The 455,527-nt window shown below is 67.3% G+C and carries 402 protein-coding genes, 6 tRNA genes and 3 pseudogenes (2 of these 411 cut by a window edge); 242 read left to right on the top strand and 169 right to left on the bottom strand.

Annotation, left to right across the window (positions count from 1 at the left end; translation table 11 throughout):
- From ACO07Z_RS01795 to ACO07Z_RS01805, 3 genes are all read right to left on the bottom strand, one after another.
- On the bottom strand, positions 1–369 hold the start of the coding sequence (locus tag ACO07Z_RS01795) for an ABC transporter ATP-binding protein (protein WP_421697139.1). 885 nt of this gene lie to the left of the window's left edge; 369 of the gene's 1,254 nt are visible here — the first part of the coding sequence; the start codon lies at positions 367–369; its stop codon lies beyond the left edge, outside the window.
- Positions 370–487: 118 nt separating this feature from the next.
- Positions 488–1,243 carry a MurR/RpiR family transcriptional regulator gene (locus ACO07Z_RS01800; protein ID WP_421697140.1) on the bottom strand — a complete coding sequence of 252 codons (756 nt, stop codon included), beginning with the start codon at positions 1,241–1,243 and terminating at the stop codon, positions 488–490.
- A 140-nt stretch (positions 1,244–1,383) separates the two neighbouring features.
- Entirely contained in the window at positions 1,384–2,574 is a 1,191-nt protein-coding gene (locus ACO07Z_RS01805) for an ROK family transcriptional regulator (RefSeq protein WP_421697141.1), read from the bottom strand.
- 113 nt (positions 2,575–2,687) lie between these two features.
- Here ACO07Z_RS01805 and ACO07Z_RS01810 point away from each other — a divergent pair, with 113 nt between their 5' ends.
- The 5 genes and pseudogenes from ACO07Z_RS01810 (at position 2,688) to ACO07Z_RS01830 (ending at position 8,519) form a co-directional block, all read left to right on the top strand.
- Entirely contained in the window at positions 2,688–3,962 is a 1,275-nt protein-coding gene (locus tag ACO07Z_RS01810) for an extracellular solute-binding protein (RefSeq protein WP_421697142.1), read from the top strand.
- Positions 3,963–3,970: 8 nt separating this feature from the next.
- A complete protein-coding gene (locus tag ACO07Z_RS01815) occupies positions 3,971–4,876 on the top strand; it encodes a carbohydrate ABC transporter permease (protein WP_421697143.1) in 906 nt (301 codons plus the stop codon).
- A complete protein-coding gene (locus tag ACO07Z_RS01820) occupies positions 4,873–5,721 on the top strand; it encodes a carbohydrate ABC transporter permease (protein ID WP_421697144.1) in 849 nt (282 codons plus the stop codon). The genes ACO07Z_RS01815 and ACO07Z_RS01820 overlap by 4 nt, the downstream gene beginning before the upstream one ends.
- A gap of 8 nt (positions 5,722–5,729) precedes the next feature.
- Positions 5,730–6,820: pseudogene (locus ACO07Z_RS01825) on the top strand (ABC transporter ATP-binding protein).
- 313 nt (positions 6,821–7,133) lie between these two features.
- Positions 7,134–8,519 (top strand): aminotransferase, encoded by a 1,386-nt coding sequence (locus ACO07Z_RS01830; RefSeq protein WP_421697145.1) that lies wholly within the window; start codon positions 7,134–7,136, stop codon positions 8,517–8,519.
- Between the two features lie 85 nt (positions 8,520–8,604).
- On the opposite strand, the gene ACO07Z_RS01835 is transcribed toward ACO07Z_RS01830, so the two are convergent.
- The 3 genes and pseudogenes from ACO07Z_RS01835 to ACO07Z_RS01845 all read right to left on the bottom strand — a co-directional run.
- Positions 8,605–8,868 carry a DUF3363 domain-containing protein gene (locus ACO07Z_RS01835; RefSeq protein WP_421697146.1) on the bottom strand — a complete coding sequence of 88 codons (264 nt, stop codon included), beginning with the start codon at positions 8,866–8,868 and terminating at the stop codon, positions 8,605–8,607.
- A 136-nt stretch (positions 8,869–9,004) separates the two neighbouring features.
- Positions 9,005–9,142, bottom strand: a pseudogene (locus ACO07Z_RS01840) (DUF3363 domain-containing protein); the annotation flags it as partial.
- A pseudogene (locus tag ACO07Z_RS01845) lies at positions 9,120–9,338 on the bottom strand (transposase); the annotation flags it as partial. The pseudogenes ACO07Z_RS01845 and ACO07Z_RS01840, both read right to left, overlap by 23 nt.
- Positions 9,339–9,605: 267 nt before the next feature.
- Between ACO07Z_RS01845 and ACO07Z_RS01850 the strand changes: the two are divergent.
- On the top strand, positions 9,606–13,445 hold the full coding sequence (locus ACO07Z_RS01850; RefSeq protein WP_421697147.1) for an autotransporter domain-containing protein: 3,840 nt from the start codon (positions 9,606–9,608) through the stop codon (positions 13,443–13,445).
- Between the two features lie 144 nt (positions 13,446–13,589).
- Here ACO07Z_RS01850 and ACO07Z_RS01855 read toward each other — a convergent pair whose 3' ends face one another.
- Complete coding sequence (locus tag ACO07Z_RS01855) at positions 13,590–14,606, bottom strand: helix-turn-helix domain-containing protein (RefSeq protein ID WP_421697148.1); 1,017 nt, start codon at positions 14,604–14,606, stop codon at positions 13,590–13,592.
- 814 nt (positions 14,607–15,420) lie between these two features.
- On the opposite strand from ACO07Z_RS01855, the gene ACO07Z_RS01860 reads away from it, so the two are divergent.
- The 4 genes from ACO07Z_RS01860 (at position 15,421) to ACO07Z_RS01875 (ending at position 20,753) form a co-directional block, all read left to right on the top strand.
- Positions 15,421–16,383, top strand: a complete 963-nt coding sequence (locus tag ACO07Z_RS01860; RefSeq protein WP_421697149.1) for a helix-turn-helix domain-containing protein — start codon at positions 15,421–15,423, stop codon at positions 16,381–16,383.
- A gap of 362 nt (positions 16,384–16,745) precedes the next feature.
- Entirely contained in the window at positions 16,746–19,286 is a 2,541-nt protein-coding gene (locus tag ACO07Z_RS01865; protein WP_421697150.1) for an autotransporter outer membrane beta-barrel domain-containing protein, read from the top strand.
- A gap of 45 nt (positions 19,287–19,331) precedes the next feature.
- Positions 19,332–20,402, top strand: a complete 1,071-nt coding sequence (locus ACO07Z_RS01870; RefSeq protein ID WP_421697151.1) for a glycosyltransferase — start codon at positions 19,332–19,334, stop codon at positions 20,400–20,402.
- A 126-nt stretch (positions 20,403–20,528) separates the two neighbouring features.
- Positions 20,529–20,753 (top strand): hypothetical protein, encoded by a 225-nt coding sequence (locus ACO07Z_RS01875; RefSeq protein WP_421697152.1) that lies wholly within the window; start codon positions 20,529–20,531, stop codon positions 20,751–20,753.
- Between the two features lie 456 nt (positions 20,754–21,209).
- Here ACO07Z_RS01875 and ACO07Z_RS01880 read toward each other — a convergent pair whose 3' ends face one another.
- Genes ACO07Z_RS01880 through bluB form a run of 4 tightly spaced genes read right to left on the bottom strand, consistent with a single transcriptional unit; the run spans position 21,210 to position 23,670 of the window.
- Positions 21,210–21,932, bottom strand: a complete 723-nt coding sequence (locus tag ACO07Z_RS01880) for a TIGR02281 family clan AA aspartic protease (protein WP_421697153.1) — start codon at positions 21,930–21,932, stop codon at positions 21,210–21,212.
- On the bottom strand, positions 21,929–22,135 hold the full coding sequence (locus ACO07Z_RS01885) for a DUF1289 domain-containing protein (RefSeq protein ID WP_421697154.1): 207 nt from the start codon (positions 22,133–22,135) through the stop codon (positions 21,929–21,931). Before ACO07Z_RS01885 ends, ACO07Z_RS01880 begins: the two co-directional genes overlap by 4 nt.
- Before the next feature lie 50 nt (positions 22,136–22,185).
- Positions 22,186–22,968, bottom strand: a complete 783-nt coding sequence (gene cobS / locus ACO07Z_RS01890) for an adenosylcobinamide-GDP ribazoletransferase (protein WP_421697155.1) — start codon at positions 22,966–22,968, stop codon at positions 22,186–22,188.
- Between the two features lie 12 nt (positions 22,969–22,980).
- Entirely contained in the window at positions 22,981–23,670 is a 690-nt protein-coding gene (bluB, locus tag ACO07Z_RS01895) for a 5,6-dimethylbenzimidazole synthase (protein WP_421697156.1), read from the bottom strand.
- A 179-nt stretch (positions 23,671–23,849) separates the two neighbouring features.
- Between bluB and cobT the strand changes: the two genes are divergently transcribed.
- The 3 genes from cobT (at position 23,850) to ACO07Z_RS01910 (ending at position 26,500) form a co-directional block, all read left to right on the top strand.
- The gene (cobT, locus tag ACO07Z_RS01900) at positions 23,850–24,872 is read left to right on the top strand and encodes a nicotinate-nucleotide--dimethylbenzimidazole phosphoribosyltransferase (protein WP_421697157.1); all 1,023 of its coding nucleotides are present in this window, start codon (positions 23,850–23,852) and stop codon (positions 24,870–24,872) included.
- 348 nt (positions 24,873–25,220) lie between these two features.
- Positions 25,221–25,760 (top strand): thermonuclease family protein, encoded by a 540-nt coding sequence (locus tag ACO07Z_RS01905; protein WP_421697158.1) that lies wholly within the window; start codon positions 25,221–25,223, stop codon positions 25,758–25,760.
- Positions 25,761–25,864: 104 nt separating this feature from the next.
- The gene (locus tag ACO07Z_RS01910) at positions 25,865–26,500 is read left to right on the top strand and encodes a uracil-DNA glycosylase family protein (protein WP_421697159.1); all 636 of its coding nucleotides are present in this window, start codon (positions 25,865–25,867) and stop codon (positions 26,498–26,500) included.
- Between the two features lie 177 nt (positions 26,501–26,677).
- On the opposite strand, the gene ACO07Z_RS01915 is transcribed toward ACO07Z_RS01910, so the two are convergent.
- The 3 genes from ACO07Z_RS01915 to ACO07Z_RS01925 form a co-directional block, all read right to left on the bottom strand.
- Positions 26,678–27,427, bottom strand: coding sequence for an ABC transporter permease (locus ACO07Z_RS01915; protein ID WP_421697160.1), 750 nt, complete (start codon positions 27,425–27,427; stop codon positions 26,678–26,680).
- Entirely contained in the window at positions 27,427–28,149 is a 723-nt protein-coding gene (locus ACO07Z_RS01920; protein ID WP_421697161.1) for an ABC transporter permease, read from the bottom strand. Before ACO07Z_RS01920 ends, ACO07Z_RS01915 begins: the two co-directional genes overlap by 1 nt.
- Before the next feature lie 74 nt (positions 28,150–28,223).
- Positions 28,224–29,015 carry an ABC transporter substrate-binding protein gene (locus tag ACO07Z_RS01925; protein WP_421697162.1) on the bottom strand — a complete coding sequence of 264 codons (792 nt, stop codon included), beginning with the start codon at positions 29,013–29,015 and terminating at the stop codon, positions 28,224–28,226.
- A gap of 247 nt (positions 29,016–29,262) precedes the next feature.
- Here ACO07Z_RS01925 and ACO07Z_RS01930 point away from each other — a divergent pair, with 247 nt between their 5' ends.
- Positions 29,263–30,447 carry an Mrp/NBP35 family ATP-binding protein gene (locus tag ACO07Z_RS01930; RefSeq protein ID WP_421697163.1) on the top strand — a complete coding sequence of 395 codons (1,185 nt, stop codon included), beginning with the start codon at positions 29,263–29,265 and terminating at the stop codon, positions 30,445–30,447.
- Positions 30,448–30,495: 48 nt separating this feature from the next.
- Here the strand turns inward: ACO07Z_RS01930 and ACO07Z_RS01935 are convergent, their stop codons facing one another.
- The gene (locus ACO07Z_RS01935; protein WP_421697164.1) at positions 30,496–31,326 is read right to left on the bottom strand and encodes an isocitrate lyase/PEP mutase family protein; all 831 of its coding nucleotides are present in this window, start codon (positions 31,324–31,326) and stop codon (positions 30,496–30,498) included.
- A gap of 156 nt (positions 31,327–31,482) precedes the next feature.
- On the opposite strand from ACO07Z_RS01935, the gene ACO07Z_RS01940 reads away from it, so the two are divergent.
- Both ACO07Z_RS01940 and ACO07Z_RS01945 read left to right on the top strand, forming a co-directional pair.
- Positions 31,483–32,571, top strand: a complete 1,089-nt coding sequence (locus tag ACO07Z_RS01940) for a TRAP transporter substrate-binding protein (RefSeq protein ID WP_421697165.1) — start codon at positions 31,483–31,485, stop codon at positions 32,569–32,571.
- A 56-nt stretch (positions 32,572–32,627) separates the two neighbouring features.
- On the top strand, positions 32,628–33,734 hold the full coding sequence (locus ACO07Z_RS01945; RefSeq protein ID WP_421697166.1) for a TRAP transporter substrate-binding protein: 1,107 nt from the start codon (positions 32,628–32,630) through the stop codon (positions 33,732–33,734).
- Positions 33,735–33,737: 3 nt separating this feature from the next.
- On the opposite strand, the gene ACO07Z_RS01950 is transcribed toward ACO07Z_RS01945, so the two are convergent.
- The 3 genes from ACO07Z_RS01950 to moaA all read right to left on the bottom strand — a co-directional run bounded on the left by ACO07Z_RS01950 (position 33,738) and on the right by moaA (position 37,170).
- Positions 33,738–34,664 (bottom strand): DMT family transporter, encoded by a 927-nt coding sequence (locus tag ACO07Z_RS01950; protein ID WP_421697167.1) that lies wholly within the window; start codon positions 34,662–34,664, stop codon positions 33,738–33,740.
- A 117-nt stretch (positions 34,665–34,781) separates the two neighbouring features.
- Positions 34,782–35,981: an MFS transporter gene (locus tag ACO07Z_RS01955; RefSeq protein WP_421697168.1), complete on the bottom strand. Its 1,200-nt coding sequence runs from the start codon at positions 35,979–35,981 to the stop codon at positions 34,782–34,784.
- A 142-nt stretch (positions 35,982–36,123) separates the two neighbouring features.
- The gene (gene moaA, locus ACO07Z_RS01960; RefSeq protein WP_421697169.1) at positions 36,124–37,170 is read right to left on the bottom strand and encodes a GTP 3',8-cyclase MoaA; all 1,047 of its coding nucleotides are present in this window, start codon (positions 37,168–37,170) and stop codon (positions 36,124–36,126) included.
- A 221-nt stretch (positions 37,171–37,391) separates the two neighbouring features.
- On the opposite strand from moaA, the gene ACO07Z_RS01965 reads away from it, so the two are divergent.
- Positions 37,392–37,778 carry a DUF971 domain-containing protein gene (locus ACO07Z_RS01965; protein ID WP_307020287.1) on the top strand — a complete coding sequence of 129 codons (387 nt, stop codon included), beginning with the start codon at positions 37,392–37,394 and terminating at the stop codon, positions 37,776–37,778.
- Between the two features lie 80 nt (positions 37,779–37,858).
- Here ACO07Z_RS01965 and ACO07Z_RS01970 read toward each other — a convergent pair whose 3' ends face one another.
- From ACO07Z_RS01970 to ACO07Z_RS01995, 6 genes are all read right to left on the bottom strand, one after another.
- Positions 37,859–38,464: a L,D-transpeptidase gene (locus tag ACO07Z_RS01970; protein ID WP_421697170.1), complete on the bottom strand. Its 606-nt coding sequence runs from the start codon at positions 38,462–38,464 to the stop codon at positions 37,859–37,861.
- Between the two features lie 168 nt (positions 38,465–38,632).
- Entirely contained in the window at positions 38,633–40,513 is a 1,881-nt protein-coding gene (locus tag ACO07Z_RS01975; RefSeq protein ID WP_421697171.1) for an acyltransferase family protein, read from the bottom strand.
- Between the two features lie 171 nt (positions 40,514–40,684).
- Positions 40,685–42,607: an acyltransferase family protein gene (locus ACO07Z_RS01980; RefSeq protein WP_421697172.1), complete on the bottom strand. Its 1,923-nt coding sequence runs from the start codon at positions 42,605–42,607 to the stop codon at positions 40,685–40,687.
- A 1,067-nt stretch (positions 42,608–43,674) separates the two neighbouring features.
- Entirely contained in the window at positions 43,675–44,442 is a 768-nt protein-coding gene (locus tag ACO07Z_RS01985) for an SOS response-associated peptidase (protein WP_421697173.1), read from the bottom strand.
- 68 nt (positions 44,443–44,510) lie between these two features.
- Positions 44,511–44,585: transfer RNA gene (locus ACO07Z_RS01990), tRNA-Val, on the bottom strand.
- Positions 44,586–44,669: 84 nt separating this feature from the next.
- Positions 44,670–45,353: an HAD-IA family hydrolase gene (locus ACO07Z_RS01995; protein WP_421697174.1), complete on the bottom strand. Its 684-nt coding sequence runs from the start codon at positions 45,351–45,353 to the stop codon at positions 44,670–44,672.
- Between the two features lie 177 nt (positions 45,354–45,530).
- Here ACO07Z_RS01995 and ACO07Z_RS02000 point away from each other — a divergent pair, with 177 nt between their 5' ends.
- The 3 genes from ACO07Z_RS02000 to ACO07Z_RS02010 all read left to right on the top strand — a co-directional run bounded on the left by ACO07Z_RS02000 (position 45,531) and on the right by ACO07Z_RS02010 (position 47,421).
- The gene (locus ACO07Z_RS02000; protein WP_421697175.1) at positions 45,531–46,001 is read left to right on the top strand and encodes a hypothetical protein; all 471 of its coding nucleotides are present in this window, start codon (positions 45,531–45,533) and stop codon (positions 45,999–46,001) included.
- Positions 46,002–46,104: 103 nt separating this feature from the next.
- Positions 46,105–46,806: a ribose-5-phosphate isomerase RpiA gene (rpiA, locus tag ACO07Z_RS02005; RefSeq protein ID WP_421697176.1), complete on the top strand. Its 702-nt coding sequence runs from the start codon at positions 46,105–46,107 to the stop codon at positions 46,804–46,806.
- A gap of 21 nt (positions 46,807–46,827) precedes the next feature.
- A complete protein-coding gene (locus tag ACO07Z_RS02010) occupies positions 46,828–47,421 on the top strand; it encodes a DUF2059 domain-containing protein (protein WP_421697177.1) in 594 nt (197 codons plus the stop codon).
- 72 nt (positions 47,422–47,493) lie between these two features.
- On the opposite strand, the gene ACO07Z_RS02015 is transcribed toward ACO07Z_RS02010, so the two are convergent.
- The 3 genes from ACO07Z_RS02015 to ACO07Z_RS02025 form a co-directional block, all read right to left on the bottom strand.
- Positions 47,494–49,005, bottom strand: a complete 1,512-nt coding sequence (locus ACO07Z_RS02015) for a tripartite tricarboxylate transporter permease (RefSeq protein WP_421697178.1) — start codon at positions 49,003–49,005, stop codon at positions 47,494–47,496.
- Positions 49,006–49,015: 10 nt separating this feature from the next.
- On the bottom strand, positions 49,016–49,501 hold the full coding sequence (locus ACO07Z_RS02020; RefSeq protein ID WP_421697179.1) for a tripartite tricarboxylate transporter TctB family protein: 486 nt from the start codon (positions 49,499–49,501) through the stop codon (positions 49,016–49,018).
- A gap of 87 nt (positions 49,502–49,588) precedes the next feature.
- Positions 49,589–50,554 carry a Bug family tripartite tricarboxylate transporter substrate binding protein gene (locus tag ACO07Z_RS02025; protein ID WP_421697180.1) on the bottom strand — a complete coding sequence of 322 codons (966 nt, stop codon included), beginning with the start codon at positions 50,552–50,554 and terminating at the stop codon, positions 49,589–49,591.
- Between the two features lie 215 nt (positions 50,555–50,769).
- On the opposite strand from ACO07Z_RS02025, the gene gor reads away from it, so the two are divergent.
- The 5 genes from gor (at position 50,770) to ACO07Z_RS02050 (ending at position 56,507) form a co-directional block, all read left to right on the top strand.
- Positions 50,770–52,176 (top strand): glutathione-disulfide reductase, encoded by a 1,407-nt coding sequence (gene gor / locus ACO07Z_RS02030; protein WP_421697181.1) that lies wholly within the window; start codon positions 50,770–50,772, stop codon positions 52,174–52,176.
- Between the two features lie 286 nt (positions 52,177–52,462).
- Positions 52,463–53,848 carry a class II 3-deoxy-7-phosphoheptulonate synthase gene (locus ACO07Z_RS02035; RefSeq protein WP_421697182.1) on the top strand — a complete coding sequence of 462 codons (1,386 nt, stop codon included), beginning with the start codon at positions 52,463–52,465 and terminating at the stop codon, positions 53,846–53,848.
- Between the two features lie 83 nt (positions 53,849–53,931).
- The gene (locus ACO07Z_RS02040; RefSeq protein ID WP_421697183.1) at positions 53,932–54,717 is read left to right on the top strand and encodes an alpha/beta hydrolase; all 786 of its coding nucleotides are present in this window, start codon (positions 53,932–53,934) and stop codon (positions 54,715–54,717) included.
- A 130-nt stretch (positions 54,718–54,847) separates the two neighbouring features.
- Positions 54,848–55,666 carry an alpha/beta hydrolase gene (locus tag ACO07Z_RS02045; protein ID WP_421697184.1) on the top strand — a complete coding sequence of 273 codons (819 nt, stop codon included), beginning with the start codon at positions 54,848–54,850 and terminating at the stop codon, positions 55,664–55,666.
- Positions 55,656–56,507 (top strand): alpha/beta hydrolase, encoded by an 852-nt coding sequence (locus ACO07Z_RS02050; protein ID WP_421697185.1) that lies wholly within the window; start codon positions 55,656–55,658, stop codon positions 56,505–56,507. Before ACO07Z_RS02045 ends, ACO07Z_RS02050 begins: the two co-directional genes overlap by 11 nt.
- Before the next feature lie 3 nt (positions 56,508–56,510).
- Here the strand turns inward: ACO07Z_RS02050 and ACO07Z_RS02055 are convergent, their stop codons facing one another.
- Positions 56,511–57,524, bottom strand: coding sequence for a zinc-binding alcohol dehydrogenase family protein (locus ACO07Z_RS02055; protein WP_421697186.1), 1,014 nt, complete (start codon positions 57,522–57,524; stop codon positions 56,511–56,513).
- Positions 57,525–57,718: 194 nt separating this feature from the next.
- Here ACO07Z_RS02055 and ACO07Z_RS02060 point away from each other — a divergent pair, with 194 nt between their 5' ends.
- From ACO07Z_RS02060 to ACO07Z_RS02070, 3 genes are all read left to right on the top strand, one after another.
- A complete protein-coding gene (locus tag ACO07Z_RS02060) occupies positions 57,719–58,081 on the top strand; it encodes a winged helix-turn-helix transcriptional regulator (protein ID WP_421697187.1) in 363 nt (120 codons plus the stop codon).
- Between the two features lie 131 nt (positions 58,082–58,212).
- A complete protein-coding gene (locus ACO07Z_RS02065) occupies positions 58,213–60,222 on the top strand; it encodes a rhamnan synthesis F family protein (protein WP_421697188.1) in 2,010 nt (669 codons plus the stop codon).
- A gap of 66 nt (positions 60,223–60,288) precedes the next feature.
- Complete coding sequence (locus ACO07Z_RS02070) at positions 60,289–61,665, top strand: nitrilase-related carbon-nitrogen hydrolase (RefSeq protein ID WP_421697189.1); 1,377 nt, start codon at positions 60,289–60,291, stop codon at positions 61,663–61,665.
- 19 nt (positions 61,666–61,684) lie between these two features.
- On the opposite strand, the gene ACO07Z_RS02075 is transcribed toward ACO07Z_RS02070, so the two are convergent.
- Positions 61,685–62,605 (bottom strand): AEC family transporter, encoded by a 921-nt coding sequence (locus ACO07Z_RS02075; protein WP_421697190.1) that lies wholly within the window; start codon positions 62,603–62,605, stop codon positions 61,685–61,687.
- 147 nt (positions 62,606–62,752) lie between these two features.
- Between ACO07Z_RS02075 and ACO07Z_RS02080 the strand changes: the two genes are divergently transcribed.
- Positions 62,753–64,114, top strand: coding sequence for a glutamate--tRNA ligase (locus ACO07Z_RS02080; RefSeq protein ID WP_421697191.1), 1,362 nt, complete (start codon positions 62,753–62,755; stop codon positions 64,112–64,114).
- A gap of 51 nt (positions 64,115–64,165) precedes the next feature.
- Here ACO07Z_RS02080 and ACO07Z_RS02085 read toward each other — a convergent pair whose 3' ends face one another.
- Complete coding sequence (locus ACO07Z_RS02085) at positions 64,166–65,179, bottom strand: DUF2865 domain-containing protein (protein ID WP_421697192.1); 1,014 nt, start codon at positions 65,177–65,179, stop codon at positions 64,166–64,168.
- 210 nt (positions 65,180–65,389) lie between these two features.
- On the opposite strand from ACO07Z_RS02085, the gene ACO07Z_RS02090 reads away from it, so the two are divergent.
- Positions 65,390–65,926 carry a CreA family protein gene (locus ACO07Z_RS02090; RefSeq protein WP_421697193.1) on the top strand — a complete coding sequence of 179 codons (537 nt, stop codon included), beginning with the start codon at positions 65,390–65,392 and terminating at the stop codon, positions 65,924–65,926.
- A gap of 39 nt (positions 65,927–65,965) precedes the next feature.
- Here ACO07Z_RS02090 and ACO07Z_RS02095 read toward each other — a convergent pair whose 3' ends face one another.
- Positions 65,966–66,298 (bottom strand): hypothetical protein, encoded by a 333-nt coding sequence (locus ACO07Z_RS02095; protein WP_421697194.1) that lies wholly within the window; start codon positions 66,296–66,298, stop codon positions 65,966–65,968.
- A 281-nt stretch (positions 66,299–66,579) separates the two neighbouring features.
- Between ACO07Z_RS02095 and cysS the strand changes: the two genes are divergently transcribed.
- Together cysS and ACO07Z_RS02105 are read left to right on the top strand one after the other, a co-directional pair.
- Positions 66,580–67,968, top strand: a complete 1,389-nt coding sequence (gene cysS, locus ACO07Z_RS02100) for a cysteine--tRNA ligase (protein ID WP_421697195.1) — start codon at positions 66,580–66,582, stop codon at positions 67,966–67,968.
- Positions 67,950–68,477, top strand: coding sequence for a GNAT family N-acetyltransferase (locus tag ACO07Z_RS02105; RefSeq protein WP_421697862.1), 528 nt, complete (start codon positions 67,950–67,952; stop codon positions 68,475–68,477). Before cysS ends, ACO07Z_RS02105 begins: the two co-directional genes overlap by 19 nt.
- Before the next feature lie 31 nt (positions 68,478–68,508).
- Here ACO07Z_RS02105 and ACO07Z_RS02110 read toward each other — a convergent pair whose 3' ends face one another.
- The gene (locus ACO07Z_RS02110; RefSeq protein ID WP_421697863.1) at positions 68,509–69,129 is read right to left on the bottom strand and encodes a TIGR00730 family Rossman fold protein; all 621 of its coding nucleotides are present in this window, start codon (positions 69,127–69,129) and stop codon (positions 68,509–68,511) included.
- A 160-nt stretch (positions 69,130–69,289) separates the two neighbouring features.
- Between ACO07Z_RS02110 and ACO07Z_RS02115 the strand changes: the two genes are divergently transcribed.
- The 4 genes from ACO07Z_RS02115 (at position 69,290) to pssA (ending at position 73,415) form a co-directional block, all read left to right on the top strand.
- Positions 69,290–69,679, top strand: coding sequence for an ArsR/SmtB family transcription factor (locus ACO07Z_RS02115; RefSeq protein ID WP_421697196.1), 390 nt, complete (start codon positions 69,290–69,292; stop codon positions 69,677–69,679).
- A gap of 79 nt (positions 69,680–69,758) precedes the next feature.
- The gene (locus tag ACO07Z_RS02120) at positions 69,759–71,675 is read left to right on the top strand and encodes an ABCB family ABC transporter ATP-binding protein/permease (RefSeq protein ID WP_421697197.1); all 1,917 of its coding nucleotides are present in this window, start codon (positions 69,759–69,761) and stop codon (positions 71,673–71,675) included.
- A 136-nt stretch (positions 71,676–71,811) separates the two neighbouring features.
- Positions 71,812–72,510 carry a phosphatidylserine decarboxylase gene (locus tag ACO07Z_RS02125; RefSeq protein WP_421697198.1) on the top strand — a complete coding sequence of 233 codons (699 nt, stop codon included), beginning with the start codon at positions 71,812–71,814 and terminating at the stop codon, positions 72,508–72,510.
- A 23-nt stretch (positions 72,511–72,533) separates the two neighbouring features.
- Complete coding sequence (gene pssA, locus ACO07Z_RS02130; RefSeq protein WP_421697199.1) at positions 72,534–73,415, top strand: CDP-diacylglycerol--serine O-phosphatidyltransferase; 882 nt, start codon at positions 72,534–72,536, stop codon at positions 73,413–73,415.
- A gap of 20 nt (positions 73,416–73,435) precedes the next feature.
- On the opposite strand, the gene ACO07Z_RS02135 is transcribed toward pssA, so the two are convergent.
- Both ACO07Z_RS02135 and ACO07Z_RS02140 read right to left on the bottom strand, forming a co-directional pair.
- Entirely contained in the window at positions 73,436–73,672 is a 237-nt protein-coding gene (locus tag ACO07Z_RS02135) for a transferase (protein WP_421697200.1), read from the bottom strand.
- 261 nt (positions 73,673–73,933) lie between these two features.
- The gene (locus ACO07Z_RS02140) at positions 73,934–74,521 is read right to left on the bottom strand and encodes a protease inhibitor Inh/omp19 family protein (protein ID WP_421697201.1); all 588 of its coding nucleotides are present in this window, start codon (positions 74,519–74,521) and stop codon (positions 73,934–73,936) included.
- Between the two features lie 341 nt (positions 74,522–74,862).
- Between ACO07Z_RS02140 and ACO07Z_RS02145 the strand changes: the two genes are divergently transcribed.
- Positions 74,863–75,633, top strand: coding sequence for an SDR family NAD(P)-dependent oxidoreductase (locus tag ACO07Z_RS02145; RefSeq protein WP_421697202.1), 771 nt, complete (start codon positions 74,863–74,865; stop codon positions 75,631–75,633).
- Between the two features lie 122 nt (positions 75,634–75,755).
- On the opposite strand, the gene chrA is transcribed toward ACO07Z_RS02145, so the two are convergent.
- The 4 genes from chrA to ACO07Z_RS02165 all read right to left on the bottom strand — a co-directional run bounded on the left by chrA (position 75,756) and on the right by ACO07Z_RS02165 (position 79,458).
- Positions 75,756–76,973 carry a chromate efflux transporter gene (gene chrA, locus ACO07Z_RS02150; RefSeq protein WP_421697203.1) on the bottom strand — a complete coding sequence of 406 codons (1,218 nt, stop codon included), beginning with the start codon at positions 76,971–76,973 and terminating at the stop codon, positions 75,756–75,758.
- Positions 76,974–77,078: 105 nt separating this feature from the next.
- A complete protein-coding gene (locus tag ACO07Z_RS02155) occupies positions 77,079–77,993 on the bottom strand; it encodes a hypothetical protein (protein ID WP_421697204.1) in 915 nt (304 codons plus the stop codon).
- The gene (locus tag ACO07Z_RS02160) at positions 77,990–78,448 is read right to left on the bottom strand and encodes a hypothetical protein (RefSeq protein ID WP_421697205.1); all 459 of its coding nucleotides are present in this window, start codon (positions 78,446–78,448) and stop codon (positions 77,990–77,992) included. Before ACO07Z_RS02160 ends, ACO07Z_RS02155 begins: the two co-directional genes overlap by 4 nt.
- Before the next feature lie 143 nt (positions 78,449–78,591).
- Positions 78,592–79,458, bottom strand: coding sequence for a LysR substrate-binding domain-containing protein (locus ACO07Z_RS02165; RefSeq protein ID WP_244377467.1), 867 nt, complete (start codon positions 79,456–79,458; stop codon positions 78,592–78,594).
- A 227-nt stretch (positions 79,459–79,685) separates the two neighbouring features.
- On the opposite strand from ACO07Z_RS02165, the gene ACO07Z_RS02170 reads away from it, so the two are divergent.
- From ACO07Z_RS02170 to ACO07Z_RS02180, 3 genes are all read left to right on the top strand, one after another.
- A complete protein-coding gene (locus ACO07Z_RS02170) occupies positions 79,686–80,693 on the top strand; it encodes a DMT family transporter (protein ID WP_421697206.1) in 1,008 nt (335 codons plus the stop codon).
- A 76-nt stretch (positions 80,694–80,769) separates the two neighbouring features.
- Positions 80,770–81,108 (top strand): rhodanese-like domain-containing protein, encoded by a 339-nt coding sequence (locus ACO07Z_RS02175; protein ID WP_421697207.1) that lies wholly within the window; start codon positions 80,770–80,772, stop codon positions 81,106–81,108.
- 200 nt (positions 81,109–81,308) lie between these two features.
- The gene (locus ACO07Z_RS02180) at positions 81,309–82,097 is read left to right on the top strand and encodes a hypothetical protein (protein WP_421697208.1); all 789 of its coding nucleotides are present in this window, start codon (positions 81,309–81,311) and stop codon (positions 82,095–82,097) included.
- Here ACO07Z_RS02180 and ACO07Z_RS02185 read toward each other — a convergent pair.
- Positions 82,094–83,473, bottom strand: a complete 1,380-nt coding sequence (locus tag ACO07Z_RS02185; protein ID WP_421697209.1) for an aspartate aminotransferase family protein — start codon at positions 83,471–83,473, stop codon at positions 82,094–82,096. The genes ACO07Z_RS02180 and ACO07Z_RS02185 overlap by 4 nt on opposite strands.
- Before the next feature lie 79 nt (positions 83,474–83,552).
- On the bottom strand, positions 83,553–84,932 hold the full coding sequence (locus ACO07Z_RS02190) for an aspartate aminotransferase family protein (RefSeq protein ID WP_421697210.1): 1,380 nt from the start codon (positions 84,930–84,932) through the stop codon (positions 83,553–83,555).
- Between the two features lie 196 nt (positions 84,933–85,128).
- On the opposite strand from ACO07Z_RS02190, the gene ACO07Z_RS02195 reads away from it, so the two are divergent.
- The 3 genes from ACO07Z_RS02195 to ACO07Z_RS02205 all read left to right on the top strand — a co-directional run bounded on the left by ACO07Z_RS02195 (position 85,129) and on the right by ACO07Z_RS02205 (position 88,435).
- A complete protein-coding gene (locus ACO07Z_RS02195; RefSeq protein WP_421697211.1) occupies positions 85,129–86,538 on the top strand; it encodes a glutamine synthetase family protein in 1,410 nt (469 codons plus the stop codon).
- Positions 86,539–86,651: 113 nt separating this feature from the next.
- Positions 86,652–87,761, top strand: a complete 1,110-nt coding sequence (locus ACO07Z_RS02200) for a polyamine ABC transporter substrate-binding protein (protein ID WP_421697212.1) — start codon at positions 86,652–86,654, stop codon at positions 87,759–87,761.
- Between the two features lie 119 nt (positions 87,762–87,880).
- Complete coding sequence (locus ACO07Z_RS02205) at positions 87,881–88,435, top strand: hypothetical protein (protein ID WP_421697213.1); 555 nt, start codon at positions 87,881–87,883, stop codon at positions 88,433–88,435.
- Between the two features lie 71 nt (positions 88,436–88,506).
- Here ACO07Z_RS02205 and ACO07Z_RS02210 read toward each other — a convergent pair whose 3' ends face one another.
- The 7 genes from ACO07Z_RS02210 to ACO07Z_RS02240 all read right to left on the bottom strand — a co-directional run bounded on the left by ACO07Z_RS02210 (position 88,507) and on the right by ACO07Z_RS02240 (position 94,643).
- Positions 88,507–89,412 (bottom strand): lipid A biosynthesis lauroyl acyltransferase, encoded by a 906-nt coding sequence (locus ACO07Z_RS02210; protein ID WP_307020232.1) that lies wholly within the window; start codon positions 89,410–89,412, stop codon positions 88,507–88,509.
- Positions 89,413–89,441: 29 nt separating this feature from the next.
- Positions 89,442–90,464: a zinc-binding dehydrogenase gene (locus ACO07Z_RS02215; protein ID WP_244377449.1), complete on the bottom strand. Its 1,023-nt coding sequence runs from the start codon at positions 90,462–90,464 to the stop codon at positions 89,442–89,444.
- A gap of 109 nt (positions 90,465–90,573) precedes the next feature.
- Positions 90,574–91,353, bottom strand: coding sequence for an SDR family oxidoreductase (locus ACO07Z_RS02220; RefSeq protein WP_421697214.1), 780 nt, complete (start codon positions 91,351–91,353; stop codon positions 90,574–90,576).
- Positions 91,323–92,603: a beta-ketoacyl-ACP synthase gene (locus ACO07Z_RS02225; protein ID WP_421697215.1), complete on the bottom strand. Its 1,281-nt coding sequence runs from the start codon at positions 92,601–92,603 to the stop codon at positions 91,323–91,325. The genes ACO07Z_RS02220 and ACO07Z_RS02225 overlap by 31 nt, the downstream gene beginning before the upstream one ends.
- Positions 92,604–92,642: 39 nt before the next feature.
- On the bottom strand, positions 92,643–93,827 hold the full coding sequence (locus tag ACO07Z_RS02230) for a beta-ketoacyl-ACP synthase (protein WP_421697216.1): 1,185 nt from the start codon (positions 93,825–93,827) through the stop codon (positions 92,643–92,645).
- On the bottom strand, positions 93,820–94,326 hold the full coding sequence (locus ACO07Z_RS02235; RefSeq protein ID WP_244377441.1) for a 3-hydroxyacyl-ACP dehydratase FabZ family protein: 507 nt from the start codon (positions 94,324–94,326) through the stop codon (positions 93,820–93,822). The genes ACO07Z_RS02230 and ACO07Z_RS02235 overlap by 8 nt, the downstream gene beginning before the upstream one ends.
- A gap of 35 nt (positions 94,327–94,361) precedes the next feature.
- A complete protein-coding gene (locus ACO07Z_RS02240; RefSeq protein ID WP_018390121.1) occupies positions 94,362–94,643 on the bottom strand; it encodes an acyl carrier protein in 282 nt (93 codons plus the stop codon).
- Positions 94,644–94,921: 278 nt separating this feature from the next.
- Between ACO07Z_RS02240 and ACO07Z_RS02245 the strand changes: the two genes are divergently transcribed.
- A complete protein-coding gene (locus ACO07Z_RS02245) occupies positions 94,922–100,294 on the top strand; it encodes an alpha-2-macroglobulin family protein (protein WP_421697217.1) in 5,373 nt (1,790 codons plus the stop codon).
- Positions 100,295–100,366: 72 nt separating this feature from the next.
- Positions 100,367–102,442 carry a penicillin-binding protein 1C gene (gene pbpC / locus ACO07Z_RS02250; protein ID WP_421697864.1) on the top strand — a complete coding sequence of 692 codons (2,076 nt, stop codon included), beginning with the start codon at positions 100,367–100,369 and terminating at the stop codon, positions 102,440–102,442.
- Here the strand turns inward: pbpC and ACO07Z_RS02255 are convergent.
- Both ACO07Z_RS02255 and ACO07Z_RS02260 read right to left on the bottom strand, forming a co-directional pair.
- Positions 102,429–102,632, bottom strand: a complete 204-nt coding sequence (locus ACO07Z_RS02255) for a DUF1127 domain-containing protein (protein ID WP_244377435.1) — start codon at positions 102,630–102,632, stop codon at positions 102,429–102,431. The two genes, pbpC and ACO07Z_RS02255, sit on opposite strands and share 14 nt — an antisense overlap.
- A 41-nt stretch (positions 102,633–102,673) precedes the next feature.
- On the bottom strand, positions 102,674–102,874 hold the full coding sequence (locus tag ACO07Z_RS02260; RefSeq protein WP_421697218.1) for a hypothetical protein: 201 nt from the start codon (positions 102,872–102,874) through the stop codon (positions 102,674–102,676).
- A 307-nt stretch (positions 102,875–103,181) separates the two neighbouring features.
- On the opposite strand from ACO07Z_RS02260, the gene ACO07Z_RS02265 reads away from it, so the two are divergent.
- Both ACO07Z_RS02265 and ACO07Z_RS02270 read left to right on the top strand, forming a co-directional pair.
- Positions 103,182–103,255 (top strand) — tRNA-Gln (locus ACO07Z_RS02265).
- Between the two features lie 104 nt (positions 103,256–103,359).
- Positions 103,360–103,911 (top strand): adenylate kinase, encoded by a 552-nt coding sequence (locus ACO07Z_RS02270; RefSeq protein WP_421697219.1) that lies wholly within the window; start codon positions 103,360–103,362, stop codon positions 103,909–103,911.
- A 105-nt stretch (positions 103,912–104,016) separates the two neighbouring features.
- On the opposite strand, the gene ACO07Z_RS02275 is transcribed toward ACO07Z_RS02270, so the two are convergent.
- On the bottom strand, positions 104,017–104,652 hold the full coding sequence (locus ACO07Z_RS02275; RefSeq protein ID WP_421697220.1) for a recombinase family protein: 636 nt from the start codon (positions 104,650–104,652) through the stop codon (positions 104,017–104,019).
- Between the two features lie 494 nt (positions 104,653–105,146).
- Between ACO07Z_RS02275 and ACO07Z_RS02280 the strand changes: the two genes are divergently transcribed.
- From ACO07Z_RS02280 to ACO07Z_RS02290, 3 genes are all read left to right on the top strand, one after another.
- The gene (locus ACO07Z_RS02280; protein WP_421697221.1) at positions 105,147–110,771 is read left to right on the top strand and encodes an autotransporter outer membrane beta-barrel domain-containing protein; all 5,625 of its coding nucleotides are present in this window, start codon (positions 105,147–105,149) and stop codon (positions 110,769–110,771) included.
- Between the two features lie 282 nt (positions 110,772–111,053).
- Positions 111,054–112,205: a Ppx/GppA phosphatase family protein gene (locus ACO07Z_RS02285; protein WP_421697222.1), complete on the top strand. Its 1,152-nt coding sequence runs from the start codon at positions 111,054–111,056 to the stop codon at positions 112,203–112,205.
- A complete protein-coding gene (locus ACO07Z_RS02290) occupies positions 112,202–112,921 on the top strand; it encodes an RlmE family RNA methyltransferase (protein WP_421697223.1) in 720 nt (239 codons plus the stop codon). The genes ACO07Z_RS02285 and ACO07Z_RS02290 overlap by 4 nt, the downstream gene beginning before the upstream one ends.
- On the opposite strand, the gene ACO07Z_RS02295 is transcribed toward ACO07Z_RS02290, so the two are convergent.
- Together ACO07Z_RS02295 and ACO07Z_RS02300 are read right to left on the bottom strand one after the other, a co-directional pair.
- Positions 112,887–113,918, bottom strand: coding sequence for an alpha/beta hydrolase (locus ACO07Z_RS02295; RefSeq protein ID WP_421697224.1), 1,032 nt, complete (start codon positions 113,916–113,918; stop codon positions 112,887–112,889). The two genes, ACO07Z_RS02290 and ACO07Z_RS02295, sit on opposite strands and share 35 nt — an antisense overlap.
- A gap of 45 nt (positions 113,919–113,963) precedes the next feature.
- The gene (locus tag ACO07Z_RS02300; RefSeq protein WP_421697225.1) at positions 113,964–115,397 is read right to left on the bottom strand and encodes an MFS transporter; all 1,434 of its coding nucleotides are present in this window, start codon (positions 115,395–115,397) and stop codon (positions 113,964–113,966) included.
- A 312-nt stretch (positions 115,398–115,709) separates the two neighbouring features.
- Between ACO07Z_RS02300 and guaB the strand changes: the two genes are divergently transcribed.
- From guaB to guaA, 4 genes are read left to right on the top strand one after another with little or no spacing between them, the layout of a single operon-like run.
- Positions 115,710–117,200, top strand: a complete 1,491-nt coding sequence (gene guaB / locus ACO07Z_RS02305) for an IMP dehydrogenase (RefSeq protein ID WP_307020216.1) — start codon at positions 115,710–115,712, stop codon at positions 117,198–117,200.
- 46 nt (positions 117,201–117,246) lie between these two features.
- A complete protein-coding gene (locus ACO07Z_RS02310; RefSeq protein WP_421697226.1) occupies positions 117,247–117,678 on the top strand; it encodes an MAPEG family protein in 432 nt (143 codons plus the stop codon).
- Positions 117,679–117,699: 21 nt separating this feature from the next.
- Positions 117,700–119,022, top strand: a complete 1,323-nt coding sequence (locus ACO07Z_RS02315; protein ID WP_421697227.1) for an RsmB/NOP family class I SAM-dependent RNA methyltransferase — start codon at positions 117,700–117,702, stop codon at positions 119,020–119,022.
- A gap of 54 nt (positions 119,023–119,076) precedes the next feature.
- Entirely contained in the window at positions 119,077–120,657 is a 1,581-nt protein-coding gene (gene guaA, locus ACO07Z_RS02320) for a glutamine-hydrolyzing GMP synthase (protein ID WP_421697865.1), read from the top strand.
- Here the strand turns inward: guaA and ACO07Z_RS02325 are convergent.
- Positions 120,612–123,095, bottom strand: a complete 2,484-nt coding sequence (locus ACO07Z_RS02325) for a YbcC family protein (RefSeq protein WP_421697866.1) — start codon at positions 123,093–123,095, stop codon at positions 120,612–120,614. The genes guaA and ACO07Z_RS02325 overlap by 46 nt on opposite strands.
- A gap of 30 nt (positions 123,096–123,125) precedes the next feature.
- A complete protein-coding gene (locus ACO07Z_RS02330) occupies positions 123,126–124,697 on the bottom strand; it encodes a proton-conducting transporter membrane subunit (RefSeq protein ID WP_421697228.1) in 1,572 nt (523 codons plus the stop codon).
- A gap of 106 nt (positions 124,698–124,803) precedes the next feature.
- Here ACO07Z_RS02330 and ACO07Z_RS02335 point away from each other — a divergent pair, with 106 nt between their 5' ends.
- The 4 genes from ACO07Z_RS02335 (at position 124,804) to ACO07Z_RS02350 (ending at position 131,318) form a co-directional block, all read left to right on the top strand.
- Positions 124,804–125,700, top strand: a complete 897-nt coding sequence (locus ACO07Z_RS02335) for a LysR family transcriptional regulator (protein ID WP_421697229.1) — start codon at positions 124,804–124,806, stop codon at positions 125,698–125,700.
- A 142-nt stretch (positions 125,701–125,842) separates the two neighbouring features.
- A complete protein-coding gene (locus tag ACO07Z_RS02340) occupies positions 125,843–129,508 on the top strand; it encodes a PAS domain S-box protein (protein ID WP_421697230.1) in 3,666 nt (1,221 codons plus the stop codon).
- Positions 129,509–129,720: 212 nt separating this feature from the next.
- A complete protein-coding gene (locus tag ACO07Z_RS02345) occupies positions 129,721–130,899 on the top strand; it encodes an alpha/beta hydrolase family esterase (protein WP_421697867.1) in 1,179 nt (392 codons plus the stop codon).
- A 113-nt stretch (positions 130,900–131,012) separates the two neighbouring features.
- Positions 131,013–131,318 carry an antibiotic biosynthesis monooxygenase family protein gene (locus tag ACO07Z_RS02350; protein ID WP_421697231.1) on the top strand — a complete coding sequence of 102 codons (306 nt, stop codon included), beginning with the start codon at positions 131,013–131,015 and terminating at the stop codon, positions 131,316–131,318.
- Positions 131,319–131,384: 66 nt separating this feature from the next.
- Here ACO07Z_RS02350 and ACO07Z_RS02355 read toward each other — a convergent pair whose 3' ends face one another.
- A complete protein-coding gene (locus ACO07Z_RS02355; protein WP_421697232.1) occupies positions 131,385–132,104 on the bottom strand; it encodes a carbonic anhydrase in 720 nt (239 codons plus the stop codon).
- 150 nt (positions 132,105–132,254) lie between these two features.
- On the opposite strand from ACO07Z_RS02355, the gene ACO07Z_RS02360 reads away from it, so the two are divergent.
- The 8 genes from ACO07Z_RS02360 to ACO07Z_RS02395 all read left to right on the top strand — a co-directional run bounded on the left by ACO07Z_RS02360 (position 132,255) and on the right by ACO07Z_RS02395 (position 140,929).
- Complete coding sequence (locus ACO07Z_RS02360; protein ID WP_421697233.1) at positions 132,255–133,190, top strand: hypothetical protein; 936 nt, start codon at positions 132,255–132,257, stop codon at positions 133,188–133,190.
- Positions 133,191–133,261: 71 nt separating this feature from the next.
- Positions 133,262–134,890, top strand: coding sequence for a carboxylesterase/lipase family protein (locus tag ACO07Z_RS02365; protein WP_421697234.1), 1,629 nt, complete (start codon positions 133,262–133,264; stop codon positions 134,888–134,890).
- A 156-nt stretch (positions 134,891–135,046) separates the two neighbouring features.
- On the top strand, positions 135,047–135,451 hold the full coding sequence (locus ACO07Z_RS02370; protein ID WP_421697235.1) for a c-type cytochrome: 405 nt from the start codon (positions 135,047–135,049) through the stop codon (positions 135,449–135,451).
- Between the two features lie 41 nt (positions 135,452–135,492).
- A complete protein-coding gene (locus ACO07Z_RS02375) occupies positions 135,493–136,458 on the top strand; it encodes a quinoprotein relay system zinc metallohydrolase 2 (protein WP_421697236.1) in 966 nt (321 codons plus the stop codon).
- 374 nt (positions 136,459–136,832) lie between these two features.
- Positions 136,833–138,638 (top strand): lanthanide-dependent methanol dehydrogenase XoxF5, encoded by a 1,806-nt coding sequence (xoxF5, locus tag ACO07Z_RS02380; protein WP_421697237.1) that lies wholly within the window; start codon positions 136,833–136,835, stop codon positions 138,636–138,638.
- Positions 138,639–138,847: 209 nt separating this feature from the next.
- Positions 138,848–139,438 (top strand): c-type cytochrome, methanol metabolism-related, encoded by a 591-nt coding sequence (locus tag ACO07Z_RS02385; protein WP_421697238.1) that lies wholly within the window; start codon positions 138,848–138,850, stop codon positions 139,436–139,438.
- Positions 139,439–139,442: 4 nt separating this feature from the next.
- On the top strand, positions 139,443–140,321 hold the full coding sequence (locus ACO07Z_RS02390) for a substrate-binding domain-containing protein (RefSeq protein ID WP_421697239.1): 879 nt from the start codon (positions 139,443–139,445) through the stop codon (positions 140,319–140,321).
- A 17-nt stretch (positions 140,322–140,338) separates the two neighbouring features.
- Positions 140,339–140,929 carry a PQQ-dependent catabolism-associated CXXCW motif protein gene (locus ACO07Z_RS02395; RefSeq protein WP_421697240.1) on the top strand — a complete coding sequence of 197 codons (591 nt, stop codon included), beginning with the start codon at positions 140,339–140,341 and terminating at the stop codon, positions 140,927–140,929.
- Between the two features lie 97 nt (positions 140,930–141,026).
- On the opposite strand, the gene ACO07Z_RS02400 is transcribed toward ACO07Z_RS02395, so the two are convergent.
- The 6 genes from ACO07Z_RS02400 to ACO07Z_RS02425 form a co-directional block, all read right to left on the bottom strand.
- Positions 141,027–141,656 (bottom strand): hypothetical protein, encoded by a 630-nt coding sequence (locus tag ACO07Z_RS02400; protein WP_421697241.1) that lies wholly within the window; start codon positions 141,654–141,656, stop codon positions 141,027–141,029.
- A gap of 70 nt (positions 141,657–141,726) precedes the next feature.
- The gene (locus tag ACO07Z_RS02405; protein ID WP_421697242.1) at positions 141,727–142,563 is read right to left on the bottom strand and encodes an ABC transporter permease; all 837 of its coding nucleotides are present in this window, start codon (positions 142,561–142,563) and stop codon (positions 141,727–141,729) included.
- Entirely contained in the window at positions 142,560–143,351 is a 792-nt protein-coding gene (locus tag ACO07Z_RS02410) for an ABC transporter ATP-binding protein (RefSeq protein ID WP_421697243.1), read from the bottom strand. The genes ACO07Z_RS02405 and ACO07Z_RS02410 overlap by 4 nt, the downstream gene beginning before the upstream one ends.
- A gap of 84 nt (positions 143,352–143,435) precedes the next feature.
- On the bottom strand, positions 143,436–143,873 hold the full coding sequence (locus ACO07Z_RS02415; protein WP_421697244.1) for a copper-binding protein: 438 nt from the start codon (positions 143,871–143,873) through the stop codon (positions 143,436–143,438).
- A gap of 46 nt (positions 143,874–143,919) precedes the next feature.
- Positions 143,920–144,906, bottom strand: coding sequence for a PQQ-dependent catabolism-associated beta-propeller protein (locus ACO07Z_RS02420; RefSeq protein ID WP_421697245.1), 987 nt, complete (start codon positions 144,904–144,906; stop codon positions 143,920–143,922).
- A gap of 26 nt (positions 144,907–144,932) precedes the next feature.
- Complete coding sequence (locus ACO07Z_RS02425; RefSeq protein ID WP_421697246.1) at positions 144,933–146,180, bottom strand: ABC transporter substrate-binding protein; 1,248 nt, start codon at positions 146,178–146,180, stop codon at positions 144,933–144,935.
- Between the two features lie 269 nt (positions 146,181–146,449).
- Between ACO07Z_RS02425 and ACO07Z_RS02430 the strand changes: the two genes are divergently transcribed.
- From ACO07Z_RS02430 to ACO07Z_RS02445, 4 genes are read left to right on the top strand one after another with little or no spacing between them, the layout of a single operon-like run.
- The gene (locus ACO07Z_RS02430; protein ID WP_421697247.1) at positions 146,450–147,001 is read left to right on the top strand and encodes a DUF3280 domain-containing protein; all 552 of its coding nucleotides are present in this window, start codon (positions 146,450–146,452) and stop codon (positions 146,999–147,001) included.
- The gene (locus ACO07Z_RS02435) at positions 146,998–148,005 is read left to right on the top strand and encodes an ABC transporter substrate-binding protein (protein WP_421697248.1); all 1,008 of its coding nucleotides are present in this window, start codon (positions 146,998–147,000) and stop codon (positions 148,003–148,005) included. Before ACO07Z_RS02430 ends, ACO07Z_RS02435 begins: the two co-directional genes overlap by 4 nt.
- 4 nt (positions 148,006–148,009) lie before the next feature.
- Positions 148,010–148,759 (top strand): ABC transporter permease, encoded by a 750-nt coding sequence (locus ACO07Z_RS02440; protein ID WP_421697249.1) that lies wholly within the window; start codon positions 148,010–148,012, stop codon positions 148,757–148,759.
- Complete coding sequence (locus tag ACO07Z_RS02445; RefSeq protein ID WP_421697250.1) at positions 148,756–149,469, top strand: ABC transporter ATP-binding protein; 714 nt, start codon at positions 148,756–148,758, stop codon at positions 149,467–149,469. Before ACO07Z_RS02440 ends, ACO07Z_RS02445 begins: the two co-directional genes overlap by 4 nt.
- 285 nt (positions 149,470–149,754) lie before the next feature.
- Here the strand turns inward: ACO07Z_RS02445 and fae are convergent, their stop codons facing one another.
- The gene (gene fae, locus ACO07Z_RS02450) at positions 149,755–150,261 is read right to left on the bottom strand and encodes a formaldehyde-activating enzyme (RefSeq protein WP_126278901.1); all 507 of its coding nucleotides are present in this window, start codon (positions 150,259–150,261) and stop codon (positions 149,755–149,757) included.
- Between the two features lie 469 nt (positions 150,262–150,730).
- Here fae and ACO07Z_RS02455 point away from each other — a divergent pair, with 469 nt between their 5' ends.
- The 10 genes from ACO07Z_RS02455 to ACO07Z_RS02500 all read left to right on the top strand — a co-directional run bounded on the left by ACO07Z_RS02455 (position 150,731) and on the right by ACO07Z_RS02500 (position 157,972).
- Entirely contained in the window at positions 150,731–150,940 is a 210-nt protein-coding gene (locus ACO07Z_RS02455) for a hypothetical protein (protein ID WP_421697251.1), read from the top strand.
- A gap of 156 nt (positions 150,941–151,096) precedes the next feature.
- Positions 151,097–152,692, top strand: coding sequence for a sensor histidine kinase (locus ACO07Z_RS02460; protein WP_421697252.1), 1,596 nt, complete (start codon positions 151,097–151,099; stop codon positions 152,690–152,692).
- Positions 152,689–153,378, top strand: coding sequence for a response regulator transcription factor (locus ACO07Z_RS02465; protein ID WP_421697253.1), 690 nt, complete (start codon positions 152,689–152,691; stop codon positions 153,376–153,378). Before ACO07Z_RS02460 ends, ACO07Z_RS02465 begins: the two co-directional genes overlap by 4 nt.
- Positions 153,379–153,564: 186 nt before the next feature.
- The gene (pqqA, locus tag ACO07Z_RS02470; protein ID WP_081620376.1) at positions 153,565–153,642 is read left to right on the top strand and encodes a pyrroloquinoline quinone precursor peptide PqqA; all 78 of its coding nucleotides are present in this window, start codon (positions 153,565–153,567) and stop codon (positions 153,640–153,642) included.
- A 38-nt stretch (positions 153,643–153,680) separates the two neighbouring features.
- A complete protein-coding gene (gene pqqB / locus ACO07Z_RS02475) occupies positions 153,681–154,619 on the top strand; it encodes a pyrroloquinoline quinone biosynthesis protein PqqB (RefSeq protein WP_421697254.1) in 939 nt (312 codons plus the stop codon).
- Complete coding sequence (pqqC, locus tag ACO07Z_RS02480) at positions 154,616–155,350, top strand: pyrroloquinoline-quinone synthase PqqC (protein ID WP_307020185.1); 735 nt, start codon at positions 154,616–154,618, stop codon at positions 155,348–155,350. The genes pqqB and pqqC overlap by 4 nt, the downstream gene beginning before the upstream one ends.
- Positions 155,350–155,661: a pyrroloquinoline quinone biosynthesis peptide chaperone PqqD gene (gene pqqD, locus ACO07Z_RS02485; RefSeq protein WP_307020184.1), complete on the top strand. Its 312-nt coding sequence runs from the start codon at positions 155,350–155,352 to the stop codon at positions 155,659–155,661. Before pqqC ends, pqqD begins: the two co-directional genes overlap by 1 nt.
- Positions 155,658–156,803: a pyrroloquinoline quinone biosynthesis protein PqqE gene (gene pqqE / locus ACO07Z_RS02490; RefSeq protein ID WP_421697255.1), complete on the top strand. Its 1,146-nt coding sequence runs from the start codon at positions 155,658–155,660 to the stop codon at positions 156,801–156,803. The genes pqqD and pqqE overlap by 4 nt, the downstream gene beginning before the upstream one ends.
- A gap of 12 nt (positions 156,804–156,815) precedes the next feature.
- Positions 156,816–157,502, top strand: coding sequence for a hypothetical protein (locus ACO07Z_RS02495; protein WP_421697256.1), 687 nt, complete (start codon positions 156,816–156,818; stop codon positions 157,500–157,502).
- A 125-nt stretch (positions 157,503–157,627) separates the two neighbouring features.
- On the top strand, positions 157,628–157,972 hold the full coding sequence (locus ACO07Z_RS02500) for a hypothetical protein (RefSeq protein WP_421697868.1): 345 nt from the start codon (positions 157,628–157,630) through the stop codon (positions 157,970–157,972).
- A 54-nt stretch (positions 157,973–158,026) separates the two neighbouring features.
- Here ACO07Z_RS02500 and ACO07Z_RS02505 read toward each other — a convergent pair whose 3' ends face one another.
- A complete protein-coding gene (locus ACO07Z_RS02505) occupies positions 158,027–158,857 on the bottom strand; it encodes a quinoprotein dehydrogenase-associated SoxYZ-like carrier (RefSeq protein WP_421697257.1) in 831 nt (276 codons plus the stop codon).
- Positions 158,858–159,062: 205 nt separating this feature from the next.
- Between ACO07Z_RS02505 and ACO07Z_RS02510 the strand changes: the two genes are divergently transcribed.
- The 4 genes from ACO07Z_RS02510 (at position 159,063) to ACO07Z_RS02525 (ending at position 161,817) form a co-directional block, all read left to right on the top strand.
- Positions 159,063–159,386: a hypothetical protein gene (locus ACO07Z_RS02510; RefSeq protein ID WP_421697258.1), complete on the top strand. Its 324-nt coding sequence runs from the start codon at positions 159,063–159,065 to the stop codon at positions 159,384–159,386.
- 107 nt (positions 159,387–159,493) lie between these two features.
- On the top strand, positions 159,494–159,715 hold the full coding sequence (locus ACO07Z_RS02515; RefSeq protein WP_244377335.1) for a YMGG-like glycine zipper-containing protein: 222 nt from the start codon (positions 159,494–159,496) through the stop codon (positions 159,713–159,715).
- Positions 159,716–159,787: 72 nt separating this feature from the next.
- Positions 159,788–160,135, top strand: a complete 348-nt coding sequence (locus tag ACO07Z_RS02520; protein ID WP_421697259.1) for an ArsC family reductase — start codon at positions 159,788–159,790, stop codon at positions 160,133–160,135.
- A gap of 74 nt (positions 160,136–160,209) precedes the next feature.
- The gene (locus ACO07Z_RS02525) at positions 160,210–161,817 is read left to right on the top strand and encodes a peptide chain release factor 3 (RefSeq protein WP_244377331.1); all 1,608 of its coding nucleotides are present in this window, start codon (positions 160,210–160,212) and stop codon (positions 161,815–161,817) included.
- Positions 161,818–161,841: 24 nt separating this feature from the next.
- Here the strand turns inward: ACO07Z_RS02525 and ACO07Z_RS02530 are convergent, their stop codons facing one another.
- Positions 161,842–162,495 (bottom strand): L,D-transpeptidase, encoded by a 654-nt coding sequence (locus ACO07Z_RS02530; protein WP_421697260.1) that lies wholly within the window; start codon positions 162,493–162,495, stop codon positions 161,842–161,844.
- A gap of 197 nt (positions 162,496–162,692) precedes the next feature.
- Here ACO07Z_RS02530 and ACO07Z_RS02535 point away from each other — a divergent pair, with 197 nt between their 5' ends.
- From ACO07Z_RS02535 to der, 5 genes are all read left to right on the top strand, one after another.
- Positions 162,693–163,262, top strand: a complete 570-nt coding sequence (locus ACO07Z_RS02535) for an NnrU family protein (protein ID WP_421697261.1) — start codon at positions 162,693–162,695, stop codon at positions 163,260–163,262.
- Between the two features lie 36 nt (positions 163,263–163,298).
- Positions 163,299–164,120 carry a 3-methyl-2-oxobutanoate hydroxymethyltransferase gene (gene panB / locus ACO07Z_RS02540; RefSeq protein WP_421697262.1) on the top strand — a complete coding sequence of 274 codons (822 nt, stop codon included), beginning with the start codon at positions 163,299–163,301 and terminating at the stop codon, positions 164,118–164,120.
- Positions 164,121–164,268: 148 nt separating this feature from the next.
- Positions 164,269–165,027, top strand: a complete 759-nt coding sequence (locus tag ACO07Z_RS02545; protein WP_421697263.1) for a tetratricopeptide repeat protein — start codon at positions 164,269–164,271, stop codon at positions 165,025–165,027.
- 10 nt (positions 165,028–165,037) lie between these two features.
- On the top strand, positions 165,038–165,328 hold the full coding sequence (locus tag ACO07Z_RS02550; protein ID WP_421697264.1) for a hypothetical protein: 291 nt from the start codon (positions 165,038–165,040) through the stop codon (positions 165,326–165,328).
- Between the two features lie 30 nt (positions 165,329–165,358).
- Entirely contained in the window at positions 165,359–166,705 is a 1,347-nt protein-coding gene (gene der / locus ACO07Z_RS02555; protein WP_421697265.1) for a ribosome biogenesis GTPase Der, read from the top strand.
- On the opposite strand, the gene ACO07Z_RS02560 is transcribed toward der, so the two are convergent.
- The 13 genes from ACO07Z_RS02560 to rpsF all read right to left on the bottom strand — a co-directional run bounded on the left by ACO07Z_RS02560 (position 166,687) and on the right by rpsF (position 179,619).
- The gene (locus tag ACO07Z_RS02560; protein ID WP_421697266.1) at positions 166,687–167,844 is read right to left on the bottom strand and encodes a hypothetical protein; all 1,158 of its coding nucleotides are present in this window, start codon (positions 167,842–167,844) and stop codon (positions 166,687–166,689) included. The two genes, der and ACO07Z_RS02560, sit on opposite strands and share 19 nt — an antisense overlap.
- A 36-nt stretch (positions 167,845–167,880) precedes the next feature.
- Positions 167,881–168,651, bottom strand: coding sequence for an SDR family NAD(P)-dependent oxidoreductase (locus tag ACO07Z_RS02565; RefSeq protein ID WP_421697267.1), 771 nt, complete (start codon positions 168,649–168,651; stop codon positions 167,881–167,883).
- Positions 168,652–168,668: 17 nt separating this feature from the next.
- Entirely contained in the window at positions 168,669–169,085 is a 417-nt protein-coding gene (locus ACO07Z_RS02570) for a VOC family protein (RefSeq protein WP_421697268.1), read from the bottom strand.
- Between the two features lie 5 nt (positions 169,086–169,090).
- Complete coding sequence (gene purF, locus ACO07Z_RS02575) at positions 169,091–170,590, bottom strand: amidophosphoribosyltransferase (protein WP_370874125.1); 1,500 nt, start codon at positions 170,588–170,590, stop codon at positions 169,091–169,093.
- Between the two features lie 97 nt (positions 170,591–170,687).
- Positions 170,688–171,293, bottom strand: coding sequence for a CvpA family protein (locus ACO07Z_RS02580; RefSeq protein WP_421697869.1), 606 nt, complete (start codon positions 171,291–171,293; stop codon positions 170,688–170,690).
- Positions 171,294–171,395: 102 nt separating this feature from the next.
- Positions 171,396–172,832 (bottom strand): DNA repair protein RadA, encoded by a 1,437-nt coding sequence (radA, locus tag ACO07Z_RS02585; RefSeq protein ID WP_421697269.1) that lies wholly within the window; start codon positions 172,830–172,832, stop codon positions 171,396–171,398.
- A gap of 58 nt (positions 172,833–172,890) precedes the next feature.
- Positions 172,891–174,024: an alanine racemase gene (gene alr, locus ACO07Z_RS02590; RefSeq protein ID WP_421697270.1), complete on the bottom strand. Its 1,134-nt coding sequence runs from the start codon at positions 174,022–174,024 to the stop codon at positions 172,891–172,893.
- Between the two features lie 9 nt (positions 174,025–174,033).
- Complete coding sequence (locus tag ACO07Z_RS02595; RefSeq protein ID WP_244377309.1) at positions 174,034–175,518, bottom strand: replicative DNA helicase; 1,485 nt, start codon at positions 175,516–175,518, stop codon at positions 174,034–174,036.
- A 166-nt stretch (positions 175,519–175,684) separates the two neighbouring features.
- Entirely contained in the window at positions 175,685–176,944 is a 1,260-nt protein-coding gene (locus ACO07Z_RS02600; RefSeq protein WP_421697271.1) for a class I SAM-dependent methyltransferase, read from the bottom strand.
- 220 nt (positions 176,945–177,164) lie between these two features.
- Positions 177,165–177,734: a 50S ribosomal protein L9 gene (gene rplI / locus ACO07Z_RS02605; RefSeq protein WP_307020165.1), complete on the bottom strand. Its 570-nt coding sequence runs from the start codon at positions 177,732–177,734 to the stop codon at positions 177,165–177,167.
- A gap of 43 nt (positions 177,735–177,777) precedes the next feature.
- Positions 177,778–178,734, bottom strand: a complete 957-nt coding sequence (locus ACO07Z_RS02610) for a DUF2232 domain-containing protein (RefSeq protein WP_421697272.1) — start codon at positions 178,732–178,734, stop codon at positions 177,778–177,780.
- 139 nt (positions 178,735–178,873) lie between these two features.
- Positions 178,874–179,143: a 30S ribosomal protein S18 gene (rpsR, locus tag ACO07Z_RS02615; protein WP_244377301.1), complete on the bottom strand. Its 270-nt coding sequence runs from the start codon at positions 179,141–179,143 to the stop codon at positions 178,874–178,876.
- Positions 179,143–179,619: a 30S ribosomal protein S6 gene (rpsF, locus tag ACO07Z_RS02620; RefSeq protein WP_421697870.1), complete on the bottom strand. Its 477-nt coding sequence runs from the start codon at positions 179,617–179,619 to the stop codon at positions 179,143–179,145. The genes rpsR and rpsF overlap by 1 nt, the downstream gene beginning before the upstream one ends.
- A 476-nt stretch (positions 179,620–180,095) precedes the next feature.
- Here rpsF and fabD point away from each other — a divergent pair, with 476 nt between their 5' ends.
- The 7 genes from fabD (at position 180,096) to gmk (ending at position 186,534) form a co-directional block, all read left to right on the top strand.
- A complete protein-coding gene (fabD, locus tag ACO07Z_RS02625) occupies positions 180,096–181,046 on the top strand; it encodes an ACP S-malonyltransferase (RefSeq protein ID WP_421697273.1) in 951 nt (316 codons plus the stop codon).
- A gap of 22 nt (positions 181,047–181,068) precedes the next feature.
- Entirely contained in the window at positions 181,069–181,806 is a 738-nt protein-coding gene (fabG, locus tag ACO07Z_RS02630; RefSeq protein WP_421697274.1) for a 3-oxoacyl-[acyl-carrier-protein] reductase, read from the top strand.
- 226 nt (positions 181,807–182,032) lie between these two features.
- A complete protein-coding gene (locus tag ACO07Z_RS02635) occupies positions 182,033–182,269 on the top strand; it encodes an acyl carrier protein (protein ID WP_244377295.1) in 237 nt (78 codons plus the stop codon).
- Between the two features lie 72 nt (positions 182,270–182,341).
- The gene (gene fabF, locus ACO07Z_RS02640) at positions 182,342–183,604 is read left to right on the top strand and encodes a beta-ketoacyl-ACP synthase II (protein WP_421697275.1); all 1,263 of its coding nucleotides are present in this window, start codon (positions 182,342–182,344) and stop codon (positions 183,602–183,604) included.
- A 120-nt stretch (positions 183,605–183,724) separates the two neighbouring features.
- Positions 183,725–184,867: an endolytic transglycosylase MltG gene (gene mltG / locus ACO07Z_RS02645; protein WP_421697276.1), complete on the top strand. Its 1,143-nt coding sequence runs from the start codon at positions 183,725–183,727 to the stop codon at positions 184,865–184,867.
- 87 nt (positions 184,868–184,954) lie between these two features.
- Positions 184,955–185,842, top strand: a complete 888-nt coding sequence (locus ACO07Z_RS02650; protein ID WP_421697277.1) for a YicC/YloC family endoribonuclease — start codon at positions 184,955–184,957, stop codon at positions 185,840–185,842.
- 71 nt (positions 185,843–185,913) lie between these two features.
- Positions 185,914–186,534 carry a guanylate kinase gene (gmk, locus tag ACO07Z_RS02655; protein WP_244450918.1) on the top strand — a complete coding sequence of 207 codons (621 nt, stop codon included), beginning with the start codon at positions 185,914–185,916 and terminating at the stop codon, positions 186,532–186,534.
- A 26-nt stretch (positions 186,535–186,560) separates the two neighbouring features.
- On the opposite strand, the gene rsmA is transcribed toward gmk, so the two are convergent.
- The 6 genes from rsmA to lptF form a co-directional block, all read right to left on the bottom strand.
- On the bottom strand, positions 186,561–187,421 hold the full coding sequence (gene rsmA / locus ACO07Z_RS02660; protein WP_421697278.1) for a 16S rRNA (adenine(1518)-N(6)/adenine(1519)-N(6))-dimethyltransferase RsmA: 861 nt from the start codon (positions 187,419–187,421) through the stop codon (positions 186,561–186,563).
- A 9-nt stretch (positions 187,422–187,430) separates the two neighbouring features.
- Complete coding sequence (pdxA, locus tag ACO07Z_RS02665) at positions 187,431–188,447, bottom strand: 4-hydroxythreonine-4-phosphate dehydrogenase PdxA (RefSeq protein ID WP_421697279.1); 1,017 nt, start codon at positions 188,445–188,447, stop codon at positions 187,431–187,433.
- 7 nt (positions 188,448–188,454) lie between these two features.
- Positions 188,455–189,540 (bottom strand): peptidylprolyl isomerase, encoded by a 1,086-nt coding sequence (locus ACO07Z_RS02670; protein WP_421697280.1) that lies wholly within the window; start codon positions 189,538–189,540, stop codon positions 188,455–188,457.
- The gene (locus ACO07Z_RS02675; RefSeq protein WP_421697281.1) at positions 189,537–191,849 is read right to left on the bottom strand and encodes an LPS-assembly protein LptD; all 2,313 of its coding nucleotides are present in this window, start codon (positions 191,847–191,849) and stop codon (positions 189,537–189,539) included. The genes ACO07Z_RS02670 and ACO07Z_RS02675 overlap by 4 nt, the downstream gene beginning before the upstream one ends.
- A 206-nt stretch (positions 191,850–192,055) precedes the next feature.
- The gene (lptG, locus tag ACO07Z_RS02680) at positions 192,056–193,141 is read right to left on the bottom strand and encodes an LPS export ABC transporter permease LptG (RefSeq protein ID WP_244377278.1); all 1,086 of its coding nucleotides are present in this window, start codon (positions 193,139–193,141) and stop codon (positions 192,056–192,058) included.
- 48 nt (positions 193,142–193,189) lie between these two features.
- A complete protein-coding gene (lptF, locus tag ACO07Z_RS02685) occupies positions 193,190–194,350 on the bottom strand; it encodes an LPS export ABC transporter permease LptF (protein ID WP_421697282.1) in 1,161 nt (386 codons plus the stop codon).
- Between the two features lie 200 nt (positions 194,351–194,550).
- Between lptF and ACO07Z_RS02690 the strand changes: the two genes are divergently transcribed.
- The 3 genes from ACO07Z_RS02690 (at position 194,551) to ACO07Z_RS02700 (ending at position 198,198) form a co-directional block, all read left to right on the top strand.
- Positions 194,551–196,059: a leucyl aminopeptidase gene (locus ACO07Z_RS02690; RefSeq protein WP_421697283.1), complete on the top strand. Its 1,509-nt coding sequence runs from the start codon at positions 194,551–194,553 to the stop codon at positions 196,057–196,059.
- Positions 196,060–196,102: 43 nt separating this feature from the next.
- Positions 196,103–196,549, top strand: coding sequence for a DNA polymerase III subunit chi (locus ACO07Z_RS02695; protein WP_421697284.1), 447 nt, complete (start codon positions 196,103–196,105; stop codon positions 196,547–196,549).
- 311 nt (positions 196,550–196,860) lie between these two features.
- Positions 196,861–198,198 carry a porin gene (locus ACO07Z_RS02700; protein WP_421697285.1) on the top strand — a complete coding sequence of 446 codons (1,338 nt, stop codon included), beginning with the start codon at positions 196,861–196,863 and terminating at the stop codon, positions 198,196–198,198.
- Between the two features lie 218 nt (positions 198,199–198,416).
- Here ACO07Z_RS02700 and ACO07Z_RS02705 read toward each other — a convergent pair whose 3' ends face one another.
- The 4 genes from ACO07Z_RS02705 to ACO07Z_RS02720 form a co-directional block, all read right to left on the bottom strand.
- Positions 198,417–200,288, bottom strand: a complete 1,872-nt coding sequence (locus ACO07Z_RS02705; protein WP_421697286.1) for an ATP-binding cassette domain-containing protein — start codon at positions 200,286–200,288, stop codon at positions 198,417–198,419.
- 54 nt (positions 200,289–200,342) lie between these two features.
- A complete protein-coding gene (locus ACO07Z_RS02710) occupies positions 200,343–200,897 on the bottom strand; it encodes a DinB family protein (RefSeq protein WP_421697287.1) in 555 nt (184 codons plus the stop codon).
- Between the two features lie 494 nt (positions 200,898–201,391).
- Positions 201,392–201,610, bottom strand: coding sequence for a hypothetical protein (locus ACO07Z_RS02715; protein WP_307020147.1), 219 nt, complete (start codon positions 201,608–201,610; stop codon positions 201,392–201,394).
- A gap of 254 nt (positions 201,611–201,864) precedes the next feature.
- Positions 201,865–202,071: a hypothetical protein gene (locus ACO07Z_RS02720; RefSeq protein ID WP_421697288.1), complete on the bottom strand. Its 207-nt coding sequence runs from the start codon at positions 202,069–202,071 to the stop codon at positions 201,865–201,867.
- Between the two features lie 223 nt (positions 202,072–202,294).
- Here ACO07Z_RS02720 and ndk point away from each other — a divergent pair, with 223 nt between their 5' ends.
- From ndk to ACO07Z_RS02740, 4 genes are all read left to right on the top strand, one after another.
- Positions 202,295–202,717: a nucleoside-diphosphate kinase gene (gene ndk / locus ACO07Z_RS02725; RefSeq protein WP_371345655.1), complete on the top strand. Its 423-nt coding sequence runs from the start codon at positions 202,295–202,297 to the stop codon at positions 202,715–202,717.
- 376 nt (positions 202,718–203,093) lie between these two features.
- On the top strand, positions 203,094–203,798 hold the full coding sequence (locus ACO07Z_RS02730) for a TerC family protein (RefSeq protein ID WP_421697289.1): 705 nt from the start codon (positions 203,094–203,096) through the stop codon (positions 203,796–203,798).
- A gap of 161 nt (positions 203,799–203,959) precedes the next feature.
- Positions 203,960–204,703: a TerC family protein gene (locus ACO07Z_RS02735; protein WP_421697871.1), complete on the top strand. Its 744-nt coding sequence runs from the start codon at positions 203,960–203,962 to the stop codon at positions 204,701–204,703.
- Between the two features lie 75 nt (positions 204,704–204,778).
- Positions 204,779–206,863: a molybdopterin-containing oxidoreductase family protein gene (locus ACO07Z_RS02740; protein WP_421697290.1), complete on the top strand. Its 2,085-nt coding sequence runs from the start codon at positions 204,779–204,781 to the stop codon at positions 206,861–206,863.
- A 24-nt stretch (positions 206,864–206,887) separates the two neighbouring features.
- Here ACO07Z_RS02740 and ACO07Z_RS02745 read toward each other — a convergent pair whose 3' ends face one another.
- Entirely contained in the window at positions 206,888–207,136 is a 249-nt protein-coding gene (locus tag ACO07Z_RS02745) for a hypothetical protein (protein WP_421697291.1), read from the bottom strand.
- 214 nt (positions 207,137–207,350) lie between these two features.
- On the bottom strand, positions 207,351–208,013 hold the full coding sequence (locus tag ACO07Z_RS02750; protein WP_421697292.1) for a hypothetical protein: 663 nt from the start codon (positions 208,011–208,013) through the stop codon (positions 207,351–207,353).
- Between the two features lie 377 nt (positions 208,014–208,390).
- Between ACO07Z_RS02750 and ACO07Z_RS02755 the strand changes: the two genes are divergently transcribed.
- Positions 208,391–209,218, top strand: coding sequence for a transglutaminase-like domain-containing protein (locus ACO07Z_RS02755; protein ID WP_421697293.1), 828 nt, complete (start codon positions 208,391–208,393; stop codon positions 209,216–209,218).
- A gap of 141 nt (positions 209,219–209,359) precedes the next feature.
- Here the strand turns inward: ACO07Z_RS02755 and ACO07Z_RS02760 are convergent, their stop codons facing one another.
- From ACO07Z_RS02760 to ACO07Z_RS02775, 4 genes are all read right to left on the bottom strand, one after another.
- Entirely contained in the window at positions 209,360–210,901 is a 1,542-nt protein-coding gene (locus ACO07Z_RS02760; RefSeq protein WP_421697294.1) for a hypothetical protein, read from the bottom strand.
- Entirely contained in the window at positions 210,898–213,279 is a 2,382-nt protein-coding gene (locus ACO07Z_RS02765) for a glycosyltransferase (RefSeq protein WP_421697295.1), read from the bottom strand. The genes ACO07Z_RS02760 and ACO07Z_RS02765 overlap by 4 nt, the downstream gene beginning before the upstream one ends.
- Before the next feature lie 104 nt (positions 213,280–213,383).
- Entirely contained in the window at positions 213,384–214,571 is a 1,188-nt protein-coding gene (locus ACO07Z_RS02770; RefSeq protein ID WP_421697296.1) for a glycosyltransferase, read from the bottom strand.
- The gene (locus tag ACO07Z_RS02775) at positions 214,568–215,488 is read right to left on the bottom strand and encodes a glycosyltransferase (protein ID WP_421697297.1); all 921 of its coding nucleotides are present in this window, start codon (positions 215,486–215,488) and stop codon (positions 214,568–214,570) included. Before ACO07Z_RS02775 ends, ACO07Z_RS02770 begins: the two co-directional genes overlap by 4 nt.
- A 517-nt stretch (positions 215,489–216,005) precedes the next feature.
- Between ACO07Z_RS02775 and ACO07Z_RS02780 the strand changes: the two genes are divergently transcribed.
- A complete protein-coding gene (locus tag ACO07Z_RS02780; protein WP_421697298.1) occupies positions 216,006–217,310 on the top strand; it encodes a hypothetical protein in 1,305 nt (434 codons plus the stop codon).
- 67 nt (positions 217,311–217,377) lie between these two features.
- On the opposite strand, the gene ACO07Z_RS02785 is transcribed toward ACO07Z_RS02780, so the two are convergent.
- Genes ACO07Z_RS02785 through ACO07Z_RS02795 form a run of 3 tightly spaced genes read right to left on the bottom strand, consistent with a single transcriptional unit; the run spans position 217,378 to position 220,225 of the window.
- Complete coding sequence (locus ACO07Z_RS02785) at positions 217,378–218,439, bottom strand: aldo/keto reductase (RefSeq protein ID WP_421697299.1); 1,062 nt, start codon at positions 218,437–218,439, stop codon at positions 217,378–217,380.
- On the bottom strand, positions 218,439–219,125 hold the full coding sequence (locus ACO07Z_RS02790) for an aspartate/glutamate racemase family protein (protein ID WP_421697300.1): 687 nt from the start codon (positions 219,123–219,125) through the stop codon (positions 218,439–218,441). The genes ACO07Z_RS02785 and ACO07Z_RS02790 overlap by 1 nt, the downstream gene beginning before the upstream one ends.
- Before the next feature lie 11 nt (positions 219,126–219,136).
- Positions 219,137–220,225, bottom strand: coding sequence for a LacI family DNA-binding transcriptional regulator (locus ACO07Z_RS02795; protein WP_421697301.1), 1,089 nt, complete (start codon positions 220,223–220,225; stop codon positions 219,137–219,139).
- Between the two features lie 480 nt (positions 220,226–220,705).
- Between ACO07Z_RS02795 and ACO07Z_RS02800 the strand changes: the two genes are divergently transcribed.
- From ACO07Z_RS02800 to ACO07Z_RS02825, 6 genes are all read left to right on the top strand, one after another.
- The gene (locus tag ACO07Z_RS02800; protein WP_421697302.1) at positions 220,706–221,701 is read left to right on the top strand and encodes an ABC transporter permease; all 996 of its coding nucleotides are present in this window, start codon (positions 220,706–220,708) and stop codon (positions 221,699–221,701) included.
- A gap of 59 nt (positions 221,702–221,760) precedes the next feature.
- Positions 221,761–222,771 carry a substrate-binding domain-containing protein gene (locus ACO07Z_RS02805; protein WP_421697303.1) on the top strand — a complete coding sequence of 337 codons (1,011 nt, stop codon included), beginning with the start codon at positions 221,761–221,763 and terminating at the stop codon, positions 222,769–222,771.
- 97 nt (positions 222,772–222,868) lie between these two features.
- Entirely contained in the window at positions 222,869–224,461 is a 1,593-nt protein-coding gene (locus tag ACO07Z_RS02810) for a sugar ABC transporter ATP-binding protein (protein WP_421697304.1), read from the top strand.
- Positions 224,458–225,489 carry an ABC transporter permease gene (locus tag ACO07Z_RS02815; RefSeq protein WP_421697305.1) on the top strand — a complete coding sequence of 344 codons (1,032 nt, stop codon included), beginning with the start codon at positions 224,458–224,460 and terminating at the stop codon, positions 225,487–225,489. The genes ACO07Z_RS02810 and ACO07Z_RS02815 overlap by 4 nt, the downstream gene beginning before the upstream one ends.
- Before the next feature lie 35 nt (positions 225,490–225,524).
- The gene (locus ACO07Z_RS02820; protein WP_421697306.1) at positions 225,525–226,526 is read left to right on the top strand and encodes a dihydroxyacetone kinase subunit DhaK; all 1,002 of its coding nucleotides are present in this window, start codon (positions 225,525–225,527) and stop codon (positions 226,524–226,526) included.
- 9 nt (positions 226,527–226,535) lie between these two features.
- Positions 226,536–227,174: a dihydroxyacetone kinase family protein gene (locus tag ACO07Z_RS02825; protein ID WP_421697307.1), complete on the top strand. Its 639-nt coding sequence runs from the start codon at positions 226,536–226,538 to the stop codon at positions 227,172–227,174.
- A 22-nt stretch (positions 227,175–227,196) separates the two neighbouring features.
- On the opposite strand, the gene purN is transcribed toward ACO07Z_RS02825, so the two are convergent.
- The 4 genes from purN to ACO07Z_RS02845 all read right to left on the bottom strand — a co-directional run bounded on the left by purN (position 227,197) and on the right by ACO07Z_RS02845 (position 230,981).
- Positions 227,197–227,850, bottom strand: a complete 654-nt coding sequence (gene purN / locus ACO07Z_RS02830) for a phosphoribosylglycinamide formyltransferase (RefSeq protein WP_421697308.1) — start codon at positions 227,848–227,850, stop codon at positions 227,197–227,199.
- Between the two features lie 13 nt (positions 227,851–227,863).
- Positions 227,864–228,943, bottom strand: coding sequence for a phosphoribosylformylglycinamidine cyclo-ligase (gene purM / locus ACO07Z_RS02835; RefSeq protein ID WP_421697309.1), 1,080 nt, complete (start codon positions 228,941–228,943; stop codon positions 227,864–227,866).
- A gap of 74 nt (positions 228,944–229,017) precedes the next feature.
- Positions 229,018–230,166: a benzoate/H(+) symporter BenE family transporter gene (locus ACO07Z_RS02840; protein WP_421697310.1), complete on the bottom strand. Its 1,149-nt coding sequence runs from the start codon at positions 230,164–230,166 to the stop codon at positions 229,018–229,020.
- A 68-nt stretch (positions 230,167–230,234) separates the two neighbouring features.
- A complete protein-coding gene (locus ACO07Z_RS02845) occupies positions 230,235–230,981 on the bottom strand; it encodes a class I SAM-dependent methyltransferase (RefSeq protein ID WP_421697311.1) in 747 nt (248 codons plus the stop codon).
- A 198-nt stretch (positions 230,982–231,179) separates the two neighbouring features.
- Between ACO07Z_RS02845 and ACO07Z_RS02850 the strand changes: the two genes are divergently transcribed.
- From ACO07Z_RS02850 to ACO07Z_RS02870, 5 genes are all read left to right on the top strand, one after another.
- Entirely contained in the window at positions 231,180–232,307 is a 1,128-nt protein-coding gene (locus ACO07Z_RS02850; RefSeq protein ID WP_421697312.1) for an AI-2E family transporter, read from the top strand.
- Positions 232,308–232,309: 2 nt separating this feature from the next.
- A complete protein-coding gene (locus tag ACO07Z_RS02855) occupies positions 232,310–233,047 on the top strand; it encodes a chromosomal replication initiator DnaA (protein WP_421697313.1) in 738 nt (245 codons plus the stop codon).
- A gap of 136 nt (positions 233,048–233,183) precedes the next feature.
- Entirely contained in the window at positions 233,184–235,355 is a 2,172-nt protein-coding gene (locus tag ACO07Z_RS02860; RefSeq protein WP_421697872.1) for an RNA degradosome polyphosphate kinase, read from the top strand.
- Positions 235,356–235,359: 4 nt separating this feature from the next.
- Complete coding sequence (locus ACO07Z_RS02865; RefSeq protein WP_421697314.1) at positions 235,360–236,877, top strand: exopolyphosphatase; 1,518 nt, start codon at positions 235,360–235,362, stop codon at positions 236,875–236,877.
- Between the two features lie 87 nt (positions 236,878–236,964).
- On the top strand, positions 236,965–238,206 hold the full coding sequence (locus ACO07Z_RS02870; protein WP_421697315.1) for a hypothetical protein: 1,242 nt from the start codon (positions 236,965–236,967) through the stop codon (positions 238,204–238,206).
- Positions 238,207–238,213: 7 nt separating this feature from the next.
- Here the strand turns inward: ACO07Z_RS02870 and rnd are convergent, their stop codons facing one another.
- On the bottom strand, positions 238,214–239,392 hold the full coding sequence (gene rnd, locus ACO07Z_RS02875) for a ribonuclease D (protein ID WP_421697316.1): 1,179 nt from the start codon (positions 239,390–239,392) through the stop codon (positions 238,214–238,216).
- Between the two features lie 138 nt (positions 239,393–239,530).
- On the opposite strand from rnd, the gene ACO07Z_RS02880 reads away from it, so the two are divergent.
- Entirely contained in the window at positions 239,531–240,001 is a 471-nt protein-coding gene (locus tag ACO07Z_RS02880) for a DUF992 domain-containing protein (protein WP_421697317.1), read from the top strand.
- Between the two features lie 140 nt (positions 240,002–240,141).
- A complete protein-coding gene (gene aspS, locus ACO07Z_RS02885; protein WP_421697318.1) occupies positions 240,142–241,914 on the top strand; it encodes an aspartate--tRNA ligase in 1,773 nt (590 codons plus the stop codon).
- 122 nt (positions 241,915–242,036) lie between these two features.
- Here aspS and ACO07Z_RS02890 read toward each other — a convergent pair whose 3' ends face one another.
- Complete coding sequence (locus tag ACO07Z_RS02890) at positions 242,037–244,031, bottom strand: hypothetical protein (RefSeq protein WP_421697319.1); 1,995 nt, start codon at positions 244,029–244,031, stop codon at positions 242,037–242,039.
- A 172-nt stretch (positions 244,032–244,203) separates the two neighbouring features.
- Between ACO07Z_RS02890 and ACO07Z_RS02895 the strand changes: the two genes are divergently transcribed.
- The 5 genes from ACO07Z_RS02895 (at position 244,204) to ACO07Z_RS02915 (ending at position 249,116) form a co-directional block, all read left to right on the top strand.
- Positions 244,204–246,483, top strand: coding sequence for an NADP-dependent malic enzyme (locus ACO07Z_RS02895; RefSeq protein WP_421697320.1), 2,280 nt, complete (start codon positions 244,204–244,206; stop codon positions 246,481–246,483).
- A 160-nt stretch (positions 246,484–246,643) separates the two neighbouring features.
- Positions 246,644–246,964: a glycine zipper domain-containing protein gene (locus tag ACO07Z_RS02900; protein WP_244377197.1), complete on the top strand. Its 321-nt coding sequence runs from the start codon at positions 246,644–246,646 to the stop codon at positions 246,962–246,964.
- 301 nt (positions 246,965–247,265) lie between these two features.
- On the top strand, positions 247,266–248,147 hold the full coding sequence (locus ACO07Z_RS02905) for a PhzF family phenazine biosynthesis protein (RefSeq protein WP_421697321.1): 882 nt from the start codon (positions 247,266–247,268) through the stop codon (positions 248,145–248,147).
- Between the two features lie 267 nt (positions 248,148–248,414).
- Positions 248,415–248,627, top strand: a complete 213-nt coding sequence (locus ACO07Z_RS02910; protein ID WP_244377193.1) for a cold-shock protein — start codon at positions 248,415–248,417, stop codon at positions 248,625–248,627.
- Positions 248,628–248,900: 273 nt separating this feature from the next.
- Positions 248,901–249,116 (top strand): cold-shock protein, encoded by a 216-nt coding sequence (locus tag ACO07Z_RS02915; protein ID WP_013165949.1) that lies wholly within the window; start codon positions 248,901–248,903, stop codon positions 249,114–249,116.
- Positions 249,117–249,340: 224 nt separating this feature from the next.
- Here the strand turns inward: ACO07Z_RS02915 and ACO07Z_RS02920 are convergent, their stop codons facing one another.
- The 3 genes from ACO07Z_RS02920 to ACO07Z_RS02930 are packed head-to-tail and all read right to left on the bottom strand — an operon-like array spanning position 249,341 to position 252,917.
- A complete protein-coding gene (locus ACO07Z_RS02920; protein ID WP_421697322.1) occupies positions 249,341–250,168 on the bottom strand; it encodes an alpha/beta hydrolase in 828 nt (275 codons plus the stop codon).
- 14 nt (positions 250,169–250,182) lie between these two features.
- Positions 250,183–251,670, bottom strand: coding sequence for an NAD-dependent succinate-semialdehyde dehydrogenase (locus ACO07Z_RS02925; protein ID WP_421697323.1), 1,488 nt, complete (start codon positions 251,668–251,670; stop codon positions 250,183–250,185).
- The gene (locus ACO07Z_RS02930; RefSeq protein ID WP_421697324.1) at positions 251,667–252,917 is read right to left on the bottom strand and encodes an iron-containing alcohol dehydrogenase; all 1,251 of its coding nucleotides are present in this window, start codon (positions 252,915–252,917) and stop codon (positions 251,667–251,669) included. The genes ACO07Z_RS02925 and ACO07Z_RS02930 overlap by 4 nt, the downstream gene beginning before the upstream one ends.
- Before the next feature lie 195 nt (positions 252,918–253,112).
- On the opposite strand from ACO07Z_RS02930, the gene ACO07Z_RS02935 reads away from it, so the two are divergent.
- From ACO07Z_RS02935 to ACO07Z_RS02955, 5 genes are all read left to right on the top strand, one after another.
- Positions 253,113–253,763, top strand: a complete 651-nt coding sequence (locus ACO07Z_RS02935; protein ID WP_421697873.1) for a GntR family transcriptional regulator — start codon at positions 253,113–253,115, stop codon at positions 253,761–253,763.
- Positions 253,760–255,328, top strand: a complete 1,569-nt coding sequence (locus tag ACO07Z_RS02940) for a sugar ABC transporter ATP-binding protein (protein WP_421697325.1) — start codon at positions 253,760–253,762, stop codon at positions 255,326–255,328. The genes ACO07Z_RS02935 and ACO07Z_RS02940 overlap by 4 nt, the downstream gene beginning before the upstream one ends.
- The gene (locus tag ACO07Z_RS02945; protein ID WP_244377185.1) at positions 255,329–256,321 is read left to right on the top strand and encodes an ABC transporter permease; all 993 of its coding nucleotides are present in this window, start codon (positions 255,329–255,331) and stop codon (positions 256,319–256,321) included.
- Between the two features lie 77 nt (positions 256,322–256,398).
- Entirely contained in the window at positions 256,399–257,349 is a 951-nt protein-coding gene (locus ACO07Z_RS02950; RefSeq protein WP_421697326.1) for a substrate-binding domain-containing protein, read from the top strand.
- Positions 257,350–257,403: 54 nt separating this feature from the next.
- Positions 257,404–258,021 carry a DJ-1/PfpI family protein gene (locus ACO07Z_RS02955; RefSeq protein ID WP_244377181.1) on the top strand — a complete coding sequence of 206 codons (618 nt, stop codon included), beginning with the start codon at positions 257,404–257,406 and terminating at the stop codon, positions 258,019–258,021.
- 206 nt (positions 258,022–258,227) lie between these two features.
- Here the strand turns inward: ACO07Z_RS02955 and ACO07Z_RS02960 are convergent, their stop codons facing one another.
- From ACO07Z_RS02960 to puuE, 3 genes are read right to left on the bottom strand one after another with little or no spacing between them, the layout of a single operon-like run.
- On the bottom strand, positions 258,228–259,466 hold the full coding sequence (locus ACO07Z_RS02960) for a M20/M25/M40 family metallo-hydrolase (RefSeq protein ID WP_421697327.1): 1,239 nt from the start codon (positions 259,464–259,466) through the stop codon (positions 258,228–258,230).
- A gap of 10 nt (positions 259,467–259,476) precedes the next feature.
- Entirely contained in the window at positions 259,477–260,736 is a 1,260-nt protein-coding gene (locus ACO07Z_RS02965) for an allantoate amidohydrolase (protein WP_421697328.1), read from the bottom strand.
- The gene (gene puuE, locus ACO07Z_RS02970) at positions 260,733–261,653 is read right to left on the bottom strand and encodes an allantoinase PuuE (protein ID WP_421697329.1); all 921 of its coding nucleotides are present in this window, start codon (positions 261,651–261,653) and stop codon (positions 260,733–260,735) included. Before puuE ends, ACO07Z_RS02965 begins: the two co-directional genes overlap by 4 nt.
- A gap of 234 nt (positions 261,654–261,887) precedes the next feature.
- Here puuE and ACO07Z_RS02975 point away from each other — a divergent pair, with 234 nt between their 5' ends.
- The 15 genes from ACO07Z_RS02975 to speB all read left to right on the top strand — a co-directional run bounded on the left by ACO07Z_RS02975 (position 261,888) and on the right by speB (position 276,181).
- Positions 261,888–263,084, top strand: a complete 1,197-nt coding sequence (locus ACO07Z_RS02975; RefSeq protein ID WP_421697330.1) for an ABC transporter substrate-binding protein — start codon at positions 261,888–261,890, stop codon at positions 263,082–263,084.
- Between the two features lie 68 nt (positions 263,085–263,152).
- Positions 263,153–264,019, top strand: a complete 867-nt coding sequence (locus ACO07Z_RS02980; protein WP_421697331.1) for a branched-chain amino acid ABC transporter permease — start codon at positions 263,153–263,155, stop codon at positions 264,017–264,019.
- Between the two features lie 4 nt (positions 264,020–264,023).
- Positions 264,024–264,998 (top strand): branched-chain amino acid ABC transporter permease, encoded by a 975-nt coding sequence (locus ACO07Z_RS02985; protein WP_421697332.1) that lies wholly within the window; start codon positions 264,024–264,026, stop codon positions 264,996–264,998.
- 2 nt (positions 264,999–265,000) lie between these two features.
- Positions 265,001–265,780 (top strand): ABC transporter ATP-binding protein, encoded by a 780-nt coding sequence (locus tag ACO07Z_RS02990; RefSeq protein ID WP_307020098.1) that lies wholly within the window; start codon positions 265,001–265,003, stop codon positions 265,778–265,780.
- Between the two features lie 2 nt (positions 265,781–265,782).
- Positions 265,783–266,505 carry an ABC transporter ATP-binding protein gene (locus tag ACO07Z_RS02995; RefSeq protein WP_244377165.1) on the top strand — a complete coding sequence of 241 codons (723 nt, stop codon included), beginning with the start codon at positions 265,783–265,785 and terminating at the stop codon, positions 266,503–266,505.
- Positions 266,506–266,514: 9 nt separating this feature from the next.
- On the top strand, positions 266,515–267,246 hold the full coding sequence (locus ACO07Z_RS03000) for an aspartate/glutamate racemase family protein (protein WP_421697333.1): 732 nt from the start codon (positions 266,515–266,517) through the stop codon (positions 267,244–267,246).
- 90 nt (positions 267,247–267,336) lie between these two features.
- Positions 267,337–268,035, top strand: coding sequence for a GntR family transcriptional regulator (locus tag ACO07Z_RS03005; protein WP_421697334.1), 699 nt, complete (start codon positions 267,337–267,339; stop codon positions 268,033–268,035).
- Positions 268,036–268,214: 179 nt separating this feature from the next.
- A complete protein-coding gene (locus ACO07Z_RS03010; protein ID WP_244377159.1) occupies positions 268,215–268,886 on the top strand; it encodes a GntR family transcriptional regulator in 672 nt (223 codons plus the stop codon).
- Positions 268,887–268,935: 49 nt separating this feature from the next.
- Positions 268,936–269,781 (top strand): transporter substrate-binding domain-containing protein, encoded by an 846-nt coding sequence (locus ACO07Z_RS03015; RefSeq protein WP_421697335.1) that lies wholly within the window; start codon positions 268,936–268,938, stop codon positions 269,779–269,781.
- Between the two features lie 54 nt (positions 269,782–269,835).
- Positions 269,836–270,555 (top strand): ABC transporter permease, encoded by a 720-nt coding sequence (locus ACO07Z_RS03020; protein ID WP_421697336.1) that lies wholly within the window; start codon positions 269,836–269,838, stop codon positions 270,553–270,555.
- Complete coding sequence (locus ACO07Z_RS03025; RefSeq protein ID WP_421697874.1) at positions 270,552–271,283, top strand: ABC transporter permease; 732 nt, start codon at positions 270,552–270,554, stop codon at positions 271,281–271,283. The genes ACO07Z_RS03020 and ACO07Z_RS03025 overlap by 4 nt, the downstream gene beginning before the upstream one ends.
- Positions 271,280–272,107, top strand: a complete 828-nt coding sequence (locus tag ACO07Z_RS03030) for an ABC transporter ATP-binding protein (protein ID WP_421697337.1) — start codon at positions 271,280–271,282, stop codon at positions 272,105–272,107. Before ACO07Z_RS03025 ends, ACO07Z_RS03030 begins: the two co-directional genes overlap by 4 nt.
- A gap of 43 nt (positions 272,108–272,150) precedes the next feature.
- The gene (locus tag ACO07Z_RS03035) at positions 272,151–273,530 is read left to right on the top strand and encodes an aspartate aminotransferase family protein (protein ID WP_421697338.1); all 1,380 of its coding nucleotides are present in this window, start codon (positions 272,151–272,153) and stop codon (positions 273,528–273,530) included.
- Positions 273,531–273,544: 14 nt separating this feature from the next.
- A complete protein-coding gene (ggt, locus tag ACO07Z_RS03040; protein WP_421697339.1) occupies positions 273,545–275,134 on the top strand; it encodes a gamma-glutamyltransferase in 1,590 nt (529 codons plus the stop codon).
- A gap of 15 nt (positions 275,135–275,149) precedes the next feature.
- Positions 275,150–276,181 (top strand): agmatinase, encoded by a 1,032-nt coding sequence (speB, locus tag ACO07Z_RS03045; protein ID WP_421697340.1) that lies wholly within the window; start codon positions 275,150–275,152, stop codon positions 276,179–276,181.
- A 40-nt stretch (positions 276,182–276,221) separates the two neighbouring features.
- Here speB and ACO07Z_RS03050 read toward each other — a convergent pair whose 3' ends face one another.
- The 3 genes from ACO07Z_RS03050 to kaiC are packed head-to-tail and all read right to left on the bottom strand — an operon-like array spanning position 276,222 to position 279,684.
- Positions 276,222–277,697 carry an HWE histidine kinase domain-containing protein gene (locus ACO07Z_RS03050; protein WP_421697341.1) on the bottom strand — a complete coding sequence of 492 codons (1,476 nt, stop codon included), beginning with the start codon at positions 277,695–277,697 and terminating at the stop codon, positions 276,222–276,224.
- A complete protein-coding gene (locus tag ACO07Z_RS03055; RefSeq protein ID WP_421697342.1) occupies positions 277,694–277,984 on the bottom strand; it encodes a circadian clock KaiB family protein in 291 nt (96 codons plus the stop codon). The genes ACO07Z_RS03050 and ACO07Z_RS03055 overlap by 4 nt, the downstream gene beginning before the upstream one ends.
- Positions 277,981–279,684, bottom strand: coding sequence for a circadian clock protein KaiC (kaiC, locus tag ACO07Z_RS03060; RefSeq protein WP_421697343.1), 1,704 nt, complete (start codon positions 279,682–279,684; stop codon positions 277,981–277,983). The genes ACO07Z_RS03055 and kaiC overlap by 4 nt, the downstream gene beginning before the upstream one ends.
- Before the next feature lie 381 nt (positions 279,685–280,065).
- Between kaiC and ACO07Z_RS03065 the strand changes: the two genes are divergently transcribed.
- Together ACO07Z_RS03065 and ACO07Z_RS03070 are read left to right on the top strand one after the other, a co-directional pair.
- On the top strand, positions 280,066–280,302 hold the full coding sequence (locus ACO07Z_RS03065) for a DUF6894 family protein (protein ID WP_421697344.1): 237 nt from the start codon (positions 280,066–280,068) through the stop codon (positions 280,300–280,302).
- 108 nt (positions 280,303–280,410) lie between these two features.
- Positions 280,411–281,130 (top strand): Crp/Fnr family transcriptional regulator, encoded by a 720-nt coding sequence (locus ACO07Z_RS03070; RefSeq protein ID WP_421697345.1) that lies wholly within the window; start codon positions 280,411–280,413, stop codon positions 281,128–281,130.
- 15 nt (positions 281,131–281,145) lie between these two features.
- Here the strand turns inward: ACO07Z_RS03070 and ACO07Z_RS03075 are convergent, their stop codons facing one another.
- From ACO07Z_RS03075 to ACO07Z_RS03095, 5 genes are read right to left on the bottom strand one after another with little or no spacing between them, the layout of a single operon-like run.
- On the bottom strand, positions 281,146–282,672 hold the full coding sequence (locus ACO07Z_RS03075; protein WP_421697346.1) for a cryptochrome/photolyase family protein: 1,527 nt from the start codon (positions 282,670–282,672) through the stop codon (positions 281,146–281,148).
- Positions 282,669–282,839, bottom strand: coding sequence for a DUF2256 domain-containing protein (locus ACO07Z_RS03080; RefSeq protein WP_421697347.1), 171 nt, complete (start codon positions 282,837–282,839; stop codon positions 282,669–282,671). The genes ACO07Z_RS03075 and ACO07Z_RS03080 overlap by 4 nt, the downstream gene beginning before the upstream one ends.
- 47 nt (positions 282,840–282,886) lie before the next feature.
- Positions 282,887–283,558, bottom strand: coding sequence for an SDR family NAD(P)-dependent oxidoreductase (locus ACO07Z_RS03085; RefSeq protein ID WP_421697875.1), 672 nt, complete (start codon positions 283,556–283,558; stop codon positions 282,887–282,889).
- An 8-nt stretch (positions 283,559–283,566) separates the two neighbouring features.
- Complete coding sequence (locus ACO07Z_RS03090) at positions 283,567–283,953, bottom strand: thiol-disulfide oxidoreductase DCC family protein (RefSeq protein ID WP_421697348.1); 387 nt, start codon at positions 283,951–283,953, stop codon at positions 283,567–283,569.
- Complete coding sequence (locus ACO07Z_RS03095) at positions 283,950–284,399, bottom strand: DUF3429 domain-containing protein (RefSeq protein WP_421697349.1); 450 nt, start codon at positions 284,397–284,399, stop codon at positions 283,950–283,952. Before ACO07Z_RS03095 ends, ACO07Z_RS03090 begins: the two co-directional genes overlap by 4 nt.
- Before the next feature lie 328 nt (positions 284,400–284,727).
- Between ACO07Z_RS03095 and ACO07Z_RS03100 the strand changes: the two genes are divergently transcribed.
- On the top strand, positions 284,728–288,708 hold the full coding sequence (locus ACO07Z_RS03100) for an autotransporter domain-containing protein (protein ID WP_421697350.1): 3,981 nt from the start codon (positions 284,728–284,730) through the stop codon (positions 288,706–288,708).
- Here ACO07Z_RS03100 and ACO07Z_RS03105 read toward each other — a convergent pair.
- The gene (locus ACO07Z_RS03105; RefSeq protein ID WP_421697351.1) at positions 288,680–289,969 is read right to left on the bottom strand and encodes a DUF763 domain-containing protein; all 1,290 of its coding nucleotides are present in this window, start codon (positions 289,967–289,969) and stop codon (positions 288,680–288,682) included. The genes ACO07Z_RS03100 and ACO07Z_RS03105 overlap by 29 nt on opposite strands.
- A gap of 60 nt (positions 289,970–290,029) precedes the next feature.
- Positions 290,030–291,934, bottom strand: coding sequence for a molecular chaperone HtpG (htpG, locus tag ACO07Z_RS03110; protein ID WP_421697352.1), 1,905 nt, complete (start codon positions 291,932–291,934; stop codon positions 290,030–290,032).
- A 228-nt stretch (positions 291,935–292,162) separates the two neighbouring features.
- On the opposite strand from htpG, the gene ACO07Z_RS03115 reads away from it, so the two are divergent.
- Positions 292,163–293,689 carry a methyl-accepting chemotaxis protein gene (locus tag ACO07Z_RS03115; RefSeq protein ID WP_421697353.1) on the top strand — a complete coding sequence of 509 codons (1,527 nt, stop codon included), beginning with the start codon at positions 292,163–292,165 and terminating at the stop codon, positions 293,687–293,689.
- A gap of 29 nt (positions 293,690–293,718) precedes the next feature.
- Here ACO07Z_RS03115 and ACO07Z_RS03120 read toward each other — a convergent pair whose 3' ends face one another.
- The 4 genes from ACO07Z_RS03120 to ACO07Z_RS03135 form a co-directional block, all read right to left on the bottom strand.
- Entirely contained in the window at positions 293,719–294,138 is a 420-nt protein-coding gene (locus ACO07Z_RS03120; protein WP_421697354.1) for a YybH family protein, read from the bottom strand.
- 142 nt (positions 294,139–294,280) lie between these two features.
- Complete coding sequence (locus ACO07Z_RS03125; RefSeq protein WP_421697355.1) at positions 294,281–295,927, bottom strand: GMC family oxidoreductase; 1,647 nt, start codon at positions 295,925–295,927, stop codon at positions 294,281–294,283.
- 145 nt (positions 295,928–296,072) lie between these two features.
- Positions 296,073–296,858 (bottom strand): AttM family quorum-quenching N-acyl homoserine lactonase, encoded by a 786-nt coding sequence (gene attM, locus ACO07Z_RS03130; protein ID WP_421697356.1) that lies wholly within the window; start codon positions 296,856–296,858, stop codon positions 296,073–296,075.
- Between the two features lie 123 nt (positions 296,859–296,981).
- On the bottom strand, positions 296,982–297,650 hold the full coding sequence (locus ACO07Z_RS03135) for a GntR family transcriptional regulator (protein WP_421697357.1): 669 nt from the start codon (positions 297,648–297,650) through the stop codon (positions 296,982–296,984).
- 180 nt (positions 297,651–297,830) lie between these two features.
- Between ACO07Z_RS03135 and ACO07Z_RS03140 the strand changes: the two genes are divergently transcribed.
- The 13 genes from ACO07Z_RS03140 to ACO07Z_RS03200 all read left to right on the top strand — a co-directional run bounded on the left by ACO07Z_RS03140 (position 297,831) and on the right by ACO07Z_RS03200 (position 309,835).
- The gene (locus ACO07Z_RS03140; protein WP_421697358.1) at positions 297,831–298,943 is read left to right on the top strand and encodes a sugar ABC transporter substrate-binding protein; all 1,113 of its coding nucleotides are present in this window, start codon (positions 297,831–297,833) and stop codon (positions 298,941–298,943) included.
- 201 nt (positions 298,944–299,144) lie between these two features.
- Positions 299,145–300,176: an ABC transporter permease gene (locus tag ACO07Z_RS03145; protein WP_421697359.1), complete on the top strand. Its 1,032-nt coding sequence runs from the start codon at positions 299,145–299,147 to the stop codon at positions 300,174–300,176.
- Positions 300,177–300,184: 8 nt separating this feature from the next.
- Positions 300,185–301,669: a sugar ABC transporter ATP-binding protein gene (locus ACO07Z_RS03150; RefSeq protein WP_421697360.1), complete on the top strand. Its 1,485-nt coding sequence runs from the start codon at positions 300,185–300,187 to the stop codon at positions 301,667–301,669.
- Complete coding sequence (locus ACO07Z_RS03155; RefSeq protein ID WP_421697361.1) at positions 301,666–301,947, top strand: helix-turn-helix domain-containing protein; 282 nt, start codon at positions 301,666–301,668, stop codon at positions 301,945–301,947. The genes ACO07Z_RS03150 and ACO07Z_RS03155 overlap by 4 nt, the downstream gene beginning before the upstream one ends.
- Positions 301,948–302,021: 74 nt before the next feature.
- Complete coding sequence (locus ACO07Z_RS03160) at positions 302,022–302,657, top strand: response regulator (protein WP_421697362.1); 636 nt, start codon at positions 302,022–302,024, stop codon at positions 302,655–302,657.
- A complete protein-coding gene (locus ACO07Z_RS03165; RefSeq protein ID WP_421697363.1) occupies positions 302,657–303,979 on the top strand; it encodes a histidine kinase in 1,323 nt (440 codons plus the stop codon). The genes ACO07Z_RS03160 and ACO07Z_RS03165 overlap by 1 nt, the downstream gene beginning before the upstream one ends.
- 97 nt (positions 303,980–304,076) lie before the next feature.
- Positions 304,077–305,027 (top strand): AAA family ATPase, encoded by a 951-nt coding sequence (locus tag ACO07Z_RS03170; RefSeq protein WP_421697364.1) that lies wholly within the window; start codon positions 304,077–304,079, stop codon positions 305,025–305,027.
- Positions 305,021–305,860 (top strand): DUF58 domain-containing protein, encoded by an 840-nt coding sequence (locus tag ACO07Z_RS03175; protein ID WP_421697365.1) that lies wholly within the window; start codon positions 305,021–305,023, stop codon positions 305,858–305,860. Before ACO07Z_RS03170 ends, ACO07Z_RS03175 begins: the two co-directional genes overlap by 7 nt.
- On the top strand, positions 305,847–306,188 hold the full coding sequence (locus ACO07Z_RS03180; protein ID WP_421697366.1) for a hypothetical protein: 342 nt from the start codon (positions 305,847–305,849) through the stop codon (positions 306,186–306,188). The genes ACO07Z_RS03175 and ACO07Z_RS03180 overlap by 14 nt, the downstream gene beginning before the upstream one ends.
- Entirely contained in the window at positions 306,185–307,138 is a 954-nt protein-coding gene (locus ACO07Z_RS03185) for a VWA domain-containing protein (protein ID WP_421697367.1), read from the top strand. The genes ACO07Z_RS03180 and ACO07Z_RS03185 overlap by 4 nt, the downstream gene beginning before the upstream one ends.
- Positions 307,135–308,019 carry a VWA domain-containing protein gene (locus ACO07Z_RS03190; protein WP_421697368.1) on the top strand — a complete coding sequence of 295 codons (885 nt, stop codon included), beginning with the start codon at positions 307,135–307,137 and terminating at the stop codon, positions 308,017–308,019. The genes ACO07Z_RS03185 and ACO07Z_RS03190 overlap by 4 nt, the downstream gene beginning before the upstream one ends.
- Positions 308,016–308,648, top strand: a complete 633-nt coding sequence (locus tag ACO07Z_RS03195) for a hypothetical protein (RefSeq protein ID WP_421697369.1) — start codon at positions 308,016–308,018, stop codon at positions 308,646–308,648. Before ACO07Z_RS03190 ends, ACO07Z_RS03195 begins: the two co-directional genes overlap by 4 nt.
- Positions 308,642–309,835 carry a hypothetical protein gene (locus tag ACO07Z_RS03200; protein WP_421697370.1) on the top strand — a complete coding sequence of 398 codons (1,194 nt, stop codon included), beginning with the start codon at positions 308,642–308,644 and terminating at the stop codon, positions 309,833–309,835. The genes ACO07Z_RS03195 and ACO07Z_RS03200 overlap by 7 nt, the downstream gene beginning before the upstream one ends.
- A 40-nt stretch (positions 309,836–309,875) precedes the next feature.
- On the opposite strand, the gene ACO07Z_RS03205 is transcribed toward ACO07Z_RS03200, so the two are convergent.
- Together ACO07Z_RS03205 and alr (ACO07Z_RS03210) are read right to left on the bottom strand one after the other, a co-directional pair.
- On the bottom strand, positions 309,876–311,132 hold the full coding sequence (locus tag ACO07Z_RS03205) for a D-amino acid dehydrogenase (RefSeq protein WP_421697371.1): 1,257 nt from the start codon (positions 311,130–311,132) through the stop codon (positions 309,876–309,878).
- A gap of 35 nt (positions 311,133–311,167) precedes the next feature.
- Positions 311,168–312,289 carry an alanine racemase gene (gene alr, locus ACO07Z_RS03210; RefSeq protein ID WP_421697372.1) on the bottom strand — a complete coding sequence of 374 codons (1,122 nt, stop codon included), beginning with the start codon at positions 312,287–312,289 and terminating at the stop codon, positions 311,168–311,170.
- Positions 312,290–312,425: 136 nt separating this feature from the next.
- Here alr (ACO07Z_RS03210) and ACO07Z_RS03215 point away from each other — a divergent pair, with 136 nt between their 5' ends.
- Positions 312,426–312,887, top strand: a complete 462-nt coding sequence (locus ACO07Z_RS03215; RefSeq protein ID WP_244377105.1) for an Lrp/AsnC family transcriptional regulator — start codon at positions 312,426–312,428, stop codon at positions 312,885–312,887.
- Between the two features lie 12 nt (positions 312,888–312,899).
- Here the strand turns inward: ACO07Z_RS03215 and ACO07Z_RS03220 are convergent, their stop codons facing one another.
- Genes ACO07Z_RS03220 through ACO07Z_RS03230 form a run of 3 tightly spaced genes read right to left on the bottom strand, consistent with a single transcriptional unit; the run spans position 312,900 to position 318,147 of the window.
- Entirely contained in the window at positions 312,900–313,445 is a 546-nt protein-coding gene (locus ACO07Z_RS03220; RefSeq protein WP_421697373.1) for a GNAT family N-acetyltransferase, read from the bottom strand.
- A 47-nt stretch (positions 313,446–313,492) separates the two neighbouring features.
- Positions 313,493–314,416, bottom strand: a complete 924-nt coding sequence (locus ACO07Z_RS03225; RefSeq protein WP_421697374.1) for a DUF429 domain-containing protein — start codon at positions 314,414–314,416, stop codon at positions 313,493–313,495.
- A gap of 14 nt (positions 314,417–314,430) precedes the next feature.
- Complete coding sequence (locus ACO07Z_RS03230) at positions 314,431–318,147, bottom strand: vitamin B12-dependent ribonucleotide reductase (protein ID WP_421697375.1); 3,717 nt, start codon at positions 318,145–318,147, stop codon at positions 314,431–314,433.
- Between the two features lie 577 nt (positions 318,148–318,724).
- Here ACO07Z_RS03230 and ACO07Z_RS03235 point away from each other — a divergent pair.
- The 3 genes from ACO07Z_RS03235 to ACO07Z_RS03245 all read left to right on the top strand — a co-directional run bounded on the left by ACO07Z_RS03235 (position 318,725) and on the right by ACO07Z_RS03245 (position 321,210).
- Positions 318,725–319,915, top strand: a complete 1,191-nt coding sequence (locus ACO07Z_RS03235) for an MFS transporter (RefSeq protein ID WP_421697876.1) — start codon at positions 318,725–318,727, stop codon at positions 319,913–319,915.
- A gap of 48 nt (positions 319,916–319,963) precedes the next feature.
- A complete protein-coding gene (locus ACO07Z_RS03240) occupies positions 319,964–320,419 on the top strand; it encodes an NADH:ubiquinone oxidoreductase subunit NDUFA12 (RefSeq protein ID WP_421697376.1) in 456 nt (151 codons plus the stop codon).
- A gap of 131 nt (positions 320,420–320,550) precedes the next feature.
- Positions 320,551–321,210, top strand: coding sequence for a DUF2155 domain-containing protein (locus ACO07Z_RS03245; protein WP_421697377.1), 660 nt, complete (start codon positions 320,551–320,553; stop codon positions 321,208–321,210).
- Here the strand turns inward: ACO07Z_RS03245 and aat are convergent.
- From aat to ACO07Z_RS03275, 6 genes are all read right to left on the bottom strand, one after another.
- Complete coding sequence (gene aat / locus ACO07Z_RS03250) at positions 321,141–321,821, bottom strand: leucyl/phenylalanyl-tRNA--protein transferase (protein WP_421697378.1); 681 nt, start codon at positions 321,819–321,821, stop codon at positions 321,141–321,143. The genes ACO07Z_RS03245 and aat overlap by 70 nt on opposite strands.
- A gap of 128 nt (positions 321,822–321,949) precedes the next feature.
- Positions 321,950–323,302 carry an acetyl-CoA carboxylase biotin carboxylase subunit gene (accC, locus tag ACO07Z_RS03255; RefSeq protein ID WP_421697379.1) on the bottom strand — a complete coding sequence of 451 codons (1,353 nt, stop codon included), beginning with the start codon at positions 323,300–323,302 and terminating at the stop codon, positions 321,950–321,952.
- 10 nt (positions 323,303–323,312) lie between these two features.
- Complete coding sequence (accB, locus tag ACO07Z_RS03260; protein WP_421697380.1) at positions 323,313–323,792, bottom strand: acetyl-CoA carboxylase biotin carboxyl carrier protein; 480 nt, start codon at positions 323,790–323,792, stop codon at positions 323,313–323,315.
- 33 nt (positions 323,793–323,825) lie between these two features.
- Positions 323,826–324,269, bottom strand: a complete 444-nt coding sequence (gene aroQ, locus ACO07Z_RS03265; protein WP_244377093.1) for a type II 3-dehydroquinate dehydratase — start codon at positions 324,267–324,269, stop codon at positions 323,826–323,828.
- Between the two features lie 191 nt (positions 324,270–324,460).
- Positions 324,461–325,246, bottom strand: a complete 786-nt coding sequence (locus tag ACO07Z_RS03270; protein ID WP_421697381.1) for a DsbA family protein — start codon at positions 325,244–325,246, stop codon at positions 324,461–324,463.
- A gap of 35 nt (positions 325,247–325,281) precedes the next feature.
- Positions 325,282–326,748 carry a M48 family metalloprotease gene (locus ACO07Z_RS03275; RefSeq protein ID WP_421697382.1) on the bottom strand — a complete coding sequence of 489 codons (1,467 nt, stop codon included), beginning with the start codon at positions 326,746–326,748 and terminating at the stop codon, positions 325,282–325,284.
- 144 nt (positions 326,749–326,892) lie between these two features.
- Between ACO07Z_RS03275 and ACO07Z_RS03280 the strand changes: the two genes are divergently transcribed.
- A complete protein-coding gene (locus ACO07Z_RS03280) occupies positions 326,893–328,095 on the top strand; it encodes a pyridoxal phosphate-dependent aminotransferase (RefSeq protein WP_421697383.1) in 1,203 nt (400 codons plus the stop codon).
- A gap of 177 nt (positions 328,096–328,272) precedes the next feature.
- Here the strand turns inward: ACO07Z_RS03280 and ACO07Z_RS03285 are convergent, their stop codons facing one another.
- Entirely contained in the window at positions 328,273–328,644 is a 372-nt protein-coding gene (locus ACO07Z_RS03285; RefSeq protein WP_421697384.1) for a winged helix-turn-helix transcriptional regulator, read from the bottom strand.
- Between the two features lie 144 nt (positions 328,645–328,788).
- Between ACO07Z_RS03285 and ACO07Z_RS03290 the strand changes: the two genes are divergently transcribed.
- Complete coding sequence (locus tag ACO07Z_RS03290) at positions 328,789–329,631, top strand: SDR family oxidoreductase (protein WP_421697385.1); 843 nt, start codon at positions 328,789–328,791, stop codon at positions 329,629–329,631.
- Between the two features lie 25 nt (positions 329,632–329,656).
- On the opposite strand, the gene ACO07Z_RS03295 is transcribed toward ACO07Z_RS03290, so the two are convergent.
- Positions 329,657–330,484, bottom strand: coding sequence for a transglutaminase-like domain-containing protein (locus ACO07Z_RS03295; protein ID WP_421697386.1), 828 nt, complete (start codon positions 330,482–330,484; stop codon positions 329,657–329,659).
- Positions 330,485–330,674: 190 nt separating this feature from the next.
- Positions 330,675–333,485, bottom strand: a complete 2,811-nt coding sequence (locus tag ACO07Z_RS03300; RefSeq protein ID WP_421697387.1) for an Rne/Rng family ribonuclease — start codon at positions 333,483–333,485, stop codon at positions 330,675–330,677.
- A 752-nt stretch (positions 333,486–334,237) separates the two neighbouring features.
- Between ACO07Z_RS03300 and ACO07Z_RS03305 the strand changes: the two genes are divergently transcribed.
- Positions 334,238–335,527, top strand: a complete 1,290-nt coding sequence (locus tag ACO07Z_RS03305; RefSeq protein WP_421697388.1) for an N-acetylmuramoyl-L-alanine amidase — start codon at positions 334,238–334,240, stop codon at positions 335,525–335,527.
- Between the two features lie 117 nt (positions 335,528–335,644).
- Positions 335,645–338,083, top strand: coding sequence for a penicillin-binding protein 1A (locus ACO07Z_RS03310; RefSeq protein ID WP_421697389.1), 2,439 nt, complete (start codon positions 335,645–335,647; stop codon positions 338,081–338,083).
- 18 nt (positions 338,084–338,101) lie between these two features.
- On the opposite strand, the gene ACO07Z_RS03315 is transcribed toward ACO07Z_RS03310, so the two are convergent.
- Positions 338,102–338,719, bottom strand: coding sequence for a glutathione S-transferase family protein (locus ACO07Z_RS03315; protein ID WP_421697390.1), 618 nt, complete (start codon positions 338,717–338,719; stop codon positions 338,102–338,104).
- A 166-nt stretch (positions 338,720–338,885) separates the two neighbouring features.
- On the opposite strand from ACO07Z_RS03315, the gene prfB reads away from it, so the two are divergent.
- Positions 338,886–340,016 (top strand): peptide chain release factor 2, encoded by a 1,131-nt coding sequence (prfB, locus tag ACO07Z_RS03320; RefSeq protein ID WP_421697391.1) that lies wholly within the window; start codon positions 338,886–338,888, stop codon positions 340,014–340,016.
- A gap of 37 nt (positions 340,017–340,053) precedes the next feature.
- Here prfB and ACO07Z_RS03325 read toward each other — a convergent pair whose 3' ends face one another.
- Positions 340,054–340,521 (bottom strand): peroxiredoxin, encoded by a 468-nt coding sequence (locus ACO07Z_RS03325; RefSeq protein WP_421697392.1) that lies wholly within the window; start codon positions 340,519–340,521, stop codon positions 340,054–340,056.
- A 188-nt stretch (positions 340,522–340,709) separates the two neighbouring features.
- Between ACO07Z_RS03325 and ACO07Z_RS03330 the strand changes: the two genes are divergently transcribed.
- The gene (locus tag ACO07Z_RS03330) at positions 340,710–344,267 is read left to right on the top strand and encodes a hypothetical protein (protein WP_421697393.1); all 3,558 of its coding nucleotides are present in this window, start codon (positions 340,710–340,712) and stop codon (positions 344,265–344,267) included.
- A gap of 133 nt (positions 344,268–344,400) precedes the next feature.
- Here the strand turns inward: ACO07Z_RS03330 and tyrS are convergent, their stop codons facing one another.
- Entirely contained in the window at positions 344,401–345,660 is a 1,260-nt protein-coding gene (tyrS, locus tag ACO07Z_RS03335) for a tyrosine--tRNA ligase (protein ID WP_421697394.1), read from the bottom strand.
- Positions 345,661–345,785: 125 nt separating this feature from the next.
- On the opposite strand from tyrS, the gene ACO07Z_RS03340 reads away from it, so the two are divergent.
- Positions 345,786–346,898 carry an anhydro-N-acetylmuramic acid kinase gene (locus ACO07Z_RS03340; protein ID WP_421697395.1) on the top strand — a complete coding sequence of 371 codons (1,113 nt, stop codon included), beginning with the start codon at positions 345,786–345,788 and terminating at the stop codon, positions 346,896–346,898.
- Positions 346,899–347,100: 202 nt separating this feature from the next.
- Positions 347,101–347,469 carry a hypothetical protein gene (locus tag ACO07Z_RS03345; RefSeq protein ID WP_421697396.1) on the top strand — a complete coding sequence of 123 codons (369 nt, stop codon included), beginning with the start codon at positions 347,101–347,103 and terminating at the stop codon, positions 347,467–347,469.
- Positions 347,470–347,550: 81 nt separating this feature from the next.
- Here the strand turns inward: ACO07Z_RS03345 and ACO07Z_RS03350 are convergent, their stop codons facing one another.
- Entirely contained in the window at positions 347,551–348,216 is a 666-nt protein-coding gene (locus ACO07Z_RS03350; protein WP_307023092.1) for an alpha/beta hydrolase, read from the bottom strand.
- A gap of 337 nt (positions 348,217–348,553) precedes the next feature.
- On the opposite strand from ACO07Z_RS03350, the gene ACO07Z_RS03355 reads away from it, so the two are divergent.
- From ACO07Z_RS03355 to ACO07Z_RS03405, 11 genes are all read left to right on the top strand, one after another.
- Positions 348,554–349,723, top strand: a complete 1,170-nt coding sequence (locus ACO07Z_RS03355; RefSeq protein WP_421697397.1) for a cysteine desulfurase family protein — start codon at positions 348,554–348,556, stop codon at positions 349,721–349,723.
- Positions 349,724–349,837: 114 nt separating this feature from the next.
- Positions 349,838–351,310 (top strand): Fe-S cluster assembly protein SufB, encoded by a 1,473-nt coding sequence (sufB, locus tag ACO07Z_RS03360; RefSeq protein ID WP_244377057.1) that lies wholly within the window; start codon positions 349,838–349,840, stop codon positions 351,308–351,310.
- Between the two features lie 115 nt (positions 351,311–351,425).
- Positions 351,426–352,190, top strand: coding sequence for a Fe-S cluster assembly ATPase SufC (sufC, locus tag ACO07Z_RS03365; RefSeq protein ID WP_421697398.1), 765 nt, complete (start codon positions 351,426–351,428; stop codon positions 352,188–352,190).
- Between the two features lie 10 nt (positions 352,191–352,200).
- Positions 352,201–353,514, top strand: coding sequence for a Fe-S cluster assembly protein SufD (gene sufD, locus ACO07Z_RS03370; protein WP_421697399.1), 1,314 nt, complete (start codon positions 352,201–352,203; stop codon positions 353,512–353,514).
- 149 nt (positions 353,515–353,663) lie between these two features.
- On the top strand, positions 353,664–354,914 hold the full coding sequence (locus ACO07Z_RS03375; RefSeq protein ID WP_421697400.1) for a cysteine desulfurase: 1,251 nt from the start codon (positions 353,664–353,666) through the stop codon (positions 354,912–354,914).
- Positions 354,911–355,285 carry an SUF system Fe-S cluster assembly protein gene (locus ACO07Z_RS03380; protein ID WP_421697401.1) on the top strand — a complete coding sequence of 125 codons (375 nt, stop codon included), beginning with the start codon at positions 354,911–354,913 and terminating at the stop codon, positions 355,283–355,285. The genes ACO07Z_RS03375 and ACO07Z_RS03380 overlap by 4 nt, the downstream gene beginning before the upstream one ends.
- The gene (locus ACO07Z_RS03385) at positions 355,282–355,713 is read left to right on the top strand and encodes a VOC family protein (RefSeq protein ID WP_421697402.1); all 432 of its coding nucleotides are present in this window, start codon (positions 355,282–355,284) and stop codon (positions 355,711–355,713) included. Before ACO07Z_RS03380 ends, ACO07Z_RS03385 begins: the two co-directional genes overlap by 4 nt.
- Before the next feature lie 55 nt (positions 355,714–355,768).
- Complete coding sequence (locus ACO07Z_RS03390; protein ID WP_421697403.1) at positions 355,769–356,014, top strand: hypothetical protein; 246 nt, start codon at positions 355,769–355,771, stop codon at positions 356,012–356,014.
- A 156-nt stretch (positions 356,015–356,170) separates the two neighbouring features.
- A complete protein-coding gene (locus ACO07Z_RS03395) occupies positions 356,171–356,527 on the top strand; it encodes a HesB/IscA family protein (RefSeq protein WP_421697877.1) in 357 nt (118 codons plus the stop codon).
- A 16-nt stretch (positions 356,528–356,543) separates the two neighbouring features.
- Positions 356,544–356,894: a TfoX/Sxy family protein gene (locus ACO07Z_RS03400; RefSeq protein WP_421697404.1), complete on the top strand. Its 351-nt coding sequence runs from the start codon at positions 356,544–356,546 to the stop codon at positions 356,892–356,894.
- Positions 356,895–356,984: 90 nt separating this feature from the next.
- Positions 356,985–357,887: a mechanosensitive ion channel domain-containing protein gene (locus ACO07Z_RS03405; protein ID WP_421697405.1), complete on the top strand. Its 903-nt coding sequence runs from the start codon at positions 356,985–356,987 to the stop codon at positions 357,885–357,887.
- Here ACO07Z_RS03405 and ACO07Z_RS03410 read toward each other — a convergent pair.
- Entirely contained in the window at positions 357,874–359,481 is a 1,608-nt protein-coding gene (locus ACO07Z_RS03410) for a DEAD/DEAH box helicase (RefSeq protein ID WP_421697406.1), read from the bottom strand. The two genes, ACO07Z_RS03405 and ACO07Z_RS03410, sit on opposite strands and share 14 nt — an antisense overlap.
- A 219-nt stretch (positions 359,482–359,700) precedes the next feature.
- On the opposite strand from ACO07Z_RS03410, the gene ACO07Z_RS03415 reads away from it, so the two are divergent.
- Both ACO07Z_RS03415 and ACO07Z_RS03420 read left to right on the top strand, forming a co-directional pair.
- Complete coding sequence (locus ACO07Z_RS03415) at positions 359,701–360,183, top strand: GreA/GreB family elongation factor (protein ID WP_421697407.1); 483 nt, start codon at positions 359,701–359,703, stop codon at positions 360,181–360,183.
- A gap of 5 nt (positions 360,184–360,188) precedes the next feature.
- Entirely contained in the window at positions 360,189–360,818 is a 630-nt protein-coding gene (locus ACO07Z_RS03420) for a LysE family translocator (RefSeq protein ID WP_421697408.1), read from the top strand.
- A gap of 8 nt (positions 360,819–360,826) precedes the next feature.
- Here the strand turns inward: ACO07Z_RS03420 and parE are convergent, their stop codons facing one another.
- Entirely contained in the window at positions 360,827–362,860 is a 2,034-nt protein-coding gene (gene parE, locus ACO07Z_RS03425) for a DNA topoisomerase IV subunit B (protein ID WP_421697409.1), read from the bottom strand.
- Positions 362,861–362,974: 114 nt separating this feature from the next.
- Positions 362,975–363,259, bottom strand: coding sequence for a hypothetical protein (locus ACO07Z_RS03430; protein ID WP_421697410.1), 285 nt, complete (start codon positions 363,257–363,259; stop codon positions 362,975–362,977).
- 201 nt (positions 363,260–363,460) lie between these two features.
- Between ACO07Z_RS03430 and argC the strand changes: the two genes are divergently transcribed.
- Positions 363,461–364,516: an N-acetyl-gamma-glutamyl-phosphate reductase gene (gene argC / locus ACO07Z_RS03435; protein ID WP_421697411.1), complete on the top strand. Its 1,056-nt coding sequence runs from the start codon at positions 363,461–363,463 to the stop codon at positions 364,514–364,516.
- Between the two features lie 18 nt (positions 364,517–364,534).
- Here argC and ACO07Z_RS03440 read toward each other — a convergent pair whose 3' ends face one another.
- On the bottom strand, positions 364,535–365,275 hold the full coding sequence (locus ACO07Z_RS03440) for a class I SAM-dependent methyltransferase (protein ID WP_421697412.1): 741 nt from the start codon (positions 365,273–365,275) through the stop codon (positions 364,535–364,537).
- A 51-nt stretch (positions 365,276–365,326) separates the two neighbouring features.
- Entirely contained in the window at positions 365,327–367,060 is a 1,734-nt protein-coding gene (gene phaC, locus ACO07Z_RS03445) for a class I poly(R)-hydroxyalkanoic acid synthase (RefSeq protein ID WP_421697878.1), read from the bottom strand.
- A 259-nt stretch (positions 367,061–367,319) separates the two neighbouring features.
- Between phaC and ACO07Z_RS03450 the strand changes: the two genes are divergently transcribed.
- The 6 genes from ACO07Z_RS03450 to ACO07Z_RS03475 all read left to right on the top strand — a co-directional run bounded on the left by ACO07Z_RS03450 (position 367,320) and on the right by ACO07Z_RS03475 (position 372,440).
- The gene (locus ACO07Z_RS03450; RefSeq protein ID WP_421697413.1) at positions 367,320–367,670 is read left to right on the top strand and encodes a hypothetical protein; all 351 of its coding nucleotides are present in this window, start codon (positions 367,320–367,322) and stop codon (positions 367,668–367,670) included.
- Positions 367,671–367,763: 93 nt separating this feature from the next.
- Positions 367,764–368,150 carry a hypothetical protein gene (locus ACO07Z_RS03455; RefSeq protein WP_421697414.1) on the top strand — a complete coding sequence of 129 codons (387 nt, stop codon included), beginning with the start codon at positions 367,764–367,766 and terminating at the stop codon, positions 368,148–368,150.
- A 135-nt stretch (positions 368,151–368,285) separates the two neighbouring features.
- Positions 368,286–369,503 carry an LL-diaminopimelate aminotransferase gene (locus ACO07Z_RS03460; protein ID WP_421697415.1) on the top strand — a complete coding sequence of 406 codons (1,218 nt, stop codon included), beginning with the start codon at positions 368,286–368,288 and terminating at the stop codon, positions 369,501–369,503.
- 58 nt (positions 369,504–369,561) lie between these two features.
- Complete coding sequence (locus ACO07Z_RS03465) at positions 369,562–370,881, top strand: homoserine dehydrogenase (RefSeq protein WP_421697416.1); 1,320 nt, start codon at positions 369,562–369,564, stop codon at positions 370,879–370,881.
- A gap of 13 nt (positions 370,882–370,894) precedes the next feature.
- Positions 370,895–371,890, top strand: coding sequence for a class II fructose-bisphosphatase (gene glpX / locus ACO07Z_RS03470; protein ID WP_244377021.1), 996 nt, complete (start codon positions 370,895–370,897; stop codon positions 371,888–371,890).
- Positions 371,891–372,098: 208 nt separating this feature from the next.
- Positions 372,099–372,440, top strand: coding sequence for a hypothetical protein (locus ACO07Z_RS03475; RefSeq protein ID WP_421697417.1), 342 nt, complete (start codon positions 372,099–372,101; stop codon positions 372,438–372,440).
- Positions 372,441–372,696: 256 nt separating this feature from the next.
- Here ACO07Z_RS03475 and ACO07Z_RS03480 read toward each other — a convergent pair whose 3' ends face one another.
- Positions 372,697–373,392, bottom strand: a complete 696-nt coding sequence (locus ACO07Z_RS03480) for an alpha/beta hydrolase (RefSeq protein ID WP_421697418.1) — start codon at positions 373,390–373,392, stop codon at positions 372,697–372,699.
- Positions 373,393–373,587: 195 nt separating this feature from the next.
- Here ACO07Z_RS03480 and ACO07Z_RS03485 point away from each other — a divergent pair, with 195 nt between their 5' ends.
- Positions 373,588–374,463: a DMT family transporter gene (locus ACO07Z_RS03485; protein WP_421697419.1), complete on the top strand. Its 876-nt coding sequence runs from the start codon at positions 373,588–373,590 to the stop codon at positions 374,461–374,463.
- 51 nt (positions 374,464–374,514) lie between these two features.
- Here ACO07Z_RS03485 and ACO07Z_RS03490 read toward each other — a convergent pair whose 3' ends face one another.
- Positions 374,515–375,873, bottom strand: coding sequence for an esterase-like activity of phytase family protein (locus ACO07Z_RS03490; RefSeq protein WP_421697420.1), 1,359 nt, complete (start codon positions 375,871–375,873; stop codon positions 374,515–374,517).
- Between the two features lie 167 nt (positions 375,874–376,040).
- On the opposite strand from ACO07Z_RS03490, the gene recJ reads away from it, so the two are divergent.
- The 21 genes from recJ (at position 376,041) to ACO07Z_RS03595 (ending at position 401,564) form a co-directional block, all read left to right on the top strand.
- Positions 376,041–377,861, top strand: a complete 1,821-nt coding sequence (recJ, locus tag ACO07Z_RS03495) for a single-stranded-DNA-specific exonuclease RecJ (RefSeq protein WP_421697879.1) — start codon at positions 376,041–376,043, stop codon at positions 377,859–377,861.
- Between the two features lie 86 nt (positions 377,862–377,947).
- Entirely contained in the window at positions 377,948–379,258 is a 1,311-nt protein-coding gene (locus ACO07Z_RS03500; RefSeq protein ID WP_421697421.1) for a TIGR03862 family flavoprotein, read from the top strand.
- A gap of 312 nt (positions 379,259–379,570) precedes the next feature.
- Complete coding sequence (locus ACO07Z_RS03505) at positions 379,571–379,870, top strand: hypothetical protein (protein ID WP_421697422.1); 300 nt, start codon at positions 379,571–379,573, stop codon at positions 379,868–379,870.
- A gap of 161 nt (positions 379,871–380,031) precedes the next feature.
- Positions 380,032–381,324 carry an imelysin family protein gene (locus ACO07Z_RS03510; protein WP_421697423.1) on the top strand — a complete coding sequence of 431 codons (1,293 nt, stop codon included), beginning with the start codon at positions 380,032–380,034 and terminating at the stop codon, positions 381,322–381,324.
- 7 nt (positions 381,325–381,331) lie between these two features.
- Positions 381,332–382,801: a multicopper oxidase family protein gene (locus ACO07Z_RS03515; RefSeq protein WP_421697424.1), complete on the top strand. Its 1,470-nt coding sequence runs from the start codon at positions 381,332–381,334 to the stop codon at positions 382,799–382,801.
- A 221-nt stretch (positions 382,802–383,022) separates the two neighbouring features.
- Entirely contained in the window at positions 383,023–384,228 is a 1,206-nt protein-coding gene (locus tag ACO07Z_RS03520) for a di-heme oxidoredictase family protein (protein ID WP_421697425.1), read from the top strand.
- Positions 384,229–384,243: 15 nt separating this feature from the next.
- On the top strand, positions 384,244–385,368 hold the full coding sequence (locus ACO07Z_RS03525) for an imelysin family protein (RefSeq protein ID WP_421697426.1): 1,125 nt from the start codon (positions 384,244–384,246) through the stop codon (positions 385,366–385,368).
- A gap of 11 nt (positions 385,369–385,379) precedes the next feature.
- Positions 385,380–386,492, top strand: a complete 1,113-nt coding sequence (locus tag ACO07Z_RS03530; protein ID WP_421697427.1) for a DUF1513 domain-containing protein — start codon at positions 385,380–385,382, stop codon at positions 386,490–386,492.
- Between the two features lie 93 nt (positions 386,493–386,585).
- The gene (locus tag ACO07Z_RS03535; protein ID WP_421697428.1) at positions 386,586–387,737 is read left to right on the top strand and encodes an aminotransferase; all 1,152 of its coding nucleotides are present in this window, start codon (positions 386,586–386,588) and stop codon (positions 387,735–387,737) included.
- A gap of 568 nt (positions 387,738–388,305) precedes the next feature.
- A complete protein-coding gene (urtA, locus tag ACO07Z_RS03540) occupies positions 388,306–389,613 on the top strand; it encodes an urea ABC transporter substrate-binding protein (RefSeq protein ID WP_421697429.1) in 1,308 nt (435 codons plus the stop codon).
- A gap of 190 nt (positions 389,614–389,803) precedes the next feature.
- Entirely contained in the window at positions 389,804–391,438 is a 1,635-nt protein-coding gene (gene urtB / locus ACO07Z_RS03545; protein ID WP_421697430.1) for an urea ABC transporter permease subunit UrtB, read from the top strand.
- Between the two features lie 17 nt (positions 391,439–391,455).
- Positions 391,456–392,598 (top strand): urea ABC transporter permease subunit UrtC, encoded by a 1,143-nt coding sequence (gene urtC / locus ACO07Z_RS03550; RefSeq protein WP_421697431.1) that lies wholly within the window; start codon positions 391,456–391,458, stop codon positions 392,596–392,598.
- A gap of 11 nt (positions 392,599–392,609) precedes the next feature.
- Positions 392,610–393,416 (top strand): urea ABC transporter ATP-binding protein UrtD, encoded by an 807-nt coding sequence (gene urtD, locus ACO07Z_RS03555; RefSeq protein WP_244376988.1) that lies wholly within the window; start codon positions 392,610–392,612, stop codon positions 393,414–393,416.
- 5 nt (positions 393,417–393,421) lie between these two features.
- On the top strand, positions 393,422–394,117 hold the full coding sequence (gene urtE / locus ACO07Z_RS03560; protein WP_421697432.1) for an urea ABC transporter ATP-binding subunit UrtE: 696 nt from the start codon (positions 393,422–393,424) through the stop codon (positions 394,115–394,117).
- A complete protein-coding gene (locus ACO07Z_RS03565) occupies positions 394,092–394,982 on the top strand; it encodes an urease accessory protein UreD (RefSeq protein WP_421697433.1) in 891 nt (296 codons plus the stop codon). Before urtE ends, ACO07Z_RS03565 begins: the two co-directional genes overlap by 26 nt.
- A 58-nt stretch (positions 394,983–395,040) precedes the next feature.
- The gene (locus ACO07Z_RS03570) at positions 395,041–395,661 is read left to right on the top strand and encodes an urease subunit gamma (RefSeq protein WP_421697434.1); all 621 of its coding nucleotides are present in this window, start codon (positions 395,041–395,043) and stop codon (positions 395,659–395,661) included.
- A gap of 59 nt (positions 395,662–395,720) precedes the next feature.
- Positions 395,721–397,433 carry an urease subunit alpha gene (gene ureC, locus ACO07Z_RS03575; RefSeq protein ID WP_421697435.1) on the top strand — a complete coding sequence of 571 codons (1,713 nt, stop codon included), beginning with the start codon at positions 395,721–395,723 and terminating at the stop codon, positions 397,431–397,433.
- 50 nt (positions 397,434–397,483) lie between these two features.
- Entirely contained in the window at positions 397,484–398,311 is an 828-nt protein-coding gene (locus ACO07Z_RS03580) for an urease accessory protein UreE (protein ID WP_421697436.1), read from the top strand.
- A 9-nt stretch (positions 398,312–398,320) separates the two neighbouring features.
- On the top strand, positions 398,321–399,028 hold the full coding sequence (locus ACO07Z_RS03585) for an urease accessory protein UreF (protein ID WP_421697437.1): 708 nt from the start codon (positions 398,321–398,323) through the stop codon (positions 399,026–399,028).
- Positions 399,029–399,044: 16 nt separating this feature from the next.
- Positions 399,045–399,698 carry an urease accessory protein UreG gene (gene ureG / locus ACO07Z_RS03590; protein WP_421697438.1) on the top strand — a complete coding sequence of 218 codons (654 nt, stop codon included), beginning with the start codon at positions 399,045–399,047 and terminating at the stop codon, positions 399,696–399,698.
- 93 nt (positions 399,699–399,791) lie between these two features.
- Positions 399,792–401,564 carry an ArnT family glycosyltransferase gene (locus tag ACO07Z_RS03595; protein WP_421697439.1) on the top strand — a complete coding sequence of 591 codons (1,773 nt, stop codon included), beginning with the start codon at positions 399,792–399,794 and terminating at the stop codon, positions 401,562–401,564.
- 32 nt (positions 401,565–401,596) lie between these two features.
- Here the strand turns inward: ACO07Z_RS03595 and metC are convergent, their stop codons facing one another.
- Positions 401,597–402,787: a cystathionine beta-lyase gene (gene metC / locus ACO07Z_RS03600; RefSeq protein ID WP_421697440.1), complete on the bottom strand. Its 1,191-nt coding sequence runs from the start codon at positions 402,785–402,787 to the stop codon at positions 401,597–401,599.
- 283 nt (positions 402,788–403,070) lie between these two features.
- On the opposite strand from metC, the gene ACO07Z_RS03605 reads away from it, so the two are divergent.
- The 4 genes from ACO07Z_RS03605 (at position 403,071) to ACO07Z_RS03620 (ending at position 407,593) form a co-directional block, all read left to right on the top strand.
- Entirely contained in the window at positions 403,071–404,093 is a 1,023-nt protein-coding gene (locus ACO07Z_RS03605) for an amino acid ABC transporter substrate-binding protein (RefSeq protein ID WP_421697441.1), read from the top strand.
- 110 nt (positions 404,094–404,203) lie between these two features.
- Positions 404,204–405,394, top strand: coding sequence for an amino acid ABC transporter permease (locus tag ACO07Z_RS03610; protein ID WP_421697442.1), 1,191 nt, complete (start codon positions 404,204–404,206; stop codon positions 405,392–405,394).
- A 7-nt stretch (positions 405,395–405,401) separates the two neighbouring features.
- The gene (locus ACO07Z_RS03615) at positions 405,402–406,778 is read left to right on the top strand and encodes an amino acid ABC transporter permease (protein ID WP_421697443.1); all 1,377 of its coding nucleotides are present in this window, start codon (positions 405,402–405,404) and stop codon (positions 406,776–406,778) included.
- A 17-nt stretch (positions 406,779–406,795) separates the two neighbouring features.
- Positions 406,796–407,593 (top strand): amino acid ABC transporter ATP-binding protein, encoded by a 798-nt coding sequence (locus tag ACO07Z_RS03620; protein WP_307022994.1) that lies wholly within the window; start codon positions 406,796–406,798, stop codon positions 407,591–407,593.
- Between the two features lie 91 nt (positions 407,594–407,684).
- Here the strand turns inward: ACO07Z_RS03620 and sseA are convergent, their stop codons facing one another.
- The 4 genes from sseA to ACO07Z_RS03640 form a co-directional block, all read right to left on the bottom strand.
- Positions 407,685–408,548 (bottom strand): 3-mercaptopyruvate sulfurtransferase, encoded by an 864-nt coding sequence (gene sseA / locus ACO07Z_RS03625; protein ID WP_421697444.1) that lies wholly within the window; start codon positions 408,546–408,548, stop codon positions 407,685–407,687.
- A gap of 27 nt (positions 408,549–408,575) precedes the next feature.
- Positions 408,576–409,289 carry an alanyl-tRNA editing protein gene (locus tag ACO07Z_RS03630; protein WP_421697445.1) on the bottom strand — a complete coding sequence of 238 codons (714 nt, stop codon included), beginning with the start codon at positions 409,287–409,289 and terminating at the stop codon, positions 408,576–408,578.
- Positions 409,289–410,320 carry a cysteine synthase A gene (locus ACO07Z_RS03635; RefSeq protein ID WP_421697446.1) on the bottom strand — a complete coding sequence of 344 codons (1,032 nt, stop codon included), beginning with the start codon at positions 410,318–410,320 and terminating at the stop codon, positions 409,289–409,291. Before ACO07Z_RS03635 ends, ACO07Z_RS03630 begins: the two co-directional genes overlap by 1 nt.
- Before the next feature lie 76 nt (positions 410,321–410,396).
- Positions 410,397–411,845: a cryptochrome/photolyase family protein gene (locus ACO07Z_RS03640; protein ID WP_421697447.1), complete on the bottom strand. Its 1,449-nt coding sequence runs from the start codon at positions 411,843–411,845 to the stop codon at positions 410,397–410,399.
- A gap of 143 nt (positions 411,846–411,988) precedes the next feature.
- Between ACO07Z_RS03640 and ACO07Z_RS03645 the strand changes: the two genes are divergently transcribed.
- A complete protein-coding gene (locus ACO07Z_RS03645) occupies positions 411,989–412,798 on the top strand; it encodes an SDR family NAD(P)-dependent oxidoreductase (protein ID WP_421697448.1) in 810 nt (269 codons plus the stop codon).
- Positions 412,799–412,802: 4 nt separating this feature from the next.
- Here the strand turns inward: ACO07Z_RS03645 and ACO07Z_RS03650 are convergent, their stop codons facing one another.
- The 4 genes from ACO07Z_RS03650 to ACO07Z_RS03665 all read right to left on the bottom strand — a co-directional run bounded on the left by ACO07Z_RS03650 (position 412,803) and on the right by ACO07Z_RS03665 (position 422,078).
- Positions 412,803–417,065, bottom strand: coding sequence for a translocation/assembly module TamB domain-containing protein (locus ACO07Z_RS03650; protein ID WP_421697449.1), 4,263 nt, complete (start codon positions 417,063–417,065; stop codon positions 412,803–412,805).
- Positions 417,065–419,065, bottom strand: coding sequence for an autotransporter assembly complex protein TamA (locus tag ACO07Z_RS03655; protein ID WP_421697450.1), 2,001 nt, complete (start codon positions 419,063–419,065; stop codon positions 417,065–417,067). The genes ACO07Z_RS03650 and ACO07Z_RS03655 overlap by 1 nt, the downstream gene beginning before the upstream one ends.
- Positions 419,066–420,589: 1,524 nt before the next feature.
- Complete coding sequence (parA, locus tag ACO07Z_RS03660) at positions 420,590–421,246, bottom strand: ParA family partition ATPase (RefSeq protein ID WP_421697451.1); 657 nt, start codon at positions 421,244–421,246, stop codon at positions 420,590–420,592.
- A 133-nt stretch (positions 421,247–421,379) separates the two neighbouring features.
- Entirely contained in the window at positions 421,380–422,078 is a 699-nt protein-coding gene (locus ACO07Z_RS03665) for a L,D-transpeptidase (protein ID WP_421697452.1), read from the bottom strand.
- 917 nt (positions 422,079–422,995) lie between these two features.
- Between ACO07Z_RS03665 and ACO07Z_RS03670 the strand changes: the two genes are divergently transcribed.
- Positions 422,996–423,529, top strand: coding sequence for a DUF7662 domain-containing protein (locus tag ACO07Z_RS03670; protein WP_421697453.1), 534 nt, complete (start codon positions 422,996–422,998; stop codon positions 423,527–423,529).
- A 132-nt stretch (positions 423,530–423,661) separates the two neighbouring features.
- Positions 423,662–423,949, top strand: a complete 288-nt coding sequence (locus ACO07Z_RS03675) for a hypothetical protein (protein ID WP_421697454.1) — start codon at positions 423,662–423,664, stop codon at positions 423,947–423,949.
- Between the two features lie 72 nt (positions 423,950–424,021).
- Here ACO07Z_RS03675 and ACO07Z_RS03680 read toward each other — a convergent pair whose 3' ends face one another.
- Positions 424,022–424,621 (bottom strand): flavin reductase family protein, encoded by a 600-nt coding sequence (locus ACO07Z_RS03680; protein WP_421697455.1) that lies wholly within the window; start codon positions 424,619–424,621, stop codon positions 424,022–424,024.
- Between the two features lie 3 nt (positions 424,622–424,624).
- Positions 424,625–425,197, bottom strand: coding sequence for a nitroreductase family protein (locus ACO07Z_RS03685; protein WP_421697456.1), 573 nt, complete (start codon positions 425,195–425,197; stop codon positions 424,625–424,627).
- Positions 425,198–426,970: 1,773 nt separating this feature from the next.
- Here ACO07Z_RS03685 and ACO07Z_RS03690 point away from each other — a divergent pair.
- Positions 426,971–427,762 (top strand): hypothetical protein, encoded by a 792-nt coding sequence (locus ACO07Z_RS03690; RefSeq protein WP_421697457.1) that lies wholly within the window; start codon positions 426,971–426,973, stop codon positions 427,760–427,762.
- A gap of 91 nt (positions 427,763–427,853) precedes the next feature.
- Positions 427,854–428,984 (top strand): DUF2336 domain-containing protein, encoded by a 1,131-nt coding sequence (locus tag ACO07Z_RS03695; RefSeq protein WP_421697458.1) that lies wholly within the window; start codon positions 427,854–427,856, stop codon positions 428,982–428,984.
- Between the two features lie 7 nt (positions 428,985–428,991).
- Here ACO07Z_RS03695 and ACO07Z_RS03700 read toward each other — a convergent pair whose 3' ends face one another.
- The 7 genes from ACO07Z_RS03700 to ACO07Z_RS03730 all read right to left on the bottom strand — a co-directional run bounded on the left by ACO07Z_RS03700 (position 428,992) and on the right by ACO07Z_RS03730 (position 435,549).
- Positions 428,992–429,810 (bottom strand): NAD kinase, encoded by an 819-nt coding sequence (locus ACO07Z_RS03700; RefSeq protein WP_421697459.1) that lies wholly within the window; start codon positions 429,808–429,810, stop codon positions 428,992–428,994.
- A gap of 92 nt (positions 429,811–429,902) precedes the next feature.
- Positions 429,903–430,148: a DUF3297 family protein gene (locus ACO07Z_RS03705; RefSeq protein ID WP_307022962.1), complete on the bottom strand. Its 246-nt coding sequence runs from the start codon at positions 430,146–430,148 to the stop codon at positions 429,903–429,905.
- 84 nt (positions 430,149–430,232) lie between these two features.
- Positions 430,233–431,222, bottom strand: a complete 990-nt coding sequence (locus ACO07Z_RS03710; protein ID WP_421697460.1) for an MBL fold metallo-hydrolase — start codon at positions 431,220–431,222, stop codon at positions 430,233–430,235.
- A 162-nt stretch (positions 431,223–431,384) separates the two neighbouring features.
- A complete protein-coding gene (locus ACO07Z_RS03715; protein WP_421697461.1) occupies positions 431,385–432,182 on the bottom strand; it encodes an ABC transporter permease in 798 nt (265 codons plus the stop codon).
- The gene (locus ACO07Z_RS03720) at positions 432,179–433,216 is read right to left on the bottom strand and encodes an ABC transporter permease (RefSeq protein ID WP_421697462.1); all 1,038 of its coding nucleotides are present in this window, start codon (positions 433,214–433,216) and stop codon (positions 432,179–432,181) included. The genes ACO07Z_RS03715 and ACO07Z_RS03720 overlap by 4 nt, the downstream gene beginning before the upstream one ends.
- On the bottom strand, positions 433,209–434,303 hold the full coding sequence (locus ACO07Z_RS03725) for an ABC transporter ATP-binding protein (protein ID WP_421697463.1): 1,095 nt from the start codon (positions 434,301–434,303) through the stop codon (positions 433,209–433,211). The genes ACO07Z_RS03720 and ACO07Z_RS03725 overlap by 8 nt, the downstream gene beginning before the upstream one ends.
- A gap of 118 nt (positions 434,304–434,421) precedes the next feature.
- Positions 434,422–435,549 (bottom strand): extracellular solute-binding protein, encoded by a 1,128-nt coding sequence (locus tag ACO07Z_RS03730; protein ID WP_421697464.1) that lies wholly within the window; start codon positions 435,547–435,549, stop codon positions 434,422–434,424.
- A 447-nt stretch (positions 435,550–435,996) separates the two neighbouring features.
- Here ACO07Z_RS03730 and ACO07Z_RS03735 point away from each other — a divergent pair, with 447 nt between their 5' ends.
- Both ACO07Z_RS03735 and ACO07Z_RS03740 read left to right on the top strand, forming a co-directional pair.
- Entirely contained in the window at positions 435,997–436,809 is an 813-nt protein-coding gene (locus ACO07Z_RS03735; RefSeq protein WP_421697465.1) for a TerC family protein, read from the top strand.
- A gap of 87 nt (positions 436,810–436,896) precedes the next feature.
- On the top strand, positions 436,897–437,595 hold the full coding sequence (locus tag ACO07Z_RS03740) for a sulfite oxidase-like oxidoreductase (protein ID WP_421697466.1): 699 nt from the start codon (positions 436,897–436,899) through the stop codon (positions 437,593–437,595).
- A 46-nt stretch (positions 437,596–437,641) separates the two neighbouring features.
- Here the strand turns inward: ACO07Z_RS03740 and ACO07Z_RS03745 are convergent.
- Positions 437,642–437,716 (bottom strand) — tRNA-Thr (locus tag ACO07Z_RS03745).
- A gap of 152 nt (positions 437,717–437,868) precedes the next feature.
- Positions 437,869–438,393, bottom strand: a complete 525-nt coding sequence (locus ACO07Z_RS03750; protein ID WP_421697467.1) for a hypothetical protein — start codon at positions 438,391–438,393, stop codon at positions 437,869–437,871.
- A gap of 325 nt (positions 438,394–438,718) precedes the next feature.
- Here ACO07Z_RS03750 and ACO07Z_RS03755 point away from each other — a divergent pair, with 325 nt between their 5' ends.
- From ACO07Z_RS03755 to ACO07Z_RS03765, 3 genes are all read left to right on the top strand, one after another.
- Entirely contained in the window at positions 438,719–439,141 is a 423-nt protein-coding gene (locus ACO07Z_RS03755; protein ID WP_421697468.1) for a hypothetical protein, read from the top strand.
- A 34-nt stretch (positions 439,142–439,175) separates the two neighbouring features.
- Entirely contained in the window at positions 439,176–439,805 is a 630-nt protein-coding gene (locus ACO07Z_RS03760) for an OmpA family protein (protein ID WP_421697469.1), read from the top strand.
- A gap of 107 nt (positions 439,806–439,912) precedes the next feature.
- Complete coding sequence (locus ACO07Z_RS03765) at positions 439,913–440,254, top strand: RidA family protein (protein WP_421697470.1); 342 nt, start codon at positions 439,913–439,915, stop codon at positions 440,252–440,254.
- A 115-nt stretch (positions 440,255–440,369) separates the two neighbouring features.
- On the opposite strand, the gene ACO07Z_RS03770 is transcribed toward ACO07Z_RS03765, so the two are convergent.
- Positions 440,370–442,001, bottom strand: coding sequence for an MFS transporter (locus ACO07Z_RS03770; protein ID WP_421697471.1), 1,632 nt, complete (start codon positions 441,999–442,001; stop codon positions 440,370–440,372).
- A gap of 402 nt (positions 442,002–442,403) precedes the next feature.
- Positions 442,404–443,225: a TrmH family RNA methyltransferase gene (locus tag ACO07Z_RS03775; RefSeq protein ID WP_421697472.1), complete on the bottom strand. Its 822-nt coding sequence runs from the start codon at positions 443,223–443,225 to the stop codon at positions 442,404–442,406.
- 267 nt (positions 443,226–443,492) lie between these two features.
- Between ACO07Z_RS03775 and ACO07Z_RS03780 the strand changes: the two genes are divergently transcribed.
- From ACO07Z_RS03780 to rpoC, 14 genes are all read left to right on the top strand, one after another.
- A tRNA-Tyr gene (locus tag ACO07Z_RS03780) sits at positions 443,493–443,577 on the top strand.
- Between the two features lie 30 nt (positions 443,578–443,607).
- Positions 443,608–443,681, top strand: a tRNA-Gly gene (locus tag ACO07Z_RS03785).
- Between the two features lie 178 nt (positions 443,682–443,859).
- On the top strand, positions 443,860–445,050 hold the full coding sequence (gene tuf / locus ACO07Z_RS03790; RefSeq protein ID WP_421697473.1) for an elongation factor Tu: 1,191 nt from the start codon (positions 443,860–443,862) through the stop codon (positions 445,048–445,050).
- Positions 445,051–445,226: 176 nt separating this feature from the next.
- A tRNA-Trp gene (locus tag ACO07Z_RS03795) sits at positions 445,227–445,303 on the top strand.
- A gap of 199 nt (positions 445,304–445,502) precedes the next feature.
- Complete coding sequence (gene secE / locus ACO07Z_RS03800) at positions 445,503–445,700, top strand: preprotein translocase subunit SecE (protein WP_421697474.1); 198 nt, start codon at positions 445,503–445,505, stop codon at positions 445,698–445,700.
- An 11-nt stretch (positions 445,701–445,711) separates the two neighbouring features.
- Positions 445,712–446,242 (top strand): transcription termination/antitermination protein NusG, encoded by a 531-nt coding sequence (gene nusG / locus ACO07Z_RS03805; protein ID WP_421697475.1) that lies wholly within the window; start codon positions 445,712–445,714, stop codon positions 446,240–446,242.
- Positions 446,243–446,413: 171 nt separating this feature from the next.
- Complete coding sequence (locus ACO07Z_RS03810) at positions 446,414–447,028, top strand: DJ-1/PfpI family protein (protein ID WP_421697476.1); 615 nt, start codon at positions 446,414–446,416, stop codon at positions 447,026–447,028.
- Between the two features lie 92 nt (positions 447,029–447,120).
- Complete coding sequence (locus tag ACO07Z_RS03815) at positions 447,121–447,492, top strand: ribbon-helix-helix domain-containing protein (protein ID WP_421697477.1); 372 nt, start codon at positions 447,121–447,123, stop codon at positions 447,490–447,492.
- A 254-nt stretch (positions 447,493–447,746) separates the two neighbouring features.
- Complete coding sequence (rplK, locus tag ACO07Z_RS03820; RefSeq protein ID WP_244376929.1) at positions 447,747–448,196, top strand: 50S ribosomal protein L11; 450 nt, start codon at positions 447,747–447,749, stop codon at positions 448,194–448,196.
- A gap of 4 nt (positions 448,197–448,200) precedes the next feature.
- Complete coding sequence (gene rplA, locus ACO07Z_RS03825; protein WP_421697478.1) at positions 448,201–448,902, top strand: 50S ribosomal protein L1; 702 nt, start codon at positions 448,201–448,203, stop codon at positions 448,900–448,902.
- Positions 448,903–449,371: 469 nt separating this feature from the next.
- Positions 449,372–449,890, top strand: a complete 519-nt coding sequence (gene rplJ, locus ACO07Z_RS03830) for a 50S ribosomal protein L10 (RefSeq protein ID WP_371345855.1) — start codon at positions 449,372–449,374, stop codon at positions 449,888–449,890.
- 49 nt (positions 449,891–449,939) lie between these two features.
- The gene (gene rplL / locus ACO07Z_RS03835) at positions 449,940–450,314 is read left to right on the top strand and encodes a 50S ribosomal protein L7/L12 (protein WP_244376926.1); all 375 of its coding nucleotides are present in this window, start codon (positions 449,940–449,942) and stop codon (positions 450,312–450,314) included.
- A gap of 266 nt (positions 450,315–450,580) precedes the next feature.
- A complete protein-coding gene (rpoB, locus tag ACO07Z_RS03840; RefSeq protein ID WP_244376925.1) occupies positions 450,581–454,711 on the top strand; it encodes a DNA-directed RNA polymerase subunit beta in 4,131 nt (1,376 codons plus the stop codon).
- A 125-nt stretch (positions 454,712–454,836) separates the two neighbouring features.
- Positions 454,837–455,527: the 5' portion of a DNA-directed RNA polymerase subunit beta' gene (gene rpoC, locus ACO07Z_RS03845; protein WP_421697479.1), read on the top strand. The gene runs 3,500 nt beyond the window's last position; only the first 691 of its 4,191 coding nucleotides appear in the window; the start codon lies at positions 454,837–454,839; its stop codon lies beyond the right edge, outside the window.

Genomic DNA, 455,527 nt, shown 5'->3' on the forward strand with positions numbered 1-455,527 from the left:
CATCACCAGCGGGGCGGCAATGTTGTCGTGGACGCTCATATGCGGATAGAGCGCGAAACTCTGGAACACCATCGCGATGTCGCGACGGCTCGGCATGACGCCGATGAGACTGGCGCCATCCTCGGTCTCGATGGTGCCTTCAGTCGGCTCCTCGAAACCCGCGAGAATGCGCAGCAGCGTGGACTTGCCACAGCCTGAAGGGCCGAGCAGGCAGAGAAATTCTCCCGGTATCACATCGAGGTCGAGGCCTCGAAGAACGGTGGTATCGCCGAAGTGCTTGCCGAGGCCCCTGATTTTCAGGCCACGCGATGATGTCCCCATTGGCACGGTCGCCCTCTGTTTATGGTGCCGTTTAGTTGCCTGCGCCATGGAGCAAAACTCCACGCATGCGCAGGATCCAGCCCGAATGGGCGCGACGTCCTCATGAGCGGGACGTTAATGGAGCATTACTTCATTTTTATGACGCCATCAATGGAGAAAAACTCCATCAAGCGTCGTTGTCAGACCCGCGAGGAGCGGCGAGGGCGGCGAGCGCCTCCGCGATATAGACCGCCCGCGGCACGGCATTGATGTAGCCGCCATAGGCCGGGATGTTCAGTTTCGCCATGGGCAGCACCACATCGGCGTGGCGCGCCAGAGCGCTTTTCGGGTGGCACGTCACGGCCACGCAATAGGCCCCGGCGGCCCGTGCCGTGCGCAGGAAATCGACAGTGTTGAGCGTCACGCCGGATTCGGAAATGGCGATCGCGGCGGAATGCGGGCCGAGGCCGTTCGCCACTTCATGGGCAAGTGTGACATCGCGAAAGGCATGCGCATTCAATCGAGAGCGCAAAAGCCTGTAGGAGAACAGCTCGGCAATGATGCCTGAGACGCCCGAACCGTAAATGTCGATGCGATGGAGCGGGCGCAGCCGATCGGCGACCTTCTGCACGAGGGCGAGATCGAGCCCTTCCGCCGTGCGCGTCACCGAGCGGGAAAGTTCTCCCGCGAGCGTCAGCAACTGATGCTCGTCCTTCGGCACCGCCTCCGTACCGACCGTGTCGCGTATAGCCAGCTCGCCAGCCAGTGCCAGCTTGAAATCGGAGAAGCCGTTGAACCCTGACATCTGGCACAGGCGAATGATGCTGGCCTCGCCGGCCCGGCACAGCCGGCTGAGTTCCTTCAGCGAAAAGCGAACGACCTTTTCGGGGTTCTCGACGATGTAAAGCGCCGTGCGCGCCAGAACATTCGGCAGGCTCGGCATGCTGGCTTCGAGATAAGCGAGAGGGCCGGAATATCCGGTGCCCGCTTGGGAGTTGCTGGTCGTCGGGGAGTGGCTGTCACGCGGCATGCTGGTGTTTTACTCCATGCCCACAGCTCTGCCACCCTCCATTTTCACTGAGTTCAGCTCTCGCTCTCCGCCTCGTTTCTTGTGCCCTCCGCGCTGCGGTAATGCGGATTGAGTAGCGCGAGGATCGGCAGGGTGGCCGCCCCACGCGCCACGGCGTCCGCGCCGAGATCGGGCCGCATGAGGCGCGGCAGATCACGATGACGGTGCTGTGCGATCGACTCATGGAGCGGCTCGACCGTCCGGATGAGGGCGTCGATCAGCCAGGCCGGCGCGTTGCCGCCGATCATGATGGTTTCGGGATCGAAGAGATTTTCGAGTGTGTTGATGCCATCGCGCAGCGGCGCTACGGCTTGCTCAATCCACTCCGCCACCACCGGATCGTCGGCCGCGACGGGGTCGCTGAGATCCGGCACAGGATCGGCCTCCTGCCAAGCCAGGAATTGCCGCAGCGCCTCGACGCTGACATAGGTCTCCAAGCATCCCTTCTTACCGCAGACGCAGGCGTGCCCACCGGGAACCGCGATCGTATGCCCGAGTTCGCCGGCATTTCCGCGAGAGCCGGCCAGCACCGCCCCATTGATCATGATGCCGGTGCCGAGCCCGTCGCCGATATAGAGATAGACGAAATCGCGCAGCTGCCGCGCGGCGACACCGAAACGCGCTTCGGCGGTGACGGCGCATTGTCCGTCATTGGCGAGTGCTACGGGATGGCTCGTCGCCTCAGCCAGCGCGCGCTGCAGGGCGAGACCGTCCCAGCCCGGCAGGCGGGGCGGGCTCATGCGAGGTACGTTGAATGGTCCGGGCGTCGCGAGGCCTATACCGAGAAACCGTCCGGTCCCACCATGACCCAGAAGCCGGGGAACCATCGCGGCGAGCGTCTGCGCCACCATCGTCACGTCGACGCTGCCGAGTGGATGCACCTCCTGATGAAGAACCGCGCCGCCCAGATTCATCACCACCGCGTTCGCCATGCCGAAATCGACGTGAAACCCGAGGGTGAAAGCGCCATCCGCACGCACCGCGATCGGCTTCGGCGGCTTGCCCACCCGCCGTTCGCCCGCCTTTTCCTCCTGCACGAAGCCGAGGGAGAGCAGTTCCTCGACGAGATCGGACGTCGCCTGCTTTGACAGGCCGGTGACCTCGGAAATGGCGATGCGGGGGATAGGCCCGCGAATGCGGACGGCTTCGAGCACCACCCAGAGATTGAGCGATTTGGATTTCACCGCATTCGTCGCGGACAGCATATCGACACCACTCAAATTAATAAGTCAGTTTGACGGAATAATTATTGACAGGGCAAGGGGCCCCTCGCACTCTGACGGCAAGGCCTAAGTCAAAAGCCAGAAGGGGTCCATCAATGTCTGTCCTGCTGTCGCGTCGCGACATGCTGCTGGCCGCCTGTGCGGCCGGCGCTGCCGCCAGCTTTCCCTTTGACATGGCCCGCGCGGCCGAGGCGCTGAGCGTCTTCGGCCCCCTGCCTCCGGACCCCGCGCCTCCGGGCGCGGCAAAGTTCGCCGAAGCCGCCTTCGAGGCCTGGAAGCAGGCGCATAACGCGCAAGTAAGCTACGATCTGCTCGCCTGGCCGCAACTGCATGACCGCATGGCCACCGCTTTCGCGTCCGGCTCGGCACCCTGGAACGTGCTCTATATGTGCGGCTGGGTGCCGGAATTCGCCGCTTTCCTCGCCCCGTTCGCCGACGACCTGCCAAAGGCACTCGTCGACGATCTACCCGCCTCCAGCTTCGAGACCGTCACCTGGCAGGGCAAGCGCTATGGCGCGGTGTTCACGCTGTCGCTCCTCACCTTGTTCTACAACAAGGAGCACCTCGCCGAGATCGGCTTCAGCGCCGCGCCGAAGGACTGGGACGAGTTCAAGCGCGCCGCCAAGGAACTGACGCGGGCCGGCCGCTACGGCTTCGTTGCCAATTATGGCGACCCGGCCGGCATTGGCGGCACCGCCAGCTACTGGATGGCCTTCCTTCAGCAGGCGGGTGGGAAGATGTATGGCGAGGACGGCCTGCCCGTCTTCAAGGGCGATGCCGGCGTGGCGGCGTTGCAGATGATGGTGGACCTGATGCCGGGTTCCGATCCGGGTTCCATCTCCTATGCCGGCATTAATGATGCCACCAACGTGCTGATGGCCGGCCGCGCCTCGATGATGATGAACTGGCCCTTCATGTGGAACGCGGCGCAGGACCCGGCGCAATCGCAGATCGTTGGCAAGCTCGGCAGCGCGCTCCTGCCGGCCGGTCCCGCCGGCAGCGCTTCCATCGACGGAACCGATGCGTGGACCGTGAGCAAGGCCAGCGCCGATCCCGCTCTCGCGCGTCAGCTCGTCGAGTTCTATCTCGATGCCGACGTGCAGAAGCGGCAGGCGCTCGATACGGGTTGGCTGCCGATCCGGCTCTCTGTGCTCGCCGACCCCGAGGTGCAGCAGAAGCTGCCCAACGCCGCCGTGGTGCTGGAACAGGCGAAGCACCCCTATAACAGCTTCGTCACGCCCGATTTCAATCAGGTGACGCAGGCGCTGGGCACGGAAGTACAAAAGGCCCTTCAGGGCCAGAAGACGGCGGCGCAGGCCATCGCCGATGCCTCCGAACTTGTCACTGCCATCGTGAAGCGCCGCGGCTGATCGCCCCGATGCCGTCACACGCCACTTATGAACAGCGCCGGCGGACCGCCGGCCTGTTTCTCCTCGCGCCGGCCATTGTCGTGCTGCTGGCGATCCTAGGCTATCCGATCGTGGAATCGCTGCTTCTGGCGTTCCAGAAGGTTCAGCTCGCCGCCGGCGGCATCGACCGGCACTTCGTGGGACTGGCCAATTTCCAGCGCCTTGTCGCCGACGAGACGTTTCGCCGGGCCCTTGTGAATACGCTCTACTTCGCGGCGGCCGAGGTGGTGCTGGTGGTGCTGATCGCCTTCGTCATCGCGTTGCTGCTCAACCATCCCTACGGACGCAGCGGGCTGTTCCGTATCCTGCTGGTGGTGCCGTGGGCGATCGCGCCGGTGGCCAATGCCGTGCTGTGGAAGTGGATCCTCAACGCCAATTACGGCGTGCTGAACGGCCTCCTCCAGTCGCTTGGGGTCATCGACCACTATCAGGTGTGGCTCGGCACGCCGGGCTCCGCGCTCACCTTTCTGCTGCTGGTCGATGTGTGGAAGTCCGTGCCGTTCGTCGCGCTGCTGCTGCTCGCCGGTCTCCAGCGCGTACCCTCGGTCCTTTACAAGGCCGCCTATATGGATGGCGCGAACCGCCTGCAGACACTCATCCACGTCACGCTCCCCTCCATGCGTGCCGCCCTCGCGGTGGCGGTGGTGCTGCAGACCATCTGGTCGCTGCGCATCTTTGATCTGGTCTTCGTGCTCACCCGCGGCGGGCCGGCGGATGCGACGGTGCTGCTGAACTTTCTCGCCTATCGCGTCACCTTCAATTTCCTCGACCTCGGTTATGGCGCGGCCATCGCCAACGTCATCTTCGTCATGACCATCCTGCTGGCCATTCTCTACATTCGGCTGGTGCGCCCGGCGGGGGAGGCCGCGCGATGAGCTATGCACATCACCGCCGTGGCGGCGCCTGCCTGCGGCTGCTCACCGGCGTCGGCCTCGTCCTCTTCGTCGTCTGGTCGGCGGCGCCGATCCTTTGGCTCGCGCTGTCGAGCGTGCTGGAACAGCAAGCGCTGATCGCCCGGCCGCCCGACCTCTCCCCGCATAACCTGACCTTCTCCAATTTCACCACGGTAATTGGTTCAGCGGCGGCGCTCGGACGCGGCATGTTGAACTCACTCATCGTCGCGCTGTTCGCCACCTTGGCTTCGCTGGCGCTGGGCGCGCCGGCGGCCTATGCGCTGGCCCGGCTCTCCGTGCCGCGCGCCAGTGCCATCGCCTTCCTCGTGCTGGCGACACAGATGCTGCCAAGCATCGCCATCGCCATTCCGCTGTTCCTGGTCATCAGCCGGCTCGGGCTGATCGACAATCTGTTCTCGCTGGGCGTCGTCTACCTGTCGTTCAATCTTCCCATCGTCATCTGGATCCTGCGCAATTTCTTCCTCGGCATCCCCGAAGGGCTGGAAAAGGCAGCGGCGATCGACGGCGCCGGGGTGATCGGGACCTTCTGGCACATCGTGCTGCCCATTTCGCTGCCCCCGCTCGGCGCGGCAGCCGTCTTCGCCTTTGTCGAGGCGTGGAACGAGTTCTTCTTCGCGCTGATCCTCACGCGCCAGTCCGCGCAGACCGTGCCGCTGGTGATCGCCGCCTTTGCCGGCCAGTACCAGACCGTGTTCGGCCAGATGATGGCGGCGGCGCTGATCAGCGTCGTGCCGGTAATCCTGCTGGCGGTGCTGTTCCGCGACTGGATCGTGCGCGGCTTCGCCGACGGGATGATGAAAGGATGACCCACGGTATGAGCCCTTCTCCCGCGTCCACGCCACCGGCCATCGAGTTGCGCGGCGTCGCCAAGACGTTTGGCAGCGTGCAGGTCTGTCGCGATGTCGATCTTGCCATCGCGGCCGGCGAATTCGTCACGCTTCTTGGCCCCTCCGGCTGTGGCAAGACGACGACGCTCAACATGGTCGCCGGGCTTGAGGACTGCACGAGCGGCGACATCCTGCTGGCCGGGCGGCGCGTGAACGAGCTCTCGCCGGTGGAGCGCGACGTCGCCATGGTGTTCCAGAACTACGCGCTTTATCCGCATATGACGGTGGCGCAGAACATCGGCTTCACCTTGCGCATGCGCGGCACGCCGCGCGCCGAGATCGACCGGCGGGTGAAGGACGTGACCACGGCGCTCGAACTGTCGCATGTTCTGGAACGCCTGCCGGCTCAGCTTTCCGGCGGACAGCAGCAGCGGGTGGCGATCGGCCGCGCCATCGTGCGTGAGCCGCGCATCTTCCTGTTCGACGAGCCCTTCTCCAATCTCGACGCCGCCCTGCGCGTGAAGATGCGGGCCGAGGTGAAGCAGTTGCACCGCCGGCTGGGCGTCACCTCGCTGTTCGTCACCCACGACCAGGAAGAGGCGATGTCGATTTCGGACCGGATCGCGGTGATGAATCGCGGCAGGGTCGAACAGTTCGGCACGCCGGAGGATATCTATGCCCGTCCGGCGACGCGCTATGTCGCGTCCTTCATCGGCAATCCGCAGATCGAGTTGCTGACCGGAGTCGTGGAGGCGCACGAGGGCGGCCACGCGGTGCGGGTCGGGAGCGAACTGGTGCGATTGGCCTCGTCCATCACCACGCGGGCCGGCCACGTCGTCGATATCGGCGTGCGGCCGGAACATGTGAGGCTAGGTTCAGGGACGCTCGCCGGCCGCGTCCGCCTGGTCCAGCCCGTGGGGCCATCAAGCCATGTCGTCATCGGTGGGACGGCGGATCGCTGATTGCCGGCCAGCCGGGATTCTGCAGGCTTCAGCCCGGCGAGCGCATCCAAGCCGAGATTTCCGCAGCCGACGTGATGGTCTTCGACCACGCAAGCGGGGCACGGCTTTCCCAGTGACTGCCGAGACCGCGTTAATAAGTCCGTTTGACGGAATAATTATTGACAGCGCGGCGGGCTCTCGGCAATCTGGCCATGACAGCAATCACGAATGAAGTAAGGCATTCATGGCCGCCGTCCCGGTCGGCCGGTCGATCATCCCAGCGACCCACTAGGACACCGAACCGTCATTCGCTCTTTCGCGCGGGGAGATCGTCTCCCCTCGGCGGCCGGATGCGATCGAACGTCTCTTCGCACATGCATGGCATCGGCCTGCTGCGGCATTGCGCGCAGGCCGGGCGCCCGCACGCCATCAACACACGACAGGTGACCCATGAACCAGCCCGTGCTGCCGAACTCGCTCGAAGGGCGCGACGTCGCCTTCCATTTGCATTCGCAGACCAACCCGCGGCAAATGGAAGAAAACGGGCCGATCGTGGTTACCCGCGGCGAAGGCATCCGCGTCTACGATGCCGCCGGAAAGCCCTATATCGACGCCATGGCAGGGCTGTGGTGCGCCTCGCTGGGCTTTGCCAATGAGCGCCTCGCCGCGGCGGCGAGCCGGCAATATACCGAGCTCGGCTTCTACCACACCTTCTTCCAGCGCACCCTGCCGGGGGCAACGCAGCTGGCCGAAAAGCTGGTCGACCTCACCGGCATGACCGGCGGCAAGGCCTATTTCGCCACCTCCGGCTCGGAGGCGAACGAGACCATGGTGAAGCTCGCCTGGGTCTACCACACGGTGCGGGGCAAGCCGACCAAGCGCAAGGTGATCGCGCGCGACCGGGCCTTCCACGGCTCCACCATCGCGGCGGCTTCCATGTGCGGCCTCGGCTTTATGCATCGGGAATTCGGCCTGCCGCTGCCGGGTTTCCTCCACACGCTCTGTCCCGACGCCTATCGCGGCATGCGGGAGGGCGAGGACGAGGCCGCCTTCGTCGAGCGGCTCGCGCGCGAACTGGAATCCCTCATCCTGCGCGAGGGGCCTGATTCCATCGCCGCCTTCATCGCCGAGCCGATCAATGCCGGCGGCGGCATCATCCTGCCGCCCGCCGGCTATTTCTCGCGGATCCAGCAGATCCTGAACAAGTACGACATTCTCTTTCTCGACGACGAGATCGTCTGCGGCTTCGGGCGCACGGGCGAATGGTTCGGCAAGGATACGGTCGGCGCCAGCCCTGACATGATGGCGCTCGCCAAGGGGTTGTCCTCCGCCTATTTCCCGATCTCCGCCGTGGTCCTGGCACCGCACATCTATGAGGCGGTGAAGGAGTTCAACAAGGCCGGCGGCAATTTCGGGCACGGCTTCACCAATTCCGGTCATCCCGTGGGCGTGGCGGTCGCACTCGAAGCCCTCGCCATCTATGAGGAAATGAACGTCGTCGAGCACGTGAGGGCGATGGGCGCGCGCCTTCGCGGTCATTTCGAACGCATCGGCCGCGCTTCGCCCATCGTGGGGCAGGTGCGCGGTGCCGGCCTGATGCTGGGCATCGAGCTCGTGGCGGACAAGACGAGCCGCACGCCCTTCGATCCGCATCTGCAGGTGGGCATGGCGTTCGACCGGATCGCCTATGGCAACGGCCTCGTGGCGCGCTGCATGGGCGACGTGCTGGGCTTCTCACCGCCGCTTATCGTGACCGAGAGCGACGTGGATGAGATCGCCGAACGTTGCGAGACAAGCCTTCATCAGCTCGAGCGGCACCTGGGTTGCTTACCCTGATGTGAGCGGCTTCCAAGCTGGACATCATATCTGTGAGGCCATGTCACGCAGGTGACCGTGAAGTGTCACGCTGTGTGATGGGCCCTCACAACCCCAGCCCCCTCTGCCGGCCAATCTCCCATTCGAACCCGCCGTCGCCGCGCCTGACCCCGGAAAGGTAGCGGCCGATCTGCTTATCGGGGATGGGCTGCCAAAGCACCAGCTGGAAGCCGAGCCCATCCTCCAGCATGGCAGAGCGGCCGGAGACGAGCTGAAGCTGGAGGCTGACGGTGCCGACATATTCGCCGCGAGCGGAGAGCCGGTAGGCCAGGCCGGTGGACTTGGCGAGGTCGGCGGCGACGCGCTCCACTTCGCGGCGCTGGAGGCGGCTGAGGAGATCGGGTGCTTCGATGCCACCAGGCTATGCGGAAATTGGGACCTTCGCCCGCGAGGGAGCGGTCATAGGTGAGCCCGCGCACGGGGAGATCCTTCGGGATGGTCCAGTGCTCGGCATGAACCCGCTCGACCTGACCGGCGCGTCGCAGAGCTTCCAATCGCCGGACATGCGAGCGGATATAGGCCTCGGGATACGGTTCAATTAAAACATGAAACGCTCTAGGCGCCTTTGGCGCCCCAGCAGACATAACGAGTGTAGAGCGTTGTGCGTGGCCGTTCGTCTGGCAGCGCGTCGACCCACTGTCCTCCCGATTTCAGGATATGGACGATGCCGCTGATCACGCGGCGGTCGTCAACACGCGGCTTGCCGCGCGTATCCGTTGGCAAATGCGGCTCGATCCGAGCGAACTGCGCATCCGTGAGCCCGAAACGATCCGGATTCATCCGCGCCTCCTCCCGGAAGCCGTGCATCACACCAGGCCAAAAAAGCCAACCACTCTATGGGCTGAGCCCTAACAGGGCAGACGGTCCGAGTGGAATTTCTTCCAAACCACCTTCGCAATCCCGACAGAGGTTCGCAATCCCGATTTCAGCGCCTGCGGGTCCATTTCAATACTCCCGCACAAGGCGATTTGAAAAAGGGCAGCGGTTATGGGTGGATTCAACAATGCGCGCGTCGGGCGGGGGAACACGCGACCGGGCCAGGTCGCGATGCAATCCTCCGCTCGTAATGAGACGCCGCGTTGCATCGGACACCTGAAGGGTCTGCTGCTGGCGTCCGCTGCCTTCATTTCCGCTGCGACTTCTTTTGCCAGCGCCGAAACGATCAACAACACCACCCGGACGGTCACCACGGCTGTCACCTATCCCGACTATCTGTTCATTGCCACGACCGGCACCGGCACGCTGACCATCTCATCCGGCGGGACGGTCTCGCACCCGAAATATGGCGATATCGGTCAGAAGGCGGGTAGCTCTGGCACCGTAACCGTCACCGGTACAGGCTCCCAATGGACCAGCGGCAGCTCGATCACCGTAGGCGACGCCGGCGTTGGCACGCTGGATATCCTGCAGGGCGGCGTCGTCAGCGATACCGTCGGCTATGTCGGCTACACAAAAGGCGGTTCCGGAACGGTGACGGTCGATGGCGACGGGTCGCTGTGGACCAACAGCAGCATTCTCTACGTCGGCGGCCTTTACGGGTCCGGCTCGCTGACAATTCAGAATGGCGGCTCGGTCGAGGCCGGCACCAGTTCCGGCTATACGAGCATCGGCTATTCGAGCACCAGCGAGGGCACCGTGACGGTAACCGGCGAGGGGTCGAGCCTCGTCAGCCACGGCCAGCTCGGTGTCGGGTCCTATGGCAAAGGCACGCTGAACGTCGAGGACGGCGCCACGGTGAGCGACACGCAGGGTGTCATTGCCACCCAGGCCGGCAGCACCGGCACCGCGACCGTGACGGGTGCGGATTCGAGCTGGACCAACAGCACCTATCTGTTTGTCGGCTACAGCGGCAACGGCACACTGAACGTCGAGGATGGAGGCACGGTCAGCAACACCAATTACGGCGTCATCGGCAGCAATGCGGGCAGCGTCGGCACTGTCACCGTCACCGGTGCAGGGTCGAGCTGGTCCAGCGAGAGTTCAATGACCGCTGGCGATTCGGGTAACGGAACGCTGACTATCGAAAAGGGCGGCTCGGTCACCGATACCACCGGCTACATCGGTTACTCCGCGAGCGGATCGGGCTCCGTGACCGTCACCGGGGCGGATTCGACCTGGACCAACAACGCCAATCTCTTCGTCGGCCGTGCAGGAATGGGCGAGCTCGACATACTGGAAGGCGGCTCCGTCACCAACATCTATGCCGCCTATGTCGGCTACAATGCTGGCAGCACCGGTACTGCGACGGTCAGCGGCGCGAATTCGAGCTGGATCAGCAGCAGCCTGATCTATGTGGGCTTCAACGGCAACGGCACGATGACCGTCGAGGCCGGAGGGTCGGTCAGCGACACAGAAGGGCGGATCGGGCAGGAAATCGGCGGCGTGGGCTCGGTGAAGGTCACCGGCGCAGGGTCGGAATGGACCAACAGCTCCTACCTGACCGTCGGCTATTCCGGCGCGGGCGACCTGCTGGTCGAGGAGGGCGGCAGCGTTACCAGCCTCGACGGTTATATCGGTTACAAGGAAGGTAGCGTCGGAACGGTCACGGTCAGTGGTGCAGGCTCGGAATGGACCAGCAGCGCCAGCATCCTGATCGGCGATGCCGGGGAGGGATCGCTGACCATCGAGAAGGGCGGGACGGTGAGCGACACGGTCGGCTTCGTCGGCTATGAGGCGGGCGAGGCGGCCAGCGGCAAGGTCGTCGTCACCGGTGCCGGTTCGACCTGGACCAACAGCGCGGCGCTTCTCGTCGGCGTCTATGGGACCGGCACCGTGGTGATCGCGGACGGCGGGACCATCGCGGTGGGGGCGGTGCTGCCCGACACAAGCCATGACGGCACGGTGACGCTGGCCAGCGAGGTCGGCTCCGTCGGCACGCTGGTGCTCGGTGCGGCCGCCAACGCCAGCGCGGTGGCGCCGGGTACGCTCGACGCGGCGGCCCTAGAGTTTGGTCCCGGCACGGGCACCGTGGTGTTCAACCACACGTCGGACGCCTTTATCTTCAGGCCGGGCATGTCCGGGGCTGGAACCATCGACGTTCTCGCCGGCACCACACTGCTGACCGGCGATTCGGCCGCCTTCACCGGATCGACCACCATCGCAGCCGGAGCCACACTATCTGTCGGCAATGGCGGTACCTCCGGCAGGCTGGGCGGCGACATCGTCGACAATGGCGCGTTGATTTTTGATCGCTCCGACAACCTCGCCTATGCCGGCGCGCTCTCGGGCACCGGCACGTTGACCAAATCCGGCGCTGGCGTGCTTGACCTGACCGGCACCTCCGCCAGCTTCTCAGGCGCCACGACGATTGCGGAGGGCCAACTCAAGGTCAGCGGTTCGCTGGCCGGTTCGGTGGTCACGGCGCTGGATGGCACCACGCTTTCGGGTTCCGGAACGGTTGGGGGCGTCGTCGCCAAGGCCGGCTCCACCATTGCGCCGGGCAACAGCCCGGGCACGCTCCACGTGGCCGGCGGCTATGTGCAGGAGGCGGGATCGATCTATGCCGTCGAGGTGGTACCCGGCAGCGCGACCTCCGATCTCGTTTCGGTCGCCGGCGCCGCGACCCTTGAGAGCGGGGCCATCCTCAACGTCTCCAAATGGGTCGATGGCGGCTATCCGATCGACGCGCACTACACCGTCCTGTCGGCCACGGGTGGTGTCTCCGGCACCTATGAGGTGACCGGCGATACGGCGATCTCGGCCTTCTACGACCTGATGGCGACCTATGACGAGGACAATGTCTATCTCGACGGCGTCCAGACCCGCAGCTTCGCCAGCGCCGGCGTCACGCCAAACCAGCGTTCGGTCGCAGCCGGCCTGCAGACTCTGCCGGGAGGCAGCGACCTGCGCTTCGCGATCGGCTCGCTGCAGAGCGACGCCGAGGCACAGGCCGCCTTTGACGCGCTCTCCGGCGAGGTGCACGCCTCCATCAAGGGCGCGATGGTGGAAAACAGCGGCATCACCCGCGAGGCGGCCATCAACCGCCTGCGCAGCGCCTTCGCCGATTCCGCCTGCGGGAAGGTGGACACGCTGCCGGTGAAGGCGCCGCAGCCGGCGGAAGCCGCGTGTTCTGCCGTGTGGACGCAGGGCTTCGGTGCCTGGGGACATATGGGTGGCGATGGCAATGCCGCGCGGCTTTCCAACGACACCGGCGGTTTCCTGATCGGCGCGGACACTCCCGCGCTCAACACCTGGCGCGTCGGCCTGCTGGGCGGCTACAGCCGCTCGACCTACAGTGTCGACGCCCGAACCTCGTCAGGTAATTCTGACAACTACACGATTGGGGCCTATGGCGGCTCGCAATGGGACGATGTCGGCCTGCGCGTCGGTGCCGCCTACACGCTGAGCGAGGTGGAGACGCAGCGGAGCGTCGTCTTCCCCGGCTACGCCGACGCCTTGGCGGCGAGTTACAACACCGGCACCACCCAGATCTTCGGCGATATCGGCTACACCATCACATTCGGCGCGGCCTCGTTCGAACCGTTCGCGGGCCTCGCCTATGTCAACGTCAATGCCGACAACTTCAGCGAGCGTGGCGGAGCGGCCGCGCTGATCGGCGCTGGAGACGATACCGGCGTCACCTTCTCGACGCTTGGCCTGCGGGGGTCGACGAACCTTGCCGCCGGAAGCGCCGACATCGCGGCCTTCGCGACGCTTGGTTGGCGCCACGCATGGGGCGACATCACCCCGACCTCGACCTTCAGCTTTGCCGGCTCGGAGAGCTTCGGCGTTGCCGGGACGCCGATCGCCGAGGACGCAGCATTGGTGGAGGCTGGGATCACCGCCGCCCTGTCGCGCAGCATCTCGCTCGACGTAAACTATAGCGGGCAATTCGGCGACGGGGTGGAAAGCCAGGGCATTCACGGCGCGCTCACCGCGCGGTTCTGAAGCCTCTCGATGAGTGTTTCGGTTACCCTGCGCTTGGAAGGATGGTGCGAAGGAGGGGCGCCGGGCGATCCGGTGTGTCCTCATGAGCCTATACGAAGCCAGGTGGCGACCCGGCACTCCGCCCGGCCTCTGGCCGAGAATCGCTCATCTCAGCCGACGGGAGGAGACGTTTTTGAGTGTGTCCGACGGCAGCTCGCCGAACCGCTCCCGGTACAGGCGGGCGAATTCTCCGAGATGACTGAAATACTCGCCGGCGATCCAGGTGACGGTCGCGCCCTCCGGGGCGGCAAGTATCTGTTTGCGGACGGCATCGAGACGCCGCTCCGTCACCCATTGTCCGGGCGTTTTGTCGAAGGTGGCGCGAAACGCATATTGCAGCCGACGTGCCGAAAGTCCGCTCACGCGCTCAAGGTCCGTCAGCGTAATCCGCGACGTGAGATTGGCCTCGATGTAGTCGCAGACAAGATCGACCGTCGACTTTTTGCGATCCAGCGGTTCTGCAGGCCCGGACAACAGATCCGGGCACAGATACAGGATCGCGGTTCGCAAGAGGGCGTCGTCCAGGCCCGACCTCTGGATGAGCTGAGGATCGCACCCGAGGGCATCGAAGCAGGCGACGTGACGCAGCAGGACATCGGCAAGATCCGGCCGGCGCCCTCGGCGCCGCGGCAGCAGGCGAGGGGTCGCGTGGTCGATGGCGTTCGCGATGGTCTTCTCGGCGACATCACCAAGCATCGCGCGCAGGACGCGCTCGGTAACCACAGGATCGATATCGATGCTCACCAGCGACCGCGTGCTCGTGCGGACGACGCAGCGGTCCGATGGAAGAAACGCCGCGCCGAGGGCTGCGCCCCATTCGACGGTCCGTCGGCCATACTCCACCCTGGTCGCGCCGGTGAGTGGCAACAGCAGGACACCGATCGATGAGGGCGCGTAGGCGTCCGCCTCGACGGCCGAGGACGCGCTCGTCACGACGCGCGCGCTCTGCGTCACCACCGCCGAGGCGCGGCTGAAGAAGGGGGTGCTGCGGTCGATTGATCGATAATTCAGCGTGGCCCGCGCACTGGCAGCCAATCCCGCCGCCATTCTCTCGGGATCATCGAAATCGATGGCAAGCCGATTGCCGAAGGCAAGCGCGGGAATGGGGCGGCCAGACTTCATGTTGAAGGCAGTCTCCAAGGAATGGCGACAATGTATGAATTATAAAATTTATTTGCACAATTGAAATTGCGACGAAGTTTGAATACATCGAGTCGGATACATACAATAAGTTGTATTTAACGTCCGATCTGTTGTAGTTCTGATTTTCTAATCAGGGCAATTTCGCTAGCGCTCTACAGCGCGCCGGTGCTGCGGGAGGCTTGATGTATTTGGTTGACACCGAGAAGTGAGCCCTGCGCGTAGAGTTTCGTGATGTAGAAGTGGCGATGTCTCCCCCACTTTTCGCGAAATGACGGACGGGTCGGTTGGGGGAGGCGACGACGTGATCGACATGGAATGATCGAGCTTTGTGGGGGCAGGCTCGTCGGCGACAGCAGGTCCTCGCCTCACGTCAGGTGCGCGATCCGCACGCAAGCGAAGGAGCCGGTCGAGATCGGCGATGCGGCGCCTTCATGCGCAGCGCGTCTTGGCACGCTTGCTGGGCCTGCGGGTCGGAGCTGCATCCGTTGACCACCCCACGCCGGCAAGGGTTGCTGCGACCACCGACGCCCAACCACGGGTCGTCTGGCGACGAGCGCTGTCCCTCAAGGCATAGGTGCGCGCGCCGCAGGGCGCATGGCCCCAGTGCTCGAGACGGGGACCCAAGTACAACCCCATTGATCTGCGCCGGCATTAACTTGACCTAAGACGATGATGCTCATTACCTCTTGGGCTCGATCGTGTTCACTCACTTGGTGGGAGCTCCCGTTTACCACTAATGAGAAAACAGGCTACCGCCCCTCTCATACCGCCGCTGGCTTTTGGCAGCCCCCACGTGGTCGAATTCACGGATGCCGACCACATGTCGGAAACGCTGACCCGGGCCGGGACGGCGCGAACTGTCTACAGACCTGCAAACCGCGACGTTCCCTTCCTCAGTCGCGCGGCGATGATCAAGGCGGGGCATGCGCGGCTCGTCGCTGCCGCCTCGTCCCCAGTGATATTCGATGCAGACGGCGCCAGCGTCGGCATATTGCTCCTGCCCTTTCACGGCATGGTCCAGACGAGATGCGAGGGGCGCGGGCTCGAATGGGGGGCGGGCCGGAGCGCGGTTCTTCTGCCCCCCGGCGGATGCGCGGGACACGCATCCGCCCGCTCGGTGGTGGGGCTGGATATCGAGCCGGCGCAGCTGGACGGGATTTTGGCCGGCATGCGCGGCCAGTCTCCCGACGATCGAGGCGCGAAGCCGGACTACACCACGCCCCGCACCTTGAAGCTCGCCTTCGGCGGCGTCGATTTCGCCCAGTTGCTGTTCCAGCAATTGGCCATCTTGAACGCCATGCAGGGCGATGCCCAGCTCATTGCCCGCTCCGGCCTCGACGACATGCTGCTGCGTGCCGCGCTCCTGCTCATGCACCCGGACCTATTCTTCGGCCAGCGGGCGCCGCCGGCACGCAACACGACCGGCCTGAACAGGGCTTGCGACTATATCGACGCGCATCTGACCGGACGCATCACCCTCAGCGACCTGGAAAAGGTCAGCGGGCTGTCGGCGCGCAGCCTGCAATATGCGTTCCGGGCGGCGTTCGACCGAACGCCGCTGCAATGGACCACCGACCGACGGCTGGAGAAGGTGCGCGAGCGCATCCTCGCGGCTCGCCCCGGCGCGACGCTGACCGCCATCGCAGGCGAGTATTTCACCAATATGGGTGATTTTTCGCGACTCTATCGGCAACGCTATAGCGAACGGCCGTCGCAGACCCTGCAGGATGCCCTGTCACAACCCTTGCGCGACTGATGCTCCGGCCGCGTGTCGCCGGAAAGCGACACCTCCGGCAATGCCGCCGACCTTTTCGTAATCCCGATAGCCCGTGCGCAAAGCCGGTTGCGGGGCGGTGCCGCGGCGGCCCATCTCTGCGACATCCACCTGCGTCAGCGGCGGGGCGCCTCTCTCCAAACCGAGCCCGGGGACGGTGCGCCGGACGCCTGACGATCTGCCCATCGCGGGGAGGCCCAATGCCGCAACGTGATGGGCAGACTCTTTGCCGCCGCGAGCCTGCACACCAAGGGACGACAATGACCTTTTCTGCCCGGCCGCTTCCGCGCTTCCGTGACTCCCGGACCGCTGGGCCGTTTTCCCTCCGACTGCTGCTGACCGGGGTGTCGGCCCTCAGCTTGGTCGCCGCCGGCTGCGGCATCGCCGCGGCGCAGGGGGGCAATGGCCCCGGAATCGGCCTGACGGCGATCGGCGGGGCTGACAGCGCGACCGGTGCCGGCGGTGATGGAGAGGACAACGAGTCCGGGTCCAATGGCGGGGCGGGCGCTGGCGGCGGCGCGGGCGTGACGGGCGGCGCTGGCGGCTATGGCAATCGCAACGGCACTCACTGGCTGGGCGGCGCCGGCGGCGCGACGCCCGGCGCGGCGGGCGAAGATGGCGAGGGAACGCCCGGCGGTCCCATGGCCGGCTCCGGCGGCGGCGGCGGCGGCGGCGCCCATGGCTATGTCGGCGCGGCTCTGCCTACGGAAGCGGTCAGCGGTGGCCATGGCGGCGCCGGCGGGGTCGGCGACTATTATGGCGGCGGCGGCGGCGCGGGCGGCTGGGGCGCCGTGGTGACCGGCACGGGCGCCGGCACGCTGACCGTGGACGTGGCCGGCGGTGCCGGTGGTGCTGGCGGCGAGGCGGTCGGTTCAGGCGGCGATGGCGGCACGGGAGGTCCCGGCCTTTACTTCACCGACCCCAGCGGGTTCGCACTGACGGTGCGCAGCCATGTGAGCGGCGGTAATGGTGGCGCGGGCGGCGATGCCTATTTCACGGACGGGGTCGCCGGCGCCGGCGGCGCGGGCATTGTCGGGCAGAATCTCTCCCTCATTCTGGGCTCCGGCGGCAGCATTAGTGGCGGTCTGGGCGGAGATGGCGTCACCCGCGCAGCGGCGGTCGACTATACCGGCGGCGTGAACAGCTTCGAGCTGCAGGCGGGGGCCACCGTCACGGGCAATGTCGTGGCCTACAGCGGGGCGGATACGTTTCGCCTCGGCGGTGCCGAGTCCCTGGACTTCGATGTGTCGCGCCTCGACGGGGATGGCAGCGCCGACGACGGGGAGCAATTCATCGGATTCGGCACGTTCGAGAAGGTGGGCACGGGCGTCGCCACCCTCACCGGAACGAACACGGAGGTCGCAGCCTTCGCCGTGCTCGGCGGCGGCGCCTATGTGAACGGAACCATGGCCGGCACCGCCTTCTCCGTGGCGGATGGCGCGCGGCTGGGCGGCTCCGGCACCGTCGGCGCTATCAACGCCCTTGCCGGCGCGGTGATCGCGCCCGGTGCGGAGGGCAGCGTGGGCACGCTCAACGTGGCAGGCAACGTCACCTTCGCCGCGGGCTCCATCTACCAGCTCGACATCAATGCCGTGGACGGGGCGGACAAGATCGTTGCCACCACCGCGACGCTGAATGGCGGACTGGTCACGCCGATGGCGGGCACCACCTTCACGCCCGGGGCCAGCTATACCATCCTCAGCACGTCGGGCGGCGTCATCGGCGATTTCGCGGGGGTGGACATCGAGCGGGTGTTCCTCGACGTCGCGCTGGTCAATGACGGTTACGATGTCGACCTCGAAATCAGCCGCAACGGCCGCAGCTTCGCCTCCGTGGGTGCGACGCCGAACCAGCGCGCCGCCGGTGCGGGCACGGAAACCCTGGGGCCGGGTAACGCCATCTATGACGCCGTGCTCGGCCTGCCGACGGTGGCCTCGGCACAGGGCGCGTTCGACCAGCTCTCGGGCGAGATCCACGCCTCGATCCAGACCGCGCTGCTGGAAGACAGCCGCTTTCTGCGCAAGGCGGTCTGGGACCGTCTGCGCGAGGCACAGGCGGCGCCGCCGGGCCTGTGGGTGCAGGGCTTCGGCTCCTGGGGCACGTTCGGCGGCGACGGCAACGCAGCCGAACTCAGCCGTGCGCTCGGCGGGGTGTTCCTCGGCGCCGATACGGTGGCGTTCGACAGCTGGCGCATCGGTGCCGTGGCCGGCTACAGCCAAAGCGATTTCGATGTGAACGGCCGTTCCTCATCGGGTTCCAGCGACGACTATTCTCTCGGCATCTATGCCGGGACGAGCTGGGGGCCAGCCGCGTTCCGCTCGGGTCTTGCCTACACATGGCACGACATCGAGACGGAGCGCGGCGTGGCCTTCCCCGGATTTGCCGACGCGCTCTCCAGCAGCGCCAATGCCGGCACCTTCCAGCTGTTCGGCGAGCTGGGCTATGGTTTCGCCGTGAACGGCGCAACGCTGGAGCCGTTCGTGAACCTCGCCTATGTCAGTCTCAGCGCGGACAGCTTCACGGAAACGGGTGGGGCGGCGGCGCTCTCGGGCGCCAGCGAGACGATGAACACCGGCTTTTCCACACTCGGTCTGAGGGCCAGCAACAGCTTCGAACTAGGCACGCTCACCGCTACCGCCAAGGGGCTCGTGGGGTGGAGCGCGGCTTTCGGAGACACGGATCCGACCACGACGATGAACTACGCATCCGGCAGCGTTCCGTTCGCGGTGTCCGGCGTGCCGCTGGCCGAGAACGCACTGGTGGTGGAGGCGGGGCTGGACCTCGCCCTCTCGCCCATCGCGGCTCTCGGCGTCGCCTATGGCGGGATGTTCGGTTCCGATCTCTCGGACCAGAGCTTCACCGCCAAGCTGGACATCAAGTTCTGATGCGCTCCGGCCGACAGCTAGCCCGTGCCAACGTCTGAGACGTCCGTGACGGGCGGATCCGACATCAAGCGTCCCATCCTGTTTGTCGATATCGTGCAGGACTACCCCGCCATGGGCGGGGTGGCGCGGGTCTCGGAGCAGGTGTTCCGGCTGCTCGCGCGGCAATTCAGCCCGCGCGTGCTGTCCGCGCGCGCGCTTGCCCGGCACCGGGGACTGGATGCACCCGATCTTGCCTATCTCGACCGCGAGCGGCACGTGGCGCAGGCGCTCGCCCGCCAATTGCCCGAAGCAATTCTGTTCTTCCCCAATTTCCAGTCGCCAGTGCCCGGCCTGCTGCGGGGGGGCACCTCGCCGGTGGTCAACCTGATCCACGACCTGCAGTTCGCCTTCCTCACTCAGCATTTCTCGCCGCAGCGGCGCGACTGGCTCTCCGGTGCCTTCGCTGAAGCCGGCACGCATTCCGATTGCCTCGTCTTTGTCAGCCAGACGACGCGGCGACACTATCTGAAACGCTACGGCGCGCCTCGCAACCACGCCGTGATCTACAACCCCGTCGAGGTGCATTCCCCCGGCCCGCGCCCGCCGCAGGCCGGATCCGAACCGTTTCTCCTGGCCTCCATGCATGCCCACCCGCACAAGAACTTCGCCGGGCTGTTCCGCGTGTTCGACGCTCTGGCCGCCCGCCTGCCGAACCTCCGCCTGCTGCTGACCGGCCATGGCCGCGAAACCTTATCCGAACTGGCAGCGGCGGGGCGCGTCGCGCCGGGGCGCGTTGTGCATCTCGGTCATGTCGAGGAGCGGGTGCTTCAGTCGCTCTCCTACCACGCCACGGCCTTTGTCAGCCTGTCGGAGTTTGAGGGCTTCAACATGTCGGCGGCGCTGGCCGCCTGCCACGGCACGCCCCTGATCCTCTCCGATCTCGATGCCCATCGTGAGCTGTTCGGGCAGGAGACGCTCTTCCTGCCGGCGCATGTCGGCCCGGAGGATGGCGCGCAGCGTATCGCGCAATTCCTGGGGCAGCCGCATTCGCGCTATGCCTGGAAGTGGCGGCCAGCTTGCAGTCCCGCCCGCGTCGGCGCGATTTACGCCGAGGTGATCCGGCATTTCGGCGGCTGACCGACGCGCCGGCAACCGGCGGCAGGAGCAATCCGAGCGTCGCCGCGAGCACATCGCCGAACTGAACAAGCGGGCCACCGAATCGGAGCTACGTCTCAAGCGTCTCTACGACGCCATCGAGGGGGCGTGGCGGACATTGACGATCCAGCCCTGGAAGACCGTATCGACGGCCTCAAGGCCATCCGCGATCAGGCGAAGGCCGATGCGGAGCGCGCCCAGACCATGCTCGACAACTCCGGCTCCAAGGCCATCACCCCGCAAATGGTCCGCACCTTCGCCAAGACAGCCCGCCAGCGCATCCACCTCGAAGGCGGCGGCTATCGCCGCGATCACCTGCGCGCGCTCGCCTAGCGTGTCGAGATGGCGGACGGCGAAGTTCGGAGAATGGGATCGAAAACCCGGCTGCTTCGGGCGCTGGTATCGGATGATGGCGTAAACGCAGTGCCCGGTTTGGGACTGAAATGGTGGAGCGAACGACCCAAAGGCAAGGAACCGAACCAATAGGTGCGACGGCACGCGCATTGACATTATGATAGGGGTCACGGACGGCGCAGAACACAAAAGAAAAGCGCGGAGAAGTGAGCCTCAAGTGCACAGAAATTTCACATGCCAGCCGCTCAAATTATTGAAAAATAAAGAAAACTTCCGCCATTCATCACGGGCGCGACTGAGAATGTAAGCGGCGGATTCTTCGACATAAATCGTTGTTTCACGCGGTTTCGCCGGCCCTGCGGCCGGGTATTCGGAACATCTTACGTAACCGCAGCCGGTTTTTCGATGCCGGCGCGCGGAGCGGATCGCCGGCCCCTAGTCCACCACCTTCGCCCGCATCACCAGTTTTTCCCCGCGGATTTCGAAGCTGCCGAGGCGGGAGAGGAAGGTCATGCCGAGCAGGCTGTGCTTGAGCGTGCCGGGGCTGGCGACGAGGGCCGGCACGTCGCGCTCGTCGATCGAGCCGGCGATGCCGATGCGCTGAAGCACCACCGCCGCCGCGCGGCCACGCCCGTTTGCCGTGTCTATGGGTATGTCATAGCTGAGGAATTCCAGCGGCAGGCCCACCGCCACCGCATCCTCCGGGGTCAGCACGACACTGGACGCGCCGGTGTCCACCAGCATGGGGATCCGCGTGCCGTTGATCTCGACGCGCACGTTGAAATCGCCGTCGCGGGCGCGGGCGACTTCCACCGCCGGGCCGTCGCTGGCCAGTGGGACCGCGTAGCCCGGGGCGAGTTCCGCCAGCACGCGGTAGGCGACGGCGTGCAGCTCGATTCGATAGGTGTAACCCACGGCCAGAAAAGCGAAAATCGCCAGCCACAGCCCGGCCGCGCGCAGCGCTTCGCCCAGCCTGCCGGTGAAGGTGGCGAACACGCTGGCGCCGACCACGAGCAGCAGCGAGCTGTAAAACACAAGCTGCGCCAAGTCGTTAGCGCCAAGACCCGCGACATCGCCATAGCGGGAGGCGAAAAACACCAGGCCGATGCCGGCGGCGAGGCCGATGACGACGATCCACATCAGGCGGTCGGCGTTCATGGCGCTTCTCCTGCCGGCCGGGCGGACAGGCGGGCCATGATGGCGCGCCGCTCGGTTTCGCTGAGCGCTGGCCACGCGCCGATCTCCTCCAGGGTGCGGCCGCAGCCGAGGCAAGTCCGCCCGGCGGCATCCAGCGTGCAGACGGAAACGCAAGGTGTGGAAAGGGTTTGCGGCATGATTCGGTACGCTAAGGGACGTCTCATCCTGACGCATTTTCCTGTCCATCCGGTTAAGCCCGGGCGGGCGGAAGGGGTCAATGCGCGACGATAAGCAGGCCGAGGAGGAAGGCGATTTCGACGAGAAGCGTCGCGGCGCCCGCGACATCGCCGGTCTGTCCGCCGAATTGGGCACGCGCAAGGCGCACCACGCCAAGGAAGATCACGACCGCGAAAGCGCTGGCGACGAGCAGACCGATGAGGCCGATGGGGTGGACGATGAGACCGAATGCGATGAGGAGACCGACGCCGAGCGCGCCCCACCGGCTCGTCGCGCTTGGCACCCCGGCGCTGCGGGCGAGGCCGTCCGTCCGCGCGAAGGGGAGGGAGGCCAGCATCCACAGTCCGGCGAGGCGGGAGACGCTGACCGCCGCGACGAGCCCCGCCGCCGCCACGGCCGGACCGGCGGCGAGCAGGCCCGCCAGCGCGCCGATGCGCAGGGCGAAGGCGAGGATGAGGGCGCACACCCCGAAGGCGCCGACGCGGCTGTCCTTCATGATCGCCAGCCGCCGCTCGACGGTCCAGCCGCCGAGCGCGTCGGCGACATCCGACAGCCCGTCCTCATGCAGCGCGCCCGTGATCGCCACCAGCACGGTGACCGCCAGCGTGGCGGCGAGAAAATCGCCCAGCCCCACCGCATGGGCGAGCAGCAGCACGATGGCGGCGATCAGCCCCAGCACCGCGCCGGCGAGCGGCAGAGCGGGGCCGAGCCGGTCGAGGTCCGGCGGGCCGTCCTCGCGGGGCTCGGAGGGCAGGCGCACCGGCAGGCGCGAGAGGAAGCGCAGCGCGGCGGGCACATCGGAGAGTATCGGCATCGGCATGCGCGTTCGCCCTCAGCGTTCGACCAGAAGCTCGGCCAGCGGCCGGCGGCGCTCCCACCCCGCGCGCTCCAGCTCCGGCACGGGAGACGCCTCGGCGGGAGAACCGAGGCAGAGATAGCCGACCAGCTGCCAGTGCGCCGGCACCTCCAGCGCCGCGCCCACCGCCTGCGGGTCGAGGATCGACACCCAGCCGACCCCGATGCCGCGCGCCGCCGCCGCCAGCCACAGCGTATGGATGGCGAGCACGGCGGAATAGGCGACGGTTTCCGGCATGGTGGCGCGGCCGAGGCCGTGGCCGGTGGCGGGATCGGGCTCGACGAAGACGGCGAGATGTTCGGGCGCGTCGTCCAGCCCGGCGAGCTTCAGCCGCGCGTAAAGGCCGGCGCGCTCGCTTGGCTGCTGCGCCAGCGCCTGCGCATTCGCCGCCTCGAACAGGGCGCGGATGGCGGCGCGCCGCCCGGAATCGCGCACCCGCACCAGCCGCCAGGGCTGGCTGTAGCCGACGCTCGGCGCGCGGCAGGCGGTGGCGAGCAGTGCGTTCACCGTTTCCTCGTCCAGCGGGTCGGTGCGGAAGCAGCGCACATCCCGCCGCCAGGCGAACAGCGTGTCGAGCCGTTCGCGAAACGCCGCGTCGAAGGCCGGCGGCGTGGCGGCAGAGGCGTCGAGAGGCGCGGCCAAGGGGGCCTCCTTACGGGCTTCCATCCGGGGTCCCCTTCTTGCGCGTCCGCGCGCGTCCATGCGCCTTCCTGAGGCGGCGGCTGCAATGCTGAGGGTTGCGCGTCCCTCGGCGAGGGTCTACCCCGCCTTGGCGCCCGAGGCGACACTTCTTCGCCCCGCCTCGTCCGTTTTGGCGCCGCCCGTTCTGCTGCTGAGGCTCCCCCATGCTGCGCTCCGCCACCGGCCTGCCCTTCGACGACATCCGCAACCTCGTCGCCCAGATGCCCAGCCCGGACGCGGCCGCCCGCGCCGCGGCGAGCGCCCGGCAGGGGCAATTGGTGAAGCCGCCCGGCGCGCTCGGCCGGCTGGAGGAAATCGCGGTCTTCATCGCCGGCTGGCAGGGGCGGGAGATTCCGCAGGTGAACCGGCCGACCGTCGCCGTGTTCGCCGCCACCCATGGCGTGGCGGGCAGAGGCGTCTCGCCTTACCCCTCCGAGGTGACCAAGCAGATGGTCGCCACCTTCACGGCGGGGAAGGCGGCGGTGAACCAGATTTGCGGCGTGTTCGGCGCTGGGCTCAGGGTGTTCGACCTCGCGCTCGACCTGCCGACGCCGGATATCGTCGACGAGGACGCGCTGACGGAGGCCGAATGCGCCGCCACCATGGCCTTCGGCATGGAAGCGCTGGCGGGCGAACCGGACCTGCTGTGCCTCGGCGAAATGGGCATCGGCAACACCACCGTGGCGGCGGCGATCTTCCATGGGCTTTATGGTGGCGACGCCGCCGACTGGGTCGGCCCCGGCACGGGGGCGACGGGCGAGGTGCTGGAGCGCAAGATCGCGGCGGTGCGGGCGGCTGTGGTGCGCGCGAAGGGCCATCTCGACGACCCGCTGGAAGTGCTGCGCAAGCTTGGCGGGCGGGAAGTGGCGGCGATGGCCGGTGCCATCCTCGCCGCCCGGCTGCAGCGTGTGCCCGTGGTGCTCGACGGCTATGTCGTCACCGCCGCCGCCGCGGTGCTGAAGGCGCTGGACCCGCGCGCGCTCGACCATTGCCTCGCCGGCCATGTCTCGGCCGAGCCGGCGCACCGAAAGGTGCTGGAGCGGCTGGGCCTGCGCCCGCTGCTCGATCTCGACATGCGGCTGGGGGAGGGCTCAGGCGCGGCGCTGTCCATCGGCATCATCAAATCCGCGCTCGCCTGCCATGGCGGCATGGCGACCTTTGCCGAAGCCGGCGTGGCGGGGGCGTGAGGGCGATAACCGGCCGTGGGTTCGCTGTCATCCCGGACGGCCGCAGGCCGATCCGGGTGATCCACCGTCCCTCATCCCCGGGCTTGACCCGGGGACCCAGAGCTTGCCAGTGGGTGCGCGAGAGAAGTCTGGGTGGCCGGGTCAAGCCCGGCCATGAGGGCAAACGAACCGGCGAGCGATCCCGGCTCTGCGCTTCGCTTCGGCCGGGATGACGGTCGCGCGCGGGCCCTTCACCGTCCCTCATCCCCGGGCTTGACCCGGGGACCCAGAGCTTGACAGCGGGTGCGCGGGAGAAGTCTGGGTGGCCGGGTCAAGCCCGGCCATGAGGGCTGGCAATGAGCACTGGCAATGAGCTTCACACTTTCACGTGCGCGACGACCTCGCCCTCCACGCGGCGGGCGACCGCAAACCTGGCGCGGCATCCTCCTCGCCGCCGGGCTCATCGTCGTGGCGCTGGTGGTGGAGCGGGTCATTCCTCCGCTCACCGGGCAGGTGCGGGTGGCGGATGGCGACAGCCTGGAGGTGGCGGGTGAGCGGGTGCGTCTCGACGGGCTCGACGCGCCGGAACTGCACCAGAGCTGCGGCGAGGGCGAGCGCAGCTGGCCCTGCGGGCTGAAGGCCCGGGAGGCGCTGCAGGCGCTGGTCGCGCAGGGAGAGGTGACCTGCCGCCCGGTGGACGAAGACCGCTATGGCCGCGCCGTTGCCCGCTGCGCGGTGGACGGCGCCGATATTGGCGCGCAGCTGGTGCGCAAGGGCTGGGCGGTGGCGACCAGCCTTGCCTATCGCGGCGAGGAGCGATCGGCCCAGGCGGCCGGCGCCGGCATCTGGGCCGGCCCGTTCGAGATGCCGGCGGACTGGCGGGCGCGGCACCCAAGGCCGGCGGAGTGAGGCCCGTGCGCGGCATCCTTCGAAGCTGGCCTGCGGCCAGCACCTCAGGATGACGGCGATCGGGGCGGGATGACGGATGGTCCGGCCGCGCCTATCTAACCGCCATGCCCGCCGACGACCTCGACACCCTTCTCGCCGCCATCCGTGCCTGCCGCTTCTGCGTGGAGACGCCACGCGGAAGGCCGCTGCCGCACGAACCGCGCCCGGTGCTGCATGTCGGGCCGCGCGCCCGCATCCTCATCGCCGGGCAGGCGCCGGGCACGAAGGTGCATGCTTCCGGCCGCTCCTTCACCGATGCGTCCGGCGACCGGCTGCGCGACTGGCTGGGGGTGACGCCGGAGACGTTTTACGACCCCGAGCGCTTCGCCGTGGCGGCCATGGGCTTCTGCTTTCCCGGGCAGGACGCCAAGGGCGGCGACCTGCCGCCGCGCCGGGAATGCGCGAGCCTCTGGCACGACCGGCTGTTCGCGGCGCGGGCGCCGTTCGATCTCGTGATCGCGGTGGGGGCGGCGGCGCAGGACTATCACCTCAAGCGGCTCGGGCTGGTGCGGTTCGCCGGCGGCGGGCTGACCGAACGGGTGGAACGCTGGCGGGAAATCTGGGACGCGCGGCAGGCGCCGCGCCTGCTGCCGCTGCCGCACCCTTCCTGGCGCAACACCGGCTGGCTGAAGCGCCACCCCTGGTTCGAGGCCGAGCTGGTGCCGGTACTGCGGGAAGAGGTGGCGCGGCTGGTGGGTTGAGCCTCATTCATGAGGGGCATCCTCATGGAGTGGCACCCTCATGCCCGGGCTTGACCCGGGCCCCAGCGACCGGGCGGCCGGCGTGGCCTGGGTCCGCGGGTCAAGCCCGCGGATGAGGGATGGTGAGGAAGGCGGGCCGATCCCGGATCGCCTGCGGCGTCCAGGCTGACGCCCTATTCAGCGCGACACCGCCAGATGCCGGTTCAACCGGCGTTCCAGCACGTTCCACACCCGGCGGATGATCTCGACCATCAGCAGATACAGCACCGCCGCCCAGAGATAGACCTCCATGTCGTAGGAACGGGAGAAGGCGAGGCGGGTGACACCCATCAGATCATAGACGGTGATGACCGAGGCGATGGCGCTGGCCTTGATCATCAGCACCAGCTCATTGCCGAGCGGGCGCAGGCCGATGGCGAGCGCCTGCGGCAGGATGATTTTGCGATAGGCCAGCACGCGGGAGAGGCCGAGCGCCTGCGCCGCCTCCATCTGCCCGGCCGGCAGGCTCTGTATGCCGCCGCGCAGGATCTCCGACTGATAGGCGGCGGTGTTGAGGGTGAAGGTGAACACCGCGCAGTTGAAGGCGTCGCGGAAGAACCACCACAGGCCGATATCGGTGAGCTGTTCGCGGAACTGGCCGGCGCCGTAATAGACGAGGAAGGTCTGCGCCAAGAGCGGCGTGCCGCGGAAGAAATAGGAATAGGTCCAGGCCGCGCGCGCCAGTACCTTGCCGCCTTCCACCCGCGCCAGCGCCAGCGGCACGGCGAGCAGCACGCCGAGGAAGACGGACAGCCCGACCAACTGCAGCGTCACCCACACGCCATCGAGAAAGCGCAGGCCGTAGCGGGCCATCAGGTCGGTGTTGAGCCCGATCAGGCCCATCAGCCACAGGAAGCCGTCGGCGAGGGCAGCGAGGATCGTTTCCATCAATGGCCTCCCACCCGCTTGAAGCCGCGCGAGGCCCGGTTTTCCAGCGCGGTGAAGACGAGGCTGGAGAGGCCGGAGAACACCAGATAGATCAGGCAGGCGACGAGATAGAAGAAGAAGGGCTGCTTGGTCACGCCCACCGCGATCGAGGTCTGGCGCATCAGATCGCTGATGGCGATGACCGAGACCAGCGAGGTGTCCTTCAACAGCACCATCCAGTTGTTGGACAGGCCGGGCAGGGCGACGCGCCAGAGCTGGGGGAAGGTGATGAGCCGGAAGGTGCGCCAGCCCGACAGGCCGAGCGCGTGGGCGGCTTCCTTCTGGCCCTTGGGCACGGCGCGGATGGCGGCGAGCAGCACTTCGCTGGAGAAGGCCCCGAGCACCAGCCCCAGCGCCACCACGCCGGCGACGAACTGGTTCACCTCGATATGCGCGCCCTCGACCAGCGCGCCGGCGAGGCGGGTGAGCAGCATCTGCCCGCCATAATAGACGATGAACAGGGTGAGCAGTTCCGGCAGGCCGCGAAACACCGTGGTGTAGAGATCGCCCACAGCGCGCAGCACGCGCGAGGACGAATCCTTGGCCAGCGCCACGGCGAGGCCGATGGCGATGCCGACGGGGAGGGTGACGAGGGCGAGCTCGATGGTGAGCAGCGCGCCCTGCAAAATCTCGTCGCCCCAGCCATTCGGACCGAAGGAGAGCAGCTCAAGCAGATTCAGCATGACGGACGGCAGGTCCCCCGGTCAGCGGACGAGAAGGCGCCGTCCCCGAGCGGGGGCGGCGCCGCGGCGGGGCGTCAGTAGACGCTGAAGGGGAAATACTTGTCGTTGATGGTCTTGTAGGTGCCGTCGGCGACGATCTCATCGATCGCCTTGTTGAACATGGCCACCAGTTCCGGGTCGCCCTTGCGGATGCCGACACCGACGCCCTCGCCGAAATATTTCGGGTCGGTGTGCTCGGCGCCGGTGAACTTGCAGCACTTGCCCTCATTGGTGCCGAGCCATTCCAGCAGCACCACCTTGTCGGCGAGCACCGCGTCGAGGCGGCCATTGGCGAGGTCGAGATTGGCCTCGTCCTGCTTGCCGTAGAGCTTCACCTCGGCGCCGGCCTTGGCGTACACGTCTTCGAGATAGTTGGAATGGATGGTGGAGCCCTGCGCGCCCAGCACCTTGCCCTTCAGCGCCTGCGGCGAGGTCTCGGTGATGGCGGAACCCGTCGGCACCACGAAGGTGGCGGGGGTCTTGTAGTATTTCTTCGAGAAGGCGATCTGCTGCTTGCGCTCCTCGGTGATCGACATCGAGGCGACGATAGCGTCGTATTTGTTCGCCAGCAGCGCCGGGATGATGCCGTCCCAATCCTGCGCGGTGAAGGAGCATTCCACCTTCATCTTGGCGCAGAGCGCCTTGGCGATGTCGATGTCGAAGCCTTTCAGCTCGCCATTCTCGATATAGTTGAAGGGCGGGTAGGCGCCTTCCGTGCCGATGCGGACGGTCTTCCATTCCTTGGCGGAGGCGCCGCCGGCCGGGGCTAGGGCAAGAATGGCCACGGCAAGGGAGGCCGCCGCCGCGAACCGGGTGACGAGGCTCATGATGTTCCCCTCTGAACGAGTACGCTGCGCCGGTTTGTTCTGTCGTTGCCGGCAACCCATGCTGGCACTATTTGCGAAGGATGCGCAACGGGGTGCCGCATCCCTCATCACAAAGTCGAACTGACCCTTTTGTGTGCAGCGCAGCGCCATAGCGGGCGCCGATCACCCGACGGCGCGGCACGGGTTGACGCTGCGCGCGCGCTGGTGTGTCTCAGCTTGAAACAGCTCTATTGAGGAGAAGCGCGCTATGGCGACGGCAGACGATGTGAAGGCGCGGCTGGCGCAGGTTTCCGCCCCCGATGGCCGTCCCGTGACCGAGGCCGGCGTGCTCTCGGAAGTGCTGGTCTCGGACGGCAAGGTTTATCTCTCCCTCACCGTCGATGCCGCCGAGGCCCGCGCCTGGGAGCCAGTGCGCGCCGCCGTGGAACGCACCGTGCGCGGCACGCCGGGCGTGACCTCGGCGCTGGTGGCGCTGACCGCCGAGCGCAAGGCCGGCCTGCCGCCCATCGCCTCGCACACGCCCGCCGCCGCGCGCGCCCCGGCCGCCGGCGGCCACTCCCATGCCGGCCACAGCCATGCGGGCCATTCGCATGCCCAGCCGCCGGCTGATCCGCAGAAGGAGACGCCGGGCCTGCCGGGCGTCGGCGCCATCATCGCGGTGGCCTCCGGCAAGGGCGGCGTCGGCAAGTCGACCCTTGCGGCGAATCTGGCGCTCGGCCTCGCTGCCTCCGGGCTCAAGGTCGGCCTGCTCGACGCCGATATTTACGGCCCTTCCGTGCCGCGCCTGATGGGGTTGAAGGGCCGGCCGGAGGTGAACGGCCGGATGATCACGCCGATGCAGGCCTTCGGCCTCAAGGTGATGTCCATCGGCTTCCTGGTGGAGGAAGAGACCCCGATGATCTGGCGCGGGCCGATGGTGATGTCGGCGATCAGCCAGATGCTGAAGGAAGTGAACTGGGCGCCGCTCGACATTCTCGTGGTCGACATGCCGCCCGGCACCGGCGACGCGCAGCTGACCATGGCGCAGCAGGTGCCGCTCGCCGGCGCCGTCATCGTCTCCACCCCGCAGGACCTCGCGCTGATCGACGCGCGGCGCGGAGTCGCCATGTTCCAGAAGGTGAACGTGCCGGTGCTCGGCGTGGTCGAGAACATGAGCTACTTCATGTGCCCGCATTGCGGCACCCGCTCCGACGTGTTCGGCCATGGCGGGGCGCGGCATGAGGCGCAGCGGCTCGGCGTGCCCTTCCTCGGCGAGGTGCCGCTGCAAATGTCGATCCGCGAGACCTCGGACGCCGGCCTTCCGGTGGTCGCTACCCGGCCGGACAGCGCGGAGGCCGGCATCTACCGCGCCATCGCCAATTCGGTGCGCGAGGCGCTGGCCGGCCGGCGCAGTGCGGCGCGCCCGGCGCCCCGCATCGTGATGGAAGGCTGAGGCGAACCGGCGAGGGGAGGCGGCCCGTGCCGCCTTACCCTTCCGCGCTCAACGCGGCTGCGCCGCGAAGGCGGTGAAGAACGCCTCGATCTCGGCGAAGCCCATGGCGCCGTCGACAAAGTCGAACCGCCCTTCGCTCTGCATCGCCTGCGCGGCGCGGGCGACGGCGCCATAGGCGAGGCGGGCGAGACTTGAGCCGATGCTGATGCGCCGCACGCCGGCTTCGCCCAGTTCCTCGCGGGTGAAGCGCGTCTTGCCGATGCCGACCACCACATTGACCGGCCGGGAGACCGACGCGCACACCGTGCGCACCGCGTCGATATCCGGCAGGCCCGGCGCGTAGAGCACATCCGCGCCCGCCGCCTCGAACGCCTGCAGCCGGCGGATGGTGTCGTCGAGGTCGGGCCGGCCCCAGAGAAAGTTCTCCGCCCGCGCGGTGAGCACGAAGTCGCCGCTCAATCCGTTGCGGGCCTCGGCCGCCGCCGCGATGCGCTCGACGGCGAGGGCGAAATCATAGATCGGCGCGTCCCGCCGGCCGGTGTGGTCTTCCAGCGATCCGCCAGCCAGCCCAAGCGCGGCGGCGGCGCGGATGGTTTCGCCCGCGCTTTCCGGGCTGTCGCCCAAGCCCATTTCCAGATCGGCCGACACGGGCAGCGGCGTCGCGGCGACGATGCTGGCGCAGTGGGCGAGAAGGTCCGCGCGCGAGGTGGTGCCCTCCGGGACGCCACGGGAAAAATCCATCCCGGCGCTGGTGGTGGCGAGCGCGGGATAGCCCAGCGCCGCGAAAATGCGCGCCGTGCCGGCATCCCACGGGTTGGGCAGGATGAAGGCGCCGGGCCCTTCATGCAGGGCGCGGAAGCGGGCGGCCTTGTCGGTCATGGCGATCATCTCCGGATGCGGGCGAAACGCTAACGGGCGTGCGTGAACATATCAAGAACATTTCAGCGGCGAGGCAACAGCCGGTTGCTCTGCGGGCCGGGCTGCTGCAAACATCCGCCGCCCCCTCGGAGCCAGCCCCCGGAGCTCTGCCTGCCCATGAAGCGCCGCGAATTTCTCCGCACCGCCGCCCTTGCCGCCCCCGCCGCCACGCTCGCCGCCCCCGCCTTGGCGCAGGGCGCGCCGCAGGTGCGCTGGCGGCTCACCTCTTCCGTGCCGAAGGTGCTGGACGCCATTTTCGGCGCCAATGAGCTGGTGTCGCACTATGTGAGCGAGGTGACGGAAGGCCGCTTCGTCATCCAGAACTTCGCCGCCGGCGAGATCGTGCCGGGCTTGCAGGCGCTCGACGCGGTGCAGAACGGCACGGTCGAGGTGGCGCAGACGCCGCTCTATTACTACACCGGCAAGGATCCGGCCTTCGCTTGCTTCACCACCATGCCCTTCGGGCTGAACGCGCGGATGCAGAACGCCTGGTTCTACCATGGCGGCGGGCGCGAATTGCAGGACGAGTTCCTGGCCAAATACAACCTTGTCGGCTTCCTCGGCGGCAATACCGGCACCCAGATGGGCGGCTGGTTCCGCAAGGAGGTGAAGGACCTTGCCGATTTCCGTGGGCTGAAGTTCCGCATCGGCGGCATTGCCGGGCAGGTGGTGGCCAAGCTCGGCGTGGTGCCGCAGCAGATCGCCCCCGGCGACATCTATGCCGCGCTGGAAAAGGGCACGATCGACGCCTGCGAATGGGTCGGCCCCTATGACGACGAGAAGCTCGGCTTTGTCCGGGTGGCGCCCTATTACTACTATCCCGGCTGGTGGGATGGCGGGCCGACGATGAATGTCGTGGTCAACCGCGACAAGTGGAACGCCCTGCCCAAGGCCTATCAGGCGGCGTTCGAGGCGGCGGTGGCCTATGCCAACAGCGACATGCTGGCGAAATACGACGCCTTCAACCCGGCGGCGCTGCGCCGGCTGGTGGCGGCGGGTGCGCAGCTGCGCACCTTCCCGCAGAGCTTCCTCGACGCCTCGTGGAAGGCCTCGAACGAGCTGATCGCCGAGATCAGCGCCAAGAATGCCGGGTTCAAGAAAATCATGGACGCGCAGATCGCCTTCCGCAACGAGGAGTATCTGTGGTGGCAGGTTGGCGAATACCCCTATGACGGCTACATGATCCGCGCCCGCACGCGGGGGTGAGGTTTCTCCCTCTCCCGTCGGGGAGAGGGAATAAAGAAAACACAGAGGAAACGCCGATGCCGCACTCGCCTTCCCGCCGGGGCCTGATCACGGGCGCCGGCCTCGCCACCGCCGCCGCCGCGTCCACGCTGGCGGCGCCCGCGCTCGCCCAGAGCCTGCCGACGCTGCGCTGGCGGCTGACCTCCAGCTACCCGAAATCGCTCGACACCATCTATGGCGCGGCGACCCTGCTGTCGAAATATGTCGGCGAGGCCACGGATGGGCGCTTCACCATCGACGTGTTCGCCCCCGGCGAGATCGTGCCCGGCCTGCAGGCGTTCGACGCGGTGCAGAACCGCACGGTCGAGGTGTGCCAGACGGCGCTGTATTATTACATCGGCAAGGACCCGTCCTTCGCCCCCTTCACCACGCTGCCTTTCGGCCTCAACGCGCGCATGCAGACGGCATGGCTCTACCATGGCGGCGGCAACGAGCTGCAGGCGGCGTTCCTGGCGAAATATGGCGTGGTGGGCTTCGCCGGCGGCAATACCGGCGCGCAGATGGGCGGCTGGTTCCGCAAGGAGATCAAGTCGGTCGCCGATCTCAAGGGGCTGAAGATGCGCATTCCCGGCATTGCCGGGCAGGTGCTGGCGCGGCTCGGCCTGGTGCCGCAGAACTTCGCTGGCGGCGACATCTATCCGGCGCTGGAAAAGGGCACGATCGACGCCGCCGAATTCGTCGGCCCGGTGGACGACGAGAAGCTCGGCTTCGTGCGGGTGGCGCCCTATTACTATTATCCCGGCTGGTGGGAAGGCGGCCCGACCATCCACTTCATCGCCAATTCCAAGGCGTGGGAGGAACTGCCCAAGGCCTACCAGGCGGCGTTCGAGGCCGCCTCCGCCTATGCCAATGCCGACATGCTGGCGAAATACGACGCCCGCAACCCGGCGGCGCTGCGCCGGCTGGTGGCTGGCGGCGCGCAGCTGCGCCCGTTCCCGCCGGAGGTGATGGACGCGGCCTATAAGGAGAACATCGCGCTGATGGCGGAGATTTCCGCCAAGAACGCCGATTTCAAGAAGATCTACGACTCGATGCTCGCCTTCCGCAACGAGGAGTATCTGTGGTGGCAGGTCGGCGAATATCCTTACGACGGCTACATGATCCGCGCCCGCCAGAAGGGCTGAGGCTCAGCCGCCGGCGCGGGGCCCCTCGCAGGCGGCCTCGCGCGGCGCCGGGCGGGCGGCGGTGAGGGCGCGGGCGCTCATATGGTGGTGCATGGTGTAGAGCCCCGCCGCCATGATGAGCGCCATGCCGCCGATCGAGACGAGATCGGGCATGTCGTGGAACACCACGGCGGAGAGGCCCACCGCGCAGACCACGGCGGCATAGCGGAACGGCGCCACCACCGAGATGTCGGCGCTGCGCATCGCCGCGATGGTCAGCAACTGGCCGATCACCAGCGAGATGCTGCCGCCGACGAGATAGGCCAGCGTCCGCGCATCGACCGCCTGCCAGGGCTCCACCGAACTGCCGGCGAAGCCGAAGCCCATGCCGACCACCGCCGTGGTGAAGGTGACGACCAGCGTCGGCACATGCGCGCCGATGCGGCCGGTGATGAAATCGCGCAGCGCCATCAGCAGAGCCGCGCCGAGCGGCAGCAGCGCCATGGTGTCGAAGGCGGAGCTGCCGGGCTTGACGATCAGCGTCACGCCGAGAAAGCCGATGCCGACCGCCACCCATTGCCGCCAGCCGATATGCGCGCCGAACAGCAACACCGCCGCCGCCATGGTGGCGAGCGGGGTGACCTGCAGGATGGCGGTCGAATCGGCGATCGACATCACCGAGATCGAGGTGATGAACAGCATCGCCACCCCGGCCTCGGTGAGCGCCCGCAGCAGCACCCGCCGCTCCATCATGTGGCGCAGCGCCGGCAACTGCCCCATCCAGCCCAGCACCGCCAGAAGCACCAGCGCGGCGAGCACGCCGCGCATGGCGAGGATCTGCGAGGTCGGGATGTGCGCCACCGCCAGCTTGGAGAAGGCGTCATTGGTGGAGAAGATCGACGAGCCCGCGATCATCAGAAGGATGCCGCGCTTGGCGCTTTGGGCGTGCATGAGGAGTATCCGGAGGCAGAAGCGCCCTTAAGCCATGCAAAGGCGGCGCAATCGCGACTTTGGCGACGGCGCCGGAAGAAAGTCGCCCCCGGGGAAAGGGGGCGGCTCAAGGCCGGTTCAGCACTCCTCGCAGGCGACCTCGCCAGCCAGCTCGTCCGCCTCCACCAGCCCGCCGGTGCGGCGTTCCAGCGCTTGCGAGGCGACGCACAGGCCGAGCGCACCCACCGCCAGTCCGGCCCCGACCCAGGGCAGGTCCGCATAGCTGATGCCGAAGGTGATCGCCGCGCCGCCGATCCAGGCGCCGGCCGCATTGCCGAGATTGAACGCGCCTTGATTGAGCGTCGAGGCGAGGTTGGGCGCGCCTTCCGCCGCGTCCACCACCCGCATCTGGATCGGCGGCACCACGGCGAACACCAGAATGCCCCAGACGAAGACGGTGGCGACCGTGGCGGCGGCGAAGCCGCTGAGGAAGACGAAGGCCACCAGCACGGCGGCCAGCCCGATGAAGCTCGCCATCAGCGAGGGCATCAGCCGCCAGTCCGCCAGCTTGCCACCGAGCAGATTGCCGATGGTGATGCCCACCCCGAACAGCAGCAGCACATAGGTCACAGCGTGCGGGGTGAAGCCCGTCACGTCGCGCAGCAGTGGGGCGATATAGGTGAACACCGAAAACAGGCTGGCCGAGGCCAGCACGCTCATCAGCATGGTGAGGATCACTTGCGGGCGCTTCAGCACCGCGAATTCGCGCAGGATGTTGCCCGAGGCATGGGGAATGTCGCGCGGCACCCACAGAGCGATGGCGCTGACCGCGAGAATGCCGATGAGCACCACGGCCCAGAAGGTGGAGCGCCAGCCGGCGGCCTGACCGAGCGCGGTGCCGAGCGGCACGCCGAGCACATTGGCCAGCGTCAGCCCGGCGAACATCAGCGCGATGGCGCTGGCCCGCTGATTCGGCGGCACCAGATTGGCCGCCACGACCGCGCCGATGCCGAAAAAGGCGCCGTGGCAGAAGGCGGTGACCACCCGCGCGCCCATGAGGAACCAGTAGTCCGGCGCGATGGCGCAGAGGAAATTGCCCAGCACGAACATGCTGGCAAGGCCGATCAGCGTGCCCTTGCGCGGCAGCGAATTGGTGATGATGGCGACGATGGGCGCGCCCACCACCACGCCGAGCGCATAGCCAGTGACCAGCAGGCCGGCGGCGGGGATGCTGACCGAGAGATCGGCGGCGACCTCCGGCAGGAGGCCCATGATGACGAATTCGGTCGTGCCAATGCCGAAGGAGGCCATGGCGAGGGCCAACAGCGGAAGCTGCATCGCGAAACGCTCTATGTCGAAAAAGAAAGTGTTCGCTGCTATTTAGCAGCGCGATTCCGCCAATCCTATGCACGTTGTATTGCAACGCAGCAACATGGCGGGGCGCGCGGCAGCCATGCGCAGGGCTTGAACCGCGCCGGGTTCAGCCGCCGGTAAGGCTCATATGCCGGCGCACCGCCGGGGCCTGTCCGGGGCGGTCGATCACGAAATCGTGCCCCTTGGGCTTGCGGAAAATGGCGTCGTCCAGGGCGGCGTGCAGCGTCTCGTCGCTCTCGGAGGCGCGCAGAGGCGCGCGCAGATCGGCGGCGTCGTCCTGGCCGAGGCACATATAGAGCGTGCCGGTGCAGGTGACGCGGACGCGGTTGCAGCCCTCGCAGAAATTATGCGTCAGCGGGGTGATGAAGCCGAGCCGGCCGCCGGTTTCCTTGATCGAGACATAACGCGCCGGGCCGCCGGTGCGGAACGGAATGTCCTCCAGCGTCCAGCGCTCGGCGAGGCGCGCGCGCACGGTGGAGAGGGGGAGATACTGGTCGATGCGCTCGGCGCCGGTTTCGCCCAGCGGCATCACCTCGATGAGCGACAGGTCCATGCCGCGCCCATGCGCCCATTCGATGAGGCCGGGGATCTCGTCCTCGTTCTCGCCGGCCAGCGCCACGGCGTTCAGCTTCACATGCAGCCCGGCCTGCTGCGCGGCGTCGATGCCGGTGAGCACCTTGGAAAGGTCGCCCCAGCGGGTCAGCGCCCGGAAACGGTCGGGGTCGAGCGTGTCGAGCGAGACATTGATGCGCTTGACCCCGCACTCGGCGAGTTCGCGCGCGAAGCGGGCGAGCTGCGAGCCATTGGTGGTCAGCGTCAGTTCTTCCAGCGCGCCGGAATCCAGATGGCGGCCGAGCGAGCGGAACAGGGTCATCACATCGCGGCGCACCAGCGGCTCGCCGCCGGTGAGGCGCAGCTTCTTCACGCCGCGCGCGACGAAGGCCGAGCACAGGCGGTCCAGCTCCTCCAGCGTCAGCAATTCCGGCTTCGGCAGGAAGGTCATGTGTTCGGCCATGCAGTACACGCAGCGGAAATCGCAGCGGTCGGTGACCGAGACGCGCAGATAGGTGACGGCGCGGCCGAACGTGTCGACCAGAGGCGCCCGCGGGGTCTCGCGCTGAAAACGGTCGATGACGGCTTCGCTGGTGCTCACGCAGTCGCTCCCGCGCCGAAGGGCGCTGTTTCTTGCGTCCATTTCTAAAGGCCGGGGCCGGGCCTGCCAAGCCGCGCAACCCTATCGGCCGATAGCCTAACCCATTCGTGACACGGGTTTTGCGCAAATGCCGCCACGCAGAGGAGGACCCGGTGCGGGGGGATTGGCGAAGCCGCGCGCTCTGTCTATGTGGGGAGGAACGCGAGAAGAGGAAGACGCCCGTGACCGACGCCGCCAACTGGCCGACCGAGATCAAGGTGCACAAGGACCGCCGTGTGCTCACCATCGCCTTCGAGGGCGGGGCGAGCTACGCGCTGCCGGCCGAACTGCTGCGGGTGGAAAGCCCTTCCGCCGAGGTGCAGGGCCATTCGCCGGCCGACCGCCAGCTGGTGGCGGGCAAGCGCGAGGTGCGGATCGAGGAAGCGATCCCGGTGGGGAATTACGCCGTGCGGCTGATCTTCGACGACGGCCATTCCACCGGCATCTACACCTGGGACTGGCTATACGAGCTCGGCCGCGACCAGGAGGCGCGCTTCAAGCGCTATCTGCAGGAGCTGGCGGCGAAGAACCTGTCGCGCGACGCCCCCGGCGCCGTGCGCCGGCACTGAAAGACTGGGCGGTGCGCCGGCACTGACGAACCGCGCGGTGCGCGGGCGACCTTCCGGCCGCCCGGCGAGAGGCGCGTCGCTCAGTTGAGCACGACCACCGTGGTGCCGACCCTCACCCGATCATAGAGATCGGTCACGTCGTCATTGGTCATGCGGAAGCAGCCGGACGACACCGCCTGGCCGATCGTCTCCGGCTCGTTGGAGCCGTGGATGCGGTAGAGCGTCGAGCCGAGATACATGGCGCGGGCGCCGAGCGGGTTGTCGATGCCGCCGGGCATGTAGCGCGGCAGGTCGGGGCGGCGCTGCAGCATCTGCGGCGGCGGGGTCCAGCCCGGCCATTCGGCCTTGCGGGTAATGGTCTTGATGCCGCCCCAGCGGAAGCCGTCGCGGCCGACGCCGATGCCGTATTTCAGCGCCGTGCCATTGTCCTGCACCAGATAGAGCCGGCGCTCGCCCGTGTTCACCACGATGGTGCCCGGCTTGTAGGGGCCGTTATAGGCCACGGTCTGGCGCCGGATCGAGGACGTGCCCTTCACCGGGCCGTTGCCGAAATTCGACGGGCGCGGGAAGAAGCTGAAAAAGGAAGGTGTGCTCGCGCTCTGCGCCATGGCGGGCGCGCTGCCCGCGATGAGCGCGGCGCCCAGCACCAGGGCGGCCATTGTCTTCAGTCGCATCGTAAGCCTCATCTCATGCCCCGTTCGTCGGCCCGCCGCGGAGGGGGACCTCCGCCCGGCCGGCATTCGGGACGCCGGCGGCCGCCGGTGCAGTATGCGGCGAAAATCCGGCGGGCGCCTTGGCCTAAGGCGCAATCCCGCCGCATTTGCGCAAGCCTATGGCGCGAAAGCCACAGCGGGCTATTTCGCCGGGCTGCCGAAGATGAGTTCGCTCACCGGCCGGCCGAAGAAGCGCGCGCCGGCCATGGTGAAATGCGAGCTGTCATGCTGCAGCGGTTCGCCCTCCACCATCAGCGGGCAGTCGGCGCTGCCGCAGGCGGCATCGAACACCGAGATATAGGTGACGCCCGGCATGGCGGCGAAATGCGCGGCCAGGGCCTTGTCGGATGTGCGGGCGCCGGGGAGGGCGTCGCTGCCGGCGTCGGTGGATCTCTCGCCCGCCTCGATGCGGCGCGCGAGCAGCTTCGGCACCGCGTCGCGGTACAGCGGCACGGGACCAACCACCACGACCCTGATGCCAAGGCGCACGAACTCCGCGATCGCCGCGTCGAGATCGGGCGTCGCCACGCTGAGGCCGCCCAGCACCAGAATGTCCGGCTTATGCTCCTCGACCCATTTGCGCGCGAACAGGTTCATGTCGCGGCAATAGGGCACGACCCGGGCAAAGCGCTCGCTCACCGGCGGGCAGGCGGCGCCGGTGATCTGGCCGACCTCATAGCCGCGCGCCTCGCCCGCCGCGATGATGGCGGTGATGAAATGGGCGATATGGCTGCTGCCCCAGACCATGACCGAGGGATGGCCGGTGGGCAGGCATTCCGGCTTCGCCTTGTAGTCGGCGAGGAAGAAGGGGGTGAAGCACACGCCCTGCCGAAAAACCGGGTCGCCGTTGTAGAAGGCATAGGCGGCGAGGCGCTGCGCCTCGGGCGAGAGCCGCTGCGGCAGGCCGCGCGTGGCGATGGCGACCTGGGCGAAGACCGCGAGCACCAGCGTGCCCGCGAGCGTGGTGCCGACGAGAACCTTCGCCGTGAACAGCCGCCGGTTGACACGCACCGGCTGTTCGACGAAGCGCCAGGACAGGAAGCCGAGCAGCAGCGACAGCGCTACGCCGCCGATGAGGAAGTGCAGCGGCGCCACCGGCCCCAGCCACTCCTTGCCCAGCGCGACGATCGGCCAGTGCACGAGATAGAGCGAATAGGAGATCTTGCCGACGAAGACCATCGGCCGGCTGCCGAGCAGGCGCGTGCCCAGCGTGGCCACGCCTTCCCCGCCCCAGATCACCAGCGCCGCGCCGACGCAGGGCGTGAGCGCGCGCAGGCCCGGGAAGGGCGAGGAGGCTTTCAGCATCAGCATCGCGCCGAGGATCATGGCGCAGCCGCCCAGCACAGCGGCGGCGCATTCCACCGGCTTCTGCGAGAAGCGCACGCCCGGCAGCGCCAGCGCCGCGCCGATGAGCATCTCGAAGGCGCGGAAGGGCAGGAGGAAATAGGCGGCGGCGGGATCGCGCGTCAGCATGAGCTGGCTGGCGGCGAGCGAGGCGACGAACAGCGCCAGCACGCCCACGACGAGGGCGCGGCGGCCGAAGCGGTTCAGCAGCAGGACCACGGCGGGAAACAGGAAATAGAACTGCTCTTCCACCGCCAGCGACCAATAATGCAGCAGCGGCATTTCCTGCGCCGCCGGGGCGAAATAGTCGGTGCGCTGGTAGAAGAAGATGTTGCCGACGGCGAACACCGACCACAGCACGGAGCGGCCGAAAATGAGCATCTGGTACGGCAGCAGGATCAGCGCGGCGGCGATGGCCGTGACCGCCGTAACCGCGAGGAAGGCCGGCGCGATGCGGCGGATGCGCCGCTCATAAAAGGCGAGCAGCGAGAAGCGGCCCTCCGCCACGTCGGCATAGATCGACTTGCAGATCAGATAGCCTGAAATGACGAAGAACACGTCGACGCCGACAAAGCCGCCCGGCAGCCATTTCGCACCGAAATGATAGAGCACGACGCCAAGGACGGCGATGGCGCGCAGGCCGTCAATATGGGCGCGGTAGCGAAGCGAGTGGTGCACGAGACATCATCGACGGCTGGGGGGAGGCGGAACGGCGCGGGCCGTGCCGCACCATTTGTGGGAGTAACGACCTAGCATCGACCTTCGCCGAAGTAACGCCCGTGCGCGGTGCCGACCGTCGATCTTGGCTTGGATGTGGCGGCCGGGCCATGGCGCTGCGTTAGGGCGGGTTCACGGCGCGGGCGGCGCGGTAGTAGGCGCGGGCGCGCCCGCCGAGATCTCGCCGAAGATCAGCGCACCGAGCCGGTCGCCGTAATAGGCGACGCCCGCGCGGGTGAAATGCGACGGGTCGAATTGCAGCGGCACGCCGTCGACCGTCATCGGGCAGTTCCCCTCCGGGCACATGCTGTTGAGGATCGACACGAAGGTGACGTTGGGATTGCCGGCGAAATGCGCGGCCATCAGCCGGTCGGCACGGCGCGTGCCCTCGGTGAGATCGTCATCGGCCATGCGGCTCGGCTCGTTGCGGTACATGCGCTCGGCGAGAATTTCCGGCGCGGGGCGCCCGAACTGCGGCACCGGGCCGAGCAGGATGACGCGGATGCCGGCGGCGTGCAGTTGCGCGAGCTGGGCGTCGAGCAGGCGGAAATGGTCCTCGGAGACCAGCGTGTCGCCGCCGATCACCAGGATGTTAGGCTTGTGCGCCAGCAGCCAGTCGAAGGCGAAGCGGTTCAGCTTGTCGCACATCGGGCTGGACGGCGCCTCGACCAGCGGCAGGCAGGCGGCGCCGGTCATCTGGCCGACGGCATAGCCATGCGCCTTGCCGATGGGTTCTAGCGCGCCGATGAACTGGGCCACATGGCTGCTGCCCCACAGCACGAGGCTCGGATGCGTCTGCGGCAGGCATTCCGGTGCCGGCGCCTCGCGTGGGCGGTTGCCGTTGATGAAGCAGGTGCCGTCGCGCACCACCTCGCGGAAGGGGTAACGCGTATAGCTGAGCACGCGCTGGATCTCCGGCGCCAGGCGGCCGGGAAAGCCGCGCGTGTCGGACGCCGCCGTGCCGAAGGCGATGAGCAGCGCCGCGCCGACCGCCGTGCCGCCGAATACCCACCGGCGGGAGAACCGCGCCCGGTTCTGCCGCACCGGCTGTTCCACGAAGCGCCAGGACAGCCAGCCGAGCAGGGTGGAGAGGGCGACCCCGCCGATGAGAAAGGCCGGCGCCGGCAGGTTCGGCAGCAGCGGGCGGGCAAAGACCACGATCGGCCAGTGGACGAGATAGAGCGAATAGGAGATGGCGCCGAAGAAGACGAGCGGCCCCACCCCCAGAAGCCGCGCCGGCAGGTTCATGGCCCGCTCGCCGCCCCAGATGGCGAGCGCCGCGCCAAGGCAGGGCACCAGCGCCAGCACGCCGGGGAAGGGCGCGCGCTCGGTGATGAGCAGCATGCCGGCGAGGATGAGGGCGAGCCCCGCCCCCATCGCCGCGCCGCCGGCCTTCGCGCTTTCGGCAAAGCGCACCCCCGGCAGGGCAAGCGCAGCGCCGATCAGCAGCTCGAAGGCGCGGAAGGGCAGCAGATAGAACGCCGCCGCCGGGTTGAACGGGCGGACGATCTCGCAGGCGATGAGCGAGACCGCGAGCAGGCCGAGCACCAGCTTCGCCCGCGCTTTCGGCGCGAAGCGGGCGATGAGCAGCAGCAGGCCGGGGAACAGGAAATAGAACTGCTCCTCCACCCCCAGCGACCAGTAATGCAGCAGCGGCGTCTCTTCCGCCGACGGCCCGAAATAATCGGTGCGCAGGTAGAAATAGACATTGCCGAAGGCCAGCACCGCCCAGATGAGCGAGCGGCCATAGGTCATCAGCGGATTGGGGAAGAAGATCAGGAAGGCGCACAGGCTGGTGACCGCCGTCACCGCGAAGAAGGCCGGCGCGATGCGCCGCATCCGGCGCTCATAGAAGCCGAGAATCGAGAAGCTGCCGGCATCCACATCGGCATAAAGCGACTTGGCGATGAGGAAGCCCGAAATGACGAAGAACACATCGACGCCGATGAAGCCGCCCGGCAGCCAGTGCGCGCCGAAATGGAACAGCACCACGCCGAGCACGGCGATGGCCCGCAAGCCGTCGATATGGGCGCGATAGCGCAGGGGGTGATGCACGGGAAGCTGATGACCTTGGAGCGGACAGAAAGGTGGCGCCGGAGCAGCCTCGTTTACGCCAAGCCGAGGCCCGCTGGCCATACGGATTGTGCGGGGCGGAGCCGGGGTGGTCGCACATCACCCACGTTGCTACGGTGCCGGGATGCTTCCGATTCTCCTGCGGAGGCCGATTGAGGATGTACCAAGCGTGGCCATGCTGAAGCCGGGGCCGGGACCCAGACTGGTCCTCACTCACATTCCCAAATCGGCGGGAACGGCGCTGCGCTATTCGCTGATTACCGCCACCCAGGCGGAGCACGTGATGGCCGGCTTCGACCGCTCCCTGTTCGGCGGCTTTCGGGGCTTCGACGCGTTCGAGCCGCAGGTGCGGGCGATCGTGGCCCTCGCGCCCGAGGAACTGCCGGCCGCACCGGATATCGTGTGCGGCCATTACGCCCCGAGCACGACCCGCGCGCGTTATCCCGGCGCGCCGCACATCACCGTTCTGCGCGAGGCGCGCGCGCGCCTGCTTTCCCATTGGACCTATTGGCGCTGCGCGTCCCCCGGCCACGCTCCGGGCTGGGGTGGATGGGAGAGCTATGTGGCCAAGGCCACCGGCACCCTCGTGGATTTCCTGACGGATCCCCTGCTCGCCGGGCCGGTCGACAATGTCGGGCTGCGCATGCTGCTCTGGCCGCATCCGCTGATTCGGGACGAAGCGTTCATCGACGAAAGCGACGACGCCGAGCTGCTCGCTCTGGCGATCAAGGTGCTCGATGGCTTCGACTTCGTCGACTACATCGAAAATCCGCTTTTCGAATCGCGGCTGGCGCAGTGGATCGGCGGCGACTTCCGTCTTCAGCGCGTGAACGAGACCATGCCGGTCCCAGCCGAGCTGTGCGCGCCGCTGGAGCGCATGTTCACGCCCGAGGCGATGACGGCGCTGGCGCAGCGTTCGCGGCTCGATGATGCGCTGTGGCGCTATGTGGTCGGCCAGCACCTGGCGCCGGCGGCCGTCGAGGCGTTGCGCGAGGCCGCCTTCGCCGCCGCCATCGCCCGCCATGCGCGGCTGATGGAGGGGCCCGCCTTTACAGAAGCGAAAGCTGCGCCGGCCCCGGCCCCGGCCCCGGCCCCGCCTCCGCCTGAGCCTGCGTCTGTGCCTGAGCCTCCGGCTTCGCCTCCGCCCCGCCCGTCGCGTCTGGCGGGTCTTCCTTGGCCGTTCCGCGCGCGACGATGACGAGAAGCGCGTCGGCGAGCGGGCGCTGCAGCGCCTTCGCCTCGCTCCAGGGCGCGCGCAGCCAAATCTCCCGCTCCTCGGCGGTGGTGAGAATCACCGGCATCGCTTTGGGGTGAATGGGGGCGACGACCCCATTCGGTTCGCAGGTGAGAAAGCCGAACAGCTCGTGCTGCCCTTCCACCGGCGCGGCCTTGGTGCCGCGCGTGCCGGTCCAGCGCGTCCACAGCCCGGCGAAGAAGGCGAGGGGGCGGCTCTTATCCCGCGCGAACCACACCACATCCTTGCGGCCGGTGGCCGGGTTCGGCACCGGCGCATATTCGGAAAAGCTGGTGAAGGGCACGAGGCAGCGATGCGCCGGCCCGCTCCACGCCCGCCAGTGCGGCGAGGCAAGGTTGCGGATGTTCGTCACCGGCGGCCCGGCGACGGAGGGCGGCGAGGGCATGCCCCAGCGCGCCAGCGCCAATTCGCGCGCGCCGTCGTCGCCGGTGCGGACGATGGGGGCGGGGTAGTCGGGGAAGATGCCGGTCTGCGGCGGCAGATTGCCGGCGAGATTGCGCAGCGTGCCGACGAGATCGGCAATGGCGTGGAGATTGGAGTGGTGGCTGTAGAGGTTGCACATGGCGGCCCCGCTGGCCGGCTCCCGGCCTGCCGTCTCCCATGGGAGCGGTGATAGGAGGGAAGCGATGATGGTGGGCGATGCAGGGATTGAACCTGCGACCCCTCCCGTGTGAAGGGAGTGCTCTCCCGCTGAGCTAATCGCCCGTTGGCCCGGTAAAGCTTCCGGGCCAGCGCCATCGCGGCGGGGTTTAGTGTGTCCACGCCCCGGGTGTCAAGCGCCGCGCGCAGCTACCCACGGGAGAGTAGCTGCTCCACCGTCTCCACCAGCCGGTCGTAATGGTCGATGAACACGTCGCCGCCCAGTTCCTCGGCCGGAATCTCGGTGTAGCCGAACGGCACGACGATGGAGGGAATGCGGGCATTCTTGGCGGTGAGCACGTCGGTCATGCTGTCGCCGACCATGATGGCGCGGGTCGGCACGCCGCCGGCGCGCTCGATGGTGCCGAGCAGATGGCCGGCATCGGGCTTGTACACCGGAAACGTGTCGGAGCCGGCGATGACGGCGAAGCGGTCGGAGAGTTCCAGCCGGTCGAGCAGCAGGCGGGACAGATATTCCAGCTTGTTGGTGCACACCGCCAGCACATGGCCGCGCGCCGACAGTTCGTCCAGCGCCGCGATCAGGCCGGGGAAGGGCGTCGACGAATCGGCGATGTGGGCGGCGTAATGGTCGAGGAAGCGCGCATAGAGCGCGTCGAATTCCGGCGGGGTGACGGTGAGGCCGGCGGCGGTGAGGCCGCGATTGACCAGCGCCTTGGCGCCGGCGCCGATCATCTTGCGGGTGTCCTCGCGCGGCAGGCGCGCGGCGCCGGCCTCGTCGAGCACGATGTCGAGCGTGTCGAGCAGGTCCGGGGCGGTGTCGACGAGCGTGCCGTCGAGGTCGAAGGCGATCACGGCAGGGGGCGTGGAGGGCATGGCGATTTTTCCGTGGAGGGTGACGGGAAAAGGGCGGCGACCCGCCGCCGCGAGACGGGCGTGCCGCTCTAGGCCTACAATCCTGCCGCTTTTGCTGTCCAGCCTTCCGCGTCCATCGGGCGCACGCGGGCGAGGCTGCGGCGGCGGTGGACGAGAAAGACGCAGGATGATCCGGCTATGAGGATGACGATGCAGAACGGGCACAGGGCAATCGCGGCGGCCGTCTTCGGGCTGGCCGTGCTGGCGGCCGGGGGCGCGCTGGCGCAGGAGGGCAAGCCGGACGGCGGGGCCGAGGCCACAGGCGCCCCCGGCGAGGGTGTCGGCTATGTCTTCGCGTCTCCCCCGGCGGCGCAGGCCAACCGGCTCTATTCCGTGAATGTGCGCACCGGCGAGGTGAATGCCTGCCAGTTCGAGCGCCCCGAGGGCAGCCTCGTCGGCGTTACCCGCTGCTTCCACCGCGATGCCAGCGCCCAGGGCACGACACCGGGGCGCTACGACATCATGTCCACCCGCTATTCCGGCGAGACCGGCATCTTCCGGGTCAATGCGACGACCGGGCAGATGAGCGTCTGCTATGTCCGCGACATGCCCAAGGACGGCGGCGGCGTCGAGCCGGCTGTGGTGTGTACGCCGCCTTCCAGCCAATGATCGCCGGGGAGGCGCGGCCGGCGGGCTTGTCGGCGCGCGCCAACGGCGCTACGCACGAGCTGACGATCGAGAAGTCCTAAAAACAGGGGCCCCGGGGACGATCATGTCCGACGCAGAGACGCTGAAGAGACAGGCCGCCGCGCAGGCGCTGGAATATGTGCGCTCGGGCATGAAGCTCGGCCTCGGCACCGGCTCGACCGCCCGGCATCTGGTCGATCTGCTGGCGCTGCGGGTGAAGGAGGGGCTGGAAGTGGTCGGCGTGCCGACCTCCGAGGCCACCCGCGCCCAGGCGGAGGAACTCGGCGTTCCCCTCGGCACGCTCGACGAGCACCCCGTGCTCGACCTGTGCATCGACGGCGCCGACGAGATCGGCCCGGACCTGACGCTGATCAAGGGCGGCGGCGGCGCCCTGCTGCGCGAGAAGATCGTCGCCTCGGCCGCCAAGCAGATGATCGTCATCGCCGACGGCTCGAAGAAGGTGGAGGTGCTCGGCACCTTCCCGCTGCCGATCGAGGTGGTGGATTTCGGCGTCGCCGCCATCCGCCGCGGCATCGACCGCGCCGCCCGCGCGGCGGGCTGTCATGGCCTGCTGACGCTGCGTCGCCGCGCCGACGGCCATGTTTTCGTCACCGATCAGGGACACCTGATCCTCGATGCCGCCTATGGCAGCATCACCAACCCGACCGCGCTTGCCGCCGAGCTCTCCAATGTGCCGGGCGTGGTCGAGCACGGCCTCTTCATCAATCTGGCGAGCCGCGTCATTCTCGCGGGCGCCGGCGGCGTGACGGTCATCGACCGCGCGTGAGCAGTTCGTCAGGAGACTTTCATGCAGCTTGATATTGCCGCACCGCGTGTCGCCCTGCGTGCCACGCCGCTGGCCGCCGCCGCGATAGGCGTCGCCCTGTTCGTCGCCGGCACCCCGGCGCTGGCGCAGGACACCGCCCCGTTCCAGCTCGCCCAGGCGGCAACCGCGCCGGCCGCGGCCGCCAAGCCGCCGCAGCCCAGCGCCGAGCAGCTTAAGCTCGCCAATGAGCTGCTGGTGGCCAATGGCGAGGCCAGCAGCTTCGATGCCGTGATCCCCAATGTGGTGGAGCAGACGGCGGCCGGCTTCGTGCAGTCCAATCCGGACCTGATTCGCGACCTGCGCGAAGTCGCCAAGCAGCTCTCGGCGCAGTATGAGAGCCGCCGCACCGAGATCGTGCAGATCCTCGCCACCATCTACGCCACCGAGTTCACCACACAGGAGCTGCGCGAGCTGCTGGCCTTCTACCGCTCGGAAGCCGGCAAGAAGCTGGTGACCAAGCGCGAGGAACTGCTCAAGGTCGGCTTCAGCAGCATCCAGGCCTGGAGCGCCCAGTTCGCCCGCGAGATGGAAGTCCGCGTGCGCGAGGAGATGAAGAAGCGCGGCTTCACCATCTGAGGCCGAAGCGCTTTCCCGAAATGAAAATGCCCGGCTCGCGCCGGGCATTTTTGTGTCTGGAGGTCGGCGCGCTCAGTCCTCGTCGCCGCCGACCGGCGCCTTGCGGCCGGTGATGACGTAGAACAGCAGCGGCCCGAACAGAGCGAGGGCGGACAGCGCATAGAGCGTCAGCGCCACCGGGCTCTGGAACAGCACCACGGGATCGCCGACGCTGATGGCGAGCGCCCGGCGCAGCTGCTGCTCGGCGAGCGGGCCGAGGATGAGCCCGACCACGACCGGTGCGATGGGGTAGTCGTAGCGCCGCAGCACATAGCCCAGCAGGCCGAAGGCCAGCAGCATGCCGAGTTCGACCAGCGAGGGGTTCGCCCCCAGCGTGCCGAGCGTGGCGAACACCAGAATGCCGCCATAGAGCCACGGGCGCGGAATGGCGAGCAGGCGCACCCACAGCCCGACCAGCGGCAGGTTCAGCACCAAGAGCATGCCATTGGCGATGAACAGGCTGGCGATGAGGCCCCAGACGAGGTCCGGGTTGGTGGCGAACAGCAGCGGGCCGGGGTTCATGCCATATTGCTGGAAGCCGGCGAGCATGATGGCCGCCGTCGCCGAGGTCGGCAGGCCGAGGGTGAGGAGGGGCACCAGCACGCCGGCCGCTGCCGCATTATTCGCCGCCTCCGGCCCGGCGACGCCCTCGATGGCGCCGTTGCCGAACTCGTCCGGCTTGCGGCACAGCCGCTTTTCCAGCGCATAGGACAGGAAGGTGGGGATTTCCGCTCCGCCCGCCGGCATGGCGCCGATGGGGAAGCCCAGAAACGTGCCGCGCAGCCAGGGCTTCCAGGAGCGTTTCCAGTCCTCCTTGTTCATGAACACCGAGCCCTTCACCGGTTCGATGACCTCGTCCGCCCGCGCGCCCGCCGCCACCACGGAGAGCGTTTCGCCGATGGCGAACAGCGCGACGGCGAGCGTCGTCACCTCGACGCCGTCGAGCAGGTCCGGCACGCTGAACGACAGCCGCGCCTGCCCGCTCTGCAGGTCGATGCCGATGAGGCCGAGGGCGAGGCCGATGAACAGGCTGGTGAGGCCGCGCGTGACCGAGGAGCCGAACGCCGCCGACACGGTGGTGAAGGCCAGCACCATCAGCGCGAAATAGTCTTCCGGGCCGAAGGAGATGGCGAGGTCGACCACGGTCGGCGCCACCAGCGCCAGCCCGATGGTGGCGATGGTGCCGGCGACGAAGGAGCCGATGGCGGCGGTGGCGAGCGCCGGCCCGCCGCGCCCGGCGCGGGCCATCTTGTTGCCTTCCAGCGCGGTGACGATGGAGGAGCTTTCTCCCGGCGTGTTCAGCAGGATGGAGGCGGTGGAGCCGCCATACATGCCGCCATAATAGATGCCGGCGAACATGATGAGCGAGCCGGCCGGGTCGAGCTTGAAGGTGATCGGCAGCAGCAGCGCGACGGTGAGCGCCGGGCCGATGCCCGGCAGCACGCCGACCGCGGTGCCGAGCATGACGCCGACGAAGGCGAACAGCAGGTTCATCGGCTGCAGGGCGACCATCAGGCCCTGGCTGAGAGCGGCGAACGTATCCATGGCGGCGCCCTCAGATCAGCCGTTCGAGGGGGCCGGCCGGCAGGGCCAGCTGCAGCCCCTTGGCGAACACCACATAGATGAGGAAGCACATCGCCGCCCCGGCGAGGAAATGGCCCCAGAGCGGGCCCTTGCCGAAGCCCTTGGCGGTGGCGGCGAACAGCCAGCCGGTGGCGAGGGCGAAGCCGGCGCCGAAGGCCAGCAGCGCGATCTGGCCGATCAGCCCGGCCAGCACCCAGGCCATGGGGCCGATCTCGTCGCGCGGGCGGTCCTGCGCGCCCTCGCGCACGGCTTCGACCGCATTGGCCAGCGCCAGCAGAGCGAGGCCAGCGGAAATGAGCGCGGGGAACACTTCCGGCCCGACGGCCGAATAGGAGTTGATCCCGGAGAGCCGCCACGCATCCCAGCCGATCACGAGGGACAGCACGGCGAGGGCGAAGGCGATGACGAAGCGGGCCTTGTCGGGGCCGTGGGTGGAGGCGGGGCGGGGATCGCTCATCGGCGAGGCTCCGGGGTGGGGCGGAACGAAAAGGCTCCCCCGCGGCATGCCGCGAGGGAGCGGGGACAGCTGCGGACGGCGCGCGCCTTACTGGGCGAGGCCGATGTCCTTCAGGATGGTCTGGGTGGCGGCGATGTCCTTGGCGAGCTGGGCGTCGAAGGCCTCACCCGAGAGATAGGTGTTGGCCCAGCCCTTCTGCGCCAGCATGTCGGTCCACGCCTTGGACTTCACCATCTTCTCGATGGTGGCGCTCAGCGCCTGCTTCTGCTCCGCCGTGATGCCCGGGGCAGCGGCGATCATGCGCCAGTTCTGGATTTCCACGTCGACGCCCGATTCCTTGAAGGTCGGCACATCGGGGGCTTCCGGCAGGCGGGCGGCGCTGGACACGCCGAGGATGCGCAGCTTGCCGGCCTTGGCCTGCGCGTCGAACTCCGACAGGCTGGAAATACCGACCGTGACCTTGCCGCCGAGGATGGAGGCGAGCGATTCGCCGCCGCCGGAGAAGGCGATGTAGTTCACCTTGCGCGGATCGACGCCGATCGCCTTGGTGAACAGCCCGGCGGTGATGTGGTCGGTGCCGCCGGCCGAGCCGCCGGCCCAGGACACTTTCTGCGGGTCCGCCTTCAGCGCCGCGACCAGATCGGCCAGCGACTTCAGCGGCGAATTCGCCGGCACCGCGATGGCCTCATACTCGCCGGTGAGGCGGGCGATGGGGGTGACCATGGACAGGTTCACCGGCGACTTGTTGGTGATGATGGCGCCGACCATGACATAGCCGCCGACGATCATCACATTCGGATCGCCCTTGCTGCCATTGACGAACTGGGCGAGGCCGATGGTGCCGCCGGCGCCGGGCACGTTCAGCACCTGGACGTTCTGAACCAGCTTGTCGGTCTGCAGCACATGCTGGATCGACCGCGCCGTCTGGTCCCAGCCGCCGCCGGGCGCGGCGGGGGCGATGATCTTCAGCTCGTTGATCTCGGCATAGGCCGCACCGAAAGGCGCGGCAGCGACGGCGGCGGCGAGCAGCGCCCCGCGAAACAGATGCTTCATGGTTTCCTCCGAGGACTGGGCGACGGCACGTTGGACGCTGGCCGACGCTTTGGACGCACTAAGGGAAGCTAAGGCCGCCGGGCCCTCGCTGTCGAGTTCCCCGCAAGTATGAGTTGCCCTCGCCCCCACGAATTCGCACGGGAGCCATGCCGATGCTTGACGGAGGCGGCGCGCGGGGCGACATGCGAGAGACAGCGCAGCGCGGGGAGCCTCACATGGACCAGTTCGACGTCGACCTTTTCGTCATCGGCGGCGGCTCCGGCGGCGTGCGCGCCGCCCGCATCGCGGCAGGCCACGGGGCCAAGGTGATGCTAGCGGAGGAATACCGGCTCGGCGGCACCTGCGTCATCCGTGGCTGCGTGCCCAAGAAGCTGTTCGTCTACGCCGCCCGCTTCGCCCATGAATTCGAGGACGCCGCCGGCTTCGGCTGGAGCGTGGAGGGCGCGCGCTTCGACTGGCCGACGCTGATCGCCAACAAGGACAAGGAAATCGCCCGGCTGGAAGGCGCCTATACCGCCAATCTCGGCCGTTCCGGCGTCGAGATCGTGCGCCAGCGGGCGAGCCTTGCCGGCCCGCACAAAGTGCGCCTCGCCGATGGAACCGAGGTGAGCGCGCGCACCATCCTCATCGCCACCGGCGGGCGGCCCAATCGCGGGCTGGATTTCCCCGGTTGTGAGCTGGGCATCTCCTCCAACGAGGTCTTCCATCTCGAACGTTTCCCCGAACGCATCGTCATTCAGGGCGCGGGCTATATCGCGCTGGAATTCGCCAGCCTGCTCGCCGGGCTCGGCGCCAAGGTCACGGTCATCCATCGCGGCGACAAGCTGCTGCGCGGCTTCGACGGCGACATTCGCGACCGCATCGTCGACGAGATGGCGCAGACCGGGGTGGAATTCGCCTTCAACGTCACCATCGAGGGCATTTATGCCGAGGGCGGCGAGAAGCGCGTGCGGCTGAATGACGGGCGCGACCTCTATGCCGACGAGGTGATGCTGGCCATCGGCCGGGTGCCGAACACGATCGGCCTCGGCCTCGACGCGGCCGAAGTGCATCTCGACGAGGCCGGCGCCATCGCGGTGGACGAGCACTCCCGCACCAACATCCCCTCCATCTACGCGGTGGGCGATGTCACCAACCGGGTGAACCTCACCCCGGTCGCCATCCGCGAGGGCCACGCCTTCGCCGACACGGTGTTCGGCCAGCGGCCCTGGCAGGTGAGCTACGACAACATCCCGACCGCCGTGTTCACCGAGCCGGAGATCGGCACGGTGGGGCTGACGGAGGACGAGGCGCGGGCGCAGGGCCGGCGGCTCGACATCTACAAGACCGATTTCCGCCCGCTCAAGGCGACGCTGTCGGGCCGCACCTCGCGCGTGTTCATGAAGATCGTCGTCGACCAGGCCGACGACCGGGTGCTCGGGCTGCACCTCATCGGCGAGGGCTCGGGCGAGATGGTGCAGATGGCGGCGATCGCGATGAATATCGGCGCCACCAAGGCCGATTTCGACCGCACCATGGCGCTGCACCCCTCCAGCGCGGAAGAACTGGTGACGCTGCGCTCCAAGCACACGAGCAGCGACCCGCTGCCTGAAGCCTCCGCCGAGGCGACACCGGCGCTTTAGATCAGAAATAGCGTTCCTGACGACCCCTCATCCCCGGGGCTTGACCCGGGGACCCAGCCACGATGCCGGGCGGCGCGACGCCTGGGTGGCCGGGTCAAGCCCGGCCATGAGGGAAGGGGGCTTCGGTGGCCGCGAAGCGACGGTACGGGGAGGGGCATGCGCAAGGGCGCGCGGGGGCATGTCTGCCCTTGCGGCGGCGCACTGGCGCGGCGGCGAGGCTTGGGTGTATAAGGCCGGCCTTTCCGCCGGGAAGAGCCCGGTGTGTGTGGAGCTTGTGGAGGCCGTCATGTCTGATCGCTGGACGCCGGATAGCTGGAGGGCACTGCCCGTTCAGCAGGTGCCGGAATATCCGGACGCCGCCGCTTTGGCGGCGGTGGAGCGTCAGCTGGCCTCGTTTCCGCCGCTGGTTTTCGCCGGTGAGGCGCGGCGCCTGAAGCGCGAGCTGGCCAAGGTCGCCAATGGCGAGGCCTTCCTGCTGCAGGGCGGCGACTGCGCCGAGAGCTTCGCCGAGCATTCGGCCGACAACATCCGCGATTTCTTCCGCGTCTTCCTGCAGATGGCGGTGGTGCTGACCTATGCCGGCGCCTCCCCCGTGGTGAAGGTCGGGCGCATTGCCGGCCAGTTCGCCAAGCCGCGCTCGGCGCCGATGGAAACCGTGAACGGGGTGGAACTGCCCTCCTATCGCGGCGACATCGTCAACGACATCGAGTTCACGCCGGAAGCGCGCATCCCCGATCCGCGCCGCCAGCTGGAAGCGTACCGCCAGTCGGCGGCGACGCTGAACCTGCTGCGCGCCTTCGCCAATGGCGGCTATGCCAGCCTCGGCAACGCGCATCAGTGGATGCTCGGCTTCATCAAGGATAGCCCGCAGTCCGGCCGCTACCAGGCGCTCGCCGACCGCATCACCGAAGCGCTCGACTTCATGCGCGCCATCGGCATCGACCCGGAGCACCATCCGGAGATGCGCTCGACCGAGTTCTTCACCTCGCATGAGGCGCTGCTGCTCGGCTTCGAGGAAGCGCTGACGCGGGTGGATTCGACCACGGGCGACTGGTACGCGACCTCCGGCCACATGATCTGGATCGGCGACCGCACCCGCCAGGCTGACCACGCGCATATGGAATATTGCCGTGGCGTGAAGAACCCGCTCGGGCTGAAGTGCGGCCCGTCGCTGAAGCCGGACGATATGCTCCGGCTCATCGACACGCTGAACCCGCAGAACGAGGCCGGCCGCCTCACGCTGATCGCCCGCTTCGGCGCCGACAAGGTGGGCGACCACCTGCCGGCTCTGGTGCGCGCGGTGAAGCGCGAGGGCCGCACCGTGGTGTGGTCCTGCGACCCGATGCACGGCAACACCATCAAGGCGGGCTCGGGCTACAAGACCCGGCCGTTCGACCAGATCCTCAAGGAGGTGAAGGACTTCTTCGCCGTCCACGCGGCCGAAGGCACCTTCGCCGGCGGCGTGCATCTGGAAATGACCGGCAAGAACGTCACCGAATGCACCGGCGGCGCGCGCGCGATCTCGGATGCGGACCTCAAGGACCGCTACCACACCTATTGCGACCCGCGCCTCAATGCCGAGCAGGCCATCGAAATGGCCTTCCTCGTCGCCGAGCTGCTGAAGCAGGAACGTTCGAACCGGGTGCGCCCGGTGATCGAGGCCGCCGAATAGGCCGGCGCCGCCCCGCGCGGGCGGGCGTCCGGAAAGCAACGCACCGCGGTCTCCGGGCCGCGGTGTTTTCGTGAGGAGGATGCGTGTCGCAGCCTGAGACCGCACGGCATGTCCTGCTTGAAACCGAGAATGTGCGTGTCGTCCGCACCGGCGGCACCCGCAACGATGTGGTGTTCGTCACCTTCGAGCCGCATGTGCTCGACAAGAACCCCGAGCGCCAGGCCTTCGCCGAGAAGTTCCTGCGCGACAATGGCTTTCCCGCCTACCACTTCTTCGCCAACGATAATTTCTGGTTCCAGTACCCGGAAATGGAAGAGGTGCTGGCCAAGGTGCGGGCCGATATCGCCCCCGGCACCGCGATCGTCGCCTATGCCGTGAGCATGGGCGCCTATGCCGCCATCCGCTTCGCCGGACGGCTCGGGGTGACGCGCATCCTCGCCTTCTCGCCGCAATACAGCATCGATCCGACGAAAGTGCCGTGGGACAGCCGCTGGGATCGGCTGTTCGACCGCCCGCGCCAGATCCTGTGGGAGCATTTGATGGCCCCGCGCGGCGTGCCGATCTATCTGTTCTACGACCCGCACAACCGCGACCGCCGGCATGTGCGGCTCTATGCGCGCGAGGCCGATGTGGTGCCGGTGCGGGTGCCCTATGTCGGCCATGGCTCGATCACCGCCGTGATGCAGAGCGGCCTGCTCGCCAAGGCGGTGCTCGCCGTCGGCGAAAACCGCTTCGACGCGGCCGGCTTCCAGCGGGAACTCGCCGCGCAGCTCGACCGCTCGCCGCTCTACCGCGAGAAGCGGGCGCTGAAGCGCCGGCGGTTCCACCGCCGCCTCATCGCCGACATCATCGATCGCTTCGGCCTCTGACGCCGCACCGCGCCGGCGGGCTCAGACATAATCGCGCAACCTTCGGAAATTGTGATTGTCCGCGGGCGGCGCCTCTGGCTAGTTTGCCCTCGCATGAAGGGGCCCCTGCTGGCGGCCCAGCGAGGCAGGCGTGCGTGAGCTCATCTTCGAGAGCGAGAACCTAACGGTCGTCAAGGTTCCCGGCGAACAGGGCGACACGGTCTTCGTCACCTTCGAATCGATGCGGGCGGATTGGCCCGAGGGCCGCAAGGGCTTCGGCGAGGTGTTTTTCGCCAAGCGCGCCCACACGGCCTATCATTTCCTGCCCTCCGGCAATTGCTGGTATCAATATCCGGAAATGTCCGAGGCGCTGGCGCGGGTGCGGGCCGATGTTCCGCCGGGCACGCGCATCATCTCCTATGGCATGAGCATGGGCGGCTATGCCGCCTACCGCTTCTCCGCGCCGCTCGGCGCCGATGTAGTGATCGCCTTCTCGCCGCAATACAGCATCGACCGCTGGCGCGTGTGGTGGGAGCGGCGCTGGCGCTCGCAGAGCCGCTCCGTCATCTGGGACCGGCAGAAGCCGCGCGCCGAGGCGGTGAAGTACGTCTTCTACGACCCGTTGAACCAGGACCGGCGCCATATCCGCGCCATGCGGCGGGAGGCGCCGCTGGAACTGGTGCGCATCTATTTCAGCGGCCATGCCTCCATCGCCTATGTCAATGAATGCGGCCTGCTGGAATCGGTGGTGATGGACATCGCCGAGGGCTGCTTCGACGCGACCGGCTTCGAGCGGCGCATCTGGCAGCGGCGGCAGGTGTCGGAGACCTATGCCAAAATCCGCCAGCGCAAGCGCACGGGTCTTTTCCGCCGGCTGCGTTACCTCGTGATCGAGCATCTGCTCGAACGCCGGCTCGGCAGCGGCCGGGGGTCCGAGCCGGCGGGGCTGACCCCCGACCGTGCGCGCTGAGGGCGGCGCGGTGCGGCAGGTCGTGTTCCAGTCCGACAATCTTGAGGTCGTGAAGGTGCCGGGGCGCGGCGACGGCCCGGTCTTCGTCACCTTCGAGCCGATGCTGGAGGCGCGCGCCCCGGACCGGCGCGGCTTTGGCGAAGCCTTCTTCGCCAAGCGCGGCATCACCGCCTATCACGTGCTGTGCCGGGGCAATGACTGGTACCACTACCGGGAGATGCAGCCGGCCCTCGCGGCGCTGCGGGCGGACATCGCGCCGGGGGCGCGGGTGATCCTCTATGGCTCCAGCATGGGGGGCTATGCCGCGCTGCGCTTTTCCGGCTGGCTCGCCCCCGACACCATCGTCGCCTTCGCCCCGCAGGCGAGCGTCGATCCGGCGCGCGCGGGGTGGGAGAAGCGCTGGGCGCCGCAGACGCCGGCCCTGTTCTGGGACCGGCTGGCGCCGCACAGCCAGGCGACCTGCTATGTCGTCTACGATCCCTTCAACATGGATCGCCGCCATGTGGCGCTGCTGCGCCGCGAGGTGACGCTGGTCCCGCTGCACAGCCATTTCAGCGACCACCACGTCACCGAATATGTGCTGGAGAGCGGCCTGCTGGAATCGCTGCTTCTGGGCATCGCGCAGGGGACGTTCGATGCGCGCGCCTGGCAGGCCGAACTCTGGCGGCGGCGCGCCGCGATCTCCTATTACCGCACCCTGCGCCCGCGCAAATGCCGGGGCCTGCTGCGCCGCTGGCGCTATGGCCTCATCGAGCGCTGGCTCGATTTGCGCTATCGCCGCGGCGCCGGCGACCGCCCCCGGCCGGGCGTGCCGGCAGGGGCGGTGCCGCGCGGAGACTGAACCTCAGTCCCAGCCTTCCAGCACGATCTTGCCGATGGTGCTGCCGCTCTCGATGGCCGCATGGGCGCGCTTGAGGTTTTCCGCGTTGATCGTGCCGAACGCGGCGCCGGCCGTGGCGATGAGCGTGCCGGCATCGACGAGGCGCGACACCTCGGCAAGGATCTCGTGCTGGCGGATCATGTCGGGGGTGGCGAACAGCGAGCGGGTGAACATCAGCTCCCAGTGCAGCGACAGGCTCTTGGCCTTGAGCGGCAGCGCGTCGAGGCTGGCCGGGTCGTCGATGAGGGCGATGCGGCCCTGCGGACGCGCGGCCTTGACGATCTCGCCCCAGTGCCGGTCGGTCTGGGTCAGCGAATAGGTGTAGTCGATCGGCCCGAGACCCGCGGCGGCGATCTCCTCGCTGAGCGGGCGGGAATGATCGATCACTGCATGGGCGCCGAGCCGCTCCACCCAGGCGCGGCTTTCCGGCCGCGACGCAGTGCCGATGACAGTGAGGCGGGTGAGCTGGCGGGCGAGCTGCACCACCATGGAGCCGACGCCGCCGGCGGCGCCGACGACGAGCAGGCTCGCGCCTTCGCCCCCGTCCATCGGCACTTGCAGCCGGTCGAACAGCCCTTCCCAGGCGGTGAGCGCGGTGAGCGGCAGGGCGGCGGCCTCGGCGAAGCCGAGCGAGGCAGGCTTCGGCCCGACGAGGCGCTCATCGACGAGGTGCAGCTCGGCATTGGTGCCGGGGCGGTTGAGGTCGCCAGCGTAGAACACCGCGTTGCCGGGCCGGAACAGCGTCACCTCGGCGCCGACGGCCTCGACGATGCCGGCGGCGTCCCAGCCGAGGATGACCGGCGCCTCCGCGCTGCCCGCGCGGCGCCGGCGCACCTTGGTGTCGACGGGATTCACCGACACCGCCTTCACCCGCACCAGCAGGTCGTGCGGGCCGGGGGTCGGGGCGGCGGTCTCGAAATCGAACAGTGCCTGCGCCTCGGTGATGGGAAGCGAGGTGGTGTAGCCGATGGCCTTCATCTGAATTCTCCTGCGTCGCGCCGCCAGCCGGGCATGTGGGGTGGCGCGTGGGGTGACGATCTGTCACCAGATGTCGCGATGCGCGCGGCGGACGCAAGAACGCACGAGAATGTCGGCTGCTATCGAAAAGGATACGCCCTTTCCCCCGCGCCCTCGAAATCCTAGATTTGGCGCGCCCGGAGCGGAGACGGACGATGGCGAAGCGGCATCAGGATTATGCGTGCGGCGAGGGCTGCCCGGTGGAGGCGGCGCTGGAAATCATCGGCGCCAAATGGAAGGGCGGCATCGTGTATCACCTGCTGTCCGGCGAGGTGCGGTTCGCCGAACTCGGCCGGCGCATGCCCAATGTCACGCCGCGCATCCTTGCCAAGGCGCTGCGCGAGCTGGAGGCGGACGGGGTGATCGCCCGCACGGTCTATCCCACCGTTCCGCCGCAGGTCGGCTATCGGCTCACCGACGCGGGGGAGAGTCTGCGCCCCGCCATTCTGGCACTGCACCGCTGGGGCAGCCGGCGGCAAGGCGCCCGTGGCGCCACGCTGGCGGTCGCCGCCGAGTAAGTTTGGCGCCAAGGGTCTGGCCTTCCCCGGCCGCGCTCTTTAGAACCCCGCAAGCGCCGGGCGGCGCCGCGCTTCCCGCGGGAACGCCCGTTTGCCCCTTCCGCTGATCCGCATCGGCCCGCCGGAGTGTCATGACCCGTCCCGAGTCTTCCCTGCCGGAACAGGCCCTGCCGGCGACCGATGGTGTGTCCACCGACCGTCCGGCCAAGCGCGCGCGCTACTATATGCCCAAGCAGCGCAGCCCGCTGCGGCGCGCGATCACCGTTCACACCCAGAAAACCGGCCGGTGGCTGGGCCAGCTGCTGTTCGACGTGGAGGGGCGTCCGCGCGCCTTCCTGCGCGCGCTGCTGTTCGATGCCTATCAGCGCCCGCGCCCCGGGCTGGAAGGCGTGATCTTCAAGGAACCCGGACGGCCGCGTCGCCCCTTCGCCGGCTGGCTGACGCAGGCCGATGCGACGCTGGCCCCGCTCGCCGCCGGCTTCGCCTTTCCCCCGCCCGTCGCGGACCGGCGCACCGTGTTGGTGGTGGTCGAGAGCAGCGCCAAGTCCGCCGCGCCACTGCTGCGCGCGCTGGCGCGGGATCACGCCGTGGTGGTCGCCGTGCTGGATGGGGGCGAGGATGCGGGCGACAGCGGCGCGGTCGAGGTGCCGGTGGCGGTCGCCCGCTCCCGCGTGCCGCGCGCGGTGACGCTGGACGCGCTGGCCTATCGCGCCCGCGCGGAGCGGCCGCTCTTCGCCGTCACCGTGGGGCTTTCGACCATCGACGCCGCCGACGCGCTGGAACAGCGCAACATTCCGGTCGTCGCGGTGATCGGTGCGACGGAGAGCGAGAGGGCCGGGCCGCCGGCGCAGGACCCCGCGCTCGATCTCGCGATCGACCCCGTCCTCGGTCCGGCGCTGGAACGGGCGCTGGACCGGGCGAGCGCGCTGGTATTTCCCTCGCCGGCCGCGCGCGACGCGGCGCTGGCGGCCATGCCGCGCTTTGCCGCCCGGCGCCGGCTGGTGGCGGCCGAAGACCCGCTGGGGGGCGGCGTCGACGAGGTCGTCGTCATCGGCCGCGAGATCGGCGAGGAGCTGGACCGGGAAGTGGCGCTGGTGCTGGCGACCGAGCCGGAGCGGCTGGAAGTGCTCGACATTCCGCGCGAGAACGACCCGCCGGGCGATTTCACCGTGGTGGAGAAGCTGGAAGCGCGAATCGCCGACTGGCGGCGCAAGGCGCTGTTGAAGCGCCACCCCAACCGCCCGCCGCTGCGCCGGCCCTATTCCGGCTTCCACCCGCTGATCTATGCCGAGCATCACCCGGTCGCGTGCTTCGACCAGCGGCGCTACCCGCTCGCGCACTGGATTGAGCGCGGACGCCCGGCGGGACCGTGGGCGATTCCCGTCTTCGGGCCGCTGCCGGAGCCGCGCGCGAGCGGGCTGAGGAGCGCGCTGCACGGGCATTTCTTCTATCCCGATTTGCTGCCGGAGCTGCTGGAGCGCATCGCAGTGAATGCCGCGCGCCCCGACCTGTTCCTCACCACCGACACGCCGGCCAAGGCGGCGGAACTGAAGGCGCTCACAGCCACCTATCCCGCGCCGGTGCGGATCGACGTGGTGCCCAATGTCGGGCGCGATGTCGGGCCGTTCCTTACCGCGCTGCGCGATGCGCTGACGGGTGGCGGCTATGACGTGTTTCTGCATGTCCATGGCAAGAAGACCAAGGGAAGGCGCCGCGCCATTGGCGACCCGTGGCGCAACTTCCTGTGGGAGAACCTTATCGGCGGCGCCCATCCCATGCTCGACGCCGTGCTCGCCCATATGGAGGCGCAGCCGAGGGTCGGCCTCGTCTATCCCGAAGACACGCATCTGCTCGACTGGGCACGCAATGGTCGCATCGCCGAAGAGCTGCGCGCGGATCTGGACCTGACCGAGCCGCCCGGCACCTATGTCGATTTTCCCGTCGGCAACATGTTCGCCATCCGGCCGGCGGCGCTGGGGCCCTATCTCGCGCTCGGCCTCGACTGGGCGGATTATCCCGCCGAGCCGATTCCCGATGACGGCACGCTGATGCACGGGCTGGAGCGGCTGCTGCCGATGGCGGTACGCAAGGCCGGCTTCACCACGGCTGCGGTGCGGGTGCCGGGCACGGACTGGGACTGACGCGCGGAAACGCGGTACGGCCGGCGGCGATTGCCGCCGCCGCAGGGGAAGGCTACATCACGCCGCATGTCCAGCACGCTCTCCTCCGCGCCCGCCGACCAGCTGCTCATCGCCTTTGCCCAATTGAACCCCGTGGCCGGCGACATCGCCGGCAATGTGCGGCGCGTGCGCGAGGCGCGGGCGCTGGCGGGCGGGCAGGGGGCCGAACTGCTGGTGTTCCCCGAACTGTTCCTTTCCGGCGGCCTGCCCAAGGACCGCGCGGCGCCGGACGTCATTGCCGCCTGCCGGGGCGCGGTGGAGGAACTGGCACGCGACACCGGCGAGGACGGGCCGGCACTGGTGATCGGCGCGCCGTGGGTCGAAGGCGGCAAGCTCTACAATGCCGCTCTGCTGCTCGAAGGCGGCGCGGTGGCGGCGAGCCGCTTCAAGGTGGAACTGCCTGAGGACGGCGCTGAACGGGGCGTGTTCACCCCCGGCCCGATGCCGGGGCCGATGGCGTTTCGCGGCGTGCGGCTCGGCGTGCCGGTGGGCGACGACATCGCCGCACCCGACGTGGCCGAATGCCTGATGGAGACGGGCGCGGAAATCCTGCTGGTGCCGAGCGCCTCAGCTTATCACCGCGACGCACAGGACGCGCGGCTGAACCGCGTCGTGGCGCGGGTGGTGGAGAGCGGGCTGCCGCTGGCCTTCGTCAACGGGCTGGGCGGGCTGGGCGAGGCCGTGTTCGACGGCGGCTCCTTCGTGCTCAATGCCGACCGCGCGCTGGCGGTGCAGCTGCCGAACTTCCAGCAGCGGGTGCGCATCACCCGCTGGGAGCGCTGGGCCGATGGCTGGCGCTGCGAGGAGGGCGCGCGGGCCCCGCTGCTGGCCGGCGACGAGGCGGACTATGCCGCCGGCGTGCTCGGCTTGCGCGACCGGGTGGAAAAGAGCGCGGCGCGCGGGGCGGTGCTTGCCGTGTCCGACAGCCTTGATGACGCGCTTGCGCTGGTGATGGCGGTGGACGCGCTGGGGCCGGAGCGGGTGCGGGCGGTGGCGTTGTCGTTTGACGCGCCCGCGGCGGAAGCCCTCACCGACGTGGCGGACCTCGCCGGGGCGCTGGGCGTGCGCGTCGACCGCGTGCCGCTCGACCCGGCGGTGGCGGCGCTGGAGGCGCTGCTGACGCCGCTCGCCGGCCCTGCCGAGGCGGAGGCCGCCGCCGCGCTGGCGTCCGGCCTCCGCGACGCGCTGCTCAGCGCTCTGGCCGAACGACTCGGCGCGCAGCGGGTGACCGCCGACGGCGCCCTGCGCCACCTTGACCCCACCCGACGGCACGCTCTGGCCGCGCTGCGCACCCGCTGGAAGCCGGCCGGGGCGCTCGGCCCGGATGGGCCAGTTATCCCGACGCGACTGCTCGTCACGAATGACGCGAAACCGGCGGGGGCGGACGACCTGCCGTCCGCCTGATCGCTCACGGTGGCCCCGCTCACCCCGCGAAATGGCGGGCCAGCGCGGTCCACAGCGGCGCGGCGACGGCGAAGCCGATCACGCTGACGATCAGCGTCGAGGAGGCGAGGCCGACATAGGTCTGCTCGCGCCCGGCGATGACGATGCCGGAGAAGGCCGGCGGCAGCGCGGCGAGCAGCACCACCTGTTCGAGATGGGTGGGGCTGACGCCCGTCATCACCGCGAGGGCCAGCATCGAGGCCGGCATCAGCCCGACCTTGACCAGCGAATTCCACAGCACTTCGGTATTGAGCTGGAACTTGTGCGCCGACAGCACCAGCCCGGCCGCGAACACGGCGACGCCCGAGGTGGCGTGGCCGATCAGCGCCAGCGGCGCCTGGAAGAACTCGGGCATGCGCACGCCGGCCAGCACCAGCGCCACGGCAATCATCGGCGCCAGAACCACCGGCTCCTTCGCCGCCTTGACCAGTGCCGCCGCCGGCTTCGTGCCCTTGGGCGCGACGAAGAACATGCCGAGCGGCACGAGGATGACGTTCACCACCAGCGCGACGATGGCGACACTCAGTGCCGCCGTGCCGCCGAACAGCGGCGAGAGCACCGCCATGCCGAGAAAGCCCACGGTCGGCGCGCCGGCGCTGAGGCCGGCGATACCCGCTTCGCGGCGGTCATGGCCGAAGACGAACAGCGCCCCGGCAAAGGCGACGAAATACCAGAACAGCAGCACGATGACGGAGATCGTCAGCAGCCGCGTGTCGGAAAACAGCGCCTCGCGCGAGGAATTGGCGATGGAGACAAAGAGCAGCGCCGGCAGGCAGTAGGTGAGTACCAGATGATTGAAGCCGGAGGCCTGGGCCTGATCGAAGCTGGAGCGTTTTCCCGCGACATATCCAAGAGCGAGGACGAAGAAGATGGAGAAAATATCCTGGATGATCGGGGTCACGCGAAACTCCACTAATCAGCGCCGCAGCGCCTCATGCATATTGTCGACCAGCGCAATCTCTCATTTGCGGCTGCTGAGGTAAAGCTGTGCGGTACCGGCGCGTCTCGGCCGCTTGCTCCGGGGGGCCGTCCTCGGCGATAAGACGCCATGTCTGACACCGCTCCCGACACCCCGCCCGTCCTGCGCTTCGCGCCTTCGCCCACCGGCCTGCTGCATGTCGGCAACGCCCGGACGGCGCTCTACAATGCCCTCTATGCGCGGCAATGGGGCGGGACGTTCATCCTGCGCTATGACGATACCGATACCGCCCGCTCCACGGCGGAATTCGCCGACGCCATCGCCGAGGATGTCGCTTGGCTCGGCCTTTCCCCGGACCGGGTGGAGCACCAGTCGCGGCGGCTGGCGCGCTATGACGAGGCGGTGGCGCGGCTGAAGGCGCAGGGCCGGCTCTACCCCGCCTATGAGAGCGAGGAGGAACTGGAGGCGATGCGCCAGTCGCGGCGCCGGCGCGGGCTGCCGCCGGTCTATGACCGCGCGGCGATGAAGCTCACCGACGCCGAGCGCGCCGCGCGCGAAGCCGAGGGCCGCCGCCCGCACTGGCGCTTCCGTCTCGATGGCCGGCAGGTGGTGTGGGACGATCTGGCGCGTGGGCGGCAGGGCGTCGACACCGCCACCCTCTCGGACCCCGTGCTGGTGCGCGAGGATGGGTCCTATCTCTACACGCTGACCTCGGTGGTCGACGATATCGACATGGGCGTGACCCATGTGGTGCGCGGCGAGGATCACGTGACCAATACCGGCGTGCAGATCGAGATCATCGAGGCGCTGGGTGGGTTTGTGCCGCGCTTCGGGCACCACAATCTGCTCGTGCTGCCGAGCGGGGAGGGGCTGTCCAAGCGGCTCGGCCATCTCTCGCTGCGGGCGCTGCGGGCGGAAGGGGAAGAGGCGCTGGCGGTGGCGAGCCTCGCCGTGCTCACCGGCACCTCGCTGGCGGTGGAGCCGGTGGCCTCGCTCGACGCGCTGGCGGGCAAGATCGACTTCGCCAAGATTTCCCGCGCCCCGGCGCGCTTCGACCCGGCCGAGCTTTCCGCGCTCACCGCCGCGACGCTGCACCATCTGCCCTATGAGGCGGTGGCCGCGCGGCTGGAGGGGCTCGGCGTCGGCGGCGGCGAGGCGTTCTGGCTGGCGGTGCGCGGCAATCTCGCCCGCCTTTCCGAGGCCGCCGACTGGTGGCGCGTGGTCGAGGGGCCGCTGGCGCCGGTGACAGATCCGGAGGATGCCGATTTCCTCATTCAGGCGGCGGCGCTGCTGCCGGAGGAATGGGGCGGGGATGTCTATTCGCGCTGGATCGCCGCGTTGAAGCCGGCGAGCGGACGCACGGGGCGGGGCCTGTTCCACCCGCTGCGGCTCGCCCTCACCGGGCGCGAGAGCGGGCCGGAAATGAAGGCGCTGCTGCCGCTGATCGGCCGCGACAAGGCGGCGGCGCGGCTGCGGGGCGAGAGCGCCTAGGCCGGTTCGCCGGGCACGGCGCGCCGCCTTTTGGGGAGTGGGTGCCGGCGATCAGGGCTTCTTGGTCGCGGGCGGCGCGGCCGGACGCGGCTGGGACATTTCGCGCGAGGCATCCTCGGTCACGACGATGTCGCCCTTGCGCAGCGTCGGGTCTTCCGCGCCGGAGAGCGCCTGCGCCCAGTTCATGCCGGCGGGACGGCAGGAGCAGGCGGCGACGAATTGCTTCTTGAACAGCAGGGCGGTGGGCAGCGACATATAGGGCTGGCCGTTGATGCCGACCGCCTGGTTGATGTCCTCGCCGGGGTTGCGATAGGCGAAGAGCCGCGCCTCGGTGCCCGGGCACTGGCGCTGGCACTGCGCCTCGTCCGAGCCGAATTTGGCCGGGGTGGCGGCGTAGGAAATGGGGAAGAAGAAGCCGTCACAGGTGCGCACGCAGACGGTGCGATAGGTCGAGACCTTCGGCATTTCCAGCGGCTGCACGTCGAGCGGGCCGGTTTCCTCCGCCGGGACGCCGAACAGCTGCTCGATGAAATTGCGCGGGCGGCGATTGGCGTTGCCGTAGTTCCCGCCGCCGCCGCCACCTTGGCCGAGGGCGGCCTGATATTGCGGGCCGCAATTATTCTGGGCGAGGGCGTAGATGAGCTGGCGGCGCTGCTCGTCATTGCCGCTCTGCTGGCCGCGCGCCTGCATCATGGTGCGGTCGAGCGTCGAGCGGGCCTGGGTGAGGCGCCGGTTGAGCGATTCGCACTGCGGCGGCAGCTGCGGCTGGAAGATGAGGAAGCCGCGCTTGTCGCAGCCGAGCTGGCGCACCTGCGCGGACAGGTTGGCGATGTCCTGCTGCTGCTGGGCGATGGCGGCGCCGTAATCCGGCTGGCCGCCGCCCTGGCCGCGATCGAGCCCGGCAAGCTGGCCTTCCAGCCGGATGCAGGTCGAGCGGTCGCCGCTCTCATAGCCGCCGCCGACGCTGCCGGGCGGATAATCCTGCGCGACCGCGAGGCCGGCCGGGGCGAGGAGAGCCGCGGCGACGAGGAGGCGGACGGCGAAGCGGGGACGGCGGAACATCATCAAGGGGACTGCAATCGCGATGGCGGACGGGAGAGGGTGTGCCGGAATCGGGCGAAGGGCGCAATGAGCATGGCAAGCTTGTCGAAAGTTTGAACCCGCTTTCGGCCGGACGTGCGGCGCGCGCCGTGATGCGCAGGGCGGTGGGAGGGGCGTTGCGCGCGGGCCCGGCCTCCCCATATGCGGGGCGTTCCGACCGGAGTTCACATCGGCATGATCCGCGCCCCCCGCCTTTCCGTCTTCCGCAGCGCCGCCCTTGCCGCCCTGGCGCTGGCCGCCGGCCTCGCCGTCGCGCCTGTACAGGCGCAGGAGCCGGACCTGATCTTCCGCAAGTCGACGGTGTGGAAATTCCTCACCCCCGACGACAAGCTCGCGACCTATGGCATCGACGATCCCGTGGTCGACGGCGTCGCCTGCCACTACACCGTGCCCGAGCGCGGCGGGGTGAAGGGCATGCTGGGGGTGGCGGAGGAGGTGTCGGACATTTCCATCGCCTGCCGGCAGATCGGCCCGATCAGCTTCAAGCGCAAATTCGAGCAGGGCGATATCGTCTATCGGGAGAGCCGCTCGCTGATCTTCAAGAAGATGCAGATCGTGCGCGGCTGCGACACCAAGCGCAACGTGCTGGTCTATCTCGTCTATTCCGACAAGCTGATCGAGGGCAGCCCGAAGAACTCGACCTCGACCGTCCCCATCATGCCGTGGGGCGCGACCAACGAGGCGCCGAAATGCGCGGATTTTCTCAGCTGAGAGAGAAGGGGCGCGCCCGCTGCGGCACGCCCGGCGGCGTCAGCGCGCGCAGGTGATGGCGACGGCGCCCTGGCAGGCGTTGCCTTCGCAGGCGGCGGTGCGCACGGGGGCGGTGACCTCGCCGAGGCTGGCCTGTACGTCGGAACGGGCGACGCCGAAGCTGGTGGCGCGGGTGAAGCCGTGCACGCGGCACCACGCGTCCGCCATCGCCTGGCCGCAGCTCGCGCCCGAGGCGATGCAGGTGTCGATGCCGTAGCCGTCGGAGAGATCGACGCTGAAGATTCCGGTGTTCTCTTCCGCCTGCGCAAGGCCGGGGGCCAGCATCAGGGCGAGGGCGAGCAGGGACAGGCGCAGGCGCGGCATCGCGTTCATGGGGGTGCGTTCACTGGTGGCGACAAGGTGGCGGTCCGACAACGTGAATGTGGCGAAAAGGTTTGAACCGACCCTTAAAATTTCGCACTGCCATCGTCGCGGCCGGGGGATAACCCCGCCTTCTCGCTGCGTCAACAGTGGCGATGCGGCCGCAGCGGGCGTTGCGGAAAACCGCGCGTGCGGGGGCGTTGTCGCCGGCTCGGCTTGACGCGGCGGGCCAAACGGACGACAGACGCCACGCCGCGCCTTACCTCGCGCGGCAGGATCGAGAAGGCACACTCATGTCGGGCATACAGGCGCTTCCCGAGCTGAAGCTCTACAACACGCTCTCGCGGACCAAGGAGGTGTTCACGCCTCTCGATGCCGCCAAGGTGCGCATGTATGTCTGTGGCCCGACAGTCTACGACTTCGCCCATATCGGCAATGCGCGCCCGGTGATCGTGTTCGATCTGCTCTACCGGCTGCTGCGCCACCTCTATGGCGCCGACCACGTCAAATATGTGCGCAACATCACCGACGTGGACGACAAGATCAACGCGCGCGCGGCGGCGGAACATCCCGGGCTCGACCTCAACGAGGCGATCGCCAAGGTTACCTTCACCACCGAGGCGCAGTTCCACGACGACCTCGAAGCGCTCGGCGTGCTGCACCCGGATGTGGAGCCGCGCGCGACCGAGCACATCGCCGAGATGCGCCAGCTGATCGAGATGCTGGTCGCCTCCGGCCATGCCTATGTCGCCGAAGATCATGTGCTGTTCTCGGTGCCCTCCATGCCCGATTACGGCAAGCTCTCCAACCGCCCGCTCGACGACATGCTCGCCGGCGCGCGGGTCGATGTCGCGCCCTATAAGCAGGACGCGATGGACTTCGTGCTGTGGAAGCCCTCCAAGCCGGGCGAGCCGGGCTGGGCTTCGCCGGCCGGCATCACGGCGCTCGGCCGGCCGGGCTGGCACATCGAGTGCTCAGCCATGAGCTGGAAGCATCTGGGCGAGACCTTCGACATTCATGGCGGCGGCATCGATCTTGTCTTCCCGCACCATGAGAACGAGGTGGCGCAGTCGCGCTGCGCCTTTCATTCCGGGTTGATGGCCAAGGTGTGGATGCATAACGGCTTCCTGCAGGTGGAAGGCGAGAAGATGTCGAAATCGCTCGGCAACTTCATCACCATCCGCCAGCTGCTCGCCGACTGGCCCGGCCCGGTGCTGCGGCTCAACATGCTGAAGACCCATTACCGCCAGCCGATCGACTGGACGGTGAAGGGGCTGGAGGAGAGCGCCAAGACGCTGGAGCAGTGGTTCGACGCCGCCGCCCCGGACGCCTATCCGCGCCCGGCGCCCTCCGTGCTGGAGGCGCTGGCCGACGATCTCAACACGCCCAAGGCGATTGCCGAGATGCACGCGCTACGCGACCATGCCGGCAAGAAGGCGCTGGCGGGCACGCTGGCCTTTCTCGGCTTCGAGCCCGGCCCGCTGGAAGCCTGGGCGGCGGCCCGCGTGCCGGCGCTCGCCATCGCGCCGGAAGAGGTCGAGGCCCGCATCGCCGAGCGCATCGTCGCCCGGCAGAACCGCGACTGGGCGGCCTCCGACCGCATCCGCGACGAGCTGCTCGCGCTCGGCGTGGCGCTGAAGGACAATAAGGACGGCACCACCAGCTGGGAGCCGAAGCGGTGAGCGGCGCCAACCGGCCCCCCGCCGCCGCGCTGCGCCCGGCGCTGCCGGGCGACCTGCCCATGCTCGCCGCCATCGCCGAGGCGGCGATCCTCGAACTGACGGGCGAGGACTACGACAGCGACCAGCAGGAAGCCTGGGCGGCGGCGGCCTCCGACGTGGAGGCGCTGGCGGCGCGGCTGAAGGACCACCTCACCCTCGTCGCCACCCGCGATGGCGAGCCGGTGGGCTTCATCGCGCTGGCCGACAACAAGCTCGTCGACATGCTCTATGTGCGGCCGGATGTGGCGGGGGAGGGCGTCGGCGCGCTGCTCTATGACGCCATCGAGCGGCTGGCCGGCGCGCGCGGGGCGAAAAGCCTCACGGTCGACGCCAGCGACACCGCGCTCGACTTCTTCAGCAAGCGCGGCTTCCAGCCCAAGCAGCGCAACACGCTCTCACTCGGCGGGGTGTGGCTGGCCAACACGACGATGGAAAAGCTGCTCGCGGCGCCGGAAGGCCCGGTGCACTGAGGGGGGCGGGCAAGCCCGCCGCCCCGCCCGCTCACATCCGGTCGAGCACCCGCTCCTCGGCCTCGCCATGCAGTTCCCCCTCGCCGAGATGGGCGACGGCGGTATGCAGCTTCGGCAGCACGGCGCGCACATTATGCGCCACCAGCAGCTTTACCGGCCGCGCGACATTGACGAAGCCGGTCGCCTGCATGTGGTCGAGCAAAGTGAGCAGCGGGTCCCAGAAATTGGCGACGTTCAGCACCATGACCGGCTTGGAGTGCCGGTTGAGCTGCACCCAGGTGAGCTGTTCGATCAGCTCTTCCAGCGTGCCGATGCCGCCGGGCAGGGCGATGAAGGCGTCCGCCCGCTCGAACATCAGCCGCTTGCGCTCATGCATGTCCTTGGTGACGATCAGTTCGTGAGCATGGTCGAAGGCCTGCTCCTTGCCGATCAGGAAATCCGGGATGATGCCGGTCACCCGGCCACCCGCTTCGGCGCAGGCGCGGGCGGTGGCGCCCATCAGCCCGACGCCGCCCCCGCCATAGACGAGGCGGATGCCCTCGGCGGCGAGCAGGCGCCCGAGGGCGATCGCGGTGTCGAGATAGACGGCATCGGCCCCGGTGGCCGCGCCGCAATAGACGCAAATGCTCTTAATCTTTGTCATGGCCACCATGGTGCACTGCAGCACGAGCGGGTTCAAGCGGTCTTGTCTTCCTCACATGGCATTGCCAGCCGCCCGGTGCAAATGGCAAGGCCGTCAGCGCCTGCTCCCTTGGGCGCCACGCCTCTTCCAACAGCGCCGCCTTGAATCCATCGTCAATCGACGATAGACGATGGCGATGAATGTTCATGAAAGCTCTACCGACCCGGACGAGGTGCTGGCGCTGCGTCTGCGGGCGCTGGCGCATCCGGCGCGGCTCGCCATCGTCCGGGCGCTGGCGCAGACCGGGCGCTGCCAGTGCGGGCAGATCGTGCGCGGGCTCACCCTCGCCCAGTCCACCGTCTCCCAGCATCTCAAGGTGCTGAAGGAGGCGGGGCTGATCACCGGTACCATCGAAGGGCCGCGCTCCTGCTATTGCCTTGACCGCGCCACGGTGCAGGCACTGGCGGACGACCTGCTGCCGCTGCTGGCGCGGCTCGCGGCCCCGCCGACCGAGGCCGAGGCCTCCGACGAGACCGACGCGCCCGGCAACCCTGATCCGCGCGAGGGCGCTCTGGCCTGAGCGCGCCGCATCACCATCTGGACGACGACTGACCCGCCCGGGCCGCCGCCGCCCGTGCTTGAGAAGAACGGAAATCCGCATGTCCGCTGCCCAGGGCGTTCCCGCCGTCGCCCGCCCGTCCAAAGCGTCCGAGATCAATCCGCGCGGCAGCCTGCTGATCGCGCTCAAGGGACTGTGGCCCTATCTCTGGCCCGCCGACCGCGCCGATCTGCGCGCCCGCGTCGTCTGGGGCCTGTTGCTGCTGGTGCTCGCCAAGATCGCCACCCTGTCCACGCCCTTCTTCTTCAAATGGGCGACCGACGCGGTGGCGGAGGGCGAGGGCGCGCGCATTTCCACCGACGCCATCGCCTGGCTAGTCGCCGGCCCGCTGATGCTGACGCTGGCCTATGGCCTCTCGCGCATCGTCATGGCGGCGCTGACCCAGTGGCGCGACGGGCTGTTCGCCAAAGTGGCGATCCACGCCGTGCGGCGGCTGGCGCTGGAAACCTTCCAGCACATGCACGCGCTGTCCCTGCGCTTCCATCTGGAGCGCAAGACCGGCGGCCTGACCCGCGTGCTGGAGCGCTCGCGCGAGGGCATCGAGACCATCGTGCGCATGCTGGTGCTGCATCTCGGCCCCACCATCCTCGAATTCGCGATGGTGATCGGCGTGCTGTTCTGGCAGTTCGACTGGCGCTATGTGGCGGCGACGCTGGGCATGATCGTCGGCTACACCGTCTTCACCTTCGTGATGACGGAGTACCGCATGGGCATCCGCGCGGCGATGAACGAGAGCGACACCGAGGCCAATGCGAAGGCGGTGGACAGCCTGCTCAATTACGAGACGGTGAAGTATTTCGGCGCGGAAAAATGGGAATCCGAGCGCTATGACCGCTCCATGGCCCGCTATGAGCGCGCCACCGTCTCCACCCACACCTCGCTGGCCTGGCTGAATGCCGGGCAGGCGGCGATCTTCACCCTCGGCCTCACCGCCGTGATGGTGCTGTGCGTGCTGGATATCCGCGCCGGGCGTCAGTCGGTCGGCTCCTTCGTCATGGTCAACGCCATGATGATCCAGCTCTACCAGCCGCTGAACTTCCTCGGCATGATCTATCGCGAGATCAAGCAGTCGCTGATCGACATCGAGGCGATGTTCGCCATCCTCGCCCGCTCGCCGGAAATCCGCGACCGGCCCGGCGCGCCGGCGCTGGCGCTGGCCGGCGGCACGGTGCGGTTCGAGGAGGTGCGCTTCTCCTACGACCCCGACCGCGAAATCCTCAAAGGGGTCAGCTTCGAGGTGCCGGCCGGGCGCACCGTGGCCATTGTCGGGCCGTCGGGCGCGGGCAAATCGACCATTTCGCGGCTGCTGTACCGCTTCTACGACGTGAATGCCGGCCGTATCCTCATCGACGGGCAGGACATCCGCGAGGTGTCGCAACAGACGCTGCGCGCCGCCATCGGCATGGTGCCGCAGGACACGGTGCTGTTCAACGACACGCTCGGCTACAATATCCGCTACGGCCGCGCCGGCGCTTCGGAAGAGGAGGTGGTGCGCGCGGCGGAACTGGCGCAGATCGACGGCTTCGTGCGCCGCACGCCCAAGGGCTATGCGACCGAAGTGGGCGAGCGCGGGTTGAAGCTCTCCGGGGGCGAGAAGCAGCGCGTCGCCATCGCCCGCACCATCCTGAAAGACCCGCCGATCCTCATTCTCGACGAGGCCACCTCGGCGCTCGACAGCCACACCGAGCGCGAAATCCAGGACGCGCTGGAGCGGGTCTCGCGCGGGCGCACCACGCTCGTCATCGCGCACCGGCTCTCCACCGTGGTCGGGGCGGACGAGATCATCGTGCTGGAGCATGGGCGCATCGCCGAGCGCGGCACCCATGGCGAACTGATGGACCGGGGCGGGCTCTACCATTCCATGTGGGAGCGCCAGCGCGAGGCCGAGCGCGCCCGCGAGACGCTGAAAGAGGCCGAGGCGGAGGAGGTGGACGCGCCGGATACGGCGCTCGCCTGAGCCGGGGCGCCGGCCGGCGGGTGCCGATGCGGAACCATGTCGCGCATCCGGCATTTGACGGCCGGGCCGGCTGGCCCTACCTCTCGCCGCAGGACCCGGCGCAGGCCCCAGGGGCGCCGGGCAGAAAGGCCAGTTGATGTCCGTCCTCGATTCGATCCGCAGCGGTCTCGCCCCCGTCCACCGCGAGGGCTACCCCTTCATCCTGATCGGCGCCGCCGTGGCGTTGCTGTTCCTGTGGCTGTTTCCGCCGCTGGGCTGGATCTGCGTGCTGATCACCGCCTGGATCTGCTATTTCTTCCGCGATCCCGAGCGGGTGACGCCGGTGCGCGAGGGGCTGGTCGTCTCCCCGGCCGATGGCCGCGTCTGCCTCGTCGGCCCGGCCGTGCCGCCGGCCGAGCTCGGCCTCGGCGATCTGCCGCTGCCGCGCGTGTGCATTTTCATGAACGTGTTCGACGTGCATGTGAACCGCGCCCCGCTGGCCGGCCGCATCACCCGCATCGCCTATCGCCCCGGCAAGTTCCTCAACGCCGATCTCGACAAGGCGAGCGAGGACAATGAGCGCAGCGGCATGGTGCTCGACACCGCCATCGGGCCGGTGGGCGTGGTGCAGATCGCCGGGCTGGTGGCGCGCCGCATCGTCAGCTTCGTGCGCGAGGGCGACCTCCTGGCGCCGGGCGAACGCTTCGGGCTGATCCGCTTCGGCTCGCGCGTCGATGTCTATCTGCCGCTCGGCACCCGTCCCGCCGTGGCCGAAGGCCAGCGCGCCATCGCCGGTGAAACCGTGCTGGCGGATCGCGCGGCGTTCGGCGCCGAGCCGACCTTCCGCGTCGACTGAGTTCCTCAAGCCGCGAGCGTGCGATGGCCGATCCTTTTGCGCCTTTTGAGCCGAATGCCCCCGAGCCGCCGCGCCGCCGTTTCCAGGCGGTGCCGCTGCGCGTGCTGCTGCCCAATCTGGTGACGCTTCTGGCGCTGTGCGCCGGCCTCACCGGCATCCGCATGGCGATCGAGGGACGGCTGGAACTGGCGCTCGGCGCCATCGTGCTGGCAGCCGTGCTGGACGGGCTCGACGGAAGGCTGGCGCGGCTGCTGCAGGGCACGTCGCGCTTCGGCGCGGAACTGGACAGCCTCTCCGACTTCGTCTGCTTCGGCGTGGCGCCGGGGCTGGTGCTGTATATGTGGGGGCTGGAGACGCTGGGCTCGGTCGGCTGGATCGCCGCGCTGGCCTTCGCCATCTGCGCCGCGCTCCGTCTCGCCCGCTTCAACGTGATGCTGGAAGACCCGAACAAGCCGGCCTTCGCCGGTGATTTCTTCACCGGCATTCCCGCGCCGGCGGGCGCGATCTGCGTGCTGCTGCCGGTCTATCTCGAACTGATCGGCCTGCCGCGCCTCGTCGCCTCGCCGGCGGTGGCGGCGGCTTACTGCCTGGTGATGGCGCTGCTGATGGTCTCCAAGCTGCCGGCCTATTCCGGCAAGCGGCTGGGCGCGCGCATTCCCCGCGACAAGGTGCTGCCGCTGTTCGTCTGCGTGGTGCTGTTCGTCGCGGTGCTGGTGACCTGGCCCTGGGCGGTGCTCTCGGTGATCTGCGTCGCCTATCTCGCCGCGCTGCCCTTCTCGGTCATGCGCTACAACAAGCTGTCGCGCGAATATGAGCAGCATCGCGCCCGTGACCACGCCGCCGCGCTCCACGCGGCCCCGCTGGCGGGCGGGGCGCATGAGGACCGTCCGGGTCCGCTGAACTAGATGATCTTGACGCCCGCCGCTCAGCGGGCGCGGGCCTTCATCGCCTCGACACGGGCCGACAGCGGCACGGCGGGAAAAGCCTGCCGCAGCAGGCGCAGCGCTTCGGCGTCCGAATCCGGGCGGGCGAGGTCGAGATGCTGCGACATCATCTGCGCCGCGTTGGCGGCGTCAGGCCGGCCATAGGCAAGGCGGGGCTCGGCCGCGCGGAGCGGGGCAGGGGTCGGAGCCGTCACTGTCACGCGCGCTGACTGCAGCATCACAACTTCCTCCGATCGCCGTCACGAATCAATCGGCTTTGCTCATGCATAAGATGAGCGCGCCAGACGCCAAACGCACGAACTAAATCCGCGTTCCCGTGATGTGAGCGGACCTGTGGCGACGTTCTCACAGCCGCACCCTGTCCGCCATACGAGACAGTACGAAGACGCGCACCAGCTTATCCCCGCCTTGCGGCGGGGTTTTCCGGAGTGAACGTCGAGGAAGGCGGTGAGCGCGGCGCCCTTTCAGGGCGCGGGCGATCAGGTGCGGGTCAGCGTCACCTTGGCGCCGTCACCGGTGGCGACGCCGTCATACTGGCCGGCGCCGGCGGGCTGCAGCCGGGCGGTGACCTTGCCGACATGGTTCTGCAGCACGATCTCGCTGCCCCACACGTCCCAGCCCTTGGTCATGAAGATATCGTTGGGGCAATCGACATCGGCCGTGGCGGCGAAGCCGGACATGCCGCGATCGGTGGAGAGGGTGACCTTGCACTTCTTCTGGCCGCCGTCCCAGCTGTAGTTCCAGGTGCCGGCGAGCTGGGTGCGGGCGGCGCCCGGCTCGGCATAGGCGACACCGCCCGGCGCGGTGGCCGCCGGCGGGGCGAGCGCGACCGGCGTGGCGGAACTCGGGCTGGTTGGGGTGACGGCGGCGGCGGCGGTGGCGGCCGAGGCGCCATAGCCGGCGGGGGCCGCGACGGGCGAACTCTCCACCGAGCCGGACGGGGCGGGGGTGATCTGGCTGGTTTCGACGGGACTGGGCGCCTTATCGCCGAACCCGTCGAGCACGGTGCTGCACCCGCCCAGAAGCAGGGCGGTGGCGGACGTGAGGACGAGGGCGCTGCACTTCATCAACTCGTACTCCTCGCCCGGCATGGCGGCCGGGCGTCTTCTGCAACTTACACGCGGCAGGGGCGGGTGCGACATGCGCATTATCCCTGCTGCCGACCCCGTCTCCACGCGGAAACAGGGTGGCCCTGTTTCGGTGGGGAAGATGGCATCAGCGTGACCCTAACGCCCCGGAACGGGGGCACGGTTTCGTCCGAGCGACATTTGGCGCGGTTATGCTCAAGGAAGGCTTAACGCGGCGCACCGTCAAGGCAATAAGATACCGCGCAGCCGCTCTGCCCTCAGCACCGTTCAGTTTTGCCTCGAACTGGTCTATGTGCGTTGCAGCGAAGAGGAGCTGCGCCATGTATGAGATGCTGGATCCCGCCACACTGCGTGTCCTTGTCACCGGAGCGACCTCCGGCATCGGCGCCGCCACGGCCCGGCGCTTCGCGCTGGCGGGCGCCCGCGTGGTCGGCACCGGCCGCCGCGCCGACCGGCTGATCGCCCTACGCGACGAACTCGGCAGCCATTTCCACCCGCTGGAAGTGGATGTGCGCGACAATGATGCGCTGGTCGCGGCGCTGGCCGGCGTGCCCGATGCCTTCGCCCCGTTCAATGTCGTGTTCGCCAATGCCGGCCTCGCCCTCGGGCTGGAGCCGGCCCATGCCGCCAGCCTGAAGGACTGGGACGACATGGTGGAGACCAACATCAAGGGCCTGCTCTACACCGTCCGCGCCACGCTGCCGGCCATGGTGGAGGCGAAGGAGGGGCATGTGCTGTTCACCGGCTCGGTGGCCGGCGACTATCCCTATCCCGGCGGCAACGCCTATGGCGCCAGCAAGGCCTTCGTGAAGCAGTTCGCGCTCAACCTGATTTCCGATGTCGCCGGCACCGGCGTGCGCGTCACCAATATCGAGCCGGGCATGGTGGAGACCGAGTTCTCGTTGGTGCGCTTCCATGGCGATGCCGCCAAGTCCGAGAGCGTCTATGCCGGCACCGAGGCGATGACCGCCGAGGACATCGCCGAGCAGGTGTTTTTCGCCGCGACCCTGCCGCGCCGGGTCAACATCAACCGCATCCAGGCCTTCGCTACCTGCCAGAGCTTTGCCCCGTTCAAGGTCTCGCGCGGCTGACGCCTTTGTAGAGGGAGGGCGCCGCCAAGGGCGGCCGGTTCTTTCCAGAGAAGAATGGCGCCGCCTAAGGCGGCGGGAGTCCTTCAGAGAAGAATGGCGCCGCCTAAGGCGGCGGGAGTCCTTCAGAGAAGAATGGCGCCGCCTAAGGCGGCGCCGGCGACCACCGCCCAGGCCGGCACCCGCCAGAGCGCCAGGGCGAGATAGGCGAGGAGCGCCAGCGCAAAGCTGCGGCCTGAGGTGACGCTGGACGTAAACACCGGGTCCCATAGCGCCGCGCCGAGCAGCCCGACCACCGCCGCGTTGATGCCGGCAAGGCCGTCGCGCACCCGGCGGTTCGCCGCCAGCCGGGTCCAGAAGCGCAGCGCGGCAAAGACCAGAAGTGCCGAGGGAAGGAAGGCCGCCACCAGCGCCAGCAGGCCGCCGGCAATGCCGTTGGGCGGCGCCGGCATGACGGCGCCGACATAGGCGGCGAAGGAGAACAGCGGCCCCGGCACCGCCTGCGCCGCGCCATAGCCGGCGAGAAACACCTCCCGCGTCAGCCCGCCCGGCTTCACCAGTTCCGCCTCGATCAGCGGCAGCACCACATGGCCGCCGCCAAACACCAGCGCCCCGGCGCGGTAGAGCGTGTCGAACAGGGCAATTCCCGCATTGCCCGTCGCTTGCGCGACGAGGGGGAGGCCGACGAGCAGCAGCGCGAACAGCGCGAAGGCGGCGAGCGAGGCGATGCGGCCCGGCAGATGGTGCCGCGCCGGCTCGGTCACGGCCACCCCATCGAGCCGGATGACGGCCAGGCCGATGAGGGCGCCGCCGGCGATGATGCCGATCTGGCCCACAGCGCCCGGCACCATGGCCGCGGCGGCCGCCGCCACAAGGGCGAGGCTGCGGCGGGTGCGGTCGGGGCACAGGTTCTTGGCCATGCCGAGCACCGCGTCGGCGACGATGGCCACCGCCGCCACCTTCAGCCCGGCGAGCCAGCCGCCGCCGAGGCCGGCCTTGTCGGCATGCGTGACCCCATAGGCGAAGGCGAGCATCAGCAGCGCCGAGGGCAGGGTGAACGCCACCCAGGCCGCCGCCATGCCGAGCGGCCCCGCGCGCATTAGCCCCACCGCCATGCCGACCTGGCTGGAGGCTGGCCCCGGCAGGAACTGGCAGAGCGCGACGAGGCTGGCATAGCTCTCCTCGCTCAGCCAGCGGCGCCGCTTCACCAGATCCTCGCGGAAGAAGCCGAGATGCGCCACCGGCCCGCCGAAGGAGGTGAGGCCGAGGCGCAGGAAGGTGAGGAACACCTCGCGCGGCGTTCCTTCATGCGGCGAGGCGGTGGAGGCGTGTGTGTCGCTCATGGCGCGGCTTTACCGCGCCCGCGCCCGCGCTGCATGTGAATTTTTGACGACGCGGGTGACGACACCGGCCCTGCGGCGTCTCTCGCCGCATCGCCGCGCTTCAGGCTAGCCCTGTCGGGCGACGCGGCCGGCCATCAGGGTTTCGAGATAGGTGCGCGTGCTGGTGAGAACGGCGCGGTCGATGCGGTCGACTGGCTGCGTGCCGTCCTTGCCCACAAGGGCGTCATAGGCGGCGATGACGTAGTCGAGCACGGCCATGGCCGCCTCCAGATTGCCGCTGTCCTTCAACTGGCCGACGAGCGGGTACAGGCGCATGTCGCGTGCATCATAGGCGGTGACGAAGTCGCGTGCGTCGGCAAGGCGCAGCGGCTGCCAGTCGCGCTCGCTGCCGCCTCGTTCGAGAACAGCGCGCAGGGCAGAGGCGAGATCGTCGTCATAGGCGAAGGGCGAGATCGGCTGCACCGCCTTGACCAGATACAGATTGGCCTTGAGCCAGCCCTGCAGCGCGGCGCGCCGGGTGATGCCGATATCCTCGGGATTGGCGACCGCCGCGGCCTTGCAGGTGAAATACATCTGGAAGGCATGGGGAACGCTGGTGACCGAGGATTGCCCGCACTGCTTCTGAATGGCGGCGTTTGAAAGCCGGGTCGGCGGATCCTTCACGAACAGTATCTCCGCCTTCTGGCCGGCGAGGCTGTGCACCAGCATGATGGGATAGGCGGAGAAGTCCTGCCCCTCATTCCAGTCGGCCACCAGCCAGAGCCTTTCCGGCAGCGGGGGTGAAAGCTCGATGCGCAGCGGGCCGGTGTGCCCCTCCGCCAGGGTGATGCCGCTGCCATTACGCGAGATCGACACGCGGCGGATGGCGGATTCGGGATTCGCCGTCAGGTTGAGCACGAAGTGCGGCGTGCCGGCAGGCGTGTCCTCCGCCCAGGCGGAAGGCGCCGTCATCGCCAGTGCCCCGGCGATCGCGGCCGTAATGAGCCCGATGCCCAAGCCTGAGAGTATGGGGGCGGTCATAGTTTCAAACCCACGAGCAGCATGACGTAGACGGCCAGCGAGGAGGCGATGTCGACGAAGAACGCCCGGTTGACTGCCGCGTCGTCCCAGTGATCGGGCGCGAACAGGGTGCTGCCGACCAGGCTCGCCAGCAGCGCCAGGGTCGACACCACCACGAGTAGGCCGAACAGCAGCCTTGTGTGTGGATTGAAGGCCAGCAGATTGGCGGTCAGAGCCGCGAGAAGGGGCAGCAGGACCTGGCGCAGGATGTTCAGCGTGCCAGCCGAATTCTTCGCGAAATCGGTGACGTTGGACAGGATCGTCCTGTCTTCGAGCTCCCAGGTCAGCGGGTTCATCTTCAACGCCGCGTAGACGGTGACGATGATCAGCGGCACGCAGTAGGCGAGCAACATGAGGGTGGCGACGATCTGGCGGAACGTCTGCACGGGTCCATCCGTGGTCGTCGTCGTCGACATATCCGGCCCCCTCCCAAAGACGGGGGAAACGGTAATACAGTCCTAAATATATGTAAATCAATTCATGCAATTCACGGTTACATTCAGCGCGCGCTGATAGCCCCACGCGGCGCCCCGGCGGGTGGAGGCGGAAGGCCGAGGCGTCAGGCGGCTTCCACCACCGGCATGGCCATCGCCGCGCGCAGCATATCGGCAAGGCGGCGGGCGGCGGCGGAGGCGGCGGGGGCGAGGAACAGCGCCACTTCGATGTCGGGTAGCGGCGGCAGCCCATCGGCCGGGCCGAGACGGCGCCAGTCCGCCGGCGCGGCGCATTCCGGCAGGGCGGTGATGCACAGCCCGGTTTCGATCGCCGCATGGATGCCGCCCTGCGACGAGGAGGTGCAGGCCACCCGCCAGCTCAACCCCGCCTTGTCGAGGCTGGAGGCGATGTGCGGGCGGGCGCGGCAGCCGGTGGGAAACAGCGCCAGCGGCAAGGGCGAGCTGCGCTCCGGGCGGTAGCCGCGCGCGGCCAGCCAGAGCAGCTTTTCGCGCTTGATCAGTTCGCCGGTCGGGCGGGTGCTGTCGCGGGTGAGCAGCGCCACGTCGATATGCCCGCGATCGACCTCCGGCTCGATATGCTTGGAGAGATCGGCGCGGATGGAAATCTCGACGCGCGGATAGGCGGCGGCGAAGCGGGCGATGGTAGGGGTGAAATAGGCGTCGACATAATCGTCGGGCATGCCGACGCGCACGCTGCCCTCCGGCGTGCCGCCCTTGAGATCGGCCAGCGCCTCGCTCTCATAGGCCAGCAGGCGGCGGGCATGGGCGACGAGCCGCTCGCCGGTCTCGGTCAGCGAAATGCCGCGCCGCGAGCGCTCCAGCAGCCGCACGCCGAGATTGTCCTCCAGCTGGGCGATGCGGGCCGAGACCGCGGACTGGGTGCGCCCGACGCGCTCGGCCGCCGCCGTGAACCCGCCTGTGTCGACAATGGCGATCAGCATGCCCAGCGATTCGGTGTCGAGATGTCGCATCGCGCCCCCCGGTCCAGCGGGATGAGAATGGTCCGCGCCCAGACCGGCGCGCGGAAGTTATATCAGAAACGATGATGGAATGACAAAATAAACTCGCTTTGGCGATTTCAGCCGGTGGGTTAGACATCCTGTCATGGGCCTGTCGACATAGGCCCGCCCCGGCCGCCGCGCCGGTGCGGCCCGGTCGGGTGCAGGCCACGTCACCTGTGCACCTGTCGAGTTCGGCAATGTCTCCGCCCCCCGCCGCCGCCATCGAGCCTTCGCTCGGGGGGCTTCCCCTCGCGACCCCTTCCGTGCTGCGCGAGACGCAGCTGCGCCGCCAGGCCTTCTTCGCCGTGGTCATGGCCGCGATGTGCATTGGCTGCTCGGCCCCGCTGGTGCGGCTCGCCGATGCCGGGCCGGCGGCGATCGGTTTCTGGCGCCTGTTCTTCGCGCTCGGGCCGGCCATGGTGTGGGCCTATGCCGAGCATCGCTCTCGGGCGCACCAGGCGCGCCGTGGCGGCGCCACGGCTCTGCGCCCTTCGCTGCGGCAGGTGCTGCTGGCGATGCTGGCCGGCGTGTTTTTCGGCGCCGACCTCATTGTCTTCCACAAGGGGCTGGCCCTGACCAGCACCGCCAACGCGCTGCTGCTCGGCAATCTCGCCGTGGTGTTCGTGTTCCTGTTCGGCTGGCTGATCCTGCGCGAGCGGCCGACCCGTGGGCTGCTGATCGCGCTGGTGCTGGCGCTGACCGGAACCTTTATCATCATCGGGTCGAGCGCGGCGGGCGGCGGGGCGTCCGGGGCTCGGCCGGTGAGCGTGATCGGCGACCTGCTCTGCGTCGGCGCGGCGCTGGCCTATGCCGCCTACATGCTGGCGACGCGCGCGGTGCGCCGGGCCGGGCGCGGCGATGCGGTGCCGCTCGGTGGCGGCATGGTGTCGCTCGTCGCCAGCGCTACCGGTGCCGTGGTTTGCCTCGCCTGGGCGGTAGCGGCGGGTGAGGTGCTGGTGCCGCAGTCGGTGCAGGGGCTGCTGGCGGTGATTGGGCTCGGCCTGATCCCCCACGCCGCCGGCCAGGGGCTGGCCACCTTTGCGCTTGGCCGGCTGCCGGCGGGCGTGATCTCGGTGGTGCTGCTGCTGCAGATCGTCGTCGGCGTGGCGCTTGCGGCGCTGCTGTTTGCCGAAGTGCCGTCGCTCATCGTGCTCGCCGGCGGGCTGCTTGTGGTCGCGGGTGTCACCACGGCGCGGCCGAATTGACCGCGAGCTGACGGCAACGGACTTGCGCGCTCCGGCTCAGGGCACTACGTCGTCCCCTGAGCCAAGGAGCATGACGATGCAGCCCAACCCGTTCGGTGGCGTTATCGAGAATTTGACGGTCGAGCAGGTGAAGGCCGGTCTTGAGGACGGCACCATCCTTCTCGTGGATGTGCGCGAGCCGAACGAACTCGCCGCCGAGCGCATACCCGGCGCGGTCGATTTTCCCTTGTCCACCTTCGACGCCGCCGCCCTGCCGGACGCCGGCGCGAAGACTCTGGTGTTCTCCTGCCGCTCCGGCCAGCGCTCGCAGAAGGCCGCCGCCGCCGCGCAGGCCGCCGGGCTCGATCTGCACCGCCACATGGCGGGCGGCATTCTCGCCTGGAAAGCCGCCGGCTTCGAGACGACGCAGGGCTGATGGGGCCCCCGCGCGCTCTTCGCCTTCCCAGCAAATGGCGCGACGCGCTGGCCAAAAGGCGTGCGACGGCGCGTGCCGCGCGCGAGCCGGAGCCGCGCGCCCGGCGCCTGCTGCTGCATGTCGGCGGCCCCAAATGCGGCAGCTCGGCGATACAGGCGGCGCTCGCCGCCAATAGCGCGGCACTGGCCGCGCAGGGTGTGATGCTGGCCTCCGACCATATGGACGCGGAGGGCGACCTGATCCACGGTCAGGTCGGCTATTTCGACGAATTGAAAGGCCGACCGGACAGCGCTGCGGAACTCGCGGGCCGCTTCCGGCAGCTGGCCGTCGCCATGGACGAGCGCGCCGCCGACACGTTGGTGATCAGCGCTGAGAATCTGCTGCTGCGGACCGGCGCGGCCGATATGCTGATCCCGCCGGCGCGCGCGGCCGGGTTCACGCCTGAAATCGTCGCCTATGTGCGCCGGTGGGACGACTTCCTGATTGCGGCCTGGCAGCAATGGGGCATCAAGACCCATGACTCGCCCGAGGCCTATTGCAGGGATCACGGTTTCCCCAGCTGGTTTGCGGGGCTGCGAGCGTGGGAAGATCAGGCCGGGCTGCCCACGCTGAAGGTCTTTCCGTTCCGGCGCGACATCTTCCCCGAGGGCGACGTGGCCGCGCACTTCTTCGAGGTCAGCGGCCTGTCCTTTGCCGGCATGGTGCGCCCGATGCCGGTCAATCCCAGCACCAGCGAGCATCTCTCCGATCTGATGAACCGCGCGCGCGACCTGTTCGCGGATGAGAACGACAATGACGTGCTCGGCACCGCGCCGCTGTTCCCGCCGTTGCGGCCGGAGCAGGTGACGGAATGCTCGGACATCGAGAAATTGCGGGCCGAGAACGCGCTGCTGCTGCGCGCGGTGCACACGCTGGGCCAGCGCCTCTCGGCGCTTGAGACCCGAACGGCCAAAGCCGCGCCGTGGCGCCGCTGGCGGATCAAACTCTAGCCGGCCAGCCGCTCCACCACATTGCGCGTGGCGGCGACGAGATTGTCGACCTGCGCCTCCGATGTGGCGGGCGAGGCCAGCATCATGTCGTGGAAGGGCGAAATCAGCACCCCGCGCACCAGCAGCGAAAGGTGGATGGTCGCTTCCAGCGCCGGGAAATGCGCGCCCTTGGCCTGGCGGCCATCGGTGAGGGGAGCGGGCGCGCGCACCACTTCCACCCGGGCGCCGCAGCGGGCGACGTGCCAGGGCAGGCGGGCCTCGCTCAGCACCTGCGCCAGCCCCGCCTCCATGCGGTCGGCGAGGTGGTTCATATGCACATAGGCCGCGTCGGTAGCGACGTCTTCCAGATTGGCGCGCAGGGCGGCGAGCTGCAGCGGGCTGCCGGACAGGGTGGTGCCCATGCCGGAATGGCCATCGGGCCGGTTGATGCGGGCGGTGCGGAAGCGCTCGGCCACCTCCGCCGTCATGCCCCAGACGGCAGCGGGAATGCCGCCGGCCACCGCCTTGCCGGCGACGAACATGTCCGGCTCCAACCCATGCGCGCGCGTATAGCCGCCCGGCCCGGTGGAGAGGGTGTGGGTCTCGTCGATCAGCAGCAGCGTGCCATGGCGGCGGGTGATTTCGCGTAGCCCCTCATGGAAGCCGGGGCGCGGCAGCACCATGGCGCAATTGGTCATGACAGGCTCGGTGATGACGCAGGCGACGGTGCGGTCGGCCAGCGCCGCTTCCAGCGCGTCGAGATCGTTGAACGGCACGACGCGGGTGAGCTGGGCGAGGTCGCGCGGTTCGCCTATCAGCGCCGGGCGGTTGGCGGCGCGGCCGTCCGGGCCGATTTCGACGAAGGTCTCGTCCACCGCGCCATGATAGGCGCCGTCGAAGACAAGAATGCGCGGGCGTCCGGTGGCGGCGCGGGCGGCACGCAAGGCGAAGCGGTTGGCGTCGGTGGCGGTGGTGGCGATTTGCCAATAGGGCAGGCCGAAGCGCGCACTCAGGAGATCGCCGACGATGGCCGCATCCGGGCTCGGCAGCATGGTGGCAAGGCCGCGCTGCCCCTGACGCGCCAGCGCCTGCGCGACCGGCGCCGGCCCGTGGCCGAACAGCGAGGCGGTGTCGCCGAGGCAGAAATCGTCATAGCCATGGCCGTCGACATCCACCAGACGGGCGCCCGACGCCTCGGCAATGACAAGCGGCACCGGCGTCGACCAGTCGACCATCCAGTGCATCGGCACGCCGTCGAGCAGATGCGCGGCGGCGCCGGCGGCGGCGCGGGTCTTCGGGCGGGTGCCGAGATAGAGCGCTTCCGCCTCGGCGCGCAGGGCGGCGGTGCGGGCCGGGCTGACGCCCGGTCCTTCGGCGAAGGAGGTCACGGCATTCATGTCCGGGCTCGTGCGTTGTCTCGGCGCCAGCGCGCCCCTTGGGGCGCATTTAAGCACGTTTCGGTGTGAGGCGCCGCGACTAGCGCACCCAGCCCCAGCGCTTGAGCTCGGCGAAGGTGTCGTCCAGCGTCTTGCGGACCCGGGCGACCAGCGCGTCGCATTCCTCATGCGAGATGACGAGCGGCGGGGCGATGATCAGCCGGTCGCGCACGGCGCGCATGACGAGGTTGTTCTTGAACGAGAAGTCGCGCGCCAGCGTGCCGACCTTGCCGACATCGGGGAATTTGGTGCGCCCAACCTTGTCCGGCGTCAGCTCCAGCGCGCCGACGAGGCCGAGCATCGGCGCCTCGCCGACCAGAGGGTGCTCGGCCAGCGCGTTCCAGCGGGCCTGGAGATAGGGGCCGACATCGTTGGCGACGCGGCCGACGAGGTCCTCGCGCTGCATGATGGCGAGATTGGCCAGCGCGGCGGCGCAGGCGGCGGGATGGCCGGAATAGGTGTAGCCATGGTTGAAGTCGCCGCCTTCGTGCAGCACGTCCGCCACCCGGTCCGCCACCATGACGCCGCCGAGCGGCATGTAGCCGGAGGTGATGCCCTTGGCCATGACCAGAATGTCCGGCTCCGTGCCGAAGGTCTCGCAGCCGAACCAGCTGCCGGTGCGGCCGAAGCCGCAGATCACTTCGTCGGAAACGAACAGGATGTCGCGCTCGCGGCAGATGCGGGCGATCTCCGGCCAGTAGCTGGCGGGCGGAATGATGACGCCACCGGCGCCCTGCACCGGCTCGGCGATGAAGGCGGCGATGCGGTCCTCGCCCATGGCGTCGATGGTGGCTTCCAGCGCCCGGGCGGTGCGCAGGCCGAATTCCTCCGGCGTCTCGCCCTGGCGCGCCTCGCCCCAGAAATAGGGCTGGGCGATGTGCAGGATGTCAGGGATGACCGCGCTCTGGCCGTGCATCGGCGCCATGCCGCCAAGGCTGCCGGCGGCGACCGTGGAGCCGTGATAGGCGTTGCGGCGGGAGATGATGATCTTCTTCTCCGGCTTTTCCTTGATCTGGAAATAGCGGCGGACAAGCTTGATCACCGTGTCGTTGGATTCCGAGCCGGAGCCGGTGAAGAACACCTTGTTGAACTGCGGCGGCGTCAGTTCGGCGAGCTTGGCCGAGAGCTCGATGGCCGGGCGGTGGGTGGTCTTGAAGAAGGTGTTGTAATAGGGCAGCTCGCGCAGCTGCGCGGCCACCGCCTCGACGATCTCCTCGCGGCCATAGCCGACATTCACGCACCACAGGCCGGACATGCCGTCGAGGATGCGGTTGCCGTCGGAATCGGTCAGCCAGACGCCCTCCGCCTTCACCACGATGCGGGAGCCTTCCGCGTTCAGGGACTTCATGTCGCTGAACGGATGGAGGTGATGGGCGGCATCGAGCGCACGCAGCTCGGCGGTGGTTTTCGGCAGGGTCATGACGCGCACTCGCGAGAGTTATGAAGCTGAGCGGCACAATGTGATCACATTTTGCGTGCGTCAAGCCTTGCCGCGTGTCACAAGTGCGCTCGGCGGGCCGGGGGCCGGCCTGCCCCCGACGCGCAAGCGGGGGGTGCTTGACCGAGGCCCCCGCGCCGTGACCAGAATTGACGTGTCGACTTATACCAGGTGGATCATGCCATTGCCCGAAGCCGTGGGAGACGCCACGGCGGCTGCCCGCGAAACCGTTCCGCAGATTGACGAATTCGGCGCCTATGTCGCCGCGCACGGCGCGCCGGAGATCGTCGAGGTGCTGTTGCCCGACACCCATGGGGTGCTGCGCGGCAAATGGATTCCCGGCGGGGCAGGGGGCAAGATCTGGGGCGACGGCGTCGCCATTCCGCTTTCCATCTTCGGTCTCGACATCTGGGGCCGGGAGGTTGAGGAGACCGGCATCCACATCGAGACCGGCGACCGCGACGGCATCTGCCGCCCCGTGCCGGGCACGCTGAAGCCGGTGCCGTGGTCGCCGCGCCCGGCGGCGCAGGTGATGCTCACCATGAACGAGCCCGACGGGCGCGGCGGCGAGCGGCCCTGGGACCTCGACCCGCGCCATAAGCTGGAGGCGCAGGTGCAGCGCCTCGCCGCGCTGGGGCTGACCCCCTGCGTCGCCTTCGAGCTTGAATTCTACCTGCTCAAGCCGGCGCCGGGACCGAATGGCCTGCCCGAGCCGGTGTTTCCCGCCTCTTCCGGCGGGCCGGCGCGGCAGAACATGTATTCAATGTCTGACCTCGACGCCTATGCGCCGCTGCTGCACGACATTCGCGAGGCCGCGCGCATCCAGGGCCTGCCGGCCGACACGGTGATCTCGGAAGCCGCGCCCGGCCAGTATGAGGTGAACCTCTATCACCGCCGCGACCCGATGGCGGCGGCGGACGACGCCATTCTGCTGCGCCGGCTGATCGACGGCGTGGCCCGAAAGCACGGGGTGCGGGCGAGCTTCATGGCCAAGCCCTTCCTCGATTTCGCCGGCTCCGGCATGCATGTGCATGTGAGCCTGACCGACGCCGCCGGCCACAACGCCTTCGGCGCCGGCGAGGCGGGCGACCGGCTGCTGCGCCATTGCGCGGCCGGGCTGCTCACCACCATGGCCGACACCGCCGTGCTCTATGTGCCGAGCTATAACGGCTTCCGCCGGCTGGTGCCGGGCAGCTATGCCCCGACCAGCGTCTCCTGGGGCTATGACAACCGCGCCGTGGCGGTGCGGGTGCCGAACGGCCCGCCCAAGGCGCGCCGGCTGGAGCACCGCATCGCCGGCGCCGATGCCCATCCCCATCTCGTGCTGGCGGCGATCCTCGCCGGCATGCTGGAAGGCATCGAGCGCGGCGAGGAGCCGCCGGCGCCGCTGACCGGCAATGCCTATGAGCAGGGCGCGCCGGGCCTGTCCTACGACATGGGGGAGGCGATCCGGCTGTTCGGCGCCTCTGACTTCGTTGGGCGGGCCTTCGGCACCGAATATCAGCGGGTGTTCGCCATCATGAAGGAAGCGGAGCTGTTCGCCTTCGAGCGTCGCATCAACCCGCTGGAATACGAGACCTATTTGTAAGCACGGCCAAGGGTTGAGCAAACTGCGGGTTGAGCAAAGCCCGTCGACGCTCTAGCCTTGGTATGATGAGGCTGCGAACCTCAGCCGAACAACGCTTTCCCGAGGAGAATAGGATGTCCCGCCTCCTGACCACCATCGCGGCCGGCTTGCTGACCGCGCTGGCCATCGCGCCGGCTGCGGCGCAGGAAAAGGTCGTGAACGTCTACAACTGGTCCGACTACATCGACGAATCGGTGTTGGAGGAGTTCACCAAGGAAACCGGCATCAAGGTCCGGTACGACGTGTTCGATTCCAACGAGGTGCTGGAGACCAAGCTCCTCGGCGGCAAGACCGGCTATGACGTGGTGGTGCCCACCGGCTCCTTCCTGCAGCGGCAGATTCAGGCCGGTGTGTTCCTCAAGCTCGACAAGGCCAAGCTGCCCAACCTGCAGTATCAGTGGCCGCTGATTTCCGAGCGCCTCGCCGTCTATGATCCCGGCAACGAATATGCCGTGAACTATATGTGGGGCACGACCGGCATCGGCATGAATGTCGACAAGGTGAAGGAGCGCCTCGGCGACACCCCGCTGAACAGCTGGGACATCATCTTCAAGCCGGAGCTGCTGGCCAAGCTGAAGGATTGCGGCGTCTACATCCTCGACGGGCCGGAAGAGGTGATCCCGACCGCGCTGCGCTATCTCGGCAAGGACCCGAACTCCAAGGACCCGGCCGATATCGAGGCCGCCGGCAAGCTGCTGGCGCCGATCCGCAAATATGTGAAGAAGTTCGATTCCTCGGGCTACATCAACGCGCTCGCCGGCGGCGACATCTGCATCGCGCTCGGCTGGTCCGGCGACGTGTTCCAGGCCAAGACCCGCGCCGAGGAAGCCGCGCAGAAGACCGGCAAGAAGCCGATCAACATCGAGTACGTCATCCCGAAGGAAGGCGCGCTGATGTGGTTCGACAACTTCGCCATCCCCAAGGATGCCCCGCATCCGGAGGAAGCGCTGGCCTTCATCAACTACATGATGAAGCCGGAAGTGGCGGCGAAGAACGCCAATTTCATCTCCTATGCCAGCGGCAATCTCGGCGCGCAGCAGTTCATCGACAAGGCGATCATCGACAACCCCGCGATCTACCCGGACAAGGAGACGCAGGCGAAGCTGTTCACCGTCACCACCTACCCGCAGAAGGTCCAGCGCGTGGTCACCCGCACCTGGAACGACTTCAAGCGCGGCAAGTGAGCTTCAGGCAGCGTCTCAGCTGATGCGAAAGGCCGGGCCCAGCGCCCGGCCTTTTTGTTTGTGGGCACCGAACATCGGGCCGATTAATCTCGCTTCTGGTCGTCGGGAGGAGCGTTACAATGCTCGAAAACAAGCTCATGAAGCCGGAGTATCGCAACCTCAATGTGACGCTCGCCGATATCGCCCGGGACGGTGTTATCGGCCCGATCGCGCTCGGTGCTGACCTGTCCGATATTGGCGACATACTGGGGCCGCCGCGATACTGGGGCTTTCCGGGATACGAAGATTTCGATGCTTATATGGGCTTCGGTGAAGCCGAAATCGGATTTGAAACCAAAGACAATAAGGTCCTTGTCCGCCGCATTCAGGTGGATATGCTCTCGTGCGAAAAGGTCAAAATCCCGATCTGTCGCGGCGGCAGGCTTGGAGCCAAGATATCGATCAAAGCGCCGCCCTATGATGATCGGCGACCTGAGCCGATAAGGGAGCTGTTGCGAGCGGCGGGGCTGCGATGGAGCGAGGAAATTCAGTATCGTATAATAGAAGATACTGTTGTGGTTATGTCTTTTATGTCAGGTGTTCAATTCTATTTCCGAGAAATGGATGGCGTTTTCCTGGAGGGAATATTAATACAAGATATGTCGTGGTATAAATTTCGTAGTTTTGTTGATTAGTTTCTGATTTCCAATAACGGAGTCGTACAGAACGATTTCCATCGCGCCTATCACGGGGACATATTCCGAGATTACATCCGCCAGCGCTTGTAGAACCAGGTCCACTGTTCGGGATATTCGCGCACCCAGCCTTCGACCACGGAGGTGATCATCTGCATCGCCCCGTCCACGTCGATGCGCCCGCTGGCGTCGCGCGGCAGGTTGAGCGCCGGGGTGCACTGGATGCGGAAGCGGCCTTCCGGCAGGCGGATGACCCGCACGCCGTGCACCGGGCACTCATAGAGCCGGGCGAGGCGGGCGATGGTGGGGTTGGCGGAGCAGGGCTGGCCGAAGAACTGCACGGTCGGCCCGCCACGGCGCGCCTGATCCACGAGAATGCCGAGATGTTTGCCCTGGTCGAGCACGGCGGCAAGCTCGAACACCGCCACATGCGAGGCGGCGACCAGATTGCCCATCACCCGGCTGCGCGCCTCGAACAGGAGGTCGGCGAAGAAGGAATTGTCCGGCGCGCGGAACAGCACGGCGCTGTCCAGCCCCTGCGCGGCGGCGGCGATGGCCGGCAGTTCCCAATTGGCGAGATGCGCGGTGAACACCAGCGCCGGCTTGCCGTCCACCCGCATGGCGACGAAGTTCGACACGCCCGTGGTTTCGATCCGGCTCTTGGCCGGCTCCCACATATTGTACTGCCAGATGCGGTCGAGATGGACGAACTCGCCGGCCATGCGGCCGAGATTGTCCCACATGCCGCGCGCGATCGCCTCGCGCTCGGCCTCGGTCTTCTCAGGGTAGGCGCGGCGCAGATTGCTCAGCGTCACCCGATGGATCGAGGTGTAGGGGCCGATCAGGCGGGCCCAGAAGCCGCCATTCCACGAGGCGAAGCGCGGCGGCTGCAGCCGCATGACGCGCATCAGCGTCCACACGCCGGCCGACAGCGCGGCATCGCGCAGGCGCGTGGTCCAGGGGCGGGAAGGGGTCATCGCGTTTACGGCCCGAACCTCGCCGGCGTTCAGAAGGTGATGACGACCTTGCCGAACACGCGGCGGGTTTCCAGCCGTTCCAGCCCGGCGCCGAACTGCTCCAGCGGGAATTCGGAATCGATCACCGGCTTCACTCCGCGCTCCATCCGCTTCAGCCCGTCGGCAATGGCGCGGATCGGCGCACCGAAGGAGCCGATGATGCGGTACTGGCGCTGGAACAGCTGCATCAGGTTCATGTTGACCGACACGCCCGAGGTCGAGCCGCAGGTGACGAGACGCGCGCCGGGCTTCATCGACAGCAGCGAGCCGTTCCAGGTCTCGGCGCCGACATGCTCGAACACCACGTCGACACCCTTCTTCTTGGTGATCTTGCGCACCTCGTGCTCGAAGCGGTCGGTCTTGTAGTTGATGACGTGATCGGCGCCGAGGGCCTTCGCCTTGGCGCATTTCTCGTCGTCGCCCGCCGTGGTGATGACGGTGCAGCCGATCTCCTTGGCCATGCGGATCGCCACCGTGCCGATGCCGGAGCCGGCCGCGTGGACGAGAATCGTCTCGCCCGGCTCAAGCTTGGCGTTGTCGAACAGCATGTGCTCGACGGTGGAGAAGGTGACGGGCGCGGTGGCGGCGTCGGTCCAGGAAATGCCGTCCGGGATCGGCACGCATAGGCGTTCCTTGATGTTGAGCTGGTCGCGGGCGAAGCCGTCGACATGGAAGCCCATCACCCCGGCGACTTCCTCGCAGAGATTGTCGCGGCCCTGCCGGCACATCTTGCACTGGCCGCAGGTGAGCGCGCCATACATGGCGACCTTGGAGCCCGGCCGGAAGCGAGTGACGCCCTCGCCAATGGCGGTGACCTCGCCCACGGCCTCGGCGCCCACCACCAGCGGCATCTTGCGCTTGGCGAAGGCCATGCCGCGCCAGCCCCACACATCGATATGGTTCAGCGCCAGCGCCTTGATGCTGACCTGCACCTCGCCCGGTTCCGGCGCGCCGGGGGCGGGCAGGTCGGTGAGGATGAGTTCGCGGTCGGAGACCAGCTGAAGCGCGCGCATGAACAACTCCGGACAGACGGCGGCGGCAGGACGCGCCCCGCAACCCGTCGATACGGGAAAGGGGCGCGCGTGGATGCCGTCCGCGAAAGGACGAGGGTGGATAACGAAATCAGCGCTGTATGGCTAGTGCGGCGGTGAGGCCGCCATCCACCGGCAGGGTTGCGCCGGTGACATACGCGGCGCCGGGCGAGAGCAGGAACGATACCACGCCCGCCACATCCTCCGGCGCGGCGAAGCGGCCGGCAGGGATCTGCTTCTCGACATTGGCGCGGTAGGCGGCATAGGGCGCCAGCATCGCCGTATCGACGAAGCCGGGGGCGACGACGTTCACCGTCACTCCGCGCCGGGCGCTCTCGATCGCCAGCGTGCGGCAATAGCCGGCCAGCGCGGCCTTGGAGCCGGCATAGATGGCGTTGCCGGCATTGGCGACATCGGCCGCGATGGAGCCGATGGCGACGATGCGCCCGGCCCGCGCCCGCGTCATCGGCCGCACCAGCGCCCCGACCAGCTTGACGAAGGACCAGTAGTTCACCTGCATTAGCTGCTCGGCGCGGTGCTGGTCGACCAGTGCCGCGAGCGTGTCGTAGCTCATGCCGGCATTGTGGACGAAGCCGAAATAGGTCGGCTCCTCCGCGAGCACGGCGGCGAAGGCTTCCACCGCGCTTTTGTCGGCGAGGTCGAGCGACCGGGCCTCAACACGGGCGTCCGGCTTCTCGGCCGTGATGGCGGCGATCAGCGCCTGCGCTTCGGCCTCGGCCGTGCGCACGGTGAAGACGACCTCGAACCCTGCGAGCGCGAGGGCGCGCACGATGGCGGCGCCGACGCCGCGCCCGCCGCCGGTGACGAGGACGCGCTGGCTCACGCGGGTTCGCCCGTGAGGATCAGGCACACATTCTGGCCGCCGAAGCCGAACGAGTTCGACATCACCCGCGTGACCTTGGCGTCACGGGCGACGTTGGGCACCACGTCGAGCGGGATGGCCGGGTCGGGGATCTCGTAATTGATGGTCGGCGGAATGCGGCCATTGGCGATGGTCATCAGAGAGACCACCGCCTCGATGGCACCGGCGGCGGTGAGCGTATGGCCGATCATCGACTTGTTGGACGAGATCGGGATGCCCGCCAGCCGCTCGCCGAACACGGCGCTCATGCCGGTGAACTCCATGCGGTCGTTCTCCGGCGTCGAGGTGCCGTGGGCGTTGATGTAGTCGATGCTGTCGGGATCGACGCCGGCATCGGCCAGCGCGTTGCGCATGCAGCCGATCACCGGCTTGGCGTCCGGCGAGGAGCGGGTGCGGTGGAAGCTGTCGGCCATTTCGCCGACGCCTTCAACGACGCCGAGGATCTTCGCCCCGCGCGCCAGCGCGTGCTCCAGGCTCTCCAGCACCAGCGCGCCGGCGCCCTCGGCGATGATGAAGCCGTCGCGGTTCTTGGCGAAGGGGCGGGAGGCGGCTTCCGGCACGTCGTTATTGGTCGACAGTGCCGAGAGCAGCGAGAAGCGGATCAGCGCTTCTGCCGTCACCGAGCCGTCGGTGGCGATGGACAGCGCCGCCTCGCAATCGCCGCGCCGGATCGCCTCGACGCCGAGCTGGATCGAGGTGTTGCCGGAAGCGCAGGCGGTGGACAGCGAGATCGGCTGACCCTTGGTGCCGAAGCGGTCGGCGAGGTGGTCGGCGATCGAGCCGTAGAGGAAGCGCTCGTGCCAGGCATCGTGGCCATGGGCCTCGGCCGCGCGAAGCAGATCGTCATAGGAAACGGGGGCGTTGGGCGCGGCTTCCTGGGCGAGGATGCGGCGCTGCGGCCATTCCAGCTCGATCGGCGGCACGGCGCAGAACAGCGGGCCGGGGAAGGCACCCTTGCCGCCAATGCCGGATTCGGCGATCGCCTCTTCCGCCGCCAGCGTCGCCAGTTCCTCGGAAAGGTCGGGCGCCGTGCTCTTGCTCTTGGGCAGATAGTCCACCGTGCCGGCGATGGTCGTGCGCATCGCGTCGATGGGGAAGCGGGTGATGCGGTGAATGCCGGACGTGCCGGACGTCAGCTTCGCCCAGTTATCTTGCTTGCCCTGGCCGAGCGAGGTGACGAGCCCCATGCCGGTGACGACGACAATCGGCCGGCCGGCCTTGTCGGTATAGGAAGCCATGATCTGCTCCTCGGAAGCGATATGCTCCCGGCTGGTGGGTCAGTCGGCGCGCTCGACCAGCGCGACGCCTTCCCCACGCCAATGCCCCACTGCGGTCACGATGGCACGGGAAAGCGGGCCATCGAAAGGCTTTTCAAGCGTTTCGCCGTCAAGCGGCGGGAACAGCTTGCCCTCGGCGACGCAGAGCGCGGCCAGCGCCAGCGCCACCGGCATCTGCGCTTCCAGCCCATGGCCGACACGGTCGGTGACCGAGCGCACCGGCAGGCCGGAACGGGCGAGCACGGCGGCTTCCGCCTGCGTCGGCTCGGGCGCGCCGCTGGCGGCGGAGAACAGCGCGGTGGCGTCCGAGTCCGTGGCGCCGGCGGTCTTCAGCAGCTCGTCCAGCACGGCCTCGACGGCGCCGGGCTCGTTGCGGCGGGCGCGCTCGGACCATACTCCGGAAAGCTTGGCGATGGGCTTGGCGCCGCGGGCCGTGGCATGCTCGGGCGATTCCAGCACCAGGAAGGCGCCGGCCGAGCCGGTCGGCACGCCCTTCGGCTCCGCCAGCACCGGCGCCCAGGGCGCATGCATGGCGAGGCGCTTGAGGGCGAAGAGCAGCAGCATGTCGCGCCGCTCGGCATTATAGGCGCCGCCCACGAGGGCGATCTCGCTGGTGCCGGCGGCGATGCGCGACCAGCCGATGCGCACCGCGTCCGTGCCGGAGCTTTCCTCGCCCATGAAAGTGCGCGAGGAGCCGGTGACGCCATGGACGATGGAGATGTTGCCGGCGAGCAGGTTCGAGAGCTGCGCGAGGAACAGCGTCGGACGCAGATTCGACTGCAGCTGCTCGTTGAGGAACACCTCGGGGTTCGGCTGCTTCTCGATGTCGGTGAGAATGGCGCCGTCGACCGCCTGGTCGCGCTCGCCGCCGCCCGCCGCCACCACCATGTCGGTGGCGGAGAGAATGTCCTTGTTGCCCTTGATGCCGGCGGAATCCAGCGCGAGGCCGGCGGCATAGGTGCCGATGCGCTGCCAGGGCTCCATCTGCCGCTGGTCGCCCTTCTTGGGGATCTGCGCGTCGAAGCTGATCGGGGCGAGCGGATGCACGACGTAGGGCGCGAAGCCCGATTCGTCGATCACCGGGCGGGCGCCGGAGGACAGCGCCTGCCAATGGGCCTCAGGCCCTTCACCGAGCGAGGAAACAAGCCCGATGCCGGTGATCCAGACGTCGCGACGATTAGACATGCGTGAGATTTCCTGCGGCTTCCGCCGTGTCGAACACGGCCTCGCCCATCGGCATGCCGATGCGTTCGGCGGTGGAAAGCAGATAGCCGCGCAGCTCCGGGGCCGGGAAGGGCATGGTCTTGAGCGTCACGTCGGCATTGCAGACGAGCTTGCCATCGACGCGCCCCTCGGCCTTCAGCCGGGCGAAGCCGGAGCCGTCATGGTCGAGGCGCGCGAACACCTCGATCACCTGGCCCGGCGTCACGAAGGTCCGCAGCTTGCCCTTGTCGACCGAGGCGAGGAACGCCATGCGGTCGTAATTGTGCAGCCGCAGCAGCAGCATGCCACAGCTCTGCGCCATGATCTCGAACAGCAGCACGCCCGGCAGCAGCGGGTGCCCGGGGAAATGGCCTTCAAAGATCGGGCTCTCGCACGGGACGGTGTTGGCAGTCCGCAAGGTGCGAGCCTCGAGGTCGAGCTCAACCACCTTGTCGATCATCTGAAAATATTCGAGGCGCATTACCCGTCCCGCTTCTACGTCGCCCTTCCGCCGGATCAGGCGGACTTGGCCGCGATCAGCTCGTCGATGCGCGCGCAGAGATTCTTGAGCACGAAATACTGCTCGGTCGTCGCCTTGCCTTCGTTGACTTCCTGGGTCCAGCTTTCAAGCGGCAGCTTGATGCCGAACGCCTTGTCGATGGCGAAGGCAATGTCGAGGAAGTCCAGGCTGTCGATGCCGAGATCGTCGATGGCGTGGCTCTCGGGCGTGATGTTCTCGCGCGGGATGTCGCACGTTTCGGCAATGATGTTGGCAACGGTCTCGAACGTGGTCGACATGAAAGGCCTCTGATCTCGCAGCCGCGTCCGGCCACAGTTGAATGGGTTCGCCCGGCGCTCCCGCGTCGCAGGCCCCCGAATGGATGTCGGCCCGTATACCTAAGCGCGACCGGCGATTCAATGGCGCCGGCACGGCAATCCTCGGCAGTGTGACATCCCTGCCGTCGCGCTTTGGCCGGCCCGGCATCCACATGGGTTGCGCGGCGTCATGGCGAGGTGATCGATTTCGTCCTATCGTCCCCCGCGTCGGTCGGCAGTCACGTTGCGGAGCAGGTGTCATGAACCCTTTTAGTTCGGCCTTTTCATGGCTCGGAAAGGGGGCGGCGCTTTCGCTCCTCGCGCTCTCGCTCGCCACAGCCGCCCACGCGCAGGCACCGAAGCCGGCGGCGACCAAGCCGGGCGCTGCCGCCGCTGGGGCGGCTGCGGCTGCCGCGGCCACCACCGCGAAGCCCGCCGCCGCCACGCCGACCGCCGCCGCCCCGGCGAAACCGGCGCCGGACGCGCTGCCGAAGACCTATGCGCCGCAGGAACTCGTCGAGGCGGCCCGCCGCTTGCAGGCTCTGCTGCAGCGCGAGCGCGGCCCGCTGCCCAAGCCCGCCGCCCAGCTGCGCAAGGATGCCGACGCCGCGCTCGCCGCTGGCGATGCCCGCACCGCCGCCGATCTCTACGGCAAGCTGGCGCAGGCGAGCCCCGGCGATGCCGGGCTGTGGCAGCGCCTCTCGCGCGCCCTCTCGCGCATCAAGCCGAACGACGATGAGAGCGCCGACACCTTCCTGGAGCGGGCGCAGGCCGCCGCTTTCCTCGCCTATCGCGCCGCGACGACCAAGGCGCAGCAGGCCGATGCGCTGTTCGCCATCGGTCATCTCTACGACCAGCGCTCGATCTGGCGCCCGGCGCTCGACACGATGGCCGCCGGCCTCACCTATGTCGACGTGCCGGAGCAGCGCGCATTCTACAACAAGCTGCGCGAGGAGCGCGGCTTCCGCATCCTCGACTACAGCGTCGATTCGGACGCCTCCAACCCGCGCATCTGCGTGCAGTTCTCCGAGCCGCTGGTGAAGGGCGGCAAGGACTATTCCGCCTATGTGACGCTGCGCGGGCCGCAGGGCCCGGTCGACAAGCCGGCGGTGACGGCGGAGGAGAGCCAGCTCTGCGTCGAGGGGCTCAAGCATGGCGAGAGCTATGACGTGACCCTGCGCGCCGGGCTGCCGTCCTCGATTGCCGCCGAGCCGCTCGCCGCGGCGTCCGAACTCACCATCTATGTGCGCGACCGCAAGCCGGGCGTGCGCTTCACCGGCCGCAATTATGTGCTGCCGCGCACCGGTCCGCGCGGCATTCCCGTGGTCTCGGTCAACACCGCGCGTGTCGCGGTCGATCTCTACCGCATCGGTGACCGCAGCCTGATTCCCACCGCCATTGACGGTGAATTCCGCCGCGATCTCGGCGGTTATGACCTGCAGCAGCTCAAAGACGGCAAGGCCGAACTCATCTTCAAGGGCGAGCTGGAGACCGCCTCGCCGCTCAATGAGGATGTCACCACCTCCTTCCCCGTCGATGAGGCGGTGAAGACGCTGGCGCCCGGCGTCTATGTGCTCGCCGCCCGCCCGGGTGGCGATGCCGCCGACCCGAATGACGAGTGGCAGTCGCGCGCCACACAGTGGTTCGTCGTCTCCGATCTCGGCCTCACCGCCCTGTCCGGCAGCAATGGGCTGACCGTGCTGGTGCGCGCCCTCGGCACCGCGCAGCCGCTGGAAGGGGTGGAACTGCGCCTGCTCGCCAAATCCAACGACGTGCTCGCCACCGCCCGGACCGATGCCAGCGGCAGCGCCGCCTTCGACGCCGGGCTGATGCGCGGGAAGGAGGGCTTCGCCCCGGCGGTGATCGTCGCCCAGGCGAAGGAGGGTGACTATGCCTTCCTCTCGCTGGCCGACCAGGCCTTCGACCTCACCGACCGCGGTGTCGGCGGGCGCGCGGCGCCGGAGCGCTATGACGCCTTCGTCACCACCGAGCGCGGGGTCTACCGCTCTGGCGAGCAGGTTCATGTCACCGCGCTGCTGCGCAGCCCGCAGGTGAGCGCGGCAGCGGGCGTGCCGCTCACCGTCATCTTCAAGCGGCCGGACGGCGTGGAGGAGCGCCGCGAACTGGTCGCCGATCAGGGGGCGGGCGGGCGCACGGTTACCTATGCCCTCATGGGCGACGCAATGACCGGCACCTGGCGGGTCGAGGCCTATGTCGATCCGCGCGGCGCGCCGGTGGGGGCCACCACCTTCCTGCTTGAGGACTATGTGCCCGAGCGGCTCGCGCTCGATCTCTCCACCACCGCGACCACGATCGCGCCGAACGCGCCGGTGACGGTGGCGGCGGATGGGCGCTGGCTGTTCGGCCCGCCGGCGGCCGGGCTCGACATCGACGCGGAGATCGAGGTGCGCGTCGCCGATTCCCGTCCCGGCCTGCCGGGCTGGCGTTTCGGCCGCACTGACGACGGCTTCACCCCGGTGCGCCAGCCGCTGGCCGACGCGCCGGTGACGGATGCGCAGGGTAAGGCAAGCCTTTCCGTGCTGCTGCCCACCGTTCCCACCACCGCGCGGCCGCTGGAGGCGGAGATCTTTGTCGGTCTGAACGAGGGCGCGGGCCGCGCGGTGCGCCGCTCGCTGGTGCTGCCGGTGCAGCCCGCCGGCAACGGCATCGGCGTCAAGCCGCTGTTCGACAAGGCGGGGCCGGGCGAGAACGGCAATGCCGGCTTCGAGGTGCAGGGCTTTGACGCTGCCGGCCAGCCGGTGGCGCTGAAGGGCGCGCAATGGGCGCTCTACCGCATCGAGACCCGCTATCAATGGTACCGCCTCGGCGGCAGCTGGGATTTCGAGCCGGTCGAATCGGTGGCGAAGGTCGCCGACGGCGCGCTCGATCTCGCCGGCGGCGCGCCGGCACGGCTGAGCGTTCCCGTCGCCTGGGGCCGCTACCGGCTGGAAGTGACCGACGGCACCCGCGCCACCGCCGTGCCGTTCAATGCCGGCTGGGGCGGCGGCGCCACCGCCGACGCGCCGGACCGGCTGGAAGTGGGGCTCGACAAGGCGCAATACGCCGCCGGCGACACGCTGAAGGTGAACCTCACCAGCCGCTATGCCGGCTCCGCCACCGTGCTGATCGTCGGCGACGGCGTGCTGGCGGCGAAGACGCTCGACGTGAAGGCCGGCGACAACGCGGTGGACTTCAAGGTCGCCGCCGGCTGGGCGCCGGGCGCCTATGCGCTCGCCTTCCTGCACCGACCGCTCGATGTCGCGGCGGGCCGCAATCCCGGCCGCGCCATCGGCCTCGCCTGGTTCGGCGTCGACCGCGCCGAGCGGGTGCTGGCGGTGAAGCTCAGCGCGCCCGCGCTCGCCCGGCCGGAGACGACACTGTCCGTGCCGGTCGAAGTGGCGGGCAACGGACAAGGCGAGGCCTATGTGACGCTCGCGCTTGTCGATGTCGGCATTCTCAATCTCACCGGCTTCAAGGCGCCCGACCCGGATGGCTTCTATCTCAGCCAGCGGGCGCTGGGCACAGAGGTGCGCGACTTCTACGGCCAGCTGATCGACGGCATGCTCGGCAGCCGGGGGCGCCTGCGCGCCGGCGGCGACGCCATGGATATGGGCCTGCAGGCCGAACCGCCGACCCAGCCGCCGCTCGCCCTGTTCTCCGGCCTCGTCAAGCTCGACGCGCAGGGCAAGGGCACCGTCGACTTCACCCTGCCGCCCTTCGACGGCACCGGCCGGCTGATGGCGGTGGCTTGGTCCGGCGCGGCGGTGGGCCATGCGCAGGCCGATGTGGTGATCCGCGACCCCGTGGTCATCACCGCCACCCTGCCGCGCTTCCTCGCCGCCGGCGACCGCTCGACACTCAACCTCGCCCTCGACAATGTGGATGGCGAGGCGGGCGACTACGCGCTGGAGATCGTCACCGACGGCCCGGTCACAGTGGCCAGCGCGCCGAAGACAGTGCCGCTCGCCAAGGGCGCACGCCAGTCCTTCGCCGTGCAACTGAACGGGACCGGCATCGGCGAGGCGAAGGTCTCGGTGCGGCTGTCCGGCCCCGGCGGGCTCGCCATCGTGCGCGACTATGCGCTCAATGTCCGCCCGGCCTATCCCGCCATCTCCCGTCGCAGCGTCGAGACGCTGGCGCCGGGCGCGGCACTTACGCTGAGCGCCGATCTCGTGGCGGATCTCGTGCCGGGACGGGGCGGGGTGAGCGTTTCCGCCGGGCTCGACCCGGCCTTCGATGTGCCGGCGCTGATCGGCGCGCTCGACCGCTACCCCTTCGCCTGTTCCGAACAGCTCACCAGCCGGGCGCTGCCGCTGCTCTATCTCAGCGATTTCGGCCCGCCGAACCGCTTCCGCCTGACCAAGGACCCGGCGGAGACGATCCGCAACGCCATTGCCCGGCTCATTGCCCGGCAGGGCTCGGACGGCTCCTTCGGCCTGTGGGACGCGGGCGGCAACGATTTGTGGCTCGACGCCTATGTGAGCGACTTCCTCACCCGCGCGCGCGAGCGCGGCTACGCCGTGCCCGAGCAGCCCTTCACCCTCGCGCTCGACCGGCTGCGCAATTCGCTGGCCTATGCCGGCGACGGTGCTACCGATGACGGGACCGCCTATGCCATCTATGTGCTGGCGCGCAACGGCCGGGCACCGCTGGGCGATCTGCGCTATGTCGCGGATGCCAAGCTCGACGCGGTGACCAGTGCCATGGCGCGCGGCCAGCTCGCGGCGGCGCTTGCCATGCTCGGCGACAAGGGGCGGGCGGAGAAGGTGTTCAACGCGGCGCTGGAGATTCTCCCCGACGCCTCGGAGACGCTGACCACCGGCCGGCCGGATTTCGGCTCGATCCTGCGCGACGCCGCCGGCGTGGCCACGCTCGCCTCGGAGGCCGGCTTCACCGCCACCGCCCGCACCGCGCGCCAGCGCGTCGCCACCGCCTTTGTCGAGGCGGGGCCGACTTCGACGCAGGAAGACGCGTGGCTGCTGCTCGCCGCCCGCGCGCTGCGCGAGGGCAAGGGCATCGCGCTCGACATCGACGGCCGGGCGCATACTGGTCTCTATGAGCGCAGCCTGACGCCGCAGGAACTCGCCAAGCCGATCATCCTCACCAATCGCGGCATCGCCCCGCTGGATGTCGCGGTGTCCATCGACGGCCCGCCGGTGGCGCCGGAGCCGGCGGCGGCGGATGGCTTCACGCTGACCCGCAGCTATTACACGCTGGCCGGCGTGCCCGCCGATCCCGCCAAGGTGGCGCAGAACCAGCGCCTCGTCGTGGTGCTGGAAGCGACGGAGGAGGAGGCCGGGCCCAGCCATGTGCTGCTGGTCGACCATCTGCCCGCCGGCTTCGAGATCGACAATCCGGCGCTGGCGGTGGGCGCCGACACCGGGGCGCTGGCCTGGCTGGGCGACACCTCGCAGCCCGACCATGCGGAGTTCCGCGACGCCTTCTTCGCCGCCGCCTTCGACCGCACCCAGGGCGGCGAGGAGCCGGGCCTCCTGCGCGTCGCCTATATCGTGCGCGCGGTCTCGCCCGGCCGCTACGCTCATCCCCCGGCCATCGTCGAGGACATGTACCGCCCCGGCCGCTTCGCCCGCACCAGCGCCGGCCAGACCGAGGTGACGGGGCCGGCCCGATGAGAGGGCGGCAATGAGGGGCGCGCGGTGAGGCGCGGGCTGCAGCGTCTCGCGGCCGGGGGCCTGCTCGGCGCGATGCTGCTGGGCGGGGGCGCCACAGCCTGGCTCGCCGGCGTGCGCGCCAGCGCGCCGCCACCGCCCCTTCTCGCCCTCTCGGTGGAGGTGCGCGACCGCGAGGGCCGGCTGCTGCGCCCCTTCGCCCTGCCGGACGGGCGCTGGCGGCTGCCGGCGCAGACGCGCGACATCGACCGGCGCTTCCGCGACATGCTGATCGCCTATGAGGACCGGCGCTTCTACACCCATGGCGGCGTCGATCCGCTGGCGCTGCTGCGGGCGGCCGGGCAGATGCTGCGCCATGGCCGCATCGTCTCCGGTGGCTCCACCCTCACCATGCAGGTGGCGCGCCTGCTGGAACCGCGCGAGGGCAACGGGTTCAAAGCCAAGCTGGGCGCCAAGCTGGCCGAGATGCGCCGCGCCATCCAATTGGAGGCGCGGCTGAGCAAGGATGAGATCCTCGCGCTCTACCTGACCCTCGCGCCCTATGGCGGCAATATCGAAGGCGTGCGGGCGGCGAGCCTCGCCTGGTTCGGCAAGGAGCCGCGCCGGCTCTCGCTCGCCGAGGCGGCGCTGCTGGTGGCGCTGCCGCAGGCCCCCGAATCGCGCCGGCCTGACCGTTTCCCGGAACGGGCGGCGCGGGCGCGGGAGAAGGTGCTGACGCGGCTTGGCGAAGCCGGGCTGTTCGGTCCGGCGGAGGTGGAGTACGCCCTGCGCGCCCCCGCGCCGGGCGGCCGTCTCGACCTGCCGAAACTCGCCCCGCACGCGTCGGAGGAGGCGCGGCGCCAGCAGCCGGCCCTGCAGCGGCACGATCTGGCCATCGACGGCGCGGCGCAGGCGCGGCTGGAAGAACTGGCGGCAGAGCGGGTGCGCGAACTCGGCACCGGCGTCTCGCTGGCGCTGGTCATGGTCGACAATGCCACCGGTGAGGTGCTGGCCCGGGTGAGCGGCGCCGACCCGCTGGACGCCACGCGCGCCGGGGCGGTGGACCTGACCCGCGCCATACGCTCGCCCGGCTCGACGCTGAAGCCCTTCATCTACGGCCTCGCCTTCGAGGACGGCATCGCTCATCCCGAAACGCTGATCGAGGACCGGCCGGCGCGCTTCGGCGCCTATCGCCCGCGCAATTTCGACCGCGACTATCAGGGCACGGTCTCGGTGCGGCAGGCGCTGCAATTGTCGCTGAACGTGCCGGCGGTGGTGCTGCTGCAGGCGGTGGGGCCGCAGCGCCTCGCCAGCCGGCTCGGCCAGTCCGGCTTCGCGCTGAAGCTGCCGCCGGGCGAGGTGCCGGGGCTGGCGGTGGGGTTGGGCGGCGTCGGCATGAGCCTCGATGCGCTCGCCGGGCTTTATGCCGGCATCGCCAATGGCGGGCGGGCGCAGGCGCTGCGCGAGCGGCTGGACGGCGCTGCCTCCGGTCCCGACGGGGCGCGCGAACTGATGAGCCCGGTGGCGGCGGCCTATCTCGCCCAGTCGCTTGCCGGCACGCCGGCGCCGCGCAATGAGCGCGCCGGGCGCATCGCGTTCAAGACCGGCACGTCCTTTGGCTATCGCGACGCCTGGGCGGTGGGGTTCGACGGGCGGCGGACCATCGCCGTGTGGGTGGGGCGGCCGGACGGCCAGCCGGTGCCGGGCATGATCGGGCGCGAGGCCGCGGCGCCGATCCTGTTCGAGGCCTTCGCCCGGCTGGTGACGCGGCCTGCGCCCTTCGCGCCGGCGCCGCGCGAGGCGATCGAGGCGAAGAACGCGCAATTGCCGCCGCCGCTCCGGTTTTTCGGGCGGGCGTCGGGGCAGGGCGGTGCGGAGGATGGGCCGAAGATCGCGTTTCCGCCCGATGGGGCGAATCTGGAACGCGACGGCGACGAGCCGATGGTGCTCAAGGTGAGCGGCGGAACAGGCAAGCTGACCGTGTTTGTCGACGGTGTGCCGGCCGGCCAGCCCGCCGGGGCCGCCACATTGTTCTGGCGGCCGGCGGGCGCGGGCTTCGTGCGTCTGACCGTCATGGACGCTGCGGGATTATCCGACAGCGTCACCTTGCGTATTCGCGGAGCGGCCGAGGAGGAAGCGGCCGCTCAGAGCGGACGTCTCAGCGGCCGTTGACGGCGGCGCGGGCGATGTCCTGGCGGGTCAGGCCACGCTTGGCGAGGGCGGCGTCGGACAGGCGGGACAGGGCTTCATAGCGCTGGGCGATGCGACGGCCTTCACCGATGGCTTCGAAGAAGCTGGTGACGTTCTCGACGAAACGCGAGAAGAAATCGGACGAGGTGTGGTTCAGGGTTGTGGTGGTCATCTCTGGCTCCTGTATTCTGTATGCCAGCGAATATAGAGATTTCACCGCAGCGCAAAAGGTGGAATGCTGCATGGCAGCACTGAGGTGCGTGCATGCCTATCTCTGCCTGTTAAGCCGGCATTAACGGTGGTGGGGTGGCGCGCGTCAACCAAAATGGTTGGAAGTGTTCCAAAGCCGACGAATTTGCCGCCCATATCTTCGCCTTTTGGTGGATAAGCTATGCCAAAAGCGCTGGTCTGCATGCCTGCCCTTCCTTGGCGGCATGGCTTAGTCCTGGAACGCTCGACGCCGCGCCGGGCGCGGCCTGGTCGGCGCGGCGACCATTGATGCGGCGCGGGGCGAGAGTGTCGTCTGGCAGCCGCCGGTGACGGGCGGCCTCCTCCGCCGGGCGCGGCGGTGCCCATCTGGGGAGGACGGTGGAAACTGCGCGAGAGGGGGTAGACCGGGCCAGCGGGAGCGTCTATAGAGCGCGCCACTGCCGCTGCCCCGCGCCCCGACATCCCAAGGTCGACGCGGAAAGCCCTGGAAGCGTCGCTCGCGACGCTCTGGTGGGGGATAGTTTAACGGTAGAACTGCGGACTCTGACTCCGTTAGTCCAGGTTCGAATCCTGGTCCCCCAGCCACTTCCGACAGGGCGTTGAAATCCGAGGCTCGATGCCCCGGCGGCCACAGCCCACGTAACGGCCACAGCCCATAGGCCGGATGAAAGACCCTTCCCGGATTGGTCATGACAGCAAAGCCGCGAGTCTATGTGTTTGGCGCCTCCTGTTCCGGGGTTTCAACGCTGGGCCGCGCTCTGGCCACGCGGCTCGGCGTTCCGCATCTCGACGTGGACGATTTCTACTGGATGCCGACCGATCCGCCGTACAGCCTCAAGCGTGCGCCGGAGGACCGGGTGCGTCTGATCGCGCAACGGCAGCGGGAAGCCGATGGCTGGGTGCTTTCCGGCTCGTTCATCGGCTGGGGTGAGGCGCTGGTTGAGGCCGTGGACCTGATCGTGTTTCTCTCCACACCGACACTGGTTCGGCTGCAGCGTCTGGATGCCCGGGAGGAAGAAAGGCACGGCGCGCGCATTCGCCCCGGTGGCGACATGCACTTGGCCAGCCGTGCCTTCCGCGAATGGGCCGCGCGTTATGACGATCCGTCTTTCGACGGCCGCAACCGGGCGCAGCATGAGCGCTGGCTGGCCGAGCAGGGCGCCCCGGTGCTGCGCCTCGACGGCGAGCGCCCTGTCGAAGAGCTGGTGCTGTCCGTGGCCGAAGCGCTTTCCCGTCGCTGAAGCGCTTTCCCGCCGGTCCGTTCGCCACTCATTGAGCGGAACGTGCGCGGGGGGCGTATCCCGTCCGCCGCGACGGCTGATCTGTCCGTCGCGGCTTCGGGAGCCTCAGCTGCCGCTATCCTCGGAATGGTCCGCCTTTGGCGGGCGGCGTGGGAAGATGCGGTAGACCGTGGCCGGCGACACGCCGAGCGCGCGGGCGACATCGGGCACGGCATTGCCGCTCGCCAGCAGGCGGTGGGCTTTGGCAATATCCTTGTTGGACAGCGATTGCGGCCGCCCGCGCCGGCGCGGGCTTCCGCTCGTGGCCGCCGGGGCGGGGACCGGCTCGCTGAGCTGGGCGAGCGCGCGGCAGGCGAAGGCGAGGGCTTCGCCGGAGGGGATCATCATATCCATCGGCATGTGGCCGAGCTGGATGGTGACGCCCTTCCGGCTGAGCGACGCCACGATGCGCACCACGGCCTCCACATCCACGCCGAGATGATTGAGCGCCGGCACAACAAGCACATCGCCCACCCGCGCGAAATCGAGCGCTGCCCGCAGGCCGGGCCGGTCGATCCGGCGGTCGTCGTCAATGTCGCTGAACACATGTTCGCAGCCCAGCGCCCGCAGCGCGGCGGCTTCGGTGGGCTCGGATCCCGCGGCCGGCGGCAGCGCGTCCCGACGCGGAAGTAGGGTGAAATCGGTGGCGGAACGGGACGTTCCACCACCTTCGGATTCGACCAGACAATAACCGATGAGCATCTTTCCCCGCAGGCTGGATGCGCCTCCCGCAACGGCGCGCATGATCGGAACCGCTCCGATTTTACCGCCAGCCTCCCCTTACTAGGTGCAAAAATAGCACACCTCGCGAGAACCGCTAGGACGCGGCACTTGAAATTCCGGGCGGTAACATTTTGGCGAAAATTGTGAGAAATGAGGCGCTCGGTAATTTTGGTTTATAAAACATTGAATTTCCAAGCATCCTCGTAAGATGGCGAGGTTGCGCGTCGCAAATGTCTTTTTTTGCGCCATTTTTGCGAGATTGCGGCAACGCTGCGGCGGTCTTGTGGCCCTGATCAAGACCGGACTAGGGTGCCGTCGACTCGAACCGTCATGCCCTGCGGATGCTGGCGGATTCGAAAAAAGCACAGATTGCGGCAACGCCGTAAGTGATGGGATCGGGGGCATTTATGTCGAAGAAGTTTGCCATTCCGCGCCGGGGCGCCGGCAAAGCCAAGCTTGTGATTCGCCGCAAGGTGGCGCCCGTGGCGCCTGTGGCTGTCGATCACAGCAAGGTCGCCCTTTTCGGCTCGGCTTCGTCGGTGGCCCTCGGCCTTGTGCTCGGTGCGCTGGCGACCGCTGTGTCGCCCCAGTCGGCTCAGGCGACGAACTGCACGGGCAACAACACCAGCACTGTTGTCTGCGACACCACCGGGGCGGGTGGCTGGAGCACGAACATCGCCGGCACTGCTGACAAGGACACCATCACGATCCTGGGCGGCTCGTACGGCTACGATCTTTCCTACAACCCGAGCCCGATCACCCTGCAGGGTTTGGGCAAGGACGACACCATCTCCATCGGTGCTGACAATGTCTCGTCCAATGTCGGCAACGTTCAGTTCAACGGCTCGGTCGACGGTGGGGACGGTAAGGACACGATCACCATTGGCAGCTCCAACAGCACGAATTCCTATTGGGTCACCATCGAACAGAACGTGTCCGGCGGAAAGGATGACGACAAGATCTTCCTGAACGCCGTCTACGGCGACACGGAAGTCACCGGCACCGTCGATGGTGGCGATGGCAAGGATGAGATCAGCGGCTTTGCCTCGGGCAAAGGCAATGTTCTGACCATCGGCAAGTCCATCACCGGTGGAAATGGTGACGACAAGATTTCCTTGTCCATCGATAAGTCCGGCTCGATCTCTGCCGCCGATATCTCGGGCGGCGACGGCAAGGACACGATCACCATCATCGGCAAGTCGGACGGAAGCATCACTGCGAAGAACATCGACGGTGGCGATGGCAAGGACACGATCACGCTGACCGCGTCGGACAAGAGCAAGATCGAAGCCGGAGAGATCAAGGGCGGTAAGGACGACGACACGATCGAACTGACCGCTGAGGATGACGGGTCGATCAAGATCGGCGCCATCAAGGGCGACGAAGGCAACGACAAGATCACCGTTACCGCGTCATACAAGTCCAAGATCACCGTCTCAAAGAACATTGAGGGCGGCGATGGCAAGGACACGATCGAGCTGACCTCTTCCGACAAGAGCAAGATCGAAGTCGCCGAGATCAAGGGCGGCAAGGACGACGACACGATCACGCTGACCTCCGAGGACGAGGGCTCGATCAAGATCACCAAGATCGATGGCGAGGACGGCAAGGACACGATCACGCTGACCTCGACTGACAAGAGCAAGCTCGAGATCGACGAGATCAAGGGTGGCAAGGACGACGATTCGATCGCGCTGACCGCCAAGGACAACAGCGAGATCAAGGTCAGCTCCATCAAGGGTGACGAAGGCAACGACTCCATCACCATCACCGGCTCGGGTAATTCCAAGATCACCGTCGACAAGAACATCGAAGGTGGCGACGGCAAGGACACGATCGAGCTGACCGCGTCGGACAAGAGCAAGATTGAGGCCGGCGACATCAAGGGCGGCAAGGACGACGATTCGATCGCGCTCGCCACCAGCGGCGACAGCTCGATCAAGGTCAGCAAGATCGATGGCGAGGACGGCAAGGACACGATCACGCTTACCGCGTCGGACAAGAGCAAGATCGAATCCGGCGAGATCAAGGGCGGCAAGGACGACGACACGATCACGCTGAGTGCCGACGGCAGTAGCTCAATCAAGGTCAGCGCCATCAAGGGCGACGAAGGTAGCGACAAGATCACTCTGACCTCGTCGGACAGCGCCAAGATCACCGTCGACAAGAACATTGAGGGCGGCGACGGCGAGGACCTGATCGCGCTGACCGCGTCGGACAAGAGCGAAATCCGCGCCAACGACATCAAGGGCGGCAAGGATAACGACTTCATCATCCTGACGGCCTTTGACGGTGGCGACATCACCGTGAAGAACATCACCGGTGACGAAGGCAACGACACGATCATCGCCGGAGCCATTGGTCGACGCAGCGACGTCACCATCAATGACATCAATGGCGGTGACGGGAACGATTTCATCGGCGTCTACGCCCTGCTGGGCGGCGAGGTCGCGGTCGACGACATCAGGGGCGGTGACGGCAATGACGTCATCGGGCTGCTTGCGGCTGCGGGCGGCGAGATCCATGTCGATGGCGACATCGAGGGCAATGACGGCAACGACATCATTGGCCTGGTTGCGCTGGCGGGCGGCGACATCCGCGTCGATGGCGACATCGAGGGCGGCGATGGCAATGACTTCGTTGGGCTGCTCGCGGCAGCGGGCGGTGATATCCGGGTCAATGACATCGAGGGCAATGACGGCAATGACATCATTGGCCTCGCTGCGCTGGCGGGCGGCGACATCCGCGCCGACGACATCGACGGCGGCAATGGTAATGACTTCATCGGCCTGTTCGCCGCTAGCGGCGGCGATATCCGGGTGGATGACATCGACGGCGGCCGTGGCGACGACGTTATCCTCCTTGCAGCGACGGATCGGCGCAGCGACATCCGCGCCGACGACATCGACGGTGGTCGGGGCGATGACTTCATCGGCCTGTTTGCGTCCCGCGGCGCGGAAGTGCGTGTCGACGATATCGACGGCGGCCGGGGCGACGACTTTATCGGGCTTCTCGCGACCCGCGGCGGCACGATCCGCGCCGACGACATCGACGGCGGTGACGATGACGATGTCATCGCTCTGATCGCCACCAAGGGCGGCAGGATCCGTGCGGACGATGTTCGGGGCGGCGATAACGACGATTATATTGGAATCCTCGCCACTTCCGGCGGCGACGTCCGTGTGGACGACATCGACGGTGGCTCGGGTGAGGACAAGATCCGCATCTACGCCGACGGCGGTCAGATCAGCCTCGACGACATCGACGGCGGCAGCGGCCACGACCGCATCTTCCTCGGCGCCACGGATGCGGAGGGGAGCTTCATCTCCGTCGACAACATCGATGGCGGCCGCGGTGATGACGAAGTCAAGCTCTCCGGGCTGAACAACATCGGCGACATCGCCAACTTCCGCATCGACGGTGAGATCGACGGCGGACGCGGCTTCGACACGCTGATCGTCACCAATGGCAGCGCCCTGTCGCTCGACGAGGTGAGGCGCTTCCAGGAACTCTACGTCACCGGCGGCTCCTATCTTCAGCTCAACCAGCGCTGGGTGAACTTCAACGGCAATGACGAGAAGGACGGGCTGGTGGCGGTCGATGCGACCTCCTACCTGAAGCTCTCCGACCCCGATGCCGACCTCGATACCGGCAATGTCGTCCTGGAAGCTTCCGGCGGCGAGAATGGCTACCGTTCCATCTACACCGGCCGGGATGCCGGCTGGCTCAACCAGACGGGCGGCGTCTTCGACGTCTCCGGCAACACGGCCACCGGGACCGCCTATACGCGTGTGGAACTGTCGGACACGCCGGACAGCATCCCCAATCCGCTGCTGCCGGACGCGACCTTCATCAACCGCGGCACGATCGCCCTGCATAACGGCATCGATGACGTGGTGGGTGATCGCTTCACCATCAACGGAAACTACCAGGGCGGCGGCAATCTGCTGATCGACACCTATCTGGGCGCTTCCAACAGCCCGACCGACATCCTCGTCATCAATGGCGATGTAGCGCCGGGGGCGACCACCACGATCTATGTCAACAACACCAATGCTGGTCAGGGCGTCTACACTGGCACTGGCCTCGGCCAGGGCATCAAGGTGGTGGATGTTTCCGAATGGGGCACCTCGCCGGACGACGCCTTCCAGCTGGCGCGCAACAGCGTCAGCGGCCAGCGCGAAGTGATGGCGGGCGCCTATTCCTACCGGCTGCTCCAGGACCCGGACAACGAACTGACCCTTGGGTTCGGGCCCATGTACGCGCCGGAGGACACCGGCGCGGGCGACTGGTATCTGCGCGCGGGCTACACCGCCCAGGCGACGGGCTATGCCACGGCGCCGTCGGCGATCCAGCGCCACTTCTATGCCGGCCTCGACACGCTGCATAAGCGGCTCGGCGAGGTGCGCCAGCAGGACCAGCTGGAAGGTCGCAATGCCGATCTGGCCGTATCGGCGACCAAGGCCCCGGCCTATCAGCCGGTGCCGGCGCCGAAGTTCCAGATGTGGGGCCGCGGCGGTGGATCGGACCTCAGCTACGACGTCAGCAACGGGTGGGACTTCTCGCAGCAGAGCTGGGGCCTGCAGGCGGGCGGCGATTACACGTTCGACTATGACAGCTGGCGCATCACGGCCGGCGCCTTCGGTGGCTATGGCTGGTCGGATGTCGATGTGGACGGCGACTGGACGTCGTGGGGCGGCAGCTCGTCTCTCGACATCAATGGCTGGAATGCTGGCATCTACGCCACCATCCGCCAGGTCGGCCTGGTGCGTGGTGCGGGCTTCTATACCGACCTCGTCGGCAAGGTGGATGTGCTCGATCTCGACATCACCTCGACCAGCAACGTGACGGCGAATACCAACGCCACGGTGTGGGGTGGCTCGATCGAGATGGGCTACGGCTTCGAGCTGTCGAACAGCTGGGTGATCCAGCCCCAGGCGCAGCTGGCCTATGTCAGCGCCAACCAGGATTCTTACTACGACTCGATCGGGACCTACGTCTCGCCGGGTGACGCGGAATCGCTGATCGGTCGCCTGGGTCTGCAGGTGCAGTCCACCTTCGTCATGGCCACTGGCCAGACGGTGACGCCCTACGCGATCTTCAATGTGAACTCGGAGTTCCTGGGCGACAACAAGACCAATGTCGCGGGCACCGTCCTCACCAGCGACATCAACGGCACCTGGTACAATGCCGGCATCGGCTTCACCGCCGATCTGAATGGCAGTGTGGCCCTGTTCGGCAACGGCGAATACAATTCGGCGATGTGCAGGGCTGGGCCGGCCAGGGCGGCTTCAAGGTCCGCTGGTAAGCTCTTGTGCGTGGCGCGCGGCCTCTGCCGCGCGCTGGCAGGAAATAGCTGGGCCGGCCCTCGTGGTCGGCCCATTGCTTTTGGGCTTCGTCACGCCGGCTGTCGCCAGCCCTCGCCAAGCGCTGTGATCGGTGGCACAGACGGAGCCGTGATTTTAAACCCGTGGCGTGCCATGACGGCACTTCGCCCCTCGCTCATGCCCGGGACCGTTCCGGAGGACCTCATGCACCGTTTCGCCCGCCGTGCCGCCGCCCTGATCCTCGGCCCGTGCCTTCTCGCCGGCGCCCCCGCCGCCTTCGCCCAGACCGCGCCGGCGGCGCCGGCCGCACAGACCGCGCCGGCCGCGGCCAAGGCGCCCATCCGCACCGAGACCACGACCTTCGACAATTGGGTCGTCACCTGCCGCGCCAGCCTGGAGAAGGGCGCGAAGAAAAGCTGCGTCGCCTCGCTCAAGGTAACGGAGTCGAAGTCGAAGAAGACCGTGATGCTGTGGCAGATCGGCCAGGACAAGGCCGGGGCGCCGACCTATCTGGTGCGCACGCCCCTCGGCGTCCGGTTGAAGGACGGGGTGCAGATCACCATCGGCAAGGGCAAGCCGCGCAAGATCGACTACGCCTCCTGCCATTCGGGCGGCTGCGAGGCCATCGGCCCGTTCGAGGAGGCGTTCGGCAAGGAACTGCTCACCGCGAAAGACGTGGTCGCCAGTTTCGTGCTCGCCAATGGCCAGACGGTGAATGTCACCCTGCCGATGGCCGGCATTGCCCAGGCGCTGCCGGCGCTGAAGGGCTGAGCGGGCGCCCCTCTCGGTCGCGCGTCCAGGGTCAGCGGCGAATCGCTGATGGGCGCGGACGCCGGGCGGCCCATGTCGTTCACGTGACCGGCAGGACGGCCGATGCGCCCTTGTCCTGCCGGGGTTTGCGCCTTGACCAGCCCTGCCTCCCGCGCCGGGCTGCCATGAAGTCGATTGCGCCAGCGCTGGCGAATGTTACATTTCATTCGAGATGTTGAACAATGCGCGCCTGGAACCGCACTTCGCGCGGCCGGCACGACGGCTTCGGCCGGGGAAGTTGAAATGGTCGACGAGACCCAGATATGGGCCGGGGAGCGGGTGACGGAAACGTCCGCCGGCGACGAGCGGCCCTCTGTGCGTGTGCGTCCGAACGGTCCGCCCTATGCCGGGGCGTCCGGTGCGGCGGGCCGCGACCCGCGGCAGGCGGCGCGCCCGCGCAACAACGACCCCTGCTATGCCGCGCTCGACCTCGGCACCAATAATTGCCGCCTCCTGGTTGCCCGCCCCACCGGCAGTGGCTTTCGTGTCGTCGATGCCTTCTCGCGCATCGTCCGGCTGGGCGAGGGGCTGATCTGCTCCGGGCGGCTCGGCGCGGCGGCGATGGACCGGGCGGTCGAGGCGCTGAAAGTCTGCGCCGCCAAGATCGAGGCGCGCCACATCGTCGATCGCCGGCTGATCGCCACCGAGGCCTGCCGCTCTGCCGTCAATGGCGCCGAGTTCATCGATCGTGTGACGCGCGAGACCGGGCTCGAACTGGAGATCGTCGACCGCGAAACCGAGGCGCGCCTCGCCGCTTCCGGCTGCACGCCGCTGGTCGATCCCACCTCCGACGGGGCGGTGCTGTTCGATATTGGCGGCGGTTCGACCGAAGTGGTGTGGCTCGACCGGGTGGAAACGCGCGATGGCGGCCCGCCGGCGGCGGTGATCCGCGCCTGGGTCTCCGTGCCGCTCGGCGTCGTCACCGTGGCCGAACGCCATGGCGGGGTGAAGGTGACCCGCGACGATTTCGAAGCGATGGTCAATGAGTTCACGCCGCATCTCGCCGGCTTCGTGCAGGCGGTGGGTCCGCATAATTGCGGCCGGCTGCACCTGCTCGGCACATCCGGCACGGTGACGACTATCGCCGGCGTGCATCTCGACCTGCCGCGCTATGACCGTTCGCAGGTCGATGGCACCTGGCTCGGGGCTGAGCAGGTGCGGGTGGTGGTGGACCGGTTGCTGGCCATGCCCTTTGCCGAGCGCGCGGCCAATCCGTGCATCGGGGTGGAGCGGGCCGACCTGGTGCTGGCGGGCTGTGCGATCCTCGAATCGGTGCGCCGGGCGTTTCCCTGCGACCGCCTGCGCGTGGCCGATCGCGGCCTCAGGGAAGGAATTCTGGTGGAACTGATGCGTGCCGATGGTGTGTGGCGGCCGAGAGGCGGAGCCTCGACGTGATTGACAAGCCCCAGCCCGGCAAGGGCGGCGAGGCGCGGCCGCTGAAGGTGCGCCTGAAAAAGGCCCGCTCGCTCAGTTCCTCCTCGCAGAAATGGCTCCAGCGCCAGCTCAACGATCCCTATGTCGCCCGCGCCAAGCGTGAGGGCTGGCGCTCGCGCGCCGCCTTCAAGCTGATCGAGATCGACGAAAAGCTGAAGATCCTCAAGCCCGGCCTGCGCGTGGTCGATCTCGGCGCCGCCCCCGGCGGCTGGAGCCAGGTGGCGGCGAAGAAGCTGAAGGTGGACGAAGGCCGCGGCAAGATCGTCGCCATCGACCTCTTGGAGATCGACCCCATCCCCGGCGTCGATTTCACCCAGATGGACTTCCTCAAGGACGAGGCGCCCGAGCAGCTCAAGGCCATGCTCGGCGGCGAAGCCGATATCGTCATGTCCGACATGGCCGCCAACACGACGGGGCACCGGGCGACCGACCATCTGCGCATCGTCGGGCTGGTGGAACTCGCCATCGATTTCGCCCGCCAGGTGCTGGCGCCCGGCGGCTGCTTCATCGCCAAGGTGTTCCAGGGCGGCACGGAAGGCACGCTGCTGGCGGACCTCAAGCGCGATTTCACCGCCGTGCGCCACATCAAGCCGCAGGCGAGCCGGGCGGATTCGGCGGAGCTCTACGTGGTGGCAACCGGGTTCAGGCGATCAGCGGCGACAGGAACCGCCGAATAGCGGCAAAGGCGGCTTCGCCCTGCGGTAGCAGCCTGGGGAAGAAATAGAAACCGTGCGGCATGGCGGGCTCGACATGCAGCGTCACCGGCCGGCCGGCCGCTTCGAGCTTCTGCGCAAAGGCGCGGTTGTCGTCCACAATGGGATCGACACCCCCCGCGACGATCACTGTCGGCGGATAGGTGGAAAGATCGCCAAAAGCCGGGCTCGCATGCGGGTGCGACCACAGCCGATGGTGCACGACATAGGCGCCGCGGATGTAGCCGAGAAAGGCCGTGTCATAGATGATGCCGCGCGGCGCCAGCGCCTCGAAGGAGGCATGGCGCTCCACGTTGAAATCGGTGATGGGGCAGAGCAGCAGCGCCGCGTCCGGCGCCCTTGCTCCTTCGTCATTGGCCTTCAGCGGCAGCGCGGCCGCCATGTTGCCGCCCGCCGAATCTCCGCCCACCGCGATGAAGTCCGGATCGCCGCCGATCTCTGCGCCATTGATGCGCAGCCATTGAAGCACGGCCAGCGTATCCTCCAGGCCAGCGGGGAAAGGCCATTCCGGCGCCAGACGGTAATTGACGCTGACGACCAGCATCCCGTTTTCCTCGGCGATGCGGCTGGTGATGTAGGCCGTGTCTTCGGAGGCGCCGACGGTGAAGCCGCCACCGTGCAGATAGACCAGCAGGGGCAAGGCCCCGGTCCTGGCGCCGGGCGCAAAGGTCTGGCAGCGTATCGGTCCGAGCGGCGAGGGAATGAAGAGGTCACCCACGCGCACGTCCGGATAGAGTTCGGCGGCGGACGGGGGCAGACTTGCCGGGTCGATCGGTTCCGCCTGGCCGATATAGCCGCTGCGCACGCTCTGGATCATGAGCTCGCGCAAGGTGAGCGGTGAGCGCAGGCGCGCCAGAAGCTTGAAATAGGCCGCGGCCGGATCGGCCTCGTCGATGGTGGACGCAGCCGCGCCCGGCGTGAGCTGGTCGACAAACACAGGCGTCTGCGGCGGCGTGGTCATGTCCGGCACTCCCTGACGTGGCATGCCATCATCACGGAAATTGCCTCATCCCGCACTCCCCATCTCCCCCGGTGGTTCGGGTATCTGCGCGGGCTTGACCCGTCGCTGCGCCAGTTCGGCCCCGGCATCGGGCGGCAGGCGCAGGAAGAAGAACACCGAGCACACCGCGATGCCCGCCACGACCAGGAAGGCGACACTGAAATCGCTGAGCGCGATAGTGCCGTCGCCGCGCCAGCTGCGCAGCCCGTCGAGCACCAGCGCCGCCACCGCCACGCCGGTGGAGATCGACACTTGCTGCGCCACGCTGGCGAAGCTCGTCGCCCGGCTCATCGCCTCCGACGAGACATCGGCATAGGAGAGGGCGTTAGTGCTGGTGAATTGCAGCGAGCGGAAGAACCCGCCCAGCAGCAGCGCCCCGACCAGCACGAGATAGGGCATGCCCGGCCGGAACAGCGCCCCTACCGCGATGAACGCGGCGGCGATGACGCAGTTCACCACCAGCACCCGGCGGAAGCCGAAGGCGCGGATGATGGGGGCGGCGGTGAATTTCATCGTCATCGCCCCCGCCGCCGAGGCGAAGGTGATCATGCCGGAGGCGAAGGGGCTGAGCCCGAAGCCGAGTTGCAGCAGCAGCGGCAGTAGGAAGGGCAGGGCGCCGATGCCGACACGGAACAGCGAGGCGCCGACGACGCCGGCGAAGAAGGTCGGGATTTTCAGCAGCGCCAGATCGAGGATCGGTTTCACCGTGCGCCGGGCGTGCCGGATATAGAAGCCCATCGACACCGCGCCGACGACGATGACGGCGAGCGCGAGCGAGGGCGCCACCGCGTGCTGGCCGAGCAGCGCGAAGCCGAAGACGAGGCCGGCGAGGCCGAGCCCGGACAGGCCCATGCCCTTGAGATCGAAGGGCGGCACGTTCGGTTCGCGGATATCGGGAATGAAGCGGCTCACCAGCATGAAGCCGAGCAGGCCGATGGGCAGATTGAGGAAGAAGATGTAGCGCCAGTCGAAATAGGTGGTGATGAAGCCGCCGAGCGGCGGGCCGATCACCGGTCCCAGCAGCGCGGGAATGGTGAGCCAGGCGAGCGCGGAGACAAGCTCCTCCTTCGGCACGGTGCGCAGAATGACCAGCCGCCCCACCGGCACCATCATCGCCCCGCCCATGCCCTGCAGGATGCGGTAGGCGACGAAGTCTGGCAGCGAATGGGCGAGACCGCACAGCAGCGAGCCGGCGGTGAAGATGGCGATGGCGGCGCGGAACACGGTGCGCGAGCCGAAGCGGTCGGCGAACCAGCCGCTCGCCGGAATGAACACGGCGAGGCTGAGTAGATAGGAGGTCAGCGCCAGCTTGAGCGAGATCGGGTCCTCGTGCAGATCGGCGGCGATGGCCGGCAGCGAGGTGGCGATAACGGTCGAATCGAGCTGCTCCATGAACAGCGCGCAGGCGACGATGAGCGGGACGAGACGTTCGGAGCGCACGGGCCGTTCCGGGATGGCGGGCGGGGGGAAACGAGCGACTTTCCGGCTATAACGCCGCAATTGCGCCCCCGCGACCACAAACGCACGCACAAATCTGTCATCCACGCCCGTTACGCAGGGGCTTGCTGGCGCGCATCGGCATTGCGTTCTGCACAGAGATAGACGCCTAGGAAAGCGTACAAGGCCATGGTATGAGCCCTCGCCAACTCGAAGCGCGCGGGCGCTGTCACAAAGGCCCGGTTCGCTTCGTTTCATCCATCCATCGGGCGGGACGGGAGCCGTGTTCCCCTTGCCCCTAATCGGGAGTTGGCGATGTCGGTCTATGACGGCCTCGCGCGGGAAGCGCTCACCTTCGACGACGTGCTGCTGAAGCCCGGCCTGTCCGATGTCATGCCGGGCGAAGTCGATATTCGCTCGCGGGTGACGCGGAACATCTCGCTCAACATCCCGATCCTGTCCTCGGCCATGGACACCGTCACCGAATGGCGGCTCGCCATCGCCATGGCGCAGGCCGGCGGCCTCGGCGTCATTCACCGCAACCTCGATCCCGAGGTGCAGGCCGAGCATGTGCGCCTCGTCAAGAAGTTCGAGAGCGGCATGGTGGTGAACCCCGTCACCATCCATCCCGACCAGCCGCTGGCCGATGCGCTGGCGCTGATGAAGAACCACGGCATTTCCGGCATCCCGGTGGTCGAGCGCGGCCCGAACGGGCGCGGCGGCAAGCTGGTGGGCATTCTCACCAACCGCGACGTGCGCTTCGCCACCAATCCGGCGCAGCCGATTTCCGAGCTGATGACCAAGGAACGGCTGATCACGGTGCGCGAAGGCGTCGATCAGGCCGAGGCCAAGCGCCTGCTGCACAGCTACCGCATCGAGAAGCTGCTGGTGGTGGACGATGAAGGCCGCTGCGTCGGCCTGATCACCGTCAAGGACATGGAAAAGGCCGTCACCAACCCGAACGCCGCCAAGGACGAACAGGGCCGCCTGCGCGTCGGCGCCGCCACGACGGTGGGCGAGGACGGCTATCGCCGCGCCGAACTGCTGATCGAGGCCGGCGTCGATCTCGTCGTGGTCGACACCGCGCACGGCCATTCCCGCAAGGTGCTGGATCAGGTAAGCCGCATCAAGACGCTGTCCAACAGCGTGCAGATCCTCGCCGGTAATGTCGCCACCGCCGAGGCGACGCAGGCGCTGATCGACGCCGGCGCGGATGCGATCAAGGTCGGCATCGGGCCGGGCTCGATCTGCACCACCCGCATCGTCGCCGGTGTCGGCGTGCCGCAGCTCACCGCCATTCTCGACGCGGTGGAAGCCGCGAAGAAGAGCGATGTCCCCGTGATCGCCGATGGCGGCATCAAGTTCTCCGGCGATCTCGCCAAGGCGCTGGCCGCCGGCGCCGACTGCGCGATGATCGGCTCGCTGCTGGCCGGCACGGATGAGAGCCCGGGCGAGGTCTATCTCTACCAGGGCCGCTCCTATAAGTCGTATCGCGGCATGGGCTCGGTGGGTGCCATGGCGCGCGGTTCGGCCGACCGCTATTTCCAGGCCGAGGTGAAGGACACGCTGAAGCTGGTGCCGGAAGGCATCGAGGGTCAGGTGGCCTATAAGGGGCCGGTGGGCGGCGTTCTGCACCAGCTCGCCGGTGGCCTGCGCGCCGCCATGGGCTATGTCGGCGGCGCCACGCTGCAGGATTTCCGCGAGAAGGCGCAGTTCGTGCGCATCTCCGGCGCCTCGCTGCGCGAGAGCCATGTGCACGACGTGACCATCACCCGCGAGAGCCCGAACTATCCGGGAGCCGTCTGAGCGCCGGCCTTCCGCCGGCGCCGCACCGATGAAGGAGGGCGGATCCATGTACGTCACTGCCACGCTGTTGCCCGTGTTCGTGCAGGTCGCCCTTACCTTCGCCGTGCTGTTCCGGCTGGGGGCGGTGCGCCTTTCCGCTATCCGGGCCGGCGGGCTGGTGCGCGAGGAGGTGGTGATGGGCGACACGGGCTGGCCGCCGATCGTGCGGCAGGCCAGCAACTGCTTCCGCAACCAGTTCGAACTGCCGGTGCTGTTCTATGTGCTGGCGGTGCTGGCGCTGGTGACGCGCCAGGCAAGCGACCTGTTCCTCGTGCTGGCGTGGCTGTTCGTCTTAAGCCGCATCGTCCACGCCATCGTCCACACGACCAGCAATGATGTGCGCTGGCGTTTCGGCGCCTTCGCCTTTGGCGCGCTGGTGCTGCTGGCGATGTGGGTGCTGTTCGCACTCGCAATCCTGCTGGCGCCGGCTTTGCCGTAAACCTTTGTTATTGGAGTTGAAATGACGCCGGCTGCCAGGCTTTCCGCCGCTATCGAGGTGATCGGCACGATCCTCGCCGAACGCCGTCCGGCCGCCGACGTGCTGAAGGATTGGGGCCGCAGCCACCGCTTCGCCGGTTCCGGCGACCGCGCGGCGCTGGCCTCACTGGTCTACGACACGCTACGCCGCCGCGCCTCCGCCGCCTGGATCATGGGCGAGCGGGTGGGGGAGGAGAGCCCGCGCGGGCTGGTTCTCGGCATGCTGAAGGTGGCGCGCGGCCTTGATGTCGAGGCCATCGCCGCCTTGTGCGACGGCGGGCGCTTCGCCCCCGCGCCGCTGAGCAAGGCCGAGCATCAGCGCCTTTCGCAGGCAAACCTCGACGACGCGCCCGCGCCGGTGCGCGGCGACTACCCGGAATGGCTCGACGCCCCGCTCGCCGCCGTGTTCGGCGACGCGCGTGCCGAGGAGGGTGCGGCGCTTGCCGAGCGCGCGCCGCTCGACCTGCGGGTCAATTCGTTGAAGGGCGATGTGGAGAAGGCGAGCGAACTCATCGCCCATCTCGCGCCGACGCCCGGCGCCTGGTCGCCGCTCGCTCTGCGCATCGCGCTGGAAGCCGACGGCAAGGCGCCCCCGCTCACCTCGGAGCCAGCCTATCTCAAGGGGCTGGTGGAGATACAGGACGAGGGTTCGCAGATCGCCGCCATTCTCGCCGCCCCGCCGCGCGGCGGTCAGGTGCTGGATCTGTGTGCCGGCGGTGGCGGCAAGACGCTGGAACTCGCCGCGCTGATGGATGGTGCCGGCCAGCTCTACGCCTATGACGACGATCTGCGCCGCCTCGCGCCGATCCATGAGCGGGTGCAGCGCGCCGGCGCGCATAATGTCCAGGTCCGCTCGCCGCGCGGCAAGGCGGATGTGCTGGAAGACCTTGCCGGCCGCATGGACCTCGTTCTGGTCGATGCGCCCTGCACCGGCACCGGCACCTGGCGCCGCAACCCGGATGCGAAGTGGCGCATGCGCCCCGGCGCGCTGGCCGAGCGGGTGAAGGAGCAGGCCGCGATCCTCGATGCCGCCGCCCATTATGTGAAGCCTGGGGGACGGCTGGCCTATGTCACCTGCTCGCTGCTGGATGAAGAGAATGTCGACCAGGTGCGGGGCTTCCTCGCCCGCCATCCCGGCTTCCGCGTGGTGCCGCCGGCCGAGGCCGCGCTGGCGCTTGGCGAGCGTGGCATCACGCTGCGCGCCGCCGCGCTGGAGCGGCCCGAGGGCCTGCTGCTGACCCCGCGCCGCACCGGCACCGATGGCTTCTTCATCAGCCTGATGGTGCGTGCCGACCAAGCCGGATAAATGAACGCCACCGAGACCGCCCGCGCCGCCGAGAGCCACCAGATAGAGCCCGCCATGACCCAGTTTGAACCGACCGCCGCCACCGCCGAGCACGACACCATCCTCATCATCGATTTCGGCTCGCAGGTCACGCAGCTCATTGCCCGCCGCGTGCGCGAGGAGGGGGTCTATTCCGAGATCGTGCCGTTCCAGAGCGCGGCGGAGGCGGTGCGGCGGCTCAACCCGGTCGGCATCATCTTCTCCGGCGGCCCGGCCTCGGTGATGGACGAAGGCAGCCCGCGCGCCCCGCAGGAGGCGTTCGACCTCGGCGTGCCGATCTTCGCCATCTGCTACGGCCAGCAGACCTGCGCGCTGCAGCTTGGCGGCGCGGTGGAGGGCGGCCACGCCGCCGAATTCGGCCGCGCCGAGGTGACGGTGCACAAGCCCAGTGCGCTCTATGACGGCGTGTGGGAAGTGGGCGAGCGCTATCCCGTGTGGATGAGCCATGGCGACCGCGTGACCCGCCTGCCGGAAGGCTTCGAGGTGGTGGCCACGTCCGAGAACGCGCCCTTCGCCGTGGCGGTGAATGAAGAGCGGCGCATCTACACCACCATGTTCCACCCGGAAGTGGTGCACACGCCGCATGGCGCGGCGCTGATCCGCAATTTCGTCCGCAAGATTGCCGGTGCCCGCGGCGACTGGGGCATGCGGGCCTATCGCGAGGAATCCATCCGCCGCATCCGCGAGCAGGTGGGATCGGAAAAGGTGATCTGCGGCCTGTCCGGAGGCGTCGATTCCTCGGTTGCGGCGGTGCTGATCCACGAGGCGATCGGCGACCAACTCACCTGCGTCTTCGTCGACCACGGGCTTCTGCGCCTCGGCGAGGCGGAGAAGGTGGTGACGCTGTTCCGCGACGCCTACAACATCCCGCTGGTGCATGTGGATGCCTCCGAGATGTTCCTCAGCGCGCTGGAAGGCGTCACCGACCCCGAGGTGAAGCGCAAGACCATCGGCAAGCTGTTCATCGACGTGTTCGAGGCGGAAGCGAAGAAGGTCGGCGGCGCCGCCTTCCTCGCCCAGGGCACGCTCTATCCTGACGTGATCGAGTCCGTCTCCTTCACTGGCGGCCCCTCGGTGACGATCAAGAGCCACCACAATGTTGGCGGCCTGCCTGCGCGCATGAACATGAAGCTGGTGGAGCCGCTGCGCGAACTGTTCAAGGACGAGGTGCGGGCGCTCGGCCGCGAACTCGGCCTGCCTGATGTGTTCGTCGGCCGCCACCCTTTCCCTGGACCGGGCCTCGCCATTCGCTGCCCCGGCGAGATCACCCGCGAGAAGCTCGACATCCTGCGCCTCGCCGATGAGATCTACCTCGAAGAGATCCGCCGCCACGGGCTTTACGAGGAAATCTGGCAGGCCTTCGCCGTCATTCTGCCGGTGAAGACCGTAGGCGTGATGGGTGATTTCCGCACCTATGACTATGTGGTCGGCCTGCGCGCCGTGACTTCGGTGGACGGTATGACGGCGGATTTCTACCCGTTCGACATGGCCTTCCTCGGCCGCGTCGCCACCCGCATCGTCAACGAGGTCAAGGGCGTCAACCGCGTGGTCTACGACGTGACCTCGAAGCCGCCCGGGACCATCGAGTGGGAGTGACGCGGGACGGGATCGGCATGGGGCTGAGGCTCGGCCTTACCGGCCGTCTCGCTCAGACTGTGCTCCCAGTCGAGGTCGCCGGCGTAGCGCCATGCCATGCGGCCTTCGCGGTCCAGGGTGAACAGGTGCAGCCAGCGATTGTCGAACAGCGCGCGGACCCCCGGGTGACGTTCCAATATGCCGGCCACCGCCTCACGCGGAGCCTCGATCAGCACGGAAAGGCGCAGGGGTTCATGCGTCAGCCGCTCGCCATCATGCACAGACTGCCAAGGCAATCCCGCCCGCAGCAGGCCGCCATTGCCTTCGACCACGCCAATGCCGCCGGTCACGTTGTGCAGCAGCTTGTTCCCCGCTCCGAGGACTTCGGGTGCGACGGTTGATCCGTAATATTGCAGGCTGATCCAACTGGCGACGACCACGGGTGCGGTCAGGATCAGCTCCAGCACGCCAAAGCCTTCGTCCCGCCGCCAGTCATAGTCGTGGAGAAAGGCTCTTCCGGCGAGATCCAGCCCGGCCGTGCGCGACCGTGGCGCGGCGATAAAGGCCTGGCACCCGGCCAGCGCCCATTCGGGGCGCAGTTCGGCCCAGTTCCGGGCGCGATGCGAGATGTCTCCAGCGCGCTGTGCGCGGGGCAGGCGCAAGGCCCGTTCTCCCCGCGCGAGCACGCCGGCGGATGCCAGCCAGAGCTTCGCCCGGTCGATATCTTCGCCATGGGCATCCGTGGGATGCTCGGCGGTGTAGATGGTCACATCATCCGTGGTCGTGTCGTGCAGGGCGGCGAGGAAAAGCGTGTCGCCGGGGATGGCGATGCCGCGCTCGACCAGACCCGCCCTTACCTCCGGGTCATTGAGCAGCGAGGCCAGCAGCCGCGCATTCACCTCGCCCGAATAGCCACCGCACGCGCCGCAGTTCAGCGCGCTGGCATGGGGATTGTTGACCACGCTGGCCCCGTGGCCGGCGAGGAGAACGAGCCGTGCAAAGCCCGTGGTGAGCGACATCGCCTTGAGCACGCGCATGGCCATCGTCACCCTTGTGGGAAGGTCGAGACCCTGCACCGGGCGCGGCGCGGGATCGTCGGGCGCATGATTGCTCGTCAGACCGAGCCCATCCCGCAGGAGCTTGGCGACATAGATCGGGCCGGTGGCTTCGACGAAAGCGAAGGAGGAAATGGCGGCCAGCTTGAAGCGTCCCCACGCGCGATGGGCGCGGGCGGTGATCCGCGCGGCCAGGTCCGCCTTCGCGACGGCCGCCGACGCGTCGCCCGCGCAGGTGAAAACGCCCGGAGACAGCAGCACCGGCAGGCGCGCCTCGACAATGTCGGAGGCGAAGCGGCGATGGCCGATGCTCAGCCCGAAGAACCCGGCGAAACCGAGGGTGCGGATGCCGGGATCGAGGCTCTCCAGCGCGCGGCGGAAAACTTCCGAGCGCACGTCGATGCAGAACGCCATTTGCAGCGTCGGACGTTCGCCTTCTGCGGGAGACGGCGCGCGTCCCGCCAACAAGGTGGCGAGCCGCCTCTGCGCCGCGCGTTCGCTCGCTTCCTGCAACAGAGCGTCGATGATGTCGTCCGGGGAGGCGGAAACCGGCTCGGCATAGGCCGCGCGAGCGGCCTGCCACTGCGGCACGAGCGCAGCGCCGAAATGGCGCAGCAGAGCCACTTCCCAGATCAGGCGGATGGCGAGGAGGTCGGAGACGGACGCGTCGGTGCCGCCGCCCAGTTCCGCCTGCCAAAGCCGATAGCGGGCGAACTGGCTCCAGCCCCCGAGCGACGCCAGCAGCCGGTGGAAATAGCCCTCCAGCGCCGCCCCTGAGAGGCCAAGGCGGGCGACACAGTCGGTGATCGCGTCTTCGGCCTTGGGGGGCGCCTCCGCCACTTGCCGTGCGAAGCCGGTGGGGCCGGCGATTTCGGGCGTCAGATCGCGCGTCGCGATGATCCGCCACGCGCTGTAGGCGCCGTCCGTCCGCCCAGCGGCCCAGAGCGCCTGGCCTTGGTCGAAATGGCCCGCAGCCCAGTGGCTTATGCGCTCAGATACCACGCCCGGCCAGTCGATCGCATCGGTATCCCGGGCCAGATCGGCGACGGTTGGGAGCGCGTGAGGGGCGGGGCGTTCGGATTGGATGGCCTCCATGAGCGCGGCGAAGGTCGCCGGCCGGCCGGCCGCGGGCGCGCTCCGGAAGGCCGCGTGTAGATCGTCCTCGGTCATCTCGCCGGACCGCAGCCGCTCCGTGTACCAGCTCCGTGGCATGGTGAGCGCGATGCCGGCCGCGCGGCGGAGGCGGGCGGCGGCAGTCGCGAGGGGCTCGCCGGTTTGGCCCAGAAAGGGATTGACGGCAACGCTTGAGGCGAGGGGCCAGAGCGGGGGAATAGCGCGCGCGGCCCGGTCGGCCGCCTCGAGGACGGCATCAGGCGACAGCAGCGGCGGAGTGATCGGGGTCATCAGCATGGGCTTGTCCTGGAACTTGTTTCTTCACGACGCCTTGGAGACGGACCAGCCGCCGAGGATGCGATCGAGGATGGCGTTGACATAAAGGCCATTGGAGAGATGGACGCGCAGGCCGGCGGCGGCGGGATGCGAGGCCCAGAGCGGGAACAGCGCCTGTGCGACGGCCACCAGCCCGGAGCTCAGTACGGCGAGCGCCATCAGTGTCCATTCCAGCCGTCCTGGCGCCGGCGTCGATGGAAGAAGCCCCCGCGTCAGCCATTCGGCCGTAGTCTGGAGCGCGAAGTACCCAATGGCGGCGGCACCGGCGAAGAGCGCGGTCTTGCGTGTCAGCGGTCGCGGAGCGGCGTCGGCCAGACCCTGGGCGAGCAGGTAGGCGACGCCGAAGATCAGGATGGCGCCGAGCGCGAGCGCTTGGGGCGACTTATGCTCGAAGCCGAAGGTGGCGCCGAACGCCGCCCCGATCACGGCATAGATGGCGAGCGCGATCAGGAAGGCGCGGCCGACCGCAAGCCCGTCGGGGACGGCGACCGGTCCCGGGCGCCGAAGGGCGGCGACCTGCTCGACCGCTCCGCCGGAGGCAAGAAACGCATGCGCCTTGTAGAGCGAGTGGGCGACGATATGGAGTAGGGCCAGCGGAAACAGCGCCAAACCGCACTGCAGCATCATGAAGCCCATTTGCGCCACTGTGGACCAGGCGAGCGAGGTCTTCACCGCCGGCTGCGTCAGCATCACCAGCGCGCCGAACAGCGCGGTGAACCCGCCGATCATGGCCAGCACGGCGAGCACGCCGGGCGCTGCGAGCATCACGTCGGCGAAACGGATCAGCAGGAAGCCGCCCGCATTGACCACACCGGCATGCAGGAGGGCCGAGACCGGGGTCGGGGCCTCCATCACCTCGGTGAGCCAGCCATGGGTCGGGAACTGCGCCGATTTCAGCAGGGCGGCGAGTGCGAGCAGGGCGGCCGCCGTGACGATGAGCCAGGAACCGTTGCCCTTGCGCGCCAGCGCGTTGATGGTGGCGATATCGCTCGTGCCGGCATTCATCCACAGGAGAGCGCCGGCGATCACCAGCGCGGTGGCGCCGATCGCGGAGAAAAGGCGCTTCTTGCGGGCGGCCCGCTGCGCTGCCCGGCGTTCGGGATAGAACAGAAGCAGGCGATGCAGTGCGGCGCTGGTGGCGATCCATGCCGCAACCAGTTGGACGACATTGCCCGCGAGGACGAGAGCCAGGACCGCCGCGAGCGTCGCGCACAGCCAGCCGAGGAACAGGCCCTGCCGTGCCTCGCCATCGAGATAGGTGCGCGCGTATCGTACCACGATCCAGCCGATGAAGGTGACAAGCAGGAGCATGGTCGCGCTGACCGCATCAAGCCGGATCGAGAGGCCGATGCCCGCCCATCCGATAAGCCTGCTGTCGCCGGGGCCGCGAAGGATCAGAACCGCGAGTGACGCGAACGCGATTAGCAGCGCGCCGAACGCAGCGCCCTCCGCGAGAATGGGCACAAAGGGCGGGCGCCTGCCTTTGCGCGCGAACCCCCCAAGGGCGGCGAACAGCAGCAGGAGCGGTGCGATGAGTGGGAGCAGATAGAGCGACAAGGCGGGGTCCCCTGCACGAGTGGCGGTTGGCGGCCTTGGTTAGCGATGGGTGGAATGGAAGAAAAATTCATTGTCGGCGCTATATCGTTCGCTAATATCGAACGTCATGTCCTCGCTGAACTACAACCATCTGCGCTATTTCTGGGCCGTCGCGCATGACGGCCATCTCACCCGCACCGCCGAGCGGCTGAATGTCACCCAGTCGGCGCTTTCGGTGCAGATCCGCAAACTTGAGGAACGGCTGGGTCATGCGCTGTTCGAGCGGCGCGGGCGGCAGCTGCATCTGACGGAGGCCGGCAAGATCGTCCTCGATCATGCCGACGCGATTTTCGCGACGGGCGATGAACTGCTGGCGACGCTCCGCCAGACGGGGGCGGCGCGGCAGGCGCTGCGGGTCGGTTCGCTTGCCACGCTGTCGCGCAATTTCCAGATGGAGTTCCTGCGCCCGGTGCTTGGCCGCACGGATATCGATCTCGTATTGCGCTCGGGCAGCGCAGGCGAATTGCTGTGGGCGCTGGAGGCGCTCAATCTCGATGTCGTTCTGCTGAATCAGGCGCCGGCCGGTGATGCCCTCACTCCTTTCGTCACCCATCGTCTGGCGGAGCGTCCGGTCAGCCTGGTCGGGACCCCGGACCGGCTGGGCCATGCCGCGAGCTTCGCGGAGCGTCTTCGGCGCCATCCCATCATTTTGCCGACGGTGGACAGCCCCGTGCGCATCGGCTTCGACGCCTTCGCCGATCGCCTCGGCGTCCGGCCGCAAATCGTGGCGGAAGTCGAGGATATGGCGATGATGCGCCTTCTCGCCCGCGAGGACATCGGGCTGGCCGTTCTTCCGCCCATCGTCGTCAAGGACGAGATCGCGGCGGGCGTGCTCGTGGAAGGCGATCAATTGCCGGGCATCGTGGAGACGTTCCACGCCGTCACCATGGCGCGACGTTTCCCAAATCCCCTGGTCCGGCTTCTGCTCCAGCCAGTGCACATGCCGGCCCCCGCCGAGATCTAGACGATTGCCCGCAAGCTGAGGCCGACATGAGCGCCGTTGTGCGACCGAACGAAATTCCCCTGCGGGCGGAACTCGCTTGCCTCAGGCGCGTTTAGGCACGTCGAGGTCCCTTCCGGCGGGAGGCAGGGCCCACTCTTGGGTCATGGGGTGTGAAGTGCGGCTGGACGAGAGCGTCGTAAACACCGATCGCGCATTCATTGCCGGCGGTGGTCCCCTTGCGCGACGCATAGCGGCGTTCGACTGGTCCGCAACCCCCATCGGTCCGCTGGAAGGCTGGCCTGCCAGCCTTCGCCACACCGTCAGCCTGATGCTTGCCAGCCCGGTGCCGCTCGTCCTGCTGTGGGGCGAGCACGGGGTGATGATCTACAACGATGCCTATTCGGTCTTCGCTGGCGGACGGGACAGCCGGCTGCTGGGCTCCAATGTCCGGGAAGGCTGGCCCGAAGTCGCCGATTTCAACGACAATGTCATGCGGGTCGGCTTGGCGGGGGGCACGCTCTCCTATCGCGACCTGCCGCTGACCCTGCACCGCGACGGCCATCCCGAACAGGTCTGGCTCAACCTTGATTATTCGCCGGTGGCTGGCGACGACGGGGCGCCCGCCGGCGTCATCGCCATCGTGGTGGAAGTCACCGAGGCCCACCATACGCGGGTGGCGCTGGAAGAAAGCGAGACGCGGCTTCGCTTTCTCGACGCGCTCGGCCGCGCCGTGGCCGGCTCGCATGATGCGGCCGACATTCTCGCCATCACCACACGGATGACCGCCGAGCACCTCCACGTCTCCATCTGCGCCTATGCGGATATGGACGAGGACGAGGACGGCTTCACCATTCGCGGTGATTGGCACGCGCCCGGCTCACCCTCTATTCTTGGCCGCTACCGGTTGAGTGATTTCGGCAGTCATGTCAGCCATTACCTCCGGGGCGGGCGTCCGCTGATCTTGCGCGACACGAATGTCGAACTGGCCGCGCAGGAAGCGAGGGCCTTCGCCACTCTGGGGATCGCGGCGACGATCTGCATGCCGCTGGTCAAGGATGGTCGCCTGATCGCGCTGATGGCCATCCACGACCAGCGCCCCCATGACTGGTCGGACTATGAGCTGAGCGTCATCCGCGAGGTCACGGAGCGCTCATGGGCCCATATACAGCGTGCCGGCGTCGAGGGCGTTCTGCGCGAGCGCGAGGCGCATCATCGGCAAATCCTCGACAGCGCCATCGACTATGGCATCGTCTCCACCGATCTCGACGGGTTCTGCACCCTGTGGAACCGGGGTGCAGCCGAGATGCTCGGCTGGAGCGAGGCGGAGATGCTTGGCCAGCCCATGGACATCTTCTTCACCGCGGAGGACCGGGCGGCTGGCCGTCCCGCGGCGAAGCGGCGCGAGGCGCTAGAGTCCGGGCGGGCGCATGACGCGCGTTGGCACCTGCGCAAGAATGGCGAGCTCTTCTGGGGCCTCAGCGAGATGATGCCGCTACGCGATGAAAGTGGCCGGCCGATCGGCTTCGTCAAGCTCATCCGCGACCGGACGGCCGAGTATGAGGCGCAGGAGGCGCTCCGCCAGAGCGAGGAGCGGCTGCGCCGTGCCCAGGCGGCGGGTGGCGTCGGCCTGTTCTCCATCGATCTGCGTACCAATCTCATCAGCGCGACTCCTGAATTCTGCCGCCTGTTCGGCTTTGCTCCGACCCCGGAGATGCCGGCTGAGAGGGTCGAGGCGCTGGTGGTCCCCGAAGATGCCGGCATCATCTCCAATGCCGCGAGCCGCGCGGCCGGCGTCGCCCTGCTCGATGTCGAGTACCGCATCCGCCGCCACGACACCGGCGAGGAGCGGATCATGGCGCGCAAGGCCGCCTATGACCGCGACGAGGCGGGCGTGCCGCTGCGGCTGGTCGGCGCCGTGCTCGATGTCACCGAGAGGCGCCGCACGCAGATGGCGCTGGAAAAGAGCGAGGCGCAGTTCAGTGCGCTGGCGCAGAACATGCCAAATCAGGTCTGGACGGCGCGGGCCGATGGCGGGCTCGACTGGTTCAACGACCAGATCTACGCCTATTCCGGGACGGAGCGCGGCAGTCTCGACGGCGATGGCTGGACGCAACTGGTGCATGCCGACGACCTGCCAGGCGCCCGCGAACGATGGGCGCAAGCGCTTGCCTCGGGCGACACCTATGAGGCCGAGTTCCGCCTGCGCGCCGCCGATGGCAGCTACCGCTGGCATCTGGCCCGTGCCGTGCCGCTCATCGATGCGCGCGGAGCCATCACCGCCTGGGTCGGCACCAACACCGACATTGAGGCGCAGAAGCGGGCGGAGGAGGCCTTTGCCCAGGATCGCGACCGGCTCTGGCGGATCAGCCAGGACCTGATGCTCGTTTGCGACTTCGAGGGCGTCATCACCGCCGTCAACCCTTCGGCCGAGCGGCTTCTGGGATGGGACGAGGCGGAGATGGTGGGGCGCAGGATCGCCGAGTTCCTGCATCCCGAGGACTTGGAAGCGAACACGCGCGAACTGCAGAAGTGCTCGGACGGCCGGACCACGGTGGCCTTTGAGAACCGCTATCGCACCAAGGCGGATGAGTACCGCCTCCTTGCGTGGAGCGCGGTACCCGGCAATGGCCGTATCCATGCCGTGGGGCGCGATATCACCGAACAGCGGTCGGTGGAGGAAGCGCTGCGCCAGAGCCAGAAGATGGAGGCGGTCGGCCAGCTCACCGGCGGCATCGCGCATGATTTCAACAATCTGCTGCAGGGCATCACCGGCAGCCTCGACATTCTCGGCAACCGCATCGCGCAGGGGCGGACGGATGATCTCGCGCGCTGGGTGGGCGGGGCGAAGACCTGCGCCGACCGCGCGGCCTCGCTGACCCACCGGCTGCTCGCCTTCTCGCGCCGCCAGCCGCTCGACCCGCGCCCGGTGCGGGCCAACCCCCTCATTGCCTCGCTGGAGGACATGCTGCGGCGCACATTGGGCGAGCGTATCGAGCTGGAGCTGGTGCTGGGCGGCGGTCTGTGGCTGACGCGCTGCGACCCAAATCAGCTGGAAAGCGCCATTCTCAACCTCGCCATCAATGCGCGCGATGCGATGCCGGAAGGCGGCAAGCTGACCATCGAGACCTGCAACGCCCATCTCGACAGCCACTTCGCCGCCCGCCAGCGCGAGGTGAAGCCCGGCCAGTATGTCTGCATCTGTGTCACCGACACCGGCACGGGCATGAGCCGGGAAACCATTGCCCGCGCCTTCGAACCCTTTTTCACCACCAAGCCGATCGGGCAGGGGACTGGGCTCGGCCTTTCCATGGTCTATGGCTTCACCCGCCAGTCCGAAGGCTATGCCCGCATTTACTCCGAACTGGGGCAGGGCACGACGATCAAGCTCTATCTGCCGCGTTATCGTGGCGAGGAGGAGGTCGAGGAGGGCGGGAGCAGCCTCAGCGAAGCCCCGGGTTCGGAGGATGGAGAGGTGGTGCTGGTGGTTGAGGACGAGCCCGTTGTGCGCGGCCTCATCGTCGAAGTGCTGGGTGAGCTCGGTTATCGCGCCATTGAGGCGGGGGACGGGCCGAAGGGACTGGAAATCCTCCAGTCCCGCCAGCGCATCGACCTTCTCATCACCGATGTCGGTCTGCCCGGCCTCAACGGGCGGCAGGTCGCCGATGGCGGGCGGGTCTCCCGGCCCCACCTCAAGGTGCTGTTCATGACCGGCTATGCCGAGAACGCGGCGCTGGCTTCCGGCTTCCTCGAACCGGGCATGGCGATGATCACCAAGCCTTTCGCCATGGACGTGCTGGCAACCCGCATCCGCGAGATTATCGAGAAATAGTCGCACCTTAAGTCGAGTGAGGCCGTGGGCCGCGAGGCGCCATCACGGCCCAATATGTTGCGCAGCATGGATGCAGCGAGGGTTGTCGACATGCGTTTCCCGCTCACGCCCAGGCGACACCCCTTGTTTTTGTGCAGTGCAGCAACGATCTGGAGGGAGGGGCGTTAGCCTTCGCCGTCCAGATACTGGGCGCCGCAACCAGGAGACTTCCCTTGCGGACAATGTCGGACACCATGGCCCAGCTCGCCGCCTTCGGCGCGCGTCAGGGCTCGCTTTACACGCCGGGCTCATCGCCTAGCCGGCTCGAATCTCTCGCCGATTTCGGCTCCAATCCCGGGCGGCTGCGGGCGCATGGCTATTGCCCGGCGGGGCTTCCGAAGAACGCGCCGCTCGTCGTCGTGCTGCACGGCTGCAAACAGAATGCCGGCGACTATGACCATCGCTCCGGCTGGTCGCAACTCGCCGATCGGGCCGGCTTCGCGCTGCTCTATCCCGAGCAGAGCCCCGGCAATAATCCCAATCTGTGCTTCAACTGGTTCCGCCCCGGCGATACGCGGCGGGACTCCGGCGAGGCGCTGTCGATCCGCCAGATGATCGACGCGATGATCGCGACCTATGGCCTCGACCGCGACCGCGTTTTCGTCACCGGCCTTTCCGCCGGTGGGGCGATGGCGAATGTGATGCTGGCGACCTACCCGGAAGTGTTCGCCGGTGGCGCGATCATCGCTGGCCTTGCCTATGGCTGTGCCTCGAGCGTGCCGGAAGCGTTCGACTGCATGCGTGGGCAGGCGCCGGCGTCGGACGAGGAACTGTGGGCCCAACTGCGGCAGGCTTCGCGCCATGCGGGGCCGTGGCCGCGGGTGGCGATCTGGCAGGGTATGGCCGATCACACCGTGGCGCCGTCCAATGCCGAGGACATCGCCGCGCAATGGCGCACGGCGCATCGGCTCGATGACGCGCCGTCGCAGGAGGAAATCTCCGGAGGCCGGGTGCGGCGCATCTGGAGCAATCGGGCCGGGGAAACGGTGGTCGAGTTGAACACCGTCGCCGCCATGGGCCACGGCACGCCGCTGGCCAGCGATCTTGGTGCGCCTGGGCCTTACATGCTCGATGTCGGTATTTCCTCGACGCGGGAAATCGCCGTTTTCTGGGGTATTGCGGACGATGCGGCCGGAGCCGGTTCGGCCCACCACGTCCCGCCCAAGTCGGTATCCCTGAAACCTGCTCCCCGGAGCGGCCCGGCCCCGAAAAGGCCGTCGGCCGCGCCGCCACCGCGTGAGTCTCGGCTCACCGCGAAGCCTGACTCCGCCTCGCCCACGAGCCACGCGTCCGTTTCCCGCATCAAGGGCGTCATCGAGCAGGCGTTGCGGGCGGCGGGCTTGATGAAATAGCGCAGGTGCGCCCGGCGCCTCATGAACGGCGCCGCCTTGTTGCGGCGCCGGGTTCGTGCTTGTGATCCCTAGGGCGCCGCCGCGCGCCACGCTTACAAGGGTTGGGGAAACGCATGATCATCGAGATTGCCGAACTACGGATCAAGCCGGGCGAGGAAGCCGCCTTCAAGGCAGGCGTGGCCAAGGCCGCGCCGCTGTTCCTGCGCGCCAAGGGCTGCCATGGCGTCGCCCTGCACCAGGTGATCGAGACGCCGAATGTCTACCGGCTCGTCGTGCGCTGGGAGACGCTCGACAACCATATGGTGGATTTCCGCAACTCGGAGGATTTCCAGCTGTGGCGCGGCCTGGTCGGGTCCACTTTCGAGGCGCCGCCGGCGGTGACGCATGAGCGCATCGTCGATCTCGGGCCGGCCATCTGAGATATTGCCCGGCGACCGGGCGCATTCGAAAGGGCAGCCCGTTCTACCGGGCTGCCCATAGGCTGACTACAGCAGGCTGACCTTGCCCGTAGCAAGATCATAGATGCCGCCGACGACCTTAAGCTTCCCATTTGCGACGTATTCGGTGATGATCGGCGTCGCCTCGGACAGTTCCTTTACATTATAGCGCACATTTTCCACGATCGCCGCGTTGAGCGGGTCCTGCGGGTTGGATTTCAGCGCGGTCTGGACGGCGGGCTTGATGCTGTCGATCAGCTCGTCGAGATGTCCCGGCAGGCTGATGTTCTCTTTCACCACCTTGATCGCCGCGTCGACGGCGCCGCAATTGGTGTGGCCGAGCACCATGATGAGCGGCACCCCCAGAAACTTCACGCCATATTCCAGGCTGGCGAGGCCGTCGTCATTGACGAAGTTTCCCGCGACGCGGACCACGAACAATTCGCCGGGGCCCTGGTCGAAGGCGAGTTCCGGGGCAACGCGGGAATCGGCGCAACTCACCAGCCCGGCAAAGGGGTATTGAGCCGTGGCCCGGGCGGCGCGGCCCGCCGAGAAGTCGCGGTTGTTGAGAGCGTTCGAGGTGTAGCGGCCATTGCCTTCCATCAGCCGCTTCAGCGCCTCGTCGGGGCTGATGGCGTTCGGCGGCGCTTCCTGCGCGAAGGCGCCCACCGGCAGTGCCAGACCACCGAGGAAGGCCGCCGAGGCGAGCCCCAGACCGGCGGCCAGCGTCATGCGGCGCGATGGGGCAAAGGCGTGATCGTTGCACATGGGCGATTCTCCCGGGCGTGTGATGGGTGGTGGTGACGGCGTGCAGCTGCCAACGAAGGCGCCCCGCTCAGGCTACCTCCGCTCTCAGGTCCGTTCCAAGTATTTCTAAGTCGATCGGGCCGACCAGCCCAAACTTTGCAGGTATCACTTGTGGCGCGGCGCACGCTGGAGCAGGGAACACGCGGCCCAACTGGCCGGCCAGCGGGACTTCCCGCCGAACTTTCCGCGCGCGCGGACGAACTGCTGCGCCATCCCGGCCTGCCGGTCGCCTTGGCTGAGTACTGCGCCGGGATGGCGGCGGGCCCGCCGGTGCGCTGGCCCTATTACAAAATGTTCGATCAGCTGGGGCGCTATCTCGTCTGCTATATGCTGATCCATAATTACTACCAGTGGCGCCACCGTGCTGGGCCGCCGCCGACGCTCTCCGCCTTGCAAAAGGTAGCGGGGGTGAGCCCGCGCCAGACCGCCGGCTTCGTTGCGGCGCTCAGGGCCGGACGATTGGTGACGGTGGAGGCCGACCCTGCCGACCGCCGCGTCACCTTGCTGCGCCCCTCTCCGCTGGTGATCGCCGAAATCGGTCGTTCGCTGCGGCTGTTCGTCGAGGCCCTCGATCGGCTTGATCCGCCCTGCGAGCCCGCGCGCCCGCGCCGCGCCGCGCGTCTCGGCGATGCCGACGCCCTCGGCGATCTCATCGCCCGTTCAGCCGCCTATGTGCTGGCCCATGGCACGCTGCTCCACCCCTTCCCCCGCGTGCTGTCCTTTGCTCAGCGCGATTGCGGCTACCTGCTGCTGACCGTCGTGATCGGCAACCATTACGCGCAGAGTATCCACGGCGCCGCCCCGAATGTGCCGCTGCGGCGGCGCGATCTCGCCGACCGGCTTCAGGTGTCGACGGCCCATATCGGTAGCCTCCTTGCCGATGCGGAGGCAAACGGCTGGTTCAGCGTGGGCTCTGGCGGGCGTCTCGCCGCTCTTGATGCGGCGTTTCTCGCCGAATTCGAGCGCTGGTGCGTCTGGCAGATGGCCCATTTTGAGTGGCTGTTGGATTTGGAGGCCGCTAAGGCGCTGCAACTGGAAGTGTCATAGCGCCATCGTTCGATGGTATCCTGTAGCTTGCCGTGGCAAGCTCGGTACCGGCGAATTCACGAGGTGGCGTCATGAAGCTTCTCTCCCCCGCATGGCAGAGCGCGCTGTTGCTCTGCGCCGTTCTTGGACTGGCGGGTCATGCCAAGGCGCAAACGCCGGCGGCAGGCGATCCTGCCGTCGTGATGACGCAGCAGGGTGCGGTGCGCGGCGTGGTCGCGGAGGGGGTGAGGGCGTTCAAGGGCATTCCCTATGCGCTGCCGCCGACCGGCGAGCGGCGTTTCGCCCCGCCGGAGCTGGCGGCATCCTGGAGCGGCGTGCGCGACGCCACCCGCTATGGTAGCGCCTGCCCGCAGCTGGAACGCTACGGCATTCCGGAATCGAGCCGCGATGAGGACTGTCTGTTCGTCAATGTTACCGTCCCGAACCGCCCGGGAGACGCCGCCGCCGCGCCGCGCCCGGTGCTGGTGTGGATCCATGGCGGGGCCTTCGTCGGCGGATCCAGCGGGCTCTACCCGCTCGACGCGCTGGCGAAGGACGGCGATCTCGTGGTCGTGTCGTTCAATTACCGGCTCGGCGCCTTCGGCTTTGTCGCCCACCCCTCCTTCGCCGCCGATTACAATGGAGGCTATGGCCTGCTGGACCAGCGCGCGGCACTCGCCTGGGTCAAGCGCAACATCGCGGCCTTCGGCGGAGATCCCGGCAATGTGACAGTGGCGGGCGAATCGGCGGGCGCCGGTTCCGTCTGCATGCACCTGCTGGCGCCGGATGAGACCACGGGCCTGTTTGAGCGCGCCATCGTGGTGAGCGCCGGTTGTGCCAGTTGGCTGCCGAGCGTGGCCGAGGGCGAGAAGGTTGGCCTGGCGATGGCCGCCAAGGTCGGCTGCGGCGATCCCGCGAGCGCGCTGGCCTGCCTGCGGGCAAAGCCGGTGGACGAACTGCTGAAGGCAGCGGCCGACATTGCCGGTGCCAATATCCTCACCTTCACGCCGCTGATCGGTGCCAAGACCGTGCCGCTGCCGGGCGCCGAGGCGTTTCCGGCCGGCAAATTCGTCAAAGTGCCGGTCATGAATGGGGGCACAAGGGATGAGCAACGGCTCTATGTCGGCTATGCCGCCCTTGAAGGCGAGGTGGTCACAGCGGCGAATTATCCCGACGAAATCCGCAAGGTCTATGGCGACAAGGCCGAGGCGGTGCTGGAAAAATATCCGCCGACCTACGCTTCTTCGCCGCCGGCGACACTGGGCTCCGTCTGGTCGGATTTCCGCCGGGATGTCGGGATCAACAACTGCGCCTATCTGGAAGCGGCCAAGCTGATGGGCGCCTTTGTGCCGGTCTATGAATTCGTCTTCGGCGATTCGGACGCGCCGCCAGTGACCCCGTCCGATCCCGGTTTTGAGATGGGGGCGGTGCATTCGTCCGAGCTACCCTATGTCTTCCCGCATTTCGACAACACGATGAAACGCGCCGGACCCGATCTGAAGCCGGCGTCGCAGCAACTCGCGGCGATCATGACCGCCTATTGGTCGAGCTTCGCCCGCACCGGCACGCCTGCCGCACCGGCGGCGCCCGCATGGAAGCCCTTCCGGACCGATGACGACGTGATGAATCTGGAGCCGGGAAAGCTCAGGCTTTTCAATGCCTCGACGGCGCATAACTGCGCTTTCTGGCAGTCGCTTTATCCGGCCGATCTCACCCGCTGAACCGGCTGCCGCGACGAAATGCGCCGGGCGTTTCGCGGCCAGCGGGCTGGACCTTTCGCCCTCTAGGATCATTCTAAAGGTAGCGCTATCATCCGCGCCCATCGCAAGCGCCTCGCATAAGGGCGCCATTCAATGATCACCGCCTGGAGGGACGCCATGAATCGCTTCGTCACCACTGCCGCCCTGCTCGTTCTCGGTACCACGGCCGCGCTGGCCCAGAGCCCCGCCGGCGATGCCGAAAAGGGCGCCAACGTTTTCAAGAAGTGCATGGCCTGCCACGCCGTCGGCGAAGGCGCCAAGAACAAGGTCGGCCCGGAGCTGAACGGCATCATCGGCCGCAAGATGGGTTCGGTTGAAGGCTTCGCCTATTCCGATACGCTGAAGGAGCACAACGCCAAGGGCGACGTGTGGACGGCGGAAGTGCTGAGCGCGTATCTGGAAAACCCGAAGGGCTACATGCCGGGCGTCAAGATGGTGTTCGCGGGCTTGCCCAAGGAAAGCGACCGCCTGAACCTTGAGGCCTATCTCGGCCAGTTCAACGCCGACGGCACCAAGAAGTAGTCGACGTGCCTCCTGAAGGGGGCATTGCGTGAGGTGCGGCGATGGCGGACCTGCCGCGACTGCATAGGCGCCAATTGCTCGCGGTCGGTGCCGCTCTGGCACTCGGGAGCGGGCGTGCCGCGTGGGGGCAGGTCGAGCCGGCGAGTGTCGGCCATCCCTTCGCCCTCGAAACCGTAGCGCCGGGACTTCACGTGTTCCGCGCGCCCTATGAGCTGGTCGCTCCGTCCAATGACGGGGCGATCGCCAATATGACGCTGATCGTTGGCGATGATGCCGCCGCCGTGATCGACACCGGCAACAGCTACCGTGCCGGTGCTTTGATGCGCGATGCCATGCGCACGGTGACGGACAGGCCGCTGCGCTATGTCATCAATACCCACATGCACCCCGACCACACGCTGGGTAACGCCGCCTTCGCGGAGGACGGCGTTCGCTTCGTTGCGCACCACAAGATGCCGCGCGCGCTTTCGCTGCGCGCCGAGACCTATCTCGCCCAGGTCGAGCGATTGCTGGGGCCCGCAGGGGAGGGGACGCGGATCGTGCTGCCGGACCTCTTGGTCGAAGACCGCCTGACGCTTGATCTCGGCGGCCGGCCCTTGGAACTGCGCGCCCACCCCACGGCACATACCGACAACGACCTCACTATTTTCGATTCGACGACCGGCACCTGGGTCATGGGCGATCTGCTGTTTATCGGCCACATCCCCACCCTCGATGGCAGCCTCAACGGCTGGCTCAGCCTACTCGACCGGCTGGCGCTGGATTCGGTCGCGCGCGCGGTTCCCGGCCACGGCCCCGCCAGCGTCGCCTGGCCGCAGGGGGCGGAGGCAGAGCGGCGCTATCTCGCTACGCTGCGCCGCGACATTCGCCAGCTTCTCGCCGCCGGCCAGCCGATGAGCGAAGCGCCGGCGCACGCGGTTGTGTCCGAGCGCGAGGACTGGGCGCTTTTCGCCGAGTTCAACGCGCGTAACGCGATCGCGGCTTATCACGAGCTGGAATGGGAATAGCGTGCTGCATTGCAGCAGGCTGTCGGAGGTAAAACTGCCCGGCAAGCAGTGCTTGCTTATGGTATTTTGTATATCTTTTCGCTCTTGCAGCAAAAATATAATAAGAGCGATTTCTCATAAGAGTTCTTATTGCCAGTCCGAGGGATTCGGATTAGCGTAACCTCGTCTTCGGCTTCAACGGCAATCGGGAAGAAGTTCCCGGGTCCGGTTCGTAGGCCAGCTTGGGGCGGGAGCCCCCGTGAGATCCGGCTGTTTCTCCCTCCAGCCGGTCGTGACACGCTGTCGAAGACAAAAAGGTCAGACGGCAAACAAGCCGCGGCGGGTCGTCCGTGCATTCGGTCGGTCCCGGAGGATCGTTCACGAGGAGAATAAGCATGCGCAAGTTTCTTGCGACAGCACTGTTGGGTGCTGCGGCGCTCTATGCTTGGCCCGCATCGGCCAATGACGGGCTGGTAAGCATCATCAAGGACCCCAAGCAATGGGGTATCCAGACCGGCGACTACGCCAATACCCGCTATTCCAAGCTCGACCAGATCAATGCCGGCAATGTCGGCAAGATCCAGGTGGCCTGGACCTTCTCGACGGGCGTCCTCCGTGGTCATGAGGGCGGCCCGCTCATCATCGGCGATGTGATGTATGTCCACACGCCCTTCCCCAACATCGTGTACGCCCTCGATCTGAACAATGAGGGCCGTATCCTTTGGAAGTACGAGCCGAAGCAGGATCCGAACGTCATTCCGGTGATGTGCTGCGATACCGTCAACCGCGGCCTTGCCTATTCCGACGGCACGATCTTCCTGCATCAGGCCGACACCACCCTCGTCGCGCTCGACGCCAAGACCGGCGCCAAGAAGTGGTCGGTCGTCAACGGCGACCCGAAGAAGGGCGAAACCAACACCGCCACCGTTCTCCCGGTGAAGGACAAGGTCATCGTCGGTATCTCCGGCGGCGAATTCGGCGTGCGTTGCCATGTGACGGCCTACGACACCAAGACCGGCAAGCAGGTGTGGCGCGGCTATTCCATGGGCCCGGACAATGAGATGCTCATTGACCCGGAGAAGACCACGGCGCTCGGCAAGCCGGTCGGCAAGGACTCCTCGCTGAAGAGCTGGGAAGGCGACCAGTGGAAGATCGGCGGCGGCTGCACCTGGGGCTGGTATTCCTACGACCCGGAAACCAACCTCGTTTATTACGGCTCGGGCAACCCCTCGACCTGGAACCCGGCTCAGCGTCCTGGCGACAACAAGTGGTCGATGACCATCTGGGCTCGCGACGCGGATACGGGCGTGGCCAAGTGGGTCTACCAGATGACCCCCCATGACGAGTGGGACTTCGACGGCGTCAACGAAATGATCCTCACGGATCAGCAGTTCGACGGCAAGCCGCGCAAGCTGCTCACCCATTTCGACCGTAACGGCTTCGGCTACACCCTTGACCGCGTGAGCGGCGAACTGCTCGTCGCCGAGAAGTTCGATCCGGTGGTGAACTGGGCCACCAAGGTCGACATGGACAAGAACAGCCCGACCTATGGTCGTCCGCTGGTCGTGGCCAAGTATTCGACTGCCCAGCAGGGTGAAGACGTGAACACCAAGGGCATCTGCCCGGCCGCGCTCGGCACCAAGGACCAGCAGCCGGCGGCGTTCTCGCCCAAGACCAACCTGTTCTACGTGCCGACCAACCACGTCTGCATGGACTACGAGCCGTTCCGCGTCAGCTACACTGCGGGCCAGCCGTATGTCGGCGCCACCCTGTCGATGTATCCGGCGCCAAACAGCCATGGCGGCATGGGCAACTTCATCGCCTGGGACAACACCAAGGGTAAGATCGTCTGGTCGCTGCCGGAGCCCTTCTCGGTGTGGTCGGGTGCTCTCGCCACCGCCGGCGACGTGGTCTTCTACGGCACGCTCGAAGGTTACCTGAAGGCGGTTGACGCCAAGACGGGCAAGGAGCTCTACAAGTTCAAGACCCCGTCGGGCATCATCGGCAACGTCACCACCTATGAGCACAAGGGCAAGCAGTACATCGCCATCCTGTCGGGTGTCGGTGGCTGGGCGGGCATCGGCCTGGCGGCCGGCCTGACCGACCCGAATGCCGGCCTCGGTGCAGTGGGTGGTTATGCCGCCCTGTCCAACTACACCAACCTCGGTGGCCAGCTGACCGTGTTCGCTCTGCCGAACTGAGCCAAGGAACGGCGGGCGTCTTACCGCGCCCGCCGGTTCGAGACAAAAAGGGGCCTGGCCGCCGGCTTGTCCGGTGCGCCGGGCCCTCACGTCTCGCAGCCCCGGCGTTTATGAGACTCTTAGAAAAATTCAAAGCCGTGGAGCGGCGTCCCGCGTGACGCTGCCCGGACGCCAGAATGGCCCCTGCGGCGCCTTGAGGAGACTGCTTCATGACGAAACCTGTTCGCGGATGGTTTGTTTCCGGCATGCTGCCGGCATCCGCCGGCGCTGCGGCGCTCATCCTGGCGGCCGCCCTGTCCCTTCCCGCTCCGGTCCTCGCGCAGGAACAGGCTCCGGCCGCCGCCGCCCCGGCTCCGGTCGAGAAGGAGAAGGACGAGCTCGGCAAGTACACGCTGCCGGACGGCGATCCGACCTACAATATTCAGGCCGACGGCACGATGGACTGGTACACCTATTCCGGCTATCGCCGCTACCATGCCGAGTGCCATGTCTGCCACGGCCCGGACGGCATGGGCTCCAGCTACGCGCCGGCGCTCGCCAACTCGCTCAAGACCATGACCTATGCGCAGTTCATGGAAATCGTCGTCAACGGCAAGCAGAATGTCGGTGTCGGCACCGCGGACCAGGTCATGCCCGCCTTCGGCGAGAATAAGAACGTTATGTGCTATCTCGACGACATCTACGTCTATCTCAAGGCCCGCGCCGACGGCGCCCTCGGCCGCGAGCGTCCCAGCAAGCGCGAGGACAAGACCAAGGCGTACACGTCAAATGAAAACCAGTGCTTCGGACGGCCGAGCTGAGCCCATGGCGGACAGGGCGCAGCCGGGACATTGCCATCGCTCGGCGCGCCGGAAGGGGAGGGGTGTCGCGGTCTGCGTGACGCTCCTCGCCCTCGCCGCCTTTCCCCACGCGGCCTCGGCCCAGGTGGCCGATCTGGTCGACCGCTCGACATTGCGGGTCTGCGCCGATCCCGCAAACATGCCTTTCACCAATGAGGAAGGGCAGGGCTTCGAGAACAAGATCGCGGAGCTCATGGCCGAGAAGCTCGGCCTCGCCCTCGATTACACGTGGTTTCCGCAGGCAACCGGCTTCTACCGCATGACGCTCGGTGCGAAGCGCTGCGATGTGGTGATGGGTTATGTTGCTGCCGGCGACCCGATCCTCAACACCAATCCCTACTACCGCTCGGCCTGGGTGCTGATCACCAAGAAGGACGGCGATCTCGCTGGCGTCGACACGCTGGAAGACCCGCGTCTGAAGGGTCGGCGGATCGGCGTCATCGCGGGGACGCCGCCGGGCGATCTCCTCACCCGCAATGGCCTGATGCCGCTGGCGCGGCCCTACGCGCTGATGGTGGATCGCCGCTTCGACAGCCCGGCCGAGGCGATGATTGCCGATCTCGACGAGGGTGAAATCGATGCCGGGATCCTGTGGGGCCCGATCGGCGGCTACTACGCCAAGAAGTCGACTGTCCCGCTCTCGGTGGTGCCGCTGGTGAAAGAAAAGGGCGACCCCTCGCTCATTTACCGCATCACCTTCGGCATCCGCCCCGGCGAGCTGAACTGGAAGCACCAGCTGAACGGCTTCATCCAGAAGGAGCAGGGCGCGATCAACCGTATCCTGCTCGATTACGGCGTGCCCCTTCTCGACAATCAGGACCGCCCGATCGAAGCAGCGCCTTAGATGTGCAGGAGGTGGCGGTGAAGCGCTATCGGCCCGATTCCACCCTCCACCGGCTGGCCTGGCTGGGCATGGCCGGGCTCGCCGCCGTTCTCTATGTCTTTGCCCCTGCCGCCGGGCGGGGCGACGAGGTTGTGCCCGAGCCGACGGCCTACCGCATGGAGGCTTACCGTGCCCCGACGCCGGCCACCCTCCAAGGCGCCCAGGTGATCGACACGGCGCAGGCCGAAAAGCTCTGGCGCGCTAAAGCGTCGATCTTCGTCGATGTGATGCCGCGGGATGTGAAGCCGGCCAACCTCCCTCCAGGCACGCTGTGGCGCGACAAGAGGCGCGATCATCTGCCCGGCAGCGTCTGGCTTCCCAATGTCGGTTATGGTGCCCTTTCGGCCGAGACCGACGCCTATTTCCGCACCCGGCTGGAGGCCCTTGCCGGCGGCAACCGCGCGGCCCCGCTGGTGCTTTACTGCCAGACCGATTGCTGGATGAGCTGGAACGCCGCCAAGCGCGCCATCACCGAATATGGCTACACCAACATCGCCTGGTATCCCGCCGGCAGCGATGGCTGGGCCAAGGCCGGCCTGCCGCTGGAAGAGGGCCAGCCGACGCCCTGAGCGTCGCTTTCTTCCCTGAACGTCGCCTTGAACTTGGCGCGCTACACCTCGCGGCTCGTCGGGGGACGCCCCGGCCGCATAGGCCGGGGCCACCTGTTTACGGCAGCTTTTCCTGAATGGCGCGGGCGAGGGCGAAGATGCGCTGTTCCAGCAGCACCGGGCTCTCGCACACCGCCGTCATCGACTGCTGGCGCGCATCATAAACCCGCGTATCCCACAGCAGCTGCTTCTCCAGTTCCAGCGCCTTGGTCTTGTCCTCGTCGGTGGTCGCGGCCTTCTTGGCCTTGGCGAGGGCGAGGCTCTCGTCCTTGATGCGCTTGGAAAGCTCGATCTGGTGCTCGGAGTAACGCTCGATGCCGCTCATGATGCGGCTGCGGCGGGCATTGATCTGCTCGAACACGCCGGCGAACAGCAGGGTGAGGCGCTGTTTGTCGTTCGGCCCGAGCGTGCTGGCGAAGGCGTCGATCTGCTTCGTCGCTTCCTCAATGGGCGTGCGCTGGGCGGCCAGCACCGGCACAAGATCGGCGACCTGCCGGTCGTCCTGCCATTGCAGGTTTTCGATCGGAGGGCCGGACCACATCTGACCGACCGCAAGCTCGGGCACTTTGCGCTGGATGCAGGGCCAGAGCCCCCCACTGGGGGCGGCGGCGAGGGCGGGGGCGACGCCCACGAGCAGGAGAGGCACGGCGAGGCTTAGGCGACGCAAGGCGGGGTGGGATGTGGGCATGGGCTTTTCCTCGAGATATTGCCCGGAAGCTCTCCGGCTTCCGTTTCGACAGGGCCGTGCAGGGGCCGGCTCATTTGGCCGTTTCCGGTCCGCCGCGACGGGCCATGACGCCAGCAGAAGGATCATAGGCCAAGATCGAGGCGGCGAGGAACAGCGCCGCGCAGCCAGCGACCACCAGCGCGGCAAAAGGCGTAAACTGGCCGTAAAGCGCGAAGCGGATCAGCTCCACGGCATAGGTGAACGGGTTGAAGGTGCAGATCCACCATAGTGCGAGGCTGCTCTCCTGCACCCGCCAGAGCGGGTAGAGCGCCGAGGAAGCGAAGAACATCGGAAAGATGACGAAATTCATCACGCTGGCGAAGTTCTCCATCTGCCGGAACAGTGAGGACATGAGCAGCCCCATGGCGCCGAGCATCAAGCCGGAGAGAAGGAGTGCGGGGATAACGGTGACATAGCCGATGGGCGGCAGTTCGACCTCCCAGAACCAGGCGACGGCGAGGAAGGCATAGACCTGCAGCAGCGACACGCCGATGCCGGCGATGAGCTTGCACACCAGCAGGTACCAGCGCGGATAGGGGCTCACCAGAAGGATACGCATGGCGCCGACTTCGCGGTCGTGGACCATGGAGAGCGAGGATTGCAGCCCGTTGAACAGCTGGATCATCGCCACAAGCCCCGGCGTCACATAGACCTCGTAGAGCACATAGGTCTCATAAGGTGGGATGATCGAGACGCCGAGGACCGAGCGGAAGCCGGCGGCGAAGATGAACAGCCACACCAGCGGGCGCACCAAGGCGGAAAGAAAGCGGCCGCGCTGGTTGAGGAAACGGAGCGCCTCGCGCCAGCAGATGCCGGTGAGGGCGATGACATAGCCGGTCAGCGGCAGGCGGAATCGCGACGGTGTCATGCCGCTGCCTCACCCCTGTCGTTCACCAACTGCAGGAAGGCTGTGGACAGGTCCTCGCCGCCGGCGCGGGCGCGGATCTCTTCATAGGAACCGCTGGCGCGGATCTGTCCGCGGTGCAGCACCACGACGCGGTCGCCGGGGCCGATCTCCTCGATGATATGGGTAGCCCACAGCACGCCGATCCCTTCATCTGCCACCAGCGCGCGGACGAGGGCGACCACGGCCGCGCGCGAGGCGATGTCGAGGCCGACGGTCGGCTCGTCGAGCAGCAGCAGGCGTGGGCGGTGCATGAGCGCACGCACGATTTCCACCCGGCGCATCTGCCCGCCCGAGAGGTCGCGCACCTTGTCGCGCGCGCGTTCGGCCAGGCCATCCTGCGCCAGCAGCTCCATCGCCCGGCGGCGCCCGGCGCCGAAGCCGATGCCGTGCAGCGTGGCGTGGTAGAGCAGATTGTCGAGGACGGAGAGTTCGAGGTCGAGCGTCCGGGCCTGGAACACTACGCCAAGCCGGCTGAGCGCTTCGGCGGGCCGGCGCCGCACATCGGCCCCGAGCACATGGATCGCGCCGCTGCGGTTGTCGTAGAGTCGGGTGACCAATGAGAACAACGTCGTCTTGCCGGCGCCATTCGGGCCGAGGAGGGCGGTAAAGCTGCCGGCGGGCACCGTGAGGCTGACATCGTCCAGCGCCTTGCGCGCACCAAAAGCATGGCTGACCGCGCGGATATCGAGTGCCGGCACACCATCGGCCGGGCCGGAGGCGTGGGGCGAGGAGCTGGTCGGTTCCGTCATGGCATCTCCCGTACCGAGAGAAGAAAGTCCCCGGCGGGGCCGGGGACAAGGGTCACGAGGATCGAAATACAGGCCTAGTCGAAGCTATTTGACGATGAACTCGCCCTTCATGCCCCGCTCTTCCATGCCCTTGCAGTACCAGGCGAAGGTGCCGGGCTTGAGGGGCACGAAGAACAGCTCCGCCTCGCCTTCCTTCTCGAACTCGATCTCGGTCAGGGCGACGGCCTTCACCTCGACCTCCTCGACCTCCACCTTACGCAGGAAAATGCTCTTGAAGAATTCCGGCGCCTGCCAGGCGCATTCCTTCTTGCCCGTGGAGCTGAGTTCGAGGCTATAGGCCTTGCCGGTTTCCAGATTGTACTTGGTCTCCGAAACTCCATAGCCGGCATTGCCGAGTCCGAGTTCGAGCGGCTTCAGTTCGGTGGGCTTCAGCGTCAGGTCACCGGCCGCGATGGCGGCGCCGGAAGTGGCGAGAAGGGCGGCGAGGGTGAAGGAAAGAGCGGCTTTGCGGCGCAGAGTCATGAGGGGTTCCTCCCGATATTGCTTAGTTTTCTGGTGAAAATGGCGGTCACGGCACCACGACCACGCCCCAGGGCAGGCGGCCGACCGTGACGGATTTGGTGACCTTCTCGTCGGCAACGTCGATCACCGAAATGTCGTTGGAATTGCCGTTGGTCGAGAGCAGGAACTTCTCGTCCGGCGTGAAGCCGAGCTGCCAGACGCGCTGGCCGACCAGCAGATATTTCTCGACTTCCAGCGTCTTGGCGTTGACGACGGCCACCCGATTGGCCGGGCCGAGCGCGATGAAGGCCTTCGACCCGTCCTTGGTGATGCGCACGCCGACGGGCTGGATGGCGTCGTCCGCCACGCCGGGGATCTTGAACGAGATTTTCTTGACGATCTTCCAGGTCGCGGGATCGATCACCGCCACCGTGCCGCCGACCTCCGCCGACACCCAGAGCTGCTTGCCGTCCTTGCTGAACTCGGCGATGCGTGGGCGGGAATCGACCAGGATGTTCTCGATGATCTCATTGTTCGAGGTGTCGACCACATGCGCCATGTTGGTCGTCTCGGACGTGTTGACCATGTATTTGCCGTCGGGGCTGATGCCCATGCCTTCCGGCTCGACGCCGACCGGGATCTCGGCGATCAGATCGTTGTTCTCGACATTCACCACCGTGACCATGTTGTCGTCTTCGTTGGCGATGTAGAGCGGGTTGCCCGAAGGGTGCAGCACGAACAGCTCCGGGTCGGGGCCGGAGCGCAGCGTCTTCACCAGCTTCAGGGTCGCCGCGTCATAGACCTCGACGCGGTTGTCGTCGGAGGCGCAGACATAGATCAGCTTGCCGTCAGGGCTGGCGATGATGCCGCGTGGGCGACGCCCGGTCTTGATGGTGTTCGTGACCTTCAGCGTCGACATGTCGACCACGCTCATCGTGTGGTCGCGCTCATTGGTCACGAAGGCGCGCGGAGACGCCTCGGCCGGCAGGGCATCCACCAGCATCAGCCCCGCTAGGGTGGCCAGGCCGGTGGACAGCAGCATCTGTCGTTTCATCGTTTCCTCCAGGCAATTGTTTGATTTTATTGGAATTTGCAGAGCGTTTCGGGTCTGTCGAAGCCCAGCGTATCAAGCGGCGAGGTCTGGTGCAGGAAGCCGGCCTGCGGCGAGAGCGTCACCGTATTGGTGGCGTGGGTCAGCAGGATCGGCTGGCGCAGCTGATGGTCCCAGCTGCGGAATGACGCAGCGACACCCTTGAACACCGGCAAGTCGTAATCGTGCGACAGCATCTGCGCTTCGATCTTCGTCGGGTCGCTGTTGCGCGTCTTCAGGCTGGCCGAGCCGACGGCGAACACGCCCTGCCACATCTGGAAATCTAGCGGCTGCATCATTCGCTTGGACTGCTTGAAGAACCGGCTCTGCAGCTGCGAGGCGCCCCAGTTTTCCATCGTCGGATGCCAGGAAAGCGCCATCAGCCCCTGGGTGCCGGCGATCGGGCGGGGCAGCCAGGTGTTGTAGGGCAGGATGTCGCCGAACTCGCCGAGCTCGTCGGCGACGATCAGCATGTCGTACTCGCCGACCTGTGTGCCGCGCGGCACTTCGGACTGGGCGGTGGCGCGCGCGTCCGGCCCATAGTCCCAGGTCTTCTCGGCGACGATCTTGGCGCCAAACTTCTTGGCCGAGCGCTTCACCGCCTCGCTATAGAGCTTGTCATTGTCGGTGCGACCGACCATCAGGAACCAGTTCTGCCAGCGCTTGGTGACGAGGAACTGGGCCAGCGCGTCGGTCAGCATGGAGCGGCTGGGGGCGATGTGGAACACATTGGCCCGGCAGTCCTTCTGCCGCAGCCGGTCGTCCGTGGCCCCGACATTGATGAAGACGATGTCGCGATCCTTATAGGTATCGGCGATCTTCAGTAGCGCATCCGGCGGCACGTCCAGCAGGATGAAGCGATTCCCGGCCTCGACCAGCTTCGCCACGGCCGGCAGCGTGTCGCCATCCGTGGGCACGATCTCGCTCGACAGTTTGTAGTCGAGCTTGAGGAAGCGGCCGCTGGTGAGGTTGTCACGAATGCCGAGCTCGGCGCCAGCGATGCCGAGGTCATCGGGCGGCATCTGCAGGGGCGCGATCCAAGGCGGCGGCTCCGGAAGCTGGCGCACCACGCCGATCAGGAACGTCTGTTCCGGACCGATCGCCGCCGCCGGCTTGGCGGCCAAGGGCGGGGAGGCAGGGGGAGCGGTGGGCGCCGCAGCTTCCTGCGCTCCGGCGGGGGCAGAGGCGTATACCATCGCCATAAGCGTCGCGCCGACGGCGCCTGCCATCCTCATCATCGGCTTTCCATCCCGCGGCTTGCGTTCTCGAGGAGATGGTCCTCGGAACTTTTCTCGTGAGCCTTGGGGAAAACTCTACGCAAACAAAATCAGGCATTCAATAAAATTGAGTGCATAAGAAACTAATAAGAGAATGTAACGCTGCTATTGTCGCAAGCATAGACGAAATATTTCAATCGGGAACTTTTTCCCGGTGGGTTGCAGGAGGAGTTCTTGTCGATATGATTGCGCAGGCCGGGAAGAAGTCGCCCATCGAGGAGGCAAGCCGAATGAGATTTCCAGTTCGTGCCGGCCGCTTTCTCGGTTTGGCTCTTGCCGTGTCGATATCGCTGGGGGCCGGCCCCGGGGTGGTGAACGCCGCGCAGGCCGCGACGCGCGTTGCGGTGTTCGACTTCGAGTTGCTCGACACCAGCAGCGAGGTCGACATTCGCGGTCCGAAGCCGGAGGAGAAGCGCAGGCTCGATCTCATCACCGAAGAGGTTCGGCGCCGGCTGCAGGAGGCAGGCTATGACGTGCTGGACCTTTCGCCCCAGCAGGCGCAGATCACGGAAGCTACGCCGTTTCGCAACTGCAACAGCTGCGAATTGCCGATCGCCCAGGCACTCGGTGCGCAGATCGAGGTCATAGGGTTGGTGCAGAAGGTGTCGAACCTCATCCTCAACATCAATTTCCAGCTGCGCGATGTCGCCACCGGAGAGGTGCTGCGCGCCGGCAGCGCCGATATCCGCAACAACACGGACGAATCCTGGCTGCGTGGCGTCTCCTATCTCGTGCGCAACCGTTTGCTTGATCCGCCGCTTACCGGGAAGGCCGCCCCATGACCCGTGCCCCCCTCTCGCCGCTTTCGCGCCGGGCTTTGCTCGCGGCAGCGGCGGGCCTCGTCGCCACGCCCTCGCTGCTGCGCGCCCAAGCTGGGCCGGCATTGGCGCTGCGTGTCGGGACGCTGAAATTCGGCACGCTCAACTGGCTGGTGGAGACCATCCGCGCCGAGGGGCTCGACCAGCGGGAAGGGCTGGCGCTGGAAAGCGTCGATTTCGCCAGCGGGCAGGCGACCACGGTGGCGCTGCAGGCGGGCGACATCGACCTCATCGTCAGCGACTGGCTCTGGGCGATGCGGCGCACCAGCGATGGTGAACGCATGCGTTTCGCGCCGTTTTCTAGCGCGCTGGGTGCGGTGATGGTGGCGGCGAAGGGGCCGGTGAAGACGCTGGAGTATCTGCGCGGCCGACGCATCGGCGTTGCCGGCGGCGCGCTCGACAAGAGCTGGCTGCTGCTGCGCGCCTATGGGAAGGCGAAGCTCGGCGTCGATCTCGCCAGCGCCGCCGAGCCGGTCTATGGCGCCCCGCCGCTGGTGAGCGAGCAATTGCCGCTCGGCCGCGTCGATGCGGTGCTGACCTTCTGGCCCTATGCCGCGCGGCTCGACGCCCGCGGCTTCGCCCGGCTGATCGATGTCAGCGAGATGGTGCGGGGGCTCGGCATCGACCCGGTGCCGCCGCTGGTCGGTTTTGTCTGGCGCAACGCCGTCATGGCGGAACGCGGCGCGGCGATTGCGGCCTTCCTGCGTGCGGCGGCGGCGGCCAATCGCGTGCTCGCCACCAACGATTCGGCCTGGACCCGTCTTCGCCCGCTGATGCAGGCGGCGGACGATGCTGAATTTGCCCGCCTGCGCGACTATTACCGCGCCGGCATTCCCGGCGCGTTCGGCGAGGCGGAGCGGGTTTCCTGCGCCAAGCTGTTCGAGGTGCTGGCGCAGATCGGCGGTGAGGAACTGGTGGGGCCCGATCCCCGTTTCGACCGTTCGCTGTTCGGCCCTATCGGCGAGTGAGACCGTGTCCACGTCCCGGCGTCTGCTGCTGACGGCCGCCTCCTTGCTGGCGCTGCTGCTGTTCTGGCAAGTCGCCGCGCTGTGGGCGCAGTCGCGCCTGCTGCCCGGCCCGCTTGACGTGTTCGCGGCCATGCTGCGCGCCACGCGCACCGGCGTTCTGCCCGAGAGCGTCGCCATCACGCTCGCCCGCGTCGCCGCGAGTTTCCTCATCGCCATGACGCTTGGATCCGCCATCGGCATCGTATTGGGCCGGTCGGTGGCGCTAAATGAACTGTTCGGACCGTGGCTTGTCGTGCTGCTCAACCTGCCGGCGCTGGTCGTCATCATTCTCTGCTATGTCTGGTTCGGCCTCACCGAAGTGGCGGCGATCACGGCGGTGGCGATCAACAAGATCCCCAATGTCGCGGTGACGATGCGGGAGGGCGCGGCGGCGCTGTCGCGCGATCTCGACGAGATGGCGCAGGTCTACCGGGTGCCGCGCCTGCGGGCGCTGCGCGAGGTGGTCCTGCCGCAACTGGTGCCGTTCTTCGCCGCCAGTGCCCGTTCCGGCCTGGCGCTCACCTGGAAGATCGTGCTCGTGGTGGAGTTGCTCGGCCGCTCCAACGGCGTCGGGTTCGAGTTGCAGACCGCGTTCCAGCTGTTCGATGTCGCCGGTATCCTCGCTTATGCGCTCGCCTTCACCGCGGTGGTGCAACTCATCGAAATCGGTCTTCTTCAGCCTTGGGAGCGCCGCTCCAACAGGTGGCGGCGATGAGCGCGATCACGATCGCGATCGATGAGAAACGCTATCCCGCGCAGGCGGGAGGGGCTGGCCGTGCGGTCTTTCACAGCTTCCATCTCGATATTGCGGAAGGCGCCTTCGTGGCACTGCTGGGAGAGTCCGGCATTGGCAAGACCACGCTGCTCAACATCGTCGCCGGGCTGGACCGGGATTTTCGTGGCGCGATCGGTTTCGGCACTGCGGCGCCCCGCCTCGCTTATGCGTTCCAGAACCCTCGGTTGCTGCCATGGCGCACAGTGCTTCAGAACGTCGCCCTGCCGCTGCCGGCGGGGGGCGCGGGGCGCCGGCAGGCGGAAGAGATGCTTCAGGAGGTTGGGCTGGCCGATCTCGCGGGGGCCTATCCCGAGCGCTTGTCGCTCGGCCAGCAGCGGCGCGTGGCGCTGGCCCGCGCCTTCGCCATAGCGCCCGACGTGCTGTTGATGGACGAGCCCTTCGTTTCGCTGGATGAGGCGGGTGCGGCGCGGCTGCGGGATCTGCTACGTCGCCTGCTCGCCCGTCGTCCGGCCACCGTGCTGTTCGTGACTCATGACCGGCGCGAGGCGGTGGAACTGGCGAGCCGTATCGTCGTGCTGGACGGTGCGCCGGTGCAGGTCGTCCGCGACATGCCGATCAACCTGACGCCGGAGGAGCGGGCGACGCCTGCGTGCCTCGACGCGGTGCGCCTTAGCCTGGATGCGGCCTAGCCGAACGGAACGTACCTGGTCTTCGGTCGTCTGACTTGTCGGCAGCGTTGGCCGGCCATCCGCGCGCTTTCGGCACGCCCCGAATGAAAAAGGCCCGGAGCGATGAAGCCCCGGGCCAAAATGATCTGCGTCGGCGTGAGAGGGCGGAAACCGCCGCCTCCGTGGCGCAAGCAAGGGCGTGTGCGGCCCTTACTTGTTCAGGAAGATCGCCGCCAACCGCTGGAGCAGGCCCTTCGGGTATTGGGCCGCGGGCGGAGCTGTTGTCTGCCCAGGGTTGCTTCCGATCTAAGCGGCGAAGGGGTGCTTGGCCGAAGCGGCCTGAGCGAGAACTTCCTTGACCGTCGGCTGGCCTTCCACGGCGCGCTTGAGCGCTTCCTTGGTGGCTTCATAGTTGAACTGCTGAATCTTGGCGTCGTCCGCCGCTTCCCAGTGAATGAACACGCCGACCGAGATGAACAGGTCGTCGGCTTCGTCTTCCGGGATCACGCCTTCAGCAACGCTGTCGACCACGGCCTTGGCGACCGCGTACTGGGCCGGGCCGAACATCTGGACGGCCTGGCGGGCGTCCTTGATGGTCACTTTGTTGAAGAGGATGGTGTTCGGCTTGGCGAGCAGGTTCGGAGTCACGACCGCGAGCAGCGAGGTGAAGCCGTCCTTGTTGTTGGTCAGCGCATTCAGGAAGGCGCTTTCGGCCGCGGAGCCGCGCGGTCCGATGATGAGGTCGATATGGGCGACCTCGTTGCCGTCGCCCACCAGCGACTCGCCGATGAGTACCTTGTTGATCTTGGCCATCTATTCCTCCCAGAACGGGGTTGCATGACAAGGGACGGGAATTGTCCCCCGATGTCCCGGCTATCTTTGTTGCAGCGTTTGGAACACCAAACCGGTTGGCCCGATAGCGCGACCAGACACGTTACGGCGAGAGACTAGGCCCGCTTCGCCTTTATCTGCAAGGGATTCTTCATTCGTATGACGCAGGCAGGCGCGCTTGCCCCACGGAATATTGTCGCGCATGCCTAATGGTCGCAACTTGAGGAAACTGGCGGCACGACCAAAAATGCGGCATAGTTCGCCGGCTGTGAGCGCGGGACGCGCATACGCGCCGGGAACGCGGGCGCCGGCCCCGCCGGATGCAATTGGCAAGGTTCTTGCTGCGTTGCAGCATTCATGAGTGATCCGACTGCCGCGTGCGGCGTAGAGATCAAGGCCGGCCTTCGGGGGAGCGTTCGGACGGCGTTGCACTCACGCCACGAGGAACAACATGGAGCTCATTCTTTCCATCTGCCTCATCGCCAGCCCCGGCACGTGCCGCGAGGAGGCGGTGTCTGTCGGGCTCGAAGCGCCGCCCGCGCCCATGCAGTGCATGATCGGCGCCATGCCGGTGATTGCCGAATGGACCGAGACCCACCCTAAATGGAAGGTGCTCAAATGGCGCTGCGCGCCTCCCGGCGCAGGCGGGCGCGATATCTGATCGCGGCGTAGCTTGCTGCCATCGCAAACTCGGCCTGTTGCATCGCAGCGTGCGCACGGGTCGCGTCCGTGAAATCATTGGGACGCCATCGCATGGGGTGGCGTCATCCGGTGAGGCGGGATGGGGCGCGGCTTGTTCTCATCGCTCAGAGCGCGCATGGCGCTCTTGCTTTCCGTTGCCGTCTTCGTGACGGCGGCGTCGACTCTGGCGCTTGTCCTCGCGCTGGGGGCGGTCAGCAGCCAGCTGGATCGGCTCGTTTCCGCGCAGACCCGGCTGGAACTCCTCTCCACGATTTCGGGGCGCATCGGCGATTACGCGCTTTTGGCGTTGCAGGCCGGGCACGAGTCGCCGCAGGCCGAGCGTACCCCCGCCCGCGCCGGCCGCGTCCTCGCCGCCGAGCGGACGCGGGAAGCCTTCGCGCGGCTGGAGGAGGCGCTCTCGTCCTATGTCGGCCGGCTGGTCGGCGAGGAACAGCGGACCTTGATGGCGGCGCGCAGCCGCACCATCGCCCGGTTGCGGGCGCAGTTCGATGTGCTGGACCGGCAGGTCGACCTGGCGCTGAGGACGGAGGAGCCCGCGACGGCCGCCCGCGTCGCGCTCGACGTGTTCGCCGCCGGCTTCGGCGCGCCGCTCAGCCAGGCCATGGAGGAGGAGCGTACCACCGCCCTCGACGCCTATAATCAGGTGCGGGAACTGCGTGAGCGCACCATCCGCTGGGGGCTGGCCGGCGTCGCGTTCGCCTTCCTGCTGGCGGTCGCTCTTTACCATCTCCTCGGCCGCACGCTGGTGAACCGCGTCGCGGATGTCGCGGCGGCGGCGGCGGCGATCGCGCGGGGGCGATCGGACACCCGTGTCAACGTGACGGGACATGACGAACTGAGCCTCGCCATGGCGCGGTTCAACCGCATGGCGGCGCATCTCGCCCGCCGCGAAGCCCGGCTGGTGGCCGATCAGAAACAACTGCAGCAAATCGTCGAAGCCCGAACGGCCGAACTGCGCGCCGCCAATACTCGGCTTGAAAATGTCGACATGGCGCGCCGGCGCTTCTTTACCGATGTCAGCCACGAACTGCGCACGCCGCTGACGGTGATCCTCGGTGAGGTCGAGATCACCTTGCGGCCACAGAAGCCGCGCGAGGAAGATTTGCGCGCGGCCCTGCTGGTGATCCAGTCGCGCGCGCGCCGTCTACATCGACGGGTGGAGGACCTTTTGCGTATCGCGCGGTCCGAAAGCGGCCAGATCGAACTCGACCGCTCGCTGTTCCTGGTGTCGGACCTGTTGACTGAGGTCTGCGAAGGCATGGCGCCGCTGGCGCGGGCGAGCGGGCTGGTGCTGGAGGCGGAGGAGGGGGCGGAAGGGCTGGCCGTAGATGCCGACCGCGAATGGCTGCGTCAGACCTTCGATGGGCTCGTCGCCAATGCGGTACGTCACTCGCCTCCCGGCGAGAGCGTGCGGCTCGGCGCGCGCCGGGAGGGCGAGGAGGTGGTGATCGAGGTGCGCGACCATGGCACCGGCATTCCACCCGACGAATTGCCGCATGTGTTCGAGCGGTTCTGGCGTGGCTCGACCGGCACGCGCGAAGGGACGGGTTTCGGTATAGGTCTCGCCCTCGCAAAGTGGATTGTCGACCGCCATGGGGGTCGAATCGCCATTGAAAGCAGTACGGGAGAGGGCGGCGGGCGGCGCGGCACCTGCGTCGCGGTGCGTCTGCCGCTCCCGCTCCCGGACATCACACTGGAGGCCGCCCAATGAACATTCTGGTCGTGGAGGACGATCCTGATATCGGCTCGCTGCTGCGGCGGGGCTTTTCCTCCGAGAGTTACGACGTGGAACTGGTCGGTGACGGCGAGGCGGCGCTGCGGGTTGCCACGGGCAAGCCGTGGGGAGCGATCATTCTCGACGTGATGCTGCCGGGTCGTTCGGGCATCGAAGTGTGCAAGGCGCTTCGGGCCGGCGGCCAGACGGCGCCGATTCTCATGCTCTCCGCCCGTTCCAGCGTGAATGAGCGTACCGAGGGGCTGATGGCAGGGGCGGACGACTACATCGTCAAGCCCTTCGCCTTCGAGGAATTGCTGGCGCGGGTGAAGGTGCAGGCCCTGCGCCGCAGCAGTGCCGGGAGTGAGCCCCGCACGCTGGAGGTCGGCGCGCTCTCGCTCGATCTCGACACCCGGCAGGCGCTGCTTGGCGGCGTCCGTGTGCGGCTGACCGAACGCGAGGTGGAACTCCTGGCGCTGCTCATGCGTCATCCCGGCGAGCCCCTGTCACGTGCGGATATCTTCGCCGCGCTCTGGGCTGGCCATGGCGGCGCCTCTCTGAACGTCGTGGATGTGTATGTCGGCTATCTCCGCCACAAGCTGGCGGAGGCTCTGCCGGAAGGGGCGCACCTCATCGTCACGGTACGGGGCCGTGGATTCATGCTGGACGCGGACGGGAATTGAGATGCAGCGTTCGCGATCACATCACCGTGGTATAATGTGTGCCTGAGGGAAAGATGGTCAGGTGTTCTTGACGGATGACCAAAGGATCATCACATTATTCAAGCGGTGAAATATCCGCAAAGCAACTCAATCTCTTATAATCTTCTTATGAAGTAAAGAGGGATTGGACAACATCAGGAGGACGATATGGCCTGGACTGCTCCTCGCATTGTTGAAGTCTGCGTCGGCATGGAAGTCAACGCCTACTATCCGGCTGACTTCTGAGCCTTCTGGGGACGGGATGGCATGAAATCGCTTTGCCGATGACCACGCCCCCGTCCCACTTCAAGCTTGTGATCCTCGGATCAGCCGCGGGCGGTGGGTTCCCTCAGTGGAACTGCCGCTGCGCGGTCTGTTCGCTTGCCTGGGCGAACGATCCCCGTGTCCGGCGGCGAACGCAGGCATCGATCGCCGTGACCGCCAATGGTCGCGACTGGGCGCTGGTGAACTGCGCGCCGGAAATTCTCGCGCAATTGCAGGCGACCCCGGCCTTGCATCCCCGCGAGGGTCTGCGGCATTCGCCGCTCAAATCCGTGCTGTTGACCAATGCCGATATCGACCACGTCGCCGGGCTGCTGAGCCTGCGCGAGGCGCAGCCTTTCAGCCTGCTGGCGACGCCGGGCGTGCAGGGAGTGCTCGCGGGCAGCAGCGCCTTCGATGTGTTGGCTCCTGATGTCGTCGCGCGCCGCCCGGTGCAACTGGGCGCGTCCTTTGAATTGGTCGCAGGCGTGCAGGTGACGATTTTCCCGGTGCCGGGCAAGATCGCCCTCTATCTTGAAGCGCGCGAGCAGGCCGAGCAGGGATCGCTCACCACCGATCGCGAGGGCGAGCAAACCATCGGCGTCGAACTCACGGCCAGCGGCAGGCGCGTTCTCTATATCCCCGGCTGCGCGGCCATGACTGACGCCTTGCGCGCGCGGCTGGACGGGGCGGATGCGGTGCTGTTCGACGGCACGCTATGGCAGGACGACGAGATGGTGCTCGCCGGAGTCGGCACCAAGACCGGGGCGCGGATGGGGCATATGTCGATGTCGGGTCCGCGCGGTTCGATCGAGGCTTTGCGCGAGGTCAACGTCGGGCGGAAAATCTATGTTCACATCAACAACACCAATCCGGTGCTGGTTGATGGCTCAGATGAGCGGATCACGGCGAATAAAGCCGGATGGGAAATCGCTCACGATGGGATGGAGATTGCCCTATGACCACGCTTCTTTCGCCAGAAGAGCTTGAAGCGCGCTTGCGCGATGTTGGTACGCGCCGCTATCACAGCCTGCATCCCTTTCACAAATTGCTGCATAATGGCCAGCTCACCTTTGGTCAGGTTCAGGCCTGGGCGCTCAATCGCTATTACTACCAGGCGATGATCCCGGTGAAGGATTCCGCCATTCTCGCGCGCATGGAGGAGCCGGAACTGCGCCGCGTCTGGCGCCAGCGCATCGTCGATCACGATGGCGACCATGAGGGGGAGGGCGGCATCGCCCGCTGGCTGGTGCTGACCGACAGCCTCGGGCTCGACCGCCATACCGTCACCTCCCTGCGCGGCCTGCTGCCGGCGACCAAGTTCGCGGTCGACGCCTATGTGCATTTCGTCCGTGAGAAGACGCTGCTTGAGGCCATCGCCTCCTCGCTCACGGAGATGTTCTCGCCCGGCATCATCGGCGAGCGTGTCGCCGGCATGCTGAAGAACTATGATTTCGTCTCCAAGGAGACACTTGCCTATTTCGACAAGCGCCTGACCCAGGCGCCGCGCGATGCCGACTTCGCGCTCGACTATGTGAAGCAGCACGCCCGCACGCCGGAGCAGCAGGAACAGGCGATCCGCGCGCTGGAATTCAAGTGCGACGTGCTGTGGGTGCAACTCGACGCGCTCTATTTCGCCTATATCGACCCGAAGATGGCCTATCCGGGAGCCTTCGTCCCGAAGGAGGGGTGATGACAGCGACTCTTGCGGCGAACAGCGTTCCTAGGCTGGCGCGCGGCGTGCGCCTTCGGCATGACGAGGCGCGGGGCCAGTGGGTGCTGCTGGCGCCGGAGCGGGTGCTCAATCCCGATCCGGTCGCAGTCGAGATCCTGAAAAAGGTGGACGGTGCGCGCTCCATCGGCCTCATCGTCGACGAACTCGCCGCCGCCTTCACGGTGGAGCGCCAGACCATCGCGACCGATGTCGATGCCTTCCTCGCCGGGCTGGCCGAGAAAGGGCTGATCGAGGTCACTTCCCCCTTGGTCGGGGATGCCGCATCATGAGCCTGATCGACGAACCTCGCCAGCAGTTGGAGGTGCCGGCACGCCCGGCGCCTCCCATTCCCTATGGCATGCTGGCGGAGCTGACCCATCGCTGTCCGCTGCAATGCCCCTATTGCTCCAATCCGGTGGAACTGGACCGGCGCAATGTCGAACTCGAAACCGAGACCTGGCTGCGGGTGTTCTCCGAGGCGGCGAAGCTCGGCGTGCTGCAGGTCCATCTCTCCGGTGGTGAGCCGACGGCGCGGCGTGATCTCGAACAGATGATCCGCCACTGTGTGGAGGTGGGGCTCTACACCAATCTCATCACCGCCGGCGTGGGCGTGACGGCGGAGCGTCTACAGTCAATTTCCGATGCCGGTATCGACCATGTGCAGCTGTCCTTCCAGGGCGCGACGGCGGATATGACCGACAAGGTCTCGAATTTTCGCGGCGCGCATGAGAGGAAGCTCGCAGTTGCCCATGAGGTGCGCCGGCTCGGCCTGCCGCTCACCATCAACTCCGTGGTGCATCGGGCCAACATTCACCAGATCCCGGACTTCATCGAGCTGGCATTGTCCCTCGGCGCCAAGCGTATCGAGATCGCCCATTCGCAATATTATGGCTGGGCGCTGCGCAATCGTGGCGCGTTGATGCCGACGCGCGACCAGGTGTTCTGGGCGCTCGACGTGGTGGAGGAGGCGCGCGCCCGGCTCAAGGGCACGCTTACCATCGATGCCGTCGTGCCGGACTATTACGCCAAGTACCCCAAGCCTTGCATGAATGGCTGGGGCCGGCAGTCGCTCAATGTCACGCCCTCCGGCAAGGTGTTGCCCTGCCACGCGGCTGAGACGATCCCGAACCTCGATTTCTGGAATGTGCGCGACCATTCGCTCAGCGATGTCTGGGTGAATTCTCCTGCCTTCAACGCCTTCCGTGGCACGGACTGGATGCCGCCGCTGTGCAAGAGCTGCGTTCGCAAGGAAATCGACTGGGGCGGCTGCCGCTGTCAGGCCATGGCGATTGCCGGCGATGCGGCCGCCACCGATCCCGCCTGCCATTTGTCGCCGCTGCACGCCGACCTGCTGGCGCTGGCGGAGGCCGATGCCAACGGCTCCGAGATCTATGACTACCGACGCTATTTCCAGCCCGACCGCGCCGGCTGACGGAGACGTTCCATGTTGCGTATTGCCCGCACCCTTGCCGCCGCGGCCTCGCTGGCGACCCTTGCGACGACCGCCGCGTTTGCCGCGCCGACGGCTGCAGAACTCTTCTTTGAGCGTCCCTATCTTGCCCAGGTGCAGCCGGGAACGACGCTGACCTATGCCTATAAGCACGTGACCTCCGAGGCCAAGCTTGGCGACGGCTTCGAGGAAACGCTGGACATGAAGGTCGAGGCGCCGGCCGACGATCCGGCCAAGCGGATCGCGGATGTCATCATCCATCGCGGCACGCAGGAGGGTGAGGCTGGCCCGTTTCCGACCATGAACGGCAATCCGATCGCGCTGATCCTTCTGGAACGCGACGTGAAGGAAATCGCGCAGCTGACCAAGGGCAGCCCGTTCTATCTGCGCAACCGCGTGCGTGAGCATCTCTCCACCGGCACCGTTACGCCGGCGCGCTTTTCCTTTGATGGCCGCGAGGTCGAGGGCTGGAAGCTCACCATGCTTCCCTTCGCCGAGGACCCCAACAAGGACAAACTGCTGGAACTGGTGGGGCGGCGCTACGAATTCCTGTTCGCCGATGCGGTGCCCGGCGGGCTTTATTCCATCGATGTCGTCACGCCCAAGGCGGATGGCAGCGCCAACATGATCGAGACCAGCCTTACTCTGACCGGCGTGACCAACACGCCGGCGGTGAAATAGGCGGCCGCCCCAGGAGAGGAATAACCATGGCGAACACAGGCTCCACGCGAATTTCGAAGGCGGGCCGCCTCGGCGCCGTCCTGACCTTCACGCTGCTGGGTGCGGGCGGCGTGCTGGCACAGGAGATGCTGTCCCCCGGCCTCACCGCCGGCGCCCGCAAGCCGGCGCCAAAGGCGCCGAATTCAGGCCTTATCAATGATTACCCGACGGCGGCGCGGGCCGATTATGTGTTCGCCTGCATGATCGTCAACGGCCAGACCCGGCAGGCGCTGGAGAAGTGCTCCTGCTCGATCGACACCATCGCGACCATCATGCCCTATGAGCGCTATGAAGAAGCCGAAACCATCATGAGCGTGAGCCAGGTGGCGGGGCAGCAGGCGGAGCTGTTCCGCAATACCGGCCTGTTCCGCGACATCGTGGCGGATCTGCATCGGGCGCAGGCGGAAGCGGAAGTCACCTGTTTCTATTGATCGAAAGCGCGAGAGCCGCGAGGCGCGGCTCCCGCCTGTCGCCGCTCCGGCGGGTCAACTTGCCGGCTTCAGCTCCCCCTCGAACTTGCGCCCGTCCGTGTCGCCGGCGTCGACATGAACTTCCTTGCCGTCCGGGTCGTAGGAGACGCGGATCGCAGGATCCTCACTGAGCGAGATGCCGCCGACCATGGAGAAGATCAGCTCGTCGCCCTGGGTCACGCGGATATTGTCGACGAACTTGGCGGGGATATAGGCCCGCGTCAGCGGGTCCATCTGCAGGCCGGAGTAGTTGGGGTGACGGATCATCAGCTGCAGCTGCGAGACGCGGCTCGCCTGGCTGGCGTCACCCATCCCGTCCGCCTTCACCGATTTCAGCTTGAGCTGGCCGAGATTCTTCAGCTGTGCTTCTTCGTCCTTCATCGCCGGGGCGGAGCAGCCTCCGGAGGCCTTCACATAGCGCTCGGCCATGTGGAGAGCGCCATCGCTGGTCTCCGCGATGGCGCGCACATAGGAATAGGAGTTCACCCGCAGCCGGGTGCCGAGCGCTACATCGCGGCGACTGCCACCGAAGGTGAAGGTGGCCGCAAGCGGAGCGGGGTTCTCGTCGACGATCAGCGTCAGCTTGGAAACGGTGCGCGGATCGCCTTCGGGCAGCACGATCTCGACATCGATCGGCACCATGGCGGCGTCCTCCGCCCGCTTCGGGGCGGTGAGACGAACGAGCGGGCTCGCCTCCTCGATCGGCCGCTCGCCGAAGATATCCGGCCGCAGCGACTTCCAGGTGGCATCGGCTCCCGGCTCCTGCGCGGCGGCGGCGCTGACGGCGAGGGCAGAAAACAGCGTCACGGCGAGGAAAAGACGTAGACGGCGTTGATAGCGGTGCATGGCGACCTCCCGGCCTGCCGGATCGTTGTCCGTCCGGCGGTTGGCGCCATCATACACCTTTCCGACGTTGAATTGCAGGCCACGATACCGCGAGGCCGTGACGATTGCGCCGGCCGCGCGCGGCGGTCATCATCCAGCTTCGCGACCCCCACGCCCTGCTCAAGGCTTGGCTGTTGCGGTACCTCTTCAAGCTGGAGTGAGTTTGATGCTCTCGCGCCGATCCCTTCTCAAGGCCGCTGCTGCTCTTGTGTCCGTGCCTCTCGGCGTCGCGGCGCATCAAACGGCACAGGCGCAGTCCGCGCCGACGAGCCCTCCGCCGGCTCCCCGCCGCGAACCTCGCCCGGCGCCACGCCGGGGTTACACCTGGGTGCCGGGACACTGGGCCTGGTGGCCGGGGCGGGGATGGGTCTGGTCGGCCGGCCACTGGGAAGAAAACCGCCGTGGGTTTGAATATGTCGGCCCGCGTTGGGTGCTGCGTCGAGGTCATTGGGTCTACGAACCCGGCCGGTGGGTGAGAAGCTGGCGCTGACGGTCTTCGCTTCTGGGTTGCCCTCCGTGCTTATGCTTAGTCGAGCGCGATTGTGAGGGTGACGTGGGGGAGGTACTTTCAGCCATCGAATCCTGGGGAGAACGCCAATGTCCAAAGCCATCGCCACGAAGCTTACCGTCATCGCCGTCGCCGCGCTCCTCGTCGCGGGCTGCACCACCACCCAGCGTCGGGCAGGCACGGGTGCGGTGATCGGCGCCGGCACGGGCGCTGTGATTGGCGGCATCGCCGGCGGCGGCACCGGCGCGGCCTGGGGCGCGGGCATTGGCGCGGTTGCCGGTGGCGCCATTGGTGCCGCGACGGCCAAGTAGATCGCAGCCTTCGGTCTTCAAACGCCGTGCCGTCCCCGCTATCACGGGGGCGGCATTGCGGAGGAGACGAGCGTGAGCGTCACGATCTACGGCATCAAGAACTGCGACACGATGAAGAAGGCGCGCGCTTGGCTCGACGGGCACGGCGTCGCCTATGCGTTCCACGATTACAAAGCTGCCGGCATCGACGCGGCACGGCTTGAGAACTGGGCCGGAAAGGTCGGATGGGAAATCCTGCTCAACCGCGCCGGCACCACGTTCCGCAATCTGCCCGATGCCGAGAAGGGCGATATCAATGAAGCGAAGGCGCTGGCGCTGATGCAGGCCCAGCCCTCCCTCATCAAGCGGCCGGTACTTGATGCCGATGGCACGCTGCTGGTGGGCTTCAAGCCCGAGCTTTACACGAAGCAGTTCGGCTGACGGCGGCTTTCCCGTCACCACGAAAGCCCGCCCACCTCTTGATCCGCCGCAGCTTCCCTGCCACATCGGCTCGCATGAACGCACTCTCCAATTCAGCAGCCTCACCCATCGCCACCGAGGTTGCGCGCCGCCGCACCTTCGCGATCATCTCGCATCCCGATGCGGGCAAGACCACGCTGACCGAAAAGCTGCTGCTCTTCGGTGGCGCCATCCAGCTTGCCGGGCAGGTGCGGGCGAAGAAGGACCGCCGCTCAACGCGCTCGGACTGGATGGCGATCGAGCGCGAGCGCGGCATTTCCGTCGCGACCTCGGTGATGACCTTCGAGTTCGACGGCCATGTGTTCAACCTGCTGGACACGCCGGGCCATGAAGATTTCTCGGAAGACACCTACCGCACGCTGACGGCGGTTGACGCGGCGGTGATGGTGATCGACGCTGCCAAGGGCATCGAGGCGCGCACCCGCAAGCTGCTGGAAGTGTGCCGCCTGCGCGACATTCCCATCATCACCTTCATCAACAAGATGGACCGCGAGAGCCGCGATCCGTTCGAGATTCTCGACGAGATCGAGAAGACGCTGGCGCTCGACACCACGCCGATGACCTGGCCGGTGGGGCAGGGGCGTGATTTCGTCGGCACCATGGATGTTGCCACTGGCGGCATGCGCCTGCTCGATGGCGACGAGGGCAAGACCGGCCCGCTGCGGCAGATGAGCATGGCGCAGATCGCCGCCCTCAATGTCACGCTGGACGAGGAGAATCTGGCGGAGGAACTCGGCCTCGTGCGCGAGGTCGGCAATTCCTTCGACATTCAGGCCTTCCTTGAGGGGCACCTGACGCCGGTCTATTTCGGTTCGGCGCTGCGCAATTTCGGCGTCGGCGACCTGTTGGAAGGGCTCGGCCGTTACGCCCCTCCGCCGCGGGCGCAGCAGGCGGACAAGCGCAAGGTGGAAGCCGAGGAAGCGCGGATGACCGCGTTCGTGTTCAAGATCCAGGCGAACATGGACCCGAACCATCGCGACCGCATCGCCTTTGCCCGGCTGTGCTCGGGCAAACTTCAGCGCGGCATGAAGGCGAAGCTGGTGCGCACCGGCAAGCCGATGAGCCTTGCGACGCCGCAGTTCTTCTTCGCCCAGGACCGCCAGCTGGCCGAGGAAGCCTATGCCGGCGACGTGGTGGGTATCCCCAACCACGGCAATTTGCGCATTGGCGACACGCTGACCGAGGGCGAGGACATCAACTTCGTCGGTGTGCCGTCCTTCGCCCCGGAGATTCTTCGCAGGGTGAAGCTGCCCGACGCGATGAAGGCGAAGAAGCTGAAGCAGGCGCTGCAGGAAATGGCCGAGGAGGGTGTGGTGCAGGTGTTCCGCCCCACGGACGGCTCGCCCGCGCTGGTCGGGGTTGTCGGCCCGCTGCAGCTCGACGTGCTGAAGAACCGGCTGGAGGCCGAATATGGGCTGGAGGTCGGCTTCGACATGTCGGAATTCCAGCTGGCCCGCTGGGTGTCGTCGGAAGACCCCAAGAAGCTCGCGGATTTCGCCGCCGGCAATCGGCTGTCGACGGCGGAAGACCTGGATGGCGATCTGGTCTTCCTCAGCCCGTCGGCCTTCATGATCGGCTACACCGGCGATCGCTGGCCGGGCATCGTCTTCACCGATGTGAAGGATGTGAAGAAGGCGGCGTGACCTACGCCACCTTCTGGCCGGTTCTCAGCGGCTGACGGTGATCTGCGTGTTGGCGCGGCCATGTTCGCTCACAAGGGCGAAGAGGGCGCGCGCATTGTTCGGGTGCAGGCGGACGCAGCCATGCGAAGCGGGGCGGCCGAGCCGGCCGACGGCGTCCGTGCCGTGGATCGCCCAGCCCCGGTGGAAGAAGATCGCGTAGGGCATCGGTGCATTGTCATATTTGCGCGAGAAATAGCGCTTGTGCATCCGCTCGGGCCGGTAAGTTCCGAGCGGGGTGCGGTAGCCCTTGCGGGCGGTTGAGACCGCCCAAGCGTAGCGCTCCTTGCCGGCGACCGACACCACCATGCGCTGCTTGGACAGGCTGATCATCACCTGCACCTCGGGCGGTGGCGGCGCTGCGGCTTCCAGCGGGGTGGGGAGGGGAGCGACCGCTGCCGACTCGATCGGTGGCGTGGCAACCGACGGCGCGGCCGCAGGCACAGCGCTGTCTGGCGTTGTGGAAACGGCGGGCGCGGAGAGCGCGGCCGGGGTGGCCGTGGAGGGCGGGCTCATCTCCGGCGGCGCTGCGATCGTTGCCGGCGGCGCGTCGACGGCCGCCATCGTCATTGACTGGGCGGATGCCGGCTGCACGAGAACCGACGCAAGACCCAGCGCAAGAAACGCCAGCACGGCTTTCATTCCGGTTCCTCCCACCAATGGTGTCATCATTGTGACACGCGCACGTCGCCGGTGGGAGAGCAGACGCGCCCTATGGTTTACGCATCGCCACGGATCCCCCAGCATCGGCGGGGCGGGACAAAAAGTCGGCCCTTGCCCGGATGGCGCGGCGGTTGGAAAGTCTCTAGCGTGCGCGCCGTCACACGGGGAGGACGATCATGATCCTGATGCTGGCGGGGCTCGCCCTGTTCGTTGCCATTCACATTGTTGCCGCGCGCCGCAAGATGGCCGCAGCGGCCACGGCGCAGCTGGGCGCCACCACCTATCGGATCGTGCATGGCGTCCTCGCCATCGCCGGGGTGCTGATGATCGCCTATGGCTTCGGCCAGTGGCGGGCTGAAGGGCCGGCCCAGCTCTATGATCCGCCGGTGGGTCTGCGCCATCTCGCTCTGTTGCTCATGCTGTTCTCGTCCATCTTCGCCGTGGCGGCGCTGGTGCCGAGCCACATCAAGGCCTGGCTGAAGTTCCCCTTCCTGGTCGCCATCAAGACTTGGGCGCTGGCGCATCTTCTCGCCAATGGCGACGCCGCGACCGTGACCTTGGCCGTGGTCATCCTCGCCTGGGCGGTGGTGCTGCGGATCATGGCGAAGCGCCGGAACGCGCCGCTCCCCGTCGCGCCGACCCACTGGTGGGGTGATCTCATTGCGGTGGGCTTGGGTGTCGTGCTTTATGCCTTCCTCTCTTTCTGGTTCCACCCCTACATCGTCGGGGTGCCGGTCATGGGCTGAGCAAGCCCATGCAGGAAAACGAGGAAATCGCCTGACATGTCCGTTCAGTCCGCTGTCCGCCGCCTTACCGCTCCGGACATCCGCGCGAAGAAAGGCGGCGAGCCCATTGTCTCGCTGACCGCCTACCACGCCCACACCGCCCGCCTGATCGACCCGCATGTCGACTTCATGCTGGTGGGCGATTCGCTCGGCATGGTGATGCACGGCATGGAGACCACCGTGCCGGTGACCGTGGACATGATGATCCTGCAGGGTCAGGCGGTGATGCGCGGCTCGGCGCGGGCGCTGGTGGTGGTGGACCTGCCCTTCGGCTCCTATGAGGGGTCGCCGCAGCAGGCCTTCGCCACCGCCGCCCGGGTGCTGAAGGAAAGCGGGGCCGGCGCCGTGAAGCTGGAAGGCGGGCGCCGCATGGCGGAGACGGTGCGTTTTCTCGCTGATCGCGGTGTGCCGGTCATGGGCCATGTCGGTCTGACGCCGCAGGCGATCAACACGCTCGGCTCGTTCAAGGCGCTGGGCCGCGATGAGGCGAGCGCGGCGCTGATTCTCGACGACGCCCGCTCTATCGCCGATGCCGGCGCCTTTTCCATCGTGCTGGAGGCTATCTCTGAGCCGCTGGCCCGCCAAATCACCCAGGAGGTCGCGCCTCCCACCATCGGCATCGGCGGCTCGCCAGCCTGCGACGGCCAGATTCTCGTGCTGGAAGACATGCTCGGCCTGTCTGACCGCGTCCCCCGCTTCGTCAAGAAGTTCGCCGAAATCGGGCCTGCCATCGGCTCCGCCGTGGAAGCCTATGCCAGCGAGGTGCGCGCGCGCAGCTTCCCCGGCCCGGAGCATGTCTACGCCCCCAAGAAGGGATAGGCGGCCTCTTTCCGGGGCAAAGCGCGGCGCCGCCCGGTCCGCCGCTCGATTTGCCTTGTTCAAGCCGCATCGGTAGTTTACGCGGCCCTTTCCAGTACCGGCCCCGCCTCGCTGCGGCGGCCCGCGACGAGTTGCTCACGGACGTTTCATGGCTGACATCTTCAACGAGATCGACGAGGACCTGCGCCGCGAGCGTTTCGGCCGCCTGTGGACCCGCTATGGCGGCTTTGTCATCGGCCTGGCCGTGCTCATCGTCGTCGCCGTCGCCGGCTGGCGCGGCTATGAGTGGTGGAAGCTGAAGCAGGATCAGGCGTCCGGCGCGCAATTCGAGGCGGCCCAGAAGCTCGCTTCCGAGGGCAAGACGGCGGAAGCCGAAGCCGCTTTCGTCGCCCTGGAGAAGGACGGCACCCGCGGCTACCGGCTCCTCGCGCGCTTCCGCGCGGCTGACGAACTTGCCAAGACCGATGCCGCCGCCGCCGTTGCCGATTACGATGGGCTGGCGAAGGACCCTTCGGTCAGCACGTTGATGCAGAATGTCGCCCAGGTTCGCGCGGCGATGCTGCTGGTCGATACGGCTTCGCTCGTCGAGATCGAAGGCCGGATGAAGCCGCTCGACACGCCCGAGGGGGCGTTTCGCCACTCCGCCCGCGAGATCATCGGCCTCGCCCAGTACAAGGCCGGCGACTATAAAGCGGCGACCGAGACCTTCACCGCGATCCTCAACGATGGGCAGACGCCGCCTGGTCTGCGCCGCCGCGCCGAGTTGATGCGCACGCTTTCGGCCTCTTCGATGCCGGTGCCGGCAGCGGCCGCGCCTGCGGCGGCCACTCCTGCCTCCGCTGCCACGCCCGCCCCTGCCGAGCCCGCGCCGGCCACGCCGCCGGCTTCCGCTCCCCCCGCGCCGTGAGGAGGTGCTGATGCGCCCTGACACGTCCTCTACTCGTTCCCGCCTGCGCCGCGCCCTGTTTCTGCTGCCGGTTCTCGGTCTGACGCTGGCAGCCGCCGGCTGCGAGACGCTGGACGCGATCAACCCGTTCAATGAACGTGAGAAGCCGCTTCCGGGCGCGCGCCAGCCGGTTTTCCCCGAAGGTGTTCCGGGGGTCGACTATAATCAGGCCCCGCCGCAGCCGGCGAACTCGGCCTATAATCCCTACCAGAACGAGCCGCCGGCGGCCGGAGCGGCGGGCGCTGCTGCGCCGGCCCGGTAAAGCTGACGGGCGCGGAGGCCCCTTTTTCCCATGACGATGACCGTCGCGATTGTCGGCAGGCCGAATGTCGGCAAGTCGACGCTGTTCAATCGTCTGGTTGGCAAGCGCCTGGCGCTGGTCGATGATCGCCCCGGTGTGACCCGTGACCGGCGCGAGGGTGACGCGCGCCTTGGCCATCTGTCCTTCCGCGTCATCGACACGGCGGGGCTGGAGGAGGCCAAGGCGGAATCGCTCGAAGGCCGCATGCGCGCCCAGACGGAGGCCGCTATTGCCGATGCCGATGTGCTGCTGTTCCTGATCGACGCCAAGGCCGGTGTTACGCCGAGCGACCGGGCCTTTGGCGAATTGGCGCGACGTTCCGGCAAGCACACCATTCTCGTGGCCAACAAGGCCGAGGCGAAGGGATCTGAAAGCGGCACGCTCGACGCTTATGCGCTCGGGCTCGGCGAGCCGGTGGAGCTTTCCGCCGAGCATGGCGATGGCATGGCTGACCTGCTTCGGGCGCTCGCGCTTTGCGTGCCGGACGAAGAGGATGAGGACGATGGGACCGACCCGGAGGCCGGGCGACGCATTCGCGTCGCCGTTCTCGGGCGGCCGAACGCGGGCAAGTCGACCCTGATCAACGCCCTGTTGGGTGAGGACAGGTTACTGACCGGCCCTGAAGCCGGCATCACACGCGATTCCATCGCCGTGGATGTGGAACGCCACGGCGTGGAACTGCGCGTCTTCGATACGGCCGGCATGCGCAAGCGCGCGCGCATCGACGACAAGCTGGAAAAACTGTCCGTCGCCGACGGGTTGCGCGCCGCGCGCTTCGCCGAAGTCGTCATTGTGCTGATGGACGCGACCCATCCCTTCGAGGAGCAGGATGTGCGCATCGCCGACCTCGTGGAGCGCGAGGGGCGGGCGGTGGTGCTGGCGATCTCGAAATCCGATCTGGTGAAGGACCAGCAGGGGTTCGTCACCCGCATGCGCCAGGAGGCCGACGACCGGCTGCCGCAGGTGAAGGGCGCGCCGGTGGTGCTGGTCTCGGCCCTCACCGGGGAAGGGCTCGACCGCCTGGTGCGGGCGGTGCAGCAGACACATGAGGTGTGGAACCGCCGCGTCTCCACCAATCCGCTGAACCGCTGGCTGATAGAGACCACCGACCAACACCCGCCACCGGCCGTGTCGGGCCGTCGCATCAAGCTGCGCTACATCACCCAGTCCAAGGCGCGCCCGCCGAGCTTCGTGCTGTTCTGCTCGCGCGCCGATGCGCTGCCGGAGAGCTATGTGCGCTATCTCGTCAACAATTTGCGCACCACCTTCGACCTTCCCGGCGTTCCGATCCGCCTGACGCTGCGCGAGAAGGACAATCCCTACGCGGAGAAGGACTGAGGCAGTTTTCGCATTTTGTGTAGGCCCTTGCGGGCGGTGTGCCGCGTCCAGTGGCGCCCGGCCGCGAGCCAACGGCGCACGGAGTGTCTGAAGCTTAGTCCCTGCCGCTGCTGGTTCTGCGCGTTGCGCCAGTGCTCGCGTAGATCCGCGGCCAGAAGTCGCTCCTGCGCGATCATAGGGTCGAGGGCCAGCTTTTCCGCACGTGCGGCGTTTTGGGAAGCCGGCACGGCGAGCATGGCGTCGAGATGGGGCTCCAGCCGGTAACGTTCGATCACTAATTCGCCCAGGTTCCGGGCGAACGCGTCCGCTGCCGCGTAGCCTGCGATAATCTCGCTGACGAGGTCACCCGGGCCCAGCCGCCGCTCGCAGCAGCGGCCGGTAAAGTTGAATCGCGCTGCCAGGGCGAAGTTGTCGGCCGTGAGATAGCCCGGGCCGCCGAAATGGTCGTAGACATAGACCGGCACGCGCGCGGCAAGCGCGTAGGGGATCGTCTTGCCGATGCTGATGACGAGGTCGGAACGGCCGATCAGTTCGGGGGTCACCAGCCTTTGGCGGAACTGGAGTCCCACGCGCTCAATCTCGATGTCGAGTGAGAGCTGGTCCAATGCGGTAGCCAGAGCCGGATCGAGGTGGTTGGTGATGACGGTGATCCTCCCCAGCTTTCGCGCGGCTTCGGGAGGTCGCCGGAAATAGGCCGACGGCGCGGCGTTGTAGAAGACGGAAACGGGAGCGGTAACCTCAAGCTCCTTGAGCCTTCGCGCGGTTTCCACGGAATTTGCGAAATAGGCGTCGGCCAGCAGGCGATCAAACCGCCAGCCACCGCTTTCCATGAACGTTCGCCGGCCAAGTTTGCCGAACACAAAGGCCGTGCGCTCCCGCGAAGCGGAGTCCAAGCGGTAGTCGAACAGGCCGGCGACATGATGCTGGAGATAGACGAGATCATAGGAAAAAGGCGCGATCGCCCGTGGGTCGGTGACGATTCCCAGCCCAAGCAGCGACTTGAACATGCCCGCCATCGGGTCGGACGCGACATTGGCGAACAGCGTGACGCGATGTCCCAAGCTGCGGAAGTAATGGGCCAGTTCCAGACATATCAGCTCAGAACCGGCCATCAGCGCCAGATGGTTGGTGCCGATCAAAATCTCCAAAATTCCAACCCTCAACCGTTCGCCTGTTCAGGCAGGTATCGGGAAACCCTTAAAGCTGCGTGTCGGAAAATCATAGAGCTGACCCGTTTCCACGACACTCGGCAGGCACAGCGCGAGGATGGCCTGCGCCAGCTCTTCCGGGCTCGGCAGCGTGTCCGGATCTTCGCTTGGGAAGGCCTTGGCGCGCATGCGTGTGCGGATCGGGCCGGGATTGATCAGGTTCACCCTGAGGCTGGAGATGTTCTCCACCTCCGCGGCCCAGGTGCGTGCGAGTACTTCAACAGCCGCTTTGGTGACGGCGTAGGCGCCCCAGAACGGCCGGGCCTTGTGTGCGGCACCGGAGGACACAAGCACGGCGCGCCCGGCCGTGGAGAGCCGCAGGAGCGGATCGAGCGAGCGGATGAGGCGCCAATTCGCGGTCAGGTTCACCGCCAGCGTGTCGTTCCACTCCTTCGGCTCGATCTGCGCCAGCGGGGTCATCGGGCCCAGCACGCCGGCATTACCGACGAAAATGTCGAGCCGACCGAAACGCTCATAAAGCGCGCCGCCGAGCCGGTCGATGCCCTCGCCGTCCTTGATGTCGAGCGGCACCAGCGTCGCCGTCGAGCCCGTGGCGATGATCGCGTCGTCGAGCTCCTCCAGCGCGCCGCTGGTACGACCCACCGCCACGACATGCGCACCGGCGGCGGCAAGAGCGATGGCCGCCGCCCGGCCGATGCCACGCGTGGCGCCGGTGACGAGGGCAATGTGGCCATCGAGCGGGCGCAGGGCAGCTTCGGCCGCAGGAAGGTCGGACATGGCGTTTCCTTGAAGGTTCAGTTGTCGTCGGTCATGACCACGGACGGCGCGGAGCGCCGGGCCGGACCGTGGAAGACCGCTTCAATGTTGTTGCCTTCGGGATCGAGCACGAAGGCGGCGTAATAGCCGGGGTGATAGTCGCGCAGCCCCGGCGATCCATTGTCCCGGCCGCCATGGGCGAGGGCGGTGGCGTGGAATCGGCGCACCGTCTCCTCGTCGCCCGCCTGGAAGGCGATATGCGCGCGCCCCGTGGTCGGCACGCCGGGCGAGACGAAGAGCTCGTCGGCGAAGAAGTAGCCATCGCCTTCCACGAGGGGCACATCAAGCACGGCAAGCACCGCCGCATAGAAGCGGCGGCAGGCCTCATAATCGGCCACGACCAATGAGATATGGTCGATCAGCCGGCCGCGATGCCATTCGCGCAGCTCGACCATGCCGCTCAGCTCGCCTCGGCCAGGAGCGAGAGCTGGCGCGGCGACACTTCGCCGTCGCGATCCGACAGCGGGGTGGGGTACTCGCCGGTGAAGCAATGGTCGGTGAATTGCGGCCGGAGCGGGTCGCGGCCCTCATAGCCCATCGACTTGTAAATGCCGTCAATGGACAGGAAGGCAAGGCTGTCGGCGCCGATATAGCGGCGCATGCCTTCGAGGTCATGCGTCGCCGCCAGCAGCTTGTCGCGGTCGGGCGTGTCGATGCCGTAATAGTCGGGATGGGTGATGGGCGGTGAGGAGATGCGGAAATGCACCTCGCGCGCGCCGGCTTCGCGCATCATGCGGACGATCTTCACCGAAGTGGTGCCGCGCACGAGGCTGTCGTCGATCAGCACGATACGCTTGCCCTCGACGACGGCCCTATTGGCCGAGTGCTTCATCCGCACGCCCTGGTCGCGCACCGACTGGGTCGGCTGGATGAAGGTGCGTCCGACATAGTGGTTGCGGATGATGCCCAGCTCATAGGGCAGGCCCGACGCCTGGGAATAGCCGATCGCCGCTGGCACGCCGGAATCCGGCACTGGCACCACGAGATCTGCGTCGGCGGGGGCTTCCGCCGCGAGCTGCATGCCCATGGTCTTGCGCACCTGATAGACCGAGCGACCGCCAACCACGGAGTCCGGGCGGGCGAAATAGATGTACTCGAAGATGCAGGGGCGCGGCGGCACGCTGCCGAAGGGGCGCAGAGTTTCCACCTTGTCGGAGGAGAAGACGATCACCTCGCCGGGCTCGATGTCCCGCACGTGACGCGCACCAATTATGTCGAGGGCGCAGGTCTCGGAGGTCAGGATCGGGTGGCCGTCGAGCTCGCCGAGCACCAGCGGGCGGATGCCGAGCGGGTCGCGGGCACCGACCAGCTTCTTGTTGGTGAGGCCGACAAAGGCATAGGCGCCTTCGAGCGAACGCAGCGCGTCAATGAAACGCTCGGTGAAGCGCGCGCGCTTGGAGCGGGCGACGAGATGGAGCATCACCTCGGTATCGGAGGTCGACTGGCAGATCGCGCCGTCGCGGATGAGCTGGCGGCGCAGGGTGAGGCCGTTGGTCAGGTTGCCGTTATGGGCAATGGCGAAGCCGCCGCCATCGAGTTCGGCGAACAGCGGCTGAACGTTGCGGAGGATGGTTTCGCCCGTGGTCGAATAGCGCACATGGCCGACCGCGATATGACCCGGCAGACGCTTGATCGCCTCGCCGTCAGAGAAGGCGTCGCTCACCAGGCCAAGACGTCGCTCGGAGTGAAAACGCCTGCCGTCATAAGTGGTTATGCCAGCCGCTTCCTGGCCGCGATGCTGCAGCGCATGCAGGCCGAGGGCGGTGATCGCCGCCGCGTCGGGGTGGCCGTAAATGCCGAACACGCCGCACTCTTCGCGCAGCGTGTCCCCGTAGTCGTCGTAGAAATCGTCCGGCTGCGCCGATTTCGACGCCACGTGATCACCCATCAGATCGGCCATAGGGTCTTCGCTCCTCGGCGCAGGTCAAGGCTGCGCCCGCTCCACTCTGCTCAAAAGCAACTGTGCCCGGGACGCTTGGCGCACGGGCACGGTCGAATTAAGGCGCCGACGGCGTCACCGGGCTCGGCGTGGCCGGCGCGCTGCCCGGTGCGACGGGCTCTGGCGGCGGCTCGGTCGGCTCGGCGTCCTTCGAGCTGCGCATCTCGCGGATGAGGCTCTCGGGGTCTTCCGGCAGGATGGAGATGAGCCAGTCACCCGCACTTTGCAAGACCAGCTTGGTCCGCGCGTCGCGAATCCACTCAGGCTGGCCCTGCTCGTTCTGGACCAGCCAGTTGAAGAACAGGAAGGCCACAACCATGATCAGGAAGCCGCGGGCCAGGCCGAACAGGAATCCGAGGGTACGGTCGAGCGCGCCGATGCGGCTGTCGAGCACGAGGTCGGAAATCCGCACCGTGATGATCGAGACGATCAAGAGGGTGACGATGAACAGCGAACCGACGGTCGCCGCCATCGCGAAGGTGTCGTTGCTGATGTACTGCTTGGCAAAGGGCAACGCGTGCGGATACGCGTAAAGCGTGACCAGCGCCGCCGCCACCCAGGAGACGATGGCGAAAACCTCGCGCACAAAGCCTCGCACCATGGCGAGCAGGCCGGATACGACCATCACAGCGATCAGGATGATGTCGAGGAGCGTCAAGACAATCTCACCGTGGTGGGGCTGGGCTTCACACGAAAGCGCAGCGAATCTGGACTGATCCGGCCCCGCAGCGGGCCGCGCGAGGTATAGCGCGGTGAGGCCCGCGCGTCATCCCTCTTGCGGCTTGCCGCTGCTGCGGCGCGATCCCTTGGCCGCGATGGTGGCGACGATATCCCCAAGAGAGGTGATGGCATCGACCGCCAATGGCGCCTCGCCGGTGTCGCGTCCGTTGGCTGACGATCCCTTGGCCACCGTTCCCTTGGCCGCCGGCGCGACGGCGCGGGTGAAGCCGAGCTTCGCCGCCTCCTTGAGCCGCGCCACCGCATGCGGCACGGCGCGCACCGCGCCGGTGAGGCTGACCTCGCCGAAATAGACGCTGTCGGGCGGCAGCACCGCGCCGGAGAGCGAGGATATGAGCGCCGCCGCCACGGCCACATCCGCCGCCGGTTCGCTGATGCGGAAGCCGCCGGCGACGTTGAGATGCACATCATGCGCACCGAGCTTGATGCCGCAGCGCGCTTCCAGCACGGCCAGTACCATGGACAGGCGGCTGGGGTCCCAGCCGACCACCGCCCGGCGCGGTGTGCCGAGGCTGGTCGGCACGACAAGCGCCTGGATTTCCACCAGCACGGGCCGCGTACCCTCCATGCCGGCATAGACCGCCGTGCCGGGCGCGCCGCTGTCGCGGTTCGACAGGAACAGCGCGGACGGGTTGGCGACTTCCGCGAGGCCGAGGCCGGTCATCTCGAACACGCCGATCTCGTCGGTTGGCCCGAAGCGGTTCTTCTGCGCGCGCAGGATGCGGAAATGATGGGCGCCATCGCCCTCGAAGGAGAGCACGGCGTCGACCATATGCTCGACCACGCGCGGGCCGGCGATCTGGCCGTCCTTGGTCACATGGCCGACCAGAATGACGGCGGCGCCGGCGCGCTTGGCGTAGCGGATAAGGATCTGCGCCGAGGAGCGCACCTGCGTCACCGTGCCGGGCGCGGATTCCACCGTGTCGGTCCACATGGTCTGGATCGAATCGATCACCACCAGCGCGGGCCGGCGGCCTTCGGAGAGGGTGGCGACGATGTCCTCGACATTGGTCTCGGCGGCGAGTTCCACCGGTGCGCCGGAGAGGCCGAGCCGCTCCGCGCGCAGGCGCACCTGGGCGACGGCTTCTTCACCGGAGACATAGATGATGCGGTGCCCGGCGCCAGCCAGCTTCGCCGAGGCCTGGATCAGCAGGGTCGACTTGCCGATGCCGGGATCGCCGCCGATCAGCAGCACCGAACCGGGCACGATGCCGCCGCCGGCGACGCGGTCGAGTTCGGAAATGCCGACCTGCACGCGGGGAGCGTCTTCCGAGGTGCCGGTGAGGCTTTCCAGCGCAATCAGCCGGCCACGCCGTCCGCCGCGCAGCGTGGCGGGCATCGTGTCGGCCGCCGTGGTTTCCTCGGCGATCGAGTTCCACGCGCCGCAGGCATCGCACCGGCCCTGCCAGCGCGCATGCACGGCGCCACAGATCTGACAGAGAAAGCTGGTGCTGCGTTTGGCCATGGAGAAGCGGTCCCGCGCTGAAAAGGTCCAGCGCTTCTAGCGCGGGAACAAACCGGGATCAAATCTCTTGCGTCGCCGGAACGGTTCGCCGGTGGTAGCGGCGGCCGAGCGAGGTGAGGATTTCGTAATCGATGGTCTGGGAATGGCGCGCCAGATTGTCGAGCGTCAGCCCGTCACCGAGCAGGGTCGCGAAGTCGCCGAGCTGAACCGCATCTTCGGGCAGTTCGGTGATGTCGACGGCAAGCAGGTCCATCGAGATGCGGCCGATCAACGGGCAGCGATGGCCCGCCACCACGGCCTCTGCTCCGGGGCGCAAGTCGGAGGCGCCCGCGAGACGCGGGATGCCGTCGGCATAGCCGGCGGAGAGAATGGCGACGCGCGAAGGCCGGATGGCGGTGTGTGCGCCGCCATAACCGACCGTTTCACCCTCATGCACGTGGCGGATGCGGGCGATACGCAGTTCGAGCCGCACCACCGGCCGCAGCGGCGCGACATCCGCCCGCGGGCGCCCGCCATAGACGGCGATACCCGGTCGGACGAGATCGAAATGATAGGCAGGATCGCCCAGCGCTCCGGCGGAGTTGGACAGCGAGGCACGCACGCCCGGGAACAGCGCGGCAATGGCGCGGAAATCCTCCAATTGGCGCGCATTGAGCGGGTGGTCCGGCTCGTCGGCACAGGCAAGGTGGCTCATCAGCAGGGCGAGCGGAAAGCCGAGTTCGTCGCGGCCTTCCGCAACGTTCACCGCCTCGGCCGGGGTCAGGCCCAGCCGGTTCATGCCGGTGTCGACATGGATGGCGGCCGGCAGGGCTTGGCCGATGCAGTCACAGAAATCGCGCCAGCGCGCGATCTCGTCCGTGCTGCCGAGCACCGGCAGCAGACCGTTTTCCTGATAGGCAGCCTCGGTGTCGGGAAACAGGCCGTTGAGAACGAAGATTTCCGCGTCGGGGAGAAGGGCGTGCAGGCGCCGGGCTTCGCTCAGCAGGGCGACGAAGAAGCTGCGGGCGCCGGCCTGCCAGAGTGTGGTGGCGGCCGCAGCGAGGCCGATGCCGTAGCCGTCGCCCTTAACCACGGCGGCGCAGACGGCCGGCGCGACGCGGCGCGCCAATTCCTGATAGTTCGCCGCCAGGGCTGAGAGGTCCAGGGTGAGAAGACCGCCGGCCTCGGCGAGCGGGAGGGGATCAGAACTCACAATGGGCGCTCACGGCTCAGGCAGCCGGTCCGACTGCACCAGATTGGAGAAGCGGGTGAACTGCGGCTCGAACGAGACCTTCACCGTGCCGGTCGGTCCGTGGCGCTGCTTGCCGATGATGACTTCAGCGATGCCTTGCGCTGCCTTCATATCCTGGTCCCACTTGAACCATTCCTCGGTGCCTTCCTTCGGCTCGCGGCCCTTGAGGTAGTATTCCTCACGGAACACGAACATCACCACGTCGGCATCCTGCTCGATCGAGCCGGATTCGCGAAGATCGGACAATTGCGGACGCTTGTCGTCGCGGGCCTCGACCTGACGCGAGAGCTGCGAGAGCGCCATGATCGGCACGCCGAGTTCCTTCGCCAGCGCCTTCAGGCCGGTGGTGATCTCGGTGATCTCCTGTACGCGGCCCTGCGATGAGCTCTTGGACGAGCCGGTGAGCAGCTGGAGATAGTCCACCACCATGAAATCGAGACCGCGCTGGCGCTTCAGCCTCCGGGCGCGGGCACGCAGCTGGGCGATGGAGATGCCGCCGGTATCGTCGATATAGAGCGGGATCGTCTGCATCATCTGGGCGCAGCTGGCGAGCTTGTCGAATTCGTGCTCGGAAATGTCGCCGCGCCGGATCTTGTAGGAGGCGATCTCGGCCTGCTCGGCGAGAATACGGGTGGCGAGCTGCTCCGCCGACATTTCCAGCGAGAAGAAGCCGACCACGCCGCCATCCACCGCGCGGATCGAGCCGTCGGGCAGGGTTTCCGATGTGTAGGCCGCCGCGACGTTGAAGGCGATGTTGGTGGCCAGCGAGGTTTTACCCATCGCCGGACGGCCGGCGAGGATGATGAGGTCGGAGGGCTGCAGCCCGCCCATCATCTGGTCGAGATCGTCGAGGCCCGAGGCGGTGCCGGACAGGTGGCCGTCGCGCTGGAAGGCGCGGCTCGCCATGTCGACGGCTTCCTTCAGCGCGTCGTTGAAGCGCATGAAACCGCCATCATAGCGGCCGGTTTCGGCCAGCTCGTAGAGCCGCTTCTCCGCTTCCTCGATCTGCTCCTGCGGTGTGGCGTCGATCGGGGCCTCATAGGCCTCGTTGACGATCTCCTCGCCGATCTGGATAAGATCGCGCCGCACCGAGAGGTCGTAAATGGTGCGGCCGTAATCCTCGGCATTGATGATCGTCGTCGCTTCCGCCGCAAGGCGGGCGAGATATTGCGGCGCTGTCAGCCCGCCGGCGTCGAAATCGGCCGGCAGAAAGGTCTTCAGCGTCACCGGCGTCGCCACCTTGCCGGCACGGATCAGCGCGGCCGCCGTCTCGAAGATGGCGACATGGATGGGCTCGAAGAAGTGCCGCGGCTCCAGAAAGTCGGACACGCGGTAGAAGGCCTCGTTGTTGACGAGGATCGCCCCCAGCAGCGCCTGTTCGGCCTCGATATTGTGCGGGGCGGTGCGATAGGACGCATCGGTCTCCGCCGGTGGGCGGTTCGGAGAATCGAGCATGGCTGTTCCGGGTGCAGGTGGGTCGACGCCACAGCTAACGCCGCACCGGGCAGATGTCCGGGGCGAATCGCGCGCGGCCTATTTTGTCCTGTGGAGCGCCTGTGGAAAGCCGAATCTCGCTTGACGGGATTCCGCCGGCTCCCGGCCGGCGGTCAGAGGTTTCTAGCTACTCACCAGCCAATCGCAGACCGGGCCGGTTCTGGTTCTCTATGCCCCGCAGCGCCGCTTCGCCCTGCGCGATATAGCTGCGCGTCATCGGCACTACGCCCTCGCGTTTGGCCAGCTGCACCTGGAACACCATCATCCCCTGATGGCGGAAAGCCATCTCGGACGAGGCGAGGTAGAACTCGAACATCCGCACGAAGCGCGCATCGTAGAGTCGCTCCACCTCCTCGCGATGGGCGAGGAAACGCTCCCGCCAGGCTTTCAGCGTCTCGGCATAATGCAGGCGCAGGATTTCGATATCGGTGACGAGCAGCCCCGCCTTCTCGATCGCCGGCAGCACCTCGGAGAGGGCAGGGATATAGCCACCGGGGAAGATGTATTTGGCGATCCAGGGATTGGTGATGCCGGGGCCTTCCGAGCGGCCGATCGAATGGATGAGGGCGACGCCGTCCTCCTTCATGAGCCCCGCCACCTTGGCGAAATACTCCTCGTAATGGCCGACGCCGACATGCTCGAACATGCCGACCGAGACGATGCGGTCGAACGGGCCTTCCACGTCGCGATAATCCTGCAGGCGGAAATCGGCCCGCCCGGCGAGGCCCCGTTCCTCGGCGCGGCACCTCGCAACGCCATGCTGTTCCTGCGACAGCGTCACTCCGGTGACCTTCGCTCCCGCATGGGCGGCGAGGTAAAGCCCCATGCCGCCCCAACCGCAGCCAATGTCGAGCGCGGAAAGACCCGGCCGATCAAACAGCAGCTTGGCGGCGATATGGCGCTTCTTGGCCAGTTGGGCATCGTCCAGCGACTGGTCGGGCGTCTCGAAATAAGCGCAGGAATATTGCCGGTCGGCGTCGAGGAACAGTGCATAGAGCCGGCCATCGAGATCGTAATGATGGGCGACGTTCTTCTGCGAACGGTCCGGCGGGTTGAACTGGGCGAGGCGCCGGAACAAAAAGCGCAGCCGCAGGAAGAACTGCGCGCTGGCGCTGGGCACCTCAAGGCCGACCTGCGCCATCAGCAGCGCGAGCACCTCGGCGATGTCGCCCTGCTCAACCACCATGCCGCCTTCCATATAGGCCTCGCCGAAGCTCAATTCGGGATCGAGGACGATCTGGCGCTGCCAGGCATGAGAGGTGAAGCGCACCGTGAGGGGTGGTCCGCTGCCATCCCCGAATACGGCGTAATCGCCGGAGGCGAAGACCACGGAGAGGGAGCCACGGCGCACAATGCGCGCGAGGACCTTGGCGAGCAACCGTTCCATCGGCCAATCCCAAAGTACGGGCAGCCGGCGAAGACAACGCGAATAGGCCCGTCTCCGCACGAAGACTGCCTGCCCATGCGCTGGGCATGTGGTTTATCTGCCGATCATTGCATCACAAGCTTCCGAGCCTCGCAACCACCTGAACAGCTCCCGCTATGCAAAAAAGCCCGGCCAATGCTGGCCGGGCTTCGACTTTACGCCGATAACGCAAGGTAAAGTATCAGGCCTGTTCGGCTTCAGCGTCGTCGCCGTCTTCGGCAGCGGCCTCTTCCAGGAACTCTTCCTCGTCCTCGTCATCGCGCACGACGCTGAGATCCTCGCCGCGCGACTGGCGCTGCGCTTCCTCGGGGCTGCGGGCGACATTGGCGCGAACCGTAACCTCGACCTCCGGGTGGAGGGTGACCGGCACCTCATGCACGCCGATGGTCTTGATCGGGTGGTTGAGGACGATCTGGCGGCGCTCCACGGAGAAGCCGGCAGCGGTCAGTGCGTCGGCGATGTCGCGGGTCGACACCGAGCCATAGAGATAGCCCGTCTCGCCAGCCTGGCGGACGAGAACGACCTCGGTGCCCTTGAGGCTCTCGCCGACCTTCGCCGCCTCGGACTTGAGTTCGAGGTTGCGGGCTTCGAGCTGGGCCTTCATCGACTCGAAGCGACCCTTGTTCTCCTTGGTGGCGCGCAGCGCCTTGCCCGAGGGCAGAAGGAAATTGCGGGCATAGCCGTCGCGGACGCGGACGACTTCGCCCATCTGGCCGAGCTTGGCGACACGCTCAAGCAGAATGACTTCCATTTTAGTTCTCCATTCAATGCGTCAATGCGGAAAGGTGGGAAATTCAGATGTCGTTGGCGGCCGGCGGGCGTCCGGGCGGCCCGCCCCGGCGGAACCGGTAGCGCACGCCGAACAGCGTTTCCGCGAGGCCGAGCAGGGCGAGGATGGCGAAGGGCCAGCCCAGGGCCAGCGCCGCGATCCAGACCGTGGCGATCACCAGGGCGCGGCCGGCGGCACCCCGCGTGATCCAGTGGATGACGGCCAGCCCGATGAAGGCGAACACCATGACCAGGGTGGAGGCGAGCAACTGCGACAGCAGGCCGACGAAACCACCTGCCAGATTGGCGGCGATGAACGCGCCCACGAGCACGACGGCGACCGGACGCGGCACCGAAATAGCCGCGAGATCGGGCCAGGGGCGCATAAGCCGGCCGGAGAGACGAGCGGCATGGGCGGCCAGCCACAGATTGCCGATCTGCGTCACCATGGTCACGACAGCGGCGGCCGGCGGCATGATGAGGACCAGAAGGTCGATCATCCGCTCCAAATCTGCTCCGCCGGCGCCCGGCGTCTCCTCGAACATCGCCTGGAACAGCGCGCGCAGAGCGGCCTGATAGCCTTCGACACTACCGGCCACGAGCGGGATCAGTGCCGCTACAGCGAGGCAGCCAAGAATGCCGGAGGCAAGGACGATGCGCCCAACCGGGAACCATTCCAGCGGCGCGCCCGGCTGCGGCTCGCGGGCCATCAGCGCGAGATAGGCCAGCACATAGGCCGGCAGGCCTACGCCTGCGACATACGCGGTCAGCAGTTCAAGGCCGAAGAACACGCCGATGGCGACGGCCGCCGCCGATGTGGCAACCAGCGCGGAAACGTGCGTCCAGCCGAGGCCGACAATGAGGACGGGCAGGGGGGCGAGATAGAACAGCGGGAGCGCAAGCGGGCTGCCCGTGGAGACGGTCGCCACGAGAAGAGCGGACGCCGCGCCGGCGCCGAGCGCTATGAGCCAGTTCTGTATCATCGACGCGCTGTCCCGCCTTTAGCGGTTAGGGGCGGATCATCGTCCGTCCCAGCCAAGATCCCCGGAAGGCCGGCGACCTGTCGGAAATGGGGTTCAGAAAATGTCCCCGGCCATGGCCGGGGACGGAAACGTCACGCGATCAGCGGATCACGAAGGGCAGAAGGCCGAGGAAGCGCGCGCGCTTGATCGCCTGGGCCAGTTCGCGCTGCTTCTTGGCCGACACGGCCGTGATGCGCGAGGGAACGATCTTGCCGCGCTCGGAAATGTAGCGCTGCAGCAGACGCACGTCCTTGTAGTCGATCTTCGGCGCGTTGGCGCCGGAGAACGGGCAGGTCTTGCGACGGCGGAAGAAGGGGCGACGAGCGCCCGAGGAGTTCGCGGCTGCGCCGCCGGTGCCACCGAAAGCCATCACTCAGTCTCCACGTTGGCCGGAGCTTCTTCACGGTCACGGCGCGGGCCGCGGTCGCCACGATCGCCGCCGAAGCCGCGTCCGCCACCACCAAAGCCGCGATCGCCGCCGAAGCCGCGGTCACCGAAACCGCGGTCGCCGCGGTCATCACGGTCGCGCTTCTGCAGCATGACCGACTGGCCTTCCTCAAGCTCCTCGACCCGGACGGTGAGGTAGCGCAGGATGTCCTCGTCGATGCGCATCTGGCGCTCCATCTCGGCCACGGCGGCCGGGGGGGCGTCGATGTTCAACAGCGAGAAATGCGCCTTGCGGTTCTTGCGGACGCGGTAGGTGAGCGTCTTCACGCCCCAGTATTCGGTCTTGGAGACCGTGCCGCCATTCGCCTCAATCACGCCCTTGAAGCGTGTCGTCAGTTCCTCGACCTGCTGCGCCGTCACATCCTGGCGCGCGAGGAACACGTGCTCGTAAAGAGCCATGTTCATGCCTTTCCATATGTTCCGCACTATTGCGGCCATCATCCCGACGCCGAGCCCTTCGAGCCCGGAAAGGCTCGAATATTCTCGAAGGCGGGGACACGGGACGACGCGAATCCGCGGATTCACTGCTGCGCAGCGCCAAAAGGCCATGCGCAACCGTCCGTTCAGCCCCCGGCCGGGACTGACAGTGCGCGGGCTTATACGCGAAAAACGCGGGAAATCAAGGCGCGGGGAGAGGAGAGGCGGGCTTTGCGCCGCGCTCCCCATCCGTGCGCCCCCGCCACACTCTATATACGCGAGGCGTGGCGGCATCGCGTCGCTCCGGACATCGGCACCGCCGCCCACAGAATAGCGTGCCGTCGAGCCGGCAGGAATCGCACGTCTGCCCACAGGGCCGCGCCGCTGCAACTTGACATGTAACGCAGGGCGTTGTTCCTGCGCCCGCCAATTCTCAGCGTATAGGTTCTTCCAACGTCATGAGCATCGCGTTCGTTTTCCCCGGTCAGGGCAGCCAGGCCGTCGGCATGGGCAAGGCCCTCGCCCACCAGTTCCCGGTTGCGCGCGCCGTGTTCGAGGAAGTGGACGCCGCGCTTGGCGAGAAGCTCTCCGCCGTGATGTGGGACGGTCCGATCGAGACGCTGACGCTGACCGCGAACACCCAGCCCGCGCTGATGGCCGCTTCGCTCGCCGCGCTCCGCGTCCTGGAAACCGAGGCGGGGCTGGACCTCGCCCGGGACGCGGCCTTCGTCGCTGGACACTCGCTGGGCGAATACTCGGCGCTTGCCGCCGCCGGTTCGCTTTGCATTGCCGATACGGCGCGCCTGCTGCGCCTGCGCGGCACCGCGATGCAGGCAGCGACCCCGGTGGGGACGGGTGCCATGGCGGCGATCCTGGGTCTCGACTTCGATAAGGTGGCCGCCATTGCCGCCGAAGCGGCGCAGGGCGAGGTTTGCGACATCGCCAACGACAACGCGCCCGGTCAGGTGGTCGTCTCCGGCAATGCGGCCGCGGTCGAGCGCGCCTGCGAGATCGCCAAGCGCGAGGGCGCCTCACGCGCGATTCCGCTCACGGTTTCCGCTCCCTTCCACTGCCGTCTCATCGCCTCCGCCGCCGACGCCATGCGCGACGCACTAGCAGGCGTGGAGGTGCGGGCGCCGAAGGTGCCTCTTGTCGCCAACGTCACCGCCGCGCCTGTCAACGCGCCGGATGATATTCGCGCTCTGCTGGTCCAGCAGGTGACGAGCACGGTGCGCTGGCGCGAATCCGTCGCGTTCATGGCAGAGCAGGGCGTGAACCGGCTGGTCGAGGTGGGAACTGGCAAGGTGCTTTCCGGCCTCACCAAGCGTATCGCCCGCCAGGTGGCAGCGACAAGCGTTGGCGCGCCCGAGGATGTTGCCGCCTACGCCGCTTCCGCAGCCCAGGCTTGAGACAGCAATTCAGGAGTTTCCCATGTTCGATCTGACCGGGAAGACGGCGCTCGTCACCGGCGCCACGGGCGGGATCGGTGGCGCCATCGCCAAGGCGCTGCACGCGCAGGGCGCGACGGTGGCACTGTCGGGCACGCGGCGCGAGGTGCTGGAGGCGCTGGCCGCCGAGATGGGCGAGCGCACGCATGTGCTGCCCTGCGACCTCTCGAACATCGAGCAGGTGGAGCAGCTGGTACCGCAGGCCGAGGAGGCCATGGGCGAGCTGGACATTCTCGTCAACAATGCCGGCATCACCCGCGATGGCCTGTTCGTGCGCCTTACCGACGAGATGTGGGACACGGTGATCGCGGTGAACCTCACCGCCGGTTTCCGTCTCACCCGCGCCGCCGCCCGCTCGATGATGCGCCGGCGCACCGGCCGCATCATCGGCATCACCTCGGTGGTCGGGGTGACCGGCAATGCCGGCCAGGGCAATTATGCCGCCGCCAAGGCCGGCATGATCGGCATGTCCAAGGCGCTCGCCAAGGAAGTGGCAGCGCGCGGCGTGACGGTGAACTGCATCGCGCCGGGCTTCATCGCCACGCCGATGACCGACGTGCTGAACGACAAGCAGAAGCAGGCGATTCTCTCCGCCGTCCCGGCCGCACGGCTGGGTTCGCCCGAGGATATTGCCGCTGCCACCGTCTATCTCGCATCCGCCGAGGCCGGCTATGTCACCGGCCAGACGCTGCATGTGAATGGCGGGATGGCCATGATCTGACGAGGCCCGCCCAAGCGCCTTTAACCGGACCTTAACGGTGCTGGTTTTGGCGTTTGAAGTGTGCTAACAGCCGCCTCGGCTCACAGGGTTGAACACCGCATTTCCATTGCGGAATCGTTCGGGACATCCTGTAATCGGGGCAAAAAAGCAGGCCGCCAAAGCCGCGTTCGCGCGGGGGCCAAATGGTACAACGTAGCAACCTCCGGATACGGACGAGGGTGAACCGATGAGCGATATTGCCGAGCGCGTGAAGAAGATTGTAGCCGAGCATCTGGGCGTCGAGCCCGAGAAGGTTACCGAGAATGCGAGCTTCATCGACGACCTCGGCGCTGACAGCCTCGACACTGTCGAGCTGGTCATGGCCTTTGAAGAAGCCTTCAACTGCGAGATTCCCGACGACGCCGCCGAGACGATCCTGACCGTCGGCGACGCGATCAGCTTCCTGGAAAAGAACGCGGCCTGAGGGCTGCTCTCGCGCGCTGCGGCGGCTTGTCCGTCGCGGCGCACACTGGTGTGACGTTTCCGGAGATATCGGATGAGGCGCGTCGTCGTTACCGGCCTCGGCATGGTGACGCCGCTCGGATGCGGTGTCGAGATCACTTGGCAGCGTCTGCTTGCCGGACAGAGCGGGGCCCGTCGCGTCGAGAGCTTCGATGTCTCTGACCTCCCGGCCAAGATTGCCTGTCAGCTACCCCGCGGCGATGGCTCCGACGGCACGTTCAATCCCGATCAGTGGATGGAGCCGAAAGAGCAGCGCAAGGTCGACGATTTCATCGTCTATGCGATGGCTGCGGCGCGTCAGGCTCTGGATGATGCCGACTGGCATCCCGCTTCCTATGACGACCAGTGCGCCACCGGCGTGATGATCGGCTCCGGCATTGGCGGGCTTCAGGGCATCGCCGAGACCGCGCTGCTGATGCAGGAACGTGGCCCGCGTCGCGTTTCCCCCTTCTTCATTCCCGGCCGCCTCATCAATCTCGCCGGGGGCTATGTCTCCATCGAGCACGGCCTCAAGGGCCCGAATCATGCCGTCGTCACCGCCTGCTCCACCGGCGCGCATGCCATTGGCGATGCGTCCCGCCTGGTTGCCTTCGGTGATGCCGATGTGATGGTGGCGGGCGGCACCGAATCCTCGATCAGCCGTCTCGGTTTGGCCGGCTTCGCAGCCTGCCGTGCGCTGTCCACCAGCTATAACGACACGCCCGAGAAGGCCTCGCGCCCCTATGACAAGGACCGTGACGGCTTCGTCATGGGTGAAGGCGCCGGCGTTGTCGTGGTCGAGGCGCTCGATCACGCTCTGGCGCGCGGCGCCAAGATTTACGGCGAGATCGTCGGCTACGGCCTGTCGGGCGACGCCTACCACATCACCGCGCCGTCCGAGGACGGCGACGGAGCGTTCCGCTGCATGAGCGCGGCGCTGAAGCGTGCGGGCATCACTGCCGCCGAGATCGACTACATCAACGCCCATGGCACCTCGACTATGGCGGACGAGATCGAACTCGGCGCGGTCCAGCGCCTGCTGGGTAATAACGCCGCCAAGGTCTCGATGTCGTCGACCAAGTCGGCCATCGGTCATCTGCTCGGCGCGGCGGGCGCAGTGGAGGCGATTTTCTCCCTGCTCGCTATCCGCGACCAGATCGCCCCGGCGACGATCAATCTCGACAATCCCTCGATCGACACACCGATCGACCTTGTGCCGCACACGCCGCGCAAGCGTGAGATCGAGTACGCGCTGTCGAACTCTTTCGGCTTCGGCGGCACCAACGCGTCCGTCGTGTTCAAGCGCTACGCGAACTGAGCGAGACCGGCAAACGGCGGGTGAGCGGCGCCCTGGAGTGGTCGCTTTCCCGCTTTCGCCATTTTTCCGGGTAGTCTGCCAGTGCGTTGCGCTGCCCGCGAACGCGAGGCGAGGCATCCGATGACCGATCCGACTTCTCCGACGCCTAACGGCGCTGCCGCTCCCACGCCCCCCGGCAAGGAGCGCGACCGGCATCGGGCGTCGCGTCGTGCGAATCATCCGCTCGTCGTCGCCGGCAGCATGGTGTTCACCCTGCTCATTGTCGCCATTGTCCTTGGCGGCGGCGCGCTGTGGATCGGCAAGACGCGCTATTACGCGCCCGGTCCGCTGGCCCAGGAGAAGGCGGTCATCATCCCCAATGACTATGGCTTGATGGACATTGCCGATCTCCTGCTCAAGCAGGGGGTGATCGACGACAAATGGGTGTTCGTCGGTGCGGCAGCAGGCACGCGCGCCTCCAGCAAGCTCAAGGCCGGCGAATATGCCTTCGCCGCCGGCTCCTCCATCCAGCAGGTGCTGAACACCATCGTGTCGGGCAAGGTGATCGAATATGTCGTCACCATCCCTGAGGGGCTCACCAGCGACCAGATCGTCGAGCGGGTGCTGGCGGTGGAGGAATTGTCCGGCAGCGTGCGTCAAGTGCCGCGCGAGGGTAGCCTTATGCCGGACACCTACAAGATCACGCGCGGCACGTCGCGCGAGGATCTCCTGCGCCGCATGGCGCGCACGCAAGATGCCGCCTTGAAGGAAATCTGGGAGAAGCGTGACCCCGATCTCCCGCTGAAATCGCCGCAAGAACTGGTGATCCTCGCCTCCATCGTCGAGAAGGAAACCGGCGTTCCCGAGGAGCGGGCGCAGGTGGCATCCGTCTTCATCAACCGGCTGAACAAGAAGATGCGGCTGCAGTCGGACCCGACGATCATTTATGGTCTGGTGCGGGGCAAAGGCCGGCTGGAGCGGGCGCTGACCCGTACCGACATCACCACCCCGACGCCGTTCAACACCTACACGATCCCCGCTCTGCCTCCGGGACCCATCGGCAATCCCGGTCGCGCCTCGCTGGAAGCGACAGCGCGTCCCGCCAAGAGCGATAATCTCTACTTCGTCGCCGACGGCACCGGCGGGCACGCCTTCGCCCCGACGCTCGACCAGCACAACAAGAACGTCGCGCGCTGGCGGCAGATCGAGCGCGAGCGCAAGGTCGATCCGGCGGCGCAGCCGGCCGGCACGTCGGGCACGACGGGCGCCACTCCCGTCGACTGAGCCGGTGAGGGGCCTTTGCCGGCTTGAGGCCGGAAGCGCCCGCCGTTATGGTCCGCCCGCCGTCTGGGGACGGGGCAGGGGGAAGGCATGACGCTGGCCAGCATGACGGGGTTCGCACGCGCGCAGGGCACCAGCGGTGCCTGGAGCTGGGCCTGGGAGCTCAAATCCGTCAATGGCAAGGGCCTCGACGTTCGGCTGCGGCTTCCGGGCGGCTGGGAGGGGCTTGAGAACGGCCTGCGGCAGAGCGCGGCTCGCGTCCTCGCACGCGGGAACGTGAATGCCAATCTGTCGCTCACGCGCTCGGATCCCGAGGTTAGCGTGCGCGTCAATGAGGCCGTGTTGCGCAGCATCGCACAATCGGTGCGGCGCGTGGCCGAGGATCTCGGCGCGCCCCCTGTTCAACTGGAAAGCCTCCTCGGTTTGAAGGGCGTGCTTGAAATCAGCGAGGCACAGGAAAGCGACGACGCGCGGGCGGCGCTGGAGACGGCCATCATTTCCGGCTTCGAGCAGGCGCTGGCCGATCTCGCCGCCATGCGGGTGCAGGAGGGCGCGGCGCTGGCGATCGTGCTGGGCGATCGCCTCGACGCGATTGCCAGGCTCACAGCTGCCGCCGAGGCCAATCCCGCTCGGCGGCCGGAGGCCATCCGGGCGAAGCTGGCCGACCAGATTCGCGTGCTGATGGATACCGGCGCCAATTTCGACCCCGACCGCCTGCATCAGGAGGCGCTGATGATAGCCTCCAAGGTGGATGTGCGCGAGGAGCTTGACCGGCTTGTGACCCATGTGGCGGCGGCGCGGGCCATGCTGGGAGAAGGTGGCGCCATCGGCCGCCGGCTCGATTTTCTTGCGCAGGAATTCAACCGTGAAACCAATACGCTCTGCTCCAAGGCCAATGACGTCTCGCTGACAGCCATTGGGCTGGAGTTGAAAGGCGTGGTCGAGCAGTTCCGCGAACAGGTTCAGAACATCGAGTGAGGGACAGGGTGAGCGACACCAACGAGAACGCCGCGACCCCAGGCGCCGCCATTGGCGGGCGGCGGGGGCTGATGCTTATCCTTTCTTCCCCCTCCGGGGCTGGAAAGTCGACGCTGGCCCGCCTGCTTCTGGAACAGAATCCCGACATCTATCTCTCCGTGTCGGTGACGACGCGGGGGCGGCGGCCGAGCGAAGTCGAGGGTGTGCATTACCACTTCCTCACCCGCGAGCGTTTCGAGCGGCTGCGTGATGCCGGTGACCTCCTGGAATGGGCGGAGGTACACGGAAACTTCTACGGCACGCCGCGCGAACCGGTGGAAGCCGCGCTGTCCGCCGGTCGGGATGTGCTGTTCGATATCGACTATCAGGGCGCCGAGCAGCTCTATGAGAAGATGCGCCAGGATATTGTCGGCGTGTTTATCCTGCCCCCCTCGGCAGCCGAGCTGAAGACCCGGCTTGAGCGGCGCGCCGAGGATGCCTCCGGCGTGATCGAGAAGCGGCTGCGCAACGCCCGTACCGAGATCGCGCATTGGCGCGATTACAATTATGTGCTGGTCAATGCGGACCTCAATTCGACCTTCGCCAATCTGCGCAACATCCTGCTCGCCGAGCGTCTGCGGCGCGAACGCCAACCTGGCCTTGAGCCGGTGATCGAGCGGCTGGACCGCGAGCTCGCCGAATTGGTGGAATAACAACGGAAGAGCGCGGGCGGCCGCGCTCACTCCCGCCCGGCGTGCCGCATCGCCACCCAGGCATTGGCAAGGGCGACAAAACCCTCGACCGTCACCCGCTCGGCCCGTTCCGTCGGGGCGATGCCGGCAGCCTCCAGAAGAGCGCCAGTGTCCACGCCCAGGCCCTTGAGGCTCTGCCGCAGCATCTTCCGGCGCTGGCCGAAGCCGGCCTCGGTGACGCGCTCCAGTGCGTTCAGCGCACAGGGCAGGGGGGCCTTGCGCGGCACGATATGCACCACGGAGGACGTGACCTTCGGCGGCGGCACGAAGGCGGAAGGCGGCACGTCGAAGGCGATATGCGCCTGTGCCCGCCAACCGGTCAGCACGGCGAGGCGCCCATAATGATCATCACCCGGCGCAGCGACGATGCGCTCGGCAACCTCGCGCTGGAACATCAGCGTCAGGCTCTCATACCAGGGCGGCCAGGGATCGGCGGACAGCCAGCCGACAAGCAGTGGCGTGCCAACATTATAGGGAAGGTTGGCGATGATGACGGCGCGTTCCCCCGGGGCGAGGAGGGCGCGATAGTCGGTCTCCAGCGCGTCGCCCTCAATCACCTCCAGCCGGCCGGGATAGTGCGCGGCGACCGCGCCCAGTGCCGCGACGCAACGTGTATCGCGCTCGATGGCGATCACGCGCCGCGCGCCCAACGCCAGGATCGCCCGGGTCAGGCCGCCCGGACCGGGGCCGACCTCGATCACGGTCAAATCCTCGAGGCGGCCAGCGGTGCGGGCAATCTTCGAGGTGAGGTTGAGATCGAGCAGAAAGTTCTGCCCGAGTGACTTCAGCGCCGAGAGGCCGTGCTCCCGGATAACGTCACGCAGCGGCGGCAGGTTGTCGATGGTCATCGCCTCGCCTCAGCGCTCTGCCCGAGCCGCGTCGCGCGCGCTGAGCCGGTGCGCCAGCCGCAGCGCCTCTATCAGGCTGGACGGGTCGGCCCGCCCCGTTCCGGCGAGAGCGAAGGCCGTGCCATGGTCGGGCGAGGTCCGCACGAAAGGCAGGCCCAGAGTCACATTGACCGCGCGATCGAAGGCCAGCGCCTTGGCCGGCGCCAGCACCTGGTCGTGATAGGCGCCAATGGCGGCGTCATAGGTGGCGCGGGCGGCTGCATGGAACAGCGTGTCGGCCGGAAGCGGTCCGCGCGCGTCGATTCCCTCCTGCCGCAACGCTTCGACCGCCGGACGGGTAACCTCCTCATCCTCGCGCCCCAGCGTGCCTTCTTCGCCCGCATGCGGATTAAGCCCGCAAATGGCGAGGCGAGGCGCCTCGATGCCGAAGCGGTGCCTGAGATCATGGGCGGTGATGCGGGCGGTCTCGATGATCAATTCGCGCGTCAGCAGGCGCGGCACATCGGCGAGCGGCACATGGATCGTGGCAGGAATGACGGCGAGTTCCGGCGACCAGATCATCATGACGGGGCGCGGCGCCGGCGTGCCGGCGAGATGCGCGAGATACTCGGTGTGGCCGGGAAAGGCGAAGCCGTCGGCGTAAAGCACCGCCTTCGAGATCGGATTGGTCACCACGGCCGTCGCACGTCCCGCCTTCACCAGGGCCACGGCGTCATCGATCGCCGCGCGGGCGGCCGGCGCGCTGGTTTCATCCGGATGGCCCGGCGCGGCGGTAACGGCCGGCCCCGCGCTCACGATCGGAAGCGCATCTGGAAAGAGGGCGGCGGCCTCCTCCGGGGCGCATTCGCGCACCGGCACGTCGAGGCCGAGCACGACGGCCCGTCGGCGCAGCACCGCCGCATCGCCGATGGCGAAGAACGCCGGCAAGGCGCGTTCCTGGCGCGTCAGCCAGGCCGCGAGGGTAATGTCAGGGCCGATGCCGGCCGGCTCGCCCACAGTGAGCGCCAGAGCGGGCGGGGGTGTCATGCGCCGCTCAGCGGTACTGGATCATGGCGGATTTGCGCGCATCGTCGAGGAGCTTGCGCGATACCGCTTCGAACTGCTTGTTCTCAAGGTCGGCGCGGACCTCGCGCTTCTGCGCGCTTTCACCGACCACCTCGCGTCGGTTGCAGATGGCGATCATCTCGATGCCGGCGCGGGTGACTTCCGGGGCGGTCAATTGGCCGACCGGCGTCTCGTCCATGATCTTGCGCACGGGCGCGCTCATATCGGCCGAGGTGCGAATGACGGGATCGCGGACGACCGTCTCGCGCATGCCGCGCGCCGTCTGGACGCCGGCCTCGCAATCGGTGAACTGCTTGCGCAGGGTGTTGGCTTCCGCCATGCGCTGGGACCGCTCGCCGGGGTTGGCGGTGCGCCCGACCACGAGGACGATCTGGCGCACGGTATACTCCGTGGTGCGCTGGGCACGGGTCAGGTCCTCACCCTTCGATTGAAGCGCCGCGAAGACGTCCGAATCCCGGATGGTGGCGACCGACGAGAAGCGGCCGCGCACATAGTTGTTCCAGACATAGTCGGCGCGCATCTTGGTCTTGAGCATGCCGGCGTCGAGGCCGGACTGCGCCAAGGCCTGGGTCAGCTGCTCGGGCGTACGCCCGCTGCGGCTGCCCATGCGGGCGAACATCTTGTCGACTTCGTCCTTGTCCGCCGTGACGCCGAAGCGCTCGGCGGTGACGATCTTGAGGCGCTCGTCGATCAGGTCTTCAAGCGCCTGCTTCTGCGTCAGCGTCTGCCGCTCGGTGAGCTGGGCGAGCTTAATGCGCTGGGCGACATCGAAGCTCGTAATCGGCTGGCCCTGCACGAGCACCAGTATCTGCTGGGCCTGCGCGGGCGCCGGCAGGAGCGGCGAGCAAGCGAAGAGCGCGCAGCCGAAAAGGAGCGCGCGAACGAACGGGCCGACGACCCGATGACGACTGGCATGCCAGCCATCCCGTATCAAAGACCCTGCCCGCATTTTCTCTCCATCCTGACGATCACACTGACGCTCGGTACATTCCGCCGAACGCTCGCCCGCTGTTCTTGTCGGCGGATGTGGCGTCAATGCGACCCCGCCGCTCAATTGCTGCTGCTGTTCGAACCGACATTGGTCGAGAAGCCCGCTTCACCCAGCGTTTTCAACGTGAAGGTGAGCAGCACCGTGTCCACGCGCTGTCGGTTTCCGCTCTCCGTGTAGTCCGAGCGATAGCTCAGCGCGATACCGAAGCACTCATCGATATAGGAGATGCCGAACAGGGTGAAATCGATCTCGTCGAGATTGAGATTGTAGCGGGCGGCCGCCTGCAGGCTCCAATTGTCGTTCAGCTTCAGCGTGCCCGTACCGAGGATGCCCTCGCGTTCCTCGTAATAGCCGAGCAGCGGCTGGGCGGTGTAGAGGCCGTACAGGGCGGAAACCGTCAGCTTCTTGTTGATGACGGCCCGACCTTCGACCTCGTAACGTTCGACCGACCAGTCGGTGTTGTTGAAGCGGAACCGGTTGACGAGCGAGAAGCTATCCGTCGGCTGGTAATAGAGCCGCGCCACATAGTCGGAGGCGTCGTCCTCAAGGCCGGATTCAGCACCCGTGTTCGCCATATCGTAATTGGCGTAGGAGTTGGTGCCGAACAGCTGGTAGGACTGCCCGAACAGAGCATTGATCTGGCCGCCGTCGTTGAAGTTGGCGGTGTACTGGATGCCGACATTGGCGCGGCCACCGCCTTCGACGCGGTCATAGCCGGAATATTTGTTGATCTCGAACAGGTTGGTGTCGTCGAAGATCAGGCTCTGGGCGTCTTCGTTCGGCAACTGGCCGATATGGGTTTCGTCCGGGCGGACGATGACCTGAGCGATTGGCTCGATGGTCTGCGTGCCCCAGCTCTGCACCGCGATGAAGGGGTAGCGGTATTCCAGGCCGACGGCGGGCATGGCGCGCACCAGCTGCGTGTCGCCACCGGTGCCGAGCCAGGGCTCGTCTTCCGCCTGGGCCTGCACCGAGGCGACGTCGAGCTGCATGTTGAAGAACGGGGTCCAGGTCTGGCCGGCCTGGTCGATGAAGGTGCGGCGCCAGTCGACCACGCCGGACAGGCGGCTATAGCTGCCAACCATGCCGCGCATCAGGCACGCATCACGAACGTCTGCGCCGGCTGCGGCAACGCGGGTCAGATCGCACTGATTGGTCGGGCCATCGTACAGCGTGGGAAGGAGCGGCGCGTAGGCGGCCGAGGTGGCGCGCAGATCGATCTCGTCGCGCGTCAGGCTGGTGAAGTTCACGTCATAGCTGAGCTGGCCGCCGAACACGGAATTGCCAAGCGTCTTGCTGTAGTCAAGCACCGGATGGATCACCGGCTGCTGAGCCTCGACGTCATAGGAGGTGAGGCCGGTGAAATACATCGCCCGAAGGTCGAAATAGGACCGGTCGCCCTGGCCGACCAGGTAGATCTGCGAGGTGACCTCGCGCGTGGTCGCGCTGATGAGGTTGTAGTCCTGGAGGAAGGTCTGGTCTGACATCAGCCAGCCGTCCCAGCCCCAGTACCAATTCTCGTTGATATTAAAGCGGCCATGCGTCTCGAACACGCCGCGCTGGTCGCGATCGCCGGGCTGACCATTGAACGCGTCCCTGTCCATCTGGTCGATGCCGGCGGCGCGGATGCTGTAGGTGCCGGTCTCCAGCCGGTGCCGGAACTCGGCGTCGAGCAGCACGCCCTGCTTGGAGACGATGAGCGGCGAGAACGTCACGTCCATATTGGGCGCGATGTTCCAGAAATACGGAATGGTGGCGCCGAAGCCGATCTCGGACGTGTTCACGAATTGCGGAATCAGGAAGCCGGACTTCCGCTTCACCGTCGGATCGGGCGCTTCGAGATAGGGAGCCCACGCGATCGGGATGCCCAGGAATTCGAGCCGGGCGTCCTCGAAATAGATCGTCTGCTCTTTTTCCTTATGGATGATCTTCGCCGCCTTAACCTGCCACATGGGCGGCTTCTGCGGGTTCTCCTTACAAGGTTCGCACGGCGTGTAGGCGCCGCTCGTCAGGATCGTGGTGTCGCCATTCTCGCGATCCGCGCGGGAGGCCACGAAATGCATGTCCTGCGGCGAATCAATGCGCAGAGAATTGACAAAACCGTTGCTGAAGTCCTGTGACAGATCGAGATTGTCGGCGGCGATGACGGTGCCGTCCTTGTCCTTCAGGCGGACGCCGCCTTCCGCACGCAGTCGGTTGGCGTTGCGGTCATAAACGACCCGTCGCGCCTCCAGCACGGCGCCGTCGTAATAAATCTGGACGTTGCCGTCAGCGATCACCTCGTTGCGGGTGTTGTCGTAGACGAGCTGGTCGGCCGTCACCAGCATCTTGGCGTTGGGATCGGTCTGGCGTGTGACCAGGCCGCCCGCCAAGCCTGCCGGCTGGGCGGCCGACGGCTGGGGCGAGGTTTGGGCCGCCGTGGGCTGGGCAGCCGTCATCTGGGCAAACGCAGGCGACGCTGGGCCGAGGGCGGCCAACGCAACGGAGCTGAACACAAACGCGCAGGCAGACTGACGCAGGCGACGTTTCAGTCGCGGGATCGCCGAATCTGCCTGGCCGGCTAGTGCAGTGCCGACCTTCATCCGTCCTCCCGGTGAAGCAGGATGAGAATACCCATCAATGCCCCTACGACCGCTGGAAACCACGCTGCGATAATGGGATGCACAATCCCGGCCTCACCGAGATCCTCGGCGAGCTTGGTGAAAACATAAAGCAGAAAGCCGGCGGCGACGCCACCGAGAATCGTCTGGCCGATGCCGCCGAACCGGAACACGCGCAGGCTTACCGAAGCCGCAATGAGCACCATCGCCAGCAACAGCGCGGGTCTGGCGAGGAGGCTTTGATACTGCAGCCGGTAGCGTTCAGCCCCAAATCCCACCCGTGTCGCCGCGTCGATGGCGGCCGGGAGATCCCAGAACGGGACGGTCTCGCTTTGCAGCGATTCCTGAACCTGGTTCGGGGTGAGATTGGTGGCCAGCATGTAGACGTCGTACTCCTGCAAACCTATTGCCGGAGTTAATACGTGCGCATTTTCCAGCCGCCAGGCGCCGGGATCAAGGATAGCGCGCCGGGCTTCGATGCGCTCCAGGAGCTTGTCCTTGTCGTCAAACAGGAACACGTTGACGCTGGTCAGTTCGCGCCCGCCATCGCTGGTCGCGGCCGCCTGGATGATAGCCTGCCCGTCGACGCTCTGCTGGCGCAGCCAGAAGCCGCTGCGACCGGCGGAGAAGAGACCGGTCTGGCGGTTGAAAATCTCCGCCTCCAAACGGCTCGCGCGCTCCTTGAAGACGGCGGACATCGGATTGTAGACGGTTGTGGAAAACGTGCCGAGCGCCACCGCGATCAGTGCCGCCGGGGCGATGAACTGCCAGGCCGAAATGCCGGCCGCGCGCGCGACGACGAGTTCCAGCCGACGTGACAATGTGAGGAACGTGCCTATCGCACCGAACAGTACGGCGAAGGGCAGCAACTGCTCAGTGAAGAACGGCATGCGGTAGAACACCAGCAGCAGCAGCGTGCCGAAGTCGACATCGCGCTCGCCCACGCGGCGGGAGAGTTCGAGCAGGTCGATGAGCATGATCAGGCTGGCGCAGCCGAGGAAGATGCCCATCACCGCCGAGATGAACCGGCGCCCGAAATAGAATCCCAGCGTGGGGCCGATCATGCCGCCGCTCCGGTGCGGGTAGTGGTATTTCGGTGACGCATCGGCGGCTCAGTTCACGGTAGCGCGTGCGACACGCTGGGCAAGACGGTCGATCCGGATGCGAATCGCTTCCGGCATCCGCGGCTTGAAACGCCCGCTCAGCGAGGCCATCGCTCCGAGGATGAACAGGATTGGCACGAGGTAGACGACCGGAATCAGGGCCGGCTCGCTGCGAACCTGGTTGATCAATCCGAAGCTCGTCACCTGCAGGAAGATGATGAAGGGCGCGGTGCCCGCCAGTGCGAGGCCGCGTCCCTCGCGCGTCGTGCGCGGTTCTGCAAGGGCGGCGCAGGCAATGGCGAAGAAGGCCAGCACGTAAAATGGCAGCGAGAGCCTGCGGTGCAATTCCTCGGTGAAGCGGCCCGTGCCTTCGAGCCGCACGACGATGTCCTTGGGGTCCGGGTTCCAGAGGTCGGCGAACGGTCTCTCCGGTGCCCGATAGACCGTGGTCTCGCCGCTCGTGGTGAACGGCGAGAGATCGAAGGCATAGCGCTGGAATTCGACGACATTGCTGTCGGGCTTTCCGGGCGTGCGCCGGTGGATCGCGCCATCTTCGAGTACGAGGAACGTGCCTTCGGCCGAGTCGATCACCTGTCCGCGTTCGGCGAGATAGGTGTTCACCTGCTTGGGATCGCGCGCGTCATTGATGAAGATGCCGCCCAGCACGCCATTGGCGTTGCGCTCGCGCACATGGAACACCATGCCTTGGGACAGTGTGGTGAAGCGGCCGGGCTGGGCGATGAAGGCGACCACATCGGCGCGCACGCGGGTGATCTCATAGCGGAACTGGCGCATTGCCGCCGGAACGAGTTCCATCGACAGCGCCGCGCACCCCGCCGCCACAAGCAGCGCCAGAATCACCAGCGGACGTAGGAATCGCCAGGTCGAGATGCCGGCCGCGCTCGCCACTACGATTTCGGAATCGCTGTTCATGCGGAAGAGCGTCTGCGCGACCGCCATGAACAGCGCCGCTGGCGCTAGGCCGAGGATAAGAGCGGGGAGGGCGAGGGCCGTGATGAGGATGAAGGCGAGGATTGTCTGGCCCTGCGTCGTCATGATGTCGAGTTCACGCAGGGCCTGCGTCACCCAGATCATGGCGGTCAGCACGAGCAGCGTCCCGAGAAACGCGGTCACGGCCGATCGGAACACATAGCGGTCCAGGCGGTTCATCCAGCGGCTATCCTGATCCCTGTCGACGATTGCCCGCTGCCCCGGCGTGGCCATGCTTGTGCACGATGCATAATTGCCTAGGCCTTCCGGCGCAAATCGGGCGGAGCCACGTCCCCCGCACGGCCCGTTTGAGGCTCGTGCCCTGTCGCTCATTCGGCTAAAGAGAAACGAACCGAGCCGCGACAACTCAAGGTGCCCCGATGCCCGACCATGTGAAGATCAGTTTTGCCAAGCTCCCGGCCCGCCTGGAAGGGCTTGTCGTCGTTCTCGCCGCCGAGCCCGTGGAAGGGGACGCGCCCGCCTTCGCCGGGTCGGTCGAGGCGCTGCTCGCTCCCGCTGCGGCTCAACTGACGAGCGCGATGCAGGCGGAGCGCTTCACCGGCAAGTCCGGCAAGGGGATTGATCTTCTGGCGCCGGCTGGTCTCGACGCTTCACGCCTCCTCGTCATGGGCGTTGGCAAGGCCGCCGACCTCAAGGCGTTCGATTGGCTGAAGCTGGGCGGAGCCATCATGGGCCGCCTGCCGGCAGGGGCGAAGGATGTGAGCGTCATCCTCGCGCTGCCGGGTGGCGAAGTGCCGGGCGATGCGGCGGCCGAACTGGCGCTTGGCCTGCGCCTGCGCGCCTACGCCTTCGACCGCTATAAGACGAAGAAGAAGCCGGACGAGGCGACCGCGAAGCCGAAAGTGACTCTCTATATAACGGACGATTCCGCCGCGAAGCGCGCGTGGAAGAAGCGCGAGGGCATCGGCGAGGGTGTGGTGATCGCCCGCGATCTGGTGAACGAGCCTGCCAATGTGCTTACCCCGACCGAATTCGCCAAGCGCGCGGGCGACCTCGCCAAGGTGGGCGTGGATGTCGAGGTACTGGGCGAGAAGGATCTGAAGAAGCTCGGTATGGGCGCGCTGCTCGGCGTTGGCCAGGGCTCTGGCGAGGAGAGCCGCGTCGTCGTGATGCGGTGGAACGGCGGCAAGGCGGACGAGGCGCCGGTGGCCTTCGTCGGCAAGGGCGTGGTGTTCGACACCGGCGGCATTTCCATCAAGCAGGCCGCTGGCATGGAGGACATGAAGGGCGACATGGCGGGTGCCGCCTGCGTCGTCGGCCTGATGCATGCGCTGGCCAGCCGCAAGGCCAAGGCCAATGTGGTCGGCCTCATCGGCCTCGTCGAGAACATGCCCGACGGCAAGGCGCAGCGGCCGGGCGACATCGTCACCTCCATGTCGGGCCAGACCATCGAAATCATCAACACCGATGCCGAAGGCCGGCTCGTGCTCGGCGACGTGCTCTGGTACGCGAAGGAGCGGTTCAAGCCGCAATTCATGGTTGACCTTGCCACGCTCACCGGCGCCATCATCGTCGCGCTTGGCACCGAGCATGCGGGTCTGTTCTCGAACAACGACACGCTGGCCGAGCGACTCACGGATTCGGGGCTGACGACGGGCGAGAAAGTGTGGCGCCTGCCGCTTTCCGCCGAGTACGACAAGCTGATCGATTCGAAGTTCGCCGACATGAAGAACACGGGCGGGCGCTTTGGCGGCTCGATCACCGCTGCTCAGTTCATCCAGCGCTTTGTCGGCGACGTGCCGTGGGCGCATCTGGACATCGCCGGCACCGCCATGTCCTCGCCCGCCACCGAGTTCAACCGCAGCTGGGGCTCGGGCTGGGGCGTGCGCCTGCTCGATGATCTCGTGGCCCGTCACTACGAATCGTGATCCGCACTGAGAAAGCGCGGCCGGATCAACGGGGGAGGGGACATTGAGCGACGTGTTCTTCTATCACCTGCAGAACCGGCCGCTCGACGCCGCCTTGCCCCAGCTTCTGGAGAAATGCCTGGAGCGGGGCTGGCGCTGCGCGGTGCAGGCGACCTCCACCGAGCGTATCGAGGCGCTGGACGCGCTGCTGTGGACCTATGACGACGCGTCCTTCCTGCCGCATGGCACCGATCGCCAGGGCGAGCCAGCCCGACAGCCCATCCTGCTCACCACGGACGAATCGAATCTCAACGGCGCCGTGGTGCGCTTTCTCATTGATGGCGCAGTGATTCCCGACACGGGCGGCTATCAGCGGGTGATCCATCTCTTTGACGGCAACGATTCCGACGCCGTCGAACCTGTCCGCCAGGCGTGGCGCGCGGCGAAGGCCGAAGGTCACGACGTGACCTACTGGCAGCAGGACGAGAGCGGGCGTTGGCAGCGCCGCTGATTGCGGCTCACGGGGTGGCGCCCCTCGCCACATTCTGTAGCGTCCACCGGCGAACAGTTCGGGCGCGTGCCCGTTAACCTCTGATTTACCAAGGCTTTTGACGGGGTTTCCGGCGGTCTCGCGGCCGGCTCGTGCGGCGTGAGAATTGTGTCTCGACAGCAACACATCGTGGCGGAATGGGCGCTGAGGGCCCTTTGGTACCACTTTGGCTTTGCACCGCCCGGTGGTTTCGAACAGTATCGCTGTGGGTGCCGCGCCGTGCGGCGGGTCCTGACAATCGAAAACCCAACATTGGTCCAATTTGGGGGAGAATGAAATTGAAGACGGTCATTAAGAATGTGCTGCTCGGCTCGGTTGCCGGGCTTGCGATGGTCGGGACTGCTGCGGCGGCCGATCTGCCTGTGAAGGCGAAGGCTGCGGAATATGTGAAGATCTGCTCCACCTACGGCGCGGGCTTCTACTACATCCCCGGTACCGACACCTGCCTGAAGGTCGGTGGCTACGTGACGGCCGACACCTACTACACCAAGGTTGAGCGCACCGTTAGCTTCGTTGATGCTAGTGGTGACGGGGTCGTTTTTGGTCGCTATAAGGGCGATCCGGACGGTCAGTTCGACTTCTACAGCCGCGCCGCTGTTCAGCTCGACGCCCGCACCCAGACCGAGTACGGCACGCTGCGTTCCTACATCGAAGCTCGCTTCGAGCAGGGCCAGAACTACGGCTACGGTCAGACCGACGACGGCACGACCTCGGCGGTCTTCTCGGACACCACGCGTAACCGCGCTGTCCTGAAGTACGGCTACATCCAGTTCGCGGGCTTCACCTTCGGTCAGGCCACCTCGGCCTTCGACTTCTGGGCCGGCGACGGTTGGTACGGCATCCGTCCGGGTAACTTCTACTCGGATCAGTCGCTCAACGTGATCCAGTACACGGCTGACTTCGGCAACGGCTTCTCGGCGACCATCGCCCTCGAAGACGGTCAGGCTCGCGAAGACGACTACGGCTTCGGCGACTTCACGCCGTTCGGTGGTTCGTTCACGACCCAGGGCCAGCAGGTTCCGGATATCGTCGCGAACATCGCGTATGAAGGCACCTGGGGCGCGTTCAAGGTCTCCGGCGCCTATCACAATATCGGCGACACGTATTTCACGGGCGCCCCCGTCTACGAAGAAATCTACGATGGCTTCGTGAATGGTGACGACTCCGGCTGGGCCGTTCTCGCTGGTGTGCGCTTCGACTTCGCTGAGACCACCACCCTGTACGTCGAAGGCGCGTATGCCAAGGGCGCTCCGGGCTATCTCGGCCTCGCTGGTGCTCTTCCGGTTGTCGACTACTACGGTGACGGCGTCGCCGGCTGGTACGTCGGTGGTTCGCTGACCCACTACTGGACCCCCGCGGTCTTCACCACCCTGGTGGGCAGCTACACCGCGTCTGACAACTATGCTATCGATCCGTTCACCAACATCGACTTCACCGGCTACAACGTCGGCGTGAACATCGGTTGGAAGCCGGTCAAGGGTCTCACCCTGGTCCTGCAGTACGACTACCTGTCGGCCGAGTACAGCGGCGGTTCGGCCGTGTACGCGACCACTGCCACCGACACCACCGAGCAGAACCGCGTCACCTTCTCGGCGAAGCGTTCTTTCTGATCCCTTCCAGGATCGGTTCTACGGAAAGCCCCGGCCTTGTGCCGGGGCTTTTTGCTTTTGGTGCTTCGGGCCGAGGTGGCTCACAGACAGAGCGACTGCCGGCAATGCTCTGCGAGCATGCGGCACCGCGCCGTGCGCGACGCCCGGCCTCAACCCATAGCCCTGTAAATAAAAGCAGACTTCAGCCCGACATCCGCCTCTGTGCGGCGGACTCCGGACTAGGAGGCCATAGCCTCGTCAAGCGCGGCCGAGGCGTCGAGCCAGTCTTCTTCTGCCTTCGCCAGCGTTTCCGCCGCCGCGCTGCGCTCACGCGCCAGACGCTGCGCCTCCAGTGGCGCGCGCGTATACAGCGTGTCGTCGGCGAGCTTGGCGTCGAGCATGCTGAGGCTGCGTTCCAGCTTCACGATCGCAGCTTCGAGATCCTTGATCCGCTTGCGCAGCGGCGCCGTCTCGGTACGCCGATCCGCCGCCTGACGCCGCTCCTCGGCGCGGCTGCCTGCCGCTTCCTTGCGCGACGCGGAGGCGGTGCGGCCGACGACGAGCCGCTGATATTCATCGAGATCGCCGTCATAGGGGCGCACCGTCCCCTCCGCCACCAGCCACAAACGCTCGGCGGAGGCGTCGAGGAGGGTGCGGTCGTGGCTGATGAGGATGACGGCGCCGGGAAAATCGTTGATCGCCTCGATCAGCGCCTGCCGCGCCGCGATGTCGAGATGGTTGGTCGGCTCGTCCAAAATCAGCAGATGCGGGCCGTGAAAGGCGGCGAGGCCGAGCAGCAGCCGCGCCTTCTCGCCGCCCGACAGCGCCGCGATGATCGTATTGGCCGTCGCGCCGGAAAAGCCCATTTCCGCCGCGCGCGAGCGCACCTTCGCCTCCGGCGCCTCCGGCATCAGCCGGCGCACATGGTCGTAAACCGTCTCATTGGCGACCAACTCGTCGAGCTGGTGCTGGGCGAGATAGGCGATGTCGAGCCCGGCCGCGCGCACGATGCTGCCGCCCAGCGGGGCCAGCCGGCCGGAAATCAGCTTGGCGAACGTGGACTTGCCGTTTCCGTTCGGCCCGAGCAGGGCGATGCGGTCGTCATGGTCGATGCGCAGGGTGAGATTGCGCAGTATCGGCTTGCCCGGCGCATAGCCGGCCGAAACGCCGTCCAGGGTCAGGATCGGCGGCGAGGGGATGCGCTCGGGATGGCGGATTGATATCGCCGCCGCCTGTTCGCTCGCGGCTTCCGCGATCGGCGCCATGCGGGCCAGCGCCTTCAGCCGCGATTGCGCCTGCTTGGCCTTGGTCGCCTTGGCGCGGAAGCGCTCGACAAAGGCTTCCATATGCTTGCGCTTGGCTTCCTGCTTCGCCCGCGCCTTCTGGTCGACCACCTGCTTCTCGGCACGCTGGCGCTCGAAGGAATCATACCCGCCGCGCCAAAGGGTTAGCTTGCCCTGGTCGAGATGCAGGATGAAGCCGACCGACTGGTTGAGCAGTTCGCGGTCATGGCTGACGATCAGCACGGTGCGGGGATAGCGGGACAGGAAGTCCTGCAGCCACAGCGTGCCTTCCAGGTCGAGGTAGTTGGTCGGCTCGTCCAGCAGCAGCAGGTCCGGCTCGGCGAAGAGCAGGGCGGCCAGCGCCACTCGCATGCGCCAGCCGCCGGAAAACTCCGAACAGGCGCGCTGCTGGGCGGCATCGTCGAAGCCGAGGCCGGCGAGAATGCGCGCGGCGCGCGCCGGGGCGGCATGAGCGTCGATGTCGACGAGGCGCAACTCGATCTCGGCGATCCGGGTGGGGTCGCTGGTATTCTCGCGCTCCGTCAACAGCTTGGCGCGTTCCGTGTCCGCCGCTAGCACCACGTCGATCAGCTTCTCCGGCCCGGCCGGCGCTTCCTGCGCCACCTGGCCGATGCGCGCAGCGGCGGGGATGCGGATATCTCCGCTTTCCAGCTCCAATTCGCCTGTAATGGCGCGGAAAAGCGTGGTTTTGCCGGTGCCGTTGCGGCCGACGAGGCCGATCCGCGCGCCTTCCGGCAGCGCCACCGAGGCGTGGTCGATCAGGAGCCGGCCGGCGATGCGGAGCGAGATATCGTCGAGAATGATCATGCCCGTCTTGTGCCGCGCCGGCGGTCTGTCGGCAAGAGTGCCGGCGCGCGGCGTCTAGCCTTGGCGGGAGAAGCCGCTCGCGCGCTGGAAGGCGATGAGGTCGAGCGAGGGCGCGGCCTCATTGCCGAGCAAGCCACTGATAAGACAGTGAATCTGGCCGCGGTGATGGGTCTGGTGATTGAACACATGGTCGAGAATCGTCGCCAGAACCTGGGTGAAGCGGGTGCCGTTGACGGTGACATAGCTGTGCTCGGCAGACAGTGTCGCCGCATCGAGACCTTCGACATAGGCGGCGATGCGGGCATCTTCAGCCGTCCGGGCCGGCGCCAATTCCGCGAGCGTTTCGAACAGGATAGCGTCGAGACCCGCTGGCTCCATGCCGGACCCGGTGAGCCGGCGCATCCATAGCCGGTCAGCGACCAGCAGGTGGTTGAGGGTGCCGTGCACGGAACCGAAAAAGGCGCCGCGAGCGGCCCGGTACTGCGCGTCGCTGAGCTGGGCGGCGGCCGCCAGAAGCCGTTGATTGGCCCATGCATTATAGGCGGCGAAGGTGCGGTAGCGGCGGGTGACGAGCTGTTGCAACGTCTCGGGCAGCGGCTGGGTCGACATGCGGAAACTCCGGGTCAAGGCCGGCGCATGGCGCGCCGAACCGGGCCGGCAGTCTGCAACAGCTTGGCGGGGCTGACTAATTCGGAAAGATGATGGCTGGCATCAGCACCCGCGACGCCCGGCAGCGGGAGGGGGAAACGCCCCGGCCGCGCGCAGCGTGGCCAGGGCGTTCCAGCCTTCAGCCTCCGCCGGGTCGGCGGGAACGGCGGTTGCCATCGGCTGTTTCCGTCTCCGGAATGCACCCATCCTGCATGGGGCGGCGCAACGCAGGCTGAACGCGCCGTTGGCTGTTGTTCATCCGGCCGCCGGAACGGCGGACAAAAAAGTGCCCCGGCTCCTTGGGGGAGAAGCCGGGGCTGATGGGCTCGCGTTGGGGCTTGGGGGAGTGGGGATGCCGCGAGCCTAACCTGTCAAACCAGTGGATGATGAGTGCGGTGAGGTGGAGTGTGTGTCCGACGAGACCGACGAACACCGCCTCGCATCACCGCCGCACGTCAGTAGCAGACGGGCCGCTCGACCTCGACCATGCGGCCGGCATCGGTGACCCAGCGCGACTGCATCACGCAATCGCCGGCGACCTGCTCGACGGGAATCTCGACCGTGGCGACGGGAAGCTGGCGCTTGAAGTAGCCGGTCGCGTCGGCCGCGCCGACGAAGAGCGCGGTGAAACCCATGACGGCGGCAACAGCACTGATGGCAATGGCCTTGTACATCTCGTCACCTCATCCACCTGCCGGTGGGGAGGCCACCGGGCTTCATTGCGTCCTTAACGCGCTCATCACTTCGACACGAAACTCCAGGCGCAGTATTCCCTGTGCCACGCCGCGTCGGATGACTGCGGCGGCAGCGGTAGGACACGTTACGGGTCCGTTCATTCGTATGCGTCTCGTTTCGTCCGTTAACGCCTACTTAACGTGCGTACTCCCGGAAGAGTTCCAAGAGGTAATCATGAAGTCGTGAACGGCGATTATTCCGCGAATACGCAGCGCGGCGCCTTCACCCAGCGCGGGGCACCGTCGGTGAACACGGCGCGGCGTTCGAGATAGCAGGTCTTGTAGCCCGCCGGCTCCCGCGCCGGGTCGGTCGTCGCGTCGGCAACGGGAAGAAAAGGCACGGCGAGAAAACCCACGAGCACGGCCACCATCCCCGCGATGGCCAGAACACATTTCTTCATCGGTAGCATCCCTGCGCTGCGGCACTCCGGCCGCTCTGTTGCCTAAACAGATGAGCGCCGCGGGGTTCCGCTGCAAGCGGGTTATTTCGTGTACGAACGATTCGGCCGGGGGTGTTGCCAAGGCGTGTCGAAAACGCCGCCCGGCCTTCTCTTGTCCGCGGACGGAGGCGCCGCTATAAGCCGCTGCGAACCTTTCGCCCCCACATTTCCAGGGATACAGACCATGGCGCTCGAGCGCACTTTTTCCATCATCAAGCCCGACGCCACCCGTCGCAATCTCACCGGCGCCGTCAACGCGCTGATCGAGAAGGCGGGCCTGCGCATCGTCGCGCAGAAGCGCATCCTGCTCACCCGCGCCCAGGCCGAGACGTTCTACGGCGTCCACAAGGAGCGCCCCTTCTTCGGCGAGCTCGTGGACTTCATGATCTCCGAGCCGATCGTCGTGCAGGTGCTGGAAGGCGAGAACGCCGTCGCCAAGTACCGTGAAGTGATGGGCGCCACCAACCCGGCCAACGCGGCCGAGGGCACCATCCGCAAGGAATTCGCCCTGTCCGTCGGCGAGAACTCGGCCCATGGCTCCGACAGCCTGGAGAACGCGCAGATCGAAATCGCGCAGTTCTTCTCCGGCAACGAAATCGTCGGCTGATCGCATGATCCGCCGCCCGTAAGGGTGGCAAGGCGTTGAAATCGCACCCCGTCCGGACCACCGGACGGGGTGTTTCTTTTTGCGAAGCAGCGTAGACTAAGCTCTCGCAACATCATTTGCTGAGAAAAATGCGGTATTCGGGCTTGGCCACCGCATGGATTATTATGTATGTTCCCCAAATGGGCGCTGCGGGGGTCCGGCCATGGAGAAGTGGCCCGCAGCGGGGATGCCGTTAATGGCGCGCCAAGAGCGCCCGGGAGTGGGCCCGCCGGAGCCACCTCCTCTTGCCTCACCTCAAATCATGGCGCGCCAACGCCGACACAACTGACTTGGAGTCCCGTCCGCATCCGGACGGGAAGGTGAGGGAATGACCGCAATGAGCTACCTTGAGCCGCTATTCTGGCTGGCACTTCTCAAAATCATCTGGATCAACGTCCTGCTTTCGGGCGACAACGCCGTGGTCATCGCCATGGCCTGCCGCTCGCTGCCCGACAACATGCGCCGCACCGGCATGATCCTGGGCGCCGGCGTCGCCGTCGGCATGCGCATCGTGTTCACCGCCATCATCGCCGTGCTGCTCGGCCTGCCCTGGCTGCGCATCGTCGGCTCGCTGGCGCTCATGTACATCGCCGTTGATCTCGTGCTGCCGGAAGAGGGCGAAGAAGGCGGCGTCGCCGCGCATGACAATCTGTGGCGCGCCGTCGGCACCATCGCCGTCGCCGATCTGGTGATGAGCCTCGACAATGTCGTCGCCATCGCCGCCGTGGCGGATGGCAACTGGACGCTCATCATCATCGGTCTCGTCATCTCCATCCCGATGATCATCGCCGGCGCGGCGCTGATCATGGGCCTGCTGGCCCGCTTCCCCTTCCTGGTGTGGGCCGGCGCGGCGCTGCTGGGCTGGGTGGCCGGCGAGATGTTCGTCTCCGACGTGAAGGTGCTGGACTATTTCGGCGAGGCCGTCGTCCACCACTATGAATATGCCGCCGCCGCCGCTGGCGCGGTGATCGTGCTGGCCACCGGCTGGGCGATCTCCCGCTTCAAGGGCGGGGCTCATGCGGCGGGCCCGCACGGCTCGTGATCTGACGGGGCTTCCCTCCCCCTCGGCGCCCGCGACTCGACATGAGCGCGGGCGTCGGGCGTTTCAGGGGCGATTTCTGGCGTAAATTATAATGTATGCCAGAAATGGGGCGGGTGTTCTGCCGTCATCTTGAACAAGACCTGACGACCAGAGAGGACATGATGGATTTCTCAAGCCCGATCTTCTGGGTGGCCTTGCTCCAGATCATCTGGATCGACCTGCTGCTCTCCGGCGACAACGCGGTGGTCATCGCGCTCGCCTGCCGTTCGCTGCCGGAGAAGCAGCGCAAATGGGGCATCCTGCTCGGCGCCGGTGCGGCGGTGGGCCTGCGCATCATCTTCGCCCTCGTGGTGTCGTATATGCTGGGCGTGCCGTTCCTGAAGGTGGTGGGCGGCCTGCTGCTGTTCTGGATCGCCATCAAGCTGGTGCTCGACGAGGGCGGCGAGGGGCACCATGTGGAGGGCGCCGACAGCCTGTGGAAGGCCGTGCGCACCATCGCCATCGCCGACGCGGTGATGAGCCTCGACAATGTGGTGGCGATCGCCGCCGCCGCGCGCGGCCATGCCGAACTGTTCATCTTCGGCCTGCTGCTCACCATCCCGCTGATCATCTTCGGCTCGCAGCTGATCCTGAAGCTGATCTCGCGCTTCCCGATCCTGATCTGGTTCGGCGCCGCGCTGCTCGGCTGGATCGCCGGCGAGATGCTGGTGGGCGACAAGGTGGTGCTGGAGGCGATGCAGGGCTGGGCGCCGTGGCTCGTCGAGGTGATCGCCGATCCCGAGGACCCGGTCGGCCTGAAGGCCTCGCCGCTGCCGCATTATCTCGCGGCTGTGGTCGGCGCGCTGTTCGTCATCAGCTTCGGCTGGATCGTGAAGAACCGCCGCCGCGAGGCGACCGCCCACTGAGCCTGATCGCAGCAGCGATCGGACAGGTGTAAAACCGAGGGCGCTCCGCTAGGATACTGGCGGAGCGCCTTTTTCATGAATAAGCACATCACGCCGACCCGCACCGGCTTTTCCGCCTGCCCGCATGACTGCCCCTCCACCTGCGCGCTGGAGATCGAGGTGGCGGACGGCCGCATCGGCCGCGTGCGCGGCTCGCGCGGCAACAGCTTCACCGCCGGTGTCATCTGCGCCAAGGTCGCGCGCTATGCCGAGCGGGCGAACCACCCGGACCGGCTGACCCAGCCTCTGCGCCGCATCGGGGCGAAGGGGGAGGGGCGCTTCGCCCCGATCTCCTGGGACGAGGCGCTGGACGAGATCGCCCACCAGTTTCGCGCGGCGGAACAGCGCCACGGACCGGAGACGGTGTGGCCCTATTACTATGCCGGCACGATGGGGCTGGTGATGCGCGACGGCATCAACCGGCTGACCCGCGCCAAGGGCTATTCGCGCTTCTTCTCCTCGATCTGCGTCAACCCGGCCTGGAGCGGCTTCCTCGCCGGCACCGGCAAGCTCGCCGGGCCGGACCCGCGCGAAATGGCGAAGAGCGATTTCGTGGTGATCTGGGGCACCAACCCGGTGTCGACCCAGATCAATGTGATGACCCACACCATCCGCGCCCGCAAGGAACGCGGGGCGAAGATCGCGGTGGTGGATGTCTATCGCTCGCCCACCATGGAGCAGGCGGATATCCCGATCCTCATCCGCCCCGGCACGGATGGCGCGCTCGCCTGCGCTGTCATGCATGTGCTGTTCCGCGACGGGCTGGCCGACCGCGCCTATCTCGCCGCCTTTGCCGACGACCCGGCCGGGCTGGAAGCGCATCTCGCCACCCGCACGCCGGAATGGGCGGCCGACCTCACCGGCCTGCCGGCGGAGGAGATCGCCGCCTTCGCCCACGCCATCGGCCGCACCAAGAAGACCTTCATCCGCGCCGGCTATGGCTTCACCCGCTCGCGCAATGGCGCGGTGGCGATGCATGCGGTGAGCTGCATCCCGACCATCACCGGCGCCTGGCAATATGAGGGCGGCGGCGCCTTCCATTCCAACAGCGCGATCTATGGCTGGAACAAGCGCATGGTGGAGGGGCTCGACCTCCCCACCACGGCGCGCGAGCTCGACCAGTCGCGCATCGGCGCCATCCTCACCGGCGATGCCGAGGCGCTGCTCGGCGGGCCGCCGGTCACCGCCATGCTGATCCAGAACACCAACCCGGTCTCCGTCGCGCCCGACCAGGAGACGGTGCGGCGCGGCTTTGCCCGCGACGACCTGTTCGTCGCCGTGCATGAGCAGTTCATGACCGAGACGGCGGCCATGGCCGACATCGTGCTGCCGGCCACCATGTTCACCGAGCATGACGACCTCTATCAGGGCGGCGGCAATCAATATGTCATCCTCGGCCCCAAGCTGGTGGAGCCGCCGGGCGAGTGCCGGACCAACCACGAGGTGATCGTGGCCCTCGCCGAGCGGCTCGGCGCGTCGCATCCGGGCTTCGAGATGAGCCCGCGCGCGCATGTCGACTGGCTGCTGCAGGCGAAGGGGCGCGGCACGGTGGAGGAGCTGGAGGCGAACCGCTTCCTCGACGTGCAGCCGGATTTCGACAGCGCGCATTATGTGAAGGGCTTCAACTGGCCGGACGGCAAGTTCCGGCTGAGGCCGGACTGGGCGCATTCGCGCTATGCCTCGCCGGGCAAGTTCGGCCCCTACCGCGACATGCCGCAATGGCCGGACCATTGGGCGGTGACCGAGGAGGCGAATGCAGAGTACCCGTTCCGCCTCGTCACCGCGCCGGCGCGCTCCTTCCTCAACTCCACCTTCACCGAGACCGAGGGCTCGCTCGCCCGCGAGAAGCGGCCGGAACTGCTGATCCACCCCGAGGACGCGGCCGGGCTCGGGATCGGGGAGGGCGACCTGCTCGATGTCGCCAGCGCGCGCGGCGCGGTGCTGCTGCATGCGCGGCTGTTCGACGGGCTGCGGCGCGGCGTGGTGGTGGCGGAATCGATCTGGCCGAACCGTGCCCATGAGGGCGGGCGCGGCATCAACAGCCTCACCGGCGCCGACCCCGTCGCCCCCGTCGGCGGCGCGGCGCTGCATGACAACCGGGTGCGGATCGGCAGGGCGTGAGGTGTGCTCCAGCGGCGTTCAGGGTCAGCGACCGTTGGACAATGCGTTGTCGACCCAGGACACCAACCCGCGCTCTTCGGCGCGACGATGGAGTTCACTGAGCACGCGGCTGAAATCGCCACCGGCCGCCGCTTCGGTTTTGATGGCGCAGGGAATGTTGTGCATCAAATCCGCCAGCCAGAAGGCGACGTTGTTGTTCTTCTCGTAAGCGTCGACGCGGATGTCGATGAAGGCCCGATACAGAATGGTGCAGATCTGATCCAGGTCTGTCACGTCGTTACCCTTATCCCGTGGTGGATGGATCTCAGTCGGCGGCGCGGCGCTGCACGATAACCGGGTGCGGATCGGGAAGGCGTGAGGCCCTTTCCGCCGACTCTCCGGGTGCGCCGTCATTCCCGCCGCAGCCGCAGGCGGAGAGCCGGGATCGCCCGCCCGGATCGGATCGCGATCCCGGACAGGACGGCAGCCACCGGGCTGAGATCTTTTACTACATCATCTGGACGGTCCACGTGCCGTCCTGATTCAGCGTGACATTGATGGTGGAATAGCCGCCCGTGAAGTCGCACAGGGCCGCGCTGACGCTCGATTGGGTGAAGTTGATCACCGAGCCGGGGATGTAGCTGCCGGTCTGCACGTAGTATCGGAGGATCGGCTGACAATCGGTGGTGTTGGCCGGGCTGGCGACGACGAAGTTCGAGAGCATGACGCTGCCGTTCGCCTGCACCGCCGAGCCGATATTGTACATGTATGGCGGCTGGTAGGTCGGCGTGATGATGCGGAACGCACCCGGCTGCACATACTGACCCACTGTGGGGGGCGACAGGCCGAGGGGATTCACCGACGCAGTGGTGCTGTCATTGGCGGTGCCGGACACGGGCGCGAGATCGATCGCGCGGACGGCAGAGGCGAAGCCCGAGGGCTGGCCGATCTGCGGCTCATTGGCCGTCTGCTGAATGCAGGCATAGGACTGGATGTTGACCTGGAACGTCAGCACGCTGCCGGTTGAGTCGTAATTGCCGAGGGACTGACAGTAGAGAGAGTTGCTGTAGACCCTCGATCCACCTGTGTAGATGGAAGGTTGCTGGAAGAAATAGAAATTCTGCGTCGCAGATATACGGTTCGTTACGTTGATCGTCAGGAGTGTGGACATGATGAGTACCCCATGAAAGAAATTTGATTTTGTTGGCGATAAGGATCGTCTGGCCTGCCTGTGTGGCGAGGTCGGAGTGCAACCAATAGTATGTAAATTATCTTTATTTGCAATCTTAAGATGCTTGTCGTCGCTCGGATGACGCCGAGCCGGCCGCCTTCAGCGCAGAGGCCAGTCCGAGATCAACCCGTCCACGCGGTCGCCCAAGGGCGAGGGTCCGGGTTTAGCCGGGGCGGCCACAAGCCCGGACAGGGGCTTGCAGTCCATTCGGGATCACACAGCCCCACGCACGCCCCGCGCGAATCCTGCGGTATTGGAGGGAACCGAACCGCGCGGCGCGCGTCATAGGGGCACGTCCTCGCACCGGAACCGCCCCCATGAAATTCAACGTCGCCTCCCGGCTCGCCTATGAGGTGCGCGACACCACCGTCTTTCTCCTCAACATCGAGGCGGCGGCGCTGCGCAACCAGAAGATCCTCTCCGAGCGGCTCAACCTCACCCCCGCCGTCGCCGTCGACCGGCACGAACTCGACGGCGGCACCCGGCTGGTGCGGGTGGTGGTCGAGCCCGGCACGTTCGAGGTCGACTATGCCGCGACCATCGACCTTTCCATGTATGACGCCGACCCCGCCAGCCTCAGCGAAACGCCGGTGGCGGAACTGCCGCTGGAGGTGACGCCCTTCCTCAACCCCAGCCGCTACTGCCAGTCCGACCGGCTGGCCCGCTTCGCGCTGCGGGAATTCGGCGCCCTGCCGCCGGGGCACCAGCGGGTGACGGCGATCTGCAACTGGATCTACGACCATGTCGATTATCTCAGCGGCAGCTCGACCTCCGAGACTTCGGCCTATGACACCATGGTGCAGCGCGCCGGCGTGTGCCGCGACTTCGCCCATCTCGGCATCGCCTTCTGCCGCGCGCTTTCCATTCCGGCGCGTTTCGCCAGCTCCTATGCCTGGCAGCTCGACCCGCCGGATTTCCACGCCGTGTTCGAATGCTATCTCGACGGCGCCTGGTATCTGTTCGACCCCACCCGCAAGGCCGCGCTGCAGGGGCTGGTGCGCATCGGCGTCGGGCGCGACGCGGCGGATGCCGCCTTCGCCACGATTTACGGCCATGCGGCCATGACCGATATGGCGGTGTCGATCGACCCGGTGGAGGAGGTGGCGGACGAAGAGCCTACCGTCCGCGCGGTGGGAATCGCCTGAGCAATTCCCGCAAGAGCGCATAGCGGTTTTGCGAGAGGAATTGCGTATGATCAAAGAGTTAGAGCCGTTCCGGTGAATGTGAATTCACCGGAACGGCTCTCGTCGCGCGCGAGAGCGCCGATGCGCGAGAGGGACGAGGCGTCAGTGCCCGTCTGTCGGGGCAGGCGCGGTGCCCTCCAGCCGGTCGGCGATCTTCGCCAGCAGGCGGAGCTGGCTGCCATCGATCATGGGGTTGAGCCACTCATTGCTGAGGAAACGGCCGCCCGTCGGGTCCCAGAGCGTGGACGACACATGGTCGGCATGGCCGACCAGCGGCGGAAACACTGTCCAGCAGCGCAGCGCCAGCGTTTCGAGATAGCGGTCGATCGTGTCCTTCATCACGTCCTCGCCCTCCACCCGGTAGCCGGCCAGCGCGTTCAGCGCCTTGGCACCGTAGACGCCGAACACCATGCCGATGACGGTGTCGAGCTCGACGAGCAGGTTTGCGCCATCGGCATGCACCGCCCGGACCTCGCCATGCGGCGAGAGATCGGTGATCAGGCCGGAAAACACATCCCAGGCGCCGGCCTGCGCCTCCAGCCGCGCCAGCAGAGCGGGCAGGCGGGTGTCGAAATCGGCGGGTAGCCGCGCATCGTCCTCCCAGATCACCAGCCGCTCGCGTCCCGCCGCCAGCGCGCGGCGCGCGAGATAGCGGTAGCTGAGCGCGGTGCCCTTCCAGCCCTCGACATGGCGCAGGCCGGGAAACAGCAGGGCGCCGTGGCGCTGGCTCTCGCGGGCGAGGGCGAAGCGTTCCGGCGCCTCCGGCAGGCAGAGCACGAGCGCCGGCGCGTCGAGCCGGGTCTCGGCGGTGGCTGCCTCGAAAATGGCGTCGTCCACCACGCCGCAGCCATGCAGCGCGCGCGCCAGCATGTGCGGCAGACCGAGCGGCGAGCGGTCCGGCCGCACCGGGTTGGGGGCGGTGAACGGCGTCAGCGGCACATGGAAAATCTGGTGCTGCACCACCCCGTGCGCCTGCAGCTCGGCGATGCGCGGCAGCACCGCCTCGAACACGGCGAGCGAGCCGTCGAGCCGGGCGTGAAACGCGGCGCTCCATTCCCCCGCCAACTCGCCGGATTCCACGAGCCACAGAATGCGCCGGTCCGGCGGCGGCAGCTCAGCGAACGCGCGCGGGCTGAGCACGAGATAGAGGTCGTCCGTGAAGGCGGTGGGCATGGCGGTGTGCACGGTGACGTGCAGCCCCATCGCCTCGATGAGATGCGCCGCCGCCGTCGCCGCGCGGCGCAGGCTTTCCGGGGCAACCAGCGCCACGCTGCGCGTGCGCGCCAGCTGGCCGGAGGCGCGCAGGGTGCGCAGGCGCACGCGATAGTCCGGCGCCCCCTCCGCCCCGGAGGCAAAGTTCAGGCGAGCGAGCCTCGCGCGCCAGCGGCGCGGCAGCAGGCCGCGCAGCGCGCGGGCGATGTGGCGCAGCGCCGGCGTGTCGGACAGGCGCGCTCTTCCCTCCGCCGAACGCTGCAGCGCCTCGCGGCACTCCGCCAGCTCTGCCGCCTGCTGCCTGATCTGCCGCTGAAGCCGGGCGAACTGCGCCTCCTGTGCCTGCAGCCGATCCTGAAAATGGCGAAGCGCGGCCCGCAGCGCCTGCGGCTCCGGCGGGGGCGGCATCTGGTGCGGGGGGACATTCATCATGGTGCCACGTCGGCGGCTTGGAGGAGCGCCTGCGGCAGAAGGTCTGCCGGCGCGGCGGGATACCGCACGGCTTTCGCGCGCAACTGCGCCAGATATGTGTCGTCGAGGCACAGGCGGCTGACCGCCTTGCGCCAGGCCGGCAGATCGCCGGGATCGAGCGCCGGCATCAGCCCGGCCGAGGCTTCGATCAAAGCGGGGTGGGCGGAGATCAGCACCGGCGTGCCGAGGGCGAGGCTTTCCGCCACCGGCAGGCCGAACCCTTCGGTGAAGGAGGGGAAGACGGTGAAGCGGGCATGGCGGTAGAGCCAGCGCAGCTGTTCGTCGCGCAGCGCCGGCACCACCCGCACATGCGGCGCCAGCCGCCAGTTGCGTTCCACCGCCAGCCGCACCGCGTCCACGCCCCAGCCCCAGCGCCCGGCCAGAACCAGCACCGGCAGGCGTTCCGGCGGCAGGCTCTCGCGCAGCTCCTCCCACAGATTCAGCAGCAAGATGTGATTTTTGCGGATCTCGATGGTCGAGCAATAAAGGACGAAGGGCCGGTCCTTCGGCAACCCCGGCGGCGGGCCGCCGGCGAGCGCACCCGCCGTGTCGAGGCCACCGGGTGGGGCGACGCGCAGAGGGGGAACCGCGCAGCCCTGTTCCGCTAGCGCCCGCTCCACCTGCCGCGCCGTGTGCTGCGAGACGGCGACGAGCGCGTCCGCCTGCGCCAGTGTGCCGAGCATGTCGGCGCTGTAACGGCGCGGGTCGCGGCCGGCGGTCCATTGCGGCGTCTCCCACACCATCAGATCGTGCACGGCGAGTACCAGCCGCACGCCCTGCGCCCGCAGCGCGGTGAAGACGGTGGGGGCCAGATAGTCCCACGGGTTGGAAACGCTCAGCAGCACATCGCCCGCCGCCGGTGTGAGGGGCGGGGCGGGCAGCGGCGCGCGGCGCAGCTTCGCCGTCAGGCGGCGTTCCAGCTTACGCATCAGCCGGCGCGGCAGCCGATGCGCTATCAACCGGCGCAGGCGCGGGTCGGTGAGCTGAAGCGAGGCGAGCGCCCGCGTCACCAGCCCCGGCGGCCGGGCGCGGGGCGGCGGCAGCCCGCCCTCCGCCAGCGCGGCATCGGCCAGCTCGGCATCGGCGATCCGCCCCAGGCCATCCGGCGTGCCGGCGAGAAATTCCAGCTCCTGCCCGGTGAGCCGGCGGTAGCCGCCCTGCTCCGGGCTGCGCCGCACCAGCTGCACCCGCACCGGCTGCGTCGCGATGTGGTCCGCCGTGTGCCGTTCCACACGCGACATGCCGACCGGGGAATGCCAGCCGTTTTCCAACGTCAGCGAGACATCCAGCAGCAGCGCCGGGCCGCTCCGCCCCTCTCCTGCGGGTGGAGCGAGGCGGCGCACGCACCAGCCCCCGTCGAGAACCGCCGTCCATTGCGCGAGAATCTGCGGCGTGGCGAAGTCGCGGGCCGCCCGCTCAAAGCCGTTGCGGCCGAGACGGTCGGCGAGGGCGGGATCGCGGTGCAGCCGCTCCATCGCCGCCGCCAGCCCCGCGACATCGCCTTCATCGACGAGCAGGCCGTCGACCTCGTGCCGGATCAGCTGCGCCGGCGCGCCGCAAGCGAAGGCGATGACCGGGCGCGCCTGCGCCCAGGCTTCGATGATGGCGCGGCCGAAGGTCTCCGGGCCGCCATGCTCGGAAACGGAGGTGACGAGCACCGCGCGGGCCTCGCGCAGCAGCGCCGACGGGTCGGGCACATGATCCTGCAGGTCCAGCGTGCCGGCACTGTCGGCCACCGCCATCTGTTCCCGCAACGCGCGCTCCAGTGCGGGAATCGGCCGATGCCCGGCCGAGACGATGCGCAGGCCGGGGCAGCGCGCCTTCAGCACGGCGGCGGCTTCGACCAGGGCGGCATGGCCCTTGAAGCCGTTCAGCGTCGCGAGGTGAAGGAAGGGGGCGTCGGCGCCCGGCTCGGCCGCCGGCGCTTCGGGAATGTCGACGGGGTTGGGAATCACCACCGCCCGCATCGGGCCGTGCGGCCAGACATGGCCGGCGAGATAATCCGGCCGTTCCAGCACCGAACGGTCCGGCACCACCAACGTCGCGCGGGGCACGTGCGGCAGCAGCGCGGCGTGATCGAACCAGAGGAAATCATGCGCGGCGACGCAGGCGAGGGCGTCGAGCCCCGGCAGCCAGTGCGTTGCCAGCGCGAGGATGCGCAGCGAATCGAGCGTGTTGGTCAGGAGGGCGCCGGGGCGCGCCGCCAAAACGCGCTTCACCAGCTGGCGGGCAGCGGTGGCGGCGAAGTCGCCCTGCGTCGCATCCACCACATGCAGGCTCAGCCCCGGATGGGTGATGCGCTGAAGCCGCTCCAGATGCAGCGGATTGCTGGCGAACACCTCGACCCGGCGCTGCGCCAGCAGCGGCGGCAGCAGCGTCTCGATGGTGCGCTCGGCGCCGCCATAGCCTGACGCGACCGAGACGATGAGCAGGGGGGGCGGATTCAGGCACGGGGCGTTCCGGCTCCATGGGGGAGGCAGAAGGGCGGGGGCGTGAGGCTGTACTGCGCGCGCAGGAGTTGCTCGCCCTCGCCGACGAGGCGGGCGCCGAGCGCGGGATCGGTCAGCAGTGCCGCGCAATGCCGGGCGAAGGGCTCGGCCTCATCCGCCACGAGCGCGTGTCGCCCGGCCTCGGCCTGTAGCCCGCGCATCGCATGCGAGGTGGCGACCAGAGGACGCCGATAATACCACGCCTCCAGCACTTTCACCTTGGTGCCGCCGCCGCCCCGCACCGGGGCGATGATGGCGCTGGCCTGCGCATAGAGCGGGCGCAGATCGGCGGGCGCATGCACATAGGTCATGCCATAGGCTGCCAGCTTGCGGCGCAGCGAGGGCCCGGCCGTGCCGGCGACGACAATCTCGACCTCCGGCACGAGGCGGCGCAGGCGCGGCAGCACGGCGCGGGCGAACCAGAGCACCGCGTCCTCATTTGGCGGGTAGAACAGCGCGCCGACGAACAGCAGGGTGCGCCCGCCCGCGGGTGGCGGGGGCAGGGCCGGCAGCGCATCGACAACGACGCGGTTGGGCGTGACGCGCACCTCGCCCATGCCCGGCCAGCGTCTGACGCGGGCGGCATCCTCGGCGGCGGCGAGGTGGACGACGCGGTAGCTTGGCAGGAACCGCCGCTCCAGCCGGCGATAGCGCCAGGCCTGCCAGAGCCGCTTTGCGGCGCGGCGCAGCCGCAGGCGCCGCAGCGCCAGCCCGGCGAGGCTGAGCCGCGTCGCCGATTCCCAGTCGTCGCAATCCATCTCCGCCACCGCGCGCCAGGCGGGGGGCAGTTGCGCGGCCATGTCGTGCAGATAGAAGCGGAAGACGACGACCCGGGCCGGCACCGGGCCGGGAAGGGTGGCCAGCGCGGCGGTGATTGTCGCATCCGGCTCGAACCAGTCCGCCAGTTGACGGCGGTGGAGCGCCGGGCCGGTGCCGCGCAGCACATGCAGCCGGCCCGGCAGCGGCACGGGCGGCAGCGGCGGATCGGCCTCGCGGGGAACCACCACGATGTCGAGTTCATGCGCCGCTGCCAGCTCGCAGGCCCAGCGCCACGCCCGCCGCACCAGCCCGACGCCCTGGGGTGAGGGCACCACATGGGTGAGCAGCACCGCCCGGCTCTTGGAGGGAGGGGCGGCGCTCATCGCCGCTTCATCCGGAACAGCCGCCGCAGCGCATAGACGAGCGCCGGGGAGGCGAGGCCGGGCGGCAGGTGCCGCCGCGCCAGCCGGGCATAGGTGGTGCGGGCATGGGCGACATAATCCGGCGTCAGCCGCCTATGGTTGAAATCCGACATGTCGCGCCGCTCCACATCCCACCACAGATGCGCCCATAGATGCAGGCTGGTCGCTTCCGGGGGCAGGCGGCGATTCTCCCGGAACAGCCCGGCGAGGCCGTCGCGAGTCCAGTCGAGCGCGAAGAAACGGCTTTCCGGCTCGATATGGATGGTGTCGGGAAACTCGCGGGCGAGCCGATAGGGCAGGAAGGTGGAGTGGTTGCTCCAGCTGCCATCGAAGGCGGCGGGCATGCGCTCGATCCAGCGCCGGATGAAAGGCGCGCCGGGCTCGGCCATGATGAGCGCGTTGCACAGCGAGCCTTCGGGCGCCGACGGGCCGCCGCGATCCACCCGCTCATGCCCCATGACGCAGGACTGCGCGAACAGGGCGGCGGGCGGCGTCGCCAGGAACAGCGTGTCCATGTCGGCATAGACGCCGCCCTGTTCCTCCAGCACGCGCAGGCGGATGAAATCGGACCGGTGCGCATAGGCGAAGCGGGCAATGGCCTCGTCGCGGTAATCCATGGCGCGGCCGCGCTCGTCCGCGCGGATCGGCTCCACCGCGATGCGCGGGCGGATCAGCTCCCAGAGCGGGCCGAAGGGCTCGTTGAGCAGATGCACCACCACGCGGTCCGGCCGGTTCACCTCCAGGCAGGAGGCGAGGCAGAGATAGTGCATGAGGTGAAACGGCTCCGTCTGCGGCAGCAAGCCGAAGACGAAGTGGTAGACATTGGGGATGCGCGTCGCGCCGGGTGAGGGCTGCGCGGGGGAGGCAAGATCGGTCACAGCGGCCGCGCCAGGGTTGAACATTCGTTGCCGGGCAGACGGTTAAACCTGCATTCAGGGTGACGCCGTCCGTCAAGCGACGCAAGGCTGATGTCGAATCGGGCGCAAGAACGAAATACCAGCGCTGCATTGTCGGCGAACCGCCGACACGATACGCGCGTGATCTTTGCGTTCATTCCCATTAAAGCTCGTTACCCGAAAGATTACATGATCTTACTCACCCGCGCATGGCCGCTTATGCCGGGCCGGAGAGCGATATACAGAGGACGCGACGGTTTCAATTCGCAATTCCCAGGGGACGGCGACTTTTCACTTTAACCTGCCGGCGTTGCAGGGCGCTGACAGGCGCGGCCAAGGCGGAGATGGTACCATAAGGGGTCGGTTGGCGGCTTGCCTTCGCCTTGCTGGGGTGCCACCTACGCGGCGCGTCGCGGGGCGATCCCTACGCCACACCATCCGGAGGAGCCGTTCAACCCATGCGTCGCCTGTTCTCACCCCGCGATGGCGGGGGCTGCGCATGAGCGTGCCGTCCTCCGTGTCGCCTGCCTCGCTGCGCTATATCGGCCTCGGCGATGTGAGCGGCTATGCCGTGGCGGCGGCGGCTCTGGTGCGCGCGCTTCGTGCGGCCGGCGTCCGCATCGCCTGGGAACCGCTGCTGCCCGGCGGCGGGCTCGGCCTCGGCTATGCGCCGGCCCGCGCAAAGGAGGCCGGGCCGGAGGATCTGCGCGCCCTGCGCAATGAGGCGGCGGCGTGCGACGTGGCGATCCTCCATCTCGTGCCGGAATATTACCCGCATTTCATCGCCCGCGAGCGCGGCCGGGGCACGCGCGCCGTGGTCGGCCAGACCGTGTGGGAGACGGATCGTTTGCCGGCTCATTGGCCGGCGCTGATCAATGCGCTCGACGCGGTGATCGTGCCGACGGAATGGAACCGGCAGGTGTTCCGCGACAGTGGCGTGGTGGTCCCGATCCTTGTCGTGCCGCATCTGCCCCGGCCGGCGCGGGCCGTGACCGCCGAGGACCGCGCGCATCTGCGCCAGCGCCTGCCGCCGCTCGCAGGACGGCGGGTGTTCTACACGATCTCGACCTGGCTGGAGCGCAAATCCATCGGCCCGCTGGTGGCGGCGTTCGCCGAGGCGTTCGATGAGAAGGACAAGGTGGCGCTGGTCATCAAGACCACGCCGCATGATCTGGAGCGGGTGCGGCGCGATCCCGGGCATGAGGGCGAGGCGCTGCCGGTGCGGCCGCAATTCGAGGCGATGATCGGCCGCGCCGTGCTGCGCCATGGCCGGCTGCCGCCGCCGATCTGCCTGGTGACCGACGATCTGCCGGACGGCGAAATCGAGGCGCTGCATGAGCTGGGCGATTGCTATGTCTCGCTTTGCCGCGCCGAGGGCTGGGGGCTCGGCGCCTTCGAGGCGGCGTGCGCCGGCCGCCCGGTGATCGTCACCGGCTGGGGCGGGCCGCTGGCCTTTCTGCGGCCGGAGGACGCCTATCTCGTCGACTGGGCGATGGTGCCGGTGCAGCCGGGCGAGCCCAATGCCAGCTACACGCCGGACCAGCACTGGGCCGAGCCGGATCCTGCCGGCGCTGTCGCGGCACTGCGGGCGGTGGCGGAGAACCCCGCCGAGGCGGCGCGGCGGGGCGCGCGGGCGGCGCGGCATGTCGAGGAGAGCATCGTCCCCGCCGCGGTGGCGCGCGATCTGCTGGCGCACCTCGCCGCCCTGCCGGGCGCGGCGGCGGCGGTGCCTCCCGCCGGCCCGCTCCGCCGCGGGCTGCACGCCGCCCGGCAGGCGTGCTGGAGTCTATTTGCCGGCAAATGACCTCGCTGAGGCCGGGCCTTACGCTGGCCGGCCAGAGCTGGACGTGCCCACGTCAAACGTGCCCGCGTCAGACGTGGCCGAGGTCCTCATAGCTGCCATGCAGCGCCCAATCGCCGTCGCTGAAGCGGTCGCGGGCGAAATTGTGCTGGTGCCAGTAGGGGTAGAGATAGGGCGGGCGGCTGACGAGGTTCAGCCGTTCCAGCTCCTCGGCGGTGAGGGTGATGTCGACGGCGGCGATGTTGTCGCGGAAATGGGCTTCCTCGGTGCCGCCGACCACCAGCGAGGCGATGCCGGGGCGGGACAGCGTCCATGCGATGGAGATCTGCGCCGCCGTCACCCCGCGCGCGCTCGCGATGTCGTTCAGCACGTCGACGATGCGCCACAGCCGCTCGCTGTCGCGGATCGGCGGCTCGCTCCAGCCGGCGGCCTGGCGCGAATCGGCGGGGAATTTGTCGCGGCCGAAGCGGCCGGAGAGCAGGCCGGCAGCCAGCGGGCTCCACACCATGACGCCGACGCCTTGATCGACGGCGATGGGCAGCAGCTCATATTCCGCCTCGCGCGCTTCCAGCGTGTAGTGAATCTGCTGGGTGACGAAGCGCGGCAGGCCCTTGGCCTCGGCGATGCCGAGCGCCTTCATGACGTGCCAGCCGGAATAGTTGGAGCAGCCGATATAGCGGATCTTGCCCTGGCGCATCAGCGCGTCGAGCGCCGAGAGCATCTCGTCGAGCGGGGTCAACCCGTCCCATTCGTGCAGGAAATAGATGTCGATATGGTCGGTGCGCAGGCGCTTCAGGCTGCGTTCGCATTCGCGGATGAGGTGATAGCGCGACACGCCCTCGTCATTCGGCCCGTCGCCGATGCGCATGCGCGCCTTGGAGGAAATGAGCACGCGCTCGCGTCGCCCTTCCAGCACCTCGCCGACGATCTCCTCGGAGCGGCCGAGCGAGTACATGTTGGCGGTGTCGATGACGTTGATGCCGCCATCGAGGCAGGCATCGACCAGCCGGCGCGCCTCGGGGACGCCGTGATTGGCGACCATGGCGAAGGCACCGACCCCGCCAAAGGAGAAGGTGCCCATGCTGAGGGCGGAAACCTTGAGGCCGGAACGGCCGAGCGTGCGGTATTTCATCAGGGCTCTCTCCCGGAAAGCGCGGTCGCTGGGGTGCGACCTGTCAATGTGGCCGCGACAGCGGCGATGCCGAGTTCGGGACTGGTGAGGACGGTGCCGCCCGCCCGCACGGCGGCCGGCAGCGCATCCGCCATCGACGCCTGCGCCAGCACGACCAGGTCGACCTGCGGCGCCACCGCCTCGAAGGCCTCGCGCACCAGCCGGTCATGCGTCTCCCGGTCGCCGGCGGCGAGGTGGCCGAAGGCCCCTTCGCAGAGCCGGGCGACCACCGTTACATCGCGCCCCGTCGCGGCAGCGGTGGCCTCGATGAGGCGGCCGGTCGGTTCCAGCGTGGTGGACAGCGTCGCCAGCACGCCGATGCGGCCGGCGCGGCGCACCGCTTCCTCCACCATGCCGCGATCGATGCGGAACAGCGGCACCGGCGTGGACGGGCGCAGCGCGTCCACCGCCTCGCCGAGGGTCGAGCAGGTGACGAGCACCGCATCGGCGCTGCCGGCGGCGTCGCGTACATGGGCGGCGAGACGGTCCCGCGTCGCTGCGGTGAGGGCACCCGCGCGGATGGTCTCGGAAAGCAGGCTTTCATCGACCGTGTGCGCGACGCTCCACCCCGGCAGCGCCTGCGCCGCCAGCTTTTCCAGCCGCGCGGGCAGGGCGGGCACGGTGTGAATCATCGCCAGAATCGGCATGGGTTCTCTCCTCACGCGGTCTGGGCGACGCCGCGCCGGCGCACGGCGCGCGGGGCGGGGCGGGGATCGGCCGGCCCGCGGTCGCTGGCGCGGGTGACGAGGCTGGCGCCGACGAGGATCTTCACCGGCCGCTGCGGTTCGGCGGCGTTGATCAGGTCGTCGAGAATGGTCACGGCGAGATTGCCGATCTTGCGCTTCGACACGTCGATGGTGGTGAGCGCCGGCTCCATGGTGGCGCTGAGCGGGAGATTGTCGAAGCCGATCACCCCGACATCCTCGGGGATGCGGATGCCGAATTCGCGCAGCGCCTTGATGAAGCCATAGGCGATCACGTCATTGGTGCAGAAATAAGCGTCCGCCAGTTCCAGCCCCTCGCTCAGCGCCTTCACCGTGTCGGTATGGGCGCCGTCGAAGGTGGATTCGACCGAGATTATATGGGCGGGGTCGATGGTCAGCCCCAGCCGCGCGGCGTTGCGATGGAACGCCTGATGGCGCAGCTGGAAATTCGTGGTCTCGACATGGCTTGCCACGAAGCCGATGCGCGAAAAGCCCTGCTGGCGCAGCCGGGCCATGACCTGATGCACCGCGTCCTCATTGTTCATATTGACGAAATTGGCTTCGACCACGTCGTAGAACGTGTCGATGAACACGATGGGCCGGCCGACGCCCTGCAGCACGCGGATGTCCGATTCCGACATTTCCGTCCCGAGCGCGATGATGCCGCTGACCGGGGCGACGGCGATCATGTCGGCCACTGCCGTCATGCCCTGGCCCTCATGGCTCACCACTTCCAGCGCATAGCCGCGCCTTGTCGCTTCCGCCGACATGCCGTCGATATAGTCGGAGACGAACACGCTGTGGTCGCGGTTCACGGTGTGGCCGTGCTTGGCGATCTTGAGGAAGCGGATGGTGCCGGTGGCGTCGGGCCGTGGCTTGGCGAGGCGGGGGACATAGTTGAGCCGGGCGGCGGCTTCCAGCACCCGGGCGCGGGTGAGGCCGGAGATTTCCCCCTTGCCGTTCAGCACCAGCGAGACCGTGGCCGGCGAGACGCCCGCCGCCCCGGCAATGTCCCGAATGGTGAAAGACGTTTTGGCTTTCATGTCCGGCTGCACGTCCCGATGGAACCCGATGAGGGTCGCGGCAAAATTTGTTTAGTAAACATTCGGGTCTCTTTTTGAGCGTTAAGCCAAATATCCCGGCCTTGCAACTGTCTTGCAAGAACGGTGCGTCCGGGCCGGCGCCCAACCGCAACCGCTGCCTGCGATTTGCGCAGGCGGCGCCCGGCGTCCGACGACGCAGGTGGCTGCCGGGCGCGGTGGGAAGGGCGGGTAAATGCGTCAGAGAGGCTGTCCCATATGGCTTTGGCATACGAAATCCCACGCGGTGGGTCGCCGCGCGTAGCAGCGTTGCCGTGCCGATTTTTTCATCTCGCCGCGGTTTGCGGCAGGGGTCGAACCGTCGCAGAAACGGTGTCGCAGGGGCGCCGCAGCCCGCTTGCGTCGCGCAAAAGCCTTTGCTACGAATTTAGTGAAGCCGGCCAGAGTTTACTAAATAGGTCGGTGCGACTCCGGGAGGAGACCATGCGAGCCACCGGCGGACAGCTGGTCATGCTCATCGCCATCAATGTGGCGGTGCTGGCGTTGGGAGCGGCCATTTCCGGCGGCGCCTTCCTGTCGCCGTTCAATCTCCAGTCCATGGCCGGGCAGCTGCCCGAAATCGGCTTCCTCGCCATCGGCGTCATGCTGGCCATGTGCGCCGGCAATGGCGGCATCGACCTCTCCGGCATCGCGCTCGCCAATCTCTCCGGCGTGCTCTCGGCGGTGGTCGTCGGCTCCTTCCTGTCGAGCGCCGACCAGCCGGCGGCCTATTCGCTCGCCTTCATCGCCGGTGCGCTGGTGACCGGGCTCATTGGCGGCACCTTCAACGGGCTGCTGATCAGCCGGATGAACATCACCCCGATCCTGTGCACGCTCGGCACGCAGATGCTGTTCACCGGCCTCGCGGTGGTCGCCTCCGACGGGCGCGCGGTGGCGGTGGGTACGCCGGACCTCTTGTCGGAGATCGGCAACGGCCTGTTTCTCGGCGTGCCGATCAGCTTCCTCATCTTTATCGGCGTCGCCGCCTTCATCGCCGCCCTGCTGAAGTTCACGCCGTTCGGGCTGTGGCTGATGCTGATGGGGACCAACCCCAAGGCCGCGCTCTATGCCGGCTTCCCCAAGACGCGGGTGCTGATCGCCACCTATGCGACGAGCGGCGTGCTCTCCGGCCTCGCCGGCATCATCATCGCGTCGCGCAACGTCAACGTGAAGTGGGATTACGGCACCTCCTACCTGCTCATCGCCATCCTCATCGCGGTCATGGCCGGCGTGCGGCCCGAGGGCGGCTATGGCCGGGTGATCTGCGTGGTGCTGGCGACCATCGCCCTGCAGCTGATGTCCAGCATGCTGAATTTCGGCGGGCTGTCGAACTTCGTGCGCGACTTCGCCTGGGGCGCGCTGCTTCTGACCTTCCTGGCGGTCGGCCGCTACGACGTGGCCGGCTTCCTGATGCCCAACAAGAGCAAACGGCTCGTGTGATGCGCCCCCCTCACGCATCGAAACTCGACATGAGGGAAGCAACAACAATGGAGGAAACGATGGGAGCTCTTTCCAAGAAGCTGCTGCTGGGCTCGGCCATGGCCGCAGCGCTCGTGGCGGGTTCGGCCGGCGCGCTGATGGCGCAGAACAAGCCGGTGATCGCCACCGTGGTGAAGATCAGCGGCATTCCGTGGTTCGACCGCATGGAAACCGGCGTGAAGCTGTTCCAGAAGGAAAACCCCGACGTGGTCGCCACTCAGTACGGCCCGGCAACGGCGGATGCCGCCCAGCAGCTGCAGATCGTCACCGATCTCGTCGCCAAGGGCGTGAACGGCCTCGCCGTGGTGCCGATGGACCCGTCCGTGCTGGAAGGCACGCTGAAGCGCGCTATGGACCGCGGCATCATCGTCGTCACCCATGAGGCCGATAACCAGAAGAACACCCATGCCGATGTCGAGGCCTTCGACAATGCCGATTACGGCAAGGCGCTGAACGAGCGTCTGGCGCAGTGCATGGGCGGCAAGGGCAAGTGGACCACCTTCGTCGGTTCGCTCGGCAGCCGCACGCATATGCAGTGGGTCGGCGCCGGCGAGGCCAACGCCAAGAGCCACCCGGACATGGTGCTGGTCGACGCGAACAATGAATCGTTCGACGACGCCAACGCCACCTATGAGAAGGCCAAGGAAATCCTGCGCAAGCACCCTGACATCAAGGGCTTCCAGACCTCGGCCGGCAATGACGTGCTCGGCGTCGGCCGCGCCATCGACGAGGCCGGCCTCTCCGGCAAGGTGTGCCTGGTCGGCACCGGCCTGCCGAACCCCTCGGCGGACCTGCTGGAGTCCGGCGCCATCACCGCCATCGGCTTCTGGGATCCGCAGAAGGCCGGCATGGCGATGAACTCGGTCGCCAAGAGCCTGATCGCCGGCAAGAAGATCGAGGACGGCGCCAATCTCGGCGTGCCGGGCTATGAGAAGGTGAAGGTCACCAAGGGGCCGGGCGAAGGCGTGCTGATCATCGGCAACGGCATGGTCCTGGCCGACAAGAACAACTACAAGGAATACCTCTTCTGATCCCCTGACCAACCGGACTTCCGCAGGCGCCGCGCGCGCCTGCGGAGGCTCTCCCACGCGCATCCCGCCGCGCCGCCCATCGACGAAGGGGTCCCCCGTGTCCCACGGTTCAGTGTCACAAGATCCGGTCTCGCGGGACACCGCGCCCCGCGCGTTCCTGGAACTGCGCGGCATCCACAAGCGCTTCGGCGGCGTGCATGCGCTGCGCGGCGTCGGCTTTTCCATCGTGCCGGGCGAGGCCTATCACCTCCTCGGCGAGAATGGCTGCGGCAAGAGCACCGTCATCAAGATCATGTCCGGTGCCCATGCCCCGGATGAGGGCGAGATCGTGCTGGAAGGGCGCAGCTTCCGCGCGCTCAACCCCATCCAGTCGCTCGCCGCCGGCATCGAGACCGTCTACCAGGACCTGTCCCTGCTGCCGAACCTGACCGTGGCGGAGAATGTGGCGCTGAACGAGCAGCTCGTCGCCCATGGCGGCCGGCTCGGGCGGCGGTTCGACCGCGCGCGCCTCACGCGCACAGCCGAGGCGGCGCTTGAGGTGGTGGGCCTGCCGACGGCGCCGGCCTATCTCTCCACCATCGTTTCCGACCTGCCGCTGGCGCAGCGCCAGCTGGTCGCCATCGCCCGCGCCATCGCCACACGGGCGAAGATGGTGATCATGGACGAGCCGACCACCTCGCTCACCCGCCGCGAGGTCGACAATCTCATCGCCGTGGTCGAGCGCCTGCGCTCGGAGAATGTCGCGGTGCTGTTCGTCACCCACAAGCTGGATGAGTGCTACCGCATCGGCGGCCATGCCATCGTGTTCCGCGACGGGCAATGCGTGGGGCAGGGGCCGCTCGCCGATTACAGCAAGCACCAGCTGACCGAGATGATGACCGGCCGCCACATTGACGGCGCCCGCTACCGCACCGGCGCGCCGCTGGCGGAAGAGCTGTTCGCGGCGGAAGGGCTGGCGCTGCCGCCGAGCCTCGGCCGCGTCAGCTTCAGCCTGCGGCGGGGCGAAATCCTCGGCATTACCGGCCTCGCCGATTCCGGCCGCAACGAACTTGCCACCGCCATTGCCGGGGTCACCCCGGCGGCGGAAGGCGCCATTCGCATCGACGGCAAGGTGCAGCGGATCACCCATCCCTCGCAGGCCATCCGCCTCGGCATCGGCTATGTCCCGGAGGACCGGCTGGGCGAGGGGCTGTTCCTCGACAAGTCGATCTTCGAGAACGAGATCGCCCTCGTCGTGCAGGACCTCGCCAATGCGGTGGGCGTCGTCGACCGGGCCAAGGGCCGGGCGCTGGCGGACAAGATCTCCCGGGATATGCGGCTCAACACCGGCAATATCGACCTGCCGGTCGGCGCGCTCTCCGGCGGCAACCAGCAGCGCGTGCTGATCGGCCGCTGGCTCTCCATCCTGCCGAAACTCCTCGTCCTGCACGGCCCGACGGTCGGCGTCGATGTCGGCTCCAAGGACACGATCTACAAGGTGATCCAGCAGCTGGCCGAGGCCGGCATGGGCCTCCTCATCGTCAGCGACGACCTGCCCGAACTGCTGCAGAACTGCGACCGCATCCTCGTGATGAGCAATGGCCGCATCGTCGCGGAGTGCGACGCCGCCAGCGCCACCGAGGAACAGCTCTACCAGGCCATGCTGGCGTCGCGGCCGCAGCCTGCCGCCGCGCCGGAGACGCTTTCATGAGCAGCACGACCCCCACCGATGTCGCGGCACTGCCCGTCGCCCCGCGCCGCCCGCTGCTGGAACTGGTGCGCCGGCGGCCGGAGGTCATCACCTTCGTGCTGCTGGTGGCGATCTGCGTGGCGGTGGCCATCGCCAATCCCGCCTTCCTGCAACCCTCCTCGCTGATCGATATCGGCCGCGCCAGCGTGGTGATGGGCCTGTTCGCGCTCGGCGTGTTCATCATCCTGGCAGCGGGGGGCATCGACGTGTCCTTCACCGCCATCGCCGCCTTCACCATGTATTCGCTCACCCTTCTGGTGAAGAACCACTTCCCCGACGCGCCGATGGCGCTGATTGTGCTGGCGGCGATCCTTGGCGGGGCGGGGCTCGGCGTGGTCAACGGCCTGCTGGTGCATTATCTGCGCGTGCCGTCGCTGATCGTGACCATCGGCACGCAATATCTGTTTCGCGGCATCCTGCTCGCCTTCATCGGCACGGTGTGGATCATGTCGCTGCCGCCGCAGATGGGCGCGTTCGGCCGCATGCCACTGCTGCAGTTCGACGCCGCCGACGGGCGCACCATCACCCTGCCGTTCTATTTCCTCGTGCTGCCCATCGCCGCGCTAATCACTTGGTGGATGCTGAACCGCACGCTGATGGGCCGCGCCATCTTCGCGGTCGGCGGCAATGCCAGCGTGGCGGAGCGGCTCGGCTACAATCTGCGGACCATCCACATCTTCCTGTTCGCCTATGCCGGCGGCCTCGCGGGCCTCGCCGGCATCATCCACACCTGCGCCAACCGGCAGGCCAACCCGTTCGATCTCGTCGGCAGCGAGATCAACGTCATCGCCGCCGTGGTGCTGGGCGGGGCGCGCATCACCGGCGGCACCGGCAGCGTGCTCGGCACGCTGCTGGGCGTGCTGCTGGTGGTGGTGGTGAACAGCGTGCTGGTCATGGTCGGCATTCCCTCCACCTGGCAGCGCGTGGTGGTGGGCGGCTTCATCCTGCTGGCCGCCGCCTTCTTCGTGTTCAGCCAGAAGAAGACCTGAAACAGACGCCAAATACTGAGCTCAAGAGGACCGCTATGAAGAAGTTTCTCAACGATCCCGCGCATTTCGTCGACGAGATGCTGGACGGCATCTACCGGGCTCATCCCCAGGTGACCTATGTGAACGACGACAAGCGCTGCCTCGTCGTCGCCGCGCGCAAGCCGGGCAAGGTGGGCATCGCCACCGGCGGCGGCTCCGGCCATCTGCCGCTGTTCCTCGGCTATGTCGGCGACAACATGCTCGACGGCTGCGCCGTTGGCGGCGTGTTCCAGTCGCCCAGCGCCGACCAGATGCACGAGGTGACCAAGTACATCGATCAGGGCGCCGGCGTGCTCTACATCTATGGCAACTACACCGGCGACATCATCAATTTCGACATGGCCGCCGAGCTGGCGGACATTGACGGCATCACGGTGAAGCAGGTCATCGGCAATGACGATGTCGCCTCCTCCGTCGTCGGCGAGGAGCACAAGCGGCGCGGCGTCGCCGGCATCTTCTTCGTCTACAAGGTGGCGGGCGCGGCGGCGGCCAACATGCTCTCGCTCGACGAGGTGACGCGCCTCGCCGACAAGGCGCGGGCGAATGTGCGCACCATCGGCGTCGCGCTGTCGAGCTGCGTGGTGCCGGAAGTCGGCCACGCCACCTTCTCCGTCGGCGAGGACGAGATGGAGATCGGCATGGGCATCCATGGCGAGCCGGGCATCGGCCGCACCAAGCTGGCCCCGGCCGATGCGGTGGTGGACGAGATGATGCAGCGCATCTTCGCCGAGCTGCCCGCCGGCAGCGGCGACGAGTTCGCGGTGCTGGTCAACGGCCTCGGCGGCACGCCGAAGGAGGAACTCTACATCCTGTTCCGCCGCGTGTCGCAGCTGTTCGAGGAACGCGGCTCCAAGGTGAAGCATGTGTGGATCGGCGAGTTCGCCACGGCGATGGAAATGGCCGGCGCGTCCATTTCGGTGCTGAAGCTCGACGCCGAGCTCGACCCGCTGGTCGCCGCCCCGGTCCACACGCCGTTCTTCTCCCACATCAAGGCCTGAGGTTTCCGCATGGACGCGCTCCGCGCCGACGATCTGATCGGCCTCTTCCAGCGCTGGCGCGACATGTTCGCCGCGCAGCGCGAATTCCTCATCGCGCTCGACGGCAAGGTCGGCGACAGCGATCTCGGCATCACCATGGCGAAGTCCTTCGCCGCCGCCGCCGACACGGTGACGGCGGAAGGGGCGGCGGCGGGGCTCACCAAGCTGCTGCGTTCCGCCGGCGCGATCATGGCCAAGACCGCGCCGTCCACCATGGGCACGCTCACCGCCACCGGTTTCCTGCGCGGCGCCAAGGCGCTGGAGGGGGCGGAGGCGATCGGCACGCCTGAGGCGGCCGCGTTCTGGCGCGCCTTCGCTACCGGCATCGCCGAACGCGGCAAGGCCAAGCTCGGCGACAAGACCATTCTCGACGTGCTGGACCCGGTGGCCGGCGCGCTGGAACAGGCGGCGGCCTCCGGCCTCGCTTTGGCGCCGGCGCTGAAGCAAGCCGCCGATGCCGCCGACGCGGCGCTGGAGCGCACCAAGACCATGGTGGCGCAGCACGGCAAGGCGGCGGCGTTTCAGGAAAAGACCGTGGGGCTGCAGGATGCCGGCGCCACGGTCGGCGTGCTGCTGGTCGGCACGATGAGCGATTTCGTGGCGGGATAGGCTAAAGCTCCCGGCCGGTCTGTCAGCCGACCGGGGGCACCACCAGAGCCGGCGGAGCGAGCACGAACTCGTCCAGCACCACGCGCCCACTTTCCAGCCGGGCGCGGCCATCGGCGACCATGCGCAGCGCGGCGGGATAGATCACATGCTCCTGCGCCAGCACCCGGGCGCCGAGCGTCTCCGGCGTATCGGCGTCCAGCACCGGCACGGCGGCCTGCATGAGGATGGGGCCGACATCCATTTCCGGCGTGACGAAATGCACCGTGCAGCCATGGATGCGCACGCCCTCGGCCAGCGCCCGCTCATGGGTGTGCAGGCCCTTGAAGCTCGGCAGCAGCGCGGGATGGATGTTGATCATCCGCCCGGCCCATTTCTCCACGAAGGGCGCGGTGAGCAGCCGCATGAAGCCGGCGAGGCAGACGAGGTCCGCCTGTTCCTCCACCAGCACCGCGTCGAGCGCGGCGTCGAAGGCGGCGCGGTCGGCATGCGCCTTGTGATCGACGGTGCGGGTGGGGATGTTGCAGGCCTGCGCGCGGGCGAGGCCGTGCGCCTCCGGGCGGTTGGAGATCACCACCGCGATCTCCGCCGGGAAGTCCGGCGCCGCCGCCGCCTCGATCAGCGACATCATGTTGGAGCCGCGCCCGGAGATGAGGACGGCCACGCGGGGTTTGGTCATGGCGTCGCCCGGCTCAGAGCGGCGCGTCGAGGGCGAGCGTGCCGTCATAGACGGTGTGGGCCGCGCCTTCGCCCGGCTCGATGGCGCCGAGATGCACCACCTGCTCGCCGGCATTGGCGAAGGCGTCCGCCACCGTCTCCGCGTCTTCCGGCGCGCAGACCACCACCATGCCGATGCCGCAGTTGAAGGCGCGCAGCATCTCCTCCGGCGCCACCTTGCCGATTTGCGCCAGCCAGCGGAACACGGGCGGCACGGGCAGGCCGTCGAGGTCGATACGCCCGACCGTATTCTTCGGCAGCACGCGCGGCAGGTTCTCGGTGAGGCCGCCGCCGGTGATATGGGCGAGCGCCTTGACCTTGCGGGTGGAGCGGATGGCGGCCAGCGCCGCTTTCACATAGAGCCGCGTCGGGGTGAGCAGCGCTTCGCCCAGCGCCTGCGCGGGAGCGAAGGGGGCGGGCGCTTCCCAGGCGAGGCCCGAGACCTCGACGATGCGGCGCACCAGCGAATAGCCGTTGGAATGCACGCCGGAGGAGGCGAGGCCGAGCAGCACGTCGCCGGGGCGGACATTCGGCGAGGGGAGCAATTCGCCGCGTTCCACCGCGCCGACGGAGAAGCCGGCGAGGTCGTAATCACCTTCCGCATACATGCCCGGCATTTCCGCCGTCTCGCCGCCGATCAGCGCGCAGCCCGATTCCTGGCAGCCCCGGGCGATGCCGGCGACGATGGTGGCGCCCACTTCCGGGGCCAGCTTGCCGGTGGCGAAATAGTCGAGGAAGAACAGCGGCTCGGCGCCCTGCACCACGAGATCGTTGACGCACATGGCGACGAGATCGATGCCGATGGTCTCGTGCCGGCCGGTCTCGATGGCGATCTTCAGCTTGGTGCCGACGCCGTCGGTGGTGGCGACGATGAGCGGGTCCTTGAAGCCGGCGGCCTTGGGATCGAACACGCCGCCGAAGCCGCCAATATCCGCATCCGCGCCCGGCCGGCGGGTCGCCTTGACCAGCGGCTTGATGAGATCGACCAGCCGGTTGCCGGCGTCGATGTCGACGCCCGCATCGCGATAGCTGAGTCCCTTGTCCGTACCGGTCATCGCATGCCCTCTAGGAATGGTGGCGGATTAGCCGCTTCTGCCGCGGCGGGCAAGCTCGCGCGCGGTTTTCCCGCTCACGCCCGCCGTCCGGCATGGTCGATGCCGAGCGCGATGAGGCCGGCGGCCAGCCCCCAGAAGGCGGAGCCGAGCCCGAACAGCGACAGGCCGGAGGCGGTGACGGCCAGCGTCAGAACGGCGGGGAAGCGCTTGGCCGCGTCGCCCATGGAGGCGGATAGCGCATTGACCAGCGGGCCGAGCAAGGCGAGCCCGGCGAAGGTCGCCACCAGTTCGCGCGGCAGCGCGGCGATCAGCGCCACCGCCCCGGCGCCGCAGGCGGCCAGCACGATATAGGTCAGCGCATAGAACGGCGTCGCCAGCCAGCGCTTGTTTGGGTCGGGGTGGGTGTCCGGCCCGGTGCAGATGGAGGCGGTGATGGCGGCGAGGTTGCTGGTGAGCGAGCCGATGGGCGCGGTGATCAGCGAGGCGAGGGCGGTGGAGGCGAGGATGGAGGGCGCTGGCGGCTTGTAGCCCGCCGCCTGCAGCACCGCGAAGCCCGGCAGGTTCTGCGACGCCATGGTGACGATGTAGAGCGGGATGCCGACGCCGATCAGCGCTTGCAGGTCGAAGTGCGGCACGATCAGCTCGACGCTCGGCCACGGCACGCCGTCCGGCAGTGGGCCGACGCGGCCGAGAATGAAGGCCAGCGCAATGCCCAGAACCAGCACCGCCAGCACCGCGCCGAAGGGCGAGATGCGCCGCGCCACCAGGAACAGCAGCACCAGCGGCAGCACCAGCAGCGGGTCGGCCTGCCCGGCGGTGAACACGCCGGTGCAGAAGCGGAACAGCACGCCCGCCAGCATCGCGGCGGCGATCGCCACCGGCAGGCGCTGCACCAGCGCGCCCAGCGGCTTCACCGCGGCGGTGACGAGAATGAGCACGCCGGCAACGAGGAAGGCACCCACCGCCGGCTCGATGGTGAGGCCGTGCGAGGCGGCGATCAGCGCCGCGCCGGGCGTGGTCCAGGCGGTGATGATCGGCATGCGGTGACGCCAGCCGAGCCAGGCGGAGGTGAACGCCATGGATAGGCACAGGCCGATGACACCGGACGTGATCTGCCCCGGCGTCGCCCCCAGCGCCTGCGCCGCCGCAACGATGAGGGTGAGCGTGCCGCCGAAGCCGACGAGCGCGGCGACGATGCCTGAGGTGACGAGCGAGGAACGCATGGGACCATCCGAACGCTGCGCCGGGCCGGCGCGACGCTGCCTTTTGGCATGCGCGGCCGGCGCCGTCATCAGGGCGCGGATGCCGGCGAAAGCTGCCCTAACGGAATGAACTCCGGGGTGTGCGGACCCGCAGCGGCGCCGTTCCAGTCGCCGAGCCAGCGCTCCACCGCCAGCCCGGCCTCGGCAACAAGCTGTTCCAGCGCGGCGCGCGGCGTGAAGCGGATGCGGCTCTGCGCGGAGAGGGTGCGCCCGTCGGCGAGGCGGTACCAGGTGCCATAGGTGACGATGCCGGTTGCCTCGTCGCAGCTGGCGCTGTTCCACGCCTCCACCCTGCCATGGGCGGGATGATCGACCCAGCGGCCCGAATTGTGCGGCTGCCATTCCTCCCATTCGCGCGATGCCGGGTTGCGGGCATCGAACACGAAGCGCCCGCCCGGCGCCAGATGCGCGGCGATGGTGGCGAGCGCGGCGCGCTGGTCGTCATCGGTGAGGAACACCTGAAAAGCGTGCCCGGTCAGCATCACCAGATCGAAGCGCCGGCCGAGGCGCAGCGTGCGGGCGTCCGCCTCGATCCATTCGGCGCCTTCCGCCCCCGGGCGGGAACGGGCCACGTCCAGCATCGCGCCCGCCGGATCGACGCCGACGCGCACCGGGTTGGAGAGCCCCGCCAGCAGCGCCCCGGTGCCGCAGCCGAGATCGAGCACCGATCCCACCCCGGCGGCGAGGGCGGCGCAGAAGGCGTGATCGGCGCCGCCGTCATTCTCGGCGTCGTAGAAGGCGACCAGCGACGGATCAGTATAGAGCGGATCTTCCATCCTGCGCCTCCTCTAGCGAACCCGCCTTGTGCCATGGCGGAACGCGCAGGGCCATGCCGGCGTTGGAGCCGTGCTGTGAATGGCGGGGGCAGCGATGGCCCTCGCGCCGCTTGTGCATCGCACGCGCGTCGTTTTTCTGTATGTATATGGGCGAAGCACCGCCGCGTGGCGCGGGTCGGGCGAGAGGCGGTTTGACGTATGGCGTGGCACAAGCAGGTGACGTTCTGGCTGACCATGCTCGGCCTGTTCATCGCGGCCGCCTGGCTGCTGTCCAGCGTGCTCCTGCCCTTCGTCGCCGGCCTCGCTCTGGCCTATTTCCTCAACCCGGTGACGACCTGGCTGCAACGGCGCGGCGTGAACCGTCTGGTGGCCTCGCTGGCGACGATCACCCTCACCCTGCTGCTCGGCATATTGCTCATGCTGCTGGTGCTGCCGATCTTCGGCTCGCAGCTGGCGGCGTTCATCCAGCGCCTGCCGGAATATATCGGCAAGCTGCAGAACCTTCTGACCGGCGAGGGCGAGAGCGCGGCGTGGCTGCGCGATTTCGTCGGCGACCGGCTGCCCAGCATCCAGTCCGGGGTGAACGAACTGGTGTCGCAGGGCGCCGCCTATATGCTGACCCTGATCCAGGGGCTGTGGACCGGCGGGCAGGCGCTGATCTCGGTGTTCTCGCTGCTGGTCATCACCCCGGTCGTGGCGTTCTACATTCTCAATGACTGGTACAGCATGGTCCACAAGGTGGATTCATGGCTGCCGGTGCGCCACCGCGCCACCATTCGCGACATTGCCCGGCAGATGGACGGCGCCATTGCCGGCTTCGTGCGCGGCCAGTCGCTGGTGTGCCTGATCCTCGGCAGCTTCTACGCCATCAGCCTGACCATGACCGGGCTGAATTTCGGCTTCGTCATCGGCTTCGTCTCGGGGATCATCACCTTCATCCCCTATGTCGGCTCGCTGACCGGGCTGGTGCTCGCCGGCGGCGTTGCCATCGTGCAGTTCTTCCCGGACTATTCGATGATCGCCATCGTCATCGGCATCTTCGTGTTCGGCCAGTTCGTCGAGGGCTACATCCTCTCGCCCAAGCTGGTGGGCGACAGTGTCGGGCTGCACCCGGTGTGGCTGATGTTCGCCCTGCTGGCCTTCGGCTATCTGCTCGGCTTCCTCGGCCTGCTGCTCGCGGTGCCGCTGGCGGCGGCGGTGGGCGTGCTGGTGCGCTTCGCCATCAACCAGTATCTGGAAAGCCCGCTCTATACCGGGGAGGGCGAGGACGAACGGCTCGGCGCCCCCGCGCCCGTTCCCTATCTCCCCGACAGCCGGGTGCGCTGAGCATGGGCAGCCGCCAGCTCGCGCTCGACCTGCCGCATGCCGACAGCCGGTCGCGCGACGATTTCCTGCCCGGCCTCGCCAATGAGGCGGCGCTGGCGCTGATCGATTCCTGGCCGGACTGGCCGGCCCGCTCGGTGGCGCTGGTCGGGCCGGCGGGGTCGGGCAAGTCGCATCTCGCCGCTATCTTCGCCGAAGCCTCCGGCGCGCCGATCCTGCCCGCATCCGCGCTCGACATCGCCGCAGTGCCCGGCCTTCTCGCCGGCGGCGCGCTGGTGCTGGAGGACCTCGGCAGCGGGCTGGTGCCGGAGGCGGCGCTGTTCCATCTGCTCAATCTGGTGGGCGAGCAGAAGGCGAACCTGCTCATCACCTCCGCGCGGCTGCCCTCGGCGCTGTCGGAGGGCCTTTCCACTGCCGACCTCGCCTCGCGGCTGCGGGCGCTGCCGGTGGTGCGGCTAGGCGCGCCGGACGAGGAATTGCTGGCGGCGGTGGCGGTGAAGTTGTTCGCCGACCGGCAGATCCTGCCGGACGAGGCGCTGCTCGCCTATCTGCTGCCGCGCGTCGAACGTTCCATCGCCGGGCTGCGCGACGTGGTGGCCGAACTCGACCGCGAGGCGCTGGCGCGCAAGCGCCCGCTGACCCGTGCGCTGGTCGCCACCCTGCTGCGCGAGCGGGCCGGCGCCGCGGGCGAGGCCGGGCCGGACGAGCGCGACATCCCTTCCACCGACTTGACCACGGGTTAATACCGACATGTCATCCAGCCGTCACGAAGCCCGGCGACCTTCGCGCCGGCCGAAGCGGGCCCCCCGCAAAGAGGATGGAGTGCCGACGGTGAGCGAGACGGAAACGCCGGTGGAACAGCTTGTCGAACTGACCGAAATGGCCATCCAGCCGACGGTGCCCCCGCGCCCGCTGGAGGACGAGCTGATGAAGTCGCCCGAGCGCTTCATCAACCGCGAACTGTCCTGGCTGGAGTTCAACCGCCGGGTGCTGGAAGAGGCGGCCAACACCGAGCACCCGATGCTCGAACAGCTGCGCTTCCTCTCCATCTCGGCCAACAATCTCGATGAATTCTTCATGGTCCGCGTCGCCGGCCTGAAGGAGCAGGTGCGCGAGGGCTACACGGTGCGCAGCCCGGACGGGCTGAACCCGGTGGAGCAGCTCGCCCGCATCGGCACGGCGGCGGCGGAACTCGCCGAGGACCAGCAGGCCCGCTGGCGCGACCTGCGCCAATCGCTGATCGGCTGCGGCATCGTGCTGGTGGACGGCGCCGATGTGGAGAAGGCCGACCGGGCGGTGCTGGACGACTTCTTCCTCGCACATGTGTTCCCGGTGCTTACCCCGCTCGCCATCGACCCCGCGCATCCCTTCCCGTTCATTCCCAATCTCGGCTTCTCGCTGGCCCTGCAGCTCGCGCGCATCCATGACGGGCGGGCGATGAACGCGCTCATCCGCGTGCCGGCCAAGATCGACCGCTTCATCCGCCTGCCGGACGGCGAGGGCGGGGTGCAGCGCTTCATCACCCTCGAACAGATGATCGGCCTGTTCATCGGCCGCCTGTTCCCAGGCTATCAGGTGAAGGGGCAAGGCGGTTTCCGCGTCATCCGCGACAGCGATCTCGAAGTCGAGGAAGAGGCCGAGGACCTGATGCGCCAGTTCGAGACGGCGCTGAAGCGCCGCCGGCTGGGGCAGGTGATCCGGCTGGAGGTCGACGCCTCCATGCCCGAGGAACTGCGCGTCTTCGTCGCCCGCGAACTCGGCGTGGCCGGGGACGAGGTGTTCCTGGTCGACGGCGTGCTGGCGCTGAACGAGTTCAGCCAGCTGGTTGGCATCGACCGGCCGGACCTGAAGTTCAAGCCGTATAACCCGCGCTTCCCCGAGCGCATCCGCGACCACGCCGGCGACTGCTTCGCCGCGATCCGCGAGAAGGACCTGGTGGTCCATCACCCCTATGAGTCGTTCGACGTGGTGGTGCAGTTCCTGCGCCAGGCGGCGCGCGACCCGAACGTCGTCGCCATCAAGCAGACGCTGTACCGCACCTCTTCCGACAGCCCGATCGTCAAGGCGCTGGCCGAGGCGGCGGAGGCCGGCAAGTCGGTAACCGCGCTGGTGGAGCTGAAGGCGCGCTTCGACGAGGAAGCCAACATCCGCTGGGCGCGCGATCTGGAGCGGGCCGGCGTGCAGGTGGTGTTCGGCTTCCTGGAACTGAAGACCCACGCCAAGCTCTCGCTGGTGGTGCGCCGCGAGGGCGGCGCGCTGGCGAGCTACTGCCATGTCGGCACCGGCAACTACCACCCGATCACCGCCCGCATCTACACCGACCTGTCCTTCTTCACCGCCGACCCGGCGATCGGGCGCGACGTGGCGCGCATCTTCAACTTCATCACCGGCTATGCCGAGCCGGTGGAGCTGGAAGCGCTGGCCATCGCGCCGCTGACGCTGAAGAAGCGCATCCTCGACCATATCCATGGCGAGGTGGAATTCGCCAAGGCCGGCAAGCCGGCGGCGATCTGGCTGAAGATGAACTCGCTGGTCGACCCGATGATCATCGACGCGCTCTACCGCGCCAGCCAGGCGGGGGTGCCGATCGACATCGTGGTGCGCGGCATCTGCTGCCTGCGCCCGGGCGTGCCGGGCCTGTCGGAGAATATCCGCGTCAAGTCCATCGTCGGCCGCTTCCTGGAGCATGAGCGCATCTATTGCTTCGGCAATGGCCACGGCCTGCCCCACGCCGATTCCGCCGTCTACATCTCCTCGGCCGACCTGATGCCGCGCAATCTCGACCGCCGGGTCGAATCGCTGTGCCCGATCACCAACCCGACGGTGCACATGCAGATCCTCGACCAGATCATGGTCGCCAATCTGCAAGACAACCAGCAGAGCTGGCGGGTGTTGCCCGATGGCTCGTCGCAGCGCATAGTTCCCGGCGAGGGCGAGGAAAAATTCAACGCCCAGCAATATTTCATGACCAATCCGAGCCTGTCGGGACGTGGTAAGTCGCTCAAGGAATCCTCGCCCCGAAACCTCCTGCGCCGTCGCGAGCGGACGTGAGCGCATGACCGAAGCCTTGCGTGATGCCGGACACGGCCTGTTGTCCGGCATGTCGATCGCCGTCATCGATATCGGCTCCAACTCGGTCCGCCTCGTCGTTTATGAGCGCCTGTCGCGCTCGCCGACGCCGATCTTCAACGAGAAGGCCTCGTGCGGGCTCGGCCGGGAGGTGCTGACCACCGGCCGGCTGAACCCGGACGCGGTGGAGAAGGCGCTCGCCGCCCTGCGCCGCTTCCGGGTGCTGTGCGACCGCATGGGGGTGGGCACGCTCTATGTGCTCGCCACCGCGGCGGCGCGCGATGCCTCCAACGGGCCGGACTTCGTCAATGCCTGCCGTGACATCTGCCGCACCGAGGTGGAGGTGCTCTCCGGCAAGCGCGAGGCGCAGCTTTCCGCGCTCGGCATTCTCTCCGGCGTGCATCATGCCAATGGCGTGGTCGGCGATCTCGGCGGCGGCTCGCTGGAACTGGCCGACCTGCACGGCCAGCGCATCGGCTCCGGCGTCACCTTCCCGCTCGGCGGCCTCGCCTTGCAGGACACGTCCGGCCGTTCGCTGAAAAAGGCCGACAAGATCGCCAAGGACCTGCTGGCCAAGGACCCGCATCTCGAACATCTGAAGGGCCGCACCTTCTACGCCGTGGGCGGCACCTGGCGCGCGCTGGCGCGGCTGCACATGTTCCAGCGCGGCTATCCCCTACATGTGATGCACGGCTACATCATCCCGGCGCGCGAGGCGCTGGAATTCTGCCGGCTGGTGCGGCAGGTGCCGATCGACACGCTCTCGCGCATCGACACCGTGTCCGATGTGCGCCGGCCGCTGCTGCCCTATGGCGCGCTGGTGCTGGAACATGTGATCCGCATCGGCAAGCCGGCCAATGTCTTCATCTCGGCGCAGGGCGTGCGCGAGGGTCTGCTCTATGAGCTGCTCAGCGAGGAAGACCGCAACCTCGACCCGCTGATCTCCGCCGCCGCCGAGCTGAACGAGGTTCGCGCCCGCTCCCCCGCCCATGGCTGGGAACTCATCGACTGGACCGACCAGTTCATGAAATCCAGCCATATCGACGAAAGCGTGGAGGAGAGGCGGCTGCGCCACGCCGCCTGCTTGCTCTCGGACATCAGCTGGCGGGCGCATCCCGATTATCGCGGCGAGCAGAGCCTGAACCTCATCGCCCACGCCTCCTTCATCGGCGTCGACCATCCCGGCCGCGCCTTCCTGGCGCTCGCCATCTATTACCGCCATGTCGGGCTGGTGGACGAAGACCTGTCGCCGCGCATCCGCGAGCTGGTCTCGGCGCGGCTGCTGGACCGGGCGCGCATTCTCGGCGCGGCGATGCGGGTCGGCTATATCCTCTCCGCCGCCATGCCGGGCACGCTGCCGCTGACACCGCTCACCGTGGAGCGCGGCAAGCTCTCGCTGCAGCTGCGTGGCGAACTCGCCCCGCTCAGCGGCGACCGCATCGCCAGCCGCCTGCGCACGCTCGGCCGGCTGATCGGGCGCGACTCGGTGGTGATCGCCGGCTAGCTCCGACGGTGGCGGGGTCTGGATTTGTCGACCCGGGACCGGTAGAAGCCCGCCGGATGCGCAATCTGCGCCGGCGGGGGCCGTTCCGTGCTTTCTTCTCCTGACCACGCCACGGTTCGGCCGGCCGGCGGGCGCCCGCCCGCGCGGGTGCTGCTGGTTGCCCTGGAGGCGCGGCACATTTCCAGCTGCCGGCTGCCGGCCGCCTTCGCGGCGGCGGGGGCCGAACTGGCGGCGCTGGCGGCGCCGGACAGCCTGATGTTCCGCTCCCGCCATGTCACCACGCGCTTTCCGCTTGAGGCGACGCTGAACGCTCGCCGCCTGCGGTCGCGGCTGGAGCGCGCCGTCGCCGCCTTCGCGCCTGATCTTCTCGTGCCGTGCGACGAGCGCACGCTGTGGCTGCTGGATCATCTCAGCGCCCAGGCCGGCCGCCCCGGGTGGGCGCCGCTTTCGCCGGCGCTGGCGGCTTGCCTTGTCCGTTCGCTCGGCCGGCTCGACACGCTGCCCGACCGCATCCTCAAGCCGCTGACCCAGCGCCTCGCGCGGGAGATCGGCGTGCGGGCGCCGGAGGACATTCCGGCGGCGACGCTGGAGGAGGCGAGGGCGGCGGCGCAGAGGCTCGGCTATCCCGTCGTCGTCAAGCGGCCGCGCAGCTGCGGCGGCAGCGGCGTCGCCATCTGCCGCACGCCGGACGAACTCGACGCCATCGGCGCGCGCTGGATGCGGCGGAAATCACGCTGGCCCCGCCTCAAGGCGCGGTTGCTGGCGCGCGACTGGATCGCCCCGCCGAGCGAGGTGAGCGTGCAGCCTTATATTGAGGGGCGGCTGGCGGTGAGCTGCGCGGCGGCGAGCGCGGGGCGCACGCTCGGCGTGCTGACCGCCGTGGCGGAGCGGCGAACGCGCGACATCCTGCCCGCCGACGTGCTGCGCTATGTCGCCCGGCCCGATCTCGTCGCCGCCTCGGCGGCGCTGGTGGCGGCGTTCGGCGCCTCGGGCTTCGTCTCGTTCGATTTCCTCATCGATGCCGAGGACCGCGCGTGGATGCTCGAATGCAATGCGAGGCCGACGCCCGTGCTGCCGTTCGGTGCCCGCGCCGGGCTCGATCTGGCGGCGCTGCTGCTCGCCCAACTCCGCGCCCCATCGGACGGGGAGGCGGCGTCGCCGCGCACCGTGGGCGAGGAGACGCGCGTGGCGCTGTTCCCGCAGGCGGTGATGCAAGGCCCGCCCGATGCCGAGCTACGGGCGGTCTGGCATTCCGTGCCCTGGGACGAGCCGGAACTCTTGCGCGCGCTGCTGGTGGAGCTGCGGCTCGCCCGGCAAGGCGAGGCGTGAGCCGGGCTCAGTCCGCCGCGCCCGCCTTTTCCAGTGCCGTCCGCTCGATGGCGATGACACGCCCGCGCTGCATGGCGAGCGCCAGCCGGCCGGATTTCAGCGCCATGGCGCGATCGCCGAACAATTCGCCCCGCCAGCCGCGCAGCGCGCCGACATCGGGCTCGTCCTCGGAGGCGATGCGCTCAAGATCATCCACCGTGGCGATGACCTTGGCGGCGACGCCGTGCTGCTCCGAGGTCATGCGCAGCAGGACCTTCAGCAGCTCCACCGTCGCCGAGGCGCCGTTGGACAGCGGGCGGTCGCGCTCGATGCGGGGCAGGGTCTTGGGGTCGCGGGCAAGGCCGGCCTTCACCGCCTCGACGATCATCTCGCCGGCGCGGGAGCGCTCGAAGCCTTTGGGGATGGCGCGCAGCTGGCCCAGCTTCTCGATGGTGGTCGGGTGCTGGGAGGCAATCTCGCCGATCACGTCATCCTTCAGAATGCGCGAGCGCGGCGTGTCGCGCGACTGCGCCTCGCGCTCGCGCCAGGCCGCGACCTCCATCAGCACGGCGAGGTCCTTCGGCTTGCGGGCGCGCGAGCGCAGCCGCTCCCAGGCGCGTTCGGGCTCCTGCCGGTAGGTCTCGGGCGAGGTGAGCACCGCCATCTCTTCGCCCACCCAGTCGGCGCGGCCGCGCTTCTTCAGGTCGGCGTCAAGCTTGAGGAACACATCGCGCAGATGGGTGACATCGGCCTCGGCATAGGCGACCTGCGCCGCCGAGAGCGGGCGGCGCGACCAGTCGGTGAAGCGCAGCGACTTGTCGAGCACTTCGCCGGTGAGGCGCTGCACCAATTGGTCATAGGAGATGGAATCGCCATGGCCGAGCACCATGGCCGCGACCTGGGTGTCGAAGACCGGGGTCGGGATGATGCCGGCGAGGTGCCAGACGATTTCGATGTCCTGCCGGCCGGCGTGGAACACCTTGAGCACGTCCGGATTCGACATCAGCGCGAAGAACGGCGCGAGGTCGAGCCCCTCGGCCAGCGCGTCGACCACCAGCGCCTCGTCCACGCTGGCCAGCTGCACGACGCAGAGCTTGGGCCAGAAGGTGGTTTCGCGCAGGAATTCCGTGTCGATGGTGATGAACGGATGGCGGGCGAGGCGTTCGCAGGCCGCGGCGAGGTCGTCGGTGGTTGTGATCATGTTCATGTCGATTTTTACATATCGGACTCGCGGCGCCGTTTCGACCCCGAAATCATGCCGTAATCTACGCCGACGATGATCGACGGCCGGCGACGAGTCGCCAAGCCTTTACGGCGGCATTGCCGCCATCTCCGGGGGATATCCATGAAGAAGACCGTCTTCGCTCTCGCCACCGCCGCTCTGGCGCTTTCCTTTGTGCCGGCCTCCGCCGCCGAGCGGGTGAATGCGGGCGTGCTGGTGTGCAATGCCGGCGCCAGCATCGGCATGCTGATCGAATCCAAGCAGGAACTGACCTGCACCTTCACGCCGGCCGACAACAGCCCCGAGCAGCGCTACGCCGGCACCATCAAGAATATCGGCCTCGAACTCGGCGTCACCGGCGGCGGCGTGCTCACCTGGGGCGTGCTGGCGCTGACCAAGTCGGTCGCGCCCGGCGCGCTGGCCGGCCCCTATGGCGGCGTGACCGGCGATGTGGCGCTGGGTGTCGGCGTCGGCGCCAATGTGCTGGTCGGTTCCGACCGGTCGATCGCGCTCAACCCGGTGTCGGTGGAAGGCAATGTCGGCGCCTCGCTGGCGCTGGGCGTCGGCGGGCTGAACCTGCGCTACGTGCCCTGAGGGCCGGCCGCCCTCCCTTGCGGGCGGCCGTCTCGTCTTGACAAATCCAAGCCTCGCAGGCACCCCTCCGCGCGCCCCGCGTGAGGGGTGTTCTGCTATGTTCCGCCTTCTTGCGGCGGCACCAACTCCGGGAAGACGCCATGCACCGCTATCGCTCGCACACCTGTGGCGCCCTTCGCGCCGGCGATGTCGGCACCACCGCGCGGCTGTCCGGCTGGTGCCACCGCATCCGCGACCATGGCGGCGTGCTGTTCATCGACCTGCGCGACCATTACGGCCTGACCCAGGTGGTGGTCGACCCCGACAGCCCGGCGTTCAAGCTGGCCGAGACGGTGCGGGCGGAATGGGTGATCCGGGTCGATGGCCGGGTGCGCCTGCGCCCCGCCGGCACCGAGAACCCGGAACTGCCGACCGGCCAGGTGGAAATGTACGCCACCGAGATCGAGGTGCTCGGCCCCGCCGCCGAGCTGCCGCTCCCGGTCTTCGGCGATGTCGAGTACCCCGAGGAGACGCGGCTGCGCTACCGCTTCCTCGACCTGCGCCGCGAGAAGCTGCACAAGAACATCATGACCCGCGGCGCCATCGTCGACGCCATGCGCGCGAAGATGAAGGCGCAGGGTTTCTTCGAATTCCAGACGCCGATCCTCACCGCCTCCTCGCCGGAAGGGGCGCGCGACTTCCTCGTGCCCTCGCGTCTGCACCCCGGCAAGTTCTACGCCCTGCCGCAGGCGCCGCAGCAGTACAAGCAGCTGATCATGATGAGCGGCTTCGACCGCTATTTCCAGATCGCCCCCTGCTTCCGCGACGAGGACCCGCGCGCCGACCGCCTGCCGGGCGAGTTCTACCAACTCGACCTGGAGATGAGCTTCGTCGAGCAGGAAGACATCTTCGCCGCCGTCGAGCCCGTTATCACCGGCGTGTTCGAGCAGTTCGCCGACGGCAAGCCGGTGACCAAGAACTGGCCGCGCATTCCCTATGCGGTGTCGATGCAGAAATACGGCACCGACAAGCCGGACCTGCGCAACCCCATCGAAATGCAGGACGTGTCCGAGCATTTCCGCGGTTCCGGCTTCAAGGTCTTCGCGCGAATGCTGGAAGACCCGAAGAACCGCGTGTGGGCGATCCCCGGCACCGGCGGCGGCTCGCGCGCCTTTTGCGACCGCATGAACTCGTGGGCGCAGGGCGAGGGCCAGCCGGGCCTCGGCTACATCATGTGGCGCGAGGGCGGGGAGGGCGCCGGCCCGCTCGCCAACAATATCGGCCCGGAGCGCACGGAAGCCATCCGCGCCCAGCTCGGCCTCAAGGAGGGCGATGCCGCCTTCTTCGTCGCCGGCAATCCGGAGAAGTTCGTGAAGTTCGCCGGCGCCGCCCGCACCAAGGTGGGCGAGGAGCTGAAGCTGGTCGACCATGACCGCTTCGAGCTGGCCTGGATCGTCGACTTCCCGTTCTATGAGTGGTCGGAAGAGGACAAGAAGGTCGACTTCTCGCACAACCCCTTCTCCATGCCGCAGGGCGGGCTTGAGGCGCTGAACAACCAGGACCCGCTGACCATCAAGGCGTTCCAGTACGACATCGCCTGCAATGGCTACGAGATCGCGTCCGGCGGCATCCGCAACCACCGCCCCGAGGCGATGGTGAAGGCGTTCGAGATCGCCGGCTATGACGAGGCGACGGTGCAGGAGCGCTTCGGCGGGCTCTACCGCGCCTTCCAGTATGGCGCGCCCCCGCATGGCGGCATGGCGGCGGGTGTCGACCGCATCGTGATGCTGCTGTGCGGCACCACCAACCTGCGCGAGATTTCCATCTTCCCGATGAACCAGCAGGCGCAGGACATCCTCATGGGCGCGCCCAATGAGGCGAGCCCGAAGCAGCTGCGCGAACTGCACATCCGCACCAACCTGCCGGAGAAGTGAGGCCCGGGCGGCCCCCATGCGCACCCTCATGGCCGGGCTTGACCCGGCCACCCAGAGGGGGTGGGGCTGGATCCCCGGGTCAAGCCCGGGGATGAGGGAGGATCAGGGTTGCGGCGCCGCGTTCAGGGCGCGGCGGGGGTGGTGACGTTGAGTTCGTCCACCAGCGACAGCGGGTCCTCGCTGTTCAGCGCCTCGACGATCAGCAGCATGGGCAGCGGCGGGTTGCGCGGAGTGACGCGCAGCGACAGCGTCCCCATCGGCTTCTGCACGAAGCGGATGAAGGCATCCACCGCCGGCCCGAGTTCCGGTCGATCCGTCACCGCCTGGCCGAGCAGCAAATCGGCGAAGCCGGCGAAGAGCTGGCGGATTTCCTCCGGCTTCAGCCCCTGTTCCTTCGCCGCCTCCTCCAGCTTCTGATCGTAGAGGCCGGCATCGGTCAGCGTCAGGTCGAGCGCGTCGAGATTGACCTCGCCCGCCCCCGCCAGCGCCTCGTCCGGCTCGGTGGAGAACACGGAATCGTCGACGCCGCTGAGGCGGAGCCGGAGGTTCAGCGAGAAGGCGTCGGAGACTTCGACATAGGCCGGCTCCACCACCACCGTATTGGCGGCCTCGTCCCAGGCGGCGCCGAAATCGACGGCGAGGCTCGCCCGGTTCAGCTGCCCCGGCACCAGCGCGAAGGCGGACTTGCCGCTGTTGACCAGCGCGGTCGGCCCGCTCATGCGCAGCGTGGCGGAGATGCGGGTCGGCAGCGCGTCCGGCTCGGCGGTCCAGGTGAGGGCGAAGCGGTCGATGTCGAGCGGCGAGCCTTCCTCGGTGGGGGCCTGCAGCTTGTCGATGGAAAGCGATTCGAGCGTGTTGAAGAACGGGGCCGGCCAGCGGCCGACCTGCGCCGGATGCTCGGCGGTGTCCGCCAGCAGCGTCATCAGCGTGCCGGCCCGCAGGCCGCCAAGGGCGAAGCGCCCCATCTTGAAGCTCTCGCCCGCCGGTCCGGTGCCGGCGAGCGTGTCCAGCGTCAGGCTGTCGATCCGCCCGCCTTCCACGGCGCCCAGAGTGAACGCCCCTAGGCTGAAGGCAATCCCGCCCGGGGCGGTGAAGTCGAGTGTGTCGACCGACACGCCGCCAATGCGGATGCCCTCGTCGTAAATGCTGGCGATCAGCCGGAACAGTTCGGCGGCTTCCTCCGGAGGGGCTTCGCGGCCGGCGGCGGCGAGCTTTTCCAGCTGCCCGCGCATGGCGAGGATCTGCTCGACCGGAATAGCGGAGGGACGGATCGCCACCTCCTTCATCGTGATGTTCTTGATACGCTGCGAGATGCCGCCTTCGAGCGTCAGCTCATAGTCGGCCATGGCAATGGAATCATGCACGGTGATGAACGCATCGCTGGCCTCGCGCAGTTCCGAATCCAAGAGGATCAGAACCGCCGCCACGTCGAACCCGGTGATCTCGACCTGTCCGACCGAGCCCTTGCCGTTGCCACCGGTGGGGCCGCTGAGGGTGAAGCGCGAGGGTTCGGCGGTCACGCGGGCGAAGCGGCCCTTGGCGAGCGCGTCGAGGCGGATCGCGCCGTTGGTCTCCTCGCTGACGATCCGCGTGTCGCCGGTGCCGCTGCTGCCGGTGTTGGTGGAGACCGGGATATCGACGCGCTCGGCCGTGACCTGGCGCAGGAAGCTGAGCGCGATCTGCGGCGGGGTGCCGTCCACCGGCGCGCGCATCGGGAATTCCAGCCCGGTAATCTCGGCGCGCGGGGCGCGGTACTCCGACGTATCGGTGCCGCCGAGGCCGAGCGGCGGGCTCAGCGCCACATCGGTAGGCGCGACATTGCGCGCGAACACCCGCTCATTGCCGCGCTGCTCGACGCCGTGGGCGACCAGCGTGCCGATCTTCAGCGCGCCCTGTCCGGGACCGGCGAGGGAGAGGCCGTGCATCTCGAAGCGGCCGGCGAACAGGTCGTAGCGCACATCCTCGACGCTCGCCGTCGCGCCGCCGGCCCGCAGCGTGCCGAGGGCCGAATCGACCTCGCTGCGCGCCACGTGGTTGACGTAGAGCCCGATGCCGAAATAGCCGCCAATTCCGAGGATGAGGAGGGCGACGAGAGCGATGAGTAACGGCTTGCGCATGCGAGGCTGACCTGGGGGCGGAGCGGGGACGGACGGGATTCGCCGCAGCGTGCCGGCGGCGGATTCACCTTAAACCAACCGTCCAAAGTACAGCACCAGAAAATCGGAAAGCCGTTGTGCGGCGGAACAGAATGCCTATGCTCCCCCGCCACGCTCCGGGGAAGGAAAAACGATGGCCTCTTACATCTCCGACGATCTGCGCTCTGGCGCGCTGTTCTATCACCGCAATCCGCGACCCGGTAAGCTTGAGATCCAGGCCACCAAGCCGCTGGCGAACCAGCGCGACCTCGCTTTGGCCTATACGCCCGGCGTCGCCGCCGTGTGCGAGGCGATCGCCGCAGACCGGGAGCTGGTGGCGGAACTGACGGCCCGGCAGAACCTCGTCGCCGTGGTGTCCAACGGCACCGCCGTGCTCGGCCTCGGCAATATCGGCCCGGAAGCCTCCAAGCCTGTCATGGAAGGCAAGGCGGTCCTGTTCAAGAAATTCGCCGGCATCGACGTGTTCGATATCGAGATCAACGCGCTCGAACCCGACCATGTGGTGAGCGTGGTGGCGGCGCTGGAGCCGACCTTCGGCGGCATCAACCTTGAGGACATCAAGGCGCCGGAATGCTTCGAGATCGAGACGCGCCTGCGCGAGAAGATGGCGATCCCGGTCTTCCATGACGACCAGCACGGCACCGCCATCATCGTGGTGGCGGCCATCGTCAATGCGCTGCACATCGGCGGCAAGAAGCTGGAAGATGTGAAGATCGTCACCTCGGGCGCCGGCGCCGCCGCCATCGCGACGCTGAACCTGCTGCGCTCCATGGGCGCCCGGCGCGAGAACATCTGGGTCACCGACATCGAGGGCGTGGTCTATGAGGGCCGCGAAAAGCTGATGGACCCCTATAAGGGGGTGTTCGCGCAGAAGACCGACAAGCGCACGCTGGCCGAGGTGATCGAGGGCGCCGACATCTTCATTGGCCTCTCTGCCGGCGGCGTGCTCAAGCCGGAAATGCTGAAGGCCATGGCCGACCGCCCGCTGATCATGGCGCTGGCCAACCCGACGCCGGAGATCATGCCCGATCTCGCCCGCGACGCGCGCCCCGACGCGATGATCTGCACCGGCCGCTCGGACTTCCCCAACCAGGTCAACAATGTCCTGTGCTTCCCCTTCATCTTCCGCGGCGCGCTCGATGCGGGGGCGACGACGATCAATGAGGAGATGAAGGTGGCGGCGGTCAACGCCATCGCCGAGCTGGCGCGCGAGACGCCCTCCGACGTGGTCGCCCGCGCCTATGGTGGCGAGACCCCGGTGTTCGGCCCCACCTCGCTCATTCCCTCGCCCTTCGACCCGCGCCTCATCCTGCGCATCGCGCCGGCGGTGGCCAAGGCGGCGATGGAGAGCGGCGTCGCCAAGCGGCCGATCGCCGATTTCGACGCCTATCAGGAACAACTCGACCGCTTCGTCTTCCGGTCCGGCCTGGTGATGAAGCCGATCTTCGCTCTCGCCAAGCAGGCACCCAAGCGGGTGATCTACGCCGAGGGCGAGGATGAGCGCATTCTGCGCGCGGCGCAGGTGGTGGTGGAGGAGGGCATCGCCCGCCCGATCCTGATTGGCCGTCCCTCTGTCGTGGAAACCCGGCTGCAGCGCTTCGGCCTGTCGATCCGCCCCGGGCGGGAATTCGACCTCATCAACCCCGAGGACGATCCGCGCTACCGCGACTATGTCACTACCTATGTCGAGCTGGCCGGCCGGCGCGGGGTGACGCCCGAACTCGCCCGCACGCTGGTGCGCACCACGCCCACCGTGATTGCCGCCCTCGCTCTGGTGCGCGGCGATGCCGACACCATGCTGTGCGGCGTCGAAGGCCGGTTCATCCGCCATCTGCGCCATATCCGCACCATTATCGGCCTGGCGCCGGGGGTGCGTGACGTGGCGGCGCTGTCCATGCTGCTGACGCAGAAGGGCGCGTTCTTCCTGTGCGACACCCAGGTGCAGACCGACCCGACAGCCGAGGACCTCGCCGAGATGGCGCAGCTCGCCGCCGCCCATGTGCGGCGCTTCGGCATCGAGCCGAAAGTGGCGCTGCTTTCGCATTCCGACTTCGGCAGCCGCGACGATGAGAGCGCGAAGAAGATGCGCCGCACGCTCGACCTCGTGCTGCAGCGCGCCCCCGATCTCATGGTCGAGGGCGAGATGGAAGGCGACAGCGCGCTGGTGCCGGAAATGCGCGAGCGCGTGCTGCCGGGCTCGCGGCTGCAGGGCGTGGCCAATATCCTGGTCATGCCCAATCTCGACGCGGCCAATATCGGCTACCAGATGGTGAAGGTGTTCGGCGACGCGCTGCCTGTCGGCCCGATCCTGCTCGGGCCGGCCAAGCCCGCCCACATCCTCACCCCCTCGGTCACCGCGCGCGGCATCGTCAACATGACCGCCATCGCCGTGGTCGAGGCGCAGCACGGCTGAGCCGGAAGCGACGGGGCGCGGCGCGCGGCGCGCTTCGTTCCGCTGCGGCTTCATGATACCCTTACGCTGGGACCGGTCGTGGCAGGAAACTGCCGCGAGTCGCCGGCCCCGGTCTCAGCGGGGCCCGGCAGGCGCGCCCGCGCCAGCGGAGGGTTTCATCATGCGTCTTGGTTATTCCTGTGCGGTCGCGGCGCTGGCCGGCGGTCTTCTCGCCGTCGCCCCCGGCATGGCGCGGGCCAATGACACCGCCGCCGGAGCGCTGATCGGCGGCGCGGCCGGGGCCATCATCGGCGGTGCGGCCACCGGCAAGGCCGGCGGTGCCGTGGCCGGCGCGGTGATCGGTGGCGCTACCGGCGCGATCATCGGCAACCAGAGCGACAAGAACAAGAAGAAGTCCTATTACTACTGGTCGAACGGCAAGTGCCTGTACCACTACCCCAATGGGCAGGTGGTGAAGGTTAGCAAGAATTACTGCTACTGAGCGCCCTGCGATCCGGCGGACGTGCCGGTTCGACCGGAAACGGCGCGCCATCCAGCGGCCGCCGCCATTTCCTGTCGCGACAGCCGGTCGGCTTTCACTGACGGCGGGGCACCGTCTCGCCCCCGGCATCGGGCGCGGGCGGAAGGAGCCTCGCGACCATGCTGGAGCGTTTTCGAGCGAAGTGGATACCGTTTCGCGTGAAGAAAACGCGACAAAACAAAGAACTAGATCATTTCACTGTTTCCGTGAACGGTGAAATGATCTGGCCAGGGCGACCGCGACGCTGCGGCGGGAGACTCTTGTGCGGTTGCGCTTTCACACGGTCGACGTGTTCACCCAGACCCGCTTCGGCGGCAATCCGCTCGCGCTCGTGCTGGATGCGGATGATCTGACGACCGCGCAGATGCAGGCGATCGCGCGGGAGTTCAATTATTCCGAGAGCAGCTTCGTGCTCCGCCCGTCCGATCCGGCCCATACCGCCCGGGTGCGGATCTTCACCCCCACGGTGGAAGTGCCGTTTGCCGGGCATCCCAATGTCGGCACGGCGTTCGTCCTGGCGAGCGCCGGCGTTGCCGGCATGGGCGAGACGTTCACCTTCGAGGAAGCCGCCGGCCTGGTGCGGGGGCACATCCGGCGCGAGGGCGACCGTATCGCGCAGATATGGCTGAGCGCCCCGCAGCCGCTGCGCCTCGGCCGGGCCTTGCCGGCGGACGCCATCGCCCAATGCCTGTCGCTGAGCCCGGCGGATATCAGCGGCGACCGGCATCCGCCCCGTGTCGCCTCGGTGGGCCTCGCCTTCGTCGTGGTCGAGATCGCCAGCCGCACCGCCCTATCGCGCGCCAAGGCGAACCTGCCCGCCTTCGCCGCGCTCCTGCCCTGCGACGGGGCGGATGCCATCTACCTCTATTGCCGGGAACGGAGCGCGGCGGACGGCGCCGTCGACGTCACCGCACGCATGTTCGCCCCCTTCGACAATCTGCCGGAAGACCCCGCGACCGGCAGCGCGACGGCGGCGGCGTGCGCCTGGTTTGCCGTGCTCGAAGGCGGGGTGCCGCGTCGGTTCGAGGTCGCGCAGGGTGTCGATATGGGCCGCCCGAGCCGGATCGCCATCGAGGTGACGCCGGATGCCGTGCTGATCGGCGGCGCCTGCGTGCCGGTCATGTCCGGCGAACTCGCGGTCTGACGGCGCGCGCCATTCCGGCATCGCCGGACGAGCATCCGGCGGTATGAGGCTGACGTAACGTAATTTTCTCGCCCTCTGGTTGCTTTATGGCTCGAATATGGCGACTTATGCCGTGGAAATGACATATTCTTGCCCAAGCTACCCTCAGCCCGAATTCGCCGGACGCCGGTTGCCGCAAGGCGGCGCCGGGCGGCGGGGGGGCGGCGCAGTTCGGCGGGTCCCGGTGAGGATTCGCCGGTGTCTCACTGGTCTCGAAGGTTGTGTCTGATGGCGGATACCGGCACGGTTAAGTGGTTCAACGAGCAGAAGGGCTACGGCTTCATCCAGCCCGATAATGGCGGCAAGGACGTGTTCGTCCACATCAGCGCGGTGCAGCGCTCGGGCCTGCAGGGGCTGCGCGACGGGGAGAAGGTGTCCTTCGAGCTGCAGACCGACCAGCGCTCGGGCAAGACCTCGGCGGTCAATCTGCGTCCGGCGTGAGCCTGCAGGGCCGATCCCGGTCGGTCGTATTCGATGAAAATCGAGGGAATGTCGTCGCTTTTCGGGGCGGCGACATTTCGCTGCGGAAGCCTTGCTTCTGCCACGCGCGCCTCTTGCAAACACAGCTATTCGCGCTAGTCTCTCGCGCAGACTTTGGCTGGACTCTGGGCCGTTTCACCTGCGGGTGCACGTTCAGCTTTTCTTCCAAATTCGACCCAGCGGCTTGGCCCCGGCCACGCCGGATGTGCAACCTCGATACGTGAGACTATCCTAATGTCTACCCAGACCGGCACCGTGAAGTGGTTCAACGATCAGAAGGGCTACGGCTTCATTCAGCCCGATGGCGCTGGCAAGGACGTTTTCGTCCACATCAGCGCGGTTCAGCGTTCGGGCCTCCAGGGCCTGCGTGACGGCGAGAAGGTCTCCTTCGAGCTGCAGACCGACCAGCGTTCGGGCAAGACCTCCGCGGTCAACCTGCGCGTCGGCTGAGCCAGCCCTCCGGGGCCGGCGGCCGCCGCCGGCTTCTGCGTAAACAAGGGAGAGCCGTCGGCCCCGCCGGGCCGGCGGCTCTTTCCTTTTGGCTGCCGCCCGGCCGAAAGGTGACCGAGGCCGAGGCGCGGGTGTCGGAGCTTCAGCCCGAACCGACGCGGCGGGCGTTCGGGCGTCAGTCCGTCACGCCCACGCCGGCAGCGCGTGGCGCGCGGGCCTGATTCTCACGGCGCGGGGGCGAGCAGGCGGGCGAGCTGGAGCGCGGCCTCCGTGCCGCCTGTGCCGAGATCGGCGACCAGGCTCATATGGTCCGCCCCCGCGACAGTGGCGGCGTCCACATCGACGCCGGCCTGTGTGAGATGCCGGGCGAAGGCGGCGGACTGCGCGTGGAACGGCGCGGTCTCGCGCTCCCCCACCAGCAGCGCCACATGTCCGCCCGGGCCATAGGCGTGGCGCAGCGGGCTGTACTGCGCGACCTCTTCATCGGTGAGGGCGATCAGCTCTTTGAGGAAGGAGCCTTGCAGCGGCGCGAGATCGTAGAGCCCGCTGAGCAGCAGGGCGCCGTTGATCGCGCCGGCGAGGCCGGGATCGGCACGCATCAGCGCGCCGAGATGGCCCCCCGCCGAATGGCCGGACAGGGTGAGGCGGGCTGGGTCGCCGCCAAATGCGCCGATATGGCCGCGCACCCAGCCGCAGGCGCGCCGCAGCTGGGCAATGAGGGTCTCCATCCGCACCGCCGGCATCAGCGCATAATCGACAATGACGGCGATCGCCCCCGCCTCTGTGACGGTTTCGGCGACGAAGGAGAAGTCCTCCTTGGCGAACATCCGCCAATAGCCGCCATGGATGAACAGGTGCACCGCCCCCGTCGCCGTGTCGGGGGGCGGGAAGAACAGGTCGAGCCGTTCCGCCGGCGTCGGCCCATAGGCGATGTCGGCGCACATCGGCAGACGGGCACGGGTGGCGGCGCTGCGGGTGGCGTAATCCGCCACGTGCCGGTCGAAATCCGGCACATGGTCGCGGGTGCGGAACGGATCGGGCGTGTGGGCCATAAGCGCGGCCGGGTTCAGAGCCCGGTGGCGATGTATTTCGCCTCCAGAAATTCCATCACGCCGTGATGCCCGCCCTCGCGGCCGAGGCCGGACTGCTTGGTGCCGCCGAACGGCGCGGCGGGATCGGAGACGAGGCCGCGATTGAGGCCGACCATGCCGGTTTCGATCCGTCGCGACACGCGCAGGCCGCGCGCGAGATCGCGTGTGAAGACATAGGCGGCGAGGCCGTATTCCGTGGCATTGGCGAGCGCTACCGCCTCGTCCTCGGTCTCGAACCGGCTGAGCGCGGCGACCGGGCCGAAAATCTCCTCGCACGCCATGGCCGCGTCGGCGGGCACATCGGCGAGCACGGTGGGCGGGTAGAAATGCCCCGGCCCCTGCGGGCGCGTGCCGCCGCAGAGCAGCCGCGCCCCGCGCGCGAGCGCGTCTTCCACCAGCCGCTCGATCTTGTCCACCGCCTTGCCGGTGATCATCGGCCCGCACTCGGTGGCGCCATCCACGCCGGGGCCGACCTTGAGCGCGGCCATGCGGCGGGTGAGTTCTTCGGCGAAGCGGTCGTAAAGCCCGGCCTGCACATAGATGCGGTTGGCGGCGGTGCAAGCCTCGCCCGCATTGCGCATCTTGGCCAGCATCGCGCCTTCGATCGCCACGTCGAGATCGGCATCGTCGAACACGAGGAGCGGGGCGTTGCCGCCAAGCTCCATCGAGCAGCTGATGACGTTCTTCGCCGCTTCGGCCAGCAGCGCGCGGCCCACCGGGGTGGAGCCGGTGAAGGAGAGCTTGCGCACGCGCGGGTCGGCCAGCATCGCGGCGGTGACCGGGCCGGGCGTGGAGGTGGTGAGCACATTGACCACGCCGGGCGGCACGCCGGCTTCCTCATACAGCGCGGCGAGGGCGTAGGCGGTGAGCGGGGTCTCGCTCGCCGGCTTCAGCACCACGGTGCACCCCGCCGCCAGCGCCGGGGCGATCTTGCGGGTGGCCATGGCAGCGGGGAAGTTCCACGGGGTGATGAGCACGCCGATGCCGATCGGCTCATATTCGACGATGATGTGGTTGCCGCCGGCGGGGGAGAGCGCGAAATTGCCGCTGATGCGCACGGCTTCCTCGGCGTTCCAGCGGAAGAATTCGGCGGCATAGGCGACCTCGCCGCGCGCATCGCGCAGCGCCTTGCCGTTTTCCAGCGAAATCAGTCGGGCGAGATCGTCGGCGCGGGCGGTCATCAGCTCGAAGCAGCGGCGCAGGATTTCCGAGCGGCGGCGCGGCGGGGTCGCGCGCCAGGCGGGGGCGGCGGCTGCGGCGGCGTTCACCGCCGCCATCGCCTCGGCCACCCCGGCATCCGGCACCTCGGCGAGCACCGCACCGTTCGAGGGATCGATGACCGGGATGCGCGCGCCCGCCTCCGGCCACGACCACTCCCCGCCAATATAGAGCCCGCGCGCGCCATCGGCCGGCGCGATACGAGGGGCAGCGCCGGCGGCGAGCGGGGCGGTGGCGATGTTCATGGCAGGACTTCCTGTTCGAGGGCGACGGCCGCCGCCGTGAGGTCGCCGACATAGGCGGCGTCCAGCAGGCGGGCCATCTCCGGGGCGGCGATGGGGCGGGGATTGTTGCGGATCAGCCGCTCGATGGCGAGCGCCTGCTCGCCGGTCCAGGCGAGCTGGTCGTGCGTGAGGCCGAGACCGGCGAGGGTCGGGCAGATGCCGATGGCGGCGAGGAGGCGTGCCACCTCGTCGATCGCCGCCTGGGCCAGCGCGGCGCGGGAACGCCCCTCGGCGGGCAGGCCCAGCGCCAGGGCGATCTCGGCCAGATCGTCCGCGGCAGCCTCGCGGTTGAAGCGCATCACATAGGGCAGCAGCGTCGCGACGCCGAGCCCGTGCGCGGTGTGGGTGAGGGCGCCGACCGGGTATTGGATGGCATGGGCGGCGGCGGTGCCGGCGGTGCCGAAAGCGCAGCCGGCGGCGAGCGCGGCCAGCATCACATCGGCCCGCACCTCTTCATCCGCGCCGTCGCGGCAGGCCCGCTCCAGGCTGCGGCCGAGCAGGCTTATGGCGAGCCGGGCGAAATGATCGGTGAGCGCGCTTTTGCCGATGAACACATGGCGCTGCGCCAGTTCCGGCGATGGCGCCCGGCGCCCGGCCGTGAATGCCTCGATGGCATGGGTGAGCGCGTCGGCTCCGGCAATGGCGGTGAGGGCGGGCGGGCAGGAAAGGGTGAGGTCGGGATCGCAGATCGCCGCGCGGGGCAGCAGGTGCGGGCTGGAAATGCCGACCTTCAGCGTGCGGTCGGGATCGGAGATCACCGCCACCGGCGTCGCCTCCGAGCCGGTACCGGCGGTGGTCGGCACCGCGATGATCGGCAGCACCGGGCCGGGCACCTTGAACTCCCCGTAATAGTCCGGCAGCCGGCCGCCATGGCTGAGGAGCAGCGCGGCGCATTTGGCCATATCGAGGCAGCTGCCACCGCCAATGCCGATCACCAGATCGGGGGCGAAGGCGCGCGCGGCCTCGGCGCACTCCGCCGCGCTGTCGCGCGGCACGTCCGGCAGCACGCGGTCATCGACCCGCACCGTCAGCCCGGCCTGTTCCAGCCCGGCGATCATCTGCGCGAGTTCGGGGGACGCGGACAGGCGCTCATCGGTACAGATCAGCGCCCGGGTGCCGAGGCGGTGGGCGACGGCGGGCAAAGCGTGGCGCTGGCCCTTGCCGAACAGGATTTCGCTGGGGAGCCGAAGGGCGGCGAAGGAGGTCACGGCTTTATCCATCTGAAAAGGCACGGCATTTCAGCCTGCCGGTGCGCCCTACACGAAATCGTATAGGATATCGTATTGAATGCGGCAGAGGATCATGCTAGCTCTGGATCATTGTCAAGGGGCAAAACCGTGCGCAGTCCGAAAGCTCTCGCCACTTCCGCTCTCTCCGCCGCACCGCGTGACGGTTCGCAGGCGATCCAGCGCAATGCCGGCCTCGCCGAGGAGGTCTATGAGGCCATTCTCGCCCGGCTGATGGCGCTGAAGATCCCACCGGGCTCGCGCATCACGGTCGACAATCTGGTGCGCGAACTCGCGGTGTCGCAGACGCCGATCCGCGAGGCGCTCGGCCGGCTGGAAGGCGAGGGGCTGGTGGTGAAAACCCACCTCGTCGGCTACAGCGCCGCGCCGCAGATCACCCGCACCCGCTTCAACGAGCTGTACGAACTGCGCCTGCTGCTGGAGCCGGACGCTGCCAGCCGCGCGGCGGCGGTCATGACGGATGACGCGCTGGCCGATCTGACCGAGGCCGCCGGGGTGATGTCGCGCGAGGGCGGTGCCGACGACCGGGCGCGCTATTCGCAATTCGCCCGCCAGGACGCGCTGTTCCATGACCGCATTCTGGAGGTTGCCGGCAACACGCTGATCCGCGAGACGCTGGCCCACCAGCACACCCACTTCCACATCTTCCGCCTGATGTTCCACGCCCGCGTCACCGAGGAGGCGCTGGACGAGCACGCGGCGATCCTCGCGGCCTTCGCCGCGCGCGATCCCGAGGCTGCCCGGCAGGCGATGCGCCTGCATATCGAGCGCTCGCGTGACCGGCTGCTGCCGGCGTTCGACCTATGACCGCCGCGCCGCTCGCCCTCGCCCCGGCCGAGACGGCCGCGCCGGTGCTGCGCGCCGAACATCTCGCCAAGGAGTTCAGCGGGGTGCGGGTGCTCTCCGACGTGTCGCTCGACCTGCGCGCCGGCGAGATTCACGCCGTCATCGGCGAGAACGGCGCCGGCAAGTCGACGCTGATGCGGCTACTGTCGGGTTATCTCAGGCCCAGCGAGGGGACGCTGTTTCTCGACGGCGCGCCCGTCGCCTTCCACGCGCCGAAGGAGGCGCAGGCCGCCGGCATCGCGCTGGTGCATCAGGAAATCCTGCTCGCCGACGCGCTGACCGTCACCGAGAACATCTTCATCGGCCGCGAGATCGCCCGCTTCGGCCGGCTGGACGAGCGCGCCATGCGTGCGGCGACGGCGGCGCAGCTGGCCGAGATCGGCTGCAAAGTGTCGCCGACTGCGCTGGTGCGCGACATCTCGCTCGCCAACCGGCAATTGGTGCAGATCGCCAAGGCGCTGCTCGGCACGCAGCGCGTCGTCATCTTCGACGAGCCCACCGCCGTGCTGACCCATGACGAGGTCGATCCGCTGCTCGACATCATTGCCGAGCTGCGGGCACGCGGCGTCGCCATTCTCTATATCAGCCACCGGCTGGACGAGGTGGAGCGGCTCGCCGACCGGGTGACGGTGCTGCGCGACGGCCGCATGGTCGGCACCTATGACGCGCAGGGCCTGACGCCGCAGCGCATGGCGAGCCTCATGGTCGGGCGCGAGTTTTCCAGCCTCTATCCCGCGCGGCAGGACCCGGCACGGCTCGCCGCTGCGGACGCCGCGCCCGCGCTGGAGATCGAGAACGCCCATGTCCCCGGCTTCGTGGCGGATGTGTCGCTGAGCCTGCGCGAGGGAGAAATCCTCGGCCTCGCCGGCATGATCGGCGCCGGCCGCACCGAACTGTTCGAGGGTCTGCTCGGTCTGCGGCCCGCCAGCTTCGGCGCGGTGCGGCTGCATGGCGAGCCGGTGCAGTTCCACTCCCCGGCGCAGGCGGCGGCGCGCGGCGTCGGCTATCTCACCGAGGACCGCAAGGGCAAGGGCCTGCTGCTGGACGAGAAGCTGGCGCCGAATCTCACCCTCGCCGCGCTCGACCGGGTTCATCCTGCCGCCGGGCTCGACCTCGCCGGCGAAGCCCGGCTGCTCGACCGCGCGGTGACGGGTTACGACATCCGCCTGCGCAGCCGCGAGGCGAAGGCCGGCCAGCTCTCGGGCGGCAACCAGCAGAAACTCTTGCTCGCCAAGGTGATGCTCAACGAGCCGACGGTGCTCATCATCGACGAGCCGACGCGCGGCATCGACATCGCCAATAAGAGCCAGATCTACGCCTTCATCCAGTCGCTGGTGCGCGAGGGGCGCTCCTGCATCGTCATCTCCTCGGAAATGCAGGAACTGATCGGCCTGTGCGACCGCATCCTCGTCATGCGCGCCGGCCGGATCAATGGCGAACTCGCCGGCGACGCCATGACCGAAAGCAATGTCGCGCTCTGCGCCACCAGCAGCGCGGCCAATGAACAAAATCTGGGAGGAACATAGATGGCTGACCTGGCCGCCGCGCCCCCGCGCGCCTCGCATGGCTGGTCGATCGGCTGGGGCGATGCGGGCCCCTTCCTGGCGCTGGCCGCGCTGGTGCTGATCGGATTCCTCATCAATCCCGACTTCCTGTCGGCCAACAACATCGCCAATGTCGTCACCCGCAGCGCCTTCATCGCCATCATCGCCATCGGCGCCACCTTCGTCATCGCCTCGGGCGGGCTCGACCTTTCCGTCGGCTCGATGGCGGCGTTCATCACCGGGGTGATGATCCTGTTCATGAACTGGGCGGCGCCGAGCGTCGGCACGGCGGCGATCCCGCTCGGCATGGCGGTGGCGCTGGTGACGGGGCTGGCCTGCGGCCTGCTCAACGGCACCATCGTCACCCTCGGCCGCATCGAACCCTTCATTGCCACGCTCGGCACGATGGGCATCTTCCGCGCGCTGATCACCTATATGACCGATGGCGGCACGGTGGCGATCGACCGCAGCCTGCGCGAGGCCTACCGGCCGGTCTATTTCGGCGATGTGCTCGGCGTGCCGATCCCGATCCTGGTCTCGCTCGCCGTCGCGCTCATCGCCGCCTATGTGCTCTACCGCACCCGCTATGGACGCCGCTGCGTCGCGGTCGGGGCGAATGAGGATGTGGCGCGCTATTCCGGCATCTCCGTGGCGCGGGTGCGCACCATGGCCTTCGTCATCCAGGGCGCCTGCGTCGCCATCGCCGCCATCTGCTACGTGCCGCGCCTCGGGGCGGCGACGCCGACCACCGGCGTGCTGTGGGAATTGCAGGTCATCACCGCCGTCGTCATCGGCGGCACCGCCCTGCGCGGCGGGCGCGGGCGGGTGTGGGGCACGGTCGCCGGTGCGGTGATCCTCGAATTCATCGCCAATCTGATGGTCCTGTCCGACTTCGTCTCCGAGTACCTCGTCGCCGCTGTGCAGGGGGTGATCATCATCATCGCCATGCTGATCCAGCGCATGTCGAAGAGGTAGCCGGCCTGAGAACCGCCCCGCGCGAGGCAGCCGCGACGGCCGCGATCAATCAAGACTGCCGCACCATGGAGGAAACAATGCTGAAAAATACCCTGATCGCCGCCGGCGTGACGACAGCGCTGCTGGCCGCCGGCCCGGCCCTCGCCGCCGAGAAGAAGACCATCGCCGTCTCCATTCCGGCCGCCGACCATGGCTGGACCGCCGGCGTCGTCTACCACGCCAATGCCGCCGCTAAGGAAATCAACAAGGCGTTTCCCGGCATCGAGGTGATTGTGAAGACCTCGCCCTCGGCCAGCGCGCAGGTGAGCGCCATCGAGGACCTGTCGGCGACGCGCAAGCTCGACGCGCTGGTCATCCTGCCGCACACCTCGGAGGAACTGACCACGCCGGTGAAGGCGATCAAGGACAAGGGCAGCTTCATCACCGTGGTCGATCGCGGGCTGAACGATCCGAAGATCCAGGATCTCTATGTCGCTGGCGACAACATCGCGGTCGGCTACAACACCGCGAAGTTCCTGGTGGAGAAGATGGGCGGCAAGGGCAATCTCGTCGTGCTGCGCGGCATTCCGACCGTGATCGACGATGAGCGCATCAAGGGCTTCCAGGACGGCATCGCCGGCACGCAGATGAAGATCCTCGACATCCAGTACGCCAACTGGAACAGCGACGAGGCCTTCAAGCTGATGCAGGATTATCTCGCCAAATACCCGCAGATCGACGCGGTGTGGGCCAATGACGACGACATGCTGCTCGGCGTGCTGGAAGCGATCAAGCAGTCCGGCCGCAAGGAGATCAAATTCGCCCTCGGCGGCAACGGCATGAAGGAAATCATCGAGAAGGTGAAGGCGGGCGACGCGGTGACGCCGGTGGAGACACCCTATCCGCCCTCCATGATCAAGACCGCGATCTACCTGACCGCCGCGCATTTCGCCGGCCACGCCCCGGTGCGCGGCACGCTGAAGCTCGACGCGCCGCTGATCACCAAGGAGAACGCGGACGAGTATTATTTCCCGGACTCGCCTTTCTGAGGCGCGGGGCTACGTCAGATTGATAAAACCACGACAACAGCTGAGGAAACCACCATGGCGGGTAAGAAAATCCTGATGCTCACCGGCGAGTTCACCGAGGAATACGAGATTTTCGTGTTCCAGCAGGGAATGGAAGCCGTCGGCCACACCGTGCATGTCGTCTGCCCGGACAAAAAGGCCGGCGACAAGATCCAGACCTCGCTGCACGATTTCGAGGGCCACCAGACCTATATCGAGCGCTACGGCCACCTCGCCGACATAAACAAAACCTTCTCCGAGGTGAAGCTGGAGGAGTATGACGCCGTCTACTGCGCTGGCGGGCGCGGGCCGGAATATATCCGCACCGACAAGCGCATCCAGGCCATGGTCCGCCACTTCCACGAGACCGGGAAGCCGATCTTCACCATCTGCCACGGCGTGCAGATCCTCATCGCCGTGGACGGGGTGGTGACGGGCAAGCGGGTCGGCGCGCTCGGCGCCTGCGAGCCGGAAGTGCGCCTTGCCGGCGGCACCTATGTCGACCTCTCCCCGACCGAGGCGCTGGTCGACGGCAATATGGTCTCGGCCAAGGGCTGGACGGCGCTTGCCGCCTTCATGCGCGAATGCCTGAAGGTGCTGGGCACCGAAATCCGCCACGCCGACACCGTGCCCGCCGCCAGCCGCGCGGCCTGACGCGCCCTGTCCCGCAAAGCTCTCCCGGCCTTCCGGCCGGGAGACGGCGTGCCGGGCCGCCTTGGGGGGCGGGTGAAGGCGGCCCGGCGCGTTTGCTTCGAGCCCGATCCGACCAGGTTGAATCGACCTGATCGGATCAGGCTCTAAATGAGTGATAGAGAACGTTTTATCGATCTGATTGCGCTGCGATCAGATCGCGACGTGCTCTAGCTGAGGTCGCCGCCGAGCACATCCGCCAGCGTCCGTGCGACGACCTTGGTGGCGCGGGTCAGATCAGCCAGCGGCAGGCGCTCATCGGCGCGGTGGGCGTTGGCCTCCTCGATGGAGCGCGGGCCGGCGCCATAGAGCACGGTCGGCACGCCGGCGGCGGCGTAGAGCCGGGCGTCGGTGTAGAGCGGCACGCCGACGGCCTTGATCGGCTCGCCCATCACCGCGCTGGCATGGCGGCACAGCACCTCGCTCAGGCGTTCGGACGCCGGGGTGGGGGTGAGCGGGGTGGCGAGCAGGATGCGGCGCACCTCGACCCGGGCCTCGGGGAAATCCTGCGCCGCCGCCGCGATCACCGCGCGCAGTTCCGCCTCCACTTCCACCGGGTTCTCTTCCGGGATCATCCGCCGGTCGAGGCGGAAGGTGATGCGGTCGGGCACGACATTGGTATTGATGCCGCCGCGGATCAGCCCCACCGTCATTTGCGGGCTGCCAATGCCGGCAATGGCCGAAACGCGGGCGGCCAGGCCCTTGCGCCAGGCATAGAGCGCGCTCAGCACATGGTTCGCCGCCTCCAGCGCGTCGATGCCGGTGAACGGCTTGGCGGCATGGGCCGAGCGGCCGTTCACCTCGACTTCCAGATGCAGGCAGCCATTATGGGCGTTGACCACGCCATAGGAGAAGCCGGCGGAAAGGGCGTAGTCCGGCCGACTCAGCCCTTCGCGCAGCAGCCAGCCCGGCCCGATCTCGCCGCCGGCCTCCTCGTCATAGGTGAAGTGCAGTTCCACCGTGCCGCCCAGCGCCGCGCCGCTCTGTTTCAGCGCGATCAGCGCCCAGAGATAGGTGGCGAAGTCGGATTTCGAGACGGCGACGCCGCGCCCATACATCCAGCCATCGACGATCTCGGCGCCATAGGGGTCATGGGTCCAGCCCTCGCCCGGCGGCACCACGTCGCCATGGGCGTTGAGCGCGACGACGGGGCCGTCGCCGAAGCGGTGGCGCACGATCAGATTGGTCGCGGACACCATGCCATTGGCGCGCACGAGCTCATCCGGCACCGCGTGGCGCTCGACGGTGAAGCCAAGCGCCTCGATCAGGCGCGCGGTGGCCTCGGCATGCGGGGTGCAGTCGCCGGCCGGATTGTCCGAGGGCATGCGGACGATCGCGGCGAGAAAGTCGATCTGGCGGTCGCGCTCATGGTCGATGATGTCGTTCAGGCGGTGGGCAAGCGTGGACATGGGGTACCCGTCAGCAGGCTGGGCGCCGGGGCGGCGCGTAATCGCGGAGAAAATCGAGAAGCACGGCGACCGCCGTCCCGGCATCCTCGACGGTGATCGACTCGGTGGGACTGTGGCTCATGCCGCCGGCGCAGCGCACGAACAGCATGCCGACCGGGCAGAGCGCGGCCATGGCGAGCCCGTCATGGCCGGCGCCGCTCGGCAGGTGACGGGGCGGGATGTTCTGCCGCTCCACCGCCCGCTGCAGCCGGGCCTGCAGTTCGGCGTCGCAAGCGACCGCCGGCGCCTCATAGAAGCAGGCCATCCCAACCTTGACGCCGCGCCGGGCGCCGATGGCGTTGAGGTGGCTGGACAGTTGCTCGATGGCGGCGCGACGCACCGCATCGAACGGGCTGCGGATATCGAGGGTGAGGCGCGCGCCGGCGGCGATCACGTTCACCGCTCCGGGCAGGGCGGTGAAGCAGCCGACCGTGGCGACAAGATCAGGCGTGCGCTGCGCCAGTTCCTCCACCGCGAGCACGATCTCCGCCGCCGCCGCCACCGCATCGTGGCGCAGGTTCATCGGCACCGTGCCGGCATGGCCGGCCTCGCCGTCAATGTCGATGGTGAAGCGGCTGGCGCCGCTGATGGCGGTGACGACGCCGACGGCGAGATCCTCGCTCTCCAGCACCGGGCCCTGCTCGATATGGATTTCGACATAACCCTCCACCGCGCTTGGCTCGTGCCGGGCGCTGGCGAGCGCGTCGGGGCGGCCACCGAAGGCGGCGAGCGCGTCGCGCAGGCGGACTCCGTCGGCGTCGACGGCGTCCAGCACCGAGGGATCGAGCGTGCCGGCGACGGCGCGGGAGCCGGAGAGGGTGACGGGAAAGCGCACGCCTTCCTCATCGCCGAAGGCGAGGACTTCAAGGGCGACGGGCAGGCGTTCGCCGCGCGCGTTCAACTCGCCGACCGCTTGGATGGCAGCGAGCACGCCGAGATTGCCGTCATATTTGCCGGCGTCGCGCACCGTGTCGATATGCGAGCCCAGCAGCAGAACCGGCGCGTCCGCGCTCTGGCCGGGATAGCGGCCGACGACGTTGCCGACGGCGTCCATATGCACGCTCATGCCGGCCTCTTCCATCCAGCCGGCGACGACGCGCGCCGCGCTGCGATGGGCGGGCGAGAGATAGAGCCGGGTCAGCCGCCCCGGCTCGTCGGAATAGCGGGCGAGTTCGTCAAGGCGCGCCATCAGCGCCGCGCCGCGCGGCAGGGTGGAGGGGGCGTCGTTCATGCCGCCACCGGCGCGTGCTCGCGGTGCCAGTGTTCGGCGATGTCGATGCGGCGGGGGATCCACACCCGGTCATGGCGCGCGAGATGGTCGAGAAACCGCACCAGCCCGCGGGCGCGGCCTGGGCGGCCGGCGAGGCGGCAATGCAGGCCGACCGTCATCATGCGCGGGGCGTCGGCGCCCTCTTCATAGAGCTGGTCGAAGCTGTCGCGCAGATAGACGAAGAAGTCCTCGCCATGGGCGAAGCCCTGCGCATTGGTGAAACGCATGTCGTTGGCGTCGAGCGTGTAGGGGATGACGAGATGCGGCCCGGCGCGGCCCTTCAGCCAATAGGGCAGGTCGTCGGCATAGGAATCCGAGGAGTAGCGGAAGCCGCCTTCCTCCATCACCAGCCGCTGCGTGTTCTCCGAGGTGCGGCCGAGATACATGCCGAGCGGCCGCTCGCCCGTGACCTCGCGGTGAAGGCGGATGGCCTCGCGCAGATGCGCGCGCTCCTCCGTCTCGGGGATGTTGCGGTAGTCGATCCATTTGAGGCCGTGGCTGGCGATTTCCCAGCCATCTTCCTTCATCGCCGCCACCTGCTCCGGCGAGCGCATCAGCGCGGTGGCGACGCCATAGACCGTCACCGGCAGGTTGCGCTCGCGGAAGATCCGCCGCAGCCGCCAGAAGCCGGCGCGCGAGCCATATTCATACATGCTCTCGACATTCATATGCCGCTGGCCCGGCCAGGGCTGGGCGCCGAGCACGTCGGAGAGGAAGGCCTCGGAGGCGGCATCGCCGTGCAGGAGGCAGTTCTCGCCGCCTTCCTCGTAATTGACGACGAACTGCACCGCGACCCGGGCCCCGCCCGGCCAGCGCGGATCGGGCGCAGCGTCGCCATAGCCGAGAAGATCGCGAGGGTAGGGCGGGGGATGGGCCATGCTCTGTCACCGGCGCTGCAAGATCATGGAAAATCGCGGGAGTTGCGGGGCCTGGCAAGGGGTGCGCCGGCCATCCGTTTCGTCCCTGTTTTCTTCGCATACGGTATTGTATCCAAAAATCTCCGTCAATGTTGACAATCCTGCGGGCGTGCCCTCTCATTACCTCAGAACGCGGGAGAACAGAGCGCCAAGCAAGGTCGCCGCTCGCGTCAAGTTCACAGAGGAAACACCCCGATGACCACGCGCCGCTCTGTCCTGATGGGCACTGCCCTCGCCGCCGTTTCCGGCCTCGCCCTTTCGGCCGGCCTCACCCCCGCCACCGCCGCCGAGAATGAGCTGAAGATCGGCTTCGTCGGCGTCACCAGCGGCCCCGCCGCCGCCTGGGGCACCTCGAATGTGCGCTCCATGCAGGTGCGCGCCGACTGGCTCAACGAGCTGGGCGGGGTGAAGATCGGCGACGACACCTACAAGATCAATGTCGTCACCTTCGACGACCAGAAGGACCCCAAGCGCGCCATCGCCGGCATGGAGAAGATGGCGCAGGAGGGCATCCACTATGTCGTGGGGCCGAATGTCGATGACGGCGCCGCCGCCGTGCGGCCGGTCGCGGAATCCAAGGGGATCATCTATTTCCCCTATGCCTTCCCCAAGGAGCTTTACACCAAGCCGGCGTCCAACGCCGTGCTGGGCATGATCGCCAACTATCAGTCCGCGCCGGCGATCTACAAATACCTCAAGGAGAACAAGGGCGTGAAGAAGGTGGCGTTCATCGCCGCCAATGAGTCCGACCCGCTGAGCCAGCGCGATGGCGGCGTGGCGGCGGCCAAGGCGCTTGGCCTTGAGGTGGTGGCGCAGAACGACACCTATCCCAACGACACCCGCGACTTCACCCCGGTGCTGACGCCGATCATCCGGCTGAAGCCAGACCTGCTGGTGCTCTCCGGCGTTTCGCCCGGCAATGCTCCGCTGCTGATCCGTGCCGCGCGCGAACTCGGCTACACCGGCCTCATCTCCACCGAGACCGCGCATGACGCGGCGGTGCTGAAGGAAGGCGCGGGCGAACTGGCCGACGGCTTCATCTCGGTCGGCGGCGCCTCGACCCCGGCGATCCGCTCCAAGACCATGGACGAGTTCATCGCCCGCTACACCAAGAAGTTCGGCGAGTATAACGACGAGTCCAACACCAAGGTCTATGCGCTCGACTACATCATCGAGACTCTCAAGGCCAATCCGAAGGCGATCAACGATGTCGCCGAGTTCAAGAAGACCGTCGACACGTTCAGCGCGCCCAATCCCTATGTGAAGGAAGGCACGCTCAAATATGTCGGCACCACCTCCTTCGGCCAGAAGCGCCAGCTTTCCGTGCCGATGGTGGTGACGCAGTACAAGGACGGCGCGTTCGAGACCCTGTTCGTCGGCGAAGTCGACTGAGGCTCCTTCACCCCCGTTGAGGCCGGTGCGCGCCTGCGTGCCGGCCTCTCACCGATGGAGATCCTCGGATGGAACAGGTTATCGCCAACGGGCTGTATCTCGGCGCGCAATATGCGCTGATCGCGCTCGGACTGACCCTCATCTTCGCGCTGATGAACGTGCTCAACTTCGCCCATGGGCAGATGTACGTTCTCGGCGGCTTCGTCACCTACACGATCTATGGCCAGCTCGGCCTGCCCTTCGTGCTGGCGCTCGCCTGTTCGGCGCTGACCCTCGCCATTGTCGGCGCGCTGGTGGAGAAATTCCTCTTCCGCCCGGTGATCCGGCGAAGTTCGCGCGAGGAGAGCACCATGCTGCTCGCCGCGGCGATCGCCTTCCTGATGGACGCCATTATCCTCATCCTGTTCGGCGAGAAGCAGCGCGGCGTGCCGAAGATCATCAACGGCGTGTTCGTCTCCGACAGCCTGGTCATGCCCTATGACCGCATCCTCGTCGGGGTGATCGCCATCGCGATGATCGCCTCCTTCATGGCCTATATGCAGTACAGCCGCACCGGCCGCGCCATGCGGGCGCTGGCGCAGGACCGCGTAGCGGCGCAGCTGATGGGCGTGAATGTCGACCGCTACTCGATGATCGGCTTCGCGCTTGGCGCGCTGCTCGCCGGCGTCGTCGGCGGCCTGCTCGTCACCATTACCGGCGTCAATTCCGGCATTGGCGGCCCGATCTCCATCAAGGCGTTCCTCATGGTGATGATCGGCGGCGCGGGCGTCGTCGGTGGCGCCATCGCCGGCGGGTTCATCCTCGGCATGATGGAATCGGTCGGCCTCAACGTGCTGCGCGAGTTCGGCGACGTGACCTATCTCGTCATCTTTGTGCTGCTGATGGTGTTCCTGAGCCTTCGCCCGAACGGGCTGATGGGCAAGCCGTGGGGCTGAACCGGTGAACAACGCAACCAAGCTTCTCCTCGCCGCCGCCTTCGTCCTGTTCCTGCTGGTCGGCGTGCCGGCCCTGATCGCCGCGACCGGCCGCAACGACCTGTATTACACCCTCACTTCCGTCGCCCTGCTCTCCATCATCAGCGGCGGCGTGTGGCTGACCTTCTATATCGGCCGGATCAATATCGGGCAGGGCGCCTTCGCGCTGCTCGGCGGCTATGTCTCGGCGGTGCTGGTCACGGCCTATGGCGTCTCCTTCTGGCTCACCCTGCCGGCGGCGGGACTCGTCTGCGCGCTGGCCAGCGTGCTGATCGGCCTGCCGATCCTGCGGCTGCGCGGGGTCTACTTCGCCATGGTGACTCTGACGCTGACCGAGGTGATGCGGCTTCTCGCTCTCGCCGTGCCGATCACCAATGGTGCCAAGGGCATCGTCTCCATCCCGCTGCCGGGCGGGGTGAGCCTGTTCGGACTGACGCTGATCCCGGATTTCGCCACGCTGGAAAATCCGCGCCTCGCCTTCTACCTCGCCTCCGTGCTGCTGCTGGTGCTGTGCTTCGGCGCGCTGTATCGGCTGGTGCATTCGCGCATCGGCCATATCTGCCTGTCGCTGCAGCAGAATGAGGAACTGGCCTCCTCCATCGGGGTGAACATCGCCTCCATCCGCGTGCTCGCCTATGCCGTCTCGTCCTTCCTCGGCGGGCTGGGCGGGGCGATGTTCGCGGCGATCTCGCAGTCGATCTATCCGTCGAGCTTTACGGTCGCAGATTCCGTCAACTTCATGCTGAACTGCTTCCTCGGCGGCTTGCATTATGTGCTGGGGCCGATCCTTGGCACCTTCGCGCTGTATTTCGGCTGGGACCTGCTGTTCCAGACCGGCGTCTATCAGCTTCTCATCTTCTCCAGCGCGCTCATCGTGCTGATGCTGGTGCTGCCCAACGGGTTGCTGAGCCTGCGGCTGCCGCGCAAGAAGGGAGCCTGAGCATGGACTACATTCTCGAAGTCTCCAATCTGACCAAGCGCTATGGCGGGCTGATCGCCAATAGCGGCATCTCCTTCGGGGTGAAGGAGCATGAAATCCTCTCGGTGATCGGGCCGAACGGGGCGGGCAAGTCGACGCTGTTCAAGCAGATCGCCTCCTTCGTCACCCCCACCGAGGGCGAGGTGCGCTTCCGGGGTGAACGCATTTCCGGCCTGTCGCCGCACAAGGTGGCGCGGCTCGGCGTGGTGCGGACCTTCCAGGAAACCACCATCTTCAAGACGATGAGCGTGCGCGACAACATCATCATCGCGCACCAGCTGCGCGCGCGCACCGGGCTCGCCGGCTTCTTCTTCGGCACGCGGACCGCGCGCGAGGACGAGGCGGCCTTCGCCCGCTCGGCCGACGAGATCATCGATTTCCTCGGTCTCGGCCACCAGCGCCACGAGATCGCCAGCAACCTGCCGCACGGCCATCTGCGCGCGCTCGGCATCGCCATCGGTCTCGCCACCAACCCGGCGGTGCTGCTGCTCGACGAGCCTTTCGCCGGCATGAACCATGACGAGACACGGCGCGCGGTGGAGATCGTGCGGGCGGTGCGGGCGCGCGGGGTCACTATCCTGCTCGTCGAGCACGACATGCCGGCGGTGATGAATATTTCCGATCGCATCGTGGTGCTCAATTTCGGCCAGAAGATCGCCGAGGGCACGCCGAAGGAAATCCAGGAAAACCAGAACGTCATCGACGCCTATCTCGGGGTCGAGGACGAGTCGATCGGAATGTAGCGATGACAAGCCTTCTCTCATTCGACGACGTTCATCTCTATTACGACCACGTCTATGCGCTGAAGGGCGTTTCGCTCGCGGTGAACGAGGGCGAGACGGTGGCGCTGATCGGCGCCAACGGCGCCGGCAAGTCCTCGATCCTGCGGGCCATCACCGGCCTGCGCAAAATCCGCTCCGGCCAGATCACCTTCGATGGCCGGCGCCTCGACGGCATGGCCTCCGACGACATTGTGCGCGCCGGCATTTCCATGGTGCCGGAGGGGAGGCGGGTATTCCCGCTGATGTCGGTGCGCGACAATCTGCTGATGGGCGCCTTCACCCGCTCCTCCAAGGGCGAGATTCAGCAATCGCTGGACATGGTGCTGACGCGCTTTCCCCGGCTGAAGGAGCGCTACTCCCAGGCGGCGGGCACGATGAGCGGGGGCGAGCAGCAGATGCTGGTGATCGGCCGCGCGCTGATGGCCCGTCCCCGCCTGTTGCTGCTGGACGAGCCCTCGCTCGGTGTGGCGCCGAAGCTGGTGCAGGACATTGCCCGCTCCATCGTCGCCATCAATCGCGACGACAAGGTGAGCGTGCTGCTGGTGGAGCAGAACTCGCGCATGGCGCTGCGTATTTCGCAGAGGGCCTATGCGTTGACCATTGGTTCCATTGCGCTGAGCGGCGATTCCGCCGACATGCTGAACGATGACCGCGTAAAGAAGCTCTATCTCGGCGGAGAGATCTAGGATCAATCGATGCGTATTCTTGTCGTCAATCCCAACACCACCGCGTCGATGACCGCCAAGATAGGCGCCGCCGCGCAGGGCGCCGCCGCGCCGGGCACGCAGGTGATCGCCGTCAACCCGCCGGACGGGCCGGTGAGCATCGAGGGCTATTATGACGAGGTGTTCTCGATCCCCGGCCTGATCGCGGAGATGCGCAAGCAGCCGGACATGGACGCCTATGTCATTGCCTGCTTCGACGATACCGGGCTCGACGCCGCCCGCTGTGCCACCTCGGCGCCCGTGATCGGCATTGGCGAAGCGGCGTTCCACATGGCGAGCCTTGTGGCGGGCCGGTTCGGCGTGGTGACGACGCTGGCGCGCTCCGTGCCGGCCATCGAGCACAATCTGAAGCGCTACGGGCTGATGGAGCGCTGCGCCCGGGTTCGCTCCTCAGAGGTGGCGGTGCTGGAGCTTGAGGAGCCGGGTTCGAACGCGTCCGCGCGCATTTTGGAGGAAATCCGCCGTTCGCTGGCCGAGGACCGGGCCGAGGCCATCGTGCTCGGCTGCGCCGGCATGGCGGACCTTGCCGGGCGCCTCTCGCAGGAGGTCGGCGTGCCGGTGCTCGACGGCGTCGCCTGCGCGGTGAAGCTCGCCGAGTTGCTGGTGCAGCTCGGGCTGCGCACCTCCAAGGTCGGCGGCTACGCGCCGCCGCGCCCCAAGACCTATACGGGGATTTTTTCCCAGCTGGCCCCCGGCGCTTGACGACGTGACGGACGGCACTCGATATTACGACTGATCGGGGGACCCGGATTCACGTTACGTGCCAATGCCGGAACGGCAAGAGCGAAGAAGATGCTTGTGACCGTTCCCGAAACTGAAAAGCCCGCCGCCCGCTGGCAAGGCGTCTACGCCGCGCTGCGCGAGGCCATTATCGGCCGCAAGCTCGCGCCGGGCACCAAGCTGCCGGAAGACGCGCTTGCCGCCATCTATGCGGTGAGCCGCACCGTGGTGCGCGCCGCCCTGCAGGCGCTGTCGCATGACAGGCTGGTGCGGCTGGAGCCGAATCGCGGCGCCTTCGTCGCCAGCCCCTCCACCAAGGAGGCGCGGGAGGTGTTCGAGGCGCGCGGGCTGATCGAGCCGCAGCTGGCGGCGCTGGCGGCGCGGACGGCGACGCCCGCCGACATCGCCCATTTGCGGGCGCATCTCGCCCGGGAGCGCGAGGCGCTGGCGACCGACGCCAATGCCGCCGAGGCCATCGCCCTGTCCGCGCATTTCCATGTCGAGATCGCCGAGATCGCCGGCCATTCGATCTTTACCGGGTTCGTGCGCGACCTCGTCTCGCATTCCTCGCTGATCATCGCGCTGTACTGGACGCAGCGCGAAACCACCTGCAAATGCGAGGCACACAAGGAACTGGTGGACGCCATCGCCGAGGGCGAGCCGCTGAAGGCGGCCGCGATCATGCGCGAGCATATTACCGAGCTGCTGCTGGGGCTCGACCTGGCGCGCAAGGACAGCCCGGCGACCAGCCTGCAGGACCTGCTGAAGTAGCGCCCGCCTGGCAGGGCTGGCGCCGGCGCGCGGGCGCGGCTGCCGGCACTCATCTGCGCGCGCCCAGAGCGGCGCTTTCCCACCACATAAATCGGTATCGCGGCGGCGGACCCGTTGACGAACCCGTGCGGCCTGATCAACATTGGATAAGTGGATACACTCATCCAATCGGGCGCGGAATGACCGGCTTCTCTTCCATGGCGACAACCAGCACCGCTGAAGGCGAAGCCTATCGCTTCATCCTCGCCGGCATCCGCACCGCCCGCTTCAAGGCGGGTGAGCGGCTGATTCCGGAGGAGATCGCCACCGAGATCGGCATGAGCCGCATGCCGGTGCGCGAGGCCTTCCGCCGGCTGGCGACGGAGGGGCTGGTGCTGATCCGCCCCAATCGCGGCTGCGTCGTCGCCGGGCTGACGGTGGAGGAGATCTTCGAGGTGTTCGAGATGCGCTCGGTGCTGGAAGGGCTGGCGGTGCGGCTCGCCGTGCCGCGGCTCGATGCCGACGCCTTCGCCGAACTCGACCGGCTGCTCGACCGCATGGAACGTTCCGGCGATGGCGGGCAGGATTGGGTCGCCCGCCACCGCGAGTTTCACGAATATATCTGCTCCTTCGCCAACCGGCCGAAGCTGCTGCGCCAGATCGCGTCACTCCACGTGACTATCGAGCCCTATCTGCGCATCTGGTTTCATCACGCCGCCAAGCCGCTGACGGCGCGCGAGGAGCATCAGGCCATCATCGACAGCCTGCGCGCCGGCGATGCCGCCGCCGCCGAGGCGCTGATGAGCGAACACATTCTAACAACAGCCCCGACCCTGACCGGCTTCGCGCTCGAAACGCGCGGAGGCGGCTGAAACGGGGCGAACCTTTCCAGCACACCGCAAACCTGACAGAGGGAAGATCATGCGACACATCTTCAAATGGCTGGCCGCTTCCGCGCTCAGCCTGGCGGCCGTCACCGGCGCGCAGGCGCAGACCGCGCCCAAGGCGATCACCATTGCCACGGAAGGCGCCTATGCGCCGTGGAACTTCACCGGTCCCGACGGCAAGGCGGCGGGCTTCGAGGTCGATCTCGCGAAAGATCTGTGCGCGCGGATGAAGATCGAGTGCACCGTCGTCATCCAGGACTGGGACGGGCTCATCCCCGCGCTGACGGTCGGCAAGTTCGACGTAATCATGGCGTCCATGTTCATCACCGACAAGCGCCTGGAAGTGATCGATTTCTCCCGTCCCTATGCCATTGACCCCTCCAGCTTCGCCGTTGCCAAGACCAGCGCGCTGGCCAAGTCCGGCCTCGGCGGCAAGTTCGACCTGAACAAGGAAGGCGAGGCGCAAACCACCATCGACAAGATCAAGCCGCTGGTGAAGCGCCAGACCATCGGCGTGCAGGCCGCCACCACCAACCAGCAGTTTCTGAAGAAGTATTTCGACGGCGTGGTCGATATCCGCGAATACAAGACCACCGAGCAGCACGACCTCGACCTCGCCGCCGGCCGCGTCGACGGGCTGTTCGCCCAGCAGACCTCGCTGGCCGCCACCCTCGCCAAGCCGGAATATGCCGAGTTCGAGATCGCCGGCCCCGGCTTCCTCGGCGGCGTGTTCGGCCGTGGCACCGGCGCCGGCTTCCGCAAGACCGACACCGCGCTGCGCGACCAGTTCAACACCGCCATCGGCGAAGCGATCGCTGACGGCACCATCAAGCGGCTGTCGGAGCAGTGGCTGAAGTCCGACGTCACCCCTCCCCAGTGACGAGGCGCGGCCCCCGTCGCTGAGGCGGGGGCCGTCCGGCTTTCGGAGCACCCGATGGACCTGCCCGCTTTCGTCTCCCTGCTCGGCTTCAGTGAAAAGGGCTGGGGACCTGCGCTGCTGACCGCCGCCGGCATGACCGTGCTGCTCTCGGCCTCCGGCGTCCTGCTCGGCGCGCTGTTCGGCGGCCTTGCCGCCTTTGCCCGCCTTCGGGGCGGCCGGCTCGCGCGCGGCACCGCCGATGCCTATTGCACGCTGTTTCGCGGCGTGCCGGACCTGTTGACGATCTACCTGCTGTATTTCGGCGGCAGTTCGCTGCTGACGGCGGTCGGGCGGTTCTTCGGCGCGCAGGGCTTTGTCGGCCTGCCGACCTTTGCCACCGGCGTGCTGGCGCTCGCCATCATCTCCGGTGCCTACCAGGCCGAGGTCTATCGCGGCGCCTTCCTCGCCATTCCCGCCGGGCAGATCGAGGCCGCGCGCGCCCTCGCCATGCCCGGGCCGCTGATGCTGCGCCGGATCATCCTGCCGCAGCTGCTGCGCTACGCCATTCCCGGGCTCGGCAATGTCTGGCAGCTGATCCTGAAGGATTCCGCGCTGCTCTCGGTGATCGGGCTGGTGGAACTGATGCGCCAGTCGCAGATCGGCGCCGGCTCCACCCGCCAGCCCTTCGTGTTCTACATCGCTGCCGCCGTGCTCTATCTCGTCATCACCTTCATCAGCGGCGCCCTTATCCGCCGCGCCGAAAAGCGCAGCCTGCGCGGCGTGAGGAGGGCCTGATGGATTTCGCCTTCTTTCAGGAAGTCTTCCTCCGGCTGCTCGGCGGCGTGCCGTTGACGCTGCAACTCGCCGGCATCTCGCTGTCGATCGGCTTCGTTCTCGCCGTGGTGCTGGCGATCGCGCTGCACAACGCGTCGCCGCTCGTCGTCCTGCCGCTTCGCGGCTATGTCGCGCTGTTTCGCGGCACGCCGCTGCTGGTGCAGATCTTCCTCATCTATTACGGCCTCGGCCAGTTCCGGCCCTCGCTGCAGGCGATGGGTGTGTGGTGGCTGTTTCGCGAGCCCTATTGGTGCGTGATCCTGGCGCTCACCCTCAACACGGCGGCCTATGGCGCGGAAATCCTGCGTGGCGGGCTGCAATCCGTGCCGGCCGGGCAGGTCGAGGCGGCGCTGGCCTGCGGCATGTCGCGCGGGCTGCTCTACCGGCGCATCGTGCTGCCGCTCGCCTTTAGGCAGGCGCTGCCGGCCTATGGCAACGAGATCATCCTGATGGTGAAGGGCACCTCGCTCGCCTCCATCGTCACGCTGCTGGAAGTCACCGGCATCGCCCATCAGATCATCTCGCAGACCTACCGCGCCATCGAGGTCTTCATCTGCGCCGGGGCGATCTACCTCATCCTCAACTTCGCCATCACCCGCGCCCTGGCGTGGCTTGAACACCGCTTGTCGCCGCATCTGCGCCCGCCGCCGGCCGCGCGTTCCGCGACGCTGAAGGGAGAAGCGGCATGACCGCCCCGCAACCCTCCGCCCCGCAATCCTCCACGCCGGGCGCCGCCGCCGCGCCCGCCCGGCCGGACGCCATCGCCGTCCATGATCTGCACAAGAGCTTCGGCAGCCTGGAAGTGCTCAAGGGCATTTCGCTCACCGCCCGCGAGGGCGATGTCGTGTCGATCCTCGGCTCGTCCGGCTCCGGCAAGTCGACCCTGCTGCGCTGCCTGAACCTGCTGGAAACACCCGATGCCGGCACGCTCGCCGCCGCCGGGGAGACGCTGCGCTTCGGGCGCGACGCGGCCGGCCGCGCAGCGAAGATCGACCACCGCCGGGTGGAGCGGCTGCGGCGCTCGGTCGGCATGGTGTTCCAGAACTTCAATCTCTGGTCGCACATGACGGTGCTGGAGAACATCATCGAGGCGCCTGTCCATGTGCTGGGGCGCCCGCGCGCCGACTGCGTCGCCGAGGCGGAAGCGCTGCTCGCGAAGGTCGGCATCGCCGAGCGCCGGCATTATTACCCCGCCCATCTCTCCGGCGGACAGCAGCAGCGCGCGGCCATCGCCCGGGCGTTGGCGATGAACCCGCAGGTGCTGCTGTTCGACGAGCCGACCTCCGCGCTCGATCCCGAACTGGTGGGCGAGGTGCTGCGGGTGATGCGGGCGCTGGCCGACGAGGGCCGCACCATGCTCGTCGTCACCCATGAGATGGGCTTTGCCCGCGATGTCTCTTCCCGCGTGCTGTTCCTGCATCAGGGCGCGGTGGAGGAGGACGGCGCGCCGGCCGAGGTCTTCGCCGCCCCCCGCTCCGAGCGCTTCCGCCAGTTCATTTCCGCCCAGCGTTAAGACCGGCTGCCCGCCGGCCCGTGCCCCGACCCAAGAGGTTGCCGTGACCATTCGTCCGAATTCGCTCGAAGCGCGTGATATCGCCTATCACCTCCACCCCTACACCAATGCCGCCAAGCACCAGACCGAGGGGCCGCTGGTGCTGACCGGCGGGGAGGGCGTCTATGTCACCGACGCCAGCGGCCAGCGCTATATCGAGGGACTGGCCGGGCTGTTCAGCGCCTCGCTCGGCTTCAGCGAGCACCGGCTGGCCGAGGCGGCTTATCGCCAGATGAAGACGATGCCGTTCTACCATGCGTTCGGCCACAAGGCGACGGAGCCGGGCATCGCGCTCGCTGAGCGGCTGATCGCCATGGCGCCGGTACCGATGTCCAAGGTGTTCTTCGCCAATTCCGGCTCGGAGGCCAACGACACCGCCGTCAAGCTGATCTGGTACTACAACAACGCGCTCGGCCGGCCGCAGAAGAAGAAGATCATCTCGCGGCTGCGCGGCTATCACGGCGTCACCGTGGCGTCCGGCAGCCTCACGGGGCTGCCCTATGCGCATCGCGATTTCGACCTGCCGCTGCCGGGCATCTTGCACACCCTATGCCCGCATTACCGCCGCCACGCCGAGCCGGGGGAGAGCGAGGAAGCCTTCGCCACGCGCTGCGCGGACGAGCTCGAAGCGCTGATCCTGCGCGAGGGGCCGGAGACGGTCGCTGCATTCTTCGCTGAGCCGGTGATGGTATCGGGCGGCGTTGTGGTGCCGCCGAAGACCTATTTCGCGAAGATCCAGGCGGTGCTGAAGAAATATGACGTGCTGCTGGTGGCCGATGAGGTGATCTGCGGCTTCGCCCGCACCGGCAACATGTTCGGCACCGAAACCTATGGGCTCAAGCCCGACATGATCACGCTGGCCAAGCAGCTTTCCGCCTCCTACCTGCCGATCTCGGCGCTGATGATCAGCGAGAAGATCTACAGTGCCATCGTCGCCGAGAGCGAGAAGATCGGCACATTCGGCCATGGCTACACCTATTCCGGCCACCCGGTTGCCGCCGCCGTGGCGCTTGAAGCGCTGCGCATCTACGAGGACGACAACATTCTCGACCATGTGCGCACGGTGGGGCCGCGCTTCCAGGCGCATGTGGCGCGGCTCGGCAACCATCCGCTGGTCAGCGAGGCGCGCGGGGTCGGGCTGGTGGCGGGGCTGGAACTCTCGCCCGACAAGACCACCGCCTTCGACCCCAGCCTGCTGGTGGCGAGCCAGGCGGCGCGCTTCGCGCAGAACCACGGCGTCATCACCCGCGGCATGAACGACACGCTCAGCCTCTGCCCGCCGCTGATCATCACCGAGGCCGAGATCGACGAACTGATGCAGCGCATCGAGCGCGCGCTGGACGACACGCGCGACTGGGCGCGCAGCGCCGGCCTGATGGCGTGAGGGAGACGAAGACGATGCGTGATTTCCAGAAGCCCGGCCGCTCCACCGTCTATGCCCGCGAGGCCATGGCGGCGACCTCCCATCCCGCGGCGACGCTGGCGGCGACCGATATCCTCAAGGCCGGCGGCAACGCGCTGGACGCGGCCATCGCCGCCTGCGCCGTGCAATGCGTGGTCGAGCCCGGCTCGACCGGCATTGGCGGCGACTGCTTCGCCCTGCTCGCCGGCGAGGACGGCAAGGTCCACGCCTATAATGGCTCCGGCCGCGCGCCCGCCGCGCTCACCGCCGCCTTTCTGCGCGACAAGGGGCTGACCCAGATTCCCCGCCAGTCGCCGCATGCCGTCACCGTGCCGGGGGCGGTGGATGCCTGGACCCGGCTGCATGCCGACCATGGGCGGCTGCCCTTCGCCGAACTGATGGCGCCCGCCATTCACCTCGCCCGGCACGGCTACGCCGTGGCCCCGCGCGTGAGCTATGACTGGGGGCGCGAGGCCGCGCTGCTGGCGGGCGATGCCAATGCCGCGCGCGTGTTCCTGCCCGAGGGGCGCGCGCCGATCGCCGGTGATGTCCACCGCCAGCCGGAACTCGCCGACACGCTGGAGGCCATCGCCCGTGAGGGGCGGGACGGTTTCTACAAGGGCGCGGTGGCGGCGGATATCGTCGCCTATCTCAACGGTCTCGGCGGGCTGCACACGCGCGACGACTTCGCCACGGCGGCGGGCGAGTATGTGGAGCCGATCCACACCGGCTTCCGCGGCCATGACGTGTATGAGTGCCCACCCAACGGGCAGGGCATCATCGCGCTGATGATCCTCAACATCCTCTCCCGCTTCCCCGCCGAGGGCGACCCGCTGGCGGTGGACCGGCTGCATGTCGAGATCGAGGCGACGCGCCTCGCCTATGCCGCGCGCGACCGCTTCCTTGCCGACCCGGCGCAGGCCGGCGTGCCGGTGGACTATCTGCTTTCCGACACGCTGGCGGACGAGCTTGCCGGGCTCATCCGGCTCGACCGTGCGCTCACCGACATGCCCGCCTTCCCCGGCGGCGAGCACCGCGACACGGTGTATATCTGCGTGGTCGACAAGGACCGGAACTGCGCCAGCTTCATCAACTCGATCTTCCATCCCTATGGCGCCGGTCTGCTGGCGCCGCGCTCGGGCGTGCTGCTGCACAATCGCGGCCAGAGCTTCGTGCTGGAAGCCGGGCACCCCAATGAGCTCGCCCCGCGCAAGCGGCCAATGCACACCATCATCCCCGGCATGGTGCTGAAGGACGGCAAGCCGTTCATGCCCTTCGGCGTGATGGGCGGCCATTACCAGGCGATGGGCCACGCGCATTTCATCAGCAAGGTGCTGGATTTCGGCCTCGACCTGCAGGCCGCCATCGACCTGCCGCGCCTGTTCCCTATCCCCGGCACCAACGACATCGAGGTCGAGAACAATTTCGCGCCCGAGACCCTCGCCGAACTGCGCCGGCGCGGCTTCAGCCTGGTGCCCTCAGGACGGCCCGTCGGCGGGGCGCAGGCGATCCGCATCGACCGCGCCAATGGCACGCTGGCCGGCGCCTCCGACCCGCGCAAGGACGGCTGCGCGCTCGGCATCTGAGGGAAGGGACGGACCATGACCATTCTCGATCTCGACGAGCTGCGCGCGCGTTACGCCTCCGCCTCGGGCGCCGACATCTTCGACCCGGCCTTCCGCGCCGTGGCGGAGGGCGTGTTCAAAGACGGCGACAAGCGGCCGGCGCCCTATTGCGGCGTGCCCACGCTGCTGAAGGCGCCGTATCGGCCCGAGGCGCTGGCGAACCTCGCCGCTCTCGACGTGGCGCTGCTCGGCATCCCCATGGATCTCGGCGTCACCAACCGTTCCGGCGCGCGCCTCGGCCCGCGTGCGGTGCGCAATGTCGAACGCGTCGGCCCTTATGAGCATGTGCTGAAAGCGGTGCCGACGGCGCGGCTGCGCGTGGCCGATATCGGCGACGTGCCGTTTCGCAGCCGCTTCGACCTCGCGACCTGCTACGAGGACATTGAGCGCTTCGTCGCGCATCTCGTCGCGGCGGGGGTGGTGCCGCTATCGGTCGGCGGCGATCATTCCATCGGCCTGCCCCTGCTGCGCGCCGTCGGGCGGGAGCGGCCGGTGGGCATGATCCATATCGACGCCCATTGCGACACGGGCGGCTCGTTCGAGGGCTGCAAGTTCCACCATGGCGGGCCGTTCCGGCAGGCGGTGCTGGACGGGGTTCTCGACCCTCGCCGCACCATCCAGATCGGCATTCGCGGCAATTCCGAATATCTCTGGGAATTCTCCTTCGCCTCCGGCATGACCGTCATTCATGCCGAGGAGGTGGATGATCTCGGCATTCGGGCGGTGATCGCCAAGGCGCGCGAGGTGGTGGGCGACGGCCTGACCTATATTAGCTTCGATGTCGATGCGCTGGACCCGGCCTTCGCGCCAGGCACCGGCACGCCGGAGGTCGGCGGGCTCACTTCGGCGCAGGCGCTGGGCATTCTGCGCGGTCTGTCCGGCGTTCAGGTGGTGGGCGGCGATGTCGTGGAGGTGGCGCCGCAATACGACCCGACCAGCAACACTGCGCAGATCGCGGCGCAGGTTCTGTTCGAGATATTGTGCCTGACGGCGGCCGCGCGCGGGTGAGGCCAAGGCCGACGGATACCGCGCTGGCCCCGGCGCGGTGTCAGATCACCACGTCTTCGTGTGGCACGACGATGCGGCAATGCACGCCGCCGGGCTCGAAATTCAGCTCGGCGCTGCCGGTGGCGGAATAACGCAGGCTGTGGCTGATCACCGTGCGGCCGAAGCCCCGGCGCGTCGGTACGCCGACCGGCGGCCCGCCACTCTCGCGCCATTCGATGATGAAGGGCGCATCCTCCGAAGCGCGCTCGGCGGCGAACACCGTCACCTTGCCCTGATCGTTCGACAAGGCGCCATACTTCACCGCATTGGTGGTGAGCTCGTGCAGGATGAGCCCCAGCGCCACGGCGGCGCGCGGCACCACGGAGAAGGTCAGCCCTTCCGCCGCGATGCGGTCGGCGCCGTGATCGAGATAGGGCGCGAGTTCGGCGGCCAAGAGATCGCCGATCTGCAGGTTCGACCAGGACCGCACCGCCAGCAGATTATGCGTGGCGGCGAGCGCCTGCAGCCGGCCGGAAAAGGCGACCTGATAGCCTTCCAGCGTGTCCTCGGCCGAGAGGGTGCGGCTGCTGATCGACTGCACGAGGGCGAGCGTGTTCTTCACCCGATGGTCGAGCTCGGCCATCAGCAGCAATTGCTGCTGCTCGGCGGCCTTGCGCTGGGAGAGGTCGACCATGGTGATGACGCAGCCGCTGATCTGGTCGCCGACCACGCGCAGCGGTGCGATGCTGACCAGATAGTCCTTCACCTTCGGCGCCTGCGGCGCGACGGCCTCGATGCCCTGCACCGGGGTGCCGGAAAGCGCGAGGGCGATGAAGTCCTCGCTCTGCATCAGCCCGGTGGCGCCCGGAAACACCAGGGTGACGACATCGGCGAAGCGGTGGCCGACCAGTTCCCCGTCATGCACGCCCGCTGCCGCCGCATTGGCATGGGTGACGATGCCGGCGCGGTCGCACACCAGCACCGCCTCATTGGCCGAGGCGATGACCGCGCGGGCGATGCGCTCATTCTGCTCCGCCACTTCGGAGCGCACCCGCTCGGTCACATCGGTGAAGGTCACGGCATAGCCGGACACGGTGCCGATCCGCATCGCGCCGATGGAGATGTCGAAATGGCTGTCGCTGCGCCCGGCAAAGCGCGCGCCGGCCACGGGCTGGCCGGCGGCCGCGGCGGCGAGCAGGGCTTCGAAGCGGGCGCTGTTCTCCGTGCTCAGCGTTTCGCTGAAATGGCGGCCCTGCAGCTGGTCGAGCGGCACGCCGAGCAGGGTGGCGACGCGCTGGGTCGCGTAGAGCACATGGCCATGGCTGTCGAGCGCGACCGCGCCAGGGTCCATCGCCTCCATGAAGTCGCGATAGCCGGCTTCGCCCTCGATGGTAAAGATTTCGTCCGCATGCGCCCCGCGCACCACGAGCGCGTCGACCTCGCCGAGGCGGATGGCGGCGAGGGTCTCCTCGGCCTCCGCCAGACGCCGTTCCAGTTCGGCGATGACGGCGCTGGCGTCGTCCGCGGGCGCGTTCATTCGTCACCGATCCTTAAGTGGACCAGCACCTTCTGCTCATCGGAGAGGTCGCCGATGATCTTGCGGATCGGGACGGGGAGTTCGCGCACCAGGGTCGGAATGGCGACGATGCTGTGCGCCTTGGCCAGTTCCGGGTTCTTCTTCAGGTCCACCACTTCGACCTCGTACCGGCCCGGTGCCTTCTCGGCACAGATGCGTTGCAGATTGGAGATCGCCGCCAGTGACTTGGGCGTCTGGCCGGCGACGTACAGAATAAGCTTGCGCGGGCGCGCCGGTTCCTCGGTCATGTCGATACATCTCCCCGCGCTTGGGCCTTGCGGCTTGCCATGAGTGCAGCCTGGTTTTCCGCGCGTGAGCGCAGATAGTCTTCTTCCGCCCGCAGCAGGGCGCTGAGGTCCGCCTCATCGGCTTCGAGATCGGCGCGCAGCGCTTCCATCTGCGCCGCCGTGCGCCGGCGGCGCTGCTCGATCTGCTGGCGCAGCCGGTCGACTTCCGCCAGGCGCCGGGTCTCGTCCTGCCGGGCGCGGGCTTCTTCCTGCTTGCGGGCGGAGCCGGTGAGGGCGCCGTTGACGCCGAGATAGGGCGGCAACAGCCGGATGCCGTGATCCGTCATGACGAATTCGCGCACCTGGTTGGAATGGGCCATGCCGCGCGCCTTGAGCAGGTAAAGCTCGCGGTTGAACTCGCCGCCGGCCTCGCGGTTGAGCAGCAGGATCCAGCCGTCCATCAGCGAAGACAGGCCGGCATCGGTGGCGGCGGTGCCGTCCTGGCCGTGCATGAGATGGGTGAAGATGCCGGTGATGCCACGATTCTTCAGGAAGTCGACCATGCGCAGCAGCATGGCCTGCACCTCGAACGGGTCGCCGCTTTCCATGAAGGCGGAGATCGGGTCGAGCACCACCGTCGCCGGGCCGAAGCGCAAGATCTCGCGCAGCATCACCGCGAGATGCATTTCCAGGCTGTAGAAGGTCGGCCGCGCGGCGACGAATTTCAGGCTGCCGGTGGCCAGCCAGTGGCCGACATCGGTGCCGACCGAACGCATGTTGCGCACCGCCTGATCGGCCGATTCCTCGAAGGAGAAATAGATCGCCCGCTGCCCGGCCCGGCAGGTGGCATCGATGAAGCTCGCCGCCACCGAGGACTTGCCGGAGCCGGCGACGCCGGAGAGCAGGATGGACGAGCCGCGGTGGAAGCCGCCGCCGGACATCATGGCGTCGAGATCGGGAATGCCGCTGGAGATGCGCTCCTCGAGCGCCTTGTGGTTCAGTCCCAGCGCGGAAACGGGCAGGACGCTGAAGCCTTCCTCATCGATCAGGAACGGGTATTCGTTCGTGCCATGCGCCGTGCCGCGATATTTGACGATGCGCATGCGCCGCGTCGAAATCTGGTTCTGCACCCGGTGATCGAGCAGGATCACGCAGTCCGAGACATATTCTTCCAGCCCCTGGCGCGTCAGCGTGCCATCGCCGCGCTCGGCGGTGATGACCGTAGTCATGCCCTTTTCCTTCAGCCAGTCGAACAGCCGCCGAATTTCGGCGCGCAGGATGGCCGGATTGGAAAAGGCCGAGAACAGGCTCTCGATGGTGTCGAGCACCACGCGGCGGGCGCCGATCGAATCAATGGCGAGTTCGAGCCGCAGGAAAATCCCTTCGAGATCGTACTCGCCCGCCTCCGCGAACTCCGAGGGGTCGATGGCGATATGCTCGAAGGCGATTTTCTGCGCGTCGACCAGTTCGCCCATGTCGAAGCCGAGCGAGGCGACATTGTCGACGATGTCGGCGGGACGCTCCTCGAAGGTCACGAACAGGCCGGGCTCGCCGAAGCTGCGGGCCCCGTTGAGCAGGAAGGTGGAGGCGAACAGGGTCTTGCCACAGCCGGCCGAGCCGCACACCAGCGCCGGACGGCCGGTGGGAAGTCCGCCATGAGTGAGTTCATCAAAGCCCGTTATGCCGGTGAGCGATTTCGCAATTCCGAGGGACGAGGCCATGGGCTTATGATCGCAACCGGTGGGAGCCGCGCGAAACATCGCAAGGGCAGCGCCGCGTGCCAAGGGCCGAGCACTGCTGCGCACCAGTACTTTTGCCATAGCCCCCGCACGCGAGGCCCGGCTTTGACCTGGCGTCGGTGTCTGACGGCAGTGCGAACAGGAAGCCTTCCGAGCCTGGCATTACCCCGCCTGTGTTGAGCCTGCCCCGAGCGCGGAATCGGCGAATGTCACCCTTCACCAAGATCAGAAACGCCGGCCCGGCTCATTAACACAGGATAATCGACGGCGGAGACGGGGCGAGGCGGCGGGGATGTCAGCGGGAACGCCCGCGCCACCCCGGCGTTTGTCCCCAGATATCCATCGGTCGAGAGCGGGTCCGCCGTGCCGAAATTCGCTTTCCATTGGACGGGAGAAACCGCTCCCGCGCTTGTCGACCTGCCCGATGAGGCCGCGGCATGGGGGCAGGCGGTGGCGACGACGGGCGAAATCCTGCGGGATCTGGACGGGTCGCTTCCCGTGCCGGGCGAATTCGAGATGACGGTGCGCGACGCCACGGGGGCGGTTCTGCTCGCCATTACCATCCGCACCCGGCAGCGCCTGGGGGACGGCGAGGCCTAGGTAACGCGCCCGATTAGCCTATGTAATAGTACACCCGACTTCTGCCGCGTAGAGGGCGAGCCGATGGCTGAAAGTGCGGAGCTTCCGCCCGGCATGGTGGAAGCTACAATGATCGCCAATTCCGACCATGTGCTGCGCAAGCTCGACTATGGGCGGCGCTTCACGCCGGAGGAGCAGGAGGTGCTGCGCCGGCTCCCGGTGCAGATCGCCTCCTTCCGCGCCGGCCACCATCTGGTGCGCGAGGGCGACCGACCCAAGCGCTGCTTCGTGCTGCTCGACGGCTTCATCTGCGCGTCCAAGCATCTCGGCGAGGGGCGGCGGCAGATCGCTTCCTTCTATGTGCCGGGCGATATTCCCGACCTGCAGAGCCTGCATCTAAAGGTGATGGACATCGCCTTCGACACGGTGACGCCGTGCACGGTCGCGCTGGTGGCGCACGAAGCCTTGCAGCAATTGTGCAACGACCATCCGCGCCTCGCCTCCGCGCTGTGGCGCGCGACATTGGTGGACGCGGCGATCTACCGTGAATGGGTGGCGACGGTCGGGCAGCGCAGCGCCGATGCGCGGCTCGCGCATCTGTTCTGCGAACTCTTCCTCCGCCTCAACGCCGTCGGTCTGACCGAGCAGAATTCCTGCGAATGGCCGATGACCCAGGCCGAACTCGGCGATGCCGCCGGCATTTCCGTCGTTCATGTCAACCGCACGCTGCAGAAGCTGCGGGCGGACAAGCTGATCCAGCTTAGCAACAAGCGGCTGACCATCCTCGACTGGGACCGCCTGTGCGCGGTCGCCGATTTCGACGCCACCTATCTGCACCTTGACGACTGACGCCGCCGCGCCTGTTCACGGCAGGCTGGCGAGAAAGGCTGTGGCGTCGGCGACGATCTCCGCCCGCTGCTCCGCCGGCATGCGCGCCAGCGTGCGATAGGGCATGGCCAGGCGCGGATTGGACGAGAGCGTGTTCTCGTTCTCGATCAGGAAGTTCCAGTAGAGATAGTTGAACGGGCAGGCGCCCGGGCCGCGCTTGATCGCGGGGTCGAAGGTGCAGCCGCTGCAGTAATCCGACATGCGGTCGATATAGGCGCCGGAGGCGGCATAGGGCTTGGAGCCCAGTCGCCCGCCATCGGCATGCATCACCATGCCATGCACATTGGGCAGTTCCACCCACTCAAAGGCGTCGGCATAGACGGCGAGGTACCATTCCTCGATCTGCGCCGGCGCCACCCCGGCGAGCAGAGCAAAGTTGCCGGTGACCATCAGCCGCTGGATATGGTGGGCATAGGCGTGGCGGCGGGTGGCGCCGATGCAGTCGGCCATGCAGCGCATCGGCGTTTCGCCGGTCCAGTACATCGCCGGCAGGTCGCGTGTGGCGCCCAGATGGTTGCTGCCGGCATAGGCCGGCATCTCCGCCCAATAGAGGCCGCGCACGAATTCGCGCCAGCCGAGGATCTGGCGGATGAAGCCTTCCACCGCGTTGATCGGCGCCGCGCCGCTGCGAAAGGCCTCCTCCGCGCGGGTGCAGACCTCACGACCCGTGAGCAGGCCACAATTGAGATAGGGCGAGATCAGGCTGTGGAACAGGAAGTCCTCGCCCGCCTTCATCGCGTCCTGATAGTCGCCGAAGCCGGGCAGCGTGTCCTCGATGAAATGGTCGAGCGCCCGCAGCGCGTCCGCCCGCGTCACCGCCCAGCCGAAAGGTGCGAGATCGCCGAAATGCCCGCCGAAGCGCGCGGCGACGAGATCGATCACTTCGCGCGTCAGCGTATCCGGGGCGAAGCGCCGGCGCGGCGGAACGCGAAGGCCGCGCGGCAGCGCCCGTCTGTTCTCCGGGTCGAAGTTCCACTGGCCGCCTTCCGGTGCGTCACCCCGCATGAGAAGGCCGGTGCGCCGGCGCATCTCGCGATAGAAGAACTCCATCCGCCCGGTCTTGCGCGCCCGGCCCAGCGCCGCGAACAGCGCATGCGAGCAGAAGAAGCGGTCATCCTCGCGGATATGCACCGGCACCGGCAGGGTCTCGGCCCAGTCGGCCATCATCTCCCGCACCCGCCATTCGCCGGGCTCGGTGACGATCACCGAGGCGGGGGCGTGGCGCTCGACCGCGCGGGCGAGTTCCCCGGTGAAGCTCTGCGTGTTGCCGGTCTCATCGAGCCGGACATAGTCGACCCGTATCCCCTCCGCGCGCAGCGCCTCGGCAAAATGGCGCATGGCGGCGAGCAGAAAGGCGATCTTCTGCTTGTGATGCGGGACATAGCGGGCTTCGGCCTCTACCTCGACCATCAGCACGATGTCGCGGGCGGGGTCGAGATCGGCGAGCGAGGAGACCTCCCGGGTCAGCTGGTCGCCGAGCACGAAGCGCAGATGCCCGCTCATGCGCGGTCCTCCTTGGCGCGGCCGCTGGCCCCGGTGGCGCGGCAGCGGTCGGAGCAGTAGAGCACCCGCTCCCAGTCGCGCGCCCATTTGCGCCGCCAGGCGAAGGGCCGGCCGCAGGCGCGGCACGGCTTGGTGGGCAGATCGGCCTTCTTGCGCATGCGCGCCATGGCGTCGTCGTCTCCTGCGGCCGCGAGGGGCAGTGTCGGGGTGGGGCTCAGAAGGGCAAGGGCGCGCCGTGCCGGTCGAAGAAGCCGCCGCTATCGGCAGGTCCCAGCCGTGCCAGCCCGGCGAGAAGCTCCCGCGCCGCCGTCTCAGGCGTCAGCGGCTGCAGCCCCACTTTGGCGAAGGGCCGCGACAGCGGCGTCTCCACCGTTCCCGGATGAAGCGCGACGCACACCGCCTGCCGATGGGTGCGCGCCAGCTCGATCGCGGCGGTGCGCACCAGCTGGTTCAGTGCCGCCTTGGAGGCGCGGTAGCTGTACCAGCCGCCCAGCCGGTTATCGCCGATGCTGCCGACCTTGGCCGACAGTGTCGCGAACACCGCGGGCGCGTCGCGCGGCAGCAGTGGCAGGAAATGCTTCATCAGCAGGGCCGGCCCGATGGCGTTGATGGCGAAGGCGCGCGCCATCGCCGCCGGGTCGAGCGTCTTCAGCGCCTTTTCCGGTTGCAGCGTCGCGTCGGACAGCAGGCCGGTGGCGTCGATGATGAGCGTGGGGGCCCCGAGCTGCGCCACATGGGCGGCGGCGTGGGCGATGGAGGCCTCTTCGCACAGGTCGAGCGCGGGGGTGGAGCGGCGCGACAGGGCGATGACCGCCTGGAACGCCCCCTGGTCCCGCAGTGCCTGCGCCAGCGCCGCGCCGATACCGCCCGAGGCGCCGATCACCACGGCGCGGCTCACCGGGGCGCGCCTTCCAGCCGCCGGGCGAGGCGTTGCAGAAGTGGGCGCAGCCGCAGGAAGCCGAGATAGGCGCGCTCCAGCACGGTGAGCACCCATGGATGCCGCGCCGCGAGGCCGAGCGGCCGCAGCAGCGGAATCTGCCGCCACATGGCGGCGAAGGCGGCGGCGCCGGAACGCAGCTCGCCATCTTCGCGGGCGTGCAGCCGTGCCAGCATCGTCGCGCGGTCGGTCGGGCAGGTTGCGGCGGTGTCGAGATCGACGAAGGCGATGCGTCCGCGCCGGTCGAGCCGCCGCATCAGGGCGATCTCGCGCCGGCACAGCGGGCAGGCGGAATCGTACCAGACGGTGACTGTGACGGTGGCGGGTGCGGCGCGCGCGCTCATGCCACCGCCCCGATCACCAGGCAGGCGCCGACCACGACGGCGGTGATGATGCCTCGCAGGCGCCAGAACCACAGCGGCCACAGCCTCGCCCGCCACAGATGACGGTCGACCAATAGGAGGGCGGCAAAGAGCACGGCGAGCAGCAGAAAGCCCGGCCCGGCCGGCAGCAGCGCCGCTACCCAGCCGAGCAAAGCGGCGATGTTGCTGATGAGAAACAGCCGCAGCGCGAGCCCCTCGGCCGCGACCAGCGCCGCGCCCCAGTGAATGCCGCAGACGAAGGAGGCGATGACGGCGCCATAGATCTGCACCGCGCCGAGCCATTCCCCGTTGCGCAAAACGACATCTACGGCACCGGCGAGAAAGGGCAGGGTGCCGGCCCCGGCCAGCAGCCAGGCCGCGATGAGGGCGGGTCGTTGCGCGGGGGATAGGGTGCATGCGTCGGGCATCGCAGGCTTTACGCCGGGCGGTGGGGTCTGGATCAGCGAGACGCCCCAAGGGGGCACCACGCCGGCGCCGAATCGGCATCTGGCGGAGGGCTCGCAGACGCCGCGTGCGTGGACGTGGTGAAGCGCCGTGCTGCCGTCGGCCGCGCCCGAAGAGGCTGCCCCTTCTGCCGGCCGCAAGCTGTAGAAACGTGGCTGAAAGAACACGCCCCGCTCGCTTACACTCGGAAATACAACGAACGGCCTGCTGCGGTGTTGTGAGCAGGTGCCCCAGCGTGGAATCGTACAAAGATACCGTCGCTCCGTCGGTAGGTTTTAGGCTGGGGTGCCCATGCGTCCGTCAATTGTCGTTGCCACGCCCGGCCCTTCGTCCGGTCGAGCGGTGTCCGGCCTGCGCGCCACGCTGCTCACCTCCGCCGCGCTGCTGATGCTCACCGCGTCGGCTGGCGCGCTGGACCTCAACATCGGCGGCGATGGCGGCAAGGGCGGCGAAGGCACCGCGGGCGGCAAGGCTGGTTATACGACGGCAGGCGGCTCCGGGTCGGATGGATCACTTAACGGGACGGAGGGTGGCGGCGGCGGCGGCGCCGGTTCCAGCGGCGGCCAGGGCGGCGTCGGCGGCGGCGATGAGGGCGGCGGGACTGCCGGTATCGGTGGAACCGGACCCGGCGCCAATGGCGGCGCCGGAGGGGATGGTGCGGCAGCCGGTGGCGGTGGTGGCGGTGCTGCACACGGCTATGTCGGCACTGCGGCCGGCGTCGATAACCCGTCCAGCAGCTTCACAGGCGGCGCGGGCGGGAAGGGCGGCGATGGCGGTGGCGGCGGCGGTGGCGGCGGTGGCGGCGGCTTCGGCGCGGTGGTCTCGGTTGGCGGCGGAGCCACGACCATCGGTGCCGTGTTCTCCGGCGGCGCCGGCGGCGCCGGTGGCGGGGGTACAAATGGTGGCTTTGGCGGCGGTGGCGGCGCCGGCCTCGTGCTTCAGATCCTTGACGAAGACGCCAATGTGACCTTCGCCGCCACAGGCTCAGCCAGCGGCGGTGTCGGTGGTGATGCCGGTTTGGGTGCTGACGCGTATGACATCGCGGCAGGAGGGGCGGGCGGCGCGGGCCTGGTCTTCACCAATCAGTCGTTCAGTCCGGCGGTTCTGACGTTGCAGGGCACAGCGACCGGCGGAGCCGGCGGTGACGTTATCTCGGGCGGTTATCAGGGTGGCCAAGGCGGAATGGGGCTCTATGTCCAAACCGTCGCAGGCTTCGGCACGTCCACAATAAATGTAAACGCGGCCGTGTCTGGCGGTGCGGGCGGCGCGGCCGACAACGCATTCGCGTTCAAAGCCGGATCGGGGGGGATCGGTATCTTCGCCGGCAACGGGGCTGATCTCGCTGAATCCGGGACCTCCATTCTCAACATCAACGCGAATGTGACGGGCGGCGCTGGCGGCACCCTCACTCAGGGCTTCAACGCCGCGGCTGGCGATGGCGGCACCGGTGTCCTCGCCTACACCTCCACGATCACCGTCGCCAGCGGCGCCACCGTTTCCGGTGGTGCCGGGGGGGTGGCGGACCCGTCCTTTATCGATGGTGCCGGCGGTGTCGGCATCGCGGCCACCAATTCCAAGATCATCCTCGACGGCGCCGTCACCGTGCAGGGCGGCCTCGGCGGGGACGGAACGACCCGCGCCGCCGCCATCTCTTTTGGTACAGGCACCAACTCGCTCGAACTGCGCGGCGATGGGGAGGGTGACCTCGCCGATCTCCTCGGCGGCATCACCCATTTTGGCAATGCCGACACGCTCATCCTTGGCGGCACCAACAATGTGACCATTGACGCCACGACGCTGGGCGGCTTCTCCGGCGGTTTCGGCCTGCTGGTGAAGAGCGGCACCTCGACCTGGACCCTGACCGGTGACCTCTCCGCCAGCACGGTTCCCTGGACGCTCCGGGAAGGCACGCTCTCGATCAGCGACGACAAAAGCCTCGGCGATGTCTCGGCGGCGGTCGCGATGGAGGGCGGCACGCTGGCTGTAACCGAAACCCTCACCACCTCGCGCGGCTTCACCCTTGGCAATGATGCCGGCGAGTTGGGCGGCACCTTCTCCGTCGCCGCCGACAAGACGCTGACGATCGAAAGCGGGCTCAACGGCAGCGGCACCTTGACCAAGAGCGGGGCCGGCACGCTGGTCCTTACCAAAAACAACACGAAATACGACGGCGCCGTCACCATCGAAGCCGGCACGGTGGCGCTGGTGAATCAGGGCAGTCTCAACGACGCCAGGAGTGTCACGCTAGGGAAGGCGACGCTGGACATTTCGGGCACCAAAAATGGCGCACGGATCAGGAACCTCGCCAGCACCGAGGCGGACAGCCGGATCGTCCTCGGCGCGAAGACCCTCTCGGCGGACGTGACGGCGGCCACCAGCTTCGCAGGTGTCATCGAAGGCACGGGCGGCGTGACGGTGATTGGCGGTGGCGAGTTCACGTTGAGCGGAGACAATACCTATACCGGGACGACCGAGGTCAACGGGGCCTCTCTCTATATCGGCGCCGGCGGCACCACCGGCTCGGTGGCGGGGGATATCACGGTCGACGGGTTGAGCATGCTGGTCTTCAACCGGTCAAACAGCACCACGATCGCCAATAATATCACCGCTTCGGCGGGGACGGTGGTGGCCTTCAGCGGCGGCGGTACGTTCACCTATACCGGTGCCACCGGTATCGACAGCTATGTGTCGGTGCAGAACGGGGCGACGCTGCACCTGGCCGGCGACCAGTTCGCCGGCGCCAACACCTTGACGGTCGACGATGGCTCGGTCCTCAGCGGCAACGGCACGGTCAACATCGTCGCCATCAACCCCGGCGGAACGCTGGCGCCCGGCAATTCCCCGGGCCAGATCAATGTTTCCAGCCTCAGCTTTACCGTTGATTCCACCTACCGCGTGGATGTGACCCCGTCCGGGGAGCATGATCTCGTTATTGCCAGCGGGCTCGTGGACATCGATCCGGGCGCCAAGGTGGAGCTCGTCGCCGCGCCCGGCAAATATGCGGCGGACAGCCGTTACGCCATCATCACCGCGGCGGGCGGCGTCACCGGCACCTTCGGCAGCGTGACCGAGAATTACGCCTTCCTTGACGCTGCGCTCGAATACGACCCGACCAATGTCTATCTGCTGCTGACCACCAACGACGCCAGCTTCGCCTCCTATGCCCGCACGCCGAACCAGTTCAGCACCGCCGTGGCGGCGCAGGCGCTGGGGAACGGCAATGCGATCTATGACGCGCTGCTGCAACTGCCGGAAAACGCCGTGCCCGCCGCCTTCGACGCGCTGTCGGGCGAGGCCTATGCCTCGGTGAGCAGCGTGCTGCAGCAGCAGTCGATCTATGTCCGCGACGCGGTGAGCGGGCGGCTGCGCCAGGCGCTGACCGCGCCGGGCGTCTCCCCGCTCGCCTATGGTCCCGGCCCGGTGAAGGCGCAACTGGCGGAGGGCTACACGCCGACCCTGTGGGCGCAGGGCTATGGCGGCTGGGGCAACACCTGGTCCAATGGCAACGCCGCCAGCATTTCCAACACCCTCGGCGGCTTCCTCATGGGCGCGGATGTGTCGGTGGCGGACAATGCCCGCGCCGGCCTGTTCGGCGGCTATAGCCGCTCGACCTTCGATGTCGACGGGCGTTCCTCGTCGGGCTCGGCGAATAATTACGATCTCGGCCTCTATGCCGGGGCGCAGTTCGGCGCCGTGGCGCTGCGCGGCGGCGCCGCCTACACCTGGCACGACCTGACGATGTCGCGCAGCGTGGTGTTCCCGGGCTTCGCCGAGTCGCTGAAGGGCAGCGACACGACCGGCACGGCGCAGGTCTTCGGCGAGATCGGCTATGATGTCGAAGTGGGCGCCATCGCCTTCGAGCCGTTCCTCGGCCTCGCCTATGTCAATGTGTCGGGCGCCTCGCTGGGTGAGCAGGGCGGGGCGGCGGCGCTGTCCGTCTCGACCGACGAGATGAGCACGTTCTATTCCACGCTCGGCGTGCGGCTGGCCACCACGCTGGAAGTCGGCGGGCGCACGCTGACCCCCTATGCGACGCTGGGCTGGCAGCATGCCTTCGGCGATGTGACGCCGAACTCGACCATGCAGTTCGCCGGTGGGCTGACGCCGTTCAGCGTGTCGGGCGTGCCGGTGGCGGAGAATGCGCTGCTGCTGGAAGCAGGGCTCAGCTACGCGCTCTCGCCCACCGCGCAGATCGGTGCCACCTATGCCGGCCAGCTCGCGGGTGACGCCTCGCAAAACGCCTTCACCGCCCAGTTCTCGCTGAAGTTCTGAAGCCGGAGCGGGCGGGCGCGGCGCGGAGTTCTTCTTCCGCGCCGAACACGCTGCGCCCGCCATAGCGGGGCGACGAGTCGAGTTCGTCAGCGACGATGGCGTCCCAGTCGCGCCCGTCGGCGACGCGCTCGATCTGGCGCGCCTGCTCGTCGAGCCGGCGGATGGCGGCCAGCTCCTCCGACTGCCCGAGCTTGGCCTTGCGCACCGCCGCTTTCATCACCGCGATGGTGTGGTCATAGACCTTGAGCGGCACCGGAAAGGGATGCCGGTCCTTGCCGCCATGCGCATAGGAAAAGCGCGCGGGATCGGAGAAACGGCACGGCGCCCCGTGCACCACTTCCGCCACCAGAGCGAGCGCTTCCACCGTGCGGGCGCCGACGCCCGGCACCAGCAGCAGATCGGTGAAATCTTCGGGGCCGCGATCCGCCGCCGCCGCCAGCGCCGCCTGCAGGCGCGGCAGCACCACGTCCTTGGCGCGCACCTCGTGATGCGCTGGCAGAATGAGGTGCGGCAGCTCCAGCTGGGTGCTGGGGGGCGTGGTGGGTGCTGCCGCCCCGTCGAGACCCGCGTAAGCGCGGGCGATGCCGTCGGGGCCGAGGCTCTCCAGCAGGTCCAGCTGGCCGCTGCGAGAGCGTGCGGCGCGGGCATCGGCGAGGTTGACGATGTTGCCCTGCGGCGGACCGTCGACGGCGGCATGCGGGTCGTCGAGAAAGCCCTTCAGCCCCTCCGAGAGCCAGTGATAGCGCCGCGCCTGCCGGGAGACGTCGTTCATCCCCTGCTGCACCACCACCCAATGCCCGTCATCGGTGACGATGAACCCGTGGAGATAGAGGTCGAAGCCGTCCTGCACGGCGGCGCTGTCGATCTTGGCGACGAGGCGGCTCGCCTTTCCCAACGCCTCGCCGTCGCAGCCGGTGCGCTCGCCCACAGTCATCAGCTCCTGCGGCGTCTGGCGCGAATGCCGGCCGCGCCCGCCACAGACATGGATGCCCAGCTCGCCGGCGAGCGGCTGCAGGCCGCGCTTGAGCGCACCGATGACGCTGGTGGTGATGCCGGAGGAGTGCCAGTCCATGCCCATGACGGCGCCGAAGGACTGGAACCAGAAAGGATGCGCCAGTCGGCGCAGCAGCTCGTCGCGGCCATAGTGATGGACGATGGCCTCGCTGATGACCGCGCCGAGTATAGTCATCCGCTCCGCCAGCCAGGGCGGAACCCGGCCGGTGTGAAGAGGAAGGTCGGCGCTTCCGGTGCGGCGGGACATGGCTCTCTCGATTCGATGTCCCAGCCTAGCCGGAAGCGATGGTTGGGGCAGTAACGACGGTTAGGCCGTGCCGAGGCCGCGCGCCAGCAGCCGGAACAGCCGTTCCGAGAAAGCGGCGGCATCGCTTGGCCGCTCGCCATCGAGCACGCGCGCCGTGTCGAGCAGCAGATGCGCGGCATCCGCCCGCGTGGCGGCGTCCGTGCTGCCGGCGAGACCGACGATCATGGCGTGGCGCGGGTTGATTTCCAGGATCGGCTTGGCCGCGCTGCCGAGGCGCCCGGACGCGGCGAGGAAGCGCTCATATTGCCGGTCCGGTCCGCTTTCCGAGGCGACGAGGCAGACGGCGCTGTCAGTGAGGCGGTCGGAGGGGCGCACATCGGCGACCTCCTCGCCCAGCTCGGCCTTCAGCGCGGCGATGAGGGCCGTCACCTCCTCGCTCGCCGTGTCGACCGGCGCGGCCTGCGTGTCCAGGAGCGGAATCAGCCCGAGATCGGCGGCGCCCTGTGTGATCGACTTGAACGGCTTGCCCTCATAATCGAGGCCGTTCGCCACCCAGAAGGCGTCGACGGGATCGGCCAGCAGCAGCACCTCGATGCCGCGCGCGCGAAAGCCTTCGAGATGCGGAGAATGGGCGATGCGCGCCGCGTCGTCGCCGGCGATGTAATAGATCGCGGTCTGGTTCTCCTTCAGGCCGGCGGCGTAGTCCTTGAGGCTGCGCGTGCCCTCGCCGGAGGCGGTGGTCTTGAAGCGGGCGAGGTTCAGCAGCTGCTCGCGGCGCTCGAAATCCTCATACAGACCTTCCTTGATCACCGCGCCGAAATTCTCCCACACCTTGCCGAACGCCTCGGCATCAGTGTCGGCGAGCTTGGAAAGCTCCGTGATCACCCGGTTGGTCACGCCCTTCTTGATCGCGCCGAGCAGCGGGCTGTCCTGGATCATCTCGCGCGAGACATTGAGCGGCAGGTCGGCGCTGTCGACCACGCCGCGCACGAAGCGCAGATAGCGCGGCAGCAGCTCGGCGTCGTCGGTGATGAAGACCCGCTTCACATAGAGCTTGATGCGGCCCTTGCGATCGGCGTCGAACAGGTCGAAGGGGCGCGCGCCGGGCACGAACACCAGCGCCGTATACTCATGCCGGCCCTCGGCGCGGAAATGCACGGTGAGCGCCGGCTCGTCATACTGGCCGGCGACGCTGCGGTAGAAGTCGGTGTAGTCCTGCGGCGAAATCTCGGAGCGGGCGCGCGTCCACAGCGCCGCGCCGTCGGAGAGGGCAGCCGCTTCCGCGCCGGGCTTCTCGATGAAGCGGATCGGCACCGGCACATGGCCGGACTGCTCCTTGACGAAGCGCTCCAGCGTCCAGCGCTCGGCATAGGCCTTGGCGTCGTCGGCGAGATGGAGCGTGACCGTCGTGCCGCGCGCCGGGGCCTCGTCCAGTGCCACGGGGGCGACGGTGAAGGCGCCCTTGCCATCGGAGGACCACAGCCAGGCTTCCGCGCTGCCGGCGCGGCGGCTGACCACATCCACCTTCGCCGCGACCATGAAGGCGGAATAGAAGCCGACGCCGAACTGGCCGATCAGCTGGGTGCCTTCGGTGGCGCCTTCCTTGGCGCCTTCCTTCCCTTCCGTCTCGGCGATGCGGTCCATGAAGCTGCGCGTGCCGGAGCGGGCGATGGTGCCGAGCGCCTCGATCAGTTCGTCGCGGCTCATGCCGATGCCGTTATCGGCGATGGTGAGCGTGCCGGCCTCCGGATCGGCCGAGAGGGTGATGGCGAGGGCGGGATCGGCGCCGAGCAGTTCCGGTTGGGTGATCGCCTCGTAGCGCAGCTTCTCGCAGGCATCGGCGGCGTTGGAGATCAGCTCCCGCAGGAACACGTCGCGGTCGGAATAGACCGAATGCACCATCATGTGCAGCAGACGGGAAACATCGGCCTCGAAAGGGCGGCTCTCAAAGGTCTCGGTGGTCATGGCGAACCGTCACATGGATGAACGAGGCGCCTGAGATGGCAAGACCGGCGCCAGAGATCAAGACGGGCGGGTACTCCGCAACGCTCCCTCACGATGCCGCTCCCGGCGGGGCGATGGAGGAGCCACCGGAACGAAAGCTCCAAAATGGAAGTAGTTGCAATGTAAATGTTCGTAGAACCCATTATTGGTGTGAGGGTAGGGCCGCCAGTTGAATAAACGGACAATGCAATGTTCGCTGCGAACAGCAAACGCAAGCTCGAAGCCATTGGTCGGACGCAGGCTCTTATCGAATTCGACACGCACGGCATTATTCGCGATGCCAATGCCAAATTTCTCGAACTTATGGGCTATTGCAAAGCCGAGATCATCGGCAAGCACCATCGGATGTTCGTCCTTCCTGAGGAGCAGGAGAGCAACGACTATCAGGATTTCTGGCGGTCGCTGCGCGCGGGAGAGGCGCAGGCGCGTCAGTTCGTGCGAGTGACCAAAGACGGACGGGAGGTATGGATTCAGGCGGCCTACAACCCGGTTCTGGACCGATCCGGCCGTGTCGCCTTCATCATGAAGGTCGCCACCGACATCACCGAGAAGAAGAAGGCCGAGGCCGAACTCCAGAGCATGGCCAATGCGGTGAACCGCGCGCAGGCGGTCATCGAGTTCGACCTCGACGGCAATGTCCTCGCCGCCAATGAGAATTTCCTGGCGGTGATCGGCTATGGGCTCACAGAGATCCAAGGGCGCCATCACAGCATGTTCGTCATGCCGGAGGAGCGGGAAACCTCGGCGTACCGACAGTTCTGGAACGAACTGCGTCAGGGCAGATACGTCGCCGGCGAGTTCCACCGGGTGGCGAAAGGCGGCCGCGATGTGTGGATCATGGCCTCCTACAATCCAGTCTTCGACCCGAAGGGCAGGGTGTACAAGATCGTCAAGTTCGCCACCGACATCACGCGCGAGGTCGAGGACCGCAACCGCCGCAACCGGCGCCGCCAGATCGGCGCCGAAATCAAGGAGATCGCCGACGCGCTGGCGGTGACCAGCCAGCAGGCCGTCGGGGCCGTCGCGGCCTCGACGCAGGCATCGAACAGTGTCGAGAGCATCGCGGCGGCGGTGGAGGAGATGGCGAGTTCGATCGGTGAGATCACCCAGCAGGCGTCGCGTTCGGTCACCATCGCCCGGGAGGCGTCGACCGAAGCGGAGCGCACCAGCGCTGTGATAGCCGGTCTGACAGCGGCGGCGCAGAGGATAGGCACGGTGGTCGAACTCATCAATCAGATCGCCGGCCAGACCAATCTGCTCGCCCTTAACGCGACCATTGAGGCCGCGAGGGCCGGCGAGTCCGGCCGGGGTTTCGCCGTGGTGGCCACGGAGGTGAAGACGCTCGCCGCGCAGACCTCGCATGCAACCGGAGAGATATCGGCGCAGATTTCGGCCGTCCGCGACTCCACGCTGAGCGCCGTTGCGGCGATCACAAGGATCGCGACCACCATTTCCACCATCAACGACGTGTCCGCCAGCATTGCCAGCGCCGTGACCGAGCAGGCCGCCGTCACCAGCGAGATTTTCGCGCAGCATGCACGGCGCCGCCAGCGGCGTGCGGGAGGTGGCCGACCGGCTGCAGTCGATCTCCAGTTCCACCCAGCAGATCGAGGCGGCGAACCGCAAGGTGCGGGAAGCGCAGCTCGAAGCGGCCTGACCGCTCACGTCACGCAAATGGCCGCAGCGCCATCCCTGGCGCGGGGCGCGGGAGCATGATGCCGTGCCGATACGCGGCGGGTATGGCCCTAGGCGTCGACCTCCAGCGGCTTTTTCGGAAAGCTGGCGGGGATGTGCGAGAAATGGTGCAGGGAAATGCCCCAGCCCTGGGCCGAGCGGGTCATCACCAGCGAGGTGCGAACGCGCGAGGCAACGACGAGGCCATCGCATCGCGTGTTGCGGATATCGCCGAAACCCTGCGCGGCGATGATCGTGGGCGAGATTTCGCGGACCTCCTGATCGACGAGGCTCAGTGTGACCCCGCTATAGAGGCCGACATAATAGGAAAAATACGCCTCGATCGCGGACCGGCCGACGAAGAATTCGGGGAGAAGCCCGAAGAACAGGGCGTCATCATTGTAAAGGCCGGCCAGTGCGACAGCGTCCCAGGGCGAGGCGGCCGCGTTCCAGCGGGATTCGACCTCTTTGGTGACCGATAATGGCGACATGATCTCTCCCGTGAATATGTGCTGATGGCGCAAAGCCTCCCGCGCGGAAGACGGCATGGGCTGCCGCCGCGTATCGGGAACGTCAGTGGTGAAGGCACGCTCCGCGCGGACGCTGGCGTGTCAGCGCCGCCGGGTATCGGTTTCAGGCGGCCCTGTTTCCCCGCGCACCGCCGGCCTCGCCGGCTGTGTTGGTCTCGGCGTCGCGCAGAATGAGATCGGACGCCTTTTCCGCGATGACATAGACCGCCGCCTGGGTGTTGCCGGAGACGATGGCCGGCATGATGGAAGCATCGGCGACGCGCAGCCCGGCGAGGCCGATCACGCGCAGGGTGGGATCGACCACGGCGGCCGGGTCGGTGCCCATCTTGGCGGTGCCGCTCACATGGTAGATCGTCTGCCCATTGCTGCGGCTGAAGGCATCCCACTCGCCTTCCGTCCGGCAGGCAGGGCCCGGGCTCATCTCATGGGCGACGAAGGACTGCAGCGCCGGCTGCTCGACAATGTGCCGCGCGATCTCCATGCCGCGCCGCATCGTGTCGCGGTCGACCTGGGAGGCGAGGAAGTTGGGACGGATCGCCGGCGGCACGAGCGGGTCGGCGGAGCGGGCATGGATGGAGCCGACGCTTTCCGGGCGCAGCTGGCTGACGCCGATCGTCATGCCGGGCGCGCGGTCGAGGATGCGCTTGGACGCGTCGGCATAGCTCGCGTGCATGAAGTAAAGCTGCACATCGGCATCCTCCAGACCCGGCCGGGTCTTGACGAAACCGAAGGCCAGCCCGGTCCCGAGCGAGAGAATTCCACGGCCGGAAGCGAAATATTGCAGCACGGAGCGGGCGAGCGGCAGGCCGCGCGACTGCTCGTTCAGGGTGATGGGGCGGTTCACCCGCCAGTTCATGCGGGTGCAGAAATGGTCCTGGTAGTTCTCGCCCACCCCGGGCAGCGCCTGCACGACCTCGATGCCGAGTGGCTTGAGAAGGCCGGGATGGCCGATGCCGGAAAGTTCGAGAATGTGCGGCGTCTGCACGCCGCCGGCGCAGAGGATGACCTCACGCCCCGCCCGAACGCTGACCGTCTGCCCGTGCCGCCGGAAGGTAGCGCCCACCGCGCGGCGGCCCTCCACGTCGATTTTCAGCACATGCGCGTCGGTGACGATGGCGAGATTGCGCCTTCCCCGTGCCGGATCGAGATAGGCGGACTTGGCCGACACGCGGCGGCCACGGCGCTGGGTGGCCTGATAATAGCCGAAGCCTTCCTGATGCCCGTCATTATAGTCGCGGTTGAGACCGTATCCGGCCTGCTGGGCGGCGGCGATGAAGGCGTCGGCGAGCGGCGGGCGCAGCCCCACCTCGGTGATCCCTAAGGCGCCGTCGCCCCCGCGCGTCTCGCCCGCCGGGCCGTCGAACGCCTCGACCTTGCGGAAATAGGGCACGAGCTCGGCGAAGCTCCAGCCGGAGGCGCCGCTCTGCGCCCATTTGTCGAAATCACCGGGCTGGCCGCGTACATAGATCATGCCGTTGATCAGCGAGGAGCCGCCAAGGCCCTTGCCGCGCGGAATGGCGATGGCGCGGCCGTCGGTTCCCGCTTCCGGCTCGGACACGAATTTCCAGTTGAACTTGGTATCGACCAGCAGCTTGGAAAAGCCGGCGGGAATCGGAATCCAGGGACTGCTGGGCTCGCCGCCGGCTTCCAGAAGCAGCACGTCGTGGCGGCCATTCGCCGAGAGGCGGTTGGCCAGCACGCATCCCGCCGTGCCGCCGCCAATGATGATGTAGTCGTAGGTCGTCTTCATGGGACTGGACCGGTGTGGAGTTGCCCGTTCGGTCAGGAACGGCCGGACGGCGTGCGCCGTGAATGGCGCACGCCCGCAGGCTCAATCCGCGCGGCCTCCCGGTCAATGCCGGGGGGCGCGCGGCGTCAGGCGGTGATCGCGCCGGTCAGTCGTAGAAGTCGGGCGCCTTCTTGAAGCTTGGCCAGGAATCGGGGTCGTGCCCCGGCACCACCATGGCGTTCTCCCGCTCGGCGATGCGCCGCAGCTTGCGCACCGAGGCCGCCACTTCGATGGCCGAGGTGAGGGCGCCCGGCAGGCACTTGTCGTTCCAGTGCTCGAAGGTGTAGGCGGCGTCGATGACGAGCAGGATCGGGCCGGAATTGGGCAGGCGCACCATGATCGACTGGTGGCCGGGGCTGTGGCCGGGCGACTGATAGGTCTGGATCACGCCGTCGCCATAGAGGTCGAAGCCGTCCTCGTCCTCCAGGAACTCCCATTGGATGCCCGGCTTGAGAATGTCCTTCATCACATAGCCGAGCTTCATGTACCAGTCGGCGCTGAACGCCCACTCATACTCACGGCGCTGCACGATGTGCTTGGCGTTGGGAAAGTTCCCGCAGGCGCCGGTGTGGTCGAGATGCAGGTGGGAGTGGATGACGTATTTCACATCCGCCGGATCGAAGCCCGCCTGTTTCAGCCGGTTCACGCAGCCATCCTCGGGGTCCATCAGCGGGTAGTATTTCTTGGTCAGCTCGCCCCAGTGTCCTTCGGGGTCGCGGGCCGCTTCCACCGCCGTTCCGCCGTCGATCACCACATTGCCGCGCGGATGGGTGATGAAGAACCACGGAATCGGGGTGAAGAAGTCCTCTTGGCCGTGGCCAAGCTTGATGTCGACTTCCTTCTGGCGAATGCGCCCGGTCTGGAAAAAATACAGTCGAATGTCGTCGCTCATTGGCGTCCTCCACGCGTGTCGGTTTGTCGTGCCGCAGCGTCGGGACGAGCCCGCGCCACCGGCTGATTGTTGGAAGCGCCGGGGCGCTTCGTGGGGTGAGGTCGTGCTCTCCTGTCGCCGTGCTCAGTACAGGCCGTAGACGCGCATATAGGCCGCGAGCGGTGGTCGGATGTGGGTCACGGTCAGCTCTTCCAGCCGGGCCATGTCGCGCGCCCGCATGGCCGCAATGATGTCCCAGTGGTCCTGCAGGGATTTCAACGACGAGCCCTGTTCGATCAAGGCGCGGGAGATGATGGCCGAGGCGCGCAGCCAGTAGTTCAGCTGCAGCGCCGCCAGTTCCGCGTTCTTGCAGTAATCGAACTGGGTGGTGTGGAAGAGGTCGTTGGCGTCGACCGCCGCCTCGATCCGCCCCTCCTTGAGCGCCTGCTCATAGGTGGTGTTGATCGCGGTCAGCCGGTCGGCCAGTTCGTCCAGCCGGTCGATGTCGAGCCGGCGCACGCCCTCGGCCTGCAGCATGGCGCGGATGTCGTAGAGGTCCTGCAGCTCGCGCGCCGACAGAGCCCGCACCTCGACGCCGCGATTGGCCTTGCGATCGATGACCCCGATGCGGTCGAGCAGATCGAAGGCCCGCCGGACATTGTGGTTGGTGGCGCCGAAACGCTCGCAAAGGTCGCTCTCGACCAGCCGCTGGCGCGGCATCAGTCGCCCGAGTGCGATGTCACGGCGCAGGATCTCATAGATCTCCTCGGCGCTCATCGCGCTGGGCCGCCTCACATTCTGGGACGACGACATCAAAACCTCCATTGCCCGGCGACGCTAGCGAGAAGAACCATCGGTTGTCAATTCGCTCGATAATAACATCGAGTGCATGATGAAAAAAATTATAGACGAGATTATCGATAATCCGTATACCGATCCGCAGAGGCTTTGCAAAAGCCCGGTTCGAGCGCCGTGAGGGCATTGGGAGGAACCATGAAACGCCATCAGACAGACAGTGACGCCCCGGTGGATGCCGCGGGAGAGACTTCGGATGCGACGACCGCCACGGCGGTGGGCGTGACCCGCCGCGGCCTGCTGGGCGGCGTCGGCGCGGGAATCGGCCTCGCCACCCTGGCGGCGTCCGGCGTCGCCATGCCCGGCATCGTGCGTGCCCAAGGCGCCAAGGTGCGCGTCGGCCTCGGTCTGAATTACGGGCCGTTCAACCAGCCCTGGCGGCGCGGCTGCTGGAAGATCGCGCAGACCGTGACCGAAGGCGGCGGCGAGCTGGTGACGGTGCGCGGCGAGCCTTCCAAGAATTCCGAGCAGAGCTCGGCGCTGGCGTTGCTCGACCGCGACATCAATGTGCTCGTGCTCGGCATCTATTCGCTCGAATCCGAAACCGCCTACATCGTCGACGAGGCCCGCAAGCGCGGCATCAAGACGGTCGGCTTCGTCGTTTCGGTCAAGGATTCGCCGGCGGTGAGCGAGAATACCTGGGCGACGGCGATGACCATCGGCTACCAGATGCAGAACATGCTGGGCCGCCAGGGCACCATTGCGCAGACCGCCGAGGCGCGCGGCTTCTATACGCCGTTCGACATGGAAGCGGACATGCTGTCGCTGATGACCTCCTATGAGCCGCGCATGAAGATGTTGCCATTCATTTCCGGCTCGGTGTCGACGGAAGACCAGATCTCCAAGGGCAGGGACAACATGCTGGCCCTGCTTCAGGCCAATCCCAAGCCGGGTTCGATCGCCGCCTTCATGTCCTGGTGGTGGCCGCTCACCATCGGCGCGGCGCAGGCGATGCAGCAGATGGGGCGCGACGAGATCAAGCTGTTCAACCACTACACATCGGATCAGCTGCTCGCCGGCATCGCCTCCGGCAACGTGCCCGTCGCCTTCTCCACCGACGTGCCCTACCACACCATCGGCGAGCGCGTCGGCAAGCTGGCGCTCCAGCTCGGCCGTGGCGAGAAGGTGCCGAACAACGTCGACTATGTGCCGGTGCCGACCATCCTGCCGCAGGACGCCGCGAAATATCTCGACGAGATCCGCGCCATGGATGCCGCGGCCATCGCCTATCTCAAACCCTTCGGTGGCTGAGGCCGTCGCCGCGAAGGCCGAGGGCGACCCGCCTTCGGCCTTCGCGGCCCACTGGCCTTTGGTTGAAGCGCAGACTTTCCGAGCGCCACGGCGTGATGCCGCTGCCCCGCGCGCACCTCGTGCCGGCGGGCATGGCCCGCTCCGGCGGTAACGCCCCCGACACGCCGCCCCGTCGGGACAGACGGCTCAAGAGGAACGATCATGAGCATAGCTGAGCAGCAGGCCCCGGCATCGGGGACGTCACCCTCTCGCTCCGAGGCGGCGGGACGCGACACCTCCCACCCGCTGGTGCGGTTCCTGCGGGTGTGGGGGACGATCCTCGTCATCCTCCTGGTCGCCGTGGCGTTCTCCTTCGCGTCGCCCTATTTCCTCACGGTTTCGAACATCAACAACATCCTGTTCTCGATGTTCACCTGCGCGCTGCTGTCCATGGGGTTGACCTTCGTGGTGGCGGCGGGCAGTTTCGATCTCTCGATCGGTACCATCGTCACCACCTCCTCGATCGTGTGCGCCCTTTGCATCCCGATCCTCGGCGCGCCCGGAGCCATCGTGGCGGCGCTGCTGGTGTCGATGCTCATCGGCCTGACCAATGGCGTGCTGGTCACGTGGTTCCGCATTTCCGGCATCGTCGGCACCATCGGCGTGATGTTCCTGCTGGAAGGCGCGAACCAGTATCTCACCGGCGGCTATCAGGTGGCGGTGGGCTATGACGAGCACTTCTTCCGCTGGCTGGGTCAGGGGCGCTACGGCTTTATCGCGGTGAAGTCGGTCTTTCTGTTCGTCTTCTTCATCATCGCCTTCATCGTCGCCAACCGGCTGCGCATCGGCCATTACATCAACGCGGTGGGCGACAACCCGCTGGCCGCCTATTACTCCGGCATTCCGGTGTATCGCTGGGTGATTTCGAGCTTCGTCCTCAGCGCGCTGTTCTGCGGCATTGCCGGTGTTTTCCTCGCCTCCACCTCGTCCTCGGCACAGCCGACGGGAGGGGCCGGTTATCTCCTCGAAGCCTTCGCCGCCGTGTTCCTCGGCGCCACCATTCTCGGCAAGGGCAAGCCGCATGTGCTCGGCACGCTGCTCGGCGTGTTCTTCCTCTACATGGTGTCGAACGGCATGACCCAGTTCGGCGTCGACAGCTCCGCGCGCAACATTTTCAACGGCTTCGTCCTGCTCGCGGCCGTGGGCACGAATGCGCTGCTCAACCGCGAAGAACTTCACCTTCGGTTCATCTGAGGTCGGTCATGGATGCGCGCCCCATCATCGAAATCCGCGACCTCCGGAAGGATTTTTCCGGCGTCCATGTGCTCAAGGGCATCGATATGTCGCTTGAGCGCGGCGAGATCCACGGCCTTCTCGGCGAGAACGGCGCGGGCAAGTCGACACTCATCAAGATACTGACCTGCGTCTACACCGCTTCCAGCGGCGAAATCCGCATCGAGGGCGAGTCCTTTCACGGCCACTCGCCCAAGGCGGCCAATGAGGCGGGGGTCGGCGCGGTCTATCAGGACGCCGAACTCGCCTGGAACATGACGGTGGCGGAGAACCTGCTGCTCGGCAGCGAGCGCCGCTGGATCGACCGGCGGGCGATGGAGCGGGAGGCGGGACGCATTCTCACCCGCATCGGTCTCGATATCGACCCGGCCGCCCGCGCCGGCGCGCTCACCGCCGCGCAGATGCAGATGCTGACGCTGGCGACGTTGTTTCACCGCAAGTTCAAGGTCATCATCCTTGATGAGCCGACGGCCCGGCTCTCCGGACGCGAGAGCGAATTGCTGTTCGCCCTCATCCGTCGCTTCAAGGCGGAAGGGCTGACCATCGTCTACATCTCACACCGGCTGAACGAGGTGAAGCTGCTCTGCGACCGGGCGACCATTCTGCGCGACGGCCGCGTCGTCGCCACGCTCGCCCGCGGCGAGATCGACGAAGCGGAGGTGACGCGGCTGATGGTCAACCGCTCGGCCTCGGACCTTGAAATCACCAATCCCGGCCACGCCCGCCCGGAGGTGGCGCTGGAGGTGAAGGCGCTCGGCACCGCCAAGCTGAGCCCGACCAGCTTCCGCGTGCATCGCGGCGAAATCCTCGGCATCACCGGCCCCATTGGCGGCGGCATGGAGCAGATCGAGAAGGCGCTCAGCGGCCTCATCGCCTATCACGGCGACATCTGCGTCGACGGGCGCCCGGTCCGCATCGACAGCCCGTCCGATGCGCTCGACATCGGCGTGGCGCTGATCCCGGAGGACCGGCGCAAGCAGGCGCTGTTCCCCAACCTGACCATGGCCGAGAATGTCGCGCTGCCCATCCTCGACCGGCTCTCGCGTCTGGGTATGGTCGGCGCCGCCGACATTTTGGCCAGCGGCCGAAAGGTGATCGAACGGCTGCAGATCTACCCCGCCGCGCCGGGCACCAAGATGCGCTACTTCTCCGGCGGCAACCAGCAGAAGGCCGTCATCGGCAAATGGCTGAGCCGGGACCAGAAGATCTACATCTTCTCCGAGCCGACCTCCGGCGTCGATGTCGGCGCCATCCGGCAGATCTACGAGATCATGCTGGAAATGGCGCGCGGCGGTGCCGCCATCATCCTGATGTCGACCTCGTTCAACGAACTGCTCTCGCTCAGCGAGCGCATCATGGTCGTGCATTCCGGGCGGGTGGCAGTGGAGCGGCCGCGCGCGGGCTTCGACCGCGACTCGCTACTGGCGGCGACCTTGGCGTCGGAGGTGGCGTGACCGCGTCGCTGCCGGAGGCCCGCGCGGCTGCCGCGAGCCCCGTCCGTGCCGATCTCACGGCCCACGCGCTGCGGCTGCTCGCCCGCAAGACGCCCAGCCTGCGTGCCTCGCTTCGCATGCGCGCCGTCGCCCATGTGCTCGCCGGGGCCAGCCTGACGGAGGCGGCCGCCTGCGCCCACATACGTCCGCGCACGCTGCTGAACTGGATCGCCCGCTACAATGCCGAAGGCGTCACCGGGCTGGCGGATCGTCCGCGCCTGTCATCAAGGCCGGAGTGACAGGGCCGGAGAGGTGGCGCGACACGTCAGGGGCGCCACTTGGTGCCCTGCGCCGCCCGCGCTATCGTCTGCCCATGGACCCGATCCGCATTCTTCTGGTCGACGATCATCCGATTGTGCGCGAAGGCTATCGCCGCCTGCTCGGACGCCAGCCCGGGCTTTCCGTCGTCGCCGAGGCTGGCGATGGCGCGGCGGCGCGGGCGGCGTTCGCCGAGCACCGGCCCGACATCGTGCTGATGGACCTCTCCATGCCGGGCGGGGGTGGTTTTCCGGCGGTGGAGGCGATCCTCGCCGACGATCCCCGGGCGCGCATTCTCATCGTGTCGATGCATCAGGGGGCCGTGTTCGCTCAGAAGGCGATGGCGGCCGGGGCGCGCGGCTTCGTCTCGAAGTCCAGCCCGCCGGACGAGCTGGTCCGCGCCATCGCGACGGTGATGGGCGGGCGGCGCGCCCTCTCCACCGACGTGGCGCAGGATTTCGCCCGCAGCGTGGTCGAGGACGACCCGACTGCCGGCCTCACCCCGCGCGAGCGGGACATTCTCCTCATGCTGATGCGGGGCATGAACGGGCGGGCCATCGCCCGTGATCTCCAGCTCTCGTCCAAGACCGTCCAGAACAACCTGTCGCAGATCCGGGCCAAGCTGGGCGCGTCCGGCGACGCCGACCTCGTGCTCAAGGCGCAGCGCGCCGGCCTCGTGCCCGTGCCCTGATGCGCGGCCTTGTTCCGCAGCTCGTCGTGCGGGTGTTGGCCGCCGGGCTGCTCACCCTCGTCGTCGCCGCGGGATGGGTGCTGTGGGACACGGCGCATGCGGCGCGCCGCGACGCGCAGACGACGGCCACGCTCGTATCCGACGCCATCGCCGCCCGCCCCAGCTTCGAGGGGCTGGCCTTCGGCGGCGTGGCGCCGACGCCGGTGTTTCGTGACTGGCAGCAATTTCCGGCCTGGAGCCTCATTGCGCCGGGCATCTGCGTCGAGCTCGGGCCGCGCGACCAGCCGGTACAGCGCCGCTGCGGGCCCTATCTGGCGGCGGCTACGCCGCCGGACTGGTTCGTCTGGTTGGCTGACCGGCTCGGCCTGGTGCCGGCGCCAGTCGCCGTGCCGGTGCGCACACGCTACGTCACCGACGCCTATGTGACGGCGATCGCCGATCCAGGCGTCATCGTCACTCGCGCCTGGGCCCGCACCCGCGACCTGATGCGGGTGGCGGTGGGCATGGCCATCGGCGGCGCGCTGCTGACCGGCCTGCTCATGATCCGCCTGCTGGCGCCGTTCGCAATCGTGGTGCGCGGGATCGAGCGCTTGCAGCATGGCGACTTCGCCGCCCGCCTGCCGCGGCTGCGGGTGACGGAATTCGATCGGCTGAGCCGGGCGGTGAACGACACCGCGGTGGCGCTGCAGGAGGCGCAGGCGGTGCGGGCCGAGCTGACGCGCCGGCTTTTCGCGGTGCAGGAGAATGAGCGGCGGGCGCTGGCGCGTGAGCTGCACGACGAGTTCGGCCAGTGCCTCACCGCCACCCGGGCCATGGCGGCGGCAATCGCGCAATCGGGCGAAAGCACGGCGCAGGACGGGGCGCGCATCGCCGAAATTTCCGGTCAGATGATGGACAGCCTGCGGGCCGAGCTGGCCCGGCTGCGGCCGCCGGACCTCGATGATCTCGGCCTGCGCCCGGCGGTTGAGCGCATGATTGCCAATTGGCGAACGCGCGTGCCGGGGGTCCGTTTCGATCTCACGCTCGCCGGTCCGCTCGACGCCGTGCCCGACGCTCTGGCGCTCAGCCTCTACCGCATCGCCCAGGAATGCGTGACCAACGCCGTTCGGCACGGCACGCCGACGCATATTTCGCTGCACATCGAGGTCGGCGACGCCATCACCCTGACCACCGTCGATGACGGTTCGCCCCGCCATGACGGCGCGATCGACGACGGCTACGGCCTGCTCGGCATCCGTGAGCGGGTCGATGCGCTTGGCGGCAGCTTTGAGCTGTCCCCGGTCGAAAACGGCATGCGCGCGGTCGCCCGTCTGCCGCTCTGACCCGGGTGATCTTCCCGGATCGGGCGGGAGGCTGTCTCTGGCGGCTTCGGCCGGGTCCTCCATGCTGGCGGAGGTGTCTGCCAGGGGAAGCCGCCGCATGAACGAGATGAGCCATCCGGTCGCGCAGCTCGGCACCGCCGTTGCCGCCGGTCTGATAGGTCATGAAGAACTGGTGGAACGGCTGCTGATCGCCCTTCTCGCCGGCGGCCATGTGCTGATCGAAGGACCTCCCGGTACCGCGAAGACGCGCGCGGTCAAGCGGCTCGCCGCGCACCTTCCCGGCAGCCATGCGCGCATCCAGTGCACGCCGGACCTGTTGCCCTCCGACCTTACGGGGACGCAGGTATTCCTCCCCGAGAGCGGCGGCTTCGCCTTCGTGCCCGGTCCGCTTTTCCACGCGCTGGTGCTGGTGGACGAGATCAACCGCGCCCCGCCCAAGGTGCAGTCGGCGCTGCTGGAGGCCATGGCCGAGGGCCAGGTGACCACCGCCGGCGTTAGCCGCGCGCTGCCCGAGCCCTTCATGGTCGTGGCCACGCAGAACCCGATCGAGCACGAGGGCACCTTTCCGCTGCCGGAGGCGCAGATGGATCGGTTCCTGCTGCATCTCTCGCTCGGCCTTCCGCAGGCCAAGCAGGAGCGCGCCATTCTCGATCTGGTCTCGGCCGAGCGCATCGACGCCCCCGCCTTCCTCGCCCTCCCACTCGACGCGGATGCGCTTAGGACCGCGAAGGACGAGGTGGCGCGGGTGCATCTGGCGCCGGCGCTGAAGGACTTCATCGTCCGGCTGGTCATGGCGTCGCGGCCCGGCGGCGCGGTTGCGCAATGGGTGGAGCATCCGATCTCGCCGCGCGGCACGCTGGCGCTGGCGGTGGCGGCGCAAGCGCGCGCCTGGATCCGGGCGCGTGACTATGTGCTGCCGGAAGATGTCATCGCGCTGGCGCCCGATGCGCTCGCCCACCGGCTGATCCCGAGCTGGTCGGCCATCGGCGAGGGGCGGACCGGGCGAACGCTCGTCGCCGACATCCTGCAGCGGGTCGAGCCATGGTGAACCCCGCTTTGGCGGCGCCGGGCCTTCGGCTTGAGGCGCGCGAATTGCTGGCGCTGCGGGAGGGGGTACCGAGGACCGGGCGCGCCCAGCCAGCGTCCCGCCGTCCCGGCGCCGTTCCCGCCCGGCCGCCGGGCGCGGGCATGGATCTGCGCGAGATTCGCGCCTTTGCCGAGGGCGATGACGCCCGCCGCCTCGACCCTTCCGCCACCGCCCGCACCGGCATTCCGCATATCCGCAGCTTTCACGAGGACCGGGACGATACGCTGCTGCTGATCGTCGATTTCCGCCGGCCCATGTTGTGGGGCACGGGCGCCGCGCTGCGCTCGGTGCGCGCGGCGCGGCTGGCGGCGCGGCGAGGGTGGCAGGCGGTGGCGCGGGGGGGCTCGCTGGCGGCGATCGGCGTCAGCGCCGAGGGTCTGGCTATCGTACCGCTGGCCGGCGGCGTCCCGCAGATGGTCCGCATCAGCCACATGCTCGCCAGTTGCCACGACCGCGCGCTCGGGGGCGGCGGCGGGTCGCCGTCGCTGGATGAGGGGCTGACCCGCGCCGTGCGGCTGTGCCCACCCGGCGGCGAGGTGCTTGTCGCCACGGGGCCGGACGGCGTTGCGCCGGAGGACGAGCCGGCCTTGGCCCGGCTTGCCCGCCGCCGTCTGGTCCGGGTCCTGTTGCCACTGGACAAGATCGAGACCGCGCCTCCCGCCTTGGCGCTGCCGCTCAGGGCCGGCGGGCTTGCCCGCCTCGCGCGGCTGCGCCCGTTCGACCACGCCGCGCTGGCGCAGCGTCTCCGCGTCCTGAATGTCGGCCTCCAGGTGATCGCCGATGACGCAGGCTGAACTCATTGCGGCCCTGCCGGAAGGGCGCCTGCCGCCGGCACTCATGCAGATGAGCGCCGCCGACCTGCTGCTGCTGTTCGGCGCCGGGCTGCTGGTCGCGGCGCTGCTCGCGCTGCTGGCGGCCCCCTTCGTCAAGCGGCGTCCGTCGCGGCGCACGCTCATTCGCGCCACAAGGGGGCTGCCGCCACAGGAGCGGGTGCTGGCGATCGGCCGCCTGCTCGGCCATCTGCCGGAGGAGCTGCGCGCCATGGCCTATGGCGGCGCCCCGCCGCTGTCGCCGGAAACGGTCGAGCGCATCGCTCTTAAGGCGCGGCGGGCGCGGCGATGATCGGCTCTGTCTCTCTCGCCTTTCCGCTCGCCCTGCTGCTGCTTCCCCTGCCGCTGCTGGTGCGCCTGCTGCCGACGGCGCGGGCGCCGGGGGATGCCGGACTGACTGTGGCGCCCGCCACCTTCGCCGCGGCGCTGCCAGCGCGGCACGGCGAGGATCGGGCCGGGCAAGCGGTTCTCCTCGCGGCCTGGAGCGCGCTTGTTCTGGCGCTCGCCGGCCCGCAGGTCGCCGCGACGCGCGATCTGGTGACGGCGTCGGGCCGGGAAATCCTGCTGGCCCTCGACCTCTCCGGCAGCATGCTGAAGGAGGATTTCGTTCTCGATGGCGCCCCGCTCTCGCGGCTGGAAGCGGTCAAGCGCGTCGCCGCGCGTTTCGTGGCGGCACGCCAGGGCGACCGGATCGGGCTGGTGATCTTCGGCGACCGGGCCTCTGTCGCGCAGCCACCGACCTTCGATGTCGCGTCCGTCGCCCGCGCCATCGAAGTCGCCCAGATCGGCATTTCGGGCCGCTCCACCGCCATTTCGGACGGGCTGGGGCTGGCGTCGCGCCGGATCATGGGCAGCGACGCCACCACCAAGGTCGTGGTCCTGCTCTCGGACGGGGTGGATACGTCGGGCAAGGTTCTGGCGTCAGATGTCGCGCGGCTGGCGGCCGGCCATGGGGTGCGGGTGCATACCATCGCGCTCGGTCCCGAGGATCTCGAACATCAGCCGGCGTCGCGCGATGCCGTGGACGCGGTCGCCTTGCGGGAGATCGCCGAGGCCGGAGGGGGCACCAGCTTCCGCGTGCGCAGCATGGCGGATCTCGAAGCGATGGCGGCGACGCTGGATGAGCTTGAGCCGAACCCGATGAAGCGCCCGCCGCTGCGCTATTGGCGCCCGCTCTGGATGTGGCCCGGCGGCGCGGCGCTGGCACTGGTGGTGCTGCTGGCGGCGTGGAGGCGAAGATGAGCGATCTCGTTCTCCTGCGTCCCGGGTGGCTCCTTATACTGCCGGTGCTCGCCGCCCTCGCGCTGTGGCACTGGCGGCAAGGACCCGCCGCCGGCGGCTGGGAACGGGTGATGCCACCGGTGATGTTCGAGGCGATGCGGGCACTGGGGCATTTGGGGGGAGGGGCCCGCCGCCAGGGCGTCGCCTTGTTCGCGGCGGCGCTCTTGCTCAGCCTCGGCCTGTGCGGTCCCGCCGTGCCGCGCGCGGATGCGCCGGTGCTAGCGGGCAGCGGAGCGGTTCTCATCGCCCTCGACATGTCGCCATCGGTCGCGCAAGGCCCGGCTCTTGCCGACGCGCAGGCCGCCGCCGCCGCTCTTCTGACGGCCTTATCCGGACGGCCGGTGGGCATGCTGCTCTATTCCGGCGAGGCGTATGAAGTGGCTGCGCCCACGGCCGACCCCGCGACGCTGGAAAGCCAGATTGCCGTGCTTGCCCGCGACACGATGCCGAGCGGTGGCAGCCGCCCCGCGAGTGCGCTGGCGCTGGCGCGGCAAATGCTGAGGGCGAGCCCGGACGCCGATCTCGTGCTGATTTCCGATGGCGGCGGTGTCGACGGTGCCGCCCAGGCGGAGGCCGAGCGTCTCGCCGGCGATGGCGTGCGGCTTTCCGTGCTCACCTTGACCGGATCGGCCGGCGGCGTGAGCGATCTCGCGGCGCTTGAAGCGCTGGGAAGCCTCGCCGCGCCTGCCCGTGCCCCTTCCCCCGTTCTGGCCCGGCTGGCGCAGCGGGGCGGTCTGGAGCGCGATCCGGCACTCTCGACGCTGGCCTATCTCGATGTCGGCCCGTGTCTCGCGGCGCTGGCGGGGCTGCCCTTGCTGGTCCTGTTCCGGAGGCGCGGATGAACGCCGGCCTGCGCCCGCGTCTCGCTCTCGTCGCCGTGCTCGGGCTCGCCTGCGTGCTTGCTGCCGGCCCCGCTGCCTGGGGGCGCCTTCTGCTGAGATTCGGCGCGCCGGGCACGGCCGCGCGCGTGCTGGACGATCCGGCGGCGCGGGGGCTCGCTCTGTACCGGGCGGGCGACTATGCCGGCGCCGATGCCGCCTTCGCCGAGGCGGGGCGAAGCCAAACCTTCAATCGTGCGCTGACACTTGCCGCCACCGGACAGCACGCGCTCTCTGTCGCCTATGTCGATGCGGTGCTCTTCGCCAACCCGTCCGACGACGAGGCGCGCCGGCTCCGTGATCTGGTCGACGCGATGGTGCCGAAGACGACGGGTGAGACCACCGTGCCGGGCCGGTTGCCCGGCGCGGGCGGCCTCGCCCCCGGCGACCCGATGGAGGCGCCGATCATCGCCAGCACGCCCGATCCCACCTGGAAAAAGCCGATTGAGGCGCGCGGGTTCGCGGCCTCGGATGCGTGGCTTGAGACGCTGGCCGACGATCCCGGCGAATTCCTGCGCTTGCGTCTGCGCAAGGAGTATGAGCGGCGGGCCGGCCTCGGCCTGCTGCGACCCGAGGAGGCCGAAACATGGTGAGGTGGGTCGGCCTGTTGCTGCTTCTGATCGCCGGCGACGCCTATGGCGACGGCCTGCGCCTGCTGCTGCCGGAGGGCGCGCGGCCCGTCGTCGGCGAGATGATCCCGGTGACGCTGAGGGGCGAATACACCAGCCGCATCGCGCTGGAGACGCTGACATTCCCCAGTTCGGAGGATTATGACTGGCTGCAGCTGGCGCGCGACCAGTGGCGCGACGAGGAGATTGCAGGGCGCACCGTTCGGGTGTTCGAACGGCGCCTTGCCGTCTTTCCCCGCCATGCCGGAACGCTGACGCTCGGCCCGGTGACGCACCATCTCATCGTTGTCGATGAGAAGAACCTGCGGGCCCCGCTCGACGTCGTGGCGCCGCCGGTCAGCCTCGCCGTTGCGCCGTATCCCGGCGAGGGCGCACCGTTGTCGGCCCGCCAGCTGACGGTCGAGGATGCCCTGTCGGCCGCGCCGGGCGCGCTGCGCGATGGCGAGACGCTGGTGCGCCGCGTCACGCTGACGGCGGAGGGCACGCTGCCGCACAGGCTGCCGCCGCGCCCCGTGCTGCGCGCGCCATGGCTGATCAGCTTCGCCGCGCCGGAACAGCGCGACATGCGGCCGACCCCCGCCGGCCCGGTGACGACGGTTGTGTGGGAATGGCATCTGCGGCCCACGACCGGGGAGCCCGGCGTGCTGCCACCTGTCCCCATCCCGTGGTTCGACACGGCAAGCCGTACGATGAGGACAGCGGAAATCCCCGCGCTGCCTTTCGGCTATGCCAGCTTCCACGACAATCGGAGCGGCACCGGCCGGCTGCCGGCTGGGTCTACGGCGGCCGGTGTGGCAGCCGGGATCGCGGGGGCGCTGACCGGGCTCGGCCTGTGCCTTGCCGGACTCGCACCGCGCCGGCGACCGCAGCTGCTGCGCGCGCTTCGCCGGCTCTCGCCCATTGATCCGACGCGGCAACAACTGAAGCGCGTGGCCCGCTCCGGAGACCTCTTTGCCCTTCGCCGGGCGTGCGACGCCTATCTGCGCCGCCGCCGCGACCTCGGGCTGAAGGTGAGCGGATGCGAGACCGCCGCTCTCGATGCCGCGCTCTATGGGCGCGATGCCGGGGACGGCGCATTCGACCGGCAGGCCGCCGTGGACGCCGTTCTCGCGGGGAAAGCAGGGCAAGGGAGAGCCCGCGCGCACCCCTAAAGGGCGTCACGGCCCTGTGCCCTGCTGTCGCTTTCCCGCGTCAGGCCGCGTAGCGCGCCAGCGCCAGATCTTCCGCAGCGATTTCCGGCGCGCGGTCGCTGATGAGATCGGCCAGCACACGGGACGACCCGCAGGACATGGTCCAGCCCAACGTGCCGTGGCCGGCATTGAGGAACAGGTTCGGGTAGCGCGTCCGGCCGATGATCGGCGTGCCGTCCGGCGTCATCGGCCGCAAGCCCGACCAGAACGACGCCTTGCTCTGGTCTCCGGCGCCGCCGAACAGGCTCTCCACCGATTGCACCAGTGTCGCCTGGCGGGAGGGCGGCAGGCTGGTGGAGAAGCCGGCGATTTCCGCCATGCCGCCGACGCGGATGCGATCGCCAAGACGGGTGATGGCGACCTTGTAGGTCTCGTCCATCACCGTCGAAACCGGCGCCAGCCTCTCTTCCACGATCGGCACGGTGATCGAATAGCCCTTGACCGGATAGATCGGCAGGTCGAGGCCGAGCGGGGCGAGAAGCTGCGGCGTGAAGCTGCCCAACGCGGCGACGAAGCGATCGGCGTGAACCTCGCCCGCCGCTGTGTCCACGGCGACGACACGCCCGGCCGCGGTTTTGATCCCCCGAATATCGACCCCGTAGCGGAAGCTCACCCCCAGCGTCTCGGCCCGCGCGGCCAGGGCGGTGGTGAATTTGAAGCAGTCGCCCGTCTCGTCGCCGGGCAGGCGCAGGCCGCCGACGATCTTCTCGGCCGCGCGCGCGAGTCCGGGCTCGGCGGCGACGCAGCCGGCACGGTCCAGCACCTCGAACGGAACACCGTCGGCCCGCAGCACCTCGATATCCTTGCCGATGCCGTCGAGCTGCTTCTGGGTGCGGAACACCTGGAGCGTGCCCTGCATCCGCTCGTCATAGGCGATGCCGGTTTCCGCGCGCAGCTCGGCCAGACAGTCGCGGCTATATTCGGCGAGGCCGACCATGCGCCCCTTGTTCACGGCATAGCGCGCGGCGGTGCAATTGCGCAGCATCGCCAGCATCCAGCGCCAGGTCGCGACATCGAAGCGGGGCTGGATGATCAAGGGCGCGTGCTTCATGAACAGCCATTTGAGCGCCTTCATCGGGATGCCCGGCGCGGCCCAGGGCGAGGCGTAGCCCGGCGAGACTTCGCCGGCATTGGCATAGCTGGTTTCCAGCGCCGGGCCCGGCTGCCGGTCGAGCACCGTCACCTCATGGCCGGCCTTGGCGAGGTAATAGGCGGAAGTGACGCCGATCACACCGGCGCCGAGTATGACGATCTTCATCGGAAGGTGCCTCTGGTCTGTTCCTGCCCGCGCTTTCAGCGATAGACGCGATGATAGCGCCTGCCGAGCGCGGTGAGGATTTCGTAGGGAATGGTGCCGGCGTCGCGCGCCACGTCTTCCAGCGTCTGGTGCGGGCCGACGATCTCGACCAGCGTGCCGAGCGCGAGCGTGCCGGGGGCAAGCGCGGTGGCGTCCACGGTGAGGCTGTCCATGGACACGCGGCCGACGATCGGCAGCCGGACATCGCCCTGATAGACCGCGCCGCGATCGCTCAGCGCGCGCGGCAGCCCGTCGGCATAGCCCACCGAGACGGTGGCGAGCCTGCGCTCGCCGGAGGTGACATGCACGCCGCCATACCCGACCCGGGCGCCCGCCGGCACAAGCCGGGTCTGCACCACGCGCGCGTCGAGCCGCACCACCGGCCGCATCGGGTTCGGCACGCCGGCGGTCGGCGCGCCGCCATAGAGCGCGATGCCGGGGCGCACGAGCACGCCGTGATAGTCCGACCCGAGAAAGATGCCGCCGGAATTGGCGAAGCACGGCTCGATGCCGGGGAACGCCGCCGCGAAACGGCGCATCGTTGCCAGTTGCTCGGCATTCTGCGGGCTGTCCGGCTCGTCGGCGCTGGCCAGGTGACTCATCACATGCAACAGCCGCACGCCTTCCAGCCGCGACGGCTCCTGAAGCAGGGTGTCGACTTCCTCCGGCGGCAGGCCGAGGCGCGACATGCCGGTGTCGAACTGCAAGAGCGCCGGCAGTTCCGTTCCACGGGCGCGGGCGCAGCGGGACCAGTTGGCGAGCTGGTCGAGGCTGTTGAGCACGGGAATGATCCCCGCCTCCGCGCAGGCGCGCTCGGCGCCGGGTTGCAGGCCGTTGAGCACATAGAGCCGCGCGTCGCGGCCGAGGGTGCGAACGATGGCCTGCGCCTCGCTGAACTGGGCGACGAAGAAATCGCGGCATCCCGCGGCATAGAGCGCCGGGACGACGCGCGCCGCGCCGAGCCCATAGGCATCCGCCTTGACCACGCCGGCCACGCGCGCGGCCCCGACCCGGTCCTTGAGCTGCCGGTAATTGGCGGCAAGCGCCCCGAGATCGATGGTCAAGATTCCCGGCGCGGTGTCGACCGCCGTCTGGTCATTGGAGATGTCGCCGAACATCGCCCGCCTCATCCTCGCTTACCCCACGAGGATGCAGTATAGCGGAGCAATCATGCGCATTTTCCGCGATCTGTGCATGATTGCCGCATGGATGCGCCATTTTGCACGTATCAGCGAAGTTTTCGAAGGAACCACCGTGAGTGCTCTGGATTCGATCGACCGCAACATTTTGCGCCTGCTGCGTCTCGATGCGCGCATGCCGAGCGCGCAGATCGCCGCCGAGGTCGGGCTCTCCCCCTCCAGCTGTCAGCGGCGCATCAAGGCGATGGAGCATAGCGGCGTCATTCGCGGCTATACCGTTCTGGTCGACCATTCCGCGCGCGATGCCGCCATTGCCGTGATCATCAACATCACGCTGGAACGACAGACGGAGGACTACCTCAACCGCTTCGAAGCGGCGGTGCGCCGGCACCCGGAAATCCGCGAGTGCTTTCTCATGACCGGCGGCTCGGACTATCTGCTGCGCGTCGAAGTCGAGACACCGGCGGAGTTTGAACGCATCCACACCGAGATCCTGTCGACCCTTCCGGGCCTCTCGCGCATCCATTCGAGCTTCTCGATCCGCAACGTGCTCGCCAATGGACGCCGCGCGCGCTGATCCGGCTCACGCCTATGGCGCGGACGCGTTCGCCGCCGCGCGCCGCTCCAGCAGCACCACCGGCCGGCCGGCATAGAGCCCTTGGGCGAACCGGGTGAAGCCAAGCTTGCCGGCGACATGGAGCGAGGCCGCGTGGTCGGGCTCGATCATGCAGGTGAAGCGGGCGCCGTGGCGATGCGCCTCGCCCCAGGCGAGCACCGCGCGCATCGCTTCTTCCGCCAGCCCCTTGCCCTGTGCCTCTGTGCGCAGCGCCCAGCCGGCCTCCATCGTGCCCTCGATGGAGGGTTCGAGCGTGCGCTTCATGTCGTGGAAGCCGGCCTCGCCGAGCAGGGCACCGCTGACGCGGTCCTCAAGGACGAAGAAGCCGAAGCCGAGATGATGCCAGAGACCGGCCTGGCGCAGGAAGCGCACCCAGGCCGCCTCGCGGCTCAGCGGCTGTCCGCCGATGAAGCGCACCACCGCCGGCTCTGCCCACATGGCGGCATAAGCCTCGAAATCCGCCATCCGGTGCGGACGCAGAAGCAGGCGAGGGGTGGTGAGAGCGGGGGGAAGGTTCATCGGGGATCCAGATTGGCGTGTGTCGGCCCGCTCGGGCCGGAGACGGGCTACCGTCCGAGAATCCATCCCTCCCAGACGTTTGCCTCTGGCCAAGGATAGCTCATTTCTTTCCGACGACCTTCGACCACCTCGATCATCTTGACCATGCCCGCAAAGGCATCAAAAGCATCCTCGCCCGTCTTTCTCGGCCCGAAACCTGCGTCGATCTGAGCGATAAGTGATGGGGACAGTTGCACTGAGTTGGTGTTTGCCCAGCGATGAATGGAAGGAGCCTTGCCTAAGCGATCAGCCTGCTGGCTCTTGCTTTCTCGTCGAAGAAAGCGACCCTCAAAAATGGCATAGGCCTCGGCCGGATAGGTCTCAGCAAGAACAACTCCGGCACGCCGAGACAGGTCTGCCAACGTGCCGTCAAATGGCCAAAGTAGCGCACCGTCCAGCATGGCCGGGCGGATTACCCCGTGCCAGCCGTTCAGTGCGGCTTTGCCAACCTGGTTGCCGCCGAGTGTCCAGAACAGGGCACAACCTTCAGGGCCATGTTCGGTCCTTCGTTCGCATTTCCGTAACAGGTCGGCGAACGTCAGGACGCCGAGGCCGGTCGTGAGGTCAGTCCGTGTCGACCCTTTCCGGGAGATACGGGGATAGAACGGTCGCTGTAGGGAAATCTCTGAGGGAGTGTCGGCGACCCTGAAAAAGTCGGACCAGTCGCCCTCCCCAAAGTCTCTCAGTGCGGCCGGAAAATCAGCAAAGCCGGTTTGCACGCCATAGGCCGATGGAACGCCGATCGGAAAGTCGAAGCCGACCAGAACGCGTCCATTCCGGCCAATCTCCGCGAGCTGTTGAACAAAGACAGAGGGAGAATCTGCCTTAAAGGCGGAATCGATAAGCCACCCGTCAGAAAGACGGGTGGCCATCGTCATCCACCTCTTCCGTTCATCCATGCTCCAGTCGGCATGGATGAGGTGGTCGAACATGAGCCTGACCTTGCTCAGCTGCACCCCGTCGTGCTTCCGCAGGTCTCGCACTTCAGGCAGGTGCCGTTCCGCACCATGGTGAAGTTCTGGCACTCGGGGCAGGATTCGCCCTCATAGCCCTTGGCGCGGGCGATGGCGCGGGCTTCCGCCTTGGTCGGACCGCTCGTCGCCGGGGCCGGGGTGGGGGCGGACCAGGGCAGGGCGTCGGTGCTGCCCAGCTCCAGTTCCTCCTCGTCCATCGGCTCGGCCTTCAGCGCCGTGGCGCCCTGGATGCCGCCGCGCAGCGCGGTGACATTCGAGGTCGCGCCGGCGGGCGCCGTCGGGGTGCCGGCCGGCACCACCATCAGGCTCACATTCTTGCCGCGCATCAGGCCCTTGGAGACCATGCGCGAGGCGGCGGCGGTCGGCGAGGCCTTGCCCTCTTCCACGCCCTTGCCCAGCGCGTCGAAATGCGACTCGCTCGGCTCGACATGGCCGAGCTCGTGGCGGCCGAGATAGGACACGGCGAGCTCGCGGAAGATGTAGTCGAGGATCGAGGTGGCGTACTTGATCACCTCATTGCCCTGCACCGGGCCGGCGGGCTCGAAGCGGGTGAAGGTGAAGGCGTCGACATACTCCTCCAGCGGCACGCCGTACTGGAGGCCCAGCGACACCGAGATGGCGAAGTTGTTGATGAAGGAGCGCAGCGCCGCGCCTTCCTTGTGCATGTCGATGAAGATCTCGCCGAGGCGGCCATCATCATATTCACCGGTGCGCAGATAGACTTTGTGCCCGCCGACCACCGCCTTCTGGGTGTAGCCCTTGCGGCGGTCCGGCATCTTCTCGCGGTCGCGCAGGGCGACGACGCGCTCGACGATCTTCTCCACCACCTTCTCGGTGATCTGGGTGGCGCGGGCGGCGGCGGGCTTCTCCAGCAGCGCCTCGACCGCGTCCTCCTCGTCGTCCTCGTCGGCGATGAGCTGCGAGTTCAGCGGCTGGGACAGCTTGGAGCCGTCGCGGTAGAGCGCGTTGGCCTTCAGCGCGAGGCGCCAGGAAAGCAGATACGCCTCCTTGCAGTCCTCCACTGTCGCCTCGTTCGGCATGTTGATGGTCTTGGAGATGGCGCCGGAGAGGAAGGGCTGCGCCGCCGCCATCATCAGAATGTGGCTGGTGACCGAGAGGTAGCGCTTGCCGATGCGCCCGCACGGATTGGCGCAGTCGAACACCGGATAGTGCTCGGTCTTGAGGAACGGCGCGCCCTCAAGCGTCATCGCGCCGCAGACATGGATGTTCGCCGCTTCGATGTCCTTCTTGGAGAAGCCGAGGAAGGGCAGCAGCTCGAAGGTCGGATCGGCCAGCTTGTCGGCGGGCACGCCGAGCTTGGCCAGCGCCTCGTCGCCGAGCGTCCAGCGGTTGAACACGAACTTGATGTCAAAGGCCGCCTTCACGCTGGCGTCGATCTTCGCCAGCATGGCGTCGTCGAAGCCCTTGGTGCGCAGCGTCGAGTGGTTGATCGCCGGCGCCTGGGTGATCGAGCCGTGGCCGACCGCATAAGCCTCGATCTCGGCGATCTGGCTCTCGGAATAGCCGAGCGTGCGCAGCGCTTCCGGCACGGCGCGGTTGATGATCTTGAAGTAGCCGCCGCCGGCCAGCTTCTTGAACTTCACCAGCGCGAAATCGGGCTCAATGCCGGTGGTGTCGCAATCCATCACCAGGCCGATCGTGCCGGTGGGCGCGAGCAGCGTGGTCTGGGCGTTGCGGTAGCCATGCGCCTCGCCGAGCGAAAGGGCGAGGTCCCAGGCGGCCTTGGCGCGCTCGACGAGCAGTTTCTCGGGCACCTTGGCATGGTCGAGCGGCACCGGGTTGGTGCTCAGCCCCTCATAGCCGGCCTTCTCGCCATAGGCGGCGCGGCGGTGGTTGCGCATCACCCGCAGCATGTGGGGCGCGTTGGGGGTGTATTCCGGGAACGGGCCCAGCTCCTTGGCCATCTCGGCCGAAGTGGCATAGGCGACGCCGGTCATGATCGCGGTGAGCGCGCCGCAATAGGCGCGGCCTTCCTCGGAATCATAGGGGATGCCGGAGGTCATCAGCAGGCCGCCAATATTGGCGTAGCCGAGGCCGAGCGTGCGGTAGTCATAGGAAAGCTGCGCGATTTCCTTCGAGGGGAACTGCGCCATCAGGATCGAGATTTCGAGCACCACGGTCCACAGCCGGCAGGCATGCTCATAGCTCTCCACGTCGAACGTGCCGTCCGCCTTGCGGAACTGCAGCAGGTTCAGCGAGGCGAGGTTGCACGCCGTGTCGTCGAGGAACATGTATTCCGAGCACGGGTTGGAGGCGCGGATCGGGCCGCCGGCCGGGCTGGTGTGCCAGTCATTGATGGTGGTGTGGAACTGGATGCCGGGGTCGGCGCAGGCCCAGGCGGCGTGGCCGATCTTCTCCCACAGCTCCTGCGCCTTCAGAGTCTTCGTCACCTTGCCGGTGATGCGGGAGGTGAGGTTCCAGTCCGCATCCGCCTCGACCGCATTCAGGAACGCGTCATCGACGCGCACCGAATTGTTCGAGTTCTGGCCGGAAACGGTGAGATAGGCCTCCGAATCCCAATCGGTGTCGTAGACCGGGAACTCGATTTCCGTGTAGCCCTGCTTGGCGAACTGCACGACGCGGCGGATATAGTTCTCCGGCACCTGCGCCTTCTTGGCGGCGCGGATCTCGCGCTTCAGGGCGGGGTTCTTTTCCGGGTCGTAGCAATCGTCACCCTCGCCCTCGCAGTTCACGCAGGCCTTCATCACGGCCTTCATGTGCTTGGCGACGGTCTTGGAACCGGTGACGAGAGCGGCGACCTTCTGCTCCTCCTTCACCTTCCAGTCGACATAGGTCTCGATATCGGGGTGGTCGACATCGACCACCACCATCTTGGCCGCGCGGCGGGTGGTGCCGCCGGACTTGATGGCGCCCGCCGCGCGGTCGCCGATCTTGAGGAAGGACATGAGGCCGGAGGAACGGCCGCCGCCGGAGAGCTTCTCGCCCTCGCCGCGCAGCGCGGAGAAGTTGGAGCCGGTGCCCGAACCATATTTGAACAGGCGCGCCTCGCGCACCCACAGGTCCATGATGCCGCCTTCGTTCACCAGATCGTCGCCGACGGACTGGATGAAGCAGGCGTGCGGCTGCGGGTGCTCATAGGACGACTTGGAGCGGGTCAGCTCGCCGGTGACATAGTCGACATAGAAGTGGCCCTGGCTCGGGCCATCGATGCCATAGGCCCAGTGCAGGCCGGTGTTGAACCATTGCGGCGAGTTCGGCGCGGCCATCTGCATGGCCAGCATGTAGCGGTGCTCGTCGAAGAAGGCCTGCGCGTCCTCCTCCGAATCGAAATAGCCGCCCTTCCAGCCCCAATAGGTCCAGGTGCCGGCCAGCCGGTCGAACACCTGCCGGGAATCGGTCTCGCCGACATAGCGCTCCTTTTCGGGGAGGGCGCTGAGCGCCTTCTCATCGGCGACGCCGCGCCAGAGGAAGGAGGGAACGGTCTCCTCCTCGGCCTTCTTCAGCCGCGCCGGCACACCCGCCTTGCGGAAGTACTTCTGCGCGATGATGTCGGTGGCGACCTGCGAGAAATGCTCCGGCACGTCGATGGCTTCGAGGCGGAACACCACCGATCCGTCAGGATTGCGAATCTCGCTCGTCGCCTTGCGGAACGCGATGTCCGCATAGGGTGAACGGCCGGCCTGCGTGTAACGGCGCTGGATGCGCATTCTGGTTCGTCCCCGGTTCGGGCGGACCTGTCCGCGGCCCGCGTATCGATCTTCAAAGCCTCGGACCTGCGTCCGCATACCCCGTCATCCGAAATCGCACGGCCAGGCCGCATCGTTCCGGTGTGTTGTTGGTACGCACGTGGAACGCATAAACGCCCCGCCGGAAGGTGGTACCGGCGATGGAGTCCGATTCAATCTGGATGAGCCGGCCCGCCAAAATCACGCTGCGACCGACGGCGCCAAACTGTCCGACTCCTTCGTGCCCGTCAACCTTGCGTCACAAACTCTAGTGTGGAGTGTGTGAAAAAATCGCTAAATCTAGATGGGGGCACCACACGTCGCCCGCCAGGGGCAAACCCCAATCGAGAGGGGATTCGGTCACTGAGTCCAGCGCCAATCCGCGTCTTCCGAAACAGCCGGTGAACAGTGGGGATGACGGGCATCACCGCACTTTGCGCTTTTGCCATTTTCCCTTCGCACGCCGGCAAGGGCGCGCTGACCCATCGGCATCTGGACAGCAGCGGCCCCGGGTCCCCAAATGACCGGCGACACCGTTCTTCCAACCTGGCATGCCCCGATGACCTCGATCCCCGACGCGCGCCCGGCCGCCGGCGCCCCGACCTTTTTCCTGCTTGCGCTCGCGGCGGGGCTCGGCGCGGCCAATCTCTATTACGCCCAGCCGCTGATCGCGCTGATCGCCGACGATATCGGCCTCGACGAGACACTGGCCAGCCTCGTCGTCACCGTCGGGCAGCTCGGCTATATCGCCGGCCTGCTGCTTCTGGTGCCGCTGGGCGACATCGTCGAGAACCGGCGTCTCATCTCCGCGATCCTGCTGTGCGCCGCCGCCGGTCTCGGCTTGGCGTTCCTCGCGAACGCGCCGGCCGTGTTCCTTCTGGCGGCGTTGGTGTTCGGCATCGGCTCGGTGGTGGCGCAGGTCGCCGTGCCCTTCGCGGCGCATCTGGCCCGGCCGGAAGAGCGCGGCCGCAAGGTCGGCAGCGTGGTGAGCGGGCTGATGACCGGCATCCTGCTGGCACGGCCGGTGTCCTCCCTGCTCGCCCACTGGTTCGGCTGGCGGTCGGTGTTCCTCATCGCCGCGCTGGCAATGCTGGCGCTGGCGGTCGGCCTGCGCCTGGCCTTGCCGCCCCGCCACCCCGGCGGGCGCACCAGCTACGCACGCCTCGTCGGCTCGCTCGGGCCCTTGCTGCGTTCGCAGCCGGTGCTGCGCCGCCGCGCGCTCTATCAGGCGGCCATGTTCGCGGTCTTCACGCTGTTCTGGACGGCGGTTCCGCTGGAGCTCGCCGGGCCGGAATTCCGGCTCGGCCAGCAGGGGATCGCGCTGTTCGCTCTGGCGGGGGCGGCCAGCGTCGCCATCTCGCCCGTCGCCGGCTGGCTCGCCGACCGGGGATGGTCGAGGATCGCGACAGGCGCCGCGCTGGCGCTGGCGCTAGTCGGCCTCTTATTGACCGAACTCGGCAGCGGCACGGCCTCGCTGATCGTGCTGGCGCTCGGCGCCATCGTGCTCGACTGCGCGGTGACGGCCAATCTGGTCTTCGGCCAGCGCGCTATCTTCATGCTGGCACCGGAAATCCGGGCCCGGCTGAACGCCCTCTATATCGCGACCTTCTTCTTCGGCGGCGCTCTGGGCTCCGCCGTGGCGAGCCCACTCTATGAGCTCGGCGGCTGGGGGGCGGTGACGGTGGCCGGCGGCGCCGTACTGCTGCTGGCGCTCGCCTATTATGCCACGGAGTTCCGCAGCCGTGGTTAAGCGCCGCGCCGGGCCGCGCGCGGCTGGACTTCGCGCGGAGCGGGTGGCATGTTCCGCGCGAGATCGACGGCCGGCGCAGGGACGAATTCCGTGAAGATTTCCGACTTCATCACCGAGACCTTCACCTGGTGGAACGCCCAGACCATGGGCACGCGCTTCCACACCTGGCGGCATGGGGAGTTCGTCGGCACGGACGAGTTCGGCAACCGCTACTACCGCACCAAGGGCCGCAAGATCGACCCCTCGCTCGGCTTCGAGCGCCGCTGGGTGATCTATAATGGCTATGCCGAAGCCACCGCGATTCCGCCCGGCTGGCACGCCTGGATGCACCAGCGCTCCGACGTGCCGCCGAGCGAGGAAAGCTATGTCGCGCGCGAGTGGGAGCAGCCGCATCGGCCGAACCCCACCGGCACCGTCAATGCCTATCATCCGCCCGGCTCGGCCATCGGCTTCGGTCATCGCCCCGCCGTGACGGGCGACTACAAGGCCTGGACGCCCGAGTGACGCCCGCCGCGCCGGCGGGGCAGGCGGGGCTGCGCGCGCCATTTTCGCGCCCGCCCCGACATCGCCGCATTGCCCGGCATCTTGGCCCCCTGCGCGCGCCGGAGGGGCAGTGCGCTTCGCGAGGCTTTCCGGTGCACGGCATTTCCGCTTTCCGACCGTTCCTGCGCTCCGCGCTTCTCGCCGGGGTGATGCTGGCGGGCTTTGCCGCCGCGCCTCTCGCTGCCCAAGGGTGGCAGGGCGGGGTGGAATCGCAGCCGCTGGCACCGCCGCCGCAGATGGAAGGGCCGGTCGAGGACCCCGATTCGCCCCCGGGCGGAGCGGGTGTGCCCTCCATCATGGAGGACCCTGACGCCGGTGCGCCGCGCGCGCCCGCTCAGGCGCCGGCGGAAGTGCCGGGGCAGGCGACCGTCGGTCCGAGCGGCGACATCGAGGTGATTCAGCCGCCGGAGCAGAAGATCGAGAACCGCACCGCCGAGTTCTCCGGCCTCGACAAGATCACCGGCCGCATCACCAGCTTCGACGTGGCGATCAACGAGACGGTGCAGTTCGGTGCGCTGCGGATCACGCCGCGCGCCTGCTATACGCGGCCGGAAAGCGAGCAGCAGAACACCACGGGCTTCGTCGAGATTCAGGAAATCGCGCTCGACGGCAAGGTGCAGCCGCTGTTCGGTGGCTGGATGTTCGCCTCCAGCCCCGGCCTGCACGGGGTGGAGCACCCGATCTATGATGTGTGGCTGACCGACTGCAAGCAGACCGCCCCGGTGATCGCCTCGCCCGGCGGCCAGCAGTAGAAATCGCCTTCACCCGCTTCCAGCGCCTGTCCCAGCAGCCGGCTGTACTGGCGCTTGGGCACCTCAATGGCGCCGAAGCTGCGCAGGTGGTCCGTGACGAACTGGGTGTCGAGCAGCACGAAGCCGCCCTTTTTCAGCCGCGCCACCAGATGCACCAGCGCCACCTTGGAGGCGTCGCGGGCGGTGTGGAACATGCTCTCGCCGAAAAACGCCCGCCCCAGCCGGACGCCATAGAGGCCGCCGACCAGCACGCCATCCTGCCAGGCTTCCACCGAATGGCAGTAGCCGCGCGCGTGCAGGTCGCAATAGAGCTTGCGGATGCGCCGGTTGATCCAGGTCGAACCGCGCCCGTCGGCGGGGGCGGCGCAGCCATCGATCACCGCCTCGAAATCATGGTCGATACGGATCTCGAAGCGGTCGGCGCGCACCGTACGGGCGAGGCGGCTGGTAATGCTGAAATCGTCCAGCGGAATGATGCCGCGCCGCTCCGGTTCGATCCAGTAGAGGCCGGGGTCGTCGGCGCTCTCGGCCATCGGGAAGATGCCGCAGGCATAGGCCTTCAGCAGCACGTCCGGGGTGATCTCGACCTGATGTTCGCGCGGGTGTGACATGACGCCAGCATGACCGAGATGCGCAGCGCTGTGAAGGCGCCGTGCCTTTTGGCACGGCGACGGCGGACACGAAAATGGCCGGGACGTGCCCGGCCATGATGTCGTCGAAGAGCTGATCTGAAGGCGCCTCAGGCGCCCGGCTCGCCCTCGGCGAGGAAATGCTCCAGCCAATGGATGTCGTAGGCGCCGCGCTTGATGTCGTCATTCTCGACCAGTTCGCGGAACAGCGGCAGCGTGGTTTCGATGCCCTCCACCACGAACTCGTTCAGCGCCCGCTTGAGCCGGGCGAGGCACTCCTCGCGGGTGGCGGCGTGGACGATGAGCTTGCCGGCGAGGCTGTCGTAATAGGGTGGGATCGTATAGCCCTGATACACCGCCGAATCGATGCGCACGCCCGGCCCGCCCGGCACGTGCCAGTAGTCGATCCGCCCCGGCGAGGGCCGGAAGGTGCGGGGATGCTCGGCATTCACCCGGCACTCGATGGCGTGGCCGTCGAGCTTAATGTCGTCCTGCGTCACGCTCATCGGCAGGCCGGCAGCGACGCGGATCTGCTCATTGATGAGATCGACGCCGGTGATGGCCTCGGTCACCGGATGTTCCACCTGGATGCGGGTGTTCATCTCGATGAAGTAGAACTCGCCATTCTCGTACAGGAACTCGATGGTGCCGGCGCCGAGATATTTCAGGTCGCGCATGGCCTGCGCCACCGTCCCGCCGATGCGGGCGCGCTGTTCCGGCGTGAGGATGGGCGAGGGGGCCTCTTCCAGCACCTTCTGGTGACGGCGCTGCAGCGAGCAGTCGCGCTCGCCGAGATGGATGGCGTTGCCCTTGCCGTCGCCCAGCACCTGGATTTCGATGTGCCGGGGCGTGCCCAGATACTTCTCGATATAGACCGCGTCGTCGCCGAAGGCGGCGCGGGCTTCCGAGCGCGCGGTGGAGAGGGCGGCGGACAGTTCCTGCTCCGAGCGCGCCACCTTCATGCCGCGCCCGCCGCCGCCGGCGGCGGCCTTGATGAGCACGGGATAGCCGATCTCATTGGCGACCTTCATCGCCTCGTCGTCGGAGGTGACGCCACCATCCGAGCCGGGCACGCAGGGAATGCCGAGCCGCTTGGCGGTCTTCTTCGCCTCGATCTTGTCGCCCATGATGCGGATGTGCTCGGGCTTCGGCCCGATGAACTGCACGCCATGGTCGATGAGGATTTCCGCGAAGCGCGCATTCTCGGCGAGGAAGCCATAGCCGGGATGCACGGCTTCGGCCCCGGTGATCTCGCAGGCGGCGAGCAGGGCCGGAATGTTGAGATAGCTGTCGCGGGCCTGCGGCGGGCCGATGCACACGCTCTCATCCGCCAGCTTCACATGCATGGCGTTGGCGTCGGCGGTGGAATGAACCGCCACGGTGGCGATGCCCATTTCCTTGCAGGCGCGCAGCACGCGCAGGGCGATCTCGCCGCGATTGGCAATCAGAATCTTGCCGAACATCAGGCGCGCCTCACTCGATGATCAGGAGTGGCTCGCCATATTCGACCGGCTGCGCATTCTCCACGATGATACGGGTCACGGTGCCGGCGCGGGGCGCGGGAATCGCGTTCATGGTCTTCATCGCCTCGACGATGAGCAGCGTCTGGCCTTCCTTCACCACCGAGCCGACGTCGACGAAGTACTTCGCGCCGGGCTCGGGGCCGAGATAGGCGGTGCCCACCATCGGCGAGGTGACGAGGCCGGGATGCTTCGACAGGTCGGCCACGGGCGCGGCAGAAGCCGGCGCGGCGGCAGCCGGTGCCGGGGCGGCGGCGGCCACGGGGGCCGGCGCGACCGCGACCGGGGCTGCATAGACGGTGGGCGCGGCGCGGACGACGCGGATGCGCAGATCCTCGTGCTGCACCTCGATCTCGGTGAGGTCGCTCTCGGACAGCAGGTTGGCGATCTCGCGCACGAGCGCGGGGTCGATGTTCGGCTTGTTGGTTTTCATCATGATCCCGTGACGGTCGCTCGCCCGTCTCCCTCAGCTGATCTTGCCACCGGCGGTGGCGAGCGCATCGATGGCGAGCCGGTAGCCGTCGATCCCCAGGCCGCAGATCACCCCACGGGCGACCGGCGAAATATAGGAATGATGGCGGAAGGCTTCGCGCGCGAAGACGTTGGACAGGTGGACTTCGACGACAATGAGGCCGGCCGCCTTGATGGCGTCGGCGATGGCGACGGATGTGTGGGTATAGGCCGCCGCGTTCAGCACAACGCCGCGCGAGCCGCGCGCTTCCTGCAGGAAGGTGACGAGCTCGCCCTCATGGTTGGTCTGGCGGAAGACGAGGTCGAGGCCATGGCGCTCGCAGGCGGCGCGGCAGGCGGCCTCCACATCGGCGATGGTCGCACGGCCATAAATCTCCGGCTCGCGCGTGCCGAGCAGGTTCAGATTCGGTCCGTTGAGAACATGCACCGTGTCGGGCATCGCGCCTCGTTGAAGCCAGCCGCCGGCGGCCCCATGCCGGGACGGCCGCGGGTTTATAGGCAATGGCTGGCCTCGCGCCAAGCCCTGCCGTGCTTTCCCTTGGATTATCCCCGGCCGGCGGACCTCGCGGCGGGGCCGCGTCTGGCGCGGTCCGTTCGTGCGGTCCGCGCCGGAGGTTCAGCCATGGATGGTCAGCACTGGGTCTTGCCGCACTTGCGCACGGAAGCAATGGCGTCCTTCAGCTGGTCATGGCCGACCGCACCGACCACCACCTGGTCGCCCAGCACATAGCTCGGCGTGCCATCGATGCCGAGCGCCTCGGCCAGTTGCAGGTCGTCCTGCAGCGTGGCGTTGACTTCCGGGTTGTCGAGCGCCTTCTCCAGCGCCGCCTTGTCGACACCGGCCGCGACGGCGGCCTCGATCGCCTTGTCCTTGTTGGCCTGGCCCCGTTCGCCGAGCAGCTTCTTGTGGAAGTCGAAATACTTGTCCGGCGCGGTAAGGCGCACGGCGACCGCTACGCGTGCCGCTTCCACCGAACCCGGTCCGAGCACCGGGAATTCCTTGAGGATCACCTTGAGCTTGGGGTCGCCCTTGATGAGGTCGACCATGTCGCCCAGCGCGCGCTTGCAGTAGCCGCAATTGTAATCGAAGAACTCGACCAGGGTGACATCGCCCTGCGGATTGCCGACCACGACGCCGCGCGTGGTGTCGTAGATGCGGGGCTTGAGTTCGGCCACCGCCGCCTCGCGCTGCTTGGCCGCAGCCGCGGCCTGGCGCTGCTGCAGCACCATGATCGCTTCCTGGATCACCTCGGGATTGTTCACGAGATAGTCGCGGATGACGCTCTCGAATTCCTTGCGCTGGGCATCGTCGAGCGCGGAGGCCGGTGTGTGCGCCGCGCCGAGCAGCAGGCCGGTGGCAAGGCCGAGCGCGAGGGTCGCGCGGCCGGCGCGGCGGAGCAGGCGAAGGGGCTGCATGGGAGTCTCCAGCGGGAAAGAGGCGGTGCCGGCTGTCACTGGCCGGCCTGCTTGCGGCGGGCGTTCGGGTCCACCGGCGGCTTGTAGTTGACGATGTCGTCCGCCTTCAGCCAGCCCGGCGAGCCGAGCTTGAAGCCGTTGCGGGCGCGGGTCGCAAGCTCGCGCGACAGGCGGAAATCGCCGCTCATATAGGCGGCCTGCGCCGAGGCAAGGTCGGCATTGGGAATGTCGCCCTTGCGGCCATAGGCCATGGCGAGATACCGCCAGCCGGCGGGCGAGGTCGGCTCGCGCTGCAGGCTGAAGGTGAGTTCGCGCACCGCTTCTTCCATCGACGCCTTGTCGTCGCTGGCGACCAGCGCCTGGCCGAGCAGCATGCGGATCAGCGGGTTGCCATCGGACAGCGCGACGGCGCGGCGCAGCGGCGGCACCGCCTCCCGCGCCCGCCCGGCCTCCAGCAGGGCCTGGCCCTTCAGCTCATGGAAATAGGGATTGTTCGGCTGCTCGGCGATGAGCGAATCAATCTGGTTCAGCGCGTCCGAGATGCTGCCGAAGCGGTAGCCGGAAATCGCACGGGCATAGCGGGCCGGCAGCGAGGTGTCGGAACGCGAATAGGTGCGGTTCACCGTGTCCGGCGGCTGGGTGAAGCCCACCAGCTTGGCCCGCATCATATCGTGCCGCGCCTGCAGGGCGGGCGGGTCCTTGGCGTCGAAATAGGGGCTCTTATGCGCCATCTCCGACAGGAGCGCGATGCGCTCGGTCGCCATCGGGTGGCTGAGCACATAGGGGTCGACACGCTGGCTGAGGAAGATCTGGTCGTTCTGAAAGCGTTCGAAGGTCGTCAGCATGCCCTTGGCGGACTGCTTGGTGGCGGTGAGGTACTTCACCGCCGCCTGGTCGGCCGAGGCTTCCTGACCGCGCTGATAGGAGAGCAGCGTGCGGCGGACGACTTCCTGCGGCGCCATGATCGCGCCTGCCGCCGCCCCGCCCATATTGGCGCCGGTCGCCGCGCCGGCTGCGACGCCGCCGGCGGCGAGCAGCATGCCGACAATCGCGGCGGTCTGTGCCGATTCCAGCTGCTGGCGCATATTGGCGAGGTGACCGCCGGCGATATGGCCGGTCTCATGGGCGAGCACGCCGATGATTTCGTTCGGCGTCTTCGACTGCTGCAACGCGCCGGTATTGATGAAGATGCGCCTTCCGTCGGCGACGAAGGCGTTAAAGCTGTCGCTGCCGACCAGCACCACCTGGATGTTCTGCTGCTGAAGGCCGGCCACCTTGAAGATCGGGCGCGTGTAATCGCGCATCAGCGTTTCGATCTCGGCATCGCGGATGATGCCGGGCTGGCGGCTCTGCGCCTGCGCCGGTGCGGCGGGGACAAGCAGCGCGGCGGCGGCAAGAAAGGTGGCGCCGCGCGCAAGGGCGGTGCCGATGCGCGCGACAGGGCGACCGCTCGGGCGGCGGGTGGCGCAGGAGGGGTTGTCAAGCAGCAGCGAAGGCATCATCCATCGACACGATATGTTTCCGGGGGAACTGACGCTGTCGTGACGGCGGGGTCAAGCCTGCCCGTTATCATCTTCTATTGAACGTCCGCCGACACGCGCGAAACAATGCGGCACGGGTGCGGCGCCTGGGCAAGGTTCGGCATCATGGATACATCTTTCCCGTCAGATCGCCTCGCAGTCGCCGCGCGGCTCGCCGGCGCCTCCCGCCGCAGCGAGATAGCCCCCTTCATCGTCATGGACGTGATGGAGCGGGCCGCGCGCATCGAGGCGGCGGGCGGCCATGTCATCCATATGGAGGTCGGCCAGCCGGCGGCGCCGGCCCCTTCCACCGCGCGCGAGGCGGCGCGGCGCGCGCTCGACCATGGCCGCATCGGCTACACCACCGCGCTCGGCATACCCTCGCTGCGCGCCCGCATCGCCCGACATTATGGCGAGACCTATGGGCTCGACCTCGATCCTGGCCGGGTGGTGGTGACGACCGGCTCGTCATCCGGCTTCCTGCTCACCTTCCTCGCCCAGTTCGAGCTCGGCGACCGGGTGGCGATCGCCAATCCCGGCTACCCGCCCTATCGCCACATCCTCACCGCGCTCGGTTGCGAGCCGGTGCTGATCGAGACCGATGCCGCCTCGCGCTGGGTCATCACGCCGGAGGCGCTGCTCGACGCCCACCGCCGCGCCCCGCTCAAGGGCGTGCTGGTGGCGAGCCCGGCCAACCCCACCGGCACGATGATGCGGCCCTCGGCGCTGGCGGAATTGATCCGCACCGCCGAGGAGGCGGGCATCCGCTTCATCTCCGACGAGATCTATCATGGGCTGGACTACGCCTTCCCCGCCACCACCGCGGCGGCGGTGAGCCCGGAGGCCACCATCATCCATTCCTTCTCGAAATACTTCTGCATGACCGGCTGGCGGGTCGGCTGGATGGTAATGCCGGCAGGTCTCGTGCGCGCCGTGGAGCGGCTGCAGCAGAACCTCATGATCTCGGTGCCCACCCTCTCGCAGATCGCCGCCGAGGCGGCCTTTGACGGCGCCGGCGAGATGGAGGCGGTCAAGCACGGCTATGAGGAGAACCGGCTGATCCTGACGCAGGGCCTGCCCGCCGCGGGCCTGCCGGAATTCCTGCCCGTCGACGGCGCGTTCTATCTCTATGCCGATGTGGCCCGCTTCACCGACGATTCCGCTGCCTTCGCCCGGCGGCTGCTCGACGAAGCGCATGTGGCGGCGACGCCAGGCGTCGATTTCGACCCGCATCGCGGTCACCATTATCTGCGCCTCTCCTATGCCGGCGCGCCGGACGAGATGCGCGAGGCGGTGCGGCGGATTGGCGATTTCCTGCGCAAGGGATGAGGGCAGGGCGGCGCGGGCCTGCGCCCTTCGCGGCTTGCTGCGCGCCTCGGGGTGACGGGCCACTGCCCTCTTGCCCGGGCTTGACCCGGGCACCCAGCGGTCCCGCTGCGCCGCACAGTCTGCGTCCCCGGGTCAAGCCCGGGGATGAGGGAAGCGGGGGCGGCGTCTACCCGGAGTTTACCTTTCCGCCAGCGCGGCGTCATAGGCGGCCTGGGCGGCGAGGATGGCGTCCATATTGTGCTCGGCCCAATGGGTGAGGGCGGCCGCCGTTTCCCCCAGCGCGCGGCCCAGCAGGGTGAGGGCGTATTCCACGGTGACCGGCACGGTGGGAGTCACCGTGCGCGTCACCAGCCCGTCGCGCTCCAGCTTCTTCAGCGTCTGCGACAGCACCTTCTGCGAGATGCCCTTGATGTCGCGCCGCAGATGGTTGAACCGCACCGGCCCGTCCTCCAGCCGGTCGAGGATCAGCAGCGCCCATTTGTCGGCCAGCCGGTCGAGCACCATCCGCGTGGGGCAACGGTCTTCATAGACATTATAGGCGTAGCGCATCGCGGTCTCCCTCGCGGCTGACCCCGGCAGGCCGGTTTCCTCGACGCCACCATGTGAGCGCAAAGTGCTCTCTTGCGTACATGGAAGACGGGCGTAGGTTGTCATCCGAAACATGGTTTCCATTAGATACTACGGAGACAGACGATGGCAGGCAAGATTCTGGTTCTCGGCGCGAGCGGTCATGTTGGGCGGCCGCTGGTGAAAGAACTGCTGGCGCGCGGCGAGGCGGTGAAGGCGGCCTCGCGCGGCGGCGCGGCGATCGAGGGCGCGGAAGGTGTCGCCTTCGCCTTCGACCGGCCGGAGACCTACGCGGCGGCGTTCGACGGCGTCGACCGCGCCTATGTGCTGCTGCCGGGCGGCGTCACCACGCCGCGCGAATGGCTCATCCCGGTCATCGAGGCTGCCGCCGCCCGTAAGGTGAAGGTGGTGCTGCAGACCGCGCTCGGCGTCGATGCCGACGATTCCATTCCTTATCGCCAGGTCGAACTGGCGCTCATCGCCTCCGGCACGCCCTATGTGATCCTGCGGCCGAACTGGTTCACCGACAATTTCCTCAATTTCTGGAAGCCCGGCATTGACCATGCCGGCGCTATCGCCGTGCCGGCGGGCGAGGGCAAGTCGAGCTTCATTGACGGGCGCGACATCGCCGCGAGCGCTGCGAGCGCGCTCACCACCGACGCCTTCGACAACAAGGCGTTCAATCTCACCGGCCCGGAGGCCCTGAGCTACGCCGAGGCGGCGGCGATTCTCGCGGAGGCAATCGGCAAGCCTGTCGCCTATGCCCCGGTCGACGACGACACCTTTGTCGGCATCCTGACCGGCGCTGGCATCGGCGAGGACTATGCTCGCTTCCTCGCCAGCATCTTCTATCCCGTGCGCGAGGGCTGGACGGTCGGCGTGACCGACGCGGTGAAGACGCTGACCGGCAAGGAGCCGCGCAGTGTGGCGCAGTGGGCGCAGGACCGCGCGGCGGCGCTGCGGGGCTGACACCGGGCACTTCTGGGCGCGGGCGTCAGGCCGCGATCTCTTCGGTGATCACCTCGAAGCGCTGCAAAATATGCGGGCCGAAGGTGTGCAGCATCGGGATATCGGCGGCATCGCGTCCGCGCGCCACCAGCACCCGGCCGATGCGCGGCACGTTGTGGCGGGCATCGAAGGTGTGCCAATGCCCGCCAATATAGGCTTCGAACCACGCATTATAGTCCATCGGGGCCGGGTTGGGCGGCACGCCGACATCGCCGAGGAAGCCATTGCAGTAGCGCGCCGGTATGTTCATCGCCCGGGTGAGCGCGACGGCGAGATGGGTGAAGTCGCGGCAGACGCCGACCCTCTCGTTGAACGCCTGCGCGGCCGTGCGGGTGCTGCGTGCGCACTGATAGTCGAAGCGGATCTGCGCGTGGACGAAATTGCAGATCTGCTGCACCCGGTTCCAGCCGGGGGCATAGCTGCCGAACAGGCCCCACGCCGTATTGGACAGTTCGTCCACCTCACAATACCGGCTCGGCAGCAGGAATTGCAGCACCTCGGGCGGGAGCTCGGCCGGGTTGTGCTCGATGGCGTTGAGGTCGAACACATCAAGCGTGCCGGGATCAGCGACGTTGATGCGGCTCTCGAAGCGCGCCCCGCCGGGCGGGATGACCAGCCGCCGGCAAATATTGCCGAAACCGTCTTCGTAGGTGTCTGAGGGAACCGGGCTGCCATCGCCGAGCGCCACGACGCTCATGGTGACCACATCAAGGATGTCGACCTGTCGTTCCGGGTGCGGATCGAGCAAGGTGATGGCGGCGGTCGGGCGGTCGCACGCGACCTCGATCCGGTACCCGCATTGGAGGGTGATCATTCAAGGCCCCGCGTCGCTGTGATCCCAGAGCAGAACACCGCCCAGGGACGGAGGTTCCGGCCGGCAGGAGCGCGGGCAGGTGGGAAAAGAAAAACGGCGCCGCGAGGCGCCGTTCCCAGTGTCGAGACGAGGTGGGCGCGCCTGCGCGCGCCCTGTCGCCGAATTGCCGATCGAAGCTTCGCTCCGGCGATCACTCGCCGAAGATCTTGCGCTGCCACCAGCCGGTACGGCGCGGGCGGTCGGGCTCCGGTGCCGGAGCAGGCTCGGCGGCAGCGGGCGCCTCCTCCGCAGTCGAAGCCTCTACCGGCGCCGACTCTGCGGCAACGGTCGGCTCCGGCTCTGCGGCAACGGTCGGCTCCGGCGCGCTTTCCGCGACCGGGGCCTCCGGCGCGGCCGCTTCCACGGGCGCCTCGCTCACGCTTTCGCTCACCGTATCGCCTTCCACGGCGGCCGGTGCCTTCTCGCGTACCGTCGAACGGCGGCGGCGGGGCTTGGGCTTCGCCTCGGCAGCTTCCGCGGCCTCAGCCGGCGGGGCTTCAGCTGCGGGGGCTTCTGCGACAGGAGCTTCGGCAGCCGGCACGGCCTCCGTGCTGGCCTCGGCCGCTGCCGCCTTGGTACGGCGTCCGCCGCCGCGACGGCCGCGACGCGGCTTCTCGTCCTCGACAGGCGCGGCGTCCGCAGCGGGCTCAGTCACGGCTTCAGGGGCCGGCTCCGCCGCAGCGATCTCCTGCGCTTCGGCCGGGGTGATCGCCGCGCTCTCGGGCAGAGTCTCGGCCGGCGCGTCGGTTGCCGGGACCTGGGCGACGGCTTCCGCCGTCACCTCGACCGCGACCCCGGTGGTCTCGGCAGACTCGTCGCCTTCGCCGTCCTCGCCGTCATCCTCGAACTCGACGCCGGACATGTCTGAACCGGCCTCGCCCTCGGCATGGCGCTCGCCATTCTCGCCATTGCCGCCACCGCCGCGCCGACGCCGGCGCCGGCGGCGCCGACGGCGTCCACCTTCGCCTGACGTGTCGCCCGAGGCAGCAGGCGCCGGGTCGCGGCTCTCGCTGGCCTCCGGCTCGGCGGCGGCTTCCACCGGCGCCTCGGTCTCGACCTCGTCCTCGCTCTCCTCGCCGACGATCTCGTCCTCCGGCTCGAAGACCAGCTCGGGCGGACGCGGCAGCGGGATCGGGTTCGGCACCGCGTCGCCCTTGTCGATGGCGAACGGGGTGAGCCCGGTCAGCGACGGGTCGGCCGCGATGGTGATCAGCACGCCGAAGCGCTCTTCCAGCTCGTGCAGATGCGCGCGCTTGTGGTTGAGCACATAGAGCGCGTTCTCCGCACGGGTGCGGATGATGAGGTTATGCGTGTTGGAGCGCTGGAGAATGTCCTCGGCGCCGCGCAGCATCTGCAGCGCGACGGACGCGGACGAGCGCACATGGCCGGTGCCGCCGCAATGCGGGCAGACCTCGGTGGAGGATTCGAGCACGCCGGTGCGGATGCGCTGGCGGCTCATCTCCATCAGGCCGAAATGCGAGATGCGGCCGAGCTGGATGCGGGCGCGGTCGTTCTTCAGGCAGTCCTTGAGCTTGCGCTCCACCGCCCGGTTGTTGCGCTTTTCGTCCATGTCGATGAAGTCGATGACGACAAGGCCGGCAAGGTCGCGCAGGCGCAGCTGGCGGGCCACCTCCTCGGCGGCCTCCAGATTGGTCTTCAGCGCCGTATCCTCGATGTTGTGCTCGCGGGTCGAACGCCCGGAGTTCACGTCGATGGAGACCAGCGCTTCGGTCGGGTTGATGACGAGATAGCCGCCGGAGCGCAGCTGCACCTGCGGCAGGAACATCGCATCGAGCTGGCTCTCCACTCCGAACCGGGTGAACACCGGCTGCAGGTCCTTGTAGATCTTCACGTTCTTCGCATGGCTCGGCATGAGCATGCGCATGAAGTCCTTGGCCTCACGGTAGCCGTCCTCGCCGGCCACGAGAACTTCGTCGATGTCCTTGTTGTAGAGGTCGCGGATGGAGCGCTTGATCAGCGAGCCTTCCTCATAGACCAGCGACGGCGCGGTGGAGCCCAGGGTGAGCTCACGCACATTCTCCCACAGGCGGAGGAGATATTCGAAGTCGCGCTTAATCTCCGGCTTGGTGCGGTTGGCGCCAGCGGTGCGCAGGATGACGCCCATGCCCTCCGGCACTTCGAGGTCGGAGGCGACCTCTTTGAGCCGCTTGCGGTCTTCGGCCGAGGTGATCTTGCGGGAGATGCCGCCGCCGCGCGCCGTGTTGGGCATCAGCACCGAATAGCGGCCGGCAAGCGAGAGATAGGTAGTGAGCGCCGCGCCCTTGTTGCCGCGCTCTTCCTTGACCACCTGCACCAGCATCACCTGCCGGCGCTTGATCACTTCCTGGATCTTGTAGGTGCGGGCCCGGCCGCGCGGCGGGGCGCGCTCCGGCATTTCTTCCATGGCGTCGTCGGAGCCGACCTCGTCGACGATCTCTTCCTCGTCGGCGATCTCCTCGACCTCGCCGCCCTCGCCACCGCCCTCTTCATCGGACGAGCGGCGACGGCGCGAACGCCGCGCCGGGGCGGCGTCGCCCTCGGTCTCGCCGGCGGTTTCGGTCGTTGCTTCCTCGGAAACGCTCTCGTCGCCCTCGGCGGACTTGGCGGCGCCGCGCGGCCGGCGGGGACGACCCTTGGGCTTGTCCTCGTTCTCGGCTTCGGCGTCGCGCCGCTGCTGGCGCTCTTCCTCGGCCAGCAGGGCCTGCCGGTCGGCGACCGGGATCTGGTAATAGTCGGGATGGATCTCGCTGAAGGCGAGGAAGCCATGCCGGTTGCCGCCATATTCGACGAAGGCTGCCTGGAGGGAAGGTTCTACCCGCGTGACCTTGGCGAGGTAGATGTTGCCGCGCAGCGGCTTGCGGTTGGCGGCCTCGAAGTCGAATTCCTCGACTCGGTTGCCGCGCACCACCACCACCCGAGTCTCCTCGGGATGGGTGGCGTCGATGAGCATCTTGTTGGCCATTGAACTCTCATATGGGGCAGCGGCCGCGTCGACGTCGCCAACGACGCCGGACGGCTCGGACCGTGCCAGTAAGCGGAAACTGAAAGCGCGAAGGGGATGCGGCGGGCAGGACGGGGAGCCTCGCAGGCGGGGCGCCGACGTGGTGCGCAGGTCGCGGGCCTGCGGGCAGGTGCGCAGCGGTAAACCGCCTTGCGCACGAGACCCACACTTGCCGGCTGACGCATCATCGTTGGTTGCCGTCCTTACACGACCGAACAGGGCGAGCCGCGACCGCGCGCGGTCCGGCTCACGTCAGATGGCCACGAAGACCGTGGAACACGACACGGCGAAAAGCACCGCGCGGGAGCCCCACGTCCAATCGTCCGTGAATGACGAAACCGGACCGCGTTCCCCGGGCGCGCAGTCATGACGACCGCCGAGGCACGGCTACGGGTCCTGAACGGAATTCGCGCCTTGTGCCGGGCCCACCATCGCTGGATAGCCCTTCGCCGCAGGGGCCGCGAAAGCCGGACGTCGACGAGCGACCGGAATGCGAACCATATGCATGCTCTTAATAGCGGCACGCATGGCGATTTGGCAAGGATCGCGTCCGACATGCTGCGCGCCGGGCGTTGCCCGCCGGCCACGCCCGCCGGGCGAAACGGGGCCGGGCGCAAGGGCTGGTTAACCCTTCCTGCGTAATTCGCTAGAAAGGCGGGGCACGCGCCCCAGCTTCGTGCGGACGACCGGGACATGAGGAGACACGGGCAGCCATGGCGTGGCCAAGGGGTATGCGGACGATCTGGCTCGCGGTGGCGCTCGCGCTGCTGCCGGCGTGGTTCTCCACGTCCCATGCCGCCGGAGCCGGCGAGCCGGTGGTGGCTAGCGATGCGCGCCTGGCCGGTGACGACCAGCGCACAAGGCTGGTGATCGACCTCTCGCGCTCGGTGCCGCTCGGCGCCTTCACTCTGGCCGACCCCTATCGCGTCGTCATCGACATTCCCGATGTCATCTTCGCCCTGCCGGCCTCGGCGGGGCAGGAGGGGCGGGGCCTCGTCTCTGCCTATCGCTTCGGCCTTTTCGCACCGGGCAAGGCGCGCATCGTGCTCGACGCGACCTCGCCGGTGAAGGTGGACAAGGCCTTCGTGCTCGACCCCATGGACGACCAGCCGGCGCGGCTGGTGATCGATCTCGTCAAGACCGACCGCGCCAGCTTCCTGCAGGCGGCCGCTGCCCCGCAGCGCGCCGCGGAGCAACCGGACATGCCGCAGGCCGAGGCCGCCGTCGCCGGCGATACGCGCCCGGTCATCGTCCTCGACCCCGGCCATGGCGGCATCGACGCCGGCGCGGTCAACGCCAAGTTCGGCGTCAACGAGAAGCAACTGGTGCTCGTCATCGCCCGCCAGCTGGAGCGGCGGCTCGAGGAGACCGGCCGCTACCGCGTGCTGATGACGCGCACCAAGGACACCTATGTGTCGCTCGGCCGGCGCGTGCGCTTCGCCCGCGAAAACGGCGCCCGGTTGTTCATCTCGCTGCACGCCGATTCGCTCGGCTCGAAAGATGGCGATGTGCGCGGGGCGACGATCTACACCATCTCCGACCGCGCCTCCGACGCCGAATCGCAGCGACTGGCGGATTCGGAAAACAAGGCGGATCTCATCGCCGGAATCGACCTTTCCGAGGAGCCAGCGGATGTCGCCGGCATCCTGTTCGACCTCGCACAGCGCGAAACGCGCAACTTCTCCTCACTTTTTGCCCGCAGCCTGGCGGGGAGCGTCAGCGGCGTGGCGCGGATGCACAAATCGCCGCTGAAATCGGCCGGCTTCAAGGTGTTGAAGGCGCCGGACGTGCCTTCCGTTTTGTTCGAGCTCGGCTATCTCTCCAGCGCCAAGGACCTCGAACTCATGACATCGGCCTCGTGGCAGGCTAGTGTGACCGAGGCCATGGCGGCGGCGATCGATGCCTATTTCGCCGCTCAGGGACCCGTCGAGGGTACCCCTGTGGCGCTGCCGGCCAGCGCAGGCCGGACAGGCGGCGATCCCCTGGCCGCGACCGTGCCTTGAACGGTCGCGATTAGGCCATAGTTGCCGCGCACACGCTGCCCTTAGGGCGACGACGGACACTGGACTCGCATCGTGCTGGCGCGCGGTGGCGTCCTCAGCTTATGGGGGCCTGGCCGCATGCGGCTGCTTCTGCGGTTTCTGGGTTTCATGTTCGCGCTGGGCACGATCGTCTTCGTGGTCGGCGGCGCGGCAGCGGGCTATTTTGCGTGGAAGTTCTCGCAGGACCTGCCGGACTACAGCCAGCTGCAGAATTACGAGCCGCCGGTGATGACCCGTGTTCACGCGGCGGACGGCTCGCTGCTGGCCGAATATGCCCGCGAGCGCCGGCTCTATCTGCCGATCCAGAACATCCCGCCGCTGGTGAAGGAAGCCTTCATCTCCGCCGAGGACAAGAACTTCTATTCTCATGGCGGTATCGATCTCACCGGCATCGGCCGCGCGGTCTATGCCTTCGTGCAGAATTACGGCTCCGGCCGCCGCCCGCAGGGCGCCTCCACCATCACCCAGCAGGTGGCGAAGAACTTCCTTCTCACCAATGAGGTCTCCATCGACCGCAAGGTGAAGGAGGCGCTGCTGGCGCTGCGCATGGAGCGCGCCTATTCCAAGGACAAGATCCTCGAACTCTATCTGAACGAGATCTATCTCGGCATCGGCTCCTACGGCGTCGCCGCCGCCTCGCTGCTGTATTTCGACAAGTCGGTTTCCGAGCTGACCATCGCCGAGGCCGCCTATCTCGCCGCCCTGCCCAAGGGGCCGAACAATTATCACCCGTTCCGCCGCCACGACGCCGCCGTCGAGCGCCGCAACTGGGTGATCGACCGCATGGCCGAGAACGGCTACATCACCGAGCAGCAGGCCGAGGAAGCCAAGAAGACCGACCTCGCCGTGACCGTGCGCCCGACCGGCGCCCACATCTTCTCCGCCGAATATTTCGCCGAGGAAGTGCGCCGCGAGATCTTCGAGCGCTATGGCGAGGACAAGCTCTATGGCGGCGGCCTGTCGGTGCGCACCACGCTCAACCCCAAGCTCCAGCAATATGCCAAGCAGGCGCTGCTCGACGGTCTGACCCGCTATGACGAGCAGCGCGGCTTCCGTGGGCCGGTGACCCGTATCGAGACCACGGGCGACTGGGGCGCGCGCCTCGCGGACGTGCGCACCTTCACCGACATTCCCTGGCGCCTCGCCGTGGTGCTCGATTCCGACGCCAAAGGCGCGCGCATCGGCCTGCAGCCGCAGCGCGACCGTTCCGGCGTGCTCAGTTCGCAGCGCGATGTCGGCATGATCACCGCTGACGGCGCCAAATGGGCGATCCGCAACGCCAAGGGCGGCGTGGCGGGCGTGCTGAAGCCCGGCGATGTCGTCTATGTCGAGCCGGTCGACGGCAAGCCCGACCAGTGGCGCCTGCGCCAGCAGCCGCAGATCGAGGGCGCGCTGGTGGCGATGGACCCCTCCACCGGACGCGTGCTCGCCATGGCGGGCGGCTTCTCCTTTGACGAGAGCCAGTTCAACCGCGCCACCCAGGCCCAGCGCCAGCCCGGCTCGTCGTTCAAGCCTTACGTCTATGCGGCGGCGATCGACAATGGCTACACGCCGTCCAGCGTCGTGCTGGACGCGCCGTTCGAACTCGCCCAGCAGGGGCAGGCGACGTGGCGGCCGGAGAATTATTCCGGCAAGTTCTACGGGCCGCAGACCCTGCGCTTCGGCATCGAGCAGTCGCGCAACGTGATGACGGTGCGGCTCGCCAACGATCTCGGCATGCCGCTGATCGTGGAATACGCCAAGCGCTTCGGCGTCTCCGACAATCTGCTCCCCGTGCTCTCCATGTCGCTCGGCGCCGGCGAGACCACGGCGCTGCGGCAGGCCGGCGGCTATTCCATGTTCGCCAATGGCGGCAAGCGTATCAAGCCGACGCTGATCGACCGCGTGCAGGACCGCTACGGCAAGACCATTTACCGCCATGACGAGCGCGAGTGCCGCGGCTGCGACGCCGCCGGCTGGCAGGGCCAGAGCGAGCCGGTGCTGGTCGACCGGCGCGAGCAGGTAATCGATCCGATGACCGCCTACCAGATCACCTCGATGCTGGAAGGCGTGGTGCAGCGCGGCACCGGCACGGCGCTGAAGGTGCTGGGCAAGCCGATCGCCGGCAAGACCGGCACCACCAATGAGGAGAAGGACGCCTGGTTCGTCGGCTACACGCCGGAGCTGGTGGTGGCCGTCTATCTCGGCTTCGACACGCCTAAGCCCATGGGCAAAGGCTCGACCGGCGGCCTGATCGCCGCCCCGGTGGCGCGCGACTTCATGAAGCTGGCTCTGGCCGACCGCCCGGCCGTGCCGTTCCGCGTGCCGCCCGGCATCAAGCTGATCCGCATCAACCCGAAGACCGGCCTGCGTGCCGGGCCGGGCGAAGCGTCCATCCTCGAAGCCTTCAAGCCGGGCACCGCGCCGCCGGACAGCTATTCGATCATTGGGGCCACCGATGCGGCGGGCAACCCGATCGGCATCAACCCGGATGCTGACCGCGCCGTTGGCGCCAGCGGCACGGGCGGGCTCTACTGAGCCACGCCCGGTGGTGCCTCAGCCATCATAGGGCCAGGCCTTGAACGCCTCCTGCGCCTCGGCGCGGGCGGCAAGCCGGGAGACGGCCGGGAAGGCGTCGGCCGGCATTACCTCGGGGATCATCCGTGTGGTGAAGGTCCAGGCGATGGCGGCGGTGATGTCGGCCTGTAGCGGGCGAGCCCCGAACAGCCAGCCTTCTGTGGTGCCGATCTCGTCTTCCAGCAGGCGATAGGCGGCGAAGAGCTGTTCCGTCACCCGGTCGAGCCAGGGCTGGTGCAGCTTCTCCGCCGGGCGCAGCTGATGCTCATAGACGATCTGCACGCTCTTCTCGCAGGCGGCGAGAGCGAGGCCGATGATGCGCTGCGCGCGGGCATGCTCGGCCAGATCGTTCGGGGCGAGCGAGCGGCCGGGCGCCGCCAGTCTCTCCGCATGTTCGAGGATGAGGGTCGAGTCCATCAGCACCACGCCGCCGTCCGTCACAAGGGACGGGGCTTTCACCACCGGGTTGATCTCCTGGAAGCGGGGGTAATGGCGGAACACCGACACGGATTCATGGGTGAAGGGCAGGCCGAGAGTGGTGAGCGACACCGCCACGCGGCGCACATAGGGCGAATCGAGCATGCCGACGAGGTGCATCGGAAGTTCCTTGTTGCAACGAGGGCCGCATCCTAGAACTGCCGTTGGCGCCTGCAAGCCGTCCGCAATACAGCCCTAAGCCGCCAAGCCGGGGGCGGGGCGTTTACACCTAGGGGCAACGCCTCTATTTTCCGCCGCCTTCAACGTCCTATCGAGAGTAGCCAATATGCGCGCCGAGCTCGCCGCGAGCGTCGACGAAATCCGGGAAGCCGCAAAGTTGCTGCGGCAGCACATCGATTTCGACCGTTCCAAGGCCCGCCTTGCCGAGCTGAACGCGCTCGCCGAGGACCCCAATCTGTGGAACGACCCTGAGCGCGCGCAGAAGCTGATGCAGGAGCGCGGCACGCTGGAGGACGGTCTCGGCGCGTTGGAGCGGATCGAGCGCGAACTGGCGGACAATGTCGAACTGATCGAGATGGGCGAGGCCGAGGGAGACGATTCCATCGTCGATGAGGCCGCCGCGGCTCTGGTCAAGCTGAAGGCCGAGGTCGCGCGCCGCCAGCTCGAAGCGCTGCTGTCGGGCGAGGCGGACGCCAATGACAGCTATCTCGAAGTCCATGCCGGTGCCGGCGGCACCGACAGCCAGGACTGGGCGCTGATGCTGCTGCGCATGTACACGCGCTGGGCGGAAGGGCGCGGCTTCAAGGTCGAGCTGGTGGACGAGCAGGCGGGTGAAACCGCCGGGCTCAAATCCGCGACCATTCTGGTGAAGGGCCACAACGCCTATGGCTGGATGAAGACCGAGGCCGGTGTGCACCGGCTGGTGCGTATCTCGCCTTTCGACTCCAATGCCCGTCGTCAGACGTCTTTCGCCAGCGTCGACGTGTATCCCGTCATCGACGACCGCATCGTCGTCGACATCAAGGAAAGCGACCTGCGCATCGACACGATGCGCTCCGGCGGCGCGGGCGGTCAGCACGTCAACAAGACCGAATCCGCCGTGCGCTTCACCCATATTCCCACCGGCATCGCCGTGGTGGCGCAAGGCGACCGCTCGCAGCACAAGAACCGCGCCACGGCGTGGGAGATGCTGCGCGCCAAGCTCTATGAGATGGAGCTGAAGAAGCGCGAGGCGCAGGCCGCTGCCGATCAGGCCGCCAAGACCGATATCGGCTGGGGCCACCAGATCCGCTCTTATGTGCTTCAGCCCTATCAGCTGGTGAAGGACCTGCGCACCGGTGTCACCTCGGGCACCCCGCAGGAGGTGCTCGACGGCGATCTCGATCCGTTCATGGAAGCGGCGCTGGCGCAGCGCGCCTATGGCGGTGGTCCGGCCAGCGTCGAGGATGTGGACTGAGGGCGGAGGCGGGGCGCACGCGGCGCCCCGCCGCGCCTCACAGCGCCTGCGCTGCCGCCAGCACCTCCTCGGCGTGGCCGGCGACCTTCACCTTCGGCCAGAGGCGGGCGATCTTGCCCTGGGCATCGATCAGCACGGTGGTGCGCTCCACGCCCATATACTTCTTGCCGTACATGGATTTCTCCGCCCACACGCCATAGGCTTCGAGCATGGCGTGGTCCTCATTGCCGGCGAGCGGGAAGGTCAGCCCCTCCTTGGCGCGGAACTTGGCGAGCGCCTTGTCCGGGTCGGGCGAGACCCCGACCACGAGCGTGCCGGCCGCGTCGAAATCCGCCTTCAGCCGGTTGAAATCATGCGCCTCCACCGTGCAGCCGGAGGTGCCGGCCTTAGGGTAGAAATAAATCACAAGCTTTCGGCCCCGGCAGCCGGCGAGCGACAGCACCTCGCCCGAATCGGTGGTCAGAGTGAAGTCAGGTGCAGGGGCGCCTACGGCAATCTCGGTCATGTGCCTTCCTTTCGGCGTGTTTGGGGGTGATCGGCAGGGGAGAAACGGTGCTGAGGGAGAGGCCCATGCCGCGCCGGCCGCCGATTGTGCCGGGCGAACAGCACGATGTCAGCATGGGCGTGGATAAGCTGTCGCCGCCCGCCGCGCACACGGGCATTATGCCTCGAAGTCAAGGATTCGTGCCGTAGATGAGAGAGCAGACGACGCACAGGTCGCCAACGGCCGGCAAGCGCCAGGTGAAGCGCCTTCGCGTCAAGCGGCCGCCCAGGGCCTGCGCGGCGCCGGCGCGCCGGCGGCGCTGGCTGCGGCTGTGCGCCTGGTCGGGCGGCTCGGCCTTTCTCATCGCTGCGGCGACCATCGCCGGCGTCTATCTGCTGTTCAGTGCCGGCATTCTCACCGTCGACATGGCGCGGCCCTATGTCGAGCGCACGCTTGAGGCGCGTCTCGGCGCTGGCCGCACGGTGCAGATCGGCGCCATTATCGCCGAGCGGGCGAAAAGCGGCGGCATCGTGCTTCATGCCAACGACATCACGGTGCGCGACGACGATGGCGACCTCATTGCCACCGCGCCACAGGCCGAAGTCGCGCTGCAGGATAGCTGGCTGCCCTGGCTGATGCAGCCGGAGCGAGTCGATCTGGTCGGCGTGCGGCTGAACGTGTTCATCGACGCGGAGGGGCAGCTCGCCATCTCCACCGAGGCCAACGCCCCGGACGGCGCCCGCGCGCAGCCCAAGCTTCTCGCCACCGTGCCGACGGCCGAACCCGCCACGGCCGCGCCCGCCGAGGCGACGGCCACGACCGAACCCGGCGCGCCGGACGTTGTTCCGCAAGCGCAACTGGACACCCCGTTCGGCCCGCTCCGACTCGCCAGCCTCGCTGCGCTCGCCCGCCAGTTCGATCAGGGTGGGCTCGATGGCGGCACGCTGAGCGAGATCGGCCTCAAGGAAGGCATCGTCGTCATCCGCAACGAGGTGAGCGGGCGCGAATGGACCTTCGATGACATCGACCTCTCGCTGTCGCGGCCGGCGGAGGGAGGGGTCACCTTCGACATCACGGCCGGCGGCATGGACGGGCCCTGGTCGGCGCGCGCCACGCTCGGCGCGCTGGTGGAGGGCCGCCGCGATCTCGAATTGCAGGTGCGGGACCTCGCGCCGCGCGATCTCCTGATCGCTGCCGGCAAGGCGGGAGGCGATATTCTCGCCACCTCGCCGCTGTCGGCGGACCTTTCCGCGACCATTGATGCGCGCGGCGTGGTGCTCGCCACCAGTGGCCGGCTGGCCGCCGGTGCCGGCGAATTGCAGCTCGGCTCCGACGCGGAAGGGCGGATGCTGATCGATGAGGCCGTGGTGGCCTTCACCCTCGATCCAGCGGCTCGGCGGATCAACCTCACCTCGGTGACAGCGCAGGCGGGCCCCTTCGCCATGGACCTTGCCGGAACGGTGGAGATTCCCGCCGATCGTGCCGGCCTGTGGCGGCTGCACACCCAGTCCGCGCGCGCCAGCTTCCTTGGTGGCGGGCCGCACCAGAATGAGGTGCCGCCCTTCGTGCTGGACGATATCGTGATCGATCTCTCCTTCGATCCGGTGGCGCAGCGCGCCAGCATCGACCGTGGCGACCTCAAGGGGCCGCAGGGCGGGATCACCCTCGGCGGGGCGCTGGAACTCGCCGGGCCGACACCCTCGCTGTCCATGAACGTCAATGCGACGCCGATGACAGCCACCTCGCTGATCCGGCTCTGGCCGGCCGTGGCCGCGCCGGCGCCGCGCAAATGGGTCTACGATCATCTGGTCTCCGGCGATGTCAGCCAGGCCAGCATCTTCTTCAACGCACCGCTGGATTCGATCGGCAAGAAGGACAACCCGCTCGCCGATGACGGGCTGAACATCGCCATCACCGGCACCAAGGGGCGCTTCATTCCGGTGCCCGGCCTGCCGCCGGTCATCGATGCCGATGTGGTGGTCAAGATCACCGGCCGCACCGCCCACGTGTCGGTGGCGAAGGCGGCGATGGAGACGCCCGGCCAGCGGCGGCTCGAGATCGCTGAGAGCATCTTCGACATCTCCGACACCGCTCCGCCCAAGCCGGAGGCGAAGGTCCAGGTCAAGGTGAGCGGTCCGGCGGCCGCGGCCATTGAACTGGCGGGCATCCCGCCGCTGCGCGGGCCGACCTATGTGCCGATCGATCCGCAGGCCGTCTCCGGTACGGTCGACGGTACGGCGCAGATCAGCGTGAAGCTGTCCGACAACATCCAGCCTTCCGATATCGACTATGCGTTCGACGCCACGCTGGAGGATTTCGACGCCGCCAAGATGGTGTTCAACCAGAATCTCACCGACGCCACGGTGCGCGCCTTCGTGACCCAGGCGGCGACGGTGGCGCGCGGCGAGGGCAAGTTCGGCGGCGCGCCGGCGAGCTTCGAGTACAACCGCCCCGCCACGGGGGATGTCACGTTCGCCGTTGCCGCTTCGCTCGACGATTCCGCGCGGCAGAAGCTCGGCTTCGAACTGCCGGGCATGGCCGGCCCGCTCGGCGTCAAGCTCGCCGGCGTGGTCGGCGCGAAGGCGAAGACGGTGGATGTCGAACTCGACCTCACCAAAACCAAGCTCGTCGACCTCGTGCCCGGTTGGACCAAGCCCGCCGGCAAGGCGGCCAAGATGACCGCCAAGGCGCACATCACCGACCGCCTTGCCCGGCTCGACGACCTCGTGGTGAGCGGGCAGGGGGTCGACATTCGCGGCACGGTGGATCTCGATCCGAAGGGCGGGGTGCTGAGTGCCAACCTGCCGACCTTCAAGCTCGCCGATGGCGACAAGGCCAATCTGAAGCTTGAGAATGTCGACGGCACCTACAAGATCACCGTGCGCGGCGAGGTGATCGAGGCCCGCGCCTTCCTCAAGCAGCTGACTGACACGCCCCCGAGCGGCCCCGGCACGGTGCGGCCGCCCGATGTCGACCTCGACGTGAAGCTTGGCGTGGTCGCCGGCAATAATGGCGAGACCATGCGCGACCTCGTGCTGGTCCTCTCGCGCCGCAGTGGCGAGCTGCGCAGCTTTTCCCTCGGCGCGCTCGTCGGCCGTTCCGGCGGCGTGACCGGCGAACTGCGGACACAGGGCAATGGCCGGCCGCAACTGCGCGTGGCCACCAGCGATGCCGGGGCGCTGCTGCGCTTCATCGATCTCTACCCGAAGATCCAGGGTGGTGACCTCTGGGTCGATGTCGATGCGCCCGGTGGCGGCCGGCCGCAGAGCGGCGTGATCAATGTGCGCGATTTCGTCATTCGTGGCGAAGCCGGTCTCGACCGGCTGATCGCCGCCGCGCCGCAGACCGTGCGCGACGGGCGCCCGCAGCCGGGATCGGCGATCGCCTTCCGCAAATTGCAGGTCAATTTCCAGCGTTCGGCGCAGCAGATCACCCTGCGCGACGGCGCCATCTGGGGGCCGTCCATCGGCTCGACCTTCGACGGCACGCTCGATCTCGCCAATGACCGCGTGTCGGTCCGCGGCACCTATGTGCCGGCCTATGGGCTGAACAATCTGTTCAGCCGGCTGCCGGTCGTAGGCTTTTTCCTTGGCGGCGGGCCGAATGAGGGGCTGGTCGGCGTGACCTATGAGATCGTCGGCCCGGTGTCCGGCCCGACGCTCCGCGTCAATCCGATCTCGGCGGTGGCGCCGGGCTTCCTGCGCAAGATCTTCGAGTTCCGCCAGGCGCCGGACCCGACCCCGCCGGCAGTGGTGCCGACGCGGTAGGGATCGTTCCTACACCCCGCATGGCGTCATCCCGGCCGGAGGCGAAGCCGTAGAGCCGGGATCGATCTCTCAACCGGGCACGATCCCGGATCGGCCTATGAGCCGTCCGGGATGACGTGTGGAGGCGAAGCCCTCACACCGGCTTCAGCAGCACATGCTTCTTCTTGCCGAGCGAGAGCTTGATGACACCCTCCGGGGTGAGGTCGCGCTCGCTCAGCACCGCCTTGTCGTCGGTCACGCTGGCGTCGTTCACCTTCAGCCCGCCGCCCTTCACCTGGCGCCGTGCCTCGCCATTGGAGGCGACGAGGCCGGTCTTTTCGGCGAAGGCGGCGAGCACACCGATGCCTGCGGCCAGTTCCGCCGCCGGCACTTCCACGGTCGGCAAGTCGGCGGCGATGCCGCCCTCTTCGAAGGTCTTGCGCGCCGTTTCCGCCGCCGCCTCTGCCGCCGCGCGGCCGTGGAGAAGGGCGGTAATCTCGGTGGCGAGGAGCTTCTTCACCTCGTTGATCGCCGAACCCTTCGCCTCCTGTGCCAGCCGGGCGATCTCGTCCATCGGCAGCGTGGTGTAGAGCTTGAGGAAGCGCTCGACATCGGCGTCTTCAGTGTTGCGCCAGTACTGCCAGAACTCATAGGGGCCGAGCATGTCGGCGTTCAGCCACACCGCGCCATTGACCGACTTGCCCATCTTGGCGCCGGAGGCGGTGGTGAGCAGCGGCGAGGTCAGCGCGTAGAGCTGCTTGGTGCCCATGCGGTGGCCGAGGTCGATGCCGTTGACGATGTTGCCCCACTGGTCGGAGCCGCCCATCTGCAGCCGCACATCGTAGCGCTTGGCCAGTTCGACGAAGTCATAGGCCTGCAGGATCATGTAGTTGAATTCGAGGAAGGACAGCGACTGCTCGCGGTCGAGGCGCGTCTTCACGCTGTCGAAGGACAGCATGCGGTTGACCGAGAAATGCCGGCCGACATCGCGCAGGAATTCGAGGTAGTTGAGATCGCGCAGCCAGTCGGCATTGTTGATCATCAGCGCGTCGGTCGGGCCCTCGCCATAGGTGAGGTAGTTGGAGAACACGCGCTTGATCGAGGCGATGTTGGCCTCGATCGTCTCCACCGTCATCAGCTGGCGGGCATCGTCCTTGAAGGAGGGATCGCCCACCATGCCAGTGCCGCCGCCCATCAGCGAGACGGCGCGGTGGCCTGTCTTCTGCAGCCAGTGCAGCATCATGATCTGGATGAGCCCGCCCGCATGCAGGCTCGGGGCGGTGGGGTCGAAGCCGATATAGGCCGTCACCGTTTCCTTGGCGAAGAGAGCGTCGAGCCCCTGTTCATCGGAGATCTGATGAATGAAGCCGCGCTCGCTGAGGGTGCGGAGGAAATCGGATTTGAAGCTGCTCATCTCGGGCCTGCGGACATCAACGCCATGTTAGGATCGGCCGGTCATGTATCAGCTTCCCGCCGCGAACGCACCCCGGACGGTGGGCGGAGGAAGCGGGAGAGCGCGCGGTGAAGGCGATCGGGCTGATGAGCGGCACTTCGCTCGATGGGGTCGACGTGGCGCTGATCGACACCGATGGCGAGACCGTCGCCGCCTTCGGTCCCGCATCGACCTATCCCTATAGCGCGGAAGACCGCGCCCTGTTCGTGGCCGCGCTGGAGCAAGCGCGCACGCTGACCGACCGTGACGCCCGCCCCGGTGTCCTCGCCGAGGCGGAGGTGCTGCTCACCGCGCGGCACGCGCAGGCGCTGGACGCCTTCTTCGCGGCGCATAAGCAGCATCGGGACGTGGAGGTCATCGGCTTCCATGGCCAGACCGTGCTGCACCGGCCGGAGATCGGCCTCACCGTGCAGATTGGCGACGGGCCGGCACTGGCGCGGGCGGTGCGCGCGATGACCGGCGCGCCGGGGCCGACGCTGGTCTACGACCTGCGCGCCGCCGATGTCGCAGCCGGCGGGCAGGGGGCGCCGCTGGTGCCGGTCTATCACCGTGCGCTGGCGCGGGGACTGGCGGAAAAGGGGCCGCTGCTGGTGCTCAATCTCGGCGGCGTCGCCAACATCACCTATCTCGACGGCGACGCCGACCCGATCGCCTGCGACACCGGCCCGGCCAATGCGCTGATCGACGATTTCATGCAGGCGCGCACCGGCGCGCCGCTCGACCGCGACGGCGCCATGGCCGCCGCCGGCACGGTGGACGAGGCCGCGTTGGCCCGGCTGCTCGACCACCCCTTCTTCGCGCAACGTCCGCCTAAATCGCTGGACCGCAATGAATTCCGCGCCTGGGTGGCCGAGCGGGGCGGTTTGGAGGCGATGAGCACCGCCGATGGCGCCGCGACGCTGACGGCGCTGAGCGCCGCTTGTGTCGCCGCCGTGCTGCCGCAGCTGCCGCGCCGCCCGGAGCTCCTGATCGCAGCGGGGGGAGGGGCGCATAACCCGACGCTGCTGCGCATGCTTGGCGAGCGGCTTGGGTTGCGCGTGCTGACCGCGGAGGCTGTGGGCTGGTCCAGCGACGCGCTGGAGGCGCAGGCCTTCGGCTTCCTCGCAGTGCGGGCGTTGCGCGGCCTGCCGCTGAGCTTTCCCACCACGACGGGCGTCGTGGCGCCGCTGAGTGGCGGCCGGGTGATCGCGCCAGCGTGAAGAGAAGCTGAAAGCGTCATTCAGAAAAAATGAATATTCGACACAGAATGTCGCAGTATTCCTGAAATGCAATGGTGCGATGCGCAATCTGATGATGCGGTGCACAATATTCCATGTAGTTTGAGGGCTCCCGGAAGTCCGGCTCGCCAGGCAGGCAGCTTCCTCTTCAACACGCCTGGACAGAAACTTTGGAGCCTTCGACATGCGCAGCCTCAGCCGCGATATCCTGCCGCTTGCCGTCGCCGGCGGCCTCATTGCCGTCGCCGTCATCGCCCCCGTCCGTGCCGCCGACAAGGTTGCCGGCCTGAAGCCGGCCACCGCCCAGACGATCAATATCGGCTATGTGAATGGCGTTGCGTATTACACCCCGCAGAATGACGGCTATCACGTCGTCGCGACGCTGAGCGTCGCCGGTGGCGCCCCGGTTCGCGTCGCCGCCACGCTGAAGCCCGACCAGGCGGTCAGCGTCTCCGTACCCGGTGCCGTCGACACGGCGGCGAGCATCGTCGAGATCGCCCGCGAGGGTGACGTGGTCACCCTCACCAACCCGCCGCGTCTCGTGCTGAACTGATCCCCAACCGTCTTCCGCAAAAGCAAAAAGCCCGGCGCGTGCTGCGCCGGGCTTTTTCGTGTCTGGGCCGAGAGCGGCGCTTCAGGCGGCGCTGGTCTTCTTGGCGGTGTCGGGCAGGCGCTTGTCGAGATAGGCGCCGACGACTTCCATCAGCTCCTCGGTGCGGCCGTCGAAGAAGTGGTTCGCGCCCGGCACGGTCTGCTGGTCGATGACGATGCCCTTCTGCGTCTTCAGCTTCTCGACGAGGCCGGTGACGGCGGAGAACGGCACCACCGCGTCCTTGTCGCCATGCACGAACAGGCCGGAGGACGGGCAGGGGGCGAGGAAGGAGAAGTCGTAGAGATTCGCCGGCGCGGCGATGGAGATGAAGCCTTCCACCTCCGGGCGGCGCATCAGCAGCTGCATGCCGATCCAGGCGCCGAAGGAGAAGCCGGCGATCCAGCAGGCGCGCGCATCCGGGTTGATCGACTGCGCCCAGTCGAGCGCAGCGGCGGCATCCGCCAGCTCGCCCTGACCGTGGTCGAACGCGCCCTGCGAGCGGCCGACGCCACGGAAGTTGAAGCGCAGCGTCGAGAAGCCCCGGTTCACAAACTGGTAATAGAGGTTGTAAACGACCGGGTTGTTCATCGTGCCGCCGAACTGGGGGTGCGGGTGCAGGATGATGGCGATGGGCGCGTGGCGCTGCTTGGCCGGCTGGTAGCGGCCTTCCAGCCGCCCCTTCTCGCCGGTGAAGATGACCTCAGGCATGAAGTTCGAGACCTTGACTGCGGCGGGGCAAGGCGAGTGTGGTCCGGTGGGCCGCTGAACCCGTACCGGATTGCGTCCCGAAAGACAGCCTTACCGCATGCGCCTTGACGACCTGGGGCGGGAGCCCTAACTTATTAGAATAATTCTAAACATCTACATCAAGTTGCAGTTGCGTCGCAGTCAACCAGCGCGCGACCGACAGCCCAACGAAGAAGACGGGACGGTCAGCTATGACGGACGGCGCCTGAATTTGCAAGCATTAGCCGAAGGGAAGGGGCAGACGCCGCCGCGCCTTCCTATATAGGAGACGGAAAAGGAACTGCGAGCCTCCGAACCCATGAACGCACGCACCTATCTCGATCATAACGCGACCTCGCATGTGCGCCCGGAAGCGCGGGAAGCCCTGCTGGCGGCACTCGACGCCATCGGCAACGGGTCTTCCGTGCATGCCGAGGGTCGCGCCGCGCGCGGCACGATGGACGGGGCACGAGGGCGGGTGGCGGCTCTGGTGGGTGCGAGTCCGGCGGGGGTGGTCTTCACCTCCAGCGGCACGGAGGCGGACGCTTTGGCGCTTACGCCCGATTACCGGCGCGGTGAGACGCCTCTCGTCTTCGACGCGCTGCTGGTGAGCGCGGTGGAACATGCCGCCGTTCTGCGCGGTCATCGCTTCGCGCCGGAGCAGGTCGAGGTTCTTCCCGTGGATGCGCGCGGGCGCCTGCGGCTCGACGGCCTCGACGCGGCGCTGGCGCGCCACGCCGCCGCCGGGCGTCGGGTGCTGCTGTCGCTGATGGTGGCGAATAATGAGACGGGCGTGTTGCAGCCGGTGGCGAAAGCCGCTCGCCGCGCCCATGAGCAGGGCGCCCTGGTCCACACCGATGCCGTGCAGGCGGCGGGGCGCATTCCGCTCTCCATGGCCGCACTCGGCGTCGACCTCATGTCGGTGTCCGCGCACAAGCTCGGCGGCGCGCCGGGAGCGGGGGCCCTCATCCTCGCCGACCCGGATTTGCGTCCCGCTCCGCTGATCGGCGGCGGTGCACAGGAGCGCGGCCGGCGGGCGGGCAGCGAGAACGTGCCCGCCATCGCCGCCTTTGGTGCGGCGGCCGAGCGCGTGGGCGCCTCTGTGGACGCCGACGGCGTGCGCATCAATGGCTTGCGCGATCGGCTTGAAGACGCTCTAAGGTGCGAGTTTCCCGAGCTTGTCCTGCTCGTGGGCGATGTCGACCGGCTGCCGAACACCTCGTGCTTCGCGCTGCCGGGCGTGCCGGCCGAGACCACCGTGATCGCCCTCGATCTCGCGGGCCTCGCGGTGAGCGCCGGCGCCGCCTGCTCGTCGGGCAAGGTCGCGGCCTCGCATGTGCTGGGGGCGATGGGCGTGCCCGAGCGTATTGCGCGTTCCGCGTTCCGCCTGTCCTTCGGCTGGTCGAGCGGGGAAGAGGATGTCGACCGGGCACTCGGCGTGTTTCGCCGGGTGTTGCCCGGTCTTTTGCGTCGCCGCGCGGCGGCGTGAGGCAAGGCGCCGCCGGTGGGCGGCGAGACGGCGCGGGAGCGGCTTCGGCAGCTTCTGCGGAGTGGTTGACCTGACCCGCGGGCCTTGACCCCGCGTGGGAGAGGAGATGAGACGATGCCGGCCGTACAGGAGACAGTGGACCAGGTCCGCTCCCTTGATGTCGATCAGTACAAGTACGGGTTCTTTACCGAGATCGAGTCCGAAAAGGCCCCCAAGGGCCTGACCGAAGATACGGTCCGCTTCATCTCGGCGAAGAAGAACGAGCCCGAATGGCTGCTGGAATGGCGGCTCGACGCCTTCCGCCGCTGGCAGACCATGCGCGAGCCGGACTGGGCGCGGGTGAGCTACCCGCCGATCGACTATCAGGACCTCTATTACTATTCCGCGCCCAAGGCGAAGGAAGCGCTGTCGATCGACGATATCGACCCGGAGATTCTCGCGACCTACGAGAAGCTCGGCATCCCGCTGCGCGAGCGCGACGCGCTGCTCGGCATCGAGAGCGGCGCTACCAAGGTGGCGGTCGACGCGGTGTTCGATTCGGTCTCGGTGGCGACCACCTTCAAGGAGGAGCTGGCCCGGGCCGGCGTCATCTTCATGCCGATCTCGGAGGCGGTGCGTGAGCATCCCGAGCTGGTGAAGAAGTATCTCGGCTCGGTCGTTCCGGTGACCGACAACTACTTCGCCACGCTGAACTCGGCGGTGTTCTCGGACGGCTCCTTCGTCTATGTGCCCAAGGGCGTGCGCTGCCCGATGGAGCTGTCGACCTATTTCCGCATCAATGAGCGCAACACCGGCCAGTTCGAGCGCACGCTCATCATCGCCGATGAAGGCGCCTATGTGAGCTATCTCGAAGGCTGCACCGCGCCGATGCGCGACGAGAACCAGCTGCACGCCGCCGTGGTCGAGCTGGTGGCGCTGGACGACGCCGAGATCAAATACTCGACGGTGCAGAACTGGTATCCCGGCGACAAGGACGGCAAGGGCGGCATCTTCAACTTCGTCACCAAGCGCGGCGACTGCCGCGGCGACCGTTCCAAGATCTCCTGGACGCAGGTGGAAACCGGCTCGGCCATCACCTGGAAGTACCCGAGCTGCATCCTGCGCGGCGATAATTCCCAGGGCGAGTTCTACTCCATCGCCATCTCCAACGGGCGCCAGCAGGTCGATAGCGGCACCAAGATGATCCATCTCGGCAAGAACACGTCGAGCCGCATCATCTCCAAGGGCATCGCCGCCGGCTATTCCGACAACACCTATCGCGGGCTCGTCACCGCCCACCGCAAGGCCACCGGCGCGCGCAACTTCACCAATTGCGACAGCCTGCTGATCGGCGACAAATGCGGGGCGCACACCGTGCCTTATATCGAGTCGAAGAACTCTTCCGCCCAGTTCGAGCACGAAGCCACCACCTCGAAGATCTCCGACGACCAGCTGTTCTACTGCCGCCAGCGCGGGCTTGACCCCGAGGAGGCGACGGCGCTGATCGTCAACGGCTTCGTCAAGGACGTGCTGCAGCAGCTCCCGATGGAGTTCGCGGTGGAAGCGCAGAAGCTGATCGCGGTGAGCCTCGAAGGCTCGGTGGGCTAAGAGCCCCGCACTCGTCATCCCGGACGCGCCGCGCTCCGGGATCGCTCGCAGATTTCAGCGCGCTCCCGGCTTGACCCTCCCGCCGGTCGACGCGCCCAGACACGGAACAGATGACATGGCTATGCTCGACATCGACAATCTCCACGCCAAGATCGACGGCGAACACGGCAAGGAGATCCTCAAGGGCCTCTCGCTGAAGGTGAACCCGGGCGAGGTCCACGCCATCATGGGGCCGAACGGCTCCGGCAAGTCGACCCTCTCCTACATCCTCGCCGGCAAGGAGGATTACGAGGTCACGGACGGTTCGGTCACCCTCGACGGCGAGGACCTGCTGGCCATGGAGATCGACGAGCGCGCCGCCAAGGGCGTGTTCCTCGCCTTCCAGTACCCGGTGGAAGTGCCCGGCGTCGCCACCATGACCTTCCTGCGCGCCTCGCTGAACGCGCAGCGCAAGAAGCGCGGCGAGGCCGAGGTCTCCACGCCCGACTTCCTGCGTCTGGTCAAGGACAAGGCGGCCCATCTCGGCATCAATCAGGACATGCTGCGGCGCGGCGTCAATGTCGGCTTTTCCGGCGGCGAGAAGAAGCGCGCCGAGATCCTGCAGATGGCGATCCTGGAGCCGAAGATCTGCGTGCTGGACGAGACCGATTCCGGCCTGGACATCGACGCGCTGAAAGTCGTCTCCGAGGGCGTCAACGCCCTGCGCTCGCCGGACCGGGCGATGATCGTCATCACCCACTATCAGCGCCTGCTCAACCACATCGTGCCCGACTTCGTGCATGTGATGAACAAGGGCCGCATCGTGCGCTCCGGCGGCAAGGAACTGGCGCTGGAACTCGAAGCCAATGGCTATGCCGAGTATCAGCAGGACGCGGCGTGAGGTGGCTGACATGAACGCTGACATCCGTCCGATCCGCACGCCGGCCGAACAGGCGATCCTCGCCTCGCTCGGCACCGTGCCGGAAGGCGGCGACCGGCTGGCCGATCTGCGCCGTGCCGCCGCCCGCGCCTTCGAGGAGAACGGCCTGCCGCACCGGCGGGTTGAGGAATGGAAATACACCGACCTGCGCAGCCTGATGCGCGAGGCGGTGCCGGTTGCCGGCGCGGCCGCCGTGGCCGAGGCGGATGCGCGCGCGCGCCTGCTGCGCGGCGTTGAAGCCCGCCGCATCGTCGTCGCCAATGGCGCCGTGGTGCCGGAACTGTCCGATCTCGCCGATCTGGAGGCGGGGCTCACCGTAACCACCCTGTCCGCTGCCATTGCGGCAGGCGACGAGGTGCTGAGCCGTCTCGGCGGCATCCAGCCCGGCCGCTATGACGCGGCGCTGGCGCTGAACACCGCGCTGGCCAAGGACGGCGTGGTCGTCACCGTCGCGCCGGGGGCAAAAATCGAACGTCCGCTGCATGTGGCGCATGTGTTTGCCGGCACCTCGGCGGCGGCGAGCTATGCACGCTCGCTCGTTGTGGTCGGGGCGGGCGCCGCCTTCACCTATGCCGAGAGCTTCGAGGGGCCGGACGGACTCGCCTATCAGGCGAACGCCGCCACCGAGTTCGTGGTCGGCGACGAAGCGCATCTCGACGTCGTGCGGCTGCAGGAGGATGGCGCGGGCGCCTTCCACCTCGCGACGATGCTGTTCGCGGTCGGCCGTGAATCGAAGGTGCATACCTTCAGCTTCTCGCTCGGCGCCGGGGTGGCGCGGACCTCGCTCTATGCCACGCTGTCCGGCGAGAACAGCCATGTCGGCTTCAACGGCGCCGCGCTGTTGAAGAACCGCCAGCACGCCGACACCACGCTCTATGTCGATCATCAGGTGCCGGGCTGCGAGAGCCGCGAATTGTTCAAGCATGTGCTGGACGATTCCTCCCGCGGCGTGTTCCAGGGCAAGATCGTCGTCCGCCAGGCGGCGCAGAAGACCGATGGGCGGATGATGAGCCGCGCGCTGGTGCTCGGCGACGAGGCGGAGATGGACAACAAGCCGGAGTTGGAGATCTTCGCCGACGATGTGCAGTGCGGCCATGGCGCCACCTGCGGGGCGATCGACGATGAACTGCTGTTCTATCTGCGCGCCCGCGGCATCCCGATGAAGGAGGCGCAGAGCCTTCTGGTGCAGGCTTTCGTCGGCGAGGCGGTTGAGACCGTCGAGCATGACGGCTTGCGCGAGGCGCTGGTCGAACGCGCGGAAGCCTGGCTCGCGGCGCGGGCGTAAGGCGGATTGGACGGGGCGAGCATCCTTCGAGGCTCGCTTCGCTCGCACCTCAGGATGACGTTGCCCCTGTGCACCACGTAATCCTGAGGCGCCGGCCAAGGGCCGGCCTCGAAGGATGTTCGCCCGTGTGGCGCCAGAAAGGTCGACCGATGACCATCACCCTTCATCCCGCCGTCACCGACGGCACCTATGACGTTGCCCGCGTGCGGCAGGATTTTCCCATCCTGTCCAAGCAGGTCTACGGCAAGCCGCTGGTCTATCTCGACAATGCCGCCTCGGCGCAGAAGCCGGTGCAGGTGCTGGACCGGATGCGCTTCGCCTATGAGAACGAGTATTCCAACGTTCATCGCGGCCTGCACTTCCTCGCCAATGCGATGACCGAGGCCTATGAGGAAGCCCGCGAGCGCTGCCGCGCCTTCCTCAACGCCCCGACGCTGGACGAGGTGATCTTCACCCGCTCCGCCACCGGCGCGCTCAACCTTGTCGCCTCCTCGCTCGGCCAGTCGATCGGCGAAGGCGACGAGATTGTGCTCTCGATCATGGAGCACCATTCCAACATCGTGCCGTGGAACTATCTGCGCGAGCGCAAGGGCGCGGTGATCAAATGGGCGCCGGTGACCGAGGATGGCGCCTTCGACCTCGACGCTTTCAAGGCGCTGCTCACCGAGCGGACCAAGATCGTCGCCATCACCCATATGTCGAACGTGCTCGGCACCGTGACGCCGATCAAGGAGATCGCGCGCCTCGCCCATGAGGTCGGCGCGTTGGTCGTGGTGGACGGCTCGCAGGCCGCCGTGCACATGCCGGTGGACGTGGTCGACCTCGATGTCGATTTCTACGCCGTCACCGGCCACAAGCTCTACGGGCCGACCGGCATCGGCCTGCTCTATGGCAAGCGGGCGCTGCTGGAGAAGATGCCGCCTTACGAGGGCGGCGGTGAGATGATCCGCACCGTCACCGAAGAGGGCGTCACCTATGGCGAGCCCCCGCACCGCTTCGAGGCGGGGACGCCGCCCATCGTGCAGGCGATCGGGCTCGGCGCGGCGCTGGCCTATCTGGAAAGCCTTGGCCGCGAGCGCATCGCCGCGCATGAGGCGTCGCTGGGCGCCTATGCCCGCGAGCGGCTGGCGCAGATCAATTCGGTGCAGGTCTATGGCGATGCGCCGGGCAAGGGCGCCATCTTCGCCTTCGACGTGAAGGGCGCGCATGCGCACGACATCGCCACCGTCATCGACCGCGCCGGCGTGGCGGTGCGTGCCGGCACCCATTGCGCGATGCCGCTTCTGGGGCGATATGGTGTGACGGCGACGTGCCGGGCGTCGTTCGCGCTCTATAACACGCATGAGGAAGTCGACATTCTCGCCGACGCCCTCATCAAGGCTCAGGATCTTTTCGCATGAGCGAAGCCCAGACCTCCGACACGCCGAACACCCCGGCCGTGAACGCCGCCATCCCGGAGGCGGAGCTTGAGCGCCTGACCGACGACATCGTCGCGGCGCTCAAGACCATCTATGACCCGGAAATCCCCGTCGACATCTACGAGCTCGGCCTCATCTACAAGGTCGACATCGCTGATGATCGCCAGGTTGCCGTGGAAATGACCCTGACCACGCCCAACTGCCCCTCGGCGGCGGAGCTGCCGGGCATGGTGGAAGGCGCGGTGGCCAGCGTCGGCGGCGTCGCCGGCGCCACCGTCAATCTCACCTTCGATCCGCCCTGGGATCAGGGCCGGATGTCGGAAGAGGCGCGGCTGGCGCTGAATCTGTGGTGAGCGAGACCCCTGTCGCGCCGCCGCTGTCCGGCGTTCTGGAAACCGGCCTCTATGTCGACGACATGCCCCGCGCCCGCGCCTTTTATGAGCGGGTGCTGGGGCTGGAGCCGATGGTCGCCGATGACCGCTTCTGCGCCTATCGCGCCGGGCCGGGCAGCGTGCTTCTGCTGTTCCTGCGCGGCGCAACGCGGGAGCCGGTGGTGATGGCGGAAGGCACAATCCCGCCGCATGACGGCAGCGGTGCGCTGCATTACGCGCTGGCGATCCCCGAAAGTTCTCTGGCGCATTGGGAGCAGCATCTCGCCGCCCATCGGGTGCCGCTGGAAGGCCGGGTGAACTGGAAGGGGGGCGGCGTCAGCCTGTATTTCCGCGACCCCGACCATCACATGGTCGAACTCGCCACGCCGGGGCTCTGGCCGAACTATTGACGCTTCTACTTGCTCTCGTAGGCTAAGGGAGCAGGGTGGCAGGTTGGCTGTTCCCATGTCTGCAGGCACGCAGGACGAAAGTGGGGCGTTTATGTGGACACTAGCGGCAGTATTTATTGCAAGCTTGATCGCCTATCTCGCCGGTCGCGCAAATGAGCGCGACCGGCCTATCTATGACGGCTCTGATGTCTTGAATCGCGACGCTATGATCAAGCTTCATATTCGGCAGGACCTCAGGTTGATTTCCTTCCTACTTTTCGGGGTTATTGTCATGTTAGGCGTGGCCGCAGATCGACTGTGATTGCCAAAGTTCATTGGCTCGCTCGCCAGCAGTGATGGAGCGCCCTTGCCGGAGCCCGGCGCATCCCCCACATTAGGCTGACCGATCCGCCGGCCTTGAACCGGCGTCGATGTGGAGACAGTGAGCATGACCCAACCCCGCCCCCGCCCCAAGGTGATGACCTTGACCGATGCCGCCGCCGACCGCGTGCGGCAGGTGATCGCGCGTTCGGAAAAGCCGGTGGCCGGCCTTCGCATCGGCGTCAAAAATGGCGGCTGTGCCGGCATGGAATACACGATGGAGTTCGCCGAAGAGGCGGGCAAGTTCGACGAGGTGGTCGAAGACAAGGGCGTGAAGGTGCTGATCGACCCCAAGGCGATCCTCTATCTTCTCGGCACCGAAATGGACTTCAAGGCGGACAAGTTCGCTGCCCAGTTCGTGTTCAACAACCCGAACCAGACGTCGGCCTGCGGCTGCGGCGAATCCGTCGCTATCACCCCTGTACGGCCCGAGACCGCTGGCGCCAGCGCCTGATCCCTCGCGTCGCGCGATGGACGAGGCCGACATTGCCGATCTCTTCGCCGCCTTCGGGCCCGTGCGCACCCGCCGCCTGTTCGGCGGGCAGGGGCTTTACGCCGACGGCGTGATGTTCGGCCTCGTCATCGACGGGCGCCTCTATCTCAAAACCGACGCGGCCTTCGCCGCCGATCTCGCCGCCGCCGGAGCGGAACGGTTCACCTATGCGCGCAAGGATGGCAGGCGGGTAAGCGTCGGCTATTGGTCGCTGCCCGAACCGGCGCTCGACGATGGCGAACTCGCCGCCGCGCTCGCCCATCGTGCCCTAGCCATTGCCCGCGCGGCGGGTGCTGCCGCCGCCCCGCGTCGCTCCCGCCAGCGCTGAAACATGCCCGCAGCGGGAACCCGCCCGCTTCGCACGTGTTTGCCGAAGGTCCCGGCGGTGCCGGGCTCCTGGACGCGCACGGAGCGATAAATGATGGATCTCGACAGCTATGGCGGCCTGAACGGGCTCGGCGACCTCATCGTCCTTTACGGGCTGAACATTCTCTATGCCGTCGCTCTGCTGGTCATCGGCTGGTGGCTGGCGAGCGTGGTGGACCGGCTGGTGACCCGCGCGCTGAACGCCACGCATCGTGTCGACCCGACCATTATCGGCTTCCTCTCAAGCCTCGCCCGTTACACCGTGCTGGTGTTCGTCGGGCTCGCCGTGCTGCAACGCTTCGGCATCCAAACCACCAGCCTGATCGCGGTGCTGGGCGCCACCTCGCTGGCGGTGGGCCTCGCCCTGCAGGGCACGCTGTCCAATGTCGCCGCCGGGGTGATGCTGCTGCTGTTCCGTCCGTTCAAGGTCGGCGATTCCGTCGAGGTCGGCGGGCAAAGCGGCACGGTGAAGGCCATAACCCTGTTCACCACCGAACTCGCCGCCGGCGACAATGTGCAGGTGCTGATGCCGAACGGCCGGGTGTGGGGTTCGCCGATCATCAACCGCTCGGTTTATGGCGCCCGCAGCTTCAGCTTCGCGCTGGAACTGAAGCCGGATAGCGACATCGAGGGCGTGATGGAAAAGGGCCTGGCCTTCCTGAAGAACGACCCGCGTGTGTCGAAGGAACCCGGGCCATCCGCCTCCATCGCCAAAATGGCGCTGGACCGGGTGGAGATCGGCTTCTCCGGCTGGGCCGCGTCGGGCGATGCCGGTGGCGTGCGGGGCGACCTGATCAAGCATCTGCGCGGAATTACCCGCGCGCCGGTCGCGCCGATGGAGGCGCCAGCCGCGTCATCGCCGCGGCGTGTGCGCGCGGCGAAGCCGGCGGATCAGGCGGAAGCCGCTTCCGCCCTGCCGCAGCCCAAGGCCGGCGAGCCGTTCAGCCGGCCTTGATCTTCACCGGCCGCAGCAGGAAGGCCGGGAGGTGCGAAGTGTCCGCCGGCTCGTCCATCGGCGCCCGGTCGGGCCGGCGATGCGTGAGCGGGGTGACCGGCGCCCGCGCCGGAGCGGGGGCCGTCTTCTCGCGGCCACGCCCACGCGGGGCGTTCGCCGGAGCCGAGGCAGCTACGGGCGAAGCGGCAGGCGCGACGGCGGCCGGAGCGGCTTCCGCCTCGGCCGGCCGGGACCGACGACGCGCGGGCTTGGCCGGAGCCTCAGCCGCGACCGTCGTCTCCACGGCCTCGACCGGCGCGCTGGCCGGCTCGGCCTCGCGGCGGCGGGCGGGACGGGCGCCACGGCTCTCGCCGCCATCTTCCCGCTCGCGATTGCGGCCGCCACGGCCCTTCTCGCGCGCGGGCTTCTCGCGGCTCGTCTTATCACGGCTCGGCCGGGCGCGCGTCTCGACTGCCGGCACGGTATCGAGCCCGGCGCCGTCCTTCCAGTCGATCGGACGGCCGATCAGCTTCTCGATCGCCGCCAGCGACTTTGAATCGGCCGAGGTGACGATGGTGAAGGCCGCGCCTGCACGCCCGGCGCGGCCGGTGCGGCCGATGCGATGCACATAATCTTCCGCGTGATGCGGCGTGTCGTAGTTGAACACATGGCTCACGGCGGGAATGTCGAGCCCGCGCGCGGCAACGTCGGAGGCCACGAGCAGCGTGGCCTCGCCGGTGCGGAACTGGTCGAGCGCCTGCATGCGCGAGCGCTGGTCCATGTCGCCATGCAGGCACACAGCCTTGTAGCCGTGGCGCAGCAGCGATTTGTGAACGATCGCGACTTCGCTCTTGCGGTTGCAGAAGATGATGCCGTTCTGCAGGTTCTCGGCGCTGTCGATCAGCCCACGCAGCACTTCGCGCTTGGCGAAATCCTCCTTGGGGGAGGCGACCAGCAACTGGGTGATGGTCGAGGCGGTGGAGGAGGGGCGAGAGGCCTCGATCTGCACCGGGTTCGACAGGAACTGCGCGACGAGACGCTGGATTTCCGGCGGCATGGTCGCGGAGAAGAACAGCGTCTGGCGGGTGAACGGCACCAGCTTACACACGCGCTCAATGTCCGGGATGAAGCCCATGTCGAGCATGCGGTCGGCTTCGTCGATGACGAGGATCTCGATGCCCGAGAGCGGCAGTCGGCCGCGCTCCACATGGTCGAGCAGCCGGCCCGGCGTGGCGATGAGGATATCGACGCCGCGCAGCAGCTTGGCATCCTGGTCGCCGAAGGACACGCCGCCGATCAGCAGGGCGACGTTCAGCTTGTGGTTCTTGCCGTAGCGCGTGAAGTTCTCTTCGACCTGCGCCGCGAGTTCGCGCGTGGGTTCGAGGATCAGCGTGCGCGGCATGCGGGCCCGGGCGCGCCCCTGCTCCAGCAGGGTCAGCATCGGCAGGGTGAAGGCGGCGGTCTTGCCGGTGCCCGTCTGCGCGAGGCCCAGCACATCGCGGCGCGCGAGCACATGCGGAATGGCCTGCGCCTGGATCGGCGTCGGCTCGGTGTAGCCGGTATCGGCAACGGCCGCGAGCACCTTGTCGCTCAGGCCCAGTTCGTTAAAAGGCATCTGGATCAATTCTGCGGCTGCGCACCGCACACCGAACCCCCGAGCCGTAACCGGGGATGGTTGCATCGTCGTCGCGCGGAGCGCCTCAGTCGGATATGGTATGACGACGCGTTGCACCATAGGCATAACGCTCGGAAAGTCAACGTATTCGGCCGCTGTCAAGGGCTTTTCGGCATGTTCCGGCCCGGCGCGGCCCCGCAGGGGAAGGCAGGTCGCGCGATGAGCCGCGCTTTCGTGAAAGAAGACAGCGGCGCGGATACGCTCCCCGAACGGCCCGTCAGCCCGAATCGCAATCTCGTGACCCGCCGGGGCCTGGCACAGATCGACGCGGAAATCGCCCGCCAGCGCGAGGCACTGTCTGCCGCTGGCGCCCGGGGCGAGCGCGATGCCGTGGCCGCCGCCTCGCGCGAGTTGCGCTACTGGTCGGCGCGCCGTGCCAATGCCGAGCCGGTGGACCCGCCGCAGGAGGGCGAGGCCATCACCTTCGGCATGGCGGTGACGCTGGAGGATGAGAAGGGCGGCCGCCGCACCTTCCGCATCGTCGGCGAGGACGAGGCCGATCCGGCGCTGGGCCGTATCGGCTGGGTGTCGCCGGTGGCGCGCGCGCTGACCGGCAAATGGATCGGCGACGAGGTGACGCTGCCGGGCGGGGTCATGGACATCGTCGCCGTCGACCCGCGTCCCGAGCCGGTGGAGGGGTGAACGCCATGCCGGTTTCGCTGGAAACGCTGCTGCTCTTCGTCCCGGCGGCGCTGGCGCTGAATCTCACGCCCGGCAACGACATGATGTTCTGCCTCGGCCAGGGGATGAAGTCCGGCCCCCGCGCCGGCATCGCCGCCAGCTTCGGCATCGCCGCCGGCGGCTTCATCCATGTGTTGGCCGCCGCGCTCGGCCTTGCGGCGCTGCTCGCCGCGCATCCCGGCGCGTTCGATGTGCTGCGCTGGGTCGGGGTCGTCTATCTCGTCTGGCTCGCGGTGCAGGCGCTGCGCAGCCCCGGTCTGGTTCTGGAGCCGGGGCAGGGACGCCGGCACACGCCCTGGCGTGCCTTCCGCGAGGCGGTGTTGGTGAATGTGCTGAACCCGAAGGTCGCGGTGTTCATCCTCGCTTTCCTGCCGCAATTCGTGGATCCCGCGCGCGGCTCGGGCTTTCTGCAGTTCCTGCTGCTCGGCACGGTGTTCAATGCCGGCGGCACGGTGGTGAACGCGCTGGTCGGCGGCTTCGCCGGCGGGATCGGCGGCTGGCTGCGGACGCGCGAGCGGATCGCCCGCGGTTTTCAGCGCCTCACCGGCCTCATCTTTCTCAGCCTGGCGGCCCGCCTCGCCTTTGAGCGGCGCTAGAACTCCGCTCAGATATCCAGCAATTCCTCGCTGGCGAAGGCGGCGCGCTCGGAGATGAAGGTGAAGCGGCTTTCCGGCTTGTTGCCCATCAGCCGCTCGACAATATCGGCCGTGGCCGCGCGCTCGGCCTCCTCCACGGTGACGCGCAGCAAGGTGCGCGTCTTGCGGCTCATAGTGGTTTCCTTCAGCTGAGCCGGCATCATTTCGCCAAGGCCCTTGAAGCGGCCGATCTCGACCTTGCCGCGCCCGGAGAATTCCGTGCGCAGCAATTCGTCGCGATGCGCCTCGTCGCGGGCATAGAGCGTCTTCGCGCCCTGGCTGATGCGGTAGAGCGGCGGCACGGCGAGGAAGAGATGCCCGTTCTCGATCAGCTTCGGCATCTGCCGGTAGAAGAAGGTGACGAGCAGCGAGGCGATGTGCGCGCCGTCGACATCGGCGTCGGTCATGATGATGACCCGCTCATAGCGCAGATCTTCCTCGCGATACTGCGCCCCGGTGCCGGCACCGAGCGCCTGCACGAGGTCGCCGAGCTGCTGGTTGGCGGCGAGCTTGTCCCGCCCGGCGCTGGCGACGTTGAGGATTTTACCGCGAAGCGGCAGCACCGCCTGGGTCTGGCGCTCGCGCGCCTGCTTGGCCGAGCCACCGGCCGAATCGCCTTCAACGATGAAAAGCTCGGAGCCCGCCGCCGAATTGTTCGAGCAGTCGGCCAGCTTGCCCGGCAGGCGCAGCTTGCGCACGGCGGTCTTGCGGGAGATTTCCTTTTCCTGGCGGCGGCGCAGCCTCTCTTCGGCGCGCTCGACCACCCAGTCGAGCAGGCGGTTGGCCTGCGCCGGGTTGCCGCCGAGCCAGTGGTCGAACGGGTCGCGCAGCGCCGCCTCGACGATGCGGGTGGCCTCGGCAGTGGCCAGCTTCTCCTTGGTCTGGCCCTGGAATTCCGGCTCGCGCACGAACACCGAGAGCATGGCGGCGCAGCCGGCCATCACGTCGTCGGCGGTGACGATGGCGGCGCGCTTGGCCGCGCCGGTGCGCTCGGCATGGTCGCGCAGGCCCTTCAGCAGCACCGCGCGCAGGCCGGTCTCATGCGTGCCGCCCTCGGCGGTGGGGATGGTGTTGCAATAGGAGGAGATGCTGCCATCGGCATCGCCCAGCCAGGCCACCGCCCATTCCGCCGAGCCATGGCCGCCGGGGCGCTGGGTCTTGCCGGAGAAGATGTCGGGATGGACCAGCGTGTGGCCCTCGATGTCGGCCGCGAGATAGTCGCGCAGGCCGCCGGGGAAGCGGAACACCGCCTTGTCAGGGATGTCGGTGCCGGCGACGAGCGAGGCGTCGCAGCTCCAGCGGATCTCCACCCCACCGAACAGATAGGCCTTTGAGCGGGCCATCTTGAACACGCGGGCCGGCTTGAAGCGGGCATTCTCGCCGAAGATCTGCGCGTCGGGATGAAAGCTCACCCGTGTGCCGCGGCGGTTGAGGATGCGTCCGACTTCCTGGATGGCGCCCTGGGGCACACCGCGCGAATAGGTCTGGCGGTACAGCGTCTGCCCGCGTGCCACTTCCACCACCAGCACGTCCGACAGCGCGTTGACCACGGAGACGCCGACGCCGTGCAGGCCGCCGGAGGTCTCGTAGACCTTGCTGTCGAACTTGCCGCCCGCGTGCAGCGTGGTGAGGATGACCTCCAGCGCCGACTTGCCGGGATATTTCGGGTGTTCCTCGATCGGGATGCCGCGCCCATTGTCGGTGACGGTGAGGAAGCCGTCCTCGGTCAGTTCCACCTCGATGAAGCTGGCATGGCCGGCCACGGCCTCGTCCATCGAATTGTCGACCACTTCGGCGAAGAGGTGGTGGAGCGCCTTCTCGTCCGTGCCGCCAATATACATGCCCGGCCGGCGCCGCACCGGCTCCAAGCCTTCCAGCACCTCGATATCGGCAGCCGTGTAGCCGGCCTCGCCGGGCGTGCTCTCGCGCGGCGCGGCGGGGCGTGCGCTCGCACGCGGACGCGGGGCGGGAACAGCGGCGAAGAGGTCGTCAGAATTCGACATGGGCGCGGGCGGTCTCGTCAGGGTCAGGAACCGATTCGGTTTCCTTAGCACTATGACAGCGCCAGCGCGAAACCGGAACGCTCCGTGAACATGGGCGCCATGCGCGCTGGCGGCTCAGCGCTTCAGCCGCTTGCGATTGGCGCGCACCTTGGCGCCGTACAGCGCGACGATCTCCGGCCCGACCGCACCCAGCCGGCCGGCCGCCGCCGCCTTCATAAGCCGCGCATTGACCTCGCCCAGCGCCAGCGTCTTCTCCGTGACCATCCGCATCGCCTCGACGCCGGCAGCGGCGTCGCCCCGCGCGAGGCGTGTGAGCCGCTCAGTGATCACCACCTGCATGTCCATGCCGAGCCGGGTCATGGCGAGGCCGGTTTCAAACCAGGCGAGGGGATCGTTCATGGCGGGGCTCCTGCTGTCCGAGGAGAGGCCGGAGGAGAAGCGGCGGCGCTTCCATCCGGTTCCCGCCCGACGCGCGCAGCCGCCATGCGCCAGCCGGGGCTGCTCTTGTCTTTCGTCGGACATGCGAAAGGTGTAAGGGCGCAGCTCCATGCGCGTCCCCGGCTCGTCACGGCGGGCGCGCCAGCAGGAAGGGTCGCCACCATGACGGACAGCAAGGCGCGGATCGCCATCCTCGGGGCCTCGGGCTACACCGGCTCGGAACTGCTGCGCCTGCTGCTGCGCCATCCCCGCGTCGAGATCGTCGCGCTGACCGCCGACCGCAAGGCCGGGCAGGCGGTGGCGGATGTGTTCCCGCAATTCGCCCCGTTCAAGCTGCCGGACCTCATCACCATCGACGAGGTGGCGTGGAAGGACGTAGACCTCGTCTTCTGCGCCCTGCCGCACGGCACCACGCAGCTCGTGATCAAGAACGTGTTCGAGACTGCGCCGCATGTGAAGGTGGTCGATCTCTCCGCCGATTTCCGGCTGCGCGACGATGGCGCCTATGAGCGCTGGTACGGCCACCCGCACCAGGCGCTGGAATTGCAGCAGGAAGCGGTCTACGGCGTGGTCGAGCTCTACCGCGACGACATCCGCAAGGCGCGGCTGGTCGCCAATCCCGGCTGCTACACCACCACGGCCATCCTGCCGGTGGTGCCGCTGATCGAGGCCGGCGCCATCGAGCCCGAGCACATCGTCATCGACGCCAAGAGCGGCGTCACCGGGGCGGGGCGTTCGGCGAAGGAGAACCTGCTGTTCACCGAGGTGACGGAGGGCATGCACGCTTATGGCGTCGGCGGCCACCGCCACATGGCGGAACTCGACCAGGAATTCTCCAAGGCCGCCGGCCGCAGCGTGGCCCCGAGCTTCACGCCGCATCTGGTGCCGATGACGCGCGGCATCTATGCCACCATCTACCTCAAGACCGGCGCCGGCGTCGGGGCGGAAGGCGTGCACCGGGTGCTGGCGGACTTCTACAAGAACGAGCCCTTCGTGCATGTGCTGCCGCTCGGCCAGGTACCGCAGTCGCGCTTCGTCAAGGGCTCCAACATGGCGTTCATCGGCGTGGTGAAGGACCGCGCGCCGGACCGGGTGATCGTGATCTCCACCACAGACAATCTGGTGAAGGGCGCGTCGGGCCAGGCGGTGCAGAACATGAACCTCGTGCTCGGCTATCCCGAGACGCTGGGCCTGGAGCAGATCGCGCTGTTCCCGTAAGCGACCGGCGAGGGCCGGTCAGCCACGCCGCAGCAGGCTGTAAGCCTTGCCCAGCGTGCGGGCCGGCAGTCGCCGGAGTAGCGGCTTGAAGGCGATCTGATCGTAGGAGGCGATCGCCTCGTAGCGTTCAGGGTGAACGATATCGACCGGCAGCTGGTTGACCCGCTGTTCGCGGATATAGGTTTGCACCCGGTCGATCAGTTCACCCCGCGAGCGCCGGACATAGAGCAGCATGTTCTGCTTGTACCAGAAGCTGACCTCCGGCAGGTCCCAGATCTGCCCGCGAAACGGGTCGAACAAGTGGTAGCCCTGGGCGTCGAACAGCGCTGCCCAATAGGATTGCCAGCGTTCGTTGATATGGCGGAAGCCGCCTTGATAGGGGATGGCGGCGCCGAACAGGACGATGTCGGCGTGGCGTGTGAGATTGTCGACGAATTGCCGCGCGCACTCCGCACTGACATGTTCCGCCACTTCCAGGCTGACCGCCAGATCGAAACGCCGGCCGAGGTCGAGGCGGGACTCAAGGTCGGCGATGCGGAAGCTCTCAGTGGGGATCAGCAGGCGGCTCTGGTCCGTCCACGGCCCATCGAGACCGACAATGTCCGTGCCCGCCGGAAAGCCCGCAAGCCATCGCCCGTCGCCGCAGCCGACATCGAGCACCGATGTCGGATCATGAAACGCGCGCAGCAGCGCGATGACGATTTCCGCCGAGCGGGAGGTCTGCCGGCCATGCGACTTGTGCCACTCGAAATCATACATGGCGGCGCCTGAAGGAGGGGGCTGGAAACGGGGAGAGGGCGCCACGGCGCCTCATGAGCGCACCTTCACATAGCTGCCCGGCGCGTCCTCGATCGCCTTGTACGGACCTTCGCCCGGGATGCGGGTGCTGCCGGCCACGCGCGCGCTGCCGCGTTCCTCGATCCAGCCGCGCCAGTCCGGCCACCAGGAGCCGGGATGCATCTCCGCCTTGGCGATCCAGTCTTCCAGCGTCCCCGCCGCCGGTCCGCCGGTCCAGTACTGGTACTTGCCCCGCGCGGGCGGGTTGATGACGCCAGCAATGTGGCCGGAGCCGGCCAGCACGAAGCGGCCGGGGGTGCGGTATTTCTGCAGGCCGAGAAAGACCGAGGCGGCCGGGGCGATGTGGTCCTCGCGCGTCGCCACGCTGTACATCGGCACGTCGATCGCCGTGAGGTCGAGCGTTTTGCCGGCGAGCATCAGCCGACCTTGCGCCAGCTTGTTGTCGAGGTAGCAGTTGCGCAGATAGAAGGAATGGTTGGCGGCCGGCAGCCGGGTCGAATCCGAATTCCAGTAGAGAATGTCGAACGGGAACGGTGCCTGACCCTTCAGATAATTGTTCACCACATAGGGCCAGATGAGATCATTGGCGCGCAGCATATTGAAGGCGTTGGCCATCTTGCTGCCTTCCATCACCCCCGCTTCCAGCATCTTGCGTTCGAGGCTGGCGACCTGCTCCTCGTCGATGAACACTTTGAGGTCGCCGGCATAGGTGAAGTCGACCTGGGTGGTGAGGAAAGTCGCGCTGGCGAGGCCGGGCTTGGTGCCCGTAGCCGCCAGCCAGGCCAGCGTCATCGCCAGCATGGTGCCGCCGACGCAATAGCCCACCGCGTGGAAGTCCTTGGAGCCTGCCGTCTTCTTCGCCACCTCGAAGGCGGTGAGCACACCGTCCTTCATGTAGTCCTCGAAGCCCTTGGCCGCGAGTTCCGGGCCTGGATTGACCCAGGACACCATGAACACGGTTAGCCCGCTTTCCACCGCCCAGCGCACGAAGGATTTCTCCGCCGTCAGGTCCAGCACGTAGAATTTGTTGATCCAGGGCGGGATGATCACCACCGGCGTCGCCAGCACGCTTTCGGTCTGCGGCGTGTACTGGATGAGCTGCATCAGCTCGTTCTGGAAAATCACCTTGCCGGGCGTGACCGCGAGATTCTCGCCCACCCGGAACTTGGAATCGTCGGTCTGGCGGATCTTCAGGTCGCCGCCGCCGGCCTCGATGTCCTCGGCCAGCATCTTCATGCCGCGCACGAGATTCTCGCCATTCGAGGCGAGCGTGGTGCGCAGCAGTTCCGGATTGGTCAGCACGAAATTGGAGGGCGAGACCGCGCCGGCGATCTGGCGCACATAGAACTCCGCCTTGTGCTTGGTGCGGGCGTCGATCTCGGCTTCCTCGACCATGTCCGCCGCCCAGTTGGCGGTGAGGAGATAGGCCTGCTTCAGCGCATCGAAGAACGGGTTGGAGTTCCATTCCGGGTCGGCGAAGCGCGAGTCGCGGGTGGCGGGCTCCACCACCGGCCGGGTCTTCTCGCCGCCGAGCCGCTTCAGCGCCGTGGTCCAGAGTTCGAGATAGCCGCCGATCAGCCGGGATTGCGCTTCCACCGTGCGCTGCGGATCGGCAAGCCAGTATTCCGCGACATTGCCGATGGTCTTGGCGACCTCGGTCAGTTCTTCCGCCACATCGTCGCGAATGCGCCCTTCCTCGCGCGGGCGCAGATAGGCGGCCATGGCGCGCCCACCTTCCTCCATCATCCGCGCCAGATTGGCGGCGAAGGCTTCGAGGTCGATCGCGCCGGGGCGTGGCGTCTCCGGCGCGGCGGCTTCCGGGGCCGGTTTGGACAGCGAGGGCTTCGAGGGAGCCGGTTCGGCCTGGGTGGGCGGGGCCGCCGCTTCCGGCGCCTTGGGTGCCAGCGGCGGCGTTGCGGGAGCCTGCTTCGGCGCGGCGGGTGCAACCTTCACCGGGCGCGCGCGGGGCGCGGGCGGTTCGGCGGCGACGGGAGCGGGCGCCTTCTTGCTCGCAGACTTCCGCGCCGGTGTGGAGGCCGCGGGCTTCTCGATCACCACCTTGGGCTGCGCCGGGCGCTTCGCCGCCGACCTCTTCGCCGCCGGGCTCTTCGCTGCTACGTCCGGGGCCGACGCTTTTGGCGCTGCCGCCGGTGCGGCAACGGTCGGGTGCGGGGCCGCGGCCGTCTTGGTCACCCGCTTGCGCGCCGCCGGCTTCGGCGGAGGTGCCGGCGCGTCGGTCGGCGCCGTGCGCTGCGCCTCACTCGTTTTTGCCGGCGTGGATTTTGCCGGGGCGGACGGTATCGATCTGCTGCGTCGGCTGCTCACCGCTTGTCCCCGCGGGTTGGTACGTTCATAGGTGGCCATAATAGACGCGCCATCCGGTGCTAGCGAGTGCGTAACGGCCGGTTCCGCGCGGCAGCGGAAGATGGCCGACGCCTGAGGGGAGGGCATGGTGGATCACGGTCAGGGCAGGCAGGGCGGCAGGTCCGCCGCGCGCACATTTCTTCTCGCCGGCGCCGCGCTTGCGCTCGCCGGCTGCGCTTCGCTGGAAAGGTCCACCAGTGGCTCCGGCGCGGCGGCGACCTCCGGTTCGGGCGAATCGGCGGCGGCCTCGGCGGATTCGTCGCGGGCCGCGACGACTCCCGCCGGTCGGCAGAAGCTGCCGGAGCCGGCCTATCCGACCTTCGGCGCGCCGGCACAGATTGGCGACCGGCCGGTGATGACACCGCAGCAGCAGCAGGCCGTGCAGAAGAACCTCGAAAATCTCGCCAGCCAGCGCGAGAAGGAGATGCTCCGCCAGATCGAGGACGGGCAGGACGGGCAGGCCGGCCAGTAGGCGCGACGGGCAGCGCGAATACCTTCCTTCTGCCCCTTTAGGCTGACATCCCTCGCTGTGCGGGCGCGCGAGAGGTGATATGAAGCGCGCGTGACGCCGTCTCCTAGGAACGGGGCGGCCTGGAGCTTGAGACCCATGACCGATTTCCATCGCATTCGCCGGCTGCCGCCTTACGTGTTCGAGCAGGTCAACCGCGTGAAGGCTACCGCCCGCAATGGCGGTGCCGACATCGTCGATCTCGGCATGGGCAATCCGGACCTCGATGCCCCGGACCATGTGGTTGAAAAGCTCAAGGAGACGATCGGCCGCCCGCGCACCGACCGTTATTCCGCCTCCAAGGGCATTCCCGGCCTGCGCCGCGCCCAGGCGGCCTATTACGAGCGCCGTTTCGGGGTGAAGCTGAACCCCGACACTCAAGTGGTGGCGACGCTCGGCTCCAAGGAAGGCTTCGCCAATATGGCGCAGGCCATCACCGCCCCCGGCGACGTGATCCTGGTGCCGAATCCCAGCTATCCCATCCACGCCTTCGGCTTCCTGATGGCTGGCGCGGCGATCCGTTCCGTGCCCTGCGAGCCTGGCCCGGAGTTCTTCCACGCGCTGGAGCGCGCGGTGGCGCATTCGATTCCCTCGCCGCTGGCGCTGGTGCTCTGCTATCCCTCGAACCCCACCGCGCAGGTGGCGGACCTCGATTTCTACCGCGATGTCGTCGCCTTCGCGAAGAAGCACGATCTGATCGTGCTCTCCGACCTCGCCTATTCCGAGGTCTATTTCGACGACAACCCGCCCCCGTCCGTGCTGCAGGTGCCGGGCGCGATGGACGTGACGGTGGAGTTCACGTCCATGTCCAAGACCTTCTCCATGGCCGGCTGGCGCATGGGCTTCGCGGTCGGCAATGACCGGCTGATCGCGGCGCTGGCACGGGTGAAGTCCTATCTCGACTATGGCGCCTACACCCCGATCCAGGTGGCGGCCACCGCCGCGCTGAACGGGCCGCAGGAGTGCATTGCCGAGATGCGTAGCGTCTACAAGAAGCGCCGCGACGCGCTGGTGGACAGTTTCGGCAAGGCGGGCTGGGAAATTCCCGTGCCCACCGCCTCCATGTTCGCCTGGGCGCCGATTCCGCCGAAGTTCCGTCATCTCGGCAGCCTCGAATTCTCCAAGCTGCTGATCGAGAAGGCGGATGTCGCCGTCGCGCCGGGTGTCGGCTTCGGCGAGCATGGCGACGAGTATGTGCGTATCGCCCTTGTGGAGAATGAGCAGCGCATCCGCCAGGCCGCGCGCAACATCCGCCGCTTCCTTGAAACCGGCGCGGAAACATTGCACAACGTCGTCCCTCTCGCCGCGGCGCGCTAAAGGCCCGGCCCTTTCGGGCGGCGCCGCAATCGGAACGTTTGTTGAGTTCGGACACATAATGGCGCCGCCGCTGAAAATTGGCATCGCCGGCCTCGGTACGGTCGGCGCGGGTGTGGTGCGCATGCTGGCCCGCCGCGCGGAAGCGATTGCCGCGCGGGTGGGACGGCCGGTCGAAGTGGTGGCTGTCAGCGCCCGCGACCGTTCGCGCAACCGGGACTGCGACCTTACCGGCCTGCGCTGGTACGACGACGCGGTCGAACTGGCGCGCGACCCCGAGATCGACGTGTTCGTCGAACTGATTGGCGGGCCGGACGGCATCGCCAAGACGGCGGTCGAGACGGCGATCGCCGCCGGCCACTCCATCGTCACCGCCAATAAGGCGCTGCTCGCCCATCACGGCGTGGAACTGGCCCGCGCGGCGGAAGCGGCGGGCGTCGCCATTCATTTCGAGGCGGCGGTCGCCGGCGGCATTCCCGTCATCAAGACCCTGCGCGAGGCGCTGCTCGGCAACGAGATCGCCCGCGTCTCCGGCATTCTCAACGGCACCTGCAACTACATCCTCACCCGGATGCAGGAAGAGGGGCTGTCCTTCGACACCTGCCTCGATCAGGCGCAGCAGCTCGGCTATGCCGAGGCCGACCCGACCTTCGATGTCGACGGCTTCGACACCGCCCACAAGCTCGCTTTGCTCGCCTCGCTGGCCTTCGGCGTGAAGCCGGACCCGGAGGCGATCCATATCGAGGGCATCCGCTCGATCACGCTGGCCGATATCGAGGCGGCGGACGAGCTCGGCTATCGCATCAAGCTGCTCGGCGTCGCCGCCCGCATCGGTGCCCAGGTGGAACTGCGCGTGCACCCGACCATGGTGCCGAAGCATTGGCCGATCGCGCAGGTCTCGGGCGTCACCAATGCCGTGGCGATCGACGGCGATGCGGTGGCGCTCACTCTCGTCGGGCCGGGCGCCGGTGGCGACGCCACCGCCTCGGCGGTGGTGGCCGATCTCTGCGACGCCGCCGCCGGCAAGGCCGGCGCGCCCTTCGGCTGGACGGCCGAGAGCCTGCAGCCGGCGGAAAAGGCTGCTATCCGGCGTCATGAAGGTGGCTATTACATTCGCCTCGCCGCGGTTGACCGGCCGGGAACGGCCGCCGCCATTGCCCGCCATATGGCCGAGCAGAACATCTCGCTCGAGTCCATAATGCAGCACCGTCGCGGCCGTCCCCATGGGGGCGACCGGGCGGAGAGCGCGGAGGATCCGGCACCGGTTGTGCTGATCACCTACGCCACCAATGAGGACGCGGTGCGCCGCGCGATTTCCGCCATCGAAATCGATGGCGTCATCGCCTCGCCGCCGCAGGTGATACGGATCGAGAAGGACTGAGGGGGCACGGACGATGTCGGGGATCACGGTCAAAGAAGACCAGGTGCTGGAGCGCATTCTGACGCTCGAACTGGTGCGGGTCACCGAGCGGGCGGCGGTGGCGTCGGCCAGCCTTCGCGGCCGGGGCGACGAAAAGGCGGCGGACAAGGCGGCGGTGGACGCCATGCGCCGCGAATTGAACCGCCTGCCCATCGCCGGCCGTATCGTGATCGGCGAAGGTGAGCGCGACGAGGCGCCGATGCTGTTCATCGGCGAGGAAGTCGGCACCGGCAAGGGGCCGGCGGTGGATATCGCCGTCGACCCGCTGGAAGGCACCACGCTCTGCGCCAAGAACATGCCCGGCTCCATCGCTGTGATGGCGATGGCCGAGGGTGGCACCATGCTCTACGCGCCCGACGTCTACATGGACAAGATCGCCATCGGCCCCGGCTACCCCAAGGGCACGATCGACATCGACGCCAGCCCCGAGGACAACATTCAGTCGCTGGCGAAGGCCAAGGGCGTGAAGCCCTCGGAGATCAGCGCGCTGATCCTCGACCGTCCGCGCCATGCCGCGATCATCGAGGCGGTGCGCCGCACCGGCGCCGCCGTGCAACTGATCACCGATGGTGACGTGGCCGGCGTGATCCACACCACCAACCCGGACGAGACCGGCGTCGACATCTATCTCGGCACCGGCGGTGCGCCCGAGGGCGTGCTGGCGGCGGCGGCGCTGCGCTGCATCGGCGGCGAGATGTACACGCGCCTCATCCTCGACAGCGAGGCCAAGCGCGAGCGCGCCAAGAAGATGGGCGTCACCGACCCCAAGAAGATCTACACCATCACCGACATGGTGCGCGGCGACTGCCTGATCGCGGCCACGGGCGTGACCACCGGCAATCTGCTCAAGGGCGTGAAGTATGAGAAGGGCGTGGTGAAGACCCACACCGTCGTCATGCGCTCCGCCACCGGGACGGTGCGCTGGATCGAGGCCGAGCATCGCGACCTCTCCAAGTTCCATCTCGGCTGAGCTTTTGCGACGCGGATGACACGCGGACGGGGCGCTCAGGCGCCCCGTTTTCATTTCGCCCGGGGCGCGCGAGCCGGCACCCCCACGGCATCAACTGGGCGCTTTGGCGTCGGCTCGGTGTGCTGTATACCAGAGCGGTGCCGAGGCGCGCCCGTCAGGGGCGCCCCGCACCCGAACGCCAAGCCAATTGCCAAGGGAACGACCCATCATGACCGCTCCTCATTCGCTGCTTCCGCCCCTGCTGTCCCAGATCGACGCGCTGATCGCCGCCGAGAAGTACCAGGAGGTCGCCGAGGCCTATACGGCTTTCGTGAAGGAGCACCCGACCACCAACTATCTCGCTTCCGAGCCGATCCCGTTCAAGCTGAACGTGGCGTTCTCGAAGAAGTACGGCTCCTCGGCCACCAACACCTTCACCCTGCGCAACACCACCTGGGCGTCTGATGTGAAGGCCGCGCTGAAGGCCAGCCCGGCCGAGTTCGCCGCCAAGGTCGCGACCTATGAGGGCGAAGTCGCCGAGATCGCCAAGACCGCGAAGAAGGTGGCGTGAGCCACGAGAGCACGCGCCGACCCGCTCGCGTCGCGAGCTGATCGGATCGCACTCTAAGGCTGCGCATATACTGCGGAAAGGCCGGCATCTTGCCGGCCTTTTCTTTGGGCCGCTTCCGTCTTCGCGCGGGCCGGCCTTCCGTGCCACCTGCCCGTCGTCCCGGCCGAAGTGCAGCGGAGAGCCGGTATCGCCCGGGACCGGCTTGCGATCCTGCGTCAGCCTTCGGCTGTCCGGCATGACGCGGTAGCGGGGCCGCTCATCCCGCCTTTGCCACGTCCTTCAGGAAATAGTCGACGCCGAGCTGCACCATGTCCGGCTGCGAGGCGTGCGGGCCGGGGTGCTCGATATAGGTCAGCTCATAGCCCGCCGGGCGCAGCTTGGCGGCGTGTGAGCGGCCGGCGGTCGCGATCGGCGTCTGGGTGTCGTTCTGGCCGTGGGCGATGAACACCTTGGGCGCGCCTTCCTGCGCCAGCACGGTCATGAAGCCGGCGGAGAAGGCGAGGATATGGGTGACGATCCGCCCATTGCTCAGCCCGGTGGAGAGCGAATAGCTGCCGCCGTCGGAATGGCCGGCAAAGGCGAAATGGGTGGGGTCGAGCGCAAAGCGCGCCGCCACCTCGGCCAGCGCCGTATCGAGCCGCTCCAGGTCCGGCCCGTTGCCGGCGATCACGATGTCCCAGGTCGGCAACAGCGATTGCGGCACAAGCAGCAGGAAGCCGCGCGTCTCGGCGTGCCGGCGCAGCATCGGCAGGATCTTCTCGGCGCTGCCGCCGCCGCCATGAAAAAGCGTCACCAGCGGCGTCGGGCGGGCGGGGTCGATGCCCTCCGGCACGATCAGCACCGCGTCGCGAGTCTCGAACAGGCCGAGATCGTGCCGGCCGGGCGGCAGCGCGGGCTTCAACGGCGCAGCATGGGTGAAGGCGAGGCGACCGAGCAGGGACAGGTTCAGCATGGCGCGCACCATAATGGGCCGGCGCGCCGGCGCAAGCCGTGGCCGGCGCGCCTCATGAAAGCGGCGCAGGGCAGGCATGGCCGGCCGGGGCTTTGCAGCGTCGCGGCCGTGGCCTATCAGCGGACGGGCCGGCGACTCGCTGGCGCATGCTGCCCGTTTCCGGGTCGTCTCTCCGTTTTCTGTCGTCCCGGTCCCATGCCGTTCAAGCACAAGCTGCTCGCGCTCACCGTCATTTGCGTGTGGGCCCTCAACATGATCGTCATCAAACAGGGCATCGCGGAGATTCCGCCGATGCTGATGAGCGCGCTGCGCTTCACGCTGGTGGCGGCGCTGCTGTGCCCGGTGCTGCGTCTGCGCCGTGACCAGGTGCCGGGCGTGCTGCTGGTCTCCTTCACCTTCGGCACCGTGCATTTCGGCCTGCTCTTCGCCGCGCTGGCCGATTCGGAGGCCGGCACCAGCGCCGTGATCATCCAGCTCGGCGCGCCGATCGCGACGGTGCTTGCCTGTCTGGTGCTGAAAGAGCCGCTCGGCCGGGTGCGCCTCGCCGGGCTGGCGGTGTCGGTGGCGGGCATCTTCGTGCTCGCGCTGGGCCCCACGCTGCCGCCGCCGCTGGCGCTGTTTCTGCTCGTGGTGAGCGCCACCGGCTGGGCGGTGACCAATCTCATCATCAAGCAGCTCAAGGACATCAAGCCGATGACCATCATGGGCTGGTCGTCGCTGTTCGCGATCCCGCAGATCCTGCTGATGTCGTGGTTCTTCGAGGGCGATCGCTGGGGCATGGTGGCGAGCGCGGGCTGGCATGGCTGGTTCTGCGTCGCCTACAGCGCCATCGCGTCGTCGATCCTCGCCTATGGCATCTGGTACTGGCTGCTGCAGCGCCATTCCATCAACGCCGTTGTGCCCTATTCGATGCTGAACCCGCTGCTCACCGTCGCCTTCGGCATCCTGCTGATCGGCGACGATCCTTCGCCGCTGAAGGTGATCGGCGGTCTCGTCATGGTGGCGGGCGTGGCGCTCATCCTGCGCCGGCCGCGCAACCTGCCGGACCCGACCTTGCCCGACACGGCGTGAGCGAGCGAAGGCCGGAGCGTCGCCGCCCCGGCCCGTCTTTCGGCGTTCGGCTTACTTCGCCTTCAGGAACTCGCCCACTTCAAGCAGGATCAGCTCATTGTCGTCCGCCTTTGCGGGATCGCGCGAGGAGGAGAAGGGCAGGTTGTTGTCGTTGCCGACCACGATGTGGGTGGCGTCGACCACGTCGACATTCTCGATGGTGAAGAAGGGGAAGGTCAGCACGCCGTCATTGAGCGGCTTGCGCGCCTTCTTGTTCGGGTCGGCGATCTTCATCAGGTCGATATGGCCGATCTTGCGCACGCTCTGGCCGGCATCGGCGTCGGTCAGCTCGATCTTGTAGATGCGCTTGAACGTGGCGAGGTCGTGGAAGCAGTCCGGCCCCTTGGTCCCGGCGGCGCAGGCCTTGTCGGCCGTGCCCTCGCCATTGTCGCGCTCGATGATCAGGCCGGTGGTGCCGTCGATCATGTTGAAGTCGCCGATGGCATTGCCGTTCTGTTCCAGAACGTACTGCCACATGCGGCCCGTCCACTTCTGGTTCGCCACGTCGAATTCGAGGATGGGCAGGAATTCCTTGCCGTCCGCGGTCTTCTGCCAGTCCTTCTTGTCGGCGTCCCACAGCGGGCCTTCGAGCAGGGCGTAGAGATATTTGCCGTCCTTGGAGGCCGCCATGCCCTCATAGCCCTTGGAGCGGCGGGCGTTGAACGCGGCGGGCGCGTTCGGGGCGGCGGGGGAGGCGACGGCGTAGTGATCGGGCGAGCGCACCGGCGTCTCGCCGGCCACGGTCTCAAACACCGCCTGCACCCGGCCGGACTTGTCGGCCTTGATGAGATAAGGGCCGAATTCCTCGCCGATCCACAGGTCGTCGCCGATGATCTGGAAGCTCTCGAGGTCGAAATCGGCGCCGGTGAGATAGCGCTTTTCCGTCCCCTCATGGACGATGCGGAACGGCACCTTCTTGTCGGGATCGGTGAGGAACACGGTCTCGATCGGCTGGAACGTGCCCGTGGCCCAGTCCACCGTGTAGTGGCGCAGGAACAGCGCGGCGTCCGGGCTGTTGGCCTTGGAACCGAAGCCGTTGTCGGTGATGATCCAGAAGCTGCCGTCCGGCATCACCTTGATGCCGGAATGGCCCTGCACCGGCTGGCCCTTGAAGGGCAGCTTCACGCCGGTGGGGCGGCCGGCGGACTTGCCTTCCACCGTGCCGACCGCATCGACGCGCGTGCCGGTCGTGAACTTGCCGGAGACCTTAAGGTCTTCCGGCGCGTCGTCCGGCATGGCGATGAAGGTTTCCGCCGGGAGCACGGCATGGCCGGCGAGGGTGGCGGGAAAGGTCTGGTCGGCGCGGGCGCCGGTGGCGAGCAGCGCGAGCGCGGCGCCGGCGAGCAGGGACAGGCGGAGGCGGCGGTTCATGGGGGCTCCTTGTCAGCAGCATGCGGCGCGAGGCCGGAGAACGCCTTCTGCCCGCCGCCCATGTCCCTCGCGTTACGGCAGCGTGACGGCGCGATGACGCCCCCGCGCCCGTCTTTGCGTGCGAAGCTCTCGACGCGGGCGCGTTGTTCGGGCTTATCCTGCGCGCCATGAGTCTCGTCCTTCCCACCGCCGCCCCGCCGCCGCGTCCCTTTCTCGGCGTGAACCGTTCGGCTTCCGGCCGCTTCTGGCGCGAGCGGCTGGACGTGCGCGGTGCCCAGACCACGCTCGCCATCGTCCAGCGCCACGGCGTGCCGGAAATCCTCGCCCGCGTTTTGGCCGGGCGTGGCGTCGCCATCGACGAGGTCGAGGCTTGGCTCGACCCGACGGTGAAGCGCCTGCTGCCCGATCCCGACACGCTGACCGACATGCCGGCCTGCGTCGCCCGCCTCGCCGATGCGGTGATTCGCGGGGAGAAGGTGGCGGTGTTCGGCGATTACGATGTCGACGGCGCCACCGCCACCGCCTTGCTGGTGGAAGTGCTGCGTGCCGGCGGGCTCGATCCGGCCTTCCATATTCCCGACCGCATCTTCGAGGGATACGGGCCGAACATCCCCGCTATCGAGGCGCTGGCCGAGCGTGGCGCCACGCTGCTGGTGACGGTCGATTGCGGCACGATGAGCTTCGAGCCCTTCGCCCGCGCCCGCGCCATCGGGCTGGACGTGTTGGTCATCGACCATCATCAGGCCGGCGAAGCGCTCCCCGAGGTGGCGGCGCTGGTGAACCCCAACCGCGCCGACGATCTCTCCGGCCTCGGCCATCTCTGTGCCGTCGGACTGGTCTTCGTCGTCGCCGTCGGGTTGCTGCGCGAACTGCGCAACCGCGGCTGGTGGACCAAGGAGCGCCCAGCGCCGGACCTGCTCGCCAGCCTCGATCTCGTCGCGCTGGGCACGGTGGCGGATGTGGTGCCGCTGCTGGGTCTCAACCGCGCCTATGTCACCAAGGGGCTGATCCAGCTGCGCAAGCGCGAGCGGCCGGGGCTCACCGCTCTGATGGACGCCGCACGCCTCTCCGGCCCGCCCAAGGCGTGGCATCTTGGCTTTCTGCTCGGCCCGCGCATCAATGCCGGCGGGCGCATCGGCAATGCGACGCTCGGAACCAAGCTGCTGCTGACCCGCGATCCCATCGAGGCGCAGGCGATTGCTGCCGAGCTCGACCGCCTCAATACCGAGCGCCAGCAGGTGGAGCGCGCCATCGTCGCCGAAGCCGAGGCGGAAGCCGATGCCGCGCTCGGCCATGCCGGGGCGGGGGCGGTGGTGCTCTCCAGCGGGCAGGGCTGGCACCCCGGCGTTGTCGGGCTGGTGGCGGCGCGGCTGAAGGAGAAATTCGGCCGCCCCGCCTTCGCTATCGCCTTCACCGGCGAGACCGGCGCCGGCTCGGCCCGGTCTATCCCCGGCGTCGATGTCGGGCGGGCGGTGCGCGGGGCGGTGGAGGCCGGCATATTGGTGAAGGGCGGCGGCCATGCCATGGCGGCGGGCCTCACCGTGGCACGCGAGCGGCTGGGCGAATTGCGCGCCTATCTCGAACAGGCACTGGCGGCGACGGTGGAAGAGGCGCGGGCAGTGGATGAACTGCTGATCGACGGTGCGCTGTCCGCCGCCGGGGCGACGGCCGAGCTGGTGGAACTGGTCGAGCGCGCCGGGCCATTCGGCGCCGGCAACCCGCAGCCCATCTTCGCCTTCCCCGCCCATCGCGTCGTCTATGCCGAACCCGGCAGCGCCGGGCAGATGCGGGTGCGGCTGCGCGGCAGCGATGGCGCTGTCATCTCCGCCGTCGCCTTCCGTGCCGTCGACACCCCCCTCGGCGCGACGCTGCGGGAGGCGAGGGGGCAACTGCTCCATGTCGCCGGCACGCTGGACCTCGATTCCTGGCAGGGCCGCACGCAGGTGAGCCTGCGCATCACAGATGCCTGCGCGCCGGAAATCGGGTGAAGGATCATGAGGTTGGCGAGCCTTTCGGAATCAGATCGCGAGTGGGACGGCCGAACGCCTCCCGCGCTGAATCGGACTGTCAGCCGGTGACCGCAGAACCTTGCCGCGACTCGGCAATTCCCCATGTCGCCATCATCGGTGCCGGCCCTGCCGCGCTGATCGCCGCTGAGGGGCTGGCACAGGCCGGCTGTCGCGTTTCCCTGTTCGAGCGCATGGCCTCGCCGGCGCGCAAATTCCTCATCGCCGGGCGCGGCGGGCTGAACCTCACCCATTCGGAAGCCCGCGCGCCCTTCCTCGCCCGCTATGCCGACGCCGCCGACTGGCTGGCGCCGATGCTCGACGCATTTCCCCCCGGCCGACTGCGGGACTGGGCAGAGGGGCTAGGGGAGGCGACCTTTGTCGGCTCCTCCGGCCGCGTCTTCCCGCGCAGTTTCAAGGCCTCTCCCCTGCTGCGCGCGTGGCTGGCGCGGCTCGACGGGCTCGGCGTTGTGCTGAACCGAAGCCATCTGTGGCGCGGTTGGAGCGAAGCCGGGGGGCTGCGCTTCGCCACGCCGACGGGCGAAGTTGAGGTGGCGGCCGACGCCGTGCTGCTCGCGCTCGGCGGCGCCAGCTGGCCACGCCTCGGCAGCGATGGCGGCTGGGTGGAGATTCTGCGCGGGCAGGGCGTGGAGATCGCCCCACTCCGCCCGGCCAATAGCGGCGCCCGCATCGGCTGGTCGGAACCGTTCCGGGCCCGCTTTGCCGGAGTGCCGCTCAAGCGCATCGCGCTGTCCCTCGGCGCGCGCCGGGTGCGGGGCGAGGCGATGATCGACGGCGCGGGACTTGAGGGCGGCGCGGTCTATGCGCTCTCCGCCGTTCTGCGCGAGGCGATTGCGGTCAAGGGCCGCGCCACGCTCCTTGTCGATCTGCGGCCGGATTTGAGCGAGGTCACGCTGGCCGCCCGCCTGGCCGCCACCCGCAAGGGCGAGACCATGGCCAATCGCCTGCGCAAGGCGTCCGGCCTTTCGCCCGCCGCCGCCGGCCTGCTGCGCGAGGCGGGGCCGCTGCCGGCGGAACCGACCGTGCTGGCCGCGCGGATCAAGGCGGTGCCACTCAACGTCACCGCCATGGCCGGGCTGGAGCGTGCCATTTCCACCGCCGGCGGCGTCACGCGCGCCATGGTCGACGACCGGCTGATGCTGCGCGCGCGCCCGGGCGTGTTCATCGCCGGCGAAATGCTGGATTGGGAGGCGCCGACGGGCGGCTACCTGCTGCAGGCGTCGTTCGCCACCGGCCATGCGGCGGCGTGCGGCGTGCTTGCGCGGCTCGGAATGCCGCTACCTGCGCCCTGGGCGGGGAAATGGGGGGCGGGGGAGACGGTGGCGCCGGCCGCGGAGGAGACGCGGGACGACGGCTGAGGGAGCGCGTGCCGTCGTCCCGCGTGGTTCACGAGACCTGCCGGGAAGTGGCCTCGCGAAATCGTCACCGGCAAGATCAGCGGCGCTTGATGTATTCGCGCCTCGTCTGCGGTGTTGTGAGTGTGGATACTCTCGTTTCTGCGCACTCACAACACATATCTTCCGGTATTGTTACATTTCTAAACTAGAGTGGGCATCTTTTACTTGTAACGCACGCCATGCCGCCCGCGCCGCTTGCGCGGCCTGGCAAGCGGGCTTACCTGCTGTCAGGCGGGCCTCCGGGGGGATGCAACACGGCCGCAGGGAGTGACGATGGCACGTCTTTTTTTTCGCCGTGGCGCCAGCGCGGAAGCCGCGCCCGACGCCGCCCGGGAACTCGCCGCCAAGGCGCGGCAGATTCTCGGCGTGGATGAGGACACCACCATTTCCATCAGCGAGATCGCCTGTGGCGACCCCGCCTGCGGTGGCGCGGAGACGGTGGTGCTGGTGATGCGCCCGGGCCGCCGCACCGAAGCCGCCAAGCTGATGAAGCCGCTTGCGACCGTCACCGACGACGAACTTGCCGAAGCCTTGCACCCGCTTCGTGACGTTGCGTCATCCGTGGCGGGTTAAATGCAAGTATTCTTCCGCGCGCCTGCGTCGCGCAACCAGATTTGGATTGTTGTTTCAAAGTGAAACAATTCCAATCTGCGGCCGAACACTTGCGGGCGATTTCGGCGGTGGCGTAGGAGTCTCCGGCTGAGGCGCCCCTGGGGCGCGGGAGGAGACCAACGATGCGAGTCAGATCACTGTTCGCCACGCCGCTCGCCGCGGCCATCGCGCTGGGAGCGGCCTTCGCCGTCGGTCCCGCCGCTGCCGACACCCCGGCGCCGAAGGTGCGCGACATCGTCGCCACCTATGCCGACATCGCCGAGGCGATGTACACGGACAGCCTGACCACCGCCAAGGCCCTGCAGAGCGCGGTGAACACCCTCATCGCCGCCCCGACCGAGGCCAATCTCGACGCCGCCAAGGCCGCCTGGAAAGCCGCCCGCGTGCCCTACCAGCAGACCGAAGGCTTTCGCTTCGGCAATCCCATCGTCGATGAATGGGAAGGCCGCGTGAACGCCTGGCCGCTGGACGAAGGCCTGATCGACTATGTCGACAAGAGCTATGGCGACACCTCCGACGAGAACCCGCTCTACACCGCCAATGTGATCGCCAACACCAAGATCCGCGTCGGCAAGAAGACCATCGACGCCACCACTATCACGCCGAAACTGCTGGACAGCTTGCAGGAGGCGGGCGGCGTCGAATCCAACGTCGCCATCGGCTATCACGCCATCGAGTTCCTGCTCTGGGGCCAGGACCTCAACGGCACCGGCCCCGGTGCTGGCAAGCGCCCGGCGACCGATTACGACACCAAAAACTGCAGCAACGGCCATTGCGAGCGCCGCGCCGCCTATCTCAAGGCCGCCACCGACCTCCTGGTGAGCGACCTTGAGGATATGGCGAAGTGGTGGGGCAAGAAGGGCAAGGCCCGCGCCGCCGTGGTGAAGCAGAAGGACAAGACCGCGCTCGCCACCATCCTCACCGGCCTCGGCTCGCTGTCCTATGGCGAACTCGCGGGCGAGCGGATGAAGCTCGGCCTCATCCTGCACGACCCCGAGGAGGAGCATGACTGCTTCTCCGACAACACCCACAATTCGCACTATTACGACGAGGTCGGCATCGCCTCGATCTATCGGGCCAAGTACACCCGCGTCGACGGCTCCGTGGTCGAGGGCGCCTCGGTCGCCGCCTATGCGGCAGCCAAGGCGCCGAAGGCCGCCGAGGAGGCCGAGGCCAAGATCGACGCCGCGCTCGCTGCGCTCAAGGCGATCAAGGACGAGGCCGACACCGGAAAGCAGGCCTATGACCAGATGATCGGCGAGGGCAATGCCGAGGGCAACGCGCTGGTGCAGAAGGGCGTGGATTCGCTCGTCGCCCAGACCCGCGCCATCGAGGGCGTCGTCGGCGCGCTCAAGCTGAAGATCAAGGTCGAAGGCTCCGACAGCCTCGACGACCCGTCCAAGGTCGGCGAGTGAGACGGCCATGACCACCGGCGGCGCGGGTCTCTCGCGCCGCGCCTTTCTAGGCGCGGGCGTGGCGTTCGGCGGCATGGCGCTTCTTGCGCCGAGCCGCACCGGCGCCGCGCGCGCGCCTTTTGACGTTTCCGCCTTCAAGCCGACGCAGGAGGTGACGCTCACTGCCGGCGAGATGGAGCTGAAGCTGCTCGGCCCGGAAGGCCCGGCGACGCCAATCCTCGCCTATGACGGCACGCCCTTCCGCACCCTGCGCATGCCGCGCGGCGCGCGGCTGAAGGCCATTTTCGTCAATGGCATCAAAGAGGGGTCGACCCTGCATTTCCACGGCATCCGTATGCCGAACGAATTCGACGGCGTGCCCACCCTGACCCAGCCGCTGGTGCAGCCCGGAGGGCGCTTCGTGCATCTGCTGCCGCTGGACGATCCCGGCACCTTCTTCTTCCATCCGCATTGCGACGAGACCGGGCAGGCCGGCAAGGGCCTCGCCGGCGTGCTGATCGTCGAGGATTCGCGCGATCCGACTTTCGATGCCGAGCATGTGCTGTGCCTGAAGGACTGGCGGCTGAAGGAGGACGGCAGCTACCTGCCGCTCTCCGAGCCGGACGGCGCTTCCAAGGCCGGCACCTTCGGGGCCACCCGCACGGTGAATGGCGCGGCCTCGGTTGAGCTTAAGGCGCCCGCCGGCGGCCATGCGCGCCTGCGTATCCTCAACATCGATTCCACCCGCATCATGGATATCGGCGTGGAAGGCGGCGAAGCCTGGCTCATCGCGGTTGATGGCCATGCTCTGCCGCCGGTCCGGCTTGATGATCTGCCGGATGGCATCTGGCGCATGGGTCCGGCCCAGCGCATCGACCTCGACATCCGCATGCCGGCCGACGGTTCGCCGGTGACGCTGGGCGATTATCGCGCCGCCGACATCTATCACTTCGCCACCCTCACCGCCGCCGGCAAGGTCGGCAAGCCGCGCAAGGGTCCGCTCGCCCTGCCGAAGGCGGAACTGCCGAAGCCGGCGCTGAAGCAGGCGACGCGCCTGTCCTTCACCCTGCAGCAGGCGACCGACCAGGCGGTGAAGGACCTCGCTCTGCCGCCGGATGATCCGCTGGCCAAGGCGCTGATCGACAGCCTGTGCGTCGGCTCCACCACCTATTGGGGCATCCAGTCGGAATCCTGGCCCACCGGCACACGCCGCAACCTGCCACCGCCATTGGCACGGATGGAGGAGGGCGCCTCCTATGTGGTGGAGATCAAGAACGAAACGCGCTTTCCCCACCCGGTGCATCTGCACGGCCACGCCTTCGAGGTGATGTCCTCCAGCCTCGGCCGCCTGCCGCGCCATTTCGCCGATACGGTGCTGGTGCAGCCGGGCGAGGCGGTGGAGACCGCCTTCGTCGCGGCACGCGGCGACTGGGTGTTTCACTGCCACATCCTGGAGCATATGGAGACCGGGATGATGGGCTGGTTCCGGGTGGTGTGATGGACGCACGCGCGCCGGATCGCAGCGAAAGCTCACAAATGCCGCCGTGCCGTCATCCCGGCCACAGGCGAAGCATGAGAGCCGGGATCGTGTCCCGTATTCGGCTTGCGATCCCGGATCGCCCTCCGGGCGTCCGGGATGACGGATCGACCGTTTCCGGACAGGCCGCGCGCAGCGTGTCGTCCATCCGTCATCCCACGAAGACGGCGCGCAGCCGCCTCATGGGCGGCGTCGTCCTCCTCGGCGCCCTGTTGGCGGGCGCCGCCACCCCCACCATTGCCGAAGACGCCCGCCTCGACGCCGCCATCGGCAAGGCGCTGTTCGAACGACCCTGGGTGCCGGCGCCGAGTTCCACCCGCGCCAATGACGGGCTCGGCCCGCTGTTCGATGCGCGCTCCTGCTCGGCCTGTCACCCCGCCGGTGGCGGCGCTGGGGCGACGGCGCTGGACGCGGCCGGCCGCCCGCAAGGGCTGGGGCTGGTGCTTGCCCTGTTCCGCACGGATGGCGGTGGCGATCCGGTCTATGGCCACCGGCTGGAGACCATGACGCTGCCCGGCGTGCCGGCGGAGGGCACCTTCACCGTGACGGTCGAGCACGGCCGCCGGCTTCCGCATCTGGAATCGCCCGGCTATGGCCCGCTCGACGCCGCTACACACATGTCGCTGCGGGCGGCGCCGGATCTGCGTGGGCGCGGCAAGCTGGAGCTGGTGGACGATGCCGCGATCCTGGCGCTGGAAGACCAGGAGGATCGCGACGGCGACTGCGTGCGCGGCCGGGCCCGGCGGTTCGAAACCCCGGAGGGCGGCTCGTCCATCGGCCGTTTCGGCTGGAAGGCCAGCCACCCGACACTGGCCGGGCAGGCGTCGGAAGCCTTTTCGCTCGATCTCGGCCTGTCGACCCCGCTGCGCCCCGAGCCGTGGGGGGACTGCACCGAGGTGCAGACCGCCTGCCGCAACGCCCCGCATGGACGCGAGGGCGAAGGCGAGCCGGAAATTTCCCAGGCCATTGTCGGCCGTCTCGTCACCTATCTCAGGGCGCTGAAGGTGCCGGGACATGAGCCGGATGCGGGCGGCGCACGGTTGTTCGCCGCCACCGGTTGCGCCGCCTGTCATCGCCCGTCGCTGCCGACCCGTGACGGCGGCGCGGTGGCGCTCTTTACCGATGTGCTGCTGCACGACATGGGCGAGGGGTTATCCGACCCCGCCGGCGTTCCGGGCGCGGCGGCCGGCGAATGGCGCACCGCCCCGCTCGCCGGCGTTTCCGCCATGCTCCGGCGTGGCGTCGGGCTGCTGCATGACGGCCGCGCCGCTGATGTCGCCGAGGCGGTGCGCTGGCATGGCGGCGAGGCGTCCGGCGCCCGCGCGCGTTTCGACGCGCTGGGGCCGGCCGAACGCGCCCGGCTGATCGACTATGTCTCTTCTCTCTAAAGCGAGACCCTGCCCATGAGCCGTTCCCCCTTCGCCGTCGCCCTGGCACTGGCGAGCCAGATCGCGCAGGCGGCGCAGGGCATGCCGGCGGTCGCCGCGGCCGGCACCCTGCTCACCACCCTGTTCATCGGTCGCGCTCATGCCGCGCCGGTTTCCGCCCCTGATGTGGTGGAGAGCTGGCTGCTGCCACGCTACGATGCGCTGCTCGTTGCCGCCAAGGCGCAGCAGGCGGCATGGGACGGCTTCTGCGCCGCGCCTTCGGCGGCGGGTGTGGCCGAACTGAAAGCGCGTTTCGTCGCCGCTTCCGAGGCCTGGTCGGCGGTGGAGTTCGTCACCTTCGGCCCAATCATCCTGTCGCTGCGGCCGGACCGCTTCAACCTGTTCCCGGAGCGGCGCAACGCCGTCGGGCGCTCCATCGCCGAACTGATCGCCGATCCCACGGATGAGCGGTTGCAGCCGCAGCGCTTTTTCCGCCTCAGCGCCGCCGCGCAGGGGCTGCCGGCGCTGGAGCGCATCCTTTACGACCAGGGGGCGGAGGCGGCGCTGGTGGCGGGGCCGGAAGCGGCGCGGCGCTGCGCGCTCGGCCGCGCCGTCGCGCTCAACCTCGCCACCATCGCCGGTGAACTCCGCGCCGGGTGGGGCAGTCGCAGCGAGGGGCTGCTGGCGCAGCTCGTCGCCGGCAAGGCCGATCCGGTGTATTTCCCCGATCCCAAGGCGCTGCTCAGCCAGATCGTCACCGACCTCGCCGGGGCCTATCAGCGCGTGGTCGATCAGCGGCTGCTGGTGGTGCTCGGCAAGAGCGCCGACGAGGCCAAGCCGCTGCTCTCCGACCGTCGGCGCAGCGGGCTTTCCAAGGAAACCATCGTCGCCATCGTGACCAGTGCCAGCGCGCTCGGCGAAGCGCTCAGCGCCGGCCTCGATGCCAAGGACCGCGCCAGCTTCCAGGCGACGCTGCAGGCGGCGCAGGCGACCGCGCAGGGCCTGCCGGAGGGTATCGGCGCGGCGGCGACCACGCCCGAAGGCCGCAAGGCGCTGCAGGCGGCGGTGACAGTGTTCAAGGCGGCGCAGGCGGGTGTCGCCCGGCCGCTGGCCGCGGGCCTCGGCGTGCCGCTCGGCTTCAACGCCCTCGACGGCGATTGAGGGAGGGGCGGATGGGCCTCATCGATCTTACGCGACGCTCGATGGTCGGGGCGCTGGGGGCGCTGGCGGCCGGCCCGCGCGTGCTGTTCGCCAGCGGTGCCGCGCATGCGCGCGATCATCTCCTGGAGGCGGAATGGCTCGCCACCGCCGGCGTTGACGGCGGCTTCGCGCCCGTCGTCGTCGCCCCGGACTTCGCCGCCACGCCGGTCGGTTCCGGCGCGCAGCGCCTGCACTGGGTGGAGCCGAGCCCGGACGGGCGCACCGCCATCGCCGTGGCGCGCCGGCCCGGCACGACGGCCGTGCTGTTCGATCGCCGTGCGGGCGCGGTGCTGGCGACGTTCGAGCCGGGCGAGGGCCGGGTGTTCTCCGGCCATGGCCGCTTCATCGACGGCGGGCGGCGCTTCCTCGCGGTGGAGATCGCGCGAGCGGACGGGCAGGGCGTCGTCACCCGCCGCGTGGTGGAGGCGGGCTTCGCAGTGGAGGCGGAATGGGCCTCCGCGGGCATCGGCCCGCACGACATGCTGCCGGCCGGGGGTGCGCTCGTCGTCGCCAATGGTGGTATCGAGCCGCACACGCCGGAAGCGCTCGGCGCCGAGATTGCGGGCGCCAGCATCGCCCTGCTCGATCCCTCAAGCGGCGCGGTGCGCTCGGTGGCGGAATTGAGCGAGGACCTCGCCTCGCTGTCGCTGCGTCATCTCACCTCGGGCACGGACGGCTTCACCGTGGTGGCGGCGCAGGACCTGCTGGCCGACGGCGTCGCCCGGCCGCTGCTCTACGCGGTGGAGGGAGAGGGCTTACGGGCCTTCGACGCGCCGGACGAGGCGTGGCGCGGGCTGCGGACCTATGTCGGCTCGGTGGCGCTGGATGCGTCGGGCGCCTTTGTCGCCGCCGCCAGCCCGCGCGGCAACCGGGTGGCACTGTGGCAGCGCGACGGGCGCTATATCGGGTCGCTGCCGCTGGTCGATGGCTGCGGCCTCGCTCCGACGCGGGAAGCCGGGCAGTTCCTCGCCACCAGCGGCCTCGGCGAGACAGTTCTGATCGCCACCGATGGCGAGGGTGTCGGCGTCGTCGCCCGCCGCTCCGGTGGCCCGCGCTACGACAACCACGCGGTCCTGGTGAACTGAGCGCCGGGCAGGAGGCGCTTTTCTTTTCGCCTGCGGCGGATAAAACAGGGCCGACGCGTTCGACTGCCCTCTATCCCGCTCCGGTTCCGTGAAATGAACTCGCTCTTCGCCGCCCTGCCGACCACCGTGTTCGAGACCATGTCGGCGCTCGCCCGCCAGCATGAGGCGGTCAATCTCGGCCAGGGTTTCCCGGACGATCCCGGCCCGCGCGACGTGCGTGAGAAGGCAGCGGAGGCGGTCCTCGACGGCTGGAACCAGTACCCGCCGATGATGGGAACCCTCGACCTGCGCCGCGCTGTCGCGACCCACTACCGCGACTGGCAGGGGCTCGACCTCGATCCCGAGCGCGAGGTGATGGTCACGTCCGGCGCCACCGAGGCCATTGCCGGCGCACTGCTCGCTTTGATCGAGCCGGGCGACGAGGTGGTGCTGTTCCAGCCGCTTTATGACGCCTATCTGCCGCTGGTGAAGCGCGCCGGTGGCGTGCCGCGCCTCGTTCGGCTGGTGCCGCCGCACTGGCGGCTTACCGAGGAGGCGCTGGCGGCCGCGTTCACCCCGCGGACCAAGCTGGTTCTGTTCAACAACCCGCACAACCCGACGGGACGAGTATTCGACGCGGAAGAACTCGCGCTGCTTGCCCATTTCTGCACCCGCTCCGGCGCCGTGCTGGTGAGCGACGAGGTGTGGGAACACGTCATCTTCGACGGCCTTGCGCATCAGTCCGTTCTCGCCCTGCCGGGAATGCGCGAGCGCGCGGTGAAGATCGGTTCGGCCGGCAAGATCTTCGGCATGACCGGCTGGAAGGTCGGCTTCGTCTGTGCCGCGCCGGAGCTGATGCGCGTGCTGTCCAAGGCGCATCAGTTTCTCACCTTCACCACGCCGCCGGCGCTGCAGCACGCCGTCGCCTATGGGCTGGGCAAGGAGCGGGAGTGGTTTCATGCCATGCGCGCCGGCCTCCAGCGCTCGCGCGACCGGCTGGCGGAAGGGCTGACGCGAATCGGGCTGAGCGTGCTGCCCTCCGCCGGCACCTATTTCCTCAATGTCGATCTCGCCCCGCTGTCGCCGCAGCTGCGCGACGAGCCGTTCTGCCTGTCGCTGGTCGCGCGCGAGGGCGTGGCGGCGATCCCCGTCTCGGCCTTCTATGCGCAGGATCCGGTTGAGAGCGTGGTGCGGCTGTGCTTTGCCAAGACCGACGCCACCCTCGACCGCGCGCTGGAACGCCTCGGCACGCTACGGCAGGGCTGAGCGCGGAAGCGAGCCATTCCGTCGTCCCGGGCGGCACCTCTGGCTAGCAGGATATCAATAGGATTCGACGTTGAGGGGAGGTGGTGGCGTCCCTGTTCTCCTCCTCACGATGGGGAGGGGGCCATCGGCTACCGCATGTTCGGCTTTGAGCTGTGCCTCTTTGGGCTGCCGCCGACGGCGCAGGCGCAGGAAGCGTCGCAGCCGCTCATGCCGGCGAATGGCGTGTGCCGCTTTAGCCGAGCGCCGCTTTGATGTCGCCAAAGCAGGCTGTCCGGCTCCCCACCAATCTGCGCGCTCGTAACGTTGCGCCTTCAGCAAAGCGTCAGGCGGAACGAGAGGTTCTGCGCAAAAATTGGGCTATCCAGGCATGCGCTGGCTGTGATGTGCAATTTGCTGCAGTTTCGATTAAAAAATAGGCGAATAATCGCGCCAGTCTGGCGTTGGCTGCGACCTGAGCCGACGCATCGCCCGCCAATCGCCGCAATGCCGCCCTTGGCACGCGCGTTGCAGACAATTCCTTCGGCACGCGGACGGGGGTCCTGCGTGTGTACTCCAGAAGGGAATAAAGATGCTGAACATGTTCACGCATGCCCGGCGTATGGCCGGTCGCGCGCTTGTGGGTGCGGCTGCGCTGGCGCTGGCCGGAGGCGGCGTCGCGAGCGCCCAGGAGACGATCAAGGTCGGCGTGCTGCACTCTCTGTCCGGCACCATGGCGATCAGCGAGACGACGCTGAAGGACACCGTGCTGTTCATGGTGCAGGAGCAGAACGCGGCCGGCGGCGTGCTCGGCAAGAAGCTGGAAGCCGTGGTGGTCGATCCCGCCTCGAACTGGCCGCTCTTCGCCGAAAAGGCGCGCGAACTCATCGCCAAGGAGAAGGTCGCGGTCGTGTTCGGCTGCTGGACCTCGGTGTCGCGCAAGTCTGTGCTCCCGGTGTTCAAGGAGCTCAACAGCATTCTGTTCTACCCGGTCCAGTATGAGGGCGAGGAGAGCGAGCGCAACGTGTTCTACACCGGCGCCGCCCCGAACCAGCAGGCCATTCCGGCGGTCGACTACCTCATGGAGAATGAGGGCGTGCAGCGCTGGGTGCTGGCCGGCACCGACTATGTCTACCCGCGCACGACCAACAAGATCCTTGAAGCCTATCTGAAGTCCAAGGGCGTCAAGGCCGAAGACATCATGATCAACTACACGCCGTTCGGTCATTCCGACTGGCAGACCATCGTCGCCGACATCAAGAAGTTCGGCTCGGCGGGCAAGAAGACGGCGGTGGTCTCCACCATCAACGGCGATGCCAACGTGCCGTTCTACAAGGAACTCGGCAACCAGGGCATCAAGGCCACCGACATTCCGGTCGTCGCGTTCTCGGTGGGTGAAGAAGAGCTCGCCGGCATCGACACCAAGCCGCTGGTTGGCCACCTCGCCGCGTGGAACTACTTCCAGTCGGTCGACGTGCCGGAGAACGCCGCCTTCATCAAGAAGTGGCAGGCCTTCACTAAGAACGACAAGCGCGTGACCAACGACCCGATGGAAGCCACCGTCATCGGCTTCAACATGTGGGTGAAGGCGGTTGAGAAAGCCGGCACCACCGATGCCGACAAGGTCATCGACGCGCTCATCGGCGTGACCGTGCCGAACCTCTCGGGCGGCTTCTCGGCCATGATGCCGAACCACCACATCACCAAGCCGGTGCTCATCGGCGAGATCAAGGAAGACGGCCAGTTCGACATCGTCGAACAGACCCCCGGCCTGATCGTCGCCGAGGAATGGTCCCCCTATCTCGAAGGCTCCAAGGACCTGATCGCCGATTGGCGCAAGCCGCTCTCCTGCGGCAACTTCAACGTCAAGACCGGCAAGTGCGGCGGCGCCGGCCAGTGAGGTCGCGCCGCAGGCGGGGGCGCCCCTCCCGCCTGTCTCGCCTGATATCTCCGGCCGCCCTTGCGGCGGCCGGAGCCGACCCGGGTCCCCTAGGGCTCCAGGTCGCTCGGGAACCCCTCCCGCTTTCGCGTACCGCCGTCGCCGCCGGAGCCCGCTCCGGTCTTCCGCAGCGCCACATCGACGGACGATGATGACCTCACGCGCTCGCCTTTTCCGTTTCGCCCGCCTGCTCTGTGCGCTCGCCCTGCTGTGTGCCGCCGTCCCGTTTGGGCGCGCCGCCGCGCAGGGCAGCAGCGCCCCGGACATCAGCGCCCCGCTGGCCCAGCTCACCACCAACAAATATGACGACACCGAGGCCGCGCTCGGCGCGCTGGCGCTGAGCGGCAGCCCGGCCGCCGCCGGCATCGTCACGGCGCTGGCCGAGGGCAAGCTGGTCTTCGGCGGCACCCCGCCGCGCCTGTTCATCCAGGGCGAGGGTGGAGCGCTGCTCGATCCGCTGACCCTGCAACCGGTCGCCGACGCGCCCGCCGTCAAGCCGGTGCGCGTCAACAACCGCGTCCGCCGCGCCATCGACGCCGCCAATGGCGCCCTCTCGCTGGTGAGCCCCGATGCCGGCAAGCGGCGGGAGGCCGCGCTGGCGGTGGGCCGCTCGCGTGACGAGGCCGCCCTGCCGGCGCTGGAAGCCGCGCTCGCCAAGGAGAGCGATCCGAAGGTGAAGTCGGCGATGAACCTCGCCCGCGCGTCGATCCTCATCGGCAAGGAAGGCATCACCCCGGCCGAGCGCATCGCCGCCGTCCAGCTGGTGGGAGCCGAGGGCAATCAGGACGCGCTCGCCATCCTGCGCTCGGTGCCGGAGGGCGCGGCGCCGGAGGTGAAGCAGGCCGCCGCCGACGCGATCGCCGGCATCGAGCGCAACCTCGCTCTGTGGGGCATGGCGCAGAATGTCTGGTACGGCCTCTCGCTCGGCTCGGTGCTGCTGCTGGCCGCCATCGGCCTCGCCATCACCTTCGGCGTGATGGGTGTCATCAACATGGCGCATGGCGAAATGGTCATGCTCGGCGCCTACACCACGTTTGTCGTGCAGGAGGTGATCCGCACCTCCTATCCCGGCCTGTTCGACGTGTCGCTGCTGATCGCGATCCCGCTCGCCTTCGTCTTCACCGGTCTCATCGGCGTCCTCATCGAACGCACCGTCATCCGCTTTCTCTACGGCCGGGCGCTGGAGACACTCCTTGCGACATGGGGCATTTCGCTGATCCTGCAGCAGGCGATCCGCACCATCTTCGGCCCCACCAACCGCGAAGTCGGCGCCCCAAGCTGGATGTCCGGCAGTTTCGAGATCGGTCAGCTGGCGATCACCTCGGGGCGGCTTTGGATTATCGTCTTCTCATTGCTGGTGTTTTTCGCGCTGCTCGCAACGCTTCGGCTGACCCGCATCGGCCTTGAGATGCGGGCGGTGACGCAGAACCGCCGGATGGCCGCCTCCATGGGCATCCGCACCAACTGGGTCGACGCGATGACCTTCGGCCTCGGTTCCGGCATCGCCGGCATGGCCGGCGTGGCGCTGAGCCAGATCGACAACGTGTCGCCAAACCTCGGACAGAGCTACATTATCGACAGCTTCCTGGTCGTGGTGTTCGGCGGCGTTGGCAATCTCTGGGGCACGCTGGTCGGTGCGATGACGCTCGGCGTCGCCAACAAACTGCTCGAACCCTATGCCGGTGCCGTGCTCGGCAAGATCGCGCTGCTGGTTATCGTCATCCTGTTCATCCAGAAGCGCCCCAGAGGCCTCTTCGCCCTCAAGGGAAGGTCGATTGAGGCATGAGTAGCAAGGGCTTAGCCATGACCCGTCCGCCCGCCCTGCTCGGCACCAGCGGCATCGTTTTTCTCATCATCCTCGCCGTCGTCGCGGTGCTGGTGCCCGTCCTCAACCTTGCCGTGACGCCGGACTCGGCGGTGCATGTGCCGACCTATGTGGTCTCGCTGCTCGGCAAATATCTGACCTATGCGCTGCTCGCGCTCTCCGTCGACCTGATCTGGGGCTATGTCGGGATTCTCTCGCTTGGCCAGGGCGCGTTCTTCGCGCTCGGCGGCTATGCGATGGGCATGTACCTGATGCGCCAGATCGGCACGCGCGGAGTCTATGGCGACCCGGTGCTGCCGGATTTCATGGTGTTCCTCAACTGGAAGGAACTGCCCTGGTTCTGGTACGGCTTCGACATGTTTCCCTTCGCCGCGCTGATGGTGCTGCTGGCGCCGGGCCTCCTCGCACTGGTGTTCGGCTGGTTCGCCTTCCGCTCGCGCGTCACCGGCGTGTACCTGTCCATCATCACCCAGGCGATGACCTTCGCGCTGCTTCTGGCCTTCTTCCGCAACGATATGGGCTTTGGCGGCAATAACGGCCTGACCGACTTCAAGGACATTCTCGGCTTCAACATCCAGGCGGACGGCACGAGGCTGGTGCTGTTCGTGCTGTCGGCGGTGGCGCTGGGGCTCGGTTATGTGCTGTGCCGCTTCCTCGTCCGCTCACATTTCGGCAAGGTGCTGGTCGCCATCCGCGATGCGGAAACCCGCGTGCGCTTCACCGGCTATCGCGCGGAGAACTACAAGCTGGTGGCCTTCGTCGTTTCCGCCATGCTTGCGGGTATCGCCGGCGCGCTCTATGTGCCGCAGGTCGGCATCATCAACCCCTCGGAATTCTCGCCGGCCAATTCCATCGAAATCATTGTCTGGGTGGCTGTCGGCGGGCGCGGCACACTGGTGGGCGCGGCGCTGGGGGCGGTGCTGGTGAACTACGCCAAGACCTATTTCACGTCAGGCATCCTCGCCCCTTACTGGCTGTTCATGCTCGGCGGCCTGTTCGTCGCCGTCACCCTGTTCCTGCCCAAGGGTATTGTCGGCACCTATTACGACTGGCGCGAAAAGCGCCGGCCGCATGACGACATACCGGGCGCACCCATAGCCGCGCCCGGCCCGGCCGAGTGAGGGAGAGCGACATGACCGACACCGCGACGCTCGAACCCATTGCCGAGGCGGCACCTGCCGCGAAGAAGGAACTGACCGAGGCGCTGCTCTACCTCGACGCCGTCACAGTCACGTTCGATGGCTTCCGCGCGCTCAACGCGCTGTCCTTCACCGTCGATCCCGGCGAGATGCGGGCCGTCATCGGCCCCAACGGCGCCGGCAAAACGACGATGATGGATGTCATCACCGGCAAGACCCGTCCCGATCGGGGCGACGTGTTCTTCAATGGCGGCACCACCGATCTCACCAAGCTTGACGAGACGCAGATCGCCACGCTTGGCATCGGTCGCAAGTTCCAGAAGCCGACCGTGTTCGAGAGCCACACGGTGCTCGACAATCTCCGCCTCGCGCTGAAGGGCCAGCGGCGCGCTCTGCCCAACATCTTCCGGCGCGAAAGCGCGGCCGAGCGCGAGCGCATTGACGAGATCTTCGAGACCATCCGTCTCACCGAGCATCGCGATCGCCTCGGCGGTGCGCTGTCGCACGGGCAGAAGCAGTGGCTGGAGATCGGCATGCTGCTGGCACAGGATCCCAAGCTTCTGCTGGTCGACGAGCCGGTGGCCGGCATGACCGACGCGGAGACCGCCCAGACCGCCGAGCTGCTGCGGGCGATCAACGCCAACGGCCATTCGGTCGTGGTGGTCGAGCACGACATGACCTTCGTGCGCGACCTAGGCGTCCGGGTCATGTGCCTGCATGAAGGTTCGGTCCTGGCCGAGGGCACGCTCGATCAGGTGAGCGCCAATGAGCGCGTCATCGAAGTCTATCTGGGGCGCTAGGGCTCATGCTGGAAGTTCAGGACATCAACCTCTTCTACGGTGCGGCGCAGGCCTTGCGCGGCGTCTCGCTGACCGCCGAGCCCGGCAAGGTGACCTGCGTGCTCGGTCGCAACGGCGTCGGCAAGACCAGTCTGATGCGCGCCATTGTCGGCCAGGCGCCCGTCGCCAAGGGCACGATCCGCTTCAATGGTGAGGACATCACCGCGATGGCGCCCTCGGAGCGGGCGCGGCGGGGCATTGCCTTCGTGCCGCAGGGGCGCGAAATCTTCCCGCTGCTCACCGTGGCGGAAAATCTGCAGACCGGTTTCGCTCCCCTGAAGCGGGCCGAGTGCTTCATCCCCGACGACGTGTTCTCGCTGTTCCCGGTGCTCGATTCGATGATGCGCCGGCGCGGCGGCGACCTCTCGGGCGGCCAGCAGCAGCAACTGGCCATCGGCCGGGCACTGACCATGCGGCCCAAGGTGCTGGTGCTGGACGAGCCGACCGAGGGCATCCAGCCCTCGATTATCAAGGATATCGGCAACGCCATCCGCTATCTGCGTTCCAAGGGCGACATGGCCATTGTACTGGTCGAGCAGTATTTCGATTTCGCCAAGGAACTCGCCGACCATTTTATCGTCATGGAGCGGGGCGCTGTGGTGATGTCCGGCGATGGTGCCGCGCTTGAGGATCCCGATGTTCGTAACCGCATTGCCGTCTGACGCAGCCGCCACCATCCCGGTCGAGCGGCGAGGGCAGGGGCGGTTGCGGGTCGAGGCGCAGACGTTGGATGGACGCACGGTGCGCGGGCGGATCGAGGAGGAGGGTTTCGCGCGCGTGCGTTTTCCGCGCTCCGGTCGCCGGGGGCGGGCACTGGAAGCGGTGATGATCAACACCGGGGGTGGCCTTGCCGGAGGCGATGCCTCGCAGAGCTGCCTTGTTGCTGGGCGTGATGCCCAATTGGTGGTCACCACCCAGGCGGCGGAGAAAATCTATCGCTCGGATGGCGCCACCTCGCGCATCGACGTCGAACTGGTCGCGGGAGCGAGCGCCAGCCTGCACTGGCTGCCGCAGTCGACCATCGTGTTCGACGGTGCGCGGGTCGAACGCTCCATCGTCGCCGAGGTGGCGCCGGATGCGCGGCTTCTGCTGGTCGAGCCGGTCATTCTCGGTCGCACCGCCCGCGGTGAGCGCCTCTCCTATGGCAGCCTGAGGGACCGCTGGCGCATTCGACGCGGCGGCCGGCTCGTCTATGCCGACGGCCTTCAACTCGATGGTGACATCGCTGCCACGCTCGACCGCCGCGCCACCGCCGGTGGCTGGGCCGCTTTCGCCACGCTGCTTCTGGTAGAGCCCGATGCCGAGAGGCGGCTCGACGCCGTGCGCGGCGCCCTCGGCCTCGCCGCGGGGGAGGACGAATTCCTGCCCGCCGAACTGCCTGATGGCCTCGACGCCGGCGCCAGCGCGTGGGACGGCATGCTCTCCGTGCGGCTGCTCGCCCGTGATGGCGCGCCGCTGGAAAGTGCCATCCGCCGCGTGCTTGGCGCGCTCGGTGTCGGCGAGGTGCCGTGCATTTGGCATTCCTGATGCAAGTAAGGCGGACTTTTGCCGCGACCATCGCCTTTGCAGAGCCGGAGACGCTTCAATGAACCTCAGCCCGCGCGAGAAGGACAAGCTGCTCGTCGCCATGGCGGCTCTAGTGGCCCGCCGACGCCTGGAGCGGGGCGTGAAGCTGAACTATCCCGAGGCGGTGGCGCTCATCACCGATGTGGTGGTCGAGGGTGCGCGCGACGGCAAGACAGTCGCTGAGCTGATGACCCTCGGCACCACGGTGCTGACGGCTGACCAGGTAATGCCGGGCGTCGCGGAAATGATCGTCGAAATCCAGGTCGAGGCGACCTTTCCGGACGGGACCAAGCTCGTCACCGTGCATGAGCCGATCGCCTCCGCCCATGCTGCCGGGGCGCCGGGCGAGATGCTGCTGGAAGAGGGCGAGATCGAACTGCTCGCCGGGCGCGACTTCGTCTCCGTCACCGTCGCCAATACGGGCGATCGGCCGATACAGGTCGGCAGCCACTACCACTTCTTCGAGACCAACCCGGCGCTCGCCTTCGAGCGGGAGAAGGCGCGGGGCATGCGGCTCGCCATTCCCTCGGGCACCGCGGTGCGCTTCGAGCCCGGGCAGAGCCGGGAGGTGACGCTGGTCGCTCTTGCCGGCAAGCGCGAGGTCTATGGCTTCCGCCAGGACGTGATGGGCAAGCTCTGAACCCCCCCACGAGATCGCCGCCGCTCGTCTTACCTGACCGCCTGAAACGGATTGCCGCCATGTCCCTGAAGATGTCCCGCGCCTCCTATGCCGAGATGTTCGGCCCGACCAAGGGCGATCGGGTGCGCCTCGCCGACACCGCCCTCGTCATCGAGGTGGAGAAGGACCTCACCGTCTATGGCGAGGAGGTGAAGTTCGGCGGCGGCAAGACCATCCGCGACGGCATGGGCCAGTCGCAGGTGATGCGGGCGGAAGGGGCGGTGGACACCGTCATCACCAACGCGCTGATCCTCGACCACTGGGGCATCGTTAAGGCGGATATCGGCATCCGCGACGGTCGTATTTGCGGCATCGGCAAGGCCGGCAACCCGGATATCCAGCCCGGCGTCACCATCGTCATCGGCGCCTCCACCGAGATCATCGCCGGCGAAGGCAAGATCATCACCGCCGGCGGGTTTGATTGCCATATCCATTTCATCTGCCCGCAGCAGATCGAACACGCGCTGATGAGCGGCGTCACCACCATGCTCGGCGGCGGGACCGGGCCGGCGGCGGGCACCAACGCCACCACCTGCACGCCCGGCCCTTGGCACATCGAAATGATGCTGCGGGCGTTCGACAGCTTCCCGGTCAACCTCGCCCTGTCGGGCAAGGGAAATGCCTCGCTGCCGGGCCCGCTGGTCGAGCAGATCGAGGCCGGAGCCTGTTCGCTGAAACTGCATGAGGACTGGGGCACGACGCCGGCGACGATCGAAAATTGCCTGTCGGTGGCCGACGACTACGACATCCAGGTGATGATCCACACCGACACCCTCAATGAGAGCGGCTTCGTCGAGGACACCATCGCCGCCTTCAAGGGACGCACCATTCACGCCTTCCACACCGAAGGCGCCGGTGGCGGCCACGCCCCTGACATCATGAAGGTGGCCGGCCTGCCGAACGTTCTGCCGTCATCCACCAATCCGACGCGGCCCTTCACCATCAACACGCTCGACGAGCATCTCGACATGCTGATGGTGTGTCACCACCTCGACCCTCTGATCGCCGAAGACCTCGCCTTCGCCGAGAGCCGCATCCGCAAAGAGACCATCGCGGCCGAGGATATCCTGCACGATCTGGGCGCGATCTCGATGATAAGCTCCGACAGCCAGGCCATGGGTCGGCTGGGCGAGGTGATCACCCGTACCTGGCAGACCGCGCACAAGATGAAGCTGCAGCGCGGCCTGCTGCCGGGCGACAGCGAGCGCAACGACAATGTGCGCGCCAAGCGCTACATCGCCAAATACACGATCAATCCCGCCATCGCCCACGGCATTTCCCGCCATATCGGCTCGGTGGAGACCGGCAAGCTGGCCGATCTCGTGGTCTGGACGCCGGCCTTCTTCGGCACCAAGCCGGACATGGTGATCAAGGGCGGGACCATCGTGGCGGCGGTCATGGGCGACCCCAACGCCTCGATTCCCACTCCGCAGCCTGTGCATTACCGGCCGATGTGGGGCGCCTATGGCAAGGCGCGCACCGCGACCTCGCTCACCTTCGTCTCGCAGGCGGCGATGGATCTGAACGTCGCGCATAAGCTTGGCCTGGAGAAGCGGACGGTGGCGGTGGAGAATGTGCGCGGCGGTATTTCCAAGGCGTCGATGATTCACAATTCCGCGACACCGCATCTGGAGATCGACCCGGAAACCTATGAGGTGCGGGCGGATGGCGAATTGCTGACCTGCGCCCCTGCCACCGAGCTGCCCATGGCGCAGCGCTATTTCCTGTTCTAAGGGTTGGGGAAGGACGCCCAGACCGCGCGTCGCCCCACCGGAGTTGTCCCATGATCCGTGCCCGCACTGTGCTTCCCGCCGGCAGCTGGGATGCCGCCACCGCCGCCGACCGTGTGGTGCTGCCGCATGACGGGCGCTACCGCCGTCGTATCGCCATGCGCGGCGAGGGCGATGTGGCGTTCCTGCTCGACCTCGTCGAGGCGACGCGCCTGAAGGATGGTGACGGCCTTTCGCTCGAAGACGGGCGCATCGTCGGGGTGGTTGCGGCCGAGGAGCCGGTGGCGGAGATCGTGGCGCAGGATGCGCATCATCTGGCGCGGCTCGCCTGGCATCTGGGTAACCGCCATGTGCCGGCGGAGCTTCTTGCCGATCGCATCCGCATCGCCCGCGACAGCGTGCTGGAGGAGATGGCGCGTGGCCTTGGCGCCACCGTCGAGGTGGTCGACGCGGCCTTCGAGCCGGAGGGCGGTGCCTATGAAGCCGCCGAGGCGCACGGGCACCACGCTCACTGCCACGAGCACCATCATGACCACGCCCATGGCGAGGCCTGCGGCTGCGGCCATGACCATCATGATCACGACCACCACGCTCATGGCCACCACGACCATGCGCACCATGATCACGAACATCACGACCATGCGCATCATGACCACCATGGCCATGAGCACCATGGTCATGAGCACGCCCATCACGCGCCTTCTCGCGAGCGCGATGTGCTGCAGGTTCAGGACGGCAAGCCGGCCGCGCATGAGCACGGTCCTGACTGCGGCTGCGGCCATGACCATGCGCATGAGCACGGCCACGGCCACAAGCATGACCATGACCACGAACATCACGGCCATGATCACCATCATCACGGCCACAAGCACGGGCACTAGGGCGCGGCGATGAGCGAGGCACCTGTGGCGCCGCCTGGCGCCTCGCCCGATCTCCTGGCGCTGTTCGTCTGGCTGTCTCCGGCTTATCCCGTGGGGGCGTTCGCCTATTCGCACGGGCTCGAATGGGCGGTGGAGACGCAGGAAGTCTCCGATCTGGCCTCGCTGACCAACTGGGTTGACGATCTGCTGTGCCATGGCGGGCCCTTTGCCGACGCGGTCCTGCTGGCTCATGCCTTCGAGGCGGCGCGAGAGGGCAACGACGCAAGGCTGCGCGAGGTGCTGGAACTCGCCTCCGCCTTTGCGCCCTCGCGCGAGCGGCAAATGGAGACGCTGAACCAGGGGGATGCCTTTCTCTCCGCCACCCGCGCCGCGTGGCCGGCGCCGCTGCTGGAGCGGCTGCCGGCGCTTTGGGACGGGCGTGTCGCCTATCCCGCTGCCGTGGGCCTCGCGGCGGCGGCACATGGCCTTCCTCTGACGGCCACGGTTTCGGCCTTCCTGAACGCCGTCGCAGCGAACCTCATCTCTGCCGCCGTGAGGCTCGTGCCGCTCGGCCAGACCGACGGCAACCGGGCGCTGGCCGCGACCCTGGCCACCGTGCGGGAGGTTGCTCCCCGCGCGGCCGAAGTGCCGTTGGACCAGCTCGGCGGGGCGGCGCTCAAATCCGATATCGCGTCGATGCGTCACGAGACGCAGTACACGCGGCTGTTCCGAAGCTGAAGGCGAGGAGAGTTTCATGGCAGGCGAGACGAGCGGCCCGCTCCGGGTCGGCATTGGCGGGCCGGTCGGTTCGGGCAAGACGGCGCTGATGGAGGCGCTGTGCCGGACATTTCGCGAGCGCTACGACCTCGCTGCCATCACCAACGACATTTACACCAAGGAGGATGCGGAAATCCTCACCCGCGCCGGGGCGCTTCCGGCCGAGCGCATCATGGGCGTGGAGACGGGCGGCTGTCCGCACACAGCCATCCGCGAGGATGCCTCGGCCAACCTCGCCGCTATCGCCGAGATGCGCGCGCGTTTTCCCCGGCTCGACCTGATTCTCATCGAATCCGGCGGCGACAACCTCGCCGCGACTTTTTCGCCCGAACTAGCCGATCTCACCATCTATGTGATCGACGTTTCTGCCGGCGAGAAAATCCCACGCAAGGGCGGGCCGGGCATCACCCGCTCCGATCTCCTCGTCATCAACAAGGTGGATCTCGCCCCGCTGGTGGGCGCCTCGCTCGACGTGATGGACCGGGATTCGCGCCGCATGCGGGGGCGTCGCCCCTTCGTCTTCGCCAATGTGCGGGCAGGCGACGGTGTTGCCGAGGTGGCGCGCTTTATCGAGGAAGCAGGCGGGCTCACAGCGACGGCGGGTGCGGGCGGAGAGAAGGTGCCCGCCTGACCTGACCACGCTGCGGGGATCGGCGGCACTCCCAGATGCGGGGGAGCGGCTCTGTCTGCTAAGGTTTCATCGAGCCGGGAGGGATTCCATTCGATGAAGTCATTTGCTTCGGGCCGCAAGGCACGTTCCGCCCCGCTCTATTCCGCGCGGGGACCGCGCCTTCCGGATCGCATCGTCGCGCTGTTCGAGGCGTGCTGCCGCACCGACCGCCGAGCCTGCCTGTTCCTCATTGGACTGTGCCTGGTAGCGTTGCTGCCCGGTTTCTTCTCGATCCCGCCCGTGGACAGAGACGGCGCGCGGTATGCGTTGATCAGCCGCCACATGGTGGAAACGGGCGCACTGACGGAAACGAGGCTCGGCTGGGAGCCCAAGCGGACACAGGCGCTGGGGCTGCACTGGATGCAGGCCGGACTGGTCAAAGCAGCCGCTTCCATCGGCGTCCCGGATGCGCCGACCCGCGTCTGGCTTTACCGCCTGCCGTCTTTGGCGGGGGCGATCGCGGCCGTGCTGCTGACCTTCTGGGCGGCACTGGCCTTCACGCACCGCCGTGGAGCGCTGCTGGCCGGTAGCCTGCTGGCCAGTAGCGTTGCCCTTGGTGTCGCCGGGCGGCTCGCCGTGCCGGAAGTGTTCCTGATCGCGGCGGTCGCGGCAATGCTCGGAGCGATGGGCCGGCTCTATCTTGCCGAGCGCCAGAACGCAGTGGCAGGCGCCTGGCACCAGTCCGCTTATGAGTCGCGCGTGGCGCTGGTGTTCTGGGCGGCGCTGGCGTTTGGGCTGTTTACCAAGGGGCTGATGACACCCCTCTACGTTGTGCTGCCGCTGGTGACGCTGGTGGCGGTGGACCGCTCGGCACTTTTCCTGCGGCGCGCGCGTTCCTATGCTGGGCTGGGTCTCCTCCTGGTGGTCGTCATTGGCTGGGTTGTGTTGCGCCGCTATGGGCCGACGGAGACCCAGCCGGAATTGCTCGCGCGCACGCTCTTGGGTCCGGTGGCGCGTGAGTACCAGGGGTTCACGGGTCTGCCGGGCGTGTACCTGTTGTTGTTCTTCGCCCTGTTCTGGCCGGCGGCGCCGCTGGCTCCCCTCGCGGTTCCTATTCTCTGGAAAGCCCGACGCATCGGCTCCGTGCGCTTTTTGCTGGCCTGGGTCGTGCCGGTCTGGGTTCTCTTCGAAATCCTGCCGACCAAGATTCCGGCCTATGTGGCGCCCACGCTGCCGGCTATCGCCATACTGATCGCTCTGGCGGTGGAGCGGGGAGCCTTGGCCATCGGCAATACGCGGCTCACGCGGGTGCTCTGGCTGTGGCCAGTGATCGGCGCGGTGATCGCGGTGGGAGCGCTGCTAGGCATGGCGGTGTTCGATCGCACGACCAGCGTGCTGGCATGGCCGCTGCTGCTGATGGGCTTCTTCGCGTTGGTGATCGCTGCCGCCTCCGTCCGCGACTATGGCGTGGAGAAAGCGGCGCTGGTCGCCATTGCCGGCATGCTGGTATCCGGCTTGGGCGTGATGCAGCTGGTGCTGCCGAACATTGAGAGCTTCTGGATGGCGCCGCGCGTGGTGGCCGCGACCGCGCGCGAGTCCTGCGGCTCTGAGTCAGGCCCGATCGAGGTGGCCATAGCCGGCTATAATGAGCCGAGCTTCGCGCTGCTCCTGCCCAATGCACCGCGCTTTCTGGACGGTGCTGCGGCCGCAGACTTCCTCAAGGCCGGCGGCAGCTGCCGGGTGGCCTTCGTCGAGAAGCGGCAGGAACCACGCTTTGCCCGCCGGGCGGAGGCCATCGGCTTGCGCATCCAGCGGGGGGCGGATCTGCGCGGCTTCGACTATAACGGGCTGCGCGAGGTGCGGCTGGCGCCTTATCGTCCGGGCTGACGGCAAGCCGCCGCCCGGACGTGGCAAGGCGCTCAGCGCGCCGCCGCGAGGGCCGTGAAGCCGGAATCGAGGTCGGCGATAAGATCGGCGGGGTCCTCAAGGCCGATCTGCAGACGGATCGCCGGGCCGCCCGGGTTCCACGGCGTTGCCGTGCGATAGGCGCTGCAATCGAACGGTATGGCGAGGCTCTCATAGCCGCCCCAGCTATAGCCGAGGCCAAAAAGGGCGAGGCTGTCGAGGAAGGCGTCGACGGCCCGCTTCGGCACCGGTTCGAGGATGATGCTGAACAGGCCCGACGCGCCCTTGAAGTCGCGCTTCCACAAAGCGTGGCCGGGGTGCTCCGGCAGGCCGGGATGCAGAACCTGTCGTACTTCCGGCCGCGATGAGAGCCAGCGGGCCACGGCAAGCGCCGATTGCTGGTGGCGTTCGAGCCGTATCGCCATGGTGCGCAGGCCGCGCGACGCGAGGAAGGCATCCTCCGGCGCGACGGTGATACCGAGATCCCCATGGGTGGTGAGGATGCGGCGGAACGTGCGCTCGTTGGCGGAAATGGTGCCGATATTCAGGTCCGAATGGCCGCTGAGATATTTCGTGCCGGCCTGAATGGAGACATCCACGCCGAATTCATGCGGGCGGAAAAACAGCGGCGTTGCCCACGTATTGTCCATCAGCGTCATGATTTCGCGCGCGGAGGCGGCAGCGACGATGGCGGGTATGTCCTGGATCTCGAAGGATTGGGAGCCTGGCGACTCAAGGAAGATGGCGCGGGTGTTCGGACGGATAAGGCCGGCGATGTCGCCAGCGATGAGTGGATCATAATAGGTGGTTTCGATCCCGTAGCGCGTCAGCACCTCGTCGCAGATGCGGCGGGTCGGCTGATAGGCGCTGTCGACCATCAGAAGATGGTCACCCGTCTTCAGTACGGAGAGAAGCGCGATGCTGACGGCGGAGAGGCCGGACGGTGTCAGCACGACGCCGGCACCGCCTTCGAGGCGGGTCAGGGCGGATTCCAGGCTCTCCACCGTTGGGTTGCCGCGCCGGCCATAGGTGTAGCGGCCGGTATGGCCTTCAAGATCCGCGACGCTGGGCGAGAGAACGGTCGAGCCTCGGACGATCGGGGTGTTCACGAAGCCGTCATGGCGAAACGGATCGCGTCCGGCGAGGACGAGTTCGGTCTCCACGGAGAGATTTCCGGGGAGGGTCGTTTTTGCCTTGTTCGCCATGGTTGTAGCCTGCTGAAGCGAGAATATCGAAGGTCGCATAGGGAAGGGACGGACGTTGCGCCGTCAAGCGCTTGACCGGGCTTGATTGCGGCGCTCTGATGACGCTGCGTTCGCTGCAACGGTGCCCGAGGGGGTCTTCTGGGCACTATAAGACGAAGGACGCAGGCATGACACGTTGCCGGAAGTCCTCCGCGGCATGCGAATTGCCTTTTCTGTCGCCCGTTCCGTCCCGCACCGTTGCGGCGGAAACGTCAGCTCCAATCGAATGAAGAAGGCTGCCATCATGAAACGCCTCCTCTCCACATTCGCCCTTGCGGGTGCCATGGGCCTTTGCGCCTTCGGCGCGCAGGCGGCCACCAAGCTTGAGCAGGTGAAGTCGAAGGGCTTTGTCCAGTGCGGCGTCAGCCAGGGCCTGCCCGGCTTCTCCAACCCCAATGACAAGGGTGAGTGGAGCGGCCTCGATGTGGAATTCTGCCGTGCGGTTGCGGCTGCCATCTTCGGCGACGCCACCAAGGTGAAGTTCACGCCGCTCTCGGCCAAGGACCGCTTTACCGCGCTACAGTCCGGCGACATCGACATCCTGTCGCGCAACACGACCTGGACCATCACCCGCGACACGTCGCTCGGCCTGAACTTCACCGGCGTCACCTATTATGACGGCCAGGGCTTCATGATCCGCAAGGACAAGAAGGTGAATTCGGCGCTTGAACTGTCCGGCGCCTCGGTCTGCACGCAGACCGGCACCACGACCGAGCAGAACCTCGCCGACTATTTCCGCGCTAACAACATGACCTATGAGGTCATCGCCTTCGCCACCAATGACGAAGTGGTCAAGGCCTACGACGCCGGGCGCTGCGACGTGCTCACCACCGACCGTTCCGGCCTCGCCGGTGAACGCCTCAAGCTGACGAATCCCGACGACCACGTGGTGCTGCCCGAGATCATCTCTAAGGAGCCGCTCGGTCCGGTGGTCGCCCATGGCGACGACCAGTGGTTCGACATCGTGAAGTGGGTCCTGTACGCCCAGCTCAACGCTGAAGAACTCGGCGTCAACTCCAAGAACGTCGACGACCAGCTCAAGAACGCCACCAACCCCGAGATCAAGCGTCTGCTCGGCACCGAGGGCAAGTACGGCGAGGGCATGGGCATCGGCAATGATTGGGGTTACCTGATCATCAAGAATGTCGGCAACTACGCCGAGATCTATGACCGCACCGTCGGTCCCGACACGCCCCTGAAGCTCAGCCGCGGCCTCAATGCGCTGTGGAACAAGGGTGGCATTCAGTACGCCCCGCCGATCCGCTGACACATGGACATAAGGAGGCTCCCGCGCGTCGGGAGCCTCCCCGCTCCGGAGAAGCTGGCAAAAGTCCGGCACCGGAACATTTCGGGCCTCGATCCGAGGCGAGGGGGACTATGACGGATTTGGCTGGGCCCGCCGGCGGGCACGAGAAGACTTCATTCATCAATGACCCGAAGGTCCGCAGCATCGGCCTTCAGCTTGTGGCCCTCATCGTGGTCATTTTTCTCGGCTGGAGCTTCGCCGAGAACGCGCGCGACAACCTCGCGGCGCAGAAGATCGCCACCGGATTTGGCTTTCTGGACAACACGGCAGGCTTCGGCATCAACCAGACGCTGATCCCCTATTCCGAAACCTCGACCTATGGTCGCGCCTTCATTGTCGGCCTACTGAACACTATCCTGGTCGCGGTGGTCGGCATTTTTATCGCCACGATTATCGGCTTCCTGGTGGGCATAGGCCGCCTGTCGAAGAACTTCATGGTGCGCACGATTTCGACCGTCTATGTCGAAGTACTGCGAAACCTGCCGCCGCTGTTCCAGATCCTGTTCTGGTACCTTGCCGTTCTGAGCGCCATGCCCGGGCCGCGCAACAGCATCAGCGTGTTTGGCGAAGTCTTCATTTCAAATCGTGGCATCATCATCCCGCGCCCGCTGTTCGGGGAGGGCGCCGGCATCGTCGTCTGGGCGATCGGCCTCGCCATCCTTGGCGTTATCCTGTTTCGCCACTGGGCGGCGAGCCGGCAGGAGGAGACGGGGCGCCGGCTGCCTGTGTTGTGGGTCTCGCTAGGCCTGCTCATCGGTCTGCCGCTCGTTGCTATGATCGCGACCGGCTTCCCCATCAGCTTCGAGGTGCCAGAACTCAAGGGCTTCAACTTTGTCGGCGGCGTGCGGGTCATTCCGGAATTCGTCGCCCTGACGCTCGCGCTGGCCACCTATACGGCGGCCTTCATCGCCGAGAACGTCCGGGCCGGTATCCAGTCGGTCAGCCACGGGCAGACGGAGGCGGCACATTCGCTCGGCTTGCGCCACGGCCAGACGCTGCGGCTAGTGGTCATTCCGCAGGCCATGCGGGTGATCATTCCTCCGCTTACCAGCCAGTATCTGAACCTTACCAAGAACTCGTCGCTTGCCGTCGGCATCGGCTATCCCGATCTCGTCGCGGTGTTCGCCGGCACGTCGCTCAACCAGACGGGTCAGGCGATCGAGATCATCGCCATTACCATGGGCGTCTATCTCCTGCTCTCGATCATCACTGCGGTCATCATGAACGCCTACAACAAGCGCGTCGCGCTGGTGGAACGGTGAGCCGGCCATGAGCATGACCTTCGACGACGGAACCTTCATCCGCAACGAGATGGCGCCGGTCCTGCCGCCGCCGAAGTTACGCATCGGTCCGGTGGCCTGGATGCGTGAGAACCTGTTCTCCGGCATCTTCAACACCCTGCTGACGCTGCTCGGCGTCCTGCTTGTGATTTCGGTGGTGCCGCCCTTTGTCCGCTTCATGTTCGTCGACGCGGTGTGGACGGGTGAAAACCGCGAAGCCTGCCTCGGCCCGGAAGTCGGGGCCTGCTGGCCCTTCATCCATGCCAAGTTCGGCCAGCTGATTTATGGCTTCTACCCGATCGCCGAGCGCTGGCGCGTCGACATCGTCTTCGCTCTTGGCGCGGTACTGCTGGTGCCGCTTCTGGTGCCGAGCCTCCCGTTCAAGCGGACCGGATCGTTCCTCTTCTTCGTGGTCTATCCCGTGGTGGCCTTCGTGCTGTTGACCGGCGGCAACATCAACGCCTCGGCCTTCCTGTTGGAACGCTTCGGCCTGATCCGGCCCTTCATCGGCGATGCGCGGGTGGCGGGCATCAACCTCGCCTTCTGGGTCGACTTCGGGCTGACGGTGCTGCTGTTCATGGCCGCCATCGGCGGGTTTATCGCGCTGTTGGGGGGTAATGGCCGTTCCGCTGCGCGCACCACCCTGTTCGTGTTCCTGGCGTTAGGCGCCGTGATTTTCTGCTGGGATGTCGATGTCGGTCTCACCTATGTCGAGACGCGGCAGTGGGGCGGGCTGCTAGTGACACTGGTGATCGCGGTGACCGGGATCGTTGCATCCCTGCCGCTCGGCATTCTGCTCGCGCTCGGACGGCGCTCGCAAATGCCGGTGGTTCGACTGCTCTCGGTGATCTTCATCGAGTTCTGGCGCGGCGTGCCGCTGATCACGGTGCTGTTCTTCGCCACCTACATGCTGCCGCTGTTCCTGCCGCAGGGCACAAACCCGGACGCCTTGCTGCGGGCGCTCGTGGGCGTCGCTCTGTTCTCCGCAGCCTATATGGCGGAGGTGGTGCGCGGCGGCCTGCAGGCCATCCCCAAGGGCCAGTATGAGGGAGCGATGGCGGTCGGGCTCACCTGGAGCCAGATGATGCGCCTCATCATCCTGCCGCAGGCGCTGACCCTCGTCATTCCCGGCATCGTCAACAGCTTCATCAGCCTGTTCAAGGACACGACGCTGGTGCTGATCGTCTCGATCTTCGACTTCCTCGGCCAGCTGCGCGCCGCCTTCACCGACCCCAACTGGGCGACGCCGGTGACGCTCTATACGGGCTTCGCCTTTGCCGGCGTGGTCTATTTCTTCTTCTGCTTCGGCATGTCACGCTACTCGCTCTTCGTGGAGCGGCGGCTCAACACCTCCCACCGGCATTGAGAAACGGAGAAACCAATATGAGTGAACTTCATTCGACCGTTTCCCCTGACGAACTTCCCGCAGTCCACACGCGCCCGGGACGGGAGGTCGCCGTCGATCTCGTCGGCGTGCACAAATGGTACGGCGAGTTCCATGTGCTGAAGGACATCAATCTCAGGGTGCATCGCGGCGAGCGCATCGTCATTTGCGGGCCGTCGGGCTCCGGCAAGTCCACCATGATCCGCTGCATCAATCGGCTGGAGGAGCATCAGCAGGGCTCGATCATCGTCGACGGCATCGAACTAACCAACGACCTCAAGCGCATCGACGAAATCCGCCGAGAGGTGGGGATGTGCTTCCAGCACTTCAATCTGTTCCCGCATCTCACCATTCTGGAAAACCTGACGCTGGCGCCGATCTGGGTCCGCAAAATGCCCAAGAAGGATGCCGACGAACTGGCGATGCACTTCCTCCGCAAGGTGAAAATCCCGGAGCAGGCGAACAAATATCCGGGCCAGCTCTCCGGTGGCCAGCAGCAGCGCGTCGCCATCGCCCGTGCGCTGTGCATGAAGCCCAAGATCATGCTGTTCGACGAGCCGACCTCCGCGCTTGACCCGGAGATGGTCAAGGAAGTGCTGGAAACCATGGTGAGCCTGGCGGAAGAAGGCATGACCATGCTGTGCGTGACCCACGAAATGGGCTTCGCGCGGCAGGTCGCCAACCGGGTGATCTTCATGGATGCCGGGCAGATCATCGAGATGAACGAGCCGGAAGCGTTCTTCTCCAACCCGCAGCACGAGCGCACCAAGCTGTTCCTCAGCCAGATCCTGCACTGACGCGTGCGGGCGAAACAGAAACGGCCGGAGCGCTCTGGCGCTCCGGCCGTTTTTCATTTGGGGTGAAGCGACTGCGGCCGGTGGTGCCTGCTCAGGCCGCTGGGCCCGTCGCCACGGGTTTGTCGGAGGAACCCCACTCGGTCCACGAGCCATCATAGAGCGCGACCGGTGGCTTCCCGATCGTATCCAGCGCCAGCCACAATATCGCAGCGGTGACGCCCGAGCCGCAGCTGGTGACGACGGGCTGGGAGAGGTCGATACCTGCCTCCTTCACCGCCTGGCGGATGGTCGCGGCGTCCGCCAGGCGGCCATCCTTCACCACCTCGGACACCGGAAGATTGCGGGCGCCGGGAATGTGCCCCGGACGGACACCGGCGCGCGGTTCCGGCGCCTCGCCGCGGAAACGTTCCGCCGCGCGCGCATCGAGCACCTGTGCGCTGCGGTCGGCAAGTCGGGCGGCGACATCGTCGATGGAGGCCACCCAGTCCGTGTCCAGCTTCGCGTCGAAACGGGCGGGAAGATAAGGAACCTCCCCCGCCTCGGTCGGGCGGCCTTCGGCCAGCCATTTGGGAAAGCCGCCATCGAGAATGGCGACATCGACCGCGCCGAAGGCACGCAGCGTCCACCAGACGCGCGGGGCTGAGAACAGGCCCTGCGTGTCATAGACGACGATCTTCATCTGCCGGCCGATGCCGAGCGATTCCATCGCCGCGCGGAACAGTGTCTCGGAGGGCAGCATGTGCGGCAGCGGGCTCGTCAGGTCCGAGATGCCGTCAATGTCGAAGAACACCGCGCCCGGAATATGCGCCTTGAGATATTCCTCCCGCGCCTTCCGGCCCGTGGCTGGCATGTGCCAGGAACCGTCCACCACGACGAGGTTGGGCGCCCCGAGATGGGCGGCGAGCCATTCGGTGGAAACGAAGCGGCTGACATCAGGCAGATCGGATTCGGGCATCGGGCACTCCGGAACCGCGCGCGGACATCAAGCCCAGGCCAGCCGCACGCGGCGGTTCTGCTGGCCCTTCTTTTCGATTTTGGTCACCTGCACCGCACCGATCTCGTCGAGGCTGCGAACATGGGTGCCGCCGCATGGCTGCAGGTCGATCCCTTCGATGTCGACCAGGCGAACCTTGCCGCTTCCCATCGGTGGCTTGACCGACATGGTCTTCACCAACCCGGGATTGGCAAGCAGTTCGTCATCCGAAATCCAGCGTTCGCTCACCCGGGCGCCGGTGGCGATCATCTCCGCCAGCTTGGCGGTGATGGCGTCCTTGTCGAGGCCGGCATCGGGAATGTCGAAATCGAGGCGGCTCTCCTCCTCGCCGATCGACCCGCCGGTGACTGGAAAAGGCAGAACGACGGAGAGCAGGTGCAGCGCGGTGTGCATGCGCATCCGCTTGTGGCGGGTCGGCCAGTCCAGCCGCAGCGTCACGGCCTCGCCCAGTTCCGGCACCGTGGCTCCGGGAGCCGGGACATGGATCACATCGACCTTGGAGGGGCCATAGACCGCCGTCTCGATGCCAATCTCGCAGCCATCCGCCCGGATCAGCGTGCCGCGATCACCCGGCTGGCCTCCGGCGCTGGCGTAGAACACCGTCCTGTCAACGACGATACCTCCTTCCGGCGTCAGCGCGGTGACAACGGCAGAGGTTTCCGTCTGGTAGGCGTCGTCGCGAAAGAGCAGAAGCGTTGCCATCACACCAGCACGTTGGGCACGTCGACGCTGCGCTCAAGCCAGCCCGGAACGGGCAAGCCCTTCTCGCGCAGGAAGTCGGGGTTGAAGAGCTTCGACTGATACCGGGTGCCGAAGTCGCAAAGAATGGTGACGATGGTGTGGCCCGGCCCGAGCTCCTTCGCAAGGCGGATGGCACCGGCGATGTTGATGCCGGACGAGCCGCCGAGGCAGAGGCCCTCATGCTCCAGCAGATCGAACACGATCTGCACCGCTTCGGCGTCGCCGATTTGATAGGCGCAGTCGATTGGTGCGCCCTCTAGATTGGCGGTGATGCGGCCCTGGCCGATGCCCTCGGTGATCGACGAACCTTCAGCCTTCAATTCCCCCGTGGTGTAATAGCTGTAGAGCGCCGCGCCGAACGGGTCGGCGAGGCCGATCCGGATCGCCGGGTTGCGCGCCTTGAGCGCGATGCCGGTGCCGGCCAGCGTGCCGCCGGTGCCGACGGCGCAGACGAAACCGTCCACCTTGCCATTGGTCTGCGCCCAGATTTCCGGTCCGGTGGTTTCGATATGGGCGAGGCGGTTCGCCACATTGTCGAACTGGTTGGCCCAGACGGCGCCGTTCGGCTCGGTTGCCGCCAGCGCCTCAGCGAGCCGGCCGGACACTTTCACATAGTTGTTCGGGTTGGCGTAAGCGACGGCCGGCACTTCCACCAGAGTGGCGCCGGCGAGGCGCAACATGTCCTTCTTTTCCTGGCTCTGAGTCTCGGGAATCACGATCACCGAGCGATAGCCGAGCGCGTTGCCTACGAGCGTGAGGCCGATGCCGGTATTGCCCGCCGTGCCTTCGACAATGATACCGCCTGGGCGGAGCTGGCCGCGCGCCACGGCGTCCTGAATGATGAACAGGGCCGCACGATCCTTCACCGACTGACCGGGGTTGAGGAACTCGGCTTTCCCGAGAATGGTGCAGCCCGTAGCCTCGGAGGCGCGCTTGAGCTTGATGAGCGGCGTATTGCCGATCGCCTCGACGAGACCGTTGCGGATTTCCATGGACCTGTTTCTTTTTGCCGAATTGATGGTCCACAAAGCTAGTCATCCATCCCCGTCTCGGCAACCGGGCGGCCAGCTAATCCCCGCGAATGGCCTGAAAGCGGTCGAGTGCGCGGTCGCGGGCGGCGGCATGGTCGACGATGGGGCGGGGATAGGTTTCCCCGAGCCGCACACCTGCCCGGCGCAGCATGTCGGGGGATGCTTCCCAAGGACGGTGGATGACGTTCGACGGCAGCCCCGTCAGTTCCGGCAGGTAGCGGCGGACATAGTCACCATCGGGATCGAACTTCTCCCCCTGGGCGACGGGATTGAAGATGCGGAAATAGGGGGCTGCGTCGGCGCCGGACCCGGCGACCCATTGCCAGCTCGCGGGATTATTGGCGGGGTCGGCATCCACCAGCGTGTCCCAGAACCACGCCTCGCCTAGGCGCCAGTCTGTCAGGCAATGCTTGATCAGGAGGGAGGCGGCGACCATGCGCACGCGATTGTGCATCCAGCCCGTTTGCCAGAGCTGGCGCATGCCGGCATCGACGATTGGGTAGCCCGTCATGCCGCGTTGCCAGGCCCGCAAGAGTGCGGGCGCATTCTGCCACGCGAAGGCATCGAAACGGCCGTTGAAATTGGCGGTTCCGATATCCGGATAATGGAACAGCAGATGATAGCTGAACTCGCGCCAATAGATCTCGCTGACAAACTTCTCCGCGTCGCGCGGAGCTGCGCTTCCATCCGCTTCCGCGTGCTGCAGGGCGGTAAGGATCCGGTGTGGAGAGATCTCCCCGAAGCGGAGATGCGGAGAGAGCCGAGAGGTCGACGGCCGGTCCGGCCGGTCGCGCTCATCCGCGTAGCCCGCGATCCCGCCATCGAGGAAGCGAATGAGTGCATCGCGCGCGCCTTCCTCCCCGGGCGACCAGGCGTCGCGCAGCCCGCCGGCCCAATCCGGCCCGGAGGGCTCCAGTGACCAGCTTTCCAGACGCTCCCCCTCGGGTCCACAGGCGAAGTGCCAGGGCAAGCGGGCCCGCGCCGGCGTGCGCGGCGCTTGCATTCTCGCTCGTCGATAGAAGGGGGTGAAGACGCGGAAGGGGCCGCCTGACTGCGTTGCCACCGTCCAGGGCTCGTGCAGGAGGTTGCCGCCGAAGCTCTCGACCGTGACAGCCGCAGCGGCAAGCGCGGACTTCACCGCCTTATCGACGGCGATCTCGGCCGCGCCATAGCGCCGATTCCAGTAGACCGCCTGCGCATTCACGTCTCTGACGAGGCGAGCCAGTGCGGCGAGCGCCGCCCCGCGCCTCAGCAGCAATTGCCCACCCTTGGCCTCGATGGTCGCCGCCAATGCTTTGAGGGAGTTGCCGAGCCACCAACGCGCGGCTCCCCCAAGCGGGCGCAGGCCGGGGCTTTCTTCGTCGAGAAGGAAGACAAACAGCAGCGGGCGCCCGCTCGCCTGTGCCGCCTCGAGGGCGGGATTGTCGTCGAGACGGAGGTCGTCGCGAAGCCAGACAAGGGCGGGGCGTTCAGTGGAGGAGGGCATGGGCATTCCGGGCGTTGCGCGGCTTTTACGGAACCGCACGCAGAACCGATCAGCCCCTCTAGCGCAAGCGTGTTCGATTTAATAATGATGATCGTCATGAAAAACGGTCTGATGCGGGCCGCGAGAGATGGGAAACCTCCACGATGACCTCCTCCCTGAACACCGCGCTGGTGACGGGCGCTTCCAGCGGCATTGGTCGGGTCTATGCCGAGAAGCTCGCCCGTCGCGGTCATGACGTTGTGCTGGTGGCCCGCGATGGCGCCCGGCTTGAATCGCTCGCGGCAGCCATTGCCGGCGAGACCGGCCGACGGGCGGAAGTGCTGGCGGCCGATCTTTCCCGCAGCGAAGGCATCGAGACCGTTGCCGCCCGGCTCGCCTCGGATCAGAGGATCACCGTGCTGGTCAACAATGCGGGCATAGGTACGGAGGGCCCGTTCGTGGGCGCTGCGGCGGAAAAGACCGATGCCATGGTGCAGCTCAACGTCGCCGCGCTGACGCGCCTCTCGCTGGCCGCTGTCACCGCCTTTGCCCAGCGTGGCGAAGGAGCGCTGGTCAACATCGCGTCCGTGGTCGCCCTGGTGCCGGAGCATTTCCCTGGCGCCTACGCCGCCACCAAGGCCTATGTGCTGGCCTTCACGCAATCGCTTCAGAGTGAATTGAGGGACGGGCCGGTGCGCGTGCAGGCGGTGCTCCCGGGCTATACGCGCACGGAGTTCTTCGACCGTGCCGGCATCGATGCTACGGCACTTCCGGCTGAAATGGTGATGTCCGCCGAGGATCTGGTCGAAGCCGCGCTGCGCGGACTCGAGGCGGGGGAGGCCATCACCATTCCTTCCCTACCCGACATGGCAGCCTGGCAGGCGCTGGTCGACCACCGGATGCGGATGATGCCCGGCTTATCGCTCAGCCGGCCGGCCGCGCGCTATGGGCTGGGCGAGGCTGTGCCCGCCTGACCGCTCAATAATCCCACTGAGCGCCGATGCCGACTTCGGCCGCGCCATCGGCGCCTGTGGCGCCCTGCAGGCGAATGTTCCGGGTCACATCGACATCGACGGTGACTCGACTGGATCCCGCCGACGTGCCCTGACGCACGCCGAGATAGATGTTGTCGTTGAGCCGTCGTCCAAGGCCGACCTGTCCGCCGGTGCCAGCGGCATCGGTGCCCAGCTCAAGACTGTCGACGCCAAGCGAGCGCCGCACATTTTCCAGGACGCCGGCACCGCCGGAGAACTGGGCGGCGGCCTGGGCCAGTTGCAGCGCCTGGCCGCCATTGAGCGAACCGGCGGAGCGGCCGAACAGCAGACGCGAGATCACCTCGTCCTGCGGCAGGGTGGGGGTCGACGAGAAGCTCACCACTGGGCGGGAAGCCGGTCCCGACACCAGAACCCGGGCGGTGATGTCGGTCGTAGTTGTCTCGGCGATGAAATCGAGCTCCGGGTCGGTGTTGCCGGTGAAGGTGATGGTGCCGCGCGTGAAGGTGAGGCGGCGCCCGCCGAAATCGAACGAGCCGCGCCGCAGTTGGAAGGCGCCTAGCGTTACCGGCGCTCGCGTGGTGCCGGTGAGCTTCAGTTCGCCGCCGAGTTGCGCCTCAATGCCGAGGCCGCGCACAAACACATTGTTGTTCGGTGCCGACAGCACGAGGTCGAGCGCGACGCCGTTGCGCGCGGGCGGCGCGGGGCCCTGTTGGCGTTGCACGGTCGGGCTCTTGCGCTTGAATTCGGCGCTGGCATTGACGTGGCGGACATTGAGGTCTTGCACGCCGCCGGGGAAGCGGTCCGGAACGTTGATGTCGAGCGCGCGTAGCACCAGCCGACCGGTCAGGCGGGGGCCGTTGAGGAACGCGCCTTCAACGCCGAGGCGGCCTTCCGCTACCAGGCGCATGAGGTCGCTGTTCACCAGCGCGGCGTTGACGAGATCAAGGTCGATGCGGCCGGGATAGCCGGCGCCGGGGTCGAGCGCGACATTGCCGCGGCCGGTGATGCTGCCGCCATTGGTGGTCGCGGCGCGGAAACTGGTGATCGTGACCGAGCGATCGGTGCCGGTGAGCACGGCGTCGATGTTGCTGAGCGCCGCGCCATTGACGGAGTCGTCGAAGCGTCCGCCATTTATTCGCACCGTGCCGCCCGCGCGGGGCGCGGCGGCCGTTCCGCGCAGCGTCGCGTCGACATTCGCGATGCCGGTGATGCGGGCGCCGGTGGCGGCGAGCATCGGATTGGCGATGGCGAGATTGATCGCGCCGCGCAAAGCGAGGTCCAAATCGCCGGCCCCCAGCGGAACCGAGCCGCTGACGGTGAAATTCTGCAGATTGGCGCCGGCGATGGTCGCCCTGAGCTGCGCCCGGCCATTGCCGAGCGTGCCATTGGCCGCGATGTCGAACGGCCCGGCGCCGGAACTGGCGAGGTCGGGCCGGCTAAGGCGGGCGATCCGCAGGTCAAACGGTCCCGTCGGGGCCGAGGCGGTGCCGCCGAGGCGCGCGGTGCCGGCCAGCGAGCCCGACAGGTTCGTGTCGGGGGCAACGATATTGAGCAGCGAGAGCGGCAGAGCGCGGAGGTCTACGGCGAGGTCGAGCCGCTCCCCCGCAGTGCCCGAGACCGTGGCGGTGCCGCCGCCGGCGGCGAGCGCAAAACGGTCGACCGCGACGCTGTTGCCGATGAGCGTAAAGGTCGCTGGCGCGCTCAGGGCCGCATTCAGCCCGGGGCGGGTGGCGGTGAGCCGGTCGAGCCGCAGACGGGCGCCGTCCGGCCGTGGCTCTAGCCGGCCGCCGGCACGCAGATTGGTGCCTTGCGCGAGCGCTTCCACCGTCAGATCAGTGCCGGTAGCGTTACCGGTAGCCCGCAGGGTCGCAGTCTCGACTGCAACGCCCGCTACGGAGACGGCGCGCAAGGCCGCCGTGCCATCCAGCATCGGCACGCCGCGCAGATCGAGGACGCGGCCATTGATATCGGCCGAACCGACGCTCTGGTCGAACGCTCGCAACTGCTGGGCGCTCGCGCGTATGTCGGCGTTCTGGCGGCCCTGCGCGACGCTCAACGTGATATCGGCGTTCAGCGCGCCTGCCATGTCGGTGAGGGTGAGGGCCGCGATATCCGCGAGGTCGCCGGCGACGATTGTGAGCCGCCCCGTGGCGAGCCCGGCGGGATCGAGCGCGAGGTCACCGCGCGCGGTGACTGAGCCGATGGCGAGATCGAGGCTTGACAGCTGGCGGGTGCCATCCGGCTGCGTCCGCAGCGCGGCGGTTCCACGCGCCGGCTTGCCGCCGATCTCGCCGGCGAGGGCGAAACTGCCGGAGGTTTCTCCGGTGATGTCGGCAGCGGTGATATCGACGGTGACATCGCGCAGCGGACGGCCTTCCGCCATGCCATTTGGAACGCTTAACGTGGCCGTCACGCCGAGTGCGTCGAGCGTTCCGGAGAAGGCGGCGTTGGCTTCGGCGCCGCCGGCGAGGCGCGGGTCGAGCCGCGCGAGATCGTCCAGGGTAAGCGCGGCGGTCAGGTCGGCGACATCCGTGGCGAGGCGGCCATTGACGGTCGCCGAGATGCCGTCGGTATCGATCTTCAGATTGTCCACGGCCAGTGCATTGGCGCCGTCGCGGGCGAGGGCACCGTCGATGCTGACGCTGCGGCCAATCAGTGCGTCGAGGCGCTCGATACCTGTCTCAAGCTTTTCCGCGCGACCCTTTACGACGGCGCTGGCGCGGCTGAAATCGGTTGAGGCGGAAAGCCGGGCGTCAACCACGGCTGAACCCGCGAGCGGACGGCCGGCGAGCGGTGAGAAGGCGGCGAGGTTGAGCCGGCTGACATTGAGATCACCGTCGATGGCGCGCGGGTCGGCACGCCCGGCGAAACGTGCCGTTATCGCCGCGAGATCGGCGGAGGCCGCCTCAAGCACAGCGTCGCCATTGGCGGGGAGAGTTCCCGAGGCCGAAAAGCGTGCGTCGCTGCCAAGCGCGGCGGCAACGTCCGGGTCCGGCGCCGACAATCCATTCGCCGTTCCCTCAAGGGCGAAGGCGAGGGCGCCTCCCGCATCCGGCAACGTCCGGAGCGTGGCTGTCACGGTGGCGGCGCGGTAGTCTTTTCCCGCCAGCTGAGCGGCGCTGATTCGCGCCTCAACGGTTGGCCGGAGCACGGAACCTTTGAGCGTGCCTGCCAAGCCGAGTTCCTGCCAGCTCATGCCCGGGGCAAACCCAGCATAGCGCGCGGCATCGTCCAATTGGGCCTCGAAGGCGAGATCGGCGGACTGGTCCGCCATGAGCGAGCCGCTCAAGCGGGCCTGGAAGCCTGCGGTGCGGGCGGAAAAGCTCTCAATGCCGAGATTCAGCCCGGGATCAACCGTTGCTGAGCCGGCTAACTCGCTGCGACCTTCAAAGAGCGGAGATATATGTGCCGGCAAAATACGCGCCATGTCGGCATCAAGCGCGAGGTTGATTTTGTGCCCGTTGGCAACGGCGCGAATGCCCGCGGCGCCGCTGGCCTCAGCCAAATCGCCGACGTGCAGGCGTAGATGCCCGTCCCAGGCATCCAGCGGTCCGGCGCCGTTCACCGCAGCGGAAATTTCCGGCAGACCGTCGAAGCCAGCGGCGCGGGCCATCAATCCACCCGCGGGTTCGCGTGCGGTGATGTCCAGATTAAGGAAGCCGGCCTCCGGTGCGTAGCCGGCAGAACCTTTCAGCGAGCCCGGCGCGTCCAGCCGCTCAAGTACAAAGGTCAGCGACAGGCCGTGTGCCAACGAAGCGAGGTCGGCGGATCCATTGAAGGACAGTCGCGCCGCGTGGTCGAGCACCGGTTCGGCAAGAGCTATCTCTGTGATGGCAAGCGACTGGATCCGCACGGGGAGGGCGAAGCTGGAACCGCCATCAGCATTAACTGGCGCGGTCGGCAGTACCGGGCGGCGGTCCAGGCCGACGCGGGCGGCGGAGAGCGACGTGACTTCCACGCGCCCGGAAAGAAGGGCTAGCGGCCGCCAGTCCAATCGCGCGTCCTCGATGCGGGCGAACGTGCCTTCGGCATCGGCGAGTTCGATAGCCTCGACGCTCATGTCGAACGGCACGAAGCCGCCGAGGCCGCGTACGGAGACGGTGAGGCCCGGAGACGAGGCCAGCGACGAGGCGATGTTGGCGAGCAGCGCTTTCCCCGGCGGCGTCTGCAGCGCGCCGAAGAGGCTCACCAGCACCAGCAGCAGCGCGAGCAGAACCATTCCGAGCAGTTTGAGCGCGCGCGTCATCAGAAGGCCTGCCCCAGGCTGACATAGACTCCGAAATCACCGTCCTCAGGGCCGGGATTGAGCGGGAAGGCGAGGTCCACCCGCAGAGGACCAATCGCTGTGTAATAGCGCAGGCCGATGCCCGCCGAATATTTGATGCTATCGAAGTCCGGCCATTCGGAGGCGAAGGCCGAGCCCATGTCGAAGAAGGGCACGATGCCGATGGTTTCGGTGACGCGCAGGCGGGCCTCGACCGATGCTTCGAAAAAGCTGCGGCCGCCGATGATGATGCCGTCCTCATTGCGCGGGCTGGCGGATTGGTAGTCATAGCCGCGCAGCGAGCCACCGCCACCGACATAGAAGCGCCGCTGCGGCGGCACGTCATAGAGACCCGCGCCGACGATGCTACCGGCGGCCATGCGTCCGGCGAGGATGAAGCGCTTGTTCTCGTCGAAGGCGTGATAGGTCGAGACGGCGCCGCGGAACAGCGTGGGGCCGGCGCCGGCATCGCCGAGATAGGCGAAAGGCTCGACCGTCGCCGTGGCGCGCCAGCCGCGCGACGGGTCAAGCTTGCTGTCGGTGCTGTCATAGGTCAGCTCGATCGGCACGCCGACTATGCCGTAATCATTGGTGCCGGTACTGTCTTCCACCTGCGACTGCTCAAGGTCCAGGCTCACCTGCAGCGTGAGGTCGTCGCTGTAACGGTGACGAATGCCGGCGAGCAGGGTCACCGCCTCACGCACATAGGCATTGGTCACTTCGCGCAGTACCGCGGCATTGGCAACCAGATCATCCTGCGCAGTGTAAATGCCTGGCTTCACGAAGGTGGCGGCCAGCTTGTAACCGAACGGATCGGCGTTCGGCACCGCTTCGGATTTCTCACCAAACCACGATACTTGCGCGTCGAGCCGCAGAGTCTCACCGCCGCCGAACAGGTTGCGATGCCCCCAATAGGCGTTGATGGCCGAGCCGTCCGTGGAGGAATAGGTGGCGCTGAAGCCGACATAGCGTGGCAGACGCGCCGAGACTTCGATGGTGATCGGCAGGCTGCCATCGGGTGCCAGCCTGTCCGCCTCGTTTATGCGCACACTGGCGATGGCTTCATATTCCAGCAGGCGACGGCGCAGACGGTCGAGCACCTCCGGTGAATAGGGCGTCCCCGGCGCGATCTCGATACGCTCTTCGATGAAGCCCGGGGTGAGGAAATCGGCGCCCACGACGGTGAAACTGCCGAACGTGGCCACTGGGCCGGGAGCGATGAGGAAGGTGACATCCACCTTGTTCGTCTTGTGATCAGCCACCACCTCCTTGTCCGCCACGCGCGCGAAGGGATGCGCCAGGCGTCGCCAGTGGTCGACGATTGCGCCTTCCGCGCGGAGAATGGAGGTGGCGAGGGCCGGTTCCCCGGGTTCCAGCCGCAGCCGTGTCAGGGACGGCGCTTCCGTCAGCGGGCGGCGGTTCGCGGCGTCGAGCAGTTCTACACGTCCGAACTGGAACAACGGGCCGGCCTGCACGTCGATTTCCACCGGCACGGGACCGCGCGCCCGCGCCGCCTCAACGCGCTGGAAGATATCCGGCGCGTCCGGCGCGGTGCCAGCGAGGCGGATGCGAATGACGCCGCCATAATAGCCGGCCGCGTACAGAGCGGCGTTGATGTCGCGCCGATCGGCCAGCGCCCGCCGAACAAGCCCCGCCGCGCCGGAGGGAGCGCGCTCGCTGAGCCGCTCAAGCGCGGAAGCCGCCTCAATGCGGTCCTTTAGCGCGCTGTCGCCCCCGGTCACGGTCAGCGACACAGTGTAGGGCGTGGCGTCCGGCGCCGGAGGGGCTGACGTCAGCGGCTTGGGGCTGAAAAGATTGACGATCGGCCCGAAGAAGCCGCCGGCGCTGCCGTTCTCGCTTGTTTCATCCTGCGGGCCGCCAAACAGCTGGGCAAAGGCCGGAACGGGGAAGGCAGACAGGACCAGCGCCGCGCAAAAGGCGAGCACAAGCCAGAGCCGCTTCGTCCGCCTTTCAAACGCCAACCCGTTTCCTCCCCCTCAGTGTTTCCGAGCCCAAGTCGTTGGCACGGTCTTCTGCCAGCGTGACCTTAACGCAGCGACAATGAACGCCAGCTTTCCATAGGAGAGCCTTCCCCCTGATTGCCGTGTCAGACCGGCAAGCGTCAACCTTGTCAGCCGAAGAATGCAAATTTCCGCGCACAAGCCCGGCCGATTTCCAACATGAGGCAAGGGCTTGTCGATTCCCACCCCGCTTGGCACCGCCCTCACAGACGCCCGCCCTGACGCGCGGGGCCTTCCTACCCGCCATGACAGCCGAGGCGACAAAAGGTTCCGTTTTCGCCGCCGTCGGGAGGGTGGGTGATGGCTGGCCAATGGCCGTGCGCCGTCCGTTTGGGTGAATGATGGAAGCGCGGAACAATTCTGTGGTTCCGTGCTCGCCATTGCGGAATGGCGACGCCGCCGCCCTGCGCGCGTATGCGGAGCCCGCCTCCGGCCTGTGAGCGGATTCTCCGTCTCATCGCTTCTACCGTCCGCCGACGCGCTGGAGCGCACGCTGCTATGCGACGCGCGAAGCTGCACGGTGCCGAGAGGGGGGCCGGTAAGGGGCCCGTGTCGGCGACCTGCCCGTAGCGGGCCGTTCGAGCTGTCGATACCCAATCCGTAAAGGGTCGTTTATCCAGCCGAAGCTGATTGGACGCACTTGTGCGTCGCGCTGGACATGAGGCGCGTGTCGCCAACCTCCCTCCAAGGCGTGCCTAGCTGGACTGGCGCAGCCCTTCGACCTTGGGCGGCAGGTGTCGATCCGGCCTCTTTCGCTCAAGCCGTCTTACGACTGCGGAACCAACCGCTGGGTGGATTCGCGTGCGATTGATGCCCGTTATAGTCCGGATCAGCGGCGCGCCTCAGGCGCCTCTTCCTGTGTCCCCTCAAAAATGGGGCGGCGGCGAGACACCGCCCCCCTTGCTGCAGCGGCTCAGTGAGTGCTTGGGCGTGCGCAGCGTGTCGGCCACATCCGTACGCCCAGGAACGGCCTTGCGAAGGCTTTGATAGAGGCACCTCTGCTTGCCCATTCATCCCTGTAAGCAGCATTAAGCGACATCGCCTGGACGCGGTCGAGAGCCCCCTCACCGGCGCCAAGCGCGCCGCGACCCAGGCGACGCCGATCGAAACGCTGAGGGGCGATGTCGCGACGGCCCGCGTTCGCTTCCCATTGATCTCGGCCGCACCCTGCGGATACCGCGGCCCGGGCACGCCGAACGGCTGCCATCGAACGGGAGAGCGCGGAGCAGCTTATGGCAGATCGGCGGCCGCGCAGTCGTTGCCGGATGTTCGTGGAAGCGGGGATCCCGGAGATCAGCCGTCAACCACCGCTGCCGTGCCTGTGCGAAGGGCCGCTTGTATGAAGGCAATGATCCAATCGATCGCATCTCCAAAGGAGACACGGACGGCGCCGGAGGGAGCTCTTATCTGCCGTTCCGAGTGGCACGGTTCCGGGGCGTCGTAGCCAGCCGTGAAACCAACGCCCGGACGGGATTTCGGCCACAGCTACCCGCGGAGGAGAGCGATAAACTCCGCTGCCAGCGCCTCCACTTCCAACGCGCCCTTGGAGCCTGGCTCCGTTTCAAGCAGCGTCAAGCCCTGACCCATGCTGGCGGCGAAGCCAACACGATTGCCGAGCCGTGTGTGAGCAGCAGGATGCGCGAGAGCTTCGATGGCGGAGGTGATCTCCTTGGTCAAGGCGGCTCGGGGTTGAGCCCGATTGATGATGAGAAGGCAGGCGGCTCCTTCCTTGTTGATCATCTCCAGCGTCGGACGTGTGGCCCATAGATCAACAGGAGTCGGCTGGACAGGCACCGCCACCAGATCGGCCACCTCGATGGCCGGACGCGACTCGACGTCCGACTTCGGGGGGGTGTCGATAATGGTGAAATGGTGATCGCGGGCGAGACTGCGGGCCTCACGTCTGGCCCCCCAGCCTGAAGCGGTACGGAATGAGAGACCGGTCGCATCGTCTCCCAGATTCCCCTCCCGGACCTCGAACCACTCGCCGAGGCTCCCCTGAGGGTCACAGTCCAGGAGGGCTACGCGGGTTGGCGCTCCTTCTAGACGGCTTTGTGAAAAAGCCACAGCGAGATGGGCGGCCAGCGTTGTCTTGCCGGACCCGCCCTTCTGCTGCGCGATAGTGATGATTTTGCCACTCATCTAACCGCCTCTGGAGCTGGCTGCGCCACTAATGTGTCACTCAAATACCACGAAACGTGCCGCCTAAGGCTTGGGGAAGAGGTGCGTCGTCGATGCGCGCGGAGATTGTACGGAATATGCCAGCCAAGCGGGCTCAGCTGGCGGGCTTTGAGCCGAGCACGACGACCTTCGTGCCCACCCCTACACGCCCATAAAGATCGATGGCGTCCTGGTTGATCATGCGGATACAGCCCGAAGAGACATTTGTGCCGATGGTCTCAGGCTCCAACGTGCCATGGATGCGATAGAGTGTGTCTTTCCCGTCCTGCCAGAGATACATCGCCCTCGCGCCCAGTGGGTTGGACAAGCCTCCCGGCACGCCGTCGCCACCCTGCAGCTTAGTGAGTTGCGCCTGAATGTCCGGGCGTCGCTGGATCATCTCCTTTGGGGGGTACCAATCCGGCCACTCCTGCTTGGAATTTATCGTGGCCACTCCCGACCAGCCAAACCCCTCCTTGCCGACACCAACCCCATATCGCATGGCGGTGCCACCGGGCTGGATCAGATAGAGGAAGTGCGCGGCTGGATCGATAACAACCGTCCCCGCCGGATAGGGTGATTGATAGGCCACCTCGCGGCGGAGGAAAGTGGAGTTTATCTGGGAGACATCGACAGCCGCAATAGGAAATTTATCCGCAATAGCGCCATACCGATCGGAGAACATTGCGGTCGGGTTTGTGCTGGCTAAGGGCAGGGTTGTGCCGGTAGCGGAGTTTCGCTTGCAGCCTGCTATGGCGACCGCTGCACCAGCCATGCAGAACGCAAGAACGGCACGACGATCAAGCGCAGCCATAGCGCAACCCCTTCAATCTGATCTCCCGAATCTTAACGCAGGTTTGGTAAACAAGTCGTTGCTTTGGGGCCAACATCGGTTTCATCGCCTTCGAAAGGAGCATCGATATGCGGGCGAGGCGTCAGTGCTGATTGGTGCCTATCTCTGATCATAGACCTCCTCAGGCAGATCGTTGCGGCATACAGTGGTGACATTTGCACTATGTACCAAACGAGTCAGTAGCGACAATTTCAAAAGCTGCCTGCAGAAAGCCACTTTAAAGAAAGATCGAAAACTCCATCTAATCAGCGCGTTAAAGCGGAAATATCAATCAAGGCGTCGTGTGCTCTGGCCGCAGATCAATGTAACTCCGCAGGAGTAAATGCAGACCGATAATGGCCGACGAATTTCCGATCCAATTGCTCACGAGGTTCCGTTTGGGGGCGGCGCGGTACCATTAAGTGACTCCAACCCGTATGTACGAAGCTGGCAGCGCCTCTGCCAGTTGAGCTCGTCCTACTCGCTTTCGGCTTATCGAGGTATCTGGACCGAAGGTGAAATTCTTGCGCCCACAAGAACACAAATTATGTATGTATCAAATAGATTCTACTGATGTGGAGGGGCTGTGAGTCGGGCGTTCTCGTCCGATTCTTTCGTACAAAATTGTATAAGATATCAAAAGTTTGCGGACAAAAACGAAGAAATAAGATGATGCGCGTCATTGTCTAGTGTGTGTTTTAGTGAGATAGAAATAGTAGCATTTCATGGTATCATAATGCTCCAATCCTGGTTGGTGGTGGGTGCTCGTAAGGTGTGATGTTGGGGCGGATCGCGGGTGCTGTCTGGGAGTCTCTAGCCGATATGTCGCTCTTGAATATTCAAGGGTGATTTAGTAACTTATGTATGTGACAAATGCGGGGCTGATTGGGGATATAATGATGTCAAAGTACAGCTCGTTGACGACGTTCCTAGCGAGTCGCACGCAGCCGAAAATATCGATGTCGTTTGAAGATATAGAACGGATTGTTGGATCAAAACTTCCGCAATCCGCGTTCAATCATAGAGCTTGGTGGAGCAACAACCCAACCAACAGTGTGATGACCAAAGCGTGGCTGGCAGCTGGGTTTCGTTCAGAGGACGTGGACATGACGGCCCGGAGGCTGGTGTTCTCCCGTAGCGTTCCCCAACTTTCGAGGGGCGATGCGACTCGGGTTGCGCCAGCGTCAACGGGTTCTCCTTTGGCCGGGTTGTTCGGTGGTTTGAAGGGCACGGTGCATATCGAGCCGGGAACTGATCTGACTCTGCCCAGTACGTCCCCGATTTACCTCTATGATGGGGGCGGTGAAGGGACGCCCATTCATCAAATCGAACCGTCACACGATGCCTGGCAGACGGAGCCCCTACCGTCGTCGGAAGATGCGACACAGGAATATAATCCGTCAAATGGCCGCGACTGGACTGAGGAGAATTAGTCATGGGCATGCCGCTTCTTCTCGATACCTGCGCCGCGCTTTGGGTGGCGCAAGGAGCACCCATCTCCGACGAGGCCAGGGGTACGCTGATCGAAGCTCGGCTGCGGGGGGGCGCCGATTTCGATTTCTCCAATGTCGGCTTGGGAACTCGGTCGGCTGGTAGAGCAGGGCCGGGTGCGGCTGGCGATGGAGCCGGCGAAGTGGTTTGCGGCGCTTGCCGGCTTGCCTGGGATGAGCATCGCGCTCATGAGCCCGGAGACGTTGATCGCGTCATCCTTCCTGCCGGGCCTGCCGCCTCTCGACCCTGTCGACCGTGTTCTGATCGCGACAGCACGTGACCAGGGCTACCGGTTGATGACCCGCGACAGAGTGATGCTGGATTACGCCGCTACCGGATACGTGCAGGCGGTTGCCTGCTAGCCCCCGCAGACTTTGGTGGAAGGGCACGCGGGGACGGCGTACGGCGTTGGCTGCGCACACACCGGATGGCCGTTAGCGGGGACGTGGCACGGATGTGACAGTGTCGATCCACGAGTAGTCGAAGTAGCCGGCACGAGAAAGTATCTGCAACTTTTCGGTGCAGACACGTCCCTCCTCAATGAATCGATCATCGATATGGGTGCCGACAATCTCGCCATAGGTGACGTGATAGCCGGCCCGCTGGCCGTGACGATCGGCCATTTCGACTGTGTCAATCCAGACACATTCGAGAGCGCAGGGCGAAGCCGCGACGCGTGGTGGGCGGACAAGGCGGCAGGGCGCTTGGGCCAGTCCCGCTAATTGGAATTCGCTCTCGCCGGGCGGCAGCGGAGTCGAGGTGATGTTCACCCGATCCAGCAATTCGCGCGTGGCGAGATTGCAGACAAACTCCCTGGTCGCCATCGCGTTGCGCACGGTGTCCTTCAGCCCCGCGCTGGAGAACATCACGATATCCGGGCTCTCACTGACGATGTTGAAGAAGGAGTAGGGGGCGAGATTGGGCCTCCCCTCCGGAGACAATGTCGAAATCCAACCTATCGGTCGCGGCGCCACAATCGCCTTCAGCGGATTGTGCGGCAGGCCATGATTGCCGAGAGCAGGTTCGTAGAACATGGATCAGTACCGTGTGACGAGATCGGCGAGGGCGGGCCGGGGGCGATCTTCCTGCGGACGGGCGAGCGTGCCGATATGGACAAAGCCGATGAAGCGCTCCTCGTCAGACAGGCCCAGGGTGGCGCGTATGCGAGGGTCGTAGCTGTACCATTCGGTCAGCCAGGTGGCGGCATAGCCATGCGCGTGGGCGGCGAGCAACAGGAGTGTGCAGGCTGCCGCGCCCGACAGGGTCTGCTCCCATTCCGGTATCTTGGCGTGCGGCGCCGCTCGCGAAACGACGGCGATGACGAGTGGCGCCCGGCAGAGCCGGGTGCGTTCAAGGACGATCCGCTCCGGCTCCGCTCCGGGATTGTCGAGGGTGAAGACGGTCGCGATGGCTTCGCCCGCGCGCGCCCGTGCCTCGCCCTCGAACACGATGAAACGCCACGGCGCGAGTTTCCCGTGATCCGGTACGCGCGTCGCTATGGTCAACATAGACTCGAGCTCGATCGCACTCGGGCCCGGGGAGGCGAGGTCGAACACCTTGGGACTTTTGCGTGTCCGGAGCAGGTCGAGGGCGGAGCTGTCGGCAGTCATGGGCAATGTTCCACAGTGAGCGCGCTGGAAGAGCGACGAGGCAGCCGGGTGGGCCAGCTCGGGGAGGGACGGGACCGGCAGTTCACTGGCGCGGGAACGCGGCTCGGAGAATCACAACGTGATTATACCAAGGCTTGGTCGCTCTCCCGAAGGAGGGGCCATCTGCCGACCGAGAGGCGTCCTGCCGGGGGATCGGAGAGATGACAGTGTCGCCCTTCGCGTCCGACGACGAATGACGTTGCCAGATGTGCCGTCTGATCAGGTTGTTCCTGCGAGGGCTGAACTTGCGCTCGTCGGCCGAGACTCGGCACTGCCCTCCCGCGTCGTGCTAGACTCTCTTTGCCGGTCCGCGGCTCTTCGATGGAAAGACCGGGACAGGTATAACAGGCCGCAGCAGGAATTCGATGAAGTGCTCAGCCTCGCCCTTGGTCTTCGGCGTGTGGTGCCCGGTGCGAATATGTTGGATGCCCTCATGCGACGCACTTCGCGGAACTGTCTGGCGATATCTGGTTCGTGGTCTTCGGCCATCCGGTGGATTGTGCGCCGCGTGCCCGGGGCCGGGGTGGTTTGATAAGGCGCTTCGTCGTGCCACGCGGTCATCGAGCGGCATCTCCACATGGGCGAGACCGGCGCAGTCGTCTGCATGCGGGTGCAACAGCTGGTCGCCGACGCCCTCGCCGGCTCCGCTCCTGTTGCCGTTGATGCGGGGACCGATGCCTTCGAAAGCGGGCGAGATACAGGGCGCATCCGGCCGTTCCCACTGATGGGGCCGCGCCGGCTCCCTCGGCGTGGGCGCGGCGAGCACGACGAGCGCTTTCGCATCTGGCGTCCAACCACTGTGGAGCGGCTCATGCTCCGCCGGACGGCGGCCTCGCGTCGTTCCGCGGATAGGCACTTAGAGGGGAGGCGCGACTTCCCGCCGGAACTGGCGGTGACGGCGCCCAGGGGTATGCGGCGGATCGGAGAGCGATCCTGACGATTGCGAGGCACCTTTGCGGAGGGCTCTATTCATGCGCGATCGGAACATCATTGCCTGCAAGTTCCGGGGAAACAGCGGAATACCGGCAGCGCTCCTGCGTCAGGCGGAGGTCGCGGGCGCCTCTTCGTTGTGCCTTTGCGGCTCGGATCTGGGTGGCGCCAAGCGCGGCGCGGGCCCTTGGCGGGTGTCGCGCAAGACGTCGTGGCGGCTTAAGGGCGTGACACGGTCTATCCCACGCGGCAGGCCGCGTTCGGTAGGTCTGCGACAGCGGGGGTACTCGCTCTTTTCTGCGTTTCAGGATGGGCTCGAAGCAGCGATTCCGACGATCATCGGGCATTCCGATGACTTGAATTCGCCTCTGTTTGAAGGCACCTACAGCGGCTATGTCGCAACGTGTCCTTCCCCTCCTGCTACGGTTCCTTAGCCATACCCGGCGAGCGCTCAGGCTTGGGTCCGGCGCACCCATTCGTCCCTGTGCGGCGGTGCTGAGCCTGGCCGCCATTATCATTACCGGCGGCGGTGCCTTGGCGCAGGTGACGCTTTCCTCGCCGACGGGGAACGTTGCGCAACTCGCCCCCTTTCAGGCGCCATCCCCAGCGCGATCGCCCCAGCCTTTCACGTCGGCGCCGGTTCAGCCATCTCGCGCCATGCCTTTTGTCGGCGCTCCGGCACCGTCTCCCCCGCCTTCGGGCGCGGCCGGGCCGGCGGCGCGCATACCCGCCACCGGACGCGCCGAAGGTGGCGACCCGCACACGATCCTGCCGCAGCCGCCGGCAGGAAAGGTGGCGATCGGCATGAGTGCCCGTTTCGGCGACAAGGACGGGTTGATTCCGCGTGGTCTCGTCTGGCGCGTCTTCGCCGACCGGCCGGAAGCGTCCGGGGCCTATCCGCTGGTGGCAGAAGCGGCCGACCCCGCCCCGGTGTTCTTCCTCTCGCCCGGCGGCTATGTGGTGCATGTGGCCTATGGCCTGGCCAGCGTCGCGCGGCGCATCGTGGTCGGCGAGGAATCGCGGCGCGAGCAGCTCGTCGTCCCGGCCGGAGCGGTGACGCTGCACAGTGATGTCGGTGACAAGCCGGTGCCGGCGGACAAGGTCACCTATGATCTGTTCGAGGGCAGCTTTCTGCAGGGCAGGGCGTCGAGCCGCCCCTATTACCGTGGGGCAAATCCCGGAGATCTCATTATCCTGCCGGCCGGGGATTATTACGTCGTCTCGACCTATGGCGACGGCAACGCGGTGATCCAAGCGGATCTCGCGGTGGCGGCAGGCAAAGTGACGGATGCGACCCTGCACCACCGCGCGGGCGAGGTGACGCTACGCCTGGTGAAGGTGGCCGGAGGCGATCCGATGCCGGAGACGCAATGGTCGATCGGCACGCCGGGCGGCGACAGCGTCAAGGAATCGATCAATCCCGAGCCGACCTTTGTGCTGGCTGAAGGTGAATACACGGCAGTCGCACGTTACCAGGGCAAGACCTACTCGAAGGTGTTCACGGTAGAGACCGGCAAGAACGAATCGGTCGAGGCGCGTGTGGGCGATCAGGTGACGCCGGATGCGCTGGATGGGCAGGACGGCAGCGGCGACTGAGAGAAGGCCGTCCCGTCGTCTATGGTCAACGCTTTCTTAAGTTGCTGCGATGCACGATCGCTCTCGTGATGAACCGGGCCGGGAGTGCGCGATGATCGTGCGGCAGTTTCTGGATTGGGCGCGGACCGCTCCGGAGGATGCGCGAGCCAAGGCGGTCGCGGCTCTGGCCCGCGCCTATGTTCGCCCCGAACTTGGCGCGACCGAGCGGGCCGAGATCGATGAGGCCCTCCCGGCACTGGTGGCCGACCCTTCGCCGATGGTCCAGTTTCAGCTCGCTTCCGCCCTGTGCCGCCACCCTCTCGTGCCGGCCGATGTGGCGCTTCAGCTTGCGCGGCTTCCAGGGGCGGCCGGTGAGACGATGCTGGAACACTCAGCCGTACTCAATGTGCGTGAACTCATTGCTCTTTGTGCGGATGGCGACGCCGATAAGCAGCAGGCGATTGCGCGGCGGGCGAGCCTGCCGGCGCCGGTCGCCGCCTTGTTGGCGGAGGTCGGTAATGTTGAGGTCGTGCTGGCACTGGTGAGCAACCCGACGGCGGACGTGCCGGGCTTCGCTCTCGGTCATATCGTGTCGCGTTTCGGACGGGTGCCGGAAGTGCGGGAGGCGCTGCTCGGCCGGCCGGACCTGCCGGCGGCGGCGCATCAGGCGCTGATCCGTGTTGTGGCCGGCGCGTTGTCGGCCTTTGTCGAAGAGCGCCAGTGGCTGTCGCCGCAGCAAGCGGCACGGCTGGCGCGCGAGGCTGCTGACCAGGCCACGGTGACTCAGGTTGCGGCCACGGATTTTACCCAGACCCGCGCTCTTGTTCAGGACCTGCAGGCCAGGGGCGAACTGACCTCCGCGCTGGTGCTGCGCTCGCTGCTGTCGGGCCAGATGCGGCTTTTCCTCGAGGCGGTCTCCGTCCTCTCCGGTATTGGGGTCAACCACGTCTCGGCTCTGGCTGCCGATCGTTCGGGCGAAGCCTTCCGCGTGCTCTATGACCGGCTGGGAATGCCGCGCGGGGCGTTCATTGCCTTCCGCACCGCGCTCTGCGTCGTTCAGTCCGAAGCCTATGTTGACGATCTCGACGAGGAGCCGGGGCTACGTCTGCGCATTCTCGACGAGGTGCTCGCGGCTTATGAAGAGGCCGGTGAGAGCGCGCAGGGCAATCGCATTGTCGGCATGCTGCACCGCTGGCAGAGCGAGGCGCGCGAGCGTTCGGAACGGCAAACCCTAGCGGCGTGAGCGCTCGTCAGCCGAATTGTTCGGCCAGTATGCGTTCCTCAATCGAGTGATCGCGGTCGACCAGCATGGTCATCGAGGAATTGGCGTCGAGCCGTGCGCGCACCGCCACCACGTCGCGCACTTCGAAATGATCGGCCGTGGCATTCACGGGACGCTTCTCGAACTCCATCACCGCAATGTCGACGCGGGCGCGGTCAGGTACCAGCGCCCCGCGCCAGCGGCGCGGCCGGAAGGCGGAAATGGGGGTGACCGCCAGAAGCGGCGTGCCGATGGGAAGGATCGGGCCCTGAGCGGAGAGGTTATAGGCCGTTGATCCAGCCGGCGTCGCCACGAGAACGCCGTCGCAGATCAACTCTTCCATCCGCACCTTGCCGTCGATGGCAATGCGAAGCTTTGCCGCCTGATAGGATTGGCGGATGAGCGACACTTCATTTATGGCCCAGGCGCGGTGCTGGCGCCCCTTTATGTCGGTCGCTTCCATCATTAGCGGATGGATCACCACCCGCTGCGACGCGGCGATACGCGCGGGCAGGTCCTCCTCGCGAAAACTGTTCATGAGGAAGCCGACCGAACCGCGATTCATACCGTAGATCGGCGTGCCGCTATCGCGGAAGCGGTGCAGGGTTTGCAGCATGAAGCCGTCGCCGCCGAGCGCGACGACGACATCGGCGTCTTCCGCCGGCACGGTGCCATAGCGCGCCGCGAGTCGGCTTTGAGCCTGGAGCGCGTCCGGCGCCTCACTGGCCACGAAGGCAATGCGGCTCAAGGCGGTTGACGCGTCAACCTCGGCGTGGTTCGGACCGGCGGGGCGGGCGACTTCGTTCATGCGGACTGCCCGATGGGATGAGATGGCAAGGCCCGAAGGCGGCGACGGCACGGCGCTGGTCTACACGCACGCACCGTGCGCCGTCGAGACGCTCACTCGTCCGGGGTGCGCAGATAGGGCTCTACCGGGCCCACCAGCTTGACCGTCATCGGATTGCCGGCACGGTCCTTGGCCTTGCCGACCGAGACCCGGATCCAGCCCTCGCTGACGCAATATTCTTCTACGTTGGTCTTCTCCGCGCCCTTGAAACGGATGCCGACGCCGCGTTCCAGCAGCTCCGCATTGTGGAACGGGCTGTTCGGGTCGCTCGACAGGCGATCGGGAAGAGTGTCGGACATGGACGGTCCTCGGTTCATAAACAGGTGAGGCGAGACATAGCCCCGCCCCGCCGGTCTTGCCAAGTCGCGACCTGCCGGCCGGCGTCAGAGCACCGGGCGCCACAGCGCCGGAACGACGGCGTAGCCCTCGCCTTCCTTGCGGATAAAGCCCGTGGCGGGGAAGGGGTAGTGGTAGCCCGTGAGCTGGAGCCGCTCCGCCGCCACCATGTCGTAGATGCGACGGCGGGTCTGCACGGCCTTGGGCCCGTCCATATCGAACTGCACCTGCCATTCCGGATGCGGAGCGAACAGAATCGGTGTGTTGGTTGTGTCAGACTGGATGAACAGCCGCTCATTGCCCGAGGCGAAGATGAAGGCGGTGTGGCCGGGCGTATGGCCGGAAGCGTCGACACTCGTCAGGCCGGGGGCGATCTCCTTGTCCCAGCCATAGCGGCTCACCTTGCTGTCGATATCCTTGAACACCCGGCGGACATTGGTGAAATTGCCCTTCAGCGCGTCCGGCGCGCGGCTCATCTCGCCTTCGTCCATCCAGAACGCCCATTCCGCTTCCGGTACCAATATCTCCGCGTTGGGGAAGGCGAGACCGCCATCGGCGGTGCGCAGGCCATTAATGTGGTCGCCGTGGAAGTGGGAAATCACCACGGTCTCGATGTCCGACGGCTTGACGCCCGCCCAGGCCAGATTGGCCTGCAGACGCCCGACCGGCGCATTGCCGGACTGCGGACCATTGCCGGTGTCGATGAGAATGAGCTTGCCGCCATTATTGATGAGCAGCGGATTGAACGGGATCGACATCGTGTCCTTCGGCTGGAAGGCGGTTTCCAGCGCGGCATTGATCTCCTCGCGGGAGGCGTTGCGCACGAATCCGTCGGCCAGGGGGAAGGTCCGCATGCCGTCATTCACGGTGGTCATCTCGGCCGTGCCAACACGGTAGCGATAGAGCCCTGGTACCTGCTGGCCTGTGGCGGTTTGCGCTGCGGCTGGAGAGACGGTGGCGAGCAGCGGCAGGGCGGCGGGCATCGCGGCGAGGCCTGCGGCACCGGCAAGCGCATGGCGGCGGGACATCTGGCTCATCGCTGGCTCCGTTATGTTGGCGTGAGGTCGTGGGGGATGCCGCAGGCTAGTGCCGCAGCGTGAGCCCGTCACGACGAGTGCCATCACGTTCGGGTGATGATAGCCGGCTTAGTATCGTTCGGAGAGTCTGCCTGAGCTCAATGGCTGGGGTGGCAGCGGAATCTAGGCCTTGGGCTTCTTCTGCAACACGACATAGGCGATGGCGGCGACAAGCGTCAGCGCGACGAAGATCACGCCGACCACATTGATGACGGGCGAGAGGCCGAAGCGCAGGCGCGAGGCAATCTCGGTCACCAGCGTCCACTCGCCGCCGATGGCGAACACCGTGGTGTTGTAGTTCTCGAAGGACTGCAGAAATGCGACCACGGCAGCGGTGAAGCAGGTCGGCGCCAGGAAGGGGAGGGTGATGCGCCGGAACACCAGCGTGTGGCTGGCGCCGAGATCGAGTGCGGCTTCCTCCAATGTGCGATCCTGTCGCTGCAGGCGGGCGAGGAAGAGCAGCATCGCGTAGGACGCGATGAAGCTCGATTGCGCCATGACCGCGACGAACAGCCCGCCCGGCACGCCGAATTCCCGCCAGAAGATCAGGCTGGAAATGCCGAGGATGATACCGGGGGTCAGCACCGGCGACACCAGCACGGAATAGAGCATGGTGCCGGAGCGTTGGCCGAGCCGGGTCAGTATCAGAGCCCCAGACAAGCCGGCCGGGATCGAGACCACGATGACCCCCAGCGCCACCAGCACGGAGTTCACCAGGCCTTGCAGCAGCCGCTGATCATGGGCGAGAGCGACGAACCATTTGAGGGTGAAGCCCTGCCATTGGGTGACGGAGGGATAATCGAAGGAATTGAACGCCGCCGCCGACATCACCGCCAGCGGCAGGAAGAGGTAGAGGACGAAGAGGCCGATATAGATGTTCAGCACCAGCCGCGCGCCGGCACTCTCCGTGGCGGTGCTCATTTCGCGATGTCCCTCAGCCCGACGCCGAACAGGCGCATCATCAAGAGGATGAAGGCGGTGCAGACCACGAGCAGCGACACGGCATAGGCCGAACCCATGTTCCAGTTGTTCGCCTCATAGAACTGCCGGTAGACGAGCTGGCTGAACCAGTCGCCGCCCTGGCCGCGCGTCATGATCGCCGGCACGGAATAGGAGCCGGCCGACAGCATGAAGGTCATAATGCAGCCCACCGCGATGCCCGGCTTGGCGTGCGGGATGATGACGCGGCGGTGGATGCGCAGTGTCGAGGCGCCGAGGTCTCGTGCGGCCTCGATCTGGTTGCGGTCCAGCGTCTCCAGCGTGTTCACCATCGGGAACACCATGAACAGGACATAGGTGTAGATCATCGCCAGGAAGACCGCGGATGGATTTTCCAGGAACGGAATCCACTCGCGGGCATCGAGGTTGATGAACCCCATCCATTGCAGCACGCCATTGATGACGCCGCGATAGTCCAGGATCATCAGCCAGGCATAGACCCGCAGCAATTCGTTGATTGCGTAGGGGACGATCAGCGCGACCATCAGGATGATCGCCTTGCGCGGGCCACTCGCCAGCGCCACGACATAGGCGACGGGGTAGCAGACGATGAGCGCCAGTGCCGTCACCAACAGAGCGTAGAAGATGGTGCGCACGAAGATGTAGAAATGCAGGCCGCTCATGCGGGTGAAATTGGCGATACCGTAGGTTTTCGGCGGGTTCTTCTCCTGCGCCTCCAGCGTGGCGATCTCGGCCTGCTTCTCCGCGACGCTCTGGTCGAGGCTTGCCTGCTTCGCCGGGTCGGTTTCGCTTTGCCGGTCGAGCTCGATCAGCGAGATGTCGTTGTAGAGCCGATCAATGGTGAGCGACACGTCGCCCTTTGATTCCCGCCACCACAGGGACTGCTCGACCATAGCCCCCAGCGGCACCAGAATCAGCACGAGTACCCAAGCGATGGCGATGCCGACAATGACAGCGGCGAGTGGCCGGCCATAAGCGCGGGCGAGGCTACCCATGGGCGAGTGCTCCCACGGGGTAGATGAGTGCGTCATCGATGCCGAAGGATAAGGTCAGTTCGTCCGGCAATTCGCGCACGGAGGGGCCGTTCGGTACGGTGACGGTGAGCGTCTGGCCGGCGGCAGCGCATTGCAGATGCACCGATGCCCCTTCCAGGCTGCGGGCCGCGAGGCGGACAGCCACGGTGTTTGCATCCGTGCCGCCAAGGGCGATGCGTTCGGGGCGGACCAGGAGCAGGGCCTCCTCGCCGACGCGAAGCGGGCCTTTCACTCGCCCCTCCAACCGGCCGATGGACGTGTCCACCACCGCCCGTGTGTCGGCGACGCCAGCCACTGTGCCGCGGAGCACGTTTTGTTCGCCGACAAAGGTAGCGACGAAGGGCGTCGCGGGATCGGCATAGAGCGTATCGGCGTCCGCGACCTGTTCGAGCTTTCCGCGGCTCATCACCGCCACGCGGTCGGACATGGCGAGCGCTTCGCCCTGATCATGGGTGATGTAAATGAAAGTGATTCCCACCCGCTTCTGTATGGCGCGCAGCTCGCTGCGCATATGCTGGCGCAGCTTGAGGTCGAGCGCGGAGAGCGGCTCGTCCAGCAGCAGCACTGCCGGCTCGACGGCGAGCGCCCGGGCGATGGCGACGCGCTGGCGCTGGCCGCCGGAGAGGTCGGCGGGCTTCTTTTCGCCATAGCCGCCAAGCGCCACGAGTTCGAGAAGTTCCTGCGCGCGCTTCAGCCGCTCGGCCCTGCGGATGCCGCGTGCTTCCAACCCGAAGGCGACGTTTTCGGCGACGCTCATCAGGGGGAAGAGGGCAAGATTCTGGAAGATCAGCGCGGTGGGGCGCTCATTCGGGCCCTTGCCCGCCATGTCCTCGCCGCCGATCAGCACCCGGCCGGCGGTGGGCTCGATGAAGCCGGAAATGGTGCGCAGCAATGTGGTTTTGCCGCAGCCGGAGGGCCCGAGGATAGAGAAGAACTCGCCCGCGTGAATGGAAAGATCGGTCGGTTGCACGGCAGTGGAATCGCCGAAGCGGATCGACACCTTGTCGAGACGCACGTCTTTGCCGCGCAGCGAGGTCGCATCAGCCATGGTGGGGTCCGTTCTGGCCGTTCTGTTCGGCCGTCCACGTCATACAGGCATTCCGCCGGGCGGCGGGCATCCCCGAGCGAAGCCCGGAGATGCCGTGGTGTCGTGTGAGAGCGCCGTATCAGCTGTTGGTCAGCTTCTCGACATACTCGCCGCGCAGCTTGGCGTAGAAGTCCGTCTGCATCGGCCACCAGAACAGATTGTCGATGGTGCCGGCCGGATAGGCCGCATCGAACGCCGCCCGGGCTTCCTCGGAGAGGAACTGGCCGGCGCCGGCCGCAGCGCTGTTGTAGCCGGTGGTGTTGGAGAAGCGCGCGCCGACTTCCGGCTGATAGAGGAAGTTGGCGAAAGCGTAGGCCTGCTCGACATTCGCGGCGCCCGAGGGGATGCCAAGCGTGTCGGTCCAGGCAAGGCCGCCTTCCTTCGGCATGCCGTAGCTCCACTTCTTGTCGGTGTTGCGGTGGAGCAGGATGCCGGTCGTATCCCAGGTCTGGCCAATGGTGCAGCCAGCGTCGGTGAAGGCGGCGGTGGCCTCGGTGGCGTTGTTCCAATAGGCGCCGATATTGCCCTTATGGGCGAGGATGTATTTGAGCACGCCCTCGAAGACGCGGCGCGAATCAGCCTCGGACTTGTAGAGGTCGAGGCCGCGGTCCGACTTCAGCTCGCCGGTGGCGTCGAGATAGAGCGCGACGCCGTTGAACACCGACTTCTGGCGGATGGCGGTCTGCTTCGGGTGGTCGGCGAGCCACATGTCGCCATAGGAGATTTCACCGGACTTCTTGCCGGGGAACTTGGTGGAATCCCAGGTGATGCCCTCGGTGCCCCAGTCGAACGGCACGAGATAGCGCTTGCCGCGATAGGCCGCGCCGAGCTTGAGCGAGTTTCGATAGATCGAGGGAATGATCAGCGAGGACTGGAACTTCGCCTCGTCGATCGGCTGGAGCAGGTTGTCCTTGTAGTAGTTGGGGCCGGTGTCGACGGACGGGAAGATGATGTCGAAGCCCTTGCCGCCGGCGGCGCGCAGCTTGTTCTCGCATTCTTCGTTGGAACCGTAGGTCGACAGGTTCACCTTGACGCCGGTCGCATTGGTGAAGTCGGCCAGCAGTGTGTTCTTGTCGAAATAGTCGCCCCAGGCATAGACGTTGAGCGAGCCGGAGGTGGCGAGCGCGTCGTGGGCGCGGAGCACGGCGGGCGCGGCGATCGCGAAGGCGCCGGCCTTCATCAGGTCGCGACGAGAAAAGCGGGTCATCAGTACCTCCCTTTGCCCCCGGGGGGCGAAACGGCGTTCGCTCTAGTTCGGGGCGATGAACGGACGATGACACGGTAAATCCGCGCGTGGAAGCCACTGTCGCAAATAACCAATGCGAGGTAGTGGCTGTTCAGGAGAGGCAACCAAAAGCGGCATTCTGGTGCCCCATCAACCTGTCGAGGGTGCGACAATCTGTCATGCAATGGACGGCTGGCTTTGATGCGCGCCTGCCTTACTTTCTCACGACCCGTTGATCCGGGCCCCTCTGACGCGAGCCGCCGGCGTTCGCGTGATGTCGGATCGCTTTCCGACGTCGCGCCGGCAGGATTGTCTCGCAGATGATTATTTTACCCCCGTCTCGATCCGAAGGGCCCGTTGGTGCGTTAATGCGCCGCGCGGCCATGGCTGCGCCGACCCGTCTCTTGGCGATCTCTGGGGAGTGATCCGGTGGAATATTTGATGGAACTTGCCGCCAGCCCGGCGGCCTGGGCGGCGCTTGTTACGCTTGTCGCCATGGAAGTCGTGCTCGGCATCGACAACCTTCTCTTCATTTCGATCCTGACCAACAAGCTGCCTGAAGATATCCGGCCTCGCGCCCGGCGGATCGGCATCGGTCTGGCGCTGGTCATGCGTCTCGGCCTGCTCAGCACCATCGCCATCATCGTCACCCTGGTCGAGCCGGTGTTCTCCGTCTTCGGCCATCCCTTCTCCTGGCGCGACATCATCCTGATTGCCGGCGGCCTGTTCCTGGTGTGGAAGGCGACCAAGGAGATCCATCACAGCATGGCGCCGCATGACGAGCAGGAGGCTTCGCTTGGGGGCACTCTGCAGGTCAGCTTCAGCGCTGCGATCGTGCAGATCCTGATCCTCGACCTCGTCTTCTCGGTGGACAGCATCATCACGGCGGTCGGCATGACCGAGCACATTCCGATCATGGTCATCGCCGTCGTGTTTGCGGTGCTCACCATGCTTTTCGCTGCCGGCCCTCTGGCGAATTTCATCAACCGCAACCCTTCCATCGTGATGCTTGCTCTCGGCTTCCTGCTGCTCATCGGCACGACGCTGATCGCGGAGGGTTTCGGCGCCCATGTCTCGAAGGGCTATATCTATGCCGCCATGGCCTTCTCGGCTTTGGTCGAAGGCCTGAACATGCTGCAGCGCAAGCGCCGGCCGACGGCGGCGGGGCAGGCCGTTGCGGGGCATCATCACAGCCCCGCGCCGGACGCGCCGCCTGCCCAACACGGCCGCGCGAATGCCTGAATGTGAAGCGGCGGCGTGGGAAAGGAAAAGCCCGCGCCGCCGGACACTGCTAGGATCGGGCGTCCCTCCAGAGAAGGAGCCCGGTCCATGGCTGACACACCCGAGCCGCATCTCCCCGCTGACGAGGGCGGGGACCTCCCGCCCGACAGCAAACTCACCCGCACCAAGCGTGCCTGGGCTCGGTCTGGCAAGTTCCTCACCGGTCGCGTCGCCCGCCCGGAAGAGGACCGGCTGCCGCCCGGCCAGCATCTCGTGCGCGATTGGCCGGTGCTCGACCTCGGTATGCAGCCGCGTGTAGCTCTTGATCGCTGGCGGCTCGACGTAACCGGCGAGGTAGAGAATCCCGTTTCCTGGGACTGGGCAATGTTCCGATCGCAGAAGCAGACCCGGGAAACGACGGATATTCACTGCGTCACCACGTGGTCGCGCTACGATAATCACTGGGAAGGCCTCGCCACCCGCGACCTGCTCGACGTGGTGATGCCGCGGGAGACCGCGCGCTTCGTGCTTCTCCACTCCTATGACGGCTACATCACCAATCTGGCGCTGGAGGATTTCGCGGCAGAGGATGCTCTCATCGTCCACAGCTGGGAGGACAAGCCGCTCACCATCGAGCATGGTGGCCCGGCGCGGCTGGTGGTGCCGCATCTCTACTTCTGGAAAAGCGCCAAATGGCTGAAGAAGATCGAGTTTGTCGTCGCCGACAAGCGTGGCTTCTGGGAGGAGAACGGCTACCACAACCACGCCGATCCGTGGAAGGAAGAGCGCTATTCCGACGAGGAATGAGAGTAAAAAGGAGCGCTCTGGCGCGCGCCTGCCGTTGGGTGGTGAATGGTGCCGGCTGAGGGGATCGAACCCCCGACCTTCGGTTTACAAAACCGCTGCACTACCGCTGTGCTAAGCCGGCCCCGGTTCGGCATCTGCATGGTCCGCCCGAACGACGGAAACACGGTCGATGCCCTTGGTCGCGCCGGCCATCGTGCCGGCGGCGACCGTTTCTCTTCGCCGATGGCCGCCGTCCGGTCAAGACGGACGCATGGTCGGCCTCGGGTATAGCACTCACCTCGGCCCGCTGAAGCTCGTCATCTTGCCGCCGCGGAACCGGCATTCAACATTCCAGAAACCCAGTTTGCCGGGGGACTTGATGACGCTGAAGGAGAGCGTCGCCACCTTTTCCCGACCGGGACGCACAGACTTCGCGGCAAGCTTCACAATGGGGTAGGCCGGCGCTGTCCGAGCAGCCTTCTCGCAATAACTGAGGGCGTCCCGGTCGGAAATTTCCAGTGGACCCGGCCCGGGACCCGGACCTGGCGGATAGGGATAGGGATAGGGCGGCGGCGGGGGCGGCCGATTCTGATCGAGCGTGATCCGGCAGTCGGAATAAGCGCGTGTACCCGGCACCAGTCCCCAGGACCGGCACTTGGCATCATCGGCCTGGTCCGGCGTAGGGTAGGGTGGTGGATAGGGAGCCGGATGAGACGGCGCGTAGGGCGGCGGATAGGGCGCAGGCGGCGGATAATACTGGGCGAGGGCGGGAGCGCTGGTGATCAGCACCGCCGTCACGGCTGAAAGCAGCTGTTTCAAGATTCGTGATCCCCCTTGAATACACCTCTGCCTGCGGCGGCCCAACGGAGCTGTCAAGGCGCCTGGTGTGGTGCCACGGTGCAACGGGTACCGGCGGATCACGCTTATTCAGCGCCGGTAGAATGGTCCATCCTGACAGGTAAAGAGATGGGAGGCCGCATCCACCCCTTAAATACCGGCAATCTGCCGGAAACCGACAAAATACGCCATTGCGCCAAGCGCGGCCTTCTGCGAGAAGAATCCGTGGGAAATCGTTCGCACCGGCGCGTGCCGAATCCCCCCGGGGTGACGACCACCGCGGGCACGCCATTTGGGAGGCTGGACTATGAAGCGATTTTTGTTCGGACTGGCGGCGATGCTGCTGGCCGGCATGGCCGGCAGCGCGTCGGCCCAGACGATGAGCTATGCCGAGGCCGGGGCGCTGATCGCCAAGAACTGCGGCCCCTCGATCGAAAAGTTCTGTGCCAAGGCCAATCTCGGCACGGGTGAGGTTCGCAACTGTCTGATGGCGCATCAGGATCAGGTGCCGCAGCAGTGCTTCGACGATTATGCCGCCGCGCGGGCTTCTATCGCCAAGCGCATTGCGGCGCAGGGTGACGCCTGGAATGTGTGCAACGCGAATATCCGCCAGGCCTGCGCAGGCGTTCAGCCGGGCGATGCCAACATCCTGACCTGCCTGCAGTCGGCTAGCAAGGTGATCCGGCCGGCCTGCAAGGACATTCTGGTCGATGCCGGCTGGTGGCAGTGACGGAACGGCGAAACGCTAGGGAAAGAGACAGATCATGACCCGTATCACCCGTTTCGTCGGCGGGCTCGCCCTCGCCGCCGCGCTCGCCGCGCCGCTGGCCGGTGCCGCGACCGCGCAGACTTCTGACTCTGACGCGCAGATCATGCAGGGCCTGTCGCAGGCCACCATGTTCGACCCGTCGCTCACCGCCCAGGTCCTGCGCCAGATGGCGCAGGACGCCGTCACCAAGAACCAGCCGCTGACGCTCGACAAGTCCGAGATCGCCAAGCGGCTCGACAAGCTGGCGCAGATCACGGTGCAGATCCAGTTCGCGCTGGGTTCGGACATCATCCGTCCGGAATCCTACGCGACGCTCGGCTCCATCGCCGACGCCATGCACCACCCGATCCTGGCGAACTACAAGTTCATCGTGGTCGGCAACACCGATACGACCGGTACGCGTGCCTTCAACCTGAAGCTCAGCCAGGAGCGCGCCAACGCCATCGTGCAGGCGCTGGTCGTGGTGTTCGGCATCTCGCCGGATCGCCTGGAGGCCGTCGGCCTCGGCCAGGAGGCGCTGCAGGTGCCCTCCAAGCCGCAGGACCCGATCAATCGCCGCGTGCAGATTTTCACGATCGGCACGGTCGGCCCGATGGGCAATCCGGTGCCCACCAGCGCTCCCTGAACGGGACGCTCGCATCTTCCTGTGATAGGAAGCCGGCCGGTGCCCCCTCGCACCGGCCGGCTTTGTTTTGGCCGCCCCGTTTCCCGTCACATCCAGAGTTTCAGCAGATGAGCATCACCAGAATCGAAGTCGGCCCGCGCATGAGCGAGGCCGTGGTCCACGGGTCCGTCGTGTACCTCGCTGGCCAGGTTGCCAAGGGCGACAGCGTGACCGCGCAGACGCAGGCCGTTCTCGGCCAGATCGACGCGCTGCTTGCGAAGGCCGGCACCGACAAGACCAAGCTGCTGACCGCCACCATCTACCTCGCCGACATTTCCACCTTCGCGGAAATGAACGCGGTGTGGGACGCGTGGGTGTCGGCCGGCAATACGCCGGCTCGCGCCACGGTCGAGGCGGCGCTTGCGACGCCGGAGTACAAGGTGGAAATCGTCGTCGCGGCCGCGATCTGAGGGGCCGCCGACAATCATCGCCGGCGATCTAACTAAGTACAAAAAAGGCCCCGTCGCAGGACGGGGCCTTTCGTTTCTGGGGCTCTCCGAGCGGAACCGGGAGCCTTGCTCTGGCTCAGTGCCAGTTTTCGAGGTCGCGCTTATTGGTTTCCGGCGCCAGCACCAGGCCGATGACGAAGGTCGCCAGGGCAACGATGATCGGGTACCAGAGGCCGTAATAGATGTCGCCGGTAGCTGCCACCATGGCGAAGGCGGTGGTCGGCAGGAAGCCGCCGAACCAGCCATTGCCGATGTGATAGGGCAGCGACATGGCGGTGTAGCGGATACGGGTCGGGAACAGTTCAACCAGCCAGGCGGCGATCGGGCCGTACACCATGGTGACGAACAGCACCAGGATGGTCAGCAGCGCCACCACCATGGGCGTATTGATCGCGGCCGGGTCGGCCTTCGCCGGGTAACCGGCGGCGCGGATGGCCTCGGTCATGCTGGCGGTGAAGGCGTCGGTCTGGGTCTTCATCGCCGCCGCGTCGAGGCCGACGCCGCTGAACGACGGGATGACCTTTTCGCCCACCTTGACGCTCGCCACGGTGCCGGCCGGCGCCGCCTCGTTGGCGTAGTTCACCGAATTGCGGGCCAGGAACGACTTGGCGATGTCGCAGGAGGTCACAAACTTCGCCGTGCCGACCGGGTTGAACTGGAACGAGCACTCGGCCGGATTGGCGACGACGGTGACCGGCGAGGTAGCCTGCGCCCGCTCAAGCGCCGGGTTGGCGTAGTGTGTGATCGCCGCGAAGATCGGGAAGTAGGTGAGCGCCGCGATAAGGCAGCCGCCGAGAATGATCGGCTTGCGGCCGATTTTGTCCGAAAGCCAGCCGAATACGATGAAGAACGGCGTACCGATCAGCAGCGAGATGGCGATCAGGACGTTGGCGGTCCAGCCATCGACCTTCAGCGTCTGGGTGAGGAAGAACAGGGCGTAGAACTGGCCCGTGTACCAGACCACCGCCTGGCCGGCCGTGCCGCCGAACAGCGCGATGAGACCGACCTTGGCGTTCTCCCAACGGCCGAACGCTTCGGTGAGCGGCGCCTTCGAGGTCTTGCCCTCTTCCTTCATCTTCTTGAAGACGGGCGATTCGTTCAGGGTGAGACGAATCCAGACCGACACCGCCAGCAGAAGGATCGACACCAGGAAGGGAATGCGCCAGCCCCACTCCGCGAATGCCGCTTCGCCGAGATAGGTGCGGGTGCCGAGAATGACGAGCAGGGAGAGGAACAGGCCCAGCGTCGCAGTGGTCTGGATCCACGACGTGTAGAACCCGCGCCGACCATTCGGCGCATGCTCGGCGACGTAGGTGGCAGCGCCGCCATACTCACCGCCCAGCGCGAGGCCCTGAAACAGACGCAGAATGATGAGGATCACCGGCGCGGCGATGCCCCAGCTGGCGTAGTTGGGCAGAATGCCGACGACGAAGGTCGAGGCGCCCATCAGCAGAATGGTGATGAGGAAGGTGTATTTGCGGCCGACGAGATCGCCGAGCCGGCCAAACACGATGGCGCCAAAAGGGCGCACGGCGAAGCCGGCAGCGAAGGCCATGAGGGCGAAGATGAAGGCAGCGGTCGGGTTAACGCCCGAGAAGAATTGCGCCGCGATGATCGCCGAGAGCGAGCCATAGAGGTAGAAATCGTACCATTCAAAGACGGTGCCGAGCGAAGAAGCGAAGATGACCTTCTTTTCCTCGCGGGTCATGGGAGCCGCCTTCCCGGCGGGCCCCGCAGTGGTTACGCTCATGTGTTTCCCTTCCCCAAAGTAAAGTCGCGCCAATGCAGTGACGTGCGAGATCGATCGCACGCGCGATGAAGCCAGCTCGCGAGAGCCGCGTTTGTGATGGCCGAGTTTGGGAGTCCCTGCGGGGAACGCCTTAGGCTCGGGCTGTCTCCTCCCGGAGGCGGCCCGCCACGATGGGCATGATGCCTTTCCCCGGTGTCCTGGCGCGCGGAATTCTCCGATTCCGTCGCTTGCCTCAGTGGAGAGTGGCGAAAGCGGGACGTTTTGACGATTGGCAATTGGTCGTAAACTGCCGCGTATGTTGCAATGCAGCAGAAGAGCCGGCCTTTCTCAAGTAAAGCCGGAGCGACACCATGCCTTGGCTCAGGCCGGAGCTCCGATCGCCCGACGGGCGATATAGAGCGCGAGCACGGCGGCGTTCGACACGTTCAGGCTGACGATGGCGCCGGGAAGATCGATGCGCGCCAGCGTGTCGCAGGTTTGCCGCGTCAGCTGTCGCAGCCCCTTGCCCTCCGCGCCGAGCACCAGCGCGACGGGAGAGGAGAGGGGGGTGTCGACCAGATCAGCCGGCCCCTCGCTGTCGAGCCCGACGACCTGCACGCCGTTCTGCTTCAATTCGTCGAGCGCGCGCGCGAGATTGCCCACAAAACAAAAGGGCACATGTTCCAGCCCACCGCTCGCGCTCTTGGCGAGCACGCCGGTCGCGGCGGGGCTATGTCTGGCCGTGGTAACGATGGCGCCGACCTTCAGCGCCGCGGCCGAGCGCACAATGGCGCCGACATTATGCGGATCGGTGATCTGGTCGAGCACCAGCAGAAGATCGCATTCCGCCGCCTTGGCAAGGCTGAGCGACGGCAGAGGGTCGCACTCGGCGAGCATACCCTGGTGCACCGCGTCGGGGTCGAGCAGCCGGTCGATCTCACCGGGCCGGACGATTTCGGGGTCGAGCCGGTGCGGGATTCCTTCTTCCTGCAGACGCCGCGCGGCGTTTTCGGTCAGCATCAGCCGGCGCAGCTTGCGGCGTGGATTGCGCAGCGCTTCGACGACGCTGTGCCAGCCATACAGAATCGCCACATCGTCCGGCCACGCGCCGAAAGGCCGGCCGGCGGGACGCGGGCGGGGCTGGCGCGGACGGGCAGCGGAAGGCTTGGGGCGGCCGGGCGGGCGGCTGGGGCGATCGTTCATGCGCGCGTTCTGTCACGGCGTGCGCCGCTTGGCAATTTGCGGCGTCGCGGTCACCGGTCCTGCACGCAGCATGCGACTTTCTTTCGCCACGTCGCGGGCGAAATGGCCGCGTGATCCACAGCCTTGAGAGCCGTCGAACGGAGCGGGGTTGACAGGGCAGGGGCACCTCACCATAAAGCCGGCCGCACGGGAGCCGCATCGCGTCGGTTCCCGGTCAGGTCGACAAGCCGATGCATTTCGACGCATGGCAGATCGGCCGACGTGCGAGGGGGAGTGTCCCGAGCGGCAAAGGGGGCGGACTGTAAATCCGCTGGCTATGCCTTCGTAGGTTCGAGTCCTACCTCCCCCACCACGTCGCCTTCCGCTAATCTATGCCGACCTCGCGGGTGTAGCTCAATGGTAGAGCAACAGCCTTCCAAGCTGATGACGAGGGTTCGATTCCCTTCACCCGCTCCACTTTTCGCCCAAGCCCCTATATGAGGCGACGGCGCGGTCCTGCGCCGAACCAGCCCGAGGGCGATGCGATTGTCCCTACCGCAGCTGCGGCGCAACGCAGCACTTGCGGAAAGCCGGGAAACCGCCTATCCCACGGCCCGATTTTTCGCGGCCCGTATGCCGCTGAAGGAAACGAGTTATGGCCAAAGAGAAGTTCAACCGTTCGAAGCCTCACTGCAACATCGGGACGATTGGCCATGTTGACCATGGCAAGACGTCTCTGACGGCAGCGATCACGAAGGTTCTTGCGGAGACGGGCGGCGCGACGTTCACGGCGTACGACCAGATCGACAAGGCGCCGGAAGAGAAGGCCCGCGGCATCACGATCTCGACCGCTCACGTTGAGTACGAGACGACGAACCGCCACTACGCGCATGTCGACTGCCCCGGCCACGCCGACTATGTGAAGAACATGATCACCGGCGCGGCGCAGATGGACGGCGCGATCCTGGTTGTGTCGGCGGCGGACGGCCCGATGCCGCAGACCCGCGAGCACATCCTTCTGGCGCGTCAGGTCGGCGTTCCGGCTCTGGTGGTGTTCCTCAACAAGTGCGACATGGTCGACGATGAGGAGCTGCTTGAGCTGGTGGAGCTCGAGGTTCGCGAGCTTCTGTCGAAGTACGACTTCCCGGGCGACGACATCCCGATCATCCGTGGCTCGGCGCTGGTGGCGCTTGAGAACGGCGATCCGAAGCTCGGCCGCGACGCCATCCTGAAGCTGATGGAGTCGGTGGACGCCTACATCCCGCAGCCGGAGCGTCCGGTTGACCTGCCGTTCCTGATGCCGATCGAAGACGTGTTCTCGATCTCGGGTCGCGGCACGGTGGTGACCGGTCGCGTCGAGCGCGGCGTGATCAAGGTCGGCGAGGAAGTCGAGATCGTCGGCATCCGCCCGACGGTGAAGACGACGGTGACGGGCGTGGAAATGTTCCGCAAGCTGCTCGACCAGGGCCAGGCCGGCGACAACGTCGGTATCCTTGTCCGTGGCACGAAGCGCGAGGACGTTGAGCGCGGCCAGGTGGTGTGCAAGCCGGGTTCGGTGAAGCCGCACACGAAGTTCAAGGCCGAGGCCTACATCCTGACGAAGGAAGAGGGCGGGCGCCACACGCCGTTCTTCACCAACTACCGTCCGCAGTTCTATTTCCGCACGACGGACGTGACGGGCATCGTGACCCTGCCGGAAGGCACGGAAATGGTGATGCCGGGCGACAACATCACGGTTGACGTGGCGCTGATCGTTCCGATCGCGATGGAAGAGAAGCTGCGCTTCGCCATCCGCGAAGGTGGCCGCACCGTCGGCGCCGGCGTCGTCGCTTCCATCATCGAGTGACGCAAAGACAAAGGGGTGCGCGGGTCGCATCCCTTTCCGGCAACGAAGTTTTTCGCGCTTTGCTGCCGAACTGTTGAAACCGGGCCTCGCGCCCCTCGACGTGGGCGCGCGGCCGGTTATAGTGCCTCGCGATTCGAGAGTCGGACGATCCGGGCATCGCCCCGTCCGACTCTTCTAGGAGTGTAGCTCAACTGGTTAGAGCACCGGTCTCCAAAACCGGGGGTTGGGGGTTCGAGTCCCTCCACTCCTGCCACTTTCCCTGGAAGTGGCAGGCAAGAGCGCCAAAGGTTCTTTGACGCGAGGCGGCTTTGCGGGCTATACGCCCGCTTCGTGCATTTTTGGAGGGTCGTGTTGCCGGGACGCTGAAAGGCGTGCAGGGCGGGACCCGCAGGCGGCGCGCCGCGATCAGCCGATATCGGCGCGGGCCGCATCAGAGGCGTTTCGAGACGAGCATGGCGAAGACGAACCCGGTCGAGTTCTTTCAGCAGGTCCGCGCGGAAGCCCGCAAGGTCACCTGGCCGACCCGTCGCGAGACGCTCATCACTACCGCGATGGTGTTCGTCATGGTGGTGCTGGCCTCGCTGTTCTTCCTGGTCGCTGACCAGATTCTGAGCTTCGCGGTTGCTCAGATCCTGCAGATCGGCCGTTGAGGAGAGACGCGATGCCGATGCGCTGGTACATCGTCCACGCCTATTCCAATTTCGAGAAGAAGGTCGCGGACTCCATCAAGGAGCAGGCTGCGCAGCGTGGACTCACCGACCTGTTCGAGCAGGTGCTTGTGCCGACCGAGAAGGTTGTCGAATTACGCCGCGGTCGCAAGGTCGACGCCGAGCGCAAGTTCTTCCCCGGCTACGTGCTCGTTAAGATGGACCTGACCGACGAGGCCTTCCATCTCATCAAGAACACGCCGAAGGTCACCGGTTTCCTCGGCGCTGACAACAAGCCGATGCCGATCGCCGAGAAGGAGGCCATGCGCATCCTTCAGCAGGTGCAGGAAGGCATTGAGCGTCCCAAGCCCTCGATTACCTTCGAGGTCGGTGAGACGGTCAAGGTGTCGGATGGCCCGTTCGCGTCGTTCAACGGCGTGGTCGAGGAGGTCGACGAGGGTCGGTCGCGTCTCAAGGTGGCGGTGTCCATCTTCGGCCGCGCCACGCCCGTCGAATTGGAATTCGGTCAGGTCGAGAAGGTCTGACGGCCGATCGGCTGCCGATCGAGGCTTTGGAAGGGCGCGGCTTCGGCGGCGCCCTTTTTCATTGGCCTGCGCGTTAACGGGTTAACACCCTTCCGCTCCCCCGCCGTTCTAGTCTCTCCCCAAGACCTGCCGCCGCCCGCTGCGGACGGCGGCGCAACCCGGGAGGAGAGAATGGCAGGCAAACGCATTCTGATGATCGTCGGCGACTTCGTCGAAGACTACGAGACCATGGTGCCGTTCCAGGCGCTGCTGGCCGTCGGGCACACGGTGCATGCGGTCTGCCCGGATAAGCGATCCGGCGACAGTGTCGCGACCGCGATCCACGATTTCGAGGGTCAGCAGACCTATTCGGAAAAGCGCGGTCATAATTTCGCGCTCAACGCGACCTTCGCCGACGTCGATCCCGCCCGCTACGACGCGCTGGTGATTCCCGGTGGCCGGGCGCCGGAATATCTGCGGATGAACGACCGCGCCTTGGAAATCGTTCGCCACTTCTTCACGGACGACAAGCCGGTCGCCGCTATCTGCCACGGCGCCCAACTGCTCGCCGGCGCCCGCGTTCTCGAAGGACGGACCTGTTCGGCCTACCCGGCGTGTCGCGCCGAAGTGGAGCTTGCAGGCGGTACCTATGCCGACATCGCCATCGACGCGGCGGTGACGGACGGTAATCTGGTGTCCGCGCCGGCCTGGCCGGCCCACCCGGCGTGGATTGCCCAGTTCCTTGCCGTCCTCGGCACGACCATCGCCCATGGCGAGGTGACGACCGGGGCGCGCGAGGCGGCCTGACCGACGCTGCCTGCCCCGATCTTCGCCTCTCCGGGGTTCGGGGCTATGATGCGTGTGGCGGGGAGGGTGCCCCGCCGCCGAGGAGGCGCTCCATGTGCAAGCTCTTCATCGAGGCTGATCCGAGCCTGTGGCAGACGCGGCTCAAATCGCTGAGGCTCAACGGCTTCTCCACCAGCGTGCGGCTGGAGAACCTGTATTGGCAGGTGCTGGAGGAGATCGCCCTGCGCGACGGCATGAGTCTCTCGCAACTGCTCGCCAAGCTGCATGAGGAACTGACCTTCGCCCATGGCGGCGTCGAGAACTTCGCGTCCTTTTTGCGCGTGTGCTGCGGGCGCTATCTTGCGCTCCAAATGGAAGGCGACGTGCCGCGCGATCTCAGTCAGCCGATTCGCAGCCTTGATGCCGACGCGATCCTCGCCCGCGAAGCCCATCGCCGCCGGCGGGCGCTGCCGTCGGCGGCGTAAGCCGGCCGCAACGCAGCCCAGCGGAAATGTCGGCCCGGTTGCATTAAGCCGGTTGATCCTGTATGCGGAGCCCTGCAAGCAGGAGGCGTCGGCCTCCGGCGTGCATTCATACGCGGGAGGCACGGCCGGTTCGCCAGCCAGCATTGTGAACGTGCCGCTACCGCGATCCTCCATTTACACCGCACGCGATGAAGCCGTCGCGACGGCGTGCTTTGGCGTTTGCGACTGGCAGTCGCGCCGCCGAGGAGTTCACTATGGCGAAGAAGATCACCGGCTACATCAAGTTGCAGGTGCCAGCCGGCTCGGCCAACCCGGCCCCGCCGATTGGCCCGGCGCTCGGTCAGCGCGGCCTCAACATCATGGAATTCTGCAAGGCGTTCAACGCCCAGACCGGCCAGCTCGAAAAGGGCATGCCGATCCCGGTCGTTATCACCGCCTACCAGGATCGTTCCTTCACCTTCGAGCTGAAGACCCCCCCGGTTTCCTACTTCCTGAAGAAGGCCGCTGGCCTTGAGACGAAGAAGAAGCCCGGCTCCGGTTCCAAGACCCCGGGCAAGGGCGGCTTCGTCGGCAAGATCTCGCAGAACCAGATGCGTGAGATCGCCGAGAAGAAGATGAAGGACCTCAACTGCGATACCGTCGACGCGGCGGTGCGCATGATCGAGGGCTCCGCCCGTTCCATGGGCCTCGAAGTGGTGGGTTGAGCTGATGGCCAAGATTTCCAAGCGTGTTCGCGCCGTCCGCGAGGGCATTGATCCCGCCAAGCTGTACGGCCTCGACGAGGCGATTCAGCTGCTGAAGGATCGCGCCAACGCCAAGTTCGATGAGACCATCGAAGTGGCGCTGAACCTCGGCGTCGATCCCCGTCACGCCGACCAGATGGTCCGCGGCGTGTGCAACCTGCCGAATGGCTCGGGCCGCACCGTGCGCGTCGCCGTGTTCGCGCGCGGCGCCAAGGCTGACGAGGCCAAGGCCGCCGGTGCCGACATCGTTGGCGCCGAGGATCTGCTCGAAACCATTCAGGGCGGCACGATCGATTTCGATCGCTGCATCGCCACCCCGGACCTGATGCCGCTCGTCGGCCGTCTCGGTAAGGTGCTGGGCCCGCGCGGCCTGATGCCGAACCCGAAGGTTGGCACCGTCACCATGGACGTGAAGGGCGCGGTCGAAGCCGCCAAGGGCGGTGCTGTCGAGTTCCGTGTCGAGAAGGCTGGCATCATCCACGCCGGCATCGGCAAGGCCTCGTTCCCGGTCGACAAGCTCGCCGAGAACATCCGCGCCTTCGCCGACGCGGTGGTCAAGGCCAAGCCGACCGGCGCGAAGGGCACCTATGTTCAGCGCGTCGCCGTCTCCTCGACCATGGGCCCCGGCCTGAAGGTCGAGCCGGCGTCCGTGCTGGTTGCGGGCTGATTGTAACTGCGCGCGCATCACGGGGCCGGTCGCGGTCCCGTGATTGCGACGGTGTGGATTTGTCAAGCCCTCGGTGCTATCAGGGGTGACAAATCCCACGCGACTCACTATATGGGCGGTTTCGTTGCCGACATTGTCGGCCGCGTGCCGATGAATTTTCAGCTTTCGCCCGCTTAAAACCGGGCGGAGAGGCCGGCAAGGTTCGCCTTGCCGGCTTTATGTCCTGTCCGAGACTGCCGGTGCCCCTCCTAGAGGCGGCTTAATCCCACTCCGGGGCCAGCATAGACGGGGTTACGACCGATGCACGGTTCCGGTTCGCCGGGTCCTGGCTTTCGGCTCGAACCAGCGCCTTGGCCGGTTTTCCGGTCCCAGGGGACAGGATACCACCGCCGTCGCTCCGTAAGGAGGGGCGGCAAGGCGCAAACCCGGCGGGGAAGTCATCCTTCCTCGCCACCGGAGAGCAAGTGAAGTGGATCGAGCACAAAAAGAAGAGCTCGTCACGTCGCTCACCGAGGTGTTCAACAACACGTCGGTTGTCGTCGTGGCCCACTATTCCGGCCTCACCGTCGCTCAGCTGCAGACCCTGCGTCGGCAGATGAAGGCGAATGGTGCGACCGTGAAGGTGGCGAAGAACCGCCTCGCCAAGATCGCTCTCGAAGGTTCGGACGTTGCACATGTCGGTTCCCTGCTGAAGGGTCCGACCATCATCGCTTATTCGAGCGATCCTGTTGCGGCTCCGAAGGTTGCCGTCGACTTCGCCAAGGCGAATGACAAGTTCGTCATTCTCGGCGGAGCGTTCGGCACCACGGCCCTGAATGTGGATGGTGTGAAGGCTCTGGCCACCATGCCGTCCCTTGATGAACTGCGTGCGAAGCTGGTCGGCCTCATCCAGGCCCCGGCGACCAAGATCGCGCAGCTCAGCACCGCGCCGGCGGCCAAGCTCGCCCGCGTGTTTGCGGCCTATGCCAAAGAGAACGAAGCCGCGTGAGGCTTCCCGGTAATACTGGTTCGAACCGAAATCCAAGGACTTAAGTAAAATGGCTGATCTGTCGAAGCTCGTTGACGAGCTGTCCGCCCTGACCGTTCTCGAGGCCGCCGAGCTCGCGAAGCTCCTCGAAGAGAAGTGGGGCGTTTCCGCCGCCGCCGCCGTGGCGGTTGCTGCCGCTCCCGCTGGTGCCGCTGCGGCTCCGGTCGAAGAGCAGACCGAGTTCACCGTTGTCCTGGCCGCGGCCGGCGACAAGAAGATCGAGGTCATCAAGGAAGTCCGCGCCATCACCGGCCTGGGCCTCAAGGAAGCCAAGGACCTCGTCGAAGGCGCGCCCAAGCCGATCAAGGAAGGCGTGACCAAGGAAGAGGCCGAGAAGATCAAGGCCCAGGTCGAGAAGGCCGGCGCCAAGGTCGAGCTCAAGTGATCATCTGATCATGCGAGGCCGCCGGTCCGCCGGCGGCCTCTGCCTTCACATCGAAGGCGAACTTCAGGAAGCCCGACGGCTTCCCCGACGATCCGGAGCGGGTCGTCTGGCGAGCCGTCGGTTACGGAATGGTCGGAGGCAGGCACGGAGAGTGCCTCAACCTTGTCGGATTGTTTTGTGATCTTAAGCCTCCACGCAAGGCCACCGGCCCTCCCGCCGGGTTCGTGGATGGCGCTGACGGATACTCGGACGGAGCGAGGAGCGACATGGCGCAGACGTTCACCGGTCGTAAGCGGGTCCGCAAGTTTTTCGGCAAGATCCAGGAAGTGGCTGAGATGCCGAACCTCATCGAGGTTCAGAAGGCATCCTACGACCAGTTCCTGCAGATCGTTGAGCCGAAGGGCGGTCGCGCCGACGACGGCATTCAGGCGGTTTTCAAGTCGGTTTTCCCGATTTCGGACTTTTCGGGCGCTGCCATGCTCGAATTCGTCCGCTACGAATTCGAGCCGCCGAAGTACGACGTTGACGAGTGCCGCCAGCGCGGCATGACCTTCGCTGCGCCGCTGAAGGTGACGCTCCGTCTGATCGTGTTCGATGTCGATCCCGACACCGGCTCCAAGTCCGTCAAGGACATCAAGGAGCAGGACGTCTATATGGGCGACATCCCGCTGATGACGATGAACGGCACGTTCATCGTCAACGGGACCGAGCGCGTCATCGTCTCGCAGATGCACCGTTCGCCGGGCGTGTTCTTCGACCACGACAAGGGCAAGACGCACTCCAGCGGCAAGCTGCTGTTCGCTGCGCGCATCATTCCCTATCGCGGCTCCTGGCTCGACATCGAGTTCGACGCCAAGGATATCGTCTATGCGCGTATCGACCGCCGCCGTAAGATTCCGGTGACGAGCCTGCTGTTCGCCCTCGGCCTCGACGGCGAAGAGATCCTCAACACCTTCTACGAGACCATCACCTTCGCCCGCACGAAGGACGGCTGGCGCATGCCTTTCGATCCCAAGCGGATGAAGGGCTACAAGGCCGTGGCCGATCTCGTCGACGCCGACACCGGCGAAGTGGTGATCGAGGCGGGCAAGAAGGTGACGGTCCGTCAGGCCCGCCAGCTTGCCGAGAAGGGCCTCAAGGCGCTCAAGATCTCCGACGAAGAGATGGTCGGCCAGTATGTGGCTGAGGACATCGTCAACCCGACCTCGGGCGAGATCTATGTCGAAGCCGGTGAGGAAGTCACCGAGAAGATGCTGAAGCAGCTTGTCGAGCTTGGCTACGACGAGGTGCCGATCCTCGACATCGACCATGTCAATGTGGGCGCGTATATCCGCAACACGCTGGCCGTCGACAAGAACGTGACCCGCGAGGACGCGCTGTTCGACATCTACCGCGTGATGCGTCCTGGCGAGCCGCCGACGCTCGATTCCGCGCAGGCGATGTTCCACTCGCTGTTCTTCGACGCCGAGCGCTACGACCTTTCCGCGGTCGGCCGCGTGAAGATGAACATGCGTCTCGACCTCGACGCCGAGGACACGGTGCGTGTGCTGCGCCGCGAGGATATTCTCGCGGTCATCAAGACGCTGGTCGAACTGCGCGACGGTAAGGGCGAGATCGACGACATCGATCACCTCGGCAACCGCCGCGTCCGCTCCGTCGGCGAGCTGATGGAGAACCAGTACCGCGTCGGCCTGCTGCGCATGGAACGCGCCATCAAGGAGCGCATGTCGTCCGTCGACATCGATACCGTGATGCCGCAGGACCTGATCAACGCCAAGCCCGTGGCGGCAGCGGTGCGCGAGTTCTTCGGCTCGTCGCAGCTCTCGCAGTTCATGGACCAGACCAACCCGCTGTCCGAAATCACCCACAAGCGCCGTCTCTCGGCGCTTGGACCGGGCGGTCTGACGCGCGAACGTGCCGGCTTCGAGGTGCGCGACGTGCACCCGACGCATTACGGCCGTATCTGCCCGATTGAGACGCCGGAAGGCCCAAACATCGGTCTGATCAACTCACTGGCCACTTTTGCCCGCGTGAACAAGTACGGCTTCATCGAGGCGCCCTATCGCCGCGTGAAGGACAGCCAGGTTCAGGACGAAGTGGTCTATCTCTCCGCCATGGAGGAGGGGAAGTACTACGTCGCGCAGGCGAACATCCCGCTCGACGCTGAGGGTCGCTTCACCGAAGACCTGATCGTCTGCCGTCATGCGGGCGACGTTCTTCTGGTCACGCCGGACCGTGTCGACTTCATGGACGTGTCGCCCAAGCAGCTCGTCTCGGTCGCCGCCGCGCTCATCCCGTTCCTTGAGAACGACGACGCCAACCGCGCGCTAATGGGCTCGAACATGCAGCGCCAGGCGGTGCCGCTGGTTCGCGCCGATGCCCCCTTCGTCGGCACGGGCATGGAGTCCGTGGTCGCCCGTGACTCCGGCGCTGCCATCGGCGCGCGCCGCACCGGCATCGTCGACCAGGTGGACGCGACCCGTATCGTCATCCGCGCGACGGAAGAGAACGATCCGTCGAAGTCGGGCGTCGACATCTACCGGCTGCAGAAGTTCCAGCGCTCGAACCAGTCGACCTGCATCAACCAGCGTCCGCTGGTGCGGGTGGGCGACCGCGTCCGCAAGGGTGACATCATCGCTGACGGTCCCTCGACCGATCTCGGCGATCTCGCCCTCGGCCGGAACATCCTCGTCGCGTTCATGCCGTGGAACGGCTACAACTTCGAAGACTCGATCCTGCTGTCGGAGAACATCTCCAAGGGCGACATCTTCTCCTCGATCCACATCGAGGAATTCGAAGTGATGGCCCGCGACACCAAACTCGGCCCTGAGGAAATCACGCGTGACATTCCGAACGTGTCGGAAGAGGCGCTGAAGAATCTGGACGAAGCCGGCATCGTCTATATCGGCGCCGAAGTGCAGGCGGGCGACATCCTCTGCGGCAAGATCACGCCGAAGGGTGAGAGCCCGATGACGCCGGAAGAGAAGCTGCTTCGCGCCATCTTCGGCGAGAAGGCGGCGGACGTGCGCGACACCTCGCTGCGCGTTCCCCCGGGTGTCACCGGTACGGTTGTCGAAGTGCGCGTGTTCAATCGTCACGGCGTCGACAAGGACGAGCGTGCTCAGGCGATCGAGCGCGAGGAAATCGAACGCCTCGCCAAGGACCGCGACGACGAGCAGGCGATCCTTGACCGTAACGTCTTCGGCCGCCTGGCCGAGATGCTGGACGGGAAGACCGGCATTGCCGGCCCCAAGAGCTTCAAGAAGGACACGGTGCTCACCCGTTCGGTGCTGACCGAGTTCCCGCGCAGCCAGTGGTGGCAGTTCGCCGTCGCCGACGATCAGCTGATGAGCGAGCTGGAGGCGATCCGCAACCAGTACGACGAATCCAAGAAGCGGCTGGAACAGCGGTTCCTCGACAAGGTCGAGAAGCTGCAGCGTGGTGACGAACTTCCGCCCGGCGTGATGAAGATGGTCAAGGTCTTCATCGCGGTGAAGCGCAAGATCCAGCCGGGCGACAAGATGGCCGGCCGGCACGGCAATAAGGGCGTGGTCTCGCGCATCGTCCCGGTCGAGGACATGCCGTTCCTTGAGGACGGCACCCCGGTCGACATGGTGCTCAACCCGCTCGGCGTGCCCTCGCGCATGAACGTCGGGCAGATCCTCGAGACTCATCTGGGGTGGGCTTGCGCCGGCCTCGGCCGCGTCATCGACCGCGCCATCGAAGGCTACCGGCAGACGCAGGACATCGCGCCGCTCAAGGATGCGTTCGGCAAGATCTACGGCAAGGACGAGACCATCGCGTCGCTCGACGAGGAAGGTCTGGTCGAGTTGGGGTCGAACCTGCGTCGTGGTGTGCCGATCGCAACGCCGGTGTTCGACGGTGCCCGCGAGGCGGATATCGAGCACATGCTGGAACTGGCCGGCCTCGACAAGTCGGCGCAGTCGACCCTGTTCGACGGCCGCACCGGCGAGCAGTTCGACCGTAAGGTGACGGTTGGCTACATCTACATGCTGAAGCTGCATCATCTTGTCGACGACAAGATCCATGCCCGTTCGATCGGCCCGTACTCGCTCGTCACCCAGCAGCCGCTGGGCGGCAAGGCGCAGTTCGGTGGTCAGCGCTTCGGCGAAATGGAGGTGTGGGCGCTCGAAGCCTATGGTGCCGCCTACACGCTGCAGGAGATGCTGACCGTGAAGTCGGACGACGTCGCGGGCCGCACCAAGGTCTACGAGGCCATCGTGCGTGGCGACGACACCTTCGAGGCGGGCATTCCCGAGAGCTTCAACGTTCTCGTCAAGGAGATGCGTTCGCTCGGCCTCAATGTCGAGCTGATGAACTCCAAGACGCTCTCGGCGGTGCCGACGCCGGGCGAGAGCCTGCCAGCGGCCGAATGACCGACTGAGACCAGAGGCGGGCGCGCAGGTCGCGTCCGCCTTTTCGATCGCGCGACAGACCAGACTTTTCCGTGACCCCAGCAAGCCGCGGCGGCGGAGGCGGGGTCCAGCCGAAGGAGACGGCGATGAATCAAGAGGTCATGAATCTCTTCAACCCGGCGGCGCCGGCGCCGACTTTCGATCAGATCAAGATCTCGATCGCGAGTCCGGAGAAGATCCTGTCGTGGTCCTTCGGCGAGATCAAGAAGCCCGAAACGATCAACTACCGCACGTTCAAGCCCGAGCGTGACGGCTTGTTCTGCGCGCGCATCTTCGGTCCGATCAAGGACTATGAGTGCCTGTGCGGCAAGTACAAGCGCATGAAGTACAAGGGCATCATCTGCGAGAAGTGCGGCGTTGAAGTCACGCTGTCGCGCGTGCGCCGCGAGCGCATGGGCCACATCGAGCTTGCCGCCCCTGTCGCGCATATCTGGTTCCTGAAGTCGCTGCCGAGCCGCATCGGCCTGCTGCTCGACATGACGCTCAAGGACCTCGAGCGTATCCTGTACTTCGAGTACTACTGCGTCATCGAGCCGGGCCTCACCCCGTTGAAGGAGCGTCAGCTCCTCTCGGAAGAGGACTATCTGCGCGCGCAGGAAGAATATGGCGACGACTCGTTCACCGCTCTGATCGGCGCGGAGGCGATCCGCGAGATTCTGCGTGGCATGGATCTGGAGAAGATCGCCGGCAATCTGCGCAAGGAAATTGCCGAGGCCACCACCGAGCTGAAGCCGAAGAAGCTGGCCAAGCGGCTGAAGATCGTCGAGGCCTTCCAGG

Source organism: Ancylobacter sp., assembly GCF_965229075.1.
GTDB lineage: Bacteria > Pseudomonadota > Alphaproteobacteria > Rhizobiales > Xanthobacteraceae > Ancylobacter.

Bases quoted from the DNA above. Each gene is read 5' to 3' on its own strand.
- ACO07Z_RS01800 (WP_421697140.1), bottom strand. From the start codon at position 1,243: ATGCCGAGCCTGCCGAATGTTCTGGCGCGCACGGCGCTTTACATCGTC.
- ACO07Z_RS01805 (WP_421697141.1), bottom strand. From the start codon at position 2,574: ATGCTGTCCGCGACGAATGCGGTGAAATCCAAATCGCTCAATCTCTGG.
- ACO07Z_RS01810 (WP_421697142.1), top strand. From the start codon at position 2,688: ATGTCTGTCCTGCTGTCGCGTCGCGACATGCTGCTGGCCGCCTGTGCG.
- ACO07Z_RS01815 (WP_421697143.1), top strand. From the start codon at position 3,971: ATGCCGTCACACGCCACTTATGAACAGCGCCGGCGGACCGCCGGCCTG.
- ACO07Z_RS01820 (WP_421697144.1), top strand. From the start codon at position 4,873: ATGAGCTATGCACATCACCGCCGTGGCGGCGCCTGCCTGCGGCTGCTC.
- ACO07Z_RS01830 (WP_421697145.1), top strand. From the start codon at position 7,134: ATGAACCAGCCCGTGCTGCCGAACTCGCTCGAAGGGCGCGACGTCGCC.
- ACO07Z_RS01850 (WP_421697147.1), top strand. From the start codon at position 9,606: ATGCAATCCTCCGCTCGTAATGAGACGCCGCGTTGCATCGGACACCTG.
- ACO07Z_RS01855 (WP_421697148.1), bottom strand. From the start codon at position 14,606: ATGAAGTCTGGCCGCCCCATTCCCGCGCTTGCCTTCGGCAATCGGCTT.
- ACO07Z_RS01880 (WP_421697153.1), bottom strand. From the start codon at position 21,932: ATGAACGCCGACCGCCTGATGTGGATCGTCGTCATCGGCCTCGCCGCC.
- ACO07Z_RS01885 (WP_421697154.1), bottom strand. From the start codon at position 22,135: ATGAGACGTCCCTTAGCGTACCGAATCATGCCGCAAACCCTTTCCACA.
- cobS (WP_421697155.1), bottom strand. From the start codon at position 22,968: ATGCCGATGCCGATACTCTCCGATGTGCCCGCCGCGCTGCGCTTCCTC.
- bluB (WP_421697156.1), bottom strand. From the start codon at position 23,670: ATGGAAGCCCGTAAGGAGGCCCCCTTGGCCGCGCCTCTCGACGCCTCT.
- cobT (WP_421697157.1), top strand. From the start codon at position 23,850: ATGCTGCGCTCCGCCACCGGCCTGCCCTTCGACGACATCCGCAACCTC.
- ACO07Z_RS01905 (WP_421697158.1), top strand. From the start codon at position 25,221: ATGAGCTTCACACTTTCACGTGCGCGACGACCTCGCCCTCCACGCGGC.
- ACO07Z_RS01910 (WP_421697159.1), top strand. From the start codon at position 25,865: ATGCCCGCCGACGACCTCGACACCCTTCTCGCCGCCATCCGTGCCTGC.
- ACO07Z_RS01915 (WP_421697160.1), bottom strand. From the start codon at position 27,427: ATGGAAACGATCCTCGCTGCCCTCGCCGACGGCTTCCTGTGGCTGATG.
- ACO07Z_RS01920 (WP_421697161.1), bottom strand. From the start codon at position 28,149: ATGCTGAATCTGCTTGAGCTGCTCTCCTTCGGTCCGAATGGCTGGGGC.
- ACO07Z_RS01925 (WP_421697162.1), bottom strand. From the start codon at position 29,015: ATGAGCCTCGTCACCCGGTTCGCGGCGGCGGCCTCCCTTGCCGTGGCC.
- ACO07Z_RS01930 (WP_421697163.1), top strand. From the start codon at position 29,263: ATGGCGACGGCAGACGATGTGAAGGCGCGGCTGGCGCAGGTTTCCGCC.
- ACO07Z_RS01935 (WP_421697164.1), bottom strand. From the start codon at position 31,326: ATGACCGACAAGGCCGCCCGCTTCCGCGCCCTGCATGAAGGGCCCGGC.
- ACO07Z_RS01940 (WP_421697165.1), top strand. From the start codon at position 31,483: ATGAAGCGCCGCGAATTTCTCCGCACCGCCGCCCTTGCCGCCCCCGCC.
- ACO07Z_RS01945 (WP_421697166.1), top strand. From the start codon at position 32,628: ATGCCGCACTCGCCTTCCCGCCGGGGCCTGATCACGGGCGCCGGCCTC.
- ACO07Z_RS01950 (WP_421697167.1), bottom strand. From the start codon at position 34,664: ATGCACGCCCAAAGCGCCAAGCGCGGCATCCTTCTGATGATCGCGGGC.
- ACO07Z_RS01955 (WP_421697168.1), bottom strand. From the start codon at position 35,981: ATGCAGCTTCCGCTGTTGGCCCTCGCCATGGCCTCCTTCGGCATTGGC.
- ACO07Z_RS01970 (WP_421697170.1), bottom strand. From the start codon at position 38,464: ATGAGGCTTACGATGCGACTGAAGACAATGGCCGCCCTGGTGCTGGGC.
- ACO07Z_RS01985 (WP_421697173.1), bottom strand. From the start codon at position 44,442: ATGTGCAACCTCTACAGCCACCACTCCAATCTCCACGCCATTGCCGAT.
- ACO07Z_RS01995 (WP_421697174.1), bottom strand. From the start codon at position 45,353: ATGCCCTCCACGCCCCCTGCCGTGATCGCCTTCGACCTCGACGGCACG.
- ACO07Z_RS02000 (WP_421697175.1), top strand. From the start codon at position 45,531: ATGAGGATGACGATGCAGAACGGGCACAGGGCAATCGCGGCGGCCGTC.
- rpiA (WP_421697176.1), top strand. From the start codon at position 46,105: ATGTCCGACGCAGAGACGCTGAAGAGACAGGCCGCCGCGCAGGCGCTG.
- ACO07Z_RS02010 (WP_421697177.1), top strand. From the start codon at position 46,828: ATGCAGCTTGATATTGCCGCACCGCGTGTCGCCCTGCGTGCCACGCCG.
- ACO07Z_RS02015 (WP_421697178.1), bottom strand. From the start codon at position 49,005: ATGGATACGTTCGCCGCTCTCAGCCAGGGCCTGATGGTCGCCCTGCAG.
- ACO07Z_RS02020 (WP_421697179.1), bottom strand. From the start codon at position 49,501: ATGAGCGATCCCCGCCCCGCCTCCACCCACGGCCCCGACAAGGCCCGC.
- ACO07Z_RS02025 (WP_421697180.1), bottom strand. From the start codon at position 50,554: ATGAAGCATCTGTTTCGCGGGGCGCTGCTCGCCGCCGCCGTCGCTGCC.
- gor (WP_421697181.1), top strand. From the start codon at position 50,770: ATGGACCAGTTCGACGTCGACCTTTTCGTCATCGGCGGCGGCTCCGGC.
- ACO07Z_RS02035 (WP_421697182.1), top strand. From the start codon at position 52,463: ATGTCTGATCGCTGGACGCCGGATAGCTGGAGGGCACTGCCCGTTCAG.
- ACO07Z_RS02055 (WP_421697186.1), bottom strand. From the start codon at position 57,524: ATGAAGGCCATCGGCTACACCACCTCGCTTCCCATCACCGAGGCGCAG.
- ACO07Z_RS02060 (WP_421697187.1), top strand. From the start codon at position 57,719: ATGGCGAAGCGGCATCAGGATTATGCGTGCGGCGAGGGCTGCCCGGTG.
- ACO07Z_RS02065 (WP_421697188.1), top strand. From the start codon at position 58,213: ATGACCCGTCCCGAGTCTTCCCTGCCGGAACAGGCCCTGCCGGCGACC.
- ACO07Z_RS02070 (WP_421697189.1), top strand. From the start codon at position 60,289: ATGTCCAGCACGCTCTCCTCCGCGCCCGCCGACCAGCTGCTCATCGCC.
- ACO07Z_RS02080 (WP_421697191.1), top strand. From the start codon at position 62,753: ATGTCTGACACCGCTCCCGACACCCCGCCCGTCCTGCGCTTCGCGCCT.
- ACO07Z_RS02085 (WP_421697192.1), bottom strand. From the start codon at position 65,179: ATGATGTTCCGCCGTCCCCGCTTCGCCGTCCGCCTCCTCGTCGCCGCG.
- ACO07Z_RS02090 (WP_421697193.1), top strand. From the start codon at position 65,390: ATGATCCGCGCCCCCCGCCTTTCCGTCTTCCGCAGCGCCGCCCTTGCC.
- ACO07Z_RS02095 (WP_421697194.1), bottom strand. From the start codon at position 66,298: ATGAACGCGATGCCGCGCCTGCGCCTGTCCCTGCTCGCCCTCGCCCTG.
- cysS (WP_421697195.1), top strand. From the start codon at position 66,580: ATGTCGGGCATACAGGCGCTTCCCGAGCTGAAGCTCTACAACACGCTC.
- ACO07Z_RS02110 (WP_421697863.1), bottom strand. From the start codon at position 69,129: ATGGTGGCCATGACAAAGATTAAGAGCATTTGCGTCTATTGCGGCGCG.
- ACO07Z_RS02115 (WP_421697196.1), top strand. From the start codon at position 69,290: ATGGCGATGAATGTTCATGAAAGCTCTACCGACCCGGACGAGGTGCTG.
- ACO07Z_RS02120 (WP_421697197.1), top strand. From the start codon at position 69,759: ATGTCCGCTGCCCAGGGCGTTCCCGCCGTCGCCCGCCCGTCCAAAGCG.
- ACO07Z_RS02125 (WP_421697198.1), top strand. From the start codon at position 71,812: ATGTCCGTCCTCGATTCGATCCGCAGCGGTCTCGCCCCCGTCCACCGC.
- pssA (WP_421697199.1), top strand. From the start codon at position 72,534: ATGGCCGATCCTTTTGCGCCTTTTGAGCCGAATGCCCCCGAGCCGCCG.
- ACO07Z_RS02135 (WP_421697200.1), bottom strand. From the start codon at position 73,672: ATGCTGCAGTCAGCGCGCGTGACAGTGACGGCTCCGACCCCTGCCCCG.
- ACO07Z_RS02140 (WP_421697201.1), bottom strand. From the start codon at position 74,521: ATGAAGTGCAGCGCCCTCGTCCTCACGTCCGCCACCGCCCTGCTTCTG.
- ACO07Z_RS02145 (WP_421697202.1), top strand. From the start codon at position 74,863: ATGTATGAGATGCTGGATCCCGCCACACTGCGTGTCCTTGTCACCGGA.
- chrA (WP_421697203.1), bottom strand. From the start codon at position 76,973: ATGAGCGACACACACGCCTCCACCGCCTCGCCGCATGAAGGAACGCCG.
- ACO07Z_RS02155 (WP_421697204.1), bottom strand. From the start codon at position 77,993: ATGACCGCCCCCATACTCTCAGGCTTGGGCATCGGGCTCATTACGGCC.
- ACO07Z_RS02160 (WP_421697205.1), bottom strand. From the start codon at position 78,448: ATGTCGACGACGACGACCACGGATGGACCCGTGCAGACGTTCCGCCAG.
- ACO07Z_RS02165 (WP_244377467.1), bottom strand. From the start codon at position 79,458: ATGCGACATCTCGACACCGAATCGCTGGGCATGCTGATCGCCATTGTC.
- ACO07Z_RS02170 (WP_421697206.1), top strand. From the start codon at position 79,686: ATGTCTCCGCCCCCCGCCGCCGCCATCGAGCCTTCGCTCGGGGGGCTT.
- ACO07Z_RS02175 (WP_421697207.1), top strand. From the start codon at position 80,770: ATGCAGCCCAACCCGTTCGGTGGCGTTATCGAGAATTTGACGGTCGAG.
- ACO07Z_RS02180 (WP_421697208.1), top strand. From the start codon at position 81,309: ATGCTGGCCTCCGACCATATGGACGCGGAGGGCGACCTGATCCACGGT.
- ACO07Z_RS02185 (WP_421697209.1), bottom strand. From the start codon at position 83,473: ATGAATGCCGTGACCTCCTTCGCCGAAGGACCGGGCGTCAGCCCGGCC.
- ACO07Z_RS02190 (WP_421697210.1), bottom strand. From the start codon at position 84,932: ATGACCCTGCCGAAAACCACCGCCGAGCTGCGTGCGCTCGATGCCGCC.
- ACO07Z_RS02195 (WP_421697211.1), top strand. From the start codon at position 85,129: ATGCCATTGCCCGAAGCCGTGGGAGACGCCACGGCGGCTGCCCGCGAA.
- ACO07Z_RS02200 (WP_421697212.1), top strand. From the start codon at position 86,652: ATGTCCCGCCTCCTGACCACCATCGCGGCCGGCTTGCTGACCGCGCTG.
- ACO07Z_RS02205 (WP_421697213.1), top strand. From the start codon at position 87,881: ATGCTCGAAAACAAGCTCATGAAGCCGGAGTATCGCAACCTCAATGTG.
- ACO07Z_RS02210 (WP_307020232.1), bottom strand. From the start codon at position 89,412: ATGACCCCTTCCCGCCCCTGGACCACGCGCCTGCGCGATGCCGCGCTG.
- ACO07Z_RS02215 (WP_244377449.1), bottom strand. From the start codon at position 90,464: ATGCGCGCGCTTCAGCTGGTCTCCGACCGCGAACTCATCCTCACCGAC.
- ACO07Z_RS02225 (WP_421697215.1), bottom strand. From the start codon at position 92,603: ATGGCTTCCTATACCGACAAGGCCGGCCGGCCGATTGTCGTCGTCACC.
- ACO07Z_RS02230 (WP_421697216.1), bottom strand. From the start codon at position 93,827: ATGTCTAATCGTCGCGACGTCTGGATCACCGGCATCGGGCTTGTTTCC.
- ACO07Z_RS02235 (WP_244377441.1), bottom strand. From the start codon at position 94,326: ATGCGCCTCGAATATTTTCAGATGATCGACAAGGTGGTTGAGCTCGAC.
- ACO07Z_RS02240 (WP_018390121.1), bottom strand. From the start codon at position 94,643: ATGTCGACCACGTTCGAGACCGTTGCCAACATCATTGCCGAAACGTGC.
- ACO07Z_RS02245 (WP_421697217.1), top strand. From the start codon at position 94,922: ATGAACCCTTTTAGTTCGGCCTTTTCATGGCTCGGAAAGGGGGCGGCG.
- pbpC (WP_421697864.1), top strand. From the start codon at position 100,367: ATGCTGCTGGGCGGGGGCGCCACAGCCTGGCTCGCCGGCGTGCGCGCC.
- ACO07Z_RS02255 (WP_244377435.1), bottom strand. From the start codon at position 102,632: ATGACCACCACAACCCTGAACCACACCTCGTCCGATTTCTTCTCGCGT.
- ACO07Z_RS02260 (WP_421697218.1), bottom strand. From the start codon at position 102,874: ATGCAGACCAGCGCTTTTGGCATAGCTTATCCACCAAAAGGCGAAGAT.
- ACO07Z_RS02270 (WP_421697219.1), top strand. From the start codon at position 103,360: ATGACAGCAAAGCCGCGAGTCTATGTGTTTGGCGCCTCCTGTTCCGGG.
- ACO07Z_RS02275 (WP_421697220.1), bottom strand. From the start codon at position 104,652: ATGCTCATCGGTTATTGTCTGGTCGAATCCGAAGGTGGTGGAACGTCC.
- ACO07Z_RS02285 (WP_421697222.1), top strand. From the start codon at position 111,054: ATGGTCGACGAGACCCAGATATGGGCCGGGGAGCGGGTGACGGAAACG.
- ACO07Z_RS02295 (WP_421697224.1), bottom strand. From the start codon at position 113,918: ATGACCACGCCGCCGCAGACGCCTGTGTTTGTCGACCAGCTCACGCCG.
- guaB (WP_307020216.1), top strand. From the start codon at position 115,710: ATGTCGGTCTATGACGGCCTCGCGCGGGAAGCGCTCACCTTCGACGAC.
- ACO07Z_RS02310 (WP_421697226.1), top strand. From the start codon at position 117,247: ATGTACGTCACTGCCACGCTGTTGCCCGTGTTCGTGCAGGTCGCCCTT.
- ACO07Z_RS02315 (WP_421697227.1), top strand. From the start codon at position 117,700: ATGACGCCGGCTGCCAGGCTTTCCGCCGCTATCGAGGTGATCGGCACG.
- guaA (WP_421697865.1), top strand. From the start codon at position 119,077: ATGACCCAGTTTGAACCGACCGCCGCCACCGCCGAGCACGACACCATC.
- ACO07Z_RS02325 (WP_421697866.1), bottom strand. From the start codon at position 123,095: ATGACCCCGATCACTCCGCCGCTGCTGTCGCCTGATGCCGTCCTCGAG.
- ACO07Z_RS02335 (WP_421697229.1), top strand. From the start codon at position 124,804: ATGTCCTCGCTGAACTACAACCATCTGCGCTATTTCTGGGCCGTCGCG.
- ACO07Z_RS02340 (WP_421697230.1), top strand. From the start codon at position 125,843: ATGGGGTGTGAAGTGCGGCTGGACGAGAGCGTCGTAAACACCGATCGC.
- ACO07Z_RS02350 (WP_421697231.1), top strand. From the start codon at position 131,013: ATGATCATCGAGATTGCCGAACTACGGATCAAGCCGGGCGAGGAAGCC.
- ACO07Z_RS02355 (WP_421697232.1), bottom strand. From the start codon at position 132,104: ATGTGCAACGATCACGCCTTTGCCCCATCGCGCCGCATGACGCTGGCC.
- ACO07Z_RS02365 (WP_421697234.1), top strand. From the start codon at position 133,262: ATGAAGCTTCTCTCCCCCGCATGGCAGAGCGCGCTGTTGCTCTGCGCC.
- ACO07Z_RS02370 (WP_421697235.1), top strand. From the start codon at position 135,047: ATGAATCGCTTCGTCACCACTGCCGCCCTGCTCGTTCTCGGTACCACG.
- ACO07Z_RS02375 (WP_421697236.1), top strand. From the start codon at position 135,493: ATGGCGGACCTGCCGCGACTGCATAGGCGCCAATTGCTCGCGGTCGGT.
- xoxF5 (WP_421697237.1), top strand. From the start codon at position 136,833: ATGCGCAAGTTTCTTGCGACAGCACTGTTGGGTGCTGCGGCGCTCTAT.
- ACO07Z_RS02385 (WP_421697238.1), top strand. From the start codon at position 138,848: ATGACGAAACCTGTTCGCGGATGGTTTGTTTCCGGCATGCTGCCGGCA.
- ACO07Z_RS02390 (WP_421697239.1), top strand. From the start codon at position 139,443: ATGGCGGACAGGGCGCAGCCGGGACATTGCCATCGCTCGGCGCGCCGG.
- ACO07Z_RS02400 (WP_421697241.1), bottom strand. From the start codon at position 141,656: ATGCCCACATCCCACCCCGCCTTGCGTCGCCTAAGCCTCGCCGTGCCT.
- ACO07Z_RS02405 (WP_421697242.1), bottom strand. From the start codon at position 142,563: ATGACACCGTCGCGATTCCGCCTGCCGCTGACCGGCTATGTCATCGCC.
- ACO07Z_RS02410 (WP_421697243.1), bottom strand. From the start codon at position 143,351: ATGACGGAACCGACCAGCTCCTCGCCCCACGCCTCCGGCCCGGCCGAT.
- ACO07Z_RS02415 (WP_421697244.1), bottom strand. From the start codon at position 143,873: ATGACTCTGCGCCGCAAAGCCGCTCTTTCCTTCACCCTCGCCGCCCTT.
- ACO07Z_RS02420 (WP_421697245.1), bottom strand. From the start codon at position 144,906: ATGAAACGACAGATGCTGCTGTCCACCGGCCTGGCCACCCTAGCGGGG.
- ACO07Z_RS02425 (WP_421697246.1), bottom strand. From the start codon at position 146,180: ATGATGAGGATGGCAGGCGCCGTCGGCGCGACGCTTATGGCGATGGTA.
- ACO07Z_RS02430 (WP_421697247.1), top strand. From the start codon at position 146,450: ATGAGATTTCCAGTTCGTGCCGGCCGCTTTCTCGGTTTGGCTCTTGCC.
- ACO07Z_RS02435 (WP_421697248.1), top strand. From the start codon at position 146,998: ATGACCCGTGCCCCCCTCTCGCCGCTTTCGCGCCGGGCTTTGCTCGCG.
- ACO07Z_RS02445 (WP_421697250.1), top strand. From the start codon at position 148,756: ATGAGCGCGATCACGATCGCGATCGATGAGAAACGCTATCCCGCGCAG.
- fae (WP_126278901.1), bottom strand. From the start codon at position 150,261: ATGGCCAAGATCAACAAGGTACTCATCGGCGAGTCGCTGGTGGGCGAC.
- ACO07Z_RS02455 (WP_421697251.1), top strand. From the start codon at position 150,731: ATGGAGCTCATTCTTTCCATCTGCCTCATCGCCAGCCCCGGCACGTGC.
- ACO07Z_RS02460 (WP_421697252.1), top strand. From the start codon at position 151,097: ATGGCGCTCTTGCTTTCCGTTGCCGTCTTCGTGACGGCGGCGTCGACT.
- ACO07Z_RS02465 (WP_421697253.1), top strand. From the start codon at position 152,689: ATGAACATTCTGGTCGTGGAGGACGATCCTGATATCGGCTCGCTGCTG.
- pqqA (WP_081620376.1), top strand. From the start codon at position 153,565: ATGGCCTGGACTGCTCCTCGCATTGTTGAAGTCTGCGTCGGCATGGAA.
- pqqB (WP_421697254.1), top strand. From the start codon at position 153,681: ATGACCACGCCCCCGTCCCACTTCAAGCTTGTGATCCTCGGATCAGCC.
- pqqC (WP_307020185.1), top strand. From the start codon at position 154,616: ATGACCACGCTTCTTTCGCCAGAAGAGCTTGAAGCGCGCTTGCGCGAT.
- pqqD (WP_307020184.1), top strand. From the start codon at position 155,350: ATGACAGCGACTCTTGCGGCGAACAGCGTTCCTAGGCTGGCGCGCGGC.
- pqqE (WP_421697255.1), top strand. From the start codon at position 155,658: ATGAGCCTGATCGACGAACCTCGCCAGCAGTTGGAGGTGCCGGCACGC.
- ACO07Z_RS02495 (WP_421697256.1), top strand. From the start codon at position 156,816: ATGTTGCGTATTGCCCGCACCCTTGCCGCCGCGGCCTCGCTGGCGACC.
- ACO07Z_RS02500 (WP_421697868.1), top strand. From the start codon at position 157,628: ATGCTGTCCCCCGGCCTCACCGCCGGCGCCCGCAAGCCGGCGCCAAAG.
- ACO07Z_RS02505 (WP_421697257.1), bottom strand. From the start codon at position 158,857: ATGCACCGCTATCAACGCCGTCTACGTCTTTTCCTCGCCGTGACGCTG.
- ACO07Z_RS02510 (WP_421697258.1), top strand. From the start codon at position 159,063: ATGCTCTCGCGCCGATCCCTTCTCAAGGCCGCTGCTGCTCTTGTGTCC.
- ACO07Z_RS02515 (WP_244377335.1), top strand. From the start codon at position 159,494: ATGTCCAAAGCCATCGCCACGAAGCTTACCGTCATCGCCGTCGCCGCG.
- ACO07Z_RS02525 (WP_244377331.1), top strand. From the start codon at position 160,210: ATGAACGCACTCTCCAATTCAGCAGCCTCACCCATCGCCACCGAGGTT.
- ACO07Z_RS02530 (WP_421697260.1), bottom strand. From the start codon at position 162,495: ATGAAAGCCGTGCTGGCGTTTCTTGCGCTGGGTCTTGCGTCGGTTCTC.
- ACO07Z_RS02535 (WP_421697261.1), top strand. From the start codon at position 162,693: ATGATCCTGATGCTGGCGGGGCTCGCCCTGTTCGTTGCCATTCACATT.
- panB (WP_421697262.1), top strand. From the start codon at position 163,299: ATGTCCGTTCAGTCCGCTGTCCGCCGCCTTACCGCTCCGGACATCCGC.
- ACO07Z_RS02545 (WP_421697263.1), top strand. From the start codon at position 164,269: ATGGCTGACATCTTCAACGAGATCGACGAGGACCTGCGCCGCGAGCGT.
- ACO07Z_RS02550 (WP_421697264.1), top strand. From the start codon at position 165,038: ATGCGCCCTGACACGTCCTCTACTCGTTCCCGCCTGCGCCGCGCCCTG.
- der (WP_421697265.1), top strand. From the start codon at position 165,359: ATGACGATGACCGTCGCGATTGTCGGCAGGCCGAATGTCGGCAAGTCG.
- ACO07Z_RS02565 (WP_421697267.1), bottom strand. From the start codon at position 168,651: ATGTCCGACCTTCCTGCGGCCGAAGCTGCCCTGCGCCCGCTCGATGGC.
- ACO07Z_RS02570 (WP_421697268.1), bottom strand. From the start codon at position 169,085: ATGGTCGAGCTGCGCGAATGGCATCGCGGCCGGCTGATCGACCATATC.
- purF (WP_370874125.1), bottom strand. From the start codon at position 170,590: ATGGCCGATCTGATGGGTGATCACGTGGCGTCGAAATCGGCGCAGCCG.
- radA (WP_421697269.1), bottom strand. From the start codon at position 172,832: ATGGCCAAACGCAGCACCAGCTTTCTCTGTCAGATCTGTGGCGCCGTG.
- ACO07Z_RS02595 (WP_244377309.1), bottom strand. From the start codon at position 175,518: ATGCTCGATTCTCCGAACCGCCCACCGGCGGAGACCGATGCGTCCTAT.
- ACO07Z_RS02600 (WP_421697271.1), bottom strand. From the start codon at position 176,944: ATGGAACGGTTGCTCGCCAAGGTCCTCGCGCGCATTGTGCGCCGTGGC.
- rplI (WP_307020165.1), bottom strand. From the start codon at position 177,734: ATGGAAGTCATTCTGCTTGAGCGTGTCGCCAAGCTCGGCCAGATGGGC.
- ACO07Z_RS02610 (WP_421697272.1), bottom strand. From the start codon at position 178,734: ATGATACAGAACTGGCTCATAGCGCTCGGCGCCGGCGCGGCGTCCGCT.
- rpsR (WP_244377301.1), bottom strand. From the start codon at position 179,143: ATGGCTTTCGGTGGCACCGGCGGCGCAGCCGCGAACTCCTCGGGCGCT.
- rpsF (WP_421697870.1), bottom strand. From the start codon at position 179,619: ATGGCTCTTTACGAGCACGTGTTCCTCGCGCGCCAGGATGTGACGGCG.
- fabD (WP_421697273.1), top strand. From the start codon at position 180,096: ATGAGCATCGCGTTCGTTTTCCCCGGTCAGGGCAGCCAGGCCGTCGGC.
- fabG (WP_421697274.1), top strand. From the start codon at position 181,069: ATGTTCGATCTGACCGGGAAGACGGCGCTCGTCACCGGCGCCACGGGC.
- ACO07Z_RS02635 (WP_244377295.1), top strand. From the start codon at position 182,033: ATGAGCGATATTGCCGAGCGCGTGAAGAAGATTGTAGCCGAGCATCTG.
- fabF (WP_421697275.1), top strand. From the start codon at position 182,342: ATGAGGCGCGTCGTCGTTACCGGCCTCGGCATGGTGACGCCGCTCGGA.
- mltG (WP_421697276.1), top strand. From the start codon at position 183,725: ATGACCGATCCGACTTCTCCGACGCCTAACGGCGCTGCCGCTCCCACG.
- ACO07Z_RS02650 (WP_421697277.1), top strand. From the start codon at position 184,955: ATGACGCTGGCCAGCATGACGGGGTTCGCACGCGCGCAGGGCACCAGC.
- gmk (WP_244450918.1), top strand. From the start codon at position 185,914: ATGCTTATCCTTTCTTCCCCCTCCGGGGCTGGAAAGTCGACGCTGGCC.
- rsmA (WP_421697278.1), bottom strand. From the start codon at position 187,421: ATGACCATCGACAACCTGCCGCCGCTGCGTGACGTTATCCGGGAGCAC.
- pdxA (WP_421697279.1), bottom strand. From the start codon at position 188,447: ATGACACCCCCGCCCGCTCTGGCGCTCACTGTGGGCGAGCCGGCCGGC.
- lptG (WP_244377278.1), bottom strand. From the start codon at position 193,141: ATGATCGGCCCCACGCTGGGATTCTATTTCGGGCGCCGGTTCATCTCG.
- lptF (WP_421697282.1), bottom strand. From the start codon at position 194,350: ATGAACCGCCTGGACCGCTATGTGTTCCGATCGGCCGTGACCGCGTTT.
- ACO07Z_RS02690 (WP_421697283.1), top strand. From the start codon at position 194,551: ATGCCCGACCATGTGAAGATCAGTTTTGCCAAGCTCCCGGCCCGCCTG.
- ACO07Z_RS02700 (WP_421697285.1), top strand. From the start codon at position 196,861: ATGAAATTGAAGACGGTCATTAAGAATGTGCTGCTCGGCTCGGTTGCC.
- ACO07Z_RS02705 (WP_421697286.1), bottom strand. From the start codon at position 200,288: ATGATCATTCTCGACGATATCTCGCTCCGCATCGCCGGCCGGCTCCTG.
- ACO07Z_RS02710 (WP_421697287.1), bottom strand. From the start codon at position 200,897: ATGTCGACCCAGCCGCTGCCCGAGACGTTGCAACAGCTCGTCACCCGC.
- ACO07Z_RS02715 (WP_307020147.1), bottom strand. From the start codon at position 201,610: ATGTACAAGGCCATTGCCATCAGTGCTGTTGCCGCCGTCATGGGTTTC.
- ACO07Z_RS02720 (WP_421697288.1), bottom strand. From the start codon at position 202,071: ATGAAGAAATGTGTTCTGGCCATCGCGGGGATGGTGGCCGTGCTCGTG.
- ndk (WP_371345655.1), top strand. From the start codon at position 202,295: ATGGCGCTCGAGCGCACTTTTTCCATCATCAAGCCCGACGCCACCCGT.
- ACO07Z_RS02730 (WP_421697289.1), top strand. From the start codon at position 203,094: ATGAGCTACCTTGAGCCGCTATTCTGGCTGGCACTTCTCAAAATCATC.
- ACO07Z_RS02735 (WP_421697871.1), top strand. From the start codon at position 203,960: ATGGATTTCTCAAGCCCGATCTTCTGGGTGGCCTTGCTCCAGATCATC.
- ACO07Z_RS02740 (WP_421697290.1), top strand. From the start codon at position 204,779: ATGAATAAGCACATCACGCCGACCCGCACCGGCTTTTCCGCCTGCCCG.
- ACO07Z_RS02750 (WP_421697292.1), bottom strand. From the start codon at position 208,013: ATGTCCACACTCCTGACGATCAACGTAACGAACCGTATATCTGCGACG.
- ACO07Z_RS02755 (WP_421697293.1), top strand. From the start codon at position 208,391: ATGAAATTCAACGTCGCCTCCCGGCTCGCCTATGAGGTGCGCGACACC.
- ACO07Z_RS02760 (WP_421697294.1), bottom strand. From the start codon at position 210,901: ATGATGAATGTCCCCCCGCACCAGATGCCGCCCCCGCCGGAGCCGCAG.
- ACO07Z_RS02770 (WP_421697296.1), bottom strand. From the start codon at position 214,571: ATGAGCGCCGCCCCTCCCTCCAAGAGCCGGGCGGTGCTGCTCACCCAT.
- ACO07Z_RS02780 (WP_421697298.1), top strand. From the start codon at position 216,006: ATGAGCGTGCCGTCCTCCGTGTCGCCTGCCTCGCTGCGCTATATCGGC.
- ACO07Z_RS02785 (WP_421697299.1), bottom strand. From the start codon at position 218,439: ATGAAATACCGCACGCTCGGCCGTTCCGGCCTCAAGGTTTCCGCCCTC.
- ACO07Z_RS02790 (WP_421697300.1), bottom strand. From the start codon at position 219,125: ATGCCGATTCTGGCGATGATTCACACCGTGCCCGCCCTGCCCGCGCGG.
- ACO07Z_RS02795 (WP_421697301.1), bottom strand. From the start codon at position 220,225: ATGAAAGCCAAAACGTCTTTCACCATTCGGGACATTGCCGGGGCGGCG.
- ACO07Z_RS02800 (WP_421697302.1), top strand. From the start codon at position 220,706: ATGCGAGCCACCGGCGGACAGCTGGTCATGCTCATCGCCATCAATGTG.
- ACO07Z_RS02805 (WP_421697303.1), top strand. From the start codon at position 221,761: ATGGGAGCTCTTTCCAAGAAGCTGCTGCTGGGCTCGGCCATGGCCGCA.
- ACO07Z_RS02815 (WP_421697305.1), top strand. From the start codon at position 224,458: ATGAGCAGCACGACCCCCACCGATGTCGCGGCACTGCCCGTCGCCCCG.
- ACO07Z_RS02820 (WP_421697306.1), top strand. From the start codon at position 225,525: ATGAAGAAGTTTCTCAACGATCCCGCGCATTTCGTCGACGAGATGCTG.
- ACO07Z_RS02825 (WP_421697307.1), top strand. From the start codon at position 226,536: ATGGACGCGCTCCGCGCCGACGATCTGATCGGCCTCTTCCAGCGCTGG.
- purN (WP_421697308.1), bottom strand. From the start codon at position 227,850: ATGACCAAACCCCGCGTGGCCGTCCTCATCTCCGGGCGCGGCTCCAAC.
- purM (WP_421697309.1), bottom strand. From the start codon at position 228,943: ATGACCGGTACGGACAAGGGACTCAGCTATCGCGATGCGGGCGTCGAC.
- ACO07Z_RS02840 (WP_421697310.1), bottom strand. From the start codon at position 230,166: ATGCGTTCCTCGCTCGTCACCTCAGGCATCGTCGCCGCGCTCGTCGGC.
- ACO07Z_RS02845 (WP_421697311.1), bottom strand. From the start codon at position 230,981: ATGGAAGATCCGCTCTATACTGATCCGTCGCTGGTCGCCTTCTACGAC.
- ACO07Z_RS02850 (WP_421697312.1), top strand. From the start codon at position 231,180: ATGGCGTGGCACAAGCAGGTGACGTTCTGGCTGACCATGCTCGGCCTG.
- ACO07Z_RS02855 (WP_421697313.1), top strand. From the start codon at position 232,310: ATGGGCAGCCGCCAGCTCGCGCTCGACCTGCCGCATGCCGACAGCCGG.
- ACO07Z_RS02860 (WP_421697872.1), top strand. From the start codon at position 233,184: ATGGCCATCCAGCCGACGGTGCCCCCGCGCCCGCTGGAGGACGAGCTG.
- ACO07Z_RS02865 (WP_421697314.1), top strand. From the start codon at position 235,360: ATGACCGAAGCCTTGCGTGATGCCGGACACGGCCTGTTGTCCGGCATG.
- rnd (WP_421697316.1), bottom strand. From the start codon at position 239,392: ATGAACATGATCACAACCACCGACGACCTCGCCGCGGCCTGCGAACGC.
- ACO07Z_RS02880 (WP_421697317.1), top strand. From the start codon at position 239,531: ATGAAGAAGACCGTCTTCGCTCTCGCCACCGCCGCTCTGGCGCTTTCC.
- aspS (WP_421697318.1), top strand. From the start codon at position 240,142: ATGCACCGCTATCGCTCGCACACCTGTGGCGCCCTTCGCGCCGGCGAT.
- ACO07Z_RS02890 (WP_421697319.1), bottom strand. From the start codon at position 244,031: ATGCGCAAGCCGTTACTCATCGCTCTCGTCGCCCTCCTCATCCTCGGA.
- ACO07Z_RS02895 (WP_421697320.1), top strand. From the start codon at position 244,204: ATGGCCTCTTACATCTCCGACGATCTGCGCTCTGGCGCGCTGTTCTAT.
- ACO07Z_RS02900 (WP_244377197.1), top strand. From the start codon at position 246,644: ATGCGTCTTGGTTATTCCTGTGCGGTCGCGGCGCTGGCCGGCGGTCTT.
- ACO07Z_RS02910 (WP_244377193.1), top strand. From the start codon at position 248,415: ATGGCGGATACCGGCACGGTTAAGTGGTTCAACGAGCAGAAGGGCTAC.
- ACO07Z_RS02915 (WP_013165949.1), top strand. From the start codon at position 248,901: ATGTCTACCCAGACCGGCACCGTGAAGTGGTTCAACGATCAGAAGGGC.
- ACO07Z_RS02920 (WP_421697322.1), bottom strand. From the start codon at position 250,168: ATGGCCCACACGCCCGATCCGTTCCGCACCCGCGACCATGTGCCGGAT.
- ACO07Z_RS02925 (WP_421697323.1), bottom strand. From the start codon at position 251,670: ATGAACATCGCCACCGCCCCGCTCGCCGCCGGCGCTGCCCCTCGTATC.
- ACO07Z_RS02940 (WP_421697325.1), top strand. From the start codon at position 253,760: ATGACCGCCGCGCCGCTCGCCCTCGCCCCGGCCGAGACGGCCGCGCCG.
- ACO07Z_RS02945 (WP_244377185.1), top strand. From the start codon at position 255,329: ATGGCTGACCTGGCCGCCGCGCCCCCGCGCGCCTCGCATGGCTGGTCG.
- ACO07Z_RS02950 (WP_421697326.1), top strand. From the start codon at position 256,399: ATGCTGAAAAATACCCTGATCGCCGCCGGCGTGACGACAGCGCTGCTG.
- ACO07Z_RS02955 (WP_244377181.1), top strand. From the start codon at position 257,404: ATGGCGGGTAAGAAAATCCTGATGCTCACCGGCGAGTTCACCGAGGAA.
- ACO07Z_RS02960 (WP_421697327.1), bottom strand. From the start codon at position 259,466: ATGTCCACGCTTGCCCACCGCCTGAACGACATCATCGACCATGAGCGC.
- ACO07Z_RS02965 (WP_421697328.1), bottom strand. From the start codon at position 260,736: ATGAACGACGCCCCCTCCACCCTGCCGCGCGGCGCGGCGCTGATGGCG.
- puuE (WP_421697329.1), bottom strand. From the start codon at position 261,653: ATGGCCCATCCCCCGCCCTACCCTCGCGATCTTCTCGGCTATGGCGAC.
- ACO07Z_RS02975 (WP_421697330.1), top strand. From the start codon at position 261,888: ATGACCACGCGCCGCTCTGTCCTGATGGGCACTGCCCTCGCCGCCGTT.
- ACO07Z_RS02980 (WP_421697331.1), top strand. From the start codon at position 263,153: ATGGAACAGGTTATCGCCAACGGGCTGTATCTCGGCGCGCAATATGCG.
- ACO07Z_RS02990 (WP_307020098.1), top strand. From the start codon at position 265,001: ATGGACTACATTCTCGAAGTCTCCAATCTGACCAAGCGCTATGGCGGG.
- ACO07Z_RS02995 (WP_244377165.1), top strand. From the start codon at position 265,783: ATGACAAGCCTTCTCTCATTCGACGACGTTCATCTCTATTACGACCAC.
- ACO07Z_RS03000 (WP_421697333.1), top strand. From the start codon at position 266,515: ATGCGTATTCTTGTCGTCAATCCCAACACCACCGCGTCGATGACCGCC.
- ACO07Z_RS03005 (WP_421697334.1), top strand. From the start codon at position 267,337: ATGCTTGTGACCGTTCCCGAAACTGAAAAGCCCGCCGCCCGCTGGCAA.
- ACO07Z_RS03010 (WP_244377159.1), top strand. From the start codon at position 268,215: ATGACCGGCTTCTCTTCCATGGCGACAACCAGCACCGCTGAAGGCGAA.
- ACO07Z_RS03015 (WP_421697335.1), top strand. From the start codon at position 268,936: ATGCGACACATCTTCAAATGGCTGGCCGCTTCCGCGCTCAGCCTGGCG.
- ACO07Z_RS03020 (WP_421697336.1), top strand. From the start codon at position 269,836: ATGGACCTGCCCGCTTTCGTCTCCCTGCTCGGCTTCAGTGAAAAGGGC.
- ACO07Z_RS03030 (WP_421697337.1), top strand. From the start codon at position 271,280: ATGACCGCCCCGCAACCCTCCGCCCCGCAATCCTCCACGCCGGGCGCC.
- ggt (WP_421697339.1), top strand. From the start codon at position 273,545: ATGCGTGATTTCCAGAAGCCCGGCCGCTCCACCGTCTATGCCCGCGAG.
- speB (WP_421697340.1), top strand. From the start codon at position 275,150: ATGACCATTCTCGATCTCGACGAGCTGCGCGCGCGTTACGCCTCCGCC.
- ACO07Z_RS03050 (WP_421697341.1), bottom strand. From the start codon at position 277,697: ATGAACGCGCCCGCGGACGACGCCAGCGCCGTCATCGCCGAACTGGAA.
- ACO07Z_RS03055 (WP_421697342.1), bottom strand. From the start codon at position 277,984: ATGACCGAGGAACCGGCGCGCCCGCGCAAGCTTATTCTGTACGTCGCC.
- kaiC (WP_421697343.1), bottom strand. From the start codon at position 279,684: ATGGCCTCGTCCCTCGGAATTGCGAAATCGCTCACCGGCATAACGGGC.
- ACO07Z_RS03070 (WP_421697345.1), top strand. From the start codon at position 280,411: ATGATCGCCAATTCCGACCATGTGCTGCGCAAGCTCGACTATGGGCGG.
- ACO07Z_RS03075 (WP_421697346.1), bottom strand. From the start codon at position 282,672: ATGAGCGGGCATCTGCGCTTCGTGCTCGGCGACCAGCTGACCCGGGAG.
- ACO07Z_RS03080 (WP_421697347.1), bottom strand. From the start codon at position 282,839: ATGGCGCGCATGCGCAAGAAGGCCGATCTGCCCACCAAGCCGTGCCGC.
- ACO07Z_RS03090 (WP_421697348.1), bottom strand. From the start codon at position 283,953: ATGAGCGCGCGCGCCGCACCCGCCACCGTCACAGTCACCGTCTGGTAC.
- ACO07Z_RS03095 (WP_421697349.1), bottom strand. From the start codon at position 284,399: ATGCCCGACGCATGCACCCTATCCCCCGCGCAACGACCCGCCCTCATC.
- ACO07Z_RS03100 (WP_421697350.1), top strand. From the start codon at position 284,728: ATGCGTCCGTCAATTGTCGTTGCCACGCCCGGCCCTTCGTCCGGTCGA.
- ACO07Z_RS03105 (WP_421697351.1), bottom strand. From the start codon at position 289,969: ATGTCCCGCCGCACCGGAAGCGCCGACCTTCCTCTTCACACCGGCCGG.
- htpG (WP_421697352.1), bottom strand. From the start codon at position 291,934: ATGACCACCGAGACCTTTGAGAGCCGCCCTTTCGAGGCCGATGTTTCC.
- ACO07Z_RS03115 (WP_421697353.1), top strand. From the start codon at position 292,163: ATGTTCGCTGCGAACAGCAAACGCAAGCTCGAAGCCATTGGTCGGACG.
- ACO07Z_RS03120 (WP_421697354.1), bottom strand. From the start codon at position 294,138: ATGTCGCCATTATCGGTCACCAAAGAGGTCGAATCCCGCTGGAACGCG.
- ACO07Z_RS03125 (WP_421697355.1), bottom strand. From the start codon at position 295,927: ATGAAGACGACCTACGACTACATCATCATTGGCGGCGGCACGGCGGGA.
- attM (WP_421697356.1), bottom strand. From the start codon at position 296,858: ATGAGCGACGACATTCGACTGTATTTTTTCCAGACCGGGCGCATTCGC.
- ACO07Z_RS03135 (WP_421697357.1), bottom strand. From the start codon at position 297,650: ATGTCGTCGTCCCAGAATGTGAGGCGGCCCAGCGCGATGAGCGCCGAG.
- ACO07Z_RS03140 (WP_421697358.1), top strand. From the start codon at position 297,831: ATGAAACGCCATCAGACAGACAGTGACGCCCCGGTGGATGCCGCGGGA.
- ACO07Z_RS03145 (WP_421697359.1), top strand. From the start codon at position 299,145: ATGAGCATAGCTGAGCAGCAGGCCCCGGCATCGGGGACGTCACCCTCT.
- ACO07Z_RS03150 (WP_421697360.1), top strand. From the start codon at position 300,185: ATGGATGCGCGCCCCATCATCGAAATCCGCGACCTCCGGAAGGATTTT.
- ACO07Z_RS03160 (WP_421697362.1), top strand. From the start codon at position 302,022: ATGGACCCGATCCGCATTCTTCTGGTCGACGATCATCCGATTGTGCGC.
- ACO07Z_RS03165 (WP_421697363.1), top strand. From the start codon at position 302,657: ATGCGCGGCCTTGTTCCGCAGCTCGTCGTGCGGGTGTTGGCCGCCGGG.
- ACO07Z_RS03170 (WP_421697364.1), top strand. From the start codon at position 304,077: ATGAACGAGATGAGCCATCCGGTCGCGCAGCTCGGCACCGCCGTTGCC.
- ACO07Z_RS03175 (WP_421697365.1), top strand. From the start codon at position 305,021: ATGGTGAACCCCGCTTTGGCGGCGCCGGGCCTTCGGCTTGAGGCGCGC.
- ACO07Z_RS03180 (WP_421697366.1), top strand. From the start codon at position 305,847: ATGACGCAGGCTGAACTCATTGCGGCCCTGCCGGAAGGGCGCCTGCCG.
- ACO07Z_RS03185 (WP_421697367.1), top strand. From the start codon at position 306,185: ATGATCGGCTCTGTCTCTCTCGCCTTTCCGCTCGCCCTGCTGCTGCTT.
- ACO07Z_RS03190 (WP_421697368.1), top strand. From the start codon at position 307,135: ATGAGCGATCTCGTTCTCCTGCGTCCCGGGTGGCTCCTTATACTGCCG.
- ACO07Z_RS03195 (WP_421697369.1), top strand. From the start codon at position 308,016: ATGAACGCCGGCCTGCGCCCGCGTCTCGCTCTCGTCGCCGTGCTCGGG.
- ACO07Z_RS03200 (WP_421697370.1), top strand. From the start codon at position 308,642: ATGGTGAGGTGGGTCGGCCTGTTGCTGCTTCTGATCGCCGGCGACGCC.
- ACO07Z_RS03205 (WP_421697371.1), bottom strand. From the start codon at position 311,132: ATGAAGATCGTCATACTCGGCGCCGGTGTGATCGGCGTCACTTCCGCC.
- alr (WP_421697372.1), bottom strand. From the start codon at position 312,289: ATGTTCGGCGACATCTCCAATGACCAGACGGCGGTCGACACCGCGCCG.
- ACO07Z_RS03220 (WP_421697373.1), bottom strand. From the start codon at position 313,445: ATGAACCTTCCCCCCGCTCTCACCACCCCTCGCCTGCTTCTGCGTCCG.
- ACO07Z_RS03225 (WP_421697374.1), bottom strand. From the start codon at position 314,416: ATGTTCGACCACCTCATCCATGCCGACTGGAGCATGGATGAACGGAAG.
- ACO07Z_RS03230 (WP_421697375.1), bottom strand. From the start codon at position 318,147: ATGCGCATCCAGCGCCGTTACACGCAGGCCGGCCGTTCACCCTATGCG.
- ACO07Z_RS03235 (WP_421697876.1), top strand. From the start codon at position 318,725: ATGACCTCGATCCCCGACGCGCGCCCGGCCGCCGGCGCCCCGACCTTT.
- ACO07Z_RS03240 (WP_421697376.1), top strand. From the start codon at position 319,964: ATGTTCCGCGCGAGATCGACGGCCGGCGCAGGGACGAATTCCGTGAAG.
- aat (WP_421697378.1), bottom strand. From the start codon at position 321,821: ATGTCACACCCGCGCGAACATCAGGTCGAGATCACCCCGGACGTGCTG.
- accC (WP_421697379.1), bottom strand. From the start codon at position 323,302: ATGTTCGGCAAGATTCTGATTGCCAATCGCGGCGAGATCGCCCTGCGC.
- accB (WP_421697380.1), bottom strand. From the start codon at position 323,792: ATGAAAACCAACAAGCCGAACATCGACCCCGCGCTCGTGCGCGAGATC.
- aroQ (WP_244377093.1), bottom strand. From the start codon at position 324,269: ATGCCCGACACGGTGCATGTTCTCAACGGACCGAATCTGAACCTGCTC.
- ACO07Z_RS03270 (WP_421697381.1), bottom strand. From the start codon at position 325,246: ATGCAGCCCCTTCGCCTGCTCCGCCGCGCCGGCCGCGCGACCCTCGCG.
- ACO07Z_RS03275 (WP_421697382.1), bottom strand. From the start codon at position 326,748: ATGATGCCTTCGCTGCTGCTTGACAACCCCTCCTGCGCCACCCGCCGC.
- ACO07Z_RS03280 (WP_421697383.1), top strand. From the start codon at position 326,893: ATGGATACATCTTTCCCGTCAGATCGCCTCGCAGTCGCCGCGCGGCTC.
- ACO07Z_RS03285 (WP_421697384.1), bottom strand. From the start codon at position 328,644: ATGCGCTACGCCTATAATGTCTATGAAGACCGTTGCCCCACGCGGATG.
- ACO07Z_RS03290 (WP_421697385.1), top strand. From the start codon at position 328,789: ATGGCAGGCAAGATTCTGGTTCTCGGCGCGAGCGGTCATGTTGGGCGG.
- ACO07Z_RS03295 (WP_421697386.1), bottom strand. From the start codon at position 330,484: ATGATCACCCTCCAATGCGGGTACCGGATCGAGGTCGCGTGCGACCGC.
- ACO07Z_RS03300 (WP_421697387.1), bottom strand. From the start codon at position 333,485: ATGGCCAACAAGATGCTCATCGACGCCACCCATCCCGAGGAGACTCGG.
- ACO07Z_RS03305 (WP_421697388.1), top strand. From the start codon at position 334,238: ATGGCGTGGCCAAGGGGTATGCGGACGATCTGGCTCGCGGTGGCGCTC.
- ACO07Z_RS03310 (WP_421697389.1), top strand. From the start codon at position 335,645: ATGCGGCTGCTTCTGCGGTTTCTGGGTTTCATGTTCGCGCTGGGCACG.
- ACO07Z_RS03315 (WP_421697390.1), bottom strand. From the start codon at position 338,719: ATGCACCTCGTCGGCATGCTCGATTCGCCCTATGTGCGCCGCGTGGCG.
- prfB (WP_421697391.1), top strand. From the start codon at position 338,886: ATGCGCGCCGAGCTCGCCGCGAGCGTCGACGAAATCCGGGAAGCCGCA.
- ACO07Z_RS03325 (WP_421697392.1), bottom strand. From the start codon at position 340,521: ATGACCGAGATTGCCGTAGGCGCCCCTGCACCTGACTTCACTCTGACC.
- ACO07Z_RS03330 (WP_421697393.1), top strand. From the start codon at position 340,710: ATGAGAGAGCAGACGACGCACAGGTCGCCAACGGCCGGCAAGCGCCAG.
- tyrS (WP_421697394.1), bottom strand. From the start codon at position 345,660: ATGAGCAGCTTCAAATCCGATTTCCTCCGCACCCTCAGCGAGCGCGGC.
- ACO07Z_RS03340 (WP_421697395.1), top strand. From the start codon at position 345,786: ATGAGCGGCACTTCGCTCGATGGGGTCGACGTGGCGCTGATCGACACC.
- ACO07Z_RS03345 (WP_421697396.1), top strand. From the start codon at position 347,101: ATGCGCAGCCTCAGCCGCGATATCCTGCCGCTTGCCGTCGCCGGCGGC.
- ACO07Z_RS03350 (WP_307023092.1), bottom strand. From the start codon at position 348,216: ATGCCTGAGGTCATCTTCACCGGCGAGAAGGGGCGGCTGGAAGGCCGC.
- ACO07Z_RS03355 (WP_421697397.1), top strand. From the start codon at position 348,554: ATGAACGCACGCACCTATCTCGATCATAACGCGACCTCGCATGTGCGC.
- sufB (WP_244377057.1), top strand. From the start codon at position 349,838: ATGCCGGCCGTACAGGAGACAGTGGACCAGGTCCGCTCCCTTGATGTC.
- sufC (WP_421697398.1), top strand. From the start codon at position 351,426: ATGGCTATGCTCGACATCGACAATCTCCACGCCAAGATCGACGGCGAA.
- sufD (WP_421697399.1), top strand. From the start codon at position 352,201: ATGAACGCTGACATCCGTCCGATCCGCACGCCGGCCGAACAGGCGATC.
- ACO07Z_RS03375 (WP_421697400.1), top strand. From the start codon at position 353,664: ATGACCATCACCCTTCATCCCGCCGTCACCGACGGCACCTATGACGTT.
- ACO07Z_RS03380 (WP_421697401.1), top strand. From the start codon at position 354,911: ATGAGCGAAGCCCAGACCTCCGACACGCCGAACACCCCGGCCGTGAAC.
- ACO07Z_RS03390 (WP_421697403.1), top strand. From the start codon at position 355,769: ATGTCTGCAGGCACGCAGGACGAAAGTGGGGCGTTTATGTGGACACTA.
- ACO07Z_RS03395 (WP_421697877.1), top strand. From the start codon at position 356,171: ATGACCTTGACCGATGCCGCCGCCGACCGCGTGCGGCAGGTGATCGCG.
- ACO07Z_RS03400 (WP_421697404.1), top strand. From the start codon at position 356,544: ATGGACGAGGCCGACATTGCCGATCTCTTCGCCGCCTTCGGGCCCGTG.
- ACO07Z_RS03405 (WP_421697405.1), top strand. From the start codon at position 356,985: ATGATGGATCTCGACAGCTATGGCGGCCTGAACGGGCTCGGCGACCTC.
- ACO07Z_RS03410 (WP_421697406.1), bottom strand. From the start codon at position 359,481: ATGCCTTTTAACGAACTGGGCCTGAGCGACAAGGTGCTCGCGGCCGTT.
- ACO07Z_RS03415 (WP_421697407.1), top strand. From the start codon at position 359,701: ATGAGCCGCGCTTTCGTGAAAGAAGACAGCGGCGCGGATACGCTCCCC.
- ACO07Z_RS03420 (WP_421697408.1), top strand. From the start codon at position 360,189: ATGCCGGTTTCGCTGGAAACGCTGCTGCTCTTCGTCCCGGCGGCGCTG.
- parE (WP_421697409.1), bottom strand. From the start codon at position 362,860: ATGTCGAATTCTGACGACCTCTTCGCCGCTGTTCCCGCCCCGCGTCCG.
- ACO07Z_RS03430 (WP_421697410.1), bottom strand. From the start codon at position 363,259: ATGAACGATCCCCTCGCCTGGTTTGAAACCGGCCTCGCCATGACCCGG.
- argC (WP_421697411.1), top strand. From the start codon at position 363,461: ATGACGGACAGCAAGGCGCGGATCGCCATCCTCGGGGCCTCGGGCTAC.
- ACO07Z_RS03440 (WP_421697412.1), bottom strand. From the start codon at position 365,275: ATGTATGATTTCGAGTGGCACAAGTCGCATGGCCGGCAGACCTCCCGC.
- phaC (WP_421697878.1), bottom strand. From the start codon at position 367,060: ATGATGGAGGAAGGTGGGCGCGCCATGGCCGCCTATCTGCGCCCGCGC.
- ACO07Z_RS03455 (WP_421697414.1), top strand. From the start codon at position 367,764: ATGGTGGATCACGGTCAGGGCAGGCAGGGCGGCAGGTCCGCCGCGCGC.
- ACO07Z_RS03460 (WP_421697415.1), top strand. From the start codon at position 368,286: ATGACCGATTTCCATCGCATTCGCCGGCTGCCGCCTTACGTGTTCGAG.
- ACO07Z_RS03465 (WP_421697416.1), top strand. From the start codon at position 369,562: ATGGCGCCGCCGCTGAAAATTGGCATCGCCGGCCTCGGTACGGTCGGC.
- glpX (WP_244377021.1), top strand. From the start codon at position 370,895: ATGTCGGGGATCACGGTCAAAGAAGACCAGGTGCTGGAGCGCATTCTG.
- ACO07Z_RS03475 (WP_421697417.1), top strand. From the start codon at position 372,099: ATGACCGCTCCTCATTCGCTGCTTCCGCCCCTGCTGTCCCAGATCGAC.
- ACO07Z_RS03480 (WP_421697418.1), bottom strand. From the start codon at position 373,392: ATGCTGAACCTGTCCCTGCTCGGTCGCCTCGCCTTCACCCATGCTGCG.
- ACO07Z_RS03485 (WP_421697419.1), top strand. From the start codon at position 373,588: ATGCCGTTCAAGCACAAGCTGCTCGCGCTCACCGTCATTTGCGTGTGG.
- ACO07Z_RS03490 (WP_421697420.1), bottom strand. From the start codon at position 375,873: ATGAACCGCCGCCTCCGCCTGTCCCTGCTCGCCGGCGCCGCGCTCGCG.
- recJ (WP_421697879.1), top strand. From the start codon at position 376,041: ATGAGTCTCGTCCTTCCCACCGCCGCCCCGCCGCCGCGTCCCTTTCTC.
- ACO07Z_RS03505 (WP_421697422.1), top strand. From the start codon at position 379,571: ATGGCACGTCTTTTTTTTCGCCGTGGCGCCAGCGCGGAAGCCGCGCCC.
- ACO07Z_RS03510 (WP_421697423.1), top strand. From the start codon at position 380,032: ATGCGAGTCAGATCACTGTTCGCCACGCCGCTCGCCGCGGCCATCGCG.
- ACO07Z_RS03515 (WP_421697424.1), top strand. From the start codon at position 381,332: ATGACCACCGGCGGCGCGGGTCTCTCGCGCCGCGCCTTTCTAGGCGCG.
- ACO07Z_RS03520 (WP_421697425.1), top strand. From the start codon at position 383,023: ATGGGCGGCGTCGTCCTCCTCGGCGCCCTGTTGGCGGGCGCCGCCACC.
- ACO07Z_RS03525 (WP_421697426.1), top strand. From the start codon at position 384,244: ATGAGCCGTTCCCCCTTCGCCGTCGCCCTGGCACTGGCGAGCCAGATC.
- ACO07Z_RS03530 (WP_421697427.1), top strand. From the start codon at position 385,380: ATGGGCCTCATCGATCTTACGCGACGCTCGATGGTCGGGGCGCTGGGG.
- ACO07Z_RS03535 (WP_421697428.1), top strand. From the start codon at position 386,586: ATGAACTCGCTCTTCGCCGCCCTGCCGACCACCGTGTTCGAGACCATG.
- urtA (WP_421697429.1), top strand. From the start codon at position 388,306: ATGCTGAACATGTTCACGCATGCCCGGCGTATGGCCGGTCGCGCGCTT.
- urtB (WP_421697430.1), top strand. From the start codon at position 389,804: ATGACCTCACGCGCTCGCCTTTTCCGTTTCGCCCGCCTGCTCTGTGCG.
- urtC (WP_421697431.1), top strand. From the start codon at position 391,456: ATGACCCGTCCGCCCGCCCTGCTCGGCACCAGCGGCATCGTTTTTCTC.
- urtD (WP_244376988.1), top strand. From the start codon at position 392,610: ATGACCGACACCGCGACGCTCGAACCCATTGCCGAGGCGGCACCTGCC.
- urtE (WP_421697432.1), top strand. From the start codon at position 393,422: ATGCTGGAAGTTCAGGACATCAACCTCTTCTACGGTGCGGCGCAGGCC.
- ACO07Z_RS03565 (WP_421697433.1), top strand. From the start codon at position 394,092: ATGTTCGTAACCGCATTGCCGTCTGACGCAGCCGCCACCATCCCGGTC.
- ACO07Z_RS03570 (WP_421697434.1), top strand. From the start codon at position 395,041: ATGAACCTCAGCCCGCGCGAGAAGGACAAGCTGCTCGTCGCCATGGCG.
- ureC (WP_421697435.1), top strand. From the start codon at position 395,721: ATGTCCCTGAAGATGTCCCGCGCCTCCTATGCCGAGATGTTCGGCCCG.
- ACO07Z_RS03580 (WP_421697436.1), top strand. From the start codon at position 397,484: ATGATCCGTGCCCGCACTGTGCTTCCCGCCGGCAGCTGGGATGCCGCC.
- ACO07Z_RS03585 (WP_421697437.1), top strand. From the start codon at position 398,321: ATGAGCGAGGCACCTGTGGCGCCGCCTGGCGCCTCGCCCGATCTCCTG.
- ureG (WP_421697438.1), top strand. From the start codon at position 399,045: ATGGCAGGCGAGACGAGCGGCCCGCTCCGGGTCGGCATTGGCGGGCCG.
- ACO07Z_RS03595 (WP_421697439.1), top strand. From the start codon at position 399,792: ATGAAGTCATTTGCTTCGGGCCGCAAGGCACGTTCCGCCCCGCTCTAT.
- metC (WP_421697440.1), bottom strand. From the start codon at position 402,787: ATGGCGAACAAGGCAAAAACGACCCTCCCCGGAAATCTCTCCGTGGAG.
- ACO07Z_RS03605 (WP_421697441.1), top strand. From the start codon at position 403,071: ATGAAACGCCTCCTCTCCACATTCGCCCTTGCGGGTGCCATGGGCCTT.
- ACO07Z_RS03610 (WP_421697442.1), top strand. From the start codon at position 404,204: ATGACGGATTTGGCTGGGCCCGCCGGCGGGCACGAGAAGACTTCATTC.
- ACO07Z_RS03615 (WP_421697443.1), top strand. From the start codon at position 405,402: ATGAGCATGACCTTCGACGACGGAACCTTCATCCGCAACGAGATGGCG.
- ACO07Z_RS03620 (WP_307022994.1), top strand. From the start codon at position 406,796: ATGAGTGAACTTCATTCGACCGTTTCCCCTGACGAACTTCCCGCAGTC.
- sseA (WP_421697444.1), bottom strand. From the start codon at position 408,548: ATGCCCGAATCCGATCTGCCTGATGTCAGCCGCTTCGTTTCCACCGAA.
- ACO07Z_RS03630 (WP_421697445.1), bottom strand. From the start codon at position 409,289: ATGGCAACGCTTCTGCTCTTTCGCGACGACGCCTACCAGACGGAAACC.
- ACO07Z_RS03635 (WP_421697446.1), bottom strand. From the start codon at position 410,320: ATGGAAATCCGCAACGGTCTCGTCGAGGCGATCGGCAATACGCCGCTC.
- ACO07Z_RS03640 (WP_421697447.1), bottom strand. From the start codon at position 411,845: ATGCCCTCCTCCACTGAACGCCCCGCCCTTGTCTGGCTTCGCGACGAC.
- ACO07Z_RS03645 (WP_421697448.1), top strand. From the start codon at position 411,989: ATGACCTCCTCCCTGAACACCGCGCTGGTGACGGGCGCTTCCAGCGGC.
- ACO07Z_RS03650 (WP_421697449.1), bottom strand. From the start codon at position 417,065: ATGACGCGCGCGCTCAAACTGCTCGGAATGGTTCTGCTCGCGCTGCTG.
- parA (WP_421697451.1), bottom strand. From the start codon at position 421,246: ATGAGTGGCAAAATCATCACTATCGCGCAGCAGAAGGGCGGGTCCGGC.
- ACO07Z_RS03665 (WP_421697452.1), bottom strand. From the start codon at position 422,078: ATGGCTGCGCTTGATCGTCGTGCCGTTCTTGCGTTCTGCATGGCTGGT.
- ACO07Z_RS03670 (WP_421697453.1), top strand. From the start codon at position 422,996: ATGTCAAAGTACAGCTCGTTGACGACGTTCCTAGCGAGTCGCACGCAG.
- ACO07Z_RS03675 (WP_421697454.1), top strand. From the start codon at position 423,662: ATGTCGGCTTGGGAACTCGGTCGGCTGGTAGAGCAGGGCCGGGTGCGG.
- ACO07Z_RS03680 (WP_421697455.1), bottom strand. From the start codon at position 424,621: ATGTTCTACGAACCTGCTCTCGGCAATCATGGCCTGCCGCACAATCCG.
- ACO07Z_RS03685 (WP_421697456.1), bottom strand. From the start codon at position 425,197: ATGACTGCCGACAGCTCCGCCCTCGACCTGCTCCGGACACGCAAAAGT.
- ACO07Z_RS03690 (WP_421697457.1), top strand. From the start codon at position 426,971: ATGAGTGCCCGTTTCGGCGACAAGGACGGGTTGATTCCGCGTGGTCTC.
- ACO07Z_RS03695 (WP_421697458.1), top strand. From the start codon at position 427,854: ATGATCGTGCGGCAGTTTCTGGATTGGGCGCGGACCGCTCCGGAGGAT.
- ACO07Z_RS03700 (WP_421697459.1), bottom strand. From the start codon at position 429,810: ATGAACGAAGTCGCCCGCCCCGCCGGTCCGAACCACGCCGAGGTTGAC.
- ACO07Z_RS03705 (WP_307022962.1), bottom strand. From the start codon at position 430,148: ATGTCCGACACTCTTCCCGATCGCCTGTCGAGCGACCCGAACAGCCCG.
- ACO07Z_RS03710 (WP_421697460.1), bottom strand. From the start codon at position 431,222: ATGAGCCAGATGTCCCGCCGCCATGCGCTTGCCGGTGCCGCAGGCCTC.
- ACO07Z_RS03715 (WP_421697461.1), bottom strand. From the start codon at position 432,182: ATGAGCACCGCCACGGAGAGTGCCGGCGCGCGGCTGGTGCTGAACATC.
- ACO07Z_RS03720 (WP_421697462.1), bottom strand. From the start codon at position 433,216: ATGGGTAGCCTCGCCCGCGCTTATGGCCGGCCACTCGCCGCTGTCATT.
- ACO07Z_RS03725 (WP_421697463.1), bottom strand. From the start codon at position 434,303: ATGGCTGATGCGACCTCGCTGCGCGGCAAAGACGTGCGTCTCGACAAG.
- ACO07Z_RS03730 (WP_421697464.1), bottom strand. From the start codon at position 435,549: ATGACCCGCTTTTCTCGTCGCGACCTGATGAAGGCCGGCGCCTTCGCG.
- ACO07Z_RS03740 (WP_421697466.1), top strand. From the start codon at position 436,897: ATGGCTGACACACCCGAGCCGCATCTCCCCGCTGACGAGGGCGGGGAC.
- ACO07Z_RS03755 (WP_421697468.1), top strand. From the start codon at position 438,719: ATGAAGCGATTTTTGTTCGGACTGGCGGCGATGCTGCTGGCCGGCATG.
- ACO07Z_RS03760 (WP_421697469.1), top strand. From the start codon at position 439,176: ATGACCCGTATCACCCGTTTCGTCGGCGGGCTCGCCCTCGCCGCCGCG.
- ACO07Z_RS03765 (WP_421697470.1), top strand. From the start codon at position 439,913: ATGAGCATCACCAGAATCGAAGTCGGCCCGCGCATGAGCGAGGCCGTG.
- ACO07Z_RS03770 (WP_421697471.1), bottom strand. From the start codon at position 442,001: ATGACCCGCGAGGAAAAGAAGGTCATCTTCGCTTCTTCGCTCGGCACC.
- ACO07Z_RS03775 (WP_421697472.1), bottom strand. From the start codon at position 443,225: ATGAACGATCGCCCCAGCCGCCCGCCCGGCCGCCCCAAGCCTTCCGCT.
- tuf (WP_421697473.1), top strand. From the start codon at position 443,860: ATGGCCAAAGAGAAGTTCAACCGTTCGAAGCCTCACTGCAACATCGGG.
- secE (WP_421697474.1), top strand. From the start codon at position 445,503: ATGGCGAAGACGAACCCGGTCGAGTTCTTTCAGCAGGTCCGCGCGGAA.
- nusG (WP_421697475.1), top strand. From the start codon at position 445,712: ATGCCGATGCGCTGGTACATCGTCCACGCCTATTCCAATTTCGAGAAG.
- ACO07Z_RS03810 (WP_421697476.1), top strand. From the start codon at position 446,414: ATGGCAGGCAAACGCATTCTGATGATCGTCGGCGACTTCGTCGAAGAC.
- ACO07Z_RS03815 (WP_421697477.1), top strand. From the start codon at position 447,121: ATGTGCAAGCTCTTCATCGAGGCTGATCCGAGCCTGTGGCAGACGCGG.
- rplK (WP_244376929.1), top strand. From the start codon at position 447,747: ATGGCGAAGAAGATCACCGGCTACATCAAGTTGCAGGTGCCAGCCGGC.
- rplA (WP_421697478.1), top strand. From the start codon at position 448,201: ATGGCCAAGATTTCCAAGCGTGTTCGCGCCGTCCGCGAGGGCATTGAT.
- rplL (WP_244376926.1), top strand. From the start codon at position 449,940: ATGGCTGATCTGTCGAAGCTCGTTGACGAGCTGTCCGCCCTGACCGTT.
- rpoB (WP_244376925.1), top strand. From the start codon at position 450,581: ATGGCGCAGACGTTCACCGGTCGTAAGCGGGTCCGCAAGTTTTTCGGC.